The sequence below is a fragment of the Streptomyces sp. NBRC 109706 genome, assembly GCF_000974485.1.
In the GTDB taxonomy this organism is placed as follows: domain Bacteria; phylum Actinomycetota; class Actinomycetes; order Streptomycetales; family Streptomycetaceae; genus Streptomyces.
The window spans coordinates 279276-683346 of the sequence record NZ_BBOM01000011.1 but is presented as its reverse complement, the minus strand read 5'-3'; the positions used below and the strand labels follow the sequence as shown (position 1 = coordinate 683346).

The following is a 404071-nucleotide window of genomic DNA, read 5'->3' as shown; positions in this document are numbered from 1 at the left end:
AAAGCGCCACTCCTGGCCGTAGGCGGAATCCGCGGTCACCCAGGCGATCGGCAGGGGTGAGGCCAGGGCGCGGGCCACTATCACCTTGGCGAGATCGCCCTTGGTGGCGAACTCCCGCTCGTGGGGGATCTTCGCCGCGGTGCAGCGGTCCGCATCCTGTGTCCAGGACTTCGGCAGATACAGCTCCCGGTCGACCAGTGCCCGCCCCTTGCTGGTTGCGTAGGCGGCGAACACGCCGATCTGGCAGTTCTCCGTGCGGCCGGCCGTGCCGGAGTACTGCCGCTGCACCCCAGCCGACGTGGTGCCCTTCTTGATGAAGCCCGTGTCATCGACGATCAGCACGCCAGCCCGATCCCCGAGCCTCTCAGCAACGTATTCCTGCAGGTCATCCCGTAACTCGTCAGGATCCCAGCACGCCCGGCCGAGTAAGTGCTGCAACCCAGCCGGCGTGCTGTGACCTGCGTACTCGGCCAGCTGCCAGCCGTTCTTCCGGCCCACCTGGCCGAGCAGGCCCCGCACGTAGGCGCGCATCCGCCGCCGCAGATCGACCCGGCTGAACCGGTGGCCGACCCGCACGAGCACTTCTTCCAGCTCCGACAACCAGACATCGGGCTGCACATCATCCTGCACGACCAGCACAACGGCCCGCCACACCCGAAGTCACGAACCCGCTGAAGATAACGGCCCGTTACACCGCTACACTCAGAAACAGGCTCCTGACCAGCAGCGATAGCGAACTGCAACTGGAGTACTAGGGGATGATCACGGTGACGCCGGGGGTGGAGCCCTCGGTGAGGGCGGTGAGGGCGGCGGGGGCGTCGTCGAGGGGGATGGTGGAGCGGACCAGCAGTTCGGGGCGGAGTGTGCCGGCGTCGATCCCGCGCATCATCTCGGGATAGGCGTGGGCGGCCATGCCGTGGCTGCCGAGGACGGCCAGTTCCAGGGCGACGACGCGGTCCATGGGCAGCCGGGCGCCGTGCGGCAGCAGGCCGACCTGGACGTGGCGGCCTCGGCGGCGCAGGCCGTGCAGGGATGCGGCGCAGCTGGTCGGTGAGCCGATCGCGTCGAGCGAGAGGTGGGCGCCTCCGTCGGTGGCGGCCCGTACGGCTTCGGCGATCCTCTCGGGTGGGTCGTCTCCGTCCAGGCAGACGGCGGCGCCCAACTCGGCGGCCAGGGCGCGGGCTTCGGGGTGGGTGTCGATCGCGACGACCAGGGCGCCGGCCGCGACGGCGATCATGACGGCGGAGAGGCCGACGCCGCCGCAGCCGTGGACGGCGACCCAGGTGCCGGGCCTGACCCGGCCCTGTGCGACGACGGCGCGGTAGGCGGTGGCGAATCGGCAGCCGAGGGCGGCGGCCGTGGTCCATTCCATGCGGTCGGGGACGGCGACGAGGTTGATGTCCGCGTGGTGGAGCGCCACCCGCTCGGCGAAGGATCCCCAGTCGGTGAAGCCGGGTTGGCGTTGCCGCTCGCAGATCTGGTGGTCGCCGGCGGCGCAGCTGGGGCAGCGTCCGCAGGCGCTCACAAAGGGGACGGTGACGCGGTCGCCCACCCGCCAGCGGGTGACGTGGGGCCCCACCGCCTCGATCCGGCCGGCCAGTTCGTGGCCCGGCACATGGGGCAGGGCGATGTCCTCGTCGTGGCCCATCCAGCCGTGCCAGTCGCTGCGGCACAGCCCGGTGGCCGCGACCCGGACGACGACCCCGTCGTCGGGCACCGCCGGATCGGGCACGTCCCGTATCCCGGGCGGCCCGCCGAACGCGTCGAACACCACAGCTCGCACGTCGTTCACCGTAGTCGAGTGCGCCGGTCAGGAGTAGGTGTGGAAGCCCTGCCGGGTCTTTCTGCCGAGCCGGCCGGCCTCGATCATGCGCAGCAGTCGGGGTGGGGGCGCGTACAGGGGCTCCTTCAGCTCCTCGTACATGGCGTCGGCGACCGAGGCGATGGTGTCGAGGCCGATCAGGTCGATTAGGGCGAGCGGGCCCATGGGGTGGCCGCAGCCGAGGGTCATGCCCCGGTCGATCTCCTCGGCGCTGGCGCTGCCGGAGCCGAGCATCCGCACGGCCGACAGCAGATAGGGGACGAGGAGCGCGTTGACGGTGAAGCCGGGCTGGTCGGCGCCGTGGACGGTCTGTTTGCCGAGGGTGTCGGTGACGAAGGCCCTGGTCCGTTCCAGGGTGGTGGGGTGGGTGCGCAGGGAGCTGACGAGTTCGACCAGGGGCATGGCGGGGACGGGGTTGAAGAAGTGTGCGCCGATGACGCGGCCGGGGTCGCGGGTGGCGCCGGCGATCTTCATGATGGGGATGGAGGAGGTGTTGGACGCGAGGATGGCGTCGGGGTCCTGGACGACCGTGTCCAACTCGGCGAAGAGGGCCCGCTTTTCGTGGACGCGTTCCGGGACGGCTTCGAGGACGAACTGGCGGTCGCTCAGGTCCTTGATATCGCTGGTGAAGGTGATGTGGCGCAGGGCGATGTCCCGGTCGGCGACGGTGGTTCGGCCTCGGCGTACCGCGCGGTCGAGGGAGTCGGCGAGTCGTTGTCGGCCGCGGGCGGCGCTCTGCTCGCCGGTGGCGAGGACGATGACGTCCAGGCCGGCGAGGCCGGTGACCTCGGCGAAGCCGGCGCCCATCAGGCCGCAGCCGACGACGCCGACGCGTTCGACGGCCGTCATGCGGGCTCCCTGGGTGGGGCCCAGCGCAGCAGGCTGTTGCCCATGGACATGCCGCCGCCGAAGGCGGACAGCAGGACGAGGTCGCCGGGGGCGATGTGCCCGGCGCGTGCGGCGTCGTCGAGGGCGACGGGAACGGAGGCGCTGCCGATGTTGCCGTAGCGTTCGAGGATGCGGGCGGTGGTGGCGTCGCGGAGTTCGCAGCGGCCGACGAGTTCGTCGAGCAGCACCCCGTTGGCCTGGTGGGGCACGAAGCAGCTGACGTCGGCCGGGGTGAAGCCGGCGTCGGCGAGGAGTTTCTCCAGCGCGGGCGGCACATGGGTCATCACGAAGTCCCGGACGCCGCGGCCCCGCATGGTGAAGTAGTGGGCGCCCTCGGCGACGGTTTCGGCGGTGGTGGGGATGCGGCTGCCGCCGGCGTGGACCTTGATCAGGTCCTGGGCGTCGCCCCGGGTGGACAGTTCGGTGGCGAGGAGGCCGTGTCCGGCGTCGACCTCGCCGACGACGACGGCTCCCGCGCCGTCGCCGAGGAGGACGGCGGTGCGGCGGTCGTCGAAGTCGAGGATTCTGGAGTACAGGTCGGCGGCGATCACCAGGACCCGGCTGCCGGGGTTGGCGGCGACGAGGGAGCGGGCGAGTTCGACGCCGTAGACGAAGCCGGCGCAGACGGCGTTGATGTCGAAGCAGCCGGCGTCGTGGGCGCCGATCAGGTGTTGCACGATGCTGGCGGTGGGTGGTTGGGGGTGGTCGCCGGTGGAGGTGGAGACGATGAGGTGGTCGATGCGGTCGGCGGTGAGGCCGGCGTCGGCGAGGGCGGCGCGGGCGGCGTGTGCGGCGAGGTCGGAGGTCGCCTCGTCGGGGGCGGCGTAGCGGCGGCTGCGGATCGCGGTCTTGCGGACGATCCAGTCGGCGGTGATGTCGGGGACGCGCTCGGCGACTTCCTCGTTGGACACTTCGCGGGCCGGCACATAGGAGCCGGTGCCGAGGAACCCGATGGACCGCTGCCCTTCGGATGTCGTCATGGTCACTCTCCGATGGGCGGGGTGAGTCCCCGCAGCGGGTTCAGTCGTTCGTCGCCGATGCGGGCGCGGAACGCGGGGTCGGTCACGCCGAGTCCGGTCTCGGGGGCGAGGCAGAGGATGGCGACCTTGCCGGTGTGGCGGTTCTCCTGCACGAGGCGGCAGGCGTCGGCGACATCGGCGAGGGGGTGGACGGCGGAGAGGGTGGGCACGATGCGGCCGGAGGCGATGAGCCGGTTGCAGTCCCATGCTTCCTGGAGGTTGGCGACATGGCTGCCGACGATCCGTTTGAGGCGCATCCACAGGTAGCGGTTGTCGAAGACGTGCTGGTAGCCGGTGCTGGATCCGCAGGTCACCACGGTTCCGCCGCGGCGGACGACGAAGACGGAGATGCCGAAGGTGGCCCGTCCGACGTGTTCGAAGACGACGTCGGGGTCGCGGCCGGCGCGTTCGCGGATGAGGGCGCCGAGGCGTTTGCCGATCGTCAGGACCCGGTCGGGGTCGTCGGTGGGGTCGTCGGTGAGTCCGATCTCCTCGCGGCTGATCACGATGGAGCAGCCGAGTCGGCGCACCACGTCGGCTTTGCTCTCGGAGCCGACGATGCCGACGGGGATGCCGCCGCCGTTGCGCACGAACTGCACGGCGTAGCCGCCGAGTCCGCCGCCGGCGCCCCAGATGAGGACGACGTCGCCCTGTTTGATGCGGGCGCCCCGGTCGCCCACCAGCATGCGGTAGGCGGTGCCGGCGCACAGGGTGTTGCTGGCGGCCTCCTCCCAGGTGAGGTGGGGCGGCTTGGGGACGAGTTGGCTGGTCCTGACGACGGTGTACTCGCCGAGGCCGCCGAAGTTGGTTTCGAAGCCCCAGGCGCGTTGTTCCTCGCCGAGCATGCCGTCGCTGTGGGTGGCGGGTTCCTGGTCGTCGACATAGGCGGGGCTGAGGACGACATGGTCACCGATCCGCCAGCGGCGGACGCCGCTGCCGACGCGGACGATCACTCCGGCGCCGTCGGAGCCCACCACCTGGTAGGGCAGGTCGTGTCGGGTGGTCCAGCCGCCCTGGCGGGCGAAGTTCTTGAGGAACCGGAAGGTGGAGACCGGTTCGAACATGGCGGACCAGACGGTGTTGTAGTTGACCGCGCTGGCCATGACGGCCACCAGCACCTCGTCGGGTGCGAGTTCCGGCATGGGCACGGCGCCCACTCGGATGGATTTCCGGACGTCCTTGTCCGCGACTCCGCGAAACATCTCGGAATCCTCGGCGCGCAGATGAGCGGCCGTGTATTCGTCGGGTAAGTCCGCGCGTTCCAATTCTTGCGGTGTCGCGCCTTCCAGAAGCGCGTCGACCAAAGACCCCACGGCTATCTCTCCGTCCGCATCCATCGGGAATGACGAGTGACGAACAAATGGAGGCCGAATATCACGGGTTCCGGCCTCTTGAAGACGCTAGCCAGCGACCTGTCGGGGCAGCCACCCCCTACACCCCCTCTTCGGCGGTGCCGGGGCAGGGGGAGCTGTTCGCGGGGACACGGGGGTGGTGGGGAACGCGAAGGTCCGCGTACCCGGGACGCCGGTGGCGGTGGGGGTACGCGGACCGTGGTGCTGGGACTGTCGTGGCGTGAAAAGGGGGGTGCGGGTGGCCCGAGGCGTTGTCAAGGGCCGTTCGCTACCGGGGAGTTGGGCGAAGGGGCGGGGTCAGACGGAGGTGCGCTCGGCCAGCAGCTCGGTGAGATGGGCCTCGGTCCATCTGCAGAGGGCTGCCATCGGTTCGAGGAGGGAGCGCCCGAGATCCGTCAGCTCGTACTCGACGCGGGGGGGCACCTCGGGGTAGGAGGTGCGGGAGACGAATCCGTCGCGTTCCAGCGCGCGCAGGGACTCGGCGAGAACCTTGGGGGTGATGCCCTGAAGGGCCGTCTGAAGCTCCGAGAAGCGCCGGCGATCATCCCGCAGACAGAGCAGGATTTTCCCCGTCCACTTGTTGCCGAAGCGGATGGGCAATGCGAAACTCTTGCACCCGTTGAACATCTCCGGGTCCAGTGGCTCACTCACGCTCCCCACAGTACCCCAACTATCGTTGCGGTAACCAGGGTAGTGCCGTCTAACGTGCAGTCACAGCCGCGGCCGCTTGCCGGGCTTTGTCGAACGGAGGACTCGGGATGAGCAAGATTGTGGTTTTCGGTGCCGGAGGAAAGGCTGGACGTCGGGCGGTCGCCGAGGCCGTGTCCCGTGGTCACCAGGTCACCGCCGTGGTGCGCGACCCCGCCAAGTACGAGGACCTGAGCGGCGAGGCGGTCACCGTGGTCGCCGGTGACGTGCTGGATGCCGACAGCATCGCGAAGGTGTCGGAGGGGCATGACGCCGCCATCCAGGCGTCGTTCCAGCCGGGCCTGCCGGTGGACGAGTTCTTCGGCGGCGCGGCGCGCGCCCTGGTGAAGGGCCTGGGCCGGTCCGGGGTGGGTCGCCTGCTGGTGGTGGGGATCGGCACCGCGCTGGAGGTGTCGCCGGGCGTGGCGGTGCATGACACGCCGGACTTCCCCGAGGAGGGCCGGATCTTCTCGCTGGGGCATGTCGCCGAGCTGGAGGCGCTGGAGCAGGCCGAGACCGAGATCGACTGGCTGGTGCTGGCGCCGCCGCCGGCGGTGCTGGACAACGAGGCGGAGCGGCCGGGTCGTTACACCTCGGGTGGGCGTTCCGTGCTGCCGTCGGAGGAGGGGGCCCCGGCCTTCTCCTACACGGACCTCGCGGTGGCGTTGATCGACGAGATCGAGGCGCCCAAGCACCACCGGGCGCTGGTCGCCGTCGCCTGACGGGCCGGACGGACGGGAGTGGGGGCGGCGGCCCGGGCGGTGCCGCCGTCCCCACTCCGTTGTCGTTTCCGGGTTGTCGTTTCCGGTTGTCGTGTTCGGGTCCCGGCACCGGGGCGGGGCCGTCAGACGTCCGCAGGTTCGGTTTCGTTCTCCCGCTGTCCGGCGACGGCGCGGGGTTGCGGGCCGGTGCGGACGCGGACCGCGACCAGGACGACGAGGGCGGTGGCCAGCGCGATGCCGACGCTCCAGCGGGAGGCGACGACAAAGCCGTGCACGGAGGCGCTGAGCTCGCTGCCCGGGTCCCCGTCGCGGCTGGCGAGGTAGGTGGCGGCGGCGCTGATCGAGATGGTGTTCAGCAGCGCGGCGCCGACGGAACCGCCGGCCTGTTGCACGGTGTTGATGATGGCGGAGGCGACGCCGGAGTCGCGGCTCTCGGTCACCGTCATCACGGTGGTCATGGCGGGCACCGTCAGCGTTCCCACGCCGATGCCGAACAGCATCAGCGCCGGCAGGATGTCCGTCAGATAGTCGGACTCCGGGGTGAGGCGGGTCAGGAGCAGCAGCGCCACGGCGAACACGCCGAGGCCGGAGGCGATCATGGGGCCCAGCGGGGCGCGCGCCACGAGCCAGCGGGCGACCTGGGTGGAGAAGACGACGGCGGTGCCGACGTAGCCGAGGAAGGCCAGTCCGGTCCTGAGGGGCGAGTAGCCCATGACGGTCTGGAACTGGTACGTCATGCCGAGCAGCATTCCGTAGGTGCAGAACGCGGCGACGCCCATGGCGAGGAACGCGGCGGCGCTGTCGCGGTTGGCGAGGACGCGCAGCGGCAGGAGGGGTTGGGTCACCCGGGACTGGCTGAGCAGGAAGACGGCCATCAGGAGCGCGGCGGCGGCCAGGGCGCCGATGACCTGCCAGGAGGACCAGCCGTATTCGGCGGCCTCGCCGAAGCCGTAGATCAGGCCGAGCATGGCGAGGGAGCTGAGGACGGCGCCGGGCACGTCGAGGCGGGAGCGGCCTTCCCTGGGGGGCGTCGGCACGGAGGTGAGCACGCCGATGAGGACGGCGGCGCCGAGGGGGACGTTGACGAAGAGGCACCAGCGCCAGTTCAGGTAGTCGGTGAGGACGCCGCCGAGGACGAGGCCGAGGGCTCCGCCGGACATGGCGCAGGCGGCGTAGACGCCCAACGCCTTGGCGCGTTCCCGTGGTTCGGTGAAGGTGGTGGTGATCAGGGAGAGGGTGGAGGGCGCGATCAGGGCGGCGAACACGCCCTGGAGGGCGCGGGCGCCGAGCAGCATTTCGACGTTGACGGCGGCGCCGCCGAGCACGGAGGCGAGGACGAAGCCGGCCACGCCGATGAGCAGGGCCTGTTTGCGGCCGATGAGGTCGCCGACGCGCCCGCCGAGCAGAAGCAGGCCGCCGAAGGCGAGGGTGTAGGCGGTGACGGTCCACTGGCGGCCGGCGTCGCTGAGGTCGACCGCGTCCTGGATGGCGGGCAGGGCGACCGACACGATCGTCGAGTCCAGGGTGATCATCAGCTGGGCCAGCGAGATGAGGGCCAGGGCGACCCCGCGGCTGACGCGGGTGCTCGGGGCCTGGCCGGCTCGCGGGGCGTTGGTCATCTTCGTCTTCCTCGGCGTCTTCCTCGGCGTCTTCCTCGGCGGGTGTCCGCGGTCGGCCGCCCGTGGCGCCTCGTGGGAGGGGCGGCGCGGCCGGTTCGTCCCACGAGGCGTCGGCGGGTGGTGGTCAGTGGGTGACGCCGACCAGCTGGCGGTGGTGCCGTGGCGTGTCGGCCTCGTCGACCAGGGCGACGGCGAGGTCGGTGAAGGTGAACTTCGGGCCCCTGTCGTCGTAGGGGTAGTCGAAGGTGGGGCCGTCGCCGTTGTCGTAGGGCAGCAGCCGGTTGCCGGTGGTGCGGTAGCGGCCGGTGCGGGGGGTGACGTTGTCCAGGGGGGTGGGGGGCGCGGCGACCACCACCCAGTCGACGGCGGAGCCGTTGGTCCGCAGCACCTCCAGCTCGACGGCGCGGCCGTTGTTGAACGGCGCGAAGGAGGCGGGGAACTCGGGCTGGTCCATGAAGCGGACGCCGGGCGCGCTCTCCAGCAGGGTGCCGATGCCGAGGATGACGAGGCGTTCGACGCCGGCCTTCTCCAGGCCGGCGAGCAGGGCGCGGGCCGCGGCGCCGTAGTAGGCGGAGGCGTCGACGTCGGGCCGGTAGACGGAGACGATGGCGGCGTCGTGTCCGGTGGACACGGCGGCGATGCTGTCGGGGTCGGTGACGTCTCCCGCGACCAGGGTCACGGCGTCGGAGGCCAGTTGGGCGTATTTGGCGGGGTCGCGGACCACGGCGGTGACCTGGTGGCCCCGGGACAGTGCCTCGGCGACGACGCGCTGGCCGCCTCGTCCGCCCGCTCCGAATACGACAATCCTGCTCACCGGGTCTCCTTCGTTCGACCGTTCGACGGGGAGGCCGGGGCATGTCACCGGCCGATATCGTGACGCTACTCGGCGGGACCACGGTTTCCGCAACGATAGTGAGTGGGCGCGTCACCCGTGTGGGTGTGGGGGTGCGGGCAGGCCGGCGGCCCCGTCGCCACGGGGGCGGCGGCGGGGCGGTCGGTGTCGGTACGGTGTCTCAACTCGCTTGTTGGCCTTGCTGGTTCACCAGGTGACGGGAAGTCGTATCGGGCCGCGCAGGATGGCTCCCTCGCGCCAGGGCACCTCCTCGGCGGGGACGGCCAGCCGCAGTTCGGGGAAGCGGCGGAACAGGGTGCCGGTGACCACCTGCAGCTCCATCCGGGCGAGTTGGGCGCCCAGGCAGTGATGAATTCCGTAGCTGAAGCTGAGGTGTTGGACGTCGGGGGCGCGGTCGAAGTCGATGCGGGCGGCGTCGGGGAACGCCGTTTCGTCGCGGTTGGCGGACATCATGGACGGCAGGACCGCCTCTCCGGCGCGCACCAGGGTGCCGCCGAGTTCGACGTCCTCGGTGGCGCGTCGGGGGAAGAACGCGGAGGAGGTGAGCGGGATGTGGCGCAGCAGTTCCTCGACGGCGGGTGCCACGTCCTCGGGGTGTTTGCTCAGCCGGGCCGCCAGGTCGGGGTGGGTGAGCAGGGTGTGGACGAAGTTGCCGATCTGGTAGGCGGTGATCTCGTAGCCGGCGAGCAGCACCGACCAGGCGAGTGAGATCATCTCGTCCTCGGTGAGGCGGTCCTCGGTGTCGCGGGCTTCGACGAGGACGGTCAGCAGGTCCTCGGCGGGTTCCCGGCGGCGCTGTTCGACGAGGTCGGCGAGGTAGGCACGCAGGTCCTCGTTGGCCCGCATGAGGACGTCGACATCGACTCCCGAGGTGGCGGTGGAGGCCAGGACGGCGCTCCACTCGTGGAACCGTTCGCGGTCGTCGAAGGGGACGCCGAGGAGTTCGCAGATGACGGCCATGGGCACCTGGAGGGCGAACGACTCCATCAGGTCGACGGGCGCGGGGGCGCGTTCCATGGCGTCGAGCAAATCGTCCACGATGCGTTGTGTCCTGGGCCGCAGGGTTTCGATGCGCCGCGAGGAGAAGGCGCGGGAGACGACGCGGCGCAGCCGGGTGTGTCGCGGTGGGTCCATGGTGGTGAGGGCGTCGGAGCGGTGCACATACGGCATGAACCGGGGTTCGTCCTCGCCGACGACGGCCTCCCGGCTGAACCTGGGGTCGCCCAGCATGGACTTGACGTCGTCGTAGCGGGTCAGCAGCCAGGTCGGGCTGCCGTAGGGGAGTTGGGCGCGGGTCAGCCCCTCGCGTTCCCTGGCCGCCGCGTATCCGGGGTCGACCGACAGGCGGTCGGGCTCGCTGAACGGGTAAGTGGTGAGTTCGGTCTCGTCACTCATCGGGTTCTCCCCTTGGGAGTCAGACGTCCTGGGGTGCGACGAGGCGGCCGGAGGCGGCGTCGCGCACGGTGATCGCCTCGGCGGGGCAGGACTCGGCCACATCCACGATCGACTCGTCGGGGGCGGTGGCGTCGTCCCGCAGAGTGCGGGCGCGTCCCTGGTCGAGCCGGAAGTGCGTGGGCGCCATGCTCACGCACATGCCGGAGCCGACGCACCGGCCGCGGTCGACTTCGGTGTGCCAACGTGGGTCACTCATGTGGCTCCCTCCTCGGGCCGCCGAGGTGGGACCGGTCCGGCCGTGCCCGTTGCCGGGGGCGGGGCGGCGGCCGGACCGGTCGGGGTCGGCTCTGCTGCTTTCGGCTTTCCTGCTTTCGGCTCTACTGCTTTCGGCTCTACTGCTTGCCGAAGACGTCCTTGACGGCGATCTTTCCGTCGCGCATCTCGAAGACGTCCAGGAAGCGGCGGATCTCGGTGCCGTCCGCGGCCTTCACCGAGGCACCGATATAGACGCGTCCGTCGGGGGCCTCGACCATGTCGAAGTAGTTGACGGAGACTCCCTGGCTGTGGAAGTCCTCAAGGACCCCGATCTGCTGGACGAGGTATTCCTTGATCTCGTTCCGCTCGTAGACCTTGCCGGTGGGGTCGACCCAGATGCCGTCCTCCGCGAAACAGCTCATGGCCGTTTCGACGTCGTTGTCGTGGCTCGCCTGGAAGAAGAGGGATACGACCTCTTTGGACATGTGTCCGCTCCTTCGGTGTCGAATTGCGTGGTGGGGCTCTGGTCAGGGGTGGGTCTGCTCAGGGGGGTTCTGCTCAGGAGAGGCGAATGGGCAGGCGTTCAAGACCGCGGAACTGCGCGCTGTACTTCCACTCCAACTCTTCGGCCGGTACTCCCAGTTGCCAGGTGCCGAACCGTTCGAGCAGCTTGCGGAAGACGATTTCGCCCTCCATTCGGGCCAGTGGGGCGCCGATGCAGTGGTGGATTCCGTGACCGAACGACAGATGCGACTTGTTCGCCCGGAGGACGTCGAAGGTGTCGGGCTCGTCGAACTTCTCCGGATCGCGGTTCGCGGAGAGCAACGAGATGAAGACGATCTCGTTGGCGGGGATGGTGACATCGCCCAGGCGAACCGGGCTTGCCGTGAAGCGGATGGTGGAGAGATTGAGCGGGCTCTCGTAGCGAAGGAACTCCTCGACGGCCCCCGGTACCAGGGTCGGGTCGCGGCGCAGCAGTTCCCGCTGGTGCGGCGTCTGGAGCAACGCCAGCGTTCCGCTGCTGATCATATGGGCGGTGGTTTCATAGCCCGCGTTCATCAACAGGAAGATGGTGGAGAGCAGTTCGGGCTCGGTGAGCCGGGTGCCGTCCTCCTGGATCTCGGTCAGCGCGGAGACCATGTCGTCGCCGGGGGCGCGACGCTTGTCCGCGATGAGTTCCCTGAGGTAGGAGAACGCCAGCTGGTGTGCCTTCCCCTTCTCCTCGGCGGAGGTCTCCAGGCCGGCCAACACCCCGTTCCAGGAACGGAAGTCGTCCCGGCGTTCGGGCGGCACGCCCAGCAGCTTGCCGATGACGTAGATCGGCAGCGCCATGGCGATCCGCTCGACGAGGTCGAACGGCTCCCCCGGCCGGACCGAGTCGAGCAGTCCGTCGGTGGTCTCCTCGATCCAGGGCCGAAGCTCCCTGACCCGGCGCATGGTGAACGCGTTGCCGATCAGTTTGCGCAGGCGGGTGTGGTCGGGCGGGTCGCTGAACAGCATGCTGCGCGGCGTCTGGGCGATGGTCTCGCCGGGGCGCACCGTCTGCGCAGCCATGACCTTCAGCAGTTCCTCGGCCTCCTTGGAGAGCCGAGGGTCGGCGAGCATCGCGCGGGATTCCTCGTATCCGGTGACGACCCAGGCGTGTAACTCCGTCGCCAGGGTTTTCACGACATGCCTGCGCACCACTCCGTCGTCGCGCATCCTGCGATAGGGAAGATGCGGGTTCTGCGTGAATTCCCGGCTCAGCAGGTCCATTTGGCCCGCCGTGCTCGATGTATCGGACATTACTCGTCCCTTTCTGCGCCGCGCGCGCTGGGAGAGCCAGCCAACCAGCGTTGCAGGGCCTCGGCGGTCTCCGCCGCGAATTCCTCGATCATGGACAGATGGCTTCCGGGAACCTCTTCCCGGGTGTGCGGCAGGGGCCAGGAGGCGCCTGAAGCTGGTTCCCGTTTCAGGCCCGAATCCGGCTCCGGTTCCGGGTCGGTGAAGGTGGCGGCTGCCACAAAGAGCGTGGGGGCGTGGATCTGCTGGGGGGACCAGTCGCGGAAGAGGTGGAGATACCGTCCCATCGCAGCGAGTTTGACGTCGTCGATGAGATCGACCAGCTGTTCCTTACCGGCGATCTCGCGGTACAACGCGGTCTGCAGCGCGGCTATTTCGGCGTCGTCCGGCAGATAGCTGTCGAGCAGTACCACGCCGGCGGGCGGAACTCCGCTGTCCTCCAGGGATTGCGCGAGCGCATGCGCGAGCCAACCGCCCGAGGAGTATCCGACCAGGACGAAAGGGGAGCCTTCCGCCGCCTGACGCACCGCCTCGGCATGCAGCTCGACGGCGGATTCCAGAGATTCCGGCAGATGCTCCTTCTGTTCGTATCCGGAGGGCACGACCACCCGGAGGTCCCGGATATCGTGGAATCTCTCCGCGATGCGCGCGTACTGGTAGGGGGTCGCCGGCGCCACCAGGGACGGCAGGCAGATCAGCACGGGTCGCTCGGCGCCTTCGGCGAACCGGGCCGGCTCACGGGCAAGGTACTCGGCGGGTCCGGCGTCCGTCGCCTCGCGGAGATCGGCCGCCACGGCGAGCAGTTCCATGCCCTCCTGCGCCTTGCCGGCCGCGCAGGCGGCCTGGAAGAGCGTGACCAGCGGGCCGCGCGGCGCAAGTGGGCTGGTTTCGGTGGGCAGTTCACGGGCCAGCTCGCCGGCGAGGAACCGGGTCAGCGCTGCGATGGTCGGATGGTCGAAGACGGCGCCGACCGGCAGACGCAGCCCCAGCGCGCGGTTGATGGCGCCGCGCAGCTCGGATGCGGTGAGGGAGTTGAGCCCCAACTCGGTGAAGTTTCGCTCCCGGGACAGCTCGCGGCCCGCGTAGCCCAGCACTCCGCCGACCGCGTCGCGCACCACCTCGTCCACCGTCAACCGGCGTTCTGCCTCCGGCTGTTGGGCGATCTGTTCCCGGATGCTCATCCCCCCGTCCACGGGGTCGGCGTTCCGCTGGAAGGCCCGCCCGAGCGCCGTTCCGTCGCCTCCTTCGGGTGCGTCGATCCAGAACCGTTCGCGTTGGAAGGCGTAGGTGGGGAGGTCGATGTGGCGGTGGGGGGTGGGGTTGAGGTGGGTGGTCCAGTTGACGGGGGTGCCGTGGACATGGAGGTGGGCGAGGGCGGTGAGGAAGGTGTCGGGTTCGGGGCGGTCGGCGCGTAGGGCGGGGACGGTGGTGGGTTCGGGTTGCTGATCGGTGAGGGCTGCTTCGATCTGGGGGGTGAGGACCGCGTCGGGGCCGAGTTCGAGGAACCGGCGGACCTGATACTCGTCGTGCATGGTGTGGACGATGTCGGCGAAGCGGACGGGCTGGCGCACATGCCGCACCCAGTACTCGGGCGCCGACAGCTCCTCATCCGTGGCGGTGCGCCCTTCGAGCGCGGAAACCAACGGAAGGCGCGCGGGAGCGAAGGAGAGGCCGGCCACCACCCGGCGGAACTCCGCCAACATCGGATCCATCAACCGGGAATGGAAGGCGTGGCTGACCGCCAGCCGCTTCACCCTCCGACCCCAACCCCGCACCACTTCCATGGCATCGACCACGGCCGTTTCGGGGCCGGAGACCACTACGGAACGTGGACCGTTCACCGCCGCCAGATCCACCCCGGGATGATCGGCCAGCAGGCTACCGGTCTCCTCCTCGGTGGCCTCAAGTGCCGCCATCGCGCCGCCCGTTGGCAGCGCCTGCATCAACCGCCCCCGCGCCTCCACCAGGCGCACCGCATCCGACAGCGACAACACCCCGGCAACATGTGCGGCCACGATCTCACCCACCGAATGACCACCCACCACCCCCACCGGAACGTCGAACGACTCCAACAGACGGAAAAGCCCGACCTCGACAGCGAACAGCGCGCACTGCGCCAGCCCCGTCCCCTCCAACCCCACCCCCGACGCGATCACCTCGCGCAGAGACAGACCCAACAGCTCGTCGAACAACCCACACACCTCGGAGAAGTGCTCGGCGAACACCGGAAACTCCGCCGCCAACCCCAACCCCATCCCCACCCGCTGGGACCCCTGACCGGTGAACACCACACCCACCCCACCACCCGAGACCACACCCGCAATCCCCTCACCACGAGCCAACCCCTCCAGACCGGACAGCAACTCCCCCCGCTCCCGACCCACCACCACACCCCGATGCTCAAACAACGAACGCGACAACACCAACGCCGACGCCACCCCACCCACACTCACGCTCTCATCCGCCCGCAAAACCTGCGCCAACCGCCCCGCCTGCGCACGCAACCCCGCCGCCGAACGCCCCGACACCACCCACGGCACCACAACACCAGAAGCCCCCGACGTCCCAACCGGCTCCGGCTCCGGTTCGGCCTGTTCCAACACCACATGCGCATTGGTGCCGCTGACGCCGAAGGACGAGACGGCGGCGCGCCGTAAGCGTTCGGTTTCGGGCCAGGGGCGGGCCTCCGTCAACAGCTGCACCGCGCCGGAAGACCAGTCGACATGGGGCGTGGGCTCGTCCACATGCAGCGTCTGCGGCAGGACCCCGTGCCGCATGGCCAGCACCATCTTGATAACCCCCGCCACACCGGCGGCCGCCTGGGTATGCCCGATATTCGACTTCACCGACCCCAACCACAACGGACGATCCGCCGACCGCCCCCGCCCATACGTCGCCAGCAGCGCATCCGCCTCGATCGGATCACCAAGCCGCGTCCCCGTCCCATGCGCCTCCACCACGTCCACATCCGACGCCGACAGACCCGCATTCGCCAACGCCTGCCGAATCACCCGCTGTTGGGAGGGACCGTTAGGCGCGGTCAGGCCGTTGGACGCACCGTCCTGGTTCACCGCCGAACCCCGCACCACCGCCAACACCCGATGACCATTCCGTCGAGCGTCCGACAACCGCTCCAACAACAACATCCCCGCACCCTCACCCCACCCCGTCCCATCCGCACCCGCAGCGAACGCCTTGCAGCGACCGTCGGCGGCCAGCCCGCCCTGGCGGCTGAACTCGACAAAGCTGGAGGGTGAGGCCATCACGGTGACCCCGCCGGCCAGCGCCAGCGAGCATTCGCCGGAGCGCAGCGCCTGGGTCGCCAGATGCAGCGCCACCAGCGAGGAGGAGCAGGCCGTGTCGACGCTCACCGCAGGGGCCACAAAGCCGAGTTGGTAGGAGATACGGCCCGAGGTCACGCTCGCGGCGTTGCCCGTGATGACAAAGCCCTCGACCGCCTCGGGGGCGGTGGTCAACAGCAGCAACGGGTAGTCCTGGCCGTTGCCGCCGACGAAGACGGCCGTGTCGCTGCCCTGCAGTTCGGCCGCGTCGATGCCGGCGTGTTCGATGGTCTCCCACGCGGTCTCCAGCAGCAGACGTTGCTGAGGATCCATGCCAAGGGCCTCGCGGGGCGATATCTCGAAGAACGCCGCGTCGAAGGTGTCGGCGTTGTGGACAAAGCCGCCTTCGTTGGTGTTGGTCCGGCCGGGGCGCTCGGGGTCCGGGTCGTAGAGGTCGTCGGGCCAGCCTCGGGTGGTCGGAAAGGTCGAGATGGCGTCCTCGCCGTCGGCCACCAGCCGCCACAGGTCGTCCGGGGACTCGACGCCGCCGGGGAACCGGCAGGCCATGCCGACGATGGCGATCGGCTCCGTCATCGCGCTGACGAGCCGCCGGTTCTGCTGGCGTAGCCGTTCGGTCTCCTTCAGCGACTGCCGAAGTGCCTGACGGTAGCGGTCGGTTGATGTGGTCATCGCGCTCTCCCCTCGGGTGTCAGTTGTTCGAGCCGTCGATGGCCAGGCGCAGCAGCGCTTCGTCGTCCATCTCGTCGATGGACAGCGGTTCTTCGTCGGGTTCGGGGGTGGCGGCGTCCGGTTTGGCTTCGGTGTCCTCGCCGGCGAGGCCGAGGAGCATGTCGAGGAGGCCCGCCCGTCGGAACCGGCTGATGGGGATGGAGTCGAGCAGCTGACGTACCCGCAGGTCCTCTTCGCTCTCGCCGTCCGCTCCTGTGGTCGTGTCGAGCGGTGGGGCGAGTTGGGTGGTGAGGTAGGCGGCGAGGGTGTCGGGGGTGGGGTAGTCGAAGATCAGGGCGGCGGGGAGCGTCAGCCCGGTCACCGTCTTGAGACGGTTGCGCAACTCGACCGCCGTCAGGGAATCGAACCCCAACGCCTTGAACTGCCGGTCCGTTTCGATCGCCTCGGGATCGGGATGACCCAACACGGCGGCCACCTGACCGCGCACCATCTCCCCCACCAACCGCACCCGCTCCACCCCCGACAAACCCGCCAACCGCGACACCAACTCCGCCATGCCGTCAACCGCAACGGCCTCCGCGACACCCCGCCGCACCACCGAGCCCACCACACCCCGCAACACCGCCGGCACCCCATCCCCCAGCCCCCGCAACGCCCGCAGATCCAACCCCACCGGCACCACGGCCGACGCACCCGACGCCACCCCCGCATCGAACAACGCCATCCCCTCCACATCACCCAACGCCCGCACCCCCGCCCGCGCCATCCGCCGCAGATCCGCACCCCCCAACCCCTCACCCATCCCGCCACCCGACCCAGAACTCCCCCACAACCCCCAAGCAAGAGATGTGGCAGGCAGGTTGAGCGAACGACGGTGGCGGGCGAGGGCATCGAGGAAGGTGTTGGCCGCCGCGTAGTTGCCCTGCCCAGGACCGCCGATCAGACCGGCCACGGAGGAATAGAGAACAAACGCGTCCAGGTCGAGGTCGCGGGTGAGTTCATGGAGGTTCCACGCCGCATCCACCTTGGGACGCAGCACCGCCGACACCCGCTCCGGCGTCAACGAGCCGATCACCCCGTCGTCCAACACCCCCGCCGTATGCACCACAGCAGACAGCGGGAACTCCCCGGGAACGGCCTCGACCAACACCTCACGCAGCGCCGCACGGTCCGCCACATCACAGGCAACCACCGCGACCCGCGCACCCAACTCCTCCAACTCCGCCACCAGTTCGGCGGCGCCCGGAGCCGCAGGGCCGCTGCGGCTGACCAACAACAGGCTGCGCACCCCGTGCTCCACCACCGCATGCCGCGCCACCAAACCACCCAACACACCCGTACCACCCGTCACCAACACCGTTCCAACGCCCAGACCGCTGCCCGTGCTTGACTCGCCCGCCGCCCGGGCCAGGCGTGGCACCAGCACCGTCCCGGAGCGGATCGCCAGCTGAGGCTCACCCGTCCCCAGAGCCACCGACAACGCGGCAACCGAACGCCCGTCATCATCCAGATCCACCAGAACAAACCGACCCGGATTCTCCGTCTGCGCACTCCGCACCAGACCCCACACACCCGAAGCCGCCAAACCCCCCGGATCCCCCTCACCCGTCGAGATACCACCACGCGTCACCACCACCAGTGGGGTGCCCGTCAGGCGGTCGTCGGCGAGCCACCGTTGCACCAGGTCGAGCGTCCGCAGCGTGTGTGTGCGCACCGCTTCGGGGAGGGGCTGGTCGGCGGGGGTGGGAGAGGTGAGCGGCAGGATCACGGTCGGCTCGCCCTCCTGGACGCTCCGGGTCAGCGCGTCCAGGTCCGGGTGGGTGGTCACGGGGGCCACGGCCGTCAGTGCGGCGGTGAGGTCGGCGTCGGCCGGCCCCAACAGGGCCCAGGAGGTGGGGATGTGGGGAGTGGAGGGCTCGGTGGGCCGGTCCCAGTTCACCTGGTGGAGGGAGTGCGGGCGGGTGCCGGGGGCCGCGCGCAGTCGTTCCGTTGTCGCGGGCTCCAGGCGGGCGATCTCGCCGGTGACGACGAGGCCGCCCTCGTCGTCGACGGCGACCAGCCGGACGGTGTCGGCGGCCTCGCCGGGGGTCAGGCGGACGCGGAGTCGGGCGGCGCCCGTGGCGTGGACCCGGAGGTCACGCCAGGTCACGGGGAGGCCGGTGGCGCCGGGCGGGTCGGCGAGTGCGCCGGGCAGCAGTGGGTGGGTGAGTGCGTCCCAGAGCGCCGGGTGCAGCACATGGGTGCGTGCTTCGGCGCGCTGGTCGTCGGTGAGGACGAGTCGGGCGTGGAGTTCGTGGCCGTGCCGCCACAGGCCGTCCAGGGCGCGGAAGGCGGGGCCGTGGTGGTAGCCGTTCTCGGCCGCTTCGGCGTAGGCGGTGGTCACGTCGATGCCGGTCGCCTCGGCCGGTGGCCAGGGGCTCGGGATGGCGGGGGTGGTGTGGTTCGGGGGTGTGTCGTCGCCGTGGGCGAGCTGTCCGGTGAGGTGTTCGCTCCAGGGCGTCTCGGCGCCGTCGCGTGGTTCGGGTCGCGCGTACACCCGTACGGGGCGGTGTCCCGTCAGATCGTCGGGGGCGCCGACGACCACCTGGATCTGGCTGGCGGTGCGTTCGTCCAGCACCAGGGGGGCGAGCGTGGTCAGCTCGGCGACGCGGTCGTAGCCGAGTCGGTCGCCGGCCGAGACGACGAGTTCCAGGAGGGTGCTGTCCGGCACGAGGGGGGTGCCCAGTACGGAGTAGTCCGCGAGCCAGCGGTGGGTGCGGAGGCCGAGCCGCCCGGTCAGCACCAGGGTGCCGTCCTCGCCGGCGACCGGCACCTCGGCGCCCAGCAGCGGGTGGTCGGCGGGGGACAGTCCGGCCGAGGTCACGTCGCCCTGGCCGGAGCCGGCGGGTAGCCAGAAGCGGGTGCGTTGGAAGGCGTAGGTGGGCAGGTCGACGGGAAGCCGTGGGCCGGTGGTGTCGAACAGCGCGTTCCAGTTGACGTTCGCCCCTCGGACGAAGACCTGGGCGAGCGCGTGCAGGAACTGGACGGGGCCTCCGTTGTCGCGGCGCAGGGTGCCCAGTACCAGGGCGTCGGTGTCGAGTGCGTCGACGGTTTCCTGGATCCCGATGGTGAGCACCGGATGCGGGCTGACCTCGACGACGACGCCGGCCCGTGTCTGCTCGGCGAGGGCCTGGACGGCCGGTTGGAACCGCACCGGTTCGCGCATGTTGCGGTACCAGTAGTCGGCGTCGAGTTCGGCGGTGTCGAGTTGGGTGCCGGTCACCGTGGAGTAGAACGGGATGGTGGAGGGGCGTGGCCGGACGGCGGAGAGCACGTCGAGGAGGTGTTCCCGCAGCTCCTCGACCTGCGGTGAGTGGCCGGCGGCGTCCACGCCGGGGATGCGGCGGGCGCGCACCCCGTCGGCGGCCACCTCGGCGAGCAGCGCGTCGAGGGCTTCGGGGGCGCCGGACACCACGGTGACGTTGGGGCCGGTGATCGCGGCGACGGAGAGGGCGTCGCTCCATGGTGTGAGGCGTTTCTCCACCTCGGACACCGAGAGCGGCAGCGAGGCCATGGCGCCTCTGCCGGAGAGCCGCAGCAGGGCGAGGCTGCGGAGTGCGACCAGGCGGGCCGCGTCGCGCAGGGACAGGCCGCCGACGACATGGGCGGCGGCAATCTCCCCCTGGGAGTGGCCCACCACCGCGGCGGGCTCCACGCCCAGCGAGCGCCATAGCTCGGCCAGGGAGACCATGACCGCGAAGAGGGCCGGCTGGAGTACGTCCACCCGCCGCAGCGGTGGCGCGCCTTCGACGCGGCGCACCACGTCGAGCACGGACCAGCCGGTGAACTCGGCGAGCGCGGCGTCGCACCGGGCCATGGAACGGGCGAACACCGGTGCGCTGTCGAGCAGTTCGGCGGCCATGCCCTCCCACTGCGCGCCCTGTCCGGGGAAGACGAACACCACCCGTTCGCTGCCGGCGGTGGCGGTTCCGGTGACGACGGACTCCGACGGGGTGCCGGCGGCCAGCTCGCCCAGCGCGGCGATGAGCGAGGACCGGTCCTCGCCGAGGACGACGGCGCGGTTCTCCAGCACGGCGCGGGTGGCGGTCAGCGACCAGGCGATATCGGCCGTGTCGGTGTCCGGGGTCCGCTCCACGCTTCGGTGCAGGGCGGCGGCCTGGTCGCGCAGTGCGGCGTCGCCACGGGCGGTCAGGACCCAGGGGAGGACGGTGTGTTCGGTCTCGGCGTCGTCCCGCGGCGGCTCGTTGTCGGGGGTGGGCGTGGGCGCCGGCTGGGGCGTGGGCGCCTCCAGGATGATGTGGGCGTTGGTGCCGCTGAAGCCGAACGAGGAGACGGCGGCCCGTCGTGGGCGCTCGGTGTCCGTCCACGGGCGGGGTTCCGTCAGCAGCTCGATGGAGCCCGAGGTCCAGTCCACGTCGGGGGTCGGCCGGTCGACATGCAGGGTCCTGGGCAGCACGCCCTGCCGCATGGACTGGATCATCTTGATGATGCCGGCGACTCCGGAGGCGTGCTGGGTGTGCCCGATGTTCGACTTCAGCGAGCCGAGCCACAGCGGCCGGCCGTCCGGCCGGTCCTGGCCATAGGTGGCCAGCAGCGCCTCCGCCTCGATGGGGTCGCCGAGCCTGGTGCCGGTGCCGTGTGCCTCGACCACGTCCACATCGACGGCGGAGAGGCCGGCGTTGGCCAGCGCCTGCCGGATCACCCGCTGCTGGGCCTGGCCGTTGGGCGCGGTGAGTCCGTTCGAGGCGCCGTCCTGGTTGATGGCGGTGCCGCGCACCACCGCCAGCACCCGGTGCCCGTCGCGGCGCGCGTCGGACAGCCGTTCAAGGACCAGCATGCCGATGCCCTCGGCGAAGTTGGTGCCGTCCGCCGAGGCCGCGAACGCCTTGCAGCGGCCGTCGGGCGCGAGCCCCCGTTGCCGGGAGAACTCGACGAAGGCCCCCGGCGTGGACATCACCGTCACACCGCCGGCCAACGCCATCCGGCACTCGCCGCCGCGCAGCGCCTGGGCGGCCAGATGGACCCCGACGAGGGACGAGGAGCAGGCCGTGTCGATCGTCAACGCCGGCCCGTTGAGGCCGAGTTCGTAGGCGACGCGCCCCGACATGATGCTGGGGGCGCCGCCGGTGAGCAGTCGGCCCTCCACCTGCTCGGGCGCCGCCGACAGCTCGGGCCCGTACGCCTGCCAGGAGGCGCCGACGAACACGCCGACCTGGGTGCCGCGCACCGAAGCCGGGTTGACGCCGCCTCGTTCCAGGGCCTCCCAGCTGGTCTCCAGCAGCAGCCGCTGCTGCGGGTCCATGCCCAGCGCCTCGCGTGGCGAGATGCCGAAGAAGTCGGCGTCGAAGTCCGGTGCCTCGTGCAGAAAGCCGCCGTCCCGGGCATACGTTCGGCCGGAACGGTCCGGGTCCGGATCGTAGAGCCCTTCGGTGTCCCAGCCTCGGTCCTCGGGGAAGGGGGTCACCGCGTCGACGCCGTCGGCGACGAGCCGCCAGAGATCGTCCGGCGTCGCCACTCCCCCGGGGAACCGGCATGCCATCCCGATGACCACGACGGGGTCGTCGTCGTCCTGGCCCGCCCGCTGCGCCTGCACCAACTCCGTTGTGGTGCCGGTGAGTTCGGAATCCAGACGGGCGGCGAGGGCGCGGGTGGTGGGGAAGTCGAAGGCGAGTCCGACGGGCAGCCGGAGGCCCGTCGCCTCGTTCAGCCGGCCGCGCAGGTCGACGGCGGTGATCGACGTCAGGCCCAGCTCGGCGAAGGCCCGGTCGGGCGCGATCTCGGCGGGATCGTCATAGCCGAGCGCCGAGGCGACCTGCTCACGTACGAAGTCGTGCAGGGCGCGCTCGCGTTGGGCACCGGTGCGGCCGGCGAGCCACTGGTGGAGCAGTGCGCCGGGGGAACTCTCCTCCTCCGCCGCCGTCGCCGTCACCGGGTCCAGCGGGGCGGGGGTAGCACGGCTGCCGGCCGGGGTGGCCTCGGGTGCGTCCAGCCAGTAGCGGCGGCGTTGGAAGGCGTAGGTGGGGAGGTCGATGTGGCGGTGGGGGGTGGGGTTGAGGTGGGGGGTCCAGTTGACGGGGGTGCCATGGACATGGAGGTGGGCGAGGGCGGTGAGGAAGGTGTCGGGTTCGGGGCGGTCGGCGCGTAGGGCGGGGACGGTGGTGGGTTCGGGTTGCTGATCGGTGAGGGCTGCTTCGATCTGGGGGGTGAGGACCGCGTCGGGGCCGAGTTCGAGGAACCGGCGGACCTGATACTCGTCGTGCATGGTGTGGACGATGTCGGCGAAGCGGACGGGCTGGCGCACATGCCGCACCCAGTACTCGGGCGTCGACAGCTCCTCATCCGTGGCGGTGCGCCCTTCGAGCGCGGAAACCAACGGAAGGCGCGCGGGAGCGAAGGAGAGGCCGGCCACCACCCGGTGGAACTCCGCCAGCATCGGATCCATCAACCGGGAGTGGAAGGCGTGGCTGACCGCCAGCCGCTTCACCCGCCGACCCCGACCCCTGATGTCCTCCATGGCATCGACCACGGCTGTTTCGGGGCCGGAGACCACTACGGACCGTGGACCGTTCACCGCCGCCAGATCCACCCCGGGATGATCGTCCAAAAGGCTACCGGTCTCCTCCTCGGTGGCCTCAAGTGCCGCCATCGCGCCACCCGTTGGCAGCGCCTGCATCAACCGCCCCCGCGCCTCCACCAACCGCACCGCATCCGACAGCGACAACACCCCGGCAACATGTGCGGCCACGATCTCACCCACCGAATGACCACCCACCACCCCCACCGGAACGTCGAACGACTCCAACAGACGGAAAAGCCCGACCTCGACAGCGAACAGCGCGCACTGCGCCAGCCCCGTCCCCTCCAACCCCACCCCCGACGCGATCACCTCGCGCAGAGACAGACCCAACAGCTCGTCGAACAACCCACACACCTCGGAGAAGTGCTCGGCGAACACCGGAAACTCCGCCGCCAACCCCAACCCCATCCCCACCCGCTGGGACCCCTGACCGGTGAACACCACACCCACCCCACCACCCGAGACCACACCCGCAATCCCCTCACCACGAGCCAACCCCTCCAGACCGGACAGCAGTTCGTCACGCTCCCGACCCACCACCACACCCCGATGCTCAAACAACGAACGCGACAACACCAACGCCGACGCCACCCCACCCACACTCACGCTCTCATCCGCCCGCAAAACCGAAGCCAACCGCCCCGCCTGCGCACGCAACCCCGCCACCGAACGCCCCGACACCACCCACGGCACCACCGCCCCCGACACCTCCCCGGGCTCGGGTTCCGTCGACGCATACTGCTCGACGATGACATGGGTGTTGGTGCCGCTGATGCCGAAAGCGGAGACGGCGGCTCGGCGTGGACGGTCGCTTTCGGGCCAGGGGCGGGCCTCCGTCAACAACTCCACCGCGCCGGAAGACCAGTCGACATGGGGCGTGGGCTCGTCCACATGCAGCGTGCGCGGCAGGACCCCGTGCCGCATGGCCAGCACCATCTTGATGACCCCCGCCACGCCGGCGGCGGCCTGGGTATGCCCGATATTGGACTTCACCGACCCCAACCACAGCGGACGATCCGCCGGCCGTCCCCGCCCATAGGTCGCCAGCAGCGCATCCGCCTCGATCGGATCACCGAGCCTGGTCCCCGTGCCATGCGCCTCCACCGCGTCCACATCGGAGGTCGACAGACCCGCGTTCGCCAACGCCTGCCGAATCACCCGCTGTTGGGCCGGTCCGCTGGGCGCGGTCAGGCCGTTGGACGCACCGTCCTGGTTCACCGCCGAACCCCGCACCACCGCCAACACCCGATGACCATTCCGTCGAGCGTCCGACAACCGCTCCAACAACAACATCCCCGCACCCTCACCCCACCCCGTCCCATCCGCACCCGCAGCGAACGCGCGACAGCGGCCGTCGTTCGACAGTCCGCGTTGACGGCTGAACTCGATAAAGCCGGAGGGGGTGGACATGATGGCGACGCCGCCGGCGAGTGCCATGCCGCATTCACCCGAACGCAGCGCCCGCACCGCCTGGTGCAGGGCAACGAGCGAGGAGGAGCAGGCCGTGTCCACCGTCACCGCCGGGCCGACAAAGCCCAGTTGATAGGCGATACGGCCCGACATGATGCTCAGGGTGCTGCCGGTCAGCAGAACGCCCTCAACGCTTTCCGGCGCGGCCCCTACCCGGGGCCCGTATTCCTGGCCCGTCGCCCCGACGAAGACGCCGGTGTCACTCCCCCGGAGGGTGCTGGCGTCGATTCCGGCCTGTTCGACGGTCTCCCAGGCTATTTCCAGAAGCATTCGCTGTTGCGGGTCCATCGCCAATGCCTCTCGTGGCGATATCCCGAAGAATCCGGCATCGAACTCGGGCGCGGCGTAGAGGAAACCGCCATCGCGGACATAGCTGGTGCCGGGATGATCCGGATCGGCGTCATACAGCTCTTCGAGATTCCAACCACGGTCGTCGGGAAAGGCGGAGATGGCATCCCGGCCATGTTTCACCAGATTCCATAGATCCTCCGGAGAGCCCACCCCACCGGGGAATCGGCAGGCCATGCCCACGATCGCGATCGGCTCGTTGCTCCGGTACTCCAGATCGTCAATCCGTTGCCGCGCCTGCCGAAGGTCGGCCGTCACCTTTCTGAGGTATTCGACGACCTTCTCCTGCTGAGCCTGCTGATCCTTCTGACCTGCGTGATCTTCCTGCACCGTGTCACTTCCTCATCGGGCGACGAGTAGATTCCGGAAGGGGGTTACGAGAGGTCGAACTCTTCATCGATGAGGCTGAGAAGGCTGTTGACTGAGGCCGTCTGAATGTCCTGTTGGGAGGAGTTCCCAACGCTCTCCCGCGCCGGCTCACGCAGTCGCAGAATGATCTTCTCCAGCCGGTCCGCGATCAGCCGATGGTCCGTGCCATCCCGCTGTGGATCCCAGAGGGACGATTCCAGTCGGTCGATCTCCTGCGCTGGCGTGAGTATCTCGCCACCGGTGCCGGCCGTTTCGCTTCCCGCGTGTGGGAGTTGCGCGGAGAGGAATTCCGCCACCGCGACCGATGTCGGGTGGTCGAAGACGAGGGTGGTGGGGAGGCGGAGTCCGGTGAGGGTGTTGAGGCGGTTGCGGAGCTCGACGGCGGTCAGGGAGTCGAAGCCCAGGTCCTTGAACGCGCGGTCCTGCGCGACCGACTCCCGGTCCGCATGCCCCAACACGGCCGCGACCTCGCCCCGAACCGTCTCCAGCAACAACCCACGCCCCTCCTCACCACCAAGCCCCGAAAGCCGCTCGACCAACGTCGGCCCCTGACCCCCACCCCGCCCCCCGGCCGCCGCCTCCCGACGCCGACGCACCACCACCGAACCCACCAACCCCCGCAACACCGCCGGCACCTCACCACCACGAGCCCGCAACGATCCAAGGTCCAGCCGGACGGGGGCCAGTGCGCCCCCTTCCATGGCCTGCGCGCGGTCGAAGAGGCTCATCCCCTGAGTCGCCGAGATGGGAAGCATGCCGACGCGGCTCATCCGTTGGATATTCACCTCATCGAGGTGGCCGGTCATGCCGCTGGCGTCCGCCCAGAACCCCCAGGCGAGGGAGGTGGCCGGCAGGCCGAGGGAACGGCGATGGTGGGCGAGAGCATCGAGGAAAGCGTTGGCGGCGGCATAGTTCCCCTGCCCCGCCGTGCCCAACGTGCCGGCGAAGGAGGAATAGAGAACGAATGCCTTCAGGTCGAGATCAACGGTCAGCTCGTGGAGGTTCCAGGCCGCGTCCGCCTTGGGACGTAGTACGGCCGCCACCCGCTCCGGCGTCAACGAGCCGATCACTCCGTCGTCCAACACCCCCGCCGTGTGCACCACGGCCGACAGCGGGAACTCCTCGGGGACGGCCTCGGCCAACACGCTGCGCAGCGCTTCGCGGTCGGCCACATCACAGGCCACCACCGCGACCCGCGCACCCAACTGCTCTAGCTCTGACGTCAGTTCCGCCGCACCCGGAGCCGAAGGTCCGCTGCGGCTGAGCAGCAACAGGCTGCGCACCCCGTGTTCCAGCACCAGGTGCCGCGCCACCAGCCCACCCAACACGCCCGTACCACCCGTCACCAGCACCGTGCCGGAGCCCAGACCGCCACCACCTGCGCTTACCTGCTCGGCCGTGACCGGTGCCAGGCGCGGGGTCAGGATGGTGCCGGCGCGGATGGCGAGCTGGGTCTCGCCAGTGGCCAGAGCAACAGGCAGGGCGGCGACGGAGCGGTCGTCGTCATCGAGGTCCACCAGAACCAGCCGGTCGGGATTCTCGGTCTGGGCACTGCGCACCAGACCCCAGATGCCGGCCACGCCCAGGTCGACGGGGTGATCGTCCGGGCCGGTACTGACGGCCCGCCGGGTCACCACCACCAGACGGGAGCCCGTCAGCCGTTCATCCGCCAACCACCGCTGGAGAGTTGCGAGCGCATCGACAGTGACCGCGCGGACGGCGGCGGGCAGTTCCTGATCGTCCGTCATCGCTGGTACGGCAATTGGCGCCAGAACACAGCTGGGCGGCGTGGCGTCCTCGTCGAGCGTGGCCGAGAGGGAGGCCAGATCGGCGAACGTGCGGGCGTCGGGAAGGAGCGGGGAGAGGTGGGCGGAGATCACCACCACGGACTCCGAGGCGAGGGCTGCGTCGGTGACAGATGCCTCGTCCCAGCCCAGCGCGAACAGTGAGTCGCCAGCCCCTCCTGCCGCAGCCGCCTCCCGCAGTGCCTCCTCCGATACCGGCCTCGACAGCAGCGATTCGACCGAGATGACCGGTGCCCCGGCCGTGTCGGTGGCGGTGAGGGAGACGGTGTCCTGCCCGGTGGAAGTCAGCCGCACCCGCAGGGTCGTCGCCCCGGTCGCGTGGACGGTGACTCCGGTCCAGGAGAAGGGGAGGCTGAGGGGACGGTCCTGGTCGACAACGCCCGGGACCAGGGGGTGAGTGGCCGCGTCGAGCAGGGCGGGGTGGAGGGTGAAAGAGGTGTGGTGCTCCTCCTCGGGGAGGGTGACCTCGGCCCAGATCGCCTCATCGCCCTGCCAAAGCCGGGTCAGCCCTTGGAACACCGGACCGTAGTCATAGCCGCGTTCGGCGACCTTGGCGTAGACGTCGGTGACGTCGACCTCGGACGCGTGCGGGGGCGGCCAGTGGGTGAACTCGGCGGGCGCCATCGGAGCGTGAGAGGTGAGTTGGCCGGAGGCGTGCCGGGTCCAGTCGCCGTCGTCGGCCTCGGGTGCCTCGGGGCGGGAGTAGATGGTGATCTCCCGCCGACCCGACTCATCCCCCGAGCCCAACACCACCTGCAGCTGGACCGACATGCCCTCGGGTAGCACCATCGGCGCGGCCAGGGTCAGCTCCTCCAGATGCCCGCAGCCGACCCGGTCCCCCGCTGTGAGGGCCAGCTCGACAAAGGCCGTCCCCGGCAACAGGACAGTGCCCAGCACTCCGTGATCGGCGAGCCAGGCGTGAGTCCGTTGGGAGAGACGGCCCGTCAACACCACCCCATCCCCACCCGCCAGGTCCACCACGGCACCCACCAACGGATGCCCACCCACCGCCAACCCAGCCGAACCCACATCCCCCACCTGGACGGTTGGCCGCAACCAGAACCGCTCACGCTCAAAGGCATAGGTCGGCAAATCAACCCAGCCAGTGGTAGCCGGAAGCACGCTCTGCCAATCGACGTCGACACCGTGGACGAAGACCTCCCCAACGCTGGCCAGGAACTGGTCCAAATCCCCGTTGTCCCGCCGCAGCGACCCCACCGACACCGCCCGGTCCGCGAAACCATGCGCCTCGGCCGTCTCCGTCACCGCCACACTCAACACCGGATGCGCACTCGACTCGATAAACACCCCAAAGCCCTCACCCAAAAGCCGAGCAACCGCCTCCTCAAACCGCACCTGCTGACGCAAATTCCGAAACCAATAACCAGCCGAGAACGCACCATCGGACTCCGTGATCCAATCACCCGTCACGGTAGAGAACATCGGCACCCTCAACCGACGAGGCTCCACACCCTCCAAGGCTTCGAGCAACTGCTCACGGATTCCCTCCACATGAGAGGTATGCGAGGCATAATCCACCGGCACCCGCCGAGTACGCACCCCCGCCTCCCGCAAACCCTCAACCACCGAGTCGAGATCCACCGGATCCCCAGCCAAAACAACCGACGAAGGCGCATTCACCGCCGCCACCTCAACCCGCCGACCCACCAACCACTCCCCAACCCGACCAACAGGCAACGCAACCGACACCATCCCACCACGACCAGCCAACTCCTCCGCAATCAACCGACTACGCAACACCACCACCCGAGCCCCATCCCGCAACGACAAACCACCCGCCACAACAGCCGCCGCAATCTCACCCTGCGAATGACCCACCACCGCATCCGGCTCCACCCCCAACGACCGCCACAACCCCGCCAACGACACCATCACCGCAAACGACACCGGCTGCACCACATCCACCCGCCCCAACAAACCCCCATCCCCAGAACGCAACACCCCCACCAACGACCAATCCACAAACTCCGACAACACCTCCTCACACCGCCCCATCCACTCCCCAAACACCACCGACGACTCCAACAACCCCACCCCCATCCCCACCCACTGCGCCCCCTGCCCCGGAAACACAAACACCCCACGCCCCACACCCAAACCACCACCAGAACCCAAACCCTCACCCCGAGCCACCCCCTCCAACCCCGCCAACAACTCCCCCCGCCCCCGACCCACCACCACAGCACGACGCTCAAACAACGACCGCGACGACACCAACGCCGACGCCACCGCCCTTACACTCACGCTCTCATCCGCCCGCAAAACCTGCGCCAACCGCCCCGCCTGCGCACGCAACCCCACCACCGAACGACCCGACACCACCCACGGCACCACAGCACCAGAAGACTCCGGCGTCTCTACCGGCTCCGGCTCCGGATCACCCTGCTCCAACACCACATGCGCATTCGTGCCACTCACCCCGAACCCGGAGACGGAGGCTCGGCGCGGACGATCCGCCTCCGGCCATTCCCGCGCCTCGTCCAGGAGTTCCACCGCACCGGTCGACCAGTCGACATGGGGCGTGGGCTCGTCCACATGCAGCGTCTGCGGCAGGACCCCGTGCCGCATGGCCAGCACCATCTTGATAACCCCCGCCACACCGGCGGCCGCCTGGGTATGCCCGATATTCGACTTCACCGACCCCAACCACAACGGACGATCCACCGACCGCCCCCGCCCATACGTCGCCAGCAGCGCATCCGCCTCGATCGGATCACCGAGCCGCGTCCCCGTCCCATGCGCCTCCACCACATCCACATCGGAGGTCGACAGACCCGCGTTCGCCAACGCCGCCCGAATCACCCGCTGCTGAGACGGACCGTTAGGCGCCGTCAACCCATTCGACGCACCGTCCTGGTTCACCGCCGAACCCCGCACCACCGCCAACACCCGATGACCATTCCGCCGCGCATCCGACAGCCGCTCCACCAACAACATCCCCACCCCTTCACCCCACCCCGTCCCATCCGCACCCGCCGCAAACGCCTTGCACCGACCATCAGCGGAAAGCCCCCGCTGCCGCGAGAATTCGACAAAGGCTCGGGGGGTTGCCATCAGGGTGACGCCGCCCGCCAGCGCCATCTCGCACTCGCCGGAACGCAGCGCTTGCGCCGCCAGATGTAATGCCACCAACGACGACGAACACGCCGTATCCACCGTTACCGCAGGCCCAACCAACCCCAATTGATAAGCAATTCGTCCGGAGACCACGCTCGCGGCGTTACCCGTGACCAGGAATCCCTCGATGCCCTCGGATGCCTGGGCGGACAGGGTCGAGTAGTCCTCACCGTTGCCCCCGACGAAAACGCCTACCTCTCGTCCGCTCAGCGACTGCGGGTCCAGGCCGGCCCGTTCCACCGTCTCCCAGGCCGTCTCCAGCAGGAGTCGCTGCTGCGGGTCCATCGCCAGCGCCTCACGCGGCGAAATCCCGAAGAACGCGGCGTCGAACTCGGTGGCGGTGTCGACAAATCCGCCCTCGCGGACATAGCTCTTGCCCGCACGGTCGGGATCCGGGTCATAGAGCGCGTCGACGTCCCAGCCACGGTCGCTGGGGAACGCGGACATCGCGTCTCGGCCTTCAGCGAGCAGATTCCAGAGGTCTTCGGGTGAGGAGACCCCGCCGGGGAACCGGCAGGCCATGCCGACGATGGCGATCGGCTCGTCGGCGTCCACACCGACGGTGGCTGGTGTGCGGACGGGCCCGGCGTCCGTCGAACTTCCACCGCCCAGTTGGGTGGTGAGGTAGGCGGCGAGGGTGTCGGGGGTGGGGTAGTCGAAGATCAGGGCGGCGGGGAGGGTCAGCCCGGTCACCGTCTTGAGACGGTTGCGCAGCTCGACCGCCGTCAGGGAATCAAACCCCAACGCCTTGAACTGCCGGTCCATCTCGATCGCCTCGGGATCGGGATGACCCAACACGGCGGCCACCTGACCGCGCACCATCTCCCCCACCAACCGCACCCGCTCCACCCCCGACAAACCCGCCAACCGCGACACCAACTCCGCCATGCCGTCAACCGCAACGGCCTCCGCGACACCCCGCCGCACCACCGACCCCACCACACCCCGCAACACCGCCGGCACCCCATCCCCCAGCGCCCGCAACGCCCGCAGATCCAACCCCACCGGCACCACGGCCGACGCACCCGACGCCACCCCCGCATCGAACAACGCCATCCCCTCCACATCACCCAACGCCCGCACACCCGCCCGCGCCATCCGCCGCAGATCCGCACCCCCCAACCCCTCACCCATCCCGCCACCCGACCCCGAACTCCCCCACAACCCCCAAGCAAGAGATGTGCCAGGCAGGCCGAGCGAACGACGGTGGCGGGCGAGGGCATCGAGGAAGGTGTTGGCCGCCGCGTAGTTGCCCTGGCCAGCCGTACCCAGGGTGCCGGCGAAGGAGGAGTAGAGAACGAACGCCTGCAGGTCGAGATCAACCGTCAACTCGTGGAGGTTCCAGGCCGCATCCACCTTGGGACGCAGCACGGACGCCACCCGCTCCGGCGTCAACGACTCGATCACCCCGTCGTCCAACACCCCCGCCGTATGCACCACAGCAGACAGCGGGAACTCCCCGGGAACGGCCTCGACCAACACCTCACGCAGCGCCGCACGGTCCGCCACATCACAGGCAACCACCGCGACCCGCGCACCCAACTCCTCCAACTCCGCCACCAGTTCGGCGGCGCCCGGAGCCGCGGGGCCGCTGCGGCTGAGCAGCAGCAGGCTACGGACCCCGTGCTCCACCACCGCATGCCGCGCCACCAAACCACCCAACACACCCGTACCACCCGTCACCAACACCGTTCCAACGCCCAGACCGCTGCCCGTGCTTGACTCGCCCGCCGCCCGGGCCAGGCGTGGCACCAGCACCGTCCCGGAGCGGATCGCCAGCTGAGGCTCACCCGTCCCCAGAGCCACCGACAACGCGGCAACCGAACGCCCGTCATCATCCAGATCCACCAGAACGAACCGACCCGGATTCTCCGTCTGCGCACTCCGCACCAGACCCCACACACCCGAAGCCGCCAAACCCCCCGGATCCCCCTCACCCGTCGAGATCCCACCACGCGTCACCACCACCAGACGTGAGCTCTGGAACCGCTCATCCGCCAGCCATCGCTGCACGGTGGTCAGGGCGTGGTTGACGGTCGCGCGCGCGATGTCCGGCAGGTGCTGGCCGGCCTCGGTGGTGGGATCGGCCGGTTCGACTCGGTAGAGGACGTGCTCGGGGATCGTGCTCCACTCGCCAAAGGACAGTTCCGCCAAGGGAGTTGGAACAGGCGCCCCGCCCATCGTCGAGGGCCGCCAGTTGAGTGCGAACAGCGATTTGGGACGGCGGTCGGCCACCCGGTTGAGCCATTCGGGAGTGGCCGGCCGGAAGCGCACGGAGTCTGCGGCAAGCACCTCCGCGCCCGTTCCGTCGGTGGCGGTCACCCGGACGGAGTCGTCCGGCTGGGGAGTCAGCCGCACCCGCAGCGCGGTGGCTCCCACGGCGCGCACACGTACTCCCGACCAGGCATGCTGGAGCCCGCCCTGCCAGCCCAGGCCCGTGACGGCCCCGGGCAGTGCCGCCTGGGTGAGGGCGTCCCAGAGGACGGGGTGGAGTACATACGTAGATCCGGTCTCGGCTCGTTGCCGCTGCTCGGCCGGCAGTTCGACCTCGGCGAGGAGTTCCGCGCCGTTGCGCCACACCCGGCGCAGGGTGTGGAAAGCGGGGCCGTACTCATGGCCCTGCTCGGCGATGCCCGAGTAGACGTCCGTCGTCAGCCCCACCTCGACGGAGTCGGTGGGAGGCCAGGGTTCGGGTTCCACGCCGACGGTTCCGGCGTCGGCCGGCGTCGATGCGAGGAGGCCGGTTGCGTGCCGTACCCATGTCTCGTCTTCGCCTTCCCGGTTCTCAAGCCGCGAGAACACCGTGAGCTTGCGCTGCCCGGAATCGCCGGGTGCGTCGACGACAACCTGGATCTGTAGGCCGCTGCTGTCTTCGGGAAGCGGTAAGGGGTTTGTCGTGCTCAGCTCCACGACGAGGTCGTGCCCGATCCGGTCGCCGGCCGCCAGGGCCAGTTCCAGCAGTGCCGCGTCCGGTAGGAGTGGCGTGCCGTGCACCCGGTGATCGTCCAGCCAGGGGTGGGTGCGGCTGGACAGCCGGCCGGTGAGGACGACGCTTCCCTGGTCGGCCGCCAGATCCATGGCGGCGCCCAGGAGGGGATGCCCGGAGACGCCCAACCCGGCCGAGGAGACGTCCAGGACGCCTGATCCGCCATCGATCCAGAACCGTTCGCGTTGGAAGGCGTAGGTGGGGAGGTCGATGTGGCGGTGGGGGGTGGGGTTGAGGTGGGTGGTCCAGTTGACGGGGGTGCCGTGGACATGGAGGTGGGCGAGGGCGGTGAGGAAGGTGTCGGGTTCGGGGCGGTCGGCGCGTAGAGCGGCAACGGTGACGGATTCGGGCCCTTCGTTGGTGAGGGACGCGTCGACCTGGGGGGTGAGCACCGCGTCGGGACCCAGCTCAAGGAACCGACGGACCCGGTGTTCCTCTTCCATGGTGCGGACGACATCGGCGAAGCGGACCGGCTGACGCACATGCCGCACCCAGTACTCGGGCGCCGACAGCTCCTCATCCGTGGCGGTACGCCCTTCGAGAGCGGAAACCAACGGAAGGCGCGCGGGCGCGAAGGAGAGCCCAGCCACCACCCGGTGGAACTCCGCCAACATCGGATCCATCAACCGCGAGTGGAAAGCATGGCTGACCGCCAGCCGCTTCACCCGCCGACCCCAACCCCGCACCACTTCCATGGCATCGACCACGGCCGCCTCCGGGCCGGAGATCACCACGGACCGTGGACCGTTCACCGCCGCCAGATCCACCCCGGGATGACCGACCAAAAGGCTACCGGTCTCCTCCTCCGTAACCTCAACCGCCGCCATCCCACCGCCCGTTGGCAGCACCTGCATCAACCGCCCCCGCGCCTCCACCAACCGCACCGCATCCGACAGCGACAACACACCCGCCACATGCGCCGCCACAATCTCACCCACCGAATGACCACCCACCACCCCCACCCGCACACCAAACGACTCCAACAGACGGAAAAGCGCCACCTCAACCGCGAACAACGCACACTGCGCCAACCCCGTCCCCTCCAACCCCACCCCCGACACAATCACCTCACGCAACGACACCCCCAACAGCTCGTCGAACAACCCACACACCTCACCAAACACCTCAGCAAACACCGGAAACTCCCCCGCCAACCCCAACCCCATCCCCACCCGCTGCGAACCCTGACCGGTAAACACCACACCCACCCCACCACCCGACACCACACCCGCAACCCCCTCACCACGAGCCAACCCCTCCAACCCCGCCAACAACTCCCCCCGCCCCCGACCCACCACCACACCCCGATGCTCAAACAACGAACGCGACAACACCAACGCCGACCCCACCGACACAACATCCACACCGCTCTCATCCGCCCCCAACACCTGCGCCAACCGCCCCGCCTGAGCACGCAACCCCACCACCGAACGCCCCGACACCACCCACGGCACCACAACACCAGAAGACCCCGACGTCCCAACCGACACCGGCTCCGACTCGGCCTGTTCCAACACCACATGCGCATTGGTGCCGCTGACCCCGAACCCGGAGACGGCGGCTCGGCGCGGGCGATCCGTCTCCGGCCACGGGCGGGCCTCCGTCAACAACGCAACCGCCCCGGTCGACCAGTCGACATGAGGCGTGGGCTCATCAACGTGCAACGTTTGCGGCAGCACTCCATGCCGCATCGCCTGCACCATCTTGATGATCCCGGCGACGCCCGCCGCGTGCTGGCTATGGCCGATATTGGACTTCACCGACCCCAACCACAGCGGACGATCCGCCGGGCGCCCCTGCCCATAGGTCGCCAGCAGCGCGTCCGCCTCGATCGGGTCACCGAGCCGCGTCCCCGTGCCATGCGCCTCCACCGCGTCCACATCCGACGTCGACAGGCCGGCGTTGACCAACGCCTGCCGGATCACCCGCTGTTGGGCCGGTCCGCTGGGCGCGGTCAGGCCGTTGGACGCACCGTCCTGGTTCACCGCCGTGCCCCGCACCACCGCCAACACCCGATGACCGTTACGGCGTGCGTCCGACAACCGTTCCACCAGGAGCATTCCGATGCCCTCGGCGAAGTCGGTGCCGTCGGCGGCGGCTGCGAAGGCCTTGCAGCGGGCGTCGCCGGCGAGTCCGCGTTGGCGGGCGAACTCGACAAAGACGCCGGGGCCCGACATCACCGTCACGCCGCCGGCCAGCGCCAACTCGCACTCCCCCGACCGCAGCGCCCGCACGGCCAGGTGCAGCGCCACCAGGGACGAGGAGCACGCGGTGTCCACGGTCAGGGCCGGCCCGGTGAGTCCGAGCTGGTAGGCGATGCGGCCGGAGGTGACGCTCAGCGTGGTTCCGGTGAGCAGGTGGCCCTCGACCGCTCCGGGGGCATCGTGGACGCGTGGCCCGTACTCCTGGTTGGTCGCGCCCACGAACACGCCGGCGTTCGCACCTCGGAGGCTGGTCGGGTCGATGCCCGCGTGTTCGATGCTCTCCCAGCTGGTTTCCAGCAGCAAACGCTGCTGTGGGTCCATCGCAAGGGCCTCGCGGCGGGAAATCCCGAAGAAGTCCGCGTCGAAGGCGCTCGCCTCGTCCAGGAAGCCGCCCTCGCGCACATAGGTGGTGCCGGAGCTGTCGGGGTCCGGGTCGTAGAGGGAGTCCAGATCCCAGCCCCGGTCGTCGGGGAACGGGGACACCGCGTCGGTGCCCTGGTCGACCAGCTGCCAGAAGGCGTCGGGTGAGGTCACGCCGCCGGGGAATCGGCAGGCCATGCCGACGATCGCGATCGGCTCGTGTTGCCGCTCCTCGATCTCCTGCAGACGCGCCCTCGCCTCACGGCTGTCCGCGACGGATCGCCTGAGGTACTCGCGGAGCTTCTGTTCGTCAGCCATCTGTGATCGTGCTCCCGCAGCGTGGGTGGACGGTGCTGTTGGTGGCAGGGCTGGATCAGCCGCGCTCGTCAACGAGCGCGAACAGCTCGTCGTCGGTGGCCGAATCGATGTCGTCCTGGTTCGGGCCGGTGTTTGCGCCGGTACCGGTACCGGTGCTGGCGACACCCGCGGCGTCGCAGATGTTGATCAGCTCTCTGAGGGCCGCCATGATGTCGCGGCGTTCGTCCTGGTCGGCTCCGTCGGACTGGAGCACCAGCTTGAGTCGGTCGAGATCGGCGAGGACGGCGCCGGTCGTCGAACCGCCCGGGGGCGCTCCGGTCACGTTGAGCCGGTCGCCGAGGTGGGCGGCCAGTTCGCCGGCGGTCGGGTGGTCGAAGACGAGGGTGGTGGGGAGGCGGAGTCCGGTGAGGGTGTTGAGGCGGTTGCGGAGCTCGACGGCGGTCAGGGAGTCGAAGCCGAGGTCCTTGAACGCGCGGTCCTGCGCGACCGTCTCCCGGTCCGCATGCCCCAACACGGACGCGACCTCGCCCCGAACCGTCTCCAGCAACAGCCCACGCCCCTCCTCACTACCAAGCCCCGAAAGCCGCTCGACCAACGTCGGCCCCTGACCCCCACCCCGCCCCCCGGCCGCCGCCTCCCGACGCCGACGCACCACCACCGAACCCACCAACCCCCGCAACACCGCCGGCACCTCACCACCACGAGCCCGCAACGATCCAAGGTCGAGCTTGGCCGGGACCAGCGTTGGCAGCCCGTGGGCCCGCGCGCGGTCAAGTAGGGCGGCGCCTTCGTGTGCGGCCATGGGGAGGAGCCCGTCGCGGCTCATCCGCTGCCGGTCGGCATGGGCGAGGTGGCCGGTCATGCCGCTGGCGTCCGCCCACAGCCCCCAGGCGAGGGAGGTGGCCGGCAGGCCGAGGGAACGGCGATGGTGGGCGAGAGCATCGAGGAAGGCATTGGCGGCGGCATAGTTCCCCTGCCCCGCCGTGCCCAACGTGCCGGCGAAGGAGGAGTACAGAACAAACGCGTCCAGGTCGAGGTCGCGGGTGAGTTCGTGGAGGTTCCACGCCGCATCCACCTTGGGACGCAGCACGGACGCCACCCGCTCCGGCGTCAACGACTCGATCACCCCGTCGTCCAACACCCCCGCCGTATGCACCACAGCAGACAGCGGGAACTCCCCGGGAACGGCCTCGACCAACACCTCACGCAGCGCCGCACGGTCCGCCACATCACAGGCAACCACCGCAACCCGCGCCCCCAACTGCTCTAGCTCTGAGGCCAGTTCCGCCGCGCCCGAAGCCGAAGGTCCGCTACGACTCACCAGCAGCAGGCTGCGCACCCCGTGTTCCAGCACCAGGTGCCGCGCCACCAGCCCACCCAACACGCCCGTACCACCCGTCACCAGCACCGTGCCGTCGGCGCGGAGTGGTGACGGGACGGTAAGGACGATCTTGCCGATATTGCGGGCCTGCGAGAGGAAGCGGAATGCCTCGGGTGCCTGCCGAATGTCCCAGGTGGTCAGCGGTATCGGCCGCAGAACCCCCCGTTCGAACAGCTTCAGCACCTCGACCAGCATCTCCTGGATCCGGTCGGGCCCGGCGTCCATCAGCTCGAACGCGCTGTAGTGGACGCCGGGGAAGTCGCGGGCGATGGCTTCGGCGTCCCGCAGGTCGGTCTTGCCCATTTCGACGAAGCGGCCCCCGCGCGGCATAAGGGCGAGGGAACCGTCGATGAAATCCCTGGCCAGCGAGTTCAGGACCACGTCCATGCCGTGCCCGTCGGTGGCAGCGGTGAAGGCATCGACGAAGTCGAGCGTGCGGGAGGAGGCCAGATGGTCGTCGTCAAAGCCCTGTGCGCGCAGCGTGTCCCACTTGGCCGGGCTGGCCGTGCCAAACACCTCCGCGCCCAGATGCCGTGCGATCCCGGCGGCCGCCATCCCGACGCCACCGGCGGCGGCATGAACGAGCACCGTGTTCCCCGACCGCAGGCGGCCCAGGTCCACCAGCCCGTAGTAGGCCGTCAGATAGACCACCGGAACGGCCGCGGCCTGAGCGAACGACCAACCGTTCGGCATCGGGGCGAGCAGCCGGCGATCGGTGACGGTCACCGGAGCGAACCCTCCGGTGAAAAAGCCCAACACCCGGTCGCCCGGGGCGAGATCGGTGACACCGGGGCCGACGTCGATCACCACGCCGGCGCCCTCGCTGCCCAGCTGGGCCTGCTCGTTGGGATACATGCCAAGGGCGATCAGCACATCGCGGAAGTTCAGCCCGGCGGCCCGAACGGCGACGCGTACCTCGCCCTCGGCCAGGTCGGCGCTCGCGGCCGGGTTCGGCAGGGTCGTCAGCGCGTCGAGCGTGCCGCGTTCGGTGAGGCCAAGCCGCCAGTCGGTCGTCCCCGCCGGCATCAGCGGCTCGGCCGTGACCGGTGCCAGGCGCGGGGTCAGGATGGTGCCGGCGCGGATGGCGAGCTGGGTCTCGCCCGTGGCCAGAGCAACAGGCAGGGCGGCGGGGGAGCGTTCGTCGTCATCGAGGTCCACCAGAACCAGCCGGTCGGGATTCTCGGTCTGGGCACTGCGCACCAGACCCCACACACCGGCCGTGCCCAGATCGATGGGGTGATCGTCCGGGCCGGTACTGACGGCCCGCCGGGTCACCACCACCAGCCGGGAGCCCGTCAGCCGTTCATCCGCCAACCACCGCTGGAGAGTTGCGAGCGCCTGAAGGGTCGCGGCCCGTGCCCGGTCGGGCACGGAACCGACCTCGGCCCCGAGGGGCACCGGCCAAAGCACCACCTCCGGCGGCGCCCCCTCCGCATCGTGACTGAACGCAGGCAGCCGGAGCGAACCAATCAGCCCGTCCTCCGCGCCGCCCAGGGCAGCCCAGGCAGGCGGGCCGTCGGTGACCGTCGGCTCGGCCGACAACTCCACCCACGGCAGATGGAACAACGAACCCGCCCCAGGACCAGCAGCCCGCAACGCCCCCTCCGACACCGGACGCAACGCCAACTCATCCGCCGTCACCACCAGCGCCCCGGCCGTGTCGGTGGCGGTGAGGGAGACGGTGTCCTGCCCGGTGGAAGTCAGCCGCACCCGCAAGGTCGTCGCCCCGGTCGCGTGGACGGTGACTCCGGTCCAGGAGAAGGGGAGGCTGAGGGGACGTTCCTGGTCGATAACGCCCGGGACCAGGGGGTGAGTGGCCGCGTCGAGCAGGGCGGGGTGAAGAGTGAAAGAGGTGTGGTGCTCCTCCTCGGGGAGGGTGACCTCGGCCCAGATCGCCTCATCGCCCCGCCAAAGCCGCGTCAGCCCCTGGAACACCGGACCGTAGTCGTAGCCGCGTTCGGCGACCTTGGCGTAGACGTCGGTGACGTCGACCTCGGACGCGTGTTGCGGGGGCCAGTGGGCGAACTCAACGTCAGGTGTTGCGGGTTGGGGTTCGGGGGTGAGCTGGCCGGAGGCGTGGCGGGTCCAGTCGCCGTCGTCGGCCTCGGGTGCCTCGGGGCGGGAGTAGATGGTGATCTCCCGACGGCCCGACTCATCCCCCGAGCCCAACACCACCTGCAGCTGGACCGACATGCCCCCGGATAGCACCATCGGCGCGGCCAGGGTCAGCTCCTCCAGATGCCCGCAGCCGACCCGGTCCCCCGCTGTGAGGGCCAGCTCGACAAAGGCCGTACCCGGTAACAACACGGTGCCCAAAACTCCGTGATCGGCGAGCCAGGCGTGAGTCCGTTGGGAGAGACGGCCCGTCAACACCACCCCATCCCCACCCGCCAGGTCCACCACGGCACCCACCAACGGATGCCCACCCACCGCCAACCCAGCCGAACCCACATCCCCCACCTGGACGGTTGGCCGCAACCAGAACCGCTCACGCTCAAAGGCATAGGTCGGCAAATCAACCCAGCCAGTGGTAGCCGGAAGCACGCTCTGCCAATCGACGTCGACACCGTGGACGAAGACCTCCCCAACGCTGGCCAGGAACTGGTCCAAATCCCCGTTGTCCCGCCGCAGCGACCCCACCGACACCGCCCGGTCCGCGAAACCATGCGCCTCGGCCGTCTCCGTCACCGCCACACTCAACACCGGATGCGCACTCGACTCGATAAACACCCCAAAGCCCTCACCCAAAAGCCGAGCAACCGCCTCCTCAAACCGCACCTGCTGACGCAAATTCCGAAACCAATAACCAGCCGAGAACGCACCATCGGACTCCGTGATCCAATCACCCGTCACGGTAGAGAACATCGGCACCCTCAACCGACGAGGCTCCACACCCTCCAAGGCTTCGAGCAACTGCTCACGGATTCCCTCCACATGAGAGGTATGCGAGGCATAATCCACCGGCACCCGCCGAGTACGCACCCCCGCCTCCCGCAAACCCTCAACCACCGAGTCGAGATCCACCGGATCCCCAGCCAAAACAACCGACGAAGGCGCATTCACCGCCGCCACCTCAACCCGCCGACCCACCAACCACTCCCCAACCCGACCAACAGGCAACGCAACCGACACCATCCCACCACGACCAGCCAACTCCTCCGCAATCAACCGACTACGCAACACCACCACCCGAGCCCCATCCCGCAACGACAAACCACCCGCCACAACAGCCGCCGCAATCTCACCCTGCGAATGACCCACCACCGCATCCGGCTCCACCCCCAACGACCGCCACAACCCCGCCAACGACACCATCACCGCAAACGACACCGGCTGCACCACATCCACCCGCCCCAACAAACCCCCATCCCCAGAACGCAACACCCCCACCAACGACCAATCCACAAACTCCGACAACACCTCCTCACACCGCCCCATCCACTCCCCAAACACCACCGACGACTCCAACAACCCCACCCCCATCCCCACCCACTGCGCCCCCTGCCCCGGAAACACAAACACCCCACGCCCCACACCACCCACAACCAAAGAACCACCACTCCCCCCACCAACCACCGCATCCAACCCAGCCAACAACTCCCCCCGCTCCCGACCCACCACCACAGCACGATGCTCAAACAACGACCGGGAAGACACCAGCGCCGAGGCCACCGACGCAACGTCCACGCCACCCTCGTCCGCCCGCAAAGCCTGCGCCAACCGCCCGGCCTGCGCACGCAACCCCGCCACCGAATTCCCCGACACCACCCACGGCACCACAGCACCAGAAGACTCCGGCGTCTCAACCGGCTCCGGCTCCGGATCACCCTGCTCCAACACCACATGCGCATTCGTGCCGCTGACACCGAAGGACGAGACGGCGGCGCGCCGTAAGCGGTCGGTTTCGGGCCATTCCCGCGCCTCCGTCAACAACTCAACCGCACCCACCGACCAATCCACATGCGGAGTCGGCTCATCAACATGCAACGTCCGCGGCAACACCCCAACCCGCATCGCCATCACCATCTTGATAACCCCCGCCACACCAGCCGCCGCCTGCGTATGCCCGATATTCGACTTCACCGACCCCAACCACAACGGACGATCCACCGACCGCCCCCGCCCATACGTCGCCAACAACGCATCCGCCTCGATCGGATCACCCAACCGCGTCCCCGTCCCATGCGCCTCCACCACATCCACATCCGACACCGACAAACCACCACTCGCCAACGCCGCCCGAATCACCCGCTGCTGAGACGGACCATTAGGCGCCGTCAACCCATTCGACGCACCATCCTGATTCACCGCCGAACCCCGCACCACCGCCAACACCCGATGACCATTCCGCCGCGCATCCGACAACCGCTCCACCAACAACATCCCCACCCCCTCACCCCACCCCGTCCCATCCGCACCCGCCGCAAACGCCTTACACCGACCATCAGCAGAAAGCCCCCGCTGCCGCGAGAATTCGACAAAGGTGCCCGGCGTCGACATCACCGCGACTCCGCCGGCGAGCGCCATATCGCATTCGCCCGAACGCAGCGCCTGCGCCGCCAGATGCAATGCCACCAACGACGACGAACACGCCGTATCCACCGTCACCGCAGGCCCAACCAACCCCAACTGGTAGGCGATACGGCCCGATATGACGGACCCGGTGTTGCCGGTCAGCAGGATGCCTTCGAGTTCGGCGGGCATGTCCTGGAGGGCGGGGGCATAGTCGTGGTACATCAGCCCCGCGAACACACCCGTCTGGCTGCCGCGCACGGAGTCCACCGGGATGCCGGCCCGCTCGAAGGTCTCCCAGGCCGTCTCCAGCAGGAGTCGCTGCTGCGGGTCCATCGCCAGCGCCTCACGCGGCGAGATCCCGAAGAACCCCGCGTCGAACTCGGCCGCGTCGTAGAGGAAGCCGCCCTGTCGGGTGTAAGTGCGGCCTGGCTGCTCGGGGTTGGGGTCGTAGAGGGCGTCGATGTCCCAGCCACGGTCGGTCGGGAAGTCGCCGATCGCGTCGGCCTCCTCGGTGACCAGCCGCCACAGGTCCTCGGGCGAGGAGACCCCGCCGGGGAACCGGCAGGCCATGCCGACGATGGCGATCGGCTCATCGTCCGCGGCGGGGCCGGACGCCGCCTCGTCACGGGGCGCGGGCTCATCGGCGCTGAGCAGTTCGTCGAGGAAGTAGGCGACCACCTCGTTGGGGGTCGGGTAGTCGAAGACGAGAGTCGTCGGCAGGCGCAGGCCGGATGCGGCGCCCAGGCGGTTGCGGAGTTCCACGGCGGTGAGGGAGTCGAACCCCAGGTCCTTGAACGGGCGTTCGGCGGCTATGGCCTCGTGGTCCGTGTGGCCCAGCACCTCGGCGACCTGGCCGCGTATCAGTTGCAGGACCAGCCGCTGCTGCTCCTCCCTGGACAGCCCTGCCAGCCGGCTCCCCAGGGAGGAGGTCGACGTCGGAGCGTTCTGCCCCCGGGTTGCCCGCCGGGGCCGAACGAGTCCGCTGAAGAGTGACGGAATCTCTCCGGATTCGGCCAGCCGCGACCGCAGGCTGGTCTGGTCGAACCGGATCGGGACCAGAAGTGCATGATCGGTTGCGAGGCCGGCGTCGAACAGCCGCATGCCGTCCGCGCGGGTCAGCTGCGCGATGCCGGACCGGGCCATCCGCGCCACATCGCCGGCCGCCATGGCGCCGGTCATGCCGCTGGCCTCCCCCCACAGTCCCCAGGCGAGGGAGGTGGCCGGCAGACCGAGGGAACGGCGATGGCGAGCGAGGGCATCGAGAAAGGTATTGGCGGCGGCGTAGTTGGCCTGGCCGGGCCCGCCGATCAGGCCGACCACGGAGGAGTAGAGAACGAACGCCTTCAGGTCGAGATCAACGGTCAGCTCGTGGAGGTTCCAGGCCGCGTCCGCCTTGGGACGTAGTACGGCCGCCACCCGTTCGGGCGTCAACGAGCCGATCACTCCGTCGTCCAACACCCCCGCCGTGTGCACCACGGCCGACAGCGGGAACTCCTCGGGGACGGCCTCGGCCAACACGCTGCGCAGCGCTTCGCGGTCGGCCACATCACAGGCCACCACCGCGACCCGCGCACCCAACTCCTCAAGCTCTGAGGCCAGTTCCGCCGCACCCGGAGCCGAAGGTCCGCTGCGGCTGAGCAGCAACAGGCTGCGGATCCCGTGCTCCACCACGGCATGCCGCGCCACCAGCCCACCCAACACGCCCGTACCACCCGTCACCAGCACCGTGCCGGAGCCCAGACCGCCACCACCTGCGCTTACCTGCTCGGCCGTGACCGGTGCCAGGCGCGGGGTCAGGATGGTGCCGGCGCGGATGGCGAGCTGGGTCTCGCCAGTGGCCAGAGCAACAGGCAGGGCGGCGACGGAGCGGTCGTCGTCATCGAGGTCCACCAGAACCAGCCGGTCGGGATTCTCGGTCTGGGCACTGCGCACCAGACCCCAGATGCCGGCCACGCTCAGGTCGACGGGGTAATCGTCCGGGCCGGTACTGACGGCCCGCCGGGTCACCACCACCAGACGGGACCCCGTCAGCCGTTCATCCGCCAACCACCGCTGGAGAGTTGCGAGCGCCTGAAGGGTCGCGGCCCGTGCCCGGTCGGGCACGGAACCGACCTCGGCCCCGAGGGGCACCGGCCAAAGCACCACCTCCGGCGGCGCCCCCTCCGCATCGTGACTGAACGCAGGCAGCCGAAGTGACCCCATCGCCAGCCCGTCCTCCGCACCGCCCAGGGCGGCCCAGGCAGACGAGCCGTCGGTGACCGTCGGCTCGGCCGACAACTCCACCCACGGCAGCTGGAACAACGAACCCGCCCCAGGACCAGCAGCCCGCAACGCCCCCTCCGACACCGGACGCAACGCCAACTCATCCGCCGTCACCACCAGCGCCCCGACCGCATCGGTCGCGGTGAGGGAGACGGTGTCCTGCCCGGTGGAAGTCAGCCGCACCCGCAAGGTCGTCGCCCCGCTCGCATGGACGGTCACCCCCGTCCAGGAGAAGGGGAGCACAACGGGCCCCTCGTTGCTGCCTGCTCCAGGAAGCAACGGATGCAATGTCGCGTCGAGCAGGGCGGGGTGGAGGGTGAAAGAGGTGTGGTGCTCCTCCTCGGGGAGGGTGACCTCGGCCCAGATCGCCTCATCGCCCCGCCAGAGCCGCGTCAGCCCTTGGAACACCGGACCGTAGTCATAGCCGCGTTCGGCGACCTTGGCGTAGATGTCGGTGAGGTCCACCTCGGACGCGTGCGGGGGCGGCCAGTGGGTGAACTCGGCGGGCGCCATCGGAGCGTGAGAGGTGAGTTGGCCGGAGGCGTGGCGGGTCCAGTCGCCGTCGTCGGCCTCGGGTGCCTCTGGGCGGGAGTAGATGGTGATCTCCCGACGGCCCGACTCGTCCCCCGTGCCCAACACCACCTGCAGCTGGACCGACATGCCCTCGGGTAGCACCATCGGCGCGGCCAGGGTCAGCTCCTCCAGATGCCCGCAGCCGACCCGGTCCCCCGCTGTGAGGGCCAGCTCGACAAAGGCCGTCCCCGGCAACAACACGGTGCCCAAAACTCCGTGATCGGCGAGCCAGGCGTGAGTCCGTTGGGAGAGACGGCCCGTCAGCACCATCCCGTCTCCGCCGGCGAGGTCCACCACGGCACCCACCAACGGATGCCCACCCACCGCCAACCCAGCCGAACCCACATCCCCCACCTGGACGGTTGGCCGCAACCAGAACCGCTCACGCTCAAAGGCATAGGTCGGCAAATCAACCCAGCCAGTGGTAGCCGGAAGCACGCTCCGCCAGTCGACGTCGACACCGTGGACGAAGACCTCCCCAACGCTGGCCAGGAACTGGTCCAAATCCCCGTTGTCCCGCCGCAGCGACCCCACCGACACCGCCCGGTCCGCGAAACCATGCGCCTCGGCCGTCTCCGTCACCGCCACACTCAACACCGGATGCGCACTCGACTCGATAAACACCCCAAAGCCCTCACCCAAAAGCCGAGCAACCGCCTCCTCAAACCGCACCTGCTGACGCAAATTCCGAAACCAATAACCAGCCGAGAACGCACCATCGGACTCCGTGATCCAATCACCCGTCACGGTAGAGAACATCGGCACCTTCAACCGACGAGGCTCCACCGATGCCAACGCATCCAACAGCTGAGCCTCAATGCTCTCCACATGAGAGGTATGCGAGGCGTAATCCACCGGCACCCGCCGAGTACGCACCCCCGCCTCCCGCAAACCCTCAACCACCCCATCCAAATCCACCGGATCCCCGGCCAAAACCACCGACGAAGGCGCATTCACCGCCGCCACCTCAACCCGCCGACCCACCAACCACTCCCCAACCCGACCAACAGGCAACGCAACCGACACCATCCCACCACGACCAGCCAACTCCTCCGCAATCAACCGACTACGCAACACCACCACCCGAGCCCCATCCCGCAACGACAAACCACCCGCCACAACAGCCGCCGCAATCTCACCCTGCGAATGACCCACCACCGCATCCGGCTCCACCCCCAACGACCGCCACAACCCCGCCAACGACACCATCACCGCAAACGACACCGGCTGCACCACATCCACCCGCCCCAACAAACCCCCATCCCCAGAACGCAACACCCCCACCAACGACCAATCCACAAACTCCGACAACACCTCCTCACACCGCCCCATCCACTCCCCAAACACCACCGACGACTCCAACAACCCCACCCCCATCCCCACCCACTGCGCCCCCTGCCCCGGAAACACAAACACCCCACGCCCCACACCCAAACCACCACCAGAACCCAAACCCTCACCCCGAGCCACCCCCTCCAACCCCGCCAACAACTCCCCCCGCCCCCGACCCACCACCACAGCACGACGCTCAAACAACGACCGCGACGACACCAACGCCGACGCCACCGCCCTTACACTCACGCTCTCATCCGCCCGCAAAACCTGCGCCAACCGCCCCGCCTGCGCACGCAACCCCACCACCGAACGACCCGACACCACCCACGGCACCACCGACTCCGGCGCCTCAACCGGAACCGGCTCCGGATCACCCTGCTCCAACACCACATGCGCATTCGTACCGCTGACACCGAAAGACGAGACAGCAGCACGCCGCAAACGACCCACCTCCGGCCATTCCCGCGACTCCCTCAACAACTCAACCGCACCCACCGACCAATCCACATGCGGAGTCGGCTCATCAACATGCAACGTCCGCGGCAACACCCCAACCCGCATCGCCATCACCATCTTGATAACCCCCGCCACACCAGCCGCCGCCTGCGTATGCCCGATATTCGACTTCACCGACCCCAACCACAACGGACGATCCACCGACCGCCCCCGCCCATACGTCGCCAACAACGCATCCGCCTCGATCGGATCACCCAACCGCGTCCCCGTCCCATGCGCCTCCACCACATCCACATCCGACACCGACAAACCACCACTCGCCAACGCCGCCCGAATCACCCGCTGCTGAGACGGACCATTAGGCGCCGTCAACCCATTCGACGCACCATCCTGATTCACCGCCGAACCCCGCACCACCGCCAACACCCGATGACCATTCCGCCGCGCATCCGACAACCGCTCCAACAACAACATCCCCACCCCCTCACCCCAACCCGTCCCATCCGCACCCGCCGCAAACGCCTTACACCGACCATCAGCAGAAAGCCCCCGCTGCCGCGAGAACTCAACAAACATTCCTGGGCTGGCCATGACGGTGACGCCGCCCGCCAGCGCCATCTCACATTCGCCGGAACGCAACGCCTGCGCCGCCAGATGCAACGCCACCAACGACGACGAACACGCCGTATCCACCGTCACCGCAGGCCCAACCAACCCCAACTGATAGGCGATTCGCCCCGAGAGCACGCTGGGAGTGGCACCGGTCAGCACATGCCCCTCGATGGTCTCCGGCGCGTCGTGCATCCGGGGTCCGTAGTCGCTGGCGGTGGCGCCGACGAAGACACCCACCTCTCGGCCGCTCAGCGACTGCGGGTCCAGGCCGGCCCGTTCCACCGTCTCCCAGGCCGTCTCCAGCAGGAGTCGCTGCTGCGGGTCCATGCCCAGCGCCTCACGCGGCGAGATTCCGAAGAACGCAGCGTCGAACTCGGCCGCGTTGTGCAGGAACCCGCCGGCGCGGGTGTAGCTCTTGCCGGTTCGGTCCGGGTCGGCGTCGTAGAGCGCGTCGAGATCCCAGCCACGGTCGTCGGGGAACGGGCCCACGACGTCGCCGCTTTCCACGACCAACTGCCACAGTTCCTCGGGGGAAGAGGTGCCGCCGGGGTAGCGGCAGGCCATGCCCACGATGGCGATCGGCTCGTCGAGGGCGCTGGCGGCAGTCCTTGTCGGGGCGACGTCGGCCGCGGCCTGGTCGTTGCCGGTCAGGCGGTCGTGGAGGTGGGCGGCCAGGGAGGTCGGCGTCGGGTAGTCGAAGAGGAGACCGGTGCCCAGGGAGAGCCCGGTTGCCGCGGCCAGACCGTTGCGGAACTCGACGGCCGTCATGGAGTCGAAGCCCAGCTCGGAGAAGGGGAGTTTGAGCGCGACGGTCTCACCGTCGGCATAGCCGAGCCCCATGGCGATATGGCGGGTGATGAGTTCGCTCACGGCTCGCTGTTGCTCGGCCGCCGGCAAGGTGGCGAGTTGTTCGGCGAAGGTGCGCTGCCGTTCGTCCGTTTCCACTGTCGCCGGCAGGGCGCTCGGCGAGGGGGGTTGCGCGCTGCCGGCCGGTGCGTCGATCCAGTAGCGGCGGCGTTGGAAGGCGTAGGTGGGGAGGTCGATGTGGCGGTGGGGGGTGGGGTTGAGGTGGGTGGTCCAGTTGACGGGGGTGCCATGGACATGGAGGTGGGCGAGGGCGGTGAGGAAGGTGTCGGGTTCGGGGCGGTCGGCGCGTAGAGCGGCAACGGTGACGGATTCGGGCCCTTCGTTGGTGAGGGACGCGTCGACCTGGGGGGTGAGCACCGCGTCGGGACCCAGCTCAAGGAACCGACGGACCCGGTGTTCCTCTTCCATGGTGCGGACGACATCGGCGAAGCGGACCGGCTGACGCACATGCCGCACCCAGTACTCGGGCGCCGACAGCTCCTCATCCGTGGCGGTACGCCCTTCGAGAGCGGAAACCAACGGAAGGCGCGCGGGCGCGAAGGAGAGCCCAGCCACCACCCGGTGGAACTCCTCCAACATCGGATCCATCAACCGCGAGTGGAAAGCATGGCTGACCGCCAGCCGCTTCACCCGCCGACCCCAACCCCGCACCACTTCCATGGCATCGACCACGGCCGCCTCCGGGCCGGAGATCACCACGGACCGTGGACCGTTCACCGCCGCCAGATCCACCCCGGGATGACCGGCCAAAAGGCTACGGACCTCCTCCTCCGTAACCTCAACCGCCGCCATCCCACCGCCCGTTGGCAGCACCTGCATCAACCGACCCCGCGCCTCCACCAACCGCACCGCATCCGACAGAGACAACACCCCCGCCACATGCGCCGCCACAATCTCACCCACCGAATGACCACCCACCACCCCCACCCGCACACCAAACGACTCCAACAACCGGAACAACCCCACCTCGACAGCGAACAGCGCGCACTGCGCCAACCCCGTCCCCTCCAACCCCACCCCCGACACAATCACCTCACGCAACGACAACCCCAACAGCTCGTCGAACAACCCACACACCTCACCAAACACCTCAGCAAACACCGGAAACTCCCCCGCCAACCCCAACCCCATCCCCACCCGCTGCGAACCCTGACCGGTAAACACCACACCCACCCCACCACCCGAGACCACACCCGCAACCCCCTCACCACGAGCCAACCCCTCCAACCCCGCCAACAACTCCCCCCGCCCCCGACCCACCACCACACCCCGATGCTCAAACAACGAACGCGACAACACCAACGCCGACCCCACCGACACAACATCCACACCGCTCTCATCCGCCCGCAAAACCGAAGCCAACCGCCCCGCCTGAGCACGCAACCCCACCACCGAACGACCCGACACCACCCACGGCACCACAACACCAGAAGACCCCGACGTCTCAACCGACACCGGCTCCGGTGCGGCGGTCCCCCGAGGTGCCTCGGCGAGGACCAGATGGCAGTTGGTGCCGCCCATGCCGAAGGAGCTGACGCCGGCGATCAGCGGCCGGTCGTCCCTGGGCCAGGCGGTGAGCCGTTGTTGGACCGCCAGGTTGAGTCGGTCGAGGGGGATGTCCGGGTTGGGGGTGGTGAAGTTGAGGCTGGGCGGGAGCGCGCGGTGGGTGAGGCTGAGGATGGTTTTGAGCAGGCCGGTGATGCCGGCGGCGCCTTCGAGGTGGCCCAGGTTGGTCTTGACGGATCCGACCAACAGGGGTCCGTGGGCGCGGTCGGTGTCGTCGCCGAGGACGGCGCCGAGGGCGGCTGCCTCGATCGGGTCGCCGACGGGGGTGCCGGTGCCGTGGAGTTCGATGTACTGGACGTCGGCTGGGTGGACGGACGCGCGGCGGTAGGCGGCGCGTAGGACGTCTTCCTGGGCCTGGGGGCTGGGGGTGGAGAGGTGCTGTCCGGCGCCGTTGTTGGTGGCGCCGCCTCGGATGACGCAGTAGACGCGGTCGCCGTCGGCTTGGGCGTTCTTCAGTGGTTTGAGGAGGACGGTGCCGCCGCCTTCGCCGCGTACATAGCCGTTGGCGCGGGCGTCGAAGGTGTGGCAGCGGCCGTCGGGGGAGAGTCCTCCCCATTTGCTGGAGATGACGGAACTCTCCGGCAGGATGCTGATGTTGACGCCGCCGGCGATGGCCGTGTCGGCTTCGCCCTTGAGGAGGCTCTGGCAGGCCAGGTGGACGGCGACCAGGGAGGACGACTGGCCGGTGTCGACGACCAGGCTGGGGCCTCGGGCGCCCAGGAAGTGGGAGAGGCGGTTGGCGATGATGCCGCGTTGGATGCCGCTCGCGGTGTGGTGGGTGCTGGTGTCGACGGCGTCGCGGTAGACGAGTCGGGCGTAGTCGTCCCACATGGTGCCGACGAAGACTCCGAGTCGGGTGTCGCGGATGTCGGCGGGGATGATTCCGGCGTCTTCGAGGACTTCCCAGCCGAGTTCGAGCAGCAGGCGTTGCTGGGGGTCCATAAAGGTGGCTTCGCGGGGCGGGATGCCGAAGAAGTGGGGGTCGAAGGTGTCGACGCGGTCGAGGAAGGAGCCCCATTTCGAGGTCATTCGGCCGGGTGTCGCGGGGTCCTGGCTGTGGTGTGCGGCGGCGTCCCACCGGTCGCTCGGCACCTCGGTGACGGTGTGGCGGCCCTCGCTGAGCAGGCGCCAGAGGTCGCGCTTGTCGGCGGCCTGCGGGTAGCGGCAGGAGATGCCGATCACCGCGATGGCGTCGTCCGGGGTGAGGGAGTCGTCCTGCTCGGTGGCGGCGGTGGGGTTCATTCCCGTCCTTCACTACGAGTTCCGGTGGGCGGTCGCGCGGCGCCGGGTTTCTGGGCGCGCGTGCCAGCGGGAGTTGCGTGCTGTTCGGGGACGTGGGTGACGGCGTGCGTCGACGGCCGTGGGGGCGCGGTCGGGTGGGGCGGGATCGACGGCGATCCACGACGGGGGTGTGGGGTGTGGGCGTGCCTCGGGGGCGTCGGTGCCCATGATTGGGCTGCTCGGCGGCGCTCGACAACCCCCTACCTGTGACCCCTCAGCTCCCCTTAACGCGGCGCTGGTGGTGTGGTGTTGGGCCTGGTCAGCGGGGGTTGGCCGGTGGTCGGGGGGTGGTCGGCGCGGTGGGCGGGGCGGGGGTGGGGGGTGGCGTGGCCGGTCCGGCGGGTGGGGGGGGGGGGTGGGCGGGTGGCCGGTGGGTGCCGGGGTCCGGAGGGGGGTGCGGCCGGGGGGCGGGGCGTCGGATGGTGCGGTCCGCCGTCGGGGATTCGATGTGCCGGTGGCGGTCGATGCTCTGCCGCTCTTTCCTTCATGGGTCTGAAGGATGGCGGCGGGGGCAACTCCGTTGTGCTCTCTGCCACATATGGGCGGTCCGGGGTTCCGGGTACGCGGTCGCGTTTGCCGCGCGCCGGGTGGATTCGGGGGTTCGTCTCTTAGGAAGCGGTGTCCGCATTTCGCGAGGTCCGTTCATGGTTTCCTTGAGGATACTAACGCGGAGGCCGTTCGGAAGACTCCCCTTAGCTACCCAAACAAAAGGCATGGTTCCGGTTTTTTGTCGCGCCCTCAACAAGCACGGAGGGGCCTCTTCCGATCGCTTCGGGGTCGTGAATCCCCAAAGGAAACCGACCCGTTACCGGACGAAGGCAAGGTTGCTCCCGAGGGCTGCCACATGCGCTCTGACCTGGGGAAACATCAGCCGCCCACACCCCACATAAGATGCGTCGTCACAAAACTGTCACGAGCCATCTCGTCTTCCACACGACTTAGGTATGCTCGCGATAGATCGACGATCCGTTCGCCGCTAGGGGAGCTTCAAGAATGCGGTGCGGTTTTCCTGACCAGTCGATCGGCACACTGCGCACTCTTACTCTTGGGGGATTCTGGTGCCCGCAGTTTCACGAAGGACAATTCTGGCCGGCATGGGTACAACCACTGCCGGCCTCGCCATAGGCGCGACCGCAGGAACGGCTCTGGCGGACGGAACCGTCGGTACGACCTCCGAATTGGTTCCGGGCCTCGTGACCGTCAACCGAGGGGATCCGCTCTACAAGGACCTCCTCCTCCGGGGCTACAACAGGCGCTACTCGACCGACCCGGACAACATCAAGGTCGTGGGTCAGACCTCGCACGTCGTCCAGGCCGTCAACGAGGCGGTCGACTCGGGGAAGCGGCTCGCCATCCGGGGTGGTGGCCACTGCCTGGACGCGCTGGTGGACAACCCCGAGGTCGAGGTCGTCATCGACTTCACCGAGATGCGTGACATCACGTTCGACACGGACATGAACGCCTTCGCCATCCAGCCGGGCGCCACGCTGGGGCAGGTGTACCGGACGCTCGCCTTCGGCTGGGGCGTGACCCTGCCCGGCGGGGTGTGCCCCTTAGTCGGAGCGGGTGGCCATATCGCCGGCAACGGCTTCGGGGCGCTGTCCCGCCAGCACGGCCTGATAGCCGATCACCTCTACGCCGTCGAGGTCGTGGTGGTGGGCGCGGACGGGCAGGCCAGGGCGGTGGTGGCCACCCGGGAGACGGCGGACTCGGACCGGGACCTGTGGTGGGCGCACACCGGTGCCGGGGGCGGCAACTTCGGTGTGGTCACGCGGTACTGGATGCGTTCTCCCGGCGCCTCGGGGACCAATCCGAGCGCGCTGCTGCCGGCCACGCCGCACGCGCTGATGACTAGTCAGGCGGTGTGGCGCTGGGAGGACCTGGACGAGGACGGCTTCATCCGGGTGACGCGGAACTTCAGCACGTGGCTGGAGGAGAACAGCGCCCCGGGCGCGCCCGGCACGGCGCTGCACTGTGCGCTGAGCGCACCTCGGGTGGAGCGGCCCGAGATGATGATCGTGGCGCAGACCGATCCGAGCGTTCCGGGCAACGAGGCGCTGCTGGACGCGTTCCTGGCGGACATGGGGGCCGGTGTCGGCACGGCGCCGAGGATCGTGAAGTCGGGTCAGCTGCCCTGGCTGACCACCACGATCAACGCGCCGGACTCGTCCGTGGCGCAGGGGGTGACGGGCCCGCCGCGCTGGAAGAGCAAGGTCGCCGTGATGCGTAAGGGGTACTCGGACGAGCAGATCGCGACGGTCTACCAGCATCTGACGCGGGCGGACTACGCCAACCCCGCGTCCAGCTTCTCGATGACGTCCTACGGGGGGCAGATCAACGCGCTCGCGTCGGACGCGTCGGCGCACGCGCATCGTGACGCGGCCTACACGGGGGCGGTCTCCGCCGCGTGGGACGTGGTGTCCGAGGACGACGCGCACACCAAGTGGGTGCAGCAGCTGTACCACGATCTGTACCGGGACACCGGCGGGGTGCCGGTGGCCGGCGACACCAACGACGGCTGCCATGTGAACTGGCCGGACCTGGATCTGCTGAGCGCCGACTGGAACACGTCCAACACGTCGGCGAGCGCCCTGTTCCACAAGGGCAACTACCCGCGGCTGCAGGGGATCAAGGCGGCCTACGATCCGCTGAACGTCTTCCGGCATCCGCTGTCGATCGAGCTGCCCGGCTAGCCGTACGTCGGTCGTGTCGCCGTGGGCCCTCCGTTCCGGGGGGCCCTTCGGGCTGTCGCGGCCCGCGCCGCCCGGTGCGGTGACAGAGAAAAATATCACTCCGCCGTCGGGATCTTTTACACCCCCCTGTTTCACCCCCCTAGAATGCGTCACTGCCAAATCGGCCGGGTTTTGCCGATCCTTTTATGGCCGCTCGGACTGGAAACGGGCCGATGCGGGCAGCGCCACTGGCGCACCCCGGGGAAGCGGGCGGCAGATTGTTCGCCAATTAACTTTCTGTTGGCCGGACGAGTCGCCGAGGTAAAGCGGCCCGCGAATTCGAGCCATATCCGGAACACGGGACTCCGGATGTGCCCGGGAGGGCCCGCTCTCCCCCTGGGGGCGGCCCTCGCGCGGTCGAACCCCATGTGAGTCCATGGCCACACTGAGCGAACACCCATGTAAAGTGCCTGCCAGCCTTGCTAGTCTGTCGTCACCAGGTGGTTACCGAGAGCAGATGCCGGCTCGCGGGCACGCACCGGATCGACCACTGCGGCACAGGAGAACTCGGACGGTTTTCTCGTTTCCCTAGAACTCATTTAAGGGGGACCAGCACGTTGGCGACTAGCCATTACCCCGAACAGACACCACTGGTCGAGCGCCTGAGAGAACTCTCGTTACTCACCGACTCCTTCGAGCGCGGCGTGAAAGAGGGAGAGGCGGTGTCCGTCCTCGTGGACGGCCCGGTTGGAACGGGGAAGACCCGCCTGTTGGATGCTTTCGCCGAATGGGCGTCCAAGACGAGGAACGCCTTTCTGTTACGGGCCACCTGCGCCCGATCGGAGGAGCACTTATCACTGGGCGTGGTCCGGCAGCTCCTCGACCAGCTACTCGACGGTCCGGATGCCCCGGGGGTCCGGGTGTCCCCCACCGTCCAGCGGCTCAGGGAGGATGTTCTGTCCCTGCTGCTGTCGTCGCCGGACCCGGACGCAGCCCGGCAGGCCGCGTTCCGCGCCCAGATCGAGTTGGTCCCGGTGTTCCAGGACCTCGCCCGGGAACGTCCGGTGGTGGTCTTCGTCGACGACGCCCACCATATGGACCCCAGCTCCGCCCACTGCCTGCTCTACGCGATCCGGCGGCTGCGCTCGCCGGTCGTCTTCGTCCTCGCCCAACCGGGCGTCCCCTCGGGGGATCTGCGTTCCTTCTACGACGAGCTGCTGCACCAGGGCAACTGCCGTTCGCTGCGCCTGCGGACGCTGTCGGTCGCCGGTGTGCGGCAGGTGGTCGACGCCGTCGTCGACGCCTTCCCGCAGCTCGACGCCGAGCAGTTCGCCGGCGCGTGCCACGAGGTCACCGGGGGCAATCCCCGGCTGATGCACGCCATGCTCAGCGATCTGCGGCCCCTGGCGCACGCCCCGCGCGCCGGCGTACCGGAGAGCCAGGCGGTCGGCGAGTTCTTCGCCCGTGCGGTCTCCAACTGCCTGCTGCGCGCGCCCGTTCCCATCCAGAAGGTGGCCCGCGCCATGGCGGTGCTCGGCCATGTCGGTTCGCCGGTGCTGGTGGCGCGGTTGTGCGGTGTGGAGCCGATCCAGGCGGAGAAGGCGACGGCCGGGCTCACCACCATGGGGCTGGTCGTCGACGGTGGCTTCCGCAGCGGTCCCGCGCGTCTGGCGGTGCTGGAGGAGATGTCGCCGGAGGAGCGCGCGGAGTTGCACGGCCGCACCGCGGAACTGCTGCACGAGAACGGCGGGTCGGCGATGACGCTGGCCAGACATCTGATCGTGGGCGGCAAGGTGCGGGGGCCGTGGGCCATCGGCGTGCTCCACGAGGCCGCGCGGCAGGCCGCGGTCCACCACGACGTCGGCTTCGCCGTCGCCTGTCTGGAGCTGGCGACCCTGGCCGGCTCGGACGAGCGTCGGCCGGTGACCAAGGCGATGCTGTTGGACGTGGCGTGGCGGCGGGATCCGGCGGTCGCCGGGCGGCATGTCAACGGTCTGGTGGAGGCGTTGCACCGGGGCGAGGTCGAGGCCGAGCAGGCGGTGACGCTGGTCTGGCATCTGCTGTGGCAGGGCCGGATCGGCGACGCGGCGGCCGCGCTGGATCGGCTGCGGGACTCGCTGTTCGCCGAGGACGGGCGGGAACTCCCGGTGGCGACGGCCCTTCGGGCGTGGCTCGCCCACTCCTTCCCCATGCTGCTCTCCCTGTTCCGGCCGGGCCCGACCGCCGCTGCCTCGTCCCGGGAGCGGCCGGGTCGGGAGACGGTGCTGTACGACATCGACCACCGGGTGCGGGCCCAGGTGGGGTTGGCCGAGGTGCTGGGCAACCGGACGGGTCCCCATCCGCTGGCGGACGCGCGGCAGGTGCTGCGGGGTTCGCCGGGGGACGAGTTGACGTATACCTCCGTCCACGCGGCGCTGTTGACCTTGGTGTACGCGGACCGGACCGGGGAGGCCAGGCAGTGGTGCGAGCGTCTGTTGGCGGGCACCTCGCGGCATGAGGCGCCCACCTGGCATGCCCAGTTGACGAGTGTGCTGGCCGAGGTGCGGCTCCGCTCGGGGGCCGTGGTGAAGGCGGAGGAGAGCGCGGCGGCCGCCATGGCGGCGTTGCCCGAGCGGAGTTGGGGGGTCGCGATCGGCCAGCCGCTGGTCCCTCTGCTGCAGGCGCAGGTGCTGCTCGGCAAGTTGGAGCAGGCCGGTCAGCTGGTGGAACGGCCGCTGTCGCCGGCGATGCTGCAGAGCCGTCACGGGCTGACGTACCGGTACGCCGTGGGTCAGTACCAGCTGGCGCGGCAGTCGCCCCAGGCGGCGCTTGATCTCTTTCTGGAGGCCGGTGAACTGGCGCGGGTCTGGGGGTTGGACAGCCCGTCGCTGGTGCCCTGGCGGGGTGGCGCCGCCGAGGCGCTGGTCGCGCTGGGGCGGCCAGGGCGGGCCGGGGAGTTGCTGGCCGAGCAGCTGGAGTTGGCGGGTGACGAGTATCCGCGGGCCCGGGCGATGACGCTGCGGTCGATGGCGGCGCTGGTGGATCTGGAGAAGCGGGGTCCGCTGTTGTCCCACGCGGTGGAGCTGCTTCGGGCCTGTGGGGATCGGGTCGAGTTGGCGCGGACCCTGTTGGCGCTGGGCACCATGCACGGCGCGTTGGGTGAGGCCAGGCGGGCCCGGATCCAGACCCAGCTGGCCTATCGGGTGGCCAAGGAGTGCGGGGTGCCGGCGTTGTTGTCCGCGCAGACCAGGACGGCGCCGCCGGAGCCGACGCCGGTGGCGTCGGGGCTGTTGACGTTCGCGGAGCAGCGGGTGGCGACGTTGGCGGCTCGGGGGCACACCAACCGGGAGATCGCGACGCAGCTGTTCATCACGCCGAGCACAGTGGAGCAGCATCTCACGCGGGTCTTCCGGAAGTTGAAGGTGAAGCAGCGTGAGGAGCTTCCGCTGGGGTTGGGGCTGCACAGCTTCGACGCGGTGTAGCGGTCCGGCGCGTCGAGGCCCTGGCCGGTGTCGCCGGGCGGGGCCGTCGCCGGGGTTGCCGGGACGGGCTACTGGGGTGGGTTTCCGTGCTTGCGGGCGGGGAGGTCGGCGTGCTTGCCGTCCAGCATCTCCAGCGAGCCGATCAGGATCTCGCGGGTGCGCGTCGGGTCGATGACATCGTCCACCAGTCCGCGTTCCGCCGCGTAGTAGGGGTGCATCAGCTCGGCCCGGTACTCGTCGACGACGCGGAGCCGGGTGGCCTCGGGGTCCGGGGCGGCGGCGATCTCGCGTCGGAAGATGACGTTGGCCGCTCCCTCGGCGCCCATCACGGCGATCTCGTTGGTGGGCCAGGCGTAGGCGAGGTCGGCGCCGATGGACTGGGCGTCCATGACGATGTAGGCGCCGCCGTATGCCTTGCGCAGGACGACGGAGATCCGGGGAACGGTGGCGTCGCAGTAGGCGTAGAGCAGTTTCGCGCCGCGCCGGATGATGCCGTCGTGTTCCTGGTCGACGCCGGGGAGGAAGCCGGGGACGTCGAGGAGGGTGATCAGCGGGATGTTGAACGCGTCGCAGAACCGGACGAAGCGGGCGGCCTTCTCGGATGCCTCGATGTTGAGCACCCCGGCGAGGTACTGGGGTTGGTTGGCGACGACGCCGACGGTGCGGCCGGCCAGCCGGGCCAGGGCCACGATGACGTTGGGTGCCCAGCGTTCGTGGACCTCGGTGACATCGGCGTCGTCGACGATCTCCTCGATCACCCGGCGCATGTCGTAGGGGCGGCGGCCGTCGGTCGGGACCAGGTCGAGCAGCGCGTCCAGGCGGCGGCCGGGCGGGTCGACGGGACGCAGGCGCGGGGGCTGTTCGCGGTTGTTCTGCGGCAGGAGGGCGAGCAGCGCGCGCACCTCCCGCAGGCAGGTCGGTTCGTCGTCGTGGACGAAGTGGGCGACGCCGGAGAGTTCGGCGTGCACGTCGGCGCCGCCCAGGCCGTTCTGGGTGACCTCCTCGCCGGTGACGGCGTGCACGACATCGGGTCCCGTGATGAACATCTGGGAGGTGTCGCGCACCATGAAGACGAAGTCCGTGAGCGCGGGGCTGTAGGCCGCGCCGCCGGCGCAGGGGCCCAGGATCACGCTGATCTGCGGGATCACCCCGGAGGCCCGGGTGTTGCGGCGGAAGATGCCGCCGTAGCCGGCGAGGGCGGTGACGCCCTCCTGGATGCGGGCGCCGGCACCGTCGTTGAGGGACACCAGGGGGGCGCCGGCGGCGATGGCCATGTCCATCACCTTGTGGATCTTGGCGGCGTGGGCCTCGCCGAGGGCGCCGCCGAAGATCCGGAAGTCGTGGGCGTAGAGGAAGACGGTGCGGCCGTGCACGGTGCCCCAGCCGGTGACCACGCCGTCGGTGGCGGGGCGTTTGGTCTCCAGGCCGAAGCCGGTCGCGCGGTGTCGGCGCAGCGCCTCGATCTCGTGGAACGAGCCGGCGTCCAGGAGCAGTTCGACGCGTTCGCGTACGGTCAGCTTGCCCTTGGCGCGTTGGGCGGCGGTCGCCCGTTGACTGGGTCCCTCGGTGGCCTCCTCGCGTTTGCGCCGGAGTTCGGCGACGAGGCCGCGCAGGCCGGGCGCGGGTGGGGTGGTGGGCCGGGTCGCGGGGTGGTCCGAAGCTGTCACGGTGTTCGCTCCCAGGAAGTGGTGAGGCGCGTGGCGCCGGTCCCGCTCGGTGCTTCGGCCGCGTGGTGGGGACCCGGGACGACGGTAGGGCGGCGGGGTCGCGGCCCGTCACCCCCTACGGCCCCGGAACTGGTGCTTTGTCCCCCTGAGTCGCGGCTGGCGGGGCTGTGGTTGGGTGGGGTGATGTTCACAGTCGAGCGGTTGTTGCCGGAGCACGGTCCCGCGGTGTTGGAGTTCGAGCGGGAGAACCGGGCGTTTTTCGCGGCCTCGGTGAGCGACCGGGGCGACGCGTACTTCGCGGAGTTCGAGGAGCGGCACCGGGCGCTGCTGGCGATGCAGGAGGCGGGGACGGACCACTTCCATGTGGTGGTGGACGACGGCGGGGCGGTGGTGGGGCGGGTCAATGTGGTCGAAGTGGCCGACGGTTCGGCGGAGTTGGGGTATCGGGTGGCTCGGTCGGTCGGCGGGCGTGGGGTGGCGACGACGGCGGTGCGCGCGGTGCTCGAACTGTCCGCCTCGGTGTACGGGTTGCGGTCGCTGCGGGCCGTGACGACGGTGGACAACGTGGCGTCGCGGGCGGTGTTGGCCCGGGTCGGTTTTGTCGAGTCTGGCGAGGAGTTGGTGGCCGGCCGGCCGGGGCTGCGGTTCCGGCGGGAGCTGCGCGACGCCCGTTAATGGCGTGCCGGCCGGCGCCGGCGTTGGCTACCGTCGCGGCCATGACGGATGGCGAGGACAGCGCGCGGGGCACGGATCACTGGCTGCGGATCAACCGGGAGAACTGGGACGACCGGGTGCGGGTGCACGCGGGGAGCGACTTCTACGATCTGCCGGGTTTCCGCGCGGGGGACGATCCGCTGCGGCCGGTTGAGGTCGCCGAGGTGGGGGATGTGACCGGGCTGCGGCTGCTGCATCTGCAGTGCCATATGGGCCAGGACACCCTGGCCTGGGCCCGGCGCGGGGCCTTCGTGACGGGGGTGGACTTCTCGTCCGCCGCGATCGGGGTGGCGCGGGGCCTGGCCGACGAGCTGGGCCTGGCGGACCGGGCGCGGTTTGTGGTCTCGGACGTGTACGAGGCGCCGACGGCGCTGGACGGCGAACGGTTCGACGTGGTGTACACCGGCGTGGGCGCGCTGGTGTGGCTGCCGGATCTGACCCGCTGGGCGCGGGTGGTGGCGTCGTCGCTGACGATGGGCGGGTTTCTGTATCTGGCCGAGTTCCATCCGGTGTCGGACGTGTTGGGCGAGGACGGGAGCCGGGTCGAGTTCGACTACTTCGACGGGAGCCCGGAGCGCGTGGACTATCCGCACACCTATACGGACGGCCCGCCGTTGGGGAAGACGGTCTCGGTGCAGTGGCGGCACCAACTGGGCGAGGTGGTCACGGCGTTGGCGTCGGCGGGGCTGCGGATCGACTTTCTCCGCGAGCGGCCCGACACCCTGTTCCAGCGGTACTCGTCGCTGGAGCGCCGGCCATCAGGGGAGTTCGCCTTCCCCGAGGGCCGGCCGCGGGTTCCGTTGATGTACGCGCTGCGGGCCACCAGGGACCGGCCGGCGGACTGAGGCCCCCGCCGGCCGGTGGGCGCCCGGGCCGTGTCAGGCGGTGAGGCGCGCGATGTGGTCGCGGATGGTGGCGATCACGGCCGGCGCGTGGTCGCCCAGGTAGAAGTGGCCGCCGGTGAAGGTCTTCAACTCGAACGCGCCGGTGGTGTGCGCGGCCCAGCGCTCCGTCTCCTCGCGGGTGGCCATCGGGTCGCTGTCGCCGAGCAGCGCGTAGACGGGGCACTCCAGGCGCGGCCCGTCGGTGTGGCGGTAGGTCTCGACGGCCTGGAAGTCGCCACGGACGGCGGGCAGCACCATGGCGCGCAGTTCCGGGTCGCTCAGCAGCTGGGCGTCGGTGCCGCCGAGCCGCTGGATCTCCGCGATGACGCCGGCGTCGCTCCTGGTGTGGATGGACTCGTCCCGGTAGCGGTCGGGGGCGCGGCGTCCGGAGACGATCAGCGTGACGGGCGGCTGGCCGGCCTTGGTGAGGCGCCGGGCCAGCTCGTAGCCGACCATGGCGCCCATGCTGTGGCCGAAGATGGTCAGCGGCCGGTCGAGCCAGGACGCCAGCGCCTCGTGGACGCCGTCCGCCAGCTGCTCGATGGAGGTGAGGACGGGCTCCGTCCTGCGGTCCTGCCGCCCGGGGTACTGGATGCCCAGCACGTCGAGGCCGGGTGACAGGGCGGCGGAGACGGGGTGGAAGTAGCTCGCGGCGCCGCCCGCGTGGGGCAGGCAGACCAGCCGGTTCTTCGCCTCCGGCGCCGGATGGAACCGCTGTATCCACGGGCTCTGCTGGCTCACTGATCCCCCACCGCTGTCTGTCGTCGTGGCACGTACGCCGCGTCACCGGGCCGGCGATATGCCGGCCGCCGCGCGTCGCGCTCCAAGGTACCGCAGACGCCGCCGAGTTCGGCAGCCAGCCAGGGCTCAGCCTCGGCTGCCGAGCCGCGCGAGGTAGTCGTTGTAGGCGGTGAGGTCGGCGTCGCCGTCGCGGTCGGCGGCCCGGTCGAGTCGGCGGGAGGTCCGCTGTTCGGCGAGGTACCACTGCATGACCAGGGCCAGCAGCACCACCACGGTGGGGATCTCGCTGAACGCCCAGGCGATGCCGCCGGCGGCCGACTGGTCGGAGACCGGGTCGGTGCCGAGCGAGCCGGGGATGGTCGCATAGGAGTCGACCAGCGGTTCGGAGGCCATCATCAGGGCGATGCCGAAGAACGCGTGGAACGGCATGGTGGCGAAGAGTTCCAGCATCCGCATCAGATGGCCGGCGCGGCGGGGGCCCGGGTCGACGCCCATGATCGGCCAGAAGAAGACCAGGCCGACCGCGAGGAAGTGGCCCATCATCGCCAGATGTCCGAGCCGGCTGCCCATCAGGAAGTCGAAGAGCGGCGTGAAGTAGAGGACATAGAGGCTGGCGATGAAGAGCGGGATGGTGAACAGCGGGCTGCTCACCACCCGCACATAGCGGCTGTGCAGCAGGGCGACCAGCAGTTCGCGCGGCCCCTTGTGTCCCCGGGGGGCCGTGGGCAGCGCGCGCAGCAGCAGGGTGATGGGGGCGCCGAGCAGCAGCAGGATCGGCGACACCATGCTGATCACCATGTGCTGCACCATATGGGCGCTGAAGAGGACCATGCCGTAGTCGTTGAGCGCGGTGCAGGTGACGGCGGCGATGCTGAGCACGCCGAGCGCGAAGGAGACGGTGCGTCCGGTGCCCCAGGAGTCGCCGCGTCGGGTCAGCCGGATGACGCCCCAGCCGTAGAGGGCCAGCGCGAGGAGGCAGCCGATCAGGAAGATCGGGTCGCCGCCGAACTCCAGCGCGCGTCCTGGTGTGAGGGGTGGCAGCTCCGCATGGCCGCCGTGGTCGCCGTGACCCATCGCGTGACTCCCTGTGCTCCGCCCCGTCGCGGGAGCAAGCCTAGGAAACCGTTCCGTGGCCCGCGCGTCCGGGGTGCCCCTGGCCTGTCCCGGTGCGCGCCGCCGCGTGGCGCGGCGGCGCGGGGTCGGTCAGGCCGGGGCGGTGGCGGCGGCGATGCGTTCGGCGCGCAGCGCCTCGTACCAGCGGTCGTCGACCGGGGGCAGCGCGTTGACGTCGAGCGTCAGCTTGAGCAGCAGGTCGGCGACGGCGGGGTTGCGGGCCAGGACGGGGCCGTGCATGTAGGTGCCGAAGACGGTGCCGGCCCAGGCCCCCTCGGTGCCGTCGCCCGTGCCGTTGCCGTTGCCGAGCCGGACCCGGGCGAACGGTCGGGCGTGCGGTCCGACGCGGGTGATGCCCTGGTGGTTCTCGAAGCCGGTGAGCTGCGGGAGGTGCAGCTGTTCGTCGACATCGCCGAGGACGTCGCCGACGCAGCGCTCGCCCGGGCCGCGTTCGCTGATGACGTCGAGCAGGCCGAGGCCCTGCTGGCGCTCGCCGAGGTCGTTGATGAACTCGTGGCCGATGATCTGGTAGCCGGCGCAGACGGAGAAGATGATCGCGCCGTTCTGCACGGCGCGGCTGAGGCCGCCGTCGCGCAGCAGCCGTTCGGCGGCGAGCCGCTGGGGCCGGTCCTCGCCGCCGCCGATGAGATAGATGTCGCCCGAGGTGGGGACGGGCTGGTCGGAGCGGACGTCGACGCGTTCGACGCGCAGTCCGCGCTGCTGGGCACGGCGCTCCACGACGAGGACGTTGCCCTGGTCGCCGTAGGTGCTCAGCAGGTCCGGGTAGACCCAGACCAGGCGCAGGCCTGAGGTGCTCATACTCGCGGTGTTCCTCTCGGTCTTCCCAAGGGTGGGGCGGTCCCCGGCGGCTAGTTGCCGACGACGCGGCGCAGGTCCTGGAAGGCGGTGTAGTTGGCGATGGCCTCGATGCGCCCCGGTGGCAGCTGGGGAAGGGCCTGGTCCAGCGTCTCGAAGACCCGGAAGTCGACGCCGGCGACTTCGAGGCGGACGGCGAGGTCCAGACGTCGGTCGCCGATGACGGCGATGGGGTGCCCGGCGAGCCGGGTGTAGTCGACGTCCCACAGCCAGGAGGTGTCGGTGCCGTCGGCGCCCCTGGCGTTGACGGAGAGGATGACGGGCGTGGGCGGCGGGTCGATCAGGGAGAACGTCTCCAACCAGCCGGCGGGGTTCTTCGCCAGCAGCAGCCGGATGTCGCGGCCCTGGTAGCTGACGACGTCGTAGCGGCCGGCGACGGCGGTGACGGACTCCATGCGCTGGAGGGCGACCTGCGGCGGGATGCCGAAGGCGGCGGCGACGGCGGCGGCCGTGGTGGCGTTGGCCTGGTTGGCGCGGCCCGGCAGCTGGAGGCGGATGGGCCAGGCGGTGCCGTGCGGGTCGATCACATGGCCCTGGGAGAGGACCCAGGAGGGGGCGGGGCGGCCGAATCCGCATTCGCCGCAGCCCCAGTTGGTGTCGTCGGGGCGTTGCATGACGCCGCCGCATGCGGGGCAGGACCAGGCGTCGTCCTTCCACTCCTGGCCGGCGGCGACCCACATGACGTTGGCGGAGGAGGAGGCGGCCCAGACGACGAGGGGGTCGTCCGCGTTGGCGACGACGGTGGCCTTGGAGTCCTGCAGGCCCTCGCGCCAGCGTTCGGCGAGCATCCGGGTCTCGGCGGCGCGGTCGAGCTGGTCGCGGGAGAGGTTGAGCAGGGCGATGATCTTGGGCGCGACGTCCTGCGCGACGCCCGTCAGATACTTCTCGTCGACCTCCAGCACGCCGTAGCGGGCGTCGGCGCCGCCGGAGAGGGCGGAGGTGATGCCGGCGGGCATGTTGGCGCCCAGCGCGTTGGAGACGACGGGGCCTCCGGCGCGCAGGGCCTCGGCGATCAGTCGGGTGGTGGTGGTCTTGCCGTTGGTGGCGGAGACCAGGACCACGTCGAGATGGCCGGCGAGGCGGGAGAGGAGCTCGGGGTCGACCTTGAGAGCGACGCGGCCGCCGATCACCGATCCGCTGCCGCGGCCGGCGGCCCGGGAGACCGCGGCCGCCGCCTTGCCCGCGGTGACCGCCAACTTGGCCCGCGCCGACAGCGGCTGGGTACTGTCTGCCATCGTCCTTCTTCCTCCTCGCCCTCGAACAAAGGCCAGCCTATCGAGGTCTTGGGCCGGCGCCGTACCACGGCGCCGTGGCGGGGTCTGACGGGCGGTGAGTTCGCCGGCGTGGACCCGACTTTCGCCCATATGACCTTTTCAGCCGATATTTAGCTTTTTCTGCCTTTACAGTGCTTCTCAGAACGCCACTCGGCCGCTGGGGAGTGCTCATGGTCTTGTCCGTCTCGGGAGTCGTCCTGCTCGGTGTCGTGGTGGTCATGTTCTTTCGCAAGGACGGGCTCAAACCGACACACGCTCTGGTGTGCGGGTTGTTCGGTTTCTATCTGGCGGGCACGTCGATGGCGCCGAGCATCCATGCCGGGGGCGCGAAGCTGGCCCATCTGCTCGGCGGCATCGCGCTGTAGTCGGTGCGCGGTGTGGGAATCGGGCCACTCGGTGTGGAAAGCGGGCCGTTCGGACCACTCGGCCGCCGTGGGAACACCGCACGGGCTGCGGCGGTCGCTGGCCGTGGCGTGCTGGGGGCCGTGGGTGCTGTCGCGGGGGCTGACCCGGCTGGCGGCCACCGCCTGGTGGTGGGGGGCGCACGGCCGGCGCCGGCTGCCGCTGGCCGGGCTGGTCGTGGGCGTGCTGGTGGTGGCGCTGTGGTTCCCCGCGGTGGGGGTCGCGCTGACCGCGCTGCTGCTGGCGCTGGCCGTGGGTCTGGGATGGGCCCCGGGCCCGGTGCTGTGGCGGCCCGTGGCGCCGGGCGTCGGGGAGGGGTGCCCGCACGAGGAGCCGGCCGCGGGCGAGGTGCCGGTGGCCCCGTTGCCGACGGGCGTGGCGGCGCAGCGGTTCCCGGCCGGTCCTGGCGAGGTGGTGCTGGGTCTGACGGACACGGCGACGGCGGACCGGAGCGTTCCGGCGCGCGACGGGCGGGGACGGTGGGTGGAGGTCGCGCCGCTGGTGTGGCGCACCGGGCCACGGGCGACCGCGCCGCATCTGCTGGCGGTGGGCACGCCGGGCGCCGGGGCGACCTCGTTGCTGCGGTCGGTGGCGCTGCAGGCGTTGGGGGACGGCGAGGCGGTGCTGGTCGACGGCAGCGGGGTGGGCGAGTTCGCCTGCTTCGCCGGCCGGCGCGGGGTGTTGGGGACGGAGACCACGCCGGAGGGCGCGGTGGCGGGGCTGTCCTGGGTGGCGCGGGAGACGGAGCGGCGGCTGCTGCTGTCCGGGGCGGACCGCCGGGTGTCGCGTCCGTTGTGGGTGCTGGTGGACCGGCCGGCGCTGTTGGCGCATCTGGCGTGGGCGGCCGGCGCGGGTGATCCGTTGGGCCTGCTGGATGTGCCGCTGCGGTACGGCCGCGAGGCGGGGGTGACGGTGGTGCTGGCCGAGCAGGTGGGGGTGTGGGAGTCGCTGGCCGGCGCCCTGGTGGGGTGCACCGGGGCGCGGGTGGTGTTGGGGGCGGTGCCGGTGGAGCAGGCGTCGGCGGTGTTGGGCGGGGTGCCGCCGAGGGGGGCGGTCTCGGCGCCGGGGGACGGTTTCGCGCGTCTCGGCACGGGCGGGGTCTGCCGGCTGCGGGTGCCGGCGACCCCGGATCCGTGGGACGAGTCGAGCGATCAGGGGCCGCGGCGCGCGGTCTGGGAGTTGCTGCCGGCCCCGGCGAGCCCGGAGGCGGCCAGGGGGGAAGGGGGCCGGCCCTGAACGGTCAGCCGGGGAGCGCGGTCAGCGGATCGTCGAGCACGGGCTGCCAGGCGAGTTCGGCCGCGCCGACGAGGCTGTTGTAGTCGAGGGTGCAGGGGGTGAGGGGCACCGTTCCGCTCCGGCCCCACAGGCTGCGTTCCTCCACGGCGCCGCAGAGCCGTCGGGGGTCGGCGTCCAGCAGCCAGCGGTGCAGGCCGCCGAGGATGATCCGGTCGGGGTTGAGGATGTTGACCAGCCCGGCGAGGCCGAGGCCGAGGCGGTCGATGACCTTGTGGGTGGCGGCGCGGACGGCGGGGTCGGTGGCGTACTCGGTGCGCAGCAGCTCCCTGGCCTGGTCCAACAGGGAGCCCTCCGGGCCCGGTTGGCGGCCGGCGGCGTCGAGCAGGGCCAGGGGGTCGGTCTCCACGTCCAGACAGCCTCGGCTGCCGCAGTGGCAGGGGCGGCCGGCGGGGTCGACGGTGAGATGGCCGACTTCGAGGGCGAGCCCCGCGCTGCCGGAGTGCAGCCGGCCGTCCAGGACGAGGGCGCCGCCGACGCCCCGGTGTCCGGTGGCGACGCAGAGCAGTTGGGCGGCGCCTCGTCCCGCGCCGTGCCGGTGTTCGGCGAGGGCGGCGAGGTTGACGTCGTTGCCGCAGTAGCCGGGGGCGTCGATGCCGGCGTCGGCGAGGCAGTCGTTGAAGATGTCGCGGACCGGGGCGCCGGCGGGCCAGGCGAGGTGGAGCGGGTTGAGCGCGGTGCCTTCCGGTTCGGCGACGGCGGAGGGGACCGCGAGGCCGGCGCCGACGCAGTGGCGTCCGCTGGCGCGCAGCAGTTCGGCGCCGGCGGCGACGACCTGGCCGAGGATCTGGGCGGGGTCGGCGGCGACGGTGGTGCAGGCCGGGGTGGTGGCGTGGAGGCGGCCGCCGAGGCCGACCAGCGCGGCGCGGAATCCGTCGGCGTGCACCTGGGCGGCGAGGGCGACGGGGCCGCCGGGGTCGATCGCCAGCCGGTGGGACGGTCGGCCGTGGCTGCCGGCGGGTGCGCCGGGCCGGGAGTCCACCGTGATCAGGCCCAGCGTCTGCAGTTCGCTGGCGACGGCGCCCGCGGTGGCGCGGGTGACGCCGAGCGCGGTGGTGAGGACGGCTCGGGTGGGAGCCCGGCCGGTGTGGACGAGCTCCAGCGCGGGGCCCAGCGCGTTCCGGCCACGTTCCAGTCTGGTACGGGTGTGGGTCACGCTCCTATTCTGGCTTTGTGTCTTCAATAAACAAATTTCGGGCGATCCTGTCCCCGCGTGCCCCGGCGGGCGAGGACCCGTCGGCGGCGCGGGCGTTGGCCCTGTTCCGGGTCGCGCTGACGGCGTTCTTCGCGGTGGACGGTTTCGTCTTCGCCGGCTGGGTGGTGCGCATCCCGGCGGTGAAGGAGCAGACGGGCGCCTCCCCCTCCGCTCTGGGGTTGGCGCTGCTGGGTGTCTCGATCGGTGCCGTGGTGACGATGACGCTGACCGGCCGGCTCTGTCAACGCTTCGGCAACAACCGGGTGACGGTGTTCGCCGGGGCGCTGCTGGTGCTGAGCGTGGCGCTGCCGCCGCACACCCACTCGGCGGTGACGCTGGGGGCGGTGCTGCTGCTGTTCGGGGCGGGGTTCGGCGCGGTGAACGTGGCGGCCAACAGCGCGGCCGTCGATCTGGTGGCGGCGCTGCGGCGGCCGGTGATGCCGAGCTTCCACGCGGCGTTCAGCCTGGGCGGGATGGTGGGCGCGGGGCTCGGCGGGCTGGTCGCCGACCGGCTGAGCGCGGCGCGCCATCTCGCGCTGCTGGCGGCCGTCGGGCTGCTGGTGGTGGTGTGGGCCGGCCGGACGCTGTGGCGGAACGCGCCCCGGCCGGCCCCGTTGTCGGGGGACGGCGGCCGCAAGGCGAGGGCGAAGGGCGTCGCGGCCGGCGGTTCGGTGGGCTGGCTGGTGGGCGTGTTGGGGTTGATAGCCCTGTGCACCACCTATGGCGAGGGCGCGATGGCGGACTGGAGCGCCCTTCATCTTCGGGAGACGTTGGGCGCGGGCGCCGGGGTGGCGGCGGCCGGCTATTCGGTGTTCGCGCTGGCGATGACGGTGGGCCGGTTGACGGGTTCCGCGGTGCTGGCGCGGATCGGGCCCGACCGGGCGCTGGTCGCCGGCGGCGCGTTGGGCGCGGCGGGGATGCTGCTGGGCGCGCTGGCGCCCACGGTGTGGTTGGCGCTGGTGGGGTTCGCGCTGACGGGCCTGGGGTTGGCCAACGCGTTCCCGATCACCATCGGCACGGCGGGGCAGTTGGCCGGCCCCCGGGGGGTGGCGCTGGCCTCGACGGTCGGCTACGGCGGGATGTTGGCGGGCCCGGTGGCCATCGGGTTCCTGGCGGACTGGTTCAGCCTGGCGACGGCGTTGGTGACGGTCGCCGTGCTGTCGGGGGTGGCCGCCGTGACGGCCTACGGCACGCGGGACGCGCTGCGCCGGGCGGGGTGAGGGGCGTCTCCGACGGCATTACCGGCAGGTAACTTTCCGTGGTAGCTTACGGATTATGTCGGTACGAATCGTCAGCCCCCGCACCCTGCGACGCGTCATGCGCTGGTGGCCGCCGTTCCGCGCGGCCGGGATCCGGGTGGAGCGCATCGCCGACGACTGGAGCGCGGCCCGGGTGCGGATGCGCCTCGGCCGGCTGAACCGCAACTACTTCGGCACCCAGTTCGGCGGCTCGCTGTACTCGATGTGCGACCCGTTCTGGGCGCTGCTGGTGCTGCACCGCCTCGGCCCCGGCTATGTGGTGTGGGACCGGGCGGCCGAGATCGAGTACGTCTCGCCCGGGCGCGGCGATGTGTTCGTGGAGTTCGAGCTGTCGGAGGAGCGGGTCGCGGAGATCCGCGCGGCCACGGCGGACGGCGCGAAGGCGCTCCCCTGGTTCGACTGCGAGGTACGAGCCGCCGACGGCACGGTGGTGGCCCTGGTGCGCAAACAGCTGTACGTGCGGCGCAAGCGGGATGCCGCCACGGCGGTGGCGTAGCCCCCGGTTGGACGTCGGGCGGTCGCCCGCCGGTCATCCGCCGCCCCTATCGTGCTCCTCCGGTCGAGGAGCGGCGGGGCCGACCGCCGCGGTGGGGAGTGAGCGATGGGCGCACCCGGGTCCGCGCGGGCGGGAGAACTGCGCCGGCGTCTTGGGGTGTTCGACGCGGTGGTGATCGGCCTGGGGTCGATGGTCGGCGCGGGCATCTTCGTGGCACTGGCGCCGGCCGCCGGCGTGGCGGGCGGCGGTCTGCTCCTGGCGTTGGCGTTGGCCGCCGTGGTGGCGTACGCCAACGCGCTGTCCTCCGCCCGGTTGGCCGCGCGCTATCCGCGCTCGGGCGGCACCTATGTCTACGGCCGGGAGCGCCTGGGGGACTTCTGGGGATATCTGGCCGGCTGGGCCTTTGTCGTCGGGAAGACGGCCTCCTGCGCGGCGATGGCGTTGACGGTGGGCTTCTATGCGTGGCCCGAACAGGCCAGGGCGGTGGCGGTCGCCGCCGTGGTGGCGCTGACCGTGGTGAACCACCTGGGGATGCGGAAGTCCGCGTGGGTGACGCGGGGCATCGTGGCGGTCGTCCTGGCGGTGCTCGCTGCGGTGGTCGTCGCCAACCTGGCAGGGGGATCCGCCGGGCGCGCCTGGGCGGCCGGCGGCTCCGACATCGCCTGGGGCGGGGTGCTCCAGGCGGCCGGGCTGCTGTTCTTCGCCTTCGCCGGCTACGCGCGGATCGCGACGCTCGGCGAGGAGGTCCGCGATCCGGCGCGGACGATTCCGCGCGCGATCCCGTTGGCGCTCGGCGGCGCTCTGGTGGTGTACGCGGCGGTGGCCGTGAGCGTCCTCGCCGTGCTGGGGGTCGACGGCCTGGCCGGGGCCACCGCGCCGCTCGCCGACGCGGTGGACGCCGCCGGCGCTCCCGCCCTGGTTCCCGTGGTGCGGGTGGGGGCGGCGCTGGCGGCCCTGGGGGCGTTGCTCGGCCTGCTGTTGGGGGTCTCCCGCACCGCCCTGGCGATGGCCCGCGACCGGCACCTGCCGCAGGCCCTGGCCGCCGTCCACCCGCGTTTCGGGGTGCCGCACCGCGCGGTGTGGGCGGTCGGCGCCGTGGTCGTGGTGCTGGCCACGGGCGCCGACCCACGCGGGGCGATCGGCTTCTCCTCCTTCGGTGTGCTGGCCTACTACGCCATCGCCAACGCCTCGGCGTGGACGCTCCCTTCGGCCGGGCGCCGCCTGGACCGGGTGGTGCCGGGCGTCGGCCTGGTCGGGTGCGGGGTGCTGGCCCTGGCCCTGCCGCTGTCCTCCGTGCTGTGGGGGGCGGCGACGCTGGCCCTGGGCGCGGTCGTCTTCGGCGTGCGCCGCCGGGTGCCGGCGCGGGGCTGAGGACGGTGGGGGCCGGCCCGACCGTCAGCCGACCGGGGTGGGTTCCCGCTTCGCGGGCGGCGGTGGGGCCGCCGGCAGGGCCTCGCTCAGGCCGAAGCGGTCGTGGAAGCGGCGGAGCGGGCCCGGGGCCCACCAGTTGGCGCGGCCGGCCAGCCGCATGGACGCCGGGAGCAGCACCATCCGGATCAGGGTGGCGTCGGCCAGGATGACCAGCGCGGTGCCGATGCCCAGCTCCTTGAGGAAGACGACGCCGCTGGTCGCGTAGGTGGCGAAGGTGACGACCAGGATGCCGGCGGCGGCGGTGATCAGCGGGGCGGTGGTGCGGATCCCGGCGACGACGGACGCGTGGGTGTCGCCGGTGCGGTCGTGTTCCTCCTTGATGCGGGAGAGCAGGAACACCTCGTAGTCCATGGAGAGTCCGTAGGTGACGCAGAACATCAGCATCGGGATGCTGGGTTCGATGGAGCCGGTCGGGGTGAAGCCCAACACCCCGGAGAAGCGGCCGTCCTGGAAGATCCACACCAGGGCGCCGAACATCACGCCGAGGCTCAGCAGGTTGAGCACGGTGGCCTTCAGCGGCAGCAGCACGCTGCCGGTGAGCAGGAACAGCACCACGCAGGTGGCGATCAGGATCAGGGCGGCCATCAGCGGCACCCGGGAGAGCAGGACGGAACGGAAGTCGCTGGTCTCGGCCGGATAGCCGCCGAACTCGAAGGCGGCGGGGGCCGGGGTGTCGCGCAGTTCGGCGACCAGCCCCGGGACGTCGCCGGCCATCGCGTCCTGGGTGGGCACCACGGAGAGCGACGTTCCGCCGTCCTGGCCGGTCATGGCGGCGGACGCCGCGCCGGGTGGCTCGGCCAACTCGCCCCGGCGGTGGGTGCCGACGGCCGACACCACCTGGAACACGCCGGGGTGGCGGGAGAGTTCGGCGGCGTAGTCGGCCGTCTGCCGCGCGTCGAGCCCGGCGTCGGGTCCGGTGACCGCGAACAGGGTGTCGGTGGGCTCGGCCTCGAAGTGCCGTTGGGTCTCCTCGGCGACGACCCGGCTTGAGGTGCCGGCGGGCAGGGTGCGCTGGTCGGGCAGGCCGAACCGCAGGCCGAGCACCGGGGAGGCGGCGAGCAGCAGCACGCCGAGCGCGGCCAGGCCGGTGACCAGCGGGCGGCGCAGCACGCCGCGCGCGGTGCGCTCCCAGAAGGTGCCGGTCGCGGCGGCCGGTCGGGTGCGTTCGAAGCGGTGGCCCCAACGGGCCAGCGCGGCCGGCAGGATGACGATGGCGCCGACCACGGCGGCCAGGACCACCAGGACGCCGGCGTAGGCGAAGGAGCTGAGGAAGAAGAACGGGAACACCAGGAGGGTGGCCAGCGAGATGGCGACGGTCAGCCCGCTGAAGACGACGGTGCGGCCGGCCACGGCGACGGCGGCGACGGCGGCCTCCTGCTGGGGCAGCCCGGCGGCTCGTTCCTCGCGGTAGCGGTTGATCACGAAGAGGCAGTAGTCGATGCCGAGTCCGAGCCCGAGGACCAGGGCCAGGTTGGCGGCGAACGTGGAGACGGGCGTGAGCTGGGCGATCAGCCGCAGCCCGGCGAGGGTGGCCAGCACGCTGAACAGGCCGACGCCCACGGTGATCAGGGCCGCGACGGCCCGCCGGTAGACGAGGACCAGCAGCAGGGTGACGGCGGGGAGCACGATCAGCTCGGCGGTCAGGAAGTCCCTGGCGGCCTGCTCGCCGACCTGCCTCGACACCTCCTCCTGGCCGCCGACCGCGACGTCGACAAAGGCGTTGCTGTCCGTCAACTCCGGTGAGAGGTCCGCCAGTTCGGCGCGGGTCTCGGTGGCGTCGCCCTCCAGCCTGGCGAGTACCAGGGCGCGGCTGCCGTCGGTGGCGCGCAGCGCGGCGTCCCGGTCGGTCCAGTAGGCGGTGACATCGGTGACCATCGGGTGCTCGGCGAGTTCGGCGGCGACCCTTCGTCCCTCCGCCTCGACCTCGGGGCTGTCCACATCGCCGTTCCTGGCGGTGACCAGCAGGGCGAGGTTGGGATTGCCGGTGCCGTAGGTCTCCCGCAACACGTCCTGGACGCGGACCGATTCGGTGCCGGGGGCGTCCCAGCGGGCCAGTTGGAGGGCGCCGGGGGCGCCGGCGCCGAGCAGCCCGAGCAGCGGGAGAAGCACGGCGGCGGCCAGCAGGATCGCTCCCGCACGCCGTACGGCGACGCGGCCGAGCCGGGTCAACAGGCCGGGATCGGCTGGGCGGTTGGGCTGTGCCATGGAGGGAAGAACCTTTCGCGAGCGTGAGCTGCCAACGGTGGCCCGGCCCGCTGACCATCCGCTGGAACGCCCACTGACCGTCCGCTGGAAGAACCGCTGGAACGCGGCGCGTCGGCGGGTGCGGAGCGGCGCGTTAGGCTCGTTCGTATGGCGGAGGCTGTGCGTGAGGCTGTGCGTTTCGAGCTGCTCGGTCCGATCCGGGTGTCGCGCGGGGGTGTCGAGCTGCCGCTCGGTCCGCCCCGGCAACGGGCGGTGTTGGCCGTGCTGTTGCTCCAGGAGGGGCGCCCGATGACCTTCGAGGCGTTGGTGGACGCGGTGTGGGGGGAGCGTCCGCCCGGGCAGGTGCGCAATCTGGTGCAGAAGTACGTGTCCGGCATCCGGCGCGCGCTGGCGCCGGGTCCGGCGCCCCGGTGGACGGGCAGCGGCTATCTGCTCGCCGAGGCCGGCATCGACGATCTCGCCGACCGGCGTGCGCTGTTGGCGCGGGCGGTGGCGGCCAGGGACGCGGGGCGGCTGGCGGAGGCCGGGGACTGGGCGGAGCGGGCCGAGTCGCTGTGGCGCGGGGAGTTCGCCGAGGGGCTGACCGGGCCCTATCTGGCGGCGGAGCGGCGGCGTTGGGCGGAGAAGCGGCTGCTGGTCCTGGAGGCGCGCCTGGAGGGCGCGTTGGAACGCGGCCGGTACCACGAGTGCGTGCACGAGTTGATGCGACAGGTCGCGGCGCACCCGCTACGGGAGCGGCTGGTGTGGCTGCTGATGCTGGCGCTCTACCGCAGCGGGCGGTCGGCGGACGCGTTGCTGACGTTCGAGGAGACGCGGGCCCGGGTGGGGCGGGAGCTGGGGTCGGATCCGGGGCCCGAGCTGCGCGCGCTGCATCAGCGCATCCTGCGTCAGGATCCGGCGCTCTCCCCCGATCCCGCGCTGGCGTCCTGACCGCCGGCGCCGCCCGAACCGCCCGTCCCCTCTGGCCCTTCGGGGCCCTCGCCGCGTCGGTCCAGCGCGTGCAGCGCCTTGCGGGCCAGCGGATGGGTGCGCACGATGCCGGCGAGGGTGGTGGAGCCGCGGGTGATCTGGGCGAACGCGCCCCAGGCGGGGCGGAACCCGACCAGGGCGGTGTGCACCAGCCGGGGTCGCTGCGCGAAGGTGGCGAGCATCCGACGGCCGACGCCCATCTCCACGCCGAGCCCGGACTTGATGGCGAACGTGTAGTTGAGGGCCTGCCGGCGGGCGTCCACCGCGTCGCCGGCCTCGGCGATGCGCACCGCCCACTGGCCGGCGAGGCGTCCGGAGCGCAGCGCGAAGGAGATGCCCTCCCGGGTCCAGGGCTCCAGCAGTCCGGCCGCGTCCCCGCAGACCAGGACACGGCCCCGGGAGAGCGGCGAGTCGTCGGTGCGGCAGCGGGTGAGATGGCCGGAGGAGATGCTGGGTTCGAACCCCGACAGGCCGAGCCGGCCGACGAAGTCCTCCAGATAGCGCTTGGTGGCGGCGCCGTCGCCCCGGGCGGAGATCACACCCACGGTGAGGGAGTCCCCCTTGGGGAAGACCCAGCCGTAGGAGCCGGGCAGCGGCCCCCAGTCGATCAGGGCGCGGCCGCGCCAGTCCCCCGCCACCTCCGGGGGCACCGGGATCTCCGATTCCAGACCCAGATCCACATGGTCGACCCGGACCCCGACATGGGCCCCTATCCGGCTGGCGCTGCCGTCGGCGCCGACGACGGCGCGGGCCAGGATGGTCTCGCCGCCGGCCAGGACCACGGCGACGGTCCGCCGGTCGGGCACGGCCGGGCCGTGCTGTTCGACGCGGGAGACGGTGGCGCCGGTGCGCAGCCGCGCGCCGGCCTTGACGGCGGCCTCGGCGAGACGCTTGTCGAACTCCGGGCGGTTGACCAGGCCGAACAGCATCCGCTTGGAACGTCGGGTGCGGTTGAGCCGCCCGTTGAGCGAGAAGGTGACCGCGTGCACCCGGTCCCGCAGCGGCAGTTCGAAGCCGGGCGGCAGGGCGTCCCTGGTGGGGCCGATGATGCCGCCCCCGCACGTCTTGTAGCGGGGAAGTTCGGCCTTCTCCAGGAGCAGTACGCGGCGGCCGGCCTCGGCGGCGGCTCGGGCGGCGGAGGCCCCGCCGGGCCCGGCTCCCACCACGACGACATCCCAGACGGTGCGGCCCTCGGCCTCGTTCTCGCTGCTCACGACGTGCTCGTGCTCCCCGATGCGGTCTTGAATCCCTCGCCGTTGTGCATCCTAATGCGGTGTCACAGGCGGAGCCCGGCCGGTTTGGCGGGGCCGGAGCGCCGGACCCGTGGGTGGCCGTCCACGCTATGACATCATCGACCGCACCGTCGTTCGTACGCATGTATGAGAGGGCCGTCGGAACAGCGACCCGGCCCGCTCAAGGAGGTCCTCATGCCGCACAGCCCGCAGCACGCCGCCCTGGCCGGCACCGTCGCCGCCGCGCTCCCCACGGCACGACGGGAGTTGGCCGAGCTGGTGGCCTTCAGGTCGGTGGCCGATCCCCGGCAGTTCCCGCCGGAGGAGTGCCGGGCCGCGGCCGAGTGGGTCGCGGACGCGCTGCGCGCCGAGGGCTTCCCCGAGGTGCGGCTGCTGGACACCCCGGACGGCACCCAGTCCGTCTTCGGCCACCTCCCCGGCCCCGCCGGCGCCCCGACCGTGCTGCTGTACGCGCACTACGACGTGCAGCCGCCGCTCGACGAGGCGGCCTGGACCTCGCCGCCGTTCGAGCTGACCGAACGGGACGGACGCTGGTACGGGCGCGGTGCCGCCGACTGCAAGGGCGGCGTGCTGATGCATCTGCTGGCGCTGCGGGCACTCGCGGCCAACGGCGGGGTGCCGGTCGGCGTGAAGGTGATCGTCGAGGGCTCGGAGGAGCAGGGCACCAGCGGCCTCGAAGAGTACGCGCAGGCGCATCCGGAGCTGCTGGCGGCGGATGTGGTGCTGATCGGCGACACCGGCAACGTCAGGGCCGGGCAGCCGACGGTGACGGCGAGCCTGCGCGGGATGGCCGTGCTCACCGTCCGGGTGGAGACCCTGGCGGGCAATCTGCACTCGGGCGCGTTCGGCGGCGCGGCGCCCGACGCGCTGGCGGCGCTGGTGCGGATGCTGGACTCGCTCTACGACGCCGACGGCGGTCCGGCCGTCAACGGCCTGGCGGCGGACGGGAGTTGGTCGGGCACCGGATATCCGGACGAGGCGTTCCGGGCGGACGCCGGGGTGTTGGACGGGGTTTCGCTGATCGGCTCGGGGGCGGTCGCCGACCGGCTGTGGGCCAGGCCGTCGATCACGGTGATCGGCATCGACTGCCCGCCGGTGGTGGGCGCGACCCCGTCGGTGCAGGCCACCGCGCGGGCGCAGATCGCGCTGCGGGTGCCGCCCGGGGTCGAGGCGAAGACCGCCGGCGAGCTGGTCGGCGCGCATCTGCGGGCGCACGCGCCGTGGGGCGCCAGGGTGACGGTCGAGCAGCAGGGCGAGGGCCAGCCGTTCCAGGCCGATGTCACCAGCCCGGCGTATGCCTCGATGGCCTCGGCGATGCGGGACGCCTATGACGGCACCGAGATGGCCGTGGTCGGCCAGGGCGGTTCGATCCCGTTGACGGCGACCCTCGGCGGGCTCTACCCCGACGCCGAGTTCCTGATGATCGGCCTGAGCGACGCGGCGGCCCGCATCCACGCGGTGGACGAAAGCGTCTCCCCCGACGAACTGGAACGCATGTCGGTGGCCGAAGCCCTCTTCCTGTCCCGCTACGCACAGTCGACCACGGCGTAACGCTGCCGCGTACGGCTGCCGCGTTCCGGCTGCCGCCGGCGGCCACGCCCCGCCCGGGGGGGCATGGCACGGCGGGCCACAGGTACACACAACCGGGCGGTGCGGTACGGGATGAGGGCGCCCCTCCGGGGGTTGTGCGGCGAAGGGATCGGGGGGAGCGGGTGCGTGGCGCGGCCGCCACGTGTCCGCACATGCGACCGGGCGGTGCGGCCCGGTCAGGTGCGAACGGCCGGGGGCGCCGACCGCGGGTCCCCGGGGCCGCTGCCCCGCGAAGGGGCCCCTACGGGGCGTCCGAAGACGGGCCCTGGCGGGCGGCGGGCACATCGTTCCGGGACCCGGGCCAACCGCGCTGCTCCAGCAGCCGGTTGAGCCCCGTGACGCATCCACCGGGACCTCGGCCCGGCGCCACTGGCGCGTTCCGCCCGGAAGTCACCGCGCACGTCCGGCGGGCACCGCTCAGCCGGAATCCCAACGAGGATTCACCGTACGGTGAGGCGCACGGCCGTGATCCCGGCGGCAGGCGCGCACTTCCCCCCCCCAGAACCCCTGCGAGCCGCCGCGCAGGCGCGTCCCGTTCGGGCACTCCCGGCCGTGGCTCGTTGCACTTCTCACGGTCCGGCCGGCCGCAGGCACCGTCGGGGCGGGGGTTCGTGGTTGCCTGGCCGACCGCCCAGGTCTCAGTGGCGGGAGGCGCGGCGGCGGACCAGCATGGCGCCGCCGGCGACGGCGGCGACGGTGAGGCCGGCGCCGGCCAGCACCATGGGGGCGGTGCCGGACTGGGAGCCGCCGACGCCGGCCTGGGCGCCGAGGCTCGGCTTGGTCGTCGAGGTGCCGGCCACCGTGGGCGTCGCCGTCGGGGTGGGCGTGGTGGTGGCCTCGGCGATGGCCAGCCGGGCGGCGGCGGTCTGGTCGCCGCAGCTGAAGATGACGTCGTACTGGGCGCCGCGCCTGGCGTCGGTGTCGACGGTGGTGCGGGCGCTCTGGAGTTCGCCGGGGATGCCGAGCACGACGCGGTCGAAGACGGGGGATTCGGCCGTCGCCTCGTAGTCGGTGCAGCCGGTGACGGTGAGGTCCACCGCGCCGCCGGGGCGGACGGTGCCGGGGGAGACGCTGTAGCCGAAGTCGACGATCTGGGCGGGTGCCTGGTCGTCGACGGCGAGCGCGGTCGGGGCGCCGGTGCCGACCAGCGTCGCGCCCAGCCCGGCGGCGGCCAGCGCGGTCCTCAGTCTGCTCATGGGAAGACTCCTTCGTCGGGTGTGTGCCGGAGATGCGCTGGTGGTCGGAGCTGCGCCGGAAGGTGAGCTTCGCCCGCTTCGTCCTAGTGCGACATAAACACAGCGGGTGGGGGTCAACACCCCAGCGAGGGCGAACGGGTTACCGTCGGGGCCGTTCGCGTCAGGCGGCGCCGGTGAGCGCGGCGTAGACCACGACGTTGCCCCGGTAGCCGCCGGTGCCCGGCTCGAACGGGCCGCCGCAGGTGATCACGCGCAGCTCGGGGTGGTCGGTGTCCTGGTAGACGCGCTCGGGGAGTTGGTCCTTCTCGTAGACGGCGGTCTCGTACACCGTGAAGGTCGCCTCCAGGCCGTCCTCGCGCACGACCTGGATGGTGTCGCCCGGGCGCAGTTCGCCCAGGCCGTAGAAGACGGCGGGCCCGGCGTCGTTGTCGACATGGCCGACCAGTACGGCGGTGCCGGCGGAACCGGGGGACGCGGCGTCGCGGAACCAGCCGGCGAGGTTGTCGACCTCCTGCGGCGGGGCGTCGACCCAGCCCTCCGGGTCGAGGCCGACGGAGGTCAGCGGGGCGTCGACGCCGATGGCGGGGATGGTGACCCAGGTCGGTTCGGCGTGCCCCAGCGGGGCGTGCGCGAGTCCGGTGGGCGGGGCGCTGGTGGCGGGGGCGCCGAGGGGCGGCGCCGGAGGTCCGTCCGAGCCCTGGACGGCGCCGGCCATGATGGTGAGGCCCAGCGCCACGGTGCCGGCCATCACGCCGAAGGCGGCGCGGGTGCCCCAGCCCATGGGCTCGTCGGGCGGGGGGTCGCACGGGTGGTTCGGGCCGGCCTGATCGTCCGCGTGGCGCATCGGGGTCACCGCTCGTGGGGAGTCCTCCCCCGTTCTGGGGCCATCGCGACCACGCTAGAGCGAGCCGGGCCGACCCGCGATTCCAGCGCCGCCGTAGCGGCGTCGCCGGTCAGCCGGCGGTGGCCGGCCCGGTGATCACCCGGCCGCGCTCCAGATAGAGCGGTCGGCCCAGGGCGCGGGCGCGCAGGGCGCCCTGGAGGCGGGCGAACCGGTCGGCGGAGAGCAGGTGTTCGGCCTCGGCCTCGCTGGCGAACCGCCAGCCGCGCAGTTCGGCGTCGGGCAGCAGCAGGTCGGCGGCCCGGTCGGGGGTCAGCAGCCCGCCGTCGAAGAGCAGCCGGACGCCGCCGAAGCCGGGTGGGCGGGGCGGCTCCCAGTCCACCACCAGGGGGGTGGGCTCGCCGGCCAGGCGGAGCCCCAGCTCCTCGAAGACCTCCCGGGCGGCGGCCGAGGTCGGCTCCTCCCCCGGTTCGACGACGCCGCCGGGGAACTCCCAACCGGGTTTGTAGGTGGGGTCGACCAGCAGCACCCGGTCCTCGGCGTCGAAGAACAGCACGCCGGCGGCGAGGGTTTCGCCGCGCGGCCGCGCGGTCTGCACGATGGTGCAGGCGCCGTCGCCGCGCCGGATGCCCTCGGCCAGTGCCTCGGCGGTCTGGCGCGGGGTGAGTTGGGAGGCGGCGACCGGGTGCGCGTCGTCGGCGAGCCAGGGCAGCGCCGCGTCGTACTGCGGCAGCCTGGCGAGGTAGCGGGTGCGGACGGCGTCGCCGTCGACGGCCGCCCGTTGGTCGATCCGCGCGCGGAGGAACGTTTCCTCGGTCTGAAGCAGGAAGTGCCGCACCGGAATGCGGCGGGCCGCGAGCCCGCCGAAGATCTCGTCCCGGTATGCCTGGCTGAGCAGGCTCATCGGGGTGATCAGGGGACCCGGCAGCTCGGCGAGCAGGGCGGAGGCCGTGGCCACCACCAGGCTGCGCCAGGACGGCAGGTCCTGGTAGTCGTCGACCTGGGCCAGACGCTCCTTCGGCAGCATCCCGCGCAGCTGGTCGCCGACCCGCTCCGGCTCGAACAGGGTGCTGCCCGGCAGCAGATGGAGCAGTTCGTGTGCCGCCGTGGTCTTGCCGGCACCGAACGCGCCATTGAGCCAGATGATCACGAACCCCCTCCTTCCTCGCCCCCAGGTTCAGTTGCCCGCTGCACCCCGGGACAAAAACGTGTCCGGCGCCGTCCAGCACACCGCCGCCGCGCCCACCAGGCCGGCGTCGGTGCCGAGTTGGGCCGGCACGACATCTATGCCCCGCACATAGGGCAGCGTCGCGTACTCCCCCAGCGCGCGCCGGAGCGGGGCGAACAGCACCTCGCCGGACTGGCTCACGCCGCCGCCCACCACCACCGTCTCCAGCTCGACCAGGGTCGCGGTGGCGGCGATGCCGGCGGCCAGCGCGCGGGCCGAACGGTCGAACGCCTCAAGCGCGACGGGATCCCCGGCCGCCGCCGAGACGGCGACGCCGGCCGCCGTGGCGTCCCCGTCGGGCGCCGCCGGACGCCAGCCGGCGGCCAGCGCGTAGCGGGCGATATTGGTGCCGCTGGCGATCCGTTCCACACAGCCACGCCCGCCGCAGGGGCAGAGGTCGCCGTTGAAGTCCACGCTGATATGGCCGATATGGGCCGCGTTGCCGGTGGGCCCGGGATAGAGCCGGTCGCCGACGATCAGGCCGCCGCCTACGCCGGTGGACACCACCATGCACAGCGCGTTGCCGCGCCCCCTGGCCGCGCCGCGCCAGTGTTCGCCGGCCGCGATGGCCGCGCCGTCGCCGACCAGGGCGACCGGGAGTTCGCCGACGGTCTTGCGGACCCCCTCGACCAGCGGGAACTCCCGCCAGGCCGGGATGTTGACCGGGCTCACGGTGCCGAGCCTGGCGTCGATCGGGCCGGCGCTGCCGATGCCGAGCGCGCGGACCCGCGCCCAGTCCGGGGTGCCGACGAGTGAGGTGACCACCTCCGTGACCGCCCGCAACACGTCGGAGGCCGACTCCTTGGCCGGGGTCGGCCGTTGGACGCGGTGGAGCAGTTCTCCCTCGCCGGTGACCAACGCACCGGCGATTTTGGTGCCGCCGATGTCAACGGCGGCGACAAGATCAGTGGTCATGAGCGGAAAGCCTGGTCGGTAGGAGCACGGTTGTCCAGTCCGATCATCGTCGATCACCGGGGCCCCCGGGTCGGCCGGGGCGCGGTGAGCTGGTGCAGGCGCTCCCGGGTGAGCCCGGCGCGTTCGGTCACCTCGGTGCTCTCCAGCGCGCCGCAGGCGAGGCCGCGCAGCAGGAAACCGGCCAGGGCGCGGGCCGTGGCCGGCTCGTCCAGCACCTCGCCCTCGGCGCCTCGTTCATAGGCGGCGAGCCGGTGCGCGGCGGGGGCGAACCCGGCGCGGTAGAAGGCGTGGACGGCGGCGTAGCGGGTGGGCAGATGCCCCGGGTGCATGTCCCAGCCCTGGTAGTAGCCCCGGGCCAGGGCGCGGCCCACCAGCCGGTGGTGGATCCGCCACGCGTGCCGGACCTGGGCATTCGGGCCGACGGGCAGGACGTTGGTGGAGCCGTCGGAGAGCCGCACCCCGGTGCCGGCGGCGGCGACCTGCATCACGGCCTTGGCGTGGTCGGCCGCCGGATGGTCGGGGGCCTGGTGGGCAGCGCTGATGCCCAGCGCGGCGCTGTAGTCGAAGGTGCCGTAGTGCAGGCCGTTGGCGCGGCCGGCGGCGGCCTCGATCAGCCGGGCGACGGTGGCGGTGCCGTCGGGGCCCACGACGGCCTGGGCGGTCTCGATCTGGATCTCGAAGCGCAGCCGCCCGGCCGGCAGTCCGCAGGCGGCCTCCAGCGCCTCGCAGAGCCGGACCATGGCGGCGACCTGCCGGGGGTCGCTGACCTTGGGCAGGGTCAGCCGCAGCCCCGCCGGGAGCGGCCCGTGGGCGAGCAGGGTGCTGAGAAAGATGTCCAGGGTGCGGATGGCCCGATCCCGCACCTGGGCTTCGAGCGACTGGCAGCGGATGCCGACGAACGGGGGCCCCGTTCCGGCCGCGTCGGCTTCGGCGACCTGGCGGGCCACCCGGGCGGCGACGGCGTCCTCCTCGGCGTCGGGGCGGGGCGCGAAGCCGTCCTCGAAGTCGAGCCGCAGATCCTCGACGGGCTCGTCGGCGAGCTTGGCACGGACCCGCGCGTACAACTCCTCCGACGCCGCCGCCTCCCGCGGTTCGTCGTGCAGGGCGGCGGCGAACGCGGCGGCGTCCGGGGCGTGTTGGTCGAGCAGCGCCAGCGCGGCGCGGCCCCAGTCGCGCGGGGTGTCGGGGGTGTAGCGGTCGGCCGGCAGATAGACGGTGTGCACGGGCTGGCGGCTGCCGTCGTCGCCCGGGTAGCGGCGGGCCAACTCCTCGTCCACGCCGGCCAGGTCCTTCGCCAGCTCGCCATTGACGGCGGCGGTCAGTCGGGTTGTCACCGGATCACCGTGCTCCATGCGTCCTGCTCCGATCGGTCGACTCGGTTGAAGGCTTCCCGGCGGCCGGCGGAAACACAACGCGCCGCGCGTCATGTCGCGTTCATCGGGAGACGACGGATCGCCACGGAGGGTTGATCGCGGGGCAAAGGCGACGTCACGCGGCTGGCCGACGCTGGATTCCACGGCGGAACTCCGCCGTGGACCGTGGATGACAGGAGTGAGTCATGGAACCACAACACCTGCTGGCGGCGCTGATCCTGGGCCGGTCCCGGGAGGACAACGGCAGCGGCCCGCCGCCGGTCGTCTCGGACCTGGAGGCGGACCGGCGCGCCGGGCGCCGCGCGGCGCCCGCGCCGGTGGCCGACGCGCCGCCGGCCCCGAGGGCGCGCGGGCGTCGGCGACGGCGGACGAACGCCGCGCCGGTACCCGTCACCTGACGGGCACCGACGCGGCGCGGCACGGCCCGTGGGGGCTCAGCCCCTGCGGGCCGTGACCTCGTCGGTGAGAGCCGGCACCACATCGAACAGGTCGCCGACGACGCCGAAGTCGACCAGCTCGAAGATCGGCGCCTCGGCGTCCTTGTTGACGGCGACGATGGTCTTCGAGGTCTGCATCCCGGCGCGGTGCTGGATGGCGCCGGAGATGCCGGCGGCCACATACAGCTGCGGGGACACCGTCTTGCCGGTCTGGCCGATCTGGTGCGAGTGCGGGTACCAGCCGGCGTCGACCGCCGCGCGGGAGGCGCCGACGGCGGCGCCCAGCGAGTCGGCCAGCGCCTCGATCACCGCGAAGTTCTCCGCGCCGTTGACGCCGCGCCCGCCGGAGACGACGATCGCGGCCTCGGTCAGCTCGGGCCGCCCCGTGGACTCGCGCGGGGTGCGGGAGACCACCTTGGTGCCGGTGGCCAGCGGGCCGAAGGACACCGCCAACTCCTCGACCGTGCCGGCGGCCTGGGCCGCCTCCGGAGCCACGGAGTTGGGCTTGACGGTGATCACCGGCGTGCCCGTGGTGACCCGGGAGGTGGTGGTGTAGGCGGCGGCGAACACCGACAGGGTGACGACCGGGCCTTCGTCGCCGGCGGTCACGTCGACGGCGTCGGTGATCAGGCCGGACTCGATACGCAGCGCCAGCCGGGCGGCGATCTCCTTGCCCTCGGCGCTCGACGGCACCAGCACGGCGGCCGGCTCGACGGCGGCGACGGCGGCCTGCAGCGCGTCGACCTTGGGGGCCACCAGGTAGTCGGCGAACTCGGGGGCGTCGGCGGCCAGCACCCGGACGGCGCCGTGCTCGCCGAGCACCGGGGCGGCGGCCTCGGCGCCCGGGCCCAGATGGACGGCCACGGGCTCGCCGAGCCGGCGGGCGAGGGTCAGCAGTTCGAGGGTGGGCTTGCGGACGGTGCCGTCCACGTGGTCGACATAGACGAGGACTTCAGCCATGGGTGCGCTCTCCAGCGGATTCGGGACGACGTGCGGGGTTCTGCGGCCGGACGGCCGGGCGGGGCATGGGCCGTGCGGCTCAGAGGAACTTGCGCTCGGCGAGGAACGCGGCCAGCCGCTTGGCGCCGTCGCCCTCGTCCGTGACGACCTCGCCCGCGGTGCGCGCCGGACGCGGGGTGGCCGAGTCGACGACGGTGCGGGCGCCGGCCTGGCCGACCTCGTCGGCCTCGATGTCCAGATCCTCCAGGTCGAGGGTCTCCACCGGCTTCTTCTTGGCGGCCATGATGCCCTTGAAGGACGGGTAACGGGCCTCGCCCGACTGGTCGGTGACGGAGACCACGGCGGGCAGCGCGGCCGTCAGGCGCTCGGTCGCCGCGTCGCCGTCCCTGCGGCCGGTGACCTGGCCGTCGGCGACGGAGAGCTCCGACAGCAGCGTCACCTGCGGCACCTCAAGGCGCTCGGCCAACAGCGCCGGCAGCACGCCCATGGCGCCGTCCGTCGAGGCCATGCCGCAGACCACCAGGTCGAAGCCGACATGCTGGATCGCCTTGGTGAGCGCCAGCGAGGTGCCCAGCACATCGCTGCCCACCAGGTCGTCGTCCTCGATGTGCACGGCCTTGTCGGCGCCCATCGACAGCGCCTTGCGCAGCGCGTCCGTGGCGTCCTCGGGGCCGGCGGTCAGCACCGTGACCTCGGCGTCGTCCGCCTCCTCGGCGATGCGCAGCGCCTGCTCGACCGCGTACTCGTCCAGCTCGGAGAGGAGACCGTCGACGGCCTCGCGGTCGGTGTTCAACGCATCGGTGAAACCGCGGTCGCCCGTCGCGTCGGGTACGTACTTCACACAGACAACGATCTTCAAGCTCACGCCGGCTCTCCTACAGCTAGTCGGTCCGCAACGGACTGGCAAGATCAACCCGGTAGTTACTCACCAGTACACTCAGGGTATCCCCCTCGGGCAAGGATGTCGCACTGTGACATGGCCAACGTGCGATCATCCGACCGCAGCCACCTTCTCAAGTCACGTTCCCCAGCGCGGGCTATCCGCCGATCGCGGCGCCCAGCGCCGCGATCACGTCCACGCGACGAGGCTGCCCCGTCGCCCGACGGACCACGCGTCCCTCCGCGTCGAGCACCAGCACGGTGGGGGTACCGCTGACGCCGAGGGCGCGCACCAGGTCGAGCCGACCCTCGGCGTCGATCTCCTGGTGCGCCACTCCGTCCACCATCGCGGCCACCTCGGCCAGCACGGCGCGGGTGGCGCGGCAGGGCTGACAGAACGCGGAGGAGAACTGCACCAGCGTGGCCCTGCGCCCCAACGGGCCGGCGCCGAGCGTCGCGGCGTCCAGCCGGTCGGCTCCCCCGGTGGCGGCCATGGCGTCCCCCTCCCGCACGCTGGTTGGCTCGTCCTGTTCCCCGCACAGCGTGCCAGAGGTGCTTTTTCTTCCCGACAAGGCCCCCAACTCCCGCCCGGATCGGGCCATCTGGCGACGCCCCCGGCCAGCGCCTCCGCCGCCGGGGTGGCGATCGCCTGCGCTTTCGGGCACCATCGGGCCACGCCGGAAGTTACGGTTGCGTAGGTTGCCGCTTGAGAAAGGGCCTTCATGGCAGAGTTCGTGTACCCGCCGGTCATCGCCACCGCGCGGACGATGTTCAAGGTGCTCGACCTGCGCTTCGACATCAGCGGCGACGAGCATGTGCCGCGCCAGGGCGGCGCGGTCCTGGCCAGCAACCACATCGGCTATATGGACTTCATCTTCGCCGGCTTCGCCTGCCGCCCGGCCAAGCGGCTGGTGCGCTTCATGGCCAAGGAGTCGATCTTCCGGCACAAGGTGTCGGGGCCGCTGATGCGCGCCATGAAGCACATCCCGGTGGACCGCGCCAGGGGCGACCAGTCGTTCGCCCCCGCGCTCAAGGCCCTGCGGGAGGGCGAGATCGTCGGGGTCTTCCCCGAGGCGACGATCTCCCCCTCGTTCACGCTGAAGAAGTTCAAGTCCGGCGCGGCGCGGATGGCACAGGAGGCGCAGGTGCCGCTGCTGCCCGTGGCGCTGTGGGGCACCCAGCGGCTGTGGACGAAGGGCCGCAAGCGGGATCTGCGGCGCAACCACATCCCGATCACCATCCGCATCGGCCAACCGCTGTTCGCCGAACCGGACGAGCCGGCCGCCAGCGTCACGGAGCGGCTGCGCGAGCGGGTGCACGAGCTGCTGGACGCCGCGCAGCGGGCGTATCCGGACAAGCCGGAGAAGCCGGAGGACGCCTGGTGGCTCCCCGCCCACCTCGGCGGCGGCGCCCCCCCGGCCCCGACCTCCCACCCCTGACCCACCGCCGGCAGTTTTGTCGGCCGCGTGGCGTGGGCCTGGTTGGCTGTTCGTCCGGGGAGAGGCCATGGCCCGCCCTCCGCCGCCGACGGGCGGCGGAGGGCGGGCCCGTTACAGCTTCGAGCTGCCGCCGGCGGGCACGGCACGCGGGCAGCAAGGCTGCCACCAGCGAGCACGGCACGACGACGAGCCGCAACGGACCCGCCGGCCCCGGGACGCGGCCGACAAGGTCGCCGCCAGCGGGCACGGCACAACGACGAGCCGGAACAGGCCCTCCGGGCCCCACCACCGACGGCCCCCGGCCCGCGGCCCGCGGGCATCAACACACGACCGGGCCGACCAGCCCCCGGCCGCAGGCGGAGTCGGCACAACGACGAGCCGGAACAGGCCCACCGGGCCCCACCACCGACGGCCCCCGGCCCGCGGCCGACGAAACCGCCGCCGGCGGGCATCAACACACGACCGGGCCGGCCGGCCCCCGGCCGTAGGCGGCGCCGCCTCGTCGGCCGCCCGCGCCGGCCTTCGGCCGTTGACGCGGAGTCGGGCTCTCGGCCACTGGCAACCTCCGGCCCATGATTGGCAAGGCAACCGTCGGCGGGCAGCCGCAGCGGGCCGCACCGGCGCCGGGGTCCGGTGTCGGCTCGTCGCTGGCGCGTTCGCGCGCCGCCGACGGGCCGGCCGGGCCCGGCCGCGGCTCAGCCCAGCGGCCAGCGACCCGCGGCTATCGGCCCAGTTCGTCGCGTAGGGCGGCCAGGAAGGCGTCGACGTCCTCCTCCGTGGTGTCGAAGGTGCACATCCAACGCACCTGGCCGGCCGGTTCGTTCCAGAAGTAGAACGCGTAGCGCTTCATCAGCCGCCGGCTCACCTCCACGGGCAGTTCGGCGAAGATGCCGTTGGCCTGGACCGGGTGGCAGATCCGGACGCCGTCGAGGTCGGCGACGCCCGCCGCGAGGCGGCGGGCCATGGCGTTGGCGTGGCGGGCCGAGCGCAGCCACAGGTCGCCGGCGAGCAGCGCCTCGAACTGGGCGGAGACGAACCGCATCTTCGACGGCAACTGCATGGACAGCTTGCGGATATGGCGCATGGCGCGCACCCGCTCCGGGTCGAGGACGACGACGGCCTCGCCGAGGAGCAGGCCGTTCTTGGTGCCGCCGAAGGAGAGCAGGTCCACGCCGACGTCGGTGGTGAACGCCGCCAGCGGCAGGTCGAGCGAGGCGGCGGCGTTGGCCAGCCTGGCGCCGTCCACATGGACGGCCATGCCGTGTTCGTGGGCGAAGTCGGCGATGGCGCGGATCTCGTCGGGGGTGTAGAGGGTGCCCAGTTCGGTGCTCTGGGTGAGCGAGACGACCTGGGGCGTGGCGCGGTGCTCGTCGTCGAAGCCGAACGCCTCGCGGGCGATCAGCTCCGGGGTGAGCTTGCCGTCCGGGGTGGGGACGGTGAGCAGCTTGAGGCCGCCGACCCGTTCGGGGGCGCCGCACTCGTCGACGTTGATATGGGCGCCGGTGGTGGTGATCACCGCGCCCCAGCGGTCGGTGAGCGCTTGGAGGCCGACGACGTTGGCGCCGGTGCCGTTGAAGACGGGGTAGACCTCGGCGCGGGGGCCGAAGTGGCGGCGGAACAGGTCGCCGAGGTGGGTGGTGTAGGCGTCGCCGCCGTAGGACGTCTGGTGTCCGCCGTTGGCCAGGGCGATGGCGGCCAGCACCTCGGGGTGGGCGCCCGAGTAGTTGTCGGAGGCGAACCCGCGGACGGCGGGGTCGTGGTGGCGGCGGGCGTCGGTGGGGCCGAAGGGCGGGGTCACGGCTTCTGGGTGAGCCACAGGCGGTTTCCGTTCACTTCCTCGGTCGGGGTGGTCCACAGCCGGCTGACGGCGTCGGCGAGGTCGTGGACATCGGTGAAGCCGGCGAATTTCGCCTTTGGCTTCTGGGCCCGCATGGCCTCGGTGACCAGCGCCTTGACCACCAGCACGGTGGCGGCGGCCGGCGGCGGGGCGTCGTCGGCCGCCGCCTTACGGTAGTCGTCGGCCAGCGCCAGCGTCCACGCCTCGGCGGCGGCCTTGGCGGCGGCGTAGGCGGCGTTGCCGGCGGTGGGCCGGCTGGCGCCGGCGGCGCTGATCAGCACGAAGCGGCCGTTGCCCGAGCGGGCCAGCGGGGCGTGGAAGGCGAGCGAGGTGTGTTGGACGGTGCGCACCAGGAGGTCGTGCAGCAGCGTCCAGTCGGCGAGGTCGGTGTCGGCGAAGGTGGGCGAGCCGCGCCAGCCGCCGACGAGGTGCACCAGTCCGTCGATCCGGCCGTATTCGCGTTCGGTCCGTTGGGCCCACTCGCGGGCGGAGTCGAGGTGCAGCAGGTCGACCGTGTCGCCGATCACGGTGGCGCCGCCGTGCGCGAAGCGGGCGGCGTCCACGCCCTCGGCGAGCCGGGCGGGGTCGGCGTCGGCGGCGACCACGACGGCGCCGGCCTCGGCCAGCCGCAGCAGGGTGGCGTGGCCGGCGGGGCCGCCGGCGCCGGCCACGGCGATCACGGCTCCTTCGAGCGCACCCCCGGCCTTGGGGGTCTCGCCTGGGACGGGGTTGTTCATCGGGTGCCTCCTCGTCGAAGCGTGCTGCCCGGGGGCGCGCCGGCGGTCAGGCGGCCCTGGTGGGGGCCTGGTCGGCGGCGGTGATGCCCCGGGTGGACTCGATCACCTTACGGAGCTTCTTGGCCAGCGCCTCGTAGAAGAGGCTCAGCGGGAACTCGTCCGGCAGCACGTCGTCCACCAGGCGGCGCGGCGGCTGGTCGAGGTCGAGGGCCTCGGCGCCCTTGGCCCAGACGGATCCCGGGTGCGGGGCGAGGTAGCGGGAGACCAGGTCGTAGGACTTCAGCCAGTGCACGATCTTCGGCCGGTCGATGCCCCTGCGGTAGAGGGTCTCGATCTCGTCGCGCAGCTGGGCGGTGACCTCGCGGGCGCGGGCCCAGTCGACGGTGAGGCGGTTGTCGCGCCAGCGGAGCGCGTCGTGCTGGTGCAGATAGGCGAAGAGGAGCTGGCCGCCGAGCCCGTCGTAGTTGCGGACCCTGGCGCCCGTCACGGGGAACCGGAAGAGGCGGTCGAGCAGCACCGTGTACTGCACGTCGCGGCCCTGGGGATAGCCGTCGGCGGCGAGGCGGCCGGCCTCGTGGAAGGCGGTGAGGTCGCAGCGCAGCTCCTCCAGGCCGTACATCCAGAACGGCTGGCGCTGTTTGATCATGAACGGGTCGAACGGCAGGTCGCCATGGCTGTGGGTGCGGTCGTGGACCATGTCCCACAGGACGAAGGCCTGCTGGCAGCGCTGCTGGTCGGTGAGGAGTCCCCTGGCCTCCTCGGGGAGTTCCAGGCTGGTCACCTCGCTGGCGGCGCCGATCACCCGGCGGAACCTGGCGGCCTCGCGGTCGCAGAAGATGCCGCCCCAGGAGAACCGGGCGGGCGCCTCGCGCACGGCGATGGTCTCGGGGAAGAGGACGGCCGAGTTGGTGTCGTAGCCGTCGGTGAAGTCCTCGAAGGTGATGCCGAGGAACAGCGGGTTGTCGTAGCGGGTGCGCTCCAGCTCGGCGAGCCAGTCGGGCCACACCACGCGGAGCACGAGGGCTTCGAGGTTGCGGTCGGGGTTGCCGTTCTGGGTGTACATCGGGAAGACGACCAGGTGCTGGCGGCCGTCGACCCGTTCGGCCGCCGGCTGGAAGGCGAGCAGCGAGTCGAGGAAGTCGGGGACGCCGAAGCCGGCCTCGGCCCAGCGGCGCAGATCGTCGACGAGCGCCCGGTGGTAGGCGGCGTCGTGCGGCAGCAGCGGGCTGAGCCGCTGGACGGCGTCGACGATCACTTCGACGCGGCGGGTCAACTCGGCCCGGTCGGGGGCGCCTTCGGCGGCGAGGTCGATCGAGCCGTCCTTGGCCTGGGCGGGTCGGATCGCCGCGACGGCGTCCCTGAGCACCGGCCAGGCGGGATGAGAGACCACACGGTCCGCCGTGAATCCGTCGCCCGTTGCCGCGATAGACGCGAGACTTTCCGTCATGACCCACCCTCCACAGAAGAATATTCAGCACAGCCACGGTATCCGGTGAAGATTGCCCGATCAACCGGGCGTCCCGTTGGTCCCTTCCGTGCGGGCTCTAGGGTGTGGGCCATGTCGCTGCTGACCGTGGGGCACCGTGGGCTGATGGGTGTCGAGCCGGAGAACACGCTGCGTTCCTTCCGCAGGGCCGAGCGGGCCGGCCTGGACGCGATCGAGCTGGATGTCCGGCTGAGCGCGGACGACGCGCTGGTGGTGATGCACGACGCCCGGGTGGATCGCACCACCGACGGGCACGGGGCGGTCGCCGAGCTGACCCTGGCCGAGTTGCGGAGTCTCGACGCCGGCCGGGGCGAGCGGGTGCCGACGCTGGAGGAGGTGGTGGCGGAGGTCGGCGGGCACCTTCAGGTGGAGATCAAGGACACCGCCGTGGCCGAGCGGCTGGCCGACCTCGTCGAGCGGCACCGGCTGCACCGCCGGGTCACCGTGATCTCGTTCCACGACACCGCGTTGAGCACCGTCGCCGCGCTGCTGCCCGAGGTACCGAGGGGGTTGGTCACCGGTACCTCGACGCCGAGTGCGCCGGAGCGCGCCGTGGCGCTCGGCTGTGCGCTGGTCTCCGGCGAGCTGCCCCGGCTGGACGACGAGGTGGTGGGCCGCTGCCGGGCCGCGGGCCTCGCGGTGCTCGGCTGGACGGTCAACACCGCCGACGAGCTGGCCCGGGCGCGGGCGCTGGGCCTGGACGGGGTGGTCACCGACCGTCCCGAGATCGTGCGGGCGGTCAGCCCAGCGGCTTGACCAGCACGGCGAACCGCAGATCGGGCCGGCGCGGCAGGCCGAAACGCTCGTCGCCGTAGGGGAAGGGCTCGGTCTCGCCGGTGCGGGTGTAGCCACGGCGCTCGTACCAGGCGATCAGCGACTCACGGGCGGAGATCACCGTCATCCTGAGGCGGTCCGCGCCCCAGTCGTGCGCCGCCCGGCGCTCCGCCTCGGCCAGCACGCGGCGGCCAAGGCCCTCGCCCTGCAGCCCGGGGCGGACGGCGAACATGCCGAAGTACGCGGTGCGCGGCTCGCCCTGGTCGGCGGGCGGCCTGCGCAGATGGCAGCAGGCCACCAGCTCCCCCGCCCGCCGGACGGTGAGCAGCCGGCTCTCCCGGTCCTCGACCAGCTCGCGCACGGCGTCGGCGTCGGTTCGGCGGCCGTCCAGCAGATCGGCCTCGGTGGTCCAGCCGGCGCGGCTGGCCTCGCCCCGGTAGGCCGACTCGACCAACGCCACCAGGGCGGGGATGTCCGCCTCGTTCGCCTCGTCGAAGGTCAGCTCCGTTGTCGCCGTCACAGTGCGGCATCCTACGTCCACGCGCCCCCGCGCTCCCGTGCGCCGCCGTGGCGGGGCACGGACGCGGGAAGCCTCTGCCCGGACGGCCGCCCTGTCAGGCCGCGCGGAGGTGGGCGATGCACGGGCCCGTGCTGGTGAACTGGCTGCTGGTCGTGGTCTGCGGGGGCACCGGCGGCTACTGCCTGGCGCGGCTGCGGCGGTGCCGCCCCGCCGAGCGCCAGGACCGGGGCCTTGAGGCCGCGATGGGGTTCGGCATGGCGCTGATGGCGTGGGCGATGGCGGGTGGCGTGGCCGGCGCCGCGCCCCCGTCCTGGCTGCTGGTCGCCCTGACGGCGGCGAGCACGCTGGGCGCGGCGCTGCCGCTGGGCGCCGGCGCGCGCCACCGGGCGCACCATCTGGTGGAGGGCGCGGCGATGCTCGCCATGGCGCTGGCCATGGCCGGCGGCCACCACCCCGGGCACGGCCCACCGGGCTGGGCGGGCCCCGCGCTGCTCTACTTCGGGCTGCACGCGCTGCGGGCCGCGCCCCGCCTGCTCCCGGCACCGGCACCGGCACCGGCGGAGACGAGAGCGGAGACGGAGACGGGGGCGGCGCACCGTCCTGACGAGGTGGGGGCGGCCTGCCGACTCGCTCTGTCCCTGGGGATGTTCACGATGGTGCTGGCGGGATGAGGGTTCCGGTGAGGCGTTGCTCACGCCGGCACCCCCGAGGGAGGCCAGGGCGCCGGGCGCGTTCTAGGCTGGGTTCATGGTGATCACCATCACGCTCCTGGTGCTGGGCGCGCTCACCGCGGCGGTGGCGCCGCGGGTGGTGGCCCGTGGTTCCTGGTCGGATCGCGAACCGGTCCTGGCCCTGTGGATGTGGCAGTGCGTGGTGGCCGCCGTGCTGCTGTGCTGTGTGCTGGCGATGGCGCTGTCGGGCGCCGCCGCGTGGCGGGCCGTGCACGGCGGGGTGTTCGCGCCGGCCCCCACGGTGGTGGTGGACGCCTACGCGCTGCCGCCGGCGAGCGAGCCGTGGGCCGCGCTGATCGCGTTGGTGCTGGCCTGCGGCGGTCTGTGGACGGCCGTGGCGCTGACCCGCGAGGTGCGGCGGGCCTCGGCGTTGCGGCGTCGGCGCCGGGCCGAGCTGTTGGCGCGGGTGCCCCGGCTGCCGGGTGAGGAGCCCGGATCGGCCGAGCGGCTGATCGTGCTGGAGGACGAGCGTCCGGACGCGTGGCTGCTGCCCGGCACGCCACCGAGGCTGGTGATCACCACGGCCGCGCTCCGTCGGCTCAACCGGCGGCAGCTGGACGCGGTGTTGGCGCATGAGCGCGGGCACGCGCGGGCCCGTCACCACTGGCTCCAGCACTGCGCCGGCGCGCTGGCGGGCGGCTTCCCCGGGGTGCCGGTGTTCGCCGCGTTCCAGGCGCAGGTGCACCGGCTGGTGGAGCTGTCGGCGGACGATATGGCGTCCCGCCGGTTCGGCCGGCTGACCACGGCGCTGGCGCTGGTCGGGTTGAACGAGGGGCGCGGGGTCTTCTGCCACGCGTCGGAGCACACCGAGGTGCCGCAGCGGGTGAGTCGGCTGCTGGCGCCCGAGCGTCGGCTGTCCGCCTCGCGGCGGCTGCGGCTGACGGCGGCGGTGACGCTGGTGCCGGCGGTGCCGCTGCTGGTGGCGTTCGCGCCGGGGCTTTCCGCGCTCACCGGCTGAGCTTCGGCTGGTCGCCCGGGCCCGGGCCGGGAGAGGATCGTCCTATGACGATCTCGGGTGTGCTCTTCGACTTCTCGGGGACGCTGCTGCGCGTCGAGCCGACCCTGGACTGGCTGCGGGTGGGGCTGGACCGGGTGGGGGTGAGTCTCCCGGCGGACGAGGCGCGGCGGCGCGCGGCGGAGCTGGAACGGGTGGGCGCGCTGCCGGGCGGCTCGGAGCCCGACAGGGTGCCGCCCGATCTGCGGGAGCTGTGGGAGGCGCGGGACATCGATCCCTCGGGCCATCGGGAGCTGTATGTGCGGCTGGCCGAGCAGGTGCCGTTGCCGGGCGCGCCCGAGGTGTACGACGCGCTCTACGACCGGCACCGGGAGCCGGCCGCCTGGCGCGCGTACCCGGACACCGGGCCGGTGCTGCGCGCGTTGCGGGAGCGCGGCCTGCGGATCGCCGTGGTGAGCAACATCGGCTGGGATCTGCGGCCCGTCTTCCGGGAGCACGGTCTGCTGGACCTGGTCGACGCGTTCGCGTTGAGCTTTGAGCACGGGGTGCAGAAGCCCGATCCGGCGCTGTTCGCCCATGCCTGCGAGGCGCTGGGGGTGGCGCCCGAGCGGGCGCTGATGGTGGGGGACAACGCGCGCGCCGACGGTGGGGCGACGGCGTTGGGCTGCGCGGTGCACCTGGTGCGGCATCTGCCGGTGGACCGGCGTCCCGAGGATCTGCTGCCCGTGCTGGATCTGGTGCGTTGACCCCGGTGCCCCGGGCGGCCGGTGGTTGCGCGGGGCCGAGACGAAGCGGCGGTATCAGGCGGTCCCCCGCGCCGCCCGATACCGCCGCCGGACTGACCGCAGCCGACCCGGGCCGAGGTCAGGTGCCCGGCTGAGTATATTGGCTGTGAGCCAGTCAACAGGAGCCCAGCATGTCGCCTCGAAGCGCATCGGTCAATGAGGAGATGCGCCGACGTTCCCGTGAAAGGCTGCTCCAAGCCGCCGTCGAACTGGTCGCTGAACGCGGTTACGAGGCCACGACCTTGGGTGATATCGCGGATCACGCGGGTGCGGCCCGTGGCTTGATCTCGTACTACTTCCCAGGAAAACGTCAACTGTTGCAGTCGGCGGTGCACCGACTGATGCATCGCCGGCTCGCCGCCGGGCTGGATCGGGCGCCGCAGCCCGAGGGCGAGGACGCCGGCCGGGAACTGTTGGCGCGGGCGATCGACGCGATACTGGGGCTGGCCGAGGAGCAGCCGGTGTTGATGCGGTCGCATATGGCCGGGCTGCTGCAGCACGAGGGGTTCATCCAGTGCGCCGAGCAGCAGCGGCTGGCATTTCTGCTGCGGAACACGGTGATCGAGTTCGGCTCGGCGGATCCGGACAGCGACTATCCGATGCTGCGCGCCCTGCTGATGGGCGCGGTGGTGGCCCAGCTGCTGCCGGGGGCGCCGATGTCGTCGGCGCGGCTGCGCGCCGAGTTGTTCGCCCGCTTCGACCTGTCCTGGGAGTTGGGCATCCCGCCGAGCGAGTCGCCGCCCGGCGGGATGCCCCGGCCACGGGTGTCCCCGTAGCGGTGGTTCAGCGGTAGGTGGGTTGGGTCTGTGCGTTCAGCTCGGACAGCCACACCCGGCGGGCGGGGTCGGTGCGCCGGTCGTCGATGCGCAGGACGTCCAGGCCCTTCTGGTCGTTGGAGTACACATGGCCGTTGTAGTAGTAGGCCGACCAGGAGCCGCCGAAGGAGAGTTGCTGGTCGTTGACCGGGCCGCGCTCGAAGTAGCCGATCTCCCTGGGCCGCCGCGAGTCGGTGAACTCCCAGAAGGAGACGCCGCCCTGGTACCAGGACTGGACCATGATGTCCCGGCCGGCCACGGGAATCAGGGAGCCGTTGTGGGCCACGCAGTTCTCGGTCTCGGCCTGGTGGCGCGGGATCTTGAAGTAGCTCTGGAAGCTCAGCCGGCGGTGCTGGCCGCGGCCCTCGACGTGGTAGATCCCGTTGGCGCCGAACTCCTCACCGGTGCGGGCGTCGCAGGTGGCGCCGCCGCCACCGCCGAGCTCGTCGGTGAAGACGATCTTCCTTCCGTCCTGGCTGAAGGTCGCCGAGTGCCAGAAGGCGAAGTGCTCGACGTCCCGCACCCGGTCCAGCACCCGGGGCGCGGCCGGGCGGGAGATGTCCAGCAGGATGCCGTCGCCCATGCAGGCGCCGGCGGCCAGGTCGAGGGCGGGGTAGGCGGTGATGTCGTGGCAGCCGCTGGTGGCCGAGCCGTCCTCGTCGCCGGGGAAGCCGCCGTCGGGGAAGAGCACCTCGAAGCTGGCGAGCGCGGCCCGTTCGGGGGCGTGCTTGGGCACCTTGACGATGGAGATCCCGTCGTGCGGGGGCTGGCAGTCGGGGAAGGTGGCGTTGGGCCCGTAGGAGGAGACATAGACGTAGACGTCGCGCCGGTCCGGCACCAGGGTGTGGGTGTGCGAGCCGCAGGCGGTCTCGACGGCGGACACATAGCGGGGCGCGCGCACATCGCTGATGTCGAAGACCCGGATGCCCTCCCAGGAGTCGGGATCGGTGGCCGGCTGGGGCTCGCTGGCGCAGGAGTCGTCGGAGCGTGAGGTGTCGACGGAGAGGAAGAGCAGGTCCCCGTGGACCGAGATGTCGTTCTGCGAGCCCGGGCAGAGCACCCGGGTGACGATCCTCGGCGCGCTGGGCCGGCTGATGTCGTAGACGACGAAGCCGTCGTAGTTCCCGGCGAACGCGTACTTGCCCTGGAAGGCGATGTCCGTGTTGGTGCCGGTGAGGCCGTCGGCGCGCGGGATGTTGGCGAGGTGGGTGATGTTGTCGGTGTGCACGATCTCGTCGACGCCGGGAATCTCGCCGCCGGCGATGGCGGCCTCGACCGACTGTCGCTCGCTTTCGGAGACATCGACGGTGGGTGGGGGCTCGTCGCCCGGATCCGGGGTGGCCGCGGCGGGGCCGGCCACCAGCAGGGCCGCTACCAGGCCGAACAGGACGGCGAGCACCCCGAGGCGCCCTTGTCGTCGGCCGATCCTGTGCCACGATGTCACTGGCGTTCTCCCTCGATCGTCGGGCGGGGCGGCGCAGTTGCCCCATAAGGCATACCCTTCGCGTCAGTGATTTACATGGACACATCAAGATGGGTAACAGAACTTTCATACGCCGCAACAGGAGGACCGTTGACGGACCGTCCACGCCCCGGATCCCGCTCCTTTCCGGTCGTTCTGGTCACCCTGGTGGCCGGCGCGCTCGCGACCTTCGGGCTGTCCGGCTGTAGCGACGGCTCCTCCGCCTCCGCGGCCGACGAACCCCCGCCGGTGGTCGCGCCGGGCGCCCCGGGCGAGCCCGCCGAGACGCTGAGCGCCGAGGAGGCCGCCGAGCGGGCGCCGGGCGAACGCCCGCCGGGGCCGGCCGACTTCGCCTATATGGACGCCATGGTGACGCACCACGGGCAGGCCCTGCTGATGACCGAACTCGCCCTGGAACACGCCGGGTCGGAGGAGATCCGCCGACTGGCGGAACGGATCGACGCCGCGCAGACGCCCGAGATCGAGGTGATGCGCGCCTGGCTGGAGCGGCACGCGGATGCCACGGACCCGGCGGACGGGGCGGACGGGGCGGACGACGGGCACGGGGACCACGGCGAGCACGGGGACCACGGGGACCACTCGGGGATGGCCGGAATGGCCTCGGAGGAGGAGCTGGCGCGGCTCGCCGACGCCAGGGGCGAGGACTTCGACCAGCTCTTCCTCACCCTGATGACCCGCCACCACGAGGGCGCGGTCACCATGGCCGCCGAGGTGCTGGGTCACACCACCGACACGGACGTGGAGCAGCTGGCCACCGAGGTGATCGCCAGTCAGACCGCGGAGATCGCGCGGATGGACGCCCTGGGCTGAGGGCGGGCCCCTCGGTCGGGACAGCGCGCCCCGGGGCCTCGCCAGGTCGGTCGGGCGGTGGGATGCTGGACGAAAGTCCGTGCCCGACGCTCCACCGTCTCCGGTGGGCGGGTAGGGGGTTCGCCATGGCGCGCATCGCAGTGGTCGGTTCCGGTCCGAGCGGCGTGTACACCGCCCAGGCGCTGCTCGACCGGCACCCGGGCACGGAGTTGCGCGTCGATGTGCTGGACCGGCTGCCCTGCCCCTACGGGCTGGTGCGCTACGGCGTCGCACCCGACCACCAGAAGATCAAGTCCCTGCAGGCCACGCTGCGGCGGGTCTTGGAGGATCCGCGGGTCCGCTTCCTCGGGAACGTGTCGGTGGGCGCCGGCGGGGTGCGCGCGGATCGGCTGCGGGCGCTCTACCGCGCGGTGGTGTACTGCGTGGGCGCGGCCAGGGACCGGCGTCTCGGCGTTCCCGGCGAGGAGTTGGCCGGCAGCTGGTCGGCCACGGACTTCGTCTCCTGGTACAGCGGCCATCCGGACGCGCCCCGGCTGGAGTTGCCCCGGCGGGCGCGGGCGGCGGTGGTGGTCGGCGCGGGCAATGTCGCGCTCGATGTGGCCCGGATGCTGGCCCGCACCGCCGCCGAGTTGCGGAGCACGGATGTACCGCCGCCGGTCCTCTCGACGCTGGCCGACAGCGCGGTGCGTTCGGTGCATCTGGTGGGCCGCCGGGGCCCGAGCCAGGCCAGGTTCACCACCAAGGAGTTACGCGAGCTGGGCACCCTGGCCGAGGCGGAGGTGGTGGTGGAAGGCGCCGAGCTGGCGGCCGATCCGGACGCCGCCGGCCCCGCCGCGCTCGGCCCCAACGCCCGGCGCAATCTGGCGGCGTTGGGCGCCTGGGCGGACGCACCGCCGTGCGGCCGGCCCCGACGGATCGCTTGCCGGTTCTTTCTGCGCCCGGTCGAGCTGCTGGACGACGGCGCCGGCGCGGTGCGCGCGGTGCGCTTCGAACGGACGGTCGGCACCGGCGGCGGCCGGGTGCGCGGCACCGGTGAACAGGTGGAGATCGAGGCCCAGTTGGTGCTGCGGTCGGTGGGCTACCAGGGGGTGGCGCCGGACGGGCTGCCGTTCGATCCGGAGCGCGGCGTCGTCCCGCACAGCGCGGGGCGGGTGCTGCGCGGGGGGAACGTCGCGCCCGGGGAGTATGTGGCCGGCTGGATCAAGCGCGGCCCCACCGGGGTGATCGGGAGCAACCGGCCGTGCGCCAAGGAGACGGCCGCCTCCGTGCTGGCGGATCTGCCGGCGCTGCCCGCCGCGCCGGCGGCCGATCCGCTGCCCGCGCTGCGGGCGGCCGGGGTCGACCCGGTGGAGTGGCCCGGCTGGCTGGGCATCGAGGCGGCGGAGGCGGCCTTGGGCCGCTCCCTCTCCCGTGGGTCGGTGAAGATCGCCGACTGGCCGGGACTGCTCCGCGCGGCCGGACGGGCCGAGGGCCGAGCCTAGGACCCGTCCCGCCGTTCCTGTTGGGCCGCCGCGCCGAGGACCACGTCCAGCAGGCCGGGGAAGAGCAGGTCGAGGTCGTGGCGGCGCAGCGCGTTCAGCTTGGCCGTGCCCCGGTAGACCTGGCGGACCAGTCCGGCCTCCCGCAGCACCCGGAAGTGGTGGGTGCAGGTGGACTTGGTGACCGGGAGCGGGAACGCCGAGCAGGGCAGCTCGCGTTCGCTGGCGGCCAGCGCGCTGACCACGGAGAGCCGGACCGGATCGGCGAGCGCGTGCAGCACCTGGTCCAGCCGGATCTGCTCACGCGTGGGGTGCGCGAGCGGGCGGCTGGGGGCTTCGGGACCGGCGCTGGGCGTCATGTGTCCATGGTACGAGAGGGCGTTGGGCGGGAACCCGAAGGCATCGTACGATGCCTCTCGTACTATCCGGGCCGGCAGACCCGGGTACCGACCTCGGGAGGATCCCCGTCATGAGCACGTTGTTCGAGCCCTGGTCGCTGCGCTCGCTGACCGTCCCCAATCGCGTCTGGATGGCGCCCATGTGTCAGTACTCCGCCGCCACTTCGGGGCCGGACACCGGCGCCGTCAACGACTGGCACCACACCCACTACACCAGCAGGGCGGTCGGCGGCGCGGGCCTGATCCTGACCGAGGCGACGGCGGTCGGCCCGGAGGGCCGGATCAGCCCCGCCGACCTCGGCCTGTGGAACGACCGGCAGACCGAGGCGCTGACCGGGCTCACCCGGGCGCTGCGCGAGCGGGGCGCCGTGCCGGCGATCCAACTGGCGCACGCCGGGCGGAAGGCCGGCACGCGCCCGCCCTGGGACGGCGGCGGTCCGCTGGCCGAGGACGAGGGGCCCTGGCGCCCATCGGCGCCCAGCCCGGTGCCGTTCGCCGAGGGGTGCCGGACGCCGTCGGAGCTGACCGAGGACGGTATCCGAGAGGTCGTCGGGCAGTTCGCCGCCTCGGCGCGGCGCGCGCTGACCGCCGGCTTCCAGGTCGCCGAGGTGCATGGCGCGCACGGCTATCTGATCAGCGAGTTCCTCTCCCCGCACAGCAACCGCCGCACCGACAGCTACGGCGGCGACTTCGCCGGCCGGACGCGGTTCGCGCTGGAGGTGGTGGACGCCGTGCGCGCCGTGTGGCCCGACGAACTCCCGTTGTTCTTCCGGATCTCGGCCACCGACTGGCTGGCGGAGCACGGCTGGACGCCGGACGACACCGTGCGGTTCGCGCACGATCTGCGGGAGCACGGCGTCGATGTGCTCGATGTCTCGTCCGGCGGCAACGCGCCGGATGTGCGGGTGCCGACCGAGCCGGGGTACCAGGTGCCGTTCGCCGCGCGGGTGCGGCGGGAGGCGGGGCTGCCGGTCGCGGCGGTCGGGCTGATCACCGAGCCGGAGCAGGCGGCCAAGATCCTGGCCTCGGGCGAGGCCGACGCGGTGCTGCTGGGGCGGCAGTTGCTGCGCGAGCCCTACTGGCCGCTGCGCGCGGCCAAGGAGCTGGGCGGCCCGCCCTCGGTGGTCCCCGCGCAGTACGAACGCGCCTACTGACGGCGCCGGGGCCGTCCCTCGGGACGGCGCAGGGTTGCTCCCGGGCGCGCGGCTCCCGCCGCGCGCCCGGCGGTCGACGCGGCAACGGGCTGTCAGTGCTTGCCAGTAGGGTGACGGACCGTGGCAGCACGAGCATTGCACGAGATTGTCGAAGCGGGCTGGGCAAAGGCGCTTGAGCCGGTGGCGGACCGGATCACGGCCATGGGGGACTTCCTCCGCGCCGAGATCGCCGCCGGCCGCACCTACCTCCCGGCCGGCCAGCACGTCCTCCGCGCGTTTCAGCAACCCTTCGACGACGTCAGGGTGTTGATCGTCGGTCAGGACCCGTATCCCACGCCGGGGCACGCGGTGGGCCTCAGCTTCTCGGTGGCCCCCGAGGTGCGTCCCCTGCCCGGCAGCCTGGAGAACATCTATCGCGAGCTGAACACCGATCTGGGCCTGCCAAGACCCTCCAACGGGGATCTCACCCCCTGGGCGGAGCAGGGGGTGCTCCTGCTCAACCGGGCGTTGACCACCGCGCCCAGGCGCCCGGCCGCGCACCGCGGCAAGGGCTGGGAGGAGGTCACCGAACAGGCCATCCGCGCCCTCGCCGGGCGGGGCCGGCCGCTGGTCGCCGTCCTGTGGGGGCGCGACGCGCGGAACGCGCGGCCGCTGCTGGGCGGGGTGCCGGCGGTCGAGTCCGCGCATCCCTCGCCCATGTCGGCGGACCGGGGCTTCTTCGGCTCCCGGCCCTTCAGCCGGGCCAACGCCCTGCTCGCCGAGCAGGGCGGCGCCCCGGTGGACTGGAAGCTCCCATGACGCCCCCGCCGGGGAGGGCATGGGTGCTGGGGGTGGATTCGGGCGGCTCGGGGCTGCGGATCGCGCTGGCCGAGGCGACGCCCGGGGGCGCGCCGCGCCCCGGCGGCGAGCGCCGCACCGAGGAGCCGGTGCGCACGGGCCCCGGCGGCATCGACGCGGGCCATCTGCTGGCCCAACTCCTGCCCACGGCCCGGGCCCTGCTCGACGAGGTGGCGCCCGGGGGGCGGATCGAGGCGATCTGTGTGGGGGCGGCCGGCATGGCGACGCTGGGCGGCCGGCTGCGGGCCGAGCTGCCCCAGGCGCTGGCCGCCGGGCTCGGCGTCCGCCGGCTGGCGCTGGCCGCCGACGCGGTGACGGGCTACGCGGGGGCGCTCGGCGAGGCGCCGGGCGCCGTGGTCGCCGCCGGCACGGGCATGATCGCGCTCGGGACGGATCTGGTGTCCTGGCGGCGGGCGGACGGCTGGGGCCATCTGCTGGGCGATCTCGGCGGCGGCGCCTGGATCGGGCAGCGCGGGCTGACGGCGGCGCTGCGCGCGCACGACGGCCGCCCCGGGGGCTCCGCCGCGCTGTTGGCCCGCGCCGAGGCCGAGTTCGGGCCGATGTCGGGGCTGCCGGCGCGGATCTATCCCCGTACGGACCGCCCCGCCGCGCTGGCCTCGTTCGCTCCCGCCGTGGCGCGCTGCGCCACGGCGGAGGAGCCGGACGACGTGGCGGTCGGCATCCTGCGGGAGGCGGCGCGGGAGATCGCCGATTCGGCGGTGGCGGTCTGTCCTGCGGACACGGCCGGCGGGATCGCGCTGACCGGTGGGCTCTTCCGGATGGGCGATCCGCTCACCGGGCCGCTGCACGCGGAGTTGGCCCGGCGGCTCCCCCGCGCCCGGGTGGTCCCGGCCGCCGGCACCCCGCTGGACGGCGCGCTGCAGATCGCCGCCGGGCTCGCGCTGGGCGCCTCCCACCTGCCGGAGGACCCCGCGCTGCTGCATATCGTCGACCACCGTGGGTAAAGTGCCAGGTCGGTGGCCGTCACACCGACGCGCGGGACATACCGGGACACACCTGGTCCCTGTCCCCCCGGACGAACGGCCGGGCACATCAAGGCATTAACATGCGGCGACATGAGCTCCTCCACTGGGCCAGCATCCGGCCTCCCCGTACGCATGCCGCGACCCCGTCAGTCAGGACGCCATCGCAGGCCGGAGCCGGTGTCCGCCCCCGAAGGGGCGCCGCCGCTGGTGCTCGCGGTGCCGGGGACGCCCTCCGCTTCGTCCCTCTCGGTCGCCGAGGAGGTGTTGAGCATCGCCCGCTCCGAACTGCCGGGCCTGGACGCCCGGATCGGCTTCGCCGAGCGCGTGGGCGAGGAGTTCCCCTCGTTGGAGGGGGTGCTCTCCGGCGCGGACGCGGAGGCATCCGAGGCGAGCGGGGCGCCCAGCGCGATCGTGGTGCCGCTGCTGGCCGGCCCGGACAGTGCCCAGTTGCGCGGCATACGGCAGACCGTGGTGCACAGCGGTTCGGGTGCCGAGCTGACCGATGTGCTGGGCCCGCACCCGCTATTGGCGGAGGGCGTGCATGTCCGGCTGTCGGAGTCCGGCTTGGCCAGGGCCGACCGGGCGCGGCTGTTCACGGTGGCCACGGCCGCCGACGGCATCGTGCTGGCCACGGTGGGCGGCGAGGAGGCGGTGCAGACGGCCGGGATCACCGGCATGTTGCTCTCCGCGCGGCTCGCGGTGCCGGTGCTGGCCGCCGCGCTGGACGAGGAGGGCGCGGTGGCGCACACCGCGAACCGGCTGTTGGAGGCCGGCTCCCAGCAACTGGCCCTGGCGCCCTGCCTGATCGGCCCGGAGATTCCCGAGGGCCTGCTGGAGTCGGCGTCCAAGGAGGCCGGTTGCCCGACGGCCGAGCCGCTGGGCGCCTATCCGGCGGTGGGCAAGCTGGTCCTCTCCACCTATATGGCGGCGGCCGGCCTGGCCCCGCAGCCGGCGCCCCCGGGGGGCCCGCGCGTCTGACCCGGGAAGCGGCGCGGGCCGTTGCCTCACGGGGGCGCGGCGTCCGATCCGGCCTCCCGCTGGTGGAGCAGCTCGGTCAGGTCGGTGAGACGGTCCAGGCCCCGCAGGGGCCTGGACATCCGCGCGTTGTCGGCGAAGGTGTCGCGGTGGCGGTCGAGGAAGGCCCAGTAGCCGGCGGTGAACGGGCAGGCCCGCTCCCCCACCCGGTCGCCGGGCCGGTAGGCGCAGGGCCCGCAGTAGTCGCTCATCCGCCGGAGGTAGGAGCCGCCCGAGGTGTAGGGCTTGGTGGCCATCAGTCCGCCATCCGCGTACTGGGACATGCCGATCACATTGGGCAGCATCACCCAGTCGTAGCCGTCCACGAAGCTGCGGTGGAACCAGTCGGTGACGGCGAGCGGGTGCCAGCCCCGCTGGAGGGCGTAGCTGCCCAGGACCATCAGGCGCGGGATGTGGTGGGTCCATCCGGTGTCCCGCACCTGGGCGAGCACGGTGGCCAGGCACCGGGCGGTGACGGCGTCCGCGTCGAGGTTCAGGAACCAGTCGGGGAGCGGCGCGGTGTGCCGCAGCGCGTTGCGGTGGCGGTAGTCCGCGCCGGCGTACCAGTAGAGGTGCCAGACGTACTCCCGCCAGCCGGCGATCTGCCGGACGAAGCCCTCCACGCTGTTGAGCGGCGCCTTTCCCGCGCGCCAGGCGTCCTCCGCGCGGGCCACGCACTCCCCCGGGTCGAGCAGCCCGAGGTTGAGCGAGGACGACAGCAGGCTGTGGCTCAGCACCGGATCGTCGGCGAGCATGGCGTCCTCGCGGGGCCCGAAGGTGGCCAGTCGGCGATCGAGGAAGCGGCGGAGCGCGGCCAGGGCCTCGCGTCGGGTGGCGGGGAACGCGCGGGGGCCGTCCCGGCCGACGAAGGACACCTCGCCGTCGCGTTCCATGCGGTCGAGGTCCGCGCGTACCTCCTCGTCGATGGCGTCCTCGCGGGGACGGTAGGGCGCGGGCAGGTCCAGGGACGAGGCGTGGCGGGGCGGCGGTTCGCGGTTGTCGTGGTCGAGGTTCCACCGGCCGCCGGCGGGCTGGTCGCCGTCCATCAGCAGGCCGCGGGCGCGGCGCACCCGGCGGTAGAAGTTCTCCTGGCGCAGTCCGCTCTCGTCGTGTTCGTCGGCCCAGGCGCGGAAGTCGTCGGGGCGGACGAGGAAGCCGCGCGGCGGCAGCACGGTGACCTGGTCCAGGGCGGTCACCAGCGCCAGCGCCGCGCGTGAGGTGGGGTGGTGGACCGTCACCCGGGCGTCGCCCACGGCGGCGCGCAGCCCTTCCCGGTAGGTGTCGGCCTTGATGTAGCGGACGCGGTCGCCGAGTTCGGCCGCCCGGTGGCGCATCGCGGAGAGCACCAGGTGGGCCTTGGCGCGGTGGAAGCGGCGTCGGCGCAGCACCGAGCGGGCCTCGATCATCACCAGGGGTGCGTCGCGGGCGGGTCCGCCGTCGCCCCGCGCGGTGAAGTGTGGGCCGAGCTGGTCCCCGAAGAGCCAGTGCGCGGTGCTCACGGCTGCCGGCCGGGCGGCGGCGGATGGGGGTGGCGCATCGGACTTCTCCTGGTGGGGGCGGGGGCCGGGGGCGGCCCCCATCCTGGGCGACGTCGCCCTGTGGCGCGGGGCGCCGCGCCGACGCGGGACCCGGCCGGGCGCCGTCGGGCCCCTTCGCCCTTCTATAAGCTGACGGGATGGCCACTACCGAGGACCCGGCGGACGATCTCCAGGCGTTTGCCCGGCAACTGCGGCGGCTGAACGGGGAGATCAACCGTCTGGTCCACGGTTTCGCGCTGGCCCAGGGGCTGCATCCGACCGATGTGCAGGCGCTGGCCGTGATCCTGGACAGCGAGCAGCCGCTGACGCCGGGGATTCTGCGGGGTCGGCTGGGTCTCACCTCGGGTGCCGTCACCGCCTGTCTCGACCGGTTGGAGCGCGCGGGTCATGTGCGGCGTTCGCGCGCCAGCGAGGACCGCAGGGTCGTTCATGTGCACTACGCGGCGAGCGCCAGGCCGGCGGCGCGGGAGCACTTCCGTCCGCTGGCCGCCGCCGCCGAGAGCACCCGCGCGGGGTTCAGCGCGGCGGAGCTGGCCGTGGTGGCGCGCTTTCTGACCGCGCTCAACGAGGAGTTGGGCGAGTTGCGGACCCCGCCGCGCTGATCGGCACCCGCCTCGTCCCCGGCGCCGCGGCACGGTAGATTATCTCAATCATTGAGATAGTTACCCGTTGAGTAGTCGCCTCGGGTGAACCGGTGTGACGTTCACCCCCGGGGGTCGGCGTCCGGTCAGGAGCACCTATGCCCAGCAGTACCCGGCGGATCCGTTGGCTGGTCCCCGCCGTCGTCCTTCTCGTCTGGCTCGGCGTCGGCGCCGGCCTCGGTCCGTTCGCCGGCCGGCTCGGGGAGGTCGCCACCAACGACCAGGCCGCGTTCCTCCCCGGCGGCGCCGAGTCCACCCGGGTCCTGGAGGCCCAGCAGGCGTTCCGTCAGGACGAGACCCTGCCCGCGATCGTGGTGTGGACCTCGGACGAGGAGGGCGGCCGTCTCGGCGAGGAGCGGCGGGCGGAGGCGACCCGCGCCCTGGCGTCCCTGGCCGACGATCCTGCGGTGGTGACCGAGCCCTCCCCCGTGCTGCCGGCCGAGGACGGTCTGGCCCTGCAGGGGGTGGTGCCGCTCGATCCCGATCTGGACGAGGAGCTGTCCGAGACCCTGGAGCGGCTGACCCGGGCCGCCGAGGGGGTGTCGGGCACCACCGTGTGGATCGCCGGCCCGGCGGCCAGCCAGGCGGACCTCTCGGAGGCGTTCGCCGGCATCGACGGTCTGCTGCTCGGGGTCGCGCTGACGACGGTGCTGCTGATCCTGCTGCTGGTCTACCGCAGCGTGCCGCTGCCGCTGGTGATCATCGTCGGGGCGGTGTTCGCCCTGGCGTTGGCGTGCGCGGTGGTCTATCTGCTGGCCGATCTCGACGTGGTGCGGGTGGACGGGCAGGTCCAGGGCATCCTCTTCATCCTGGTGATCGGCGCGGCGACCGACTACGCGCTGCTGCTGACGGCGCGCTACCGCGAGGAGTTGGCGCGCGGGGACGACCGGACGGCGGCCATGCGCACCGCGCTGCGCCGCTCCTTCGGCCCCATCACGGCGAGCGCCGCCACCGTGGCGGCCGGCCTGTTGGCCCTGTTGCTCAGCGACCTCACCAACAACCGGGCGCTGGGCCCGGTGGGCGCGATCGGGATCGGCTGTGCGGTGCTCAGCGCGCTGACGTTCCTGCCGGCGGTGCTGGTGCTGCTCGGCCGCGCGGCGTACTGGCCGGCCAGGCCGCGGTCGGCGGGTGGGCGGGATCGGGCGCACGGGCTGTGGACCCGGGTCGCCGCGCTGGTGGACCGGGCCCCGCGCAAGGTCTGGGTGACCACCCTGGTGGTGCTGCTCGCGGGGGCCGCGTTCGCCCCGACCCTCAACACCAGGGGCGTGCCGCTGGACGAGGTCTTCGTCAACGACGCGCCGTCGGTGGCCGCCCAGGAGACGCTGGGCGAGCACTTCCCCGGCGGTTCCGGCAACCCGGCGGTGGTGATCGCGAACGCGGAGGCGGTGGAGGGGGTTCTCGACGCGGCCGAGGACACGGACGGCGTGGCCTCGGTGGCGCCGGCGACCGCGTCGGGCCGCCCGGCCGGGGGCCCGCCGCCGGAGGTGGACGGCCGTGTCCTGCTGGAGGTGACGCTCGACGACGCCTCGGACAGCACGGCGGCCGAGGAGACCGTCGTCCGGCTGCGGGCGGCGGTGCACGCGGTGGACGGGGCGGACGCGCTGGTCGGCGGCTACACCGCCCAGCGGTACGACACCCAGCGCACCGCCGCGCAGGACCGGACGCTGATCGTTCCTGTGGTGTTGGTGATCATTCTGCTGATCCTGATCGCCCTGCTGCGTTCGTTGGTGATGCCGGTGTTGCTGGTCGCGACCGTTGCTCTCAACTTCCTGACCACGCTGGGGGTTTCCGCGCTGGTCTTCCAGCAGTTGCTGGGCTTCGGCGGGACCGACTCCTCGGTGCCGCTCTACGGGTTCGTGTTCCTGGTGGCCCTGGGGGTGGACTACAACATCTTCCTGATGTCCCGGGTACGGGAGGAGGCGCTGCGGCACGGGCCGCGCGAGGGGGTGCTGCGGGGGCTCACCACCACCGGTGGGGTGATCACCTCCGCCGGGGTGGTGCTGGCCGCGACGTTCGCCGCGCTGGGGGTGATCCCGCTGGCGTTCCTGGTGCAGATCGCGTTCATCGTCGCCTTCGGCGTGCTGCTGGACACCCTGGTGGTGCGCTCGCTGCTGGTGCCGGCGCTGGTCCGGGATCTGGGCCGCAGGGCGTGGTGGCCGGGTGCGCCGAGCCGGACGCCCTGAGCCGGAATCGCCGAGCCGGGCGCGCGGTGCGGCGCGCCCGGCGGCTCCCGTCAGATGGCGATGTCGAGCCGGTGGCCGTCCGGCCAGGTGAGCGTCACCCGTTCGACGGCGACCAGCACCTCCGGTGCGTCGTCCGGCAGTTCCTCGTCCCCGGTGAGCGCGACGCGGGCGGCGAGGAGGCCGTCGGCCGGGAGCGGGCCCTCGGTGGCCAGCCAGGGGGTCGCCGTCCAGGCGCCCAGCGGGCCGGCGTCGCGCTCCACCGTCACCCCGGCGCGGTCCAGGCCGCGCAGCGGGTGGAGGGTGGAACGGAGCCGGTCGGTGCGGGCGAGCGCGCCGGGTCCGGTGGCGGGGCGGGTGGCGGCGGCGAGCGGCCAGCCGCCGAACCGCACCGTGGGCGGCCGGGCCGGTGGCTCGTCGAACACCACGCGCGCCAGCCGGACTTCGACGCCGCCCCTGACCGCCGAGACCACGGTGACCAGCGGGCCCCTGGTGATCGTGCCGGGGCGGCCCGAGCCGTGGTCGGGGCCGGCGTCCGCGGCCGGCTCCACCCAGTGGGCCCGGCCGCCGGAGGCCGCCAGCAGCACCCCGCCCTCGGCGACCCGGGCGTGGTGGTGGGTGAATCCGGTGCGGTGGGTGGCGCGGCCGGCGGCGTCCAGCACGACGACGGCGTTGTCCAGCGGCGCGTCCACCGTGGGCCCGGTGAGCGGCGGGACGGTGGCCGTCGAGTAGCCGAGCCGGGCGTAGAGGGGGGCGTCGGCGCCGCCCGCCCCGGGGGCGGCGTGGTCGGTGCCGTGGTTGAGGACGGTGATCACGCCGTCGCGTTGCCGCCCGGAGACCAGCCAGCCGGGCGCCTCGATGACCCGTTGGACGTCCCCGCGTTCCACGGGCAGCGGCTCCTCGGTCGCGGTCCAGACCGGGTGGTCGGCCGGCAGGGCCAGGCCGAGCATGCCCTTGGCGGCCCAGTAGGGCGATCCGGGCCCGGAGTACGCCTGTTTCATGGACGGCCAGGCGTGGTGCCAGCCGAGGGTGAGCAGGCCGTCCCGGTCGGGGACGCCGTGCTCGGTGAAGTGCCGCAGGGTGCCGCTGGCGGCGCGGCGCAGCAGCCCGGGCGGCAGGGCGTCGACGCCGGTGTAGGCGGCGGTCCACAGCGGCGCGGCGCTGGCGAAGCGGTAGATCAGGCTGCGGCCCTGGAGCAGCGGGGAGCCGTCCGAGCCGATGAGGTGGACCGCGTCCCGGAGGTAGTGGCCGAGGTCCGCCGCCCAGTCCTCGCGGAGCGCGGGCGGGCAGAGGGTGCCGGCGACGTCGAACGCGCGGGCCCAGAGCAGCGGGTAGAGGTGCAGGGCCCAGCCGGTGTAGTGGTCGTAGGCGCGCTGGTCGGCGCCGTCGGAGAGCCAGCCGCCGGGGCGGCGCAGCCGGGCGTGGACGGCGAGGTCCTCCTCGATGTCGGTGGCCGACCAGGGCCCGCCGACCTCGCGGAGGAAGGACTCGACGACGATGCGGAACCAGACCCAGTTGATCGGCGGGTAGGGCTGGCCGACGACGGTGGCCAGCCAGTCGACGGTGCGCTGCCGCACGGCGTCGTCGAGCCGGTCCCAGAGCCAGGGGCGGGTGAGTTGCAGGATCAGCGCGAGGGAGGCGGCCTCCACCTTGGCCTGGCCCAGTCGGTCGGGGCGCGGCCAGGCTTCGGGCGAGGTCGGGTCGGTGCCGGCGGCCAGGCCGGCGGCGTAGCGCTCCAGCAGCCCCGTGGGGTCGGCGCCGCGTTCGCCGACGATCCGGAAGCCGGCGAGCAGGAAGGTGCGGGCGAAGCCTTCGAGTCCGTCGGAGTCCGGGCCGTAGCGGCTGGCGGGGCCCGGCAGGTCGAAGCGGGTGCCGAGCGGGGAGCGGTGGCGGTCCACGGCGGTCAGCAGCCGGTCGGCGAGCGCGGCCCAGTGGGCGCGGGTCCAGCCGGTGTGCGGGGAACGGGCCCGGTCCTCGGGCGGCGGTTCGGGGAACTCCCGTGTGGCTGTGGTCATTTGATGCTCCCGGCGGTGAGGCCGGAGCGCCACTGCCGTTGCAGGACGACGAAGGCGAGGATCAGCGGCAGCACGGCGAGCAACGAACCGGTGATGACCAGGGGGTTGTAGTGGGGGAACTGGCTGACGCGGGAGCTCCATTGGAAGAGGCCGAGGGTCATGGGGAAGAGCTTGGGGTCGGTGAGCATGACCAGGGGGAGGAAGAAGTTGTTCCAGATGCCGACGAACTGGAAGAGCAGGATGGTGATGATGCCGGGGCGCATCATCGGCAGGGCGATGGTGAAGAAGGTGCGTAGTTCGCCGGCGCCGTCTATGCGGGAGGCTTCGAGGACTTCGTCGGGGATGGCGGCTTCGGCGTAGGCGCGGGCGAGGTAGACGCCGAAGGGGTTGGTGAGGAGGGGGATGAAGACGGCCCAGAAGGTGTCGACGACGCGGAGTTCGGTGGCCAGGAGGTAGAGCGGCAGGGCGAGTGCGGTGGTGGGGACGAGGACGCCGGCGAGGGTGACGGCGAAGAGGGTGCGGCGGCCGGGGAAGTCGAGTTTGGCGATGGCGTAGCCGCAGGCGGCGCAGATCAGGGCGCCGACGACGGCGCCGAGTCCGGCGTAGAGGAGGGAGTTGCGGATCCAGTGCAGGAAGACGCCGTCCTCCTCGGCGAAGAGGTCGCGCAGGTTGCCGAGCAGGTTCCAGTCGCCGAGTTCGAAGGCACTGGTGGTGGAGAAGTCGCCGACGTTCTTGGTGGACGAGGTGAGCAGCCAGATCAGGGGCAGCACGCTGTAGAGGGCGGCGATGGCCAGCAGGGCGTGCACGGCGCCCTTGGACGTCCAGCGGGATGTCCGTCGTGTGGGGTTCATCGGGACCTCCGGGTGGACAGGCGCATCACCAGCGCGGAGAGCAGGGCGCAGGCGACGGCGAGCAGCAGCGAGGCCGCGGCGGCCCGGCCGTAGTCGTTGCTGATGAACGCGGCCTCGTAGACGTAGAGGCTGGGCGTCCAGGTGCTGGTGACGGAGGAGCTGAAGGACCGCAGTACCAGGGGTTCGGTGAAGAGCTGGAGCGAGCCGATGATGGTGAAGACCAGTGCGACGAAGGCGGTGGGGCGGATCATCGGCACCTTGACGGCCAGCGCGGTGCGGATGGGTCCGGCGCCGTCCACGGTGGATGCCTCCAGGACGTCACGGGGCACGGTGCGCAGCGCGGTGTAGAAAATGATCATGTTGTAGCCGAGCCACTGCCAGGTGGCCATGTTGACGATGGAGGGCAGGACTCCGTCGCTGCCCAGCGGGTCGAAGGGCAGGATGTCGTTGACGGGGCCGATGCCGGGGCTGTAGAGGTAGGCCCAGATCAGGCCGGCGATCACGCCGGGCACGGCGTAGGGCAGGAAGACGGCCAGCGACCACAGTTGGCGCAGCCGAACGGTGGCCCCGTCCAGCAGCAGCGCCAGGACCAGGGCGCCGCCCAGCATCAGTGGCACGTGCAGCAGGGCGTAGCGGGCGACGTTGCCGACGCTGTCGCGGAAGTTCTCGTCGCCGAGGACGTCGGTGTAGTTGGCGAACCAGACGAAGACGTCGCGGGGGCCGTCGAAGCCGAGGCCGGAGAGGCGTTCGGTGAAGAGGCTCAGATAGAGGGCGTAGCCGATGGGCACCAGCACGGTGCCGGTCAGCAGCAGCGCGAAGGGGGCGGCCAGCAGCAGCGGGGCGAGCCGGGAGCGGCGGCCCGCGCGCGTCGTGGATTCGGTGGTCATTCGGCGCTCCCTTCGCGGACGGCCAGGCCACGGTCGCGCATGGTGTTCACGGCGGTGGTCTGCAGGGAGTGGACGGCGTCCGGGAGGGTGGTGGCGCCGGAGGAGACGCCGCCGAGGGCGTCGGCGACGGAGGAGAAGAGGCCCAGCGCGTTGGGGCCCCAGGTCCATTCGGGGACGCGGGCGTCGGCCTCGTCGAGGGTGTCGTAGACCGGGTCGCCCAGGAAGTAGTCGTCCGGGACGATCTCGCGGGCGATGTCGCGGTTGGGCAGGTAGGCGGGGAAGGGGGAGGTGAAGGTGGCGCCGATGCGGGGGACTTCGGGGTCGGTGGACAGCCAGCGCAGGAAGGTCAGGGCGGCCTCGGGGACGTTGCTCTCGGCGGAGATCCCGAAGGCGGTGCCGCCCTGCATGCCGTTGGCGGGCGGGCCCTGGGGCCAGGTGGGCATGGTGGCCACGGCCCAGCGTCCGGCGTCGTCGGGTATGGACTTCTTGAGCGTGCCCACGCCCCAGGAGGCGCCCAGATAGCCCCAGAGGCGGCCCTGGTGGATGGCGGCGATCCAGTCCTGGGTGCCGGTGCCGCCCCCGGCGACCAGGTCGGCGTCCAGGAGGTCCTGCCAGTAGGCGGCGGTGCGCAGGGTGCCGGCGCCCGCGACGTCGACGACCCAGGTGTCGCCCTCCACCCGCCACCAGGGATCGCCCGCGCCCCAGGCCATGCCGGCGAAGAACGAGCCGTCGTTGAGCGGGAAGGTGGTGAGCCGGGCCGCCGCGTCTGCCTCCCGTACCTGTTCGGCGACGGTGGCGAACTCCGGCCAGTCGCGTGGGACTTCGAGGCCGTGTTCGTCGAAGAGGTCCTTGCGGTAGTACAGGGCCATCGGCGCCATGTCCATCGGCACCGCCCAGGTGCGCCCGTCGGGGCGCACGGCGCGCCAGGCGGCGGGCGAGTAGCCGTCGGCCAGGTCGGCCACGTCCTCGGTGATCTCCCGCAGCCCGCCGGTGGCCAGCACCTGGATCAGGCCCTGGTACTCGACATGCAGGATGTCGGGCGCGTTGTGCGCCTTGATCGCGTTGGTCTGCTGGGCGTAGCCCCCGGAGAGCCCGGCGGCGATCACGCTCAACTCGACATGGACCTCGTCCTGGGCCGCGTTGAACGCCGCCACGTACTGGTCCATCCCCGTCATCCAGGACCACAGGGTCACCCGGGTCGCCCCGGACCCGGTGGTCGAGGACGCGCAGCCGGCGAGCCCGACGCCCCCGGCGGTGAACGCGGCGGCCCCGGCCGCCGAACGCAACAACGCACGACGGGACCATCCGGTGTGCGGAGCCATGAGTCCCTCCTTTCTCGATCGGTGTGCCGGCTCACCTCACCGTGTGGAATAGTGCTCGGTCAATCACTACGAAACGAAACAACCAGAATCGATCAGAAACGAAAGTGAGGGGGTGGCGGTGTTCCTACCGTCCGAGCGCCAGGAACGCATCCTGACCGCCGTACGCCAACACGGCACCGTACGACTGAGCGAACTCGTCGATCAGCTGAACGTCTCCGCGGTCACCATCCGACGGGACGTCACCGCCCTCGCCGACCGCGGCCTGCTGCGCCGCGTACACGGCGGCATCACCCTCTCCCACCGCACCGGCCGCGAACCCGAACCCCAGCGCACCACCTTCGGCCCCACCACCGCCGGCATCCTGCTCGGCATGGTCGTGCCCTCCGTCGAGTACTACTGGCCCCAGGTCATCCAGGGCGCCCAGACCGCCGTCAACGCCGCCGACGGGCGCCTGGTCATGCGGGTCTCCAGCTACGAACCCGGCGAGGACCGCCGCCAGATCACCGCCCTCCTCGAACGCGGCGTCCGCACCCTCCTCGTCGCCCCCGTCGTCACCGGCGCCTACGGACTCGACCTGCTGCGCTGGCTCGCCGCCCGACCCGTCCCCGTCATCCTGATCGAACGCCAACCGCCCCCGGAACTCCCCACGTTGGCGCTGGACGCGGCCACCACCGCACATGCCATCGGCGCTGGCCTCGCGGTACGCCACCTGGTCACCCTCGGCCACCGCGACATCGCCCTCGTCCTCTCCCGCCAGTCCCCCACCAGCCGCGCCCTCCGCCAGGGCTGGCACGACACCCTGACCGAACTCGGCCTCCCCCACCCCGACAGCCGACTCTTCGAACTCGCCGTCTACGGCACACCCGGCTGGGCCACCACCTACGACACCGTGCTGCGCCGCTGCCGCGAACTCGGCGCCACCGCACTCCTGGTGCACTCCGACCGCGAGGCGATCGGCATGGTGGAGCGCGCCAGGGACCTCGGCATCACCGTCCCCGACGAACTCGCCGTCATCTCCTACGACGACGAGGTCGCCGCCACCTCCGACCCCCCACTCACCGCCGTACGCCCCCAGAAGCACCGACTCGGCCAGCTCGCCGCCGAGTTGGCCCTGGCCCGGGCCACCGAGGTCGGACGCCGCCCCGTCCACCGGGTGCAACTGTGGCCCACCCTTGAGGTCCGCGAATCCTGCGGCGGCCAACCGGACTGACCGGCGGAGCGCGCCCGGGCGGCAACCCCTGACGCGCCGGCGACCACCAGAGGGCGACGGACGGGCATCAGGACCGTCCGCCCCTCTCGGGAACAGGAGTTGCCCGTGCGTCACCATCCAAGGCCCGGCGCGCCCCCACGACGTGGCGCCCTGGCGTCCGTCGGCGCCCTACTGCTCGTTCTGCTCACCGCGCTGCTCGGCCCTTCGGCCGCCGCGCAGGGGCCAGGCCCGGCGGACCATCCGGACGACGCGTGGAACCCGCCGGCGGAGTACGCCGTCGGGCTCGACGAGGTCTGGCGGCATATGGAGGACACCTATCCCGACCTGTTGGGCTTCCCCAACTACGGCTGGGACCACATCATGGCCAACGGAGGCACGCTGCAGTACTGCGTCCGCTGGGAGTCCACCACGCCGGTCGACGCCGAACTGCGCGACCGCGTCCACACCGTGCTGGACGAGCAGGTCAACCGGTGGTTCGAGGCCATCGACGGATTCGACGGCTTCCCCTACGACCGGGTGCCCGTCACCGTGGTGGGCTGGGCGGCGGCCGACCGGTCGACCCTCCAGTGGGACGACGACGCGGTGGATCTCTACATCGGCGACCTGGACGGCGGGGGCGCCCCGCGCTGCGCCCCGGAGTGCGACCGTTTCTTCCACCAGGACGGCGACTACTCCGACTGTCCTGGCGGCGAGGCCCGGCACTTCGACCAGTCGCTCTGGCTGACCGACGGCTTCGGCGGCGGGGCCGGCGGCGACTGGGGGCAGCGGATGGGCCGGGAGTACTTCGTCGGCGCCCTCGGCCAGGAGAACATCCATATCCTGCTCCACGAGATCGGGCACACCCTCGGCCTCGACGACTTCTACGACTGGACCCCGACCGGCGTCTCCGGCTTTCTGATGAAGGCCGGCACCGCCAGTGAGATCACCGGGTTCGACGCCTGGATGGCCAGGGACTTCTGGCGCCATCTGAAGGACCGCTACCAGGTGTAGCGGCGGCACGGGGGGCCGTCCCGGCCGGGCGGCTCCCCGCTCCCCGTCGACTCCGCCGATGGGGCCGCCTCGGACACGCCATCCGGACAATTCACCACCAAGCGTGATGAGGTGGTCCGCGGCGTCGAGGACGCCACGGCGGGCCGCCCCCGGCGCGCGCCCGACCGTCCGGCCCGAGGAGGAGCGGCGATGCGCGACACCCCGGTCAACCCCGCGGACACCCAGGCGACGGGGGGCAGGGCATGAGGCGACTGTCGGGACCGACCGACCATGTGGTGGTGGTCGGCGCCGGTCTTGCCGGCCTGGCCACCGCGCTCCATCTGCTGGGCGCCGGCCGGCGGGTGACGGTGGTCGAACGGGAGGCCCTGCCCGGCGGCCGGGCGGGCCGCTGGGTCAGGAGCGGCTACCACCTCGACACCGGCCCCACCGTGCTGACCATGCCGGACCTGATGGAGGAACCGCTCGCCGCGGTGGGCGAGAAACTTGGCGACCGCCTCGACCTCATGCCGCTGCACCCGGCCTATCTGGCCCGCTTCGCCGACGGCGACCACCTCGCGGTGCACACCGACCCCGAGGCGATGGAACAGGAGGTGACCCGGTTCGCCGGCGCGCGGGAGGCGGCGGGCTACCGGCGGCTGCGGGGCTGGCTGGAACGGCTCCACGCGGTGCAGATGAGGCGCTTCATCGACAGCAACTTCGACTCCCCGCTGAGCCTGCTCAACCGGGACCTGGCACGGCTGGCCGCGCTCGGCGGCCTCGGCCGCCTGGACGGCCGGGTGCGCCGCTTCCTCACCGACGAACGGCTGCGGCGCGTCTTCACCTTCCAGTCGCTCTACGCGGGCGTGCCACCGGACCGGGCGCTGGCCGCCTATGCCGTGATCGCCTATATGGACACCGTGGCGGGGGTGTGGTTCCCGCGCGGGGGCGTGCACGCCCTGCCGCGCGCGCTGGCGGACGCCGCGGCCGACGCCGGCGCGCGCCTGCGGTACGGCGAGGCGGTGATCGGTCTCGAACGTTCCGGCGCGCGGATCACCGCCGTACTGACCGACAGGGATCGCGTCCGCTGCGACGCGGTCGTCCTCACCCCCGATCTGCCCGTCGCCTACCGGCTGTTGGGCCGCACCCCACGCCGTCCCGTACCCCAGCGGTACGCCCCCTCGGCCGTGGTCCTCCATCTGGGGATCGACCGCGCGTGCCCGGAACTCGGCCAACTCGCCCATCACACCCTGTCGTTCGGCCGGGCCTGGGAGCGGACCTTCCAGCAGCTGACCGCCGAGGGCCGGCCGATGACCGACCCCTCGTTGCTCATCACCCGCCCCACCGCGAGCGATCCCGGCCTCGCGCCGGCCGGGCGCGAGCTGCTCTCCGTTCTCGCGCCCTGCCCCAACACCGCGATCGGGCCGGGGCCCATCGAGTGGCGGGAGCTGGGGCCCCGCTACCGGAACGGCCTGCTGGCCGTGCTGGAACGCCGGGGGCTGACCGGTCTCGCGGCGGGCGTCGAGGAGGAGTGCCTGGTCACGCCGGCGTACTGGAGCGCGCAGGGGCATCCGGCCGGCACCCCGTTCTCGCTGGCCCACACCCTGGCGCAGACCGGCCCGTTCCGCCCCCGCAACCTGGTGCGCGGCACCGGGAACGCGGTGCTCGCCGGCTGCGGCACCACGCCGGGCGTGGGCGTGCCGATGGCCCTGCTCTCCGGGAAGCTGGCGGCGGCCCGGGTGACCGGCGGAGCCGAACGGTGACCCGGCGGGAGCTGGACGCCGCCGGGATCGCCGATCCCGGACTGCGCGCCGCCTACGCCAGCTGCCGGGCGCTCAACGCCCACCACGGCCGCACCTACTTCCTCGCCACCCGGATACTGCCACCCGCCCGCCGGCCCGCCGTGCACGCGCTCTACGGATTCGCCCGCCGGGCCGACGAGATCGTGGACGACCTGGGCACGGCGGCCTCGGTCGCCCAGCGGGAGCGGGCGCTGACCACGCTGGAGGAGGAGCTGGCCCTGGGCCTGCGCGGGGCGCGCACCGTGCACCCGGTGGTGCGCGCCCTGGCGCACACCGTGGCCGAATACGCCATCGACGCCCGCTACTTCACCGCGTTCATGGCCTCGATGCGCAGCGATCTGACGGTCACCGACTACCCCGACTACGAGGCGCTGCGCGGCTATATGCACGGTTCGGCGGCGGTGATCGGCCTCCAGCTGCTGCCGGTGCTGGGCACGGTGGTGCCGCGCGAACAGGCCGCCGAACACGCCTCCGCGCTGGGGGTGGCGTTCCAACTGACCAACTTCCTGCGCGATGTGGGCGAGGATCTCGACCGGGGCCGGATCTATCTGCCGGCCGACCTGCTGGCCGCGCACGGCGTGAACCGCGAGCTGCTGACCTGGGGCCGGTTGACGGGGGCCAGGGAGCCGCGGATCACGGCGGCGCTGCGCGCCACGGCCGGGCTCACGCTGGCGGTCTACCGCGCGGCCGAACCGGGCATCGCGCAGCTCGACCCGGTGTCCCGGCCCTGTGTGCGGGCGGCGTTCGTGCTCTACCGGGACATCGTGCTGGCCGTCGACCGGGCGGAGTACCCGGTGCTGCGGCGACGGGTGACGGTCGGCCGGGCGCGCCGGGCCCGGGTGGCGCTGGCCGGCGCGGCCGGCGCCGTCGCGGCCCGCGCCCGGGGGCGGCGGCCGATGCCGGCGGACGCGGAATGAGGGCCGGCCGCCGCCTCCCGCTGCGCGCGCGGCGCGACGCCGTGCCCTGGGAGGCGCAGCGCCCCACCTGGCGGGCGGCCAGGCCGGAACTGATCGCCCGGGCCGTCCGGCGGGCCGAGGCGCGACCCAGCGGCAACTGGTATGTGGTGGGCGCCAGTCGGGACCTGCGCGACGACCGGCCGCTGGGCCGTACGGTCGCCGGTCGTGAGGTGGTGCTGTGGCGGGACGCCGGCGGCCGGCTCCGGGGCGGCCCGGGCGCCTGCCCGCACCTGGGCGCGCCGCTGCGTCGCGCGCCGGTGCGCGCCGGCTGTCTGGTCTGCCCCTGGCACGGACTGAAGCTGGACGGCGGCCCGTTCGCCGGCTGGGAACCGTATCCCACCTGGGACGACGGGACGTTGCTCTGGGTGCGGCTGGACGCGGTCGGCGGCGAGCCGCCGCTGGCCCGCCCACCGCTTCCGGAGCGGCCGGACCCCGGGAGCGCGCTCGTCGCCGTCTACACCGGGGTGGGCCGCTGCGAGCCGACCGATGTGCTGGCCAACCGCCTCGACCCCTGGCACGGCGCGTGGCTGCACCCCTACTCGTTCGTCGACCTGACGGTGCGGGAGCCGGCGGCCGACGGGACGGACACGCTGCTGGTCGACGTCTCCTTCCGGGTCGCCGGGCGACTCGTCGTCCCGGTCACCGCGGCGTTCACCGCGCCGGGACCGCGCACCGTGGTGATGCGGATCGTCGCGGGCGAGGGCGTCGGCTCGGTGGTCGAGACCCACGCCACCCCGCTGGGCGCGGGGCCCCGCACCGCCGTGGTCGAGGCGGTGCTCGCCACATCGCCACGACGCGGCTTCGCCGTGGCCCGCGCCCTGTCCCCCCTGCTCCGCCCCCTGACCCGCGCCACGGCGGCCCGCCTCTGGCGCGACGACCTCGCCTACGCCGAACGCCGACACGCTGCGCGCGGTGGCGGCGGCCGGCACTGACGCGGACGCGCTGCGCGGTGGCGGTAACGGGCACTGACGCGCTGGCGCGCGTCGAGCGCAGCGCTACCGCGACGCTGCCGCTACGCGGTGGTACGTGGGCCGTGATGGCATCACCCCGGTGCAACAACGGTCCGCTGGCGGGGTGCCCGGGAGGGGTAATTCCGCTGCGTGGACCCGCCGGTGGGCGTGGAACGTCGGCTTCTCGCGGTGCGCCGTTCGGCACGCCGGCGCCGACGCACTGCGCGCGGTGGCGGGCACTGACGCGCTGGCGCGCGTCGAGCGCGGCGCTACCGTGACGGTGCCGCTCCGCAGAAAGCTCTGGCTCGCGGCGGGTTCCAGTGGTGGCGCCACCGGCCACCACGGTGTCCCGCCGGTGGGCGTGGAACGTCGGCTTCTCGCGGTGCGCCGTTCGGCACGCTGGCGCCGACGCACTGCGCGCGGTGGCGGGCACTGACGCGCTGGCGCGCGTCGAGCGCAGCGCTGCCGCGACGGTACCGCTGCACGGCAGGCTTCCGCTCGCGGCAGGTGGGACGGCGGGCCGATGACGCAACGCTGCCGCTACGCGGTGGTGCGTGGATTGCCGTGACGGCGTCAGCCGGCGCGACAACGGTCCGCTGGCGGGGTGACCGGGAGGGGCGATTCCGCTACGTGAGCGCGCTGGTGAGCGTCGACCGTCGGGGTGTCACGGTGCGCCGTTCAGCACACCGGCGGCGCGCTGGCGCGGTGACCGGGAGGGGATGAACCCACCCCACGGACACACCGGCGAGCGCGGAACACGCGCGGCTCCGCTCAGGTGGTGGCACCTCCGCCACGTAGACCTGCGAGTTGCTCCCCGGCCCCTCGCCCACAAGAGTCCTTCCGGCTCGCAACGCCCCATTGATGCGCCCTGCGTTCGCCCCGCCGCCTCACCGGTGCCACCCCCGTCCGGCGCCACCGCGATGGACGACCGAAGCTCCCGCAAAGCGCCAGCGCAACAAGGCGTCATCCCCGCCACCGCACGCCGATGCACCGCAAGACCCCCACCGAGAAGGCAGGCATCCCACCCCACCGCAGTCGACACGCACCAGCGCGTCGCAGACCGCACCAACCCCAGCCCGCCGGCGCACAACCCCCACCCCAAGTCGGCCACGCAGCGGCACCCTCGCACGCGTCAGCGCGTCAGCCCGCCGCGCAGCGGCACCACAGCGCTGACGTCCCACCCAACTCTCGCCAACACACAGCAGAACCGCACCAATCCCCACCTCGAATCGACAGCAGCACAGCAACGCCCACTCTCAACGCGCCCAGCCCGCCGCGCAGTGGCACCATCGCGGCAGCGCCGCGCTCGACGCGCGCCAGCGCGTCAGTGCGCCGCATAGGCCATCGCGCGCAGCGCGGCACTGCGGCCGGTTCTTGGCACCGTCCACAGCGGGTGGCCTCGCACGCCCCAGCGGGCGAGCAGTGTGTTGGCCGCGAGGAGGCCGGTGGTGGCGGCGCGTTCCATCAGGGCGACGGGCAGTGGCGCGCGGACCAGGTCGCCGGCGACGACGACGCGCGGGTCGGGGGTGGTGACGGTGGGCCGGTCGCGGTAGCCGTCGACGGGGAAGAGCGGGCAGTCGTCCCGCCACAGGTGCCGCGCGTCCAGCACCCGCGCGGCGGCGGTCTCGGGGTAGACGGTGCGGGCGGCGGCCAGCAGTCGGGCCTGGGTGGCGGCGCGGTCGGCCGCCGGATCGACGGCGTAGGCGTGGAGTTCGACGACGGATCCGCCGGTGCGGGCCGCCCAGCGGGCGGCTTCGCCCTCCCACCGGTCGAGCACGCTGATGTTGTCGAGTCCGTCGTAGCCGGCGGTGCCGAGGAAGCCGGGGCGGTGGTGGGCGAGGGGGCGGTCGAGCCAGAGCCGGGAGACCAGGAACGGGGGCGCGGTGCGCAGCCGGCGCAGCCGGTCGCGCCAGGCGGCGTCGCCCAGGCGCGGCGAGTGGGCCGCGATGCCGCGCAGTCCCGCGGTGTCCAGGGCGAGCACCACCGCGTCGTGGCGGTGGGTGCCGTCGTCGGTGAGGACGTCGAGCCCGTCGTGCGGGTGCGGTCCGGCGGGACGGACGGCGTGTGCGGCGGTCCCGGTGCGCGGGGTCAGTCCGTGTCCGACGAGGTAGCGGGCGAGGGGTTCCCACAGCGCTCGGGGGAACGGCTCCGCCGGGACGTCGAAGAGCAGGCCCTCGCTGGAGCCGAGGAAGTAGATGTGGAACATCAACGCCATCTCGGCGGCGGAGAGTTGGCGCGGGTCGGCGAAGAAACTGCGGGAGAAGACCTCGAAGGCCAGATGGCGGGCGGCGGCCGGGAAGCGGATCCGGTCCAGCAGGTCGGCGGCGCTGGTCCCGTCGAGCCGTCGGTAGACGTCGGGGACCCGGATGTCGAGCAGCGGCAGCGCGGCGCGGAGGTCGAGCGCGGCGAGTTCGCGGGGCGGGAAGCTGGGGCTGAGCGCGGCGAGGGCGAGGGCGTTCCAGGGTGGGACGCGCGGCAGGTGGGCGAAGCCGTCGTGTGCGCCGTCGCGGTGCCGGAGCGGGTAGTCGGGCAGCGGGCGGAGCATGGCGAGCGTGGGGTCGGCCCGACGCAGCAACCCGCGCAGGTTGTAGTACTGGCGGAAGAAGGCGTGGAAGCCGCGGCTCATGGTGGCGGCGGAGCCGTCGGCGAGCCGGTCGGGCCAGCCGGCGAGCCGGCCGCCGAGGACGGGGGCCCGTTCGTAGAGCGTGACGTGGACGCCGCGTTCGACCAGCCCTGTGGCGGCGGCGAGGCCGGCGATGCCGCCGCCGAGCACGGCCACCCGGGGCGGCGGGCCGGTGATCCGGTCGCGTCCGGGCGGTGCCGGGATGGTGACGGCTTGCCGGTCGCGGCCCCGGCGCGGGGTGCTCATCGGACGCCCGCCGGCGGGACGGGCCGGCGGCGGCGCCAGGGCAGTTCGGCCGCGGTGCGCAGCATGGGCGGCACGGGGGTGTGCAGGCCGATCGCCAGGTCCTCGTGGAGGCGGGTGTCCCCGTCGAGGAAGCGGAGCAGCCGGTCCGGTGGGATCTCGCGGAAGAGGCGGGTGAGGAACGCGGCGCCGTCGACCCGGCCCCGGTCGAGGGCGCGCAGCAGCACCGCGTCCATGGCCAGCGCCCTGGCCGGGTAGGCGGCGGGCGGCCGGGGCCGGCGGCCGCCGGCCAGGGCGCGGGCGACGGCCCGGGTCTGGCGTTGGGCGGCGGCGAAGGTGTAGCCGGTCGCCGGCCGGGTGGCGCCGCCGGCGGCGCCCAACCGGAAGACGGCGGGGGCGAGTTGGCGGGGGTGGCGGGCGTCGGTCATCGGGATGGCGCCGCGTTCGGTGGCCAGGACACGGAAGGCGCCCAACCGCCGTACGGTGGCGGCGTAGTGGCCGAGCGCCCGGTCGTAGGCCGCGTCGTCGAGGGCGGCGGCGGAGAACTCGGTGTACTCCACCAGTGCCTCGTCCGGGGCGAGCGGCAGCACATAGCCGAAGGCCAGCCCGCCGGGCGGCTGGGGTACGCGGAAGTCCATCAGGTCGACGACGGTCGGGTCGAACGCCGGGCGGGCGGTGCGCAGGAACCAGCCGTGGAAGTGCTGGAGCAGCCGGGTGCGGGCGGGGGGTGGCGCGGGCGGCCGGGAGTCGAAGACCCAGCGGGCCCGCAGCCCGACCCTCTCCCCGGTGGCGGTCTCGGCCCGCAGCTCGGCGCCGCGCGGCAGCGGGCGGATCGCGGTGACGGTCAACTCCCTGGCGCGCACCGGGCCGAGCCGCGCCCGGACGGCCGCCTGGAGGTCGGTGGAGCGCAGCATCTTGTAGCGCAGCGTCGAGGGTCGGCGTTCGACGGGGACGCCGTCCGGGCCGAAGACCCGCAGCCGCGCCCAGGACGCGGTCAGCAGCTCGTCGAACTCGCCGCCGGGCGGCTCCCAGTAGCACCAGGTGCGCGGGGGCGGCCGGTGGGGTCCTGGCGGCGCGTCGATCAGCGTCACCTGGGGGCTGCCGGGCGGGAGCGGGGCGGCGGCGAGCCGCAGGGCCAGCGAGAGGCCGGCCGCGCCGGCGCCGACCACGGCGATGCCGACGTCCGGGCAGAGGGGGGTGCACACCCGTGGATATGTACCAGGACGCCGGTTTCCTACCTCGCGCCACGCCCGAGGCGCCCCGAAACGGGGTGCGCCGCCCGCCCCGCCGGGAGGAGCCCGGTCAGGGCCGTCCGGGCGCGGGCCCCGTGGACTCGCGGATGACCAGCCGGGCGGTGGGCGGCTCCGGGGCGGCGTCGGCCGGCTCGCCCAGCAGGCTCAGCAGCCGCCGGGCCGCCGCGCGGCTGACCTGCCGGGCGTCCTGGGTGATGGTGGTGAGCCTGGGGTGCAGCCACTGGCCGAGCGGATGGTCGTCGTGCCCGATGACGGAGACGTCGTCGGGCACCCGCAGCCCCATCCGCTGGGCGGTGGCGATGCCGGTGAGCGCCATGGCGTCGTTGGGGTAGAGGATCGCGGTGGGCCGGTCGTCGGGGTCGGCGAGCAGGGCGGTGGTGGCGTGCGAGGCGGCCTCGCCGGTGAGTTCGGTGTCCAGGCGGGTGCGCAGCCGCAGGCCGCGCGCGCCCAGCTCCGCCTCCAGATGGACGCGGCGCAGCCGGCCGTGCACCCGGTCCTCCGGGCCCGCGACATAGGCGATCCGGCGGTGCCGCAGGTCGATCAGATGGTCGACGGCCGCGGCGGTCGCCTCCTCCAGGCCGAGCGCGTGCACGCTCTCGGCCGGCTCGCCCTGCCAGGGCCGGCCGATCAGCAGCCCGGGGACGCGGAGCCGGCGCAGCAGCTCGTGCCGGGAGTCGCCGATCCGGTGGTCCGTCAACAGGAAGGCGTCGACGCGGCGTTGGCGGACCAGCTGTTCGTAGCAGTCGGACTCGGCCTGGCCGGCGCCGACGAGGTGGAGGCGCAGGCCGTAGCCGGCCGGGGCGAACTCCTCCTCAAGGCCGGCGACCGTCTCGGCGAAGAAGGGGTCGGCGGTCAGCAGATCGGGGTCCCTGGCGATGACCAGCCCGACGGTGCGGGTGCGTTCGCCGCGCAGCGCCATGGCGTGGGCGCTGGGCGACCAGCCGAGCTTCTCGGCGGCGTCCAGGATGCGTTCGCGGGTCGGCCCCGAGATGCCGTCGCGGTTGTTGAAGACCTTGGACACCGCCGACTTGGAGACACCGGCGAGGGCGGCCACGTCCATGATGGTGGGCTGGGATCGGCGGGGTGGCGCCGTCGCCCTGGCCGCTTCGTCACGAGTGATGGCCCGGTCTCCGTTCCTTCGGGGCGCGGTGTCGCCCGGGCCGCTCCCCGGTGGGAGCGGCGGTCACATCTTGACCGCGCCGCTGATCAGTGCCTGCTCCATTCTGCGTTGGAGCACCACGTACACGATATAGACCGGGATCAGGGTGATCGCCGTGCCGGCCATCAGGACGCCGTACTCGGTGGCCTGGTTGGCCTGGAGGGTGGGCAGCGCCACCTGGATGGTGCGCTGCGAGGTGTCGGGACCGATGATGACCAGGGAGTAGAGATATTCGTTCCAGAAGTTCAGGAAGTTGAGCAGCAGCACGGTGGCGATGCCCGGCATGCTCAGCGGGACGAAGACCCGCCACAGCACGGTCCAGGTGCCGGCGCCGTCCACCCGGGCGCTCTCCTCAAGCTCCGGCGGCACGGTGCGCATGAACTGGGTGAGCAGCACCACCGACAGCGGCAGCGCGCCGGCCGGCAGCAGCAGGATCACAAAGGTCCTGGTGTGGAAGAGCCCCGAGTAGGCGGCCATCAGGAAGGTGGGCACCAGGGCGGCGAAGGTGGGCACCAGGAAGCCCATCGCGAAGATCCGCTCCAGCAGCGTGGAGAGCCGTCCCCTGCTGCGGGCCAGCGCGAAGGCGGCCGGCACCGCCAGCAGCAGGGTGAGGACCAGCGCGGTCGCCGTGACCAGCGCCGAGTTGACCATGGCCAGGTCGAGTCTGGCGTAGCTGATGGCATCCCCGAAGTAGTGCCAGACGGGGTCGAGCGGCGGGGTCAGCGGGCTGTCGAAGATGTCGGTGGTCTTCTTGAACGAGGAGATGACCAGGTAGTAGAGGGGCAGCACCAGGGCCAGGGCATAGAGCCAGATCAGGCTGTGGCTCACCCCCCACAGCAGCCGTCCGCCACGGCCGACGCGGCGGGTCGTCCGGGGGCGGCGGAGGGCGCGGGGCGCCTGCTCGGGGTTACGCATGACGGCTCCTGGGCGGTCAGTAGGTCTGGCGCAGCAGACGGCGGATGGCGAGCATGCCGAGGAGTCCGGCGACAAAGAGCAGGACGCCGGCGGCCTGGCTGTAGCCGAGGTCGGACTGGACGAACGCCTTGTTGTAGACGAGGAACGACAGGTTGGTGGTGGCGTTGCCCGGACCGCCCTGGGTCAGCAGCAGCACGTTCTGCGCGGAGGAGAAGAGGATCCACAGGAACTGGAGCATGGTGACCACGCCCACGTAGTCCTTGGTGATGGGGAAGGCGATGCCCCACATCCGGCGCCAGTGGCCGCTGCCGTCGAGTTCGGCCGCCTCGTAGACCTCGCCGGGAACGCTGCCGAGCCGGGCGGCGAAGAGGACGGCGGTGAAGCCGATCCCGTTCCACAGGTCGATGGCCATGATGCAGGCCAGCGCGGTCTCGGTGTCGGCGAGCCAGGCGCGGCCGAGGGAGCCGAGGCCGACGCCGTCGAGCATGCCGTTGAGCAGCCCGTTGGGGGCCAGCACGCTGTAGGCCATCATCGCCTTCGCCGAGGCGGAGATCAGCGCCGGCGTGAAGAGCACCACCCGCAGCACCCGGTGGCCCCGGGGCTTCAACGTGAGGTAGTAGCCCACCATGAACGCCGCGACGACCATGACGGGGAGGACGACGCCGATCTGGATGGCGCTGTTCCGCACGGCCTGCCAGAAGAGCGGATCACCCCAAACGATGCGGAAGTTCTCGAAGCCGGCCCAGGAGCGTGGCGCCAGCATGCCGGGCCAACTGAGGCCGCTGATATAGAACATGGCCAGCAGCGGGCCCAGCGTGAACAGCAGGTACCAGACGAGCGCCGGGACGGCCAGCAGCGTGACCGGTGAGCCCTCGCGTCGGGATCTGGTCGGCCGCCGGCGGGCGGGCCCTGGCCCGGTCCCGGTGGTCGGGGTGGAGGAGTGCACCGTCGTTGTGCCCTTTCCGCTTGGGATGGCCGGCGGCCGGCCGGGTGGCCGGGTGTGGTTCCGCCTGTGCCGTGGTGGGTGCCGTCAGCTCCGGTAGGCGGTGTCCAGCGCCCGGGCGATGGCGGCGGCGTCGCGTCCCGGGGTGAAGGCGAGGCTGGTGGCCCGGATCAGCGGCTGGGAGACGGCCGCCGGCACGAAGAGGTCGGGCAGCACGGCGTAGGCGACCTCGCTCTCGCCCTCGTCGGCCTCGGAGAGCCGCACGGACTCGCCGATCAGCGGGAACTGGGGGCTGTCGACGGCACCCCTGAGCGCCACCACCTGCCCCGCGTCTCGGACGAACCGCTCCGTGCTGGCCTCGCTGTAGAAGTGGGTGACGAAGCGGCGGACCAGATCGATCTTCCGTTCGCCGTTGGGGCTGATCCAGATGCCCGTGGAGGTGTAGCCGCGCAGGGCGGTGGGCCGGTCGTAGACGCTGTCGGCCGGCACCGGCCAGCCGCCCAGCTCGGTGACCTCGACCACCTCGGGCGGCACGCTGGCCAGGGTGCCGGAGATGACGGACACCATCGGGGCCTGGCCGTTGTAGAAGTCGGTGTTCATGGAGTCGGCGTTGAGGCCCTGGGCCCCGTCGAAGAAGACGCCGGCGTCGCGCAGTTCGACGAAGTGTTCCAGGCCGCGCAGCGCGTCGGGGTCGTCGGCGTAACCGGCCTCGCGGAAGAGGCGTTCGGCGCTCTCCGGCGGCAGATACGCCTGCATCACCTGCATCAGCAGCTTCTGGCCCGACCAGTCGTTGCCCCCGATGGCGACCAGCCCCTTGGCGCCGGCGGCGCGGACCAGGTCGGCGGCCTCGATCAGATCGTCGGCGGTGCGCGGGCGTTCGGTGACGCCGGCGTCCGCCAGCAGCCGGGTGTTGTAGGCGACCGGCCAGGTGAACCCCGTCCAGGGGAAGCCCATCAGCCGGCCGTCGGCGTCCGTCCACTCGGTCAGGGCCTGCGGGATGATCCGGCCCGCCAGGTCCCAGTCGTCCAGGTAGCGGGTGACGGGGACGGTGGCGCCGAGTTCGATCCAGGAGAGCGACTTCTCCGCGAGGTTGACCAGGACGACATCGGCCTCCTTGCCGGCCAGTCGCGCCGTCTCATAGACGTTGATCAGATCGGTGCCGCCGCTGACCAGGTTCTTGATGCGGCTGCCCGGGTTCGCCCGCTCGAAGTCGTCGCAGACCGTCTCGTAGACCTCGGAGTCGTCCGAGCCGGCCGTGAACATGCTGTGCACCACAAGGGTGTCGGGGTCGTCGTTGCCCGGATCGAGCGCCCCGCAGGCGGTCAACGCAGGAGGGGCGAGAGCGGCCGAAACCGCGCCCGCGAGCAGGGTTCTGCGACGCATGGGCACCTCTTCAGATCGCTGGTGGAACGGTTTAGCGGATCATAGGTAGACGCCCATCAAGCGTCAACGCCTTGCACAACATGGCTGGTGGCGATCCATTTCACCGCGCGGGCACCCTTGCGGGCCGGTTTAGTGGAACGGTATACCTGGTGATGGCCACGGGACTTCGCGCCCGTTTGTTCTCGGCTGGCTGGAAATAGATCCAGTGGTCCGGCCGGGACCCCGCCTCGACCTCAGGAGAATCTCCCCCGCATGTACAACGTGATCGACTACGGCGCCGTGGGTGACGGCACCACCAACGACACCGGAGCCATCCAGGCCGCCATCGACGCCTGCGCGCGGGCCGGCGGCGGACGCGTCGTGCTGCCGGGCGGGCATGTGTTCCGCGCGGGCACCGTGACGCTCCGCTCGCACGTGGACTTCCATGTGGAGCACGGCGCCACCCTCGCCGGCAGCCCCGACTTCGAGGACTACACCGTGCGCTTCGGCGGCGTGGTGCTCAACGACGGCAACACCCAGTGGGGCGAGGAGCCCACCACGGTGCTGCTCAACGCGGAGAACGCGGAGAACATCGCGGTGACGGGCGCCGGCACCATCGACGGCGCCGGCCGGCACTTCGTGCTCTCCGACAACGGCTACATCTACACGATGGACCAGCGCCGCCCGTTCACCGTCTACTTCCGCGACTGCCGCAACGTCACCTTCCGCGACGTCTCCATCGTGGACGGCGCGGTGTGGACCCTGCGGCTGTCGCTCTGCGACGACGTGCTGATCCACGGCATCCGCATCCACAACGACCTCAAGACCCCCAACAGCGACGCGATCGACCTCGACTGCTGCCGCCGGGTGCGGATCAGCGACTGCGACATCGTCGCCGGCGACGACGCGATCTGCCTGAAGACCTGCCTCGAACACACCGGAACGGTCACCGACCGGGTGCCCGTGTGCGAGGACGTGACGGTCACCGGCTGCACCATCACCACCACCTCCAGCGCGCTGATCCTGGGCGTGGAGGCGCAGACCCCGATCCGCAACGTGGTGTTCTCCTCCTGTGTGATCAGGCAGAGCGCGCGGGGGCTGGCCGTCCGGCTCGGCGAGGGCGGCGATATCGAGAACGTGCTCTTCAGCGACATCGTGGTGGAGACCCGCTTCTTCCACGAGGGCTGGTGGGGCCGGGGCGAGCCGATCGCCATCATGGCCGTCCCGTGGCGGGACCGCTGCGGCACCATCCGCAACGTGCGGGTGCGCAATGTGCTGTGCCGCTCCGAGAACGGGGTGCTGGTCTACGCCCAACAGCCCGGCACCATCAAGGGGTTGGTGTTGGACGGCGTGCGTGTCGAGATCGACCGCTGGAGCCGGTGGGAGGGCGGCCACGCCGACCTCAGGCCGCGCCGCGCGGAGGACTTCCCGAAGATGCCCACGGACGGCTTCCATCTGGAGAACGTCGAGGACGTGCAGCTGCGGGACTGCGAGGTGGTGTGGGCCGCGCGCCCCGAGGACGGGCGGCACGCGCTCTACGCGGAGAACTGCTCGGGCCTGACCAACCGCGACTTCCGCGGCGAGGCCGCCCACCCGGAACGCGGTCAGGAGCCGGTGGTCCTCACCTGATCCGAAGGGAGCGAAGCCGGCGGGGTCGGGGTGCGCCGAACGGGTGGGGCGGTCGTTCGGTGGCCCTGTCGGCTTCTCCGCTCCGGGTGGACCGCGTATCCAGGAACCCGGACCGGCGGCCCCCGAGGGAGTTTCCATGGCGCAGGACCGGGAGAATCCCGATGTCCCCTTCACCTCGCTGCTCGATCTGCCGCTGTCTTCGGATCTCGGCCGGGTCAGCGACCGGCTGGACGCCCTGGCCCGCGCGCAGGACAGCCTTCAGGGACTGCTGGACGCCGTGCTGGGCATCAGCGGCGAGCTGGAGCTGCCGGCGGTGCTGCGACGGATCGTCAGCACGGCGATGGAGCTGGTGGGTGCCCGCTACGGGGCGCTCGGGGTGTTGGACGAGCGGCGGGACGAGCTGGCGGAGTTCATCCCGCTGGGTCTGACCGCCGCCGAGCTCGCCGCCCTCTCCGGGGTCGAACTACCGCGCGGCCGTGGGCTGTTGGGGCATCTGATCCACCATCCCGAACCGCTCAGGGTGGCGGAGATCCCCGACCATCCCGAGTCGGCTGGCTTTCCGCCGGGGCATCCGCCGATGCGTTCGCTGTTGGGCGTCTCCATCCGGGTGCGCGACCAGATCTACGGCAATCTCTATCTCTGCGACCGGCACGACGACCGCCCGTTCGACGAGCACGACGAGCGGGTGATCCGCGCGCTGGCGGGGACGGCCGGGGTCGCCATCGAGCACGCCAGGCTCTACCAGCAGGTGCGCAGCGGCGCCGAGACCTTCCAACGGATGCTGCTGCCCCGGCTGTTGGACCTGCGCCCGCTCTCCGCCGCGACGATCTACCGGCCGGCCAACGAGCCGGGCCATCTGGGCGGCGACTGGTACGACGCGCTGCCGCTGCCCGGCGGCGCCTTTGTCGCGGTGATCGGCGATGTGGTGGGGCACGACATCGAGGCGGCGGCGACCATGTCGCAGATCCGCAACATGCTGCGGGCGTTGGGGCTGAGCGGGGAGACCTCGCCCAGTGGGGTACTCACCCAGCTGGACCGGATCCTGGCCACGGTGGACGAGGCGGTGTTCACCACCGCCTGTCTGGCGCGGTTGGAGCCGGCCGGCGGCGACTGGTCGATGCGGTGGACCAACGCGGGCCATCCGCCGCCGCTGCTGCTGCCCCCCGAGGGCCCGCCCCGGTTCCTGGGCGAGGAGCCGGGGATTCCGTTGGGGGTCGATCCGGGGTTCCCCCGTCCCGAGCACGCCGTCCGGCTGCCGGCGGGGAGCCGGCTGCTGCTGTACACGGACGGCCTGGTGGAGGAGACGGACCAGCCGTTGGACCACGGGATGGCGGCGCTGGCGCGCACCGCCGGGGCCTGTGCCGGCCACTCGTTGGAGGAGCTGTGCGAGGCGCTGGTCACCGAGCGCGCGGCGAGCACGGCGGACGATATCGCGATCCTGGCGCTGGCCGTCCCGTCGGACGGGCGCTAACCGGCCCGCGGCGGCCGGTGGACGAAGCCGGCGAGGGGGGCGACCTCGGCCCAGTCCAGGGTGCGGTAGAGGGCGCGGCCCTCGACGGTGGCGGACAGTACGCCGGTGTGCGCGCCCCGGTCGAGGGCGGCGTCGCCCAGCGCGCCCATGACCAGGCGGCCCAGGCCCCGGCGGCGGTACGCGGGCTGGGTCTGGATCCGGTCCATGACCACATGCGGCCCGGTCACCACGCACTGCCCGGCGGCGGCGAGTGTTCCGTCGTCGGCCAGCAGGCGCACCCGGGTGACGCCGTCGTCGGTGGCGGACGACCAGCCGAACCCGTCGGGGGCGGTGGCCCGGGCGGGCCGCAGCCGGGTGGTCATCATCCAGCCGGGGATGTCCCGCACCCAGCCGGTCGGCAGCCAGGAGCCGATCAGCTCGGGGTCGAGGAAGGCCTTGATCCAGATCGCCGGCTCCTCGATGCTCCCGGCCAGGGCGCGGACGGACGCCTCGTCGGTGACCGGCAGCACATGCCGCACCCGCTGCTCGGGGGCGCCGACCGCGAGCCGCAGCCCAAAGCGGTCCTCGACGGCCGGGGGTACGCCGCGCGAGCGGGCCCAGCCGGTGACCCAGACCCTGCCGAGTGCGGACAGATCCATGTGAAGCTCCCGGGAACAGGCACCAACGTAAGAGGTGAACAACGAGGGGGAAGCTTACACACCCCACGCGGAGGAGCGGCCCGGCAGGCCACCGATCGCGGCTTTCGCCACGTTTAGCACCGCTATCGAGGGTTGTTCGCGTTTTGCCCCCGGGGTGGCGGGGAAGCCGGTCGGGAGCGACCAGAAGGGAGGACTGGAGATGACCGACGAGAGCCAGATGGGCGACGAGGTCTACCAGCCGACCGAGTCGGAGACCAGGGACGACCCCTACGAGTTGGATCTGGAGAACAGCCTGGACGGATACGGCGCGGACGCGACCCTGGACGAGGGGTACTCCCCGCCGGAGAAGCCCCTCGCGGTGAACGATCCGGGCACCACGGCGCGCGGCCAGCACGAGGGGCCCACCCTCGACCAGCGCCTCACCGAGGAGATGCCGGACGTCCAGCCGCCCGCCGGGGACGGCATCGGCGATCTGCCAGGCGCCGAGGGCGAGCCGCTGGCCGACGGCGAGGTGGGCGACAAACGAGCCGGCCGTCTGGTGCGGGCGACGGACGAGGCCACGCTCAGCCCCGATCCGGTGGCCGCCGAGGACGCCGGCATCGACGGCGGCGCGGCCTCCGCCGAGGAAGCCGCCGTGCATCTGACGGAACTGGAGGAGCCGCCCGAGGAGTCCGAGCAGTGAACGGACCCCACCGGCGCGTTCCACGATGAACGGGTTGTTTGGCAGTATGTCGCAAGCCACGCCCGTGTCGGCGCCGGCGAGTCCCGAACAACCGATCCGCTCATCGTCCTCAGGGGGGACATGTCCGACCACAATCCCTACCAGCAGCCGAACCCCCAACAGCCCCCCGCGGGCGGGCAGCCAGGGCAGCCTCCCGGTCAGCCCGGCTACGGCTATCCCCAGCAGCCGGCAGGCGGTTACGGCTATCCCCAGGCAGGCGCCTACGGTCAGCCAGGCTACGGCCAGGACCCCAACGCGCCCTACGGGTACGACCCTTACGGTCGCCCCTACTCCCACAAGTCGAAGGTCGTCGCCGGCGTACTCCAGATCCTGCTGGGCGGGCTCGGCGCCGGTCGTTGGTACACCGGGCACCCCGGCATGGCCGTGGCGCAGCTGCTCACCTGCGGTGGGCTCGGCGTCTGGTCCCTGATCGACGGAATCCTCTTCCTCGTGAAGGACGACCGCACCGACGGCGACGGCCGGGTCCTGAAGAACTGACGTCCATGGACCACGGCTCGACCACCGCCACGGTGGCGCGGCGGATACATCCCGCCGCGCCACCGTTGGCGATGGTCGGCGCCGGGCTGGCCGGCGCCGTCTACCTCCGGGGCACCGACCCCTACCAGGGCGGCCAGCTCCTCCCCCGCTGCCCGGTCCACTGGGCCACCGGGCTGCTCTGCCCCGGTTGCGGCGGCACCCGGATGTCCTACGACCTGCTCCATCTGGACCTCGCGGGCGCCTGGGCGGCCAATCCGGTGCTGCTCACCGTCGGCGTCCCGCTGGCCCTCTTCCTCACCGGCCGATGGCTGGTCGCCGGGCTGCGCGGCCGGCGCTACCGGCCGCGGTTCACCCCGGCGGCGACGTTCGCGGTGCTCGCGGTCGCCGTGCTGTGGACGCTGGCCCGCAACCTGCTGGGCTGACCCAGCGCCCCGGGCGGCCTGCGCTTCGTCGCCTGGTTAGCATGGGCGTCGCCATGCACGAGACAGCAGACTTTCCAGACTTTCGCCAGTTCAAGAGCTTTGTCGCCCTGGGCGACTCGTTCACCGAGGGCATGTCCGATGCCCTGCCCGACGGCACCTACCGGGGCTGGGCCGATCTGCTCGCGCACCGCCTCGGCGAGGGGCGTGATGACTTCCAGTACGCCAACCTCGCGGTGCGCGGCAAGCTGATGCGGCAGATCGCCGACGACCAGGTGCCCGTCGCCGCGGCCATGGGCGCCGATCTGGTGACGCTGGTCGGCGGACTGAACGATGTGCTGCGCCCGCGCTGCGATCTGCCCGCCGTCTGCGCGCTGCTGGAGCGCTCCGTGGCCCGGCTGGCGCCCAACTGCCGCCAGCTGGTGCTGATGCGCAGCCCGGGGCGGAACGGCCCGGTGCTGGAGCGCTACCGGCCGAGGATGGAGCAGCTGTTCACGGTGATCGACGAGATCGCCGAACGCCATGGCGCGCTGGTGGTCGACCTCTATGCGGCGCCCTCCCTCGCCGATCCCAGGCTCTGGGCCGACGACCGGCTGCATCTCACCGCCGACGGCCACCGCCGGGTCGCCGAGGCCGTGTGGCAACGGATCGGCGGCGAGCCCACGTTCGCCTGGCAGGAGGCGCCGCCGGCCACCGCGCCCGGCCGCTGGTACGCCAGGCGCGCGGCCGATCTCCGGTTCGCCAGGCGGCATCTGCTGCCCTGGATCGGCCGCCGGCTGACGGGACGCTCGTCCGGCGACGGCCGGCTGGCCAAGCGGCCCGACCTCACGCCGCTGGCCTGGGAGAAGGGGCCGTAGAATCCGGTGACGTGACTGACAAGCCGCGCATTCCGAACGTCCTGGCCGGCCGCTATGCCTCGGCGGAGCTGGCCAGGCTGTGGTCCCCCGAACACAAGATCGTGCTGGAGCGCCGGCTGTGGCTGGCCGTGCTGACCGCCCTGGCCGATCTGGGGGTGGCCGTCCCCCCGGCCGCTGTGGAGGACTACCGGCGGGTGCTGGAGCAGGTGGACCTGGCGTCCATCGCCGAGCGCGAACGGGTCACCCGGCACGATGTGAAGGCCCGCATCGAGGAGTTCAACGCCCTGGCCGGCCATGAGCAGGTGCACAAGGGCATGACCTCCCGCGATCTGACGGAGAACGTCGAGCAGCTGCAGCTGCGGCTCTCCCTCGAACTGGCGCGGGACCGGACGGTGGCGCTGCTGGCCCGTCTCGGGCGGCTGGCCGCCGAGCACGCCACGCTGGTGATGGCCGGCCGCTCGCACAATGTGCCGGCCCAGGCCACCACGCTGGGCAAGCGGTTCGCCTCGGCCGCCGACGAACTCCTGGTGGCGTTCGGCCGCCTTGAGGAGCTGCTGACCCGCTACCCGCTGCGCGGCGTGAAGGGCCCCGTCGGCACCTCGCAGGACATGCTGGACCTGCTCGGCGGCGACGAGCGGAAGCTGGCCGAGCTGGAGGGCCGGGTCGCCGGACATCTGGGCTTCGGCCAGGTCCTCGGCTCGGTCGGCCAGGTCTACCCGAGGTCGCTGGACTACGAAGTGGTCAGCGCCCTGGTGCAGTTGGCCGCCGCCCCCTCGTCGCTGGCCAAGACGATCCGGCTGATGGCCGGGCAGGAGCTGGTGACCGAGGGCTTCCAGCCGGGCCAGGTCGGCTCCTCCGCGATGCCGCACAAGATGAACACCCGCTCCTGCGAGCGGGTCAACGGCCTGGCCGTGGTGCTGCGCGGCTATGCCTCGATGGCCGGCGAACTGGCCGGCGACCAGTGGAACGAGGGCGACGTCTCCTGTTCCGTGGTGCGCCGGGTGGCGCTGCCGGACGCGTTCTTCGCGTTCGACGGGCTCGCCGAGACGATGCTCACGGTGCTGGACGAGTTCGGCGTCTTCCCGCCCGTCGTCGACCGCGAACTGGACCGCTATCTGCCGTTTCTGGCCACCACCAAGGTGCTGATGGCCTCGGTCCTGGCGGGCGTCGGCCGGGAGACGGCGCACGAGGTCATCAAGGAGCACGCGGTGGCGTCCGCGCTGCGGCTGCGGGAGGGCGCCGAACACAATGAGCTGCTGGACCGGCTGGCGGCGGACGAACGGATCCCGCTGGACCGCGCCGGACTGGCCGAGCTGATGGCCGACCGGCTGTCCTTCACCGGTACCGCCGGCGACCAGGTGGCGGCCGTGGTGGCGCGGGTCGACGAGGTGGTGGCACGCTATCCGGCGGCGGCGGGGTACGCGCCGGGGGCGATTCTGTAGAAACGGCGCTACCGGGACAACGGTCGCCCAGGGCGCAGGCGGGAGGCGCGAGTGGGTCAACTGATGGGCGGAGACCCCTCGTTGCTCCGCAGGATCAACTCGGCGGCGGTGCTGCGGGCCCTGCGGGCCGCCGAGCCGGCCTGCTCGCTGACCGATCTGGCCCGGGTCACCGGCCTCTCCCGCCCCACCGTCGAGGGCGTCCTCGACGGCCTGACGCGGGCCGGTCTCGTCGCCGAGACCACAACGGAGGCGGCCCCCGGCACCCGCCGCCTCGGCCGGCCGGCGCGCCGGTTCAGGTTCCGGGCCGAGGCCGGCCGGCTGCTGGGCGTGGAGGTGGGCAGCCGCCGGGTGTCGGCGGTGCTGGCCGATCTGGCCGGCCGCCGTCTCGGCGGGGTGAGCCGCGCCGTCTCCACCCAGGCGTCGGCCGACGACCGACTGGCCCGGGTGACGACGGCCGCCGGGGAACTGCTGGGCCGACACGGCGTCACCGCGCCCACGCTGCGCGCGGTGGCCGTCGGCACGCCGGGCATCGTGGCGGACGACGGCTCCGTCGCCCTGTGCACGGCGCTGCCGGGCTGGACGGGGCTGCCGCTGGGCGAACGGCTCGGCGAGGCGTTCCAGGCCCCCGTGCTGGTGGAGAACGACGCCAACGCGGCGGTGCTGGGCGAGCGTTGGGTGGGCGCGGCGCTGGGCGCCGACGATGTGGTGATGGTGCTGGCCGGGCTGAGCCCGGGCGCGGGCTCGCTGATCGGCGGCCGACTGCACCGGGGCCACGCGGGCGCCGCCGGCGAGATCGGCGCCCTCCACCTGCTGGGCCGGCTGGCCACCCCCGAACGGCTGCTCTCCACGGCCGGCACCCCCGTCGACCCGCTGGACGAACGCGCGGTCGCCCGGGTGCTGGCCCAGGCCAGGGCGGGCGACCCGAGGGCCGGCGACGCGGTGGCCAGGTTCGTCGAACGGCTCACCCACGACGTGACGGCGCTGGTGCTGGCCCTCGACCCCGAGCTGGTGGTGGTGGGCGGCTGGGCCACCGGCCTGGAGGCCGTGGTGGAACCGCTGCGCCGGGAACTGGACCGGCTCTGCCTGCGCCCACCCCGCGTCGTCGCCTCAGCCCTCGGCGCCGCCGCCGTCCCCACCGGCGCGGTCCGCCTGGCCCTCGACCGCCTGGAGGCCGAACTCTTCACGGTGGCCTGACCGGCGATGGCCTGACCGGCCGGGCAGGCAGCGCCCCGCCACGTCCGCACCATGTCTGGCGGGGGGGCTCGGGCGGTGCCCGTACCGGGCCGGCCGGAAGAGGACACGGACGAGGTCCGGGCAACTGACGAAACGGGAGCCGACGCCCGGGCCCGGCCCGGTACCCGGGTACCGGGCCGGCCGGACGAGGTCCGGGCGACTGACGGCGCGTGTCGAATACGGCGCCGCCACGCTGTCCCGGGCACCGATTCACGGGGTGGGGACGAGAAGGGTCTCGAACACCGTCGTCTCACCACCCCGCCCCGGGCACCGATGCGCGGGGCGGGGCGCGGGCGGGCGCGAAGGTCGGGGGCGCCGCCGTCCCGTGCCGGGTACCGAACGACGGGTCCGGGGGCCCCGGGCGACCGACGGGGCGGGGGAAACCGAGTGCCGGGGGCGCCCGCCGGGCGAGGCGGTGGGGCCGAGGCCGACAGGAGATTCGGGTCCGTCCCGGGCAGTACCCGGGGCTCCGGCCGAGCGGGCCGGCGACGGGGACGTTACTTCGTCCACACGCACCGGCGCGCCCGCCGGGCACGCCCCCACGGGGGGACGGCGGCCCTGCGGGCCCAGCGTGCCCCGGCACCGAGAACTCGGCGCCCTACGGGCAACCACCGCCCCGTGCCGGGCCGGCAACAATCTCCGCCCCCACAAACCCTGGCTCGGTACAGGTCCCCGCCCGCACAAACCAGCCCGGGCTCGGGACACGTTCCCGCCCGGGCAAGCCGGCCCGGCCCGGGTGCCCCGGGCGGAGCGCGGCGTGTGTCCGGCGGGCGCGGCCCGCCGTACGCGGCGGCGCGCAGCGCCGGGCGGCTTTCCGTCCGGCGGGAGCTGGTCAGCTGGGGGTGAGGGCCAGGGGTTGGTCGCCGAAGGTGAGGCGGCAGGTGTCGGCGCGGTAGGTGGCTCGGGAGAGGGCCACCACGCGGCCCGCCGTGGTGTAGCGGGTGGTGACCAGCAGCACCGGCGCGCCGGGGAGCCGGTCGAGGCCCCTGGCCTGCTCCGCGTCCGCCGAGCCCAACTCGACGGCGCGGTCCTGCCCTTCGAGGGGCTGGCGGCGCAGCGCGGCCAGCAGTTCGTCGGCCGTCGTGGTCTCGTCCGCCGGCGGCGTGGGCAGCGCGTAGAGCCGTTCCATGGCGACCGGCTGGCCGTCGGCGACCAGATCGCGCAGCACCACGGGCAGCGGGCCGGCGGGGTCGACGCCCAGCGCGTGGGCGACGGCGGGCGGCGGGGGGACGAGGGCCCGGCCGGTGACCGTCCAGGGGTCGTCCTCGGCGCCGGGCCAGGTCTGCCGGGCGGGGCTGACATCCACCCCGACGCGCGGTGGCGCGACCGTGGTGCCGACGCCGCGTCGGCGCTGGAGTCGTCCTTCCAGCTCCAGCTGGTCGAGGGCCTGGCGCAGGGTGGCCCTGGCGACGCCGAAGCGGGCGGCCAGGGTGCGTTCGTCCGGCAGCACCTGCCCGACGCTGAACTCCGCGTCCAGCGCGTCGGTGAGCGCGTTGCGCAGCTGCCAGTGCTTGGGCTCGGCCGGCGGCGCGCCCCGCCGGGACACGACTCGTTGTGTGGCGCCCACCTGTGCCTCCCCTACCCCGCCGCACCGGCCTGACCTGGACCGGGGCTGGGCGTGATCACCGAACACGGTCATTATGAAAGGTTGTTGCGTATCTGGACTGTAGGGTCAGCGCGCACCTTGGTCAAGACCAAGTCCGCCCACTGGCTAGGGTGACGCCCATGAGCAGTGACAAGCAGCAGGCCACGGCGCCGCGCGTGACGGTGGTGACCGGGGGCGGTCGGGGGATCGGCGCGGAGGTCGCGGTGCGGCTGGCCGAGGAAGGCCACGACGTGGCCATCGGCTACCGCGCGGACGACGCGTCGGCCGAGGCGGTGGCCGAGCGGGTGCGGGCGCTGGGCCGGGAGGCCGTCACGGTGCGCGGCGAGATCGACGTGGAGGCCGACGTGGAACGGCTGTTCACGGCCGCGACGGAGACCCTCGGTCCGGTCACCGGGCTGGTCAACAACGCGGCGATCACCGGCCCGTTGGGGCGTTTCACCGAGACTCCGCCCGAGATGATGCGGCGGGTGGTGGAGGTCAATCTGCTGGGTGTGCTGTGGTGTGCGCGGCGGGCGGCGCTGGCGATGTCGACGCGGCGGGGCGGCGCCGGCGGGGCGATCGTCAACATCTCCTCGGCCGCTGCCACGTTGGGCTCGCCGGGCGAGTATCCGCACTATGCGGCGACCAAGGCCGCCGTGGACAGTCTGACGGTGGGTCTGGCCAAGGAGTTCGCCGCCGAGGGGATCCGGGTGAACTCGGTGCAGCCGGGGTTGATCCTGACCGAGATGCACGCGGCGATGGGTGATCCGGAGCGGCCCTGGCGGGTCGCCGAGCGGATCCCGCTGGGTCGGCCGGGGCGACCGGACGAGGTGGCGGGCGCGGTGGCGTGGCTGCTGTCGCCGGACGCGTCCTACACGACGGGCGCGGTGCTGCGGGTCTCCGGTGGGCTCTGAACGGACCGTCCCGTTCCGGTCGCATCCGCCTCCACCTGCGGTTTTTCGTGACGGCGGTCACAGTTCATGGGGTCGGGAGGCACTCGGTGAGGGTCCTTTACCCGTCGGTCACAGCACGTTCGTGACCAGGCAATAACTTGGTACGACAGTGCAGACATGGATGAGTGGGACACTCCGCGACCGACGCTCCGCCTTCCTCGCGCGACACCGCCCGCGCGGGTGAACGGCTACCAGTCGGGACGTGGCTGCCACGCGCCGGGCCTTTCCGCCGGAACCACACGGCATGGCACGGCGCTGACCGAGGCGACGTCGGCCGGTGGGGAGCGGGTATGGCTCCGACCGGCGGGGGCCGATGACCTGACGGCCGCTCTGGCGCTGCACGGGCGCTGTTCGGCCGGCACCCTGGCGCGCCGCTACCCGGGCGGCGCCGGCGAGGCCGACGACTATCTGCGGCATCTGCTGGGCGGACGGCACGGCTGCAGCGTGGCCGCCGAGTTGGCGTCCGGGGAGCTGGTCGGCCTGGGGCATGTGCTGTGGGACGGGGACGAGTCCGAGGTGGCGCTGCTGGTCGCCGACGCCTGGCAGCGGCGCGGTATCGGCGGCGCGTTGCTGCGGTCGCTGCTGGCACTGGCCACGGCGCGGCGCTGTGCGAGCGTCTACGCGGTCACCGAGGCGTCGAACGCGGCGATGTTGGAGACGATGCGGTCCACCGGGCTGCCGTTGGAGCACCGCGCGGACGCCGGTGTCCTGGTGGTGTCGGCGCGGCTGGCCGACGCGGTGGGCCCCTGAGCCGCAGGTCCGGGGCGTCTCGGCCGGGGGCCGATTTACCCGCCGGGGGGCTGGTGACGAACGGGCGTCCGCGTACCAGGATGGGGGTATGGCAGACACCAGCAACTTGCTTCCGCGCCAGCTCGCCGACGTCTATGTGGACGAGCTGATCGCACTGGATCCGATCACCGGCACTTATCTCGGCGACCCCGGGAGTTCCACCCGGCTTCCGGACTACTCACCCCAGGGGCTGGCCGAACAGGCCGAGTTGGCCCGACGCACGCTGGCGCGGCTGGCCGAGGCCGAACGGGTGCCGGGCGCCGACGCGGCCGGCGAGCGACGCTGCGCCCGGCTGTTGCGGGAGCGGTTGACGGCGGAGCTCGCCGTGCACGAGGCGGGCGAGCCGCTGCGCGCGGTGAGCAGCCTGTTGGCGCCGGTGCATTCGGTGCGTTCGGTGTTCACCATCATGCCGACGGCGACGGATGAGGACTGGTCGGCCATCGCCGTCCGGCTGCGCGCGGTGCCGGAGGCCCTGTCCGGCTATCGGGCGTCGCTGGCCGAGGGCGTGGAGCGGGGGCTGCCGGCCGGTCCGCGTCAGGTGGCGGAGCGGGTGGCCTTGTTGGGCGAGTGGGTGGCGCCGGAGGGGAGCTGGTTCGCGGACTTCGTGGCGCCGGGTCCCGAGGCGTTGCGCGCGGAGTTGGACGAGGCGGCCGGTCTCGCGGCCGGGGCGGTGGCCGAACTGCGGGACTGGCTGCGGGATGTGTATGCCGAGCGGGTCGCCGGCGCGCCCGATGTGGTGGGCCGGGAGCGGTACGCCCGTTGGGCGCGGTTCTGGAACGGCACCGATCTGGATCTGGACGAGGCGTACGCCTACGGCTGGTCCGAATTCCACCGGCTACGCGCGGAGATGGTGCGCGAGGCGGACCGGATCCTGCCGGGCGCGGACCCGTGGGACACGCTGCGCCATCTGGACACCCATGGCACCGTGGTGGAGGGCGTCGAGGAGGTGCGGGTCTATCTCCAGCGGCTGATGGACGAGGCGATCGAGCAACTGGACGGCACCCACTTCGAGTTGGCGGAGCCGATCAAGCGGGTGGAGGCGATGATCGCGCCGGCCGGCAGCGCGGCGGCGCCCTATTACAGCGGTCCCTCGCTGGACTTCTCCCGTCCGGGCCGCACCTGGCTGCCCACCATGGGGCAGACCTCGTTCCCGGTGTACGACCTGGTGTCCACCTGGTATCACGAGGGGGTGCCGGGGCACCATCTGCAGCTGGCGCAGTGGGTGCTCATGGCGGACGAGCTGTCGCGCTACCAGACGACGGTGGGCGGGGTCAGCGCCAACATGGAGGGCTGGGCGCTCTATGCGGAGCGCCTGATGGACGAGTTGGGCTATCTGTCGACGGCGGAGACCCGGCTCGGCTATCTGGACTGTCAGATGATGCGCGCGGTGCGGGTGATCATCGACATCGGGATGCATCTGGAGATGGAGATCCCGGCGGACGCGCCGTTCCATCCCGGGGAGCGCTGGACGCCCGAGCTGGCCGAGGAGTTCTTCCAGCGGCACAGCGGCCGGCCGCCGGAGTTCGTGGGCAGCGAGCTGGTGCGCTACCTGGGCGCGCCGGGGCAGGCGATCGGCTACAAGCTCGGCGAACGCGCCTGGCTGCTCGGCCGGGACGCGGCGCGGGAGGCGCGGGGCGCGGGCTTCGACGCCAAGAAGTGGCATATGGCGGCGCTGTCGCTCGGCTCGTTGGGCCTGGACGATCTGGTTGCCGAGCTGTCGGCGCTGTAGCGGGCGGCCTCCCGGCGCCGGTCAGTCGGCGCCGGGGACGGTGTGGTACCGGACGGTGGAGCCCCGACGGGTCTTGATCACCTCCAGCTGGCTGGGCACCCGGGAGCGCAGGTCGGGAACGTGGCTGACGATGGCGACATGGCGGTCGTGTTCCCGCAGCCCGTCCAGCACGTCGAGCACCTCGTCGAGGGACTGTTCGTCCAGGCTGCCGAAGCCCTCGTCGATGAAGAGGGTGTCCAGGCGGCGGCCCCCGGCCTCGGCTGAGACCACGTCGGCCAGGCCGAGGGCCAGCGCCAGGGAGACGAAGAACGACTCGCCGCCGGAGAGCGTCGCGGTGTCCCTGGCGCGGCCCGTCCAGGCGTCGAGCACCTTGAGGCCGAGGCCCGAGCGGGCCCGGTGGGCGGCCAGGTCGTCGGAGTGGATCAGCGCGTAGCGGCCGGCGGACATGTGGTGCAGCCGGCGGCTGGCGACCTCGGCGACCTGCTCCAGGCGGGCGGCCAGCACATAGGTCTCCAGGCGCATCCGGTACTCGTTGCTCGGCGAGGTGCCGGCGGTGAGCTGGGCGATGCCGGCGATCCGGCGGCTCTCCTCGCGCAGCGGGGCGAGCCGCGCCGCGTCCGTCGCCACCATGGCGCCGAGCGCGTCGAGTTCGGCACAGCGCTGGCGGGCGGCGGCGTCGGCGGCCGAGGCGGCGCGCAGCCGGTGGGTGGCGGCGTCCAGGGCCGAGCGGCTGGCGTCCGGATCGGCGGGCGGCTCCTCGGCGGCGGCGGCGCCGCGCGGGTCGTTCAGCACGGTGGCGACGGCGGCCTCGCGGGCGCGCCACCGCTCCAGGCGTTCCTCGGCGGCGCGCTGTTGGGCCTCGCTCCGCCGCGCCCGGGCGGCGGCCTCGGGGTGCGCGAAGCCGGCCGCGTAGGCGGCGTCGGCGAGGGCGGCGTCGGCCTGCTTGCGGCGGGCCGCGGTGTCGGCGGCGGCACCGGCCGCCGCGCCGGCGGCGGCGAGCAGTTCGGCGCGGCGGGCCAGCGTCGCCGCGCGGGCGGCGACGCTGGGCGCGCCGGCGCGGGCGCGGTCGATCTCGGCGGCGAGCGCGGCGTGTTCGGCCGTGAGGGCGGCGCGGTGCGCGGCGCGGGCGGCGCGGTCGCGTTCGGCGGCCTGGCGGGCGGCGGTCAGCTCGGCGTGTTCCCGCTCGGCCGCTTCCAGGGCCGCCCTGGCGGCCGGCTCGGCGGCGAACGCGGCCCGGGCCTCGGCGTGTTCGGCGCGGGCGGCGCGCAGCCGCTCGGCCAGCGCGGCGGCCGGCTCGGCGCCGGCAGCGGCGCCGGCAGCGGCGTGCTCGGCGGCGAGATCGGCCTGCCGGCGTTGGGCGCGCTCCCTGGCGGCCTCGGCGGCCCGGTGTGCGGCCTGGGCGGTCTCCTCGGCGGCGTGGTCGATCCGGTCGGCCGCATCGGGGGCGGGGGCCGGATGGTGGGGCGATCCGCAGACGGCGCAGGGCTCGCCCGGGGTGAGGCCGGCCGCCAACTCGGCGGCGATGCCGGTCAGTCGGCGGTCCTTGAGGCGCAGCCAGTGGTCGAAGGCGGCGGTGGCCGCCTCGCGGGCGGTGAGGGCCGTCTCGCGGGCGGCGGGGAGCAGCGCGGCGAGCCGGTCCCGTTCGTGGGCGGCGGCCAGCCTGGCCTCGGCCGCGCCGACCCGTTCGGCCAGCTCGGACAGGCGGGTCCCGGCGGCGCCGGCGCGTTCCCTTTCCCGGCGGAGCCGTTCCAGGGTGGTCGGCCAGTCGGCGAGGTGCCGCTCGCTGGTGTCGAGCAGGGCCTGGTCGGTGGCGTCCCGTTCGGCGAGGGTGGTCAACTCGGCGGCGATCAGCTCGGCGCGCCGTTCGGCGGCCTCGGCGGCGGCGATGGCGCCGAGCCTTTCGCGTACCGCGTGTTCCTCGGCGGCGAGTTGGGCGGCCGGGGCGTCGGGCGCTGGGCCGTCCGGTGCCGCGAGGGCGGCGCGGGCGCGGCGTTCGCCTTCGGCGGCGGCGCGGTGTTCGGCGTCGGCCGCGGCCTGCAGCCGGAGCGCGGGGGCGACCCGGTCGGCGGCCCTGGCCTGGGCCAACTCCCGTTCGGCGGCGGCGCGTTCGTCCTGTTGGGCGGCGAGCGTCGCGGCCTGTTCGGTGGCCTCGGCGTGTCGCTGCTGGAGGCGGGCGCGTTCCACCGTGTCGGCGTGCCGGCGCTCGGCCGTCTCGTGGGCGGCCTCGGCGGCGGTGAGGGCGCTTTCGGCGCCGGCCGCTCGTTCCCTGGCGGCGCAGCGGGCGAGGGCGGCGAACTCCAGGACGCGGTCGGCGAGTTCGGCGTCGCCCGGGCTGTGCTCGGGCCAGGGGTGGTCGGCCAGGTCGGGGTGCGGTCCGGCGGCCTGCCGGACCCGGTGGGCGCCGGCGAGCAGCCCTTCGTCTCCGGCGCGGACCCGTTCGACGGCGCGGGTGCGCAGCTCGGCGAGATGCGCCTCGGCGGCGGCGAACCTGCGGGTGTCGAAGAGCCGGCCGAGGAGTTTGGCCCGGTCCTCGGCGCTGGCGCGGAGAAAACGCGCGAAGTCCCCCTGGGGCAGCAGCACGACCTGACAGAACTGGTCCCTGCTCATGCCGAGCAGATCGTCGACCTCCTGGGCGATCTCCTGGTGGGAGCGGCTGACCGGCTCCCACGCGCCGGCGCGGCGCTCCCGCAGCAGGGCGCGGGCCCGGTCCCTGGTGGTGCCGGTGCCCTTGCGTTTGGGGCGGAGCTGTTCGGGCCGGCGGGTGATCTCCCAGCGGCGGTCGCCGACGGTCAGCTCCAGCACGATCTCCGTGGGGGTGCCGGGGTCGGCGTGGTCGCTGCGCAGGGCGAGGCCGCTGCCCTGGCGGGCGCCGGGCACGGAGCCGTAGAGGGCGTAGGCGACGGCGTCCAGGATGGACGTCTTGCCGGCGCCGGTGGGCCCGTGCAGCAGGAAGAGGCCGGCGGCGGAGAGCCGGTCGAAGTCGACGGTCTGGGTGCCGGCGAACGGGCCGAAGGCGGTGACGGTGAGCCGGTGCAGTCTCAACGCTCGGACTCCTGGACGCGGCTGGCGGTCAACGCGGCCCGCAGCGCGGCGCGTTCGGCCCGGTCGGGCCCCTGGCCGCCCCGGACATGGGCGACGAAGTCCTCGGCGATCTGCTGGTCGGTGCGGCCGCCGAGCCGTTCGGCGTAGGAGGCGGGGCCCCGGCTCGGGGGGCGTTCGGGCGCGAAGACCAGGCTGACGGTGTGCGGGAAGCGGCCCAGCAGCCGGGCCATGGGCTCGTCGGGGCGGACCGGGTCGGTGAGGGTTGCCTCCACCCAGGAGTCCTGGTGTTCCGTCAACTCCGGTGCGGTGAGCAGGTGTTCCAGCGGGCCCCGGAGGCGGGCCAGCGGCCGGGGAACGGGCCAGTCCAGCCGCTCGGCGCGCACGGCTCCCGCCGCGTCGAGGTCGACCAGCCACATGCTCTTGCGATGGGTGGCCTCGGAGAAGGAGTAGGCCAGCGGGGAGCCGGAGTAGCGGACCCGGTCGGTGAGGGTCTGGCAGCCGTGCAGATGGCCGAGCGCCGCGTAGTGGACGCCGGCGAAGGTGTCGACGGGCACCGCCTGGACGCCGCCGACGGTGATGTCCCGTTCGCTGTCGGAGGGTTGGCCGCCGGTGACGAAGGCGTGCGCCAGCACCACGGAGCGGGTGCCGGCGGGGCGGGTGGCCAGATCGGCGCGGACCCGGTCCATCGCGGCCCGCAGCACGGCCGCGTGCCGGGGCCTGTCGACGCCGAACGACTCACGGACCAGGGTGGGTTCGAGATAGGGCAGGCCGTAGAGCGCGACCTCGCCGTGCGCGTCGTGGAGCAGCGCGGGGGTCGCGCAGTCCTCGGGGCGGGTGCGCAGATGGATGCCGGCGCGCTCCAGCAGCCGGCCGCCGACGCCCAGCCGGTGCGGCGAATCGTGGTTCCCGGAGATCATCACGGTGGGCACACCGTGCTCGGCGAGCCGGTGCAGCGTGTCGTCGAAGAGCCGCACGGCGGACAGCGGGGGCACCGCGCGGTCGTAGATGTCCCCGGCGACCAGCACGGCGTCGACCCGCTCGGCGACGGCGGTGGCCACCAGATGGTCGAGAAGGGCCTCCTGGTGGGCGAGGAGGCCGACCCGGTGGAAGGTGCGGCCCAGATGCCAGTCGGAGGTGTGCAGCAGTCGCATCGTCCCGCCACCTCTCGTCGGTCACCGGGCCGGCCCCGGTGGGATGTCACTCAGTGTGCCACCGGGGTCCGACAACGGTGCGCGGGGGCGGCGTCCCGCCGGCCGGTCAGGGCGTCCAGTCGCCCAGCCAGCGTGCGGCGGTGTGGTCGGCGGCCTCCTCGTCCGTCAGTTGCGGCCGGTCCTGGCCGGCCCCGCCGGAGCCGGGTCCGCTGTTGTGGTACTCGGCGAAGCGGGCGCCCTGCCAGGGGAAGCCGCTCATGTCGGTCCAGGGCGCGGTGCGGACGGCCGGGCCCAACTCGCTGTCCCTGACCACGGTCTGGGGGTGCAGCGCGGCGTCGCCGCCGGCGTACCAGGGGCGTCCGAGGTGGAACGTTCCCTGGTCCACGTCGCCGGTGATCCGGCTGTCGACGATCAGGAACCCGGCGTGCTCGGCGACGGTGGAGGGGGCGGTGACATAGCCGCCGGAGGAGCCGTCGGGGCGGCGGCCTGGTGTCCCGGCTGGTCGGCGTGGGCGAGTTCGTCGAAGTCGTTGGCGAAGGTGAGGCGGCGCGCCTGGAAGTCGTCGGCCTCCACGGTGAAGGTGGCGCTGCCCGAGGTGCCGTAGGTGCCGCCGTCGGGCCGTTCGGTGCCGGCCGAGTTGTCGTAGACGATGGTCACGTCGGCGGCCGAGTCGCCGAGGCCGACCAGCCGCAGATGCGGCCGGTCCCTGGGGACGAGGACCGTCTCCCGGTAGACCCCGGGCCGGACGCCGATGGTGAACGGGGCGTCGTTGTCGGCCGGTACGGCGGCGACGGCGGCCGTCACGGTGGTGTGGTCGCCGCTGCCGTCGGCCGCCACCACCAGATCGGGCTCCTCCTCCGCGACGGGTTCGGCGGTGCCGAGGTCCGCGCGGGGCCCGGTGCCCTCCCGCAGCAGGGCGGGAACGTCCTCGGCCGGATCGAGGGTGTAGTCGTAGAAGTCACCGGGGTCGAAGCCCTCCCCCTGGGTCTCGGCACGCCCGGTGGTGTTGACCAACACGCTGCCGCGTTGGACGAGTTGGGCGTCCGGGTCGGGGAAGTACGGATCCCGCACGTTCTCGAAGTAGCTGTTCTCCAGCACCATGTTGGTGGCGCCGCGCGCCCAGTTGCCGTAGGCGCTCCGCACCTCGCCGGCCGGATCGTCCTGGAGGTAGTTGTTGTAGAGATGCGCGTGCGCGATGTTGTCGGCGGACGGGTTGCGCTGCTGGGTCTCGTGGAACCAGTTGTGGTGGATGGTGATGTCGGCCGTCACGTTCTCCGTCCAGCCGATGCCGAACGCCTTGTTGTGCTGGCTGAGCTTGTTCCAGGACACGGTGAGGTAGGTGGTGTCCTTGCGGCTGTCGATCAGCCCGTCCTCCATGCGGGTCAGATGGTTGTGGTCGATCCACACGTGGTGGGCGCCGTCCAGCTGGATGGCGTCCCAGTCGTTCTCCTTGCCGTCCCACTCACCGTCGTAGGTGTCGCGGATGGTGAGGTTGCGGATGATGACGTTGTGCACGCCCTCGCCGAGGAAGAAGCCGCCCTCGACGATCTCACCGCCGGTGCCGACGCCGACGATGGTCTTGTCGGAGGCGACGCGGATCTCGGTGCCCTTGTCGGCGAGCGTGATGGCCCCGGCGACCCGGATGGTGTAGGGCTCCTCGGCGGTGGCGTAGCGGACCAGTTCCTCCTCGGTGGTGACGGTGACGGTCTCACCGTCCCGGCCGCCGTAGGTGCCGTCCTGGCCAAGGGCGTTGACGGAGGCGAAGCCGTCGGCCTCGGCCGGCCAGGCGGCCGGCAGGACGGGAGCCGCGGCGGCCGGCTCGCCGCCGGCGACATGCCCGGCGAACAGCGCGCCACCGAGCACGGTGAGCGCGGCGAACAGGGTGAGGGGGCGGCGTCGGCGCTGGATATGGGAAGTCAACGGCGGTCCAATCTCGCGTGGGGGAACTCCCCCACTGGTGGCCACCACCCCACCGAAGGTTGCCGCCGCCGACCCGACCGCCGGTTCCCCGGCGGATCGACGCGCCGATCGGGTCGGTCAAGGGGCGCCGGGGCCGGAGCACCGGAAGTCGGCGAAGTGCGCGTGGAGTTGACGCCCGCTCTCCCACTCGACCGCCAGTCCGACGAGATCCGGGATGCCGAACCGGCGGACCAGGGAGATCTCGGTCAGTCCCCAGTCGAGCCGCTCGGGGTCGGCGAGCTGCGCGGGGCTCAGGGCTCCGGTGAACTCCAGCCGCTGCACCCCCAGCAGAAACAGGCTGACCAGCACCGGTCGTTCCCCGGGCCCCGCTCACCGCTCCGCGCTCCATGTCCTACTCGACGCGCAGCGCCGCGAGTTGTTCGGCGAAGGGGGTGACCGCCGGTTCGTCCGGGGCGCCCTCGATCGCGGCGGGGGCGGCGCCGGCCAGGGCGGCGAGTTCGCGGGCGGCGCGGTCGATCCGGGTGGGCAGGGTGTCGGTCAACGGGTCGCCGTCGCCGCCCCAGTCCTCGGCCGCCGCGAACACCGCCGTCGGAACAACCGTGGTGCGCAGGTACGCGAAGAGCGGGCGCATCGCGTACTCCAGGGCCAGCGAGTGCCGCGCGGTGCCGCCGGTGGCGGCCATCAGCACCGGCTTGCCGACCAGCGAGGCGGGTTCGAACAGGTCGAAGAAGGACTTGAACAGCCCGCTGTAGGAGGCCGCGAAAACGGGCGTCACCGCGATCACCGCGTCGGCGGCCAGCACGGTGTCGATGGCGGCGCGCAGCGCGGGCGCGGGGAAGCCGGTGACCAGGTTGCCCGCGATATCGGTGGCCAGATCACGGAGTTCGAGAACGTGGGTCTTTGTCTCCCGTTCGTCGGCCGCCAGTTGACGACGGGTCGCCTCGGCGAGCCGGTCGGCCAACAGCCGGGTGGACGAGGGCTGGCTCAGCCCGGCCGAGACCACCACCAGGTTCCGCGCTGCCATGATCTCTGACTCCTTGTCGATAGAGCGTCTTACCGCTGTGTCATCTTTTCGTCGCCCAACGCCCAATGCCCAACGCCCGCCACCACCACCGCCACCGCCACCGCCACCGCAGCCGTTTCGGCTCAGGCGGCCGCGCTCGCGGCGGCGTCCTGCCGCGCCTTCGCGGCCCGCGCCTCGTGGGTGGGCCCGCCGGGGACGTCCGCCGGGCGGCCCGCGGCGAACTCGCGGCGCAGCACGGGGAGGATCTCCTCGCCGAGGATGTCGAGCTGTTCCAGCACGGTCTTCAGCGGCAGCCCGGCGTGGTCCAGCAGGAACAGCTGGCGCTGGTAGTCGCCGAAGCTCTCCCGGAAGGTGAGCGTCTTCTCGATCGCCTCCTGGGGGCTGCCCACGGTGAGCGGGGTCTGCTCGGTGAACTCCTCCAGCGAGGGGCCGTGCCCGTAGACCGGGGCGTTGTCGAAGTACGGCCGGAACTCGCGGACCGCGTCCTGGGAGTTCTTGCGGACGAACAGCTGCCCGCCCAGGCCGACCATCGCCTGTTCCGGGGTGCCGTGCCCGTAGTGGGCGTAGCGCTCGCGGTAGAGGCCGATCAGCTGCTGGAAGTGTTCCTTGGGCCAGAAGATGTTGTTCGCGAAAAATCCATCTCCGTAAAAGGCCGCCTGTTCGGCGATCTCCGGGCTGCGGATGGAGCCGTGCCAGACGAACGGCGGCACCCCGTCCAGCGGCCTGGGGGTGGAGGTGAAGCCCTGCAGCGGGGTGCGGAAGCGGCCCTTCCAGTCCACCACGTCCTCGCGCCACAGCTGGTGCAGCAGCGCGTAGTTCTCGATGGCCAGCGGGATGCCCTGGCGGATGTCCTGGCCGAACCAGGGGTAGACGGGTCCGGTGTTGCCCCGGCCCAGCATCAGGTCCACCCGGCCGTCGGCCAGGTGCTGGAGCATCGCGAAGTCCTCGGCGATCTTCACCGGGTCGTTGGTGGTGATCAGGGTGGTGGCGGTGGAGAGGATCAGCCGCTCGGTGCGGGCCGCGATCCAGCCCAGCATGGTGGTGGGCGACGAGGGGACGAACGGCGGGTTGTGGTGCTCGCCGGTAGCGAACACGTCCAGGCCGACCTCCTCGGCCTTCTGCGCGATGGCCACCATCGCCTTGATCCGCTCGTGCTCGGACGGGGTCCTCCCGGTGGTCGGGTCGGGGGTCACATCACCGACGGTGAAGACTCCGAACTGCATCACACCCACCTCACTTAGTTGACTGTTCAACTTGTCCGGGTCAACCGTATCCTCCGCCGGACTATTCCGGGCAGCCGAGTACCCCCTTTGACGCGGATCCCTGTGGCCCCGGCCCGGGTGCCGGCTCAGCCCGCCTCCACCGTCTCGTCCCCCGGCTCCAGCCGGGCCGCGCCGGCCGTGGCGCCGGCCAGCCAGGAGGCGAAGGATTCGAGATCGGCGGCCGGCAGCGCCAGCGCGATGGTGACCTCGGCGCCATAGGTCACCGAGCGCACCGGATGCCCCAGCGCGCGCAGCTCGTTCTCCAGCCGGCCGGCCCGGCCGTGGTCGACGGTGACCAGCGCGGACCGCAGCCGGCGCCGGGTGACCGTGCCCTGCGCGTCCAGGGCCGCGCCGACCGCGCCGCCATAGGCCCGGATCAGCCCGCCGGCGCCCAGCTTGGTGCCGCCGAACCAGCGGGTGACCACGGCGACCACATGGCACACCTCACGCCGCAGCAACATGCCCAGCATCGGCTGACCAGCCGTACCTCCCGGCTCGCCGTCGTCAAACGCTCGTCGCACCGAGGCATCGGCACCGATCACATAGGCATAGCAGTGGTGACTCGCCGTGGGGTGCCGCTCCCTGATCCGTTCGATGAACCGCCGGGCGTCCTCCTCCGTGGCGGCCGGCGCCAGGGCGCACAGGAAACGTGAACGGTTGACCTCGGTCTCGTGCTCTCCCTCGGCGGCCACCGTCAGATAGTGGTCAGGCATCCGCCCAGCCTAGAACCGGCGGCGGCCGGGGAATGCGGCCGGTGGTCGTCGCCGTTGAGCGGGCATGTACGGAGACAGGTACGGGGACCGGGAAACCGTCCGCAGGATTCTGACCGAGACCGGCACCACCTGGGCCGTCGTGGGGCTGTCCGACAACCCCGCGCGCGCCGCCTACGGGGTGGCGGCCAGGCTGCAGCGGTTCGGCAAGCGGGTGGTGCCGGTGCACCCCAAGGCCGAGACGGTGCACGGTGAACCGGGCTATGCCACGCTGGCCGACATCCCGTTCCCGGTGGACGTGGTGGACGTCTTTGTGAACAGCGCGCTCGCCGGGGACGTCGCCGACCAGGCGGTGGCCGTCGGCGCCAGGGCCGTGTGGTTCCAGCTCGATGTGATCGACGAGGCGGCCTATGCCCGCACCCGGGCCGCAGGGCTTGAGATGGTGATGGACCGCTGCCCCGCGATCGAGCTGGCCGCCCCCGAGTACCGCTGAGGCGTGCGGTCGGAGACCGTCAGGGGCCGCCGAACGTGCGCCGGTAGGCGCCGGGGGTGACGCCGTGGGCGGTGCGGAAGCGGCGGCGCAGGTTCACCGCCGACGACAGGCCGACCCGGGTGGCCACCGCCTCCACCGGAAGATCCGTCCGTTCCAGCAACCCCCGGGCGGCGTCCAGGCGTTGGGCCAGCAGCCACTGCCCCGGGCTGGTCCCCAGCTGTTCGAGGAAGCGGCGCGTCAGGGTGCGTGCCGACACCCCGGCGCGGGCGGCCAGCGCCTCGACGGTCAGCGGTGTGCCCAGCCGCGCGACGGCCCACTCCAGCAGCGGCGCCAGCGAGGCGTCCACCCGGGCGCGGCTGTCGTCGGCCCTGGCGGCGTACTGGAGTTGGCTGCCCTCGCGGTGCGGCGGCAGCACCATGCTGCGGGCGATGCGCGCGGCATATGCCGCCCCGTGGTCGGCGCGGACCAGATGGAGACAGAGGTCGATGCCGGCGCCGCTGCCCGCGCTGGTGGCGACGTCGCCGTGGTCGACATAGAGCACATCGGCGTCCACCGTCACCCGGGGGTAAGCGGCGGCCAGTTGGGCGGTCCGCCCCCAGTGGGTGGTGGCGGATCGGCCGTCCAACAGCCCGGCCCCGGCCAGCACGAAGGCGCCGGTGCAGATCGAGACCAGCCGGGCGCCCCTGGCGTGCGCGGCGCGCAGCGCGTCCAGCACCTCGGCGGGCACCTCGCCGCCGACCGGATGCCACCCGGGCACCACGACGGTGTCCGCCTGCCGCAGGGCGTCGAGACCGCTCTCGACCAGCAGCGCGGGGCCCACCGTGGTCCGCAGCGGGCCCGGGCGGCGCGCGCAGACGGAGAAGGCGTAGTGCGGGGTGAGGCCCGGCCGCTCGGTCCCGAAGACCTCGGCCACGCAGGCGAGTTCGAACGGCGACTGTGGCTCGTTGAGCAGGGCGATCACCCGGTGACGCGTCATGGCGTGAATGTACCCGATGACGTCTTTCCAGACTCTGCCGGTCCTGGCCCTCCGCGCGGCACCGTGGGTCCCATGACCGAACAGACAGAAACCACCGCGGGGACCACCGCGGGAATCACCGCCGGGGCCACCGCGGGCAAGACCGCCCTCCTGGTCGACGATGTCGAGCCGTTGGAGGTCGCCCCCGGGATCCTGCGCCGCCGCCTCGGGCGCACCCCCTACGCCAGCGGCTGGTTGATCGACTTCGCCCCCGGCACCGAATGGCCGGATGTGGACCAGCACGCCACCGAGGAGCGGTACTTCGTGCTGAGCGGCGAGGTGATCGACGGCGGCGAGCGGCACGGCCCGGGCACCTATGTCGTCTTCGAGCCGGGCACCAGCCACCGGCCGCGCACCGAGACGGGCGCGCGGATGCTCGGCTTCACCGTGCTGGGCCGGCCGTAACGAACGCCGGGCGGGGGTGGGCGCGGGTTCATGGCTCGATCAGCGGGGTGATCGAGCCGGCCGCGCTCAGGGCCCGGTGGAGGGCCAGCTCGGCCGTGGCGCCCTCGGTCAACAGGATGCCGGTGCACCCCCGTTGGTCGGTGAGATGGCGCACCGCGTCTCCGGCCGCCAGGGTCGGGAACCACCGGGGGGATCCTGGGAAGGCGGTCAGCCCTTCGAGCCCTGACCAGCCGGTGAGGGTGCCGGGGCGGTCCGGGTAGAGGAGCACGAACGCGGTGGCCGGCCCGGTGCGTTCGGGCCCGTCCAGCAGGCTCGGGCGCCGGCCCAGGGTGGTGTCCACCAGCGCCTCGTACACATTGGTGGCCAGGGCCCGGCACAGCGCCTCGCCGACCAGGGCGCCGCCGATCCGCCGGTTGATCTCCACCAGTTCGGGCCCGTCGGCGGTGAGGACGAACTCCACATGGGCGAAGCCGTCGCGGTGTCCCGCCGCCGCCAGCAGCCGGCGCACCCAGCTCTCGACGGCGCGCTCCTGGTCGGGCGGCAGGGCGACGGGGAAGGACGCCGCCTCCTCGCGCACCGCCGGCGGCGGCGACAGCTGGCGGCTGAGCACGCCGAGGAGCCTGGTCTCCCCGGCCCAGCCGACGGTCTCCGCGCTGTACACCGGGCCCGGCAGATAGGTCTCGGCGAACAGGCCCCCGGTCAGGGGCTGTTGGGCGGCCTCGGCCAGCGCGCGGTCGAGCCCGGCGGCGTCCCGCACCAGCCAGACGTTGCGGGACGAGGTGCCGGCGGAGTCCTTGAGGACGGCCGGCAGGCCGATCTCGCGCAGCACCTCGGACGCGGCCCCTGGGCCCGGCTCCACCGGGATCGCCCGGACCCGGCCGAGGCCGTGTTCCGCGAGCAGTCGGCGCACCCGCAGCTTGTCGCGGAGCACCCGGACCGTCTCGGGGTCGGGTCCCGGCAGCCCGAACTCGGCGGCGAGTTCGGCGGCCGGGACGCTCCAGCCGTCGGTGGAGTTGATCAGCCCCACCAGATCGGGGACGGCGCGCAGCGCGGCGCGGCAGGCGGCCAGGTCGTGGGTGTCGACATCGACGATGTCCAGTGCGTCGGGCGGCAGTTGGGCCAGCTCATGGCGGTAGATGGCGCGGGCTCCGGTGAGCAGCCGGAGCCGGTGTCCGGCCCGGGCGGCGGCCTCGACGGTGTTGACCAGCCCGAAGCTCAGGGTCTCCAGGGCGGCGATGGTGGTCATGCCTCTCCTCGTTTCCGCTGGTCGCCGGCCGGCCCCCCGGGGCGGACGCCGCGCACGATCAGTCGGCGGGCGCGCTGGTCGTAGGGCGAGAGATCGAAGTCGCCATGGCAACTGACCTCGGTGAAGCCGGCGTTCCCGAACAGCGCGCGCAGTTCGGCCGCGCTGTAGAGCTGGGAGGTGATCGACGCCTCGCGGGCGGTGCCGCCGCGCACCAGCGTCCAGTCGGTGCGCAGACGCGTCCAGTCGTCCAACACGGTGTCGCGTTGCACCACATAGGCGTCGTCCAACTCGACGACCTGGGGCCGTCCGATCCAGCCGGCCAGCACCTCCTTGCCCATCAGGTCGATCACCAACTGGCCGCCCGGCACCAGCGAGTCGTGGGCGTTGCGCAGCACCCGCAGGTTGTCCTCGGCGGCGTCGAAGTAGCCGAAGGAGGTGAAAACGTTGAGCACCACGTCATAGCCGGCCGGCTCCACATGGGTCAGCATGTCGCCCTGGACCAGCCGGACCTGGACATCGGCGGCGGCGCAGGCGGCGCGGGCGCGGTCCAGCATCGCGGCGCTGAGGTCGAGTCCGGTGACCCGGTGGCCGGCGCGGGCCAGCGGCACCGCGTAGAGCGCGGGCCCGCAGGCCAGGTCGAGCACCCGGGTGCCCGCCGGGTAGTCGAACAGCGGGGAGGTCTCGACGAGTTCGGCGATCGCGGCGCGTCGGCTGGGGGAGAACATCACCTCGGAGAAATCGACCCAAAAACCGTCATCCTCGTACCAGTGCATCGGTGGGACACCTCGCTTCCGGTGGTGGCCGGCTCGGAGTGTACCCAGGGTCGGTGGGAATAGACGCCTCCCTCGTTGTTCTCGGGAAGGTAGAAATCCTTTACCCGACCGAGGCATGCCGGGCCCTAAGTCGGGGAACGCGCGACGCCGGAACGGGAAATGCCCCGGGAGTGCGCTCGCCCGCTTTTGACGCCGGCCCGGGAAACCGTCCGGCCCCGTGCCGAACGGGAAATCCACCCGCCGATAGCCTGGGTCCACACCGGTCCGGCGTGGGGTGCAGCGGCCTTTCACTTGAGAAGTCGGCGGCCGTGGCGGGTAAGTTCCCGGCCAACCGCAATGCGTTATCCGACGGCGAAAATCGTGCCGCACATATCGTCACCCGAACCCGGCGGTGTCACCATGGTTCTGTCATGGAACCTGGCCGGACGTTGCGCGCCACGAGAGCCGCCGTATTCGCGGGGCTCTGCGTGGTGCTCACCGTTTCCAGTCACACGTTGATCTCCGGGGATTCCGTTTCCTGGGCGACGCTCGGGGTGGTTTTCCTCGGGGTCTGGATCGGGGTGGTGGCGTTCGCCGACCGGGAGCGGGGGCCGGTCGCGGTCATCGCCTCGGCGTTGGGCGTCCAGGCCCTGCTCCATGGCGCGTTGTCGTTCGGGCATGCCGTCGGGCCGGCTCAGCCGCCCGTCGCGCGCCCCCATCCGGCGGCGGGCGAGGTGGCGCACGCCGCCACCGTGACGCTGTCCGGCGCCGGCCATGAGGAGCACGGCTCCACGGCGTGGATGCTCGCGGCGCATCTGGCGTTGGCGCTGCTCAGCGCCGTCTGGCTGTGGTGGGGCGAACGCGCGCTCTTCCGGCTGCTGCGGTGGGCCGCCGACCGGGTGTGGCCGGTCCCGCCGCCGCGCGCCGTGCCGCCGACCCCGTCGACTCCCCCGCGCCGGCGGCGCGTTGGCCGCGACGACGAACGGGAGCCCACCCGGTCCTGGTGGGCGCGTCGGCTCGGTTCCCGGGGGCCGCCCACGGTCACCGCGCTCCCCGCGCCGCTCCGGCGCCCCAGCCGGGCCCACACCGCCTGACAGGCGACGCGACGTTCGTCCGTCCTGTCCCCCGGCGGCGTTCGGGCTCCCCCACGCCGTGCCGATTCCCGGCTGGAACGGCACGTTCCCGCGAAAGGCGACAGGACCGTGACCTCATCACTCGCCGCCCCGCCCCGCCGGCGGCCGACCGTCCGCACCGGTCAACCACCCGAGGAGCAGGGCGACATAGGCCAGGACGCGGCGGCGCTGCGTGCCCTGGCCCTCGATCCGGCGCGCGCCGACGACGCCACCGTCACCCGGTGGGCCCTGGCGGCCCGCACGGGCGACCGGCGCGCGGTCGAACTCTTCGTGCGCGCCGTGCGCGACGATCTGCAGCGCTATCTGGCCAGGTTGAGCGGCGATCCGCAGGGCGCCGAGGACCTGGCCCAGGACACCCTGCTGCGCGCGCTGCGCAGCCTGCCGGCCTTCGAGGGCCGATCGTCGGCCCGCACCTGGCTGTTGACCATCGCCCGGCGCACGCTGATCGACCGGGTCCGCTACGAGCGCGCCCGCCCCCGGCTGGCCGACACCTCCGACTGGCTCTCCGTGGTGGAACGCCAACAGCGCGGCCAGGCACCGGGGTTCGAGGAACGTGTGGCGTTGGACGAACTGCTCGCCCGGCTTCCGTCGGACCGGGCCACCGCGTTCCGGCTCACCCAGATCGTGGGCCTGCCCTACGCGGAGGTGGCGGCCGCCAGCGGCTGCCCGATCGGCACCGTGCGCTCCCGGGTGGCGCGGGCCCGCCGGACGTTGGCCTCGCAGCTCACCACGGCCGAGACCGGTCGGCCCCAGCCGTGACCCCGGCGCCCGGCCGCGCCCCGCGTCGCGGCCGGGCGCCGACACCGTCCCAAGCCCGTTTCTCCGGCGTCAACCCCGCCGGATCCCCCACGAGTCGAGGTGGCGACGCCATGCGAAGGCACGAGGAGCACATCCCTGGAACCGTTCCCCATCCCCCGTCGTGTCGGGCGACGGGCCGCGTCGCGGGCGGCGGGCGGTGAACGCGGTGCCGTCGTCCGCGCCGCCGCCGGCCCCGCCAGCGGGGCCCCCGGTGGTGCACGAGCACATCACCGACGCCATCAAGGCCCCCGACCTGGTGCGGCTCTCCGCCAACACCGTGCTGGCCCGCTTCGAGACGCTCAAGGTGTACGCCGCGCTCGGCGCGGTGCGGACGTTACTGGAGCGGGGCGTCATCCGCCCCGGGCAGACGCTCGTCGACAGCTCCAGCGGGATCTACGCGCTGGCCCTGGCGATGGCGGCGCACCGGCACGGTCTGCGCTGCCATATCGTGGCGTCCACCACCGTGGACGCCACCACCCGGGTGCAGTTGGAGATCCTGGGCACCACCATCGACCAGATGCCGCCCTCCGACGATCTCCGTCTCGACCAGCGGCGCCGGGTCGCCCGGGTGCGTGAACTCGTCGCGGCCCGCCCCGACATGCACTGGATGCGCCAGTACCACGACGCGGTGCACTACGCGGGCTACCGCGAGTTCGCCGCGCTGGTGGCATCGGCGCTGCCCGGGCGGGAGTTGACGGTGGTCGGCTCGGTCGGCACCGGTTCGTCCACCGGCGGGCTGATCCTGCCGCTGCGGCAACACGGCCTGGACGCGCGGCTGGTCGGCATCCAGCCGTTCGGCAGCGTCACCTTCGGCAGCGAACGGTTCCTCGATCCGGAGGCGATCATCGCGGGCATCGGCAGCGCCATCCCGTTCGCCAACGTGCGCCACCGGCTCTACGACGGGCTGCACTGGATCGACTTCCGGCACGCGATGGCCGGTTCGGTCGGGCTGCTGCGCGGGCACGCGGTGTTCGCCGGGCTCTCCACGGGGGCGGCGCATCTGGCGGCCCGCTGGGAGGCGGCCAGGCGCCCGGAGCGCACCCACCTGGTGATCGGCGCGGACACCGGGCACCGTTACGCGGAGCGCGCGTTCGCCCGGCACCGGGAGGCGCCCGATCCGCGCACGCTCAAACCGCACCAGATCACCGAGCTGACGGATCTGCGGCCGCCCTGGTCGGTGATGGAGTGGGGGCGCCGCCCCTACCCGCCGGGCGAACCCGGCGGGCCGACCGGGCGCTGATCCGGCGCGGCACGGGGGCGGGTCAGGCCCGGCCCGCCTCCTGCTCCGCCTCGATCCGCTGGTTCCACTCGGCCTTGCTCGACTGCCAGCCGTCCTCGTCGCTGCCCCGGCGCCAGTAGCCGGAGACGGACTTCACGCCCTCGCGCGGCAGGCCCCGGTCATGGCGCAGATGGCGGCGGAGCGTCTTGACCATGTGCGCCTCGCCGTGCACGAACACCTGGACCTCGCCGGCCGGGAAGTCGAGCGCCGTCACGGCCTCCACCACGGCGTCGCCGACCGGCCGCTCGCCCCGGTGCAGCCAGTGCACCTCGACGGGGCCCGTCGGCTCGGCGAGCTTCTGCTCCTCCTCGGGCCCCGCCACCTCGATATAGGCCACCGCCCTGGCGCCCTCGGGCAGCCCGGCCAGCGCGGCGGCGATGGCCGGCAGCGCGCTCTCGTCGCCGGCCAGCAGATGCCAGTCGGCATCGGCCGAGGGCGCGTAGCCGCCGCCGGGGCCCAGCAGGTACAGCTCGTCGCCGGCCTGGGCGGCGGCGGCCCAGGGGCCGGCCAGCCCCTGGTCGCCGTGGTACACGAAGTCGACGGTCAGCTGCCGGGCCTCGGCGTCCCAGGCGGCGACCGTGTAGGTGCGTGTGCGGGGCCAGGACTCGCGCGGCAGCTCCGCGCGGATGGCCGCGACGTCGAACGGCTCGGGGTAGGTCACCCCGGGCGCCGGGAAGAGCAGCTTGACGTAGTGGTCGGTGCAGCCGCTGGTCGCGAAGTCCCGCAACCCGTCGCCGCCGAAGACCACCCGGATCATATGGGGGGTGAGGCGCTCTTTGTGCAGCACACGAGCCCGATGGGTCTGGACGGGCCGGCGGGTGGGGCGATCGCTCACGGGGAACTCCTGGCTCGGGGCGGGTTCGGCGCGGGTGGCGACACCCGGATCGGTCCGGGCACCACACCAAGCACCAGGTTAGGTAAGCCTCACCTCACAGTACTCCGAAGTCAAGGCCCCCCCACCGCCAGCCGGGCGCTACCTCCCCAGGCCGGGAACGACCACCGCGCCCGGCAGCTGGGCCAGCGCCGCACCGGGCACGATCAGCTTGCCCCGGCGGCTCCCGCTGCCGATCAGGACATGCGGCAGCTCCACCACCGCCGGATCCAGCAGCACCGGCCAGTCGGCCGGCAGCCCGATCGGGGTGATCCCGCCGTACTCCATCCCCGCGGCCTCGACCGCCGTCTCCTGGGGCGCGAACGACGCCTTGCGGGCGCCGAGCTGCTTGCGCACCGCGCCGTTGACGTCGACCCGGGTGGTGGCCAGCACCACGGCGGCGGCCAGCGTGGTCTCGCCGGCGCGCTTGCCGGCGATCACCACGCAGTTGGCCGAGGTCGCCGGATCGACGCCGTAGGTCTCGACGAAGAGGGCGGTGTCGGCCCGTTCGGGATCGCTGTCCACCCACAGCAGTTGGTCCGCCGGGATCTTCCCCGTCCAGTTGGCGACCGCCGCGACAACGGCGGGGCAGAGCGGTTCCTCGACCTCGGGAAGCGGAATGGCCTGGGCGAATTCGCCGATGGGAGCATGCATGGCGGGCACCGTATCAGCCGCTCAGCGGGGCGCGGGCGGCACCACCACCGCCATGATCAACTCGGCCGGAATCCGCCCCTCGTTGCGGTAGCCGTGCGGCACATGGGACTCGAACGCCGCCGAGGCGCCCAGCGGCACCCGATGGTCGGCGTCGTCCACCCGCAGCGTCAACTCGCCCTCGACCACATGGATCAGCTCGGTGGTGCCACGCGGATGGGCGTCGGCGTCATGCCCCTCCCCCGGCATCAGCCGCCACCGCCACATCTCCAGCGGCCCGGGCGCCTCCGTCCCCACCAGCAGGGTGCTGTGGCTCCCGGCCTCGGTATGCCACAGCCGCACCGCCTGCTCGGCGGTGAACATCCGTACGGCGGGCGGGTGTTCGGTCTCCAGCAGGGTGGTGACGCTGACGCCGAGCGCGTCCCCGATCTTGACCACGGTGCCGACGCTCGGGTTGGTCCTGGCCTGTTCGATCTGGATCACCATGCTGCGGCTGACCCCGGCCCGGGCGGCCAGCGCCTCCAGGGTGAGGCCGCGCTCGGCGCGCAGCCGGCGCAGATTGCTCGCGAGGGACTGGGTCAACTGGTCCAGATCGGTCACCGGCGCCTCCCGCACCCATGGACGAGTGTATTATTTTCCACGAGAGAGTTCATTATTCCACCCTGAAGCCCTTCCCGAATCCCGTCCCGGGCCCGGTCGACGAGACCGCCCGGGACACTGTACGTGTGAGGTAACGATGGTCGCCCTTGCCCTGGTCACCAGTCTGCTCTGGGGACTCGCCGACTTCGGCGGAGGTCTGTTGACCAGGCGGCTGCCCGCGCTCACCGTGGTGGTGGTCTCCCAGACCCTGGCCGCCGGGGTGTTGGGCGTGGTCGTGGTGGCCACCAGCGCCTGGACGGAGGCCGGCGGACGCCTCTGGTTCGCGGTCGCGGCCGGTGCCGTCGGCCCGCTGGCCCTGCTCTGCTTCTACCGGGCGCTGGCGCTCGGCCCCATGGGCGTGGTCTCGCCGCTCGCCGCCACCGCGGTGGCGGTGCCGATCGGGGTGGCGCTGCTGCTGGGCGAGCGCCCCGGGCTGTGGCAGTACACCGGGATGGCCGTCGCCTTCGCCGGCGTGCTGCTGGCCGGCGGGCCCCGCCTCGGCGGCGGGGGCGGCGTCCCCCGGCAGACCCTGGTGTACACGGCGGGCGCCGCGCTGGGCTTCGGCGCCGTGCTGGCGCTGATCGCGGAGGCGTCCACCAGCGTCACCGGCCTGTTTCTGGCCCTGTTCGTCCAGCGGGTGTGCAATGTGGCCACCGGCGGCGCCGCCCTGTGGTGGGGGGCGCGGCGCGGGGTGGCGGTGCTGCCCGAGGGCGGCCGATCGCTGCTGGTGGCGGCGCTGCCCTCGCTGACCTTCGTCGGTCTTGCCGATGTGGCGGCCAACGCCACCTATGCGCTGGCGGCCAGGATCGGGCCGATGACGGTGGCCGTGGTGCTGGCCTCGCTCTATCCGGTGGTCACGGCCCTGGCGGCACGCGGCGTGCTGCGGGAACGGCTCCTCGGCAGCCAGGCCGCCGGCGCCGGCCTCGCCCTGGCCGGCACCCTCCTGCTGGCCACCGGCTGACCGTCGGCCGGCCGCCGGCTGGACGCCCAAGTCCCCTCGTCCACAACGTGGTTGAGCACCCGATGGGTGCGTGGTTCGATGGCTGGCACGGAGTGCACGAGGGGGCGGAACCATGAGGTCGAAGGCACGAAGACGAACACTGGCCGGGGTGGGGGCCCTGGCCCTGCTGCTCACCGCGTGTGGAGGCGATCTGCGCAGGGCGGAGCGTCCGGACGCCCGCGCCCCCGGGGACGCCGGCGGCGAGGATCTCTCGACGCTCTCGGCCGGCGCGTTGCTGGACCGGTCCGCCACCGCGATGGCGGACGCGGGCGCGGTGCGGTCCCAGGTGATGTTGCAGATGGGAACGACGGTGCTGAACAGCGACTTCCGGGTCGACCAGGACGTCTGCTCGGGCGCGCTGGAGACGGACCGTGGGAGCGTGACGTTTCTCCAACGGGGCGAGGACGCCTGGCTGATGCCCGACGAGCGGGCCTGGCAGGTCAACGCGTCGGCCGGCTCCCGCGACCTCACCGGCCGGTATCTGCACGGCACTCCCGAGGAGTTGAGCCACCGCTACTTCGACGCCGTGGGCGCGTGCGACTGGGAGGAGCAGTTCCAGGGCGGCGGCGCGGGGGCGGAGGAGTGGGAACGCGAGTGGTCCAGGGAGGAGGACACCACCTTCCGAGGCCAGGCCGTGGCCACCGTGCGGACGCTGGAGTCGGACCGCTCGTCCGAGACCGAGCGCCTTTTCCTGATCGCCCTGGAGGGCGAGCCCTATCCCCTGCTGGCCCGGGAGATCTTCGCCACCCACGAGCAGGAGGTGATCGGGGAGGCGCTGTACAGCGACTTCGGCGTGCCCGTCGAGGAGCCGGCGCCGCCCGCCCATCTGGTCGTGGAGTTCGACCAGTTGGACGGCGTGGACCCGTACGCCTTCCTGGAGGAGGCCGTGCCCGACCTCTGACCGGGCCGGCCCCGCCCGGCCCTACGCGTCGTGCGGCCGGAGCGTCCAGAGCACCGTCATCTCGCCCGTGACAGCGCCGTCCGCGCGGGTGATCGCCACCTGGACGGGGAACTCGGGGCGCTGCCCGGCGTCCAACTCGGCGACCACATCGGCGATCGGCCGGCCCAGCGTGGCCGTGGCGGTGACCTCGCCCTTGGCCAGCTTGCGGTAGGCGATCTCGGCGCGCACCGCCAACGGCACCGCGCGGGAGAGCTGATCCCCGAAGGCGGCCAGCACGATGGCGCCGCTGGCGGACTCGGCCAGGGTGAACATGGCGCCGGCATGCGGCCCGCCCAGGTGGTTGTGGTACTCCGGCTGGTCGGGCAGCCGGACCACCGCGCGCTCCGGATCGGTGTGCTCGAAGGCGAGGTTGAGCGTGCGCGCCATCGGGACGGTCGCGGCGAGTTGCTCGCCGATGGAGATCGAGTCAGTCATACCCACACGTTACCAGCGGGTAATGACAGTGGGCCGGCACACGCCCGCCCTCGTCGGGGACGCCCGCACGTCGCAGGTCCGTCGCAAATCGGTGACAGGTGTCAAGCGTTGGCGCAACCCCCTTTAGAGTCTTCTTCCATGAGGCCAGGAGAACAACAGCCGGGGGGCGAGCCGGCCCGCGAGTGGTCCAACCCCTATCAGCAGCCGGGGTACACCCAGCCCAACCCGTACCAGCAGCAGGGGGGCGACGGTTGGCAGCAGCAGCCGGGGCCCACCCAGCCCGGCGCGGGCTGGCAGCAGCCGCCAGGACCGCCCGGGGGACCCGGGGCGACACCGCCGCCGCCGGGTGGGGGTGACAACTCCAAACGGACGAAGATAGCCGTCGGCATCATCGTCGCGGTCGCCGTGGTGGCGGGCGCGGCCGTCACCGGCGTGGTGCTGCTGGGGGGTGACGACGACGACTCGTCCCAGGCCGGCGAGTCGCGTGACGCTCCCGGGCCCAGCGACGAGCCGTCGGACGAGCCGTCCGACGAGCCGACGGAGGAGCAGAGCGAGCGGCCGGACAACCCGGACGACCCGCGTCGCGGAGTCCTCCAGCGCCCCGACCCGGTGATCGCGCCCGACTGGCAGGTGCAGACCCTGGAGAACCGCCATATCGCGTTCGACGTGCCGCCCGAGAACTGGATCACCAACTCGGAGAGCATGACGTACGGCCTCACGGACGACCGCGAGGACGCCGAGCCGGGCGATGTCCTGGTCTCCATGTCCGGCGTAGCCGTCTATATGGACGACTGGTGCGACGACGCGGAGTACGGGGTCAGCAGCCGCGCGTGGGCCGGCACCAAGGGTGCGCAGGGCGCCACCAACACGGGCGAGGCGGCCGAGAACGAGGCCCTGAACTGGGCGCTCGGCGGCTATGACCAGAACCAGCTGGGCACCTTCGAGATGTCGGAGCCCGAGGAGTTCGAGAGCGACTACGGCATCAGCGGGCATATCGTCCGGGCCAGCGTCACGAACGTGCCGGAGGACCCGGACGATCCGGAGCCGTGTGGCCAGACGGACGGGAAGGTCGTCGCGGTCTCCTATCTGGATCTCAACAACGACATGGCGACCTGGGTGCTGATGGCCGACGCCGGCGTGCCGGACGAGCTGGACGACGAGGTCATCGAGCAGATGCTCAGCAGCCTGCGGCCCTACCCGGTGGACGCCGAGCAGAGCTGAACCGCCGCCCGCAGTGCCGCCCGCCGTCGCCAGCCGCCGCTAGCCGATCCGGAAGGCGTCGGCCGGCGGCTCCGGCGACGGCACGGCCGCGCCGTCCGACACCGGCCGGGCGCCGGCGATCAGCCGGGTCAACGGCTCGCCCTCGGTGAGCCGGGCGGGGAAGGCGTCGGCGGCCAGCCGCCGGGCCAGCCCCGCCGGGGGCGGCGCCTCCGCCGAGGCGAGCAGCAGCACATTGCCGAACCGCCGCCCGCGCAGCACGGCGGGCTCGGCGATCAGCGCCAGCCGCTCGAAGCAGGCGGCGAAGGCGGCCAGTTGGGAGCGGAGAAAGGCGAAGGGCGCCGCGTCCGCGAGGTTCGCCGCATAGATCCCGCCGGGCCGCAGCGCGCGGGCCGCCGCCCGCGCGTGACCCAGGGTGGTGACCCGCGCCGGCACCCGCGAGCCGCCGAAGACATCGGCGACCAGCAGATCGCAGCCGCCGGGCGGCGCGGCCTCGACGGCGTCCCTGGCGTCGGCGATCACCACGTCGATCCCGCTGTCGCCCGGCAGCGGAAGCCGCTCGGCGACCAGCTCGGCCAGCCCCCGGTCGACCTCGATCACCCGCTGCCGGGAGCCGGGCCGGGTGGCCGCCAGATACCGGGGCAACGTGAGCCCGCCGCCGCCCAGATGCAGCACGTCCAGCGGTTCGCCGGGCGCGGCGACGGTGTCCACCAGATGCCCGAGCCGGCGGACGTACTCGAACTCCAGATGGGTGGGGTCGGCCAGATCCACATAGGACTGCGGGGCGTCGTCCACGGTGAGCAGCCAGGCGCCCGCCCGGTCCAGATCGGGCAGCAGCCTGGCGGTGCCAAGATCCACGGCGCGCAGCACCGGCGTCGGCTCGTCCATCCGGGCATTCTCCCGTGACCGACGGGCACCGCCGCACGCCGGGGCAGGCGTGCGGCGGTTCAGCCGGTGTGGGGTCAGTCGGCCAGCACCGAGGTGACGGTGCCGGCGCCGACCGTGCGGCCGCCCTCCCTGATGGCGAAGCCGAGCCCGGTCTCCAGCGGCACCGGTTGCCCGAGGGTGACGGTCATCGAGATCCGCTCCCCCGGCAGCGCCAACTCACCCTCGCCCAGCTCGATGTCGCCCACCACGTCGGCCGTGCGCAGATAGAACTGCGGACGGTATCCGGTGGTGACCGGGGTGCGGCGGCCGCCCTCGGCCGAGGAGAGCAGATAGACCTCGGCGGCGAAGCGACGCCCCGGCGTGACGCTGTCCGGCGCCGCGACCACCTGTCCACGGCGCACCGCGTCCCTGGGCACGCCGCGCAGCAGCAGCGCCACGTTGTCGCCGGCCTGCCCCTCGCTCATCGGCTTGCCGAAGGTCTCAAGGCCGGTGACCACCGTCTCGATGTCGGCGCCCAGCACTGCCACCCGGTCGCCGACCCGCACGGTGCCCCGTTCCACGGCGCCGGTGACCACGGTGCCCCGTCCGGTGATGGTCAGGGTGTTCTCCACCGGCAGCAGGAACGGCGCGTCCAGGTACCGCTCGGGCACCGGCACATGCCGGTCCACCGCGTCCAGCAGTTCCACCACCGCGTCGATCCAGCGCTGCTCCCCGTTCAGGGCGCCGAGCCCGGAGACCCGGACCACCGGCAGTTCGTCGCCGGCGTAGCCCTGCGCGGTGAGGAGTTCCCGCACCTCGAGCTCGACCAGGTCGGTCAGCTCGGGGTCGCCGGCGTCCGCCTTGTTGAGCGCCACCACGATGTGCCGCACGCCCACCTGACGGGCCAGCAGCACATGCTCGGCGGTCTGCGGCATCACGCCGTCCACGGCCGAGACCACCAGGATCGCGCCGTCCAGCTGCGCCGCTCCGGTGATCATGTTCTTGACGTAGTCGGCGTGCCCCGGCATGTCGACATGCGCGTAGTGCCGGGTGGCGGTCTGGTACTCGACATGGCTGAGGGTGATGGTGATGCCCCGCGCCGCCTCCTCGGGCGCGCGGTCGATGCGGTCGAACGGGACGAAGGTGCCGGTGCCGAGGTCGCTGAGCACCTTGGTGATGGCCGCGGTCAACGTCGTCTTCCCGTGGTCCACATGCCCCATGGTGCCGATGTTCAGGTGGGGCTTGGTACGGGTGTAGGGCTGCTTGGGCATGGCGTGTTCTCTCACTGCCGAGTGGTGTTGGCTCCGGCGGGGCGCGCGGCCCCGAGGCCGGAACGTGGACCCCGAGCGGTGCGCCGACCCTCCCCCTGTGGGGTCCACGGTGCGATCCGGGAAGGGTCAGCTTCGAGCGCCGTCTGCCACTGTCAGCGGAACGCCGGCAGCCCGCAGAGCGTCCGCGCATGCGGACGGTGCTGCGGGGTGGGCGTTCGGGAACATGGGTCCAGGGTGCCGGATACCCCCCCGGAAATCGAACGGTTTTCTGAAGGACACGTGTCGGACAGCCGGTGTTCCCCAGTCGTTGGGGCGCTCGCCTAGAGTGACACCGCCCACCAACTCCTGTCTGTTCCCCCCTCCTCGTCTGCCTCTTCCAGGGATACCCGCTGAGTTCATGTCTTGGTTCGAATCGATTGTTCTCGGCCTGGTCCAGGGGCTGACGGAGTTTCTGCCCATCTCCTCAAGCGCGCATCTGCGGTTGGCCGCCGTGGCCGGTGGTTGGGAGGATCCGGGGGCCGCCTTCACTGCGGTGTGCCAGATCGGCACCGAACTGGCGGTGCTGATCTACTTCCGCAAGGACATCGCCCGCATTCTCAGCGCCTGGTTCCGGTCGTTGACCGACCGGTCCGTGCGCTCCGACCCGGACGCGCGGATGGGTTGGCTGGTGATCATCGGCTCCATCCCCATCGGGGTGCTGGGGCTGACGTTGCAGGACGCCATCGAGGGCCCGTTCCGCGATCTGCGGCTGATCGCGGTCAACCTGATCGTGCTGGGCGTGATCCTGGGCGTGGCCGACCGGATGGCCGCCAGGGACAGCGGGGGCGGCCGGCACCGGGCGGTGCGGGTCCGCAAGGACCTCGACCAACTCACCGTCAGGGACGGCCTGTTGTTCGGTCTCGCGCAGGCCATGGCGTTGGTGCCCGGGGTCTCGCGGTCCGGCGCCACCATCACCGGGGGGCTCTTCCTCGGCTACCGCAGGGAGGCCGCGGCCCGCTACTCGTTCCTGCTGGCCATCCCCGCGGTGCTGGCGTCCGGCGCCTATGAGCTGACGGAGATCGGCGGCGAGGACACCCATGTCTCCTGGGGGCCGACGATCCTGGCGACGTTGATCGCCTTCCTCGTCGGCTATGCGATCATCGCCTGGTTCATGCGCTGGATCAGCACCCGCAGCTTCATGCCGTTCGTCTGGTACCGGATCGGGGTCGGCGTGGTGTTGCTGCTGCTGATCTGGTTCGGGGTGGTGGAACCGAACGCGGGCGAGGACTTCGGCACGCCGGCCGAGGTGACGACCGAGGGCTGACCGGGCGTCAGTGCCGGCCCTGGGCGGCGAGCACCACCCGCTCGCACAGCTCATGGGTGCGCAAAGCGTCCTGGGCGTCGAGGGTGTGGCCCGTGCGCACGGCGTCCAGGAACGCCACCGCCGCCTGCTCGATGCCGCGTTGACGGGCCACCGGCACCCAGTCCCCCCGGCGGCGGACGCTCGGCTGGCCCTTGTGGTCGATGATCTCGGCGAGGTTGCGCACCTCCCGCTTGGTGTCCTGGCCGGAGACCTCAAGGACCTCCTCGGCCGAACCGGAGAGGTGGTTCATGGTGCCGAGCGCGGAGAAGCCGTCGCCCGCCAGATGCAGCACCACATGGTGCAGCAGCCCTTCCCGCACCCGGGTGCTGAGGTGCACCTGGTCGATCGGCGCCGGCGCGAGGAAGCGCAGGGTGTCCACCACATGGATGAAGTCGTCGAAGACCATCCGCCGGGGGTCCTCCGGCAGGCCCCTGCGGTGTTTCTGCAGGACGATCAGATCACGGGGGCCCTCCAGGCACTGGGCGTAGGCCGGGGCGTGCCGGCGGTTGAACCCGACGGCCAGGGACACCCCGAGGGTGTCGGCCAGATCCACCAGCCGCCGCGCCTCGGACAGTTCGTAGGCCAGCGGCTTGTCCACATAGGTGGGGACGCCGGCGGTGAGCAGCCTGGTGACGATCTCGGGGTGGACGGCGGTCGGGGCGTGGACGAACGCGGCGTCGAGGCCGACCGCCAGCAGCGAGGTCAGCTCCTCGTGCAGCGCCTCGCGGGGCAGCCGGTAGGCCGCGCCGGTCTCCTCCAGGGTCGTCCGCCGCCGGGTGTGCAGGTGGAGGCTGATACCGGGGCGTGTGCCGAGTACCGGCAGGTATGCCTTGTGGGCGATGTCCCCGAGCCCGATCACGCCGACCTTCACGAACTGCTCCTCGGTGTAGGTGGAACCACGGATCGCGCGCCGTGTGGGCGCGGACGGGCAGCATACGCGGGGGCGTTCGCGCCTCGAACACCGATGCCGGGGTGCGGGGCCGTCGCCCCGCCCGACCACCGGGGACGGGCGGGGCGACGGCCAGCCGACCAGCGGGTCGGCGGGTCAGCGGGTCGGCGGGTCAGCCGGCGAGGTCGGGAACGCGCCAGTCGATCGCCGTGTGTCCCTGGGCGGCGACCGCCTCGTTGATCTGGGTGAAAGGCCGGGAGCCGAAGAACTTCTTGGCGGACAGCGGCGAGGGGTGCGCCCCCTGGACCACCACATGCCGGTCGGTGTCGATCAGCGGCAGCTTCTTCCGCGCGTAGGCGCCCCAGAGCACGAACACCGCCGGGTCGGGGCGGTCCGAGACGGCGCGGATCACCGCGTCGGTGAACTTCTCCCAGCCCTTGCCCTTGTGGGAGTTGGGCTCGCCGGCGCGGACCGTGAGCACCGCGTTCAGCAGGAGGACGCCCTGCCGGGCCCACGGCAGGAGATAGCCGTTGTCCGGGACGGGGTGGCCCAGCTCCTCCTTCATCTCCTTGTAGATGTTGCGCAGCGAGGGCGGCACCCGCACTCCGGGGCGCACCGAGAAGCACAGCCCATGGCCCTGGCCCTCGCCGTGGTAGGGATCCTGGCCGAGGATCAGCACCTTGACGTCCTCGAAGGGAGTGGCCTCCAGCGCCGCGAACACCTCGTCGCTCGGGGGGTAGACGGGGCCGGCGGCCCGTTCCTCCTCGACGAACTCGGTCAGCTCCTTGAAGTAGGGCTGGTCAAGTTCCTCGCCCAGCGCCGTCTGCCAGGAGTCGGGCAGCTTGCCATTCACGTCGTTCAACCTCCGGGGTCGTGCGGTGAGTTACCGCGCCGCCACTGCGGCGCGGTGTGCCTCACAACGTACCGGCCGGCACTGACAGCTCAGCCCAGACCGGCGCCCAGACCCAACCCACCGTCCAGCACGAACGTCTGGCCGGTGATCCAACTCGCCTCCGCCGAGGTGAGAAACGCGACAGCGCCGGCGACGTCCTCGGGGACGCCCAGCCGCTTGAGCGGGTAGCCAGCGGCGACGGCCTCCTCGTCGGCGGCGTAGAGCGCGCTGGCGAACCTGGTCTTCACCACCGCGGGGGCCACCGCGTTGACCCGGACGCCGGGGGCCAGCTCCAGGGCCAGCTGCTCGGTGAGGTTGATCAGCGCCGCCTTGGTGACGCCATAGCCGCCGAGGAACGGCGCGGCGCCCAGGCCCGCGATGGAGGAGACGTTGACCACGCTGCCGCCGTACTCCCGCTGCCAAGCGTGCCAGGCGTGCCGGGCGAAGCCGAAGGCGGAGAGCACATTGATCTCGAAGACCTTGGCCAGGGACGCCGGTTCGACGTCGATGAGCGGGCCGAAGACCGGGTTCCCGCCGGCGTTGTTGACCAGGTGGTCGAGCCGGCCCCAGTCGGTGAGCACCCGTTCGACCACCTCGGCCTGGTGTGCCGGATCGTGGGCCTTGCCGGCCACGCCCATGGCGCCCGGGCCCAGCTCGGCGACGGCCTCGGCCAGCCGCTGCTGATCGCGCCCGGTGATACAGACCCGCGTGCCCCTGGCCGTCAACACCCGGGCTATGCCCAGGCCGATCCCCCGGCTGCCGCCGGTGACCACGGCCACCGGGGTCTCGGCCTCCTCCGGCTTCCCGGGCGGCGGCTCAGTCAAGGGGGCCTCCGGCCACATAGAGCACCTGGCCGGAGACATAGCCGGCGGCCTCGCTGGCGAAGAAGGCCACGGCGTTCGCGATGTCCGCCGGCTGTCCGACCCGGCGGACCGGGATCTGCTCGGCGGCGGCGCGCTGGAAGTCGTCGAAGGCCATGCCGACGCGCTGCGCCGTCTGCGCCGTCATCTCCGTGGCGACAAAGCCGGGCGCCACCGCGTTGGCCGTGATGCCGAACTTCCCCAGCTCGATGGCGAGCGTCTTGGTGAAGCCCTGCAGGCCCGCCTTGGCCGCCGCGTAGTTGGCCTGGCCCCGGTTGCCCAGGGCTGAGCTTGAGGAGAGGTTGACGATCCGGCCGAAGCCGGCCTCCACCATGTGCTGTTGACAGGCGCGGGACATCAGGAAGGCGCCGCGCAGATGCACGTTCATGACCGTGTCCCAGTCGGCCTCGCTCATCTTGAAGAGCAGGTTGTCGCGGAGCACGCCGGCGTTGTTCACCAGGATCCCGGGCGGGCCCAGCCGCTCGGCGACCTGGGCCACGGCCGCGCTCACCGCGTCCGTGTCCGAGACATCGCAGCCGATCGCGAGGGCGCTGCCGCCCGCCGCCTCGATGGCGGCCACGGTGGGCTGCCCGGCTTCCTCGGTCAGATCCAGCACGGCGACCCGATGGCCGTCGGCGGCCAGCCGCTCGGCGGTGGCGGCCCCGATGCCTCGGGCCGCGCCGGTCACCAGCGCGACGCGCTGCTCGGTGGTGGACATGCGTGGGACTCCTCGCCGTCGAGTGATCTACTACCCACAAGTAACTACCATCCGGGACTGACAACGGGAAGGCCGCCCCCGCGTTCAGTGCACCAACACCGTGAGCAGCCGCTCCAGCTCCGCCTCGGGATCGGCGGTCAACCCGCTGTGTACGGGCCCGGGTTGCACCACGGTGCTGCGCGGCGCGATCAGCCAACGGAAACGCCGCCCCACCTCGTCGGCCGCCCCCTGGCCGCCCTCGGGGCCGCCGTCGCAAAGGCTCTCGACGGCGCGCAACGCGGCCCGTACCCCGTCCAGGTCCACCTGGGGGTCGAGCGCCCGCAGCCGCTCGGGGGCGAGGTGGGTGCGGGCCGCGAGAAAGGAGCGGGGGCGGCAGTAGAGCAGCACCCCGGCGTTGACGCATTCGCCGCGCTCCACGCGGGGCACCACCCGCAGCACCGCGTACTCGAAGACGGCGCGCTCGCCGCTCGTCCCGCTCATCGGCCGGCTCCGTCCCGCTCGGCGGGGCGGCCGGTGAGCCAGCCCGGCGCGTTGGACCGTGCCTGCTGCCGGGGCGGCCCGAGGGTGACCCGGTCCCCGATGGTGGCGGCGCGGGCCAGCAGCACCTCGCGGTAGGCGGCGCGCACCGCGTCGGGCGTGGCCAGCCCCGGCTCGGCGGCCAGCCAGGCGTCGGGGACCTCGGCCAGCGTCTGGTCGAGCAGTTCGACGGTGACCCGGGGCGCCAGGGCCTTCCCGGCGGCGGCGACGTCGGGCCCGAACGGCGCCAGCGCATGGTCCGACGCGTCGAAGCCACGCGCCGCCGAGGCGGTGGCCGTCGGCCAGTTGTGGTGCCAGATGAGCGCGGCGCCATGGTCGATCAGCCACAGATCGCCGTGCCAGACCAGCATGTTGGGGTTGCGCCAGGACCGGTCCACGTTGTTGACCAGGGCGTCGAACCAGACGACCCGGCCGGCCTCCACCGGGTCGACCCGGTACGCCAGGGAGTCGAAGCCGATCGAACCCGGCAGATAGTCCATGCCGAGGTTGAGCCCGGCGCTGGCCTTGAGCAGTTCCTGCACCTCCTGGTCCGGCTCGGCGAGGCCGATCACCGGATCCAGCGTCATCCGCACCAGCTCCGGCACCCGCAGCCCGAGCCGCCGCGCCAGGCCCCCGCAGATCACCTCGGCGACCAACGACTTGGGGCCCTGCCCGGCGCCGGTGAACTTCATGACATAGGTACCCAGATCATCCGCCTCGACGATGCCGGGCAGCGATCCCCCCTCCCGGAGGGGCGTGACATAGCGGGTGGCGAGGACTTCTCGGAGCATGCCCGCAAGGCTATACGCCGCCGTGAACGCGGCGTTCATGGCCGGAATCCGCCGCCGCCCGGGCCGGATGTGCGGGGCCCGGGCGGCGGTGGGTGTCGGGTCAGGAGTCCCGCGCGCTGATCCATTCGTCGACGACCCGGGCCGTGTTGGTGGCGTGGGCGTCCAGGATCGAGAAGTGGTTGCCTGGCACGTCGATCGCCGTGTGGGGGAAGTCCCACGACGCCTGCCAGTCCGCAGAGGCGGGCTCCGCCTCCCCGTCCACCAGCTCGGTGGCTCGCAGGAGCAGCGTCGGCGTGGCGATCTCCGTGGGGGCCCACAGGCGGCCGAAGAGCTGCATGTACCAGCCGGTGGCGGTCAGGGCCCGGCCGTCGAGGTAGTTGTAGTCCTCGGCCCGGTCCCAACCCTCCCGCAGCCAGCCGGCGCTCAGCCGCTCCAGCTGCTCGGCCAGCGGCAGGTAGGTGTCGATCAGCACCAGGCCCGCCGGCTTCACCCCCAACGCCTCCAGGTGCGTGGCCGTCGCATGCGCCAGCCAGCCGCCGGACGACATGCCCGCCAGCACGACGCCTTCACCGTTCGGGTAGCGGCGCAGCACCGCCTCGGCCTGGAGCCTGCCGAGCGCGTCCAGGTCCGCCGGCACGGGCTCCTCGCCGCGGAAGCCGGGCATCGTGTAGAGCGACACCTCCCGGCGTCCCTGGAACTCCCGCGCGAACCGGAAGTACTGGTGCGGCCCGGCGAACGCGTTCGGCGGCGCGAAGCAGACCAGCGCCGGCCGCGCCGGTCCCTCGACCAGCCGCTCCACCTCCGGGCGCCGCCCCAGCTCCTCCGGCGTCGCGAACGTGCGCCGCAGGCTTCCGGCGGCGACCAGCAGCTGGCTCGCCACATCGATCTGGCCGGAAAGAGTTGCCCGGCCGTACAGGCTTGTCAACGAGTCGAGCGCTGTGGCGTCGTCGGGCCGCACATCGGCGACCGCCCGGATCAACTGCTGCGCCTCGGCGGTCAGCCCACGGGCGCAGGCGTCCTGGTACATCCGAACGATGGACCCGTCCGGATCGGCCACGGCACCGCCCGCCTCCTCCGGGCCTGGCTCGCCCGCGCCGGCGGAGAGAGTGCCCTCGGCGAGCAGTTCGTCGTGCAGGTGACGGGCGAGCAACGCCGGTGTGTTGCGGTCGAAGATGACCTTCGACGTCAGCCGGATCTCGGTCGTCTTGGCCAGCGCGTTCCGCAGATCCACGGTGGCGAGCGAGTCCAGGCCCAGTTCCACGAAACCCCGGTCGGCCTCCACCGACTCGGCACCGGGATACCCCAGCAGCCGCGCGACCGTCTCCCGCACCAGGTCGAGAATGCGCCGCAGCTGCTCGGCGCCGTCCAGACCGACCAGGTCCGCCACCCAGCTCCGCTCCGCCTCCTCGCGTGCCGTGGCCCGAGCGGGAGCCCGGACCAGACCGCGAAGAAGCGCCGGAACGGTCCCGGTCCCGGTGGCGGCGACGGCGCGCGTCGCGGCGAGGTCCAGGCCGATGGGGACGGTGAGTTCGGCGTTGAGGCGCAGGCCGGCGTCGAAGAGGGCAAGCCCTTCCTCGGTGCTCAGGGCCCGGATGCCGCCCCGGTTGATCCTGCCGGAGTCCGCCTCGCCGAGGGTGGCACCCATGCCGCCGCCCTCCACCGCCCACAGCCCCCACGCCATCGACACACCCGGCAAACCACGCTCACGACGCCGCGCCACCAACCCGTCCAGGAACGTATTCGCCGCCCCATAACTGGCCTGCCCCGCGTTCCCCAACACACCGGCCGCAGAAGAGAACACCACAAAGAGGTCCAAGTCCTGGTCCGCTGTCAACTCGTCCAGAACCGCCGCACCCCGCGCCTTCGGGGCCCATACCCGTTCCAGGCGTTCGGGGTTCAGTGAGGCGAACACCCCGTCGTCCAGCACGCCGGCCGCATGGACGACACCGCGCAGTGGGAAGTTCGGGTCGATCGACGCCAGCACCTCGGCCACCGCGTCCCGATCCGAGGCATCACACGCCACCGACTCCACGGACGCACCCACGCCGGCCAACCGCTCCACCAGCCCCTCGGCGACCACGCCGCTTCGGGACAGCATCAACAGCCGCCGCACCCCATGCCGTTCGGCAAGACGCTCCGCCACCAAACCCGCCAACGCACCCGAACCACCCGTGATCAACACCGTCCCATCACCACGCACCACCGCCTCACCGTCCTGAGACACCGACCCCTTCGGCACCCGCACCAGACGCGGCACCCACACCTCACCCCCACGCACCGCAACCGCAGGCTCATCCAACCCCAACAACCCACCAACAGAAACCTCGCCATCCGAGTCCGTGTCGAGGAGCATGACCCGGCCGGGCTGTTCGGCCTGCAACGCCCGCACCAACCCCCACACCGACGCCGCATCCGGATCCACCCCACCCCCACCCACCGGATCCACCGCACCCGACGTCACCACCACCAACGGCACCCCCGACCCCTCCTCCTCAACCAACCACCGCCGCAACCCAACCAACCCACCCGCCGCATCACCCAACCTCAACTCCCGCCAGTCCTCGGCGTTTTCACCCCCACCCACAACCGAAACCCACTCCACCCGGAACAACGACTCGCCAGCAGTGTTGATCGCCTCCGGCGAAAACGCCCGCAGAAGCAGCGAGGCAACGGTCACGACCGGACGCCCGGTGGCGTCCGTCGCGGTCAGGGTGAGCGCGTCCGGGCCGGACGGGCTCAGTTTGACGCGCAGGACCGAAGCCCCCGAGGCGAACAGCCGCACGCCTTCCCAGGAGAACGGCAGCCGCGTAGCCGCGTCGCTCGACACCGCATCGGCCCCGCCACCCCACGCGACCGCGTGCAGCGCCGAGTCGAGCAGCGCCGGATGCAGACCGAACGCGCCCGCCTGGTCGACCACCGAATCGGGCAACGCGACCTCGGCGAAGACATCGTTCCCCTGCCGCCACATGCGCCGCAGCCCCTGGAACGCGGCCCCGTACGCCAGCCCGCCGTCGGCCAGATCCGGGTAGGCGCCGGACACCTCCACCTCCGTCGCACCGGCCGGCGGCCACTGCGTCAACGTGTGCTCGGCGCCCGCCCGTTCCGCATCGGTGCCCAGCACGCCCACCGCATGGTGCGTCCAGCCCTGGGCGGCGCCCGGGTCGTCGTCCGAGCGGGAGTGCACGCTGACGGAACGGCGTCCGGTCTCGTCCGGGCCGCCCACGCTCACCTGCACGATGACGCCGCCCTGTTCGGGCAGCACCAACGGCGCCTGCAACGTCAGCTCCTCCACCACGCCACAGCCGGTCTGGTCGCCGGCGTAGGTGACGAGTTCCAGCAGACCCGTGCCCGGCACAAGCGTCTGGCCGGCGACGCGGTGATCGGCCAGCCAGGGGTGCGTGCGCACCGAAAGCCGCCCGGTCAGCAGAAAACCGTCGCTGTCGGCAAGCGCCACCGCCGCGCCCAGCAACGGGTGTTCGGCACGGCCAAGACCCGCCGCACTGACATCGCCCACCCGGGCGCCCGCCTCCGGCCAGAACCGCTGGTGCTGGAAGGCGTACGTCGGCACGTCCACCCGCCGGGCGCCGGTGCCCGCGAGCGCGGCCGCCCAGTCGACCGCCACGCCCACGCTCCACAGGTGCCCGACACCGGCGAACAGCGACTCGACCTCGTCGCGGCCGCCGCGCAGGGCCGGGGTGAACACGGCCTCCTCGGCGGTCTCGGCGCCGGCCGCGGACAGCACACCGTCCGGGCCGAGTTCCAGGAACGTACGCACACCCTGCCGGTGAAGGGTGGCGATCCCGTCGCCGAAACGGACCGCCCGCCGGATATGGTCCACCCAGTAGTCGGGGTCGGACAGCTGCTCCGTGGTGGCCAACTCACCCGTCACATTCGAAACCAGGGGAATGGTGGCAGGCTGGAACGTGAGCCCCGCGATCGCCGCGCGGAAATCGTCGAGCACCGGCTCCATCAGCGGCGAGTGGAAGGCATGGCTGACGGCGAGCTTTCGGGTCTTGCGCCCCTTCTTCCTCCAGACGGCGGCCACGGATCGGACCGCCCGTTCCTTGCCGGAGATCACCAGCGACGTCGGCCCGTTGATCGCCGCGATCCCCACGCTCTTGGGCAACTCGCCCAACTCGGCCTCACTGGCCTGGATCGCCACCATCGAACCACCGGCGGGCAACGACTGCATCAACCTGCCACGCGCGGCCACCAGTTCACACACATCCGCCAGCGACCACACCCCCGCACAATAGGCAGCCGACACCTCGCCGATGGAATGACCGGCCAGAAACTCGGGCCGGACACCCCAGGACTCCACCAGCCGATAGAGCGCCACCTCGACCGCGAACAACCCGGCCTGAGCATAAGCAGTCCGGTTCAACAGCTTCTGATCATCGCCGAACACCACATCCCGCAACGGCCGTTCCAAATGACGATCCAACTCACCACACACCGCGTCGAACGACTCCGCGAACACCGGAAACGCCTCATACACCTCCCGCCCCATGCCCAGGCGTTGCGCGCCCTGCCCCGTGAACAGGAACGCGGTCCGCCCGGTCCCTGATGAGGAGCCGAGCAGCGCGTCGAAGCGGGGGTCGCCCTCGGCCAGCGCCGCGAGGTCGTTGAGCAAACCGTTCCTGTCACCGGCGACCAGCGCGGCACGCGCCGCCAGGGACGCCCGCCCCGTGGCCAACGACCAGGCGATGTCGGGCAGTTCGGTGGTGACTGCGCGGGCCGCCAGATGCTGGTGCAACCGTCGCGCCTGCGCGCGCAGCGACCCTTCGTCCGTCGCCGACAGCAGAATCGGCAGAGCGGGAAGGGAACTGGCCGGGACCGTCGGCACCGCCACGGGCGGTTCTTCGATGATGGTGTGGGCGTTGGTGCCGCTGATGCCGAAGGAGGAGATGCCGGCGCGCCGGACGCGGCCCGGTTCCGGCGTCCATGGCTGCTCATCGGTCAGCAGCGAGACCGCGCCCGCCGACCAGTCGACGTGCGAGGACGGCTCGTCGGCGTGCAGGGTGCGCGGCAGCTTCTCGTTCCGCAGCGCCATGACCATCTTGATGATCCCCGCGACACCCGCAGCGGCCTGCGTGTGTCCTATGTTCGACTTGATCGATCCCAGCAGCAACGGCCGCTCTGCCGACCTGTCTTGACCATAGGTGGCGAGCAGCGCCTGGGCCTCGATCGGGTCGCCCAGCGTGGTGCCCGTGCCATGCCCCTCGACCACATCCACATCGGACGTGGACAGGCCCGCGCTCGCCAGCGCCTGGCGAATCACCCGCTGCTGCGAGGGACCGTTCGGCGCCGTCAACCCATTGGACGCACCGTCCTGGTTGACGGCCGAGCCGCGCACGATCGCGAGCACCCGGTGGCCAAGCCGTTCGGCCTCGGAAAGCCGCTCCACCAGGAGCATGCCGACGCCTTCGCCCCAGCCAACCCCGTCGGCCTGCTCGGAGAACGCCTTGCACCGCCCGTCCACCGACAACCCACGCTGCCGCGAGAACCCGATAAACGTCCCCGGCGTCGCCATCACCGTCACACCACCGGCCAACGCCATCTCACACTCACCACTACGCAACGCCTGCACCGCCAAATGCAACGCCACCAACGAGGAGGAGCACGCCGTATCCACCGTCACCGCAGGGCCTTCAAGCCCAAAGGTGTAGGACAGCCGCCCCGACGCGATACTCCCCGTCCCACCCGAACCCATCGACCCCTCAGCCTGCGGCGAAGCATGCAGAAGATCGGCGTAATCGTGGTACATCACACCCGTGAAGACTCCGGTGCGACTACCCCGCAGCGTCGCCGGATCGATCCCGGCCCGCTCGAACGCCTCCCACGTCGTCTCCAACAACAACCGCTGCTGCGGGTCGGTCGACAGCGCCTCGCGTGGCGACAGGCCGAAGAACCGAGGATCGAACGACGCGACATCCCCCAAGAAGCCGCCCTTGCGGGTGTAGGAGGTGCCGGGGTGGTCGGGATCCGGATCGTAGAGGGCGTCGAGGTCCCAACCACGATCGTCGGGGAAGTCCACCACCGCATCCGTCCCCGATGCCACCAGCTGCCACAACTCCTCGGGCGAGGTGACCCCACCCGGGAACCGACACGCCATACCCACGATCGCAATCGGCTCATCGTCCGCGCCCCGCACGGCGACGACCGTCGACTCACCCGACGTCTCGCCGACGATCTCCTGGACCAGGAACTCCGCCAACACCTCAGACGAGGGGTAGTCGAACACCAGGGTCGCCGGCAACCGCACACCCATCACCGCCGCCAGACGGTTCCGCAACTCGATAGCCGTCAACGAGTCCAGACCCAACTCGGTGAACGACTGGCCCGCGTCGATAAGGCCCGGCTGGGCGTAGCCCAACACCCCCGCCACATGCTCACGGACCACATCGAGCAACAGCCCCCGGCGCCCGGCATCGTCCAGACCCGCCAACCGGCCCGCCCAGCCCGACTCCACCGACTCACGCGCCACCACCCGCGACGGCACACGGACCAGACCACGGAACGGCGCCGGCACGCTGCCCACGGATACCGCAGCGGCACGCACCGCGGCGAGGTCCAGGCCGATGGGGACGGTGAGTTCGGCGTTCAGACGGAGACCCGCGTCGAAGAGGGCAAGCCCTTCCTCGGTGCTCAGGGCCCGGATGCCGCCCCGGTTGATCCTGCCGGAGTCCGCCTCGCCGAGAGTGGCACCCATACCGCCACCCTCCACCGCCCACAGCCCCCACGCCATCGACACACCCGGCAAACCCCGCTCACGACGCCGCGCCACCAACCCGTCCAGGAACGTATTCGCCGCCCCATAACTCGCCTGACCCGCATTCCCCAACACACCCGCCGCCGAGGAAAACACCACAAACAGATCCAGATCCAGATCCGCTGTCAGCTCGTCCAGCACGGCGGCGCCGCGCGCCTTCGGAGCCCACACCCGCTCCAAACGTTCGGCGTCCAGTGACGCGAACACCCCGTCGTCCAGTACCCCGGCCGCATGCACCACACCCCGCAACGGGAACTCCGGGTCGATCGACGCCAGCACCTCGGCCACCGCACCCCGGTCCGACACATCACACGCCACCGCCTCAACCAACGCACCCAAACCGGCCAACCGCTCCACCAGCCCCTCGGCGACCACACCACTTCGAGACAGCATCAACAACCGCCGCACCCCATGCCGCTCGGCAAGACGCTCCGCCACCAAACCCGCCAACGCACCCGAACCACCCGTGATCAACACCGTCCCATCAGCACGCACCGCAGGCTCGCCGTCCTGAGACACCGATCCCTTCGGCACCCGCACCAGACGCGGCACCCACACCTCACCCCCACGCACCGCAACCGCAGGCTCATCCAACCCCAACAACCCACCAACAGAAACCTCGCCATCCGAGTCCGTGTCGAGGAGCATGATCCGGCCGGGCTGTTCGGCCTGCAACGCCCGCACCAAACCCCACACCGACGCCGCATCCGGATCCACCCCACCCCCACCCACCGGATCCACCGCACCCGACGTCACCACCACCAACGGCACCCCCGACCCCTCCTCCTCAACCAACCACCGCCGCAGCCCAACCAACCCACCCGCCGCATCACCCAACCTCAACTCCCGCCAGTCCATAGCCTCTTCACCCCCACCCACAACCGAAACCCACTCCACCCGGAACAACGACTCCCCACCGGCACCGATCGCCTCCGGCGAAAACGCCCGCAGCGCGAGCGACGCCACCTCCGCAACCGGCCGGCCCTCACCGTCCGCGAGGAGGACGGAAACCGCCTCCCCACCGGCCGCCCGCAGCCGCACCCGAAGCGCCGACGCCCCAACTGCCCACAACGACACCCCGTTGAACACAAACGGCAACCGGCCCGTGCCATCGCTGGGCAGGACACCGCCCACACCCAGTGCATGCAACGCCGCGTCCAGCAACGCCGGATGGAGACCGAACGCACCCGCCTGATCGGCCACCGGCTCCGGCAGCACCACCTCGGCGAACACGTCCTCCCCGCGCCCCCACACCCGCCGCAGACCACGGAACCCAGGCCCATACTCCAACCCAGCCCCCGCCAACCCCTCATACAAACCCGAGAGTTCAAACTCCACCGCCCCCGCCGGCGGCCACTGCGCCAGTGACTCCTCGGCCGTGGACCTCGGCGTGCCGGTTCCGAGCAGGCCCTCGGCGTGCAGGACCCATGTCTCGTCGCTGTCCAGGCCGTCATCGACTCGGGAGTGGATGCTGGCGGCGCGCCGACCGTTCTCGTCCAGGCCACCCACTCGGACCTGGACGGTGATGCCTCCCTCCTCGGGCAGCACCAGCGGGGCCTGCAACGTCAGCTCCTCCACCAGGCCGCTACCGACCTGGTCACCCGCGTGCCGCACCAACTCCAGCAGCCCGGTGCCCGGCACGAGTACCCGTTCCGCGACGCGGTGATCGGCCAGCCAGGGGTGCGTCCGCACCGACAGCCGGCCGGTGAACACCACCCCGTCCCCCTGCGCCAACGGCACGACCGCGCCGAGCAGCGGGTGATCCGTCCGGCTCAGCCCGGCGGCCCCCACATCGCCCACCGGCGGGGCCAACTGCGGCCAGTAGCGGTCGCGTTGGAAGGCATAGGTCGGCAGGTCCACCCACCGGGCGCCGCTGCCCGCAAAGACGGCCGCCCAGTCGACTTCCGTCCCTTGCGCCCAGGCGCGCCCCAGAGCGGTGAACAACGTCGCGACCTCCGCGCGCCCGGCGCGCAACACCGGCGCGAATACGGCCTCCTCAGCGGTTTCCGCACCGGCGGCGGACAGCACACCGTCCGGGCCGAGTTCCAGGAACGTACGCACACCCTGCCGGTGAAGGGTGGCGATCCCGTCGCCGAAACGGACCGCCCGCCGGATATGGTCCACCCAGTAGTCGGGGTCGGACAGCTGCTCCGCGGTGGCCAACTCACCCGTCACATTCGAGACCAGGGGAACGGTCGGGGTCTTGAACGTCAACTCCGTGATCGCCGCGCGGAATTCGTCCAGCACCGGTTCCATCAGCGGCGAGTGGAAGGCATGGCTGACGGCAAGCCTTCGGGTCTTGCGGCCCCGTTCCTTCCACTGCTCGGCCAGCGCGACAACGGCTTCCTCGGCACCGGAAACCACCAGCGAATTGGGCCCGTTGATCGCCGCGATGCCAACCCCCGCCGGCAGCTCGCCCAACTCGTCCTCGCCCGCCTGAATCGCCACCATCGCCCCACCCACCGGCAGCGACTGCATCAACCGCCCACGCGCCGCCACCAGTTCACACGCATCCGCCAGCGACCACACCCCCGCGCAATAGGCAGCCGAGACCTCACCAATCGAATGCCCGGCCAGAAACTCAGGCCGCACCCCCCACGACTCGACGAGCCGGAACAACGACACCTCAACCGCGAACAACGCCGCCTGCGCATAAACCGTCTGACTCAACAACTCCCCATCGTCACCGAACACCACATCGCGCAACGGCCGTTCCAGATGCCGGTCCAGCCCACCGCACACCGCGTCGAACGACTCCGCGAACACCGGGAACGCCTCATACAACTCCCGGCCCATCCCGAGCCGTTGCGCGCCCTGCCCCGTGAACAGGAACGCGGTCCGCCCGGTCCCTGACGAGGAGCCGACCACCGCGTCAAACCGGGGATCGCCCTCCGCCAGACCGGTCAAGTCCGCTGCCAGCTCGCCGCGTTCACCAGCCACCAGGACGGCCCGCGCCGACAGGCCGGCACGGCCGGTCGCCGTTGAGAACGCCACATCGTGCAACGGAACCTCGTGCCGCGCAGCCAGAAATGCACCGAGCCTGCCCGCCTGCGCCCGGAGGGCCGCGTCATCATGGCCCGACAGCAGGACGGGAACGGCCGGCAGCCCGGCATCGTCCGGGCCAGTTCCCACGCCCTCCTCGTGGGCGGGCGGTTCTTCGATGATGGTGTGGGCGTTGGTGCCGCTGATGCCGAAGGAGGAGATGCCGGCGCGCCGGACGCGGCCCGGTTCCGGCGTCCATGGCTGCTCGTCGGTCAGCAGCGAGACCGCGCCCGCCGACCAGTCGACGTGCGAGGACGGCTCGTCGGCGTGCAGGGTGCGCGGCAGCTTCTCGTTCCGCAGCGCCATGACCATCTTGATGATCCCCGCGACACCCGCGGCGGCCTGGGCGTGGCCGATGTTCGACTTGATCGATCCCAGCAGCAACGGCCGCTCTGCCAACCGGTCTTGACCATAGGTGGCGAGCAGCGCCTGGGCCTCGATCGGGTCGCCCAGCGTGGTGCCCGTGCCATGCCCCTCGACCACATCCACATCGGACGTCGACAAGCCCGCGCTCGCCAACGCCTGGCGAATCACCCGCTGCTGCGAAGGGCCGTTCGGCGCCGTCAACCCATTGGACGCACCGTCCTGGTTGACGGCCGAACCCCGCACCACCGCCAACACCCGATGCCCGTGCGCCCGCGCATCCGACAACCGCTCCACCAGGAGCATGCCGACGCCTTCACCCCAGCCGACCCCGTCGGCCTGCTCGGAGAACGCCTTGCACCGCCCGTCCACCGACAACCCACGCTGCCGCGAGAACCCGATAAACGTCCCCGGCGTCGCCATCACCGTCACACCACCGGCCAACGCCATCTCACACTCACCACTACGCAACGCCTGCACCGCCAAATGCAACGCCACCAATGAGGAGGAGCACGCCGTATCCACCGTCACCGCAGGACCCTCAAGGCCAAAGGTGTAGGACAGCCGCCCCGACGCGATACTCCCCGTCCCGCCCGAACCCATCGACCCCTCAGCCTGCGGCGAAGCATGCAGAAGATCGGCATAGTCGTGATACATCACACCCGTGAAGACTCCGGTGCGACTACCCCGCAGCGTCGCCGGGTCGATCCCGGCTCGCTCGAACGCCTCCCAGGTCGTCTCCAACAGCAGCCGCTGCTGCGGGTCGGTCGACAGCGCCTCACGCGGCGACAGACCAAAGAACCGAGGATCGAACGACGCGACATCCCCCAGGAAGCCGCCCTTACGGGTGTAGGAGGTGCCCGGGTGGTCGGGGTCAGGATCGTAGAGGGCGTCGAGGTCCCAGCCACGGTCGTCGGGGAAGTCCACCACCGCATCCGTCCCCGATGCCACCAGCTGCCACAACTCCTCGGGCGAGGTGACCCCACCCGGGAACCGACACGCCATACCCACGATCGCAATCGGCTCGTCATCGGCGCCCCGCACGGCGACGACCGTCGACTCACCCGACGTCTCGCCGACGATCTCCTGGACCAGGAACTCCGCCAGCACCTCAGAGGTGGGGTAGTCGAACACCAGGGTCGCCGGCAACCGCACACCCATCACCGCCGCCAGACGGTTCCGCAACTCGATAGCCGTCAACGAGTCCAGACCCAACTCCGTAAACGACTGCCCCGCATCGACAAGACCCGGCTGGGCATACCCCAACACCCCCGCCACATGCTCACGGACCACATCGAGCAACAGCCCCCGGCGCCCGGCATCGTCCAGACCCGCCAACCGGCCCGCCCAGCCCGACTCCACCGACTCACGCGCCACCACCCGCGACGACACACGGACCAGACCACGGAACGGCGCCGGCACCACCCCGGTGGATGCGGCCGCCGAACGCAACGCCCCAAGATCCAGCCCAATGGGTACAGTTAGCGCCTCGTTCAGGCGCAGGCTCGCATCGAAGAGAGCAAGCCCCTCGTCCGCTGTCAGGGCCCGGACTCCCCCTCGGCCGAGCCGGTCGGACTCGGCCTCGCCAAGGGTGGCCCCCATGCCGCCGCCCTCCACCGCCCACAGCCCCCAGGCCATCGACACACCCGGCAGCCCCCGCTCACGACGCCGCGCCACCAACCCGTCCAGGAACGTATTCGCCGCCCCATAACTGGCCTGACCCGCATTCCCCAACACACCCGAGGAAGACGAGAACACCACAAAGAAGTCCAAGTCCAGATCCGCCGTCAACTCATCCAGAACCGCCGCACCCCGCGCCTTGGGCGCCCACACCCGCTCCAAACGCTCCGGATCCAGCGACGAGAACACCCCGTCATCCAGCACCCCCGCCGCATGGACGACACCCCGCAACGGGAACTCCGCACCGACCGCAGCCACCACCCCGGCCACCGCATCCCGATCCGACACATCACACGCCACCGCCTCCACGGACGCACCCAAACCGGCCAACCGCTCCACCAGGCCCTCGGCGACCACACCACTTCGGGACAGCATCAACAACCGCCGCACCCCATGCCGTTCGGCAAGACGCTCCGCCACCAAACCCGCCAACGCACCCGAACCACCCGTAACCAACACCGTCCCATCACCACGCACCACCGACTCGCCGCCCTGAGGCACCGACGCCAACGGCACCCGCACCAGACGCGGCACCCACACCTCACCCCCACGCACCGCAACCGCAGGCTCATCCAACCCCAACAACCCACCAACAGAAACCTCGTCGTCCGTGTCGACGAGCATGATCCGGCCGGGCTGTTCGGCCTGCAGCGCTCGCACCAAACCCCACACCGACGCCGCATCCGGATCCACCCCACCCCCACCCACCGGATCCACCGCACCCGACGTCACCACCACCAAAGGCACACCCGACCCCTCCTCCTCAACCAACCACCGCCGCAACCCAACCAACCCACCCGCCGCATCACCCAACCTCAACTCCCGCCAATCCCCAGCCCCTTCACCCCCACCCACAACCGGAACCCACTCCACCCGGAACAACGACTCCCCACCGACACCGATCGCCTCCGGCGAAAACGCCCGCAACCCCAAAGACGCCACCGCAACGGGCTGCCCCTGGCCATCCGCGAGCAGCATCGACACCAGGTCCGAGCCGATGGCCCGCAGCCGCACCCGAAGCACCGACGCGCCAACCGCCCACAACGACACCCCGTTGAACACAAACGGCAGCCGCCCCACCCCATCGGCAGCAACCACACCGCCCACGCCCAGCGCATGCAACGCCGCGTCCAGCAACGCCGGATGGAGACCGAACGCACCCGCCTGATCGGCCACCGACTCGGGCAGCACCACCTCGGCGAACACGTCCTCCCCGCGCCGCCACACCCGCCGCAGACCACGGAACCCAGGCCCATACTCCAACCCAGCCCCCGCCAACCCCTCATACAAACCCGAGAGTTCAAACTCCACCGCCCCCGCCGGCGGCCACTGGGCGAAGTCGAACGCTTCGTCGGGACGTCGTCCGTCGGCCAGTACGCCGGCGGCATGCTGCGTCCACACCGGCATATCTCCGGCGTCATCGTCCGACCGCGCATACACGCCGATCGAGCGGCGCCCCGTCTCGTCGGGGGCGCCGACGCTGACCTGCACGGTGACGCCACCGTTCTCCGGCAGCACCAGCGGGGCCTGCAAGGTCAGCTCCTCGACCAGTCCGCTACCGACCTGGTCACCCGCGTGCAGGGCGAGTTCCAGCAGGGCCGTGCCGGGGACCACCACCCGTCCGGCGACGCGGTGATCGGCCAGCCAGGGGTGGGTCCGCAGCGACAGGCGGCCGGTGAACACCAGCCCATCGCTGTCGGCCAGTGCCACGATGGCGCCGAGCAGGGGGTGTTCCGTTTGGTCCAGGCCGGCGGCACCCACATCGCCCACCCAGCCAAGCACATTGGGCCAGAACCGCTCGCGTTGGAAGGCATAGGTCGGCACATCGACTCGCCGCACGCCGGTGCCCGCGAAGACGGCTGCCCAGTCGACAGCCGTGCCATGCGCCCAGGCGCGCCCCAGAGCGGTGAACAGCGTCGCGGTCTCCGCGCGCCCGGCGCGCAACACCGGCGCGAATACGGCCTCCTCGGCGGTTTCCGCACCGGCGGCGGACAGCACGCCGTCCGGGCCGAGTTCCAGGAACGTACGCACGCCCTCGCCCTGGAGCGTGGTGATCCCGTCGGCAAAACGGACCGCCTGCCGGATATGGTCCACCCAGTAGCCGGGGTCGGACAGCTGTTCCGCGGTGGCCAGCCCACCCGTCACATTCGAGATCAGCGGAATCGTCGGGGCCTGGAACGTCAACCCGGCAATGGCCGCACGGAATTCGTCCAACACCGGTTCCATCAACGGCGAGTGGAACGCATGACTGACGGCGAGCCGTCGCGTCTTCCGCCCCCGCTCCTTCCACTCCCCGGCCAACGCGACAACGGCTTCCTCGGCACCGGAAACCACCAGCGAATTGGGCCCGTTGATCGCCGCGATGCCAACCCCCGCCGGCAGCTCGCCCAACTCGGCCTCGGCAGCCTGAATCGCCACCATCGCCCCACCCACCGGCAACGACTGCATCAACCGCCCACGCGCCGCCACCAGTTCACACGCATCCGCCAGCGACCACACCCCCGCGCAATAGGCAGCCGAGACCTCACCGATCGAATGTCCCGCCAGGAACTCAGGCCGCACCCCCCACGACTCGACGAGCCGGAACAACGACACCTCGACCGCGAACAACGCCGCCTGCGCATAAACCGTCTGACTCAACAACTCCCCATCGTCACCGAACACCACCTCCGAAAGCGACCGCCCCAGACGCCCATCCAACTCCCCACCCACCGCATCAAACGACTCAGCGAACACCGGGAACGCCGCATACAACTCCCGGCCCATCCCGAGCCGCTGCGCGCCCTGCCCCGTGAACAGAAAGGCCAACCGGCCGCCTTCGGCCGAGGAGCCGACCGCCGCGTCGAGTCGGGGATCGCCCACGGCCAGGCCGTCCAGCCCTTCGAGCGCGCTGCCACGGTCGGCGGCGACCAGGACGGCCCGCGTGGAGAGAGCCGCACGGCTCGTTGCCAGGGTGAACGCCACGTCGGGCAACGGGCGTCGGGCGTTTGTGGCGAGGTGTTCGCCGAGTCGTCGTGCCTGGGCCCGGAGCGCCGTGGTGTCGCGTGCGGACAGGAGGATGGGCAGCGCGGGAAGGTCAGCGGCGACGGCGCTGGGGGCGGCGGGGGCCGGCGCCTGGTATTCCTCGATGATGGTGTGGGCGTTGGTGCCGCTGATGCCGAAGGAGGAGATGCCCGCGCGGCGGACGCGGCCCGGCTCCGGCGTCCATGGCTGCTCGTCGGTCAGCAGCGAGACGGCGCCCGCCGACCAGTCCACATGGGAGGACGGCTCGTCGGCGTGCAGCGTGGGGGGCAACACCCCATGACGCAGCGCCATCACCATCTTGATGATCCCGGCGACGCCCGCGGCGGCCTGGGCGTGGCCCACATTGGACTTGATCGAGCCGAGCCACAGCGGCCGTTCCTCGTCACGGCCCTGGCCATAGGTGGCGAGCAGCGCCTGGGCCTCGATCGGGTCGCCCAGCGTGGTGCCCGTGCCGTGTGCCTCGACCACATCCACATCGGACGTGGACAGGCCCGCGCTCGCCAGGGCCTGGCGGATCACCCGCTGCTGCGAGGGGCCGTTCGGCGCGGTGATGCCGTTGGAGGCGCCGTCCTGGTTGACGGCGGAGCCGCGCACGATCGCGAGCACGGGGTGGCCAAGCCGTTCGGCCTCGGAAAGCCGCTCCACCAGGAGCACGCCGACGCCTTCGCCCCAGCCGACGCCGTCGGCCTGCTCGGAGAACGCCTTGCACCGCCCGTCCACCGACAGCCCACGCTGCCGCGAGAACCCGATAAACGTCCCCGGCGTCGCCATCACCGTCACACCACCGGCCAACGCCATCTCACACTCACCACTACGCAACGCCTGCACCGCAAGATGCAGCGCCACCAGCGACGACGAGCACGCCGTGTCCACCGTCACCGCAGGGCCTTCAAGGCCGAAGGTGTAGGACAGCCGGCCGGAGGCCATGCTGACGGTGTCGCCGGAGCCGACCGCTCCTTCCGCTTCGTTGGAGAAGCGTAGGAGATCGGCGTAGTCGTGGTACATCACGCCGGTGAAGACTCCGGTGCGACTGCCGCGCAGCGTGGCCGGATCGATCCCGGCCCGCTCGAACGCCTCCCACGTCGTCTCCAACAGCAGCCGCTGCTGCGGGTCGGTCGACAGCGCCTCACGCGGCGACAGGCCGAAGAACCGCGGGTCGAACAACGCGACATCCCCCAGGAAGCCGCCCTTGCGGGTGTAGGAGGTGCCCGGGTGGTCGGGGTCGGGGTCGTAGAGGGCGTCGAGGTCCCAGCCACGATCGTCGGGGAAGTCCACCACCGCATCCGTCCCCGATGCCACCAACTGCCACAACTCCTCGGGCGAGGTGACCCCACCCGGGAACCGGCACGCCATACCCACGATCGCGATCGGCTCGTCGTCCGCACCGCGCACGGCGACCACGGCCGGTGCCTCCGGCGTCTCACCCACCACTTCCCGGACCAGGAACTCCGCCAACACCTCGGACGAGGGGTAGTCGAACACCAGGGTCGCCGGCAACCGCACACCCATCACCGCCGCCAGACGGTTCCGCAACTCGATGGCCGTCAGCGAGTCCAGACCCAACTCGGTGAACGACTGGCCGGCGTCGACAAGACCCGGCTGGGCGTAGCCCAACACCCCCGCCACATGCTCACGGACCACATCGAGCAGCAGCCTGCGGCGCCCGGCGTCGTCCAGGCCGGCCAACCGGCCCGCCCAGCCGGTATCCGTTGCGGCGGCGGCCCGCGTCGAGTTGCGCGACGGCACGCGGATCAGGCCACGGAACGGCGCCGGAACGCTGCCCACGGACGCGGCGGCGGCGCGCATCGCGGCGAGGTCCAGGCCGATGGGGACGGTCAGCGCCTCGTTCAGGCGCAGGCTCGCGTCAAAGAGGGCGAGCCCTTCGTCGGCCTCCAGTCCGCGCACGCCTGCTCTGGCCATCCGGCCCGAGTCCGCGTCGCCAAGGGTGGCCCCCATGCCGCCGCCCTCGACCGCCCATAGCCCCCAGGCCATCGACACACCCGGCAGCCCCCGCTCACGACGCCGCGCCACCAACCCGTCCAGGAACGTATTCGCCGCCCCATAACTCGCCTGACCCGCATTCCCCAACACACCCGAGGAAGACGAGAACACCACAAAGAAATCCAAGTCCAGATCCGCCGTCAACTCATCCAGAACCGCCGCACCCCGCGCCTTGGGCGCCCACACCCGCTCCAAACGCTCCGGATCCAGCGACGAGAACACCCCGTCATCCAGCACCCCAGCCGCATGGACGACACCCCGCAACGGGAACTCCGCACCGACCGCAGCCACCACCCCGGCCACCGCATCCCGATCCGACACATCACACGCCACCGCCTCCACGGACGCACCCAAACCGGCCAACCGCTCCACCAGCCCCTCCCCGACCACACCACTTCGAGACAGCATCAACAACCGCCGCACCCCATGCCGTTCAGCAAGACGCTCCGCCACCAAACCCGCCAACGCACCCGAACCACCCGTGATCAACACCGTCCCATCACCACGCACCACCGCCTCACCGTCCACAGGCACCGACGCCAACGGCACCCGCACCAGACGCGGCACCCACACCTCACCCCCACGCACCGCAACCGCAGGCTCGTCCAACCCCAACAACCCACCGACAGAAACCTCGCCATCCGAGGCCGCATCCGTGTCGACGAGCATGACCCGCCCCGGATACTCCGCCTGCAACGCCCGCACCAACCCCCACACCGACGCCGCATCCGGATCCACCCCACCCCCACCCACCGGATCCACCGCACCCGACGTCACCACCACCAAAGGCACACCCGACCCCTCCTCCTCAACCAACCACCGCCGCAACCCAACCAACCCACCCGCCGCATCACCCAACCTCAACTCCCGCCAATCCCCAGCCCCTTCACCCCCACCCACAACCGGAACCCACTCCACCCGGAACAACGACTCCCCACCGACACCGATCGCCTCCGGCGAAAACGCCCGCAGCGCGAGCGACGCGATCTCGGCGACCGGCCGCCCCGTACCGTCCGCAAGGAGGACGGAGACCGCGTCCCCGTCAGCCGCGCGCAGCCGTGCGCGAAGCACCGACGCGCCAACCGCCCACAACGACACCCCGCCGAACACAAACGGCAGCCGGCCCGCGCCGTCGCTGGGGATGACACCGCCCACGCCCAAGGCGTGCAGGGCCGCGTCGGACAGCGCCGGGTGCAGGCCGAAGGTGCCCGCCTGGTCGGCGACCGGCTCCGGCAGCACCACCTCGGCGAAGACGTCCTCGCCGCGCCGCCAGGCCCGCCGCAGGCCACGGAAGCCCGGGCCGTAGTCGAGCCCGACCCAGGCCATGCCCTCATACAGGCCCGACAGGTCCAGTTCCTCGGCGTCCGCCGGCGGCCACTGCACCAGCGTGGCGTCGTCGGCGGGTGGCCGGGTGGTGGAGGGGGCGAGGACCGCGCGGGCGTGCCGGGTCCACGGGTAGTCGGTGTCGGCGCCTTCGGGGCGGCAGTAGATGCCCGTGTCTCGCCGGCCGGTGTCGTCCGGGCCGCCGATGCTCACCTGTATGACGACGCCGTCCTCGGGGGGCAGGACCAGCGGTGTTTCCAGGGTGAGTTCGTCGACCGTGCCGCAGCCGACCCGTTCGCCGGCGTGCAGGGCGAGTTCCAGCAGGGCCGTGCCGGGGACCACCACCCGTCCGGCGACCTGGTGGTCGGCGAGCCAGGGGTGGGTCCGGATGGACAGGCGGCCGGTGAGCAGCAGGCCGTCGCCTTCCGCCAGCGGCACGGCCGCGCCGAGCAGCGGGTGCTGCGCCTGGTCGAGGCCGACGGCGGAGACCTCGCCCGGGAGGGCGGCCAGATTCTCCAGCCAGAACCGCTGGCGCTGGAAGGCATAGGTCGGCAGGTCGACTCGCTGGGCGCCGGTGCCGTCGAACACGGCCGCCCAGTCGATGGCCGTGCCAACGGTCCATGCGCGGCTGAGGGCGGTCAGCAGCGTCTCGATTTCGTCGCGCCCGGCGCGCAGCGCCGACACAAACACCGCGTCCTCGGCCGTGTCCGCGCCGGCGGCGGACAGCACGCCGTCCGGGCCGAGTTCGAGGAAGGTACGCACGCCCTCGCCCTGGAGCGTGGTGATCCCGTCGGCGAAACGAACGGCCTGCCGGATATGGTCCACCCAGTAGCCGGGGTCGGAGAGCTGTTCCGCGGTGGCCAGCCCACCCGTCACATTAGACACCAGGGGAAGGGTCGGGGCCTGGAACGTCAACCCGGCAATGGCCGTCCTGAACTCGTCCAACACCGGTTCCATCAGCGGTGAGTGGAACGCATGACTGACGGCGAGCCGTCGCGTCTTCCGCCCTCGCTCCTTCCATTCCCCCGCCAACGCGATAACGGCTTCCTCGGCACCGGAAACCACCAGCGAATTGGGCCCGTTGATCGCCGCGATGCCAACCCCCGCCGGCAGCTCGCCCAACTCGGCCTCGCTCGCCTGGATCGCCACCATCGCCCCACCCACCGGCAACGACTGCATCAACCGCCCACGAGCCGCCACCAGTTCACACGCATCGGCCAGCGACCACACCCCCGCGCAATAGGCAGCCGAGACCTCGCCGATCGAATGCCCCGCCAGAAACTCAGGCCGCACCCCCCACGATTCGACGAGCCGGAACAACGACACCTCAACCGCGAACAACGCCGCCTGCGCATAAACCGTCTGATTCAACAACTCCGCATCATCCCCGAACACCACCTCCGAAAGCGACCGCCCCAGACGCCCATCCAGCTCCCCACACACCGCGTCAAACGACTCAGCGAACACCGGGAACCCGGCATACAACTCCCGCCCCATCCCCACCCGCTGCGCGCCCTGCCCCGTGAACAGAAAGGCGAGTTTGCCCTTGCCGACTGTTCCTTCGAGCACGGCCGCGTCGAAGGAGCCGCCGGCGAGCGCGGCGGTGCCTTCGAGGAGACGTTCGCGGTCGCCGGCGAGCACGACGGCGCGGTGTTGGAGGCCGGCGCGGGTGGTGGCGGCGGCGAACGAGACGTCGGCGAGGCGCAGTTCGGGGCGTTCTTCGAGCCAGGACCGCAGGCTGGTGGCCTGTCCGCGCAGCGCTTCGACGCTGTGGCCGGAGAGGGGCACGGGGAGGACGGGAAGCGGGCGGGTGGGCGCGGCCCGGTCCGGCTCGGCGGCGGGCGTGGGGGTGTCGTCGCCGTCCTCCTTGGTGGCCCATTCGGCGCCGTCGGTCAACTGCTCGACGATGACATGGGCGTTGGTGCCGCTGATGCCGAAGGAGGAGACGGCGGCCCGGCGTGGCTGGCCGGTTTCGGGCCAGGGGCGGGCCTCGGTGAGGAGGGAGACGTCGCCGGCGGACCAGTCGACGTGGGGTGTCGGCTCGTCGACGTTCAGGGTGCGGGGCAGGATGCCGTCGCGGAGCGCCATGACCATTTTGATGATGCCGCCGACGCCCGAAGCGGCCTGTGCGTGACCGATGTTGGACTTCAGGGAGCCGAGCCACAGGGGGCGGCCCTCGGGGCGGTTCTGGCCGTAGGTGGCGAGGAGTGCCTGGGCCTCGATGGGGTCGCCGAGTCGGGTGCCGGTGCCGTGTGCTTCGACGGTGTCGATCTGTGCGGCCGAGAGGCGGGCGTTGTCGAGGGCCTGGCGGATGACGCGTTGCTGTGCGGGGCCGTTCGGTGCGGTGAGGCCGTTGGAGGCACCGTCCTGGTTGATGGCGGAGCCTCGGACCACGGCGAGGATCTGGTGGCCGTTGCGGCGGGCGTCGGAGAGGCGTTCGAGCAGCAGCATGCCGATGCCCTCGCCCCAGCCGACTCCGTCGGCGGCGGCGGCGAAGGACTTGCAGCGGCCGTCCTGGGCGAGGCCACCCTGGCGGACGAAGTCGGCGAAGGCGCCCGGGGCGGACATGACGGTGACGCCGCCGGCGAGGGCCATGTCGCAGTCGCCGTCGCGGAGTTCCTGGCAGGCCAGGTGGAGTGCGACCAGCGAGGAGGAGCAGGCGGTGTCGAGGGTGACGGCGGGGCCTTCCAGGCCCATGGTGTAGGCGACGCGGCCGGAGGCGATGCTGTCGGAGTTGCCGTTGCCGAGGTAGGCCTCGACGCCTTCGGGGATGTCCAGCAGGCGGGCGGAGTAGTCGTTGTAGGTGACGCCGGCGAAGACTCCCGTCCGGCTGCCGCGCGCGGTGGTCGGATCGATGCCGGCGCGTTCGAATGCCTCCCAGGACGCTTCGAGCAGCAGCCGGTGCTGCGGGTCCATGGCCAGCGCCTCACGCGGTGAGATGCCGAAGAACGCCGGGTCGAACTCGGCGGCGTCGTAGAGGAATCCGCCTTCCCTGGTGAACGGTGCCATGGCCGCGTCGGACGGTTGGGTGTCGGCCTCGGCCTCCTCCAGGCCGGTCAGGTCCCATCCACGGTTGTCGGGGAAGGGACCCACGCCTTCCTCGCCCTCGCGGACGAGGCGCCACAGGTCCTCGGGGGAACGGACTCCGCCGGGGTAGCGGCAGCTCATGCCGACGATGGCGATGGGCTCGTGGGACTTGGCCTCCACCTCACGCAGGCGCCGCCGGGCGATGCGCAGGTCAGCGGTCGCCCGCTTGAGGTACTCGAGAGCCTTTTTCTCGTTGCCCATGTCTACCGTCATCCTCCGCGCAGAGTGAAGCCTGGGAAGCAGCGTGCTGGGGGTGGGTGCCTCAGCTCAGAAATCGCCGAGTTCTTTGTCGAGCAGATCGAAGATGTCGTCCGCGGTCGCCGCGTCGATGTCGTTGGTCGCCTCGGCCTGGTCGGCCGTGTCGTCGGACCAGCGGGCGAGCAGTTCCCGCAGCCGGTCGTTGATCAGCGATTTCGCTTCGGCTCCGGCGGGCAGCGTGGCGATGACCGCTTCGAGCTTGTCGAGTTCGGCCAGGCCGGGCGTGCCGCGTGAGGCGTCGTCGCCGAGCGGCAGCGTGTCGACCAGATGGTCCGTCAGGGTCTGCGGCGTGGGGTAGTCGAAGACGGCGGTCGCCGGCAGTTTCATGCCGGTCACCGCGCCGAGGCGGTTGCGGAACTCCACGCCGATCAGGGAGTCGAAGCCCAGTTCGGTGAAGGCTTTTTCGGGGTCGACGGCGCCGGGCCCCGACAGGCCGAGCACGGCGGCGACATGCTGGTTGACCAGGTCGAGCAGGGCCGCCGCGCGCTGTGGCGCGGTGAGGGGGGTGAGGCGGCGCAGCAGGGCCTCGGTGGGGTCGCTCTCCTCGGCGCGGGCGCGTCGGGTGGGCGTCTTGACGAGGCCGCGCAGCAGCGGCGGGACGGCGGTGTTCGCGTCGCGCGGGGCGGTGGGCTGGAAGTTCATCGGGATGAGCAGGGCGTCGTCGGCGGCCTGGCGGTAGCCGATGTCGAAGAGGGCCATGCCCGTCTCCGGTGTGAGGGCCGCGAAGTGGGAGCGGGCCATGCGCTTGAGGTCGTTCTCGTTGAGCTGTCCCGCCATGCCGCCGGGCGCGTTCCACAGCCCCCAGGCGAGGGAGGTGGCCGGGAGGCCCTGGGCCCGGCGGTGCCGGGCGAGCGCGTCCAGGAACGTGTTGGCGGCGGCGTAGTTCGCCTGGCCCGAGCCGCCGAGGAGGCCGGAGGCGGAGGAGAAGAGGACAAACGCGGTGAGATCGAGGTCCCGGGTCAGCTCGTGCAGATGCCATGCGGCGTCGGCCTTGGGCCGCAGGACGCGGTGCAGGCGTTCGGGGGTCTGGGAGGAGAGGATGCCGTCGTCGAGCACGCCGGCGGTGTGCACCACGGCGGTCAGCGGATGCTCGGCCGGGATGGACGCCAGGAGTCCGGCGAGGGCGTCGCGGTCGGCGACATCGCAGGCGGCGAGCCGTACGCGGGCGCCGAGTTCGGTCAGCTCGGCGGCGAACTCGGGGGCGCCGTCGGCTGCTTCGCCCCGACGGCTGACCAACAGCAGTTGACGTACGCCGCGTTCGGTGACCAGATGCCGGGCGACCAGCCGGCCGAGGGCGCCGGTGGCCCCGGTCACCAGGACCGTTCCCGAGGTGGCGGGCGCTGTCTCTGCCGGTGTCTCTGCTTCGGCGGTCTGCCGGGCGCGGACGATCCGTGGGACCAGCACGCGCCCGCCGCGCAGGGCCAGCGTCGGCTCGTCGTGGTCGGCGGAGATCACTCCGGCCAGGGCGGGGACCGATGTCTCGTCATCCACGTCGACCAGCAGCAGCCTGCCGGGGTTCTCGGACTGCGCGGTGCGCAGCAGGCCCCAGGCGGCGGAGTGCGCCAGATCGCGGACGTCCTCCCGCGGGCCGCAGGAGACGGCGCCCTGGGTGACCACGGTCAGCGTCAGATCGGCGAACCGTTCCTCGGCCAGCCAGTCGAGCACGAATGTCAGCGCCCGGGTGGTCCTGTCCAGCGCCACCGCCGGCAACGCGGCACCGGTGGCCGCGTTCTCGGACCGGATGGGCACGAGCACCCGGGTGGGCGACGCGGCGCCGCTGCCGAGCGCGGCGGCCAGGGCGGCGAGGTCCTGGTACTGATCGACCAGAGCCGTGGCGGCCATGGCCTTGCTCAGCCAGGCGCCGTCCCCGTTGGGGCTGACGATGGCGCAGCGTTCGGCGGGTTCGGTCGCCGCCGCCGGGCGCGGGGCCGTCCACTCGGGCCATTCGAGCTGGAACAGCGCGTCGTGACGGCCGGTGGACCGGGCGGCGGTCAGCTGCTCGGCCGACATGGGCCGCATGGCGAGCCCGCCGACGGAGGCGACCAGCTGCCCGGCGCCGTCCGCGACGGTCAGCGCGATGGCGTCGCCGGCCGACGTCAGCCGCACCCGCAACTCGGCGACCCCGGGGGTCAGCAGGGTGACATCGCGCCAGGAGAACGGCAGCAGCCCCGGCTCGCCGCCGGGAACGAGGTCCCCGAGGCCGACGGCGTGCAGCGCGGAGTGCAGCAGCGCCGGGTGCAGCCCGAACCGCCGCGCGTCGGCCGATTCGCCGGGCGAGGGAACGATCTCGGCGTAGAGATCGTCGCCGAGCCGCCACAGGGCGTGGAGCGCCTGGTACGCGGGGCCGTAGGCCAAGCCGTCCAGGGCGAGCCGATCGTAGAGGTCGTCGATGTCGACGGGTTCCGCGCCCGTCGGCGGCCAGGTCGTGAACGGGGCCTCGGCGTCGTCCGGAAGCTCCTGCCCGGGCGCGAGAGAGCCGGTCGCGTTCTTGGTCCACGGCTCGTCGTCCGCGTGCTCGGCGCGCGAGTAGAGGTCGACCGAACGGCGGCCCGCCGCGTCCGGGGCGCCGACGGTGAGCTGGAGCGCGACGGCCTCCTGTCCGGTCAGTGTCAGCGGCACCTGGAGCGTCAGCTCCTCGACCGAACCGCAGCCGACCTGTTCGGCGGCGTGGAGGGCGAGTTCGAGGAGGGCCGTCCCCGGCAGGAGCGCGGCGCCCGCCACCTGGTGGTCGGCCAGCCAGGGGTGGGTCCTGGTGGAGATCCGCCCGGTGAACACCAGCTGTTCGCTGTCCGCGAGCGGCACGGCCGCGCCGAGCAGCGGATGGTCGGTGCCGCGCAGCCCGACCGCCGTCATATCGCCCTGGCGCGCCAGATCGATGCGCGGCCAGTAACGCTGGTGCTGGAAGGCGTAGGTGGGCAGGTCGACGCGGCGGGCGCCGGTGCCGTGGAAGAACGCGGTCCAGTCGACGTCGGTTCCGTGCTCCCAGGCGCGGCCGAGCGCGGCGAGCAGTGTCGCGGTCTCGTCGCGGCCGTTGCGCAGGGCCGGGGCGAAGACGGCCTCTTCGGCGGTCTCGGCGCCGGCGGCCGACAGCACGCCGTCCGGGCCGAGTTCCAGGAAGATACGGACGCCCTGCTGGTGGAGGGTGGCGATGCCGTCGGCGAACCGGACCGCCTGACGGATATGCCGCACCCAGTAGTCGGGGGCGGACAGCTGCTCGGTGGTGGCCAACTCGCCCGTGACATTGGAGACCAGGGGGACGGTCGAGGGCTGGAACGTCAACCCCGCGATCGCGGCGCGGAACTCGTCGAGCACCGGTTCCATCAACGGCGAGTGGAAGGCGTGGCTGACGGCGAGCTTTCGGGTCTTGCGTCCCTTCTCCTTCCAGGCGGCGGCCAAGGCCAGAACCGGCTCCTCCTCACCCGAAACGACCAGCGAGGCCGGTCCGTTGATCGCCGCGATGCCCACCCCCGCCGGCAGCTCGCCCAGCTCGGCCTCGGCAGCCTGGATCGCCACCATCGCCCCACCGGCCGGCAACGACTGCATCAACCGCCCACGAGCCGCGACCAGTTCACAGGCATCGGCCAACGACCACACCCCGGCGCAATAGGCGGCGGCGACCTCGCCGATGGAATGACCGGCCAGGAACTCAGGCCGCACACCCCACGATTCGACCAACCGGAACAACGCCACCTCAACGGCAAACAATCCGGCCTGGGCATAAACCGTCTGATTCAACAGCTCCGGATCACCGCCGAACACCACCTCCCGCAACGGCCGTTCCAGATGCCGATCCAACTCACCACACACCGCATCGAAAACATCCGCGAACACCGGGAACGTGTCATACAACTCCCGGCCCATTCCCAGCCGTTGCGCGCCCTGACCCGTGAACAGAAACGCCAACCGACCACCCGTCACCGATACGACCGGGAACCCGTCCGCTGCCAGCTCCGCCAACAAACCATCCCGATCCTTCGCCACCACCACCGCGCGCTTCTCCAACCCCGCCCGGCCCGTCGCCAACGAGAACGCCACATCCGTCAGACCCAACTCCGGCCGCGCCACCAGCCGATCACGCAACCGCTCCGCCTGACCCCGCAACCCACCACCATCAACCGCCGACAACAACACCGGCACCGCAGGCAACCCCACCCGCCCACCCTCATCGTCGGCCACCGGCTCGGGCGCCGGCGCCTCCTCAATGATCGTGTGCACATTCGTCCCGCTGATACCGAACGACGACACCCCGGCCCGCCGGACCCGTCCCTCCTCCGGCTCCCACGGCCTGGCCTCCGTCAACAACGACACCGCACCCGCCGACCAGTCCACATGCGACGACGGCTCGTCGACATGCAGCGTGGGCGGCAACACCCCATGACGTAGGGCCATCACCATCTTGATGATCCCCGCCACACCGGCGGCGGCCTGGGCGTGGCCCATATTGGACTTGATCGAGCCCAGCCACAGCGGCCGGTCCGCGTCCCTGCCCTGGCCATAGGTCGCAAGCAGCGCCTGCGCCTCGATCGGGTCACCCAACGTCGTGCCCGTCCCATGCGCCTCCACCGCGTCCACATCGGACGTCGACAGACCCGCACCCGCCAACGCCTGCCGAATCACCCGCTGCTGCGCGGGACCGTTCGGCGCCGTCAACCCGTTGGACGCACCGTCCTGGTTCACGGCCGAGCCACGCACCACCGCCAACACCGGATGACCGAGCCGACGGGCGTCCGACAGCCGCTCCACCACCAGCATCCCCACGCCCTCGGCCCAGCCCGTGCCGTCCGCCGCCTCGGCGAACGACTTGCACCGTCCGTCCGACGCCAGCCCGCGCTGTCGCGAGAACTCGACATAGGTGCCCGGGGTGGACATCACCACGACGCCACCGGCCAGCGCCATCGTGCACTCGCCCTGCCGCAGCGCCTGCCCGGCCAGATGCAGCGCGACCAGCGAAGACGAGCAGGCCGTGTCCACCGTCACCGCGGGGCCCTCAAGCCCGAAGGTGTAGGACAGCCGGCCCGACGCGACGCTCATCGCACCACCGGTTGTGCCATAGCCCTCGGTGTTGTCGAGGGAATGGGCGAGCAGGACGCCATAGTCCTGGTTGTTGGTGCCGACGAAGACGCCGGTCTGGCTGCCGCGCAGCGTGGTGACGTCGATGCCGGCGCGTTCGAACGCCTCCCAGCCGGTTTCCAGCAGCAGCCGCTGCTGCGGGTCCATGGCCAGGGCCTCACGCGGTGAGATCCGGAAGAAGGCGGGGTCGAACTCGCCCGCGCCCGACAGGAACGCGCCGCTGCGGGTGGTGACCTTGCCCGGCTGGTCCGGGTCCGGGTCATAGAGCCCGTCGATATCCCAACCCCGGTCCGAGGGCAGGTCCCCGACGGCGTCCACCCCGTCGGCCACCAGCCGCCACAGCTCCTCGGGCGAGGTGACCCCGCCCGGGTAACGGCAGGCCATGCCGACGATCACGATGGGGTCGTCGTCGACCGACGCCACCACGGCGGGCAGCGACGCGGCCGATTCGACCACCGAACCGAGCAGCTGCTCCCGCAGATACCCCGCCAACGCAACGGGCGTCGGATGGTCGAACACCAGCGTCGCCGGCAGCTTCACGCCCGTCGCCGCCCGCAGCCGATCACGCAACTCCACCGCCGTCAACGAGTCGAACCCGATGTCCCGGAACGCCCGCCCCGCCTCCACCTGACCCGCGTCCGCATGCCCCAGCACCGTCGCGGCCTCCGCGCACACCAGGTCGGTCAGCGACCGCTCCTGCTCCGCCGGGGACAGCCCGGCCAGCCGACCCGCCAGCTCGGAAGAGGCCCCCGCTCCGGCCTGCTCCTCGGCCACGACGGAGTTGTCATCGGTGTCTCCGGGCTCCAACTCGCCCAGCAGCGGCCAGTTCCTGGACGAGGAGAACAGCGGAACGAACCGCCCCCAGTCCACATCCGCGACCACCTGGGACGCGGCGCCCGAACCGACCGCGCCCGCGATGGCGGACACCGCCCGCTCCGGAGCCATCATCGCCAGACCCCGCCGGCTCAGATAGTCCGACGTGCCATCGTCGGCCGCCATGCCGACCTCGGCCCAGGGCCCCCACGCGATCGACGTCCCCACCAGACCACGCGCCCGCCGCGAAGCCACCAACCCGTCGAGGAACGCGTTGGCCACCGCATAGGCGCCATCACCCGCGCTGCCCCACACGGCGGCGATCGACGAGAACACGAGGAACGCGTCCAACTCCCGTTCGCCCAGCAGCTCGTCCAGATGGGCCGCACCATCCACCTTGCCCCGCGACGCCGCCGCCAGATCGGCGACGGTCAGCTCGTCAAGGAGCACAATCCCCGGGACGCCGGCGGCATGGACGACGGCCGTAAGGTCGTCGCCGGCCACGGCCAGCGCCGCCGCGACCGCATCGCGGTCGGACAGGTCACAGGCCACGATCTCGACATCGGCGCCCTCCGCCACCAGTTCGTCCCGCAGTTCGGCCGCACCGGGCGCCGCATCGCCCCGGCGGCTGCACAGCACCAGCCGCTCGGCGCCGTTCGCCGCCGCCCAGCGGGCGACCTGCGCGCCCAAACCACCCGTGCCGCCGGCGATCAACACCGTCCCGCGCGGCGTCCACTCCCCGCCGCTCCTCGCGGCCCGCACCAGACGCCGGCCATAGACCGCCGAGGAACGGACCGCCGTCTGATCCTCCGCGCCCTCGGCCGCCAACACGCCCACCAGCCGGCGCGCCACACCCGCATCCCAGGTGCCGGGCAGGTCGACCAGACCGCCCCAACGCGCCGTCGCCTCAAGGCCGATGACCCGACCCAGACCCCACACCTGCGCCCCCACCGGATCAACCACCACATCCGAACGACCCGTCACCACCGCGCCGCGCGTCAGGCACCACAACCGCCCACCCACACCGGCGGCAACCAGCCCCTGCGCGGCGACCAACGCGCCCACCACGCCCGCCGAGACCTCGGCACGCGGCGCGTCCCGCAGGGACCACAGCGATACGACGCCCGTTACCTCGCCGCCGGCCCGCTCGGCCAGCAGCGACGCCAGACCCTCCCGGCCCACGGACGGCTCCGCCCACACCACCTCGATGTCGGCTCCCGCGCCCGACAACGCGTCGCGCAAAGCGGCGGCGTCGGTCTCCTGGCCGTCGGCGGCCAGCACCAGCCACCGTCCGGCCAGCCCACCGCCCGACAACGACAACGGTCGCCAGGTCTCCTCATAGCGCCAGCCGTCCACGAGGCCCCGCGCCTGATGTTCACGTCGCCACGAGGAGAGGATGGGAAGCGCCGCCTCAACCGATGCCCGTTCCTCCTCCGCAAGGCTCAGACCGTTGAAGTCGCCCTGCTCCAGGGCCTGCCAGAACTCGCCATCCGCTTCGTCTCCGCCGGTTCCGCGCGTCAACAGATCGACACGCGGCCAGAACCGTTGATGCTGGAAGGCATAAGTCGGCAGATCGACACGGCGGGCGCCGGTGCCGTGGAAGAACGCGGTCCAGTCGACGTCGGTTCCGTGCTCCCAGGCGCGGCCGAGCGCGGCGAGCAGTGTCGCGGTCTCGTCGCGGCCGTTGCGCAGGGCCGGGGCGAAGACGGCCTCCTCGGCGGTCTCGGCGCCGGCGGCCGACAGCACGCCATCCGGGCCGAGTTCCAGGAAGATGCGCACGCCCTGCTGGTGGAGGGTGGCGATGCCGTCGGCGAACCGGACCGCCTGACGGATATGCCGCACCCAGTAGTCGGGGTCGGACAGCTGCTCGATGGTGGCCAGCTCACCCGTGACATTGGAGACCAGGGGGAGGGTGGAGGGCTGGAACGTGAGCCCGGAGATCGCCGCGCGGAACTCGTCGAGTATCGGTTCCATCAACGGCGAGTGGAAGGCGTGGCTGACGGCCAGCTTTCGGGTCTTGCGTCCCTTCTCCTTCCAGGCGGCGGCCAAGGCCAGAACCGGCTCCTCCTCACCCGAAACGACCAGCGAGTTGGGTCCGTTGATCGCCGCGATGCCCACCCCCGGCGGAAGCTCACCCAACTCGGCCTCGGCAGCCTGGATCGCCACCATCGCCCCGCCGGCCGGCAACGACTGCATCAACCGCCCACGAGCCGCGACCAGTTCACACGCATCGGCCAACGACCACACCCCCGCGCAATGCGCGGCGGCGACCTCGCCGATGGAATGACCGGCCAGGAACTCAGAACGCACACCCCACGACTCGACCAACCGGAACAACGCCACCTCAACGGCAAACAATCCGGCCTGGGCATAAACCGTCTGATTCAACAGCTCCGGATCACCGCCGAACACCACATCCCGCAACGGCCGTTCCAGATGCCGATCCAACTCCCCACACACCGCATCGAAAACATCCGCGAACACCGGAAACGTGTCATACAACTCCCGCCCCATTCCCAGCCGTTGCGCACCCTGACCCGTGAACAGAAACGCCAACCGACCACCCGTCACCGATACGACCGGGAACCCGTCCGCTGCCAGCTCCGCCAACAAACCATCCCGATCCTTCGCCACCACCACCGCACGCTTCTCCAACCCCGCCCGGCCCGTCGCCAACGAGAACGCCACATCCGTCAGACCCAACTCCGGCCGCGCCACCAGCCGATCACGCAACCGCTCCGCCTGACCCCGCAACCCACCACCATCAACCGCCGACAACAACACCGGCACCGCAGGCAACCCCACCCGCCCACCCTCATCGTCGGCCACCGGCTCGGGCGCCGGCGCCTCCTCAATGATCGTGTGCACATTGGTGCCGCTCATCCCGAACGAGGAGACGCCCGCCCGCCGGACCCGTCCCTCCTCCGGCTCCCACGGCCTGGCCTCCGTCAACAACGACACCGCACCCGCCGACCAGTCCACATGCGACGACGGCTCGTCCACATGCAGCGTCTGGGGCATGACCCCGTTCCGCAGCGCCATCACCATCTTGATGACGCCCGCGACCCCCGAAGCCGCCTGCGCATGGCCCATATTGGACTTGATGGACCCCAGCCACAGCGGCCGATCGTCCGACCGCCCCTGGCCATAGGTCGCAAGCAGCGCCTGGGCCTCGATCGGGTCACCCAACGTCGTGCCCGTCCCATGCGCCTCCACCGCGTCCACATCGGACGCCGACAGACCCGCACCCGCCAACGCCTGCCGAATCACCCGCTGCTGCGCGGGACCGTTCGGCGCCGTCAACCCGTTGGACGCACCGTCCTGGTTCACGGCCGAGCCACGCACCACCGCCAACACCGGATGACCGAGCCGACGGGCGTCCGACAGCCGCTCCACCACCAGCATCCCCACGCCCTCGGCCCAGGCGGTGCCATCCGCCGCTTCCGCGAAGGACTTGCACCGTCCGTCCGACGCCAGCCCGCGCTGTCGCGAGAACTGCAGGAACGCGCCCGGGGTGGACAGCACCACGACGCCGCCGGCCAGCGCCATCGTGCACTCGCCCTGCCGCAGCGCCTGCGCCGCCAGATGCAGCGCCACCAGCGAAGACGAGCAGGCCGTGTCCACCGTCACCGCAGGACCCTCAAGCCCGAAGGTGTAGGACAGCCGGCCCGACGCGACACTCATCGCGCCACCGGTCGCCGCATAGCCCTCGTTTCTGTCGCTCGACACCGCGAGAACACTTGAGTAGTCCTGACCACTGGTGCCGACAAAGACGCCCGTCTGGCTGCCGCGCAGCGTCGTCAGGTCGATGCCGGCGCGTTCGAACGCCTCCCAGCCGGTCTCCAGCAGCAGCCGCTGCTGCGGGTCCATGGCCAGCGCCTCACGCGGTGAGATCCCGAAGAACCCGGGGTCGAAGTGCGCGACATCGTCGATAAATCCGCCGTACCTGGTGGTGGAGGTGCCGGCCTTGTCGGGGTCGGGGCTGTAGAGGGTGTCGACGTCCCAGCCACGGTCGGTCGGGAACTCGGAGATGACGTCCCGGCCGGACGCCACCAGGTCCCACAGGTCCTCGGGCGAGCGCACGCCGCCCGGGTAGGCGCAGGCCATTCCGACGATCACGATGGGCTCATCGTCGATGCGGCCCGCTGGAAGCTCCGACAGCCCACTGGCCGAGTCCACGATCGTGCCGAGCAGTTGTTCCCGCAGATGCTGCGCCAGCACGGTGGGGGTGGGGTGGTCGAACACCAGCGTGGCCGGCAGCTTGACTCCGGTCGCCGCCCGCAGCCGGTTGCGCAGTTCGACGGCCGTCAGCGAGTCGAACCCGATGTCCCGGAACGCGCGCCCGGCCTCGATCCGGCCGGCGTCCGCATGCCCCAGCACAGTGGCGGCCTCCGCGCACACCAGGTCCGTCAGCCGCTGCACCCGCGCGCGTTCGGGCAGCTCAGCCAGTTGCTCCAGCAACCGGCTGGTCCCGTTCTCGGCGTCGGCCGGTGCCGTCGCCTCATTCAACGCGGCCTGTGCCGCTTCGAGTTCGGCGAGGAGGGGCCAGTTACGTGAGGAGGCGTACAGCGGCGCGAACCGTTCCCAGTCCACATCGGCGATGACCTGGAGCGCCGCGCCCGAGCCCACGGCGCCGGCGATCGCGGAGGCCGCCGCATCCGAGGCCATCGGGGTGAGGCCATGGCGGGCGGGACTCTCCCCGCTGCCCTGCCCGCGCGCCTCCTCGATCTCGGCCCACAGCCCCCAGGCGATGGACGTCCCCGTCAGACCACGCGCCCGACGCGATGCCACCAGCCCGTCGAGGAACGCGTTCGCCGCCGCATAGGCGCCGCGACCGGCGCTGCCCCACACGGCGGCGATCGAGGAGAACACCACGAACGCGTCCAACTCCCGCTCGCCCAGCAGCTCGTCCAGATGTGCCGCGCCCTCCACCTTGCCTCGGCCGGCCTCGGCAAAGGCCGCCGCGTCCAGATCGGCCAGCTCGGCACTGTGCGAGACGCCCGCCGCGTGAACGACGGCCGTCAGGTCCTCGCCTGCCACGGCCAGCGCGGCCGCGACGGCGGCGCGGTCGGACAGATCGCAGGCCACGATCTCGACCGCCGCACCCCCGGCCGCCAGTTCGTCGCGCAACTCGACCGCTCCCGGCGCGGCCATGCCCTGCGGGCCGGTGAGGACGAGCCGGTCCGCGCCGCTCGCCGCCGCCCAGCGGGCCGTCCGGAGGCCCGTTCCCTCCGTGCCGCCGGTGATCAGCACCGTGCCGCGCGGCGACCAGCTGTCGCTTCCCGTGGCGGGCGCCTTGACCAGGCGGCGGCCATAGACCGCCGAGGAACGCACCGCCGTCTGGTCCTCCGCGCCCCCGGCCGCCAACACGCCGACCAGCCGGCGCGCCGCACCCTCGTCCCAGGTGCCGGGCAGATCGACCAGACCGCCCCAACGCTCCGTCGCCTCAAGGCCGATGACCCGACCCAGACCCCACACCTGCGCCACCGCCGGATCAACCAGCGCATCCGAACGACCCGTCGCCACCGCGCCCCGTGTCAGGCACCACAACCGCCCACCCACACCCGCAGCGACCAGGCCCTGGGCGGCGACCAACGTTCCCTGCAGCCCATCGACCCCGCCCAACAGGCCCCACAACGACACCACACCCACGACCTCCCCGCCCGCCAGCAGCGACGCCAATCCCTCCCGACCCACGGACGGCTCCGCCCACACCACCTCGACCTCGGCCCCCGCACCCGACAACGCATCGCTCACAACAGCGGCGTCGACCTCCTGTCCCTCCCCGGCGAGCACCAGCCAACGCCCGGACAACCCAGGGGCGCCCGACAACGACACCGGCCGCCACTCCACCCCATAACGCCAGCCGTCGACCTCACCCCGCACACGCCGCGCGCGCCGCCACGACGACAGGACGGGGAGCACGGCCTCCACCGACGCACGTTCCTCCTCGGCGAACCCAAGACCCGCCAGATCCTCCCCCTCGACGGCCCGCCAGAACTCACCGTCCACAACATCGACTTGCCCCACCGGCCGCGCCACCGGCGGCTCAGCCCAGTACCGCTGACGCTGAAACGCATAGGTCGGCAGGTCGACACGACGAGCGCCCGTACCGTTGAACACGGCCCCCCAGGCGACACCCGTCCCCTGCACCCATACCCGACCGAGCGCCGCGAGCAGGGTCTCGACCTCACCACGGTCCTTGCGCAGAGCCGCCGCGAAAACACCCTCCTCGGCGCTCTCCGCACCGGCGGCCGACAGCACACCATCCGGGCCAAGTTCAAGAAAGGCGCCCACGCCCTGCGACCGGAGAGTGGTGATCCCATCGGCAAAACGCACGGCCCGCCGGATATGGTCCACCCAGTAACCCGGATCGCACAGCTGCTCCGCCGTGGCCAACTCACCCGTCACATTCGAGACCAACGGAATCGTCGGCGGCCGGAACGTCAACCCCGCAATCGCCGCGCGGAAGTCGTCAAGCACCGGCTCCATCAACGGCGAGTGGAACGCATGGCTGACGGTGAGCCGACGGGTCTTGCGTCCCTTCTTCCTCCAGGCGGCGGCCACGGATCGGACCGCCCGCTCCTTGCCGGAGATCACCAGCGAGGTCGGCCCGTTGATCGCGGCAATGCCCACGCTCTTGGGCAACTCGCCCAGTTCGGCCTCGGTGGCCTGGATCGCCACCATCGCCCCACCGGCCGGCAACGACTGCATCAACCACCCACGCGCCGCCACCAGTTCACAGGCATCGGCCAGGGACCACACCCCGGCACAGTGAGCGGCGGCAACCTCACCGATGGAGTGCCCGGCCAGGAACTGCGGCCGCACGCCCCAGGACTCGACGAGCCGGAACAGCGCCACCTCGACCGCGAACAACGCCGCCTGAGCGAACACCGTCTGGTTCAACAGCTTCTGGTCCCTGCCGAACAGCACATCCCGCAGCGGCCGTTCCAGATGCCGGTCCAACTCCCCGCACACCGCGTCGAAGGACTCAGCGAACACCGGGAACGCGTCATACAACTCCCGCCCCATCCCGAGGCGTTGCGCGCCCTGCCCCGTGAACAGAAACGCCGTCCGTCCGCCACCGGCAACACCCGTCACCGCGTCCAACCGTGGATCGCCAGCAGCCAGCGCCGCCAGATCGGCCAACAACCGCTCGCGGTCACCGACCGCCAGCACCGCCCGCCGATCCAGCCCCGCCCGGCCCGTCGCCAACGAGAACGCCACATCCGTCAGACCCAGCTCGGGACGTCCCACCAGGTCATCCCGCAGCCGCTCCGCCTGGCCCCGCAACCCGCCCGCATCGGCGGCCGACAGCAGCACCGGCACCGCCGGCAACCGCACCCGCCCGCCCTCGTCGTCGGCCACCGGCTCCGGAGCCGGCGCCTCCTCGATGATCGTGTGGGCGTTGGTGCCGCTGATGCCGAACGAGGAGACGCCCGCCCGTCGCACATGGCCGTCCTCCGGCTCCCACGGCCTGGCCTCCGTCAGCAACGACACCGCACCGGCCGACCAGTCGACATGCGAGGACGGCTCATCGACATGCAGCGTGGGCGGCATGACCCCGTGCCGCAGGGCCATCACCATCTTGATGATCCCGGCAACACCGGCAGCCGACTGGGTGTGGCCCAGGTTGGACTTGATCGAGCCCAGCCACAACGGCCGGTCCGCTTCCCGGTCCTGACCGTAGGTGGCAAGCAGCGCCTGCGCCTCGATCGGGTCACCCAACGTCGTGCCCGTCCCGTGCGCCTCCGCGACATCGATATCGGCGGTCGTCAGGCCCGCGCCGGCAATCGCCTGCCGGATCACCCGCTGCTGCGCGGGACCGTTCGGCGCGGTCAGACCGTTGGACGCGCCGTCCTGGTTGACGGCCGAGCCGCGCACCACGGCCAGCACCGGGTGCCCGAGCCGGCGGGCGTCGGACAGCCGCTCGACCACCAGCATCCCCACGCCCTCGGCCCAGCCCGTGCCATCGGCGGCCTCGGCGAACGACTTGCAGCGGCCGTCCGACGCCAGCCCGCGCTGCCGCGAGAACTCCACAAACGTCGCCGGGGTCGCCATCACCGTGACGCCGCCGGCCAGCGCCATCGTGCACTCGCCGTTGCGCAGCGCCTGCACCGCCAGATGCAGCGCCACCAGCGACGAGGAGCAGGCCGTGTCCACCGTGACCGCGGGGCCCTCAAGCCCGAAGGTGTAGGACAGCCGCCCGGACGCCACCGAGGACGCCGTGCCCGTCAGGAAGTAGCCCTCCGAACTCTCCGAGCCCTTCGGCAGTTCCGAAAGGCCGACGCCGTATCCGGAGAACGAGGCCCCGACGAAGACTCCCGTCTGGCTGCCGCGCAACGCCGAAGGGGCGATGCCGGCGCGTTCGAACGCCTCCCAGCCGGTCTCCAGCAGCAGCCGCTGCTGCGGGTCCATGGCCAGCGCCTCGCGCGGTGCGATACCGAAGAACCCGGGGTCGAACTCGCCGGCCCCCGACAGGAACGCGCCGTTGCGCGTGGTGACCTTGCCCGGCTGGTCCGGGTCAGGGTCGTACAGCCCGTCGATATCCCAGCCCCGATCCGTGGGGAAGTCCCCGACCGCGTCCACGCCATCGGCCACCAGTCGCCACAGCTCCTCCGGCGAGGTGACCCCGCCCGGGTAGCGGCAGGCCATGCCGACGATGACGATCGGCTCGTCCTCCGCCGACGCCACCACGGCGGGCAGCGACGCGGCCGAGTCGACCACCGAACCGAGCAGCTGCGCGCGCAGATACGCCGCCAGCGCAACGGGATTCGGGTGGTCGAACACCAGCGTGGCCGGCAGCTTCACGCCCGTCGCGGTCCGCAGCCGGTCACGCAACTCCACCGCCGTCAACGAGTCGAACCCGATGTCCCGGAACGCCCGCCCCGCCTCCACCTGGCCGGCATCCGCATGCCCCAGCACGGCCGCGGCCTCCGCACACACCAGGTCGGTCAGCGACCGCTCCTGCTCCGCCGGGGACAGCCCGGCCAACTGACCCGCCAGCCCCGACGACGACCCCACACCACTCCGGGACGCCACCGACGGCGAACTCCCGTCGGTCTTCCCCAGCTCCAACTCGCCCAGCAGCGACCAGTTCCGGGAGGAGGAGTAGAGCGGCGCGAACCGTTCCCAGTCCACATCGGCGACCACCTGGAGCGCCACGCCCGAGGCGACCGCGCCCGCGACGGCGGACACCGCTCGCTCCGGAGGCATCATCACCAGACCCCGCCGGCTCAGATAGTCACGGGCCCCCTCACCGGCCGCCATGCCCACCTCGGCCCAGGGCCCCCATGCGATGGACGTGCCCGCCAGACCACGCGCCCGCCGCGACGCCACCAACCCGTCGAGATACGCGTTCGCCGCCGCATAGGCGCCATCACCCGCACTCCCCCACACGGCGGCGATCGAAGAGAACACCACAAACGCGTCCAACTCCCGCTCGCCCAGCAGCTCGTCCAGATGGGCCGCGCCATCCACCTTGCCCCGCGACGCCGCCGCCAGATCGGCGCTGTCCAGGTGCTCCAGCGGCACCATATGTGAGACACCGGCGGCGTGGACGACAGCGGTGAGGTCGTCGCCGGCCACGGCCAGCGCCGCCGCGACCGCATCGCGGTCGGACAGGTCACAGGCCACGATCTCGACATCGGCGCCCTCCGCCACCAGTTCGTCCCGCAGTTCGGCCGCGCCGGGCGCCGCATCGCCCCGGCGGCTGCACAGCACCAGCCGCTCGGCGCCGTTCGCCGCCGCCCAGCGGGCGACCTGCGCGCCCAAACCACCCGTGCCGCCGGTGATCAACACCGTCCCGCGCGGCGTCCACTCCCCGCCGCTCCTCGCGGCCCGCACCAGACGCCGGCCATAGACCGCCGAGGAACGGACCGCCGTCTGGTCCTCCGCGCCCCCGGCCGCCAACACGCCGACCAGCCGGCGCGCCGCACCCTCGTCCCAGGTGCCGGGCAGATCGACCAGACCGCCCCAACGCGCCGTCGCCTCAAGGCCGATGACCCGACCCAGACCCCACACCTGCGCCCCCACCGGATCAACCAGCGCATCCGAACGACCCGTCGCCACCGCGCCCCGTGTCAGGCACCACAACCGCCCACCCACACCCGCAGCGACCAGGCCCTGGGCGGCGACCAACGTTCCCTGCAGCCCATCGCCCCCGCCCAACAGGCCCCACAACGACACCACACCCACGACCTCCCCGCCCGCCAGCAGCGAAGCCAACCCCTCCCGACCCACAGACGGCTCCGCCCACACCACATCGACCACGGCCCCCGCACCCGACAACACACCACTCAACGCCTCAACATCCGCCCCCTGCCCCGCACCCGCCAACACCAGCCAACGCCCGGACAACCCAGCGCCACCCGACAACGACACCGGCCGCCACTCCACCCCATAACGCCAGCCGTCGACCTCGCCCCGCACACGCCGCGCGCGCCGCCACGACGACAGGACCGGGAGCACGGCCTCCACCGACGCACGTTCCTCCTCGGCGAACCCAAGACCCGCCAGATCCTCCCCCTCGACAGCCCGCCAGAACTCACCGTCCACAACATCGACTTGCCCCACCGGCCGCGCCACCGGCGGCTCAGCCCAGTACCGCTGACGCTGAAACGCATAGGTCGGCAGATCGACACGACGAGCGCCCGTACCGTCGAACACGGCCCCCCAGGCGACACCCGTCCCCTGCACCCACACCCGACCGAGCGCCGCGAGCAGGGTCTCGACCTCATCGCGGCCGTTGCGCAGAGCCGCCGCGAAAACACCCTCCTCGGCGCTCTCCGCACCGGCGGCCGACAGCACACCATCCGGGCCAAGTTCAAGAAAGGCGCCCACGCCCTGCGACCGGAGAGTGGTGATCCCATCGGCAAAACGCACGGCCCGCCGGATATGGTCCACCCAGTAACCCGGATCGCACAGCTGCTCCGCCGTGGCCAACTCACCCGTCACATTCGAGACCAACGGAATCGTCGGCGGCCGGAACGTCAACCCCGCAATCGCCGCGCGGAAGTCGTCAAGCACCGGCTCCATCAACGGCGAGTGGAACGCATGGCTGACGGTGAGCCGACGCGTCTTCCGCCCCCGCTCGCGCCACTCCCCCGCCAACCCCAGAACCGGCTCCTCCTCGCCCGAAACCACCAGCGAGTTGGGCCCGTTGATCGCCGCGATGCCGACGCCCGCCGGCAGCTCGCCCAGTTCGGCCTCGGTGGCCTGGATCGCCACCATCGCCCCACCGGCCGGCAGCGACTGCATCAACCGCCCACGAGCGGCCACCAGTTCACACGCGTCGGCCAACGACCACACCCCCGCGCAGTGAGCGGCGGCAACCTCACCAATCGAATGACCGGCCAGAAACTCAGGACGCACACCCCACGACTCGACGAGCCGGAACAACGACACCTCGACCGCGAACAACGCCGCCTGCGCATAAACGGTCTGATTCAACAGCTCCGCGTCGTCCCCGAACACCACCCCGGCCAGCGGCCGTTCCAGATGCCGGTCCAACTCCCCGCACACCGCGTCAAAAGTCTCCGCGAACAACGGAAACGCGTCATACAACTCCCGGCCCATCCCGACCCGTTGCGCGCCCTGGCCCGTGAACAGAAACGCCAGCCGGCCGCCCGACGCCGACACCGCCGGGAACGCGTCCGTGGCAGCCAGCTCGTCCAGCAGCCGGTCACGGTCACCCGCCACCACCACCGCGCGCTTATCCAGCCCCGCCCGGCCCGTCGCCAACGAGAACGCCACATCCGTCAGGCCCAGCTCCGGCCGCGCCACCAGGTGCTCCCGCAGCCGCTCCGCCTGGCCCCGCAACCCGCCCGCATCGGCGGCCGACAGCAGCACCGGCACCGCAGGCAACCGCACCCGCCCGCCCTCATCGTCGGCCACCGGCTCCAGAGCCGGCGCCTCCTCGATGATCGTGTGGGCGTTCGTCCCGCTGAGACCGAACGAGGAGACGCCCGCCCGCCGCACATGGCCGTCCTCCGGCTCCCATGGCCTGGCCTCCGTCAGCAACGACACCGCACCCGCCGACCAGTCCACCCGCGAGGACGGCTCGTCCACATGCAGTGTCTGGGGCATGACCCCGTTCCGCAGCGCCATCACCATCTTGATCACGCCCGAAACGCCCGAAGCCGCCTGCGCATGGCCCAAGTTGGACTTGATCGAGCCCAGCCACAACGGCCGGTCCGCTTCCCGGTCCTGACCGTAGGTGGCCAACAACGCCTGCGCCTCGATCGGGTCACCCAACGTCGTGCCGGTGCCGTGGCCCTCCACCACATCCACGTCCCCCGTGGACAGCCCCGCACCGGCCAACGCCTGCCGGATCACCCGCTGCTGCGCGGGACCGTTCGGCGCGGTCAGACCGTTGGACGCGCCGTCCTGGTTGACGGCCGAGCCGCGCACCACGGCCAACACCGGGTGCCCGAGACGGCGAGCGTCGGAGAGCCGTTCCACCACGAGCATGCCCACGCCCTCGGCCCAGCCGGTGCCATCCGCCGCCTCTCCATAGGACTTGCAGCGCCCGTCCGACGCCAGCCCGCGCTGCCGCGAGAACTCGATAAACGTCGTCGGCGTCGAGATCACCGTGACGCCGCCGGCCAGCGCCATCGTGCACTCGCCGTTGCGCAGCGCCTGCACCGCCAGATGCAGCGCCACCAGCGATGAGGAGCACGCCGTGTCCACCGTCACGGCGGGGCCCTCAAGCCCGAAGGTGTAGGACAGCCGCCCGGACGCCACCGCGGATGCCGTGCCCGTCAGGAAGTAGCCCTCCGAGCCCTCCGGGAGTTCCGAGAGGCCGATGCCATAACCCGAGGCGGACGCCCCGACGAAGACGCCCGTCTGACTGCCGCGCAGCGCCGAGGGGTCGATTCCGGCCCGTTCGAACGCCTCCCAGCCCGCCTCCAGCAGCAGCCGCTGCTGCGGGTCCATGGCCAGTGCCTCGCGCGGCGAGATCCCGAAGAACCCGGGGTCGAAGTTGGTGGCCGAGTCGAGGAACGCGCCCTCGCGCGTCGTTGTCGTCCCGGCCCGGTCGGGGTCGGGGTCGTAGATGCCGTCGATGTCCCAGCCGCGGTCGGTCGGGAACTCGGTGACCGCGTCGGCCCCCGATGCCACCAGGCGCCACAGGTCCTCGGGGGAGGCGACGCCGCCGGGGTAGCGGCAGGACATGCCGACGATGACGATGGGGTCGTCGTCCACCGACGCCACCACCGGAGGCAGCGACGCCGCGGAGTCGACCACGGTGCCGAGCAGTTGTTCGGCGAGATGCCGCGCCAGCACAGCGGGATTCGGGTGGTCGAACACCAGCGTGGCCGGCAGCTTCACCCCGGTCGCGGCCCGCAGCCGGTCACGCAGCTCCACCGCCGTCAGCGAGTCGAACCCGATTTCCCGGAACGCGCGCCCGGCCTCGATCCGGCCGGCATCCGCGTGCCCGAGCACGGTGGCGGCCTCCGCGCACACCAGGTCGGTCAGCCGCTGCACCCGCGTGCTCTCGGGCAGCGCCGCCAGCTCGTCCCGAAGCCGGGGCGTGCCGACGACGGCGCCTTCCGTCTCCGGCGCCGTCGAGGCCGCTTCGAGTTCGGCGAGGAGGGGCCAGTTGCGTGACGAGGAGTAGAGCGGCGCGAACCGTTCCCAGTCCACATCGGCGACCACCTGGAGCGCCGCGCCCGAGGCGACCGCGCCCGCGACGGCGGACACCGCATGCTCCGGAGGCATCATCACCAGACCCCGCCGGCTCAGATAGTCACGGGCCCCCTCACCGGCCGCCATCCCGACCTCGGCCCACGGGCCCCAGGCGATGGACGTCCCCACCAGACCACGCGCCCGCCGCGACGCCACCAACCCGTCGAGATACGCGTTCGCCGCCGCATAGGCACCGTCACCCGCACTCCCCCACACGGCGGCGATCGAAGAGAACACCACAAACGCTTCCAACTCCCGCTCACCCAGCAGCTCGTCCAGATGGGCCGCGCCATCCACCTTGCCCCGGCTGGCCTCGGCAAGGGCCGCCGCGTCCAGATCGGTCAGCTCGGCACTGTGCGAGACGCCGGCGGCATGGACGACGGCCGTCACATCCCAGGCGACGGCCTGGCTCACCAGCCGGGCCACGGCGTCGCGATCGGACATGTCGCAGGCGACCACCTCGACCTCGGCACCCGCGGCCACCAACTCGTCCCGCAACTCCACCGCACCCGGCGCCTCAAGACCCCGACGGCTGGACAGCACCAGCCGCTCGGCACCCCGTTCCACCGCCCAGCGGGCGACGCGCGCACCCAGACCGCCCGTGCCGCCGGTGATCAGCACCGTGCCGCGCGGCGACCACTCCCCAGCGCCGCTCCTCGCGGCCCGCACCAGACGCCGGCCATAGACCGCCGAGGAACGCACCGCCGTCTGATCCTCCACGCCCCCGGCCGCCAACGCCCCCACCAGCCGGCGCGCCACACCCTCGTCCCAAGTCTCCGGCAGATCGACCAGACCGCCCCAACGCTCACTCGCCTCAAGGCCGATGACCCGACCCAGACCCCACACCTGCGCCCCCGCCGGATCGATCAGCGCATCCGAACGACCCGTCACCACCGCACCCCGCGTCAGGCACCACAACCGCCCACCCACACCCGCAGCGACCAGGCCCTGCGCGGCGACCAACGTTCCCTGCAGCCCATCAACCCCGCCCAACAAACCCCACAACGACACCACACCCACGACGTCGCCGCCCGCCAGCAGCGACGCCAACCCCTCCCGACCCACGGACGGCTCCGCCCACACCACCTCGACCTCGGCCCCCGCACCCGACAACACACCACTCAACGCCTCAACATCCGCCCCCTGCCCCGCACCCGCCAACACCAACCAACGCCCCGACAACCCAGCGCCACCCGACAACGACACCGACCGCCACTCCACCCCATAACGCCAGCCATCCACCACGCCCCGCACCCGACGTCCACGCCACCAGGACGACAACACCGGCAGCACAGCCCCAAACGGCACCCGCTCCTCCTCGCCCAGACCAAGAACCTCACCCACACCCGAGAGATCGGCCGCCGCCACCGCCTCCCAGAAGGCGGACTCCACCCCGTCGACGTCAGCGGGGGCGGGGCGTGCTGCCGGCGGCTCGGGCCAGAAGCGCCGGCGCTGGAACGGGTAGGTGGGGAGGTCGACTTGCCGGGCGCCGAGCGTCCGGAACAGCAGGGCCCAGTCAATTGCGTGACCGGCGCTCCACACCCGGCCGAGCGCGGTGATCAGGGTTGGGGCTTCGTCGCGACCGGCGCGCAGGGCCGGGGCGAACAGCGCGTCCTCGGCGGTTTCGGCTCCTGCGGCGGAGAGCACGCCGTCCGGGCCGAGTTCGAGGAGGGTGTTCACGCCCTGGCCATGGAGGGCGGTGATGCCGTCGGCGAAACGCACGGGCTGACGGATATGGTCCACCCAGTAACCCGGGTCGCACAGCTGCTCCGCCGTGGCCAACTCACCCGTCACATTCGAGATCAGGGGAATCGTCGGCGGCCGGAACGTCAGCCCGGAGATCGCCGCGCGGAAGTCGTCAAGCACCGGCTCCATCAACGGCGAGTGGAACGCATGGCTGACGGTGAGCCGACGCGTCTTCCGCCCCCGCTCGCGCCACTCCCCCACCAACCCCAGAACCGGCTCCTCCTCGCCCGAAACCACCAGCGAGTTGGGCCCGTTGATCGCCGCGATGCCGACGCCCGCCGGCAGCTCGCCCAGTTCGGCCTCGGTGGCCTGGATCGCCACCATCGCCCCACCGGCCGGCAGCGACTGCATCAACCGCCCACGAGCGGCCACCAGTTCACACGCGTCGGCCAACGACCACACCCCCGCGCAGTGAGCGGCGGCAACCTCACCAATCGAATGACCGGCCAGAAACTCAGGACGCACACCCCACGACTCGACGAGCCGGAACAACGCCACCTCGACCGCGAACAACGCCGCCTGCGCGTAAACGGTCTGATTCAACAGCTCCGCGTCATCCCCGAACACCACCCCGGCCAACGGCCGTTCCAGATGCCGGTCCAACTCCCCACACACCGCGTCAAAAGTCTCCGCGAACAACGGAAACGCGTCATACAACTCCCGGCCCATCCCGACCCGTTGCGCGCCCTGCCCCGTGAACAGAAACGCCAGTCGGCCGCCCTCGATGGGGCCCCCGGCGCGCGTCGCGTCGTCGGCGAGGCTCGCCAGGTCGCGCGACAGGGCCTCCCGGTCCTGGACGACGATGGTCGCGCGGCGGCTGAGCCAGGCCCTGCTGGTGGCGAGCGAGTAGGCGAGGTCGGTCAGGGCGAGTTGGGGGTGCTCGGCGAGGTGGCCGGCCAGCCGCTCGGCCTGTGCGCGAAGCCCCGCCTGGTCCGCTGCCGACAGCAGCACCGGCACCGCCGGCAACGGTGCCCGTTCCCCCTCGTCGGTCACCGGCTCGGGCGCCGGCGGCTCCTCGATGATGGTGTGGGCATTGGTCCCGCTGAGACCGAACGAGGAGACGCCCGCCCGCCGCACATGGCCGTCCTCCGGCTCCCATGGCCGGGCCTCCGTCAGCAACGACACCGCGCCCGCCGACCAGTCGACATGCGACGACGGCTCGTCCACATGCAGCGTGGGCGGCAGCACCCCGTTCCGCAGCGCCATCACCATCTTGATCACACCCGCCACACCCGCCGCGGCCTGGGTGTGACCGATGTTCGACTTCACCGATCCCAGCAGCAACGGCCGTTCCGCGTCGCGGTCCTGACCGTAGGTGGCGAGCAGCGCCTGGGCCTCGATCGGGTCGCCCAGGGTGGTGCCCGTGCCATGTGCCTCGACGGCGTCCACATCGGCCGTCGACAGGCCGGCGGAGGCCAGCGCCTGCCGGATCACCCGCTGCTGTGAGGGACCGTTGGGCGCCGTCAACCCGTTGGACGCGCCGTCCTGGTTCACCGCCGAACCGCGCATCACCGCCAGCACCCGATGGCCGTTCCGCTGCGCGTCCGAGAGCCGTTCCAGGACCAGCAGGCCGGCGCCCTCGCCCCAGCCCGTGCCGTCCGCCGCCTCGGCGAACGACTTGCAGCGGCCGTCGGACGCGAGGCCGCGCTGCCGGGAGAACTCGACGAACAGCTGGGGCGTCGACAGCAGGGTCACGCCGCCGGCCAGCGCCACCCCGCACTCGCCCTGCCGCAGCGCCTGTGCCGCCAGGTGCATGGCGACCAGCGACGACGAGCAGGCGGTGTCCACCGTCACCGCGGGCCCCCCGAACCCGAACGTGTAGGACAGCCGGCCCGACAGCACGCTCGCCGCGTTGCCCGTCGCGCCATAACCCTCCGCCGCTTCGGGGTTCCGCATCAGCAGCGTGCTGTAGTCGGAGCCGCTGATGCCGACGAAGACGCCGGTTTCGCTGCCGCGCAGCCGCTCCACGTCGAGTCCGGCGCGTTCGAACGCCTCCCAGCCGGTCTCCAGCAGCAGCCGCTGCTGCGGGTCCATCGCCAGGGCCTCACGCGGCGAGATCCCGAAGAAGTCCGCGTCGAACTCGGCCGCACCCGACAGGAACCCACCGAACCGCGTCGTCGACGTCCCCGAACGCGACGGATCCGGATCGTAGAGCGACTCCACATCCCAGCCACGGTCGGACGGGAACTCCGACACCGCGTCCGCACCCGACATCACCAGCCGCCACAGATCCTCCGGCGACGCCACCCCACCGGGGAACCGGCACGCCATCCCCACAATCGCGATCGGCTCGTCGTCGGAGCCGCGCTCCAGGGAGCGGGCGAGTGCCGCGAGGCCACCGGACTCCTTGAACAGTTCGGTGCGCAGATGCCCGGCGAGCTGCCGGGGGCTGGGGTGGTCGAAGACCAGCGTGGTGGCGAGCGCAAGCCCCGTCACCGTGTTCAGCCGGTTGCGCAGTTCGACGGCGGTGAGGGAGTCGAAGCCCAGGTCGCGGAAGGCCCGCTCCGGCTGGACCTCTGCCGTTCCCTCGCCGTGGCCGAGGACGGCGGCGGCTTCCGCGCACACCAGCCGCGTGAGGCGGCGCTCGCGGTCCGTGTCCCCCATCGCGGCCAGCTCGGCGAGCAGCGGCGACTGGGGGGCGCCGGGCAGGTCGGCGACGGGGGCGACGGGCTGCCGGTCGACCAGGTCGTCGAGGAGCGTTCCGGAGTCCACGGCGGCACTGATCTCGGCGATGCGCTGCCAGTCGACGTCCGCGACCACTTCCGTGGCGTTGCCGCTGCCGGCGACGGTGGCCAGTGCCAGGACGGCGAGTTCCGGGTCGAGGTGCCGGATGCCGCGTCGGCCCGTCTGGGCGCTGACGCTGTCCACGACGGCCATGCCGACCTCGGCCCAGGGACCCCAGGCGATCGATGTGCCCGCCAGGCCACGCGCCCGACGCGCCGCCGCCAACCCGTCGAGATACGCGTTGGCCGCGCCATAGGCGCCCGCGCCGCCGCCGCCGAGCACTCCGGCGACGGAGGAGAACAGCACAAACGCGTCCAACTCCCGCTCACCCAACAGCTCGTCCAGCAGCGCCGCACCCACCACCTTGCCACCGGCGGCCCGCGCCAGCGCCTCCTCGTCCAGACCGTCGAGCATCCCCGACACATCCACCCCGGCCGCATGCACCACACCCGTCAACCCCGCACCCGCCACCCCCAGCAACCCCGCCACCGCATCCCGATCCCCCATGTCACAGGCCACCACCTCGACCACCGCGCCCGCCGCCACCAACTCATCCCGCAACTCCACCGCACCCGGCGCCTCAAGACCACGACGACTCGACAACACCAACCGCTCCGCACCCTGCCCCACCACCCACCGCGCCACCCGCGCACCCAAACCACCCGTACCACCCGTAACCAACACCGTCCCACGCGGCACCCACACCCCACCGGCAGTGGACGAGGCCGGGACGCGGGTCAGTCGCCGTTCGAAGACGGCCGAAGGCCGGACCGCGGCCTGCTCGTTCGGGCGGCCCGCGGCGAGCACGTCCACGAGTCGGGAGACGGTGTCCGCATCGCTGCTTTCGGGGAGATCGATCAGGCCGCCCCAGCGGTCGGGCTGCTCGGAGTCGAGGGTGAAGCCGAGGCCCCAGACCTGGGACTGCGCCGGCTCCGGCGGCTCGCCGTCCACGGACACCGCGCCGCGCGTCAGGCACCACAGGCGCCCGCCGACACCGGCATCGCCCAGACCCTGCACCAGCGCCAGCGTTCCCGAGGCGCCGGAGGACACACCCGTCTCCGGGGACCACTCCCCCGACACCCCGAGCAGCGACACCACGCCCTTCAGCGGCCCGGCGTCCGCCACCGCGCCGGCCACGGCCTCCCGGCCCCCGGCCGGGTCCACCTCCACCACCACGACCTCGGCACCGCGGCCCGCCAATGCCTCGCCCACCAGGCCCGCGACGCCACCTTCCCCGGCGCCGGCGTCCACCGCCAGCGCCCAACGGCCCGACAGCCGGCCCCCGGTGCGCGGCGACACCCGGCGCCACGTCACGCGGTAACGCCACCCGTCCACCACGCCCCGCGCCCGACGCTCACGCCACCACGACGACAGCACCGGCAGGACCGACTCCAGCGCGCCACGGTGGTCCGGGTCGAGGCGCAGGGTCGTGGCGAGCGCCTGGGCGTTCTCGCTCTCGACGGCCTCCCAGAATTCCTGCTCGACCACGCTTGTCGGGGCGGGGGTGGCGGTGGGGCGGGTGGGTTGGTGCAGCCAGAACGGCTGGCGGTGGAAGGCATAGGTGGGCAGGTCGACGCGGTGGGCGCCATGGCCGGCGAAGAGCCGGGACCAGTCGATCACCGTGCCGGCGGCCCAGGCGCGGCCGAGCCCGAGGCGCAGTGTTTCGACCTCGTCCCGGTCGGCGCGCATGACGGGTGCGAAGACCGCGTTCTCCGCCGATTCGGCGCCGGCGGCGGACAGCACGCCGTCGGGTCCCAGTTCGACAAAGACGGTGACGCCTTCGTTCGACAGGGTCACGATGCCGTCGGCGAAGCGGACGGGCCGGCGGATATGGTCCACCCAGTAGTCGGGGTCGGACAGCTGTTCCGCCGTCGCCAACTCACCCGTGACATTCGAGATCAGCGGAATCGTCGGCGGCCGGAACACCAACCCCGATATGGCCGTGCGGAATTCGTCCAGCACCGGTTCCATCAGCGGTGAGTGGAACGCATGGCTGACGTTCAGCCGTCTGGTCTTCCGGCCCCGTTCCCGCCATTCCCCGGCCACCGCGAGAACGGCAGCCTCGGCACCGGAAATCACCAGCGAGTCGGGCCCGTTGATCGCCGCAATGCCAATCCCCGCCGGCAGTTCGCCCAGCTCTTCCTCGCCCGCCTGGATCGCCACCATCGCGCCACCGGTGGGCAGCGACTGCATCAACCGACCGCGTGCGGCGACCAGTTCACAGGCATCGGCCAGCGACCACACCCCGGCGCAGTACGCCGCAGCGACCTCACCGATCGAATGCCCGGCCAGAAACTCAGGACGCACCCCCCAGGACTCGACCAACCGGAACAGGGAAACCTCGACCGCGAACAACGCCGCCTGCGCGTAGACCGTCTGCTGTAACACCTCGGCGTCATCGCCGAACACCACCTCCGAAAGCGACCGGTCCAGCCGCCGGTCCAACTCCCCGCACACCGCGTCGAAAGCCTCCGCGAACACCGGGAACGCCGCATACAACTCCCGGCCCATTCCGACGCGTTGCGCGCCCTGCCCCGTGAAGAGAAAGGCGGTGTGGCCTTCGGTCACCGTTTGGCGGATCAGCCCGGTGGCGGATGCGCCGTTGGCCGCCGCGCGGAGCGCCCGCACCAGGGAGTCGCGGTCGGTGGCGAGGAGGACGGCGCGCCGTTCGAGGGCGGCTCGGCCGATGGCGGCGGAGTAGGCGATGTCCAGCGGGCGGAGTTCGGGGTGGTCTTCGAGGTGTGAGGCGAGCCGGTCGAGCTGCCGGCCGAGCGCGGCGTCGTTGCTTCCGGAGAGCGGCAGCGGAATGACGGCGGGGGGCGCGGTGGCGTTGTCGTCCGTGCTGTGGTGCGGCTCCTCGGTGGGCGGCGCCTCCTCCAGGATGGCGTGGGCGTTGGTGCCGCTCATGCCGAACGCGGACACGCCGGCCCGGCGGATGGCGCCTTCGGCCACGGTCCAGGTCCTGGCGTCGGTCAGCAGGGACACGGTGCCGGCGGACCAGTCGACATGGGTGGAGGGTTCGTCGATGTGCAGGGTGCGCGGCATGTGGGCGTGGCGCAGCGCCATGACGGTCTTGATCACTCCGGCCACGCCGGCGGCGGCCTGGGCGTGGCCCATGTTGGACTTGATCGAGCCCAGCCACAGCGGGCGGTCGGCGTCCCGGTCCTGGCCGTAGGCCGCCAGCAGCGCCTGGGCCTCGATCGGGTCGCCGAGTGTGGTGCCGGTGCCGTGGGCTTCGACCAGGTCGATATCGGCGGCGGTGAGCCGGGCGTTGGACAGGGCCTTGCGGATGACGCGTTGCTGGGCGGGGCCGTTGGGGGCGGTCAGTCCGTTGGAGGCGCCGTCCTGGTTGACGGCCGAGCCGCGCACCACCGCGAGCACCGGATGGCCGAGCCGCTGCGCGTCGGAGAGGCGTTCGACAAGCAGCATGCCGACGCCTTCGGACCAGCCGGTGCCGTCGGCGGAGTCGGCGAACGATTTGCAGCGGCCGTCGGCGGAGAGGCCGCGTTGCCGGGAGAACTCGACAAAGGTGGCCGGGGTGGCCATGACCATGACGCCGCCGACGAGCGCCAGACGGGATTCGTTCTGTCGTAGGGACTGGACGGCGAGGTGGAGGGCGACGAGCGAGGAGGAGCAGGCGGTGTCGACGGTGACGGCCGGGCCCTCCAGGCCGAAGGTGTAGGAGAGGCGGCCGGACGCGGCGGCGGAGGCGGTTCCGGTCAGCAGATAGCCTTCGGCGCCCTCCGGTAGTTCGTCGAGGCCGGAGCCGTAGCCGGCGTAGGTGGCGCCGACGAATACGCCGGTCTGGCTGCCGCGCAGGGTGGCCGGATCGATGCCCGCGCGTTCGAAGGTTTCCCAGCCGGTCTCCAGCAGCAGCCGCTGCTGCGGGTCCATGGCCAGCGCCTCACGGGGTGAGATGCCGAAGAACTCCGGGTCGAACTCGGCGGCTCCGTCGAGGAATCCGCCGTTGCTGGTGTAGGAGGTGCCGTCGCGGTCCGGGTCGGGGTCGTACAGGGTCTCCAGTTCCCAGCCCCGGTCGGCGGGGAACGGGGAGATGGCGTCGACCTCGTTCGCCACCAGCCGCCACAGGTCCTCGGGTGATCTGACGCCGCCGGGGTAGCGGCAGGCCATGCCGACGATGGCGATGGGTTCCCGGCTTTCGGCCTCGGCCTGCTGAAGGCGTTGCCGCGTCTCGTGGAGATCGGTGGTCATCCGCTTGAGGTAGCCGAGCAGCTTCTCTTCATTCGTGGCAGGCATGAGGTCACCAATGTTCGAGGGGGCGGCGAGCTGGAGGTCAGGCGATGCCGAACTGCTTGTCGATGAAGTCGAACACCTCGTCGGAGGTGGCCGCTTCGAGCGTCTCGGCGACGCTCTTGCCTTCCGGGGCCGCCTGCGGCTGGCCGTTCCAGGCGGTGAGGATGCTCTGCAAGCGGGCGGCGATGTCCGCTCGTTCGTCACTTTCGATCTCGGCCCGGGAGAGGGTGGCCGCCAGCCGGTCGAGTTCGGAGGCGAGGGTGCCGGTGCCGTGGGGTTGGGAGCCGGCCGGGTCCGGGAGGAGTTCGCCTCGGATGCGCTCGGCGAGGTCGGCCGGGGTGGGGTGGTCGAAGACCAGGGTGGCGGGGAGCCGGACGCCGGTCGCGGTGGCCAGGGCGTTGCGGAGTTCGACGGCGGTGAGGGAGTCGAATCCGATATCGCGGAACGGGCGGCCCGGCTTGATCTGTTCGCGTTCGGCGCGGCCGAGGACGGCGGCGGCCTGGGCGCAGACGAGCGCCGTCAGCTTGCGCGTCCGTTCGGTTTCGGGCAGCCCGGCCAGTTCGGTGCGCAGGGCTGCTGACGTGTCCTCGGTTGTGCCGGCGGCTGCCGCCGCTTCGGGGGATCCGGCGGTTTCGGCGGTGGCGAGGGCGGCGTCGGCCTCGGGGATTCCGCCGAGCAGTGGCCAGGCGCGGGTGGAGGTGTAGACGGGCGCGAACCGCTCCCAGTCGACGTCGGCGACGATTTCGTTGGTTTCGCCGGAGCCGACGGCGACGGCCAGGGCGGCGACGGCGGTGTCGGGCGGCAGCAGGCCGAGGCCGCGCCGGCCGAGTTGGCGGCTCAGCTCGTCGGAGGTGGCCATGCCGATCTCCGCCCAGGGGCCGAAGGCCACGGAGGTTGCGGCCAGGCCGCGGTGGCGGCGCTGTTCGGCCAGGCCGTCGAGGTAGGCGTTGGCCGCCGCATAGGCGCCGTTGTCGGCGCTGCCCCAGGCGGCCGCGATGGAGGAGAACATGACGAACGCGTCCAGCGGCTGGTCGCCGAGCAGTTCGTCCAGGTGCGCGGCACCCGCGACCTTTCCGGCTCCGGCGGCGTGCAGGTCCGCCGTTCCGGTGGCTTGGATCTCCCGGTTATGTGACACACCGGCAGCGTGCACCACGGCGGTTAGTGTTTTACCCGGAATTCCGGCGAGCAGGGCGGCGACGGCGTCGCGGTCGGCGATATCGCATGCGGTGATCGTCACCTCTGCGCCCGATTCGGCCAGCTCCCGCTCCAGTTCGGCGGCGCCTTCGGCCTCCGGGCCGCGCCGGGAGGTGAGCACCAGACGGTCGGCGCCTGCGGCCGCGGCCCAGCGGGCGACGGCGGCTCCCAGGCCGCCGGTGCCGCCGGTGATCAGCACGGTGCCGCGCGGCGACCAGGCGGCGGGCGTTCCGTCAGTTCCATCAGTGCCATCAGTACGGTCGGTGTGGGGGGCGCGGGTGAGTCGCCTGCCGTGGGTGCCGGTGGCGCGGATGGCGATCTGGTCCTCGGTGCCATCGCCGGAGAGCACGGCGAGCAGCCGGGTCAGGGCCGGCTCGTCGAGCGCGGGCGGCAGGTCGACGAGGCCGCCCCAGCGGTGCGGGGCCTCCAGGCCGACGATGCGGCCCAGGCCCCATACCTGTGCCTGCCGGGGGCGGCTGGGCGCGTCGGAACGCCCGGTGGACACGGCGCCCCGGGTGACGCACCAGAGCGGGGCGGGCAGTTCGGCGTCGCCAAGTGCCTGGCTGAGCAGGAGAGTTGCGGCCAGCCCTGCGGACGCGGCCTCGTTGCCCGGCGCGGTGTCCTCGATCAGGCCGAGGAGGGAGAGCACGCCGGTGGGTTGCGGGGTCCGCTCCGCGCGTTCCCGTAGCCGCTCCGCCAGCGCGGCGCGTTGGGTGCCCGGCGCCACCTCGACGCGGTGGACGTCGGCTCCGTTGGCGTCCAGCGCGGCGGCCACGGTCTCCAGGATGTCGGTGCCGGTCTGGCGCGGGTCGTGGGCGAGCAGCCAGGGGCCGGTGAGGGCGGGCTGCTCGCCGGTCTCGAACGTCCGCCAGGTGACGCGGTAGCGCCAGCCGTCGATGGTGTCCCGTTCCTGCTGGGTCTGTCGCCAGGACGACAGCACCGGAAGCACCTGTTCCAGGGAGGCGCGCTGGCCGTCGTCGAGGCGGAGGGTCCTGGTGAGGCTGCCGAGATCGCCGTGCTCGATGGCGTTCCAGAACGCGGTGTCCTGCGGCGATGCCGCCGGGGCCGCGCCGTTGACGGGGGCGGGGGTGGGCCAGTAGGGCCGGCGTTGGAAGGCGTAGGTGGGGAGGTCCACGGTGCGCGCGCCGGTGCCCGCGAACATGGCCGACCAGTCGACGTCCGTTCCGTGCTCCCAGGCGCGGCCCAGGGCGGTGAGCAGGGTTTCGGTCTCGTCGCGGCCGCCGCGCAGGGCCGGGGTGAACACGGCTTCCTCGGCGGTCTCGGCGCCGGCCGCGGACAGCACACCGTCCGGGCCGAGTTCAAGGAACGTACGCACACCCTGCTGGTGGAGGGTGGCGATGCCATCGGCGAAACGGACCGCCCGGCGGATGTGGTTCACCCAGTAGTCGGGGTCGGACAGTTGCTCCGTGGTGGCCAGTGTCCCCGTCACATTCGAAACCAGGGGAATGGTGGCAGGCTGGAACGTGAGCCCCGCGATCGCCGCGCGGAAATCGTCGAGCACCGGCTCCATCAGCGGCGAGTGGAAGGCATGGCTGACGGCGAGCTTCCGGGTCTTGCGCCCCTTCTTCCTCCAGGCCGCCGCTATCGACCGGACCGCCCGTTCCTTGCCGGAGATCACCAGCGACGTCGGCCCGTTGATCGCCGCGATCCCCACGCTCTTGGGCAACTCGCCCAACTCGGCCTCACTGGCCTGGATCGCCACCATCGAACCACCGGCGGGCAACGACTGCATCAACCTGCCACGCGCGGCCACCAGTTCACACACATCCGCCAGCGACCACACCCCCGCGCAGAAGGCAGCGGAGACCTCGCCGATGGAATGACCGGCCAGGAACTCGGGCCGGACACCCCAGGACTCCACCAGCCGATAGAGCGCCACCTCGACCGCGAACAACCCGGCCTGAGCATAAGCGGTCCGGTTCAACAGCTTCTGATCATCGCCGAACACCACATCGCGCAACGGCCGTTCCAAATGACGATCCAACTCACCACACACCGCGTCGAACGACTCCGCGAACACCGGAAACGCCTCATACAACTCCCGCCCCATGCCCAGGCGTTGCGCGCCCTGCCCCGTGAACAGGAACGCCAGCCGGCCGCCCTCGCCGGCGAGGGCATCGCTGGTACCGCCGCCCCGCTCGGCTGCCGCGCGCAGGTCGTCGAGCAGGGTGTCGCGGTCGTGGACGGTGAGGGCGAGTCGGGTGGTCAGCGCGGCGCGGCTGGTGGCGAGGGAGTAGGCGAGGTCGGTCAGGGCGAGTTGGGGGTGCTCAGCGAGGTGGCCGGCCAGCCGCTCGGCCTGTGCGCGAAGCCCCGCCTGGTCCGCTGCGGACAGCAGCACCGGCACCGCCGGCAACGGCGCCCGTTCCCCCTCGTCGGTCACCGGCTCGGGTGCCGGTGGCTCCTCGATGATGGTGTGGGCGTTGGTCCCGCTGATGCCGAAGGAGGAGACACCGGCTCGGCGGATCCGTCCCTCCTCGGGCTCCCATGGCCGGGCCTCGGTCAGCAACCGCACGGCGCCCGCCGTCCAGTCGACATGGGACGACGGCTCGTCCACATGCAGCGTGGGCGGCAACATCCCGTGCCGCAGGGCCATCACCATCTTGATCACACCCGCCACCCCGGCGGCGGCCTGGGTGTGACCGATGTTCGACTTGACGGAGCCGAGCCAGAGCGGACGGTCCGCCGGCCGGTCCTGGCCGTAGGTGGCAAGGAGCGCCTGGGCCTCGATCGGGTCGCCCAGGGTGGTGCCCGTGCCATGTGCCTCGACGGCGTCCACATCGGCCGTCGACAGGCCGGCGGAGGCCAGCGCCTGCCGGATCACCCGCTGCTGCGCCGGGCCGTTGGGCGCCGTCAGACCGTTGGACGCGCCGTCCTGGTTGATGGCCGAGCCGCCGCGCATCACCGCCAGCACCCGGTGGCCGAGGCGTTGTGCGTCCGACAGTCGCTCCAGCACCAGCAGGCCGACGCCCTCGCCCCAGCCCGTACCGTCTGCCGCCTCGGCGAACGACTTGCAGCGGCCGTCGGACGCGAGGCCGCGCTGCCGGGAGAACTCGACGAACAGCTGGGGCGTCGACAGCAGGGTCACCCCGCCGGCCAGCGCCATCCCGCATTCGCCCTGGCGGAGCGCCTGCGCCGCGAGATGCATGGCGACCAGCGACGACGAGCAGGCGGTGTCCACCGTCACCGCGGGGCCCTCGAACCCGAAGGTGTAGGAGAGCCGGCCGGATGCGACGCTCATCGCGGCCCCGGTCGCGGCATAGCCCTCGGTGGCATCGGGTGAGGAGAGCAGCAGCCCGGCGTAGTCCTGTCCGTTGCTGCCGATAAAGACGCCGGTTTCGCTGCCGCGCAGCCGCTCCACGTCGAGTCCGGCGCGTTCGAACGCCTCCCAGCCGGTCTCCAGCAGCAGCCGCTGCTGCGGGTCCATCGCCAGGGCCTCACGCGGCGAGATCCCGAAGAAGTCCGCGTCGAACTCGGCCGCACCCGACAGGAACCCACCGAACCGCGTCGTCGACGTCCCCGAACGCGACGGATCCGGATCGTAGAGCGACTCCACATCCCAACCACGGTCGGACGGGAACTCCGACACCGCGTCCGCACCCGACATCACCAGCCGCCACAGATCCTCCGGCGACGCCACCCCACCGGGGAACCGGCACGCCATCCCCACAATCGCGATCGGCTCGACATCCGAGCCGCGCGCCAGCGGACGGGCCTGGACGGCAACTGCCCCGGCGGAGCTGAAGAGTTCGGTGCGCAGATGCCCGGCGAGTTGACGGGGGGTGGGATGGTCGAAAACGAGGGTGGTGGGGAGCCGTCGGCCGGTCACCGCGGTCAGTCTGTTGCGCAGTTCGACGCCCGTGAGGGAGTCGAAGCCCATATCGCGGAAGGCGCGTTCGGGCCGTACCTCGCCGACGCTGTCGCCATAGCCGAGGACGGCGGCGGCCTCCGCGCATACCAGTCGCGTCAGCCGGCGTTCGCGGTCCGCGTCCCCCATCGCGGCCAGTTCGGCGAGCAGGGGGGTGTCGTCGGCGGGTCCTTCGGTGCCCTGGGCCGGGGGTTGTTCGACCAGTTCGGCGAGCAGGCCGCCGAGGCGTGCGGTGCTGGTGGTGCCGGCGATGCGCTGCCAGTCGGCGTCGACGACCATCTCGGTGGCGTTGCCGCTGCCGGCGACGGTGCCGAGGGCGGTGACGGCCAGCTCCGGGTCGAGATGCCGCATGCCACGACGCCCGGACTGGGCGGTCATGGTGTCGGTGACCGCCATGCCGGCCCCGGCCCAGGGACCCCAGGCGATCGACGTTCCCACCAGGCCACGCGCCTGCCGCGCCGCCGCCAACCCGTCGAGATACGCATTGGCCGCGCCATAGGCGCCCGCGCCCGCGCTGCCAAAGAGGCCGGCGGCGGAGGAGAAGAGCACAAAGGCGTCCAACTCCCGTTCGCCCAGCAGCTCGTCCAGCAGCGCCGCACCCACCACCTTGCCGCCCGCCGCCCGCGCCAGCGCCTCCTCGTCCAGACCGTCGAGCATCCCCGACACATCCACCCCGGCCGCATGCACCACACCCGTCAACCCCGCACCCGCAACCCCCAGCAACCCCGCCACCGCATCCCGATCCCCCATGTCACAGGCCACCACCTCGACCTCGGCACCCGCCGCCACCAACTCATCCCGCAACTCCACCGCACCCGGCGCCTCAAGACCACGACGACTCGACAACACCAACCGCTCCGCACCCTGCCCCACCACCCACCGCGCCACCCGCGCACCCAAACCACCCGTACCACCCGTAACCAACACCGTCCCACGCGGCACCCACACCCCACCGGCAGTGGACGACACCGGCACCAAACGCCGCGCATAAACACCCGAACCCCGAACCGCCAACTGCGCCTCACCACCACCCAACACATCCACCAGCAAACCCGCCGTCACCTCATCCACCTCAACCGGCAAATCGATCAGACCACCCCACCGATCCGGCACCTCCAACCCCGCCGCCAAACCCAACCCCCACACCTGCGACCCCACCGGATCCACCACCTCACCCTCCACCGACACCGCACCCCGCGTCACGCACCACAACCGACCCCCCACACCCACATCCCCCAACCCCTGCACCAAACCCAACGTCCCCACCACACCCAACAACGACACCACACCCGAAACCGACCCCAACCCCGCCAACGCAGCCACAAACCCCTCCCGACCAACCCCCGGATCCACCTCCACCACCACAACCTCAACCCCACACCCCACCAACGCCTCCCCCACCACACCCACAACCCCATCACCCGGCTCAACCACCACAACCCAACGACCCGACACCCCACCCCCACCACCCGACACCGCACGCCACGCCACCCCATAACGCCACCCATCCACCACACCCCGCACCCGACGCCCCCGCCACCACGACGACAACACCGGCAACACCGACTCCAACGACCCCACCTCATCCACCCCAAGACGCAACGTCTCAGCGAGCGAAGGCAGATCGTGGTCGGCCACGGCGTTCCAGAACGCGGACTCCTCGCCGTCCTCCCGGAGTTCGGGCCGGGTGGCGAAGTGCTCGACGGGCCAGTAGCGCCGGCGTTGGAAGGCATAGGTCGGCAGATCGACGCGGCGGGCGCCGGAACCGTCGAAGAGCGCGGCCCAGTCGACGGCGGCGCCATGCGCCCAGGCGCGGCCCAGGGTCATCAGGAGCGTTTCGATCTCTCCGCGTCCGGCCCGCATCAGCGGGGCGAACAGCGTGTCCTCGTCGTGTAGTTGCTCGACCACCTCGATGCCGGCCGAGGACAGCACGGCGTCCGGTCCGAGTTCGACAAAGGTCCGCACGCCCTCGGCGTGGAGGGTGGCCACGCCGTCGGCGAAGCGCACCGCATGGCGGATGTGGTCCACCCAGTAGCCCGGATCGCGCAGTTGCTCCGCCGTGGCGAGGCCGCCCGTCACATTCGACACCAGCGGAATCGTCGGCGGCTGGAACGTGAGCCCGGAGATGGCCGCGCGGAACTCGTCCAACACCGGTTCCATCAGCGGCGAGTGAAACGCGTGGCTGACGGCGAGCCGGCGGGTCTTCCGTCCCCGTTCGCGCCAGACGGTGGCCAGTGCGGCGACCGGCTCCTCCTTGCCGGAGATCACCAGCGAGGTGGGGCTGTTGATGGCGGCGATGCTCACGTCCGCCGGCAGTTCGCCCAGTTCGGCCTCGCCGGCCTGGATCGCCACCATCGCGCCGCCGGCGGGCAGTGACTGCATCAACCGGCCGCGTGCGGCGACCAGTTCACAGGCGTCGGGCAGGGACCAGACCCCGGCGCAGTAGGCGGCGGCGACCTCGCCGATCGAGTGGCCGGCCAGGAACTCCGGCCGGGCGCCCCAGCTGCGGACGAGTCGGTAGAGGGATACCTCAATCGCGAACAGGGCCGCCTGGGCATAGACGGTCTGGTTCAGCAGTTCCCCGTCCGCGCCGCCCTGGGCGGTGAACACCACGGAACGCAGGGGCCGTTCGAGGTGCCGGTCCAGTTCGGCGCAGACCTCGTCGAAGGTGGCGGCGAAGACGGGGAACCGGGCGTAGAGGTCCCCTCCCATGCCGATGCGCTGCGCGCCCTGTCCCGTGAAGAGCAGGGCGACCCTGGCGCCGCCGGCGGAGCCGCCGTCGACTGCCACGTCGAATCGCGGATCGCCTTCCGCGACCGCCCGCAGTTCGGCGGTCAACCGTTCGCGTTGGTCGGCGATCAGGACGGCGCGGTGCGGGAGTTCGGCGCGGCTGGTGGCCAGCGAGTAGGCGAGGTCGGCGAGCCGGACGTCGGATGCGCCGTCGAGGTGGTCGTTCAGCCGCCGTGCCTGGGCGCGCAGGGCGGTGGCGTCATGCCCGGTCAGCAGCACGGGGAACGCCGGCCAGGTGGTGGCCGACCCGTCGGCGAGGTCGGGTTCGGGACGTTCGGCGGGGTCGGCTGCGGCCGGGGGTTCCTCGATGATGGTGTGGGCGTTGGTGCCGCTGATGCCGAACGACGACACGCCCGCCCTGCGGACCCGGCCGTCCTCCGGCTCCCACGGCCGGGGCTCGGTCAGCAGCGTCACGGCGCCGGCCGACCAGTTCACGCGGGAGGACGGCCGCTCGGCGTGCAGGGTGCGCGGAAGGGTTCCGTGCCGCATCGCCATGACGATCTTGATCACGCCGGCGACGCCGGCCGCCGCCTGGGTGTGGCCGATGTTCGACTTGACCGAGCCGAGGAGCAGCGGACGGTCGTCCGGCCGGTCCTGGCCATAGGTGGCGAGGAGCGCCTGTGCCTCGATCGGGTCGCCGAGCCGGGTGCCGGTGCCATGCGCCTCGACCACGTCCACCTCGTCGGACGACAGCCCGGCGCCGGCCAACGCCTGCTGGATGACGCGCTGTTGAGAGGGTCCGTTCGGCGCGGTGAGCCCGTTGGAGGCACCGTCCTGGTTGACGGCCGAGCCGCGCACCACCGCGAGCACCTGATGGCCGTGGCGGCGGGCGTCGGAGAGCCGTTCCAGCACCAGTTGGCCGACGCCCTCGCCCCAGCCGACGCCGTCGGCGGAGTCCGCGAACGCCTTGCAGCGGCCGTCGGCGGACAGGCCGCGCTGCCGGGAGAACTCGATGAACAGCTGCGGCGTCGACAGCACCGTCACCCCGCCGGCCAGCGCCAGATCGCATTCGCCCTGCCGCAGCGCCTGCGCCGCCAAATGCATGGCGACCAGCGACGACGAGCAGGCCGTGTCCACCGTCACCGCGGGCCCCTCGAACCCGAACGTGTAGGAGAGGCGGCCGGACATGACGCTGAGGGCGTTGCCGGCGGCGCCATGGGCCTCGGCCGTCTCCGGTGGGGCCTGCATGAGCACCGTGCCGTAGTCGGAGCCGCTGATGCCGACGAACACACCGGTCTGACTGCCGCGCAGCGCGCGGATGTTCAGTCCGGCGCGTTCGAACGCCTCCCAGCCGGTCTCCAGCAGCAGCCGCTGCTGCGGGTCCATGGCCAGGGCCTCGCGCGGGCTGATGCCGAAGAACGACGCGTCGAAGTCCGGCATGCCGGTGAGGAACGCGCCACGCCGCGAGTAGGTCGTCCCCGACCGGTCGGGCTCGGGATCGTAGATGGCGTCGAGGTCCCAGCCACGGTCGGCGGGGAAGTCGCCGATGACGTCCCGGCCCTCGGCCAGGAGCTGCCACAGCTCCTCGGGCGAGGTGACGCCGCCGGGGTAGCGGCAGGCCATGCCGACGATCGCGATCGGCTCGTCGTCGGAGGCGGCGAACGGCCTTTGCTGGACGACGGGTTCGGTGGCCGCGCCGAACAGTTCGGTGCGCAGGAACGCGGCGAGTTGGCGGGGGCTGGGGTGGTCGAAGACCACCGTGGTGGCGAGCTGGAGGCCGGTCACCACGGTCAGCCGGTTGCGCAGCTCGACGGCGGTCAGCGAGTCGAAGCCCATGTCGCGGAAGGCGCGTTCGTCCTGGATATCCGCCTGGCGGTAGCCGAGGACGGTGGCCACCTCGGCGCAGACCAGTCGGGTGAGGCGGCGCTCGCGGTCCTCGTCGTCGTCCACCGCGTTCAGTTCGGCCAGCAGCGGTGAACGGCTGTCGGTGGGCGTGGCGTTGCGGTCGTCGACCGACGGGTCGACCAGTTCGCCGAAGAGCGCGGTGCCATAGATGCCCGCGATGCGCTGCCAGTCGGCGTCGGCCACGACCTCGGTGGCGTTGCCGCTGCCGGCGACGGTGCCGAGGGCGGTGACGGCCAGCTCCGGGTCGAGATGCCGCATGCCACGACGCCCGGACTGGGCGGCCGTGGTGTCGGCGACCGCCATGCCGGCCCCGGCCCAGGGACCCCAGGCGATCGACGTTCCCACCAGGCCACGCGCCCGACGCGCCGCCGCCAACCCGTCGAGATACGCATTTGCCGCGCCATAGGCGCCCGCGCCGCCGCCACCGAGCACTCCGGCCACTGAGGAGAACAGCACAAACGCGTCCAACTCCCGCTCGCCCAGCAGCTCGTCCAGCAGCGCCGCACCCACCACCTTGCCGCCCGCCGCCCGCGCCAGCGCCTCCTCGTCCAGACCGTCGAGCATCCCCGACACATCCACCCCGGCCGCATGCACCACACCCGTCAACCCCGCACCCGCAACCCCCAGCAACCCCGCCACCGCATCCCGATCCCCCATGTCACAGGCCACCACCTCGACCACCGCGCCCGCCGCCACCAACTCATCCCGCAACTCCACCGCACCCGGCGCCTCAAGACCACGACGACTCGACAACACCAACCGCTCCGCACCCTGCCCCACCACCCACCGCGCCACCCGCGCACCCAAACCACCCGTACCACCCGTAACCAACACCGTCCCACGCGGCACCCACACCCCACCGGCAGTGGACGACACCGGCACCAAACGCCGCGCATAAACACCCGAACCCCGAACCGCCAACTGCGCCTCACCACCACCCAACACATCCACCAGCAAACCCGCCGTCACCTCATCCACCTCAACCGGCAAATCGATCAGACCACCCCACCGATCCGGCACCTCCAACCCCGCCGCCAAACCCAACCCCCACACCTGCGACCCCACCGGATCCACCACCTCACCCTCCACCGACACCGCACCCCGCGTCACGCACCACAACCGACCCCCCACACCCACATCCCCCAACCCCTGCACCAAACCCAACGTCCCCACCACACCCAACAACGACACCACACCCGAAACCGACCCCAACCCCGCCAACGCAGCCACAAACCCCTCCCGACCAACCCCCGGATCCACCTCCACCACCACAACCTCAACCCCACACCCCACCAACGCCTCCCCCACCACACCCACAACCCCATCACCCGGCTCAACCACCACAACCCAACGACCCGACACCCCACCCCCACCACCCGACACCGCACGCCACGCCACCCCATAACGCCACCCATCCACCACACCCCGCACCCGACGCCCCCGCCACCACGACGACAACACCGGCAACACCGACTCCAACGACCCCACCTCATCCACACCAAGACGCAACGTCTCAGCGAGAGCCCCGGCGTCCTCGGCCTCGACCGCACGCCAGAAGGTCTCTTCGGCCGCATGCGTGGGGGACGTGGACGGCCGCGTCATATCGACCGCCACATCGGGCCAGTACCGTTCCCGCTGGAAGGCATAGGTCGGCAGGTCGACGCGGCGGGCGCCGGAACCGTCGAAGAGCGCGGCCCAGTCGACGGCGGTGCCATGCGCCCAGACGCGGCCGAGCGCGGTCAGCAGGGTCCTGGCCTCGTCGCGGCCGGCACGCATCAGCGGTGCGAACACCGCGTCCTCGGCGGTCTCGGCGCCGGCGGCGGACAGCACACCGTCCGGGCCGAGTTCGAGGAAGGTGCGCACGCCGACGCCCTGGAGCGCGGCGATCCCGTCGGCGAAACGGACGGCCCGACGAATATGGTTCACCCAGTAGCCCGGGGCACATATCTGCTCCACGGTGGCCAACTCGCCTGTCACATTCGACACCAGGGAGATGGTCGGGGCCTGGAACCTCAGCCCGGAGATCGCCGCGCGGAATTCGTCCAGCACCGGTTCCATCAGCGGCGAGTGGAAGGCGTGGCTGACGGCGAGCCGTCGGGTCTTCCGCCCCCGCTCGCGCCATTCCCCGGCCAGCGCGGTAACGGCTTCCTCGGCACCGGAAACCACCAGCGAGGTGGGCCCGTTGATCGCCGCGATGCCGACGCCCGCCGGCAGTTCGCCCAACTCGTCCTCGGTGGCCTGGATCGCCACCATCGCCCCGCCCACCGGCAGCGACTGCATCAACCGCCCACGAGCCGCCACCAGTTCACACGCATCGGCCAGCGACCACACCCCCGCGCAATAGGCGGCGGCAACCTCGCCGATCGAATGCCCGGCCAGAAACTCAGGCCGCACCCCCCACGACTCGACGAGCCGGAACAACGACACCTCAACCGCGAACAACGCCGCCTGCGCATAAACCGTCTGATTCAACAACTCCGCATCGTCACCGAACACCACCTCCGAAAGCGACCGTCCCAGATGCCGGTCCAACTCCCCGCACACCGCGTCAAAAGCCTCCGCGAACACCGGGAACGCGTCATACAACTCCCGGCCCATTCCGAGCCGTTGCGCGCCCTGCCCCGTAAACAGAAACGCGGTCCGGCCGTCCCTCGCCGTGCCAATGGCCGAATCCAGACGCGGGTCGCCGGCCGCGAGGGCTCCCAGCTCGTCGGTCAGCTGAGCGACGCTGTCGGCGAGCAGCAGGACGCGGTTCTCCAGCCGAGCCCTGCCGGTGGCCAGCGAGAACGCGATATCGGTCACGCTGTCCTCGGGGCGCGTCCCGAGGTGTGCGAGCAGCGCGCGGGCCTGCCCGCGCAGCGCTTCGCCGCCCAGGGCGGAGAGCGCCACCGGCACCAGGGGCAGCGGCTTGCCCCCGGGGGCGGCGCCGGCGGCCCGGTCGAGCGGGGGCGCCTCCTCCAGGATGGTGTGCACATTGGTGCCGCTGACGCCGAACGACGACACGGCGGCTCGGCGGAGGCGTCCCTCCTCGGGCAGCCAGGGCCGTTCCTCCGTGAGCAGGGACACCGCACCCGCCGTCCAGTCGACGTGCGGGGACGGCACATCCGCGTGCAGGGTGCGCGGCATGGTGGCATTGCGCAGCGCCATGACCATCTTGATGATGCCGCCGACGCCCGAAGCGGCCTGCGCATGGGCGATATTCGACTTGAGCGAGCCCAGCCAGAGCGGCCGGTCCGCCGGCCGGTCCTGGCCGTAGGTCGCGAGCAGCGCCTGGGCCTCGATCGGGTCGCCCAGCTTGGTGCCCGTGCCATGCCCCTCGACGACATCGACATCGGACAGGGTGATGCGGGCGTTGGCGAGGGCCTGGCGGATGACCCGCTGCTGCGAGGGGCCGTTCGGCGCGGTCAGACCGTTCGACGCGCCGTCCTGGTTGACGGCCGAGCCCCGCACCACGGCCAGCACCGGGTGGCCGAGGCGCTGTGCGTCCGACAGCCGTTCGATGAGGAGCATGCCGGCGCCTTCGCTCCAGCCGGCGCCGTCGGCGGAGTCGGCGAACGACTTGCACCGGCCGTCGGGCGCCGAAGCACGCTGGCGGGAGAAGGTGATGAAGGTCGCCGGGGTCGCCATCACGGCGACCCCGCCGGCCAGCGCCATATCGCACTCGCCGTTGCGCAGTCCCTGCACCGCCAGGTGCAGAGCCACCAACGACGAGGAGCAGGCGGTGTCCACGGTCACCGCTGGGCCTTCGAGGCCGAAGGTGTAGGACAGTCGGCCGGAGGCGATGCTCGGCACCTTGCCGGTGCCGACCGCTCCCTCGCTCTCCGGCAACGGGCGCAGCACATCGTAGTAGTCGTGGTACATGACGCCGGTGAAGACGCCGGTGCGGCTGCCGCGCAGGGTGGTTGGGTCGATGCCCGCGCGCTCCATCGCCTCCCACGAGGTTTCCAGCAGCAGTCGCTGCTGCGGGTCGGTGGTCAGGGCCTCACGGGGCGACAGGCCGAAGAACTGGGGGTCGAACCCGGCGACATCGCTGAGGAATCCACCGTGCCGGCTGTAGCTCTTGCCCAGCTTGTCGGGGTCGGGGTCGTAGAGGCCGTCGACGTCCCACCCCCGGTCGGTCGGGAACGGCGAGATGGCGTCGGTTCCGGACGCCACCAGCTCCCACAGTTCCTCGGGTGTGGTGACCCCGCCGGGGTAGCGGCAGGCCATGCCGACGATGGCGATGGCCTCGTTGTCGGTGGCGTGTGTGGTGGCCAGGGCCGGGGTGTCGACGCTGACGACCTCGCCGACGACCTCGCGGACCAGAAAGCCCGCCAGCACCTCGGACGTGGGGTAGTCGAACACCAGGGTCGCCGGCAGCCGCACGCCCATCACGGTGGCGAGTCGGTTGCGGAGCTCGACCGCGGTCAACGAGTCGAGGCCCAGTTCGGTGAACGGCTGCGCCGGGCCCACAAGGGCCGGCTGTGCATAGCCGAGCACGCCCGCCACCTGCTCGCGGACCACATCGAGCAGCAGCCGGTGCCGCCCGGCCTCATCGAGTCCCGCCAGCCTGCCGGCCCATCCGGTGTCCGTCACGGCACCGGCCTTCGCCACGGCGCGAGTCGGCACCCGCACCAGGCCACGGAACAGTGCGGGAATCTCGCTGCTCGTGGTGGCCGAGGAACGCAACGCGTCCAGGTCCAGGCCGATGGGGACGGTGAGTTCGGCGTTCAGACGGAGACCGGCGTCGAAGAGGGCGAGCCCTTCCTCGGTGCTCAGGGCCCGGATGCCGCCCCGGTTGATCCTGCCGGAGTCCGCCTCGCCAAGGGTGGCCCCCATACCGCCGCCCTCCACCGCCCACAGCCCCCACGCCATCGACACACCCGGCAAACCACGCTCACGACGCCGCGCCACCAACCCGTCCAGGAACGTATTCGCCGCCCCATAACTGGCCTGCCCCGCATTCCCCAACACACCGGCCGCAGAAGAGAACACCACAAACAGATCCAGATCGAGATCCGCCGTCAACTCGTCGAGAATGACGGCCCCGCGCGCCTTCGGGGCCCATACCCGTTCCAGGCGTTCGGGGTTCAGTGAGGCGAACACCCCGTCGTCCAGCACACCGGCCGCATGGACGACACCGCGCAGCGGGAAGTCCGGGTCGATCGACGCCAGCACCTCGGCCACCGCGTCCCGATCCGAGGCATCACACGCCACCGCCTCCACGGACGCACCCAAACCGGCCAACCGCTCCACCAGCCCCTCGGCGACCGCACCACTTCGGGACAGCATCAACAACCGCCGCACCCCATGCCGTTCGGCAAGACGCTCCGCCACCAAACCCGCCAACGCACCCGAACCACCCGTGATCAACACCGTCCCATCACCACGCACCACCGCCTCACCGTCCACAGGCACCGACGCCAACGGCACCCGCACCAGACGCGGCACCCACACCTCACCCCCACGCACCGCAACCGCAGGCTCATCCAACCCCAACAACCCGCCCACGGAGACCTCGTCGTCCGTGTCAAGGAGCATGATCCGGCCGGGCTGTTCGGCCTGCAGCGCTCGCACCAACCCCCACACCGACGCCGCATCCGGATCCACCCCACCCCCACCCACCGGATCCACCGCACCCGACGTCACCACCACCAACGGCACCCCCGACCCCTCCTCCTCAACCAACCACCGCTGAACGGCAACCAACGCACCCGCCGCATCGCCCAATCTCAACTCCCGCCAGTCCTCGGCGTTTTCACCCCCGGCCAGGGCCGGAACCCACTCCACCCGGAACAACGACTCCCCACCGGCGCCGATCGCCTCCGGCGAGAACGCCCGCACGCCCAGGGAGGTCACCTCGGCGACCGGCCGGCCCTCACCATCCGCCAGCAGCATCGACACCAGGTCCGGGCCGATGGCCCGCAACCGCACCCGAAGCACCGACGCGCCCACCGCCCACAACGACACCCCGTTGAACACAAACGGCAGCCGGCCCTCACCGTTGGCGGACACCACGCCGCTGATGTTCAGCGCGTGCAGGATCGCGTCCGTCAGCGCGGGGTGCATACCGAACGCGCCGGTCTGGTCGGCCAGCGTCTCCGGCGCCACCACCTCCACAAAGGCGTCGCCGTTGCTCTGCCGCCACAGCCGCCGCAAGCCGTGGAAGCCCGGGCCGTACTCGACCCCGGGATTGCCCGCGCCCGCGTAGAAGCCGGACACGTCGATCTCCTCGGCGTCCGCCGGGGGCCAGTGGGTGAGGTCGAAGGTGGGGGCGGCTCCCTCGCGCCCAAGCATGCCGGCGGCGTGGTGCGTCCAACCCTGGGCGGCGCCCGGGTCGTCGTCCAGGCGGGAGTGCACGCTGACGGAACGGCGTCCGGTCTCGTCGGGGCCGCCCACGCTCACCTGCACGATGGCATCGCCCTGTTCGGGCAGCACCAACGGCGCCTGGAACATCAGTTCTTCCACCATGCCGGTGCCGACCTGGGTGCCCGCGTGCAGGACCAGTTCCAGCAGTCCGGTGCCGGGAACGACCACCCGTCCGGCGACCCGGTGATCGGCCAGCCAGGGGTGGGTGCGCACCGATAGCCGCCCGGTCAGCAGAAAACCGTCGCTGTCGGCAAGCGCCACCGCCGCGCCCAACAACGGGTGTTCGGCACGGCCAAGACCCGCCGCGCTGACATCGCCCACCCGGGCGCCCGCGTCCGGCCAGAAGCTCTGGTGTTGAAAGGCGTAGGTCGGCAGGTCGACTCGGCGGGCGCCCTGACCGGCGAACAGGGCAGGCCAGTCGACGGCGAGGCCCCTCGTCCACAGCTGGGCCAGCGCGGTCAACAACGTGCGGGCCTCATCGTGGCCGCCGCGCAGCGCGGGCGCGAACAGCGCGTCCTCGGCGCTCTCGGCGCCGACGGCGGACAGCACACCATCCGGGCCGAGTTCCAGGAACGTGCGCACGCCCTGCCGGTGGAGCGTGGCGACGCCATCGGCGAAACGGACCGGCTGACGGATATGGTCCACCCAGTAGTCGGGATCGGACAGCTGCTCCGCCGTCGCCAATGCGCCCGTCACATTCGAGACCAGCGGAACCGTCGGCGGCCGGAACGTCAACCCGGCGATGGCCGCACGGAATTCGTCCAACACCGGTTCCATCAACGGCGAGTGGAAGGCATGGCTGACGGCAAGCCGTCGAGTCTTCCGCCCCCGCTCGCGCCACTCCCCCGCCAACGCGATAACGGCTTCCTCGGCACCGGAAACCACCAAAGAATTCGGCCCGTTGATCGCCGCGATGCCGACGCCCGCCGGCAGTTCGCCCAACTCGTCCTCGCTCGCCTGGATCGCCACCATCGCCCCACCGGCCGGCAGCGACTGCATCAACCGCCCACGCGCCGCCACCAGTTCACACGCATCCGCCAGCGACCACACCCCCGCGCAATAGGCGGCGGCAACCTCACCGATCGAATGACCGGCCAGAAACTCAGGCCGCACCCCCCACGACTCGACGAGCCGGAACAACGACACCTCAACCGCGAACAACGCCGCCTGCGCATAAACCGTCTGATTCAACAGCTCCGCATCATCACCGAACACCACCCCGGCCAGCGGCCGTTCCAGACGCCGGTCCAACTCCCGACCCACCGCGTCAAACGACTCAGCGAACACCGGGAACCCGGCATACAACTCCCGCCCCATCCCCAGCCGTTGCGCGCCCTGCCCCGTGAACAACAACGCCAACCGGCCGCCTTCGCCCGAGGACCCGACCACCACATCCAACGACGCCACCCCATCCGCCAACCCCGCCAGCGCCGCCACCGCCTCATCCCGCTCCCCCGCCACCACCACCGCACGCCGACCCAACGCCGAACGCCCCGAAGCCAACGAGAACCCCACATCCACCAACGACACCCCACCACCACCCGCCAAAAACCCACCCAACCGCCCCGCCTGCCCCCGCAAACCACCCTCACCACGCCCCGACACCACCAAAGGCACCACCCCCAACCCCGACGAACCAACACCCCCATCCACAACAACACCCTCGTCCGGCGCCTCCTCCACAATCACATGCGCATTCGTCCCACTGATCCCGAACGACGACACACCCGCCCGCCGAACCCGCCCCTCCCCCACACCCCAGGGACGCGCCTCCGTCAACAACTCCACCCGCCCCGCCGACCAATCCACCCGCGGCGAAGGCACCTCCACATGCAGAGTCCGAGGCAACGTCCCATGACGCAGTGCCTCCACCATCTTGATCACACCCGCCACACCGGCGGCCGCCTGCGTATGGCCGATATTCGACTTCACCGAGCCCAACAGCAACGGCTGGTCCGCCGGCCGGTCCTGGCCATAGGTCGCGAGCAGCGCCTGCGCCTCGATCGGATCACCCAACGACGTACCGGTGCCATGCGCCTCCACCACATCCACATCAGCCGACGACAGACCGGCGGAGGCCAGCGCCTGCCGGATGACGCGCTGCTGGGCGATGCCGCTGGGCGCGGTCAGACCGTTGGAGGTCCCGTCCTGGTTGACGGCGGAGCCGCGCAGCACCGCCAGCACGGGGTGCCCGAGGCGGCGGGCGTCGGAGAGGCGTTCGACGGCGAGGATGGCCACGCCCTCGGAGAAGACGGTGCCGTCGGCGGAGTCGGCGAAGGACTTGACGCGTCCGTCGCCCGCGAGGCCGCCCTGCTGGGCGAAGCCGATGAGGATGTCGGGGCCGGGCATGAGGGTGACCCCGCCGACGAGGGCCATCTCGCACTCGCCCTGCCGGAGGGAGCGGCTGGCGAGGTGCAGCGCGACCAGCGCGGAGGAGCAGGCGGTGTCGACGGTGATCGCGGGGCCTTCGAGGCCGAGGGTGTAGGCGACGCGGCCGGAGATGACGCTGTTCGCGTTGCCGGTCATCAGATGGCCCTCGTCGGCGTCCGGGGTGCCGCGCAGGAGGTGGGGATAGGTGTCGTTGTGGCCGCCGGTGGAGCAGCCGATGAACACGCCGGTCTGCGTGCCCCGGAGAGCGGAAGGGGCGATGCCCGCGCGTTCGATCGCCTCCCATGAGGTTTCGAGGACATGGCGCTGCTGTGGGTCGGTGGCGAATGCCTCGCGGGGGCTGATGCCGAAGAGGCCGGCGTCGAACTTGTCGATATCGGGGAGGAATCCGCCGCGCCAGGAGGTGGGGGCCCGTCCGGTGTCGAAGCGGGGGTCGTCGGCGTTCGGCATGTCCCAGCCACGGTCGGCGGGGTAGTCGGTGATGCCTTCGTGTCCGTCGGTGACGAGCCGCCACAGGTCCTCGGGGCTCTGGACGCCGCCGGGGAAGCGGCATGCCATGGAGACGATGGCGATGGGCTCGCGGGCCGCTGCCGTGAGTTGACGGTTCTGTTCCCGCAGTCGGCTGGTGTCCCGGAGTGCCGCCTTGAGCGCCTCGGCCACGCGGGAGTCGGAAAGAGCCATGATTCTCCAGTTCGGGGTGGTCGGGCGCGCGGTCAGTGGTCGTCGGAGTCCAGGGCCATCTGGACGAGCTGTTCGAGATCCATCGCGTCAAGGTTCTCGGCGTCGACGTCCTCGGCCGCGTCCGTGGCCTGGCCGGCGGCACCGCCGTTGGTGGTGGTGGCGGTGCTCTCCTCGCCCAGGCCGAGGAGGGTGTCGAGGAGCCCGGCGGTGCGGAGCCGGTCGAGGGGAACGGAGGTGAGGATGCGGCGGATCCGGGCCTCGTCGCCGGTGTGGTCGGTGTCCGCCGGGGCGGCGGGGGCGACCTCGGCGGCGAGGCGGCGCGCGAGGGCGTCCGAGGTCGGGGCGTCGTAGAGGACCGTGGCGGGAAGTTTCGTTCCCGCAAGGGAGTTGAGGCGGTTGCGGAGCATCAGTCCGCTGACCGAGTCGAAGCCCAGATCGGTGAAGACACGGTCCCGGTCGACCGCGGCGGCGTCCCGGTGGCCGAGGACCGCGGCGACTTCGGACCGCACGGTGTCCACGAGCATCTGATGCCGTTCGGCCTCGGTGACGCCGGCCAGCCGTTGGGACAGGGAGACGGGCGTGGGGCCTTCGAAGGCCGCGGGGGTGGCGCGCCGGGCGGGGCGGTGGCGCACCAGTTCGGAGAGGACGAGGGGCAGGGTGCCGGCGTCGGCGGCGGACCCGAGCGCGGCCCGTTCGAGCCCGAGGGGCAGGAGGAACGGCCGGTCGGTGGCGTGCGCGGCGTCGAGGAGGGCGAGTGCCCGCGGTGGTGCCATGGGGGTGATGCCGAGGGAGATCAGGCCGCCGCGCGCGGCGTTGTTGAGGTTGCCGCCCATGCCCTTGCCTTCGTCCCACAGGCCCCAGGCGAGGGAGAGGGCGGGGCGGCCGGTGGCTTTGCGGTGGGCGGCGAACGCGTCGACAAAGGCGTTGGCGGCGGAGTAGGAGCCGGAGCCGAGACCGGCGAGTCGGCCGGCGACGGAGGAGTAGAGGATGAAGGAGGAGAGGTCGGCTTCGCGGGTGAGGTCGTGCAGGTTGAGGACGGCGTCGACCTTGGGGCGGAAGACGCGGTCGATCTGGTCGGCCGTCAGCTCGGTGACGAGGGCGTCGTCTAGAACGCCCGCGGTGTGCACCACCGAGGTCAGCGGGTGGTCGTCGGGTATGGCGGCCAGGACGGCGGCGAGCGCGTCGCGGTCGGCCGCGTCGCAGGCGGCGACGGTCACGTCTGCTCCCGCTTCGCCGAGCCGGTCGGCGAGTTCGGCCGCGCCGGGGGCGTCGGGCCCGCTGCGGCTGATCAGCAGCAGATGGCGGACGCCATGGGTGGTGACGAGGTGGTGGGCGACGAGGGCGCCGAGGCCACCGGTGCCGCCGGTGACCAGAACGGTGCCGTCGGGACGGAACGGGGCCGGCGGGGCGGCGGGCGCAGCGGGGGCGGGGGCGGGGGTCATGCGGGGGACGTACAGGTCTCCGCCGCGCAGCGCGAACTGGGTTTCGCGGGAGTGCAGCGCCTCGTCGAGGCCGGTGGCGGAGTGCTCGTCGGACTCGGCGTCGACGTCGAGGAGGGCGAAGCGGTCGGGGTGCTCCTGCTGCGCGACGCGGACCAGGCCCCAGATGGGGGCGTGGATGAGGTCGTGCACGTCTTCGCCCGGCCCGGCGGCGACGGCGGACCGGGTGACGAGGACGAGCCGGGAGCCGGCGAACCGCGCGTCGGCGAGCCAGGACCGCACCAGGGCGAGGGCGTGCCCGGTGGCGGCCCTGGTCGCGTCGGCCAGCCAGGTGCCGCACCCGTCGGCCCCCGAGTGCTCGGGCAGTTCGGCGGTTTCGGCGTGGTAGGTGATGTGGGGCACGTACACCAGGGCGGGGACGGGCGCGCCGGCTTCGATCGCCTCGCCGAGCGCCTTGAGGTGGTCGTAACGGTCGACGGGGTGGCCGAGGGCGCGGGCCAGCCGGTCGACGCTCGGGCCGGCGGACGGGCAGAGGACGGCGGCGGGTTGTGCTCCGCCGGACGGCGGGGTGTCGCCGGGGGGCAGCGGCACCCAGTCGAGGGCGAGCAGGCCGTCGGTGGTGGCGCCGTCGGCGGCCACGGGCAGGGGCGGCCCGAGGGTGACCGCGTCGATGGAGGCGACGGGGGTGCCGGTGACATCGGCGGCGTCGACGCGCACGGAGTCGCCGGTGCGGTCGAGCACGACGCGTAGGGCGGCGGTGCCCGTCCGGTGGAGCTGGATGCCGGACCAGGAGAACGGCAGCCGTGGTTCGTCGTCGGCCTTCTCGGGGAGGAGTTCCGGCGTCAGGGCCCGGAGGGCGGTGGTGAGCAGAGCCGGGTGCAGATCGAACCGTTCGGCCTGGGTGCTGAGTTCGGTGGGCAGCGTGATCTCGGCGAACAGCTGGTCGCCTCGGCGCCACAGGCCGCGCAGGCCGGGCTGCGGGGCGGGGTCTCGTTCGGCGAACCGCTCGTGGCGGCCGTCGAGCGGAACGGGAGTGGCATCGGCCGGTGGCCAGACGGGGACGCTCGCGGGCCGGGGGGCGTCGGTCTCGGTCTCGGCGCTGAGGACGGCGTCGGCGTGCGGGGTCCAGGGGGTGTCGGAGGGCGCGTCCTGGGGGCGCGAGTAGAGGGTGAGGGGGCGGCGGCGCTGTTCGGTGTCGTCGGGGGCGCCGATGACGAGTTGCAGGGCGAGGTCGCCCAGGGCGGGCAGCGCGAGCGCTGTGTGCGAGGTCAGTTCCGCCACGACGGGCAGCCCGATGTGGTCGCCCGCGTGTAGGGCCAGTTCCGTCAGGACGGCCCCCGGCACGAGCGTCCTGCCGTCCACCGTGTGGTCGGCGAGCCATGGGTGCCTGCGCGGCGACAGGCGGCCGGTCAGCACGAGGCCCGCGTCCCCGGCCAGGTCGACGGCGGCGTTCAGGAACGGATGGGCCAGCGCCGACTGCCCCGCGGGCGCGCCGCCGGAGACGGCTCGTGGCTCAAGCCAGAAGCTCTGGTGTTGAAAGGCGTAGGTCGGCAGGTCGACTCGGCGGGCGCCCAGACCGGCGAACAGGGCAGGCCAGTCGACGGCGAGGCCCCTCGTCCACAGCTGGGCCAGCGCGGTCGACAACGTGCGGGCTTCGTCGTGGCCGCCGCGCAGCGCGGGTGCGAACAGCGCGTCCTCGGCGCTCTCGGCGCCGGCGGCGCACAGCACACCGTCCGGGCCGAGTTCGAGGAACGTGCGCACACCCTGCCGGTGGAGCGTGGTGATCCCGTCGGCGAAACGGACCGGCTGACGGATATGGTCCACCCAGTAGTCGGGGTCGGACAGCTGCTCCGCCGTCGCCAATGCGCCCGTCACATTCGAGACCAGCGGAATCGTCGGCGGCCGGAACGTCAACCCGACGATGGCCGCACGGAATTCGTCCAACACCGGTTCCATCAACGGCGAGTGGAAGGCGTGGCTGACGGTCAGCTTTCGGGTTTTGCGTCCCTTCTTCTTCCAGCTGGCGGCCAGCTCCACCACGGGCTGCTCATCGCCCGAAATAACCAGTGAGTTCGGCCCGTTGATCGCCGCGATGCCGACGCCCGCCGGCAGTTCGCCCAACTCGGCCTCGCTCGCCTGGATCGCCACCATCGCCCCGCCCACCGGCAGCGACTGCATCAACCGCCCACGCGCCGCCACCAGTTCACACGCATCGGCCAACGACCACACCCCCGCGCAATAGGCGGCGGCAACCTCACCGATCGAATGACCGGCCAGAAACTCAGGCCGCACCCCCCACGACTCGACGAGCCGGAACAACGACACCTCAACCGCGAACAACGCCGCCTGCGCATAAACCGTCTGATTCAACAACTCCGCATCATCACCGAACACCACCCCGGCCAGCGGCCGTTCCAGACGCCGGTCCAACTCCCGACCCACCGCGTCAAACGACTCAGCGAACACCGGGAACCCGGCATACAACTCCCGCCCCATCCCCAGCCGTTGCGCGCCCTGCCCCGTGAACAACAACGCCAACCGGCCGCCTTCGCCCGAGGACCCGACCACCACATCCAACGACGCCACCCCATCCGCCAACCCCGCCAGCGCCGCCACCGCCTCATCCCGCTCCCCCGCCACCACCACCGCACGCCGACCCAACGCCGAACGCCCCGAAGCCAACGAGAACCCCACATCCACCAACGACACCCCACCACCACCCGCCAAAAACCCACCCAACCGCCCCGCCTGCCCCCGCAAACCACCCTCACCACGCCCCGACACCACCAAAGGCACCACCCCCAACCCCGACGAACCAACACCCCCATCCACAACAACACCCTCGTCCGGCGCCTCCTCCACAATCACATGCGCATTCGTCCCACTGATCCCGAACGACGACACACCCGCCCGCCGAACCCGCCCCTCCCCCACACCCCAGGGACGCGCCTCCGTCAACAACTCCACCCGCCCCGCCGACCAATCCACCTGCGGCGAGGGGGTGTTCACATGCAGGGTTCGCGGCAGGGTCCGGTGGCGCAGCGCCTCCACCATCTTGATCACACCGGCGACGCCCGCGGCCGCCTGTGCGTGGCCGATATTCGATTTGAGCGAGCCCAGCCACAGCGGCCGGTCCTCGGGCCGGTCCTGGCCATAGGTCGCGAGGAGCGCCTGCGCCTCGATCGGGTCGCCCAACGACGTACCGGTGCCATGCGCCTCCACCACATCCACATCGGCCGCCGTCAGGCCGGCGGCGGCGAGTGCCTGCCGGATGACGCGTTGCTGCGAGGGTCCGTTCGGCGCGGTCAGGCCGTTGGACGCGCCGTCCTGGTTGACGGCGGAGCCGCGTACCACCGCCAACACCCGGTGCCCACGCGCCCGCGCGTCCGACAACCGCTCGACCACCAGCATCCCGGCGCCCTCGGCCCAACCCGTGCCATCGGCCGCCTCCGAGAACGACTTGCACCGCCCGTCCCCGGCCAGACCGCCCTGCCGGGCGAACTCGAGGAACATCCCCGGCGAGGCAAGCACCATCGCGCCGCCGACCAACGCCAGATCGCACTCCCCGGCACGCAGCGCCTGACCGGCCAGATGCAACGCGACCAACGACGACGAACACGCCGTGTCCACCGTCAACGCCGGTCCCTCAAGCCCGTACACATAGGCGAGCCGGCCCGACGCCACGCTGGTGGTGTTGCCGGTGAGGAGTGAGCTGTGCAGGTCGGGGCCCGCTTCGTGGAGGCGGGGGCCGTAGTCCTGGGCGATGGCGCCGACGAAGACGCCGGTGTGGCTGCCGCGCAGCCCGGCCGGGTCGATACCCGCCCGTTCCAACGCCTCCCAGGACGTCTCCAACAACAACCGCTGCTGCGGATCCATACCCAACGCCTCACGCGGCGCGATACCGAAGAACTCCGCGTCAAAACCCGCCACATCATCCAGAAACCCGGCCACGGCCGCGAACGAACCATCGGGCTCCTCCCAACCACGATCGACCGGAAACGGCCCCATCGCATCCCGCCCCTCCACCACCAACCGCCACAACTCCTCAGGCGAACCCACCCCACCCGGCAACCGACAACCGATCCCCACAATCGCCAACGGCTCGTCCGCACCCCCACCGGAACGGACAACGACCGGCGCGGAGGCGGGCGTTGGGGCGGTGGTGGCGACGCCGGTCTCGGTGAGGACGAACGCGGCGAGGGCCTGGGGCGTCGGCTGGTCGAAGGTGACGGTGGCGGGGAGGCGGAGGCCGGTGGCGGTGTTGAGGCGGTTGCGGAGTTCGACGGCGGTGAGCGAGTCGAAGCCGAGGGAGCGGAACGGTTCGTCGGCGGTGACGGGGGCGGAGGACTCGTGGCCGAGTACGACGGCGGCCTCGCGCCTGACCAGTTCGAGGACGTGTGGGAGCCGTTCGGTCTCCGGCAGGGCGGCCAGTCGTTCGGCGAGGCCGGTGGGTCCGGTGCGGGCGGCGGCCACCCTGCGGCCGGTGGTTGCCCGGCCCCGGGGGCGGACCAGTCCGCTGAGTATCGGGGGCACGGCGTCGGGGGTGGTGCGCAGTTCCCGCAGGTCGAGGCCGGCGGGCACGGACAGCGCGTGGTCGGCGGCGAGGGCGGCGTCGAAGAGGTGGAGTCCTTCGTCCGTTGTCATCGTGCGCAGTCCGGCGCGGGCCAGCCGCCGCCGGTCGCCCTCGTCGAGGTGGCCGGTCATGCCGTCGGTCTGTGCCCATACGCCCCATGCCTGGGCGGTGGCGACGAGCCCGCCGGCCCTGCGGTGCTGGGCGAGTGCGTCGAGGAAGGCGTTGGCGGCCGTGTAGTTGGTCTGTCCCGCGGAGCCGACGGTGGCGGCGACGGAGGAGAAGAGGACGAAGGCGGAGAGCGGCAGTTCGCGGGTCAGTTCGTGCAGGTGCCAGGCGCTGTCGGCCTTGGCGCGCAGGACGGCGTCGAGACGTTCGGGGGTCTGGGCGGCGAGAACGCCGTCGTCGAGTACGCCGGCGGTGTGCACGACGGCGGTCAGCGGGTGGGCCGCCGGGACGGTGGTGAGCAGCGCGGCGAGTGCGTCGCGGTCGGCGGTGTCGCAGGCGGCGATGGTGACATGGGCGCCGGCCTGTTCCAGTTCGGCGCGCAGTTCGTCGGCTCCGGGCGCGGTGGGCCCTCGGCGGCTGGTGAGGAGGAGATGGCGGGCGCCGTGGTGGGTCACCAGGTGGCGGGCGAAGAGGGCGCCGAGCGCGCCGGTGCCGCCGGTGATCAGGGTGGTGCCGTCGCCGAACGGCCGTCCCGGCAGGGTGAGGACGACCTTGCCGATGTGCCGGGCCTGGCTGAGGAAGCGGAAGGCGTCCCTGGCGTGCCTGATGTCCCAGGGGCGTACGGGCAGGGGGCGCAGCTCGCCCCGGTCGAAGTGGCCGGCGAGTTCGGCGAGGAGACGGGCGATGTGGTCGGGTTCGCAGGTGAGCAGGTCGAAGAAGTGGTAGTCGACGTCGGGGTGGTGGGCGGCGAGCCATGCGTCGGGCCTGATGTCGAGCTTGCCCATTTCGACGAACCGGCCGCCGGGGGTGAGGAGTTCGAGTGAGGCGTCGATGAACTCGCCGGTGAGGGAGTTGAGGACCACGTCCATGGCGTGTGCTCCGGCGACTTCGGTGAAGCGGTCGGCGAAGGCGAGGTCGCGGGAGGAGGCGATGTGGTCGTCGGGGACGCCGAGGGAGCGCAGGACGGGCCATTTGGTCGGGCTGGCGGTGGCGAAGACCTCGGCGCCGAGGTGGTGGGCGAGTTGGATGGCGGCCATGCCGACGCCGCCGGCGCCCGCGTGGATCAGGACGCGGTCGCCGGGGCCCAACCGGCCGAGTTCGCGTAGTCCGTGGAGGGCGGTGAGGAAGACGACGGGTGCGCCGGCGGCCTGCAGGGTGGTCCAGCCCTCGGGCGGCCGGGTCAGCCGCCGGTGGTCGGTGACGGCCGTCGGGCCGAAGGCGCCGGAGAACATGCCCATGACGCGGTCGCCGGGGGCGAACTCCGTCACGTCCTGGCCGGTTTCGAGGACGGTGCCGGCGCCTTCGAGGCCCATGCCCTCGCCCTGGTGCATGTCCAGGGCGACGACGACATCGCGGAAGTTGAGCCCTGCGGCGTGCATGCGTACCCGCACCTCGTGGGGGCCGAGGGGCAGGTCCGACTCGGGTGCGGGGACGGCGACGAGCGCGTCGAAGGTGCCACGGGCGCGGGAGTCGAGGCGCCAGGCGGTGTCGTCCGGCAGGGTGAGCGCGGTGGGGGCGGGGCGGGTGAGGCGCGGCAGGCGGGAGGTGCCCTGCCGGATGGCGGCCTCGGGGTCGCCGGCGGCGAGGACGGCGGGGAGGAGTTCCCAGGAGGCGTCCGTGTCGTCGAGGTCGACGAGGGCGAAGCGGCCGGGGTTCTCGCGGACGGCGGAGCGCCACAGGCCGCGGGCGGTGGAGTGGGCGAGGTCGTGGATCTCGTCGTTGGCGTCGACGGCGACGGCGCGGTGGGTGAGCAGGACGAGGCGGGCGTTCTCCAAGTGGGGGGCGGCCAGCCAGGTTTGGGCGAGGGTGAGGGCGTGCGCGGCGGCGGTGTGCGCGGCGGGCACCATGCCGTCGTCCGTGCCGACGGTGGTGGCGATCACGATGTCCGGTGGTTCGTTGCCGTCGGCGAGCAGGGATGCCAGGTCGGGGTGGACGTCGGCGCGGTGGTCCGCGGTTTCGAGGGCGGTCAGGAGTCGGGCGGGTGGCGTTCCGACGACGGCCCATCGGGTGTCGGGCGCCGGGACGGGTGGCTGTCCGGGGATCCAGTCGATGATGTACAGCTCGTCCGTCGTGGCCTCGGCGCTCGGTTGCTCGTCGGAGGCGGCGCGCATGGTGAGGGAATCGACGGTGAGGACGGGCTGGTTCTCGGGGTCGGCGGCGTGCAGGGAGACGGTGTCGCGGCCGGTGGCGCGCAGTTGGACGCGGAGTCGGCTGGCCGCGACGGCGTGCAGGGTGACGCCGGCCCAGGAGAACGGCAGCGGGGTGCCGCCCTCGTGCTCGCCGAGTCCGGCGAGGGCGATGGTGTGCAGGGCGGCGTCCCAGAGGGCGGGGTGGAGGGCGAAGCGGTCGGCGTCCTCCCGGGTGCCGTCGGGGAGTTCGACCTCGGCGTAGGCGCCGCCGTCCGTGGTCCACAGGGCGCGCAGGCCCTGGAAGGCGGGGCCGTAGTCGTAGCCGAGGGCGGCCAGCCGCTGGTAGGCGTCGTCGAGGGGGACGGGGGTGGCGTCGGCCGGTGGCCAGGTCACGGGGGTGTCCGGTGGCGGGGTGTGCGTCGCGGAGCTGAGAACGCCGGTGGCGTGCACGGTCCAGGGCTGGGGCTCGTCGCCCTGGGACGGGCGGGTGTGCAGGCCGATGGTGCGGCGGCCGGTGTCGTCGGGGGCGCCGATGACGATCTGGAGGGCGGTGGTGCCCTGTTCGGGCAGCAACAGCGGGGTGTGCAGGGTGAGTTCCTCTACCGTCGGGCTGCCCACCTGGTCGGCGGCGTGCAGGGCCAGTTCGGCCAGCGCGGTGCCGGGCAGCACGGTCCGTCCCCGTACCGCGTGGTCGTCCAGCCACGGGTGGGTCCGCGTGGACAGGCCGCCGGTGAGGACGAGGCCGGCGTCGTCGGCGAGGTCGACGGCGGCGTCGAGGAACGGGTGGGCGGACGCGGCCTGTCCGGCCGGGGTGCCGGTCGCGGAGGTGCGCGGGCCGATCCAGTAGCGCTCGCGTTGGAACGGGTAGGTCGGCAGTCCTTCGGCCGGCCGGGTGCCGGGCGGGAGCAGCGGGCCGAGGTCGACGGGAAGGCCGTGGACGAACGCGGTGGCCAGGCTGTGGGCGAACCGTGGCATTCCGCCGTCGTCCCGGCGCAGCGAGCCGATCACCAGCGCCTGGGCGTCGGCCGCCTCGACGCTGCTTTCGACGGCCGCCGTCAGCACAGGGTGCGGGGAGCATTCGACGAACGTGCCGTATCCGTCGCGCAGCATGGCCGTGGTGGCGCCGGCGAAGTCGACGGTGCCCCGCAGGTTCCGGTACCAGTAGGCGGCGTCCATGTCGGCGGTGTCGACGACGGACGCGGTGACGGAGGAGTACAGCGGGATGGTGCCGGAGACCGGCCTGATGGGGGCGAGGTCGGCGAGGATGCGGTCGCGGAGGGCTTCGACATGGGCGGAGTGCGAGGCGTAGTCGACGGGGATGAGGCGGGCCCTGACCTTGGCCGCCAGGCATGCGTCGCGCACTTCCCTGACGGCCCCGACATCGCCGCTGACCACGACCGCGCCGGGCCCGTTGACGGCCGCGACCGACACCCGGCCGTCCCAGCGGCGCAGCAGTTCCTCGACCTCCGCCACGGGCTGTGCGACCGACAACATCGCGCCGGCGGCGGCCAGTTCGGCGATGACGCGGGACCGCAGCGCCACGACCCGCGCGCCGTCGTCGAGTGTCAGGCCGCCGGCCACGACGGCCGCGGCGATCTCGCCCTGGGAGTGCCCCACCACCGCGTCGGGCGCCACGCCGAACGACCGCCACGTGTCGGCGAGCGACACCATGACGGCCCACAGCGCGGGCTGCACCACGTCGACGCGTTCCAGCGGCCCGGTGTCGGGGGCGGCGGCCAGGACCTCGTCGAGCGACCAGTCGACAAAGGGGGCCAGCGCTTCGGCGCAGGCGTCGAGGCGGGTGCGGAACACCTCGGAGGTGCGGGCCAGTTCGACCGCCATCCCGGCCCACTGGGCGCCCTGTCCCGGGAACACGAACCCGACGCGTCCGGCCCGGCCGACCGTGCCGGAGGCGGCGTTGGCCGGGGTTTCGCCGCGTGCCACGCCCTCCAGCCCCGCGGTCAGTTCCTCGCGGTTCGTGCCCAGGACGACGGCGCGGTGGGCGAACGGGCTTCGGCCGGCGAGTCCGGCGGCCACGCCGACCGGGTCGGCGGCGCCGCGCAGCAGCTCGGCGACCCGGGTCGCCAGGGCGCCGACCGCCGTGGCCGACCGGCCCGACACGATCAGCGGGAGCACCCCCTGGTGCGGCGTTCCGTCGTGGTCGGCGTCGTCGGCGTGCGGGTCGTCGGGGGCCTGTTCGATGATCACATGTGCGTTGGTTCCGCTGATGCCGAAGGAGGAGATTCCGGCGCGGCGGACCGCCCCGTCCTCAACGGTCCAGGGGCGGGCCTCGGTGAGGAGTCGGACCCGGCCGGTGGTCCAGTCGACCCGGGGGGAGGGCGCGTCGACATGCAGGGTTCGCGGCAGGGTCCGGTGGCGCAGCGCCTCCACCATCTTGATCACACCGGCGACGCCGGCGGCGGCCTGGGTATGGCCGATATTGGACTTGAGCGAGCCCAGCCACAGCGGCCGGTCCTCGGGCCGGTCCTGGCCATAGGTCGCGAGGAGCGCCTGCGCCTCGATCGGGTCGCCGAGCCTGGTGCCGGTGCCATGGGCCTCGACCGCGTCGACATCGGCCGCCGTCAGGCCGGCGGCGGCGAGTGCCTGTCGGATGACGCGTTGCTGTGAGGGTCCGTTGGGCGCGGTCAGGCCGTTGGACGCGCCGTCCTGGTTGACGGCGGAGCCGCGTACCACCGCCAACACCCGGTGCCCACGCGCCCGCGCGTCCGACAACCGCTCGACCACCAGCATCCCGGCGCCCTCGGCCCAACCCGTGCCATCGGCCGCCTCCGAGAACGACTTGCACCGCCCGTCACCGGCCAGGCCACCCTGCCGGGCGAACTCGAGGAACATCCCCGGCGAGGCAAGCACCATCGCGCCGCCGACCAACGCCAGATCGCACTCCCCGGCACGCAACGCCTGACCGGCCAGATGCAACGCGACCAACGACGACGAACACGCCGTGTCCACCGTCAACGCCGGTCCCTCAAGCCCGTACACATAGGCGAGCCGGCCCGACGCCACGCTGGGGCTGTTGCCGGTGAGGAGGAAGCCACGGAGATCGTCCTCGGCCTCGTACATCCGGGGCCCGTAGTCCTGTGCCATCGCGCCGACGAAGACGCCGGTGTGGCTGCCGCGCAGCCCGGCCGGGTCGATACCCGCCCGTTCCAACGCCTCCCAGGACGTCTCCAACAACAACCGCTGCTGCGGATCCATACCCAACGCCTCACGCGGCGCGATACCGAAGAACTCCGCGTCAAAACCCGCCACATCATCCAGAAACCCGGCCACGGCCGCGAACGAACCATCGGGCTCCTCCCAACCACGATCGACCGGAAACGGCCCCATCGCATCCCGCCCCTCCACCACCAACCGCCACAACTCCTCAGGCGAACCCACCCCACCCGGCAACCGACAACCGATCCCCACAATCGCCAACGGCTCGTCCGCACCCCCACCGGAACGGACAACGACCGGCGCGGAGGCGGCGGGGTCGTCGCCGAGGAGGCGGGCCACCAGGTGGGTGGCGACGGCTCCCGGCGTCGGGTGGTCGAAGAGGAGCGTGGACGACAGCTCCGTGCCAGCGGCGGAGGACAGGGCGTTGCGCAGTTCGACGGACATCCCGGAGTCGAAGCCGAGGGCCTTGAACGGGCGGCCCGGCGGGACGGCCTCGTGGTCCTGGTAGCCGAGGATGGCGGCGATATGGGAGCGGACGAACTCCTCGGCGACCTCCTGCGCGGGGCGGTCCTGGTCGGCGAGGCGGCGGCGCAGCGCCGACTCGTGGCCGGGGGCGGCGGTCGCGTCGGGCGCGGCCGGCCCGGTGTGCCGTGCGGCGGCCGGTGCGGGGCGCGGGGCGGCCTGGCCGGTCCAGTACCGCTGCCGTTGGAAGGCGTAGGTGGGCAGGTCGACGCGGCGGGCGGTGCCGGGCGGGACGGTGGAGGCCCAGTCGACGGGCGCGCCCCGGACATGGGACTCGCCCAGCGCGGCGAGGAGTTGGTCGCGGCCGCCGCGATCCCGGCGGAGCGTGCCGAGGTAGTCGGCGCGTGCCCCGGCCCGTTGGACGCTGTCCTGGGTCGGGCCGGCGAGCACCGGATGGGAGCTGCTTTCGATGAACAGGTCGTGGCCGTCGGCGAGAAGCGCGTCGGTGGCGGCGGCGAACTCCACGCGGTCACGCATGTTGCGGTACCAGTAGTCGGTGTCGAGCGCGGCGGTGTCGAGCCGCCCGCCGGTGACGGTGGAGTAGAACGGGACGGTGCCGGTGCGGGGGGCGATGCCGGCGAGGTCGCTGGTGATCCGCTCCCGTAGCGCGTCGACCTGCGGCGAGTGGCTGGCGATGGCGACGCCGGGGACGCGGCGGGCGCGGGTGCCGGCGGCGACGAGATCGGCGATCAGGGCGTCGAGTTCGTCCGGCGGGCCGGAGACGGCGCAGGCGGCTGGCCCGTTGACGGCGGCGATGACCAGCGGCGACGACCGTTCGTCGAGCAGGCGCTGCACCTCCTCGGCGGGCAGCAGCACGGAGCCCATGCCGCCCTGGCCGGCGGTGGTGGCCGCGGCGCGGCTGCGCAGGGCGACGATGCGGGCGGCGTCGGCGAGGCTGAGCGCACCGGCGGTGTAGGCGGCGGCGACCTCGCCCTGGCTGTGGCCGACGACGGCGGCGGGGGTGATGCCGTGCGCCCGCCAGGTGGCGGCCAGCGAGACCATCATGGTGAACAGCACGGGCTGCACCACATCGGTCCTGGCGAGGTCGGCGGCGCCGGGGGCGTCGCGCAGCACGTCCACCACCGACCAGCCGGTCAGCGGGGCGAGGGCGCGGTCGCAGGCTTCCGCCTCGGCGGCGAACGCCGGTTCGGCGTCGAGGAGTTCGCGGCCCATCCCGGCCCACTGGGCGCCCTGTCCCGGGAACACGAACACGATGCGGCGGGTGTCCTCGGCGATGCCCTCGACAAGGCCGGGCGCGGGCAGGCCGGCGGCGAGCGCGTCGAGGGCGGTGCGGAACTGTTCGCGGTCGTGGCCGGAGACGACGGCGCGGTGCTCGAAGGTGGCGCGGGTGGTGGCCAGCGACAGGCCGATATCGGCGGGGGTGGGTTCCGGCCGCTCCGCGAGACGGGCGTGGAGTCGTCGGGCCTGGTCGCGCAGCGCCTGGTCGGTCCTGCCGGACAGCGGCCAGGCGAAGGCCGTCCGACTCCCCGCCTCCTCGGCGGGGACGGCAGGGTCGTGTGCGTGCTGGGCGAGCACGATATGGCAGTTGGTGCCGCCCATGCCGAAGGAGCTGACGCCGGCGACCAGGGGCCGCGCCGGATCGGGCCAGGGCCCGGCGGCGGTGTGAACGCGGAGGTTGAGGGCGTCCAACGGGATACGGGGGTTCGGCCGCTGGTAGTTGAGGCTCGGCGGCAGTGCGCGCCGCCAGATGGCGAGGGCGGTCTTCAGCAGCCCGGCGATGCCGGAGGCGCCCTCCAGATGGCCGATGTTGGTCTTGGCCGAGCCGACGTGCAGCGGCTCGGGGCGGCTGGTGCCCACGGCCTCGCCGAGCGCGCCGGCCTCCACGGGGTCGCCGACGGGCGTGCCGGTGCCATGGAGTTCGACGTACTGCACCTCGGCGGGGTCGACCTCGGCGTCGGCGAGGGCGGCGCGGATCACGTCGCGTTGCGCGTCCTGGTCGGGCGCGGTGAGGTTGGCGCCGGCGCCGTCGCTGTTGACGGCGCTGCCGCGCAGCACGCAGTAGACGCGGTCGCCGGCGGCGACGGCGTCGGCGAGCGGCTTGAGCACGACGAGGCCGCCGCCCTCGCCACGGACATAGCCGTTGGCCCTGGCGTCGAACGTGTAGCTGACGCCGTCGGGCGACAGACCGCCGAACTCGGCGGGCAGCAGGGTGCTTTCGGGGTTGGCCATCAGGTTGACGCCGCCGGCCAGGGCGAGGGTGGACTCGCCGCGCCGCAGGCTCTCGGCGGCCAGATGAACGGCCACCAGCGAGGACGACTGCGCCGAGTCGACGGACAGGCTGGGGCCACGGGTGCCCAGCAGATAGGAGACCCGGTTGGCCAGGACGCCCCGGCTGAGCCCCGGCAGGGTGTGGGCGTCGAAGGCCGCCGGGCCCTGACGGTGGACCAGATCGGCGTAGTCGGCGTTCATGACGCCGACGAACACGCCGGTGCGGGTGGCGCGCAGGGCGGTGGGGACGGTGCCCGCGTCCTCCAGCGCCTCCCAGGCGAGTTCGAGGACCAGGCGCTGCTGCGGGTCCATGGCGGCGGCCTCGCGCGGCGAGATGCCGAAGAACGCGGGGTCGAAGTCGGCGATGCGCTCCAGGTATCCGGCGTGGCGCAGCTGGGCACGGGCCGACGGCGGCAGGTCGTCGCCCAACTCCTCGGGGTCCCACCGGTCTTCGGGGGCGGGGCCGAGTCCGCTCGCCCCGTCGGCCAGAAGCCGCCAGAAGGCCGACGGATCGGCGGCTCCCGGCAGTCGGCAGGAGAGGCCGACGATGGCAATCGCGTCGTCCCGCATGAGGTCCACACAACCTTCCGCGTCCGGGTCATGACGGCTGCCGGCTGGTGCTCGCCAGGCCCGCCGTGTACAGGTCGTTGGTCGAACAAAGATCGGTCGAACGTCGAACAAGGTCGTTTGTACCGGCTGGCGAGCGCGGAAATTACTAGTGTTCCGGCCGGCTGGTCCGGGCACGCTGGCGGTGGCGGGGGCGATGCGCCTACCGTGGGAGACCCGCGCCCGATAGCCGAAAGGGCGTCCGCCTCGGGTAAGTGGCCTGCCATTCGGGCACATCCGGGCATGGCTATGCCCCGGCGCGGTATCCGGTGGGCGCGTGCCGCCGGAAAGCGGTGCCGGTGAATATGCCCGAAGCATCTGCGTGTGTTACGGCGCGATGTCATTCCGCCGTCGTGCCCGTGAACGCGGAAAGCCCACCGGTCCGGGCGCGGGTCCGGGGCGGGGGAAAAACGCCGCGGAACCGCCCGGCCGGTGGGCCGTCCATGCTCACTCGATGAATTCCGGCCTCACGGAGGGCGGCCAGGCGCCGATGGTGAGAACGCCCGTGGCATAGGCCCTGGATACGAGAGCGGCACGGTTGGGAACGCGGTGCTTGCGCAGCAGCGACGATACGCGGTACTCGATTCCCTGCCGGCTCAGGTGCAGTTTCGCGGCCAGTTGGATGGTGGAGGCACCGGCGGCGATGCCTTCGAGGATACGGGCGTCCAGCGGGTTGAGCGCCCGGTTCTTTCTGACGGGTCTCGGCGGCTCCGCCGAGGCACCGTCCGGCTGGACGATCACGGTCACGCCGCTCATCCGGCCCGTGTCGGAGTGGTTGGCGATGGCGGTGAGATGCCCGGTGAACTGCCCTCCCTGCAGGCTGACCCCGACCAGGTAGTCGGTGAACGCGGAGCGTTGACCGCTGGCGAGCCTGCCGAAGTGGCGCCGGGCCTGCTCCTGCGTGCCGGGATTGAGGAAGTCGAGGAAACTTCGCCCGGATAAGCTTGCGGACGTTCCCGAGACGTGGTGGACGAATTCGTTGTTGGCCTCCACGAGACGCAACTCGGGGTCGAGGTTCGCGATGCATAATCCGGAGTACTGGAGGATGGCAAGCGCGACTTGAGCGTAGTCGATGGTCTGGGTCGCTCCCAGCCCGTGCACCGAATGTGTCAACTCGGCGGGGCGGGACTCTACCTCATGTGTCACTGGACCTTGTCCTCTTCGCGTGGACTATGAGAGTGCCATGCGGCTCGACTCGGAAGTCAATCGTGCGACGCCCGGAATGACCGAATACAGCGCGGACTTGTCAAGGAGGTCCGCAATCCGAATCTGGTTCGACGGTAACGGCTGTCCCACGGCCCGCACCACCCCACTTTTCTGCGGGAATTCGGGGCGCGGGTCAACAGCCCCACCGACGCACCCTACTGGCGGGTCCGGCCGCCACCGATCATCCCGCTGTTCGCCTTCGCCAAGCAGAACCGCGCCGCCCATCAGCCGACGGTAAAAGAACTTCGCGCCCGCAAACATTTCAAACGGAATGTTCGACGCGTCGAACCACCGGCGATACCCGCCGGTCACCTCGCCCGCCGGATGCCCGTTTCGGGCCTGAACGGGCCCGTTCGCTGTCTGCTCCGGGCACAACCTCGCCCCCGGTCAAGCCCCTCACGCCACCCGCCGAGAGGACTCACCACACCTTGCCCCCCGGACCGCACCCCCGCCCGGAGCACCCGTCCCCGGCCCGACATGAAATCTGAACGAACCTTCCGTACCCACGAAGCCGACGATGTCCGCCGCCGCGTTCACGTTCGGAAGGCCGGGGAGCGCGGCGGGCCCACCGAGAACCGCACGTTCCGGGCCGCCCGGCCGGCCGTCGACTTGGCCAAAACCCTCGTGCCACCGGGCGGTTCGGACGCCCCTACCCGGACGGACCCGTGGCGCGGAACGCCCCCGCGCGGGGCACCCTCGGCTACCCTCACGGCGGCTGGGTAGGCGGGACGGACCAGCGGGGCCACGGTAGGGACCGCGGCGTTCCCCACGGTTGTGCACGGAAGTTGTCCACGAGAGTTGTCTGTGGAAGTTGCCCATGAAAGGGGATGCACGATGAACGGTCCGGTGACCACGCGCAGGGCGGCGGTGGTGGCGGGTGCGGCGGGGCTCGCGGCGGCGCTGGCCGCCTGCGGCTCTGACGACGGCAACGGCAACGGCGGAGGCGGCGGAGACGGCGGAGACGGCGGAGACGGCGAGGAGTTGGCCACCACGGAGGAGATCCCGGTCGGCGGCGGAAAGATCCTCAGCGACCAGCAGCTGGTGGTGACCCAGCCGGCCGAAGGCGCCTTCGCGGCCTTCTCGGCCATCTGCCCCCACCAGGGCTGCCCGGTCGCCGAGGTGGCCGACGGGTCCATCAACTGCACCTGTCACGGTTCCCGGTTCGACATCGCCGACGGCACCGTGCTGGAGGGCCCGGCCACCACACCGCTGACCTCGGAGACGATCACGGTGCGGGACGGGACCATCCTGCGGGGCTGACCGCCGAAGCGCCCGCTCCCGGTGGACGGAACGTCACCCGTCCACCGGGAGCGGCAGGCACTCGGTCGTGCTCAGTCGTACGGCAGGAACGTCATGAACGCCTCGGCCGGATCGCCGTCGTGCACCAGCGACTCATGGGCGCCGACGTCGTCGAACGCGAACGCGTACGCCCTGCCGTCCACCATCGCCTCGTGGACCTCGCGGGCGTAGTGGTTGGTCACGCTGTCCTGGTAGAAGCCCGAGTTGTCCTGGTCGGGCTGCTCGGAGTTGGTCAACAGCGTGGTCCGGTTGAACGCGGCGCACAGCGTGCGGGACAGCGGGCCACGAACCAGGTCGTTGGGCGCGTCCAGCAGCTTGTAGCAGCCGAAGACGCTGTCCGAGTCCGGCTTCTCGAAGCTGGTGACCACCGCGCCCGAGCCGTCCCTGAAGTTCATCACCCCGCCCTCGACGGTCCCGTAGTACTTGGTGTCGGGCTCGTGCGAGAACGGCGTGACGGTCAACGTCGCGGACGCGTAGTGGTCCCACACCCGGTCGATGTAGTCGCCGAGCACGTCGGCCGGCACATCGCCGGTGCCCACGCCGTGCCCCGGGGACAGCACCCGCAACGGCTCCCCGTCCGGGCCCGAGTGCACCAGATCGCCCCAACCGGCCTCGCGCACACCGTCGAAGACCGCCTGGTAGCCACCGGGCTTCAACTCCCCGGTGGTCCTCACCGTGCCGTTGGACTCCCGCACGCCCACCGAGTACGGCGCGGTGAACATGTCCACCTGCGTGCTGTTCATCCACAGGCCGGCGTCGTTGAGCGTGTACTCCGACCAGTTGAACCGGATGTTCCGGTTGGGGTCGTCGGGGTTCTGGACCGCCGGCTGCACCAGCCCGTCCTCGCTGAGCGCGAAGTGCAGCTTCTCGCCCACGGCGAAGTAGACCCGGCCGGAGAACTTCGGCATCTGGATGGTGATGGTCTCGCCGTTGGCGGGCCCGGGAATCGACGCGTCCGGCGCCGGCACCGGCGGGCTCCCACCACCCGTCCAGGGGTGGAACGTGCCGTCCGCGTCGGCGTAGCCCAACCGACCGCTGCTCAGCTCGGTGCCCAGGTTGTAGAGGTAGACGGGCTCGTCACGCCCTGAGTTGTTGGTGATGGTAAGCGGAATGGTGTCGGGCACGGCCTCCGCCTCGGGCGCGGGGCCCAGGGCGGTGAATCCCGTCGCCACGACCGCGCTCGCGACCGCGGCCACCAGAATATTTCGCAAGCGGAACACCGTTGTCCTCCTTGTCTCGGGCGTCTGAGAGCGCTCTCAAGATTGAGAGCGCTCTCACCGTCCCGTAGCGCCGTGTACCTGTCAATACTTCGGTCCGGGCCGTCGCGGGGGCGTGGGGGCCGTCGCGGGTACGCGTGGTCGCACGGGGTGCGGGTGCGTGGGGGTACAGGTACATACGGCGATGCGGACGCGGCAGGCATGAACGCCCTGGCGGATGAGGGAGGTTGAACGGACCAGCGAACGGCCGCCACGGGGACGGGTGATCGTGCGAAGTACGGGCACGTGGGGCGCAGGGCACATACGGCGACGTGGAGGCGGCGAGCATGAACGCCCTGGCGGATGAGGGAGGTTGAACGGACCAGCGAACGGCCGCCACGGGGACGGGTGATCGTGCGAAGTACGGGCACATGCAGCCACATGGACGCGGCAGGCATGAACGCCCCGGCGGATGAGGGGGGGTGAGGGGACCAGCGAACGGCCGGCACAGGTACAGGTGATCGCGCGAGGTACGGGCACGTGGGGGCGGCAGGCATGAACAGCTCGGCGGACGCGGGGGGTTGAACGGACCGGGGAACGGCCGTCACGGGGACGGGTGCATGCGGTCACGTGGACGCGGCATGCGTGTGCGTGATCGAACGGGGCCGGAACCGGTCTCGGTGGGCGCAGTGCCGTCGCGGGTACGCGTCATCGTAAAGGCCGTCATGGATACGCGGGGCTACCCGGGGGCCGCTTCGCGAGGAGGCTGGGGCGCGAGCACCGTCGTCGCGGGAGCGGCACACCCGGCACACCCGGCACACCCGGCGAACATGAACACCGCTGCAAACGTGCGAACCTGAGTGGGACCGGACGGGGTCGTGGACGCACGCGGTCACGCGGGAGGCGCGGAATCGCAGTGGCCACGGCTGGTGTCGGCGCCATCGCGCGAAGCGCGAAGTCGCGTGGGCACGGGCACGCCGCGGCGTAAGGTGCGCCCGCGTCAACGCCCTCACGCATGCACATTCCGGTGCGTCCCCGGGCTTCGTCACGCATCGCCATGCGGAACGGGGCAGCGGGTACGCGCCGTCGCGGGAGCGTGTGGCTTATCGCCGGGGGGTGCGTGGGTGGGCTCGGGGTGGGGGGTCAGCTGCGGCGTCGTAGCGGGTGCGGGAGTGTTCGACGTGGGGGAGGTGGGTGGTCGCCCATTCGGTGAGGTGGGCGAAGAGGGGGGCGAGGCTGCGGCCGAGTTCGCTGATCTCGTATTCGACGCGCGGCGGCACCTCCGGGTGGTAGGTGCGGATCACCAGTCCGTCGCGCTCCAACTGCCGTAGGCGTTGGGTGAGCACCTTGGGGGTGATGCCCCCGATGCGGCGTTCCAACTCGACGAACCGCTGGCGGCCGAACGTGTGCAGCGACCACAGGATCGGCGTGGTCCAGCGGCTGAACACGATGTCCACGACCGGGGCGATCGGGCAGGCCGACTCGGGGTCGGCCAGGGCGTCGGGGACCCATCGGGTCGCCTCCGTGGCCATGTGCCACATCCTTCCGGGATAGTCGCTTTCCTCTAGGTACCTACTATACGGAGGCTGTTAGCGTCCCGGTCGTCGCAAGGAACAACGCGGACAAGGGAGTTCATGATGATTGTGGTGACCGGAGCCACCGGGAACGTCGGACGGCCGTTGGTGCGGGCCCTCGCGGAGGCCGGGGAGCGGGTGACGGCGGTGTCGAGGGGGCGGAGCCCGGTGGATCCGCCGCGCGGGGTCGGGCATGTCGCGGCCGATCTGACGGTGCCGGAGACCCTGCGGCCCGCCCTCGCCGGCGCCGAGGCTCTTTTTCTGCACGACGGTGGCGCCGGCGGGCAGGGGCTCGACCCGCGTGCCCTGTTGGAGGTGGTCGCGGACGCCGGGGTCCGACGGGTGGTGCTGCTGTCCTCGCAGGGGGTGGTGAGCAGGCCGGAGTCGGCTTCGCACGGGGTCGTTGGGCGGGCGATCCAGGAGGCGGTGCGCGCATCGGGCCTGGCCTGGACGATCCTGCGGCCGGGTGGTTTCTCCTCCAACGCCCTGGCCTGGGCGGACTCGGTGCGCGCCGAGCGGACCGTTGCCGCGCCGTTCGGCGACGTCGGGATTCCGGTGATCGACCCGGTGGACATCGCGGCGGTCGCGGCCATGGCCCTGCGGAAGGACGAACACGCCGGCCGGATCTACGAGTTGAACGGGCCGACGGCCATCACGCCTCGGCAGCAGGCCGAGGCGATCGGCGCGGCCCTCGGTGTGCCGGTGCAGTTCGTGGAGCTGACCCGGGCCGAGGCGCACGCGCGGATGGCCACGTTTCTGCCGGAACCCGTGGTGGAGACCACATTGACCGTTCTCGGGGAGCCCAACGCGATCGAGCTGCGGCTCAGTCCGGACGTGGAACGGGTCCTCGGCCGGGCGCCCCGTTCGTTCGCGGACTGGGCCCGCGAGAACGTCGAGGCGTTCCGTTAACGGTGGTCAGGCGGGGTGGCCGGTGTTCCGGATCATTCGCCGGAGCACTCTGACCGTGGTGGCGTAGTCGGCGTCGTCGATGCCCTCGTGGATGGCGGCCCGGATGGCGGGGGCGTGTCGTTTGAGTTCGGCACGGGCTTCCTCGCCCGCTGTGGTGATCCACAGCCGTCCCTCGCCGTCGCGGGTGAGCCAACCGCGCTCCAGCAGGGTCTCCGCCGTTGCCGTCAGATCGTCCTCCGGCCTGAGGTAGGTGCTCATGGCGTGCTGGAGTTCGGGGATGGTCATGCCGTGGCCGTCGGGTGAGATGTCGTTCTTCGACAGGTTGCGCAGCAGCCAGAACTGCGGCTGGGTGAAGCCGCGTTCGGCCTGCCGGGCGCGGGTGAAGGAGATGATGGCGTCATGGGCGAGTCCGGTCACGTATGCGGCCGGCTGGGTGGCGAGTTCGGCGTCGGAGGTGGGTTGGGTCGACATGGGTGGTGCCCCCTGGGATCGGTCGCTGATGCGTGGGTCGCTGGTAGAACGACCGTAGAACCTCAAGTTCGCTTGAGGTCAACATCGGCGGGTCGGCTCCTCGGGGCGGTCGACCGTTCGGGCCGCGATCGGCTGTCGGCGGACTATCGGTCGGGGGACACCTCGCGCAGTGCGGCGACGGCGGCGCGGATCGAGGGGCGACCGTCCGAGCCCTCGCGCCAGACCGCGTAGACGCGGCGGGTGATGCTGCCGCGCAGCGGCACCAGGGCCACCCCGTCCGGGACCGGCGCGCGCCCGAGGCGGGGGGCGACCGCGACGCCCAACCCGGCGGCTATCAGGGCCAGTTGGGTGTGGTGTTCGAATGCGGTGTGCTCGATCCTGGGCTCGATGCCGCGTCCCCTGAGGGTGAACATCAGCCAGTCGTGGCAGATCGCGCCCGGCGGCCAGGAGACCCAGCGTTCGTCCGCGAGCTCGGCGAGGTCCACCTCGTTCCGGTCGGCGAGCGGATGGTCGACGGGCAGCGCGATATCGGCCACATCGTCGAAGAGGGTGATCCGGGCGAGTTCGCCGGGCAGCGCCAGCGGGCGGTTGTACCAGTCGAGCACCACGGCCAGGTCGATATCGCCGCGCGCCAGCACCCGCAGCGCCGCCTCGGGCTCCATCTCGCTGAGCGTGGGCCGCAGTTGGGGGTGGGCGCCGCGGAGGATGGCGAGCGCGGCGGGGAACAGCCCCCGGGCGGCGGTGGCGAACGCGCCCACCCGCAGCTCGCCGACGGCCTGTCCGCGTTGGGCCTCCAGGTCGGCGTGGGCCATCTCGACCTGGGACAGGATGCGTTCGGCGTGTTCGGCGAGGAGCCGGCCCGCGTCGGTGAGCCGCACCCCGCGGCCGCTCTTGGCCAACAACCGCTGCCCGGTCTCCCGTTCCAGCTTGGCCATCTGCTGGGAGACCGCCGAGGTGGTCACCCGGAGAGCCAGGGCGGCGGCGCTGACCGAGCCATGGCTGCGCACGGCGTAGAGCACCCGTAGCCGGTCCAGATTCAACATGTCAGCGATGCTACACAGTTCACGGCTGTCGCCTTCCTGGTGCTACACATAGCCGGCCCCGCTCAGCCGAGGCGCCGCACGGTGGGCGGGCGGAGCGCATCGGCGACCGCCGCCGCCAGCTCCTCCGCTTCGGCGCTCGCCAGGGTGGCCGTGGTGAGGCGGACGCCGGGGGGTGTGGCCAGCCGGAACCTGGCGCCCGGCGCCACCGCCCAGCCGGCGCGGAGCAGTTGGGCGACGGCGGCCGTCTCGTCCGGCACCGGGACCCAGACGTTCAGGCCGCCGCGCCCCCGGGCGGCCACCCCCCGTTCGGCCAGGGCCGCGATCAGCGCCTCGCGGCGGGCGTCGTAGACGGCGGCGACCCGGGCCGGGTCGATGGCCTCGGTGCTCCACAGGTGCGCGGCGGCCCGTTGCAGCAGCCGGCTGACCCAGCCTGGGCCGAGGCGCTGGCGTCCGCGCACCCGGTCGACCGTGGTCCGGTCCCCGGTGAGCACGGCCACCCGGAGGTCGGGCCCGTACGCCTTGGAGAGCGAGTGCACAAACGCCCAGCGCTCCGTGCCGCCCACCACGGGGGCGAGCGGTTGGCGGACGATGTCCCGGCCGTGGTCGTCCTCGATCACCAGGACCTCGGGGTGCCGGGCCAGCAGGGCGCGCAACTCGGCGGCGCGCGCCGGCGTGACCGCGGCGCCCGACGGGTTCTGCGCGCGGGCGGTCACCACCAGGGCGCGGGCGCCCGCGCGCAGGGCGCGTTCGCACGCCTCGGGCACCGGCCCCTCGTCGTCCGTCTCGCACGGCAGGGCGCGCAGCCCCAACGCGGGCACCAGATCCAACAGCGCGCCCCATCCCGGATCCTCGACGGCGATGGCGTCGCCGGGCCGCAGCCAGGCGGAGAGCACGCGTTCGATGCTGTCGAGCGCTCCGGAGGTGACGGCGATCGGCCCCTCCGGCACACCGTCCGCGTCCAGCCGGGCGCGGGCCAGCTCGCCCAACTCCGGGTCGACGGCGGGGGCGCCGTAGAGCGTCGGCGCGTGCCGGGCGTGCTCGGCGGCGGCGGCGAGCGCGTCGGCCAGGGGAGGCAGCAGCGCCGGATCCGGGTTGCCCTCGGAGACGTTCCGGACGCCGGGCGGGAGCGCGAACGGCAGCGCCTCGCGCGGCGCGCTGGCGGGGCGCGCCCGCACCCGGCTGCCGCGCCGGCCCGCGGTCTCGATCACGCCGCGATCGCGCAGCGTCCGGTAGGCGGCGGCGACGGTATTGGCGTTGACGCCCAATTCGGCGGCCAACTCCCGTAGGGGCGGGAGTGGTTGGCCGGGCAGCAGGGAGCCGTCACCAATGGCCAGCTCGACGCTGGCCGCAATTTCGGCGGCGCCACGCCCTTCGATCCGATAACCTTCTAGCACAAACGGCATTATGCACTAGTGCAATACGCCGCGCAAGAAGGAACCACCACAGGGAGTGATCATGTCGGCCACCGAATCCCCCAGCTATCCGAGGACCGAGCGGACCACCCCCAGCCGGGCCAGGCAACGGGTCTCCTACGACCGGGAGTTGGTGCACTCCGTCCTGGACGCGGGCTATCTGTGCCATCTCGGCTTTGTCGCCGAGGGACAGCCTGTGGTGCTGCCGACGCTCTACGCGCGGCTGGGCGAGCGGCTCTACCTCCACGGGTCGACCGGAGCACGCGCCCTGCGCGCGCCGGAGCAGCCGGTCTGTGTGACGGTGACCCAGGTCGACGGGCTGGTGCTGGCCAGGTCCGCGTTTCACCACTCCATCAACTACCGCTCGGTGGTGGTGCACGGCACCGCCCGCCGGATCACCGACGAGGCGCTGGCCAGGACGGCGCTCGACGCCCTGGTGGACTCGGTGGTGGCCGGCCGCTCGGCTGACTGCCGCCCGGCCAACGCCAAGGAGTTGGCCGCCACCGCCGTGCTGGAGCTGGACCTGATGGAGGTCTCAGCCAAGGTGCGCACCGGCGGCCCGAACGACGATCCGGCGGATCTCGAACTGCCGCACTGGAGCGGGGTGTTGCCGGTCCAGCTGGCCTATGGAACCCCGCTGCCGGCCCAGGACGGCGGCTCCTCCGCGCCGCTGCCCGACTATCTGCGGCAGCCCGTCGGCGCCTGATCCCGAGCCTCGGCCCCGCGCGCCGGCGCGCGGAACACACCGGCGCGCGGGGCGGCGGAACGCGCCCTTCAACGCCTCCGCACCACCCGGCGAGGGGGCCGGGAGGGGAACCCCGGACGCCGTCCCCACGTCGGACCAGACAGCGCTCCTCCGCATCCAGCCGAATCCCCTCCGGAGGAAAGATGGTTCCCCTCCCCTCCCATCCCCCTCGTCTCCGTTTCCGTCCCATCGCCGGCGCCGCGTTGGTGGTGCTCGCCGCCCTGGTCGCGACCGGCTGCGGCACGGGCGACCGGGCCGCCGACGACGGCGCCCTGGAACACACCTCCCAGTCCGACCAGCAGGCAGAAACCGACGCGAACACCGACGCGAACGCGAACGCCGCGTCCGAAGCGGAAGCCGAAGCGGCGGCAGAGCCGGAGTCCGGCTCCCCCGACCGCCGCCCTCAGTCCGAACAGGCCGAAGCGGACGACTGGTGCGCCACCGAGGCGCTGGCCGCCGAGGTGACCCCGCTGGACGCCGGCGCCGGCAACCGTTACGCGGCGCTGGTCCTCACCAACACCACGGACGCCGCCTGCCGCACCCAGGGTTGGCCGGGCCTGGAGCTGGCCGCCGCCGACGGCGCGGCGCTCCCCACCGAAACGGTTCGTGACGACTCCAGGGCGGCCGTCCCCCTGACGCTGGCCCCGGGCGAGAGCGCCTGGGCCCAGCTGCGCTGGACGGTGGTGCCCGGGTCGGCCGATCCGGCGGACGGCGGCTGCGGCCCTGAGCCCACGGCGCTACGGGTCATACCGCCGGACACCTATGACGCGACCCCGGCCGACTGGGAGTTGGGCGCGGTCTGCGGCCCTGGCCGGATCGAGGCCCTGCCGCTGGCCGAGGGCGAGGGTCCGTAGCCCGGCCGGACGGACGGTGACGCCCCGCGCCTCCTCGGGATCAGGGCCGAGGCGGCGCGGGCGTCCCTCCGCGGTCCCGATCCACCCGGCCCCCCGCCTCCCGCCCGTCGCCGCGCGGGCCGGAGGCCGTCACGCGGTGGGGAGCCAGCCGACGCGGCCGGCCAGCAGCCCGTAGCCGACAAAGGCGACGATATCGATCAGGGCATGCGCGACCACCAGCGGCATCACACGCCCCCAGCGCCGGTAGAGCCAGACGAAGATCACGCCCATCGCCACATTGCCGAAGAAGCCGCCGATGCCCTGGTAGAGGTGGTAGGTGCCGCGCAGCAGCGCGCTGGCGGTCAGGGCGCCCAGCGGGGACCAGCCGAGCTGGTCGAGCCGGCGCAGCAGAAAGCCGACCACGATCACCTCCTCCAGCACGGAGTTCTGCACGGCGGAGGCGATCAGCACCGGGTACTTCCACCAGACGTCGGGGAGCGATTCCGGCACCACCGTGAGGTTGGCCCCGGCGGCGTGTGCGCCGAGGTAGAGCGCCAGCCCGCTGCCGCCGATCCCGGCCGCCACCACCGCGCCCCACGCCAGGTCGAACCGGGTCCTGGTGGTGTCGAAGCCGATCAGCCGCATCCCGCCGCCCCGGTAGCCGTACTCCCGCAGCAGCAGATGGGCCACCAGGGCCACCGGCACCAGGGCGGTGCCGATGCCGACCAGTTGCCAGGCCAGATCCAGCCAGGGTCGGTCGGGGGCCCGCGAGGAGTTGAGATTGGCCGCGTGGTCGCTCAGCCCGCCGGGGCGGGTGAGCACCCCGGTGAAGCTGACCAGGGCCCGGATCGCGCTGGCCCCCAGCGAAACGCCGAGCACCAGCAGCAGTTCATGGCGCAGGGCCCGCGCCGGCAGGGGGTCGGGGCCGCCGTCGAGCCGCGCCGCCTGGCCACCGTGTCGCGTAAGCCGCACTCCGCCTCCCGTCCGGCAGCCGTCCGCGCACCATCGCGCACGGCCGATCGCCGTCAGGGCCGGCTCGGCCAGTCGTGCACGGGGGTGTCGGTCCGCGCCAGTTCGCAGTACCGCCGCACGAGGTCCCGCAGGGCCGTCGCCCGGTCCTTTCCGTCGTCCACCAGCTGGTGGTAGGTCCGAGTCTGCCAGCCCGCCCCGGTGAGCCCGCGCCGGCACCGCCCCTCGATCACCGAGAGATAGCGGTCCCGGTCGGACGGGGCCACCCCCCAGGCGTCCAGGCCGGAGGCGGCCAGCGGCAGCAGCGTGTCGGCGATCAACTCGGCCGCCGGGCGCGCGGCGGTGCCGCCGGGCGCCGGCCAGGCGAGCCGGGCGCCGATGCCATGGCGGCAGGCGGCCTGGAAGTTGGCCTCCGCGTCGGCGAACGCCAGCCGCCGCCACACCGGTTCGGGATCGTCGGCCAGCGCCCGCACCAGTCCGTAGTAGAAGGCGGCGTTGGCCACGGTGTCCGTCACGGTGGGTCCGGTGGACAGCACGCGGTTCTCGACCCGCAGATGGGGCACGCCGTCGACCACGGCGTAGACCGGTCGGTTCCAGCGGTAGACCGTGCCGTTGTGCAGCGCCAGCTCGCCGAGCGCCGGCACCCCGCCGGCGCGCAGCACGGCCTGCGGGTCCTCCTCGCCGCTGAGCGGCAACAGGGCGGGGAAGTAGCGGATGTTCTCCTCGAAGAGGTCGGCCACCCCGTCTATCCACCGCTCCCCGAACCAGGCGCGCGGGCGTACGCCCTGGGCCGCCAACTCGGGCGGCCTGGCGTCGGTGGCCTGGAGGAAGAACGGGGGGCGCGAATCGTGCCACAGCTCGCGCCCGAGGACGAACGGCGCGTTGGCCCCCACCGCGATCTGCGCTGCGGCGGCGACCTGGGCCGCGTTCCAGAGGGGCGCGAAGCGCTCCGGGGTGACCTGGAGATGGAACTGCACGGAGGTGCAGGCCGATTCGGGGGCTATCGACTCGAAGGTGCAGGTGAGCCGTTCGGCGCCCTGGATGTCGAGGCTGATGGACTCGCCCCTGGCCGCCATGATCTGGTCGTTCAACAGCGTGTAGCGGTCCCCGGGGGACAGGCTGCCCGGCACCATCTGCTCGGCGGTGACGGTGGGCAGCACACCGATCATCACCACCTGGGCACCGAATTCGTCCGCCATTCGATCGGCGTACCCGAGCGCGATCCGCAGCTCTTCGGCCATATCCTCGAACACACCGCCGGACAGCTCGCGCGGTGACATATTCAGCTCAATGGTGAATTTGCCCAGCTCGCTCTGGAAATCCCTGGTCGCCATTCGGCCAAGAACGTCCTCGTTGACCATTCGTGGCGACCCGTCGGAATCGGCCAGGGACAGTTCGACCTCGACCCCGACCCGGTCTCTCGGACCGTGGAAGCGCTCCTCGCGCAACAGCGTCCCCAGTGCGTCGAGACAGCCGAGCAGTCTCTCCCTGAAGCGCCCTCGGGCCATCAGATCGAACCGGTCGGCCGCGACCTTCTCCCCCATGGGAGCACCTCCTCCGTCGAGCGATGCGCCCGGGATCCTGCCCACGTCACGCCCGAGGTAACACCAGGGCGCCAACGGGTCCCACACGGTTACGGCATATTCCACCGGCATGAAACAGGGCGCTACGCCCCTTTTGGCGGCTTAATTTACCCTTGCTGAAACACCGCGGTATGGCTAGTGGAAACACAGCACAAACAAGCCTCGTATAAAATCGAGGGTACGGCGTGTCTCCTATCAGAGGCGACCTACTCCAAAGCGAGAGGCGACCCATCATGCCCCTGCACAACCCCCAGGCTCCCGAGGCCGTGGCGACCACCATCCACACCGCTCTGCGTTCGGCCACCGTACCGGCCCCGAGAAACCTCCGCTTCGACCGAGGCGAACTGCTCCCCACGTTCCCGCTCCCCGTCCACCGGCTGGAGCGGCTGACCGTCCCGACCGAGCCGCCCTCCGCGCGGCTGACCGGCTGGCGCTATCTGCTGGCGCGGGAGGGAGTGTCCGTGGGCACGGCCGAATGCGAGGTCACGCCGGAGGGTTGGGCCTTCTCACACTTCGGTGAGGGGCCCTATATCGCCTCCACGGAGCGCGCCCTGCGGCTGGCCGACGAGCAACCGCTCGCCTATCAGCCCCGGCTGCTCTCGGTGCCCGAGCTGTACATGCTCACCCTCTGGCTCCATCCCGACCCGGACGCGGACCCGGCCACGGGCAGCCCCGCGCCGAGCGATTTGCTGATCCCGCTCGCGCCGGCGCCGCCGGGTATCGCGGCCGAGCGTCTGATCACGGTGGACGCGCTGGTCTCGTTGGTGGCCAACCGGCTCGCGCCCCTGGGCCTGGCCAGCTGACCACGCCGTAACGTTCCGCCGGGGCCGGCGCGCGCCCAGCGCGACCGGCCCCTCGCGGTGCGCCCGTCAGTCGGCGTACTCCTCGATGGGCGGGCAGGAGCAGACCAGGTTGCGGTCGCCGAAGGCGCCGTCGATCCTGCGCACCGGGGGCCAGTACTTGGCGTCCCTGGTGGCGTCGACCGGATAGGCCGCCGTCCGCCTCGGGTACGGGTGCGGCCAGTCGCCGCTCAACTGCTCGGCGGTGTGCGGGGCGTTGACCAACGGGTTGTCGTCCGCCGGCCACTCCCCCGACGCGACGCGGTCGATCTCCCCACGAATGGCGATCATCGCCTCGCAGAACCGGTCGAGTTCGGCCAGGTCCTCGCTCTCCGTGGGCTCGATCATCAGCGTGCCGGCGACCGGGAAGGACATCGTCGGCGCGTGGAAACCGTAGTCGACCAGTCGCTTGGCCACATCGTCGATGGTGACGCCGGTGGCCTTGGTCAACGGCCGCACATCGATCACGCACTCGTGCGCCACCAGTCCGGCGGGCCCCGTGTAGAGCACCGGGTAGTGCGGCTCAAGGCGCTTGGCCAGGTAGTTGGCGCCGAGCACCGCCATCTGGGTCGCGCGGCGCAGCCCGGCGGCGCCCATCAGCCGCACATACGCCCAGGAGATCGGCAGGATCCCGGCCGAGCCCCAGGGCGCGGCCGAGACGGGCCCGCTCCCCTCGGGCCCCGCGTCCGGCTGCGCGGGGTGGCCCGGCAGATAGGGGGCCAGATGCGCCCGGACGGCGACCGGGCCGACGCCCGGGCCACCGCCGCCGTGCGGGATGCAGAAGGTCTTGTGCAGGTTGAGGTGCGAGACATCGGCGCCGAAACGGCCCGGCTTGGCCAGCCCCACCAGCGCGTTGAGGTTGGCGCCGTCCACATAGACCTGCCCGCCGGCATCGTGCACCGCGGCGCAGATGTCGGTGATCCGCTCCTCGAACACGCCGTGGGTGGACGGGTAGGTGACCATCAGCACCGCCAACTCGTCGCGGTGCCGGTCGATCTTGGCGTGCAGGTCGGCGACGTCCACATCGCCGCTCTCGCTGGTGGCGACCACCACCACCCGCATCCCGGCCAGCACCGCGCTGGCGGCGTTGGTGCCGTGCGCCGAGGACGGGATCAGGCAGACCGTCCGCTGCGGCTGGCCGTTCGCCCGGTGGTGCGCGCGGACGGCCAGCAGGCCGGCCAACTCGCCCTGGGAGCCGGCGTTGGGCTGGAGCGAGACGGCGTCATAGCCGGTGATCTCCGCGAGCCGCGCCTCCAGTTCGCGGATCAGCGCGAGATAGCCGCCGGCCTGGTCGATCGGGGCGAAGGGGTGCAGCCCGGCGAACTCGGGCCAGGTGATCGGCGCCATCTCCACCGTGGCGTTGAGCTTCATCGTGCAGGAGCCCAGCGGGATCATGCCCCGGTCCAGCGCGTAGTCGCGGTCGGCCAGCCGGCGGAGATAACGCAGCATCGCCGTCTCGGAGCGGTGCTGGTGGAAGACCGGGTGCTCCAGATAGGCGTCCTGGCGGGCCAGTTCGGCCGGCAGCGCCTCGGGGGTCCTGGCGTCCAGCCCCGGGATGTCCGACTCGCCGGCGGACACGCCGAACGCCGCCCAGACGACGCCCAGTTGGGCACGGGTGGTGGTCTCGTCACAGGCTATGCCGACCCGGTCGGCGTCGATCTCGCGCAGGTTGACGCCCGCCTCCCGGGCGGCGGCGACCACCGCGCCGGCACGCCCCGGCACCGTCGCGGTGACGGTGTCGAAGAACGACGCGTGCGCCACCTCGACGCCGCCCTCGCGCAGCCCGGCGGCCAGCAGCGCCGCGTAGCGGTGGGTGCGGCGGGCGATCAGGGCCAGCCCCTCGGGGCCGTGGTAGACGGCGTAGAGGCCGGCCATCACGGCGAGCAGGACCTGGGCGGTACAGATGTTGCTGGTGGCCTTCTCCCGCCGGATGTGCTGCTCCCTGGTCTGCAGCGCCAACCGGTAGGCGGGCTTGCCGACCGCGTCCCTGGAGACCCCGACCAGACGCCCGGGCAGATTGCGGGCGTAGCTGTCGCGCACGGCCATGAACCCGGCGTGCGGGCCGCCGAAGGCCATCGGCACCCCGAAGCGCTGGCTGGAGCCGACCGCGATGTCGGCGCCCAGCGACCCGGGCGAGGCCAGCAGGGTGAGGGCCAGCAGATCGGCGGCGACGGTGACCACCGCGCCCAGCGCGTGCGCCTCCTCGATCACCGGGCGCGGGTCGCGCACGGCGCCCGAGGCCCCCGGGTACTGCAGCAGCACCCCGAACACGCCGCGCTCGGCGGCCGCCGCGGGGATCCCCTCGCCCAGGTCGGTCACCAGCACCTCGACACCGGTCGGCTCGGCCCTGGTCCGCACCACCTCGATGGTCTGCGGCAGGCAGTCGGCGTCCACCAGGAACAGGCCGTCCTTCACCTTGCCGACCCGGCGGGAGAGCGCCATCGCCTCGGCCGCCGCCGTGCCCTCGTCGAGCAGCGAGGCACCGGCCGTCGGCAGCCCGGTGAGGTCGGCCACCACGGTCTGGAAGTTCAGCAGCGCCTCAAGGCGCCCCTGGGAGATCTCCGGCTGGTACGGCGTGTAGGCGGTGTACCAGGCCGGGTTCTCCAGCACGTTGCGCTGGATGACCGGCGGCGTGAAGGTGCCGTAGTAGCCGAGGCCGATCATGGAGTGCAGCACGGTGTTACGGGAGGCCAACTCCCGCAGCTCGGCCAGCACGGCGGCCTCGTCGCGGGCGTCGGGCAGCCGCAGCGCCTCGGTGCTCGCGATGGTCTCCGGCACGGCGGCGGCGGTGAGCTCGTCCAGCGAGCCGAACCCCACCTGGGCCAGCATCTTCGCCTCGGCGGCCCCGTCCGGGCCGATATGCCGGTCGGCGAACGGGATGCCCTGCTCCAGGGCAGTCAACGACGTCGGGTGCGCGGTCATCAGTGGAGGCTCCTTGTGGCCGTGGGCGACCTACGGGGCGCCAGGCGGCGATGCCTGACTGCCTCCCCCTCTGTCATACGACCTGAGAGCTTCACCCCGCGCCACCGCGCCGGGCTTGCACCGTCGGTGAGGACACCCGCGAGGCGACGCCGCGCACGCGTCCTGCTTTCCAGAGTGGTTTCGCCCGCGCGGTACGGGGGCCTGAGAGATTCCGGGGAGGATTTGCTCCTTCGGCGCCGGCCGTCCGAGGACGACAGGACTCTCCCGCGCGAGGTTGTCAACCGCCTTCGAGACTACCAGCGGCAGCCCCGCCCGCTAAGGGTGGCCGTCGACTGGCCGAGCACCGGTTTGTGCCCTTGGGTAGGAGACAGGGAGGGGTTCGTAGCGTCCCGGGCGATCAGCTGGAGGAACCGTGCAAACCGATATCGATCCACGCAGTCTGATCGGCCGCAAGGCGCTGGACCGCCATGGCGACAAGATCGGCACCGTGGACGAGGTGTATCTGGACGACGCGACCGGCGTCCCCGAGTGGGCGGCGGTGCGCACCGGCCTCTTCACCCGGGATGCCTTTGTGCCGCTGGAACCCAGCGAGCTGGTCGGCAACGCCCTCCGGGTGCCGTTCGACCGGGCGCTGATCCGGCGGGCCCCTGATCTGGGCGTGGGCCGCCATCTCTCGCCCGAGCAGGAACTCCAGCTCTACCGCCACTACGGCCTCGACCTGCCGGCGGAGGGGGACGGAACGCCCTCGGGGGATGTCGACTTCGGCCGGCTGGCCGGCTCGGAGGAGGCGGAGAGCTGACCGGCCGCCGCCACCTCGGGCACCAGCGGCAGCGGCGTCCCCCGGCGCAGCTCCGCGTCGTCCACGCCGAAGGTGCGCACCCGACCGGGCCGGACGTCGCCCGGGCGCTCGAAGCGGACCGTGACCCGGCCGACTCCGCTGCCCTGCACCCAGCCGGGGCCGAACCTCTCGTGCGCCACATCGAGGCCCGGCAGCCAACGCCGGTCGGGGGCGTCCTCCGGCGGCGCGGACGGGCCCTCCTCGCCGCCGGCCTCGTCCGCCGGGGGCACGTCGACCGACGGGCCGTCCCCCGCGCGCCGGGCGCTCTGGGCGCTCTGCGCGAAAAGATCCTCCTGGGTGAAGTCGGCCAGCCCGCTGACGCCGACGCCCAGCAGCCTGACCCCCTCCGTGGTGTCGACGCTCTCCAGCAGCCGCTCGGCGGCCTCCCGCACCACCACGGGATCGTCCGTGGGGCCGCGCAGCGTCTCGGAGCGGGTCAGCGTGCTGAAGTCGTAACGCCGGACCTTGAGGACCACCGTGCGACCCGAGCGGCCGGCGGACCGCAGCCGCCCCACGCAGCGCTCGGCGAGCCGGCTCACCTCGAACCTGATCCGCGCCCGGTCCGTCACATCCACCTCGAAGGTGTCCTCCACGGAGACGGACTTGGTGTCCCGCTCGGCCACCACCGGCCGGTCGTCGATGCCGAGCGCCATCCGGAAGAGACCGCCGCCATGGGCCTTGCCCAGCAACCGCAGCAGCTCCGCCTCGCCGGCCTCCACCGTCTCCTCGATGGTGTGGATCCCGACCCGGCGCAGCACCTCGGCCGTGGCCGGGCCGACGCCTGGCAGGGTGCGGACCGGCAGCGGGGCCAGCAACTCGCGCTCCCGGCCCGGCTCGATCAGCACCAGGCCGTCGGGCTTGGCCCGCTCCGAGGCGATCTTGGCCAGCATCTTGGCGCCGGCCAGACCGACCGAGCCGGTGACCCCCGTGGCGGCGACGATCTCGGCCCGCAGCCGCTCCCCCACGGCCAGCGCCTCGGCGGCCGTGGCCGCGCTGGCCCCGGCGGCCAGATCGACGAACGCCTCGTCCAGGCTGAGCGGTTCGACCAGCGGGGAGAGCCGGGCCAGCAGCCCCATCACCCGCTCGCTGACCGCCCGGTAGACCTCGAACCTGGGCACCAGATACGCGCCGTGCGGACAGAGCCGGCGCGCCTGCGCGGTGGGCATCGCCGAGCGGACCCCGAACCGACGCGCCTCGTAGGAAGCCGTGGCCACCACGCCGCGCGGCCCGATGCCGCCGACGATCACCGGCTTCCCCCGCAGGCTCGGCTTGGCCGCCTGCTCCACCGAGGCGTAGAAGGCGTCCATGTCGAGGTGCAGGATGGTTGGCTGTCCCCTCACCCGTCCGATGGTGCCCTACGGCACTGACAGTGCCCCCGAGCGCCGCTCAGCCGATGACGCGGTGCCGCCGCCGGGCCAACTCGTCCTCGGGGTGCTCGGCGGGCACCTGCTCGCCCGTGTCGACGCGCTCGGCGTGCAGCAGGGCGAGCGCCGCCTCCACATCGCTCCACACCGCGCCGACCGCGATGCCGAAGACGCCACGCCCGCCACGGAGCAGTTCGGCCAGCTCGTCGGGCGAGGAACAGCGGTAGACGGCGGCGCCGTCGCTCATCAGGGTCATCTGGGCCAGCTCGCCCAGCTCGGCGGTGCGCAGCGCCTCGGCGGTGGCGCGGATCGCCTGGAGCGAGACGCCGGCGTCGAGCAGCCGCTTGACGATCTTGAGAACGAGCACGTCACGGAAGCCGTAGAGCCGCTGACCGCCCGCTCCCGGCGCCGGGCGGACGCTGGGCTGGACCAGCCCGGTGCGCGCCCAGTAGTCGAGCTGGCGGTAGGTGATCCCGGCGGCGGCGCAGGCGCTCGGCCCTCGGTATGCCAACCGATCGGCGGCCGCCCGGCCCTGGGAGGCGAGGGGCTGACGCAGTCCTGGGCGTGGCGCCGCACCGGTCCTGGCCGCTCCGCCCCCGACCGCTCTGCTGTCGCCGTTACCTGTCACGCCGGCCTCCGTTCCACATGCCCCGACCGTGCCCTCGGCACTCACCGACTGTCACGATGAGCACGCACACAGCGCTCCTCCCAAGACATGCCCCATTGACGCTAGGGATCCACACTCAGCGCGTCAACGATCGCCACGCGCCGCTACTGGCTGCTGGTACCGAAGTCCTCTGGGGAGATCTGGTCGAGGAACTCGCGGAACCGCTCCACCTCGTCCTCCTGCTCGTCGGGGATGATGATCCCGGCGTCGTCGAGCACGGCGTCGCTGCCGTAGATCGGCGTGCCGACGCGCAACGCGAGCGCTATCGCGTCGGACGGGCGGGCACTGACCTCGACCCCGCTGGCGAAGACCAGCTCGGCGTAGAAGACCCCATCGCGCAGATCGGTGATCCGCACCGCGCTGAGTTCCTGTTCCACCGCTTCGAGAACGTTCTTGAAGAGGTCGTGCGTCAGCGGCCGGGCAGGCGTCATCCCCTGCTGGGCGAACGCGATGGCGGTCGCCTCACCAGGCCCGATCCAGATCGGGAGATAGCGATCGCCACCGACTTCTCGGAGGAGCACGATGGGCTGGTTATTGGGCATTTCCACCCGTACGCCCACGACATCGAGCTGATTCACACAGCAACCCTAGGCCGTGCCCGGGGCATTTGGATAGTCGAGCCCCGTCCCAGCGCGCTCCCCACGTCCGCGCGGCCTCAGAATCCCTGCCGCCCGGCGAAGTACACCATGCGGTACTTCCCGATCTGCACCTCGTCGCCGTTGGCCAGCGCCACCGCGTCGATCTGCTCTCGGTTCACATAGGTGCCGTTGAGGCTGCCGACGTCGCTGACCGTGAATCCGCCGTCCGGGCTGCGCCGGAACTCGACATGGCGGCGGGAGACCGTCACGTCGTCCAGGAAGATGTCGCTCTGCGGGTGCCGACCCGCCGTGGTGACATCGCTGTCCAGCAGGAACCGGCTGCCCGAGTTCGGCCCTCGGCGAACGACCAGCAGCGCGGAGCCGGCCGGCAGCGCGTCCACCGCGGCCTGGGCCTCGGAGGAGAGCACCGGCGACGGATGCTGCCCGGTGGCCTCGGCCTCGTAGGCCTCAAGACCGGAGATGGAGATCGTCGACGTGGTCTCGGACGACCCCTCGACGCCCGGCCGCAGCGAGGCACCGCAGTAGGAACAGAAACGGCTGTTCGGCGCGTTGCCGTGGCCGCAGCGACCGCAGGAGGGACCGGCGGAACCGGGCCCCTGGTCCGCTATACCGCCGGGGCCCCCGACCTCGTCACGGAACAACGGGCGCCCGGACGGCGGCGCTGGCGGCTCGCCTTGCTGGCGGGCGCGGGCCCCCGCGGCACTGTGGGTACCGCTCTGACGCCTGCCGAACAACCTAGCGAAAAAACTCACCAGCGATCCCCTCGCACCTAGCCCGGCCCGTGTCGAACGAACCGGTCCATTCTCTCTCACCGACCACACACGTCATCCTGACAACGTGAATGGTCTCCCTTCAGTTTCCCTCACTGCGCGGCACGGCGATCCGATAGCTCCCGTGACGTCGAGGTTCGATCATGATGACGACTGAGCGTAGTCAGGCTGCTCCGCCGATCGCAAGGCGTCCACGACGACCGTCTCCGGACGGTCCACCGTGACCGTGGCCTGCTTGTTCTCCAGGGACTGCACCACACCCCCGGGGATGTTCAGCGCCGGCTCCAGATCCTGCGGCCGGCCGATCGCCTCGATCACGAACGGCGCGCGAATCCCCTCGTCATCCACCCGTACCCCGCCGTTGTGGTCCACAAAAGAGGTACTGGCGACGATCCGCACGTCGTTGATCTGCAGCGCCTCGGCGCCCGCGGCGCGCAGTTCCTGCACGGCGTCCAGCAGCATGTCGGCCTGGACCGCGCCGCGCGGGTCGTCGACGCGCAGCGTGATGCCCGGGCCCTCGGCGGCCACCGTACCGGCCAGCACGCCGAGTTGCCGTTCCCGCTCCTCGGTCTGACGGCGGGCCTCCTCGGCCTGGTCGGTGCTGTTCTCCAGCTCGGCGCGCTGGTCCTCCAGGGTGCTTTTCTCGTCCTCCAGCCGGGCCGAGCGGTCCTCCAGATCGCTGAGGATGCGCACCAGGTCCTCCGGGCGCGCCCCGCGCAGCGCGGTGTCCTCGCTGCCGGCCGCCCTGACCTGGATGGCCAGGCCGAGGCCGAGGACGAACAGCAGGACGGCGGCGACCAGTTGCCCTCTGCTGGCCCGGGGCGGCCAGAGCGCGGCCAGCAGCGCGGCGCGTCCGGTGGGGCGGGTCGGCGGCCGCCCAGCCGGCTTCCCGGCGTCCTCCGGGCTCCTGGCCGCTTCGTCTCCGTGGTCGGGGTCCTGGGTCACGGCGTCACGCTCCGAAGACATGGCGCCGGATGGCCGCCGCGTTGGAGAAGATCCGGATGCCGAGCACCACGACCACCCCCGTGGACAGCTGGGCGCCGACGCCCAGTTTGTCGCCGAGGAAGACGATCAGCGCGGCCACCACCACATTGGACAGGAAGGACACGACGAACACCTTGTCGTCGAAGACCCCGTCCAGGGTGGCGCGCAGCCCGCCGAAGACCGCGTCCAGCGCGGCCACCACGGCGATCGGTAGATACGGTTCGAATCCGGTGGGCACCACGGGCCGGGTCACCACCCCGATCACGACTCCCAGTACCAGCCCCAGCACGGCGATCAACGTGGGCCTACCTCTCCCGTTCCTCGGATGACGTCCCGGGCTCTGTTTCGGACTCGGTTTCGGACTCGGTTTCGGACTCTGTGTCGGCGCCGTGCTCGTCCCGGGGGCGGGCGCTGCGCGTGGTCAGGCTGGGCGCCGCGGGGAGCCGCAGCTCGTCCCTGGCGGAGCTGCTGACCCTGATGCCGTAGTCGTCCCGCAGGGTGGCCAGATAGCGGCCGGCGGACGTCTGCTCGAAGGCGTCGAGCAGCGCCTGCCCGTCCCCCACCGCCAGCACGGTGTACGGCGGCACCAGCGGCCGGTTGTCGACCAGCACCGCGTCGCCGGCCGCGCGGATCGCGGAGAGCGCCGTCAGCCGTTGGTCGTTGATGGCGATGGCCTCGGCGCCGGCCTGCCAGAGGCCGTTGACGACCCGTTGGAGGTCGCGGTCGCGCAGCCGGCCCGTCTGGCTGAAACCGTTGTCCCTCGGCCCGCCGGAGACCGTCTCGCCGACGTCCCTGGCATCGTCGACGGAGAGCTCGACGCCGGGGCCGTCGACCTCGCTGGCGCCGGCCAACAGGGCGACCAGCGCGGCGCGTTCGGCGAACTCGCCGTCGTCGCCGCCGAGCGCGACGCGCTGGCTGGCGGCCACCTCGGCGCGCAGCGCGTCCACCTCGGCCTGGAGCCGGTCAAGATCCTCCGTGCCGGTGGTGACCCGCTCCAGCAGCTCCTCGCGCTCCCTGGCGACGGTCGGCGCCGACTCCCTGGCCTGCACGGCGCCCAGGGTGACCACCAGGCCGGCGAGCACCAGACCGCCGGCCAGCCAGAGCCGCGCGCGGGTGCCACGCGGCAGCTCTGACCGGCCGTTCTCCCGCCGTCTGGCCGCCGCCTGGGCATACCCCTCGTCCAGGGTGTTGTCCATCACGGTGGTCAGCAGCGACATGGAGGCGTCGGGGCGCGCCCGTGGGCTCGCCCCGGGCTCCTGCTCTGGCATGGCGCACATGGTGACACGCCAGTTGTCGGTAGATCGAATCGGGCCGGCGCTCGGCCCCGGCTGTCAGCCCTCGGCGCTGTCGACCACTCCCGACCAGACGTCCAGCAACTCCTGGGCCGCGGCGTCGTCCGGGCCCTCCGCCCAGAGGTGGGTGACGGCCTCGGCCGGGTCGGGCAGGACCAGCACCCAGCGGCCGTCCGGCTCGACGACGCGGACCCCGTCGGTGGTGTCGACGGAGCGGTCGCCCGCGGCCTCGACCACGCGACGCATCACCAGACCCTTGACCGCCCAGGGGGTGGCGACATCCCGGCGCAGGACATGGGCGCGCGGGATGCGGGCGTCGATCTGGCTGAGCGACAGCTGGGTGCGGGCGACCAGACCGATGAGCCGGGCGAAGGCGGCCGTGGCGTCGAAGACGCTGCTGAACTCGGGGACGACGAAGCCGCCCCGGCCGTCGCCGCCGAAGACCGCGTCGTCCTGGTGTGCGGCGCGGGTCAGATCGTCGGGCGATGTGGTCGTCCAGTCGACCTGGGTGCCGTGGTAGGCGGCGACCTGCTCGGCGATCCGGGTGGTGGTGACGGGGAGCGCCACCCGGCCGCTGCGCCGTTCGGCGGCGATCAGGTCGAGCATGACCAGCAGGGCGCGCTGGTCCTCGATGATCCGGCCGCGCTCGTCGACCAGCGCCAGCCGCTCGCCGACCGGATCGAAGCGGACGCCGAAGGCGGCGCGGGCGGAGGCGACGATCTCGCCGAGCCGGACAAGACCCGCGCGCCGGGTCTCGGCGCTCTCGGTCGGGCGGGCCTCGTCGAGGCCCGGGTTGATGGTGAGGGCGTCGACGCCGAGACGGCCGAGGAGGCTGGGCAGCACCAGGCCGGCGCTGCCGTTGGCGGCGTCGACCACGACCTTGATCCCGGACTCGGCGATGCCCGTGGTGTCGACGGCGCGCAGCACGGATCCCGTGTAGCCGTCGAACACGCTGGCGGGGAACCGGAGGTCGCCGATCTCGCCGGGGAAGGCGCGGCGGTACTCCTGGCGGGCGTAGACCCGGTCGAGCTTGCGCTGTCCGGCCTGGGAGAGGTCGGCGCCGCGCTCGTCGAAGAACATGATGTCCACCGAGTCCGGCACGCCTGGGGTGGTGCGGATCATGACGCCGCCGGCGCTGCCGCGCGCGGTCTGCTGCCGGGCCACGGGCAGTGGCACGTTCTCCAGGTCCCGGACATCGATGGCGCTGGCCTGGAGGGCGGAGATCACGGCCCGCTTGAGGGCGCGGGCGCCCCGGGAGTGGTCCCGCGCGGTGGTGACGGTGGAGCCCTTCTTGAGCGTGGTGGCGTAGGCGCTGGCCAGCCGGACCACGAGTTCGGGCGTGATCTCGACGTTGAGAATGCCCGAGACACCGCGCGCGCCGAAGAGTTGGGCCTGTCCTCTGGCCTCCCAGATAACCGAGGTGTTGACGAAGGCACCGGCCTCGATGGTCTTGAACGGATAGACCCGGACATTGCCCTGGACGATGGATTCCTCGCCGATGAGACACTCGTCGCCGATGACGGCGCCGTCCTCGATCCTGGCGGCCCGCATGACGTCGGTGTTCTTTCCGACGACGCAGCCACGGAGATTGGTCTGCGGGCCGATGTAGACGTTGTCGTGGACCACCGCCTTGTGCAGGAAGGCGTCGGCCTTCACCACCACGTTGGAGCCGATGACGGTGTGCTCGCGGATTTCCGAGCCGGCCTCGATCTTGGCGTAGTCGCCGACATACAGCGGACCCCTGAGCTTGGCGTCCGGATGCACCTCGGCGCCCTCGGCGATCCATACGCCGGGCGAGATCTCGAATCCGTCGATATCGACGTCGACCTTGCCCTCCAGAACATCGGCCTGGGCCTTGACATAACTCTCGTGGGTGCCGACGTCCTCCCAGTACCCCTCGGCGATATAGCCGTAGATGGGGTGTCCCTCCTTCATCAGACGGGGGAAAACGTCGCCCGACCAGTCGACGGAGACGTCGGGCTCGACGTAGTCGAAGACCTCGGGCTCCATCACATAGATGCCGGTGTTGACGGTGTCGGAGAAGACCTGGCCCCAGGTGGGCTTCTCCAGGAAGCGCTCGACGCGGCCCTCGTCGTCGACGATGGTGATGCCGAATTCGAGCGGGTTGGGAACGCGCGTCAGGCAGACGGTGACCAGCGCACCGCGTTCCCGGTGAAAGCGGATCAGCTCCGTCAGGTCGAAGTCGGTGAGCGCGTCTCCCGAAATGACCAGGAACGAGTCGTCCTTGAGCGCCTCCTCGGCGTTCTTCACACTTCCGGCCGTTCCCAGCGGCTTTTCCTCATGGGCGTAGGTGAGGTCCATTCCCAACTCCTCACCGTCGCCGAAGTAGTTCTTGACGAGGGAGGCGAGAAACTGCACCGTGACCACGGTCTCGTTGAGCCCGTGCCGTTTCAGGAGGCGGAGCACGTGCTCCATGATGGGACGGTTGGCCACGGGCAACAGGGGTTTGGGCATGCTCGCGGTCATGGGACGAAGCCGGGTGCCTTCGCCACCAGCCATTACGACGGCCTTCATATCGGAAGTGTCCTCCTTGGGGGTCCGACAGTCATTCCGACTGTGCCCATCTGGAGGGGCCCGGGCCCGGGGTGGCTCCCCGGAAGATCGCGACACGTGCGGGCGTCAGGCCCCTGCGACGCTGCCAGGGCATTGCTCAGTCGGCCGTGGCATCCGCCGTGAGGAGACGGCGGACCTGGACCACGTAGAGGATCCCTGCCCACCAGTAGAGCGCTGTACCCCAGCCGGCGAACGCCCATCCGAAAATAGCAGCGAGTGACCCGAGCCAACCACTTGAGTCACTGAGCAGCAGGAGGGGGAAGGCGTACATCAGATTGAAGGTGGCGGCCTTGCCCAGGAAGTTGACCTGGGGTGGGGCGTAGCCGTGCCGGTCCAGCAGCCAGACCGCGACCAGCAGCATCAGCTCCCTGGCCAGCAGCAGGGCGGTCAGCCAGAGCGGCAGGATCTCCCGCCAGGTGAGGCCGACCAGGGTGGACAGGATGTACAGCCGGTCGGCGGCCGGATCGAGTATCCGGCCGAGGGCGCTGATCTGGCTCCAGCGGCGGGCGAGCTTGCCGTCGAGGTAGTCGCTCACCCCACTGGCGGCCAGCACCAGCAGCGCCCAGCCGTCCATCTTGGGGCCGCCGAAGACGGGGGACAGAACCAGCCAGAGGAAGACCGGCACCCCCAACAGGCGTGCCATGCTGAGCAGGTTGGGGATGGTCCAGATCCGATCCGTCTGAACACGCGTCTCCTGGACCTCCACGCCGGAAGCCTCCCAATCACCCACTCGCCCCGCACGGTCGCCAACGCGCTCCGACCTTACCGGCCGTGGCCGGCCGCACCGACAGCGGGGACGCGGGCGGTGGGGCCCCGGCGCCCCGACTCGACGGCGACTTGCGATGACTTAGGCTGTTATGGAGCGGACGCGAGGCGGGTGTGATGGAGACCAGGCTGCTGGGCGTCGGGGTCAGCCACGGCGTGGCGATCGGGCAGGTCCGACACATGGGCACGGCGGTGCTCGAACCGCCGACGCGGCGGATCTCGGCCGAGGAGACGCCCCGGGAGCTGGCCAGGACCCGGCAGGCGATCGAGGCCGTGGCGGCGGATCTGCGGGCCAGGGGCACCCTCGCCGGCGGCGAGGCGCAGGCCGTGCTGGAGGCGCAGGCGCTGATGGCCGAGGATCCGGAGCTGCTGGCCGACGCGGAGCGGCGGATCAGCGTGGGCAGCACGGCCGAGCGGGCGGTGTACGACGCGTTGGCCGCCTATCGGGCGCTGCTGGCCGGGGCCGGGGCGTATCTGGCGGGGCGGGTGGCCGATCTGGACGATGTGCGCAACCGGATCATCGCCCGGCTGTTGGGGGTGCCGACGCCCGGGGTGCCGGACAGCGACGAGCCCTATGTGCTGATCGCCCGTGATCTGGCCCCCGCCGACACGGCGTTGTTGGACACCACGCTGGTGTTGGGCTTTGTCACCGAGGAGGGCGGCCCGACAAGCCACAGCGCGATCCTGGCCCGGGCGCTCGGGGTGCCGGCGGTGGTGGCCGTCGAGGGCGCCGGCGGGATCGCCGCGGGCACGGTGGTGGCGGTGGACGGCAGCACCGGGGAGGTGGTGGTGGAGCCGGGCGAGCGGCGGCGGGCGGAGCTGGCCGAGGGCGCGGCGCGGCGCCGGGCGGCGCTCTCCCGGGTGAAGGGCCCGGGGGCGACGTCGGACGGGCATCGGGTGCCGCTGTTGGCGAACATCGGCGGGCCGGCCGATCTGCCGGCGGCGTTGGCCGCGGGCGCCGAGGGGGTCGGGCTCTTCCGCACCGAGCTGCTGTTTCTCTCCGCCGGGGCAGGGCCGCCGGCGGCCGACGACCAGAGGAGCACCTATCGGGAGGTGTTGGAGGCGTTCCCCGAGGGGCGTGTGGTGGTGCGGGTGTTGGATGCCGGGGCGGACAAGCCGCTGGCCTTTCTCTCGCCGGGCGAGGAGCCCAATCCGGCGCTCGGGGTGCGCGGTCTGCGGGCGCTGTTGGAGCATCCGGAGGTGCTGGCCACCCAGCTGGGGGCGCTGGCCGAGGCCGCCAGGGGGCTGCCGGTGTATCTGGAGGTGATGGCGCCGATGGTGGCCGACCGTCAGGACGCGCGGGCCTTCGTCGACGCCTGTCGGGCCGCCGGGCTGCGGGCCGCGCCCGGCGCGATGGTGGAGATCCCGGCGGCGGCGCTGCGGGCGCGCTCCCTGCTGCGGGAGGTGGAGTTCCTTTCGATCGGCACCAACGATCTGGCGCAGTACACCTTTGCCGCCGACCGGCAGGTGGGCGCCCTGGCGCGGTGGCAGGATCCGTGGCAGCCGGCGCTGCTGGATCTGGTGGCGTTCGCGGCACAGGCCGCGGCGGCCGAGGGCAAGGGCTGTGGCGTGTGCGGCGAGGCGGCGGCCGATCCGGCGCTGGCCTGTGTGTTGACGGGGCTCGGGGTGACCAGCCTCTCCATGGGGGCGGCGGCGATCCCGCAGGTGCGCGCCACGCTCGCCAAGCACACGTTGGCGCAGTGTGAACGGGCTTCGGCGGCGGCCAGGGCCGCGGAGAGCGCCGAGCAGGCCAGGGCGGCGGCGGTGGCGGTGCTCTCCGGGGAGTGACGGCGCCGGGCGCCGGCTCATCGCCCCTGGCATTCGGCGCGGGGCGGTCGTGGGGCGGCGAGGTAGTCGACGCCGGGCTCCGGGGGCAGCGGATCGCCCGTGGACGGATCCGTGCAGTAGGCGGCGAAGACCTCGGCCTCGCCGAGCGGCAGCAGCCGGCCGTCCGCCAACCGCCAGCCGCGCACCGCCTGTCGGGGCCGCTCGTCGGGCGGTGGGGCGCCCGGTTCGCTGCGCATCACCAGGCCGCCGGGGACGCCGGCGACCAGCCCGACGGCGAGCACGGTGCACAGCACCAGCGCCTGATGCTCCGGCAGCGCCCCGGACGCGCCCGGCCCCCGGGTCGCCACGCCGAGGTTGGCGTTGAGCGGGGCGTCCGGGAGGGCGACGCTGCACACCAGATGGTGGTCGCCGGCGCCGATCCGGTCGAGGATCCAGGTCAGCAGGCGGGCCGCGCGGGCGAAGGCGCAGCGCCGCTGGGGCGCGCGGCAGCGGGGGCAGCGGCCGGCGCCGGCGAGCAGCGCGGCGCCGCGCTCCCAGGTGTGCCAGGGGTGGTCGGCCGGGGCCGGCGCCCCGTCGGCGAGCGCCGGCCACCCCCCGACACCGGCCGGGGCCGCCCCGCCGCGCGCGCCCGGCCAGCCGGGCGCGGCCCCCGGCCGCTCCCGCCCTTCGCGCCCGCCGGGCCTGGGGCGCGAACGCCCGGGAACGCGCCGTCGTCCGCCGGGGCGCCGAGCCTCGTCGTCGTACCGCCTCATGACTGTCCCTCCACGGTTCGGAACCTATTGGTTACTCACCGTAGCGGTCGTCACTGACAGTGGCCCTCTGCTGGGCGAGGCGGGCGAGGAAGAGCAGGGCCTCCGGGTCGTCGACGGAACCCAGATTGACCGCCCGGTCCAGCTCGGCGCCCTGGAACAGCCGTTTGACCGGCACCTCAAGGCGTTTACCGGTGCGGGTGTGCGGCACCTTGGGGATCTCGATGATCTCGTCCGGCAGATGGCGCGGCGAGAGGTTTCCCCGGATGGTCCCGGCGATCCGACGGCGCAGCGCCTCGTCCAGCTCGGCGCCGTCGACGAGCGCCACGAACAGCGGCATCCAGTATCCGCCGTCGGGCTGTTCCACCCCGATGACCAGGGACTCCCCGATCTCCGGCAGCCGTTCGACCACCTCGTAGATATCGGCCGAACCCATCCGCACGCCCTGCCGGTTGAGGGTGGAGTCGGAGCGGCCGTGGATGATCACGCCGCCGTGCGAGGTGTGGGTGATCCAGTCGCCGTGGCGCCAGACGCCCGGATAGGTGTCGAAGTAGCTGTCGTGGTAGCGCGAACCGTCCGGGTCGTTCCAGAAACCGACCGGCATGGAGGGCATCGGGGTGCCGACCACCAGCTCGCCCACCTCGTCGATCAGCGGCGTCCCCGAGGGGTCCCACGCCGCGAGGTCGGTGCCCAGGCACGGCGCCTGCAGCTCGCCGACGTAGACCGGCAGGGTGGGGACGCCGCCAGCGAAGCAGCTGCACACGTCGGTGCCGCCGCTGACCGAGGCGATCCAGAGGTCGGCGCCGGCCTCCTCGTGCAGCCAGCGGAAGCCCTCGGGCGGCAGCGGGGATCCGGTGGTGGCGACGCAGCGGGTGGCGGAGAGGTCGAAGTCCCGCGCGGGGTGCACCTCCTTCTTGGCACAGGCCGTCACATAGGCGGCCGAGGTGCCGAAGACGGTGGCGCGGACGCGTTCGGCGACCCGCCACTGGGCGGCCGGGTCCGGATACCCCGGGGCGCCGTCGTAGAGCACGGCGGTGCTGCCGGTGAGCAGGCTGGAGACCAGGAAGTTCCACATCATCCAGCCGGTCGAGGTGTACCAGAACAGCCGGTCGCCCGGGCCGAGATCGCAGTGCAGGCCCAGCTGTTTGAGGTGCTCCAGCAGAATGCCGCCCTGGGACTGGACGATCGCCTTGGGCAGCCCGGTGGTGCCCGAGGAGTACAGCACCCACAACGGATGGTCGAACGGCACCGGCTCGAAGACCGGTTCGACGGGGGCCGAGGTCAGCTCCGCCCAGGAGAGCACCCCCTCGGGGAGCGGGGAGCCCAGCAGCGGCACCTGGACCACCGCGCGCAGCGTCGGCAGGCCGGCGCGGAGCTCCGCCACGGTCTCGGCGCGCTCGTGGACCCGCCCGCCGTAGCGGTAGCCGTCCACGGCGAACAGCACCACGGGCTCGACCTGTTGGAACCGGTCGAGCACGCTGCGCGCGCCGAAGTCAGGGGCGCAGGAGGTCCACACCGCGCCCACCGTGGCGGTGGCCAGCAGCGCCACCACGGCCTCCGGGATATTGGGCAGATAGCCGCAGACCCGGTCGCCGGGGCGGACGCCGAGATCGCGCAGGGCGGCGGACAGGGCGCCGACGCGCTGGCGCAGTTCCGGCCAGCCGACGGCCCGTGGCTCGACGGACTCGTCGACCGCCAACAGCGCAGGCTGGTCGCGCAGCGCCGGATCGGCGGGGCCGCGCAGCGCGTGCTCGGCGTAGTTGAGGGTGGCGCCGGGGAACCAGCGCGCGCCCGGCATCCTGGGGTCGGCGAGCACGGCGGTCGGCGGCGTGTGGAAGCGGACGTCGAACCATTCGGCCAGGGCGCGCCAGAAGGTGTCGAGATCGGTGACGGACCAGCGGTGCAGGGCGGCGTAGCCGGCCGTCGGGTCGTCGGGTCTGACGGCGGGGGCGCCGTGGCGCCCGGCGGCCCAGCCGTGGAAGGCGGTCAGTCGCGCGGCGGCGACCCGTTCGGCGCTCGGCCGCCACAGCGGCTGGTCGGGGACGGCGGTCTCGGTGGTCATGGGCGGCTCCATCGGCGACGTCGTTGGCGCATGGTTCCCCGGGACAATGCCAGTTCGTCCCGGTGGCCACCAGTGTGGCGCCACCCGAATGCCGGGCCCAGACCGGTGTCCGGTTTCGGCTGGGGCGGGACGCTGGTAGGCGTGGATCGTGCGTATCGCTCCCGTGGTGACCGTGGTGTTGGCCGCCGGACTGCTGGCCGGACTGCCGGGGTCGGTGGCCCCGGCGCCGGTGGCGCCGCGCGCCGAGCGGGCGCCCGCCGGGTTCGTGGCGCTGGGTGACGTGGCGCCCGGGATCCGGCAGGACATCAGGTACGCCGGCGGGAACAACTTCGTGGGCGAGCCGATCGACGGCTATCCGGAGGCCGAGTGTCTGCTCGCCGAGGACGCGGCGCGCGCCCTGGAGGCGGTGCGCGCCGCCCTGGCGGAGGACGGTCTGGGGCTGTTGGTCTACGACTGCTACCGGCCCCAGCGGGCCGTCGACCACTTCCTGCGCTGGGCGAAGGACCCGGACGCCACCGAGCGGCGGGCCGACTTCTACCCCGAGGTGCCCAAGGACCGGCTCTTCGACGAGGGCTATCTGGCGGCGAGATCCGGCCACAGCAGAGGTGGCACCGTCGACCTGACGCTGCTGGGGTCCGACGGCGAGGCGGTCGACATGGGCACCCCGTTCGACTTCTTCGATCCGGCCTCGCATCCGGACTCCGAGCAGCCCGACCCGGAGCAGCGCCGGGCCAGGGAACGGTTGCGGGACGCGATGAGCCGGGAGGGGTTCGTCCCGATCGACACCGAATGGTGGCATTTCACCTATCGTCAGGAGCCCTACCCGGACGAGCACTTCGACTTCCCCGTCGAACGGGCCGCGCTGGGCACGGGATGACGGCGGTTCCCGGAGCCACCCCCGTCGGTCCCGGAACCCGCCGTCACCAGTAATCGGACGCGACCGCGCGGTTCTTGGTTCGCCCCGCGCCCGTCTTTGTCACCCGTTCGCGACATTCGACGACGGTCGGGCGCCGGACGGTGCCGACGGCGGTGGGGCTCAGCGGATGCGGGGCGGGGTGACCAGCAGCGGGCCGAGCCGTTTGACCAGCATGGCCATCTCGTAGGCGACCTGGCCCACATCGGCCTCCGACTCGGTGAGCACGGCCAGCGCACTGCCCGTGCCGGCGGCGGTGACCAGCAGGAACGCGCCGTCCAACTCGACCAGCGTCTGCCGCGCGTTGCCCGTCTCGAAGTGGGTGCCGACGCCCCGCGCCAGGCTGTGGAACCCGGAGGCGACGGCGGCCAGTTGTTCGCCGTCGGCGCGCCCCAGGGCGCGGGAGGCGCCGCGGGACAGGCCGTCGGCCGCCAGCAGCAGGGCGTGGCGGATGTCGGGCACCCGGTCCACCAGTTCGTCCAACAGCGCGTCGATCGACCCGGGGTCGGCCTCGCCGGGCCGTTCCGCTCGGCCGGGAGCGCTGGGCTCCGGTACGGTCATCAGTCCTGCCTTCGAGTTCCGTGCGTGGTCAGGGGCTAGGGGGTGGCGGGGTGTCTCCCCGCCCTGGGTCCGTCTGTTCTCTGCCGCGTCGCCAACCGCGTTGCAGCGCGCTCAGCTTGTTCCGCAGCTCCTCGGCGTCGAGATCGGGCGCCGACTCCGGATCCGGATGGCCGCCGGCGCGGGCCGGCGGTTCGGGCGCCGGCTCGGCCGCCGCGCGGCGGACCCGGCGCGGCAGCCCGGCGCCCGTGACGCCGTCGGCCGGCCGGGCCGGCTCCTCGGCGGGCGGCTCCTCGGCGGCGGGCGGCCGCTCGTGGTCGGCGACCAGCACGCGGGGCGAACGGCGCGGCAGGCCGCCGGCGCCGGGAGCTGCCGCGTGCTCCTCGGTGTCGGCCGGCGGCCCGGCGCGGCGCGTCCGCGTCCGTGTCCGCAGCGAGGCCGCCAACTCGGCCGGGCCGTCCATCGGACCGTCCATCAGCGCGGGCCGGCTGGGCGGCGGCACCAGGCGCTCGGGCGCCGAACGGGGCTCCTCGATCTCCGTCAGCAGCTCGCCGGGGATCAGGGTGACGGCGGTGGTGCCGCCGTAGGGCGACTCGCGCAGCGCGACCCTGATGCGGTGCCGTTCGGCGAGCCTGGCCACCACGAAGAGGCCGATGCGGTCGGTGTCCGAGAGCTGGAACTCGCTGATCTCGGCGAGCCGTTGGTTCGCATCGCGCAGCGCGTCGGCGGTCATGCCGAGGCCCCGGTCGTGGATCTCCAGGGTGCAGCCGTGCGGCACGCGCTCGCCCGAGACCTGCACGGTGGTGTGCGGCGGCGAGAACACCGCCGCGTTCTCCAGGAGTTCGGCGAGGATGTGGACGACATCGGCGACCGCGCCGCCCGCCAGCAGCAGCGGGGGCATCGGGCGGACCTCGACGCGTTCGAAGTCCTCGATCTCGTCGACCGCCACCCGCAGCACCTCAGCCAGCGACTCGGGCTTGCGCCACTGCCGCGTGGGGGCGGCGCCGGAGAGGATCACCAGGCCCTCGGCATGGCGCCGCATCCGCGTGCTGAGATGGTCGAGACGGACCAGGTCGACCCGCTCGTCGCCGTCCCGGTCGCGCCGCTCCAACGCCTCCAGCAGATGGAGTTGACGGTGCAGCAGCACCTGGCTGCGTCGCGCCAGGTTGACGAAGACCTCGGAGATGCCGCGTCGGGTGTAGCTGCGTTCCACCGAGGCGGACACGGCCTCGCGTTGCAGGATGTTGATGGCCCGCCCGATCTCGCCCAGCTCGTCCTGGCCGTACTCCAGGCGCGGCGCCTCGACCTCCACGTCCACATGCTCGCCGGCCGCCAGGCGGCGGGTGACGCCGGGCAGCCGGACGTCGGCCGCGTCCTTGGCGTCGTGGGACAGCGCCCGCAGATCGCGGATCAGATCGCGCCCGCCGCGGAGCGCGACCAGCAGGGACAACGCCACGGCCACCAGGCCGAGGACGCCGGCGAGCACCGCGCGCAACACCACGGGCCCGGTGGCGGAATCCAGCCGGTCGGCCAGCCGCCGCTCGGCGTCCGCGACCAGGTTGCCGGTGCTGTCCAGGACGTCGGACGCGCTCTGCTCCCAGTGCTCGGGCAGCGGTGTGCCCCGTCCTGAGAGCAGTTGGGTCTCGGCCTCGGTGAGGATGCGGGCGGTGCCGCTCTCCCAGAAGCCGGTGTGGCTCTGGCGGTCGTCCACCGGAAGGTCGGGGACGGAGTGCTGCTGGGTGACCTGCCGACGGGAGATCAGATCGGACAGCGACCGCTGCTCGTCCTCGGTGACCCGTCCGGTGCCCAACATGCCGGCGACCAGGGCGTCTTCCTGGGAGATGTACTCGCGGGCCTGGGCGAGCCCGGCGACGGCGCTGGCGTGCCGCTGGTCGCCCGCGTCGACGACCGGCTGGAGCACGGCGAGGAAACGGAGGCAGGAGGACGTCAGATCGCTGTAGGCGTCCCTGGCGCCGGGCAGGGAGATGGTGTTGCTGTCGGTCTGCCCGCGCAGCCGCTCCAACTCGTCGAGGGTGCGCCACAGACCGTCCAGGCGGCTTCGGGCCGAGTCGCCAAGACCCCCCTGGGCGTTCTCCGTTGTCCTGCGGAGGCGGCGCAGTTCCTCGTCCGTCCGCACCCTGGCCTCGGCCAACGCGGTCCGCTCGTCGGCGCGGCGCGGGTCGGCGAGGTGGACCACGGCGTGCCGGCGCTCGGACTGCAGTGCCGCGAGGACGTCGTGGGCGGGCCGGCTGAAGGAGTCGGCCGCAGCGGCGGAGTCACGCGCGTCGAACGCCTCGCTCACGGTGAGCATGGCGGCGAACGCCCAGACGGCCAACAGCGAGAGCAGCGGCACCAATACCAGGGTCCAGATCCTGCGGTGGATCGATCTGCCGCGAACGCGCATACCCTCCCCTTGGTCCGCCGGGCCGCCCCCGTACGCCGTGGTTGTCACGGTTCGACGACGCGAGCCTACTACCGGCACCGCCCACCGGCCGGGTAACTGTCTGGTAATCATGGGACTTGACCCGGTGATGGTCCCGGTGGCCGGGCCGGTGACCGTCCTGGTGGTCGTCCCGTCGCGGGCGGTCATCGAGAGGGTTCGGGGCGTTCTACCATGGGGCGAGGACATATCCACGCATCTCACCGTGCAGGGAGCGAGATCGGCGTGTACGCGAGACCCCGTATGCCGGACCCGGTGCGCAAGGCGGCGGTGCGCGCCGTGATCATCATCGCGCTGACGCTCACTCAGCTGGTCGTCGTGCTGCTGGGACTGTGGGCGGACGCCTGGCTGGTGTTGCCGATGGCGATATCCACTCTGGTCAGTTCCGTGGTGGCGACCTGGGCCGTGCTGGACATCTGGATCACCTCGCAGGCGTGGCGGCAGCGCAACGGCGTGGTGTCCGTGCCCAGCAGCGCCGCCAGGGCGGCCAGGCGGGCGCGCCGGGCGGCGCGGAAGGCCGCCCGGCGTCAGGGCCGGCTCGCCGACACCGAGCCCGACGGCCCGGCGGGGTTGGACGTGTTCGGCGGGGACGGGCGGCGGTAGACCCGGGTCGCCGTGACCTCGCCGTGCACCGGCTCGGCGCCGGTGTCGACATCGGGCAGCCCGGGCCGCAGATGCTCCTCCACGCTGATGTACTTCAGCCCGGCCCGCAGATCGGCGTCGTTGCGCAGCCGGATGACCAGCGGGAACTCGGCGAGTGCCGTGGTGTCGAAGAGGCCCGTGGTGTAGAGCAGTTGGACGCCGAGGGCGTCGGCGACGGCGCGTTGCAGCTCCAACAGGTAGGTGGCGTTGGCGCGGCCGATGGGGTTGTCGAGGAACAGCGTGCCGGCGTGCCGGTGTTGGTCCCGACCCCGGTCGTTGCCGCGCAGCGCGGCCATCGTGCAGTACAGGGCGATGGCGGCGGTGAGCAGCTGGCCGCCGGAGAAGACGTCGCCCATCTGGCCGACGGGCACCCGCTCGGCGCGCAGCACCGCGTCCGGTTTGAGGATCTCCACCCGCACCCCGCGCGGGCGCAGCGCGGCGTGCACCCCGCGCAGCAGCAGGGACATGCCGTCCCTGCGGAGGTCGGAGTTCTTCCGGACGGCGGCGCGGGTGACCTCGTCCACCACCTCGCCCAGGCGTTCGGTGAGGGTGGCCTGGTCCGGCTCGTCGAAGCGGATGCGCAGGAACTCCTGCCCCGACCACTCCCCGAGCCCCTCGGGGAGCCGGGAGAGCCGCTGGGCCGAGCGCAGCGTGGCAAGCCCTGACTCGACCAGCCCGCGCAGCCGGTCGACGATGCCGTCGCGGTTCCGCTCCAGCTGGATCAACTCGTCGCCCAGAACGCGCAGTCGGGGCGCGAATGCCTGGGCCCAGGCGGCGGCGTGGGTGGGCAGCGCGGCGGCGGGCAGCTCCCTGATCTGGGCCCTGGCCGGGGTGCGGACCTGTTCGAAGCGGGTGGCGTTGGCGTGCCGGATCAGCTGGTCGCAGGCGTCGCGGACGGCGGACTCCGCGGTGGCCAGGCCGGCGCCGGCGGCGCGCAGCGCGCGGCGGGCGTCGCCGACGGCGGCGCGGGCCTCCTCGATGGAGCCGGGAAAGGGCTCGGGCGCCTCGACGGGTTCGGCCGACGCCTCGCCGGGATCGCGCAGTTGGTCGCCGAGGTGCGCGGCGTTCTCCGCGAAGCCGTCGGCCGCGCCGACGGCCTCGGCGTGCTGGGCGGCCAGATCCCGGTGCGCGGCCTGGGCGGTGGCCAACGCCTCCTGGCGCGCGGCGACTTCGGCGTCGGCCTCGCGCAGCAGCTCGGCGGCGCGGTCGGCGTCGGTCGGGATCCGCTCGGCCGGCAGCTCGATATGGGCGGCGCCGTCGGCCGGGGCGAGCCGCTCGGCCTCGCCGCGCAGCCGGCCAAGGCGCTCGCTGGCGGCGGCCGAACGGGACTCCAGCAGCTGGACCTGGGCCTCGGCGCGGGAGCCGGCGGCCTGCCGGGAGGGGCCGTCGGCGCCCTCGGGGCCCTCAAGGAGGCGGGCGGCGCGGGTGCGGACCTTGTTGCTCAGCCGGTCGAGCGCGGCGCGGGCGGCGCTCTCGTCGCCCTCGGCCCTGGCCTGCTCGGCGCGCAGATCGGCGCCGACGCCGACCTTCTCGTAGAGCCGGGCGGCGGAACGGTAGGCCTCGCGGAGGGTGGGCAGCGACTCGTCGGGCGGCGGGGCCGAGCCCCCGGCGGGGGTCGGCTCCTCCTCGGGGGCGCCGGAGACCTCGGCGCGTTCGGCGCGCAGCGCCCTGGCGGTGCGGCGGGCGTCGTCGGCGGCGCGCTGGGCGGCGCGGCGGTCCTCGTCGGCGGCCTGGGCGGCGGCCAGCCGCTCCGTGGCGCGCGCCTCGGCCTCGGCCGTCTCGGCGGCCAACTCCCGTAGCCGGGACTGCCATCGGCCGCGTTCGCGCAGCCGATGGGCGAGGCCGGCCAGCGCGTCGGCCGAGCGGCGGGCGCGCTGGGCCACCTCCTGGCGTTCGTCCCTGGCGCGGGCGGCCTCGGCTGCGGCCTCCTCCGCCTCGATGGCGCGGGCGACGGCGGTGGTGCCGCGGGCCTCGGCCTCGGCGGCGGCCAGCCCGGTGCGTTCGGCGGCCGCGGCCAGCTCGGCGAGGCGGCCGACGGGGCAGCCGGCCCGCCAGGAGGCGATCCTGGCGGCCAGCGAGCGGTCCTCGCCGATCCGGGCGGCGAGCGCGCGGATGTCGCCGTCCCTGGCGGCGGCCCTGGCGCGCAGGGCCTGGCGCTCGTCGTCGGCGGCGCGCTCGTCGTGCATCGCCGGGTTGGGCGGCACCAGAAAGACCCCGCTGTCCTGGCCGCCGGGCGCCGGCGTCGGCGCCAGCAGGGCGGCGGCCGTGCCGACGGCGACCGCCGAACGGGGCAGCAGCGCGGCCTCGGCCAGCACCTCGCGGGCGCGGTCGTGGCTGGCCTGGTCGGTGATGACGACGCCGTCGACCAGCTCGGGGCGGGCGGCCAGCACGGCCGCATGGTCGGCCGGGGCCACCGCCTGGGCCAGATAGCGCCATCCTGGCAGCGCGGGAATGCCGTGTTCGCCGAGGAACTCGACCGTGGCCAGCACATCGGGGCCGGGCGGCAGCAGCCCGCCGTCGCCGAGGGCGGCGAGCATCCTGGCGTCGTCGGCGGCGGCCGTGCGCAGCTCGAAGAGCCGGCGCTCGGCGGACTCCACGGCATCGTCGAGGAGGCCGGCCAGCGTCTCGGCGTTGTTGTCGAGATCGTCGACCGAAAGGCCCGGCCGGCCCGCTTCGCCGGCCACGCCCAGCAGGGCGGCGAGCCGGGGTTCGGCGGCGAGCGCGCCGGCCGTGGCCCGCTCGGCGGCGAGCGCGGACTCGGCGGCCCCGGCGGCGTCGGCGGCGCGGGCCGCCGCCAGCTCGGCCGCGGCCCGCTCGGCGGCGCTCTCCCTGGCGCGCTCGGCGCCCCGGCTCGCGGAGGCGCGCGCGGTCTCGAACGCGGCGACGGCCGTGCGTTCGGCGTCGGCGGCGGCCAGCGCGGCGCGCGCCGGATCGGCTCCGGGGCCGTCCGTCAGCCAGCCGGCGCTGACCGCCTCGGCCGTCTCCTGGGCCACCTCGGCGAGCCGCTGGCGCAGGTGTTCGGCCTCGCTGCGGGCGCGTTGGGCCTCCGTGGCCGCCGTGGTGGCGTCGCGGTGCGCGGATTCGGCGGCCCGCAGCAGGGCGCCGGAGTGCTCCTCGTGGTCGGCGGCCGATCGTTCGCCGCGCTCGGCGGCGCGGTGCAGGGCGCGGACCAGATCGGCGGCGGCCCGGCTCCGGGCGGCCAGCGCGGGCGCCGCGTCCCGCTCGGCCTCCCTGATGGCGGCCGCGACCCTGGCCGCGCGGTCGGCGGCGGCGCGGTGGGCGAGGACCGTCTCGGCGGCTTCCCAGGCGGCCTGTTGGGTGCGGGCCTCCAGCAGTTCGCGGCGTTGCGCGGTGGCGGCCCGCTCGGCGGCCGCGAGGGCCAACGAGGCGTGCCGGTAGGCGAGTTCGGCGGCGGTGCGGAGCGCGGTGCCGGTGTCGCGCTCGGCGGCGGCGACCGTCTCGGCGCCGCGCTCGGCGCGCTCGGCCAGCTCGCCGGCCAGCTCGCGCTCGGTGGCGGCACGGGCGGCGAGGCGGCGGCTGAGCGCCCGGGCGCGGTGCTCGGCCGCGCCGTGCACCGAACGGGCGCCCTCGCGCTGCCCGGCCGCCTCGGTGACCTGCCGCAGCAGTTCGACGGAGCCGGCCGTGAAATCGCGTTCGGCGGTCAGCTCGGCACGGCGGCCCAGCTTGTCGGCGAAGCCGTGGACCAGATCGGCCAGCCCGTCGGTGTCCCTCGGATCGGTGACGGCGCGCAGCAGCAGATCGGTGAAGTCGGCGTCGTTCTTGACCGCGAAGAGACCGGCGGCCTCTCCCTCGTCGGCGTTCATCTCCCGTTGGTAGCGGAAGAGTTCGGGGTCGAGGCCGAGGCCGCCCAGATGCTCGATCCAGCGTTCGTGGATCTCCTCCCAGACCACGTCGAGGTTGGGGTAGGCGCGGGCGGTGTCGGTGAGGACGTCGCGGAAGCCCTTCATGGTGCGGCGCCGGCCCCTGGCGCCGGAGGTGCCGTCGGCTGGCGCGGGGCCGCGCAGCGCCGTGGACTCGGCGACGGGCAGCGAGTCCAGGCTCATGCCGGGGCCGGGCCGGAAGGAGTACCACGCCTCGGCGAACTTGCGCGGGTCGCTGGAGACCTGGCGTCCGCGCCACTCGCTGCACTTGCCGACCACCACGGTCTCGCCGGTGCGGGTGTGCTGCCACTCCAGGGCGACATGGCCGCAGTCGTCGGCGAGCAGGAACTTCCGCAGCACGCCGGAGCTGGCGCCGCCCAGGGTGTTGCGGTGTCCTGGCAGCATCACCGAGAAGATCAGCTTGAGCAGCACCGACTTGCCGCCGCCGTTCTCCAGGAAGAGCACCCCGGCCGGCGCCGGGCGCAGCGGCGGCCCGGTGGGCTCCTCCTCGAAGAAGTCCGCCTGGGTGGGGGCGGGTTCGGGCACGGGGGCGCCGACGCCGCGCAGGTCGAGCACGGTGTCGGCGTAGCGGGCGCCGGCGGGGCCGATGGAGTAGAGGCGGACCCGGGCAAGCTCGTACATGGCGGAAACTCTCGTCAAAACCGATGGAAAGTCGGCGGGAAGTCGGCGGGAAGTCGGTGGAGAACAGCGGAAACGGGTCGGGGTCGGCGGGGTCAGGGGGGTCAGCGGTGGAAGGGCAGCCCGGCGCCTTCCACGAGGTCGAGGTCGGCCCCGCCGGCGGCGGGCAGCAGCGCTCCGCCGCCGTCGCTGACCGGGACCAGGCCGAGGGCGGTCAGCTCGGCCATCGCCGCGCCGGATGCCAGCTCCCGCACCTGGAGCTGGTAGCGGGGGGTGGTGCGGTAGGTGCCACCCTGCTCGTCGCCGGCGCGGTGCAGAAAGCCGGCGTCGGCGAGGAAGGCGACGGCCTTGCCGACGATGCCGGTGGTGGAGCCGGCCAGTCGGCGGGAGTCCTTGGTGGCGCCGGTGGCGCTGCGCCGGGCGTAGACCCGCCAGGCGGCTTCGAGGCCCGGCTCGTCGCTGGCCGGGTCGGTGTTCTCGCCGCGTTCCGCGGCGCGTTCGGCGAGCCGTTCGCAGGCGTGCCGGACGAACGACTCGACGCCGTTGACGGTGATCCGGCCCAGGTAGTCGTTGTCGGCGAGATCCTGCGGACGGGGGAACGCCAGGGCGGCGACGGCGAGATGGGCCAGTCCGTGCAGAAAGCGGTCGGCGGTGTCGGACGAGGTGCGCCGGGCGTACTCGGCCATCCGGACCGCGAAGACGGAGTCCTCGGCGGCGGCGACGGCCATGCCGGCGCGCGGCGAGACCTCCAGCACCACCAGGCCGAGGCCGCCGGCGACCGCGTCGGCGATCCGGGCGAAGGCGGGCTCCTCCTGGTAGCGCCGCAGCAGCGCCGCGTACTCGGCGTCGCGCGCGGGCGGCAGCTTGGGCTGGAGGCCGAAGGCGACCAGCCGGGCGGCATCGGCGGCGTCGGCCGGGGTGACCGGCGCCGGGGACGCTGTTGGCGTGCTCATGCGGTGTTCTCCGTACGTGCGGCGGCCATGCCGGCCGCGTCCAGCAGGGCGGTACCGACGATCAGATCGGCGCCGCCGAAGTGCGGGTCGTCCAGGGGCGTGCCGTCGTCCACGGCGAACAGCAGCCGCCGTTCGCCCTGGCGGTAGGCGGTGCCCACCGGAGGGCTGGCCGCGTGCGCCGCCAACAGGGCGATCAGATGCGGGAGTTCCCCGTCTATGGCGCGGGCCTCGGCGAGCAGCCCGGAGAGCCGGCGCGGCGCGTCCGGCGGAAGCCGGAGCAGCCGGGTGGCCTCGCTCAGCTGGGCCTCGCTGAACCGGCTGTCGTCCGGGGTGGCCACCAGCTCGGGCTCCGGCAGCTCGACGCCCAGATGCTCCCTGGGCACGGGCGGGGTGAAGAGCCATTCCGTGAGGTCGGCCAGCCGCACCGCGCCAGGCGGGCGCGGGCCGGTGCCACGGGCGAAGAAGGCGTCGGTGATCCGGGCGGCGTCGCCGAGCGGCAGCGGCAGCAGCGGGGCGAGGAGTTGGCCGTAGAGGTCGGTGTCGACCCGGGCGGCCGGGGTGGCGAACGCCTGCCGGTCCTGCTCGGCGCGGAACAGCGGGCCGGCCTCCAGGAGCCGGGACTGGAGCTGGGTGTGGCGGCGGATGCAGTCCCGCACGATGTCGACCAACTCGGCGGCCCGCAGCTTGTGTTCGGGGTCCACCGCCTCGTCCCTGGCGTGCCGGATATGGGTGAGGATGGCGTTCTCGTGCCGGTAGCGGTCGGCGATGTGCTCCAGCGCCTCGTTGATCAGGTCGGGGATCGTCTGCAGCCAGTCGACGGCGCGGACGTCCCGCCGGGTGGTCTCCAGGGTGCGGCGCAGCGTCTCGGCGTACTGGACGGTGCGGTAGCGGGCCTGCTCGGCGGCGAGTTGGGCGTCGGCGAGGCGGCCCCGGTTGATCAGCACCTCCAGCTTGACCTCGGCGGCGATCTGCGCGCTGGTGACATCCGTGTCCAGGGCGCCGACCAGGACGTTGACCGCCTCGTCCGTGGTCCGGAGATAGACCTCGCCGCCCGGGCCCTGGACCTCCTCGATCAGCTTGAAGTCGTAGTCCCTGCGGGTGTACTCGCCGCCGGGCCCGAAGGTGCCGTAGACCGCGCGGAAACCCCGGTCGACGCTGCCGACGTTGATCAGGTTGTCGACCACCCAGCGGGCGACGCGGCGGTGTTCGACGGCGGGGCGGGTGGGAGCCTGGGCGGCGATCCTGGGCAGCAGCCGGGCGATGACCTGCTCCTGGTCGGCGCCGGTGTCGAAGTCCATGCTGAGGGTGACCAGATCGATCGCGGCGAGCGCCACCTCGGCCATCGCGTAACGGGCGTACTCGCCCGCGAGATTGGCCTTGCGAACGTCCAGGTCGTGCAGCGGCGCCGTGCAGGCCAGCGCGCGCAGGCGGCGGGCCAGGCCCTCGTCGGCCGCCGGGCCCGGGGCGGGCCTGGCCGGGGGCGGCGGGCTGTGCGGCGTGCTGCCGGTCGGTGATGGTGCGGTCACGAGGCACACCCTAGGCGGTGCCACCGACAACGCTCGATTCGGCACGGATGCGGCTGTTGTCCGCCGGCCGGCCGGAGCCTCAACACGGCCGCGCGGGAACGCGTTTGGGCAGGTGGCAGCCTAGGCCATGGCCTGGGGCACGACCTAGCCGAGCGGTTGCTCGGTCCAGATGGTCTTGCCGGTCGCGGTGTAGCGGCTGCCCCAGCGGTGGGCGAGTTGCGCGACCAGGAACAGGCCCCGGCCGCCCTCGTCGGTGGGGCGGGCGCGGCGCAGATGCGGTTGGGTCTCGCTGGGGTCGGAGACCTCGCAGATCAGCACGTCGTCCCGGATCAGCCGGACGCCGACGGGGCCGCCCGCGTAGCGGATCGCGTTGGTGATCAGCTCGCTGATGATCAGCTCGGTGGGAAAGGCGCTCTCGGTGAGGTCCCAGGCGTCCAGCTGTTCCAGCACCAGATCGCGGGCGCGGCCCACCACGGCGGGTTCGGCGGGCAGTTGCCAGTCGGCGGTGGAGTCGGGGGGCAGCGGCCTGACCCGGGCGATCAGCAGCGCCACATCGTTGGCCGGGGCGCGGTCGGGCAGCAGTTCGTCCAGCACCCCGCGGCCCGTCTCGGCGGGGGAACGCCCGTCCTCGGCGGCCTCGGTGATCTGCTGACTCAGCCGCGCCAGCCGGCTCGATCCCGTCCCCCGACCCCCGGCGTCGCCCCCGTCGTCCGGCTCGGCACCGCTTCCGGCACCGTTTCCGGAACGGTTTCCCGCGTCGTCTCCCTCATCGTTTCCCGCGTCGTTCCCGGCACCGTCTTCCGCTCCGTCCTCCCCGTCGTTACCGGCACCTTTACCGGCGTCGTCCCCGGTCGCGTCGCTGCCCTCGTCGTCCTCGGTCGCCTCGTCCCGGTCGCCGCCGTTCGGATCGGGACCGTGGCCGGCCAGTTCCTCGCTGAAGAAGGCCAGCACGCTGTGCGGGCCGATGCGCAGCGACATCGTCTCGAACGGGGAGCCGCCGACGCCGAGCGCCGGCCCCGGGCGCAGCGGCAGCACCTCGGCCGGCTCCCCCGGCTCGGCCATCAGCGGGGGCGTGCGGCCGGCGCTGGCCAGCGTGCACTCGCCGCTCACCGGGTCGTAGACGCAGTACAGGCAGGTGGCGCCGATGGAACCACGCTGCCCGCCCTCGTCCGTCGGCCCGAACTCGGCCAGTCGGATGGCCAGATCGTCCAACCGGGTGAGCAGTTCGTCCGGGGCCAGGTCCATGTCGGCGAGGGTCTGCACGGCGGTGCGCAGCCGGCCCATGGTCGCGGTGGCGTTGAGGCCGTGTCCGGCCACGTCGCCCATGACAAACGCCACCCGCGCCGAGGAGAGCGGGATCACGTCGTACCAGCTGCCGCCGATGCCGGCGGTGGTCTCGGCCGGTACATAGCTGCCAGCGGTGGAGCCGGCGCTGACCTCGAAGACGGCCGGTGGCAGCAGGCTGCGTTGCAGGGTCTCCAGGGTGCGGTGCTCACGGGTGTAGCGGCGTGCGTTGTCCAGGCTGAGTGCGGCGCGCGAGCCGACCTCCTCGGCGAGATCGGCGTCCGTCTCGCTGAACCCGGGGCGGTCGGGCGAGCGCCACAGGGCGAGCGTGCCCAGTACCTGGCCCCTGGCGCGTAGCGGCACCACCATCAGGGACCCAGGGGAGCTGGGCATCAGCAGCCTGGGGGGAGCCGCGTCGGCCGGTGGGTCCTCCTCGACCGGCAGGGTGCGCAACGCGGCGGCGGCGCCCCTGATGGCCTCCCCCGCGGTCTCGTTGTCGTCGTCGGGGACCTCGATCCGGAAGGTGCCGCCCAGTGGCTGGACCTCTTCCGGCCACCGTCCGCCGGCCTCGGCCACCGCGACCCGCCGCACCGGCACGTTCAGCAACGAGGTCGGGCCCGGCTCGTCGCCCTCCAGCACCCGCGCCCCCAGGTCGACGGCGGCGAAGTCGGCGAAGGGCGGCACCAGGACCTTCGCCAGCTCCTCGGCGTTCCGGGTGACGTCCAGCGAGGGACCGATCCGCTGGGCGGCGGTGTGCAGCAGCGCCATGCGGTGCTGGGTCAGATGCTGCTCGGTGATATCGGTGTAGATGCTGACCACGCCCAGCAGCTCCCCCTGTGAGTCCTCCAGACGCAGCGAGGTGACGGAGAGCTTGCGGGCCTGTTCGGGCGCCTGATGCGCCCGGTAGGTGTACTCCCAGTTGATCAGCGGGTCCCCGGTGCCGGCCACCCTGGACAGTTTCTTGGCGACCGCCCGGGCGTCCTCGGGGTCCATGATCTCGTGCAGGGCGACGGGCAGCGGATGGTTGAGGCCCAGCGTCTCGTCCTGGGTGGCCCAGTCGTTGGGGTCCGTGTTGAGCCGGGTGATCAACAGGTCGGGATCGTGTATCGACAGGCCGACCTGGTGCTGTGAGAACAGGGCCCGCACCAGCGCCTGGTCCTCCTCCTGCTGGCGGGCCGCCACCCCGTCCACCAGGACCACCAGCACCCGTCCCGGATCGCTCAGCAGCCGGGGGTAGATGTCGAGGCGCACCCCCGTGAGGTGCCCGTCGCGGTGTCGCACCGAGGTGAAGCGCCGGCCGGGAAAGCCGGCCAGCGCGGCGGAGCGGCACTCGGGGTCGGGGATCAGATCGACCAGCCGGTGGCCGGGCAGGTCCTCCGGCGGCACGCCGGTGAGCCATTCCGAGCCCTGGGACGTGGCCAGGATGTCGCCCTCGGAGCCCAGCAAGAGCACCACGACGGACTCACCGGGCGGCCGGCCAAGATCACCGGGTTGCGGGATCGCGCGCACGTTCCTCCCTCGGTCCGCAGGACGCAGCCCTCCCTCCCCCCACTCTCGCGGACCGCACGCCCCCCGGCGACTCCACGACTCCGGCGCGGATGCGCGACTGCTCCGTTCGGAGTGCAATGGACGGGAGGGAACGACCGTCAGGCGATACGCGAACGGGAGTGAAAGGGAGGCGACGATGACCGCTCCACGGCGGCTGCTGCGGGTGTTGCCCCCGGGCCATCGCGAGCGGCTGATGTCGCTGGCCAGCGAGGTGTCCTTCGAGCAGAGCCAGCGCATCTTCGAGGAACGGGGCACCGCCGACCGGTTCTGGATCGTCCGCTCGGGCACCGTGACCCTGGATCTGCGGCTCGCCGGCAGCCGCCCCACGGCCGTGTCCTCGCTGGAGTCGGGCGATCTGCTGGGCTGGTCGTGGCTCTTTCCGCCGTTCCAGTGGGACTTCGGTGCCGAGGCCCTGAGCCCGGTCCGCGCCTACGAGTTCCAGGGGCCCGAGGTGCAGGCCCTGTGCGACGAGGACCCCGCCTTCGGCTACGGACTGCTGCGGGTGATCGCGGAGATCCTGGCCTACCGTGTCCAGGCCGCCCGGGTTCGTGTCCTCGATCTGTTCGCGCCCCATGCTGGTCGTTAGACGCTTCCTCTGGCGGCTCGTCGGGCCGCTCGTCCGCCGGCTTGTCAGACGTGTCGTCCGGAGGCTTGTCGCACGAGCCGTTCGGCGGCTCGTCCGACGGGTCAGGGCCCGCCTCGGCCGTCAGGCCGTCGGCGGCGGGCCGTAGCCGCCTCCGCCCGGGGTGGTCAGCAGCAGGGCGTCGCCGGGGGCGAGGTCGGCGGTGTCGTTGCCGGCCAGCGGTTCGTGGGTGCCGTCCGCGCGGACGATCGCGTTGGCGCCGAGCGCGCCCGGTTCGCCGCCGGCCATGCCGTAGGGCGGGATCCGACGGTGGCCGGTGAGCAGGGCGACCGTCATCGGTTCCAGGAAGGTGATCCGGCGGCTGACCCCGTCGCCGCCGGGCCAGCGGCCCGCGCCGCCGCTGCCGGCGCGGATACAGAAGTCCTCCACCCGCACCGGGTAGCGCCACTCCAGCACCTCGGGGTCGGTGAGCCGGGAGTTGGTCATATGGGTCTGCACCGCGTGCGCGCCGGGGAACCCGTCACCAGCGCCGGAACCGCTGGCCACCGTCTCGTAGTACTGCACCCGGTCGTTGCCGAAGGTGACGTTGTTCATGGTGCCCGAGCCCTCCGCCTGGACGCCGAGGGCCGCGTAGAGGGCGCCGGTGACGGCCTGGGAGGTCTCGACATTGCCGGCGACGGTGGCCGCCGGATGGCGTGGGGCGAGCATCGAGCCGGGTGGGATGCGCACCTCGACGGGCGCGAGACAGCCGCTGTTGAGCGGGATGTCGTCGGCGACCAGGGTGCGGAACACATAGAGGACGGCTGCCAGCACCACGGAGCTGGGCGCATTGTGGTTGCCGGGCTGCTGCGGGGAGGTGCCGGTGAAGTCCAGCAGGACGCCCCGCGCTGCCCGGTCCACGGTGACCGTCACCTCGATCGCCGCGCCGGCGTCCGTCTCGTAGCGGTAGTGGCCGTCGTCCAGGGTGGCGATGATCCGCCGCACCGCCTCCTCGGCGTTGTCCCGCACATGACGCATATACGCCTGCACCACGTCCAGGCCGAACTGGTCGATCATGGCGCGGAGTTCGGCGATGCCACGTTCGTTGGCGGCGATCTGCGCGCGGAGGTCGGCGAGGTTGGCGTCCGGGCCGCGTGACGGGTAACGCGCGCCGGTCAGCAGCGCGCGGGTCTCCGTCTCGCGCAGCCGGCCGTCGCGGACCAGCAGCCAGTTGTCGAAGAGCACGCCCTCCTCCTCGACGGTGCGGCTGAACGCGGGCATGGATCCCGGGGTGATGCCGCCGATCTCCGCGTGGTGACCGCGCGAGGCGACCAGCAGGAGCAGCCGCTCGCCCGGCGCGTCGAAGACCGGGGTGACCACGGTGACATCCGGCAGATGGGTGCCGCCGTGGTAGGGGTCGTTGATGGCGTAGACATCGCCGGGGCGCATGGTGTCGGCGTTGCGGCGCAGCACCTCCTTGATGGACTCCCCCATGGAGCCCAGATGCACCGGGATATGGGGCGCGTTGGCGATCAGGTTGCCCCGGTCGTCGAAGAGCGCGCAGGAGAAGTCGAGCCGTTCCTTGATGTTGACGGAGTGGGCGGTGTTCTCCAGCCGGACGCCCATCTGCTCGGCGATGGACATGAAGAGGTTGTTGAAGACCTCAAGCCGCACCGGGTCCACCTCGGTGCCCACGGCCACCTTCGCCGGGCGCGGGACGACCCGGTCCAGCAGCAGATGGCCGCGTTCGCCGACGGTGGCGCGCCAGCCGGGTTCGACGACGGTGGTGGCGTCGGCCTCGGCGACGATGGCGGGGCCCGACACGGTGTCGCCCGGGCGGAGTTCGGCGCGCTGGTGGAGCGGGGTGTCGCGCCAGGCGCCCTCGGTCCAGACCCGGACGGTGTCGGCGGGGAGCGGCGGTCCGGTGCGGGGCGGCGCGGGCGTCAATGTGGCCCGGTGGCCGCCGGCTTGGCCGACCGCCTCGACCACGACGGTCGCGGTGACCAGGGGTTTGTCCATGGTGAAGCCGTAGCGGGCGGTGTGCAGCGCGGCGAACTCGGCGGCCATGGCCGCGACGGTGTCCAGCGGCACGGGCAGCGCCGCGTCGGTACCGGCGTAGCGCAGCTGCAGGCGGACGGTGTGGCTGATGGCGTCCTCGGGCAGGCCGTCGGCGCGCAGCCCGGCGCGGGCCTCGGCGATCAGCTCCTCGGCGATCTCCCTGACGTCCGCCAGGGCCGTGCCGGTCAGCTCGGTCTCGACGGACCGCTCGCGCAGCACCGTGGCGTCGGCGACGCCGATGCCATAGGCGGAGAGCACCCCGGCGAGCGGCGGGATCACGACGGTGGAGACGCCGAGGGCGTCGGCGACCTGGCAGGCGTGCTGGCCGCCGGCCCCGCCGAAGCTGGCCAGCGCGTACCGGCTGATGTCGTGGCCGCGCTGCACGGAGATCTTCTTGACGGCGCCAGCCATGCCGAGGACCGCGATGTCGAGGAAGCCGGCGGCGACCTCCTCGGGGCCGCGCGCGTCCCCGGTGGCCTCGGCGATCTCCTCGGCCAGCGCGGCGAACCGCTCCCTGACCACGGCCGCGTCCAGCGGCTGGTCACCGTCAGGACCGAACACCCGTGGGAAGTGGGCGGGTTGGATGCGGCCGAGCATCACCTGCGCGTCGGTGACGGCCAACGGCCCGCCGCGTCGGTAGCAGGCGGGGCCCGGATGCGCCCCGGCGGACTCGGGCCCAACCCGGTAACGGGCGCCGTCGAACCGCAGCAGCGAGCCGCCGCCGGCCGCCACGGTGTGGATGTCCATCATCGGGGCGCGCATCCGCACCCCGGCCACCTCGGTGCCGAGGACCCGCTCCAACTCGCCCGCGTAGTGCGAGACATCGGTGGATGTGCCGCCCATGTCGAAGCCGATGACCCGGTGGTGGCCGGCCTCGGCGCAGGCGCGGACCATGCCGACCACGCCGCCGGCCGGCCCTGAGAGCACCGCGTCCTTGCCCCGGAAGTGTCCCGCTTCCCGCAGCCCGCCGTTGGACTGCATGAACATCAGCCGGACGCCGGCGAGTTCGTCGGCGATCCGGTCGACATAGCGGCGCAGCACCGGGGAGAGATAGGCGTCCACCACCGTGGTGTCGCCCCGGGAGACCAGTTTGATCAGCGGGCTGACCTCGTGCGAGGTGCTGACCTGGGTGAAGCCGGCGTCGACGGCGAGCCGGGCGACGGCCCGCTCGTGCGCGGGGTGGCGGTAGCCGTGCATCAGGACCACGGCGGCGCTGCGGAAGCCGTCCCGGTGGGCGGCGCGCAGCGCCTCGGCGGTCGGCTCCTCGGCCAGCGCCCGCACCACGGTGCCGTCCGCGCCGATCCGTTCGGGCACCTCGATCACCCGGTCGTAGAGGGCCTCGGGCAGCTCGATACGGCGGGCGAAGAGATGGGGCCGGTTCTGGTAGGCGATGCGCAGCGCGTCGCGGAAACCGGCGGTGGTGACCAGCACGGTGGGTTCGCCCCGGCGTTCCAGCAGCGCGTTGGTGGCGACGGTGGTGCCCATCTTGACGATCTCGATCCGGTCGGCCGGGACCGGCTCGCCGGGCGCCAGACCGAGCATCCGGCGGATGCCGGCCACGGCCGCGTCGCGGTAGCGCTCGGGCGCGTGCGACAGCAGCTTGTCGGTGACCAGCCTGCCGTCGGGCCGCCGTCCCACCACATCGGTGAAGGTGCCGCCTCGGTCGATCCAGAACTCCCAGCGCCCGCTCATCGGGCCATCGTGCCAGCCCGTCGGCCGCCGGCCAACGTGTCGCCCGGGCGTCAGCCGGTGGCGCGGCGGGCCAGCCGGCCGCGCAACACCGTCTGTACGTCGGCGCGTTCCGCCGGGTCGGTGGCCAGCCGGCGCATCCGTTCCACCGCCCGGCTGTCGCCCGTGGTGGCGAACTCGGCGGCGAGCTGGCGGGTCTCCTCCTCGCAGTCCCAGAGGCATTCGACGGCCAGCCCGCTGGGGAACGCCGGATCGGTGGCGGCCAGCGCGCGGGCGGCGTGGCAGCGCAGCTGGGAGGAGGGCGTCCGCCGGTAGAGATGGCGCAGCACGGGGACGGCCGCGGTGACGCAGAGCCGGCCCACGCCCTCGACCAGGGGCCGCAGCTCCCTGCTGTCGGAGCCCCCGGTGCGCACCGCCCGCTGCAGGGCGGCCAGCACCCGGGGCGCGTCGGTGGCGCTGCCCCGGCGGGCCAGCAGCGCGGCGGCGGCGGTGCCCAGCTCGTCCCCGCGGACGGCCCAGCGCCGCGCCTGGTCGAGGGCCTGGGGGCCGGTCATCCGGGCGAAGGCGGCGAGCGCGGCGCGACGCACATCGGGGTCGGGGGCCGCCGAGGCCGCGTCGATCAGGCCGAGCGCCCGGGGGTCGCCGCGTTCGGCGAGGTGGCGCAGGGCGGCGGCGCGGGCCGCCGGATGGCCGCCGGCGGCGGCGGCCAGCAGCTCCGGCCGGTCCTGCGGCCCGGCGACGGCGGCCAGGCAGCGGGCGGCGGGGGCCTCGCGCCACTGGCGTGGGGTCTGTTCGTAGCCGTCCCTGGCCCAGGCCAGCACGGAGGCCACGCTCCAGCCGGGGCGGGGGCCCGTGGTGCGCAGCTGGCGCTGCCAGCGGTCGAAGTCGCCGCGTTCCAGGGCGGTGGCGAGCCGTCGTCGCTGCTCGGGGCGGGCCGGATCCTCGGCCCAGATCCGCCAGGGGCGCGGTTCGAAGGAGTCGCGGGCGGCGGCGGTGAGGGCGGCCTCGCCGTCCTCGGTGCGGGGGAAGCGCCCCAGGATGCCGGGGCCCAGGGCGCGGAGCCCGGCATCGGTGTCCCGGACGGCCAACTCATCAAGCGCCCAACGCCAGTTGGCGCCACGCAGCGCATAGGCGCGCAGCAGGCGCAGGGCGGGGCGGCTGCCATAGGAGACGAGGTGCCCGAGGACGGAGAGCGCGAGCCCGGTGCGCTCCTCCTCGCCGCAGGCGACGGAGGCGAGGCCGTTGTCACCGGGGAGGTCATTCTCGCCGGGAAGGCCGGCCGCGAGGTCGCCCGGGAGATCGTCGGGGTGGAAGAGATGGGCGGCGATCGCGTCGAGGCCGGCGTCCAGCTCCAGGTAGAGACGGGCGTAGTAGAGCGAGCGGTGTTCCAGCTGCCAGTCCGGGCGCGGGTCGTGCAGCACACAGCGCTCCAGGGCGGCGACGGCCTCCGCCTTGGGGGCGGCGAGGGCGTGCAGCCACCCGTCGCCGCGCCCTCGCTGGAGGAGCCCGAGGAGGGTTCCGCTGGGCGCTATGTCGGTTTCGGTCGGACTGGCGAACATATGAGTCAGCATCCGGTGCGGGGCATTCGGTGGCAACGGGATTTCCGTTGTTGGTGCTGCTTGCCGGTGAGAAAGGTTCTACACCTGTCGTGCCACCGTGCGCCCCCGTGCGGCGGCTGAATCTCTTACGGAGCGGGTAGGGCTGTGCAACAGTCTGGAGTCGTCCGCGCCGACAGCTCCGGCCGTCAGGCCCGACTCGCCGTATCGAGGATCAGCCATGCTCTCCTCCCAGAATCCCAAGCCCCCGGTGGACACACCACCCGCCGGGCCCACCCTCGACGACCTGATCAGCCGCGCCCGCCGGCTGCGGGAGGATCTTGACGCGGTCCGCCGCGCCGACTCCCGCACCACCGCGGGCGAGCCGATCCGTCGTGCCGCGTGGGAGTTGGCCGCCAGTTGGCTCGACGACGTGGGAGAGCAGCTGCACGAGCTGCGGAACGTGCCCGAGGCCGGGTTCCCGCCGGCCACGACGCCCAGGGTCGGCAGCGCCGAATGGAATCTGCTGACGGACGGCGCGGTCTGGTCCGAGGAGCTTTTCGCGATCTTCGACCGCCCGGTGCGCGAAGGGCCGCTGACGTTGGACCAGTTGCCCTCGTTCCTGCCCGCCGAGGATCAGCCGGCGCTGATGGCGGCGGTCACCGGCTGTCTGATCGACGGGCGGCCGATGGACTGCCAGTTCCGGATCACCCGCCCCGACGGCAGCCTGCGCACCGTCCGCATGGCGGGCGAGCCGGTGCTGGACGACGAGGGCGGCACGATCGCCCTGTGGGCCATGATCAGGGACGTCGACGAGGTGCCCCATCCGGTGCCGGTCCAGCGCCGGGGCGAGCGCGGGCCGCGGGGCGAGGGATCGGACGGCCGGGAGATCGGGCGGGCGCTGGCCGACGCCGCCAGGGCGCCCTGGCCCGGCGGCGGCGCGGACCAGGGGCAGCCGTCGGCGCGGGCCGGCGCCCTGGAGCTGGCCGCCCGCTATCTGCCGGCGGGACATGGCACACCGCTGACGGGCAAATGGTTCGACTCCCTCGAACTGCCGAGCGGAGGAGCGCTGTTGAGCGTCGGGGATCTGGCGGGCCGGGGCCCGGCCGCGGTCGCCGGCACAGCCACCGCGCTGGGGGCGCTGCGCGGCATCGCCCTCTCCGGGCAGCCGCCGGGCGCGCTGCTCGGCCATCTCAACCAGCTCCTGGACCGGGGGGTGCATCCGGTGCTCGCCAGCGTCCTGTGCTGCCACTACGACCCGGCCCGCCGACAGCTCAGCTGGGCGCAGGCGGGCCATCCGGCGCCGCTGCTCTGCCGCGAGGGCGCCGGCTGGGCGCTGCCCCGGCCGGCCGGCACCCTGCTGGGCGCCGTATCGGACGCCGCCTATGCGGAGCGGAGCGATCCACTCCGGCCGGGTGACGTGCTGGTCCTCCATACTGATGGGCTGTTTTCGGACATCCCGGCGCGGGGTGTCGCCGGCCACGCCGGGGACCATCGGCTGCTCGGCCTGGCCGAGCGGCTGAGCGCGGCCGGCAGCGCCGCCGAATGCGTCCAGCTGATCGCCGACGAGCGCGGCGAACGGGACGCGGGCGACGACGCCTGCGTCCTGGTCGCCAGAGTGACCGGCTGACCGCCCCCTGCCCGGGCGGCCCCCGTCACACCGCGCGCCCGGCCGTCACACCGCGCGCTGGGCCGCCGATGTCCTGGGCATCGCCTGGGACAGCTCCTCGCGCAGCTCCTCGATCCGGGCATAGCCGGCGTAGTAGCCGGTCAGCCGGTACATCCCGCTCAGCCGGTCCCAGGTGCGGTGGGAGGAGTTCTCGCTCACCGAGGCCAGCGCCAACCGCGCGTAACGGTCGGCCTGTTCGGGGTCGTCGGCGATGAAGCAGGCGGAGGCCAGGGAGATCTGGTCGAAGATCCTGGCCCGGCGCAGCTCACCGTCGCGCAGCGCCAGCGCCCGCTTGGCGTACTGCTCGGCCGGACGGGCCGCCGACGGATCGTGCTCGGCCAGCGTGCGGTAGGCGAGCGCCTGCATCCCGTACAGATCGGCCTCGTCGAAGAGCTGCATCCAGCTGGGCGGCGGCACATCACCCCGGTCGGAGACGAAGAACTCCTCGGCCTCGCCCAGTGTGCGGCGCATCGCCTGGCCGTGGCCCATGGACGCCTGCGCCCAGGCCTCGATGGTGCACAGCATCGCCCGGGTGCGGGGCAGCGCCTCCTCGCCCATGCCCGAGTTGGCCAGCCGCATCAGATCCAGCGCGTCGTCCGGGCGGCCCAGGTGCACCATCTGGCGCGCCGCCCGGGACAGCGCCTCGCCGGCGCGGGGCCGGTCACCGCCCTCCCTGGCGGCGTGCGCGGCGATCACGAAGTACTTCTGCGCGGTGGGCTCCATGCCGACGTCGTGGGACATCCAGCCGGCCAGCACCGCGAGGTTGGCCGCCACCCCCCACAGCCGCCTGCGCAGGTGCTCCGGATGTTGGTGATAGGCCAACAGGCCGCCCACCTCGTTGAGTTGGCCCACCACGGCCTTGCGTTGCAGCCCGCCGCCGCGCGCCGCGTCCCAGGCCCTGAACACCTCGACCGAGCGCTCCAGCGCCTCGATCTCCTGGGAGCCGACGGGCGCGGCGTCGTAGCGGTCAAGACCTGGTTCGTCGGAGGAGTCGAGGGCCCCGTGGGGGGGTTGCTCGTTCGGGGAGCCCTTGAGCCAGTCGTGCATGGCGTCGCTGAGTGCGGATCCGGCGGCGAGCGCGGCGCCCGCGCCCACCATGCCGCGTCGGTTGAGCATGAGGTCCATTCCCGTGAATTCGGTGAGGACCGCGGCCGTCCGCCAGGGAGTCCAGGGCAGTCCGTGGAGGGACAGCCGCTTCCCCGCGCTCCCTGGCCGGCGCAACCCGAGATCCTCGATGGTCACGACACGGCCGAGTCGCTCGGTGAACAGCGTCGCCAACACATCGGGCACGGGGTCGCGCGGGGTCTCGCCGGTGTCGATCCACCGCCGCACCCGCGAGGTGTCGGTGGCCAGCTGCGGGAAGCCCTGGGCCGCCGCCTGCCGGTTCACCAGCCTCGCGAGTTCTCCCTTGGACCACCCGGCGAGCCTGAATAGGTCCGCCAGCCTGGTGTTGGGTCCTCTGCTCACGTTCAAGCCCCCAGGATCTCGGCTGAGTTGACAGTAACCGCGTGGCCACCCCGACATGACAATTCGCCAGGGTTCGCCAGGGCTCGCCAGATGGTGTGCCACCCACGAAAGGGAGTGTTGTGTACCTCGCGCCACTCCGACCGGAGGGCTCGGCGGGCATTTCCCCAGGGTGCCCCGCCGAACCCGGCGGTCCGGTGGGGCGCTCCCACCGTCCGGCGGCACTGAAGGGACCTTGCCCGGATATGTACCCAGCACCCTCCCCCGTGGTCACCCGGCACCGTACCGCGCTGGGCGGAGCCCCCGGCGGCCCGGCCGGCGGCTTCGTCGAGGAGCGCGCCCTCCGGCAGCGGCGCGCCGGCCCCGCGCCGGCCGGCGCCCGGCTGGACCTGTCGGGGGTCAAGGGCGAACGGCTGCGCGGCGCGCTGGCGGCCGTGCAGCGGATCTGTCCCGATTTCAGCCCGGCACGGGTGCTGCGGGACGCCGGCGGCACCGTGGTGCTGGCCGGCATGGCGGGCCGCCGCGCCGCCGTCGCCAAGTGCGTTCTCGACGACGGGGAGGAGGGCACCCGCCTCGATCGGGAAATAGCCGCCAACCGTGCCTTCGTCCGGCATCGGCCGCCGGTGCGGCTGCCGCGCCTGGTCGCCGACGATCCGGGGGCCCGCACGCTGGTCACCGAGTTCGTGCCGGGGCGCGCCGCGTCGGCGCGGCGCCATCCCTCGGTGCCGCCGGCGGCGACCGACCTGCGCGCCACCCTGGCCACCCTGACCCGGCTGAACGCCTGGCGCCCGGCGCCGGACGCCTTCCCCGAGGCCATCGACTACCGCGCCCAGCTGGCCCGTTACCACGCCCTGGGGCTGCTGACCGACCGTGACCTGAGCGATCTGCACACCCTGCTGCACGATGTGCGCAGCCGCGCCAGGCAGGAGCCGACCCGGCAGTTCTGCCACGGTGAGGCCCTGTTATCCCATGTGCTGCTGTCGCCGACCGGCCCCGTCCTCGTCGGTTGGGGGGCCGCCGGCTGGTACCTGCCCAACTACGATCTGGCCACGCTGTGGGCCTCCCTCGGCGAATCGCCGCTGGTGCGGCGCCAGATCAGCCAACGCGCCCAGGCCGGCGGCCGGAACGCCAGGGATGCCTTCCTGGTCAACCTGATGCTGGTGCTCACCCGGGAGATCCGGCTCTGCGACATGGCGGTCCGCCGGGCGATGGACCGCCCCGGCTCCGCCTCCGCGGAACGGACGGCGGGCGGCCCGGCGTACGGTGAGGAACAACGGCTGCTGCTGCGGCGACTGCACGACGACTGGGCAACAGCCCGCCGAGCAGTCCGCGCCGCCGTCGGCACCCGCTGACCCCTGCGGGAAGGGTGGGCATGACGCTGCCGTCGGCGCTGGCGGATCGACTCGCGGCGCGCCGCGTCACCCATGTCGTGGAGGTCGGCGGCTCCTCCGTACAGAGCACATTGCTCACCCCCGAGGGGGCCATCCGCTTCACCGATGGGCCCCAACTCACGGACAATCCCGGGGTGTTCGGCCTCACCGCCCCCCGGCCTGGTCATCGACGGACGTGTCTGGGGCGCCACCCAGCTGGGCTGGGACGATGTGGCGGCCTGGCGCGAGCTGGGCTATCGGCGGCCGCCCGCCGTCTCGATGAACGACGCGCACGCCGCCGCGCTCGGCGAGTGGCTGCTGCGCGACGAAAGGCCCGCCGCGCTGCTCTACGCCGGGATCGGCACCGGTCTCGGCGGGGCGCTGGTGGTGGGCGGTCGGGTGGTGACGTCGTTCGACCTCAGCCATCGCACCGGCTTCGGCGACGGCGTCTGTCACGGCTGCCGCCGCAGGGGGTGTCTGAACGCGGGGGTCGGCGGGGAGTATCTGCCGCGTCGGTTGCTGCCCGCCGACCGGCGGCGGATCGTGCGACTGCTCGCCTCCGCGATCGCCGGTGTGGCCGAACTGCCGCCGGAGACTGTCGTCGTACTCGCCGGCGGACTGGTCCGGCGCACCCATCCGGAGCTGGTCCCCGCCCTGCGCGCGGCCCTGCGGGGTGCCTTCCCCGTCGTGGCCTCGGCGGCCCCGCCGGAGGCCAAGTCCGCCGCCTACGCCGGCGTTCTCCACCGCCTCGCCGAACGGCCACCGGGCGGCGGCAACCGATAAGCCGCCCTGCCCGGCCCGGGAGGGCTCAGCGTTGGAACATCTCCGCCGGGAGTGGTTTGAGCAGTTGGTACAGCTCGTCCGTGATGGGGCGCTCCCAGCTGGCGATGGTGACCAACACCCCGTCGTTGCGGTCGAACTGGACGCAGGAGATCCGGCTCTCGCTGCACAGCACCCGCCGCACGATCAGCAGGTTCCCGTCGTGCATCACGGGCACCTCCTCCGTTCCCGTGCAGCTGACCTCCTCGTCCAACTCCAGCGCGGAGAGCAGCTGGTGCACCTCGAACGGGACATCGTCCTCGTCCCGTTCGCGCGCCGGGGAGCCCTCCGGGAGGTTGCCGATGACCATGGCGGGGCCGCGTCCGCCGAAGAGGTCGTAGCGCAGCACCACGCCCTGGCAGCTTCCGTCCGGCGCCGGCAGCAGGCCGGCGCCGAGCACCCCGGGCCAGTCCCCCGGATCCATGGCCAGCACGTCGAAGTCGGGCCCTGCGGGGGATGCTGCGTTGCGGCGGCGGAGGAAGGACATGCCCGCCATGGTACGTGGGCCCGGCCGGGCGCCGACGTCCACGGGGACGCCCGTTCGTCAGGGATCGGCGGCCTCGTCGCGCAGCGCGGCGACCTGGCGGTAGAGCTCGACGGCCTCGGCGCCGCGGCCCAGCTGCTCCAGGCAGAGCGCCTCGTCGTTGCGGCTGGTCAGCGCGTCCGGATGGCTGGCGCCCAGCACCCGTTCGCGGTCCGCCCTGACCCGTTGGAACCGTTGCAGGGCCTCGTCCCAACGGCCCAGCCAGCCCAGGGCGATGGCCACCTCCCGATCGCTGACCAGGGTGTCCGGATGGTCGGCGCCCAGCGTGGCGGCCCGCGCCTCGCGCACCTCGGCGGCCTCGACCAGCGCCTCGGCCCAGCGCCCGAGCCGGCCCAGCGTCATGCCCCGGCCGTGCCGGGCGCGCAGCGTCTCCGGGTGTCCCGGGCCCTGGGCGCGGGAGCGGGCCTCGATCAGCTGCTCGTAGAGCGGCAGCGCCTCGTCCTGGCGGCCCAGCCGCCCCAGGCAGATGCCCACCTCGTAGCGGGCATCGAGCGTGTCGGGGTGTTCGGGGCCCAGCACCCGGGCGCGGGCGTCGGCCGCCTGGCGCAGCCCGGCCAGGGCCTCCTCCCAGCGACGCATCCTGGCCAGCGCGTAGGCCGCCTCGTACTGGCTGGTGAGGGTGGCCTCGTGGTGTTCGCCGAGGGCGGCGCGCCGTTCGGTGGCCACCGCGCTGTGCACCGCGTGGGCCTCCTCCCAGCGGCCGAGGCGACCCAGGCTGAGGCCGGCCCGGTGGCGGCTGTCGAGCACGGCGAGATGTTCGGGTGAGGGGCCGCGCCGGGTGGCCGGCAGATGGGCGAGGGCGGTGGCGGTCAGCCCCGTCCACTGGCCGGTGAGGCCGGCCGAGCGGTCCGGCGGGGAGAGCCGCAGCGACCAGGCGCCGGAGGCGCGGGAGCCGGCGCGCATGCCGCGCGTCCAGTCGGGCATCGACTCGGTGTCGCGCGGGCGGGGCACCCGCCGGGTGGCCGGTGGGCGCCGGGGCGGGCCGAGCAGGGTACGGGCCAGCGCCGAGGCGTCGTCGGGGCGGTCGTCCGCGTCCTTGGCGAGCAGCGCCAGGATGAACTGGTCGAGCCCTTCGGGGAGTTCGGGCCGCAGCGTCCTCGGCGGCTCGGGCTGGGTGTCGCGGTGCCCGATCAGGATGGCCCAGGGGTCGCCGAGGTCGAACGGGGGGACGCCGGTGGCGATCTCGTAGAGCACACAGCCGAGGGAGTAGAGATCGCTGCGGGCGTCGACATGGGTGCCGGCGATCTGTTCGGGCGACATGTAGTGCGGGGTGCCCATGGCCATGCCGGCGCTGGTGAGCTTGGCGCTCAGACCGATGTCCTGGGCGAGCCTGGCGATCCCGAAGTCGCAGATCTTCACCGTGCCGTCGGTGAGCCGCATGATGTTGGCCGGCTTCAGATCCCGGTGCACGATGCCCTGTTCGTGGGTGTAGGCCAGGGCGGTGGCCACCTGCTCGGCGATGTCCACGACCTCGTCGACGGTCAGCGGCCCCGGGCCCGCCGCCTGGAGCAGTTCGCTGAGGTTGCGGCCCTCCAGCAGCTCCATGACGAGATAGAGGATGCCGTCCGATTCGCCGAAGTCGTGGACCACGGTGACGCCCCGGTGCTGGAGGCCGGCGGCCACCCTGGCCTCCCGTCGGAAGCGTTCCCGCAGCACGCGGAGGAACGACTCCTCCTGCTGGGTGCCCAGCGGTTTCAGGCACTTGACGGCGACCCGGCGGCTCAGCGCCTCGTCCCGGGCTCGCCAGACCTCCCCCATGCCGCCGCGCCCGATGAGTTCGAGCAGTTGGTAGCGGCCATGCAGCAGCACGCGTTCCGCCATGGTCCGATTCCCGCCCCCCGTCGTTGGCCCTTCGTCACCCCCGCCTCCAGTATGGCGCCCCGAGCGGGACGTTCCTATGCCAAGTGGCGGGAAAGAGGTGGAACGGGCGTGTTCGCGGCGCTGGTTGACGTGTCCGCATACGGGGTCATACCCGGGCGCGCGAGCGTTCCGTGGCTCCGGTGCCGCTCCCGGTCGGCGCGGCGGGCAGCCGGCTGCCCTCGATGTCGACATGCGGCAGCCGGCGGGCGAGCGCGCCCGGCAGCCACCAGCCGGCGCGGCCGACCAGCACCAGCACGGCCGGCACCAGCGTCATCCGGATCAGGAACGCGTCCACCAGCACGCCGAGGGCGAGCGCGAAGGCGATGGGTTTGACGATGGCGTCCTCCATCGTCACAAAGCTCGCGAAGACCGCGAACATGATCAGCGCGGCCGCCGTGACCACCCGGAACGCCAACGGGGCGCCCTCGCGGACCGCTTCGGTCGGCGAGGCGCCGCGCGCGTGGCGTTCGTGGATCCGGGAGACGACAAAGACCTCGTAGTCCATGGCGAGGCCGAAGAGCACCGCCATCAGGATGATGGGCAGAAAGCTGACGACGGGTCCGGTGCGGGCCACGTCCAGCGCGCCGGCCAGCCAGCCCCAGTCGAAGACCATCACCACCGCGCCGAAGGCGGCGGCCACCGAGAGCAGAAAGCCCAGGGTCGCCTTGACGGGGACCACCACGGACCGGAAGACCAGCAGCAGGATCAGCAGCCCGAGGCCGACCACCACGGCGCCGAACGGGACCATGGAGTCGCCGAGTCGGGTGGACACGTCGACCGCCACGGCGGTGTTGCCGGTCACGGCGAGGCCGACGCCGGTGGCCTCGGCGTGTTCCTCGGCCCAGTCCCGCAGGGTGTGCACCAGCCGTTCGGTGCCCTCCTGGTCGGGCCCGGTGGTGGGCACCGCCTCGATCAGCCAGGCGGTGTCGCGCTCGGTCGGCCGTGCCGGGGCGACCCGCGCCATCCCCGGCAGCGCCTCGATCCGGTCGGTGACCTCGGTGAGCGCGGCGCGCGGATCGCCGTCCACCCGGCTGGTGTCGGCCAGCACCAGCAGCGGCCCGTTGAGCCCGGGGCCGAAACGTTCACTGACGGTGTCGTAGGTCTCCCGCTCGCCGCTGCCGGCGGGCGCCGATCCGTTGTCCGGCAGCGAGAGCCGCAGCTCGCGCGCGGGCAGCGCGATCACCACCAGGCCGACCACCACGGCCAGCACGGTGAGCAACGGCCGACGGGTGGTCAGCCGCACCCAGCGGCCGCCGAGCGTGGCGGCCTCGGCCCGTTCGGCGCGCGCTTCGCGGCGGGCGGCCCGGGAGCCGGGGCGCGGGGTCAGCCGGGCGCCGGCGAAGCCGAGCAGCGCGGGCAGCAGGGTGACGGCGACCAGCACGGCGATCACCACGGTGGCGGCGCCGCCCAGGCCCATCACGGTCAGGAACGGGATGCCCACCACGGAGAGCCCGCACAGCGCCACGACCACGGTGAGCCCGGCGAAGACGACGGCGCTGCCGGCGGTGCCCAGGGCCCGGCCGGCCGACTCCTCGGGGCCGAGGCCCTGGGCGAGTTGGGAGCGGTGGCGGGAGAGGATGAAGAGCGCGTAGTCGATGCCGACGGCCAACCCCAGCATCACGGCGAGGGTGACGGCGGTGGAGGACAACGTGAAGAGGTGACCGCCGATCAGCAGCCCGCCGACGGCGGTGCCGACCCCGAAGAGCGCGGAGACCAGCGGCATTCCGGCGGCCAGCAGCGAGCCGAAGGTGATCACCAGCACGACCAACGCGACCACCACGCCGAAGAGTTCCTTGGCGCTGATGTCGACGCCGGTGGGGGAGAACGCCTGGCCGCCGACGCTGACGGTGAGTCCGGCGCTCTCGGCCGGTTCGACGGCGCGCTCCAACGCCCGGGTGCTGCCGTCCGCCAGATCGGCCGTGCTCTCGGCGTAGTTGACGACTGCGAGCGCGGTGCGCCCGTCCGCGGAGATGGTGCCGGCCTCCTCGGGGGAGATGACGGCGGACACCTGGGGTGCCCGCTCCGCCTCCCGCAGGGCGCCGGCGATGGGCCGCGCCCAGCGTGGGTCGGTGATCTCGCTGCCCTCGGGCGCGGTGAAGACCAGTTGCGCGGTGGTGCCGCCGGCGGCGGGCAGCACCTCCCCCAGGGTGTCCAGCGCCCGTTGGGACTCGGAGCCGGGAATGGTGAACTCGTCGTCCAGCGCGCCGCCCGAGACGCCGACCGCCGTCAGCAGGACGGCCAGCGCGCCGAGCCAGAGCGAGAGCACGAGTCGCCGACGCCGGAAGGCCGCGCGGCCGAGCCGGTAGAGGAGGGAGGCCATGGGGTGCTCCACGGGGTGATGAGTCAACGAGCGATGCACGGGCCCAGACAACCCGGCCCAGCCGGACGCTATCGCGCATAAGGAGCGCTTCGCCAAAAACCACCCATCGCATGAACGTTCCCGTCATTCGGGGTCGCTGAAAGGGGTGTTCACCGGGGCACGGCGCTGACCGCGCCACGGTGTCGCGTCGCCCGGGGCGCCGGGGGCGCGGCCCTGGCGCGCCGGGCGGTCGGTGCGCGGATCCGTCGTCGCCGCCGCTCCCCGGGATCGGTGACCGTCCGCCGGCCGGGTCCCGACTCGCGCGGGCCGGCCCGGGCGATCCGGGCGCGCTTCGGGCCGGTCGCTTATAAGATCCGAAGGCTGGTGCGCCGATGCGCGGCGCGGCATGGTCGCCGCCCGCCCCTCTTCCGGGGCCGCCCGGCCCGTCGCCGAGGTCAGGAGGACTGTTGCCGTGAAGATGCTGATCAACGGGGCGGACCGGGTGGTCGCCGACGCACTGCGCGGGATGGCCGCCGCGCACCCGCGGCTCCGGGTGGAGGTGCAGCACCGGCTGGTGCTCCGCGCCGACGCGCCGGTCGACGGGAAGGTCGGGCTGATCTCCGGCGGGGGCTCCGGCCATGAGCCGCTGCACGCGGGCTTCGTCGGCCCCGGCATGCTGGACGCCGCCTGCCCGGGCGAGGTGTTCACCTCCCCCGTCCCCGACCAGATGACCAGGGCCGCCGGCGCGGTGGACGCCGGCCAGGGCGTGCTGATGGTGGTCAAGAACTACACCGGGGACGTCCTCAACTTCGATATGGCCGCCGAGCTGATCGAGGACGAGGGCATCACGGTGGACCAGGTGGTGGTCGACGACGATGTCGCCGTCACCGACAGCACGTTCACTGCCGGCCGCCGGGGCGTCGGCGGGACGCTCTTCGTGCACAAGCTCGCCGGTGCCGTCGCCCAGGAGGGCGCGCCGCTGTCCCGGGTGGCCGAGGTCGGCCGGCGGGTGGCGGCGGCGTCGCGCAGCTTCGGCGTGGCGCTGCACGGGCCGACCACTCCGGCCAAGGGCAGCCCCACCTTCGATCTGCCGCCGGACGAGCTGGAGCTGGGCATCGGCATCCACGGCGAGCCGGGGCGGGACCGCCGCGCCATGCTGAGCGCGGCCGAGATCGCCGACGTGACGGTGGAGGCGCTGCTCGCCGACTTCCCGCTGTCCCCTTCGGATCCGGTGCTCTGCCTGACCAACGGCATGGGCGGCACGCCCCTCCTCGAGCTCTACGGATTCCACGCCGAGGTGGTCAGGGCGCTGGGCGAGCGCGGAGTCACCCTGGCGCGTAGCCTCGTCGGCAACTATGTGACCTCGTTGGACATGGCCGGCTGCTCCGTTTCGCTGTGCCGGTTGGACGACGAGCTGCTGCGGCTGTGGGACGCGCCGGTGTCCACGCCGGGGCTGCGCTGGGGTCGTTGAGAGGAGCGCGAGGTGACAGGGCAGGCGACGGAGCGGGACGCCGCGTTCTTCCACGACTGGCTGGTGGCGACGGCGGACGCCGTGCGGGCGAACGCCGACCGGCTGACCGAGCTCGACTCCGCGATCGGCGACGCCGACCACGGCAACAACATGCGGCGCGGCTTCACCGCGGTGGTCGCCGCGCTGGCGGAGGAACGGCCCGACCGGCCGGGGGCGGTGCTGCTGCTGGGCGGCAGAACGCTGGTCTCCACGGTGGGCGGCGCCTCCGGCCCGCTCTTCGGCACGCTGCTGCGCCGCACCGGCAAGGCGCTGGGCGATTCCGAGCGGACGACCGACGAGGAGCTGCGGGTGGCGCTGGAGACCGGGATCGGCGCGGTGGGCCAGCTCGGCGGCGCGGCGGCCGGCGACAAGACCATGCTGGACGCGCTGCTGCCGGCTCTCGACGCGCTGCCGGACTACTCGGCGGCGGTGCTGGCCGCCGAGGAGGGCTCGCGGGCGACGATCCCGATGCGGGCGCACAAGGGACGGGCCAGCTATCTGGGCGAGCGCAGCGTAAGCCACGAGGATCCGGGCGCCGCCTCCGCGGCGTTGATCTTCCGGGCGCTGCACGAGGTGGCCGGGCGATGAGCGAACCAGGGCTGGTGGGTGTGGTGCTGGTCTCGCACAGCGCCGAGGTGGCCGTCGCGGTGGCCGAGATGGCGTCCCGGCTCGCGGGCAACGGGCGGTTGGCCCCCGTGGTGCCCGCCGGCGGCACCCCGGACGGCGGCCTGGGCACCAGCTCGGAGCTGATCGCCGCCGCGGCCCGACGCGCCGACGGTGGCGCCGGCGTGGCGCTGCTGGTCGATCTGGGCAGCGCCGTGCTCACGGTGCGGGCGATGCTCGAGGACCAGGAGGACGGCATGGGGGCGCTGCCGGCGGACTCCCGGCTGGTGGACGCGCCCCTGGTGGAGGGCGCGGTGGCCGCCGTGTTGACGGCTTCCACCGGGGCGGATCTGGACGCGGTCGCGGCGGCGGCCGGCGACGCCTACGAGTACCGCAAGGGTTAGGCGGCGGCCGGGGGGTCGGGCCGGGCGAACCAGGTGGGGCGGTCCGAGGTCGCCAACTCGATCCGTCGCAGGGCGTGTTCGGAGAGCGGGGGCAGCGCGTCCAGGGGGAAGAAGCCGACCTCGACCGACTCGTCGTCGTTGGGCCTGGCCGTGCCGCCGAGCGCCCGGCAGTGCAGGCTGATGTCGGTGAACTGGCACTCGTCCCGGTTGGGGTAGCGCACCACGTCCAGGGTCTCGACCAGCAGCACCCGCTCGACGGCGCAGCGGACCGCCGTCTCCTCGAAGACCTCGCGGACGGCGGTCTCCGCCGGCTGCTCACCCGGCTCGGGGATACCGCCGACCAGCGTCCAGCGCCCGTCGTCCGCGCGCCGGACCAGCAGCACCCGGCCCTCGTCGTCGAGGACGACCGCCGTCACCCCGGGCAGGAGCAGCAGTTGGTGGCCGATACGGGTGCGCAGATCGCGGATGAAGTCGGGAGTAGCCATGCGGGCGACCCTAACCGGCCGCGTCCGCCGTCAGCAGCGCCCGCCCCTGCGGGTAGTGGCGGGCGGCCTCGGCGAGGGTGGCGGGGCGGCCGCTGGCGAAGACCGTCAGGGTGCCGGTCGGCGGGGCGCTGGGGGCCGGCTCGGCGCCCACCCGGCGCAGCGCCTGGGCGGCGACGGCCGCGGCGGAGCCGAAGAGGGTGACCTCGCGGCCGGTGACGGCGGCGAGATGGCGGCCGATCTCGTCGGCGACCAACTCGTAGTGGGTGCAGCCCAGTACGACGGCGGTGATGTCCGGGGGCGTCAGCTCGGCCGCCGCCTTGATCGCGGCCCGCACACCCGCCTCGTCGGCGCTCTCCACGGCGCCGGCCAGCCCGTGGCAGGGCACCCCGGTGGCCCGCGCGCCCCGGGCGAACTCGTCCAGCAGCCGGCGCTGGTACGGGCTGCCGGTGGTCGCAGGGGTGGCCCAGACGGCGAACGGGGCGCCGGAGGCGGCGGCCGGCTTGATCGCCGGCACCGTGCCGATCACCGGGATGGCCGGCTCAAGCGCCGCCCGCAGCGCGGGCAGCGCGTGCACCGAGGCGGTGTTGCAGGCGACGATCAGCGCGTCGGGACGCTCGGTCGCCGCGATCTCGGCGCAGCGCGACGCCCGCTCGGCGATGCCCCGGGAGTCGAGCGGCCCCCAGGGCATCCCCTCCGGGTCGGATGAGAGCACCAGTGCGGCGTCCGGCCGCAGCCGCCGCAGTTCGGCGGCCGTGGCCAGCAGGCCGACGCCCGAGTCGAGCAGGGCGATTCTCACGGATCTCATGACAGGCCAGATTACGCGCGCCCCGACCCCGGCCCCGGCCGACGGGTCACTTGCGGCCCGGCGTCCACTGCATGCCGAAGCCGTAGGCGTGGTCCACGGTGCGCTGCGGGCTGACGCCCCGGTCCGGCACCAGATACCTGGCCTCACGGTTGACCGTCAGCCCGCCGCCCTCGTTGACCAGGGTGGCCAGAACGCAGACCGGGGAGGGGACGTTGCACTCGTCGAGGAAGAACTCGATGGGCGCGCCCTTCTCCGGGGTGAGGGTGACCGTGGCGGAGAGGTCCTGGAAGCTGCTGGCGCCGGAGTAGATGGTCACGAAGATGACCACCCGGCGCAGTTCCCTGGCGTGGTCGAGGTTGACCGTGAGGTTCTCGCCCTGGGCCACCGCGCCGGTGCGGTCGTCGCCGTCCAGATGCATATAGGGCGGCTGGTGGAGCGAGCCGAAGGCGTTGCCGAGGGCCTGGATCACGCCCTTGCGGCCGTCGGTCAGCTCGAACAGGGCGCACAGGTCGAGGTCGAGACCGCCGCCCATGGCCTTGGCGATGCGGTTCTTCCAGCCGCCCTGCTTCTGCTGCGGCTGGTTGCGCTGCTGCCAGTTGAGGTTGACCAGCATCCGCCCGCTGGTGGCGCCCTGCTTGGCGAGCGAGATGGCGGGGGCGTCCTTGGTGAGCGTGATCTTGCTCAGCCGGATCGGGGAGCCGCCGGCGGGGGCCGCCGGCTGGGCGGGCGCCGGCGGCGCGGCCGGCGGCGCGGGGGCCGGCACCGTGACGGGAGCCGGCGGCGGGGTGGGGGCGGGCTCGTCGTCGACGCTGATGCCGAAGTCCGTGGCCAGCCCGGCGAGGCCGCTGTCGTACCCCTGGCCCACGGCGCGGAACTTCCACGCGCCCTGGCGCCGGTACAGCTCGCCGATGACGAAGGCCGTCTCGCTGGTGGCGTCCTGGCTGTCGAAGCGGGCGACCTCCTGGCCGTTGTCCGAGTCGAGCACCCGGATGTGCAGACCGGGGACCTGGCCGAAGGTGCCGCCGTCGGCGGACGCGGCCAGCACGACCTTCTCGATCTCCGGCTCCACGGAGGTCAGATCGACCTCGATGCGGTCGACGGAGCCACCGCCCTGCGGCTGCTTGCCCTCGTAGCGGACGGCGCCCGAGGCGTGCCGGGGCTGGTTGTAGAAGACGAAGTCCTCGTCGGAGCGGACCCGGCCCTCGGTCAGCAGCAGCGCTGAGGCGTCCACATCCGGTGTGCCGGCCGAGGTGTTCCAGCCAATCTCGACGCGGACGGACCGCGCAGGCACGGGGACATTAGAGCCTTTGAGCATTGTGGGTTCCTCCGTCGGGTGGGCGTCCTCAACCACCTGTTCAACTGGCACGATCCACTATGCCATCCCGCGCTCGAAGTCCCCCCGGGCAGGCCCCTGATACAACGGCATGAGACCGGGCATCGGCGTTTTTTCCGGAATTCCGGTGGAATGCCCGTTCGCGGTGCCGTCCGGCCTGCGAAATCAGCGGCTAATCGGTCTCCCCAACGACCACATGGTGGGCTTAACTTATGGAGCATGACCCTCCCGCGCCCCTACGGTGGTGGCTACTCCTCACCTTCCTTCCCCGACACCCCCATCTACGACAGGCTGGTGGCCGAGCGGGGAACCCCGCAGATCGCCCCCATCCGGGTGCCGGCCGCCTATGACTCGCTGGGGTACCAACACCCCTCCCCCCAGCCGTCGTTGCCCGCTCTCCCGGCGCTTCCCTCGGCCTCGTCGGCGCCCCCGCAGCCGGCTCCGGCGCAGCACGGCGGAGGCTACCCCGGCTACCAGGCCATGCCGGTCAGGCAGCCGCTCTCGGCGCCCGCGCCGAGCTACCAGAGCCCCGGTGGCTACGGCCACCACCAGCAGCAGCCGGGCGGCGGACGTCCCTACCCCGCCCCGCAGGCTCCCCAGGCGCCCTCGCCGCAGCAGATGCGGCCGGCCGCCCCGCAGCAGATGCGTCCGGCCGCGCCCCGGCCGCCGGCGCCCCGTCCCGGCGGCTACCCGGCTAACGGCGGCTACCCCCAGCACCAGCAGGCCCAGGCACCGGCCCCGGCGCCGGCTCCCGGCTACTGGTCGGAACAGGGGGCCTGAGCGCGGGGGTCACCGGGACGCACAGGAGTAGGGCGACAGCGCGCGGCGCTCACAGCTCGACATCCTCCAGCACACCGAGGGCGTCGGGGACCAGCACGGCCACGGAGTGGTAGGCGCTGACCAGGTAGGAGATCACGGCCCGGTCGTCGACGCCCATGAAGCGCACGTTGAGGCCGGGTTGGTACTCGTCGGGGATGCCGGTCCGGTGCAGGCCGACCACTCCCTGACGGGAGGCGCCGAGGCGGAGCGCGATGACGGAGCTGGTGTGGGTCGGGGACACCGGGATCTTGTCGCAGGGCAACAGGGGAATGCCGCGCCAGGCGTGGACGGGGGTCCCCTCGACCTCGGCGGTGGACGGGTAGACGCCGCGCGCGGTGCAGGCGCGGCCGATGGCGGCGATGGTTCGGGGATGGGCCAGCAGAAGGTGGGTGTTGCGGCGCCGGGAGACCAGTTCGTCCAGGTCGTCGGGGGTGGGCGGGCCCGAGCGGGTGCTCAGGCGCTGGCGTGGGTCGACGTTGTGCAGCAGCCCGAACTCCCGGTTGTTCACCAGCTCGTGCTCCTGGCGCTCCCGCAACGCCTCCACGGTCAGGCGCAGTTGCTCCTCGACCTGGCTCATCGGCTCGTTGTAGAGATCCGCCACCCGCGAATGCACCCGCAACACCGTCTGCGCCACACTCAGTTCGTACTCCCGGGGCGAGGTCTCGTAGTCCACGAAGGTGCCCGGCAGCGACGGCTCCCCCACATGGCCGGCGGCCAGCGCGATATCGGCCTCGCCGCGTCTGTTGCGCGGGACCGCGCGGCGCCGCGCGGCGTCGTCGAGGTGCGCGCGCAGCGCGGGCGAACGGTCGGCCACCTCGGCGACGGCGCTGAGCGGCAGCGCCAGCACGGTGCAGCGGGTGGTGGCGCGCAGGGTGTGCGGCCAGTTGACGGGAGGGTCGGCCGGGGGCGTTTCGAGCGCCTGGTCGCCGGCGAAGGCGCCGCCGCCGAGGACGGCGACGGCGGCCTCGCCGTCGTAGGCGGCGGGCACCAGCCGGCGCACCTTGCCGTGCGCGATCAACAGCACCTCGGTGATGGGCGCGCCGGCGGTGGCCAGGGTCTCGCCGGCCTGGTGCTCGCGGTGCGCGCAGCGGTCGGCGAGGGCGGCCAGCGCCTCCTGGTCGGCGAGCCCGGCGAGCGCCGGCAGCTCGGTCAACTCGGCGGGGATCACGCGGAGTCGGCCCCCGTCGGCGAAGAACTCGACGCGGCCGTCGCCCAGGGTGTGGGTGAGCCGGCGGTTGACCCGGTAGGCGCCGCCGGTGGCCTCTTCCCAGGGCAGCATCCGCAGCAGCCACCGTGGGGTGATGCCCTGGCTCTGGGGCGGTGTCTTGACGGTGCCGGCCAGCTTGCCGGCGGCCTCGGTGCCCAGCGCGGTCGGTTCTGCGGTCCGCTCGGCGACGGCGCTCGGGGGCGGGTTCGGGGAATTCACTGACGGCCTTTCCTGGGGCGGGCTGGGGAGAACACGGGGAAAGCCGCCGCCGCGCGGCGGAGGTGGGCGCGGCGGCGGCGGTTCGGGAAATTCCGACGACGAACCGTTTCCGCCCGGCCGTCGGCCGGTCTCCCACTCACCCGGGAAAAGGGCGCACCGGGAGACCGGATCCTACGGCGGGCGAAAAGGCGGTCGCGCGGTTTCTCAGTGACCGATCTCCACGTCCTCAAGAATGCCCAGCGCGTCGGGGACGAGTACGGCCACCGAGTAATAGGCGCTCACCAGATAGGAGATGATGGCCTGTTCGCTGATGCCCATGAACCGGACGGAGAGGCTGGGCTGGTACTCGTCGGGAATTCCGGTGCGGTGCAGGCCGACCACGCCCTGGCGTTCGGAGCCGGTGCGCAGGGCGAGAATGGAGCTGGAGCCCGCCGCGTTCACCGGGATCTTGTCGCAGGGCAGCAGCGGCACCCCGCGCCAGGACGGCACAGAGTGCCCGGAGATCTCGGTGGGCGCCGGGTAGAGCCCGCGCGCGTTGCACTCCCGGCCGAAGGCGGCGATGGCCCGGGGGTGCGCCAGCAGGACGCTGGGCTCCTTCCAGACGGTGGCCAGCAGCTCGTCGAGGTCGTCGGGGGTGGGCGGGCCCGAGCGGGTGTGCAGGCGCTGGCGCGGGTCGGCGTTGTGCAGCAGCCCGAACTCCCGGTTGTTCACCAGCTCGTGCTCCTGGCGCTCCCGCAACGCCTCGACCGTCAGGCGCAGTTGCTCCTCGACCTGGCTCATCGGCTCGTTGTAGAGATCCGCCACCCGCGAATGCACCCGCAACACCGTCTGTGCCACGCTCAGTTCGTACTCCCGGGGCGACACCTCGTAGTCCACGAAGGTGCCCGGCAGCGACGGCTCCCCCACATGGCCGGCGGCCAGCGCGATGGCCGACTCCCCCTGGGCGTTGCGCTGTTCGGGGAGATGGCTGTCGGCGGCGGCCAGATGGGCGCGCAGCGCCGGGGAGTTCTCGCCGATGCGGTCGAAGTCGGCGCGGGCCAGGGTGAGTACGGTGCCGCTGGTGAGCGCGGTGAGGCCGTGCTCGTAGGCGCCGGGTTCGGCGTCGGTGAGGGTGTCGTCGGCGAAGAAGTCGCCGTCGGCCAGCACCCCGAACTCGGTCTCGCCGTCATAGGCACCGGCCCCGCGTCGGCTGAGCTTGCCGTGCGCGATCAGCACCAGCCGGTCGGCCGGGTCGCCGGCGCGGACCACCACCTCGCCGGGGGCGAAGTCCCGCTGGACGCAGGCCGCCGCGAGGGCGTCGAGGGTTTCGGGGTCGTCGAATCCGGCGAGCGCGGGAAGTTCCGCCAGCTCGGCGGGAATCACACGAATTTCCGGACCGGTCGAAAAGAATTCGACCCGGCCGTTCCCCACGGTGTGGCTGAGCCGGCGGTTCACCCGGAACGTGCCACCGGAGACCTGCACCCAGGGCAGCACCTTCAGCAACCACCGGGAGGTGATGGCCTGCATCTGCGGTGGTGTCTTGGTGGTGGTCGCCAGATTGCGTGCGGCGGTGGTGTCCAGGCTCAGTCGGGGGGTTTCGACGGGAGCGGCCTGGCTTTCGGAAGTCGGTTCGACAGAAGTCGTCATGCGGAAACGTACCCAATCTGCGGTTGTGCCAGCGGCCATGGGGCCATCCGAGGGACGGGGCCGCCATGAAACTAAGGGCTGATGGCAACGGGCCGCAATCACTCAAAAGTGAGGCCAACTCCCGGATTTCTGAGGCGAATTGATGGGTAGCTCCCGGGGATTCGCTCCCCGGGACGCGCCGGCTGCCCCCGGACGCCGCCGGTGGGTCGCCGATGGTTCCCCGGTGGTTCCCCGGTGGGTCGCCGACCCGTCCCGAGCGGCGGGAACTCCCCGGGAGCGCCCCCGCCCTGGGGCCGGTGGCGGACCGGCCAGCGGCTAGGGTGGGGGCGCTCGGGCGCGCGGACCACGCGCCGGCGCACGCCCATGGCGTGCGCGGATCCCCCGAAGGAACCGGTCATTCCATCGGTTCACGGCGCGCTACCGTGGAGCGGCCAGGTGCGCGTGGTACAGCGCCTTCCGCACACGCACGAGTCGATTACGCACGAGGTTGGGGCACATCAGTCCATGGCTAAGGGCTCGGTCCAGGTCACGCACACCGGAACTGCACGCTGGCGGCGCCGGACGGCCGTCTACGGCTCGGTCGCCGAGGCCCTGGCCGCCGCGGCGGACGGCGATGTGCTGCTGCTCGGCCCCGGCACCTACCGCGAGAACCTGGTGATCGAGCAGGCCGTGACGGTGCGCGGCCCCCAGGACGACCGGGACGGACCGGCCCGGATCGCACCGGCCGAGGGCGTCCCGCTGACGGTCCGGGGTTCGGCGACCGTGCGGGATCTGCTGATCGAGGGCCAGGACACCACCGCGCCGGCCGTGTTGGTGGAGAGCAGCACCCCCGAGCTGACCGGGCTGCGGGTGCGCACCACCTCGTCCGCCGGCATCGAGGTGCGGGCCGGGGCGCGGCCCACGGTGCGGGGCTGCGCGGTCGGCAACGCCACCGGGGTCGGGGTCAACGTCACCGACCAGGCGGGCGGGCTCTTCGAGGACTGCCGGATCACCGAGTCGGGGCAGGCCGGCATCACCGTGCGGGGCCCTGCCCATCTGCGGCTGGAGAACTGCCGGGTGGAGCGGGCCTCGGGAGCCGGCCTCGCGGTGACCGGCGACGGCAGCGCGGTGGACGCGCTCGGCCTGGTGGTCGAGCAGATCAAGGGCGCGGGCGTCAGCCTCGCCGACCGGGCGACGGCCCATCTGACGGACTGCCGGATCGGCGGGACCACGGGCGACGGGATCACCCTGGAGCGGGACGCGGTCCTCACCCTGGCCGACAGCCGGGTCACCGACATCCCGGAGAACGCCCTGGACCTGCGCTCCCGTTCGGTGCTGACGCTGATGCGCACCCGGGTGACCCGGTTCGGCCGCAACGGCGTCTCGGCCTGGGACCCGGGCACCCACGCCGATGCGCACGACTGCGAGATAGCGGAGGGCACCGGCGACTATCCGGCGGTCTGGGTGAGCGACGGCGCGACGGTGGTGCTGGAGTCCTGCGCGCTGCGCGCGGTGCCGGACGCGCTGTTCGTGCTGGACACCGGATCCCGCGTCGACGTGGTGGACAGCACCATCGACGAGGTGCGCGGCTCCGCGGTCTCGGTCAGCGACGGGGCGACCGCCCGTCTGGACACCTGCCGGATCACCGAGGTCGGCACCGGCGCCTGGTTCCGGGACGAGGGCAGCGGCGGCTCGGTCACCGGCTGCACCATCGAGCGGGCCAGGACGGGCCTGATCGTCACCAAGGGCGCGGATCCGGCCGTCTCCGACACCACCGTGCTGGCGCCGTCCGAGGCCGGGGTCTATGTCTCGGCCGGCGGCGTGGGCCGCTTCACCCGCTGCCGGGTCGCGGACTCCGGCGGCTACGGCTTCCATGTGATCGACGGCTGCCGCGCCGAGTTGACCCGCTGCCGCACCGAACGCTGCACCCGGGGCGGCTATGTGTTCGCCGAGGGAAGCCCGGTGGTGAACGACTGCCAGAGCGACGAGGCGACGCCCCCCGGCGCGGAAGCCGCCACGGACCCCGCGCCCGCCCCGGAGACCGCCCGTTCGACGACACCGGCACCGGCACCAACGCCGCCGCCCCCGGCCGCGCCCGAGCCGACGCCGGCCGACGAGCCGACGTCCGACGAGTCGGGGAGCCGGCCGGCGGACGAGGTGCTGGCCGAACTCGACTCCCTGGTGGGCCTGGACACCGTCAAGACGGAGGTGCGGGCGCTGATCGACATGATCGAGGTGGGACGGCGCCGGGTGAAGGCGGGCCTCAAGGCCGCCTCGGTCCGCCGCCATCTGGTGTTCACCGGCTCCCCCGGCACCGGCAAGACCACGGTGGCGCGGCTCTACGGGGAGATCCTGGCCTCGCTCGGGGTGCTCGGGAGCGGGCATCTGATCGAGGTGTCCCGGGTCGACCTGGTGGGTGAGCACATCGGTTCGACGGCGATCCGCACCCAGGAGGTCTTCGAACGGGCCAAGGGCGGCGTGCTGTTCATCGACGAGGCGTATGCGCTCTCGCCCGAGGACGGCGGCCGGGACTTCGGCAGGGAGGCGATCGACACCCTGGTCAAGCTGATGGAGGACCACCGGGAGTCGGTGGTGGTGATCGTCGCCGGCTACACCGAGGAGATGCGACGCTTTCTGGCCACCAACCCCGGGGTCGCCTCGCGCTTCTCCCGCACCATCGCCTTCGGCGACTACGCCCCCGAGGAACTGCTCAGCATCGTGCGCCAGCAGGCCAGGGAGCAGGAGTACGACCTGGCCGAGGGCACCGAGGACGCGCTGGTGAAGCACTTCACCGCGATGGACCGGGGCCCCTCGTTCGGCAACGGCAGGACCGCCCGGCAGACGTTCGAGTCCATGGTGGAGAGCCACGCAGGCCGGGTGGCCAGGCTGCCCGATCCGAGCACGGAGGAGCTGACGCTGCTCCACCCGGCCGATCTGCCGCCGCTGCCCTGACTCAGCCGGGGGCGCTCTCCCACGCCGGACCCGACGGCTGCCCGGGCAGCGGGGCCTCGACGTCCCTCGGCAACCGGTGCATCAGGGCCGAGCGTTCCTCGGCGAACGCGGGATCGGCCGCGTAGTCGCCGTGTCCGAGGATCGGCTCGGGCAGCGGGGACCGCAGATTGCGGCCGTAGTGCAGCGGATCGGCCAACGCCGGCCGGTCCACCGGCACCCGCCCCGGCACCGCGACGCCGATCGGCCCGCCGATGGGGTCGGTCTCGCGCCACAGGTTGCGCCAGCAGCGAAGGTCCTCGTCCAGCGCGCGCAGCGCACCGGGCCCGAAGTAGGCCGGAAACCACCGCCCGTAGAGGCGTTCCAGCGGCGAGCCATGGGTGAGGAGCGCGATCCGGCTGCGCGTCGCGTTGTCCACCTGCCAGACCGCGGCGGCGGCCAGCACGCTGCCCTGCGAGTGGCCGGAGATCACCAACCGGCCGCCGGTGGCGTCGATCCAGGTGCTCATCCGCCAGGACAGGTCGGGCACCGCGCGCTCCGCGTAGCAGGGCGGGGCGAACGGATGCGCCGCACGGGGCCAGAACGTGCCCACGTCCCAGAGGATGCCGACGGTGCGGCGGGCGCCGGCGTCCCGGTACGCCCGGCGGCCCAGCGCCAGCAGCAGCACCACGCCGGCGCCCATCAGCCAGGAGCCCAGCCCCTGACAGGCGTCGGCGACCGCCTCGACCAGCGCGGGCGCGCCGTCCGCGGCCTGGGACGGCGTCTCCCTGCCGAGCGATCCGGCCACCGTGCCCACCCCGAGGAGCAGGCTGGCGCCGGCGATCCAGCCGACCAACGGGCCGGCGGACTCCGTCAGTTCGGCGCGCGCTATGGCGGAGGCGATCCGCCGGCTGCGGTCCCGGTCGGCCGGGCCCTTCTCCCCCGGGTAGCGGCCCCTGACGGTGGGCTCCAGCTCGCGCCGCCGCCGCAGCACCCGCAGCACGCCGGCCATCGCCAACCCGAGCAGCACCAGCAGCAGCGGCGGGATGGCCGCGGCCTCCCAGCTGAGCATCACCGGCGGGCCGGCGATCCGCGCCTCCGGCGCCCCCGGCACGGCGGACGGATCGAGCCAGTCCGCTATCCGCTGCGCCACTCCCCCGGTGAACACCCCCGCCAACGCACAGGCCAGCAGCGCCACGGCGGCGCCGGCCAGACCGGCGACGGCGCCCCGTTCCCCCTCGTCGGTCGAACGGTGCAGCCGGTAGGCGGCCAGGGCGACCCCCGTCACCAGCAGCCCCTGGACCACCACCAGGGCGGGGAAGACCTCGCTGCCGGCGGGCATCCTGCCCTCCGTCCGCCACTCAGGACGGCTCCAGGCGGTGTGCGCGAGCACCAGCGCCAGCAGGGCCATCGCGCCCCAGGGCAGCGCGCGCCCCACGGGCGGCTCGGGACGGTCGTCCGGCTCCCACTCGCTGCGGCCGTGCCTGACCTGCTGAACGATCAGAACCAGCCAACCCGCCCCGATCAGCCCCAGCAGCGCCAGACCGGCGCCGGCCAGCGCCGGCTCGCCGTCCGCGCCCCGGTCGTGTTCCGCGGTGGCCAGGGCGAGCGCGCTGGCCACCGTCAGCAGACCGGCCGCCACATGCGCGGCGCGCAGCCTGGCGACCAGCACCCGGCCGTACCAGAACCCGGGGCGGCTCAGCACCGCCTCCTCGCCGTCCGTGCGGGGACGCACCGGCGGCGAGGCCGACTCGTAGGCGCTCCAGGTGCGGTGCGAGAGCCACCACAGCAGCCCCAGCAGGGCCAGCGGCAGGACCGTGGCCAGCATCAGCCGGCGGCCCGGCTGCCCCCACCAGTCGTGCCCGGCCCAGGGCTCGATCCAGGCGGCGCCGGCCGCGCACTCGGCGGACCCGGCGCACTGCCAGGCCACCAGATCGAGCGCGACCGCGCAGGCCCCGGCGGCGAAGAGCACCGTCAACGAGAGCGCGGTGAGCCGCACCAGCAGATCGTAGGGGCGGTGCGCCCGGCTGGCCTCCCGGCGGGCGGGCCGCATCCAGTGCGCGACATTGACGATCATAAAGGGCAGCAACAGCAGCCAGAGCGCACGGGCGCCGTTGCCCGAGGTGAGGTTGGACCAGGAGTACGCCTCCCGGACCGGCCTGCTGTCGCTCCAGGGACGGTCGTCGAGATCGTCCGTCCTGCGGTGGATGCTGGCGGTGGCGTCGCCCGTGATCCGGGTGGTGCGGGCGTCCTCCAGCATCTCGGTCGGCGTGGCCCCGCCGACCCCGTGCACCAGTAACTCCATGGCGGGCGGCCGGCTGTCCTGCCCCGCCGCCTCGCGCACGCCGCCCTCGGCCATCAGCCCGCTCCCCCACCCACGGCGCACGTCCCGCGCGCCTCCTCGACAGAACCCTTTCCGGCCGTGGCCTTGTGAACCACCCCGGAAGTGTGGATGTTGAGCATGACAGGATGAACCGCAGCGAGGACGTGGGAGGTCCTGTGAGCGACAACCAGAACCTGCTGGCCGGCCAGCGGCGGGCGCTCATCCTGGACGAGGTGCGCCGCAGGGGTGGCATCCGGGTGAGTGAGCTGACGCGCATGCTTCAGGTCTCGGACATGACGGTGCGGCGGGACCTCGATGTGCTGGCCCGCCAAGGGGCGTTGGAGAAGGTACACGGCGGGGCCGTGCCGGTGGCGGAGCGACGCACGCACGAGCCCGGGTTCGAGGCGAAGTCCGCGTTGGAGCTGTCCGCCAAGAGCGCCATCGCGCGGACGGCGGCCGGCCTGGCCAGCCCGGGCAGCGCGGTGGCCCTCTCGGGCGGCACCACCACCTTCGCCCTGGCCCATGAGCTGTTGGAAGTACCGGAGTTGACGGTGGTGACGAACTCGGTGCGGGTGGCCGACGTGTTCCACCACGCCCGGCAGGCCGCCGAGCCGGGCGGGCCCGAGGCCGTGGACGCGGCCCGGGTGGTGTTGACGGGCGGCGTGCGCACGCCGTCCGACGCGCTGGTGGGCCCGGTGGCCGACGCGGCGATCGCCTCACTCCACTTCGATGTGCTCTTCCTGGGCGTGCACGGCATCTCCGTCGAGGCGGGGCTCTCCACGCCCAACCTGGCCGAGGCCGAGACCAACCGCCACTTCATCCGCTCGGCGCGGCGCGTGGTGGTCGTCGCCGACCACACCAAGTGGGGTACCACGGGCCTGAGTTCGTTCGCCTCGCTGGACGAGGTGGACACCCTGGTGACGGACGCCGGGCTGCCGGACGCCGACCGGGAGGAGATCGCCGAGCATCTGGCCGAGCTGCTGATCGCCGGCGGCGAGTCGCTGGAAGAACGCCCGGCCTGACCGGAAGGGCCCGGCGCGTCCCGGGCGACTGTCAGTGCCCCCTGCCAGAATCGCTCATATGAACGAAGAGCGGGTGGCGCACTGCGCGCTGGCCGAGTATCCGGACGGCTCCGTGCGGATCGTCCCGCTGGACGCCGCCGGGCGGCGGGCCGGCGCCGAGGAGGCCGCGCCCGGCGCCGCCGAGGCGGTCGGGGCCAGGCCCTGGGTGACGCGCTGGATCTGGCGGTCCACGGCCTCGGTCTATCCGGCGGTGCTGGCCGCCGGTGGCCGGGTCGAGCGGTGCCACGACGTGGAGGCGGCCGAGGCGGTGCTGCTGGCGTACGAGGGCGCCCGGGGCCGGCCGCGTTCGCTGGCCGCCGCGCTGGCCCGGCTCACCCGGCAGCCCGAGCCGGCCGATTCGCCCCCGCCGTCGCCGACCGACCAGCCCTCCCTCTTCGACACGGCCCCGGCCCCGCTGCCGGGCGACGCCGACCCACTGGCCGCGCTGCTCGCCGTGTACGCGGCGCAGCGGGAGCGGATCGCGCTCACCGAACACCCGGGCCGGATGCGGCTGTTGCTGGCCGCCGAGTCCGCCGGCACGCTGGTGGCCGCCGAGCTGCGCAGGGCCGGGCTGCCCTGGCGGGCCGATATCCATCGCCGGCTGCTGGACGAGCTGTTGGGCGAGCGCTATCCGGGCGGCGCCGAGCCGAGGCGGCTGACGGAGCTGGCCGAGGAGATCTCCACCGCGTTCGGCGGCGCCCGGGTGCGGCCCGATCTGCCGGCCGAGGTGATCCGGGCCTTCGGCCGGGCCGGCGTGCGGGTGGAGAGCACCAGGGCCTGGGAGCTGCGGCGGATCGACCACCCGGCGGTGGCGCCGCTGCTGGAGTACAAACGGCTCTACCGCATCTGGACGGCACACGGCTGGTCCTGGCTGCGCACCTGGGTGCGGGACGGCCGCTTCCGCACGGAGTATGTCGTCGGCGGCACGGCGTCGGGGCGTTGGACCACCCACGGCGGCGGGGCCCTGCAGATCCCCCGGGTGGTGCGCCGGGCGGTGGTGGCCGATCCCGGCTGGCGTCTGGTGGTCGCCGACGCCGCACAGCTGGAGCCCCGGGTGCTGGCCGCGATCTCCGGGGACCGCGGGCTGATGACGGTGGCCGGCAGCCCGGACGACCTCTACACCAGGCTCGCCCGGCAGGGCTTCTCCGGCGAGCGGGATGCCGCCAAGCTCAGCCTGCTGGGCGCGATGTACGGGCAGACCTCGGGCGACGGGCTGCGCCATCTCGCCGATCTGCGCCGCCGCTTCCCGGCGGCCGTGGCCTGCGTCGACGACGCGGCCCTCGCCGGCGAGCGCGGCGAGTCGGTGCGCACCTGGCTGGGCCGCACCTGCCCGGCGGAGGACGAGGACGGCACGGCCCCCTCGGGCCCGGCGGCCCGCGCCAGGGGCCGCTTCACCCGCAACTTCGTGGTCCAGGGCACGGCGGCCGAATGGGCCCTGCTGATGCTGGCCGCGCTCCGGGGAAGCCTGCGCGAGCTCCGCGCCGAGCTGGTCTTCTTCCAACACGACGAGGTCCTGGTGCACTGCCCACACGAGGAGGTCCCCGAAGTCACCACCGCCATCACAGCCGCCTCCTCCTCCGCCGCCCGCCTCGCCTTCGGCGAGACACCGGTCGTCTTCCCCTTCACCACAACCGCCGTCGAGACTTACGCGGACGCCAAGTAGCCCTACTCGGGCGACGTCAGGCCACGGACCCAAGCCCTTCGCGGAGCCCTTCGCGGAGCCCTTCGCGGGCGGCGCTGGGCGGCAAAGGCGAAGCCCTTCGCGGGCAGCGGGGCGCGGCAAGGGCGGAGCCCAGCCGAGACAGCACAGACGACGATCACCGGGCGCAGCAGCCCGGCCAGCCCCGCCGCGACGGTAACACTGACAACAACTGCCAAGCGCGGGGCCCTGCGCGGGCGGCGGGAGGCGCAACCCTGCCAGGACCACACCCACGACAGCCGCCGAGTGCAACGGCCCGACCCACGCACGGGGCAACGCCAAGCCCCGCGAGCGTGCACGGCCGGCCGCCTGCTCCGGCAAGGCCGCCCAACTCGGACAACGCGGGACACCCGCCGAGACGGCACCGGCGACAACCGCCAAGAGCGGGGCCCTGCCAGGGGGCCGCGCGGGCGGCGCGAGGCCCGCATCAGTGGCCCGCCGCCGGGGCGCGGCAACGCGACCCCAGCGCGGGGCCCCGCCAGGGAACTGCGCGAGCCCGGTGAGCGTCAACGGCCCACCGCCGGGGCGCGGCAACGCCGCCCAGCGTGGGGGCCCCGCCAGGGGCCGCGCGGGCGGCGCGAGGCCCGCGTCATCGGCCCGCTGCCGGGGCGCGGGCAACGCGACCCCAGCGCGAGACGGCAGAGACGAAACCCCACCAGGACCACACCCACGACAGCCGCCGAGTGCAACGCCCCGACCCACGCACGGGGCAACGCCAAGCCCCGCGAGTGTCAACCGCCGGCCCCTGCCGGGTGCGGCAACGCCGCCCAGCGCGGGGCCCTTGCCAGGGGCCGCGCGGCGCTGCCTGGCCAGGCTCCCGTGGGGAGAGGCGGGGGCGGGCCGCAGGGGCAGGGCGGGTGGCGATGAGTTCTGGGGTTGGGGGTGGTCTGCCCTGGGACCGAAGAACACTCAATCGAACCCACCGGAGGTGGATCCCCATGGCATCCGCACAGAACATCGAGGGCCTCGGCGTGCTGATCGGCAGCACAGATATCGAACCGCTGATCGCCTGGTACCGCGCCGCGCTCGAACCGCTGGGTGCCCGTTGGGAGGAGCATCTGCTGATGGTCGGCCCGGGGGCCATCATCGGCTTCGACCAGCGGGACGATGTGGCGCCGAAGGCGGCCGAGCCGGGGCGCCATCTGGTCAACATCTCCGTGCGCGACATCAGGGCCGCCCAGGAACACCTCGACTCCCTGGGCGTCACCTGGGTACGCCCCGTGGAGGACAACGGCGGCGGCTGGCTCTTCTCCACCGTCGAGGACCCGGACGGCAACTACCTCCAGCTCATCCAGGGGCCGAAGGGCTCCTGAGCCGTGTGGCGGCCCGGGGTCAGCTGGTGTAGCCGGGCGGCAGCTCCTGGCCCTGGGCGCCGTGCCGGGCGACGAGGTCGACGGCGGCGGCCATCCGCACCGCGGCCTGCTCCGCCACCGGGCCCCGCACGGTGAACGGCACCCGCACATAGCCCTCGAACGCTCCGCCCACGCCGAAGCGCGGGCCCGACGGCAGCCGGACGCCACACCGTTCGCCGGCCTCGGCGATCCGGGATCCGGAGAGCCCGCCGGTGCGCACCCAGAGGGTCAGCCCGCCGGCCGGCACGGTGAACTCCCAGGTGGGCAGGTGCTCCCGCAGGGCGCGGACCATGTCGTCACGGCTGGCCCTGATCTCGTCGCGGCGCTGCTCGATCGCGCCCTGCCAGCCGCCGGAGGTCAACAGCCAGGCCACCGCGAGCTGTTCGAGGACCGGGCTGCCGAGGTCGGCATAGGCCCGGCGGGAGATCAGCCCTCTGATCACCTCGGGGGCGGCGCGCACCCAGCCGATGCGCAGCCCGGCCCAGAAGGTCTTGCTGGCCGAGCCGACGGTGATCACGCCGGCCCCGCCGTGGTCGAAGGCGCTCATCGGACGCGGCGGCCGGCGCGCGGGCTCCTCGTCCAACGCCAGGTCGACCATGGTCTCGTCGACCACCAGCACCGTCCCGGCGGCCCGGGCGGCGGCCACCAACTCGCGTCGCTGGTCGTCGTCGGCCAGGGCGCCCGTCGGGTTGTGGAAGTCGGCGACCACATAGGCCATCCTGGGCGCCGCCTCGGTCAGGGTGCGGCGCCAGGCCGCCAGATCCCAGCCGGGGGTGCCCTCGGTCATCGGCACCGGCACCAGCCGCGCCCCGGCGTCCCGCATCAGCTGGAGCACATTGGCGTAGGACGGATGCTCGACAGCGACCCGTTCCCCGGCGGCGAACATCCGGCAGAGCGCGGCCATCGCGCCCATCGCGCCGGTGGTGACCATGATCTGCTCCGGCATGGTGGGCACACCGCGCGCGGTGTAGCGGTCGGCGAGCGCCTGTCGCAGCGCCGGCAGCCCGGCGGGGAAGTCGCCATGGGTGCGCGCGGCCGGCGGCAGCGCGGCCAGCGCGGCCTGGCAGGCGCGGGTGAGCCAGGGCTCGGGCGCCGGCAGCGCGGCGCAGCCGAGGTCGATCATCGAGCCGACGGCCTCCGGTGGCAGCGGCTCCAGGCCCCGGGCCGGCAGCGGTCGGCCGGCCGGCACCGCCGTCCAACTGCCGGCGCCGCGCCTGGACTCCAGAAAGCCGTCGGCGCGCAGCGCGTCGAAGGCGGCGGCGACCGTGGTGCGGCTGACGGCGAGCGCGCCGGCCAACTCGCGTTCCGCCGGCAGCCGGGCGCCGACCGGCACCCGTCCCTCCAGCACCAGCAGCCGTACCCCGTCGGCGAGCGCCCGGTAGGCGGGGGTCCGCCGCGCGCCCGGCGACCGCTCATAGCGCTCCTGGGAGGTCAGCAGCCGTGCCAGCTGCCCCGTTCCGACCGTTGAGGTCCACTCGGGCATCAGATTCAGTCCACCTTTCCCGCATTGGCCGTACCCAAGGCGCCAATCCGCGCCGGAGAGTGCACTTGGACTCGGGGCACCAGTCCAATTCAAGCACCTTCGCCACCAAGGGGGTCACCCACCGATGCGCCCTTTCCCTCGCCGAATCCCTCGCCGGCTCCCACGCCACGACCCACGCCAGTTGCCACGTCGCCTGGTCCGGCTCTACGCCGGACTGCTGCTCTACGGCGCCAGCGCCGCCCTGCTGCTGCGGGCCGGGCTCGGGCTCGACCCCTGGGACGTCTTCCACCAGGGGGTGAGCGAACACACAGCGATCTCCATCGGCATGGTGAGCATCATCACGGGCGCCCTGGTGCTGCTGCTCTGGATCCCGCTCCGCGAGCGCCCCGGCCTGGGCACGGTCTCCAATGTGGTGCTGGTCGGACTCTCGATGGACGCCACCCTGGCCCTGGTGCCGACGCCCGGGGGGCTGGCGGCGCGGATACCGCTGATGCTGTTCGCCGTGCTGCTCAACGGGCTCGCCACCGGCCTCTACATCTCCGCCGCCTTCGGCTCGGGGCCGCGCGACGGGCTGATGATCGGGCTGAGCCGGCGCACCGGCCGCTCGATCCGACTGGTGCGCACCAGCATCGAGTTGGTGGTGCTGCTGACGGGAATCCTTCTCGGCGGCACGGCCGGAGTCGGTACCGTGGTCTACGCCCTCGCGATCGGCCCCCTGGCGCAGTACTTCCTGCGGGTGCTGACGATCCCCGACGCGTCGGCCGGAATGGATTTCGAAGTCCGGCGACAGCGGGGTATTCTACGCCCTTGGTCCCGCCGGATGGACCGTGACCGCGAGCCATCCTCGATGGACGCCGGGTGACATCCCCCTCTCAGATGTGACAAACCGGGCGGTGGTGGGTACAAGAAGGGGCGGTACGACGGGCGACGCATGACCTACAACGGGAATCTTCACCGCCGACCGGACGTTGACCGGATTGATGATGACAGCGACACCTGTCCTGTGGGCGACCAGCCCGGGAGGCACGATTCATGAGTGAGCGAGCTCTGCGCGGCACGCGGCTCGTGGTGACCAGCTACGAGACGGACCGCGGCATCGACCTCGCGCCGCGTCAGGCGGTGGAGTACCAATGCCAGAACGGGCATCGGTTCGAGATGCCCTTCTCGGTCGAGGCCGAAATTCCTCCGGAATGGGAGTGCAAGGTCTGCGGCGCCCAGGCCCTGCTGGTTGACGGCGAGGGCCCGGAGGAGAAGAAGGGAAAGCCCGCACGAACGCACTGGGACATGCTGATGGAGCGGCGCACCCGAGAGGAATTGGAAGAGGTGCTGGCCGAACGGCTGGCGGTCCTGCGCTCGGGGGCGATGAACATCGCCGTGCATCCCCGGGACAGCCGCAAGTCCGCTTAGCCCGACCCGCCGATCGGCGGTTGCCACACACCCGAGAGAGGCCCGCGTCACCAAGTGGTGACGCGGGCCTCTCGGCTTTCCCCCGCCGGACCGTCTCCGGTCCCGCCCTAGGGGGCGATGACCGCGGCGGTGGTGCGTCCGCCGTCCACGTCCAGCACGGTGCCGTGCACAAACGCCGCGTCGTCCGAGGCCAGATAGACCGCGGCCCGGCCGATGGCGTCCGGCAGGCCATGGCCGCCGGCCGGGGTGCCGTTCATCATGACGTCGCCCGGGTGCGCATCGGCGCTCGCCGGCAGCGGCGGATGGACCACCCCGGGCGAGATCGTGTTGACCCGGACCCCACGCGGCCCAAACTCGGCGGCCCATGCGCGGGTGAGGGTCTCGACCGCGCCCTTGGAGGCGCTGTAGACCGGCGAGACCGGGACGCCGAGCCGGACGATCCAGGAGCCCAGGTTGATCACCGCGCCCCCACCCGCCTCGGCCATCGCGGGCGCCAGCGCGGCGGTGAGGAAGAACGGCGCCTTGACGTTGACCCCGATGATCCGGTCGAACAGCTCCTCGTCGGTGTCGGGTGTGGTGTGCATCGGGTAGATGCCGGCGCTGTTCACCAGGATGTCGACGCGGCCCCCCAGCACCCGGCGGGCCTCGGCGGCCAACGCCCGGGAGGCGTCGGCACTGCCGTCGAGGTCGGCGGGCACGAAGTCCGCCCGACCGCCGGCCGCGCGGATCGCGGCGACGACGTCCTCGCCCCGTTCCTTGTTCCGTCCGGACACCGCGACATGGGCGCCTTCGGCGGCGAGGGCCGAGGCCACTGCCTGGCCGATATTGCTGGTGGCCCCGGTCACCAGGGCGGTCTTCTGCGAAAGTCGGTCGGTCACACTCACGATGGGCTCTTCTCCAAGGGTCACAGGGGGTCGTTCGCAGCCGATGGTCGCTCCGGAAAAATGGACCCGCAAGTCCAGTCTGGTTAGCCTGGGCATCGGGACGCACCGGACATCCGACCGGGCGCCGGCGGAAGGAGAGCGATGCCTGCGACGTTGACGGCCAAGGGACGGGCCACCCGCGACCGCATCGTGCGCGGGGCCGCGACGGTGCTCCGGGAGAAGGGCGTCGGGCTGACGACGCTGGACGACATCCTGTCCCACACGCGCACCAGCAAGAGCCAGCTGTTCCACTACTTCCCCGGCGGCAAGGACGAACTGCTCCTCGCCGTCGCCCACTTCGAGGCCGACCAGGTGCTCGCCGACCAACAGCCCTACCTCGGCTCCCTGGACTCCTGGGAGGCGTGGTACCGGTGGCGGGACCGGGTCGTCGAACGCTACGAGGAGCAGGGCGAACGGTGCCCGCTCGGTTCGCTGTTCCTCCAGGTCGGCCGGGACACACCGGGCGCCAGGGCGATCGTGGTCAATCTGCTGCACCGCTGGCAGGAGCAGCTGGCCACCGGCATGCGGGCGCTGCGCGACGCGGGGCGCCTGCCCGCCGACTTCGACATCGACCGCAGCGCGGCGGCCCTGCTGGCCGGCCTCCAGGGCGGCGTGGCGATCCTTCTCTCCACCGGCCGCTCCGACCACCTCCGCGCGGCCCTCGACGAGGGGATCGCCACCCTCCGCCGCGGCCCCGGACCAGCCGGGCCCGGGCGGGTTGTCCCCTGACGTCGGTGACACGCGTGGTGGGTCGAGCGCGACGGACCGGCGGCGATCAGCGGGGGGTGGCCTCGCCGACGTGGTCGAACGACCGGTCTCCGGGACCGGTCGTTCGCCGCCGATGTCAGAGGCCCTTCAGCACCCGATCGAGTGCCGCGCGCCCCGCCGGCCCCCAGTGCGGCTTCCCGCCGGGCAGGCCCCGCTCCCCGTTCTGGCCCATCAGCATCAGGAACAGGCTCTTCATCGCGGCCAGCCCCCGCGCCCGCCGGACCGCCGCCTCGTCCGCCCGCGCATAGCGGTCGAAGAACCGCGAGGCGCCGCCCGCCGGGAGCAGCACCCAGGCGGCCGCGAGGTCCCAGGCCGGGTCGCCGGCGAAGACGTCCCCGAAGTCGATGACGCCCGCCAACGTCCCGTCCGCGACGACGACGTTCGCGGGATGCAGGTCGCCGTGAACCCACACGCGGGGGCCCTCCCACCCGGGCGCCGCGGCCGCTTCGTCCCATACGGCCTGGATGTCGCCCCCGGAGAAGCGGCCGAGGTCCACGGCCTCCAGGAAGTACTCGAAGCCCGCCGTGGACTCCTTGGGGTGACCGCGACCGTCCAGGGCGTCCGGCGCTTCGGCGGGCGCCGCCACATGCAGCGCCCCGAGGAAGGCCGCCAGGGTGTCGGCCGCGTGGTCGACCCGGGTGATCGAGCCGTGCTCCAGCGGCGTGCCCTCGACCCATGTCATGACGGTCCAGATCTTGGGGAAGCGCTCGGAGGGCGCACCGTCCCGCACCGGGGTCGGGATCGGCAGCGGCAGGCGCGAGGCCAGGGCGGGCAGCCACCGGCGTTCCTTGAGCTGCGGATCCGCGGTGGTGTCCATCCGCTGCATCCGGACCACCAACTCGTCCCCGAGGCGCCACATCTGGTTGCCCCAGCCGCCCACCACCTCGCGGACGGGCAGCGCGGCCAGGTCCGGATGCTGGTCCCGCAGCAGCTCGCGGACCAGGTGCTCGCTGATCTCGATCTCGGTTTCGGTTTCGGTTTCGCTCATGCGGGGGCACCTTACGCGGCGCGGCATGGTGAGCGGGCGGCGCGTGAGCGGTCAGTTGTTGTCGTCGCCGGACGGGGGGTCGTCGTCGCGGACGACCTCGCCGGGAACGACGCGGTCGTCGGGCCGCCGGCCCTGCCTGCGGCGGGCCTCGTCCGTGGCCTGGCGGAAGGCCGGGCCGACGGGCCAGGTGCGGCGTTCCACCGAACGGGCGACGCCGCGCCGCATCAGGCGGGCGGTGGGCGGGAAGAGGCAGAGCAGCCCCAGCGCGTCGCTGATCAGGCCGGGGATCATCAGCAGCAGGCCGCCCAGCATGGTGAGCACCCCGCCGCCGGCGGGCGAGGCGCCCTGGGGCTCGGGTTCGCCCTTGGCCTGGGCCGCCAGCCGGTGCCAGGCGCGCCGCCCCGCGTGGCGGATCACCAGGGCGCCCACCACCACGCCGGCGGCCAGCACCAGGAAGACGGTCAGTCCGCCGGCCGCGCGGCCCAGCAGCGTCAACAGCCAGATCTCCAGCAGGGCCAGCGCGGCGACCGCGACGGGCAGCAGCGCCAGCGGGCCGCGTCTGCGGCGGGCCGCGCGGGTGGCACCGGTGTGCCGGGCTCGGTACGGGTCAGGACTACCGGTTGTCATGGTGCAAGTGTGCCTGCCGTCGGAAGATTTTTCCGATGCGGGTGGCCACCCCCCAGGCCGTGACCCGCCAGAGCGCCTCGATCACGATGTCGCGGCTCATCTTGCTGTTGCCATGGGCGCGTTCGACAAAGGTGATGGGCACTTCGACCACGCGATGTCCTGATCTGATCGCCCGGTGGGCCAGATCGACCTGGAAGCAGTACCCCTGGGAGGCGACATCGGTGAGGAAGGCGCCGTCCAGCACCCGGGCGCGGAAGGCGCGGAAGCCGCCGGTGACATCGCGGATCGGGAGGCCGAGCACCAGCCGGGAGTAGGCGCTGCCGCCCCGGGAGAGCAGCTGACGGTAGCGCGGCCAGTTGACGATCCGGCCGCCCGGCACCCAGCGGGAGCCGAGCACCACATCGGCGCCGGCCAGCGCGGTCAGCAGCCGGGGCAGCTCCTCGGGCTGGTGGGAGCCGTCACCGTCCATCTCGACCAGCACACCGTAGCCGCGTTCCAGGCCCCAGCGGAAGCCGGCCAGATAGGCGGCGCCCAGGCCCTCCTTGCCCGGCCGGTGCAGGACATGCACGCCGGGGTCGGCGGCGGCCAGCTCGTCGGCGAGCTTGCCCGTGCCGTCCGGGCTGTCGTCGTCGGCGATCAGCAGGTCGCACTCCGGCATGGTGGCCCGCAGCCGCTCGACCAGCGGTGGCAGGTTGTCGGCCTCGTTGTAGGTCGGGATGATCACCAGGACCCGGCCCAGCGGCGGGTGGGCGCGTGCGCCGTCCCTCACCGGTTCACTCCTTCCGCTCCCCCGCGTTCTCCGTCCCGGCACCGTCCGCGCCCGCCCGGCGGCGGGCCAGCCTCGGGCCCGCGCCCGTCCAGGCCCACGCCAGCAGGCCGCCGACGGCCAGCGCCCACTCGGGGGCGGCGCCCACCCGGTCGGCAACCGTACGGTCGTCGCGGAGCGGCAGCTCGGCCACCAGAACGTCCTGGGTGAACTCCTCGGTGCGCTGCTCGATGGTGCCGTCGGGGGCGACCACGGCGCTGATGCCGCTGGTCGCCACGGTGACGATGGCCCGGCCGTGCTCCACCGCGCGCAGCTGGGACATCGCCAGCTGCTGTTCCGGCTGTCCCGTCCTGCCGTAGGTGGCGTTGTTGGTCTGCACGACCAGCGCGCGGGCGCCGTCGTTGACGGTGTCCCTGACGATGTCGTCGTAGGCCACCTCGAAGCAGATCACATCGCCGATCCTGGCCGGGCCGACGTCCAGCACGCCGGAGCTCTCGCCGGGCCAGAAGTCGCGCGGGACCCGCTCCAGGCGGGAGATCACCTTGCTCAGCTGGTCGCGGAAGGGCACATACTCGCCGAACGGCACCGGATGCTGCTTGGTGTACGAGTCGCCGGGGCCGGTCTCCGGGTCCCAGACGATGCCCTGGTTCTCGACATAGCCCTCCCGGGTGGGGTGGTCGACCAGGGCGCCCACCAGGATGGGCACCCCGACGGCGCGGGCGGCCTGGTCGATCGCCGCATGGGCCTCGGGCCGGCGGTAGGGGTCGAGGTCGGAGGCGTTCTCCGGCCAGAGCACCAGGTCGGGGCGCTCGGCGCGGCCGGCGGCGACGTCGTCGGCCAGTTCGAGGGTGGCCTCCACATGGTTGTTGAGGATCATCATGGGCCGGCCGAGGAAGTCCATTCCGGCCTGCTGCACATTGCCCTGCACCACCGCGACCGTGACGGTGTCGGCGGCGGCCGTGGGCACCGGGACGGCGTAGCCGCCGGCGCCGACGGCCACGGCCAGGCCCGCGCCGCCCAGCGCCGGCAGCAGCGCGCGCGGGCCGCGCGCGCCGGCCCCGAGGGTGGCGCGCAGCCGCAGCGCCGTCCAGGCCAGCAGGGCGGCGGCGAGCGCGACCGCGAAGGTGACCAGCGGGGCGCCGCCGATGGCGGCCAGCGGCGTGAACGGGGTGCTGGTGTTGGCGAAGGCGATCCGTCCCCAGGGGAACCCGCCGAACGGGACGCGGTCGCGCGCCCATTCCTCGGCGACCCAGAGGCAGGCGGCCCACAGCGGCCAGAGCCGCAGCCTGGCCGTCGCGGCGAGACCGGCGCCCAGCGGGATGAAGAACAGCGCCTCGATCACCGAGAGGCCGATCGTGGCGTCCCAGCCGATCACCCGCAGCCAGCTGAGCAGGCCGACGAAGAACGGCACGCCCATGACGAAGCCCAGCCAGCCGCCGCGCCCCGCGCTCCTGCCCCGGGTGAGCAGCGAGAGCGCGGCCACCGCGAGCAGCGAGAGCGGCCAGATGTCGTAGGGCGGGAACGCCGGCACGAGGGCGAGCCCCGCCAGGGCGGCGAGCAGGGTGGCGGGCCAGTCGTGTCGCAGCGCGGCGACCAGGCGCCGCAGCCGCCCGGGGCGGTGTGACGACACGGGGGTGGCGGCCGGCGGCTGGTCGCCGGCCGGCTCGGCGGGCGCGACGGAACCCGGGCGGATCCCGGGGGAATCGTCCGTCGCGGTCGTCTCTGGGCCCGGTGGCACCACGGTCGTGGCCTCTCTGGGGAACGGGCGATGATGAACGACCGTACCTCGAATGCCACGACGACCGGTCACACGGTCCGGCTCCGGGGGCGGGCCCGGCTGCGGATCGGGACCCGGCGCCCTTCGGTCCGACCCGGGACCCGCTGGCTGCGGGTCGACCGAAAGCCGTTGTCTACTGAGCGTCCGGGCCCCGCCCCGGGTCGCACCCGCCGGCCGGGCGAAACCTCCCGCCCCCGTGCCGCGGACACTGGACCTGGCTCCCGGTGGCGGGATGCCGGCGTGGCACCCGCCCTCTGGCCCAGCAGCGTTCGACGACTGCGCGAAGGAGCGCCGGCCGGACGTCCTGTGGTGGACCCGGCCGAACCTACCCGTTGCCGACCGCTGGCTGTCAACACACCTCTGACCTGCGTTTTCCCCTTAAAGCGGCTGGTCAGTGCGGAGTGGGGGCGCTCGTTCGACCGGCGGAGCACACGTCGTTCGGCGGTATCACCGGCGGTGAGATCACTCGTTCAGCCGGTCGTACACGATCTGCCCGCCGACCACGGTGCGTTGACACTCGGGCAGCGGCGTCCCGGGGGTCAGGTCGGGCAGCCCCGGGGTGCCGGACCTGGGGTCGGTGGACCAGCGGGCGACCCGGTCGTCGGGGGCCTGGACGAGGAGTTCGCCGGTGTGCCAGACCGCGTAGTCGGCCGGTGCGCCCGGCACCAGAACGCCGGCGTCGTCCCGGCCGACGGCCCGCCAGCCGCCCCTGGTGTGGGCGGTGAAGGCGGCGCGCACCGAGATCCGGTGCGCCGGGGTGCGGTGGTGGGCGGCGGCGCGCACCGCGCCCCAGGGGTCGAGCGGGGTGACGGGCGCGTCGGAGCCGAAGGCGAGCGGCACGCCGGCGCGGGCGAGGGCCGCGAACGGGTTGAGCGCGGCGGCGCGTTCGGCGCCCAGCCGGGCGGCGTACATGCCGTCCGGGCCGCCCCAGGTCGCGTCGAAGGCGGGCTGGACGGAGGCGGTCATGCCGAGCGCGACCAGCTCGCCGATCAGCGCGTCGGTCAGCAACTCGGCGTGTTCGACCCGGTGGCGCAGGGCCCGGACCCGGTCCGGGCCGACCCGTTCGGCGGCGGCCCTGGTGCCGCGCAGCACGGTGTCGACGGCCGCGTCGCCGATGGCGTGGAAGCCGGCCTGGAGGCCCGCCTCGGTGCAGACCGCGACATGGGTGGCGATCTCCTCCGCGGTGAGGTGGGCGACGCCGGTGCCGGGGGCGTCGGCGTAGGGCCGGCAGAGGTGGGCGGTGTGCGAGCCGAGGGAGCCGTCGGCGAAGAGGTCGCCGGCGGCGCCGAGGGCGCCCAGTTCGCGGATGCGGCGGACGTCCTCGGGGTCGGTGACGGCTTCCGCCCAGTAGCCGATGACGCGGGGTCCTGGTTCGGCGTCGGTGAGGGCCAGCAGCGCGACCAGGTCCTCCTCGCTGGAGATCTCGGGCCCGGCGCATTCGTGGAGGGCGCCGATGCCCTGGGCGGCGGCGCGGTTCCGGGCGGCGCGCTGGGCCTCGGCGCGCTGGCGGGGGCCGAGGGTGCCGTAGGCGGCCCGGCGGACCGCGTGGTGGGCGTCGCCGGTCAGCGGCTGGTCCTCGGCCCAGCCGGCGCGGCCGGCGATGCCGGGGACCAGATCGAGGAGGGCGGTGGTGGCCAGCGCCGAGTGCGCGTCGACGCGGGAGAGGTAGAGCGGTCGGCCGCCGGCGGCGCGGTCGAGTTCGGCGCGGCCCGGCGGGCGGCGCTCGGGCCAGCGGGCGGCGTCCCAGCCGTGGCCGAGCAGCACCTCGTCGGCCGGGCGGCCCTCGGCGTAGGCGGCGACGGCGGCCAGCGCGGCGTCCAGGTCGGGCGCCTCGCCGAGGTCGAGGCCGGTGAGGGCGAGCCCGGTCGCGGTGGTGTGCACATGGGCGTCCGTGAAGGCGGGGGTGACGAGGGCGCCCGCCAGGTCCACCGTCTCGTCGGCGGAGTCGGCGAGCGCGTCGGCCGCCGCTTCGGAGCCGAGCCAGGCGACGCGGTCCCCGGTGACCAGCATGGCGGTGGCGAACGGATCGGCCGGGCTGTGGATCTCGCCCCGGCGCAGCAGCACGGAGGCCGGGCGCGCGTCGGAGGTGGTGCGTGGGGTCATGGCCCAAGTCTCCCGGCTCGCCGGGGGTGCGGGCGGCGCCGGGGTCGTCAGATCCGGGGCGGCCTGGCCTCGTAGGGGGTGGAGAGCACCACCGTGGTGCGGGTGGAGACGCCGGCCAGGGTGCGGATGCGGGCCAGCAGGTGCTCCAGCTCGACCGGGGCGCCGACCCGTACCTTGAGGATGTAGCTCTCGTCGCCGGCGACGCTGTGGCAGGCCTCGATCTCGGCGACCCCGGCGAGCCGGTCGGCGATGTCGTCCGGGGCGCTGGGGTCGAACGGTTTGACGGAGATGAAGGCCGTCATCGGCAGCCCCACGGCGTCGGGGTCCACGATGGCGGCGTAACCTCTGATCACGCCACGCTGTTCCAGGCGGCGTACTCGTTGGTGGACGGCGGAGGTGGACAGGCCGGTGGCCTTGCCCAGGTCGGTGTAGCTCATCCGCCCGTCCTTGACGAGCAGTTCCACGATGTGCCGGTCCAGTTCCTCCACGATTCCGTAACCTACCCGTACCGTCGACGGGGTGCGGCACCCCTGGGGCGCCTGGAGCGGTCGAACGGTACATCCGTTCGTCGCCGAACTGTGATGAAGACCACAAACGCTGCCCCACGCGTCCTGGGGTCGCACGATTATCCGCCGATCGCCACGGGCAACTCTTGCAGTGGCCGATATCTGTGCCGTCCAAGGGGGATGTATGCACCGGCTTCAGCCACCCGGACGTGCCCGGAGCGGCGCCACGTTGACGATTCTTGAGGAGACCGACCAGGAGATGGGTGACGATTATCGCCCCGATGGGCTCGACGAGCTTGCTGAGGTGGAGGCGCTGCGGGTGGTCTGCCCGGAGTGCAACCGCTCCATCGCGCTGGCCGCACACGACGAGCCGCTGCCCCAGCACGCGCTCTGCTCCACTCCGTTCAACCCGTTCGGCCTGACGGTCTGTTCCGGCTCGGGTGTCGAGCCCGGCGAGACCGGCTGGGTGGCGCAGGTGGCGCTGCCGTCCGTGGGCGAGGCGCTGTCCCTGGCCGCGCTCCCCGACGGCCTGGACTGGCGTCTCCAGCCGTTCTCGCACGCCGCGGGCCCGGCGCCGGCGCTGCGGCAGGCCGCCTGAGGGGCCCGCCGCCGCTCCTCCGCTAGCCGGCCGCGTCCTTCAGCAACTCGCGAGCGATGACCAGGCGTTGTATCTGGTTGGTGCCCTCGACGATCTGCAGCACCTTCGCCTCGCGCAGATAGCGTTCCGCCGGGTAGTCGGCGCTGTAGCCGTAACCGCCCATCAACTGCACCGCGTCCACGGTGACCCGCATCGCCGCGTCGGTGCAGAACAGCTTGGCCATCGCGGCCTGGGCGGTGAACGGCGCGCCCGCGTCGCTCAGCCGGGCGGCGGCGAGGCAGAGGGCGCGGCCCGCCTCGATCTGGGTGGCCAGCTCGGCCAACAGGAACTTGGTGCCCTGGAAGTCGGCGATCGGCCGGCCGAACTGCCGGCGGCGCGCGGTGAAGGCCGCCGCCTCCTGCCAGGCGGCGCGGGCCAGCCCGACGGCGCAGGCGGCGATGCCGAGACGGCCGGCGTCCAGCGCGGCCAGGGCGATGGGCAGGCCGCGCCCCAGCTCCCCGATGCGACGGGTGTCCGGGATCCGCACCCCGTCGAAGTGCAGCTGGGCGGTGGGGGATCCGGAGAGTCCCATCTTGCGTTCGGGGGGTGCGGCGGTGAGCCCCGGGGCGTCGCCGGGGACCAGGAAGGCGGTGATCCCCTTGGGCCCGTCCTCGCCGGTGCGGGCCAGCACGGTGTAGAAGTCGGCGATCCCGCCGTGGGTGATCCACGCCTTGGTGCCGGTGATGACCCAGTCGTCGCCGTCCCGCACGGCGCGGGTGCGCAGGCTCGCCGCGTCGGAGCCGGCGGTGGGCTCCGACAGGCAGTAGCCGCCCAGCAGTTCGCCCTCCAGCATGGCGGGCAGCCACTCGGCCCGCTGGGACGTGTCGCCGAACCGGGCCAGCGCGTGGCAGGCGAGGCTGTGCACGCTGACGCCCATGCCGACGGTCAGCCGCGCCGCCGCCAGCTCCTCCAGGACCCGCAGATAGACCTCGTAGGGCTGGTCGCCGCCGCCGTACTCCGACGGGTAGGGCAGGGCGAGGAGCCCGAGCCGGGACATCGCGGCGAAGGTCGCCCGCGGGAAGACCCCGGCCGCCTCCTGCTCCGCGGCCGGCGGCTGGATCTCCTTGGTTGCGAACTCCCGGGCCAGGCCGAGCAGTTCGCCGGCCTCGTCGGTGAGCCCGAGAGGCCCGGTGGGCGGACCGGCTGGGCCGTTCCGAGTGGTGGTGGCCATAACTCCTCCATGCGTGGCGGGTACGAGTGGCCCGCCGTGCCCCTCGCGCCGGCGATGGCCGGTGGGCGAGCGGATGACGATCAACGGATGGATGCGGCGGTGCCGCGCGCTACTCGGGGCAGCCGGGGTTCTCGGCTTCCACCGAGAGGGGTGCTCCCTGAGGGACCATATAGGTGGCGTAGAGGACCACCGGCTCGTCGCCGAGGTTGCGCCCCACATGGACGTGCCCGGGGCCGTGGGGTTCGACGAACGAGTCGCCGGCGTGGGACACCTCGACCGTGCAGTCGTCCAGGGTGCGGGTGAGGGTGCCGGAGGCGATCACGGCCAGCAGCGGACCGTCGTGGTAGTGCCAGCCGGTGGAGCCGCCGGGCTCGATGGTGATCACCCGGTGCACCACGTCCGTCGGGCCCTCGGTGTCGATCCGCACCCCGTGCGGCGCGACGCCCTCGGCCAGCGTCTCCGACTGCACCCGCTGGGTCCCACCGGAGCCGGCGACGGACGCGGAGGGGAAGGCGACCAGCACTAAGGGCCCGGCCAGCGCGGCGAAGGTGCCGGCCCGCCTGATGGGACGTCCGCCCCGCATCAACGTCCTCCTCCGGCCGTCAACCGCCCACGCTCGTGCATCTGTTCCGCCTTTCTCAGGGTCCGAAAAGTGGTCCGAAAAATGTTCCGGGGATCTCGCCTCGGTAGGCCGATCATGCCCAGCGCCCGGCGCGGCGACGCGCGCCCCCTGGCACACCTGTTCAACCCTCCGCCGGCGGGCGCGCCCCCGGCGGGTCGGCCCGGGCACCCGGGGTGGCCGGCGGCGAGAAACGCGGCATGACCGTCGAGCGGATCGTCCGGGCCCTCGGTGACGGCCCGCGGCTCACGGGTGCTGCCGCCCGTGCCACCTCTGCCATCTCTGGGCCTCCCGCCCGCGCCGCTCCGCGCCCGGCGCTCCAGGCCGGCGCCGGCCAGGACAGGGTAGGCGATCCCGACGGTCGGCGATGCCACGCGCGGGGCGCTGGCCAACGGCGCGTCAGGAGGGCGCGCGCTCCGGCGCGTCCGCCGGGGCGGGCGGCGCCGCCGCCGGCTCCTCGGGGCCGGCGGCGCCGATCTGGCGCAGGGCGACGCGGGCCGGGACGGCGAGCCAGGTCCGCCGCGCGGGTGGTGCGTTCACGGGGTCCCTCTCGTCCGGTTCCGGGCAGGGCGGCCCACGACCGTCCGACTCGGGCCGTGGTCCGGCCGTTTCCGGAAGGCGGAGGGAGCGGGGCCCGGCCTCAGGCGAAGCGGTCGGGGTCGCCGGCGCCCCGGCGCACGATCTCCGCCTCGCCCTGCGAGAAGTCGACCACCGTGGTGGGCACCGTCCCGCAGTCCCCCGAGTCGAGCACGGCGTCCACGACATGGTCGAGCCGTTCCTTGATCTCCCACCCCTGGGTCAACGGCTCCTCCTGGTCCGGCAGCAGCAGGGTGCTGGAGAGCAGCGGCCCGTCGAGCGCGGCCAACAGCGCCTGGGCGACGGGGTGTTCGGGAATCCGCACGCCGATGGTGCGCCGCTTGGGGTGCAGCAGCCGGCGCGGCGCCTCCTTGGTGGCCGGCAGGATGAAGGTGTAGCTGCCGGGGGTGGCGGCCCGCACCGCGCGGAACACCGTGTTGTCTATCCGCGCGAACTGGCCCAGCTGGGCGAAGTCCCGGCAGACCAGGGTGAAGTGGTGCCGGCTGTCGAGCTGCCTGATGGAACGGATCCGGTCCACGCCCCGGCTGTCCCCCGGCAGACAGCCGAGGGCGAAACAGGAGTCCGTGGGATAGACGATGAGTCCTCCGTCGCCGAGGATCTGAACCGCCTGGTCGATCACGCGACGCTGTGGGTTCTCCGGGTGCACGTCGAAGTATTTCGCCATGCGCCCGAGCTTAGGCTCCCGCCGGGCCCCCGACGCCGGCGCCCGGCGGGCGTGCCGCCGGGCGCCGGATGCCGGGCACCCGCTCAGCGCGGCAGCAGCCTGATGGTGGCCTCCCGCGCCGGTCCGGCGACCATCGGATCGACATAGGCGCTGCCGTAGCGCTGGTACTTGCTGCGGTAGGCCGCGTCGATCGCCTCGATGGCCGCCGGGTCGGTCTCCTCGGCGAAGCGCACGTCGCGGTCGATCCCGCCGGCCTGGACATGCCCCTCGCCACGCGCCCGGGTGGTTTGGAACCAGACGCCGTCGCGTCCCCGATAGGAGCGAACGTAGAGATCGTCGTCGTGCCGCACCACCCAGATCGTCACCGGGCCGTGGGCGGTGCCGTCCTCGCGCAGCGGGGCGATCTCCAGTTCGTCTGCGGTGCCGATGGTGTCCAACTCGTCGCTTGTCCAGGTCGCCATCCGGGCTCTCCCTCTCGTCGGATCCGTGCCGATGTGGCTCCTCCGGACATCGGCCACTCCCCCTCCCGACTGGAGTGCGAGTGCCCGGCGAAGCGGCCGAACGGCGGTGAGCGGGAGGGATCCCGACGGCGTTCGGGCGACCCCCCGGCGTGGTCGACGGGTCCGGAGCGCGCCATGATGTCCGGCATGTCGACACTGCTACACCTTGATTCCTCGGCCCGGGACGGGGCTTCGGAGTCGCGGGCCATCACCGCGGCCTTCGCCTCGGCGTTTCGCGCCGCGCACATGGACAACGTGGTGCTCCGCCGTGACCTGCACGCCGATCCGCCGCCCCATCTGCCCGACGCCGGACTGCACTGGGCGCCGGGGCTGCGGGAGCCGGGCGAGCGCCCGGGGTGGGCCGCGGCGGAGATGCAACGGATCCTCATCTCCGAACTCCTCGCCGCCGACGTGGTGTTGATCGGGTTCCCGCTCTACAACTACGCGCTGCCCTCGACCGTCAAGGCATGGCTCGACCATGTGCATGTCCCGGGGTGGACCGCCCCCTCGGCGATCTCGGGTGCCCCGCTGGCCGGACGTCCCGTGGTGCTGGCCACGGCGCGGGGCGGCGAGTACGGCACCCGTGGGGTGAACCGGCAGCGCGACCACGCGACCCCGGTGCTGGAGCTGGTGCTCGGCGAGGAGATGGGGATGTCCGTGACGGTGATCGCCGCCAACCTGACCCTGGCCAACCGGACGCCCGCCCTCGCCCGGCATGCCGACCGGGCCGCCCGCGAGCTGAAGAGCGCGCTGTCGCTGGCCACCGAACTCGGCGAACGGCTCGGCGCCGGCCGGCGTTAGGGCGCGCCGGCCGGCGTGCGGGCGCGTGGCGTCCGGTCGGGGGGCGGCCGGCCGGTCAGGCCGCCTCGTCGAGGAGTCGGCGGTGTTCGGCCGACAGCTCAAGGGCGACGCCGGCGAGCGCCTCGTCCAGCTGCTCGGGGCTGCTGACGCCGACCACCGGGACGAGGGGCGGCCGGCCGCCGGTGAGCCAGGCCAGGACGACCTGGTTACGGCTCACCCCGAGGTCCGTCGCCACCCGCTCCAGGGCGGCCAACCGCCGGGTGTTGCCCGGGTGTTCGAACTCCTCGCCCAGGGGCCGGTCGGTCCTGGCGTAGTAGCCGTTCAGCAGGACGGTGTAGACCCACAGGCTCAGCCCAGGCTCGGTCTCGACATAGTCGAGGGTCTCGTCCGTGACCCAGCCGAACCGGTGCGGCAGGGCGGGGACGCCGGGGCGGGGCTTGAGGTAGGAGTGGCGCAGTTGCAGCGCGGTGTACCCGGCCCAGCCGTGCCGCTCGGCGATGCCACGGGCCCGCTCCACCCGCCACAGCGCGTGGTTGGAGGCGCCGATCCTGGCGACCGTTCCGTCGGCGACCAGCCCGGCGAGCGCCTGGGCCGTCTCCTCAAGGGGGACGCCCCGGTCCTCGGTATGGGTCCAGTAGAGGTCGATCCGGTCGGTGCCGAGCCGGCGGAGACTGCCCCGCGCGGCGGCCCCGACCGCGTCGCCCGACAGTCCCTGCCGGTTGGCCGGCCACTCCCCCTCGCCCTGCGGCTGGGCGCCCGTCTTGGTGCTGAGGGACACCCGGTCGCGCATGCCGGGGCGGGCCGCCAGCCACCGGCCGATGACCGTCTCGCTCTCGCCGCCCCGGCCGTCCGGCTCGTGCCAGAAGGTGTAGCAGTCGGCGGTGTCGATCAGCGTGCCGCCGGCGTCCACGAACCGGTCCAGCAGGTCGAACGCCGTCGCCTCGTCCGTCCTGGTGCCGAAGTACATGGTGCCCAGCGCGAGCGGTACCCCCGTCGATTCCGACATGGAACTTTCCCCCTCTGTCTGCCTTTTCTCAGATGCCGAGATATTTCTGGTAACTCAGCACGGTTTGCCCGGTGTTCGCCGGGTTTCCCGTGCTGTCCGTCAGCATGGCGGTTGAAGCGCGCTCCAGCGCAAGCGGCGGCCGGACTCGGGGATCAGGCGCGGCGGCGGCGCGCGGCGCGCCACAGCGCGGCCCCGCCCAGCAGCGCGCCGCAGCCGGCGGCCGGCAGCCAGAGCCAGGCGGCGGAGGGGGTGGACGCGGACACCCCGGCCAGCACCCAGGCCGCGTTGCCCGGCAGGGTGCCCAGCGCGGTGGCGGCGGCGAACGGTGCCCAGCCGACGCGGGCGACGGCGGAGCCCAGATTGACCACGGCGAAGGGCACCACCGGCAACAGCCGCGCCAACAGCACCCCGCGGAACGGCCGTTCGGACAGCCGCCGTTCGACGCCGGCCAGCGCCCCGGACCGGGTCATCGGGCCCAGCGCCTCGCGGCCCAGCAGACGCCCGGCGGCGAAGCCGAGCAGCGCCCCCAGCACGGTGCCGAGAACGGTCAGCAGCAGCCCCTGACCGGCGCCGAAGAGCGCGCCGGCGGCGGCGCTCAGCGCCGGCTTGGGCACGAAGGCCGTCGTGCCCAGCGCGTAGAGCGCGACAAAAAACGGCCCCGACCAGACCGTGGAGCCCAGCGCGGCGGGCTCGGCGCGGGCCAGCCGGTCCACGCCCAGCAGCGTGGCGGCGGCCCAGGCGCCGGCCACCAGCGGGATCAGCAGCAGCAGCCGGCCCCAGGGCGACAGCACGGCCGCCACCACCACCCGCGGCACGGCACGCGGCCACCGGCGGTCGGACTCCCCCCGCACCCCGACCTCGTCTTTCACGGCACCCACCCTAGGATCGGCCCATGGACGACCCGTCGCCGCCTCCCGTCTCCGAACCGTGCGGCGCCGAGGGGGCGTTACCGCTCCCGCGTGGGCGCGGGAGGCGCGGGCGCTGGCGCGGGGTGTTGACCAACCGGGACTTCATGGTTCTGTGGGGCGGGTTCACCGTCTCGTCGATGGGCACGGCCATGGCCAACCTGGCCATCCCCGTGCTCGCCCTCGGCATCTCGGGGTCGCCCGCCATGGCGGGTCTGGTCGGGGCGGCCAGGGTGGCGCCCTATCTGCTGCTGAACCTGCTGGCGGGCGTGTTCATCGACCGGTGGAACCGGCGCACGGTGATGATCGTCGCCGATCTGGGCCGGTTCGCCGCGCTGGCCAGCGTGCCGCTCGCCTACGCCCTGGGCACCCTGACCGTCGCCCAGTTGGCGGTGGTCGCCTTTCTGGAGGGCGTCGGGCATGTCTTCTCGGCCGTCTCCCGGCTCTCGGCGCTCCCCAAGCTGGTCCCGGACGCCGATCTGCCGACCGCCAACGCGCTCAACGAGATCGGCGAATCCGCCGCCGGCGTCGGCGGATCCGCGCTCACCGGGCTGCTGTTGGGCCTGGCCAGGACGTCGACGCTGGGCGCGATCCTCGCCTATCTGGTCAACGGGTTCACCTATCTGGTCTCCGGCGCCTCGCTGCTTTTCGTCCGCGCGTCCTTCCAGGAGGACCGCGCGGAGCGGGCCCGCACCTCCCTGCTGGCCGATCTGACGGAGGGCGTCGGCTTCCTGTGGCGGCGGCGTCTGCTGCGGATGCTGCTGGTGACGGTCACCCTGGTCAATCTGCTGCAGGCCCCGCTGGACCTCGCCGTCATCGTGTTGGCCACCGACGAGCTGGGCGTCGGCGCCGGTCTGGTCGGCCTGGTCCTGGCGGCGGTCGGCCTGGGCACGGTGCTCAGCGCCCTGGCCGCGTCCTGGCTGCGGGAACGGGTGGACCTGGCGACGCTGGCGGTGGTCTCGGTCCTCCTGTGGTCGGTCGCGGCGGCCATGATGGCGGCGGCCCCCTCGATGCTTCCGCTGACCGTCGGACTGCTGATCACCAACGCGCTGTGGCCGGTCTTCGCGGTGTCGCTGATCACCTACCGGCTCTCCGTCACGCCCGACCATCTCCAGGGCCGGGTCAACAGTGCCTTCCGCACCCTGTCGTTCGGCGTGGAACCGCTGGGCCTGGCCGTCGGCGGGGTCGTCATCGGGGCGGCCGGGCCGCGTGGCCTGCTCTGGGCCGTGGCACTCGGCCAGGTCCTCGTCCTTCTCTTCGCCCTAGTGAGCTGGCGACGGCTGCGGGTGCCACGGCCAGCGGAGGGCTGACGGACGGGGCGGCGGTGCCGGGCTCGGCCGGTCGGGTCGGGAAACCCGGAGAAATCTGCTGGGCGATGTCGAGAACCCGTACCCGGCTCCGTCTCCTGGGTGAGGGTGACCACAATGGTTCCCGCACAGCACCGAGGAGTACCACCATGGCCAAGTACCTGCTGCTCAAGCACTACCGGGGCGCCCCCGAGGCGGTCAACGACGTGCCCATGGACCGGTGGGCGCCCGAGGAGGTCTCGGCGCACATCCGGTACATGAACGACTTCGCGGACCGGCTGAGGGAGACCGGGGAGTTCGTCGACGCCCAGGCGCTCGCCCAGGAGGGCACGTTCGTCCGCTATGACGGCGAGGGGCGTCCGCCGGTCACCGACGGTCCGTTCGCCGAGACCAAGGACCTGATCGCCGGCTGGATGGTGATCGATGTCGACAGCCACGAGCGGGCCGTCGAGCTGGCCGGGGAGCTGTCGGCCGCCCCGGGGGCCGGCGGGAAGCCGATCCACGAGTGGCTGGAGCTGCGCCCGTTCCTGACCGAGATGCCCGCCGTCGGTGAGTGACATACCGATGGACGAAGCCCTGCTGAGAAGCCTCACGCCGGGCGTGCTCGGTGTCCTCGTCCGCCGTGGGGCCGACTTCGCGGCGGCCGAGGACGCCGTGCAGGACGCGCTGGTGGAGGCGGTCCGCGTCTGGCCGACCGCCCCTCCGCGCGATCCGAAGGGGTGGCTGGTCACCGTGGCCTGGCGCCGCTTCCTCGACGCGACCCGGGCGGACGTCGCCCGCCGCCGACGCGAGGACGTGGTGGAGGCCGAGCCGGCGCCGGGTCCCGCGGCGGCCGTGGACGACACGCTTCAGCTGTACTTCCTGTGCGCCCACCCGTCGCTGACCCCGGCGTCCGCGGTGGCGCTCACGCTGCGGGCCGTCGGCGGGCTGACCACCCGGCAGATCGCCGCGGCGTATCTGGTCCCTGAGGCGACCATGGCGCAGCGGATCAGTCGCGCCAAACGCACCGTCTCCGGCGTGCGGTTCGACCAGCCGGGCGATGTCGCCACCGTGCTGCGGGTGCTCTATCTGGTCTTCAACGAGGGCTACGCGGGCGATGTGGATCTGGCGGCCGAGGCCATCAGGATCACCCGGCGCCTCGCGGCCGCGATCGACCACCCCGAGGTGGCGGGGCTGCTCGCCCTGATGCTGCTGCACCACGCGCGGCGGGCCTCCAGGACCGCGCCCGACGGGAGTCTGGTGCCGCTCGCCGAACAGGACAGGGCCAGGTGGGACACCGGCGCGATCGTCGAGGGCATCGACATCCTGCGGGCCGCCCTCGCCCGCGACCGGCTGGGCGAGTTCCAGGCCCAGGCCGCCATCGCGGCGCTGCACGCCGACGCGCCCACCGCCGAGGAGACCGACTGGGTGCAGATCGTCGAGTGGTACGACGAGTTGGCGCGGCTGACCGACAGCCCGGTGGTCCGGCTCAACCGCGCGGTCGCCGTCGGCGAGGCCGACGGGCCACGCGCCGGGCTGGCGGCGCTCGCTGCGATCGACGACGCGCTGCCGCGCCATACCGCCGTGGCGGCGTATCTGCACGAACGCGACGGCGATCCGACGACGGCCGCGCGGCTCTACGCCGAGGCGGCCCTGAAGGCGCCCAACCTCGCCGAACGCCACCATCTGACCCGCCAGGCCGCCCGGCTCAACTCCCGGGGCGCGGCTGGCCGGCCATGACCTAGGACTTGTCCGGCGGCTCCGGGGGTTCGGTCCTGGACTCCAGATAGGTGGTGTGGGTCCGCTGGCGGCGTTCGACCGCTGCTCGGACCGAGGCGGCGACCGTGCGCAACTCCCGGTTCAGCAGCTCAAGTTGGCGGCTGAGGTGGCGTTCGGCCGAATCGGCGCCTGGCTGCAGCCTGGCCCACCAGCGGGTGCGTTGGTAGGCGTCCCACGCCTCGGGGACGTCCACCCGCACCGCCCGGCCCAGGATGTGCACCGCCTCGGGGTCGGCGGCGATCTCCTCCGCCACCCAGCCGGGTTCGAGGAGGGCGGCCAGCAGGGCGTCGAGTTCGGCGGCCGGCCCGGTGGCCCCTGCGGGCAGCTCCAGGCCGGCGACATAGTCCCGCAGGGTGGCGAAGTCGGCGCGGATGGCGTCCAGTTCGCCGCCGGGAGCGGCCGGTCCCGCGAACGGCGGGGGCGCGGTCCGCTCGGGCGGGGCGAGCAGCGCGCCGGCGCCGTACAGGCCGGCGACCACCACCGGCCAGTAGGCGCCGGCCAGCCCGGTGAACACCGCCGCCAGGCCGGCCAGTCCGCAGGCGCAGCCGGTCAGGTTCCTCCGCGACTCCAGATAGGCCAGCGTCCGGGCCGCCGGGCCGCTACTGGTAGCCACGGATCTCCTGGAAGGCATGCTCAAGGGGGCTGTTGACGGCGTCGAACAGCTCGCCGCCGGTGCGGTCGGCGATCCCTCGCAGCTCGGCCCGGTCGGAGTCGCCGAACAGGATGGTGAACACCGGTATCCGCCGCTGTTCCTCGTCGAGTTCCCGGTGGAAGACCCGGAAGTCCTCGGCCCCGACGGGTTCGGTGTTCTCGCCGTCCGTCATCAGCACGATGGAGGTGAACGCGTCCCGTTCCCCCTCGTCGGCCAGCAGCCGGTACGCCTCGATCAGGCTGGCGTAGACGGCGGTGCCGCCGCCGGCGTCCAGGGCGTCGATCCCGGAGCGGATCCCGGCCAGGGCCTCGTCGCGGCCGTCCGCCGTGACCGTCCAGGTCTCGCTGGAGACCACCGTGTTGTCGAACGGCAGCAGCGTCACCTCCTCGCGGTCCCTGAACCGCTGGCCCGCCGGGTTGTCGGCGCCGGTGAGGCGGCGCAGGGCGTCCTGGAGGGCGGCCAGTCGTTCGCCCTCCATCGAGGCCGAGGTGTCCAGCACATAGAGCGTGCGGGACGGGCGGCGCAGTTCGCTGTCGTAGGCGTCGAGCAGGGCGTCGGCGACATCGAGCGAGCCGGGGTAGGGCAGTTCGCGGCGCTGCCCCTCGGGAACGGCGTCGGCGGCCGTGACCCCGGTGGCGACCGGACGGCGCAACGTCTCCTCGGTGAGGGCGCGTTGGGCGTCGGCGCCGCGCAGATACGCGCCGAGGAGGCGCAGCGCCTCGCCGGCCTCGGGGGAGGCGGAGACGAGCGTGGTGAGCGGGTAGCGGGCGGTGACCACCCCGTCCAGGGGGCGGACCACCGTCAGATCGGCGACGCCGTCCCGGTCGAGGCCGAGCAGCACCGACTCGTAGTTGATCAACGCGTCCACGTCGTCGCGCCCGGCGAACGCCTCGGCGAGCCATCCGGAGGAGCCGGAGGTGAGCCGCTGTCCGGCGAACAGCTCCCGCAGCCGGTCGGCGCTGCCGGCGACGTCATCGGCGGTGAGCGCGGACTGGGCGCCTGAGAGCGCGGAGGTCACCGAGATCAGCGCGCTGTAACCGGAGTTGGAACGGGTCGGGTCCGTCATCCCGAAGGTCAGCCGGTCCGTGGCGGCCGCCTCGTGGACCTGGGACCAGGTGATCTCGTCGGGCTGCCAGCCCAGCCGGTCCAGGGCCTCGGGGCGCAGGCCGAGGGCGACGGGCGAGGTCATGATCGAGGTTTCGGTGAGGATGCGCCGGTCGGCCTCGGGATGCAGCCTGAGGTAGTCGTTGGTGGCTAGCCATACGGCGTCATAGGCGCCGTCGGCCTCGCCGGAGAGGACCGTCCGGGTGGCGTCGAGGGTGCCGACATGGGTGATCTCCACCGTGACGCCGGTCTCCTCCGCGGCCCGTTCCCACAGGAACTCCATGTCGGCCAGCTCGCTGCCGGCCAGGATCCTGACGGTTTCGGCGGCGGCGACGCCGTCCCCTTCGCCGTCCGGGCCGTCCCCGTCGTCCGAGCCGCCGCTGCAGGCGGCGACCAGGGCGAGGGCGCCGAACAGGGCGGCCAGTCGTGCGCGTGCCCTCATGCGAGGCCCCCCTCCTCACGCCGGTCGGCGGCGCGGGAGCGCTCCAGATGGCCGGCGGCGTGGCCCAGTTCGTCGGACAGGGCGCGGGCGGTGGCCGCCATGGCCTCGGTGGCCTGCGCCTTGTAGCTGTCGATGGTGTCCAGGGTGCGGTAGATCTGCTGGAACGCGGCGCGCAGCGTCTCGGTGCCGACGGCGGGGTCGGCGGCCATCTTCTGGATCTCGCCACTCTGGGTGGCCAGCATCTCCGCGTTGCCGCGCACCAGTTCCTCGGTGGTGGTGCGCAGCGCGGTGACCTGCTCGCCGACCTTGCGCTGGTTCTCCAGCGCGGCGGAGAGCATCACGCCGATGCGCAGCGCGGTGACGGTGGTGGTGGCGGCGCGGTCGACGCCCTTGACCAGTTCCTCGTTGTTGCGGCGCACCACGTCCATGGCGAGGTAGCCCTGGGCGCACACCGCGAGTTGGGTCAGCAGGTCCTGGTGCTTCTGCCGGACGGGGAAGAGGATGTCGGCGCGCAGCGCGGTGGCCTGCTCGGGGTCGGTCGCCTCCAGCCGTTCGACGCGCCGCTGCAGTTCGTCGTCCAGCGCCTCGGTGAGGACCGCGTACTCCTGGAGCTTGCCCATGGTGTCCCACAGGCGGGCGCGTTCGGTGTGCAGGGTGGCGCTGTCGCGGCGCAGTTCGTCCTGGCCGGCGCGGAGGGTGGCCACGATCTTCTGGAGCGTGCCCTGGGCGGTGGCGTAGCGCGCCACATGGTCGCGGAACCGGTTGCCGCCCGGCAGCCGGGACAGCAGCCGCTTCACCCCGCCGGCGGACGATTCGCGCGGGTCGAGGTCCTCCACGGTGCGGCGCAGGTCCAGCAGCGAGGAGGAGACCCGGGTCTGGGCGTCGGCCGCCTCGCCGCCGGCGGCGCCGGCGAGCGAGCGGACGCTGCGGTCCAGCATCCGGTTGGATTGCTGGGCCGCCGAGCGCATCTCGGCGGAGCCGAGCGAGGTGACCTCGCCGACCCGGCTGGAGAACTCCGGGGAGCGCGCGTCCAGTTCGGCGAGCGAGTCGACATAGCTGACGGCGCGGCGGCTCAGCTCCTCCCGGGTCGCCTCGTCCAGCGGCACCAGACCCGACGCCTGCTCGGCCCTGACCGGCGCGACGGGTTCGGGTGGGGTGAGGACCAGTGGGTTCTCGTTGTCTGTCATGGCTCCCCCTCGGTGAGCTTCCGCACGGATGTCAGCCCCTGGCGCGTTCGGCCATGGCACGGAGCAGGTCGGCGGTGGGCACGGGCGCCTGCCGGATCCCGTCGAGTCCGTCCCTGAGATGGGCGGGGTGCGCCGCCGCCGCCTCGGTGAACTCGGCGGTGGCGCCCTGCGGCCGGAAGCCGTGCCGGACGGCGAGGCGCCGCAGTTCGGGATCGTCGGTCAGCACCTCGCCCAGCCGCCGGCCGTCCTCGGTGAGCGGCACCAGCGTGTGGTCGCTGGTCGCCGTGGTGTCCGGGTAGAGCACCACGACGCCGTCGGCGGTCCCCGGTTCCGCGCCGCCGAACAGCAGCGCCGCGACCTGCGACTCGTAGACCAGCACCAGCGGGTTGCCGACGCCGCTGACGAAGTCCCGGAACGGGCCGTCGGAGCTGGACTGTTGGGTGCCCTGGACCCGCACCAGGGCGCGCAGCAGCGGCGCGGTGCGTTCGACGGCCGCCTCGTCGGCGACGACCTGTCCGTCGTTGGCGACGAAGGAGGCGGCGGCGAGGTAGAGCGCGCCCGAGTTGGAGGTGAGGGGGTCGGTGCTGGAGACATAGAGGGCGCCGCTGAGGCCGTCCTGCGGCATGGCGCCGTCCAGTTCCTGCCAGGTGCGGCCGTCCTCGACGGCGGCCAGATAGTCGGCCAGGAACAGCCGTCCCATGTTGTCGGCGTCCAGCGTGGCCAGTCCGTTGGCGGCCAGCACCTCGGCGGCCTCGCGGTGGGCGAGCACCACCAGGGGCGAGTAGAACGGCCGCAGCGGGGCGCCGGGATCCCCGGCCTCGCGGCGCAGCGCGTCGGCGGGGCCCTGGCTGGACGGGAACGCGAAGTCGTAGCCCGCCAGGTCCACCTCGTCCATCGCCCAGGAACCGACGGACTGGGCCCGCACGGTGAGCCCCCGGTCGGCCAGCGCGGCCACCACCTCGGGGTCGGCGAAGAACTCCGCCTTCTCCGAGCCGATCACCCCGCTGACCGTGACCGATCCAGCGCCACCGCCCCCGCCGCCGGTGTCACGTCCGACGACCACCGCCGTCGCGACGCCGGCCAACAGCAGCACTCCCAGCACGATCCCCCATAGCCGTCTCACGATGTGAAGCTTCCTCAGCCGGGGCCACCACCGGGCGTCGGGAAGGTGGCCAACGGGTGAAGCGACCGTCCCGGATCGCAACGGCCTTGCTGCTACGGCGTGTTGGGGCCCGTCCGGGGGTGGTCGGCGGCCAGCCAGCGTTCGATGGTCCCGGCCAGCTCCCGGCAGTGCGGGGGGCGCAGCACGGTGTGGTGGTCGCCGTCGACGACCTCCACCGTGAGGGAGTCGCCCAGCAGTGCGCGGAAGGCCGCGCCGCGCCCGGCGGGGTCGCCGGCCCGCGCGGCGACCAGGAGGCTCGGCACCCGCAGCGGCGTGGGCCGGTAGGCGTCGAAGGCCCGCAGGTTGGCGGCGAAGACATCGAAGATCCGCCGCAGTTCGGCGATCGAGGTCTCCTGGCCCAGCACGCCCCGGGCCCTGGCCCAGTCGAGCAGCGCCGCCATCGGGCGGCCCCGCGCCTCCCGCGCCGTGAGCCCGGCATCGAGGCCGGCCGCGGCGGCGAGGTACCGGCTGTGCAGCGCGGCGAGTTCCGCCTCGTCGACGGGCGCCCGCTCGGCCTCCGGCGCCGTGTCGACCAGCACCAGCGCCTCGACGTCGCGGCCGCGTTCCCGGGCCCGCGCGGCCATCTCATAGGCGACCAGGCCGCCCATCGACCAGCCGGCGAGCACCACGGGGCCGGCGCCCAACCCGGCGTCCAACCGGTCCAGATAGCGGCCGGCCAGCTCGCCGACATCGTCCGGCGGGGGCCCGCCGCCGGTCAGTCCCTCGGCCTCGACGCCGAACACCGGCCGGTCCGAGGAGAACGCGGCGCACAGGTCCGCGTAGCCGACGACGCCGCCGCCCACGGCGTGGACCAGCACCATGGGCGTGCCCACGCCGGCGCGCAGCTCCACCAGCGCCCCGCCACCGCGCCCGGGCGTCGACGAGCCGAGCAGCGCGGCGAGTTCGGCGACGGTGGGCGCCTCGAACAGCGCCGCCACCCCGGGCTCGACGCCGAACTCGGCCTTGACCAGCGCGGTCATCCGCAGCGCGGTCAGGGACTGCCCGCCCAGCGCGAAGAAGTCGTCGCTGACGCCGAAGTCCTCCCGGCCGAGGATCCGGCGCCAGATGGCCAGCAGCCGTTCCTCGGCCGGGGTGCCCGGCGCGGCCGGGCCCGAGGGCTGTGGCCGCCTCGGGCGCGGCAGCGCGCGGGTGTCGAGCTTTCCGTTGGCGTTGAGCGGGAGCGCGTCGAGCGCGGTCACGGTGCTCGGCACCAGGGCGGGCGGCAGCCGCCGCGCCAGCGATCTCCGCAGGTCCCGGGGCAGCCGCCGCCCGGCGGCGAGGACCACATAGGCGGCGAGCCGGTTGTCGTCGCCGACCCGGTGCGCCACCACGGCGGCCTGGTCGACCGCCGGATGGGCGCGTAACGCGGCCTCCACCTCGGCCGGTTCGACCCGGCAGCCGTTCACCTTGATCTGACGGTCGACCCGGCCCAGACAGACGAGTTGCCCGTCGGCCCGGTACCGCACCAGATCGCCGGTGCGGTACATCCGTTCGCCGGGCACAAACGGGTCGGGCGGGAACCGTTCCCCGGTCAGCTCCTCGCGGCCCAGATAGCCACGGGACAGCCCGGGCCCCGCCAGATACAGCTCGCCTCTGGCGCCGACCGGCACGGGGCGGTGGCGCGCGTCCAGCACATAGCGCCGCATCCCCGGCAGCGGCTCGCCCAGGCCCGCCTGCCGGGTGCCGCGTTCCACCAGGCACCAGGAAGCGTCGGCGGTGCACTCGGTGACGCCGTAGACGTTGTAGACCCGTTTCACCGAGCCCGACGCGTACAGGCGCTCGACCAGTTCGCCCGGCAGCGGCTCCCCGCTGAGCATGACCGTGGTGACCCCGCCGGGCAGCGGCCCGCCGGCCAGCAGCTCCTGGAGCAGGCTGGGCACGCCCTGCACCAGCGTCACCGACTCCCGTTCCGGCAGGGTGCGCAGATCGAAGACCGAGTCGACGAACAGCACCGTCCCGCCCAGCAGCAGTGTCGCGAAGTACTCCTGGATCGTCGCGTCGAAGCCGACCGGGGTCGACGCCAGCACCCCGGACACCTCCTCCGGTTCCAGCGCCGACCGGTAGAACTCGACCAGCCGCACCACCTGACGGTGCTCCACCACAACGCCCTTGGGCGAGCCGGTGGAACCCGAGGTGTACATGATGTAGGCCATGTTCGCGGGGCCGACCGCGACCGGGGGCGGCGAGGCGGGCAGCGCCGCGAGGGCGGCGTCGTCCACGGACACCACCCGGCCGGGGAACCGCGTGTGCCGGGGCAGGTGCCGGTCGTCGGTGACCAGAACGGGCATCCGGGTGTCGGCGACCAGGGTGGCGAGGCGTTCGTCGGAGAGGGTGGCCTCCATCGGGACATAGCCGCCGCCCGCCTTGAGCACGGCGAGAATCGCGACCAGCAGCGCGGGGCCGCGCGACAGGCAGACGCCGACCGGCACCTCGGGGCCGACACCCGCCGCGCGCAGCCGCCGGGCCAGTCGGTTGGCGGAGGCGTCCAACGCCCGGTAGCTGAGCCGTTCCGCGCCGCGCTTCGCCGCGACCGCGTCCGGATGCGCCGCCACGGCCCCTTCCACACAGCGGTGCAGCAGTTCGGCGGCCGGTTCCAGCGCGGGCTGCCGGGCGCCCAGCAGCGCGGCGCGCTCGGCCTCGGGCAGCAGCGGCAGATCGCCCAGCGGGGTGTCGGGCGCCGCCGCCGCCGCGACGGCGAGCCGGGTCAGATGGCGCAGCAGCCGCCGCGCGGTGGTGGGGTCGACGAGGTCCAGGGCGTGGGTGAGGGCGAGTTCCACCGTGCCGTCCGGCCGCTCGCCGACATGCAGGTCCAGATCCAGCGCCGTGGTGGTGCGTTCGACGACGAGGGGTTCCCCGACGACCCCGCCGAGTTCCAGCCCACCGGACGCGCCGCCGCTCCCGGCGGGCTCGTGGGCGAAGAACGCCTGGAAGAGCGGGTTGCGTCCGGGCGCCCTCGGCGCGTCCAGGGCCTCGACGAGACGGTCGAACGGCACGGCGGCGTGCCGGTAGGCGTCGATCGCGTCACGCCTGGTCCGGGTCAGCAGATCGTGGAACGACGGATCGCCGGAGAGATCGGCCCGCAGGACCACCGTATTGACGAAGTTCCCCACCACCGAGGCGAACGCGTGCCGCTCCCGGCCGGCGTAGGGGACGCCGATCAGCAGATCGCGCTGGCCGGAGTGGTGCGCCAACGTGGCCGCGTAGAGCGCCTGGTGGGCCATGAACGACGTGGCGCCCACCCGCCGTCCGAGCGCGCCGAGCCGGCCGGTCAGCTCCGCCGGCAGGGTGGCGGTCACCGTGCCGCCGCGCAGCGTCGGCCGGGGCGGGGGCGGCCGGTCGGCCGGCAGGTCGAGCACGGCCGGCGCGCCCGCCAACCGCGCCGTCAGGTGCTCGACCGCCCTGGCGTATCCTTCGCCGCCCAGCCTCTCCTCCTGCCAGGCGACGAAGTCCTGGTAGTCGTGGGCGAGTTCGGGCAGCGTCACCGGTGCGCCGCCGGTCTCCGCCCGGTAGAGCGCCGACAGATCGCGCAGCAGCACCCCCAGCGACCAGCCGTCGACCACCGTGTGGTGCGCGGTGATGACGACGGCGAACTCGTCCGGGTCGCTCGCCACCACCAGACAGCGGGCCAGCGGGCCGCCCGCCAGCTCGAAGGGGCGGCGCGCCTCGGCGTCGACCAGCGGGCGCCAGGGTTCCCGGCCGCTCCCCCGGGCGGTCCCGCGCAGCTCCTCGTACCGGAACGGCGGTGGCGCGGCGGAGGTGAGCACCAACGGTTCCCCTGCGGCGTCCACAAAGCGCGAGGCGAGCGCCCGGTGCCGGCGGCACAGGGCGGCGAACGCGCGGCGCAGCGCCTCGACGTCCAACGGGCCACGGAACAGGTAGGCGGCCGGCGCGTTGTAGTCGCTGCGGTCCAGGCCCGCGCGGTGGAGGAACCACATCCGCCGCTGGGCGGCCGAGGGCGCGACCCGCCGGCGGGCGAGGGGGTCGCGGAGGATCGCGGCGAGCAGTTCGGCGCGCCCCTCGGTGGACAGGCCGGTATAGCGCTCGAAGACCCCTTGTCCCCTGTGTCCCATCGCCGCACTCCCTTGTCGCGGTCGGAAAGCCGGTGGCGGTCGGAATCAGAAGGTGTGCTCCGCGCGCAGGTGCAGCAGCTCCGCCCGGGCGCCCCAGCGCGCGCAGCTCGCCTCCAGCCGGTCGCACTCCCGCTTCTGTGGGGACGCGGGGTCGTAGTCGGAGCCGGTGAGGTGTTTGAGCCAGGGGTCGAACCCCATCGCATAGGTGAAGATCCGCCGCACGCCGATGGCCCTGGCCAGCTGTTCGGCCATCGCCGCGTCGGCACCGTTCAACCGGCGTCCCCGGTTGTGCCTGCGGTCGGGCATGCGGCCCATCAGCGGCCCGTAGAGCCAGGACAGCGGCGCGCCGACGCATTCGAGGCCGATGAACAGCGCGTCCACCCCGGTGAGAAGGTCCCCGAGCCGGCGGTACAGCTCCGGCTCGATGGGGGTGGTGTCGGTGGCGAAGACAAACCGGCGGCCCTCGATCTCCACCAGCGGCACCATCTTCGCCCTGATGTCGAGATCGGCGTGCTCGCCCAGGAAGGGCAGCGAGGTGACGGTGAGCCGGTGCCCCACCGTGGCGCTCTCCAGCTCCTCCAGCCTGGTCACGGCGCGGAACCCCAGGGCGGTCAGCAGCTGCCCGAGGCTGGGGTCGAGCACCGATCCCGAGGCCGATCCGGGGACGACCACGGTGTCCACGACGCGACGCAGCTGGAGCAGCGTCTCCACCGACACATGGTCGCAGTGGGCGTGGCTGAGCACGATCGCGTCCAGCCGGCGCGGCAGGTCGCTGACGGTGAAGTGGTCGATGCCGTCGTCGGTGTAGCCGAGCAGCGGGTCGAGGAGCACCGCCGCGTGCGCGGACTCCAGCAGCACCGAGGCATGGCCGAAGAACCGGACGCGCACGGTGCCGTCCGGTACCGGCGGCGGGGTGGCCGGCTCGGTCTCGGTGAAGAACTCGGCGAACCGCGCCAGCCGTTCGGGGGCGAGTCCCAGCCGCTCCCCCAGCTCGGGGACGTCGACCGACGACCAGCGGGCCGCGAAGAGTGCGTCCAGGGCGGGCGCGTCGAACGGCACCGCCAGGTCGAACCGGGACGCGTCGGGCAGGATCGGGCTGTTGAAGATGTACGGCTGCGCCCGGTCGGGCCTCGGCAGCAGCGAGATCCGCTGCGCCCGGGCCATCGTGTCGCGGAACGACCGGTACAGCACCGGTTCGAGGATCCGGATCGACGCGCGGTTGACGTCGTCGTAGACCAGCTCGACGATCCCCCGCAGCGATGCGGGGAGTTGGCCGTAGAGGGGGGCGAGCGCGCCTCCGTCGGCGTGCTCCTCCACCAGAACGCGGGCGGCGGTGAAATCGTCGGCGAGGTCGATCAGCGGTGCCGCGTCGACCGTGACCTCCTCGTGGAAGGTCTTCAGCCGCTCGAAGCCCGCCCCCGACGGGTTGAGGAAGGGGCGGCCGTAGTTGCCCGGGTCGGCCACCGCCCTGGTGTGCAGATCGGGGTCGGCGAGATAGCTGCGGAGGGTCGCCAGCTGCCGTTCGCGGAGGTTGAGCCCCGCCGTGAGCGGGTTGATCATATGAGGCCAGGCGTACCAGCGGTGGAGGAGCGGTTGGGGGCTCACTGCGGACGACAAGTAGCGCTTTCCCACGGTCTCTGTCCTCTCTGCGTGGGGGCGGTCCCCGGTGCGGATGCCGGTGGCCGCTCAGGTGCCGAAGCGGAAACCGTCGAACACGGCGGGGCCGGGCAGGCTGGCAGCGGCGGGCTCGGACTCGGGATCGGAATCGGCGATGCGGTCGGCGGCGTCGACGACGCGGCGCGCGATGCGTTCGGCGGTGTCGCGGTCGTAGCGGGCGGTGTCGTGTTGGAGCACCAGGCGCAGCCCGTGGGCGTGTTCGACGAACTGGAACGACAGCTCGACGATGCCCTGGCGCAGCGGCACCGGGCCCCCGCGCAGCCGGATGCCGTCCCCGGCCTCGCCCGTGTCGATATGCGGGTACACGGTGGCGAACACGTCGAACAGCGGGGTGCGCCAGGGGCGGCGGGGTGGTTCGACGGCCGCGACGATCTCGTCGAACGACGCGGCGCTGTGGTCCACGGCGTCGACGGTGGCGGAGGCCACCTCGGCGAGCAGCCGGTGCCATCCGGTGTCGGGGTCGACGGCGATCCGCAGCGGCACGGTGACCACATGGAAGCCGACGGCGTCGGTCAGGCCGAGGCGCGCCCGCCGGTCCACGGCGGTGCCCAGGCAGATATCGCGCGCGCCGGTGAGCCGGGCGAGGGCGCCGGCGACCGCCGTGGCGGCGGGCACGAACAGCCCGGCGCGCCGCGCGCGGGCGAGCGCGCGCAGCCGTTCGACGGTGGGGCGCTGGATCTCCTCGGTGACGATCCCGGTCCTGGCGCCGACCGGCCCGCGCCGGGGGCGGCTGACGGGCAGCGCCAGGGGTTCGGGCGGGGGTGACAGCACCCGCCGCCAGTACCGCAGCGCGTCCGCTAACTCGCCCTCGTCCCTGGCGTGTTCGGCGGGGGCGAGCACACCGGCGGCCGCCCCGGGGGCGCGGTAGGCCGCCGCCAGCTCGGACGCCAGCACCCGCAGGCTGGTGCCGTCGCACACCAGATGGTCGGCGAGGAGCAGCAGCGACATGCGCTCGCCGTGCCGGAACAGTGTGGCGCGGAAGAGCGGCCCCCGCGCGAGGTCGAAGGGACGGTCGATCTCGGCGCGGACGGCGGCCGCCGGATCCGGCACCTCGTCGACGACGGTCAGCGGCGGGGGATCCGGCCTCGTCACGGCGTGCGGGGCGCCGCTCCGCTCGACAAAGACCGTGCGCAGCCGCGGGTGGCGCAGTTGGACGGCCAGGACGGCCGCGCCGAGCCGGTCCACGTCCGACGCGCCCAGCACATCGAGGAGACAGGGCACGGAGTAGGCGGTCGCCGGGATCTCGCCCCGCTGGCGGGCCAGCCACAGCGATCGGGTCTCGTTCCCCAACTCGGCGCGGGACACGCGCCGTTGCCGCGTCGGGGCGCTCCGCGCCGCCAGCCGCCCGGCGAGCAGCGCCGGCGTCGGGCACTCGACGAGGTCGCGCACGCCCACCGGGACGCCCAGCGCGCGTTCGACGGACATGGCCAGCGCCAGGGCGCTCAGGCTGTGCCCGCCGGCGAGGAAGAAGTCGGCGTCGGGCGGCACGGAGTCCAGGCGCAGTTCCGCCGCGAACAGCGCGCACAGCGACGCGACACGATCCGGCGGGCTAGCCATGGGAGTCGGCGTCGCCGTCGAGCAGCCGCCACAGGGCCTGGTCGTCGCCGGTGGTCGGGCCCGGCGCGGAGGCCGGGCCGGCCGCGCGGACGAGGTCGGCGACCTCGCGGGCGGTGCCGAGATCGAGGAAGTCGCCGAGGTCGAGAAGGACGCCGAGCCGGTCCTCGACCCGGCCGATGACGGCGATCGCCGCCAGGCTGTGTCCGCCGCGCAGGAAGAAGTCGTCATCGGGCCCGAACGGCCCGCCCCCGAGGACGGAACGGAAGATCTCGCCGATGGTGGCGACCAGCGGGTCACCGCCGGGCGCGGGTCCGCCCTCGGCGCGGGCCAGCTCCGTCCGGGCCAGTTCGGCGAGCCGGGGGCCGTCCGGTTTGCCGCTGACCAGGCGTGGGATCGCGGGCAGCGGCACCAGGTGGGCGGGCAGCATCGCCGGGGGCAGCCGGTCGGTCAGCGCGCGGGCGACGGACTCCGCGCCGCGGGACGTCTCCACGAACGCGACCAGGGCGGTGTCGGCCCCCGGATCGGCGACGGCGACGACCGCGGCCGCCTCGACGCCGTCGAGACCGGTCAGCACATGCTCGACCTCCCCGATCTCGACCCGGTGGCCCCGGATCTTGACCTGGCCGTCGGCGCGCCCGCAGAACTCCAGAACGCCGTCCGGGCGCCACCAGCCGAGGTCCCCCGTGCGGTACCAACGGCCGCCGGGCGCCTCCTTCGAGGGGAGGAAGGCGGCGGCGGTCAGCTCGGGCCTGGCGTGGTAGCCGTCGGCCAGGCCGCGCCCGGCCAGCAGCACCTCGCCGACGAATCCGGGCGGCAGCGGTCCCGCGTCGGGAGCCGCGACCCTGACCACCGTGTTGGCGATGGGCCGGCCGACGGGGAGCCCGGGACCCGCGTCCGGGCCGTGGTCGAACGCGGTGGCGCAGACGGAGTTCTCGGTCGGCCCGTACTCGTTGACCAGCCGGACCCGGGGCAGTTCCGCGTGGTGGCGCGCGACCAGGTCGGCCGGCGTCGCCTCGCCCGCCACCGTCACCAACCGCAGTGTGGTGCCGGCGAGTTCGGGCAGCAGCAGCCGGTACAGGCTGGGCAGGATCGTGGCATGGGTGACGGCGTGCTCGCGTGCCGTCCCGGCGAGGTCCCTGGGCAGCGCCCGGTGGGCGTCGACCAGCACCAGCAGGGCGCCGCCGGCGAGCGCGGGGAAGATGTCGGAGACGGAGCTGTCGAACGCCAGGGACGGGATCTGCAGCACCCGGCTGTCGCTGTCGATGGCGTGGTGGCCGACCTTCCAGCGGACATAGCTCGCGCTCGCCCGGTGCGTCACCCGGACGCCCTTGGGGGTTCCGGTGGAACCCGAGGTGTAGATGACATAGGCGAGATCGTCGGGGCGCGGCGCGGGGAGAGAGCGGGCCGGTTCGGTGCGCAGCGCCTCGGCGACCTCGGTCACCGCCACCCCGGGCAGTCTGCCGGCGAGGTCACCGGTGGTCAGGACGGTCCGGCAACCGGCGTCCCGGACCTGGTCGGTGAGCCGGCGCCCCGGGGCGCGGGGGTCGAGCGGCACATAGGCGGCGCGGGCCCGCAGCACGCCGAGGAGCGCGGGCAGCGCCTCGATCGACTTGCCGGTCAGCACCCCGATCCGGTCCCCCGGCCGGGTGCCGAGGGCCAGCAGCCGGGCGGCGACCAGCCCGGCGGCGTGCCACAGCTGGCCATAGGTCAGGGTGTCGTTGCCGGCGACCACGGCCGGACGGTCGGGGGCGTCCCGGACGACGGCCTCGACCGGCGCGAGGAGGGTGCCGTCGGCGGCCTCGGCGACATATCCCGTGGTGCCCAGGCGCAGGGCGGCGGCGATGTCGTCGGGGGCGGCGCGGCGGATCCCGCCCGGGGGCCCGGCCGGGTCGGCGAAGTCGGCGAGCGCCGTGTCGACCGCCCGCGCCAGCACGCCGAGGAACCACTCCTCGTGCGCGCCCTCGGCGTCGCGCAGCCGGAGCACGCCCCCGTCCAGGGTCAGCTCCAGCGTGGCGGGGTCCTTCGGGCCGATGCGGGTGGACCGCACGGTCAGGCCGACGCGGTCGCCCCGGGCGGCGGGCGCGCGGCGCAGCGCGGCATCGGTGGCCCGCACCAGCGCGCCGGCCGATTCCCGTGCGGCCAGGTCGAGTTGGCAGGTCACGGGCCCTTCGGGGCCGACCACGAGAAGCCCGGGCGTCTCGGTGGCCTCGGCGGCGGCCACCACCAGCGCGGCGGCGGCGGTGAGCACGACCAGCTCCTCCAGCGGCCGGCCGCCCGACACCCGGCCGAGGCCGGCCGAGGCCGCCGGGGAGAGCGGCAGCTCGGCGCGTGTCGGGCCCGAAGCGGGCGCGGTGAGCCGTGGGCGGAGCCGGGTCGGAATCGGGTCCGGTTCAGAGGTCATAGCGGGTTCCCGTCCACGAGGATGGCCGATCGTCGAAGTGGGCTCCGGGGTCGACCGGGGTGGCCGGTCGGGTCACGGCCTCCGTGCAGAGCGAACGGACCCGGTCGACGAGGTCCCGGGCCTCGGCCGGGCGCACCAGGGCGTCGTCGTAGGTGAGGTCGAGACGGAGCCGGTCGCCGCGCCGGCTCGCGTAGAGCCACAGGTCGCTGGTGGCCGGCAGCCGCTCGGGCAGCACGTCCCGCAGCTGGTGGCGTTCGTCGCCGACGACGGCGTTCTCCCAGCTCACCCCCAGGTCGAGCAGGACGCTGCGGCCCGGCGGGGCGAGCAGCCCCAGCCGCTGGGCCAGCACGTCGAACGGGACGCGGCCGTGCTGGTACGCCTCGGCGGTGCGGGCGGTGACCTCAGCCAGCAGCTCGCCGAGCGACGCCCGGTCGCCGTAGCGCAGGCGCAGCGGGACGGCGTTGGCGAGGTAGCCGACCACCGCGTCGGCCGCCGGGTGGCGGCGCAGTCCCGCCGCGAAGCCGAGCACCAGATCGCGGACGCCGGTGGCGCGGGCGAGGGCGGCCGTGAACGCGGTGACCACGAGGGCGAAGGGCGTCGCCGAGGCGCCGGCGACGGCGTCCCAGGGCAGCGTGGTGCGGGCGAGGCCGGTGTCTCCCCTGGTGACGTCCCGCCGCGCGGGGTCGACCGGATCCGGCGACGGGGGCGCGCCGGCGAGCCGGTCGCGCCAGAACGCGATCTCGTCGGCGGCCTCCGCGCCGGCGAGCCAGGTCCGTTCGGCGGCCACCTCGTCCAGGAAGGTGTGGGACAGCGGCGGCAGCGTGGCGTCCTCGCCGGCGAGCACCCGGTCGTAGGCGCGCCACAGGTCGTCGAGCAGGATCTGCCCGCTGGCGCCGTCGTGGATCAGATGGTGCGCCGTGACCATCAGCAGGTCGCCGCCCACCGGGCCGGTGAGGAGACGCAGCTGGAAGAGCGGGGCGCGGCCCGGGTCGAAGGAGACGGCGCGGCCCGCCCGCAGGGCGGCGTCGACCTCCGGCCCGTCCGGCGCGACGCCGGGCAACTCGACGACGACCAGGGGCACTTCGACCTCGTCCAGCACGGTCTGCCGCACCCTCGTCCCCTCTCCCTTCACCCGCAGGCGCAGCACCTGCTGGCGGCGCATCACCGCGCCGAGCGCCGTCCTGAGCACGTCGGGGTCGAGCCGCCGGCCGGTCGCGGTGACGGTGGCGATGACAAACGGGTCAGGCGTCGTCCGCCGCGCCGCCAGCCACACCCGGAGTTGGGCGTGGGAGAGCGGGAACGGTCCGGCGCCGCCGCGCGCCGGGACGGCCGGCTCGGCGATCCGGTCCGGGAGCACCGCGGCCAGCTGACGGACCGTCGGGTTGCCGAAGACCTCGCTGACCGGGACGCCCAGCCGCAGGCCGATCCGGGCGGCGGTCAGGCTGTGGCCGCCCAGCCGGAACAGGCTCTCGTCCAGCTCGGTCACGGGCCGGCCCAGGAGGTCGGCCCACACCTCGGCGACCCGCCGCTGCGCCGGGGTGAACGGCGGGCCGGCGGGAGCGGCGGGAGCGGCCGCCGGCGGGGGCAGCGCGGCGCGGTCCAGCTTCCCGTTGGCGGTGACGGGAAGCGCGTCCACCCGGACACAGACCTCGGGGACCATCGCCGGGGGGAGGCGTTGGGCCAGGAACGCCCGCAGCGCGGCCGGTTCGGCGTCGCCGGCGAAGTAGGCCACCAGCCGGGGCTCGGGCTCGCCCAGCGCCAGCACGGCGGCCTGCCGCACCCCGTCGGCGCGGGCGAGGACGGCGCCGACCTCCCCCGGCTCGACCCGCTGCCCACGGATCTTGACCTGGTCGTCCATCCGTCCGACGTACCGCAGTCGACCGTCGCTCATCCGCACGGCCAGATCGCCCGTGCGGTACATCCGCGCGCCGTTCCGCACCGGGCTCGGCCCGAACCGCCGCGCGGTGCCCGCCGGATCCGCGAGATAGCCGCGCGCGAGCCCGGCACCGCCCAGGCAGATCTCGCCCACGGCGCCGAACGGGACGAGCCGGCCGTCCGCGTCGAGCAGATCGGCCCACTGGTTGGCGACGGGCGTGCCGATCGGCACCTCGCCGGTCAGCCCGTCGACCCGGCAGAGCGTGGCGGTCACCGCGTTCTCCGCCGGGCCGTAGTCGTTGTGCAGTTCGGTGTCGGGGGCCAGCGCCCGGTGCCGGGCGACCAGTGCCTCCGTCACCCGCTCGCCGCCCAACACCACCTGCCGCAGCGCGCGCGGCGCGGGCGTCCCGGTGTCGAGCAGCAACGCGTAGAGGCTGGGCACCAGCATCATGTGGCTGATCCGATGGCGGCGGATCGCGGCCGACAGCGCGGCCGGGTCCAGCAGTTGGTCGCGCCCCAGCACCACCTGGGGGCAGCCGACGGTGAGGGCGGTGAACACGTCGGCGATGCCCGCGTCGAAGTGCACCGGGTCCACCTGGAGCATGGCGTCCCGCCCGGTGAGGCCGTAGTGGCCGACGCGGTGCAGGACGGTGTTGACGATCGCCCGGTGCTCGACCATCACGCCCTTGGGCGTTCCGGTGGAGCCCGAGGTGGCGACCACATAGGCGAGGTCGCCGGCCGAGGGGCGCGGCAGCGCGGGGAGGTCGGGGCCCGGCCGGTCGTCGAGGGGGATCACCGGCACGCCGAGTCCGTCGAACGCCGCTCCCTCGCCGCCGGGATCGGTCAGCACCGCGACCGCCCCGCTGTCGCGCAGCAACGCGGCGCGTCGCAGGGCGGGTTGGGCCGGGTCGAGCGGCAGGAAGGCCGCGCCGGTCCTGGCCACGGCGAGGAGGGCGGTCACCATCCGCTCGGTGCGTTCGCACACCACGCCCACGATCCGGTCGGGGCCGACCGGCGCGGCGGCGGCGATTCTGGCGGCCAGCCGGCCGGCCGCCTCGTCCAGGGCGCGGAAGGTGAGCGAACGGTCGCCGTGCACCACGGCGACCGCGTCCGGGCTCACGCCGACCCGCTCGGCGACGAGGTCGACCAGCGTCAGCTCCCGGTCGACGGCGAGCGCCGGGCCGGTCCCGGCGGCGATCAGCTCGGCGGTCTGGTCCTCCGGCAGCGAACGGAAACCGCCGACCGGCGCCATCGGATCGGCCACCAACTCGGCCAGCAGCACCCGCAGTTGGTCCGCCAGGCGGCGTGCGGTGGCGTGGTCGAACACATCGCGCGGACAGCTCAGGACGATCTCGGGGGCGCCGGCGGCCGGCTCCGTCACGCCGATCGTCAGATCGAACCCGGTGACCCCCGCGTCCAGCGGCAGATGCTCCCAGCGCGCGGGCCGATCGGCGTCGAGGACGCCGGGCACCCCGGCGAACGGCGCCTCGACCAGCACGTCGAACAGCGGGTTGCGCCCGGGGACCCGATCGTCCACCAGGGCGTCGACCAGCTCGCCGAACGGAAGCTCCTGGTGCGGGCGGGCCGCGCCGGCGGTTTCGGCGACCGCCCTGACCAGATCGGCGAAGCCACGCTCCGGATCCACCCGGGTGCGCAGCACCACGGTGTTGGCGAAGAACCCGACGGAGTGCGCCAGTCGGGGATCGTCACGGCCGGAGACGATCGTGCCCAGCGCGATGTCCTCGGCGTGGCAGAGCCGCAGCAGCAGCACCCGCACGGCGGCCACCACCACCGGGAAGGAGGTGACGCCGAGGCCGGCACGGAGCGCGCGCAGCCCGCCGGCGGTGGACGCGTCGAGCGGTCGGCGCACCGTATGGGCCTCGGTGCCACGGGCCGCCTCGCGGCGCCGGTCCAGCGGGAGCGGCACATCCGGCAGCCCGGCCAGGGCGTCGCGCCAGAACCGCAGCGCCGCCGTGGTGTCGCGCGCCGCCAACTCCAGGCCGTGGTCGGCGTACTGCACGGGCGCCGGCGGCTCCGCCGGGGCGCCCGGGTCCAGGAACACACCCAGATCGCGCAGCAGCACGCCGAAGGACCAGCCGTCGCAGACGCTGTGGTGCACCGACAGCACCAGGACGCCGTCCCCGGTGAGCCAGTGCGCGCGCAGCACGGGCGGCTCGTCCAGCGCGGTGCGGCGCCGCTGTTCGGCGGCGGCGACCTCGGCGAGCGGCCGGCCGCTGACGACAAGCCGCACCCGGGCCCGCTCGGGCGACAGCACCCGCTGCTCCAACCGGCCGTCCACCAGCGTCAGTACGGTGCGCAGCGCCTCGTGCCGGGCGACCAGCCGGTTGAGCGCCCGCTCCAACGCCTCGGGCTCGACGGCCTGCCGTGGCCGGTAGGACTCCACCATGCGGTAGGGGCGCGGCCCCCGGCCCCCGCGTTCCTCCAGCAGCCACAGCCGGCGCTGGGCGCTGCTCGCCGGCAGCCGGCCAGGGCGGGCGCGCGGCGCCGGGCGCGGAACGGCGCAGGCGCGCAGCGCGGCCGCCAGGCCCCGGGGCGTGGGCGCGTCGAAGATCTGCCGGACCGTCAACTGCCGCCCCCCGGCCGCCGCGTACAGGGCGCCGGCGAGCTGCGCCGCGCCGAGGCTGTGGCCGCCGGCCGTGAAGAAGTCCTGGTCCGCCGTGCGCGGCGGCCGGCCCAGCACCTCGGCCCAGGCGGCGGCGACCAGCCGGCCGTCCGCGTCCCCGGGCCGCCAGACCTCATCGGCGCCCTCGGCGACGGCCGCCACGGCCCGGGCGTCGACCTTGCCGTGCGGGGTGAGCGGGATGGGGTCGGTGTGGACGATCAGCGCCGGCACCATCACGGGAGGCAGCCTGGCGGTGAGCCAGCCGCGCACCGCCTCGGCGGGAAGGTCCCCGGTGTGGGCGGCGACGATCAGCGGGGGGCGGCCCTCGTGGCGCACCACCACCACCGCGCCGGTGCCGATGCCGGGCAGCGCGGCGAGCGCCGCCTCGATCTCGCCCAACTCGACGCGGTTGCCGTGGATCTGCACCTGACGGTCCCGCCGGCCCAGGAACTCCAGCTGCCCGTCCCCCCGCCACCGCCCGAAGTCCCCGGTGCGGAACGCCGGTACGCCGGGCGCGACGGCGAGGTCGACAAACCGTCCGGGTCCGGTCGGCGCCTCGTCGCGGTATCCGTCGGCCACGGCGGGCCCGAGCACATGGATCTCCCCGGGGACGCCGGCCGGCGCGAGTTCGCCGCCCGGCGTCAGGACCGCGACGGCGTACCCGGGTGAGGGCCGGCCGATGGGCACCGACGTCAGCCCGGCGAGGTCCGCCCCGTCGCAGACGAAGCCGACCGCCTCGATGGTGGCCTCGGTGGGCCCGTAGAGATTGGCGAAGGTGCCGATCCGCAGGCGCCGGGCCAGCCGGGCCGGCAGTCCCGCCGGGACGAGGTCGCCGCCGACGAAGCAGTGCCGCAGCGGGTGTTCGGCGCCCGGCCCCTCGGCCATCACGGACAGCAGCGTCGGCACGCAGTTGAGGGCGTTGATCTCCATCTTCCGCAGGTGGGCCCAGAACTCGCCGGGGTCCATCCCGGACAGCCCGTTCATCGGCACCACGCCGCCGCCGGCGGCCATCGTGGTGAACACGTGGTAGGCCAGCATGTCCGAGGAGATCGCGGCGAGCATCGCGATCCGGGTGTGCTCGTCGAACCCGACATGCTCCGCCGAGCTGACGGCCTTGTGGGCGAGCTGGCGGTGCCGGATGGCGACCGGCCTCGGGGGGCCGGTCGAGCCGGAGGTGAAGAAGAGGACGGCCTCGTCATCGGGGCCGGGGCCGGCGGGTGCCGGCGCGGCCGGGCCGGTCAACAGCGCGGCGGCGTCGAGGCGTTCGACGTCCGGCGTGCCGATGTCCACGCCGTCCCCGGTCACCACCCACCGGGCCCCGCTCAGCCGCAGCTGCCGCGCCCAGCGGGCGGGCGGATGCTCCGGGTCCAGCGGGACAAAAGACGCTCCGGCCCGCAGCACGGCGTGCATGACCGTCACCAGCTCGGGGCCGCGCGGCAGCAGCAGCGCCACCCGGTCGCCGCCGCCGACGCCATGGCGCCCGGCCAGGACGGCGGCCGCGCGGGTGGCGAGCCCGGCGAGTTCCGCATGGCTCAGGACCGTGGTGGGGGTGACGACGGCGGGGCGCCCCGGCCACCGCGCCGCGCTCGTGTCGAGCACGTCGACCAGCGTCCGCGCCGGCAACGCGCCCAGACGGGACAGCCCCGACCAGGCGGCCAGCTCGGCGCGTTGCTCCGCGCCCACCACATCGACCTCGGCACACCGCTGGTGCGGCGCCGCCACGACGGCGGTGATCGCGGCGGCGACGCAGCGCGCCAACGAGGCGGCGGCCGGCGGCCGTTCGGGGCCCAGGACCGACACCGTCAGCCCGTCGCGCCCGCGGCGCGCCGAGACCAGCAGGGACGCCGTCAGCCGGTCGTCGTCCCAGACCACGCCGAGGCCGCCGACGGCGGCAGCGGCCGTCGGGTCGGCGGCGGCCAGCCGCTCGACCACCCGGGCGCGGTCGGTCCACGCCAGGGGGGCGGCGGACTCCAACTCCCGGTGCAGCGCGGTGAGAAAGTCGCCGACCGGCGCCGCCCCGTCCAGCGGCGCGCACAGCGCCAGCTCGCCCCGGCCGGTCGGGGACGGCATCAGCACGGGAGGGCGCGTCCCCTCGGGGTCGAGCGCGGCGAGCACCAGCCTGGTGGCGGCGACCAGCACGAGATACCGCCCGGCGGCGCTGCCGCCCGTCATCCGCTCCAGTCGGGCCACGGCCGAGGCGGCGACCCGCCCCGGCGTCACCGTGGCATCGGACGCGCCGCGCCCTTCGAGCGACGGCGCCGCGCGGGCGGACGCGAGCCGGGCGACCCAGACCTCCGACAACGCCTCGCCGCTCAGCATTTGCACGACCTGGCAAAGTACATGCGATTCCCCCAACGGGTACCGGCATGAAGCCCACGACAACGTGGCCCGCCAACTCAAAGTACAAAGAGTCCCACACCCGCGCAAGAGTCCCCGTATAGCATTGCCTTGGCCTTCACGGTGACGGTACGAACGGATTGTCGCGCCCCATTACCCCGTGTAAGATGGCGACTTCGGCATGTTTACCGGCGATTGACTGGGGGTACCATGCTCAAATCCAAGCGACTTGCCACCATTCCCCTCCCCGATCTCACGGACGAGTGCGCGATCCTGGACACCCAGCAGACCAGCGGTGAATACGACGCATTCACCTTCGGATCATGGTCGAGCCATATTCTCGCCAACGGCAGCGGTTCGACGGATGACACCGCTTTCCGGCCGCACGACAACGCCCTCGTGCCGACGGATCTCGGCCGCCGACTGCCGAACATCATGCGGATCGTCACGGACCACTTCGCGACCGAAAGACTTCAGTGGGTGCGCGTTTTCGCCCTCCAGGACGGAATTCTCGCGCCCCATGTCGACTTCCTTGAGTTCGACCGGCCAGGGGTGCGGCTCCAGGTGCCGCTGCGAACCACCACCGAGGCCCTGCACTCGGAGAACGACCTGGTCTACCACCTGCGCCGGGGCGAGGTATGGCAGATCCACACCACCGTTCCGCATTCGGCCCGCAGCGGCCCCGGGCCCGGCCGTCTTTCGCTCTGCCTGGATTTCGCGGGCGACGGTTTCCATCCGGCGGAGGTCATCCGCGATACCGCGCCCACGGAAAAGGAAATCCATCTGGTGGACCGACAACCGCCGTCGGAAGCCGAGTTGGAAGAACTGGTCGCGCGCGGTGCGAGCATGACGCCGGAAAACATGCGCGGCGCGTTCCGCGCCTTTGCCGCACTGCACTTCGAGCGGGCGGCCGGTGCCACGGACACCTTCGACTGGTTCCTGCGCGCGGCGGAACGCAGCGGCAGCCGACAACTGATCGACAAGGCCGTTGCGTTCCGCAGGTACTGCATCGAGAAGCGCGCCTACAAGGAGGGTTTCTCCTGGTAGCCCAAGATCGCCAGTGGGCGCGCTCCGGGGCCGGGCAGGGATTTCCGGTCGAGCTTTCCGTTGGGCCCCGTCGGAAGCTTCTCGCACACCCACCAGCGGACCGGCACGAGATAGTCCGGAAGCGTGGTGAGCAGAAAGCGACGTATTTCGACCGCCACCGGCGGATCGCCCACCAACACCGCGTGCAATTCCAGCGAACCGTCGTCCCTCTGTGCCCCGAAGGCCGCCGCATCGGCCACTCCCGGACACCGCCGCAGCCCCTCCTCGACCTCGCGTGGTTCCACCGCGTGGCCACGGATCTTGATCAGGTCGTCGATCCGGCCGAGCAGCCGCAGGGTGCCGTCCGGCTGCCAGACCCCTCGGTCCCGGGTGCGGTACAGCCGGTTCCCCGGCCGGAAGGGATCGTCCCCGAAGGCGGCCCTGGTCAGCTCGGGATCGGTGTACCGCCCGACGCCCACGCCGCCGATGTACACCTCGCCCTCCTCGCCGTCGGGGACGGGACGGCGGCGTTCGTCCAGCAGATAGAGGTAGGTGTTCCAGACCAACGAGCCCACCGGGGGCTCTGGTTCGAGGTTGCCCAGCGCGCTGGACATCACATGGCTGGTCACCATGTGGTTCTCGGCCGGGCCGTAGTGGTTGTGCAGGGTCAGCTCCGGCCTGCTCTCCAGCAGCGCCCGCAACCCGGGGGTGACGCGCACCGGTTCCCCCGCCGAGATGATGTGGCGCAGGGCGGGCGCGTGCGCGAAGTTGGTCGGCAGTTCCATGATCACATCGATCAGGGACTGCGGGAGGTCCACCACCTCGACGGCCTCGTCGACGACGAACCGCACCAGTTCACGCGGGTCCTGCCGGGCCGTCCGTCCCGGCACGACCAGGCAGCCGCCCGAGGCCAGGGTGGAGAAGACCTCCTGCACCGAGACGTCGAAGGTGAGCGGCGCGAACTGGAGCACCTGGCGCCCCCGGCCCAGGCCGGAAGCGTGCACCTGCCAGGACACCAGGTTCACCAGGCAGCGGTGGCTCTGCACGATCCCCTTCGGCACACCGGTCGACCCGGAGGAGAAGATGAGGTACGCCGGGTCGTCGCCGTCGAGTTCGGGACGTTCGGCCGGGCCGGGATCGCCGGTGAGCAGCTGGTCCGCCACCGTCTGCTCGGCCGCCGCGACCAGCCGCTCACGGGGCTCGGCCGTGACCACGAGCGTCGCCGAGCTGGCCCGGCAGAGCGTCGCGATCCGCTCGGCCGGATAGTCCAGGTCCACCGGGAGGTAGGCGGCGCCGCTGCGCAGCACACCGAGCACCACGGCGGTGAACGCGCGGCCGGCCCGGGCGGCGACCAGCACCGTATCGCCCCGGCCGACGCCGAACCGGGTGCGCAGCACGCCGGCGGCGAGATCGGCTAGCCGGTCCAACTCCCGGTAGGTGGTAATGCGTTCGGGTTCGACGACGGCGAGCGCGTCCGGGTGCGCGGCGAACGCGCGGTCCAGGAGTTCGAGCACGGTCCGCGCCGCGATCGGCACCACGGGCCCCGCGTGCCCGGGAAACGCGCGCGGTGGATCGGCGGTCGGGTCGGTGGTCGGATCGTGGGCCGGGGTGGTTCGGGACGACATCGACATCTCACTCCCCTTGCTCGACCGGGGGCCGGCGCCCGCGCGTCGGCCCCCGACCGGTCGTGGACTCAGCCGCCGGAACGGGCGCGCGGCGCGCGTCCGTGCCATGCCTCCCACAGGGCGGCATAGCGGCCTTCCCGCGCCAACAGCTCGTCATGGCTGCCGTGTTCGCGCACCCGCCCGTTCTCCATGACCACCACCCGGTCCGCGTCCCGCGCCGTGTGCAGCCGGTGCGCGATGGCGATCACCGTCCGGTCCGCCAGCACCGCGGCCATCGACTGCTCCAGGCGACGCGCGGCGCGCGGGTCGAGCAGCGAGGTCGCCTCGTCCAGGACAAGGGTGTGCGGATTGGCGAGCACCAGCCGGGCCAGGGCGATCTGTTGGGCCCGCGCCGGCGGGAGGTCGAGCCCGTCCGCGCCCAGCTCGGTGTCGAGCCCTTCGGGCAGGGCCCGCACCCAGTCCAGGGCGAAGACGACATCGAGCGCCGCGGCCACCTCGGCGTCGGACGCCTCGGCGCCCAGCGCGACATTGTCCCTGACCGAGCCCAGGAACAGATGGTGCTCCTGGGTGACCAGGGCGATCTCGCCGCGCCGCTGCGCCAGGGGCAGTTGGTCCAGCGGGACCCCGCCCAGCCGCACCGATCCGGCCAGCGGCGGGTGGATCCCGGCCAGCAGCCGGCCGAGCGTCGACTTGCCGGCGCCCGACGCCCCGACGATCGCGATCCGCTCCCCCGGCCTGATGTCGAGGTCCACTCCGTGCAGCACCTCGTGCTCCGGGCGGTAGGCGTATCGCACGCCGGTGGCGGCGATATGGTGCCCGTCGGTGGCCACCGGCTCGGTCGGCTCGTCCGTCAGCCCCTCGTTCACCCCGATGAGGCGGGCCAGCGAGGCGTCGCCGATCTGCAGTTCGTCCAGCCAGGAGAGCAGTTCGTCGAGCGGGTCGACCAGGGCCCTGGTGTAGAGCACGGCCGCCGTCACCTGGCCCAGGCCGACCCAGCCGTTGAGGTAGAACACGCCGCCGGCGAGCAGCGTCGTGGCGGCCGGCAGCACATAGCCGAAGTCCATCAGCGGATACCAGACGCTGCGCAGGAACAGCGTGCGGCGCTCCGCTTCGCGGGATCGGGCGATATCGGTCTCGACACGCTCCATGCGGTGGCCGCCGAGCCCCAGCGCCGCCACGGTCCGCGCGCCGGCCATGGACTCGGCGAGCCCCTGGGTCAGGTCCGAATAGCTGGCCGCCTCGGCGAGATAGGCGGCGCGCGCCCGGCGCAGGTACCAGCGGGTGGAGAGGACCAGCACCGGCGCGGCGAGCAGGCAGGGCAGCGCCATCAGCGGACTCACCAGCACCAGCGCCACGGCGGTCAGCAGCACCGAGAGCGAGGAGACCAGGATCGAGGGGGCGGCCGTGCGGACGGCGAGGGACAGCCCGTCGACATCGCGTGAGCTACGGGTCAACAGGTCCCCGGTGCCGGCCCGTTCCACGACCGAGAGGGGGAGCGTCAGCACCCGGTCGACAAAGCCCTCGCGGATGTCGGCGAGGATCCGTTCGCCGAGCCGGGCGCCGAGCAGCCGCGCGACCCGGGTGAGCACGCACTGCAGCAGCAGGAACCCGGCGACCAGGGCCATGGTGACATTGACCCGGGTCGCCGTGACGCCGTCCTCGATGCCGTCGACGAGATCGCCGATCAGCGCGGGCACGGCGAGCCCGCACGCGGTCGCCAGGGCGAACCACAGGACGGTGCGGGTGAGCAACCCCCGGTGCTCCCGCAGGAGTTCACGGACATAGCGACGCACGGTGGGCGCGTCGGCCACGGGCAGGGTCATGATTCCTCCCGCAGCACGGTCGCGGTGTAGTGCGGATCGGTCCCCAGCAGTTCCCGGTGGTCGCCGGTGGCCACCACCGTGCCGCCGCGCAGATAGGCGACCTCGTCGGCGCGGGCGAGCACCAGCGGACTGGTGGTGATCACCACGGTGGTGCGGCCGGTGCGCGCGGCGCGCAGCCGGTCGGCGATGGTCGCCTCGGTGTGCGCGTCCACCGCGCTGGTCGGCTCGACGAGCACCAGCACATCGGGATCGTGGGCGAACGCCCTGGCCAGCCGCAGTCGTTGACGTTGGCCGCCGGAGAGGTTCAGGCCCCGCTCGATCAGTTCGCCGTCACGTCCCTCGGGCAGCGCCTCGACGATGTCCTCCGCGACCGCGTCGCGCAGCGCCGCGTCCGCCGCCTCGGGCGAGCCGGCTCGGACGGTGTCCGCGAGCGGGCCGCTGAACAGATGGGCGTCGTTGTCCGCGACCAGCACATGGGCGCGCAGCCGCGCTTCGGGATAGCGCGCCAACGGCACCCCGTCGGCCGTCACCTCGCCGTCGCGGTACCGGCCGATCCGGTCGGCGAGTTCGACGCCCTGCTCGGGTGTCTCCGGCACCACGGCGGTCAACGTCCCCGGGCGGACGACCAGCCCGGTGCTCGGGTCGACCAGCGTGGCCCGCGCCGGGAACGGGCCGGCCGGCGGCTCGGCGTCGGGGCGTGGCAGCAGCGCGAGCAGCGCCACCACATGCCGGGCGGCCACCAGCGCGCCGGTGACCTCGGTGAAGGTGGCGGTGACCATGCGCATGGGCAGCACCAGAAAGGCCGCGTACCCGTAGAAGGCGACCAGATCGCCGGGGCTGATCGAGCCGCCCACGGCCAGATGCGCGCTCACCCAGAGCACGGCGACCACGAAGACGCCGGGCAGCAGGATCTCGGCGGCGACCAGCATCGAGTCGATCCTGGCGACCTCGACGCCCGCCTTCCGCACCCGCTGGGAGTGGGCGCGGTAGCGGCCGGCGAAGAGCCGTTCGCCGCCCACGCCCCGGAGCACGGGGAGCCCCGTCACGATGTCGTTGGCCCGTCCCGCCAGTTCGGCCTGCAGTTCGCGCCGCTTCCCCATCCGGTTGTGCAGGGGGGCGAGCAGCGGCCCCGTCCCCGCCAGCAGCAGCGGGACGCCGATCAGGATCATCAGGGCGAGCGGCCAGGAGACGGTGAGCAGCACGGCGGCGACCAGCACGATCGAGACCGCGCCGCCGACGCCCCTGGCGGCGACCCCGAGGGCGGCGCCGAGCCGCGTCAGGTCGGATGTCCCGACCGCGACCAACTGGCCCCTGGCCACCCGCTGGTGCAGGGTGTCGCCGAGGCTGACGGTCTTCGCGGCGACCAGCCGGGCGGTCCGGTGGACGGTGCCGAGCCGGTTGAACGTGTCGCAGCGGTGGCGCACCAGGCTGCCGACGGCGGTGGCCACCGCCAGCGCGAGCACCACTCCGGTCCAGAGCCACAGCCCCGACCGCGACTCCCGGACGATCTGGTCCAGCGCCCGGCCCACGGCATACGGGGTCAGCGCCATGCTGACCATCCAGACGCAGCCCCAGAAGACCCCCCAGGCGAGGGTGCCGGACTGTCTTCGGGCCAGCCAGAGCAGGAACCGGGCCGGCGAGCGGAGGTCGGGCGTCCGCTCGTCCCCGGGGGCCGACGGGTTCGTCGACCGCTCCTCGGGCGGCGGCTGCGACCGGACGTCGTGGGAGGCCACTACGCGTAGTCCTCCAGTGCGCCGGCGCGCCGGATATCGAGGGAGACGCAGTGGAATCCCCCGCTGAGCACCCTGGAGTGTCGGATCGGCAGGGCCTCCGTCTCGATGCCGTGCCGGTTGAGTGCGTCGATCAGCGGTTTCGCGGCGGCGTCGACGACCGCGAGTTCGGGGTTGACCATCAGGAGATTCATTCCGATCCATGAGGTGGCGCGGGCACGGGCGTGAGAGGTCGTCACATCGGGCAGCGGGGGGCACCAGACGATGTCCCAGCCCCGGAACAGGGCCGGCACCTGGCCGGCGCTCACCCGGTCGGGGTTGAGCAGGACCAGGCCCGGCCGCAGCGGCATGATCGTCGTGTCGATATGCGAGCCGTCGTAGACGCCCTCCAGCAGGTGGACGGTGTACTCAGGGCCGAGCGTCCGTTGGAGCCAGCGGGCCCCCAGCCGGTTGCCGCTGCACGACACCTGGTAGAGCAGGTCCCTGCCGATCCGCAGCACATTGGCGGCGTCGAAGACCGGTTCGAGGTCGGCCAGCACCGGGCCGCCGTCCGGTCCGAGGGCGTAACTCCCGTCGGCCAGCCGGGGCTTGGGCGCGGAGATCCAGCGCGCGCCGGCCTCGAAGTACTCCAGCAGGAGCGCCCGGTAGGAGAGGGGTTCGAAGTAGCGGGTGCGGAGCGCCATGGGCGTTTCGATCAGGGTGTCGCCGACCGGCAGCACGACATCGCGCGGGCAGTAGTTGTACTCGCCGTCGGCCGTCCACTCCGGGCTGCCGAAGGGCCGCGCGTGGTCGGCGACCGCCGGCCGGCGGACCACGACGCCGTGCGAGCGCAACAGCTCGACGAAGCGTTCCAGGTCCTCGGCCGTCTCCCGTACGACGCGCGCGTCGTACGGGCCGGTGGGGATCTCCGCCATGGTCCGCGCCCGGTCGGCGTAGTCGATGGCGAAGACGCCGGGGTCGGGGGACGGCACCCGCGCGTTGTCGACGATGCCGACGATCACTTCCTCCAGCGGATCCCACTCGTTGTGCGTGTTGACGACCGGCATCACAACACCCTTCGGCTGCCGACGGCGGGCGGGGTTCGACGGCGACACCGGTCAGGGCGCGGTGCCGGGGAGCGTGGCGGCGGGGTTGGTGTACAGCGTCCCGTCGGACCAGACATAACGGGTGCGGCCCCAGCGCGCCGCCGACGCCACATCGGGGAAGAACCCGCGCCCGTTGAGGTTGGCGCTGGTGTTGCAGAGCACGGGAACGCCGCTGAGCCTCGCGTACTCGGCGAGGACCGTCGCCGTCGCGCTGCCGGAGTCCGCGTCGATGGTCTGGAGCCGGGCGGTCCCGTCGAGATGCACCACGGCGGGCACGCGTTCGGCCCAGTCGCCGCGCAGGGTGTGTTCGAAGAGCATGTAGGGATCCGCCCCGCCGGGCGCGAAGACCTCCTCCGCGCGGTCGGTCAGGCAGATCGGCGCCACCGGACGGTAGGACGCCCGGTCCTTCATGCCGTTGAGCCGGTCCTTCATCGCGGGGTCGGTGGCGGGCGCGAGGATGCTGCGGTTGCCCAGCGCGCGCGGGCCGATCTCGGCGCGCCCGGAGAGCACCACGACGGGCTCGCCCTCCGTGTGCAGCAGCCGGGCCAGGGCGCGTTCGTCGCAGCGGGCCGCCGACCAGCCGGCCGGCAGCTCGCCCACCGCGATCCTCGGCCCCCGGTAGACGTTCCAGTCGAGCGCGGTCCCCGCGCCTTCCCGGAACATCTCGCAGCACGCCGTGCCGATCGCCGCACCCGAGTCGTTGGGGAACGGCGGGACCCAGACGGAGGCGAACAGGCCCGTCTCCCTGAGCCTGCTGTTCCACTTGATGTTCAGCGCGCAGCCGCCGCCGAGGGCGAGGTTGATCCGCCGGTCGGGGAAGCGGCGCCGCACCAGCGCGACCAGCCGGTCGGCGAGCCGGCCGCCCAGGTACTCCTGGAAGGTCGCGATGATGTCGGCGTTGGAGAGCCCCGGCATGATCTGGTCGCGGTTGGCGGCCACCTTCTCGCCCAGCGCGAACGCGTTGTCGGGGGAGATGGTGGGGAAGCCCGCGATCAGCCGGTCGAACTCGGGGAACGCGGAGGGCTCCACCCGGCCGAGCGCCGCATAGGCCATCGCCTTGCCCGCGACGGAGAGATGGTGCCGGACGCGGGCCTCCCGGTCGAGGCCGGTGGTGTCGCGGTGGAACGGCTCGAAGTGCGAGCAGAAGTCGGAGAAGTAGTTGCCCGGCAGCGGGAGCAGCGAGGAGACCAGCCGCACGGCCCGCGTCCGGCCGTCGACCCGGTAGAGCCTCGGGGTCGTCCCGCCGTCCCAGACCAGCACCAGCGCGTCCTCGCCCCGGGCGGCGAACGGGCTCGAACAGTAGGCGCCCAGCAGGTGGTTGGCGACATGGAAGTAGCTCGCGTAGCCGCCGCCCCGGGGGCCGAAGTCATGGGCGGAGAAGGTGTGCCGGTGCGTCGGGTCGAGCACCCCGTGGGCTTCGAGGTAGGGCGCGACGGGCAGGACCGTCGGCCGCCCGTCGTCGGAGACGGACACCCCCGGCTCGTCGAGCCCGTCCTCCGCCCACCAGCCGTCCACGACGAACCGGTCGACCTCGGCCGGATCGACCCCTTCCGCGCATAAGACCTCGGCCACCCGCCGGAGATCGCCGAGTTGGCTGTAGCGTGGCGCGTTGGCCAGTTTCTCCATCTCGACGCTGAAGACGAGACGATTTCCGTCGATCAGCGCCACTCCGCCGTCGTGCGACGCCTTGACACCGCAAATCAACATGCGTATACCCCCAGTTGGTCGGTGACGGCCTGTCCCCAAACCGTCCGGCCACCGGCACGGCGAGTATTCCAGAGATCGCGATGCCACGCATCCCCCACGACGCGTGCGGGCCATGCCGAATGACCAAGTGACCTGAATGCGCACCTCATTGGGCATCAGAAGCACATAACGGGGCCGCAGCCGCATGCTTTTCAAGCAATTGCGCGCATAAGGTGCTCATTCACCGGACGATGCCGGCTTCTCAAGAATAATATCGAGCATGATCTGTCACACCCATTCCATCCCGTCCCACGGGAGCGCGGGACGGGTTCTCAGCGACGCCCGGCTGCGGTACGATCCGGATCTCTCCGGAAAAAGCCTTTCGCGCCAGGTATTTGTCCGCTTGCCGCCGACCGGACCCATCGCCGACCGCATGTGCCGCTGAGCTGAAGCAGAGTCCTGGGGGATGTCCGGTGAGCAGGCCACCGACGGTGAAGGCGCTCGACGCGGGGCGCTGGTTCCTACGCTCCACCACCCGAACCGAGGCGGAGCTCGTCCTCTACTGCCTGCCGCACGCCGGTGCCGGCGCCTCGGCCTACCGCGCGTGGTCGGCGCTCCTCCCCTCGTGGATCGATCCGGCCGCGGTGCGGCTCCCCGGCCGGGAGCACCGGATCGCCGAGCCGCCCTCGGTCGATCCCGAGCGGCTGGCCGGCGCGGTCACGACGGACGCGGCCGGGCGGCCGTTCGCGCTGTTCGGCCACAGCATGGGCGGACTGCTGGCGTTCGAGGTGGCCCGGGTGCTCGCCGCGACGGGCCGTCCCGGGCCGGTGCGGCTGGCCGTCTCCGCCACCGCGCATCCCCGCACGCCGGTGCCCGGCACGATCTCCGACCTGCCGGACGAACGGCTCGTCCAGTGGCTGCGGGAGCAGGGCACCCCGCCCCGACTCCTCGCGGACGAGCAGCTGTTGGCACTGCTGATCCCGCCGCTGCGGGCGGACTCGGCCTGGCTGGAGAGCTACCGCTACCGGCCGGGTCCCGCGCTGCGCTGCGGCGTCTCGGTGTTCGCCGGCCGGCAGGACCCGTACGCCCTCGACCTCGCCGCATGGGCCGCGGAGACGGCCGCCGGGTGCGTCGTCCGCCGCTACCCGGGCGGCCACCACTATCTCGCCGAACGCCCCGAACCGCTGCTGGCCGATCTCGTCGAAGACCTCGCACCGCACCGGGAGCGGCGATGACCGGCGACTACTGGGAGGATCCCTACCCCGCGTACGAGGAGCTGCGGGCACGGGGCCCGCTGCACTTCGACGAGGATCTCGACGCCTGGATCGTGACCGGCCACGAGGAGGCGAGGGCGGCGCTGACCGATGACGCGCTCTCCTCGGACTGGCTGCGCGGTCCGTTGTTCCGCACGGTCGGCACGGGGGCCGCCGAACATGTGCGGGACTGGCTGATGTGGCTGGATCCGCCCTGCCACGGGGCCGCGCGCACAGCCGTGGCCTCGCTCTTCGGCCGGCGGATGTCCCGGGAGCGGGCGGGGTGGATCGCCGAGCTGGCGCGGCGGCGCTGGGCGCGGTTCGCCGCCGACGGCGGGGGCGACGCGGTCGCGGGGTATGCCGTGCCGCTCACCACCACCGTGATCATCCGGGTGGCCGGCCTCACCGCGACGGAGGCGACGTTGCGCGCCTGGTCGAGCGCCGCCGGCGCGCTGATGGCCCGCCCGCACCACCCGCCGACGGTCGCGGCGGCGGACCGCGCGCTCGCCGCGCTCGCGGCGGAGATCGAGGCGGCCGACGGCGCGGGCGGCGGGGAGGAGACCGTGGTCGGCAAGGCGGCGCCCGAGGTGCGCGGCGGCGGCCGGCTGCAGCTGGCGTCGCTCTTCGCGTTCGCCGGCATCGAGACGACCTCGCAGGCGATCGCCCGGCTGCTCGATCTGGGTCTCGACGGGGCGCTGGATCTCGCCAGGCCAGCCGACGCCGTGGTGTCCGAACTGCTGCGCTATGACACCCCCGTGCCGCAGGTGCCCCGCGTGGCGGCCAGGGACACCGAGGTGGCCGGTCGGCATATCGGCGCGGGCGAGGCGGTGTTGGTGCTCCTCGCCGCCGCGAACCGGGACCCCGGCCGGTTCCCCGAGCCGGGCGCCGTCGGCCCCAGGAGCGACGCGGACCGCCATCTGGCCTATGGCCACGGCCGGCACCGCTGCGTGGGCGCGAACCTGGCGCACCAGCTGTTGACGGCGGTGGTCCCCGTGCTGCGCGCCACCGCCCCGCGCCGGGCGGGTCGCACGGTCTGGCACCGGGACCGTGGCTATCGCGGCATCGAACGACTCGATGTGGCCTTCTGAGATGCGCCGCGCGCTCGACGCGATCCACCGGCAGGTGCGCGCCCGACCGCACCATCCGGCGGTCGTCGACGGGCGGGAGGCGATCAGTTATCGACAGCTGTGGTCACGGGCCGGCGCGGTGGCCGCCGAGCTGCGGCGGCACGGCGCCGCCGACGGGCCGGTCGCGGTGGCGGCCGAGCGGGGCGCGGCGTTTGTCGGCGCGGCGCTCGGCTGTTGGCTGGCCGGCGCCGCCTATCTGCCGTTGGAGACCGCGCAGCCGGTGCGCCGGCTGCGCGGCATCGTCGCGGACGCGGGCGCCTCGGTCGTCGTTGTCTCCCCCGACCGCCTGGGGTTCGGCGCCGAGCTGGGGCTGGCCGAGATCGCGCCGTCCGCCGAGCCGGGGTACCTGCCGCCGCCGCGTACCGCCGGCCGGTGTGCCTATCTGCTCTACACCTCCGGCACCTCGGGCACGCCCAAGGGCGTATCGGTGGGCCACGACTCCCTGGCGAACCTCGTCGACTGGCATCTGCGGACCTACCGGATCAGCCACGGGGACCGCACGCTGCACACCGCGGGGCTCGGCTTCGACGCGGCCGCCTGGGAGATCTGGCCGACGCTGGCGGCGGGCGCGACCCTGGTCACCTGCCGGGGGGACGACCGGCTGGTCGCCGACTTCATCGCCGACCAGATCGTCGAGGACCGGTGCACCACGGCGTTCGTGGCGACGGCACTCGTCGAGGAGCTGCTGACGCTCGGGTTCGAACCGCCGTCCCTGCGGCTGCTGTTGACCGGCGGTGACGCGCTGCGGCTGACCGCCCCGGTGACCGGGCCCTACCGGCTGGTCAACCACTACGGGCCGACCGAGGCCACGGTGGTGACGACGGCCCACCCGGTGCCGCCCGACGCGTCTGTCGGCTCGTCGCCACCGATCGGCCGGCCGATCGACGGGGTCGCCGTGGCGGTGCTCGACGAGGGGCTGCGTCCCGCCGTCGAGGGGGAGCTGTACATCGGCGGCCGGGGCCTCGCGCTGGGCTATGTCAACGCGCCCGAGCTGACGCGCGCCCGGTTCGTCCCGCTGCCGGGGCGGCCCGGCCGCTGGTACCGCAGCGGCGATGTGGTGCGCACACGGGACGGGCTGCTGGAGTTCGTACGCCGCGTCGACCGCGGCCAGTTGAAGGTGCGCGGGGTGCGGATCGCGGCCGCCGAGGTGGAGACGGCGCTGACCGGCCACCGGGCGGTGCGCGGGGCCTGTGCCGTGGTGGTGGGCCACGGTGCGGACGCCGCCCTTGTCGCGGTGGTCGCCGCCGCCGGCCGGGTCGACGTCGACGAGCTGCGCCGGCACGCGCGGGCGCGGCTGCCCGCCTCGGTGGTGCCCAACAGGATCGTGCTGGTGGAGCGGCTGCCGCTGACCCCCAACGGAAAGCTCGACCGCGCGGCCGCCACCCGGCTGGCGAAGGCCCCCCGGACGGACCGCGCCTGACGGCGGGGCGCTAACCGCCGTTCGTCGAAGCGGCCAACCGCCGCAGCCGCCTGGACACTTCGGCCGCCAGCGCATCCACCAGACGGGCGTCGACCTCGCCCGCCGTGCTCACCCGGAGCAGCGGATCGTCGGCGGTCAGCAGCTCGACCGCCAGCTCGGCGGGCGGCGCCGCCGGCTCCGGCCGCCAGGGACGGGCCACCGCGCCGGGCAGCCGGAGCCGGGGCGACGGCGCGTCCTGCACGGCGGCGAGCACCCGGTAGAGGGGCCGGCGGGCCGCGCCCGCCCTGGGGCCGAGGGCGCGGACCACCTCGGGAAACGGCAGATCGGAGTGGGCCAGCGCCCCGGCCACGGCGGCCGCCGTGCGCCCTGGCTGATCGGGCGCGTCCGGCCGCAGCCGCACACACACCGTGTTGATCAGGCAGCCGACCACCCGCTCGCTGTCGACGCCGCCGCGCAGCGACACCGGAACGCCCACGCCGAAGTCCGATCCGCCGGTCAGCGCGCGCAGCGCCGCGCCGAGCGCCGTCAGCAGCAGCGTCAGTCGGCCGGTGCCCAGAGCGGCGGCGGCCCGGTCCAGGGCGCTCAGCTCGTCCGTGGCCAGCGGCGTCTCCCGGGTGTGCGGGCGCCCCGACTCCGAGCGGGGCAGGGCGAGTTCGGGCAGCTCGGCCAGCGCATCGGCCCAGTAGGCGCGCTGGGCGGCGGGATCGGCGGCCTCGATGCCGGCGAGCACGGCACGGACCGCCGCCGGGCCGTCGACCACGGCCGCCGTTGCGGGGACGCCGTTCAGCCTGGCCGCGTAGGCCGTGGCCAGATCGTCCACCAGCAGATGCTCGGACCAGCCGTCGAACGCGATGTGGTGCACGTTCAGGCCGAACAGCCAGCGGCGCGGGTCGTCCGTCGTCACCAGCACGCACCGCCAGACCAGCCCGTCGCGCAGCTCCAGCGGCCGGCCGAGCCGCCGGGCCAGGACGGCGTCCGGCTCGTCGCCTCCCGCGACGACCTCCAGCGTCGTCTCCGGGCCGCCGGGGGTGGCCACGGGGTCGTCGTCCAGGGCGTAGCGCAGACCGAGATAGGGGTGGCGTCGGTGGACGTCCGCGACGGCGGCGGCGAGCGCGTCCGGCCGCAGCCCGCCGGTGATCCGCCAGCCGAGCCGGCAGTGGTTGGCCCGGTCGTCGGCGCTGTCCTCGTGGGCCAGCAGAAACGCCAACTGTGTCGGGGTCAGCGGTACTTGGCCGGTGGCGGCCGGTTCCTTCGGCGGTGCGGGGGGCAGCTCAAGCCAGGCGGCGAGCGCCCGCACCGAGGGGGTACGCGACAGCTGGGAGACGGGCACCGGACGGTGGTGTGCCGCGCCCAGCCGGGTGCAGAGCCGGACGGCGTCCAGCGAGGTGCCGCCCTGCGCGAGGAACGGCGCGTCGAGGTCCACGGCGGGGCGGCCGAGGACGGCGGCGAACACGGCGGCCACCCGCTCCGCCGTGGTACCGCCCACCGTCGAAGGGGACGTTCCCGCTGCCGCCGCTCCGACCTCGGCGCGCGCCATCGCGCGCAACCGGGCAATGTCCAGCTTGCCGTTGTCGGTCATCGGGAAGGCGTCCAGCGCGCGGACCGCATCGGGCCGCGCATACGACGGCAACGTCTCGCGCAGCGCGGCGGTCAGCTCGTCGGCGGTCGGCTCGTCGGCGGTCGGCTCGTCGGCGGTGGTCTCGTCGGCGGTGCGGCCGACGGCCCCGGCGGCGCGGAAGTAGAGCACCAGGGCCGCGCAGTTGCCCGTCGCGCCGGGCACCGGCACGGCCACGGCCCGCGCGACTCCCGGCACCTCATGGGCGGTTCGCTCGACGGCCGACAGCTCGATCCGGTGCCCGCGGAGCTTCACCTGCCGGTCGTCGCGGCCGGCGAACCGGAAGACGCCGGAGGCGCCGACCGTGCCCCGGTCGCCGGTGCGGTACAGCCGTTCGCCCCCGACAACGACGAACTTCCGCTCCGTCAGCTGCCGATCGCCGACATAGCCGATGGCGAGCCCTTCGCCGCCGACACACAGCTCGCCGACCTCCCCGGGGCGGCAGGGCCGGTCCCCCACCAGCGCCCGGACCGTCGTCCCCGGCACCGGGCGGCCGATCGGGATGTCGTGCCCGACATCGGCGGCCGACACCTCGTGGTACAGGGCGAAGACACAACTCTCCACCGGGCCGTAGCCGTTCACCAGGCCGATGCCCGGATGCGCCGCGAGGAACCGGCCGGCGTGCGCCGGGCTCAACACCTCCCCGCCGGTGAGCACTTGGCGCAGACCACGAAACGCCGCGATGTCCTCGTCGACAAAGAGATGGAGGAGCGAGGTGGTGAGAAAGAGCAGGTTGACGCCTTCGCGCGCGACAAGCCGACGCAACCCGGCCGGGGTGAGGGGACGTTCGTCGAGCAGCACACTGGTGCCGCCGGTCAACAGCACGCCCCACAGCTCGAAGGCGAACGCGTCCCACGGGGCCGGCGCGGCCTGCGGCATCACCGTGTCGGGGCCGAGGGGAGCGAACGGGCAGTCCCGCAGCAGCCGGAGCAGCGCCCGGTGCGGGGAGAGCACCGCCTTCGGCGACCCGGTCGTGCCCGAGGTGAAGAACACCATCGCCGGATCGCCACCGCGCACCCGGACCGGCGGCGCCGGGGCGGGAGGCGCCGCGAAGTCGACCACCGGCGTCCAGGTCCGGCCGAACACCCCCGGCGGCATCCCGGGCCCCACCAGCGCGATCGGCCCGCAGACGGCGGCGACCCGCCGCAGCCGCTCGCGCGGCCAGTCCGGATCGATCACCGCATAGGCGGCGCCCCGTTTGAGCACCCCGAGCAGCGTCGCGACAAGCGGCGCGCCCGGCGGAAGCAGCACCGGGACGATCCCGCCGGGCGCCACCCCGAGGTCGGCGAGCCGGGCGGCGATCCCGTCCGACGCGGCGTCCAGGGCGCGGTAACTGATCCGCCGGGCGCCGTCGACGACGGCGGTCGCGTCCGGCCGGAGGGCGGCACGCTGTCGAAACACCTCGTGGATCGCCTCGGCCGCCATGCACGCCCCCGGTCACATGCGATCAACTGCGGTAAGAAAATCGAAAACCATAGAAGACAAGGAAAAAGGTTGAGGCATTTCCGTCAAGACCCCATGCCACCCCTTGTTCTCCTTGTTCCCCTCGCCTTCCGAAAGCGTACAACAGCCCCGAACGCATAGCGCTTCCCCGGCAGTCCGCAAGATGGCTTTCAAGACAATCCCCGGGGCCGTCACGTTATCCGCCGACTCCCCGGAAACGGCGTGCCGTGTTACCGTGGCAGCTTCGACGAAAAAGCCAACGCACCCCGGGGGACGGGGGTTTCGTAGCGAGGGGAAGCATTGTCCAACGTCGAGGATGTCCAAGAATCCGTGCGTGAGATGTTTGCCGGCGTCCTGAATCTGGAGAAGGTCGACCTCGACGACGATTTCTTCGCACTCGGCGGCCATTCCCTCACCGCGGGCCGTCTCACCGGGCGCGTCAAGCGGGAGCTGGGAGTGCGCGTCGCCCTCAGCGATTTCTTCTCGGAGCCGACCGTACGCGGTCTGAGCGAACTCGTCCTGGCCGCACGCCAGGTGCGCTCGACCTCCTGACGCCGCACCGCGACGCCACGGCGGACGCGAAGCGCGCCGCCCCCTCCACGTCCGGAGGTGCACACCCGCATGTCCCCTCCCCCCGAGGCACCGTCGCAGCCCTACACCTATGTCCGTCGCGAACTGGTGGAACCGGACTGGCGACGGTTTCCCGGTTGGCGGGACGTCACCGGAGCCCAGTGGCGCGACGCCCGCTGGCAACGCGTCCACTGCGTCCGCAACGCGCGCCAACTGCGCGCGGTGACGGGCCCGTTGCTCGTCGAGCGGTTCTACCGGGATCTGGCCGACGACCAGCGCCGGTTCGCCACCATGTCCCCGCTCATCCCGCCGCAGCTGCTCAACGTCATGGCGCCGGCCGCGCCCCTGACGCCGGAGGAGTTCACCGACGCCTTCCTCGCCGACCCGGTGCGCCGCTATATGCTGCCCGTCGCCTCCGACCGCGACCAGCTCTGGCCGAGTCACCCGCACTCCCGGCGCGACTCCCTGCACGAGGCCGAGATGTGGGTCGTCGAGGGGCTGACGCATCGCTATCCCACCAAGGTGCTGGCCGAGTTGGTCGCCACCTGCCCCCAGTACTGCGGCCACTGCACCCGCATGGACCTCGTCGGCCGCTCCACGCCCCAGGTCGACAAGCACCGACTCACGCTCAGCCCGGCGGACCGCCAGAGCCAGATCCTCGACTACCTCACCCGCACGCCGGGGGTGCGCGATGTGGTGGTCTCCGGCGGCGATGTCGCCAATGTGCCCTGGCCGCAGCTTGAGTCGTTCCTCATGCGGCTGCTCGACATCGACTCCGTCCGCGATATCCGCCTCGCCACCAAGGCCCTGGTCGGACTGCCCCAGCACTGGCTGCAACCCCGGGTCGTCGAGGGCCTGGAACGGACGGCCCGCACCGCCGCCCGCCGGGGCGTCAACCTCGCGATACACACCCATGTCAACCACGCCCAGTCGGTCACCCCCCTGGTGGCCGAGGCCGCCCGTACCGCACTCGCCGTCGGCGTCCGCGACGTCCGCAACCAGGGCGTCCTGATGAGAGGCGTCAACGCCACCCCGGACGATCTCCTCGACCTGTCCTTCGCCCTCCAGGACGAGGCCGGCATCCTCCCCTACTACCTGTACCTGTGCGACATGATCCCGCACGCCGAGCACTGGCGCGTCGCGGTCTGGGAGGCGCAGGAGCTCCAACACGCCATCATGGGCTACCTGCCGGGCTATGCCACCCCACGCATCGTCTGCGACGTGCCCTATGTCGGGAAACGCTGGGTGCACCAGGTCACCGACTACGACCGCGAACTCGGCATCTCCTACTGGACCAAGAACTACCGCACCCACCTCGAAGCCGACGACCCCCAGGCCCTCGAACACCGGTACCCCTACTACGACCCCATCGCCACCCTCGACACAACCGGCCGCAAATGGTGGGCGGGCCCTCAGTGAGACTCCCGACCCGCCCGGCGTGGCCTTCCCGCCGAGCGGCAGTGCGGCAGTGCGGCACGGTCTCCGGCATGATCGGCGTCATGAACGCCGTGCCCAGGGTCCGCGATGAGGGCCACCCCTACCAGAACCCCGCGCTCCCCGTGGAGCAGCGGGTCGAGGACCTTCTCGGGCGGATGACCGTCGCGGAGAAGGCCGGCCAGCTCTTCCACACCATGATCGCCATGAAGCCCGACGGCTCGACGGTCGAGAAGGGCGACCCCGGCATTCTGCCCATCGACACCACGCAGCTGCTGCATGGCCGGCACATGACCCATTTCAACCTCCTGGGCACCGGCGATCCGGCCGCCATGGCGCGCTGGCAGAACACGGTCCAGGCCATGGCGGCCGAGACCCGCCTCGGCATCCCGGTCACCGTCTCGACCGACCCGCGTCACGCCTTCACCGACAACGTCGGCGCCTCGTTCAACGCGGGCGCGTTCTCCGCCTGGCCCGAGCCGCTGGGCCTCGCGGCGACGCGCGATCCCCAGCTGGTGTACGAGTTCGCGGACACGGTCCGCCGCGAGTATCTGGCCGTCGGGTTCCGCGTGGCCCTGCACCCGCAGATCGACCTGGCCAGCGAGCCCCGCTGGTCCCGCCAGAGCGGCACCTTCGGCTCCGACGCCGCGCTCACCTCGCGGCTGGTGCGCGCCTATGTGCGCGGCCTGCAGGGCGACCGGCTCGGCAGCCACTCGGTCTCCGCCATGGTCAAGCACTTCCCCGGCGGTGGCCCGCAGAAGGACGGCGAGGACCCGCACTTCCCGCACGGCAAGGAACAGATCTACCCGGGCGGCATGCGCGATCTGCATCTGGAGCCCTTCAGGGCGGCGATCGACGCCGGATGTGCGCAGATGATGCCGTACTACGGCCAGCCCGTCGGCACGGACTGGGAGGAGGTCGGCTTCGGTTTCAACAGGACCGTCATCCAGGGGCTGTTGCGGGATCGGCTCGGCTTCGACGGCATCGTCTGCACCGACTGGGGTCTGGTCAGCGACGCGGAGATCTTCGGCGAGGTGCACCAGGCGCGTGCCTGGGGACTGGAGTCGCTGTCGGACCTGGAGAAGGCGGCGCGGATCCTGGACGCCGGCTGCGACCAGTTCGGCGGCGAGGCACGGCCCGAACTCGTCGTGGAACTGGTCGAGTCGGGCCGCGTCCCCGAGCACCGCGTGGACACGTCCCTGCGCCGTCTCCTGCGCGAGAAGTTCGTCCTCGGCCTGTTCGACGACCCCTATGTCGACGTGGACCTGGCCGCCGAGACCGTCGGTCGCGCCGACTTCACCGAGGCGGGCGCCCGCGCCCAGCGCCGCTCGCTGCCCCTGCTGACCAACACCGGCGACACCCTGCCGGTGACCGGCCGGCCCAAGCTGTATGTGGAGAACGTGGCGGCCGACGTGGCCGGTCGCTACGGCGAGCTGGTGCCGGGTCCGGCGCGGGCCGATCTGGCCGTGCTCCGTCTGCGCACGCCCCACGAACCCCGGGCCAACGCGTTCGAGTCACTGTTCCACTCCGGCCGGCTGGCCTTCACCGACGAGGAGCTGCGGCCGATCCTCGACCTCCTGGACGCCGTCCCGACGGTCGTGTGCGTCAACCTGGAGCGGGCCGCGGTCATCCCGGAGATCGCCACGCGTGCCGCCGCGCTGATCGCCGACTACGGGGCGAGCGACGCCGCGATCCTGGACATCGTCTTCGGCCGGGCCAGACCGGAGGGACGCCTGCCCTTCGAACTACCCCGCTCGATGACGGCCGTCGCGGCCTCGCGACCCGATGTCCCCAACGACACCGAGAACCCCCTCTTCCCCCACGGAGCCGGCCTCACCCTCGACTGACCGGCACCGCCCAACAACGTTCGCGATCAATACACTTGGACCGATCCGTCCGGGCCTGCGGCCGGATCGGTGCGATCGTGGTCCGAGCCAACCTGCGCTCGAAGCACTCCGCCCGGCCACAGCCGACTTCACACAGTCAACTCGGACAGTCATCCCGCGGACGTACCACCACCGACTCGCTTAGCCCTGTCTCCCGGAGAAACTGTCCGATGATCGCCTCACCAGGAAGATCCGAGACAGCTGTCAGGATGTAGCCGGGCGCCGGAGGATGTTCCTCATGACGGGCCAGGACGGCGATATCACCCGTCTCAAGCCTTACGGGGGTGGACAGCCACCCTCCCAAGCCGTCCGTGACTCGGTCGGGAGGCCCTTCCCCCAGCCGCCGCACATACGCGTCACTCACCAGAATCTGAGCCACGTACTCCTGCCGCTTTCCGCGCAGTTCCGCCTCGTCGATCCTTCTCATCAGCTGAACTCCGTTACAACGACGGGGATGTCGCCCCATCCTGACTGTCATAGCGAAGTTGTCCCACCCCCGGGTCAACTCCCTCCTCCCGGGGCGGGCGTCACCGGGCAGTGCCCCACGGTATGCCCGTGCGGTGGGCCCCCGGTCCTCGGGTAGGTGCCCCGGAACTGACCGGACTCGATGACGTTCCGGTCCCCGACGCGTCCTGGGACGCGTCGGGGACCGCGCGCCACGGCCGGAAGTGGTCGCGTGTCGTGTCAGCCGCGGGTCACGGGCCTGTGGTGTGGCGTTCGTGGGAGTGCGGGTAGAGGGCTTCCATGCTTTCGTGGTCGACCTCGCGCTCCAGGTCGGCCACGGTGGCGAAGCTGAAGCACACGATCATGCGCTCGGCGTCGTACCTGAGGGTCGAGACCCGGTGCAGGGCGGTGTCGGCCTTGAGCAGGTAGGCGTTCCCCACGGCGGGATGCCTGCGGATGACCGGGCCGGCGCTGACGAACTCCTCGACCCTGGGATTGTCCTGGTCCCAGGGCACGCCCTTGACGTACTCGAGACTGCCGCCGTTGTCCTCGTCGGGCATCTTGAAGATCCACACCAACGCCCAGGTGTAGTCGTCCCAATGCCAGCCGTGCACGTCACCCGCCTTGTGGAGCCGGGCGGCGATGTACTCCTCGGGCACATAGGGGACCGGCAGGACCTTCTCCCCCACGATCGCTTCCAGCAACTCGTAGAGCGCCGTGGAACGGAAGATCTCCGGAACGACGGTGCTGCCCTGGGTGAGTGCGTCGCGGTCGATATTGCTGTACTTGCGTGGCGTGTTGCCGCTCTGCTTGATGATGAGGTCGCGTCGCTGGGCCTGCTCCGCGAACAGTGCTTCGAGTTCCTTGAGGGCGGTGGCGTGGATCTCCTCCGGCATAAACGCGGGAAGCTCCGCGTAGTCGTCCGTCTGGTAGGACCGTCGCAGTTCAGGGATACGCCCCCACACCTCGTCCGAGCGGAGATGCCGCTCAACCATCTGACTGAGATTGACCGCATTCGACAAGATGGCCTCCGAGTCCATCGCGGTACATCTGAAAACGCGCGGTCATCGCCAGAAGATGACCGTGCAGCGGGCAGTCGACGTTCCGGGGCGTGCATTCACGATATGCCGCCGCCCGGAGAGAATCCGCTTCCGGCAGAAATGAGGCGCCCCGACAGTGTGTACGATCCCCGGCCCCGCTCGCGCTCAGGCGGCAGTTTGCCGTCCGCATATTCGGAACGCGACCGACCGCAGCCCGGACCAGGCATGTTGCCGGGCGGACGGCGGTCCGGCAGTACCGGCGCGAGGGTTCTTCTCTACCCGGGGTCCATATCGGGCGGACCAACCCACTATTCGACGTGAAGCCACTTCGGACACCCCCCGCCAGGGATCGGGATACACACGCTGGCTTACGGCTGTCGCCTCGCCGCCATTTCCCACAAACTCACGATCGCCAACAGCGACCGCAGCTTTCCCCGCACCAGCAAATTCACCACCCCATGCTGGAACACCAAGAAAAGCTAGCACGGCCCGGCACAACCCAACAAGACGGACTTCCCGCGAATGAACGGAATAGGAGCGGAAACAGAACCGCGCGCCCCGCAGTGCGCCGAGAGCGCCGTTTCTCGCGACGGGCGGAGGGCCGCGAGCCCCGGAAAGGCCAGGTGATCGCAGGGGAATCGGGGGTGGCGCGGCGCGGGTACACACCCGGACAGCCGGGGCATCGCGCGCGAGAGATCACCCCTCTGCGGCGGCCTGATCACTGACCGGATTCCGACGTGCCGTCCGCACAGGTGGGCCGGTCGTGCCCCGGACCGGACCGGCCCCCGGGCACGGTCCCGCGTTCCGTCAGCGGGCCTCCGCCTGGGGCGCGTCCCTCGGACCGCGCGCACGGGCGTGCGCCATGAGGAGCAGGGCACAGCTCAGGGCGGTCAACGCGCCGACCGTGACCAGCACGGCCTGGACGCCGGCCCACGCCGCCAACAGGCCGATGCCCAGTGCCGGGGCGAGGCTGCCCCCGGCCTGTACCGCCCGCCACAGGCCCATCACCGAACCGTGGCGCTCCTGGGGAACGTTGTGCAGCAGCTGGTAGCGGGAAGCCGGGCCGAAGAAGGCGACCGAGATGCCCCACAGGGTCACGCCGAGGAAGGCGTACTCCACACTGCGGGTCACGACGTAGAGCACCTCGCTGACGCCGATCAGCGCGAACGACCCCCAGAGCACGGCCGGGTGGCGCAGCAGTACGGGGACGCGCAGCAGAACGGCGCTGACGGCCAGCAACCCGCAGCCGAACGCCGCCTGCAGGAGGGCGAACGTGGTGATGCCCCGGCGCAGGACGTCGCTGACATAGAGGATTTCGAGCACCGCGAAGGCTCCGAAGGAGACCCAGGCGAAGGCGGCGGCCAGCAGGATGGCACGGACCGCCGGATCGGCCACCGCCGACCAGGGCGCGGTTCCTTCGGCGTCGGCCGCGTGGCCGCCCTTGCCCGGCACTTCGCGCACCATGCCGAAAAGCAGCGCCGCGGCACCGAAGATCCCGCAGACGAACGCGAAGGTCCAGCGTGGCCCCAGCTCCGCGATGGACCAGGCGGCCAGCAGCGGGCCGGCGATGAGGGGGACGTTGCCGGCGAAGCCCAGCCAGGCGCTGGAGCTGTGCAGGCTGGGCCGCTCCTCCAGCCAGCTGGGAAGCGAGTCGGCGGCGGGCAGCGCGAAGGCGCGCGCGCATCCCTGGAGGAACAGCAGGCCGGTGAGGGCGGGCGGTGACTCGATGGCGGGCGTGAGGGCGACGGGGGCCGCCGCCAGCACCGCCAGCAGCGAGGCCGTCACCGCGACCCGGCGAGGCCCTGTCCGGTCGATGACCCGGCCGGCGTATCTGCCGAGCAGCACCGGCGGTGCGCCCCAGGCGATGGCGATGACCGCCAGGAACACCGCACCGCCGCCCAGTTGGTAGGCGGCCGCGCCCTGCGCCCCGATCAGGACGACCCAGCCGCCCACACCGCTGAGTGTCTGCGCCGTGATGACCTGGCCCATCTGACGACCCGCCACGTACGCGTCACCCCTTCAGCATGTGCGGCGCTTCACCGCTGGTCGCTCCGGTAGAGGCCGTCGCGTTCCAGTGCCCTGATGGCCTGGTAGTCGGCCTCCACCACGGCCGGATCGTCGTGGAGCAGGTAGAGGAAGCCCGGCGAGGTGAACAGGTCGACGGTGCGCCGCACGGGCGTACCGGGCGTCAGCTCACCCATCAGTTCGGTCACCGAGGGAAGTTCGGCGAGTCTCGCGAGCCGTGCGGCGTCGCCGAGCCGCCCGTTCGCCGGCGCGATCAGCGAGACCACGTTGAGGCACCGGTGCAGCGGGTAGGGCCGGTCGGCGATGCGGTCGAAGGCATCGGGGTCGGTGACCGCCTCCACCGTTGCGAGCACATGGTTGCTCCCCGTCGCCGCACGGACCATGTCGGGGGCGATGGTGCCCTGCATGCGCGCGGCGGTCTCGATCAGCACCGGCCCCCCGGCGGTCATCATCAGCTCGGTGTGCGCGGGCCCCCAGCGAATGCCCAGAGCGTCGAGCACCCTGGTGACGTAGGAGACGAGCGTCTTCTGCGCGGCGCCGTCACGGGGCAGCAGCACCTCCCGGTCGCATGCCTGCCCGGCCCCTTCGACATGGACGCGCTGGTCCTGCCAGATCTCCAGCACGCGGTGGCGGCCGTCGCGGCTGACGGTGTTGACGAAGTACTGGACGCCGTCGAGGAATTCCTGGACGAGTACGTCGTCGTTGCGGCTGCCCATCATGTTGGTGCGGCCCAGCAGCGCCGCCGTGGCGCGCAGTACCGCCGGGGTGTCCTGGCAGAGCAGCACACCGTCGGCGCCCGCGCTGTCCACGGGCTTGACGATCACGGGGAAGCGGGCGTGACGCGCCAGCCATTCCCGGATCCCGGCCTCGTCGCTGGTCCGCAGCGTCCGGGCGTGCGCGAGGCCGGCGTCGGCGAGCGCCCGGACCATGGCGAACTTGTCGCGTCGACGCGCCGAGGTGGCCCCGCCGTTGCCCGGCAGGCCCAGCGCGTCCGCCAGCCGGTCGGCCAGGAGCACGCCGACCTCGGTGCCCGGCAGCACCCAGCGCACCCGCCGGGCCCGCAGCCGTTCGACGGTGGCCGGAAGGTCGCCGTGGTGGACGATGACCTCCTCGAAATCGCTGACGACGGTCCCGCCCTGATAGAGGGCGGGGTGGTCGGGGGTGCTGACCACGGCGACGGCCCGCCAGCCGGCCCGCGCGAACTCCGGGGCGAGGTGCGCCCCGGTGGAGAAGGGGTCGACGATCGCGACAAGGGGGCCGGGGGTCACGCCAGGACCCCCGCGTCGGTCAGGGCCCCGGCCAGCAGGTTGGCCGTGGTGTAGACGGCGCGCCCGCCGGCCGGATGCTCCGCGAGATGGTCGGCGAACACCTCGCCCACCGCCGCCAGCCCGTCCGCGTGGTCGGCCAGGGCCGCAGCGAACTCGCTCATCCGTGTCAGGGGCAGTTCGACGGCCTCGGGCGTCCCGGCCTCCCAGAACCCGTCCGGCAGGTCACCGAGCTTGCCGAGGTAGCCACGGGTGACCCGGTCCCCGGCCTGCCCGACGGGCAGGGGCCCCGGCCGGTGGCGGGACGCGAGCCGGTCGGGCGCCGAGGTGTCGGTGAAGCGTACGGTTCCCTCGCCGGGGTGGGCGGCCAGCGTGGCGGAGTAGTAGTAGTCCATGCCGAGCGCGGCGGCGTGGTCGTCGCAGGTCTTCAGCAACTCGGCCTGCGAGCGACCCGGGTTCAGCGGGCCGGCGTAGTGCGCGGTGAGCCCGTTGCGCACGGCCACCCGCACCCGGCTGTCGGCACAGACCTCGATGTCCAGGCGTCCCCGGGCGGCGAAGTCGCGCAGCTCCGCCAGGAGCAGCGGCCCCGCCGCGGTGCCCAGGCTCTGGAACCGCATCAACAGGCGGGGGGACGGGCCGGCTTCGGCGGCGGGGCGCAGCCACGGGAGGGCCACCGCCAGCAGGTGGCGGATCAGCCGCAGGCCGTCGGGGCCGCCGTCGCCGGCCGCCGAGTAGCGTAAGCCGTCGGGCACGGGCACGCCGGGAAGGTTGGCGACCACGGTGTCGTACGGCACGGCGGGCGCCAACGTGAGGAGGTCGGCGCGGCGGGCGTGCACCCGGTCGGCCACTCCGTTCAGCCGGGCGGTCACCTCGGTCGCCGTCACGCACAGCGGATCGATGTCGACACAGTCCACCCTCGCGCGGGTGCGGGCGAGGGCGGCGGCCACGATGCCGGAGCCGGAGCCGATCTCGATCACCCGGCCGCCGGGCCGGGCGGCGAGCACTCCGTCGAGGAAGCGCAGTCCGTCCTCGCCGAGGTAGACGCCCGGCTCGCCCTCGACCCGGTCGCGGACGGCGAGGAGGCCGCGGAACCCGGTCAGCTGCCAGCGGGACGTGTCCAGGCCCAGCGCCTCGGCCCCGGAACTCCCGCCATCCGACGCCGGTGCGACGCCGTGTGCCGCCGCGACCCAGTCGGGGAGCTGAACGGGCAGTCCCCGGCGGCTGGCGTCGCCCAGCCATGGCTCGTACGGCAGGCGGGCCGCCCGGCGGGCAGCGTCCAGGTGGGCGATGAAGGCGAGAGGGGTACGACGGGGAGCAGGCTTCACCGGGACCTTCGTGGGGTGAGGGCGAGTGGGTGACGAGAAGTCGGGCACTGCCTTGACGGCGCACATCGCCGGTCCGGACGGCAAGGGACACCCGGCGGGCCGGGGATCGCGCACTCCGCAGTGTAGTCGCGCGAACACAGCTTGAAAAGCTGCCCCCGGGGCCCCGCCGGCGCCCTGCGGACCACCCGTTGCCCCCGTCGCCCAGGTGGTCATCGACCCCACGCGGCTGCCCCGGTCCGCCCGACCTCCCCGTCACCTCGCACCGCGGCGCCCCCCTCCCGGTTCGGTGACACCGTCCGCGCGACGCGTTCAGGTTCCCCACCGGGAGGGGGACGCCGGGGCAGCACGGTCACCCGCGCTGCGCCCCGCTCGTCGGGGCCGCGTTCAGCAGAGCCCCAGACGCCGCAGCGCCCTGCGTTGGGCCGGTGCCGGGTTGGCCGGGAAGTACAGGTAGCAGACGCCCCCCGTGCCGCCCCTGACCTGGCCGTTCTCGTCGTAGCGCTGCGTCCGCAGCCAGATGTTCTCGAACTGGCGGCTCGGGATCGACCACCAGCCACGATTCCCGCTGCACACCCTTGACCAGCAGCTATCCAGCTATCTGGTTCTCTCTGGTCCTACATATTGCTCGCCATTCCACTCCCTGAGAACTCCCTGGCTCCCTGAGAACTCCCTGGGGAGTCAGTAGAAGACGATCCTGACCACGGTGACCGTCAGCACGCTGCGGCTGACGTAGTACCGCACCGCGACCCCGGCGACCGTCACGTCCCGACGGTCCCGCTCACCCCGGATCGGCGCGGAGCCGCCGCCATAAGGGTCGGCCGCGAGGGTGCGCATCGCGCCGTCGAATCTGGCCCGCAGGTCGGGGGCCATGGCCTTCCGTGACGCCGCTGCCGCGGGGGCGTACTCGATGCGGTAGGTCACGCGGCGCCGGCCGCCTCGTCGTCCGCCGGCACGGCCCCGGAGTGGTCACCGCGCTCCAACCGGCGGAACACGGCCTCGTCCTCCTCGCCGGCCGCAGTACCGCGCAGCGCCCAGCGGGCCAGCACGCCCACCAACTGGTCGGCCGGCGTCGTCTCCACCTCGGCGGTGAACTCGTCGCGCTCGGCCGCCGGCAGGGACTTGCGCACGGCGGCGATCGTGCCCGGCAGCTCCACCAGCTGCCCGTCAACGTGGGTCTTCAGCGTCGGGTGCATGGAGCCACGGTAGCGGCGATGCGCCCAGATCGGGACGACGCGGGCCACGGGTGCGGACACGGCGGGCTCCTCGGAACGGCGACAGGAAGAGCACCGTAGACCACTCAGGGCCAGCAACTGAACACGAAGGGGCAGTATCGAGACATCGGGCGGTGGCGACTCCCGCGCCCCGGCCAGCCCGCCTCACGACAGTTCGCACCGCAGTTCCCCACCTGGAAGACTGCCCGCCGTGACCGTCGCCGAGTTCATCGTCGAGACCCAGTGGACCCTGCTCATCCTCCTGCTCGCGACCGTGCTCACGGTCGGCATGGTGTGCAGCGAGAAGTTTCGGGAGGCCGTCCTGAAACGCAACTGGCGCGCGGGGGTGGATGGAATCTCCAGCGAGGTAGCCGCCCCCGCGAGCACCACGGAGGCCATCGAAGCAGTCGTGAACCCCGCACCGGATGATTCTGGCACCGAGGACAGCGTCAGCTACCGCAAGGGAGCTGTTGAGAACCTGGTCAAGGAAGCGGCCCAGTGGG

Annotated in this window: 242 protein-coding genes, 2 pseudogenes and 1 riboswitch (1 of these 245 running past the window's edge); of the genes and pseudogenes, 89 read left to right on the top strand and 155 right to left on the bottom strand. The window is 72.5% G+C overall.

The window, feature by feature from the left end:
* The 6 genes from AOM46_RS27385 to AOM46_RS27360 form a co-directional block, all read right to left on the bottom strand.
* Positions 1 to 618 (bottom strand): IS701 family transposase (locus AOM46_RS27385; RefSeq protein WP_234314058.1); only part of this gene is annotated, 618 nt, incomplete at its 3' end.
* 133 nt (positions 619 to 751) lie between these two features.
* The gene (locus tag AOM46_RS27380; protein ID WP_062216320.1) at positions 752 to 1783 is read right to left on the bottom strand and encodes a zinc-dependent alcohol dehydrogenase family protein; all 1032 of its coding nucleotides are present in this window, start codon (positions 1781 to 1783) and stop codon (positions 752 to 754) included.
* A 27-nt stretch (positions 1784 to 1810) separates the two neighbouring features.
* Positions 1811 to 2671 carry a 3-hydroxybutyryl-CoA dehydrogenase gene (locus AOM46_RS27375; RefSeq protein WP_062216223.1) on the bottom strand — a complete coding sequence of 287 codons (861 nt, stop codon included), beginning with the start codon at positions 2669 to 2671 and terminating at the stop codon, positions 1811 to 1813.
* Positions 2668 to 3690, bottom strand: a complete 1023-nt coding sequence (locus AOM46_RS27370) for a 3-oxoacyl-ACP synthase III family protein (protein ID WP_062216222.1) — start codon at positions 3688 to 3690, stop codon at positions 2668 to 2670. Before AOM46_RS27370 ends, AOM46_RS27375 begins: the two co-directional genes overlap by 4 nt.
* A 2-nt stretch (positions 3691 to 3692) precedes the next feature.
* Positions 3693 to 5066 carry a crotonyl-CoA carboxylase/reductase gene (gene ccrA / locus AOM46_RS27365; protein ID WP_370592769.1) on the bottom strand — a complete coding sequence of 458 codons (1374 nt, stop codon included), beginning with the start codon at positions 5064 to 5066 and terminating at the stop codon, positions 3693 to 3695.
* Between the two features lie 312 nt (positions 5067 to 5378).
* Positions 5379 to 5732: a helix-turn-helix domain-containing protein gene (locus tag AOM46_RS27360; protein WP_078857226.1), complete on the bottom strand. Its 354-nt coding sequence runs from the start codon at positions 5730 to 5732 to the stop codon at positions 5379 to 5381.
* A 107-nt stretch (positions 5733 to 5839) separates the two neighbouring features.
* Here AOM46_RS27360 and AOM46_RS27355 point away from each other — a divergent pair, with 107 nt between their 5' ends.
* Entirely contained in the window at positions 5840 to 6490 is a 651-nt protein-coding gene (locus AOM46_RS27355; protein WP_062216216.1) for an NAD(P)-dependent oxidoreductase, read from the top strand.
* Between the two features lie 122 nt (positions 6491 to 6612).
* Here the strand turns inward: AOM46_RS27355 and AOM46_RS27350 are convergent, their stop codons facing one another.
* The 10 genes and pseudogenes from AOM46_RS27350 to AOM46_RS27305 form a co-directional block, all read right to left on the bottom strand.
* Positions 6613 to 8109, bottom strand: coding sequence for an MFS transporter (locus AOM46_RS27350; RefSeq protein ID WP_062216208.1), 1497 nt, complete (start codon positions 8107 to 8109; stop codon positions 6613 to 6615).
* A 124-nt stretch (positions 8110 to 8233) separates the two neighbouring features.
* Entirely contained in the window at positions 8234 to 8923 is a 690-nt protein-coding gene (locus AOM46_RS27345) for an NAD(P)-dependent oxidoreductase (protein ID WP_062216206.1), read from the bottom strand.
* A gap of 225 nt (positions 8924 to 9148) precedes the next feature.
* The gene (locus AOM46_RS27340) at positions 9149 to 10357 is read right to left on the bottom strand and encodes a cytochrome P450 (protein WP_062216204.1); all 1209 of its coding nucleotides are present in this window, start codon (positions 10355 to 10357) and stop codon (positions 9149 to 9151) included.
* Positions 10358 to 10376: 19 nt separating this feature from the next.
* Positions 10377 to 10613: a ferredoxin gene (locus AOM46_RS27335; RefSeq protein ID WP_062216202.1), complete on the bottom strand. Its 237-nt coding sequence runs from the start codon at positions 10611 to 10613 to the stop codon at positions 10377 to 10379.
* A gap of 136 nt (positions 10614 to 10749) precedes the next feature.
* Positions 10750 to 11097, bottom strand: a complete 348-nt coding sequence (locus tag AOM46_RS27330) for a nuclear transport factor 2 family protein (protein ID WP_062216200.1) — start codon at positions 11095 to 11097, stop codon at positions 10750 to 10752.
* Between the two features lie 73 nt (positions 11098 to 11170).
* The gene (locus AOM46_RS27325; protein WP_234314033.1) at positions 11171 to 12313 is read right to left on the bottom strand and encodes a cytochrome P450; all 1143 of its coding nucleotides are present in this window, start codon (positions 12311 to 12313) and stop codon (positions 11171 to 11173) included.
* A gap of 83 nt (positions 12314 to 12396) precedes the next feature.
* A pseudogene (locus AOM46_RS27320) lies at positions 12397 to 16332 on the bottom strand (type I polyketide synthase); the annotation flags it as partial.
* A 52-nt stretch (positions 16333 to 16384) separates the two neighbouring features.
* The gene (locus tag AOM46_RS34840; protein ID WP_078857225.1) at positions 16385 to 25090 is read right to left on the bottom strand and encodes a type I polyketide synthase; all 8706 of its coding nucleotides are present in this window, start codon (positions 25088 to 25090) and stop codon (positions 16385 to 16387) included.
* Positions 25091 to 25134: 44 nt separating this feature from the next.
* Positions 25135 to 36012: an SDR family NAD(P)-dependent oxidoreductase gene (locus AOM46_RS27310; protein ID WP_370592768.1), complete on the bottom strand. Its 10878-nt coding sequence runs from the start codon at positions 36010 to 36012 to the stop codon at positions 25135 to 25137.
* On the bottom strand, positions 35996 to 50749 hold the full coding sequence (locus AOM46_RS27305; protein ID WP_078857224.1) for a type I polyketide synthase: 14754 nt from the start codon (positions 50747 to 50749) through the stop codon (positions 35996 to 35998). Before AOM46_RS27305 ends, AOM46_RS27310 begins: the two co-directional genes overlap by 17 nt.
* A gap of 1232 nt (positions 50750 to 51981) precedes the next feature.
* Between AOM46_RS27305 and AOM46_RS27300 the strand changes: the two genes are divergently transcribed.
* Entirely contained in the window at positions 51982 to 53481 is a 1500-nt protein-coding gene (locus AOM46_RS27300) for an FAD-binding oxidoreductase (protein WP_158920707.1), read from the top strand.
* Positions 53482 to 53960: 479 nt separating this feature from the next.
* Positions 53961 to 56921 (top strand): LuxR family transcriptional regulator, encoded by a 2961-nt coding sequence (locus tag AOM46_RS27295; protein ID WP_267887828.1) that lies wholly within the window; start codon positions 53961 to 53963, stop codon positions 56919 to 56921.
* Positions 56922 to 56989: 68 nt separating this feature from the next.
* Here the strand turns inward: AOM46_RS27295 and AOM46_RS27290 are convergent, their stop codons facing one another.
* Complete coding sequence (locus AOM46_RS27290; RefSeq protein WP_062216186.1) at positions 56990 to 58588, bottom strand: acyl-CoA carboxylase subunit beta; 1599 nt, start codon at positions 58586 to 58588, stop codon at positions 56990 to 56992.
* Positions 58589 to 58771: 183 nt separating this feature from the next.
* Here AOM46_RS27290 and AOM46_RS27285 point away from each other — a divergent pair, with 183 nt between their 5' ends.
* Both AOM46_RS27285 and AOM46_RS27280 read left to right on the top strand, forming a co-directional pair.
* Positions 58772 to 59263, top strand: a complete 492-nt coding sequence (locus AOM46_RS27285; protein WP_062216184.1) for a GNAT family N-acetyltransferase — start codon at positions 58772 to 58774, stop codon at positions 59261 to 59263.
* 41 nt (positions 59264 to 59304) lie between these two features.
* Positions 59305 to 60147 carry a bifunctional 2-polyprenyl-6-hydroxyphenol methylase/3-demethylubiquinol 3-O-methyltransferase UbiG gene (locus AOM46_RS27280; RefSeq protein ID WP_062216317.1) on the top strand — a complete coding sequence of 281 codons (843 nt, stop codon included), beginning with the start codon at positions 59305 to 59307 and terminating at the stop codon, positions 60145 to 60147.
* A 33-nt stretch (positions 60148 to 60180) separates the two neighbouring features.
* On the opposite strand, the gene AOM46_RS27275 is transcribed toward AOM46_RS27280, so the two are convergent.
* The 4 genes from AOM46_RS27275 to AOM46_RS27260 form a co-directional block, all read right to left on the bottom strand.
* On the bottom strand, positions 60181 to 60927 hold the full coding sequence (locus AOM46_RS27275) for a thioesterase II family protein (RefSeq protein WP_062216182.1): 747 nt from the start codon (positions 60925 to 60927) through the stop codon (positions 60181 to 60183).
* Positions 60928 to 61053: 126 nt separating this feature from the next.
* Positions 61054 to 62001, bottom strand: coding sequence for a cytochrome c oxidase assembly protein (locus AOM46_RS27270; RefSeq protein ID WP_062216180.1), 948 nt, complete (start codon positions 61999 to 62001; stop codon positions 61054 to 61056).
* Positions 62002 to 62130: 129 nt separating this feature from the next.
* Positions 62131 to 62859, bottom strand: a complete 729-nt coding sequence (locus AOM46_RS27265) for a type 1 glutamine amidotransferase (RefSeq protein WP_062216178.1) — start codon at positions 62857 to 62859, stop codon at positions 62131 to 62133.
* Between the two features lie 50 nt (positions 62860 to 62909).
* Positions 62910 to 64151 (bottom strand): MurT ligase domain-containing protein, encoded by a 1242-nt coding sequence (locus AOM46_RS27260; protein WP_062216176.1) that lies wholly within the window; start codon positions 64149 to 64151, stop codon positions 62910 to 62912.
* Positions 64152 to 64360: 209 nt separating this feature from the next.
* Between AOM46_RS27260 and AOM46_RS27255 the strand changes: the two genes are divergently transcribed.
* Together AOM46_RS27255 and AOM46_RS27250 are read left to right on the top strand one after the other, a co-directional pair.
* Entirely contained in the window at positions 64361 to 64555 is a 195-nt protein-coding gene (locus AOM46_RS27255) for a hypothetical protein (protein WP_062216174.1), read from the top strand.
* A 67-nt stretch (positions 64556 to 64622) separates the two neighbouring features.
* Positions 64623 to 65828, top strand: coding sequence for a hypothetical protein (locus AOM46_RS27250; protein WP_062216172.1), 1206 nt, complete (start codon positions 64623 to 64625; stop codon positions 65826 to 65828).
* A gap of 4 nt (positions 65829 to 65832) precedes the next feature.
* Here AOM46_RS27250 and AOM46_RS27245 read toward each other — a convergent pair whose 3' ends face one another.
* A complete protein-coding gene (locus tag AOM46_RS27245) occupies positions 65833 to 67041 on the bottom strand; it encodes an ROK family protein (protein ID WP_078857221.1) in 1209 nt (402 codons plus the stop codon).
* Between the two features lie 17 nt (positions 67042 to 67058).
* Between AOM46_RS27245 and AOM46_RS27240 the strand changes: the two genes are divergently transcribed.
* The 3 genes from AOM46_RS27240 (at position 67059) to AOM46_RS27230 (ending at position 70206) form a co-directional block, all read left to right on the top strand.
* Entirely contained in the window at positions 67059 to 68300 is a 1242-nt protein-coding gene (locus AOM46_RS27240) for an MFS transporter (protein WP_078857220.1), read from the top strand.
* Positions 68301 to 68355: 55 nt separating this feature from the next.
* Complete coding sequence (locus AOM46_RS27235) at positions 68356 to 68835, top strand: DUF4442 domain-containing protein (RefSeq protein WP_062216170.1); 480 nt, start codon at positions 68356 to 68358, stop codon at positions 68833 to 68835.
* A 105-nt stretch (positions 68836 to 68940) separates the two neighbouring features.
* Positions 68941 to 70206 (top strand): APC family permease, encoded by a 1266-nt coding sequence (locus AOM46_RS27230; RefSeq protein ID WP_062216168.1) that lies wholly within the window; start codon positions 68941 to 68943, stop codon positions 70204 to 70206.
* Between the two features lie 24 nt (positions 70207 to 70230).
* Here AOM46_RS27230 and AOM46_RS27225 read toward each other — a convergent pair whose 3' ends face one another.
* Positions 70231 to 72471 (bottom strand): MMPL family transporter, encoded by a 2241-nt coding sequence (locus AOM46_RS27225; protein WP_062216161.1) that lies wholly within the window; start codon positions 72469 to 72471, stop codon positions 70231 to 70233.
* Between the two features lie 147 nt (positions 72472 to 72618).
* Here AOM46_RS27225 and AOM46_RS27220 point away from each other — a divergent pair, with 147 nt between their 5' ends.
* On the top strand, positions 72619 to 73401 hold the full coding sequence (locus AOM46_RS27220; protein ID WP_062216159.1) for a BTAD domain-containing putative transcriptional regulator: 783 nt from the start codon (positions 72619 to 72621) through the stop codon (positions 73399 to 73401).
* On the opposite strand, the gene AOM46_RS27215 is transcribed toward AOM46_RS27220, so the two are convergent.
* Positions 73359 to 74654 carry a geranylgeranyl reductase family protein gene (locus AOM46_RS27215; RefSeq protein ID WP_199824070.1) on the bottom strand — a complete coding sequence of 432 codons (1296 nt, stop codon included), beginning with the start codon at positions 74652 to 74654 and terminating at the stop codon, positions 73359 to 73361. The genes AOM46_RS27220 and AOM46_RS27215 overlap by 43 nt on opposite strands.
* A gap of 213 nt (positions 74655 to 74867) precedes the next feature.
* Here AOM46_RS27215 and AOM46_RS27210 point away from each other — a divergent pair, with 213 nt between their 5' ends.
* Positions 74868 to 76244 carry a dipeptidase gene (locus AOM46_RS27210; protein WP_062216155.1) on the top strand — a complete coding sequence of 459 codons (1377 nt, stop codon included), beginning with the start codon at positions 74868 to 74870 and terminating at the stop codon, positions 76242 to 76244.
* A gap of 677 nt (positions 76245 to 76921) precedes the next feature.
* Here AOM46_RS27210 and AOM46_RS27205 read toward each other — a convergent pair.
* The 5 genes from AOM46_RS27205 to AOM46_RS27185 form a co-directional block, all read right to left on the bottom strand.
* Positions 76922 to 77479 carry a hypothetical protein gene (locus tag AOM46_RS27205; protein ID WP_062216153.1) on the bottom strand — a complete coding sequence of 186 codons (558 nt, stop codon included), beginning with the start codon at positions 77477 to 77479 and terminating at the stop codon, positions 76922 to 76924.
* A gap of 160 nt (positions 77480 to 77639) precedes the next feature.
* Positions 77640 to 78323 (bottom strand): class F sortase, encoded by a 684-nt coding sequence (locus AOM46_RS27200; RefSeq protein WP_234314031.1) that lies wholly within the window; start codon positions 78321 to 78323, stop codon positions 77640 to 77642.
* A 109-nt stretch (positions 78324 to 78432) separates the two neighbouring features.
* Positions 78433 to 79470, bottom strand: coding sequence for an NUDIX hydrolase (locus tag AOM46_RS27195; RefSeq protein WP_062216151.1), 1038 nt, complete (start codon positions 79468 to 79470; stop codon positions 78433 to 78435).
* Positions 79471 to 79497: 27 nt separating this feature from the next.
* Positions 79498 to 80463: an ROK family protein gene (locus AOM46_RS27190; RefSeq protein ID WP_062216149.1), complete on the bottom strand. Its 966-nt coding sequence runs from the start codon at positions 80461 to 80463 to the stop codon at positions 79498 to 79500.
* A gap of 53 nt (positions 80464 to 80516) precedes the next feature.
* Positions 80517 to 81815, bottom strand: a complete 1299-nt coding sequence (locus tag AOM46_RS27185; RefSeq protein ID WP_062216147.1) for an aldolase/citrate lyase family protein — start codon at positions 81813 to 81815, stop codon at positions 80517 to 80519.
* A gap of 206 nt (positions 81816 to 82021) precedes the next feature.
* On the opposite strand from AOM46_RS27185, the gene AOM46_RS27180 reads away from it, so the two are divergent.
* A complete protein-coding gene (locus AOM46_RS27180; RefSeq protein WP_062216145.1) occupies positions 82022 to 82234 on the top strand; it encodes a hypothetical protein in 213 nt (70 codons plus the stop codon).
* 36 nt (positions 82235 to 82270) lie between these two features.
* Here AOM46_RS27180 and AOM46_RS27175 read toward each other — a convergent pair whose 3' ends face one another.
* The 3 genes from AOM46_RS27175 to AOM46_RS27165 all read right to left on the bottom strand — a co-directional run bounded on the left by AOM46_RS27175 (position 82271) and on the right by AOM46_RS27165 (position 84606).
* On the bottom strand, positions 82271 to 83233 hold the full coding sequence (locus AOM46_RS27175) for an electron transfer flavoprotein subunit alpha/FixB family protein (protein ID WP_062216143.1): 963 nt from the start codon (positions 83231 to 83233) through the stop codon (positions 82271 to 82273).
* Between the two features lie 79 nt (positions 83234 to 83312).
* Positions 83313 to 84098 carry an electron transfer flavoprotein subunit beta/FixA family protein gene (locus AOM46_RS27170; protein ID WP_062216141.1) on the bottom strand — a complete coding sequence of 262 codons (786 nt, stop codon included), beginning with the start codon at positions 84096 to 84098 and terminating at the stop codon, positions 83313 to 83315.
* A 172-nt stretch (positions 84099 to 84270) separates the two neighbouring features.
* Complete coding sequence (locus AOM46_RS27165; RefSeq protein WP_062216139.1) at positions 84271 to 84606, bottom strand: thioredoxin family protein; 336 nt, start codon at positions 84604 to 84606, stop codon at positions 84271 to 84273.
* Between the two features lie 228 nt (positions 84607 to 84834).
* Between AOM46_RS27165 and AOM46_RS27160 the strand changes: the two genes are divergently transcribed.
* A complete protein-coding gene (locus AOM46_RS27160) occupies positions 84835 to 85551 on the top strand; it encodes a 1-acyl-sn-glycerol-3-phosphate acyltransferase (RefSeq protein ID WP_062216138.1) in 717 nt (238 codons plus the stop codon).
* A 721-nt stretch (positions 85552 to 86272) separates the two neighbouring features.
* Here AOM46_RS27160 and AOM46_RS27155 read toward each other — a convergent pair.
* Genes AOM46_RS27155 through AOM46_RS27145 form a run of 3 tightly spaced genes read right to left on the bottom strand, consistent with a single transcriptional unit; the run spans position 86273 to position 89572 of the window.
* Positions 86273 to 87367: a low specificity L-threonine aldolase gene (locus AOM46_RS27155; RefSeq protein WP_078857218.1), complete on the bottom strand. Its 1095-nt coding sequence runs from the start codon at positions 87365 to 87367 to the stop codon at positions 86273 to 86275.
* Positions 87346 to 88125, bottom strand: a complete 780-nt coding sequence (locus AOM46_RS27150) for an SDR family NAD(P)-dependent oxidoreductase (protein WP_062216136.1) — start codon at positions 88123 to 88125, stop codon at positions 87346 to 87348. Before AOM46_RS27150 ends, AOM46_RS27155 begins: the two co-directional genes overlap by 22 nt.
* A gap of 46 nt (positions 88126 to 88171) precedes the next feature.
* A complete protein-coding gene (locus tag AOM46_RS27145; RefSeq protein ID WP_062216134.1) occupies positions 88172 to 89572 on the bottom strand; it encodes a DUF6421 family protein in 1401 nt (466 codons plus the stop codon).
* Between the two features lie 111 nt (positions 89573 to 89683).
* Between AOM46_RS27145 and AOM46_RS27140 the strand changes: the two genes are divergently transcribed.
* On the top strand, positions 89684 to 90367 hold the full coding sequence (locus AOM46_RS27140) for a glycerophosphodiester phosphodiesterase family protein (protein WP_062216132.1): 684 nt from the start codon (positions 89684 to 89686) through the stop codon (positions 90365 to 90367).
* Here the strand turns inward: AOM46_RS27140 and AOM46_RS27135 are convergent.
* Positions 90351 to 90905: a GNAT family N-acetyltransferase gene (locus tag AOM46_RS27135; protein ID WP_062216130.1), complete on the bottom strand. Its 555-nt coding sequence runs from the start codon at positions 90903 to 90905 to the stop codon at positions 90351 to 90353. The two genes, AOM46_RS27140 and AOM46_RS27135, sit on opposite strands and share 17 nt — an antisense overlap.
* Positions 90906 to 91021: 116 nt before the next feature.
* On the opposite strand from AOM46_RS27135, the gene AOM46_RS27130 reads away from it, so the two are divergent.
* The 4 genes from AOM46_RS27130 to AOM46_RS27115 all read left to right on the top strand — a co-directional run bounded on the left by AOM46_RS27130 (position 91022) and on the right by AOM46_RS27115 (position 94152).
* On the top strand, positions 91022 to 91576 hold the full coding sequence (locus tag AOM46_RS27130) for a DUF5134 domain-containing protein (RefSeq protein ID WP_062216128.1): 555 nt from the start codon (positions 91022 to 91024) through the stop codon (positions 91574 to 91576).
* 76 nt (positions 91577 to 91652) lie between these two features.
* Positions 91653 to 92594: a M56 family metallopeptidase gene (locus tag AOM46_RS27125; RefSeq protein ID WP_062216126.1), complete on the top strand. Its 942-nt coding sequence runs from the start codon at positions 91653 to 91655 to the stop codon at positions 92592 to 92594.
* Positions 92595 to 92638: 44 nt separating this feature from the next.
* Positions 92639 to 93337 carry an HAD family hydrolase gene (locus AOM46_RS27120; protein WP_062216124.1) on the top strand — a complete coding sequence of 233 codons (699 nt, stop codon included), beginning with the start codon at positions 92639 to 92641 and terminating at the stop codon, positions 93335 to 93337.
* A gap of 170 nt (positions 93338 to 93507) precedes the next feature.
* Positions 93508 to 94152: a TetR/AcrR family transcriptional regulator gene (locus AOM46_RS27115; RefSeq protein WP_062216122.1), complete on the top strand. Its 645-nt coding sequence runs from the start codon at positions 93508 to 93510 to the stop codon at positions 94150 to 94152.
* 7 nt (positions 94153 to 94159) lie between these two features.
* Here AOM46_RS27115 and AOM46_RS27110 read toward each other — a convergent pair whose 3' ends face one another.
* On the bottom strand, positions 94160 to 95635 hold the full coding sequence (locus tag AOM46_RS27110; protein ID WP_078857217.1) for an LVIVD repeat-containing protein: 1476 nt from the start codon (positions 95633 to 95635) through the stop codon (positions 94160 to 94162).
* A 129-nt stretch (positions 95636 to 95764) separates the two neighbouring features.
* Here AOM46_RS27110 and AOM46_RS27105 point away from each other — a divergent pair, with 129 nt between their 5' ends.
* Both AOM46_RS27105 and AOM46_RS27100 read left to right on the top strand, forming a co-directional pair.
* Positions 95765 to 96484 (top strand): DUF305 domain-containing protein, encoded by a 720-nt coding sequence (locus tag AOM46_RS27105; RefSeq protein ID WP_234314028.1) that lies wholly within the window; start codon positions 95765 to 95767, stop codon positions 96482 to 96484.
* A 125-nt stretch (positions 96485 to 96609) separates the two neighbouring features.
* Entirely contained in the window at positions 96610 to 97965 is a 1356-nt protein-coding gene (locus AOM46_RS27100; protein WP_062216120.1) for an FAD-dependent oxidoreductase, read from the top strand.
* On the opposite strand, the gene AOM46_RS27095 is transcribed toward AOM46_RS27100, so the two are convergent.
* The gene (locus tag AOM46_RS27095) at positions 97962 to 98321 is read right to left on the bottom strand and encodes a helix-turn-helix transcriptional regulator (protein WP_062216118.1); all 360 of its coding nucleotides are present in this window, start codon (positions 98319 to 98321) and stop codon (positions 97962 to 97964) included. The two genes, AOM46_RS27100 and AOM46_RS27095, sit on opposite strands and share 4 nt — an antisense overlap.
* 110 nt (positions 98322 to 98431) lie before the next feature.
* Between AOM46_RS27095 and AOM46_RS27090 the strand changes: the two genes are divergently transcribed.
* From AOM46_RS27090 to AOM46_RS27075, 4 genes are all read left to right on the top strand, one after another.
* Entirely contained in the window at positions 98432 to 99514 is a 1083-nt protein-coding gene (locus AOM46_RS27090) for an NADH:flavin oxidoreductase/NADH oxidase (protein ID WP_062216116.1), read from the top strand.
* Positions 99515 to 99634: 120 nt separating this feature from the next.
* On the top strand, positions 99635 to 100312 hold the full coding sequence (locus AOM46_RS27085; RefSeq protein ID WP_062216114.1) for a uracil-DNA glycosylase: 678 nt from the start codon (positions 99635 to 99637) through the stop codon (positions 100310 to 100312).
* On the top strand, positions 100309 to 101316 hold the full coding sequence (locus tag AOM46_RS27080) for an N-acetylglucosamine kinase (RefSeq protein ID WP_062216112.1): 1008 nt from the start codon (positions 100309 to 100311) through the stop codon (positions 101314 to 101316). The genes AOM46_RS27085 and AOM46_RS27080 overlap by 4 nt, the downstream gene beginning before the upstream one ends.
* Positions 101317 to 101427: 111 nt before the next feature.
* On the top strand, positions 101428 to 102315 hold the full coding sequence (locus AOM46_RS27075; RefSeq protein ID WP_199824069.1) for a sirohydrochlorin chelatase: 888 nt from the start codon (positions 101428 to 101430) through the stop codon (positions 102313 to 102315).
* Positions 102316 to 102341: 26 nt separating this feature from the next.
* Here AOM46_RS27075 and AOM46_RS27070 read toward each other — a convergent pair whose 3' ends face one another.
* Complete coding sequence (locus tag AOM46_RS27070) at positions 102342 to 103850, bottom strand: cryptochrome/photolyase family protein (protein WP_062216308.1); 1509 nt, start codon at positions 103848 to 103850, stop codon at positions 102342 to 102344.
* A gap of 176 nt (positions 103851 to 104026) precedes the next feature.
* On the opposite strand from AOM46_RS27070, the gene AOM46_RS27065 reads away from it, so the two are divergent.
* Both AOM46_RS27065 and AOM46_RS27060 read left to right on the top strand, forming a co-directional pair.
* The gene (locus tag AOM46_RS27065) at positions 104027 to 104491 is read left to right on the top strand and encodes a MarR family winged helix-turn-helix transcriptional regulator (RefSeq protein WP_062216108.1); all 465 of its coding nucleotides are present in this window, start codon (positions 104027 to 104029) and stop codon (positions 104489 to 104491) included.
* A gap of 137 nt (positions 104492 to 104628) precedes the next feature.
* A complete protein-coding gene (locus AOM46_RS27060; protein WP_062216106.1) occupies positions 104629 to 106713 on the top strand; it encodes an MMPL family transporter in 2085 nt (694 codons plus the stop codon).
* A 50-nt stretch (positions 106714 to 106763) separates the two neighbouring features.
* Here AOM46_RS27060 and AOM46_RS27055 read toward each other — a convergent pair whose 3' ends face one another.
* From AOM46_RS27055 to AOM46_RS27040, 4 genes are read right to left on the bottom strand one after another with little or no spacing between them, the layout of a single operon-like run.
* On the bottom strand, positions 106764 to 108725 hold the full coding sequence (locus AOM46_RS27055) for a DUF2264 domain-containing protein (protein ID WP_062216104.1): 1962 nt from the start codon (positions 108723 to 108725) through the stop codon (positions 106764 to 106766).
* Positions 108722 to 109576: a carbohydrate ABC transporter permease gene (locus AOM46_RS27050; protein WP_062216102.1), complete on the bottom strand. Its 855-nt coding sequence runs from the start codon at positions 109574 to 109576 to the stop codon at positions 108722 to 108724. The genes AOM46_RS27055 and AOM46_RS27050 overlap by 4 nt, the downstream gene beginning before the upstream one ends.
* Positions 109573 to 110463: a carbohydrate ABC transporter permease gene (locus AOM46_RS27045; RefSeq protein WP_062216100.1), complete on the bottom strand. Its 891-nt coding sequence runs from the start codon at positions 110461 to 110463 to the stop codon at positions 109573 to 109575. The genes AOM46_RS27050 and AOM46_RS27045 overlap by 4 nt, the downstream gene beginning before the upstream one ends.
* The gene (locus AOM46_RS27040) at positions 110460 to 111785 is read right to left on the bottom strand and encodes an ABC transporter substrate-binding protein (protein WP_062216098.1); all 1326 of its coding nucleotides are present in this window, start codon (positions 111783 to 111785) and stop codon (positions 110460 to 110462) included. The genes AOM46_RS27045 and AOM46_RS27040 overlap by 4 nt, the downstream gene beginning before the upstream one ends.
* 112 nt (positions 111786 to 111897) lie before the next feature.
* On the opposite strand from AOM46_RS27040, the gene AOM46_RS27035 reads away from it, so the two are divergent.
* The 5 genes from AOM46_RS27035 (at position 111898) to AOM46_RS27015 (ending at position 117651) form a co-directional block, all read left to right on the top strand.
* Positions 111898 to 112995, top strand: coding sequence for a substrate-binding domain-containing protein (locus tag AOM46_RS27035; protein ID WP_234314025.1), 1098 nt, complete (start codon positions 111898 to 111900; stop codon positions 112993 to 112995).
* Positions 112996 to 113100: 105 nt separating this feature from the next.
* Positions 113101 to 113985 carry a hypothetical protein gene (locus tag AOM46_RS27030; RefSeq protein WP_370592767.1) on the top strand — a complete coding sequence of 295 codons (885 nt, stop codon included), beginning with the start codon at positions 113101 to 113103 and terminating at the stop codon, positions 113983 to 113985.
* A gap of 242 nt (positions 113986 to 114227) precedes the next feature.
* Entirely contained in the window at positions 114228 to 115724 is a 1497-nt protein-coding gene (crtI, locus tag AOM46_RS27025) for a phytoene desaturase family protein (RefSeq protein ID WP_062216096.1), read from the top strand.
* Positions 115721 to 116680, top strand: coding sequence for a phytoene/squalene synthase family protein (locus AOM46_RS27020; RefSeq protein WP_062216094.1), 960 nt, complete (start codon positions 115721 to 115723; stop codon positions 116678 to 116680). The genes crtI and AOM46_RS27020 overlap by 4 nt, the downstream gene beginning before the upstream one ends.
* Complete coding sequence (locus tag AOM46_RS27015; protein ID WP_062216092.1) at positions 116677 to 117651, top strand: DUF5914 domain-containing protein; 975 nt, start codon at positions 116677 to 116679, stop codon at positions 117649 to 117651. The genes AOM46_RS27020 and AOM46_RS27015 overlap by 4 nt, the downstream gene beginning before the upstream one ends.
* A 1342-nt stretch (positions 117652 to 118993) precedes the next feature.
* On the opposite strand, the gene AOM46_RS27010 is transcribed toward AOM46_RS27015, so the two are convergent.
* From AOM46_RS27010 to AOM46_RS26985, 6 genes are all read right to left on the bottom strand, one after another.
* Positions 118994 to 120538 (bottom strand): FAD-dependent oxidoreductase, encoded by a 1545-nt coding sequence (locus AOM46_RS27010; RefSeq protein ID WP_062216090.1) that lies wholly within the window; start codon positions 120536 to 120538, stop codon positions 118994 to 118996.
* On the bottom strand, positions 120535 to 121740 hold the full coding sequence (locus AOM46_RS27005) for a lycopene cyclase family protein (protein ID WP_062216088.1): 1206 nt from the start codon (positions 121738 to 121740) through the stop codon (positions 120535 to 120537). Before AOM46_RS27005 ends, AOM46_RS27010 begins: the two co-directional genes overlap by 4 nt.
* A gap of 97 nt (positions 121741 to 121837) precedes the next feature.
* Positions 121838 to 122848 carry a LacI family DNA-binding transcriptional regulator gene (locus AOM46_RS27000; RefSeq protein WP_062216086.1) on the bottom strand — a complete coding sequence of 337 codons (1011 nt, stop codon included), beginning with the start codon at positions 122846 to 122848 and terminating at the stop codon, positions 121838 to 121840.
* A 123-nt stretch (positions 122849 to 122971) separates the two neighbouring features.
* Complete coding sequence (locus tag AOM46_RS26995) at positions 122972 to 123862, bottom strand: carbohydrate ABC transporter permease (RefSeq protein WP_062216084.1); 891 nt, start codon at positions 123860 to 123862, stop codon at positions 122972 to 122974.
* Between the two features lie 16 nt (positions 123863 to 123878).
* Positions 123879 to 124808 carry a carbohydrate ABC transporter permease gene (locus AOM46_RS26990; protein ID WP_062216082.1) on the bottom strand — a complete coding sequence of 310 codons (930 nt, stop codon included), beginning with the start codon at positions 124806 to 124808 and terminating at the stop codon, positions 123879 to 123881.
* A gap of 84 nt (positions 124809 to 124892) precedes the next feature.
* The gene (locus AOM46_RS26985; RefSeq protein ID WP_067226606.1) at positions 124893 to 126188 is read right to left on the bottom strand and encodes an ABC transporter substrate-binding protein; all 1296 of its coding nucleotides are present in this window, start codon (positions 126186 to 126188) and stop codon (positions 124893 to 124895) included.
* 252 nt (positions 126189 to 126440) lie between these two features.
* On the opposite strand from AOM46_RS26985, the gene AOM46_RS26980 reads away from it, so the two are divergent.
* Both AOM46_RS26980 and AOM46_RS26975 read left to right on the top strand, forming a co-directional pair.
* Positions 126441 to 127796 (top strand): glycoside hydrolase family 28 protein, encoded by a 1356-nt coding sequence (locus AOM46_RS26980; protein WP_062216078.1) that lies wholly within the window; start codon positions 126441 to 126443, stop codon positions 127794 to 127796.
* Between the two features lie 136 nt (positions 127797 to 127932).
* A complete protein-coding gene (locus AOM46_RS26975) occupies positions 127933 to 129267 on the top strand; it encodes a PP2C family protein-serine/threonine phosphatase (protein ID WP_062216076.1) in 1335 nt (444 codons plus the stop codon).
* Here the strand turns inward: AOM46_RS26975 and AOM46_RS26970 are convergent.
* Positions 129264 to 129905: a GNAT family N-acetyltransferase gene (locus tag AOM46_RS26970; RefSeq protein WP_062216075.1), complete on the bottom strand. Its 642-nt coding sequence runs from the start codon at positions 129903 to 129905 to the stop codon at positions 129264 to 129266. The genes AOM46_RS26975 and AOM46_RS26970 overlap by 4 nt on opposite strands.
* 199 nt (positions 129906 to 130104) lie before the next feature.
* On the opposite strand from AOM46_RS26970, the gene AOM46_RS26965 reads away from it, so the two are divergent.
* From AOM46_RS26965 to AOM46_RS26940, 6 genes are all read left to right on the top strand, one after another.
* The gene (locus tag AOM46_RS26965) at positions 130105 to 130587 is read left to right on the top strand and encodes a DUF5709 domain-containing protein (protein WP_062216072.1); all 483 of its coding nucleotides are present in this window, start codon (positions 130105 to 130107) and stop codon (positions 130585 to 130587) included.
* Between the two features lie 120 nt (positions 130588 to 130707).
* The gene (locus tag AOM46_RS26960) at positions 130708 to 131124 is read left to right on the top strand and encodes a TM2 domain-containing protein (RefSeq protein ID WP_062216070.1); all 417 of its coding nucleotides are present in this window, start codon (positions 130708 to 130710) and stop codon (positions 131122 to 131124) included.
* 5 nt (positions 131125 to 131129) lie between these two features.
* Positions 131130 to 131546 carry a DUF2752 domain-containing protein gene (locus AOM46_RS26955; RefSeq protein WP_062216068.1) on the top strand — a complete coding sequence of 139 codons (417 nt, stop codon included), beginning with the start codon at positions 131130 to 131132 and terminating at the stop codon, positions 131544 to 131546.
* 53 nt (positions 131547 to 131599) lie between these two features.
* The gene (locus AOM46_RS26950; RefSeq protein WP_062216304.1) at positions 131600 to 132400 is read left to right on the top strand and encodes an SGNH/GDSL hydrolase family protein; all 801 of its coding nucleotides are present in this window, start codon (positions 131600 to 131602) and stop codon (positions 132398 to 132400) included.
* An 11-nt stretch (positions 132401 to 132411) separates the two neighbouring features.
* Positions 132412 to 133842, top strand: coding sequence for an adenylosuccinate lyase (gene purB / locus AOM46_RS26945; RefSeq protein ID WP_062216066.1), 1431 nt, complete (start codon positions 132412 to 132414; stop codon positions 133840 to 133842).
* 51 nt (positions 133843 to 133893) lie between these two features.
* Positions 133894 to 135036 (top strand): ROK family protein, encoded by a 1143-nt coding sequence (locus AOM46_RS26940; RefSeq protein WP_062216064.1) that lies wholly within the window; start codon positions 133894 to 133896, stop codon positions 135034 to 135036.
* Between the two features lie 871 nt (positions 135037 to 135907).
* Here AOM46_RS26940 and AOM46_RS26935 read toward each other — a convergent pair.
* Positions 135908 to 136621 (bottom strand): GntR family transcriptional regulator, encoded by a 714-nt coding sequence (locus AOM46_RS26935; RefSeq protein WP_062216062.1) that lies wholly within the window; start codon positions 136619 to 136621, stop codon positions 135908 to 135910.
* 179 nt (positions 136622 to 136800) lie between these two features.
* Between AOM46_RS26935 and AOM46_RS26930 the strand changes: the two genes are divergently transcribed.
* The 3 genes from AOM46_RS26930 to AOM46_RS26920 all read left to right on the top strand — a co-directional run bounded on the left by AOM46_RS26930 (position 136801) and on the right by AOM46_RS26920 (position 140131).
* Complete coding sequence (locus AOM46_RS26930; RefSeq protein ID WP_062216060.1) at positions 136801 to 137574, top strand: SDR family NAD(P)-dependent oxidoreductase; 774 nt, start codon at positions 136801 to 136803, stop codon at positions 137572 to 137574.
* Between the two features lie 156 nt (positions 137575 to 137730).
* Positions 137731 to 138363, top strand: coding sequence for a GNAT family N-acetyltransferase (locus tag AOM46_RS26925; RefSeq protein ID WP_078857212.1), 633 nt, complete (start codon positions 137731 to 137733; stop codon positions 138361 to 138363).
* An 88-nt stretch (positions 138364 to 138451) separates the two neighbouring features.
* Entirely contained in the window at positions 138452 to 140131 is a 1680-nt protein-coding gene (locus AOM46_RS26920) for a DUF885 domain-containing protein (RefSeq protein ID WP_062216056.1), read from the top strand.
* 21 nt (positions 140132 to 140152) lie between these two features.
* On the opposite strand, the gene AOM46_RS26915 is transcribed toward AOM46_RS26920, so the two are convergent.
* From AOM46_RS26915 to AOM46_RS26880, 8 genes are all read right to left on the bottom strand, one after another.
* On the bottom strand, positions 140153 to 143173 hold the full coding sequence (locus tag AOM46_RS26915) for an AAA family ATPase (protein ID WP_062216054.1): 3021 nt from the start codon (positions 143171 to 143173) through the stop codon (positions 140153 to 140155).
* Entirely contained in the window at positions 143170 to 144324 is a 1155-nt protein-coding gene (locus AOM46_RS26910) for an exonuclease SbcCD subunit D (RefSeq protein WP_062216052.1), read from the bottom strand. The genes AOM46_RS26915 and AOM46_RS26910 overlap by 4 nt, the downstream gene beginning before the upstream one ends.
* Before the next feature lie 106 nt (positions 144325 to 144430).
* Positions 144431 to 144709, bottom strand: coding sequence for a hypothetical protein (locus AOM46_RS36175; protein ID WP_062216050.1), 279 nt, complete (start codon positions 144707 to 144709; stop codon positions 144431 to 144433).
* 26 nt (positions 144710 to 144735) lie between these two features.
* Positions 144736 to 146244 (bottom strand): pectinesterase family protein, encoded by a 1509-nt coding sequence (locus tag AOM46_RS26900; RefSeq protein WP_062216047.1) that lies wholly within the window; start codon positions 146242 to 146244, stop codon positions 144736 to 144738.
* Between the two features lie 117 nt (positions 146245 to 146361).
* The gene (locus AOM46_RS26895) at positions 146362 to 146592 is read right to left on the bottom strand and encodes a hypothetical protein (protein WP_062216046.1); all 231 of its coding nucleotides are present in this window, start codon (positions 146590 to 146592) and stop codon (positions 146362 to 146364) included.
* A gap of 43 nt (positions 146593 to 146635) precedes the next feature.
* Complete coding sequence (locus AOM46_RS26890) at positions 146636 to 147268, bottom strand: CE1759 family FMN reductase (protein WP_062216044.1); 633 nt, start codon at positions 147266 to 147268, stop codon at positions 146636 to 146638.
* Between the two features lie 122 nt (positions 147269 to 147390).
* A complete protein-coding gene (locus AOM46_RS26885) occupies positions 147391 to 148491 on the bottom strand; it encodes an LLM class flavin-dependent oxidoreductase (RefSeq protein WP_062216042.1) in 1101 nt (366 codons plus the stop codon).
* A 125-nt stretch (positions 148492 to 148616) separates the two neighbouring features.
* Positions 148617 to 149243, bottom strand: a complete 627-nt coding sequence (locus AOM46_RS26880) for a YigZ family protein (protein ID WP_062216041.1) — start codon at positions 149241 to 149243, stop codon at positions 148617 to 148619.
* 64 nt (positions 149244 to 149307) lie between these two features.
* Here AOM46_RS26880 and AOM46_RS26875 point away from each other — a divergent pair, with 64 nt between their 5' ends.
* A complete protein-coding gene (locus tag AOM46_RS26875; RefSeq protein ID WP_062216040.1) occupies positions 149308 to 149733 on the top strand; it encodes a CoA-binding protein in 426 nt (141 codons plus the stop codon).
* 19 nt (positions 149734 to 149752) lie between these two features.
* Here the strand turns inward: AOM46_RS26875 and AOM46_RS26870 are convergent, their stop codons facing one another.
* On the bottom strand, positions 149753 to 150709 hold the full coding sequence (locus AOM46_RS26870) for a helix-turn-helix domain-containing protein (protein WP_062216039.1): 957 nt from the start codon (positions 150707 to 150709) through the stop codon (positions 149753 to 149755).
* A gap of 72 nt (positions 150710 to 150781) precedes the next feature.
* Between AOM46_RS26870 and AOM46_RS26865 the strand changes: the two genes are divergently transcribed.
* A complete protein-coding gene (locus AOM46_RS26865) occupies positions 150782 to 151153 on the top strand; it encodes a cupin domain-containing protein (protein WP_062216038.1) in 372 nt (123 codons plus the stop codon).
* Between the two features lie 28 nt (positions 151154 to 151181).
* Here AOM46_RS26865 and AOM46_RS26860 read toward each other — a convergent pair whose 3' ends face one another.
* The gene (locus AOM46_RS26860) at positions 151182 to 152399 is read right to left on the bottom strand and encodes an ATP-grasp domain-containing protein (RefSeq protein WP_062216037.1); all 1218 of its coding nucleotides are present in this window, start codon (positions 152397 to 152399) and stop codon (positions 151182 to 151184) included.
* Complete coding sequence (locus AOM46_RS26855; protein ID WP_062216036.1) at positions 152396 to 153172, bottom strand: class I SAM-dependent methyltransferase; 777 nt, start codon at positions 153170 to 153172, stop codon at positions 152396 to 152398. The genes AOM46_RS26860 and AOM46_RS26855 overlap by 4 nt, the downstream gene beginning before the upstream one ends.
* A gap of 410 nt (positions 153173 to 153582) precedes the next feature.
* Between AOM46_RS26855 and AOM46_RS26850 the strand changes: the two genes are divergently transcribed.
* From AOM46_RS26850 to AOM46_RS26840, 3 genes are all read left to right on the top strand, one after another.
* Positions 153583 to 154245 (top strand): hypothetical protein, encoded by a 663-nt coding sequence (locus AOM46_RS26850; protein WP_158920701.1) that lies wholly within the window; start codon positions 153583 to 153585, stop codon positions 154243 to 154245.
* Between the two features lie 186 nt (positions 154246 to 154431).
* Complete coding sequence (locus tag AOM46_RS26845; RefSeq protein WP_078857237.1) at positions 154432 to 155043, top strand: sigma-70 family RNA polymerase sigma factor; 612 nt, start codon at positions 154432 to 154434, stop codon at positions 155041 to 155043.
* Between the two features lie 250 nt (positions 155044 to 155293).
* Positions 155294 to 156322 carry a pyridoxal-phosphate dependent enzyme gene (locus tag AOM46_RS26840; protein WP_234314023.1) on the top strand — a complete coding sequence of 343 codons (1029 nt, stop codon included), beginning with the start codon at positions 155294 to 155296 and terminating at the stop codon, positions 156320 to 156322.
* Positions 156323 to 156344: 22 nt separating this feature from the next.
* Here AOM46_RS26840 and AOM46_RS26835 read toward each other — a convergent pair whose 3' ends face one another.
* The 3 genes from AOM46_RS26835 to AOM46_RS26825 all read right to left on the bottom strand — a co-directional run bounded on the left by AOM46_RS26835 (position 156345) and on the right by AOM46_RS26825 (position 158483).
* Complete coding sequence (locus AOM46_RS26835) at positions 156345 to 157196, bottom strand: siderophore-interacting protein (protein ID WP_062216032.1); 852 nt, start codon at positions 157194 to 157196, stop codon at positions 156345 to 156347.
* A 138-nt stretch (positions 157197 to 157334) separates the two neighbouring features.
* The gene (locus AOM46_RS26830) at positions 157335 to 157886 is read right to left on the bottom strand and encodes a YbaK/EbsC family protein (RefSeq protein WP_062216025.1); all 552 of its coding nucleotides are present in this window, start codon (positions 157884 to 157886) and stop codon (positions 157335 to 157337) included.
* A gap of 21 nt (positions 157887 to 157907) precedes the next feature.
* The gene (locus AOM46_RS26825; protein ID WP_062216298.1) at positions 157908 to 158483 is read right to left on the bottom strand and encodes a helix-turn-helix domain-containing protein; all 576 of its coding nucleotides are present in this window, start codon (positions 158481 to 158483) and stop codon (positions 157908 to 157910) included.
* A 136-nt stretch (positions 158484 to 158619) separates the two neighbouring features.
* Here AOM46_RS26825 and AOM46_RS26820 point away from each other — a divergent pair, with 136 nt between their 5' ends.
* The gene (locus AOM46_RS26820; RefSeq protein ID WP_062216023.1) at positions 158620 to 159483 is read left to right on the top strand and encodes an EamA family transporter; all 864 of its coding nucleotides are present in this window, start codon (positions 158620 to 158622) and stop codon (positions 159481 to 159483) included.
* 112 nt (positions 159484 to 159595) lie between these two features.
* The gene (locus AOM46_RS26815; protein WP_158920698.1) at positions 159596 to 160423 is read left to right on the top strand and encodes a hypothetical protein; all 828 of its coding nucleotides are present in this window, start codon (positions 159596 to 159598) and stop codon (positions 160421 to 160423) included.
* 21 nt (positions 160424 to 160444) lie between these two features.
* Here the strand turns inward: AOM46_RS26815 and AOM46_RS26810 are convergent, their stop codons facing one another.
* Positions 160445 to 160885 carry a YiiD C-terminal domain-containing protein gene (locus AOM46_RS26810; RefSeq protein WP_062216296.1) on the bottom strand — a complete coding sequence of 147 codons (441 nt, stop codon included), beginning with the start codon at positions 160883 to 160885 and terminating at the stop codon, positions 160445 to 160447.
* Between the two features lie 150 nt (positions 160886 to 161035).
* Here AOM46_RS26810 and AOM46_RS26805 point away from each other — a divergent pair, with 150 nt between their 5' ends.
* Complete coding sequence (locus AOM46_RS26805) at positions 161036 to 162118, top strand: hypothetical protein (protein ID WP_067226604.1); 1083 nt, start codon at positions 161036 to 161038, stop codon at positions 162116 to 162118.
* A gap of 39 nt (positions 162119 to 162157) precedes the next feature.
* Here the strand turns inward: AOM46_RS26805 and AOM46_RS26800 are convergent, their stop codons facing one another.
* Entirely contained in the window at positions 162158 to 163003 is an 846-nt protein-coding gene (locus AOM46_RS26800) for a spermidine synthase (protein WP_062216017.1), read from the bottom strand.
* 74 nt (positions 163004 to 163077) lie between these two features.
* A complete protein-coding gene (gene tuf / locus AOM46_RS26795) occupies positions 163078 to 164253 on the bottom strand; it encodes an elongation factor Tu (protein ID WP_062216015.1) in 1176 nt (391 codons plus the stop codon).
* A gap of 397 nt (positions 164254 to 164650) precedes the next feature.
* On the opposite strand from tuf, the gene AOM46_RS26790 reads away from it, so the two are divergent.
* A complete protein-coding gene (locus AOM46_RS26790) occupies positions 164651 to 165556 on the top strand; it encodes an undecaprenyl-diphosphate phosphatase (RefSeq protein WP_062216013.1) in 906 nt (301 codons plus the stop codon).
* A gap of 7 nt (positions 165557 to 165563) precedes the next feature.
* Here AOM46_RS26790 and AOM46_RS26785 read toward each other — a convergent pair whose 3' ends face one another.
* From AOM46_RS26785 to AOM46_RS35630, 12 genes are all read right to left on the bottom strand, one after another.
* The gene (locus AOM46_RS26785) at positions 165564 to 166466 is read right to left on the bottom strand and encodes a Gfo/Idh/MocA family protein (RefSeq protein WP_062216011.1); all 903 of its coding nucleotides are present in this window, start codon (positions 166464 to 166466) and stop codon (positions 165564 to 165566) included.
* A 190-nt stretch (positions 166467 to 166656) separates the two neighbouring features.
* Complete coding sequence (gene ung / locus AOM46_RS26780) at positions 166657 to 167337, bottom strand: uracil-DNA glycosylase (protein ID WP_062216009.1); 681 nt, start codon at positions 167335 to 167337, stop codon at positions 166657 to 166659.
* An 89-nt stretch (positions 167338 to 167426) separates the two neighbouring features.
* Entirely contained in the window at positions 167427 to 168218 is a 792-nt protein-coding gene (locus AOM46_RS26775) for an SDR family oxidoreductase (protein ID WP_107080195.1), read from the bottom strand.
* Positions 168193 to 168954 carry a 3-oxoacyl-ACP reductase FabG gene (gene fabG, locus AOM46_RS26770; protein ID WP_062216005.1) on the bottom strand — a complete coding sequence of 254 codons (762 nt, stop codon included), beginning with the start codon at positions 168952 to 168954 and terminating at the stop codon, positions 168193 to 168195. Before fabG ends, AOM46_RS26775 begins: the two co-directional genes overlap by 26 nt.
* Before the next feature lie 84 nt (positions 168955 to 169038).
* Positions 169039 to 169434, bottom strand: a complete 396-nt coding sequence (locus tag AOM46_RS26765; RefSeq protein ID WP_062216002.1) for a DUF3037 domain-containing protein — start codon at positions 169432 to 169434, stop codon at positions 169039 to 169041.
* Positions 169431 to 170261 carry a HipA family kinase gene (locus AOM46_RS26760; protein WP_062216294.1) on the bottom strand — a complete coding sequence of 277 codons (831 nt, stop codon included), beginning with the start codon at positions 170259 to 170261 and terminating at the stop codon, positions 169431 to 169433. The genes AOM46_RS26765 and AOM46_RS26760 overlap by 4 nt, the downstream gene beginning before the upstream one ends.
* Before the next feature lie 100 nt (positions 170262 to 170361).
* Positions 170362 to 191754, bottom strand: a complete 21393-nt coding sequence (locus AOM46_RS26755) for a type I polyketide synthase (RefSeq protein WP_062216000.1) — start codon at positions 191752 to 191754, stop codon at positions 170362 to 170364.
* Between the two features lie 66 nt (positions 191755 to 191820).
* Complete coding sequence (locus tag AOM46_RS32590) at positions 191821 to 220107, bottom strand: type I polyketide synthase (RefSeq protein ID WP_234314019.1); 28287 nt, start codon at positions 220105 to 220107, stop codon at positions 191821 to 191823.
* Positions 220108 to 220144: 37 nt separating this feature from the next.
* Positions 220145 to 239236 (bottom strand): type I polyketide synthase, encoded by a 19092-nt coding sequence (locus AOM46_RS26745; protein ID WP_078857210.1) that lies wholly within the window; start codon positions 239234 to 239236, stop codon positions 220145 to 220147.
* Positions 239237 to 239268: 32 nt separating this feature from the next.
* A complete protein-coding gene (locus AOM46_RS26740) occupies positions 239269 to 254040 on the bottom strand; it encodes a type I polyketide synthase (protein WP_078857234.1) in 14772 nt (4923 codons plus the stop codon).
* Positions 254041 to 254523: 483 nt separating this feature from the next.
* The gene (locus tag AOM46_RS26735) at positions 254524 to 255177 is read right to left on the bottom strand and encodes a PAS domain-containing protein (protein WP_158920695.1); all 654 of its coding nucleotides are present in this window, start codon (positions 255175 to 255177) and stop codon (positions 254524 to 254526) included.
* Between the two features lie 69 nt (positions 255178 to 255246).
* Positions 255247 to 255594 (bottom strand): hypothetical protein, encoded by a 348-nt coding sequence (locus AOM46_RS35630; protein WP_234314017.1) that lies wholly within the window; start codon positions 255592 to 255594, stop codon positions 255247 to 255249.
* 522 nt (positions 255595 to 256116) lie between these two features.
* On the opposite strand from AOM46_RS35630, the gene AOM46_RS26730 reads away from it, so the two are divergent.
* On the top strand, positions 256117 to 256542 hold the full coding sequence (locus tag AOM46_RS26730; RefSeq protein ID WP_062215990.1) for a Rieske (2Fe-2S) protein: 426 nt from the start codon (positions 256117 to 256119) through the stop codon (positions 256540 to 256542).
* Positions 256543 to 256613: 71 nt separating this feature from the next.
* Here AOM46_RS26730 and AOM46_RS26725 read toward each other — a convergent pair whose 3' ends face one another.
* Positions 256614 to 257801: a glycoside hydrolase family 64 protein gene (locus tag AOM46_RS26725; RefSeq protein WP_062215988.1), complete on the bottom strand. Its 1188-nt coding sequence runs from the start codon at positions 257799 to 257801 to the stop codon at positions 256614 to 256616.
* 1079 nt (positions 257802 to 258880) lie between these two features.
* Complete coding sequence (locus tag AOM46_RS26720; protein WP_062215986.1) at positions 258881 to 259309, bottom strand: helix-turn-helix domain-containing protein; 429 nt, start codon at positions 259307 to 259309, stop codon at positions 258881 to 258883.
* 105 nt (positions 259310 to 259414) lie between these two features.
* Here AOM46_RS26720 and AOM46_RS26715 point away from each other — a divergent pair, with 105 nt between their 5' ends.
* The gene (locus AOM46_RS26715; protein WP_062216292.1) at positions 259415 to 260260 is read left to right on the top strand and encodes an NAD(P)H-binding protein; all 846 of its coding nucleotides are present in this window, start codon (positions 259415 to 259417) and stop codon (positions 260258 to 260260) included.
* Positions 260261 to 260266: 6 nt separating this feature from the next.
* Here AOM46_RS26715 and AOM46_RS26710 read toward each other — a convergent pair whose 3' ends face one another.
* The 3 genes from AOM46_RS26710 to AOM46_RS26700 form a co-directional block, all read right to left on the bottom strand.
* On the bottom strand, positions 260267 to 260731 hold the full coding sequence (locus AOM46_RS26710) for a MarR family winged helix-turn-helix transcriptional regulator (RefSeq protein ID WP_062215983.1): 465 nt from the start codon (positions 260729 to 260731) through the stop codon (positions 260267 to 260269).
* Between the two features lie 143 nt (positions 260732 to 260874).
* Positions 260875 to 261774, bottom strand: coding sequence for a LysR family transcriptional regulator (locus tag AOM46_RS26705; RefSeq protein ID WP_062215981.1), 900 nt, complete (start codon positions 261772 to 261774; stop codon positions 260875 to 260877).
* 62 nt (positions 261775 to 261836) lie between these two features.
* Positions 261837 to 263168: an aminotransferase class I/II-fold pyridoxal phosphate-dependent enzyme gene (locus tag AOM46_RS26700; protein ID WP_062216290.1), complete on the bottom strand. Its 1332-nt coding sequence runs from the start codon at positions 263166 to 263168 to the stop codon at positions 261837 to 261839.
* A gap of 61 nt (positions 263169 to 263229) precedes the next feature.
* Here AOM46_RS26700 and AOM46_RS26695 point away from each other — a divergent pair, with 61 nt between their 5' ends.
* A complete protein-coding gene (locus tag AOM46_RS26695) occupies positions 263230 to 263892 on the top strand; it encodes a pyridoxamine 5'-phosphate oxidase family protein (RefSeq protein WP_062216288.1) in 663 nt (220 codons plus the stop codon).
* A gap of 182 nt (positions 263893 to 264074) precedes the next feature.
* Complete coding sequence (locus AOM46_RS26690; protein WP_062215979.1) at positions 264075 to 264785, top strand: DUF4232 domain-containing protein; 711 nt, start codon at positions 264075 to 264077, stop codon at positions 264783 to 264785.
* 129 nt (positions 264786 to 264914) lie between these two features.
* Here AOM46_RS26690 and AOM46_RS26685 read toward each other — a convergent pair whose 3' ends face one another.
* Together AOM46_RS26685 and AOM46_RS26680 are read right to left on the bottom strand one after the other, a co-directional pair.
* Positions 264915 to 265679, bottom strand: a complete 765-nt coding sequence (locus AOM46_RS26685; RefSeq protein WP_062216286.1) for a CPBP family intramembrane glutamic endopeptidase — start codon at positions 265677 to 265679, stop codon at positions 264915 to 264917.
* 110 nt (positions 265680 to 265789) lie between these two features.
* A complete protein-coding gene (locus AOM46_RS26680) occupies positions 265790 to 267277 on the bottom strand; it encodes a hypothetical protein (RefSeq protein ID WP_062215977.1) in 1488 nt (495 codons plus the stop codon).
* A gap of 272 nt (positions 267278 to 267549) precedes the next feature.
* Between AOM46_RS26680 and AOM46_RS26675 the strand changes: the two genes are divergently transcribed.
* Positions 267550 to 268119: a hypothetical protein gene (locus AOM46_RS26675; protein WP_062215976.1), complete on the top strand. Its 570-nt coding sequence runs from the start codon at positions 267550 to 267552 to the stop codon at positions 268117 to 268119.
* Between the two features lie 66 nt (positions 268120 to 268185).
* Here AOM46_RS26675 and gcvP read toward each other — a convergent pair whose 3' ends face one another.
* Positions 268186 to 271077, bottom strand: coding sequence for an aminomethyl-transferring glycine dehydrogenase (gcvP, locus tag AOM46_RS26670; protein ID WP_062215974.1), 2892 nt, complete (start codon positions 271075 to 271077; stop codon positions 268186 to 268188).
* Positions 271078 to 271256: 179 nt separating this feature from the next.
* A riboswitch (glycine riboswitch) is annotated at positions 271257 to 271354 on the bottom strand.
* A gap of 135 nt (positions 271355 to 271489) precedes the next feature.
* On the opposite strand from gcvP, the gene AOM46_RS26665 reads away from it, so the two are divergent.
* A complete protein-coding gene (locus tag AOM46_RS26665) occupies positions 271490 to 271876 on the top strand; it encodes a PRC-barrel domain-containing protein (protein ID WP_062215971.1) in 387 nt (128 codons plus the stop codon).
* On the opposite strand, the gene AOM46_RS26660 is transcribed toward AOM46_RS26665, so the two are convergent.
* The 9 genes from AOM46_RS26660 to AOM46_RS26620 all read right to left on the bottom strand — a co-directional run bounded on the left by AOM46_RS26660 (position 271783) and on the right by AOM46_RS26620 (position 280871).
* Positions 271783 to 273255: a DNA polymerase IV gene (locus tag AOM46_RS26660; protein WP_078857208.1), complete on the bottom strand. Its 1473-nt coding sequence runs from the start codon at positions 273253 to 273255 to the stop codon at positions 271783 to 271785. The two genes, AOM46_RS26665 and AOM46_RS26660, sit on opposite strands and share 94 nt — an antisense overlap.
* Positions 273256 to 273301: 46 nt before the next feature.
* Positions 273302 to 273907, bottom strand: a complete 606-nt coding sequence (locus AOM46_RS26655) for a MerR family transcriptional regulator (protein ID WP_062215967.1) — start codon at positions 273905 to 273907, stop codon at positions 273302 to 273304.
* Positions 273908 to 274050: 143 nt separating this feature from the next.
* Complete coding sequence (locus AOM46_RS26650) at positions 274051 to 274524, bottom strand: bifunctional nuclease family protein (protein ID WP_062215965.1); 474 nt, start codon at positions 274522 to 274524, stop codon at positions 274051 to 274053.
* A 77-nt stretch (positions 274525 to 274601) separates the two neighbouring features.
* Positions 274602 to 275186, bottom strand: coding sequence for an FHA domain-containing protein (locus AOM46_RS26645; RefSeq protein WP_370592766.1), 585 nt, complete (start codon positions 275184 to 275186; stop codon positions 274602 to 274604).
* Between the two features lie 270 nt (positions 275187 to 275456).
* A complete protein-coding gene (locus tag AOM46_RS26640; protein WP_062215963.1) occupies positions 275457 to 276281 on the bottom strand; it encodes a DUF881 domain-containing protein in 825 nt (274 codons plus the stop codon).
* Positions 276265 to 276597 (bottom strand): small basic family protein, encoded by a 333-nt coding sequence (locus AOM46_RS26635; RefSeq protein ID WP_062215961.1) that lies wholly within the window; start codon positions 276595 to 276597, stop codon positions 276265 to 276267. The genes AOM46_RS26640 and AOM46_RS26635 overlap by 17 nt, the downstream gene beginning before the upstream one ends.
* Before the next feature lie 7 nt (positions 276598 to 276604).
* Positions 276605 to 277576 (bottom strand): DUF881 domain-containing protein, encoded by a 972-nt coding sequence (locus AOM46_RS26630; protein WP_199824067.1) that lies wholly within the window; start codon positions 277574 to 277576, stop codon positions 276605 to 276607.
* Between the two features lie 54 nt (positions 277577 to 277630).
* Positions 277631 to 280126: a mannose-1-phosphate guanyltransferase gene (locus tag AOM46_RS26625; protein WP_062215960.1), complete on the bottom strand. Its 2496-nt coding sequence runs from the start codon at positions 280124 to 280126 to the stop codon at positions 277631 to 277633.
* A 136-nt stretch (positions 280127 to 280262) separates the two neighbouring features.
* Entirely contained in the window at positions 280263 to 280871 is a 609-nt protein-coding gene (locus AOM46_RS26620; protein ID WP_062215958.1) for a CDP-alcohol phosphatidyltransferase family protein, read from the bottom strand.
* Positions 280872 to 281047: 176 nt separating this feature from the next.
* Here AOM46_RS26620 and ptsP point away from each other — a divergent pair, with 176 nt between their 5' ends.
* Positions 281048 to 282718, top strand: coding sequence for a phosphoenolpyruvate--protein phosphotransferase (gene ptsP / locus AOM46_RS26615; RefSeq protein WP_062215956.1), 1671 nt, complete (start codon positions 281048 to 281050; stop codon positions 282716 to 282718).
* 17 nt (positions 282719 to 282735) lie between these two features.
* On the opposite strand, the gene AOM46_RS26610 is transcribed toward ptsP, so the two are convergent.
* Positions 282736 to 283470 carry a hypothetical protein gene (locus AOM46_RS26610; protein WP_062215954.1) on the bottom strand — a complete coding sequence of 245 codons (735 nt, stop codon included), beginning with the start codon at positions 283468 to 283470 and terminating at the stop codon, positions 282736 to 282738.
* 31 nt (positions 283471 to 283501) lie between these two features.
* Positions 283502 to 285529 carry an acetoacetate--CoA ligase gene (locus AOM46_RS26605; protein WP_062215951.1) on the bottom strand — a complete coding sequence of 676 codons (2028 nt, stop codon included), beginning with the start codon at positions 285527 to 285529 and terminating at the stop codon, positions 283502 to 283504.
* 148 nt (positions 285530 to 285677) lie between these two features.
* Here AOM46_RS26605 and AOM46_RS26600 point away from each other — a divergent pair, with 148 nt between their 5' ends.
* A complete protein-coding gene (locus AOM46_RS26600) occupies positions 285678 to 286406 on the top strand; it encodes a M15 family metallopeptidase (protein ID WP_062215949.1) in 729 nt (242 codons plus the stop codon).
* A gap of 159 nt (positions 286407 to 286565) precedes the next feature.
* On the opposite strand, the gene AOM46_RS26595 is transcribed toward AOM46_RS26600, so the two are convergent.
* Positions 286566 to 287003, bottom strand: coding sequence for a roadblock/LC7 domain-containing protein (locus AOM46_RS26595; protein ID WP_062215947.1), 438 nt, complete (start codon positions 287001 to 287003; stop codon positions 286566 to 286568).
* Between the two features lie 28 nt (positions 287004 to 287031).
* Positions 287032 to 289404: a nitrate- and nitrite sensing domain-containing protein gene (locus AOM46_RS26590; protein WP_062215945.1), complete on the bottom strand. Its 2373-nt coding sequence runs from the start codon at positions 289402 to 289404 to the stop codon at positions 287032 to 287034.
* Positions 289405 to 289665: 261 nt separating this feature from the next.
* Between AOM46_RS26590 and AOM46_RS26585 the strand changes: the two genes are divergently transcribed.
* Positions 289666 to 290043, top strand: coding sequence for a hypothetical protein (locus tag AOM46_RS26585; RefSeq protein WP_158920692.1), 378 nt, complete (start codon positions 289666 to 289668; stop codon positions 290041 to 290043).
* On the opposite strand, the gene AOM46_RS26580 is transcribed toward AOM46_RS26585, so the two are convergent.
* The 4 genes from AOM46_RS26580 to AOM46_RS26565 all read right to left on the bottom strand — a co-directional run bounded on the left by AOM46_RS26580 (position 289968) and on the right by AOM46_RS26565 (position 299820).
* Positions 289968 to 294605 carry a hypothetical protein gene (locus AOM46_RS26580; RefSeq protein WP_062215943.1) on the bottom strand — a complete coding sequence of 1546 codons (4638 nt, stop codon included), beginning with the start codon at positions 294603 to 294605 and terminating at the stop codon, positions 289968 to 289970. The genes AOM46_RS26585 and AOM46_RS26580 overlap by 76 nt on opposite strands.
* 101 nt (positions 294606 to 294706) lie before the next feature.
* Positions 294707 to 295555: a hypothetical protein gene (locus AOM46_RS26575; protein ID WP_062215940.1), complete on the bottom strand. Its 849-nt coding sequence runs from the start codon at positions 295553 to 295555 to the stop codon at positions 294707 to 294709.
* Positions 295552 to 297081 carry a hypothetical protein gene (locus tag AOM46_RS26570; RefSeq protein ID WP_062215938.1) on the bottom strand — a complete coding sequence of 510 codons (1530 nt, stop codon included), beginning with the start codon at positions 297079 to 297081 and terminating at the stop codon, positions 295552 to 295554. Before AOM46_RS26570 ends, AOM46_RS26575 begins: the two co-directional genes overlap by 4 nt.
* Before the next feature lie 144 nt (positions 297082 to 297225).
* Complete coding sequence (locus tag AOM46_RS26565) at positions 297226 to 299820, bottom strand: SpoIIE family protein phosphatase (protein WP_158920689.1); 2595 nt, start codon at positions 299818 to 299820, stop codon at positions 297226 to 297228.
* 229 nt (positions 299821 to 300049) lie between these two features.
* Here AOM46_RS26565 and AOM46_RS26560 point away from each other — a divergent pair, with 229 nt between their 5' ends.
* A complete protein-coding gene (locus AOM46_RS26560; RefSeq protein ID WP_062215935.1) occupies positions 300050 to 300499 on the top strand; it encodes a cyclic nucleotide-binding domain-containing protein in 450 nt (149 codons plus the stop codon).
* A 120-nt stretch (positions 300500 to 300619) separates the two neighbouring features.
* Here the strand turns inward: AOM46_RS26560 and AOM46_RS26555 are convergent, their stop codons facing one another.
* Positions 300620 to 304225: a hydantoinase B/oxoprolinase family protein gene (locus AOM46_RS26555; protein WP_062215933.1), complete on the bottom strand. Its 3606-nt coding sequence runs from the start codon at positions 304223 to 304225 to the stop codon at positions 300620 to 300622.
* A 50-nt stretch (positions 304226 to 304275) separates the two neighbouring features.
* A complete protein-coding gene (locus AOM46_RS26550; RefSeq protein WP_062215931.1) occupies positions 304276 to 305781 on the bottom strand; it encodes a hypothetical protein in 1506 nt (501 codons plus the stop codon).
* A gap of 217 nt (positions 305782 to 305998) precedes the next feature.
* On the opposite strand from AOM46_RS26550, the gene AOM46_RS26545 reads away from it, so the two are divergent.
* Positions 305999 to 307387 carry a PP2C family protein-serine/threonine phosphatase gene (locus tag AOM46_RS26545; protein ID WP_062215929.1) on the top strand — a complete coding sequence of 463 codons (1389 nt, stop codon included), beginning with the start codon at positions 305999 to 306001 and terminating at the stop codon, positions 307385 to 307387.
* Between the two features lie 45 nt (positions 307388 to 307432).
* On the opposite strand, the gene AOM46_RS26540 is transcribed toward AOM46_RS26545, so the two are convergent.
* Positions 307433 to 308893 (bottom strand): hypothetical protein, encoded by a 1461-nt coding sequence (locus AOM46_RS26540; RefSeq protein WP_062216282.1) that lies wholly within the window; start codon positions 308891 to 308893, stop codon positions 307433 to 307435.
* Positions 308894 to 309135: 242 nt separating this feature from the next.
* Between AOM46_RS26540 and AOM46_RS26535 the strand changes: the two genes are divergently transcribed.
* Entirely contained in the window at positions 309136 to 310242 is a 1107-nt protein-coding gene (locus tag AOM46_RS26535) for an aminoglycoside phosphotransferase family protein (protein WP_062215927.1), read from the top strand.
* Positions 310243 to 310386: 144 nt separating this feature from the next.
* Positions 310387 to 311043, top strand: a complete 657-nt coding sequence (locus AOM46_RS26530) for an ROK family protein (RefSeq protein WP_062215925.1) — start codon at positions 310387 to 310389, stop codon at positions 311041 to 311043.
* A 25-nt stretch (positions 311044 to 311068) separates the two neighbouring features.
* Here AOM46_RS26530 and AOM46_RS26525 read toward each other — a convergent pair whose 3' ends face one another.
* The 3 genes from AOM46_RS26525 to AOM46_RS26515 form a co-directional block, all read right to left on the bottom strand.
* Positions 311069 to 311566 (bottom strand): hypothetical protein, encoded by a 498-nt coding sequence (locus tag AOM46_RS26525; protein ID WP_062216279.1) that lies wholly within the window; start codon positions 311564 to 311566, stop codon positions 311069 to 311071.
* 57 nt (positions 311567 to 311623) lie between these two features.
* Positions 311624 to 313444: a serine/threonine-protein kinase gene (locus AOM46_RS26520; protein WP_062215924.1), complete on the bottom strand. Its 1821-nt coding sequence runs from the start codon at positions 313442 to 313444 to the stop codon at positions 311624 to 311626.
* Positions 313445 to 313589: 145 nt separating this feature from the next.
* A complete protein-coding gene (locus AOM46_RS26515) occupies positions 313590 to 315803 on the bottom strand; it encodes an MMPL family transporter (RefSeq protein ID WP_062215922.1) in 2214 nt (737 codons plus the stop codon).
* A 451-nt stretch (positions 315804 to 316254) separates the two neighbouring features.
* Here AOM46_RS26515 and dhaK point away from each other — a divergent pair, with 451 nt between their 5' ends.
* The 3 genes from dhaK to AOM46_RS26500 are packed head-to-tail and all read left to right on the top strand — an operon-like array spanning position 316255 to position 318299.
* Positions 316255 to 317253 carry a dihydroxyacetone kinase subunit DhaK gene (gene dhaK / locus AOM46_RS26510; protein ID WP_062215920.1) on the top strand — a complete coding sequence of 333 codons (999 nt, stop codon included), beginning with the start codon at positions 316255 to 316257 and terminating at the stop codon, positions 317251 to 317253.
* Between the two features lie 12 nt (positions 317254 to 317265).
* Positions 317266 to 317880, top strand: a complete 615-nt coding sequence (dhaL, locus tag AOM46_RS26505) for a dihydroxyacetone kinase subunit DhaL (protein WP_062215917.1) — start codon at positions 317266 to 317268, stop codon at positions 317878 to 317880.
* The gene (locus tag AOM46_RS26500) at positions 317877 to 318299 is read left to right on the top strand and encodes a PTS-dependent dihydroxyacetone kinase phosphotransferase subunit DhaM (RefSeq protein WP_062215915.1); all 423 of its coding nucleotides are present in this window, start codon (positions 317877 to 317879) and stop codon (positions 318297 to 318299) included. The genes dhaL and AOM46_RS26500 overlap by 4 nt, the downstream gene beginning before the upstream one ends.
* Here the strand turns inward: AOM46_RS26500 and AOM46_RS26495 are convergent.
* Genes AOM46_RS26495 through AOM46_RS26485 form a run of 3 tightly spaced genes read right to left on the bottom strand, consistent with a single transcriptional unit; the run spans position 318296 to position 320904 of the window.
* The gene (locus AOM46_RS26495; RefSeq protein WP_062215913.1) at positions 318296 to 318784 is read right to left on the bottom strand and encodes an NUDIX domain-containing protein; all 489 of its coding nucleotides are present in this window, start codon (positions 318782 to 318784) and stop codon (positions 318296 to 318298) included. The genes AOM46_RS26500 and AOM46_RS26495 overlap by 4 nt on opposite strands.
* Positions 318785 to 318794: 10 nt before the next feature.
* A complete protein-coding gene (locus AOM46_RS26490; protein ID WP_062215911.1) occupies positions 318795 to 319580 on the bottom strand; it encodes a glutamate racemase in 786 nt (261 codons plus the stop codon).
* 55 nt (positions 319581 to 319635) lie between these two features.
* A complete protein-coding gene (locus tag AOM46_RS26485; RefSeq protein ID WP_078857202.1) occupies positions 319636 to 320904 on the bottom strand; it encodes a TerD family protein in 1269 nt (422 codons plus the stop codon).
* A gap of 237 nt (positions 320905 to 321141) precedes the next feature.
* Between AOM46_RS26485 and AOM46_RS26480 the strand changes: the two genes are divergently transcribed.
* Entirely contained in the window at positions 321142 to 321702 is a 561-nt protein-coding gene (locus tag AOM46_RS26480) for a DUF6643 family protein (RefSeq protein ID WP_062215907.1), read from the top strand.
* Positions 321703 to 321751: 49 nt separating this feature from the next.
* Here AOM46_RS26480 and AOM46_RS26475 read toward each other — a convergent pair whose 3' ends face one another.
* A complete protein-coding gene (locus AOM46_RS26475) occupies positions 321752 to 323167 on the bottom strand; it encodes a family 2B encapsulin nanocompartment shell protein (protein ID WP_062215905.1) in 1416 nt (471 codons plus the stop codon).
* 204 nt (positions 323168 to 323371) lie between these two features.
* Positions 323372 to 324793 carry a family 2B encapsulin nanocompartment shell protein gene (locus AOM46_RS26470; protein ID WP_062215902.1) on the bottom strand — a complete coding sequence of 474 codons (1422 nt, stop codon included), beginning with the start codon at positions 324791 to 324793 and terminating at the stop codon, positions 323372 to 323374.
* A 504-nt stretch (positions 324794 to 325297) separates the two neighbouring features.
* On the opposite strand from AOM46_RS26470, the gene AOM46_RS26465 reads away from it, so the two are divergent.
* Positions 325298 to 327724, top strand: a complete 2427-nt coding sequence (locus tag AOM46_RS26465) for a right-handed parallel beta-helix repeat-containing protein (protein ID WP_062215901.1) — start codon at positions 325298 to 325300, stop codon at positions 327722 to 327724.
* Between the two features lies 1 nt (position 327725).
* On the opposite strand, the gene AOM46_RS26460 is transcribed toward AOM46_RS26465, so the two are convergent.
* On the bottom strand, positions 327726 to 330059 hold the full coding sequence (locus AOM46_RS26460; RefSeq protein WP_062215899.1) for a hypothetical protein: 2334 nt from the start codon (positions 330057 to 330059) through the stop codon (positions 327726 to 327728).
* A 140-nt stretch (positions 330060 to 330199) separates the two neighbouring features.
* Here AOM46_RS26460 and AOM46_RS26455 point away from each other — a divergent pair, with 140 nt between their 5' ends.
* The 3 genes from AOM46_RS26455 to AOM46_RS26445 all read left to right on the top strand — a co-directional run bounded on the left by AOM46_RS26455 (position 330200) and on the right by AOM46_RS26445 (position 334096).
* Positions 330200 to 331045 (top strand): DeoR/GlpR family DNA-binding transcription regulator, encoded by an 846-nt coding sequence (locus AOM46_RS26455; RefSeq protein WP_062216277.1) that lies wholly within the window; start codon positions 330200 to 330202, stop codon positions 331043 to 331045.
* A 58-nt stretch (positions 331046 to 331103) separates the two neighbouring features.
* Positions 331104 to 332747: a bifunctional 3'-5' exonuclease/DNA polymerase gene (locus AOM46_RS26450; RefSeq protein ID WP_062215897.1), complete on the top strand. Its 1644-nt coding sequence runs from the start codon at positions 331104 to 331106 to the stop codon at positions 332745 to 332747.
* Positions 332748 to 333721: 974 nt separating this feature from the next.
* A complete protein-coding gene (locus AOM46_RS26445) occupies positions 333722 to 334096 on the top strand; it encodes a VOC family protein (RefSeq protein WP_062215895.1) in 375 nt (124 codons plus the stop codon).
* A gap of 19 nt (positions 334097 to 334115) precedes the next feature.
* On the opposite strand, the gene AOM46_RS26440 is transcribed toward AOM46_RS26445, so the two are convergent.
* Positions 334116 to 335618, bottom strand: a complete 1503-nt coding sequence (locus AOM46_RS26440; protein WP_062215893.1) for a PLP-dependent aminotransferase family protein — start codon at positions 335616 to 335618, stop codon at positions 334116 to 334118.
* 124 nt (positions 335619 to 335742) lie between these two features.
* On the opposite strand from AOM46_RS26440, the gene AOM46_RS26435 reads away from it, so the two are divergent.
* Both AOM46_RS26435 and AOM46_RS26430 read left to right on the top strand, forming a co-directional pair.
* Entirely contained in the window at positions 335743 to 336480 is a 738-nt protein-coding gene (locus tag AOM46_RS26435) for a YitT family protein (RefSeq protein ID WP_067226598.1), read from the top strand.
* Between the two features lie 170 nt (positions 336481 to 336650).
* Positions 336651 to 337025, top strand: a complete 375-nt coding sequence (locus AOM46_RS26430; RefSeq protein WP_062215891.1) for an RNA polymerase-binding protein RbpA — start codon at positions 336651 to 336653, stop codon at positions 337023 to 337025.
* A gap of 107 nt (positions 337026 to 337132) precedes the next feature.
* On the opposite strand, the gene AOM46_RS26425 is transcribed toward AOM46_RS26430, so the two are convergent.
* Positions 337133 to 337903, bottom strand: coding sequence for an SDR family NAD(P)-dependent oxidoreductase (locus AOM46_RS26425; RefSeq protein ID WP_062215889.1), 771 nt, complete (start codon positions 337901 to 337903; stop codon positions 337133 to 337135).
* 147 nt (positions 337904 to 338050) lie between these two features.
* On the opposite strand from AOM46_RS26425, the gene AOM46_RS26420 reads away from it, so the two are divergent.
* Positions 338051 to 338677 carry a TetR/AcrR family transcriptional regulator gene (locus tag AOM46_RS26420; protein WP_062215887.1) on the top strand — a complete coding sequence of 209 codons (627 nt, stop codon included), beginning with the start codon at positions 338051 to 338053 and terminating at the stop codon, positions 338675 to 338677.
* A 115-nt stretch (positions 338678 to 338792) separates the two neighbouring features.
* Here AOM46_RS26420 and AOM46_RS26415 read toward each other — a convergent pair whose 3' ends face one another.
* The 6 genes from AOM46_RS26415 to AOM46_RS26390 form a co-directional block, all read right to left on the bottom strand.
* Positions 338793 to 339704 carry an aminoglycoside phosphotransferase family protein gene (locus tag AOM46_RS26415; RefSeq protein ID WP_062215885.1) on the bottom strand — a complete coding sequence of 304 codons (912 nt, stop codon included), beginning with the start codon at positions 339702 to 339704 and terminating at the stop codon, positions 338793 to 338795.
* Between the two features lie 51 nt (positions 339705 to 339755).
* Positions 339756 to 340331 (bottom strand): FxsA family membrane protein, encoded by a 576-nt coding sequence (gene fxsA, locus AOM46_RS26410; protein ID WP_067226595.1) that lies wholly within the window; start codon positions 340329 to 340331, stop codon positions 339756 to 339758.
* A complete protein-coding gene (locus AOM46_RS26405; RefSeq protein ID WP_062215882.1) occupies positions 340318 to 341100 on the bottom strand; it encodes a polyprenol monophosphomannose synthase in 783 nt (260 codons plus the stop codon). Before AOM46_RS26405 ends, fxsA begins: the two co-directional genes overlap by 14 nt.
* A gap of 4 nt (positions 341101 to 341104) precedes the next feature.
* Positions 341105 to 342835: an apolipoprotein N-acyltransferase gene (gene lnt / locus AOM46_RS26400; RefSeq protein ID WP_370592771.1), complete on the bottom strand. Its 1731-nt coding sequence runs from the start codon at positions 342833 to 342835 to the stop codon at positions 341105 to 341107.
* Positions 342836 to 343336: 501 nt separating this feature from the next.
* Positions 343337 to 344977, bottom strand: a complete 1641-nt coding sequence (locus AOM46_RS26395) for an amidohydrolase (protein ID WP_062215880.1) — start codon at positions 344975 to 344977, stop codon at positions 343337 to 343339.
* Between the two features lie 47 nt (positions 344978 to 345024).
* Positions 345025 to 345465, bottom strand: a complete 441-nt coding sequence (locus tag AOM46_RS26390; RefSeq protein WP_062215878.1) for an Lrp/AsnC family transcriptional regulator — start codon at positions 345463 to 345465, stop codon at positions 345025 to 345027.
* A gap of 202 nt (positions 345466 to 345667) precedes the next feature.
* On the opposite strand from AOM46_RS26390, the gene AOM46_RS26385 reads away from it, so the two are divergent.
* Positions 345668 to 346081, top strand: coding sequence for a hypothetical protein (locus tag AOM46_RS26385; protein WP_067226592.1), 414 nt, complete (start codon positions 345668 to 345670; stop codon positions 346079 to 346081).
* Between the two features lie 22 nt (positions 346082 to 346103).
* Here the strand turns inward: AOM46_RS26385 and AOM46_RS26380 are convergent, their stop codons facing one another.
* The 5 genes from AOM46_RS26380 to AOM46_RS26365 all read right to left on the bottom strand — a co-directional run bounded on the left by AOM46_RS26380 (position 346104) and on the right by AOM46_RS26365 (position 349632).
* Positions 346104 to 347291: an acyl-CoA dehydrogenase family protein gene (locus tag AOM46_RS26380; protein WP_062215875.1), complete on the bottom strand. Its 1188-nt coding sequence runs from the start codon at positions 347289 to 347291 to the stop codon at positions 346104 to 346106.
* Between the two features lie 109 nt (positions 347292 to 347400).
* Entirely contained in the window at positions 347401 to 347874 is a 474-nt protein-coding gene (locus AOM46_RS26375; RefSeq protein WP_062215873.1) for a cupin domain-containing protein, read from the bottom strand.
* 435 nt (positions 347875 to 348309) lie between these two features.
* A complete protein-coding gene (locus AOM46_RS34285; RefSeq protein ID WP_158920686.1) occupies positions 348310 to 348450 on the bottom strand; it encodes a hypothetical protein in 141 nt (46 codons plus the stop codon).
* Positions 348451 to 348550: 100 nt separating this feature from the next.
* Positions 348551 to 349171 (bottom strand): L-threonylcarbamoyladenylate synthase, encoded by a 621-nt coding sequence (locus AOM46_RS26370; RefSeq protein ID WP_062215871.1) that lies wholly within the window; start codon positions 349169 to 349171, stop codon positions 348551 to 348553.
* Between the two features lie 83 nt (positions 349172 to 349254).
* Positions 349255 to 349632 (bottom strand): DUF2255 family protein, encoded by a 378-nt coding sequence (locus tag AOM46_RS26365; protein ID WP_062215869.1) that lies wholly within the window; start codon positions 349630 to 349632, stop codon positions 349255 to 349257.
* Positions 349633 to 349818: 186 nt separating this feature from the next.
* Between AOM46_RS26365 and AOM46_RS26360 the strand changes: the two genes are divergently transcribed.
* Positions 349819 to 350472, top strand: a complete 654-nt coding sequence (locus AOM46_RS26360; protein ID WP_062216271.1) for an FMN-dependent NADH-azoreductase — start codon at positions 349819 to 349821, stop codon at positions 350470 to 350472.
* 55 nt (positions 350473 to 350527) lie between these two features.
* Here AOM46_RS26360 and AOM46_RS26355 read toward each other — a convergent pair whose 3' ends face one another.
* Together AOM46_RS26355 and AOM46_RS26350 are read right to left on the bottom strand one after the other, a co-directional pair.
* Complete coding sequence (locus AOM46_RS26355) at positions 350528 to 351478, bottom strand: aldo/keto reductase (protein ID WP_062215867.1); 951 nt, start codon at positions 351476 to 351478, stop codon at positions 350528 to 350530.
* A 152-nt stretch (positions 351479 to 351630) separates the two neighbouring features.
* Positions 351631 to 352347 carry a TVP38/TMEM64 family protein gene (locus tag AOM46_RS26350; protein WP_158920683.1) on the bottom strand — a complete coding sequence of 239 codons (717 nt, stop codon included), beginning with the start codon at positions 352345 to 352347 and terminating at the stop codon, positions 351631 to 351633.
* 23 nt (positions 352348 to 352370) lie between these two features.
* On the opposite strand from AOM46_RS26350, the gene AOM46_RS26345 reads away from it, so the two are divergent.
* The 3 genes from AOM46_RS26345 to AOM46_RS26335 all read left to right on the top strand — a co-directional run bounded on the left by AOM46_RS26345 (position 352371) and on the right by AOM46_RS26335 (position 355409).
* Positions 352371 to 353693 carry an MFS transporter gene (locus AOM46_RS26345; RefSeq protein ID WP_078857201.1) on the top strand — a complete coding sequence of 441 codons (1323 nt, stop codon included), beginning with the start codon at positions 352371 to 352373 and terminating at the stop codon, positions 353691 to 353693.
* Between the two features lie 146 nt (positions 353694 to 353839).
* A complete protein-coding gene (locus AOM46_RS26340) occupies positions 353840 to 354247 on the top strand; it encodes a YciI family protein (RefSeq protein WP_062215861.1) in 408 nt (135 codons plus the stop codon).
* Between the two features lie 7 nt (positions 354248 to 354254).
* Positions 354255 to 355409 (top strand): RNA polymerase sigma factor, encoded by a 1155-nt coding sequence (locus AOM46_RS26335; RefSeq protein ID WP_062215859.1) that lies wholly within the window; start codon positions 354255 to 354257, stop codon positions 355407 to 355409.
* A 1-nt stretch (position 355410) separates the two neighbouring features.
* Here the strand turns inward: AOM46_RS26335 and AOM46_RS26330 are convergent, their stop codons facing one another.
* From AOM46_RS26330 to AOM46_RS26290, 9 genes are all read right to left on the bottom strand, one after another.
* Entirely contained in the window at positions 355411 to 356061 is a 651-nt protein-coding gene (locus AOM46_RS26330; RefSeq protein ID WP_234314016.1) for a hypothetical protein, read from the bottom strand.
* Positions 356048 to 357646, bottom strand: a complete 1599-nt coding sequence (locus tag AOM46_RS26325) for a substrate-binding and VWA domain-containing protein (RefSeq protein WP_062215857.1) — start codon at positions 357644 to 357646, stop codon at positions 356048 to 356050. Before AOM46_RS26325 ends, AOM46_RS26330 begins: the two co-directional genes overlap by 14 nt.
* Positions 357643 to 358833 (bottom strand): toxic anion resistance protein, encoded by a 1191-nt coding sequence (locus AOM46_RS26320; RefSeq protein ID WP_062215855.1) that lies wholly within the window; start codon positions 358831 to 358833, stop codon positions 357643 to 357645. Before AOM46_RS26320 ends, AOM46_RS26325 begins: the two co-directional genes overlap by 4 nt.
* 31 nt (positions 358834 to 358864) lie before the next feature.
* On the bottom strand, positions 358865 to 359956 hold the full coding sequence (locus AOM46_RS26315) for a hypothetical protein (protein WP_062215853.1): 1092 nt from the start codon (positions 359954 to 359956) through the stop codon (positions 358865 to 358867).
* Between the two features lie 92 nt (positions 359957 to 360048).
* The gene (locus tag AOM46_RS26310; protein ID WP_062215851.1) at positions 360049 to 364065 is read right to left on the bottom strand and encodes a non-ribosomal peptide synthetase; all 4017 of its coding nucleotides are present in this window, start codon (positions 364063 to 364065) and stop codon (positions 360049 to 360051) included.
* 45 nt (positions 364066 to 364110) lie between these two features.
* On the bottom strand, positions 364111 to 365625 hold the full coding sequence (locus AOM46_RS26305; protein WP_062215849.1) for an MBL fold metallo-hydrolase: 1515 nt from the start codon (positions 365623 to 365625) through the stop codon (positions 364111 to 364113).
* 126 nt (positions 365626 to 365751) lie between these two features.
* Positions 365752 to 367299 carry a condensation domain-containing protein gene (locus AOM46_RS26300; protein ID WP_062215847.1) on the bottom strand — a complete coding sequence of 516 codons (1548 nt, stop codon included), beginning with the start codon at positions 367297 to 367299 and terminating at the stop codon, positions 365752 to 365754.
* Complete coding sequence (locus tag AOM46_RS26295) at positions 367292 to 369700, bottom strand: non-ribosomal peptide synthetase (protein ID WP_062215845.1); 2409 nt, start codon at positions 369698 to 369700, stop codon at positions 367292 to 367294. Before AOM46_RS26295 ends, AOM46_RS26300 begins: the two co-directional genes overlap by 8 nt.
* Entirely contained in the window at positions 369690 to 376517 is a 6828-nt protein-coding gene (locus tag AOM46_RS26290; protein WP_062215843.1) for a non-ribosomal peptide synthetase, read from the bottom strand. The genes AOM46_RS26295 and AOM46_RS26290 overlap by 11 nt, the downstream gene beginning before the upstream one ends.
* A 228-nt stretch (positions 376518 to 376745) precedes the next feature.
* Between AOM46_RS26290 and AOM46_RS26285 the strand changes: the two genes are divergently transcribed.
* Positions 376746 to 377582, top strand: a complete 837-nt coding sequence (locus AOM46_RS26285) for a putative nonproteinogenic amino acid hydroxylase (protein ID WP_062215841.1) — start codon at positions 376746 to 376748, stop codon at positions 377580 to 377582.
* Here AOM46_RS26285 and AOM46_RS26280 read toward each other — a convergent pair.
* From AOM46_RS26280 to AOM46_RS26260, 5 genes are all read right to left on the bottom strand, one after another.
* A complete protein-coding gene (locus AOM46_RS26280) occupies positions 377558 to 379186 on the bottom strand; it encodes an amino acid adenylation domain-containing protein (RefSeq protein WP_158920674.1) in 1629 nt (542 codons plus the stop codon). The two genes, AOM46_RS26285 and AOM46_RS26280, sit on opposite strands and share 25 nt — an antisense overlap.
* Before the next feature lie 68 nt (positions 379187 to 379254).
* Positions 379255 to 381009 carry an ABC transporter ATP-binding protein gene (locus AOM46_RS26275; protein ID WP_062215837.1) on the bottom strand — a complete coding sequence of 585 codons (1755 nt, stop codon included), beginning with the start codon at positions 381007 to 381009 and terminating at the stop codon, positions 379255 to 379257.
* The gene (locus AOM46_RS26270; RefSeq protein WP_078857199.1) at positions 381006 to 382742 is read right to left on the bottom strand and encodes an ABC transporter ATP-binding protein; all 1737 of its coding nucleotides are present in this window, start codon (positions 382740 to 382742) and stop codon (positions 381006 to 381008) included. The genes AOM46_RS26275 and AOM46_RS26270 overlap by 4 nt, the downstream gene beginning before the upstream one ends.
* The gene (locus AOM46_RS26265) at positions 382742 to 383785 is read right to left on the bottom strand and encodes a hypothetical protein (RefSeq protein ID WP_062215836.1); all 1044 of its coding nucleotides are present in this window, start codon (positions 383783 to 383785) and stop codon (positions 382742 to 382744) included. Before AOM46_RS26265 ends, AOM46_RS26270 begins: the two co-directional genes overlap by 1 nt.
* A gap of 51 nt (positions 383786 to 383836) precedes the next feature.
* Positions 383837 to 385531 (bottom strand): carbamoyltransferase N-terminal domain-containing protein, encoded by a 1695-nt coding sequence (locus AOM46_RS26260; protein WP_062215835.1) that lies wholly within the window; start codon positions 385529 to 385531, stop codon positions 383837 to 383839.
* Positions 385532 to 385983: 452 nt separating this feature from the next.
* Here AOM46_RS26260 and AOM46_RS26255 point away from each other — a divergent pair, with 452 nt between their 5' ends.
* The 3 genes from AOM46_RS26255 to AOM46_RS26245 are packed head-to-tail and all read left to right on the top strand — an operon-like array spanning position 385984 to position 389310.
* Positions 385984 to 386745, top strand: coding sequence for a thioesterase II family protein (locus AOM46_RS26255; RefSeq protein ID WP_158920672.1), 762 nt, complete (start codon positions 385984 to 385986; stop codon positions 386743 to 386745).
* The gene (locus AOM46_RS26250) at positions 386742 to 387851 is read left to right on the top strand and encodes a cytochrome P450 (RefSeq protein WP_062215833.1); all 1110 of its coding nucleotides are present in this window, start codon (positions 386742 to 386744) and stop codon (positions 387849 to 387851) included. The genes AOM46_RS26255 and AOM46_RS26250 overlap by 4 nt, the downstream gene beginning before the upstream one ends.
* 1 nt (position 387852) lies before the next feature.
* Complete coding sequence (locus AOM46_RS26245) at positions 387853 to 389310, top strand: amino acid adenylation domain-containing protein (RefSeq protein WP_062215831.1); 1458 nt, start codon at positions 387853 to 387855, stop codon at positions 389308 to 389310.
* 10 nt (positions 389311 to 389320) lie between these two features.
* Here the strand turns inward: AOM46_RS26245 and AOM46_RS26240 are convergent, their stop codons facing one another.
* Complete coding sequence (locus AOM46_RS26240) at positions 389321 to 392350, bottom strand: AMP-binding protein (RefSeq protein WP_062215829.1); 3030 nt, start codon at positions 392348 to 392350, stop codon at positions 389321 to 389323.
* Positions 392351 to 392668: 318 nt separating this feature from the next.
* Here AOM46_RS26240 and AOM46_RS26235 point away from each other — a divergent pair, with 318 nt between their 5' ends.
* The 3 genes from AOM46_RS26235 to AOM46_RS26225 all read left to right on the top strand — a co-directional run bounded on the left by AOM46_RS26235 (position 392669) and on the right by AOM46_RS26225 (position 396219).
* Positions 392669 to 392920, top strand: coding sequence for a phosphopantetheine-binding protein (locus AOM46_RS26235; protein WP_062215827.1), 252 nt, complete (start codon positions 392669 to 392671; stop codon positions 392918 to 392920).
* A 69-nt stretch (positions 392921 to 392989) separates the two neighbouring features.
* Positions 392990 to 394357 (top strand): KamA family radical SAM protein, encoded by a 1368-nt coding sequence (locus AOM46_RS26230; protein WP_062215824.1) that lies wholly within the window; start codon positions 392990 to 392992, stop codon positions 394355 to 394357.
* Positions 394358 to 394425: 68 nt separating this feature from the next.
* Positions 394426 to 396219 carry a glycoside hydrolase family 3 N-terminal domain-containing protein gene (locus AOM46_RS26225; protein WP_234314015.1) on the top strand — a complete coding sequence of 598 codons (1794 nt, stop codon included), beginning with the start codon at positions 394426 to 394428 and terminating at the stop codon, positions 396217 to 396219.
* Positions 396220 to 396355: 136 nt separating this feature from the next.
* On the opposite strand, the gene AOM46_RS26220 is transcribed toward AOM46_RS26225, so the two are convergent.
* The 8 genes and pseudogenes from AOM46_RS26220 to AOM46_RS26185 all read right to left on the bottom strand — a co-directional run bounded on the left by AOM46_RS26220 (position 396356) and on the right by AOM46_RS26185 (position 403610).
* Positions 396356 to 396685 (bottom strand): hypothetical protein, encoded by a 330-nt coding sequence (locus AOM46_RS26220; protein ID WP_062215822.1) that lies wholly within the window; start codon positions 396683 to 396685, stop codon positions 396356 to 396358.
* Between the two features lie 268 nt (positions 396686 to 396953).
* Positions 396954 to 397697: a hypothetical protein gene (locus tag AOM46_RS26215; RefSeq protein WP_158920669.1), complete on the bottom strand. Its 744-nt coding sequence runs from the start codon at positions 397695 to 397697 to the stop codon at positions 396954 to 396956.
* A gap of 852 nt (positions 397698 to 398549) precedes the next feature.
* Positions 398550 to 399746, bottom strand: coding sequence for an MFS transporter (locus tag AOM46_RS26210; protein ID WP_158920666.1), 1197 nt, complete (start codon positions 399744 to 399746; stop codon positions 398550 to 398552).
* Positions 399747 to 399778: 32 nt separating this feature from the next.
* Positions 399779 to 401035 (bottom strand): ATP-grasp domain-containing protein, encoded by a 1257-nt coding sequence (locus AOM46_RS26205; protein WP_062215817.1) that lies wholly within the window; start codon positions 401033 to 401035, stop codon positions 399779 to 399781.
* Positions 401032 to 402357 carry a 50S ribosomal protein L11 methyltransferase gene (locus tag AOM46_RS26200; RefSeq protein ID WP_062215816.1) on the bottom strand — a complete coding sequence of 442 codons (1326 nt, stop codon included), beginning with the start codon at positions 402355 to 402357 and terminating at the stop codon, positions 401032 to 401034. Before AOM46_RS26200 ends, AOM46_RS26205 begins: the two co-directional genes overlap by 4 nt.
* A gap of 384 nt (positions 402358 to 402741) precedes the next feature.
* Positions 402742 to 402891 (bottom strand): annotated as a pseudogene (locus AOM46_RS26195) (peptidase C39 family protein); the annotation flags it as partial.
* A 144-nt stretch (positions 402892 to 403035) separates the two neighbouring features.
* Entirely contained in the window at positions 403036 to 403278 is a 243-nt protein-coding gene (locus AOM46_RS26190; protein ID WP_062215813.1) for a hypothetical protein, read from the bottom strand.
* Positions 403275 to 403610, bottom strand: coding sequence for a hypothetical protein (locus tag AOM46_RS26185; protein WP_062215811.1), 336 nt, complete (start codon positions 403608 to 403610; stop codon positions 403275 to 403277). The genes AOM46_RS26190 and AOM46_RS26185 overlap by 4 nt, the downstream gene beginning before the upstream one ends.
* Positions 403611 to 403779: 169 nt before the next feature.
* Between AOM46_RS26185 and AOM46_RS26180 the strand changes: the two genes are divergently transcribed.
* Positions 403780 to 404071: the 5' portion of a hypothetical protein gene (locus AOM46_RS26180; RefSeq protein WP_062215809.1), read on the top strand. The gene runs 239 nt beyond the window's last position; the window shows 292 of its 531 coding nt (coding positions 1-292); the start codon lies at positions 403780 to 403782; its stop codon lies beyond the right edge, outside the window.

What these genes read in the sequence shown, in the direction of transcription:
- AOM46_RS27050 (WP_062216102.1), bottom strand. Translation starts at nt 109,576, where the DNA reads ATGAACCCCACACGACGGACATCCCGCTGGACGTCCAAGGGCGCCGTG.
- AOM46_RS26555 (WP_062215933.1), bottom strand. Translation starts at nt 304,225, where the DNA reads ATGAGCGGGCGCTGGGAGTTCTGGATCGACCGAGGCGGCACCTTCACC.
- AOM46_RS26850 (WP_158920701.1), top strand. Translation starts at nt 153,583, where the DNA reads ATGGAACCTGGCCGGACGTTGCGCGCCACGAGAGCCGCCGTATTCGCG.
- AOM46_RS26420 (WP_062215887.1), top strand. Translation starts at nt 338,051, where the DNA reads ATGCCTGCGACGTTGACGGCCAAGGGACGGGCCACCCGCGACCGCATC.
- AOM46_RS26695 (WP_062216288.1), top strand. Translation starts at nt 263,230, where the DNA reads ATGTCGGCCACCGAATCCCCCAGCTATCCGAGGACCGAGCGGACCACC.
- AOM46_RS26220 (WP_062215822.1), bottom strand. Translation starts at nt 396,685, where the DNA reads ATGAGAAGGATCGACGAGGCGGAACTGCGCGGAAAGCGGCAGGAGTAC.
- AOM46_RS27350 (WP_062216208.1), bottom strand. Translation starts at nt 8,109, where the DNA reads ATGACCAACGCCCCGCGAGCCGGCCAGGCCCCGAGCACCCGCGTCAGC.
- AOM46_RS27125 (WP_062216126.1), top strand. Translation starts at nt 91,653, where the DNA reads ATGGTGATCACCATCACGCTCCTGGTGCTGGGCGCGCTCACCGCGGCG.
- AOM46_RS26830 (WP_062216025.1), bottom strand. Translation starts at nt 157,886, where the DNA reads ATGCATGCTCCCATCGGCGAATTCGCCCAGGCCATTCCGCTTCCCGAG.
- AOM46_RS27140 (WP_062216132.1), top strand. Translation starts at nt 89,684, where the DNA reads ATGTCGCTGCTGACCGTGGGGCACCGTGGGCTGATGGGTGTCGAGCCG.
- AOM46_RS27270 (WP_062216180.1), bottom strand. Translation starts at nt 62,001, where the DNA reads ATGGGTCACGGCGACCACGGCGGCCATGCGGAGCTGCCACCCCTCACA.
- AOM46_RS26240 (WP_062215829.1), bottom strand. Translation starts at nt 392,350, where the DNA reads ATGGCGGCCGAGGCGATCCACGAGGTGTTTCGACAGCGTGCCGCCCTC.
- AOM46_RS26295 (WP_062215845.1), bottom strand. Translation starts at nt 369,700, where the DNA reads ATGACCTCTGAACCGGACCCGATTCCGACCCGGCTCCGCCCACGGCTC.
- AOM46_RS27190 (WP_062216149.1), bottom strand. Translation starts at nt 80,463, where the DNA reads ATGACCACTGATCTTGTCGCCGCCGTTGACATCGGCGGCACCAAAATC.
- AOM46_RS26765 (WP_062216002.1), bottom strand. Translation starts at nt 169,434, where the DNA reads ATGAGCGGGACGAGCGGCGAGCGCGCCGTCTTCGAGTACGCGGTGCTG.
- AOM46_RS26855 (WP_062216036.1), bottom strand. Translation starts at nt 153,172, where the DNA reads ATGCACTGGTACGAGGATGACGGTTTTTGGGTCGATTTCTCCGAGGTG.
- AOM46_RS26995 (WP_062216084.1), bottom strand. Translation starts at nt 123,862, where the DNA reads ATGCGTAACCCCGAGCAGGCGCCCCGCGCCCTCCGCCGCCCCCGGACG.
- AOM46_RS27095 (WP_062216118.1), bottom strand. Translation starts at nt 98,321, where the DNA reads ATGACGCCCAGCGCCGGTCCCGAAGCCCCCAGCCGCCCGCTCGCGCAC.
- AOM46_RS26550 (WP_062215931.1), bottom strand. Translation starts at nt 305,781, where the DNA reads ATGTTCGCCAGTCCGACCGAAACCGACATAGCGCCCAGCGGAACCCTC.
- AOM46_RS26440 (WP_062215893.1), bottom strand. Translation starts at nt 335,618, where the DNA reads ATGCCCGAGTGGACCTCAACGGTCGGAACGGGGCAGCTGGCACGGCTG.
- AOM46_RS26290 (WP_062215843.1), bottom strand. Translation starts at nt 376,517, where the DNA reads ATGCTGAGCGGCGAGGCGTTGTCGGAGGTCTGGGTCGCCCGGCTCGCG.
- AOM46_RS26715 (WP_062216292.1), top strand. Translation starts at nt 259,415, where the DNA reads ATGATTGTGGTGACCGGAGCCACCGGGAACGTCGGACGGCCGTTGGTG.
- AOM46_RS26385 (WP_067226592.1), top strand. Translation starts at nt 345,668, where the DNA reads ATGCACCGGCTTCAGCCACCCGGACGTGCCCGGAGCGGCGCCACGTTG.
- AOM46_RS26865 (WP_062216038.1), top strand. Translation starts at nt 150,782, where the DNA reads ATGACCGAACAGACAGAAACCACCGCGGGGACCACCGCGGGAATCACC.
- AOM46_RS26460 (WP_062215899.1), bottom strand. Translation starts at nt 330,059, where the DNA reads ATGGCCGAGGGCGGCGTGCGCGAGGCGGCGGGGCAGGACAGCCGGCCG.
- AOM46_RS26495 (WP_062215913.1), bottom strand. Translation starts at nt 318,784, where the DNA reads ATGGCTACTCCCGACTTCATCCGCGATCTGCGCACCCGTATCGGCCAC.
- AOM46_RS26370 (WP_062215871.1), bottom strand. Translation starts at nt 349,171, where the DNA reads ATGGCGAAATACTTCGACGTGCACCCGGAGAACCCACAGCGTCGCGTG.
- AOM46_RS27355 (WP_062216216.1), top strand. Translation starts at nt 5,840, where the DNA reads ATGAGCAAGATTGTGGTTTTCGGTGCCGGAGGAAAGGCTGGACGTCGG.
- AOM46_RS27255 (WP_062216174.1), top strand. Translation starts at nt 64,361, where the DNA reads ATGGTCTTGTCCGTCTCGGGAGTCGTCCTGCTCGGTGTCGTGGTGGTC.
- AOM46_RS26625 (WP_062215960.1), bottom strand. Translation starts at nt 280,126, where the DNA reads ATGAAGGCCGTCGTAATGGCTGGTGGCGAAGGCACCCGGCTTCGTCCC.
- crtI (WP_062216096.1), top strand. Translation starts at nt 114,228, where the DNA reads ATGAGGCGACTGTCGGGACCGACCGACCATGTGGTGGTGGTCGGCGCC.
- AOM46_RS26590 (WP_062215945.1), bottom strand. Translation starts at nt 289,404, where the DNA reads ATGCGCGTTCGCGGCAGATCGATCCACCGCAGGATCTGGACCCTGGTA.
- AOM46_RS26730 (WP_062215990.1), top strand. Translation starts at nt 256,117, where the DNA reads ATGAACGGTCCGGTGACCACGCGCAGGGCGGCGGTGGTGGCGGGTGCG.
- AOM46_RS26365 (WP_062215869.1), bottom strand. Translation starts at nt 349,632, where the DNA reads ATGGCGACCTGGACAAGCGACGAGTTGGACACCATCGGCACCGCAGAC.
- AOM46_RS27120 (WP_062216124.1), top strand. Translation starts at nt 92,639, where the DNA reads ATGACGATCTCGGGTGTGCTCTTCGACTTCTCGGGGACGCTGCTGCGC.
- AOM46_RS26740 (WP_078857234.1), bottom strand. Translation starts at nt 254,040, where the DNA reads ATGCGGGACGACGCGATTGCCATCGTCGGCCTCTCCTGCCGACTGCCG.
- AOM46_RS27055 (WP_062216104.1), bottom strand. Translation starts at nt 108,725, where the DNA reads ATGACCACAGCCACACGGGAGTTCCCCGAACCGCCGCCCGAGGACCGG.
- AOM46_RS26910 (WP_062216052.1), bottom strand. Translation starts at nt 144,324, where the DNA reads ATGCGACTGCTGCACACCTCCGACTGGCATCTGGGCCGCACCTTCCAC.
- AOM46_RS26880 (WP_062216041.1), bottom strand. Translation starts at nt 149,243, where the DNA reads ATGCCTGACCACTATCTGACGGTGGCCGCCGAGGGAGAGCACGAGACC.
- AOM46_RS26985 (WP_067226606.1), bottom strand. Translation starts at nt 126,188, where the DNA reads ATGCGTCGCAGAACCCTGCTCGCGGGCGCGGTTTCGGCCGCTCTCGCC.
- AOM46_RS26345 (WP_078857201.1), top strand. Translation starts at nt 352,371, where the DNA reads ATGGACGACCCGTCGCCGCCTCCCGTCTCCGAACCGTGCGGCGCCGAG.
- AOM46_RS27100 (WP_062216120.1), top strand. Translation starts at nt 96,610, where the DNA reads ATGGCGCGCATCGCAGTGGTCGGTTCCGGTCCGAGCGGCGTGTACACC.
- AOM46_RS26560 (WP_062215935.1), top strand. Translation starts at nt 300,050, where the DNA reads ATGACCGCTCCACGGCGGCTGCTGCGGGTGTTGCCCCCGGGCCATCGC.
- AOM46_RS26265 (WP_062215836.1), bottom strand. Translation starts at nt 383,785, where the DNA reads ATGCCGGTCGTCAACACGCACAACGAGTGGGATCCGCTGGAGGAAGTG.
- AOM46_RS27220 (WP_062216159.1), top strand. Translation starts at nt 72,619, where the DNA reads ATGGCGGAGGCTGTGCGTGAGGCTGTGCGTTTCGAGCTGCTCGGTCCG.
- AOM46_RS27340 (WP_062216204.1), bottom strand. Translation starts at nt 10,357, where the DNA reads ATGAGTGACGAGACCGAACTCACCACTTACCCGTTCAGCGAGCCCGAC.
- AOM46_RS26535 (WP_062215927.1), top strand. Translation starts at nt 309,136, where the DNA reads ATGTACCCAGCACCCTCCCCCGTGGTCACCCGGCACCGTACCGCGCTG.
- AOM46_RS26360 (WP_062216271.1), top strand. Translation starts at nt 349,819, where the DNA reads ATGTCGACACTGCTACACCTTGATTCCTCGGCCCGGGACGGGGCTTCG.
- AOM46_RS26975 (WP_062216076.1), top strand. Translation starts at nt 127,933, where the DNA reads ATGGCGCAGGACCGGGAGAATCCCGATGTCCCCTTCACCTCGCTGCTC.
- fabG (WP_062216005.1), bottom strand. Translation starts at nt 168,954, where the DNA reads ATGTCCACCACCGAGCAGCGCGTCGCGCTGGTGACCGGCGCGGCCCGA.
- AOM46_RS27235 (WP_062216170.1), top strand. Translation starts at nt 68,356, where the DNA reads ATGTCGGTACGAATCGTCAGCCCCCGCACCCTGCGACGCGTCATGCGC.
- AOM46_RS26820 (WP_062216023.1), top strand. Translation starts at nt 158,620, where the DNA reads ATGGTCGCCCTTGCCCTGGTCACCAGTCTGCTCTGGGGACTCGCCGAC.
- AOM46_RS27075 (WP_199824069.1), top strand. Translation starts at nt 101,428, where the DNA reads ATGAGCTCCTCCACTGGGCCAGCATCCGGCCTCCCCGTACGCATGCCG.
- AOM46_RS27160 (WP_062216138.1), top strand. Translation starts at nt 84,835, where the DNA reads ATGGCAGAGTTCGTGTACCCGCCGGTCATCGCCACCGCGCGGACGATG.
- AOM46_RS27180 (WP_062216145.1), top strand. Translation starts at nt 82,022, where the DNA reads ATGGAACCACAACACCTGCTGGCGGCGCTGATCCTGGGCCGGTCCCGG.
- AOM46_RS26690 (WP_062215979.1), top strand. Translation starts at nt 264,075, where the DNA reads ATGGTTCCCCTCCCCTCCCATCCCCCTCGTCTCCGTTTCCGTCCCATC.
- AOM46_RS26215 (WP_158920669.1), bottom strand. Translation starts at nt 397,697, where the DNA reads ATGGTTGAGCGGCATCTCCGCTCGGACGAGGTGTGGGGGCGTATCCCT.
- AOM46_RS26920 (WP_062216056.1), top strand. Translation starts at nt 138,452, where the DNA reads ATGGCAGACACCAGCAACTTGCTTCCGCGCCAGCTCGCCGACGTCTAT.
- AOM46_RS27145 (WP_062216134.1), bottom strand. Translation starts at nt 89,572, where the DNA reads ATGACGGAAAGTCTCGCGTCTATCGCGGCAACGGGCGACGGATTCACG.
- AOM46_RS26485 (WP_078857202.1), bottom strand. Translation starts at nt 320,904, where the DNA reads ATGCTCAAAGGCTCTAATGTCCCCGTGCCTGCGCGGTCCGTCCGCGTC.
- AOM46_RS26300 (WP_062215847.1), bottom strand. Translation starts at nt 367,299, where the DNA reads ATGGCTAGCCCGCCGGATCGTGTCGCGTCGCTGTGCGCGCTGTTCGCG.
- AOM46_RS26630 (WP_199824067.1), bottom strand. Translation starts at nt 277,576, where the DNA reads ATGTGCGCCATGCCAGAGCAGGAGCCCGGGGCGAGCCCACGGGCGCGC.
- AOM46_RS26430 (WP_062215891.1), top strand. Translation starts at nt 336,651, where the DNA reads ATGAGTGAGCGAGCTCTGCGCGGCACGCGGCTCGTGGTGACCAGCTAC.
- AOM46_RS27210 (WP_062216155.1), top strand. Translation starts at nt 74,868, where the DNA reads ATGCCGCACAGCCCGCAGCACGCCGCCCTGGCCGGCACCGTCGCCGCC.
- AOM46_RS27150 (WP_062216136.1), bottom strand. Translation starts at nt 88,125, where the DNA reads ATGAACAACCCCGTCCCAGGCGAGACCCCCAAGGCCGGGGGTGCGCTC.
- AOM46_RS26955 (WP_062216068.1), top strand. Translation starts at nt 131,130, where the DNA reads ATGGACCACGGCTCGACCACCGCCACGGTGGCGCGGCGGATACATCCC.
- AOM46_RS26415 (WP_062215885.1), bottom strand. Translation starts at nt 339,704, where the DNA reads ATGAGCGAAACCGAAACCGAAACCGAGATCGAGATCAGCGAGCACCTG.
- AOM46_RS27305 (WP_078857224.1), bottom strand. Translation starts at nt 50,749, where the DNA reads ATGAACCCCACCGCCGCCACCGAGCAGGACGACTCCCTCACCCCGGAC.
- AOM46_RS26225 (WP_234314015.1), top strand. Translation starts at nt 394,426, where the DNA reads ATGATCGGCGTCATGAACGCCGTGCCCAGGGTCCGCGATGAGGGCCAC.
- AOM46_RS27130 (WP_062216128.1), top strand. Translation starts at nt 91,022, where the DNA reads ATGCACGGGCCCGTGCTGGTGAACTGGCTGCTGGTCGTGGTCTGCGGG.
- AOM46_RS26860 (WP_062216037.1), bottom strand. Translation starts at nt 152,399, where the DNA reads ATGACCACCATCGCCGCCCTGGAGACCCTGAGCTTCGGGCTGGTCAAC.
- AOM46_RS26310 (WP_062215851.1), bottom strand. Translation starts at nt 364,065, where the DNA reads ATGGGACACAGGGGACAAGGGGTCTTCGAGCGCTATACCGGCCTGTCC.
- AOM46_RS26515 (WP_062215922.1), bottom strand. Translation starts at nt 315,803, where the DNA reads ATGGCCTCCCTCCTCTACCGGCTCGGCCGCGCGGCCTTCCGGCGTCGG.
- AOM46_RS26435 (WP_067226598.1), top strand. Translation starts at nt 335,743, where the DNA reads ATGCGCCCTTTCCCTCGCCGAATCCCTCGCCGGCTCCCACGCCACGAC.
- AOM46_RS26520 (WP_062215924.1), bottom strand. Translation starts at nt 313,444, where the DNA reads ATGGCGGAACGCGTGCTGCTGCATGGCCGCTACCAACTGCTCGAACTC.
- AOM46_RS27000 (WP_062216086.1), bottom strand. Translation starts at nt 122,848, where the DNA reads ATGGACGTGGCCGCCCTCGCCGGTGTCTCCAAGTCGGCGGTGTCCAAG.
- AOM46_RS26640 (WP_062215963.1), bottom strand. Translation starts at nt 276,281, where the DNA reads ATGTCTTCGGAGCGTGACGCCGTGACCCAGGACCCCGACCACGGAGAC.
- AOM46_RS26965 (WP_062216072.1), top strand. Translation starts at nt 130,105, where the DNA reads ATGACCGACGAGAGCCAGATGGGCGACGAGGTCTACCAGCCGACCGAG.
- AOM46_RS26285 (WP_062215841.1), top strand. Translation starts at nt 376,746, where the DNA reads ATGCTCAAATCCAAGCGACTTGCCACCATTCCCCTCCCCGATCTCACG.
- AOM46_RS26960 (WP_062216070.1), top strand. Translation starts at nt 130,708, where the DNA reads ATGTCCGACCACAATCCCTACCAGCAGCCGAACCCCCAACAGCCCCCC.
- AOM46_RS27185 (WP_062216147.1), bottom strand. Translation starts at nt 81,815, where the DNA reads ATGGAGCACGGTGATCCGGTGACAACCCGACTGACCGCCGCCGTCAAT.
- AOM46_RS26885 (WP_062216042.1), bottom strand. Translation starts at nt 148,491, where the DNA reads ATGCAGTTCGGAGTCTTCACCGTCGGTGATGTGACCCCCGACCCGACC.
- AOM46_RS26470 (WP_062215902.1), bottom strand. Translation starts at nt 324,793, where the DNA reads ATGACGACTTCTGTCGAACCGACTTCCGAAAGCCAGGCCGCTCCCGTC.
- AOM46_RS27370 (WP_062216222.1), bottom strand. Translation starts at nt 3,690, where the DNA reads ATGACGACATCCGAAGGGCAGCGGTCCATCGGGTTCCTCGGCACCGGC.
- AOM46_RS26305 (WP_062215849.1), bottom strand. Translation starts at nt 365,625, where the DNA reads ATGATCAACCCGCTCACGGCGGGGCTCAACCTCCGCGAACGGCAGCTG.
- AOM46_RS26710 (WP_062215983.1), bottom strand. Translation starts at nt 260,731, where the DNA reads ATGTCGACCCAACCCACCTCCGACGCCGAACTCGCCACCCAGCCGGCC.
- AOM46_RS26870 (WP_062216039.1), bottom strand. Translation starts at nt 150,709, where the DNA reads ATGACGCGTCACCGGGTGATCGCCCTGCTCAACGAGCCACAGTCGCCG.
- AOM46_RS26675 (WP_062215976.1), top strand. Translation starts at nt 267,550, where the DNA reads ATGCCCCTGCACAACCCCCAGGCTCCCGAGGCCGTGGCGACCACCATC.
- AOM46_RS26745 (WP_078857210.1), bottom strand. Translation starts at nt 239,236, where the DNA reads ATGGCTCTTTCCGACTCCCGCGTGGCCGAGGCGCTCAAGGCGGCACTC.
- AOM46_RS27265 (WP_062216178.1), bottom strand. Translation starts at nt 62,859, where the DNA reads ATGAGCACCTCAGGCCTGCGCCTGGTCTGGGTCTACCCGGACCTGCTG.
- fxsA (WP_067226595.1), bottom strand. Translation starts at nt 340,331, where the DNA reads ATGACAACCGGTAGTCCTGACCCGTACCGAGCCCGGCACACCGGTGCC.
- gcvP (WP_062215974.1), bottom strand. Translation starts at nt 271,077, where the DNA reads ATGACCGCGCACCCGACGTCGTTGACTGCCCTGGAGCAGGGCATCCCG.
- AOM46_RS26325 (WP_062215857.1), bottom strand. Translation starts at nt 357,646, where the DNA reads ATGAGGGCACGCGCACGACTGGCCGCCCTGTTCGGCGCCCTCGCCCTG.
- AOM46_RS27225 (WP_062216161.1), bottom strand. Translation starts at nt 72,471, where the DNA reads ATGGCACAGCCCAACCGCCCAGCCGATCCCGGCCTGTTGACCCGGCTC.
- AOM46_RS26245 (WP_062215831.1), top strand. Translation starts at nt 387,853, where the DNA reads ATGCGCCGCGCGCTCGACGCGATCCACCGGCAGGTGCGCGCCCGACCG.
- AOM46_RS26950 (WP_062216304.1), top strand. Translation starts at nt 131,600, where the DNA reads ATGCACGAGACAGCAGACTTTCCAGACTTTCGCCAGTTCAAGAGCTTT.
- AOM46_RS26375 (WP_062215873.1), bottom strand. Translation starts at nt 347,874, where the DNA reads ATGCGGGGCGGACGTCCCATCAGGCGGGCCGGCACCTTCGCCGCGCTG.
- AOM46_RS26230 (WP_062215824.1), top strand. Translation starts at nt 392,990, where the DNA reads ATGTCCCCTCCCCCCGAGGCACCGTCGCAGCCCTACACCTATGTCCGT.
- AOM46_RS26500 (WP_062215915.1), top strand. Translation starts at nt 317,877, where the DNA reads ATGAGCGAACCAGGGCTGGTGGGTGTGGTGCTGGTCTCGCACAGCGCC.
- AOM46_RS32590 (WP_234314019.1), bottom strand. Translation starts at nt 220,107, where the DNA reads ATGCCTGCCACGAATGAAGAGAAGCTGCTCGGCTACCTCAAGCGGATG.
- AOM46_RS27175 (WP_062216143.1), bottom strand. Translation starts at nt 83,233, where the DNA reads ATGGCTGAAGTCCTCGTCTATGTCGACCACGTGGACGGCACCGTCCGC.
- AOM46_RS26575 (WP_062215940.1), bottom strand. Translation starts at nt 295,555, where the DNA reads ATGAGCACGCCAACAGCGTCCCCGGCGCCGGTCACCCCGGCCGACGCC.
- AOM46_RS27325 (WP_234314033.1), bottom strand. Translation starts at nt 12,313, where the DNA reads ATGCGCGACGACGGAGTGGTGCGCAGGCATGTCGTGAAAACCCTGGCG.
- AOM46_RS26320 (WP_062215855.1), bottom strand. Translation starts at nt 358,833, where the DNA reads ATGACAGACAACGAGAACCCACTGGTCCTCACCCCACCCGAACCCGTC.
- AOM46_RS26545 (WP_062215929.1), top strand. Translation starts at nt 305,999, where the DNA reads ATGCTCTCCTCCCAGAATCCCAAGCCCCCGGTGGACACACCACCCGCC.
- ccrA (WP_370592769.1), bottom strand. Translation starts at nt 5,066, where the DNA reads ATGGATGCGGACGGAGAGATAGCCGTGGGGTCTTTGGTCGACGCGCTT.
- tuf (WP_062216015.1), bottom strand. Translation starts at nt 164,253, where the DNA reads ATGCCCAAGCAGCCCTACACCCGTACCAAGCCCCACCTGAACATCGGC.
- AOM46_RS26970 (WP_062216075.1), bottom strand. Translation starts at nt 129,905, where the DNA reads ATGGATCTGTCCGCACTCGGCAGGGTCTGGGTCACCGGCTGGGCCCGC.
- AOM46_RS26705 (WP_062215981.1), bottom strand. Translation starts at nt 261,774, where the DNA reads ATGTTGAATCTGGACCGGCTACGGGTGCTCTACGCCGTGCGCAGCCAT.
- AOM46_RS27205 (WP_062216153.1), bottom strand. Translation starts at nt 77,479, where the DNA reads ATGAGCAGACTGAGGACCGCGCTGGCCGCCGCCGGGCTGGGCGCGACG.
- AOM46_RS27040 (WP_062216098.1), bottom strand. Translation starts at nt 111,785, where the DNA reads ATGGCTCCGCACACCGGATGGTCCCGTCGTGCGTTGTTGCGTTCGGCG.
- AOM46_RS27060 (WP_062216106.1), top strand. Translation starts at nt 104,629, where the DNA reads ATGCCCAGCAGTACCCGGCGGATCCGTTGGCTGGTCCCCGCCGTCGTC.
- AOM46_RS26760 (WP_062216294.1), bottom strand. Translation starts at nt 170,261, where the DNA reads ATGCTCCGAGAAGTCCTCGCCACCCGCTATGTCACGCCCCTCCGGGAG.
- AOM46_RS26805 (WP_067226604.1), top strand. Translation starts at nt 161,036, where the DNA reads ATGAGGCCAGGAGAACAACAGCCGGGGGGCGAGCCGGCCCGCGAGTGG.
- AOM46_RS26380 (WP_062215875.1), bottom strand. Translation starts at nt 347,291, where the DNA reads ATGGCCACCACCACTCGGAACGGCCCAGCCGGTCCGCCCACCGGGCCT.
- AOM46_RS27260 (WP_062216176.1), bottom strand. Translation starts at nt 64,151, where the DNA reads ATGGCAGACAGTACCCAGCCGCTGTCGGCGCGGGCCAAGTTGGCGGTC.
- AOM46_RS26680 (WP_062215977.1), bottom strand. Translation starts at nt 267,277, where the DNA reads ATGGGGGAGAAGGTCGCGGCCGACCGGTTCGATCTGATGGCCCGAGGG.
- AOM46_RS26260 (WP_062215835.1), bottom strand. Translation starts at nt 385,531, where the DNA reads ATGTTGATTTGCGGTGTCAAGGCGTCGCACGACGGCGGAGTGGCGCTG.
- AOM46_RS26815 (WP_158920698.1), top strand. Translation starts at nt 159,596, where the DNA reads ATGAGGTCGAAGGCACGAAGACGAACACTGGCCGGGGTGGGGGCCCTG.
- AOM46_RS26890 (WP_062216044.1), bottom strand. Translation starts at nt 147,268, where the DNA reads ATGGCAGCGCGGAACCTGGTGGTGGTCTCGGCCGGGCTGAGCCAGCCC.
- AOM46_RS26465 (WP_062215901.1), top strand. Translation starts at nt 325,298, where the DNA reads ATGGCTAAGGGCTCGGTCCAGGTCACGCACACCGGAACTGCACGCTGG.
- AOM46_RS26755 (WP_062216000.1), bottom strand. Translation starts at nt 191,754, where the DNA reads ATGGGCAACGAGAAAAAGGCTCTCGAGTACCTCAAGCGGGCGACCGCT.
- AOM46_RS26530 (WP_062215925.1), top strand. Translation starts at nt 310,387, where the DNA reads ATGGGCCCCAACTCACGGACAATCCCGGGGTGTTCGGCCTCACCGCCC.
- AOM46_RS26925 (WP_078857212.1), top strand. Translation starts at nt 137,731, where the DNA reads ATGGATGAGTGGGACACTCCGCGACCGACGCTCCGCCTTCCTCGCGCG.
- AOM46_RS26335 (WP_062215859.1), top strand. Translation starts at nt 354,255, where the DNA reads ATGGACGAAGCCCTGCTGAGAAGCCTCACGCCGGGCGTGCTCGGTGTC.
- AOM46_RS27065 (WP_062216108.1), top strand. Translation starts at nt 104,027, where the DNA reads ATGGCCACTACCGAGGACCCGGCGGACGATCTCCAGGCGTTTGCCCGG.
- AOM46_RS26525 (WP_062216279.1), bottom strand. Translation starts at nt 311,566, where the DNA reads ATGTCCTTCCTCCGCCGCCGCAACGCAGCATCCCCCGCAGGGCCCGAC.
- AOM46_RS27080 (WP_062216112.1), top strand. Translation starts at nt 100,309, where the DNA reads ATGACGCCCCCGCCGGGGAGGGCATGGGTGCTGGGGGTGGATTCGGGC.
- AOM46_RS26480 (WP_062215907.1), top strand. Translation starts at nt 321,142, where the DNA reads ATGACCCTCCCGCGCCCCTACGGTGGTGGCTACTCCTCACCTTCCTTC.
- AOM46_RS26340 (WP_062215861.1), top strand. Translation starts at nt 353,840, where the DNA reads ATGGCCAAGTACCTGCTGCTCAAGCACTACCGGGGCGCCCCCGAGGCG.
- AOM46_RS26280 (WP_158920674.1), bottom strand. Translation starts at nt 379,186, where the DNA reads ATGTCGTCCCGAACCACCCCGGCCCACGATCCGACCACCGACCCGACC.
- AOM46_RS26595 (WP_062215947.1), bottom strand. Translation starts at nt 287,003, where the DNA reads ATGACCGTACCGGAGCCCAGCGCTCCCGGCCGAGCGGAACGGCCCGGC.
- AOM46_RS26980 (WP_062216078.1), top strand. Translation starts at nt 126,441, where the DNA reads ATGTACAACGTGATCGACTACGGCGCCGTGGGTGACGGCACCACCAAC.
- AOM46_RS27230 (WP_062216168.1), top strand. Translation starts at nt 68,941, where the DNA reads ATGGGCGCACCCGGGTCCGCGCGGGCGGGAGAACTGCGCCGGCGTCTT.
- AOM46_RS26800 (WP_062216017.1), bottom strand. Translation starts at nt 163,003, where the DNA reads ATGGACGAGCCGACGCCGGTGCTGCGCGCCGTGGATCTTGGCACCGCC.
- AOM46_RS27285 (WP_062216184.1), top strand. Translation starts at nt 58,772, where the DNA reads ATGTTCACAGTCGAGCGGTTGTTGCCGGAGCACGGTCCCGCGGTGTTG.
- AOM46_RS27010 (WP_062216090.1), bottom strand. Translation starts at nt 120,538, where the DNA reads ATGAGCACCCCGCGCCGGGGCCGCGACCGGCAAGCCGTCACCATCCCG.
- AOM46_RS26775 (WP_107080195.1), bottom strand. Translation starts at nt 168,218, where the DNA reads ATGTGGCCGGAGGCCCCCTTGACTGAGCCGCCGCCCGGGAAGCCGGAG.
- AOM46_RS26720 (WP_062215986.1), bottom strand. Translation starts at nt 259,309, where the DNA reads ATGGCCACGGAGGCGACCCGATGGGTCCCCGACGCCCTGGCCGACCCC.
- AOM46_RS26605 (WP_062215951.1), bottom strand. Translation starts at nt 285,529, where the DNA reads ATGACCACCGAGACCGCCGTCCCCGACCAGCCGCTGTGGCGGCCGAGC.
- ptsP (WP_062215956.1), top strand. Translation starts at nt 281,048, where the DNA reads ATGGAGACCAGGCTGCTGGGCGTCGGGGTCAGCCACGGCGTGGCGATC.
- AOM46_RS27165 (WP_062216139.1), bottom strand. Translation starts at nt 84,606, where the DNA reads ATGGCCGCCACCGGGGGAGCCGACCGGCTGGACGCCGCGACGCTCGGC.
- AOM46_RS27090 (WP_062216116.1), top strand. Translation starts at nt 98,432, where the DNA reads ATGAGCACGTTGTTCGAGCCCTGGTCGCTGCGCTCGCTGACCGTCCCC.
- AOM46_RS26610 (WP_062215954.1), bottom strand. Translation starts at nt 283,470, where the DNA reads ATGAGGCGGTACGACGACGAGGCTCGGCGCCCCGGCGGACGACGGCGC.
- AOM46_RS26790 (WP_062216013.1), top strand. Translation starts at nt 164,651, where the DNA reads ATGTCTTGGTTCGAATCGATTGTTCTCGGCCTGGTCCAGGGGCTGACG.
- AOM46_RS26395 (WP_062215880.1), bottom strand. Translation starts at nt 344,977, where the DNA reads ATGACCCCACGCACCACCTCCGACGCGCGCCCGGCCTCCGTGCTGCTG.
- AOM46_RS26275 (WP_062215837.1), bottom strand. Translation starts at nt 381,009, where the DNA reads ATGACCCTGCCCGTGGCCGACGCGCCCACCGTGCGTCGCTATGTCCGT.
- AOM46_RS26930 (WP_062216060.1), top strand. Translation starts at nt 136,801, where the DNA reads ATGAGCAGTGACAAGCAGCAGGCCACGGCGCCGCGCGTGACGGTGGTG.
- AOM46_RS27045 (WP_062216100.1), bottom strand. Translation starts at nt 110,463, where the DNA reads ATGACCACCGAATCCACGACGCGCGCGGGCCGCCGCTCCCGGCTCGCC.
- AOM46_RS27200 (WP_234314031.1), bottom strand. Translation starts at nt 78,323, where the DNA reads ATGCGCCACGCGGACGATCAGGCCGGCCCGAACCACCCGTGCGACCCC.
- AOM46_RS27015 (WP_062216092.1), top strand. Translation starts at nt 116,677, where the DNA reads ATGAGGGCCGGCCGCCGCCTCCCGCTGCGCGCGCGGCGCGACGCCGTG.
- AOM46_RS26250 (WP_062215833.1), top strand. Translation starts at nt 386,742, where the DNA reads ATGACCGGCGACTACTGGGAGGATCCCTACCCCGCGTACGAGGAGCTG.
- AOM46_RS26355 (WP_062215867.1), bottom strand. Translation starts at nt 351,478, where the DNA reads ATGTCGGAATCGACGGGGGTACCGCTCGCGCTGGGCACCATGTACTTC.
- AOM46_RS27375 (WP_062216223.1), bottom strand. Translation starts at nt 2,671, where the DNA reads ATGACGGCCGTCGAACGCGTCGGCGTCGTCGGCTGCGGCCTGATGGGC.
- AOM46_RS27115 (WP_062216122.1), top strand. Translation starts at nt 93,508, where the DNA reads ATGTCGCCTCGAAGCGCATCGGTCAATGAGGAGATGCGCCGACGTTCC.
- AOM46_RS26580 (WP_062215943.1), bottom strand. Translation starts at nt 294,605, where the DNA reads ATGTACGAGCTTGCCCGGGTCCGCCTCTACTCCATCGGCCCCGCCGGC.
- AOM46_RS27280 (WP_062216317.1), top strand. Translation starts at nt 59,305, where the DNA reads ATGACGGATGGCGAGGACAGCGCGCGGGGCACGGATCACTGGCTGCGG.
- AOM46_RS26875 (WP_062216040.1), top strand. Translation starts at nt 149,308, where the DNA reads ATGTACGGAGACAGGTACGGGGACCGGGAAACCGTCCGCAGGATTCTG.
- AOM46_RS27330 (WP_062216200.1), bottom strand. Translation starts at nt 11,097, where the DNA reads ATGTCCAAAGAGGTCGTATCCCTCTTCTTCCAGGCGAGCCACGACAAC.
- AOM46_RS27335 (WP_062216202.1), bottom strand. Translation starts at nt 10,613, where the DNA reads ATGAGTGACCCACGTTGGCACACCGAAGTCGACCGCGGCCGGTGCGTC.
- AOM46_RS26450 (WP_062215897.1), top strand. Translation starts at nt 331,104, where the DNA reads ATGAACGAAGAGCGGGTGGCGCACTGCGCGCTGGCCGAGTATCCGGAC.
- AOM46_RS26445 (WP_062215895.1), top strand. Translation starts at nt 333,722, where the DNA reads ATGGCATCCGCACAGAACATCGAGGGCCTCGGCGTGCTGATCGGCAGC.